Source organism: Clostridium sp. BNL1100, assembly GCF_000244875.1.
Classification (GTDB): Bacteria; Bacillota; Clostridia; order Acetivibrionales; family DSM-1351; genus Ruminiclostridium.
In genome coordinates, this window is record NC_016791.1 from 3,191,445 (window position 1) to 3,652,817 (window position 461,373).

The 461,373-nt window shown below is 37.0% G+C and carries 413 protein-coding genes, 3 pseudogenes and 2 other annotated features (2 of these 418 running past the window's edge); of the genes and pseudogenes, 81 read left to right on the top strand and 335 right to left on the bottom strand.

Going from position 1 to position 461,373, the window contains the following annotated elements; all coding sequences use genetic code 11:
* From CLO1100_RS13435 to CLO1100_RS13455, 5 genes are all read right to left on the bottom strand, one after another.
* Positions 1 to 124, bottom strand: partial view of a C45 family peptidase gene (locus CLO1100_RS13435; protein WP_014314300.1) — the 5' portion only. 1,175 nt of this gene lie to the left of the window's left edge; the window shows 124 of its 1,299 coding nt (coding positions 1-124); its start codon is at positions 122 to 124; the stop codon falls past the left edge of the window.
* Positions 125 to 137: 13 nt separating this feature from the next.
* Positions 138 to 2,090: a cyclic peptide export ABC transporter gene (locus CLO1100_RS13440; protein ID WP_014314301.1), complete on the bottom strand. Its 1,953-nt coding sequence runs from the start codon at positions 2,088 to 2,090 to the stop codon at positions 138 to 140.
* A 233-nt stretch (positions 2,091 to 2,323) separates the two neighbouring features.
* Positions 2,324 to 3,703 (bottom strand): copper amine oxidase N-terminal domain-containing protein, encoded by a 1,380-nt coding sequence (locus CLO1100_RS13445; RefSeq protein WP_014314302.1) that lies wholly within the window; start codon positions 3,701 to 3,703, stop codon positions 2,324 to 2,326.
* A 28-nt stretch (positions 3,704 to 3,731) separates the two neighbouring features.
* A complete protein-coding gene (locus tag CLO1100_RS13450; protein ID WP_014314303.1) occupies positions 3,732 to 6,533 on the bottom strand; it encodes a stalk domain-containing protein in 2,802 nt (933 codons plus the stop codon).
* Between the two features lie 99 nt (positions 6,534 to 6,632).
* Positions 6,633 to 7,745 (bottom strand): hypothetical protein, encoded by a 1,113-nt coding sequence (locus CLO1100_RS13455; protein WP_014314304.1) that lies wholly within the window; start codon positions 7,743 to 7,745, stop codon positions 6,633 to 6,635.
* Positions 7,746 to 8,084: 339 nt separating this feature from the next.
* Here CLO1100_RS13455 and CLO1100_RS13460 point away from each other — a divergent pair, with 339 nt between their 5' ends.
* The 3 genes from CLO1100_RS13460 (at position 8,085) to CLO1100_RS13470 (ending at position 10,697) form a co-directional block, all read left to right on the top strand.
* The gene (locus CLO1100_RS13460) at positions 8,085 to 9,701 is read left to right on the top strand and encodes a cellulase family glycosylhydrolase (protein WP_014314305.1); all 1,617 of its coding nucleotides are present in this window, start codon (positions 8,085 to 8,087) and stop codon (positions 9,699 to 9,701) included.
* Positions 9,702 to 9,836: 135 nt separating this feature from the next.
* Positions 9,837 to 10,247: a toll/interleukin-1 receptor domain-containing protein gene (locus tag CLO1100_RS13465; protein WP_014314306.1), complete on the top strand. Its 411-nt coding sequence runs from the start codon at positions 9,837 to 9,839 to the stop codon at positions 10,245 to 10,247.
* Between the two features lie 9 nt (positions 10,248 to 10,256).
* Positions 10,257 to 10,697 (top strand): DUF4231 domain-containing protein, encoded by a 441-nt coding sequence (locus CLO1100_RS13470; RefSeq protein WP_014314307.1) that lies wholly within the window; start codon positions 10,257 to 10,259, stop codon positions 10,695 to 10,697.
* Positions 10,698 to 10,705: 8 nt separating this feature from the next.
* Here CLO1100_RS13470 and CLO1100_RS13475 read toward each other — a convergent pair whose 3' ends face one another.
* Positions 10,706 to 10,984 (bottom strand): hypothetical protein, encoded by a 279-nt coding sequence (locus tag CLO1100_RS13475; protein ID WP_014314308.1) that lies wholly within the window; start codon positions 10,982 to 10,984, stop codon positions 10,706 to 10,708.
* 278 nt (positions 10,985 to 11,262) lie between these two features.
* Here CLO1100_RS13475 and CLO1100_RS13480 point away from each other — a divergent pair, with 278 nt between their 5' ends.
* The 3 genes from CLO1100_RS13480 to CLO1100_RS13490 are packed head-to-tail and all read left to right on the top strand — an operon-like array spanning position 11,263 to position 15,413.
* Positions 11,263 to 13,518, top strand: coding sequence for an ABC transporter (locus tag CLO1100_RS13480; RefSeq protein ID WP_242836567.1), 2,256 nt, complete (start codon positions 11,263 to 11,265; stop codon positions 13,516 to 13,518).
* A complete protein-coding gene (locus CLO1100_RS13485) occupies positions 13,515 to 14,444 on the top strand; it encodes a serine hydrolase (protein ID WP_014314310.1) in 930 nt (309 codons plus the stop codon). Before CLO1100_RS13480 ends, CLO1100_RS13485 begins: the two co-directional genes overlap by 4 nt.
* Before the next feature lie 39 nt (positions 14,445 to 14,483).
* On the top strand, positions 14,484 to 15,413 hold the full coding sequence (locus CLO1100_RS13490; RefSeq protein WP_014314311.1) for an alpha-hydroxy acid oxidase: 930 nt from the start codon (positions 14,484 to 14,486) through the stop codon (positions 15,411 to 15,413).
* Positions 15,414 to 15,495: 82 nt separating this feature from the next.
* Here the strand turns inward: CLO1100_RS13490 and CLO1100_RS13495 are convergent, their stop codons facing one another.
* The 9 genes from CLO1100_RS13495 to CLO1100_RS13535 form a co-directional block, all read right to left on the bottom strand.
* Positions 15,496 to 16,308, bottom strand: a complete 813-nt coding sequence (locus CLO1100_RS13495; protein WP_014314312.1) for an ABC-2 family transporter protein — start codon at positions 16,306 to 16,308, stop codon at positions 15,496 to 15,498.
* Between the two features lie 7 nt (positions 16,309 to 16,315).
* A complete protein-coding gene (locus tag CLO1100_RS13500) occupies positions 16,316 to 17,125 on the bottom strand; it encodes an ABC-2 family transporter protein (protein WP_014314313.1) in 810 nt (269 codons plus the stop codon).
* Between the two features lie 9 nt (positions 17,126 to 17,134).
* Complete coding sequence (locus tag CLO1100_RS13505; RefSeq protein ID WP_014314314.1) at positions 17,135 to 18,109, bottom strand: ATP-binding cassette domain-containing protein; 975 nt, start codon at positions 18,107 to 18,109, stop codon at positions 17,135 to 17,137.
* Between the two features lie 68 nt (positions 18,110 to 18,177).
* A complete protein-coding gene (locus CLO1100_RS13510; protein WP_014314315.1) occupies positions 18,178 to 19,458 on the bottom strand; it encodes a radical SAM protein in 1,281 nt (426 codons plus the stop codon).
* 30 nt (positions 19,459 to 19,488) lie between these two features.
* Entirely contained in the window at positions 19,489 to 21,204 is a 1,716-nt protein-coding gene (locus CLO1100_RS13515) for a radical SAM protein (RefSeq protein WP_014314316.1), read from the bottom strand.
* A gap of 1 nt (position 21,205) precedes the next feature.
* On the bottom strand, positions 21,206 to 22,189 hold the full coding sequence (locus CLO1100_RS13520; protein ID WP_014314317.1) for a radical SAM protein: 984 nt from the start codon (positions 22,187 to 22,189) through the stop codon (positions 21,206 to 21,208).
* A 68-nt stretch (positions 22,190 to 22,257) separates the two neighbouring features.
* Positions 22,258 to 24,648: a N,N'-diacetylchitobiose phosphorylase gene (locus tag CLO1100_RS13525; protein ID WP_014314318.1), complete on the bottom strand. Its 2,391-nt coding sequence runs from the start codon at positions 24,646 to 24,648 to the stop codon at positions 22,258 to 22,260.
* A 196-nt stretch (positions 24,649 to 24,844) separates the two neighbouring features.
* Positions 24,845 to 27,898, bottom strand: a complete 3,054-nt coding sequence (locus CLO1100_RS13530; RefSeq protein ID WP_014314319.1) for an ABC transporter permease — start codon at positions 27,896 to 27,898, stop codon at positions 24,845 to 24,847.
* Positions 27,892 to 28,593: an ABC transporter ATP-binding protein gene (locus CLO1100_RS13535; protein ID WP_014314320.1), complete on the bottom strand. Its 702-nt coding sequence runs from the start codon at positions 28,591 to 28,593 to the stop codon at positions 27,892 to 27,894. The genes CLO1100_RS13530 and CLO1100_RS13535 overlap by 7 nt, the downstream gene beginning before the upstream one ends.
* 171 nt (positions 28,594 to 28,764) lie before the next feature.
* Between CLO1100_RS13535 and CLO1100_RS13540 the strand changes: the two genes are divergently transcribed.
* The gene (locus CLO1100_RS13540; protein WP_014314321.1) at positions 28,765 to 29,343 is read left to right on the top strand and encodes a TetR-like C-terminal domain-containing protein; all 579 of its coding nucleotides are present in this window, start codon (positions 28,765 to 28,767) and stop codon (positions 29,341 to 29,343) included.
* 58 nt (positions 29,344 to 29,401) lie between these two features.
* Here the strand turns inward: CLO1100_RS13540 and CLO1100_RS13545 are convergent, their stop codons facing one another.
* The 4 genes from CLO1100_RS13545 to CLO1100_RS13560 all read right to left on the bottom strand — a co-directional run bounded on the left by CLO1100_RS13545 (position 29,402) and on the right by CLO1100_RS13560 (position 33,661).
* Positions 29,402 to 30,619 (bottom strand): hypothetical protein, encoded by a 1,218-nt coding sequence (locus CLO1100_RS13545; protein WP_014314322.1) that lies wholly within the window; start codon positions 30,617 to 30,619, stop codon positions 29,402 to 29,404.
* Positions 30,620 to 30,760: 141 nt separating this feature from the next.
* Positions 30,761 to 31,711: an aldolase catalytic domain-containing protein gene (locus tag CLO1100_RS13550; protein ID WP_014314323.1), complete on the bottom strand. Its 951-nt coding sequence runs from the start codon at positions 31,709 to 31,711 to the stop codon at positions 30,761 to 30,763.
* 151 nt (positions 31,712 to 31,862) lie between these two features.
* Positions 31,863 to 32,747 (bottom strand): ABC transporter permease, encoded by an 885-nt coding sequence (locus CLO1100_RS13555; protein ID WP_014314324.1) that lies wholly within the window; start codon positions 32,745 to 32,747, stop codon positions 31,863 to 31,865.
* Positions 32,741 to 33,661 carry an ATP-binding cassette domain-containing protein gene (locus tag CLO1100_RS13560; RefSeq protein ID WP_014314325.1) on the bottom strand — a complete coding sequence of 307 codons (921 nt, stop codon included), beginning with the start codon at positions 33,659 to 33,661 and terminating at the stop codon, positions 32,741 to 32,743. The genes CLO1100_RS13555 and CLO1100_RS13560 overlap by 7 nt, the downstream gene beginning before the upstream one ends.
* 554 nt (positions 33,662 to 34,215) lie before the next feature.
* On the opposite strand from CLO1100_RS13560, the gene CLO1100_RS13565 reads away from it, so the two are divergent.
* Positions 34,216 to 35,115: an SDR family oxidoreductase gene (locus CLO1100_RS13565; RefSeq protein WP_014314326.1), complete on the top strand. Its 900-nt coding sequence runs from the start codon at positions 34,216 to 34,218 to the stop codon at positions 35,113 to 35,115.
* A gap of 46 nt (positions 35,116 to 35,161) precedes the next feature.
* Here CLO1100_RS13565 and CLO1100_RS13570 read toward each other — a convergent pair whose 3' ends face one another.
* From CLO1100_RS13570 to CLO1100_RS13585, 4 genes are all read right to left on the bottom strand, one after another.
* Positions 35,162 to 35,503, bottom strand: coding sequence for a DUF3221 domain-containing protein (locus tag CLO1100_RS13570; protein WP_014314327.1), 342 nt, complete (start codon positions 35,501 to 35,503; stop codon positions 35,162 to 35,164).
* An 89-nt stretch (positions 35,504 to 35,592) separates the two neighbouring features.
* Positions 35,593 to 36,465, bottom strand: coding sequence for an AraC family transcriptional regulator (locus CLO1100_RS13575; protein WP_014314328.1), 873 nt, complete (start codon positions 36,463 to 36,465; stop codon positions 35,593 to 35,595).
* 45 nt (positions 36,466 to 36,510) lie between these two features.
* A complete protein-coding gene (locus tag CLO1100_RS13580; RefSeq protein ID WP_014314329.1) occupies positions 36,511 to 37,272 on the bottom strand; it encodes a class I SAM-dependent methyltransferase in 762 nt (253 codons plus the stop codon).
* Positions 37,259 to 37,933, bottom strand: coding sequence for a Vat family streptogramin A O-acetyltransferase (locus CLO1100_RS13585; RefSeq protein ID WP_014314330.1), 675 nt, complete (start codon positions 37,931 to 37,933; stop codon positions 37,259 to 37,261). Before CLO1100_RS13585 ends, CLO1100_RS13580 begins: the two co-directional genes overlap by 14 nt.
* Positions 37,934 to 38,078: 145 nt before the next feature.
* On the opposite strand from CLO1100_RS13585, the gene CLO1100_RS13590 reads away from it, so the two are divergent.
* Positions 38,079 to 39,080 (top strand): nucleotidyltransferase domain-containing protein, encoded by a 1,002-nt coding sequence (locus tag CLO1100_RS13590; RefSeq protein WP_014314331.1) that lies wholly within the window; start codon positions 38,079 to 38,081, stop codon positions 39,078 to 39,080.
* A gap of 88 nt (positions 39,081 to 39,168) precedes the next feature.
* On the opposite strand, the gene CLO1100_RS13595 is transcribed toward CLO1100_RS13590, so the two are convergent.
* The 5 genes from CLO1100_RS13595 to CLO1100_RS13615 form a co-directional block, all read right to left on the bottom strand.
* The gene (locus CLO1100_RS13595; RefSeq protein WP_014314332.1) at positions 39,169 to 40,014 is read right to left on the bottom strand and encodes a helix-turn-helix domain-containing protein; all 846 of its coding nucleotides are present in this window, start codon (positions 40,012 to 40,014) and stop codon (positions 39,169 to 39,171) included.
* 180 nt (positions 40,015 to 40,194) lie between these two features.
* On the bottom strand, positions 40,195 to 42,198 hold the full coding sequence (locus CLO1100_RS13600) for an alpha-glucosidase (RefSeq protein WP_014314333.1): 2,004 nt from the start codon (positions 42,196 to 42,198) through the stop codon (positions 40,195 to 40,197).
* 38 nt (positions 42,199 to 42,236) lie between these two features.
* Complete coding sequence (locus tag CLO1100_RS13605) at positions 42,237 to 43,106, bottom strand: carbohydrate ABC transporter permease (protein WP_014314334.1); 870 nt, start codon at positions 43,104 to 43,106, stop codon at positions 42,237 to 42,239.
* 12 nt (positions 43,107 to 43,118) lie between these two features.
* Complete coding sequence (locus CLO1100_RS13610) at positions 43,119 to 43,991, bottom strand: sugar ABC transporter permease (protein WP_014314335.1); 873 nt, start codon at positions 43,989 to 43,991, stop codon at positions 43,119 to 43,121.
* Between the two features lie 101 nt (positions 43,992 to 44,092).
* Positions 44,093 to 45,409, bottom strand: coding sequence for an extracellular solute-binding protein (locus tag CLO1100_RS13615; RefSeq protein WP_014314336.1), 1,317 nt, complete (start codon positions 45,407 to 45,409; stop codon positions 44,093 to 44,095).
* Positions 45,410 to 46,036: 627 nt separating this feature from the next.
* Between CLO1100_RS13615 and CLO1100_RS13620 the strand changes: the two genes are divergently transcribed.
* Both CLO1100_RS13620 and CLO1100_RS13625 read left to right on the top strand, forming a co-directional pair.
* Positions 46,037 to 46,702 carry a DUF4867 family protein gene (locus CLO1100_RS13620; protein ID WP_014314337.1) on the top strand — a complete coding sequence of 222 codons (666 nt, stop codon included), beginning with the start codon at positions 46,037 to 46,039 and terminating at the stop codon, positions 46,700 to 46,702.
* 39 nt (positions 46,703 to 46,741) lie between these two features.
* Positions 46,742 to 47,971: an ROK family transcriptional regulator gene (locus CLO1100_RS13625; protein WP_041700265.1), complete on the top strand. Its 1,230-nt coding sequence runs from the start codon at positions 46,742 to 46,744 to the stop codon at positions 47,969 to 47,971.
* Positions 47,972 to 48,208: 237 nt separating this feature from the next.
* On the opposite strand, the gene CLO1100_RS13630 is transcribed toward CLO1100_RS13625, so the two are convergent.
* The 11 genes and pseudogenes from CLO1100_RS13630 to CLO1100_RS13685 all read right to left on the bottom strand — a co-directional run bounded on the left by CLO1100_RS13630 (position 48,209) and on the right by CLO1100_RS13685 (position 60,003).
* Positions 48,209 to 49,126, bottom strand: coding sequence for a DMT family transporter (locus CLO1100_RS13630; RefSeq protein WP_014314339.1), 918 nt, complete (start codon positions 49,124 to 49,126; stop codon positions 48,209 to 48,211).
* Complete coding sequence (locus CLO1100_RS13635; RefSeq protein ID WP_014314340.1) at positions 49,126 to 50,190, bottom strand: transaldolase family protein; 1,065 nt, start codon at positions 50,188 to 50,190, stop codon at positions 49,126 to 49,128. The genes CLO1100_RS13630 and CLO1100_RS13635 overlap by 1 nt, the downstream gene beginning before the upstream one ends.
* A gap of 86 nt (positions 50,191 to 50,276) precedes the next feature.
* The gene (locus CLO1100_RS13640; protein WP_014314341.1) at positions 50,277 to 51,593 is read right to left on the bottom strand and encodes a fucose isomerase; all 1,317 of its coding nucleotides are present in this window, start codon (positions 51,591 to 51,593) and stop codon (positions 50,277 to 50,279) included.
* A gap of 35 nt (positions 51,594 to 51,628) precedes the next feature.
* A complete protein-coding gene (locus tag CLO1100_RS13645; protein WP_014314342.1) occupies positions 51,629 to 52,309 on the bottom strand; it encodes a transaldolase family protein in 681 nt (226 codons plus the stop codon).
* Positions 52,310 to 52,352: 43 nt separating this feature from the next.
* Positions 52,353 to 52,829: an RpiB/LacA/LacB family sugar-phosphate isomerase gene (locus CLO1100_RS13650; RefSeq protein WP_014314343.1), complete on the bottom strand. Its 477-nt coding sequence runs from the start codon at positions 52,827 to 52,829 to the stop codon at positions 52,353 to 52,355.
* Positions 52,830 to 52,839: 10 nt separating this feature from the next.
* Positions 52,840 to 53,784: a transketolase C-terminal domain-containing protein gene (locus CLO1100_RS13655; RefSeq protein WP_014314344.1), complete on the bottom strand. Its 945-nt coding sequence runs from the start codon at positions 53,782 to 53,784 to the stop codon at positions 52,840 to 52,842.
* A 2-nt stretch (positions 53,785 to 53,786) separates the two neighbouring features.
* Positions 53,787 to 54,617 carry a transketolase gene (locus CLO1100_RS13660; RefSeq protein WP_014314345.1) on the bottom strand — a complete coding sequence of 277 codons (831 nt, stop codon included), beginning with the start codon at positions 54,615 to 54,617 and terminating at the stop codon, positions 53,787 to 53,789.
* Between the two features lie 55 nt (positions 54,618 to 54,672).
* On the bottom strand, positions 54,673 to 55,794 hold the full coding sequence (locus CLO1100_RS13665) for an iron-containing alcohol dehydrogenase family protein (protein ID WP_014314346.1): 1,122 nt from the start codon (positions 55,792 to 55,794) through the stop codon (positions 54,673 to 54,675).
* 282 nt (positions 55,795 to 56,076) lie between these two features.
* Positions 56,077 to 57,723, bottom strand: a pseudogene (gene dhaK / locus CLO1100_RS20300) (dihydroxyacetone kinase subunit DhaK).
* Positions 57,724 to 57,740: 17 nt separating this feature from the next.
* The gene (locus CLO1100_RS13680; protein WP_014314347.1) at positions 57,741 to 58,823 is read right to left on the bottom strand and encodes a glycerol dehydrogenase; all 1,083 of its coding nucleotides are present in this window, start codon (positions 58,821 to 58,823) and stop codon (positions 57,741 to 57,743) included.
* Positions 58,824 to 59,001: 178 nt separating this feature from the next.
* Positions 59,002 to 60,003 carry a PocR ligand-binding domain-containing protein gene (locus tag CLO1100_RS13685; protein ID WP_014314348.1) on the bottom strand — a complete coding sequence of 334 codons (1,002 nt, stop codon included), beginning with the start codon at positions 60,001 to 60,003 and terminating at the stop codon, positions 59,002 to 59,004.
* Positions 60,004 to 60,564: 561 nt separating this feature from the next.
* Here CLO1100_RS13685 and CLO1100_RS21100 point away from each other — a divergent pair.
* The 4 genes from CLO1100_RS21100 to CLO1100_RS13700 all read left to right on the top strand — a co-directional run bounded on the left by CLO1100_RS21100 (position 60,565) and on the right by CLO1100_RS13700 (position 62,895).
* Positions 60,565 to 60,792, top strand: a complete 228-nt coding sequence (locus CLO1100_RS21100) for a hypothetical protein (protein ID WP_242836571.1) — start codon at positions 60,565 to 60,567, stop codon at positions 60,790 to 60,792.
* Positions 60,785 to 61,666 carry an RNA ligase RtcB family protein gene (locus CLO1100_RS13690; RefSeq protein WP_242836573.1) on the top strand — a complete coding sequence of 294 codons (882 nt, stop codon included), beginning with the start codon at positions 60,785 to 60,787 and terminating at the stop codon, positions 61,664 to 61,666. The genes CLO1100_RS21100 and CLO1100_RS13690 overlap by 8 nt, the downstream gene beginning before the upstream one ends.
* An 8-nt stretch (positions 61,667 to 61,674) precedes the next feature.
* On the top strand, positions 61,675 to 62,298 hold the full coding sequence (prfH, locus tag CLO1100_RS13695; protein WP_014314349.1) for a peptide chain release factor H: 624 nt from the start codon (positions 61,675 to 61,677) through the stop codon (positions 62,296 to 62,298).
* Between the two features lie 201 nt (positions 62,299 to 62,499).
* The gene (locus tag CLO1100_RS13700; protein ID WP_014314350.1) at positions 62,500 to 62,895 is read left to right on the top strand and encodes a hypothetical protein; all 396 of its coding nucleotides are present in this window, start codon (positions 62,500 to 62,502) and stop codon (positions 62,893 to 62,895) included.
* A 188-nt stretch (positions 62,896 to 63,083) separates the two neighbouring features.
* Here CLO1100_RS13700 and CLO1100_RS13705 read toward each other — a convergent pair whose 3' ends face one another.
* The 5 genes from CLO1100_RS13705 to CLO1100_RS13720 form a co-directional block, all read right to left on the bottom strand.
* On the bottom strand, positions 63,084 to 64,049 hold the full coding sequence (locus CLO1100_RS13705) for a helix-turn-helix transcriptional regulator (RefSeq protein WP_014314351.1): 966 nt from the start codon (positions 64,047 to 64,049) through the stop codon (positions 63,084 to 63,086).
* Between the two features lie 358 nt (positions 64,050 to 64,407).
* Positions 64,408 to 68,403 carry an S-layer homology domain-containing protein gene (locus CLO1100_RS13710; RefSeq protein ID WP_014314352.1) on the bottom strand — a complete coding sequence of 1,332 codons (3,996 nt, stop codon included), beginning with the start codon at positions 68,401 to 68,403 and terminating at the stop codon, positions 64,408 to 64,410.
* A 555-nt stretch (positions 68,404 to 68,958) separates the two neighbouring features.
* Positions 68,959 to 71,580, bottom strand: coding sequence for a dockerin type I domain-containing protein (locus tag CLO1100_RS13715; RefSeq protein ID WP_014314353.1), 2,622 nt, complete (start codon positions 71,578 to 71,580; stop codon positions 68,959 to 68,961).
* Positions 71,581 to 72,449: 869 nt separating this feature from the next.
* Positions 72,450 to 72,608 (bottom strand): ribose-5-phosphate isomerase A, encoded by a 159-nt coding sequence (locus tag CLO1100_RS21275; RefSeq protein ID WP_347455749.1) that lies wholly within the window; start codon positions 72,606 to 72,608, stop codon positions 72,450 to 72,452.
* Positions 72,587 to 74,026, bottom strand: coding sequence for a substrate-binding domain-containing protein (locus tag CLO1100_RS13720; RefSeq protein ID WP_014314355.1), 1,440 nt, complete (start codon positions 74,024 to 74,026; stop codon positions 72,587 to 72,589). The genes CLO1100_RS21275 and CLO1100_RS13720 overlap by 22 nt, the downstream gene beginning before the upstream one ends.
* Before the next feature lie 500 nt (positions 74,027 to 74,526).
* On the opposite strand from CLO1100_RS13720, the gene CLO1100_RS13725 reads away from it, so the two are divergent.
* On the top strand, positions 74,527 to 74,823 hold the full coding sequence (locus CLO1100_RS13725; RefSeq protein WP_014314356.1) for a hypothetical protein: 297 nt from the start codon (positions 74,527 to 74,529) through the stop codon (positions 74,821 to 74,823).
* A 320-nt stretch (positions 74,824 to 75,143) separates the two neighbouring features.
* Here the strand turns inward: CLO1100_RS13725 and glmS are convergent, their stop codons facing one another.
* From glmS to CLO1100_RS13805, 15 genes are all read right to left on the bottom strand, one after another.
* Positions 75,144 to 76,970 (bottom strand): glutamine--fructose-6-phosphate transaminase (isomerizing), encoded by a 1,827-nt coding sequence (gene glmS / locus CLO1100_RS13730; protein WP_014314357.1) that lies wholly within the window; start codon positions 76,968 to 76,970, stop codon positions 75,144 to 75,146.
* Between the two features lie 570 nt (positions 76,971 to 77,540).
* Positions 77,541 to 78,533, bottom strand: a complete 993-nt coding sequence (locus CLO1100_RS20030; protein WP_014314359.1) for a hypothetical protein — start codon at positions 78,531 to 78,533, stop codon at positions 77,541 to 77,543.
* Between the two features lie 122 nt (positions 78,534 to 78,655).
* Positions 78,656 to 80,005 carry a phosphoglucosamine mutase gene (gene glmM / locus CLO1100_RS13745; protein WP_014314360.1) on the bottom strand — a complete coding sequence of 450 codons (1,350 nt, stop codon included), beginning with the start codon at positions 80,003 to 80,005 and terminating at the stop codon, positions 78,656 to 78,658.
* Between the two features lie 79 nt (positions 80,006 to 80,084).
* Positions 80,085 to 81,671, bottom strand: a complete 1,587-nt coding sequence (locus CLO1100_RS13750) for an FAD-dependent protein (protein WP_014314361.1) — start codon at positions 81,669 to 81,671, stop codon at positions 80,085 to 80,087.
* A 4-nt stretch (positions 81,672 to 81,675) separates the two neighbouring features.
* Positions 81,676 to 82,917 carry a CdaR family protein gene (locus CLO1100_RS13755; protein ID WP_014314362.1) on the bottom strand — a complete coding sequence of 414 codons (1,242 nt, stop codon included), beginning with the start codon at positions 82,915 to 82,917 and terminating at the stop codon, positions 81,676 to 81,678.
* A complete protein-coding gene (cdaA, locus tag CLO1100_RS13760) occupies positions 82,914 to 83,789 on the bottom strand; it encodes a diadenylate cyclase CdaA (protein WP_014314363.1) in 876 nt (291 codons plus the stop codon). The genes CLO1100_RS13755 and cdaA overlap by 4 nt, the downstream gene beginning before the upstream one ends.
* A gap of 138 nt (positions 83,790 to 83,927) precedes the next feature.
* On the bottom strand, positions 83,928 to 84,032 hold the full coding sequence (locus tag CLO1100_RS13765; protein WP_014314364.1) for a hypothetical protein: 105 nt from the start codon (positions 84,030 to 84,032) through the stop codon (positions 83,928 to 83,930).
* Positions 84,033 to 84,048: 16 nt separating this feature from the next.
* Entirely contained in the window at positions 84,049 to 85,977 is a 1,929-nt protein-coding gene (locus CLO1100_RS13770; protein ID WP_014314365.1) for an NAD(+) synthase, read from the bottom strand.
* Between the two features lie 123 nt (positions 85,978 to 86,100).
* Positions 86,101 to 87,471 (bottom strand): aminotransferase class V-fold PLP-dependent enzyme, encoded by a 1,371-nt coding sequence (locus CLO1100_RS13775; protein ID WP_014314366.1) that lies wholly within the window; start codon positions 87,469 to 87,471, stop codon positions 86,101 to 86,103.
* Between the two features lie 104 nt (positions 87,472 to 87,575).
* Positions 87,576 to 90,227 (bottom strand): valine--tRNA ligase, encoded by a 2,652-nt coding sequence (locus CLO1100_RS13780; protein WP_014314367.1) that lies wholly within the window; start codon positions 90,225 to 90,227, stop codon positions 87,576 to 87,578.
* 32 nt (positions 90,228 to 90,259) lie between these two features.
* Entirely contained in the window at positions 90,260 to 90,499 is a 240-nt protein-coding gene (locus CLO1100_RS13785) for a hypothetical protein (protein ID WP_014314368.1), read from the bottom strand.
* A 42-nt stretch (positions 90,500 to 90,541) separates the two neighbouring features.
* Positions 90,542 to 90,785 (bottom strand) — a binding site (T-box leader).
* A gap of 60 nt (positions 90,786 to 90,845) precedes the next feature.
* Entirely contained in the window at positions 90,846 to 91,094 is a 249-nt protein-coding gene (locus tag CLO1100_RS13790; protein ID WP_014314369.1) for a hypothetical protein, read from the bottom strand.
* Between the two features lie 66 nt (positions 91,095 to 91,160).
* The gene (locus CLO1100_RS13795) at positions 91,161 to 92,210 is read right to left on the bottom strand and encodes an AI-2E family transporter (protein ID WP_014314370.1); all 1,050 of its coding nucleotides are present in this window, start codon (positions 92,208 to 92,210) and stop codon (positions 91,161 to 91,163) included.
* 90 nt (positions 92,211 to 92,300) lie between these two features.
* Positions 92,301 to 92,480 carry a YtxH domain-containing protein gene (locus tag CLO1100_RS13800; RefSeq protein ID WP_014314371.1) on the bottom strand — a complete coding sequence of 60 codons (180 nt, stop codon included), beginning with the start codon at positions 92,478 to 92,480 and terminating at the stop codon, positions 92,301 to 92,303.
* A gap of 17 nt (positions 92,481 to 92,497) precedes the next feature.
* Entirely contained in the window at positions 92,498 to 93,043 is a 546-nt protein-coding gene (locus tag CLO1100_RS13805; RefSeq protein WP_014314372.1) for a PRC-barrel domain-containing protein, read from the bottom strand.
* Positions 93,044 to 93,248: 205 nt separating this feature from the next.
* Between CLO1100_RS13805 and CLO1100_RS13810 the strand changes: the two genes are divergently transcribed.
* Positions 93,249 to 94,553 carry a DUF1015 domain-containing protein gene (locus CLO1100_RS13810; RefSeq protein WP_014314373.1) on the top strand — a complete coding sequence of 435 codons (1,305 nt, stop codon included), beginning with the start codon at positions 93,249 to 93,251 and terminating at the stop codon, positions 94,551 to 94,553.
* 75 nt (positions 94,554 to 94,628) lie between these two features.
* Here the strand turns inward: CLO1100_RS13810 and CLO1100_RS13815 are convergent, their stop codons facing one another.
* Entirely contained in the window at positions 94,629 to 96,491 is a 1,863-nt protein-coding gene (locus CLO1100_RS13815; protein WP_014314374.1) for an ABC transporter ATP-binding protein, read from the bottom strand.
* The gene (locus tag CLO1100_RS13820) at positions 96,488 to 98,755 is read right to left on the bottom strand and encodes an ABC transporter ATP-binding protein (protein ID WP_014314375.1); all 2,268 of its coding nucleotides are present in this window, start codon (positions 98,753 to 98,755) and stop codon (positions 96,488 to 96,490) included. Before CLO1100_RS13820 ends, CLO1100_RS13815 begins: the two co-directional genes overlap by 4 nt.
* A 300-nt stretch (positions 98,756 to 99,055) precedes the next feature.
* Between CLO1100_RS13820 and CLO1100_RS13825 the strand changes: the two genes are divergently transcribed.
* The gene (locus tag CLO1100_RS13825) at positions 99,056 to 99,502 is read left to right on the top strand and encodes a MarR family transcriptional regulator (protein ID WP_014314376.1); all 447 of its coding nucleotides are present in this window, start codon (positions 99,056 to 99,058) and stop codon (positions 99,500 to 99,502) included.
* A gap of 54 nt (positions 99,503 to 99,556) precedes the next feature.
* Here CLO1100_RS13825 and serA read toward each other — a convergent pair whose 3' ends face one another.
* The 16 genes and pseudogenes from serA to CLO1100_RS13900 all read right to left on the bottom strand — a co-directional run bounded on the left by serA (position 99,557) and on the right by CLO1100_RS13900 (position 113,800).
* Positions 99,557 to 101,164, bottom strand: coding sequence for a phosphoglycerate dehydrogenase (gene serA, locus CLO1100_RS13830; protein WP_014314377.1), 1,608 nt, complete (start codon positions 101,162 to 101,164; stop codon positions 99,557 to 99,559).
* Between the two features lie 50 nt (positions 101,165 to 101,214).
* Positions 101,215 to 101,376 carry a hypothetical protein gene (locus CLO1100_RS20505; protein ID WP_014314378.1) on the bottom strand — a complete coding sequence of 54 codons (162 nt, stop codon included), beginning with the start codon at positions 101,374 to 101,376 and terminating at the stop codon, positions 101,215 to 101,217.
* Between the two features lie 479 nt (positions 101,377 to 101,855).
* Positions 101,856 to 102,470: pseudogene (locus CLO1100_RS13835) on the bottom strand (glycoside hydrolase family 11 protein); the annotation flags it as partial.
* Between the two features lie 277 nt (positions 102,471 to 102,747).
* Positions 102,748 to 103,626, bottom strand: coding sequence for a tetratricopeptide repeat protein (locus tag CLO1100_RS13840; protein WP_014314380.1), 879 nt, complete (start codon positions 103,624 to 103,626; stop codon positions 102,748 to 102,750).
* Positions 103,627 to 103,716: 90 nt separating this feature from the next.
* Positions 103,717 to 103,911 carry a CooT family nickel-binding protein gene (locus tag CLO1100_RS13845; RefSeq protein ID WP_014314381.1) on the bottom strand — a complete coding sequence of 65 codons (195 nt, stop codon included), beginning with the start codon at positions 103,909 to 103,911 and terminating at the stop codon, positions 103,717 to 103,719.
* Positions 103,898 to 104,329 (bottom strand): DUF3842 family protein, encoded by a 432-nt coding sequence (locus CLO1100_RS13850; RefSeq protein WP_014314382.1) that lies wholly within the window; start codon positions 104,327 to 104,329, stop codon positions 103,898 to 103,900. Before CLO1100_RS13850 ends, CLO1100_RS13845 begins: the two co-directional genes overlap by 14 nt.
* Before the next feature lie 219 nt (positions 104,330 to 104,548).
* On the bottom strand, positions 104,549 to 105,310 hold the full coding sequence (locus tag CLO1100_RS13855; protein WP_014314383.1) for an ABC transporter ATP-binding protein: 762 nt from the start codon (positions 105,308 to 105,310) through the stop codon (positions 104,549 to 104,551).
* Between the two features lie 20 nt (positions 105,311 to 105,330).
* The gene (cbiQ, locus tag CLO1100_RS13860) at positions 105,331 to 106,128 is read right to left on the bottom strand and encodes a cobalt ECF transporter T component CbiQ (protein WP_014314384.1); all 798 of its coding nucleotides are present in this window, start codon (positions 106,126 to 106,128) and stop codon (positions 105,331 to 105,333) included.
* A gap of 23 nt (positions 106,129 to 106,151) precedes the next feature.
* A complete protein-coding gene (locus CLO1100_RS13865; RefSeq protein WP_014314385.1) occupies positions 106,152 to 107,150 on the bottom strand; it encodes an energy-coupling factor ABC transporter permease in 999 nt (332 codons plus the stop codon).
* 174 nt (positions 107,151 to 107,324) lie between these two features.
* Complete coding sequence (locus CLO1100_RS13870) at positions 107,325 to 108,881, bottom strand: putative ABC exporter domain-containing protein (protein WP_014314386.1); 1,557 nt, start codon at positions 108,879 to 108,881, stop codon at positions 107,325 to 107,327.
* Complete coding sequence (locus CLO1100_RS13875; protein ID WP_014314387.1) at positions 108,869 to 109,579, bottom strand: ABC transporter ATP-binding protein; 711 nt, start codon at positions 109,577 to 109,579, stop codon at positions 108,869 to 108,871. Before CLO1100_RS13875 ends, CLO1100_RS13870 begins: the two co-directional genes overlap by 13 nt.
* Before the next feature lie 27 nt (positions 109,580 to 109,606).
* Positions 109,607 to 110,656, bottom strand: a complete 1,050-nt coding sequence (locus CLO1100_RS13880; RefSeq protein ID WP_014314388.1) for a type I phosphomannose isomerase catalytic subunit — start codon at positions 110,654 to 110,656, stop codon at positions 109,607 to 109,609.
* 97 nt (positions 110,657 to 110,753) lie between these two features.
* Positions 110,754 to 112,034, bottom strand: coding sequence for an ABC transporter permease (locus CLO1100_RS13885; protein WP_014314389.1), 1,281 nt, complete (start codon positions 112,032 to 112,034; stop codon positions 110,754 to 110,756).
* On the bottom strand, positions 112,031 to 112,927 hold the full coding sequence (locus CLO1100_RS13890) for an ATP-binding cassette domain-containing protein (RefSeq protein WP_014314390.1): 897 nt from the start codon (positions 112,925 to 112,927) through the stop codon (positions 112,031 to 112,033). Before CLO1100_RS13890 ends, CLO1100_RS13885 begins: the two co-directional genes overlap by 4 nt.
* A 26-nt stretch (positions 112,928 to 112,953) precedes the next feature.
* Positions 112,954 to 113,475, bottom strand: coding sequence for a DUF2812 domain-containing protein (locus CLO1100_RS13895; protein WP_014314391.1), 522 nt, complete (start codon positions 113,473 to 113,475; stop codon positions 112,954 to 112,956).
* A complete protein-coding gene (locus CLO1100_RS13900; protein WP_014314392.1) occupies positions 113,459 to 113,800 on the bottom strand; it encodes a PadR family transcriptional regulator in 342 nt (113 codons plus the stop codon). Before CLO1100_RS13900 ends, CLO1100_RS13895 begins: the two co-directional genes overlap by 17 nt.
* A gap of 328 nt (positions 113,801 to 114,128) precedes the next feature.
* Between CLO1100_RS13900 and CLO1100_RS20510 the strand changes: the two genes are divergently transcribed.
* From CLO1100_RS20510 to CLO1100_RS13910, 3 genes are read left to right on the top strand one after another with little or no spacing between them, the layout of a single operon-like run.
* Positions 114,129 to 114,530, top strand: coding sequence for a transposase (locus tag CLO1100_RS20510; protein ID WP_050814146.1), 402 nt, complete (start codon positions 114,129 to 114,131; stop codon positions 114,528 to 114,530).
* 11 nt (positions 114,531 to 114,541) lie between these two features.
* Complete coding sequence (locus CLO1100_RS20515; RefSeq protein WP_242836734.1) at positions 114,542 to 114,784, top strand: helix-turn-helix domain-containing protein; 243 nt, start codon at positions 114,542 to 114,544, stop codon at positions 114,782 to 114,784.
* A gap of 20 nt (positions 114,785 to 114,804) precedes the next feature.
* Positions 114,805 to 115,695, top strand: coding sequence for an IS3 family transposase (locus tag CLO1100_RS13910; protein ID WP_148265076.1), 891 nt, complete (start codon positions 114,805 to 114,807; stop codon positions 115,693 to 115,695).
* 247 nt (positions 115,696 to 115,942) lie between these two features.
* On the opposite strand, the gene CLO1100_RS13915 is transcribed toward CLO1100_RS13910, so the two are convergent.
* Positions 115,943 to 117,889, bottom strand: a complete 1,947-nt coding sequence (locus CLO1100_RS13915; RefSeq protein ID WP_014314394.1) for a bifunctional UDP-sugar hydrolase/5'-nucleotidase — start codon at positions 117,887 to 117,889, stop codon at positions 115,943 to 115,945.
* A gap of 127 nt (positions 117,890 to 118,016) precedes the next feature.
* On the opposite strand from CLO1100_RS13915, the gene CLO1100_RS13920 reads away from it, so the two are divergent.
* Entirely contained in the window at positions 118,017 to 118,787 is a 771-nt protein-coding gene (locus CLO1100_RS13920) for an SDR family oxidoreductase (RefSeq protein ID WP_014314395.1), read from the top strand.
* A 7-nt stretch (positions 118,788 to 118,794) separates the two neighbouring features.
* Here CLO1100_RS13920 and CLO1100_RS13925 read toward each other — a convergent pair whose 3' ends face one another.
* Positions 118,795 to 119,679, bottom strand: a complete 885-nt coding sequence (locus tag CLO1100_RS13925; RefSeq protein ID WP_014314396.1) for an AraC family transcriptional regulator — start codon at positions 119,677 to 119,679, stop codon at positions 118,795 to 118,797.
* A 182-nt stretch (positions 119,680 to 119,861) separates the two neighbouring features.
* Here CLO1100_RS13925 and CLO1100_RS13930 point away from each other — a divergent pair, with 182 nt between their 5' ends.
* Entirely contained in the window at positions 119,862 to 120,782 is a 921-nt protein-coding gene (locus CLO1100_RS13930) for a DMT family transporter (RefSeq protein WP_014314397.1), read from the top strand.
* A gap of 48 nt (positions 120,783 to 120,830) precedes the next feature.
* Here CLO1100_RS13930 and CLO1100_RS13935 read toward each other — a convergent pair whose 3' ends face one another.
* From CLO1100_RS13935 to CLO1100_RS13960, 6 genes are all read right to left on the bottom strand, one after another.
* On the bottom strand, positions 120,831 to 121,331 hold the full coding sequence (locus tag CLO1100_RS13935; protein WP_014314398.1) for a hypothetical protein: 501 nt from the start codon (positions 121,329 to 121,331) through the stop codon (positions 120,831 to 120,833).
* 94 nt (positions 121,332 to 121,425) lie between these two features.
* The gene (locus tag CLO1100_RS13940) at positions 121,426 to 122,907 is read right to left on the bottom strand and encodes a HAMP domain-containing sensor histidine kinase (protein WP_014314399.1); all 1,482 of its coding nucleotides are present in this window, start codon (positions 122,905 to 122,907) and stop codon (positions 121,426 to 121,428) included.
* Positions 122,904 to 123,584, bottom strand: a complete 681-nt coding sequence (locus CLO1100_RS13945) for a response regulator transcription factor (RefSeq protein WP_014314400.1) — start codon at positions 123,582 to 123,584, stop codon at positions 122,904 to 122,906. Before CLO1100_RS13945 ends, CLO1100_RS13940 begins: the two co-directional genes overlap by 4 nt.
* Before the next feature lie 101 nt (positions 123,585 to 123,685).
* Positions 123,686 to 124,333, bottom strand: a complete 648-nt coding sequence (locus tag CLO1100_RS13950; protein ID WP_014314401.1) for a DedA family protein — start codon at positions 124,331 to 124,333, stop codon at positions 123,686 to 123,688.
* A gap of 168 nt (positions 124,334 to 124,501) precedes the next feature.
* Positions 124,502 to 125,398 carry a ferritin-like domain-containing protein gene (locus tag CLO1100_RS13955; protein WP_014314402.1) on the bottom strand — a complete coding sequence of 299 codons (897 nt, stop codon included), beginning with the start codon at positions 125,396 to 125,398 and terminating at the stop codon, positions 124,502 to 124,504.
* A gap of 199 nt (positions 125,399 to 125,597) precedes the next feature.
* Positions 125,598 to 126,335, bottom strand: a complete 738-nt coding sequence (locus CLO1100_RS13960; RefSeq protein WP_014314403.1) for a LytTR family DNA-binding domain-containing protein — start codon at positions 126,333 to 126,335, stop codon at positions 125,598 to 125,600.
* 328 nt (positions 126,336 to 126,663) lie between these two features.
* On the opposite strand from CLO1100_RS13960, the gene CLO1100_RS13965 reads away from it, so the two are divergent.
* The 3 genes from CLO1100_RS13965 to nifJ all read left to right on the top strand — a co-directional run bounded on the left by CLO1100_RS13965 (position 126,664) and on the right by nifJ (position 131,393).
* Complete coding sequence (locus CLO1100_RS13965; RefSeq protein ID WP_014314404.1) at positions 126,664 to 127,446, top strand: hypothetical protein; 783 nt, start codon at positions 126,664 to 126,666, stop codon at positions 127,444 to 127,446.
* A 205-nt stretch (positions 127,447 to 127,651) separates the two neighbouring features.
* Positions 127,652 to 127,843: a DUF3787 domain-containing protein gene (locus tag CLO1100_RS13970; protein WP_014314405.1), complete on the top strand. Its 192-nt coding sequence runs from the start codon at positions 127,652 to 127,654 to the stop codon at positions 127,841 to 127,843.
* Between the two features lie 19 nt (positions 127,844 to 127,862).
* Positions 127,863 to 131,393, top strand: coding sequence for a pyruvate:ferredoxin (flavodoxin) oxidoreductase (nifJ, locus tag CLO1100_RS13975; RefSeq protein WP_014314406.1), 3,531 nt, complete (start codon positions 127,863 to 127,865; stop codon positions 131,391 to 131,393).
* A 65-nt stretch (positions 131,394 to 131,458) separates the two neighbouring features.
* Here nifJ and CLO1100_RS13980 read toward each other — a convergent pair whose 3' ends face one another.
* The 16 genes from CLO1100_RS13980 to trmB form a co-directional block, all read right to left on the bottom strand.
* The gene (locus tag CLO1100_RS13980) at positions 131,459 to 132,379 is read right to left on the bottom strand and encodes an ABC transporter ATP-binding protein (protein WP_014314407.1); all 921 of its coding nucleotides are present in this window, start codon (positions 132,377 to 132,379) and stop codon (positions 131,459 to 131,461) included.
* A gap of 20 nt (positions 132,380 to 132,399) precedes the next feature.
* Positions 132,400 to 133,131: an ABC transporter permease gene (locus tag CLO1100_RS13985; protein WP_014314408.1), complete on the bottom strand. Its 732-nt coding sequence runs from the start codon at positions 133,129 to 133,131 to the stop codon at positions 132,400 to 132,402.
* A gap of 16 nt (positions 133,132 to 133,147) precedes the next feature.
* Positions 133,148 to 133,909: an ABC transporter permease gene (locus tag CLO1100_RS13990; RefSeq protein ID WP_014314409.1), complete on the bottom strand. Its 762-nt coding sequence runs from the start codon at positions 133,907 to 133,909 to the stop codon at positions 133,148 to 133,150.
* A 134-nt stretch (positions 133,910 to 134,043) separates the two neighbouring features.
* Positions 134,044 to 134,976, bottom strand: a complete 933-nt coding sequence (locus CLO1100_RS13995; protein ID WP_014314410.1) for a HAMP domain-containing sensor histidine kinase — start codon at positions 134,974 to 134,976, stop codon at positions 134,044 to 134,046.
* Between the two features lies 1 nt (position 134,977).
* Positions 134,978 to 135,679 (bottom strand): response regulator transcription factor, encoded by a 702-nt coding sequence (locus CLO1100_RS14000; protein ID WP_014314411.1) that lies wholly within the window; start codon positions 135,677 to 135,679, stop codon positions 134,978 to 134,980.
* 31 nt (positions 135,680 to 135,710) lie between these two features.
* Positions 135,711 to 136,622: a metal ABC transporter substrate-binding protein gene (locus CLO1100_RS14005; protein WP_014314412.1), complete on the bottom strand. Its 912-nt coding sequence runs from the start codon at positions 136,620 to 136,622 to the stop codon at positions 135,711 to 135,713.
* Between the two features lie 77 nt (positions 136,623 to 136,699).
* A complete protein-coding gene (locus tag CLO1100_RS14010) occupies positions 136,700 to 137,602 on the bottom strand; it encodes a PfkB family carbohydrate kinase (protein WP_014314413.1) in 903 nt (300 codons plus the stop codon).
* A 29-nt stretch (positions 137,603 to 137,631) separates the two neighbouring features.
* A complete protein-coding gene (locus tag CLO1100_RS14015) occupies positions 137,632 to 138,876 on the bottom strand; it encodes a HAMP domain-containing sensor histidine kinase (RefSeq protein WP_014314414.1) in 1,245 nt (414 codons plus the stop codon).
* A gap of 24 nt (positions 138,877 to 138,900) precedes the next feature.
* Positions 138,901 to 139,572 carry a response regulator transcription factor gene (locus tag CLO1100_RS14020; RefSeq protein WP_014314415.1) on the bottom strand — a complete coding sequence of 224 codons (672 nt, stop codon included), beginning with the start codon at positions 139,570 to 139,572 and terminating at the stop codon, positions 138,901 to 138,903.
* Positions 139,573 to 139,689: 117 nt separating this feature from the next.
* Positions 139,690 to 142,191 carry an ABC transporter permease gene (locus tag CLO1100_RS14025; protein ID WP_014314416.1) on the bottom strand — a complete coding sequence of 834 codons (2,502 nt, stop codon included), beginning with the start codon at positions 142,189 to 142,191 and terminating at the stop codon, positions 139,690 to 139,692.
* Complete coding sequence (locus CLO1100_RS14030; RefSeq protein ID WP_014314417.1) at positions 142,188 to 142,874, bottom strand: ABC transporter ATP-binding protein; 687 nt, start codon at positions 142,872 to 142,874, stop codon at positions 142,188 to 142,190. The genes CLO1100_RS14025 and CLO1100_RS14030 overlap by 4 nt, the downstream gene beginning before the upstream one ends.
* A gap of 217 nt (positions 142,875 to 143,091) precedes the next feature.
* Positions 143,092 to 144,222: a glycosyl hydrolase family 8 gene (locus CLO1100_RS14035; RefSeq protein ID WP_014314418.1), complete on the bottom strand. Its 1,131-nt coding sequence runs from the start codon at positions 144,220 to 144,222 to the stop codon at positions 143,092 to 143,094.
* Between the two features lie 66 nt (positions 144,223 to 144,288).
* Positions 144,289 to 145,344 (bottom strand): magnesium/cobalt transporter CorA, encoded by a 1,056-nt coding sequence (corA, locus tag CLO1100_RS14040; protein ID WP_014314419.1) that lies wholly within the window; start codon positions 145,342 to 145,344, stop codon positions 144,289 to 144,291.
* Between the two features lie 30 nt (positions 145,345 to 145,374).
* Positions 145,375 to 146,067: a helix-turn-helix transcriptional regulator gene (locus CLO1100_RS14045; RefSeq protein ID WP_014314420.1), complete on the bottom strand. Its 693-nt coding sequence runs from the start codon at positions 146,065 to 146,067 to the stop codon at positions 145,375 to 145,377.
* A 50-nt stretch (positions 146,068 to 146,117) separates the two neighbouring features.
* Complete coding sequence (locus CLO1100_RS14050; protein WP_014314421.1) at positions 146,118 to 146,843, bottom strand: class I SAM-dependent methyltransferase; 726 nt, start codon at positions 146,841 to 146,843, stop codon at positions 146,118 to 146,120.
* Between the two features lie 2 nt (positions 146,844 to 146,845).
* On the bottom strand, positions 146,846 to 147,556 hold the full coding sequence (gene trmB / locus CLO1100_RS14055; protein WP_014314422.1) for a tRNA (guanosine(46)-N7)-methyltransferase TrmB: 711 nt from the start codon (positions 147,554 to 147,556) through the stop codon (positions 146,846 to 146,848).
* Positions 147,557 to 147,854: 298 nt separating this feature from the next.
* Here trmB and CLO1100_RS14060 point away from each other — a divergent pair, with 298 nt between their 5' ends.
* The 3 genes from CLO1100_RS14060 (at position 147,855) to CLO1100_RS14070 (ending at position 150,527) form a co-directional block, all read left to right on the top strand.
* Complete coding sequence (locus tag CLO1100_RS14060) at positions 147,855 to 148,703, top strand: undecaprenyl-diphosphate phosphatase (protein ID WP_014314423.1); 849 nt, start codon at positions 147,855 to 147,857, stop codon at positions 148,701 to 148,703.
* Positions 148,704 to 148,959: 256 nt separating this feature from the next.
* Positions 148,960 to 149,616 carry a helix-turn-helix domain-containing protein gene (locus tag CLO1100_RS14065; protein ID WP_014314424.1) on the top strand — a complete coding sequence of 219 codons (657 nt, stop codon included), beginning with the start codon at positions 148,960 to 148,962 and terminating at the stop codon, positions 149,614 to 149,616.
* 20 nt (positions 149,617 to 149,636) lie between these two features.
* Positions 149,637 to 150,527: an IS3 family transposase gene (locus CLO1100_RS14070; RefSeq protein ID WP_148265077.1), complete on the top strand. Its 891-nt coding sequence runs from the start codon at positions 149,637 to 149,639 to the stop codon at positions 150,525 to 150,527.
* Positions 150,528 to 150,734: 207 nt separating this feature from the next.
* On the opposite strand, the gene CLO1100_RS14075 is transcribed toward CLO1100_RS14070, so the two are convergent.
* Together CLO1100_RS14075 and CLO1100_RS21280 are read right to left on the bottom strand one after the other, a co-directional pair.
* Positions 150,735 to 151,847, bottom strand: coding sequence for a stalk domain-containing protein (locus tag CLO1100_RS14075; protein WP_014314426.1), 1,113 nt, complete (start codon positions 151,845 to 151,847; stop codon positions 150,735 to 150,737).
* Positions 151,848 to 151,996: 149 nt separating this feature from the next.
* Complete coding sequence (locus CLO1100_RS21280) at positions 151,997 to 152,131, bottom strand: CPC_1213 family protein (RefSeq protein ID WP_014314427.1); 135 nt, start codon at positions 152,129 to 152,131, stop codon at positions 151,997 to 151,999.
* A gap of 151 nt (positions 152,132 to 152,282) precedes the next feature.
* Here CLO1100_RS21280 and CLO1100_RS14080 point away from each other — a divergent pair, with 151 nt between their 5' ends.
* Positions 152,283 to 154,730, top strand: coding sequence for a CoA-disulfide reductase (locus tag CLO1100_RS14080; RefSeq protein WP_014314428.1), 2,448 nt, complete (start codon positions 152,283 to 152,285; stop codon positions 154,728 to 154,730).
* 48 nt (positions 154,731 to 154,778) lie between these two features.
* Positions 154,779 to 155,069 carry a metalloregulator ArsR/SmtB family transcription factor gene (locus CLO1100_RS14085; RefSeq protein ID WP_014314429.1) on the top strand — a complete coding sequence of 97 codons (291 nt, stop codon included), beginning with the start codon at positions 154,779 to 154,781 and terminating at the stop codon, positions 155,067 to 155,069.
* A 104-nt stretch (positions 155,070 to 155,173) separates the two neighbouring features.
* Here CLO1100_RS14085 and CLO1100_RS14090 read toward each other — a convergent pair whose 3' ends face one another.
* From CLO1100_RS14090 to CLO1100_RS14260, 35 genes are all read right to left on the bottom strand, one after another.
* Positions 155,174 to 155,743 carry a 4'-phosphopantetheinyl transferase superfamily protein gene (locus CLO1100_RS14090; RefSeq protein WP_014314430.1) on the bottom strand — a complete coding sequence of 190 codons (570 nt, stop codon included), beginning with the start codon at positions 155,741 to 155,743 and terminating at the stop codon, positions 155,174 to 155,176.
* Entirely contained in the window at positions 155,733 to 156,995 is a 1,263-nt protein-coding gene (locus tag CLO1100_RS14095; protein ID WP_014314431.1) for a nucleotide disphospho-sugar-binding domain-containing protein, read from the bottom strand. Before CLO1100_RS14095 ends, CLO1100_RS14090 begins: the two co-directional genes overlap by 11 nt.
* A gap of 16 nt (positions 156,996 to 157,011) precedes the next feature.
* Complete coding sequence (locus tag CLO1100_RS14100; protein ID WP_014314432.1) at positions 157,012 to 157,443, bottom strand: acyl-CoA thioesterase; 432 nt, start codon at positions 157,441 to 157,443, stop codon at positions 157,012 to 157,014.
* 2 nt (positions 157,444 to 157,445) lie between these two features.
* Complete coding sequence (locus CLO1100_RS14105) at positions 157,446 to 158,333, bottom strand: glycosyltransferase (RefSeq protein ID WP_014314433.1); 888 nt, start codon at positions 158,331 to 158,333, stop codon at positions 157,446 to 157,448.
* Between the two features lie 9 nt (positions 158,334 to 158,342).
* Positions 158,343 to 159,032, bottom strand: coding sequence for a flavodoxin family protein (locus CLO1100_RS14110; RefSeq protein WP_014314434.1), 690 nt, complete (start codon positions 159,030 to 159,032; stop codon positions 158,343 to 158,345).
* Positions 159,033 to 159,043: 11 nt separating this feature from the next.
* Entirely contained in the window at positions 159,044 to 161,482 is a 2,439-nt protein-coding gene (locus CLO1100_RS14115) for a beta-ketoacyl-[acyl-carrier-protein] synthase family protein (RefSeq protein ID WP_014314435.1), read from the bottom strand.
* A gap of 38 nt (positions 161,483 to 161,520) precedes the next feature.
* Complete coding sequence (locus CLO1100_RS14120; RefSeq protein WP_014314436.1) at positions 161,521 to 162,639, bottom strand: glycine cleavage T C-terminal barrel domain-containing protein; 1,119 nt, start codon at positions 162,637 to 162,639, stop codon at positions 161,521 to 161,523.
* Positions 162,640 to 162,657: 18 nt separating this feature from the next.
* Complete coding sequence (locus tag CLO1100_RS14125) at positions 162,658 to 163,542, bottom strand: ABC transporter permease (RefSeq protein WP_014314437.1); 885 nt, start codon at positions 163,540 to 163,542, stop codon at positions 162,658 to 162,660.
* On the bottom strand, positions 163,536 to 164,456 hold the full coding sequence (locus CLO1100_RS14130; RefSeq protein WP_014314438.1) for an ATP-binding cassette domain-containing protein: 921 nt from the start codon (positions 164,454 to 164,456) through the stop codon (positions 163,536 to 163,538). Before CLO1100_RS14130 ends, CLO1100_RS14125 begins: the two co-directional genes overlap by 7 nt.
* A 44-nt stretch (positions 164,457 to 164,500) precedes the next feature.
* Entirely contained in the window at positions 164,501 to 164,989 is a 489-nt protein-coding gene (gene fabZ / locus CLO1100_RS14135) for a 3-hydroxyacyl-ACP dehydratase FabZ (RefSeq protein ID WP_014314439.1), read from the bottom strand.
* A gap of 4 nt (positions 164,990 to 164,993) precedes the next feature.
* Positions 164,994 to 165,281 carry a phosphopantetheine-binding protein gene (locus CLO1100_RS14140; RefSeq protein ID WP_014314440.1) on the bottom strand — a complete coding sequence of 96 codons (288 nt, stop codon included), beginning with the start codon at positions 165,279 to 165,281 and terminating at the stop codon, positions 164,994 to 164,996.
* 51 nt (positions 165,282 to 165,332) lie between these two features.
* Positions 165,333 to 166,088 carry a 3-oxoacyl-[acyl-carrier-protein] reductase gene (gene fabG / locus CLO1100_RS14145; RefSeq protein WP_014314441.1) on the bottom strand — a complete coding sequence of 252 codons (756 nt, stop codon included), beginning with the start codon at positions 166,086 to 166,088 and terminating at the stop codon, positions 165,333 to 165,335.
* Positions 166,089 to 166,102: 14 nt separating this feature from the next.
* The gene (locus CLO1100_RS14150; RefSeq protein ID WP_014314442.1) at positions 166,103 to 167,056 is read right to left on the bottom strand and encodes an ACP S-malonyltransferase; all 954 of its coding nucleotides are present in this window, start codon (positions 167,054 to 167,056) and stop codon (positions 166,103 to 166,105) included.
* Positions 167,057 to 167,066: 10 nt separating this feature from the next.
* Complete coding sequence (locus CLO1100_RS14155; protein ID WP_014314443.1) at positions 167,067 to 167,498, bottom strand: acyl-CoA thioesterase; 432 nt, start codon at positions 167,496 to 167,498, stop codon at positions 167,067 to 167,069.
* 348 nt (positions 167,499 to 167,846) lie between these two features.
* Positions 167,847 to 168,578 (bottom strand): flavodoxin family protein, encoded by a 732-nt coding sequence (locus tag CLO1100_RS14160; protein WP_014314444.1) that lies wholly within the window; start codon positions 168,576 to 168,578, stop codon positions 167,847 to 167,849.
* Positions 168,579 to 168,880: 302 nt separating this feature from the next.
* The gene (locus CLO1100_RS14165; RefSeq protein ID WP_014314445.1) at positions 168,881 to 169,969 is read right to left on the bottom strand and encodes a radical SAM protein; all 1,089 of its coding nucleotides are present in this window, start codon (positions 169,967 to 169,969) and stop codon (positions 168,881 to 168,883) included.
* Positions 169,970 to 170,116: 147 nt separating this feature from the next.
* Entirely contained in the window at positions 170,117 to 170,356 is a 240-nt protein-coding gene (locus CLO1100_RS14170) for a hypothetical protein (protein WP_014314446.1), read from the bottom strand.
* A 69-nt stretch (positions 170,357 to 170,425) separates the two neighbouring features.
* The gene (locus CLO1100_RS14175) at positions 170,426 to 170,929 is read right to left on the bottom strand and encodes a methylated-DNA--[protein]-cysteine S-methyltransferase (protein WP_014314447.1); all 504 of its coding nucleotides are present in this window, start codon (positions 170,927 to 170,929) and stop codon (positions 170,426 to 170,428) included.
* A gap of 94 nt (positions 170,930 to 171,023) precedes the next feature.
* Positions 171,024 to 173,198 (bottom strand): glycoside hydrolase family 3 C-terminal domain-containing protein, encoded by a 2,175-nt coding sequence (locus tag CLO1100_RS14180; RefSeq protein WP_014314448.1) that lies wholly within the window; start codon positions 173,196 to 173,198, stop codon positions 171,024 to 171,026.
* A 53-nt stretch (positions 173,199 to 173,251) separates the two neighbouring features.
* Positions 173,252 to 174,271: an aldo/keto reductase gene (locus CLO1100_RS14185; RefSeq protein ID WP_014314449.1), complete on the bottom strand. Its 1,020-nt coding sequence runs from the start codon at positions 174,269 to 174,271 to the stop codon at positions 173,252 to 173,254.
* 32 nt (positions 174,272 to 174,303) lie between these two features.
* The gene (locus CLO1100_RS14190; RefSeq protein WP_041700281.1) at positions 174,304 to 175,875 is read right to left on the bottom strand and encodes a response regulator; all 1,572 of its coding nucleotides are present in this window, start codon (positions 175,873 to 175,875) and stop codon (positions 174,304 to 174,306) included.
* On the bottom strand, positions 175,844 to 177,652 hold the full coding sequence (locus tag CLO1100_RS14195; RefSeq protein WP_041700283.1) for a sensor histidine kinase: 1,809 nt from the start codon (positions 177,650 to 177,652) through the stop codon (positions 175,844 to 175,846). Before CLO1100_RS14195 ends, CLO1100_RS14190 begins: the two co-directional genes overlap by 32 nt.
* Before the next feature lie 11 nt (positions 177,653 to 177,663).
* Positions 177,664 to 178,962, bottom strand: coding sequence for an extracellular solute-binding protein (locus CLO1100_RS14200; RefSeq protein WP_014314453.1), 1,299 nt, complete (start codon positions 178,960 to 178,962; stop codon positions 177,664 to 177,666).
* A 98-nt stretch (positions 178,963 to 179,060) separates the two neighbouring features.
* The gene (locus CLO1100_RS14205) at positions 179,061 to 179,891 is read right to left on the bottom strand and encodes a carbohydrate ABC transporter permease (RefSeq protein ID WP_014314454.1); all 831 of its coding nucleotides are present in this window, start codon (positions 179,889 to 179,891) and stop codon (positions 179,061 to 179,063) included.
* Between the two features lie 5 nt (positions 179,892 to 179,896).
* The gene (locus CLO1100_RS14210) at positions 179,897 to 180,799 is read right to left on the bottom strand and encodes a sugar ABC transporter permease (RefSeq protein ID WP_014314455.1); all 903 of its coding nucleotides are present in this window, start codon (positions 180,797 to 180,799) and stop codon (positions 179,897 to 179,899) included.
* Positions 180,800 to 180,959: 160 nt separating this feature from the next.
* Complete coding sequence (locus CLO1100_RS14215; RefSeq protein ID WP_014314456.1) at positions 180,960 to 182,318, bottom strand: extracellular solute-binding protein; 1,359 nt, start codon at positions 182,316 to 182,318, stop codon at positions 180,960 to 180,962.
* A gap of 170 nt (positions 182,319 to 182,488) precedes the next feature.
* Entirely contained in the window at positions 182,489 to 183,814 is a 1,326-nt protein-coding gene (locus tag CLO1100_RS14220) for an MBOAT family O-acyltransferase (RefSeq protein WP_242836580.1), read from the bottom strand.
* Positions 183,815 to 183,933: 119 nt separating this feature from the next.
* Positions 183,934 to 185,025 carry a hypothetical protein gene (locus CLO1100_RS14225; protein WP_014314458.1) on the bottom strand — a complete coding sequence of 364 codons (1,092 nt, stop codon included), beginning with the start codon at positions 185,023 to 185,025 and terminating at the stop codon, positions 183,934 to 183,936.
* Positions 185,026 to 185,167: 142 nt separating this feature from the next.
* Positions 185,168 to 186,316: a carboxynorspermidine decarboxylase gene (gene nspC, locus CLO1100_RS14230; RefSeq protein ID WP_014314459.1), complete on the bottom strand. Its 1,149-nt coding sequence runs from the start codon at positions 186,314 to 186,316 to the stop codon at positions 185,168 to 185,170.
* A 113-nt stretch (positions 186,317 to 186,429) separates the two neighbouring features.
* Complete coding sequence (locus tag CLO1100_RS14235) at positions 186,430 to 187,629, bottom strand: saccharopine dehydrogenase family protein (protein ID WP_014314460.1); 1,200 nt, start codon at positions 187,627 to 187,629, stop codon at positions 186,430 to 186,432.
* 242 nt (positions 187,630 to 187,871) lie between these two features.
* Positions 187,872 to 188,066 (bottom strand): aspartyl-phosphate phosphatase Spo0E family protein, encoded by a 195-nt coding sequence (locus tag CLO1100_RS14240; protein WP_014314461.1) that lies wholly within the window; start codon positions 188,064 to 188,066, stop codon positions 187,872 to 187,874.
* A gap of 57 nt (positions 188,067 to 188,123) precedes the next feature.
* Positions 188,124 to 188,906, bottom strand: coding sequence for a copper amine oxidase N-terminal domain-containing protein (locus CLO1100_RS14245; RefSeq protein WP_014314462.1), 783 nt, complete (start codon positions 188,904 to 188,906; stop codon positions 188,124 to 188,126).
* 93 nt (positions 188,907 to 188,999) lie between these two features.
* Positions 189,000 to 189,974: a Gfo/Idh/MocA family oxidoreductase gene (locus tag CLO1100_RS14250; protein WP_014314463.1), complete on the bottom strand. Its 975-nt coding sequence runs from the start codon at positions 189,972 to 189,974 to the stop codon at positions 189,000 to 189,002.
* Positions 189,975 to 190,068: 94 nt separating this feature from the next.
* Complete coding sequence (locus CLO1100_RS14255) at positions 190,069 to 190,740, bottom strand: DUF421 domain-containing protein (RefSeq protein WP_014314464.1); 672 nt, start codon at positions 190,738 to 190,740, stop codon at positions 190,069 to 190,071.
* 31 nt (positions 190,741 to 190,771) lie between these two features.
* Positions 190,772 to 191,143 carry a hypothetical protein gene (locus tag CLO1100_RS14260; protein WP_014314465.1) on the bottom strand — a complete coding sequence of 124 codons (372 nt, stop codon included), beginning with the start codon at positions 191,141 to 191,143 and terminating at the stop codon, positions 190,772 to 190,774.
* Positions 191,144 to 191,239: 96 nt separating this feature from the next.
* On the opposite strand from CLO1100_RS14260, the gene CLO1100_RS14265 reads away from it, so the two are divergent.
* Positions 191,240 to 191,968 (top strand): DUF421 domain-containing protein, encoded by a 729-nt coding sequence (locus CLO1100_RS14265; RefSeq protein ID WP_014314466.1) that lies wholly within the window; start codon positions 191,240 to 191,242, stop codon positions 191,966 to 191,968.
* Positions 191,969 to 191,982: 14 nt separating this feature from the next.
* Positions 191,983 to 192,348, top strand: coding sequence for a DUF4363 family protein (locus CLO1100_RS14270; RefSeq protein ID WP_014314467.1), 366 nt, complete (start codon positions 191,983 to 191,985; stop codon positions 192,346 to 192,348).
* 69 nt (positions 192,349 to 192,417) lie between these two features.
* Here the strand turns inward: CLO1100_RS14270 and speA are convergent, their stop codons facing one another.
* The 4 genes from speA to CLO1100_RS14290 form a co-directional block, all read right to left on the bottom strand.
* Positions 192,418 to 194,337: a biosynthetic arginine decarboxylase gene (gene speA, locus CLO1100_RS14275; protein WP_014314468.1), complete on the bottom strand. Its 1,920-nt coding sequence runs from the start codon at positions 194,335 to 194,337 to the stop codon at positions 192,418 to 192,420.
* Positions 194,338 to 194,522: 185 nt separating this feature from the next.
* Positions 194,523 to 195,737 (bottom strand): MFS transporter, encoded by a 1,215-nt coding sequence (locus CLO1100_RS14280; RefSeq protein WP_014314469.1) that lies wholly within the window; start codon positions 195,735 to 195,737, stop codon positions 194,523 to 194,525.
* Positions 195,738 to 195,776: 39 nt separating this feature from the next.
* A complete protein-coding gene (locus CLO1100_RS14285) occupies positions 195,777 to 197,003 on the bottom strand; it encodes an MFS transporter (RefSeq protein ID WP_014314470.1) in 1,227 nt (408 codons plus the stop codon).
* Positions 196,990 to 198,219: an MFS transporter gene (locus CLO1100_RS14290; protein ID WP_014314471.1), complete on the bottom strand. Its 1,230-nt coding sequence runs from the start codon at positions 198,217 to 198,219 to the stop codon at positions 196,990 to 196,992. Before CLO1100_RS14290 ends, CLO1100_RS14285 begins: the two co-directional genes overlap by 14 nt.
* Here CLO1100_RS14290 and CLO1100_RS21105 point away from each other — a divergent pair.
* Positions 198,213 to 198,596, top strand: a complete 384-nt coding sequence (locus CLO1100_RS21105; protein WP_050814148.1) for an aldo/keto reductase — start codon at positions 198,213 to 198,215, stop codon at positions 198,594 to 198,596. The genes CLO1100_RS14290 and CLO1100_RS21105 overlap by 7 nt on opposite strands.
* Positions 198,597 to 198,824: 228 nt before the next feature.
* On the opposite strand, the gene CLO1100_RS14300 is transcribed toward CLO1100_RS21105, so the two are convergent.
* The 10 genes from CLO1100_RS14300 to CLO1100_RS14345 all read right to left on the bottom strand — a co-directional run bounded on the left by CLO1100_RS14300 (position 198,825) and on the right by CLO1100_RS14345 (position 209,981).
* Entirely contained in the window at positions 198,825 to 200,054 is a 1,230-nt protein-coding gene (locus tag CLO1100_RS14300) for an MFS transporter (RefSeq protein ID WP_014314472.1), read from the bottom strand.
* Positions 200,055 to 200,140: 86 nt separating this feature from the next.
* Complete coding sequence (locus tag CLO1100_RS14305) at positions 200,141 to 201,193, bottom strand: FAD:protein FMN transferase (protein WP_014314473.1); 1,053 nt, start codon at positions 201,191 to 201,193, stop codon at positions 200,141 to 200,143.
* Positions 201,194 to 201,342: 149 nt separating this feature from the next.
* Positions 201,343 to 202,422, bottom strand: a complete 1,080-nt coding sequence (locus CLO1100_RS14310) for a hypothetical protein (protein ID WP_014314474.1) — start codon at positions 202,420 to 202,422, stop codon at positions 201,343 to 201,345.
* 35 nt (positions 202,423 to 202,457) lie between these two features.
* On the bottom strand, positions 202,458 to 202,958 hold the full coding sequence (locus CLO1100_RS14315; protein ID WP_014314475.1) for a Gx transporter family protein: 501 nt from the start codon (positions 202,956 to 202,958) through the stop codon (positions 202,458 to 202,460).
* Positions 202,959 to 202,996: 38 nt separating this feature from the next.
* Positions 202,997 to 203,392, bottom strand: a complete 396-nt coding sequence (locus CLO1100_RS14320; protein ID WP_014314476.1) for a NusG domain II-containing protein — start codon at positions 203,390 to 203,392, stop codon at positions 202,997 to 202,999.
* A gap of 18 nt (positions 203,393 to 203,410) precedes the next feature.
* Entirely contained in the window at positions 203,411 to 204,319 is a 909-nt protein-coding gene (locus tag CLO1100_RS14325) for a UbiA family prenyltransferase (RefSeq protein WP_347455794.1), read from the bottom strand.
* Positions 204,320 to 204,359: 40 nt separating this feature from the next.
* The gene (locus CLO1100_RS14330) at positions 204,360 to 206,369 is read right to left on the bottom strand and encodes an NAD(P)/FAD-dependent oxidoreductase (RefSeq protein WP_014314478.1); all 2,010 of its coding nucleotides are present in this window, start codon (positions 206,367 to 206,369) and stop codon (positions 204,360 to 204,362) included.
* Between the two features lie 276 nt (positions 206,370 to 206,645).
* On the bottom strand, positions 206,646 to 207,926 hold the full coding sequence (locus CLO1100_RS14335) for a LysM peptidoglycan-binding domain-containing protein (protein WP_014314479.1): 1,281 nt from the start codon (positions 207,924 to 207,926) through the stop codon (positions 206,646 to 206,648).
* Positions 207,927 to 207,986: 60 nt separating this feature from the next.
* On the bottom strand, positions 207,987 to 208,829 hold the full coding sequence (locus CLO1100_RS14340; RefSeq protein ID WP_014314480.1) for an MBL fold metallo-hydrolase: 843 nt from the start codon (positions 208,827 to 208,829) through the stop codon (positions 207,987 to 207,989).
* A 24-nt stretch (positions 208,830 to 208,853) separates the two neighbouring features.
* A complete protein-coding gene (locus CLO1100_RS14345; protein ID WP_014314481.1) occupies positions 208,854 to 209,981 on the bottom strand; it encodes a zinc-dependent alcohol dehydrogenase in 1,128 nt (375 codons plus the stop codon).
* 157 nt (positions 209,982 to 210,138) lie between these two features.
* Between CLO1100_RS14345 and CLO1100_RS14350 the strand changes: the two genes are divergently transcribed.
* The gene (locus CLO1100_RS14350; protein WP_014314482.1) at positions 210,139 to 210,831 is read left to right on the top strand and encodes a manganese catalase family protein; all 693 of its coding nucleotides are present in this window, start codon (positions 210,139 to 210,141) and stop codon (positions 210,829 to 210,831) included.
* A gap of 461 nt (positions 210,832 to 211,292) precedes the next feature.
* Here CLO1100_RS14350 and CLO1100_RS14355 read toward each other — a convergent pair whose 3' ends face one another.
* Entirely contained in the window at positions 211,293 to 211,838 is a 546-nt protein-coding gene (locus CLO1100_RS14355; protein WP_014314484.1) for an AAA family ATPase, read from the bottom strand.
* Between the two features lie 14 nt (positions 211,839 to 211,852).
* A complete protein-coding gene (locus tag CLO1100_RS14360) occupies positions 211,853 to 212,371 on the bottom strand; it encodes a GyrI-like domain-containing protein (RefSeq protein WP_014314485.1) in 519 nt (172 codons plus the stop codon).
* A gap of 449 nt (positions 212,372 to 212,820) precedes the next feature.
* Positions 212,821 to 212,875, top strand: a sequence feature (sodium ion sensor (DUF1646 type); this cis-regulatory element may regulate processes involved in with the transportation of sodium ions).
* Between the two features lie 242 nt (positions 212,876 to 213,117).
* Here CLO1100_RS14360 and CLO1100_RS14365 point away from each other — a divergent pair.
* The gene (locus tag CLO1100_RS14365; RefSeq protein ID WP_014314486.1) at positions 213,118 to 214,173 is read left to right on the top strand and encodes a DUF1646 family protein; all 1,056 of its coding nucleotides are present in this window, start codon (positions 213,118 to 213,120) and stop codon (positions 214,171 to 214,173) included.
* Between the two features lie 88 nt (positions 214,174 to 214,261).
* Here CLO1100_RS14365 and CLO1100_RS14370 read toward each other — a convergent pair whose 3' ends face one another.
* Positions 214,262 to 214,456, bottom strand: a complete 195-nt coding sequence (locus CLO1100_RS14370; protein ID WP_014314487.1) for a DUF1858 domain-containing protein — start codon at positions 214,454 to 214,456, stop codon at positions 214,262 to 214,264.
* A gap of 39 nt (positions 214,457 to 214,495) precedes the next feature.
* A complete protein-coding gene (locus CLO1100_RS14375) occupies positions 214,496 to 215,485 on the bottom strand; it encodes an NADH:flavin oxidoreductase (RefSeq protein ID WP_014314488.1) in 990 nt (329 codons plus the stop codon).
* A gap of 177 nt (positions 215,486 to 215,662) precedes the next feature.
* Here CLO1100_RS14375 and CLO1100_RS14380 point away from each other — a divergent pair, with 177 nt between their 5' ends.
* On the top strand, positions 215,663 to 215,962 hold the full coding sequence (locus tag CLO1100_RS14380; protein WP_014314489.1) for a metalloregulator ArsR/SmtB family transcription factor: 300 nt from the start codon (positions 215,663 to 215,665) through the stop codon (positions 215,960 to 215,962).
* Positions 215,963 to 216,072: 110 nt separating this feature from the next.
* On the opposite strand, the gene CLO1100_RS14385 is transcribed toward CLO1100_RS14380, so the two are convergent.
* Together CLO1100_RS14385 and CLO1100_RS14390 are read right to left on the bottom strand one after the other, a co-directional pair.
* Positions 216,073 to 217,179, bottom strand: a complete 1,107-nt coding sequence (locus tag CLO1100_RS14385; protein WP_014314490.1) for a phage tail protein — start codon at positions 217,177 to 217,179, stop codon at positions 216,073 to 216,075.
* Between the two features lie 26 nt (positions 217,180 to 217,205).
* The gene (locus CLO1100_RS14390) at positions 217,206 to 217,808 is read right to left on the bottom strand and encodes a tail fiber protein (RefSeq protein WP_014314491.1); all 603 of its coding nucleotides are present in this window, start codon (positions 217,806 to 217,808) and stop codon (positions 217,206 to 217,208) included.
* Positions 217,809 to 218,094: 286 nt separating this feature from the next.
* Here CLO1100_RS14390 and CLO1100_RS14395 point away from each other — a divergent pair, with 286 nt between their 5' ends.
* The 6 genes from CLO1100_RS14395 to CLO1100_RS14420 all read left to right on the top strand — a co-directional run bounded on the left by CLO1100_RS14395 (position 218,095) and on the right by CLO1100_RS14420 (position 223,583).
* The gene (locus CLO1100_RS14395) at positions 218,095 to 219,813 is read left to right on the top strand and encodes a methyl-accepting chemotaxis protein (protein ID WP_014314492.1); all 1,719 of its coding nucleotides are present in this window, start codon (positions 218,095 to 218,097) and stop codon (positions 219,811 to 219,813) included.
* Between the two features lie 154 nt (positions 219,814 to 219,967).
* Entirely contained in the window at positions 219,968 to 220,165 is a 198-nt protein-coding gene (gene thiS / locus CLO1100_RS14400; RefSeq protein ID WP_014314493.1) for a sulfur carrier protein ThiS, read from the top strand.
* A gap of 2 nt (positions 220,166 to 220,167) precedes the next feature.
* The gene (gene thiF / locus CLO1100_RS14405; protein ID WP_014314494.1) at positions 220,168 to 220,971 is read left to right on the top strand and encodes a sulfur carrier protein ThiS adenylyltransferase ThiF; all 804 of its coding nucleotides are present in this window, start codon (positions 220,168 to 220,170) and stop codon (positions 220,969 to 220,971) included.
* Positions 220,972 to 221,001: 30 nt separating this feature from the next.
* A complete protein-coding gene (locus CLO1100_RS14410; protein ID WP_014314495.1) occupies positions 221,002 to 221,769 on the top strand; it encodes a thiazole synthase in 768 nt (255 codons plus the stop codon).
* Positions 221,770 to 221,771: 2 nt separating this feature from the next.
* Positions 221,772 to 222,920 carry a 2-iminoacetate synthase ThiH gene (gene thiH, locus CLO1100_RS14415; RefSeq protein ID WP_014314496.1) on the top strand — a complete coding sequence of 383 codons (1,149 nt, stop codon included), beginning with the start codon at positions 221,772 to 221,774 and terminating at the stop codon, positions 222,918 to 222,920.
* 15 nt (positions 222,921 to 222,935) lie between these two features.
* On the top strand, positions 222,936 to 223,583 hold the full coding sequence (locus CLO1100_RS14420) for a thiamine phosphate synthase (protein WP_014314497.1): 648 nt from the start codon (positions 222,936 to 222,938) through the stop codon (positions 223,581 to 223,583).
* Here CLO1100_RS14420 and CLO1100_RS14425 read toward each other — a convergent pair.
* From CLO1100_RS14425 to CLO1100_RS14435, 3 genes are all read right to left on the bottom strand, one after another.
* Positions 223,512 to 224,483, bottom strand: coding sequence for a hypothetical protein (locus tag CLO1100_RS14425; protein WP_014314498.1), 972 nt, complete (start codon positions 224,481 to 224,483; stop codon positions 223,512 to 223,514). The two genes, CLO1100_RS14420 and CLO1100_RS14425, sit on opposite strands and share 72 nt — an antisense overlap.
* Positions 224,470 to 224,826: a PadR family transcriptional regulator gene (locus CLO1100_RS14430; RefSeq protein WP_014314499.1), complete on the bottom strand. Its 357-nt coding sequence runs from the start codon at positions 224,824 to 224,826 to the stop codon at positions 224,470 to 224,472. The genes CLO1100_RS14425 and CLO1100_RS14430 overlap by 14 nt, the downstream gene beginning before the upstream one ends.
* 302 nt (positions 224,827 to 225,128) lie before the next feature.
* A complete protein-coding gene (locus CLO1100_RS14435; protein WP_014314500.1) occupies positions 225,129 to 225,914 on the bottom strand; it encodes an EFR1 family ferrodoxin in 786 nt (261 codons plus the stop codon).
* Positions 225,915 to 226,077: 163 nt separating this feature from the next.
* Between CLO1100_RS14435 and CLO1100_RS14440 the strand changes: the two genes are divergently transcribed.
* Together CLO1100_RS14440 and CLO1100_RS14445 are read left to right on the top strand one after the other, a co-directional pair.
* The gene (locus CLO1100_RS14440; protein ID WP_014314501.1) at positions 226,078 to 227,397 is read left to right on the top strand and encodes a nucleotide sugar dehydrogenase; all 1,320 of its coding nucleotides are present in this window, start codon (positions 226,078 to 226,080) and stop codon (positions 227,395 to 227,397) included.
* Positions 227,398 to 227,937: 540 nt separating this feature from the next.
* Entirely contained in the window at positions 227,938 to 229,803 is a 1,866-nt protein-coding gene (locus CLO1100_RS14445; RefSeq protein ID WP_014314502.1) for a CotH kinase family protein, read from the top strand.
* Between the two features lie 244 nt (positions 229,804 to 230,047).
* Here CLO1100_RS14445 and CLO1100_RS14450 read toward each other — a convergent pair whose 3' ends face one another.
* The 11 genes from CLO1100_RS14450 to CLO1100_RS14500 all read right to left on the bottom strand — a co-directional run bounded on the left by CLO1100_RS14450 (position 230,048) and on the right by CLO1100_RS14500 (position 245,443).
* A complete protein-coding gene (locus CLO1100_RS14450; RefSeq protein ID WP_014314503.1) occupies positions 230,048 to 230,518 on the bottom strand; it encodes a transcriptional regulator in 471 nt (156 codons plus the stop codon).
* Between the two features lie 177 nt (positions 230,519 to 230,695).
* Positions 230,696 to 231,769 carry a hypothetical protein gene (locus CLO1100_RS14455; RefSeq protein ID WP_014314504.1) on the bottom strand — a complete coding sequence of 358 codons (1,074 nt, stop codon included), beginning with the start codon at positions 231,767 to 231,769 and terminating at the stop codon, positions 230,696 to 230,698.
* Positions 231,759 to 232,622 carry an MBL fold metallo-hydrolase gene (locus CLO1100_RS14460; RefSeq protein WP_014314505.1) on the bottom strand — a complete coding sequence of 288 codons (864 nt, stop codon included), beginning with the start codon at positions 232,620 to 232,622 and terminating at the stop codon, positions 231,759 to 231,761. The genes CLO1100_RS14455 and CLO1100_RS14460 overlap by 11 nt, the downstream gene beginning before the upstream one ends.
* 141 nt (positions 232,623 to 232,763) lie before the next feature.
* The gene (locus CLO1100_RS14465; RefSeq protein WP_014314506.1) at positions 232,764 to 234,188 is read right to left on the bottom strand and encodes a cellulase family glycosylhydrolase; all 1,425 of its coding nucleotides are present in this window, start codon (positions 234,186 to 234,188) and stop codon (positions 232,764 to 232,766) included.
* Between the two features lie 448 nt (positions 234,189 to 234,636).
* On the bottom strand, positions 234,637 to 236,601 hold the full coding sequence (gene metG / locus CLO1100_RS14470) for a methionine--tRNA ligase (protein ID WP_014314507.1): 1,965 nt from the start codon (positions 236,599 to 236,601) through the stop codon (positions 234,637 to 234,639).
* 427 nt (positions 236,602 to 237,028) lie between these two features.
* Positions 237,029 to 241,702 carry a kelch repeat-containing protein gene (locus CLO1100_RS14475; protein WP_014314508.1) on the bottom strand — a complete coding sequence of 1,558 codons (4,674 nt, stop codon included), beginning with the start codon at positions 241,700 to 241,702 and terminating at the stop codon, positions 237,029 to 237,031.
* A gap of 81 nt (positions 241,703 to 241,783) precedes the next feature.
* A complete protein-coding gene (locus CLO1100_RS14480; protein ID WP_014314509.1) occupies positions 241,784 to 241,972 on the bottom strand; it encodes a hypothetical protein in 189 nt (62 codons plus the stop codon).
* A gap of 13 nt (positions 241,973 to 241,985) precedes the next feature.
* Positions 241,986 to 243,011: a DUF2793 domain-containing protein gene (locus CLO1100_RS14485; protein WP_014314510.1), complete on the bottom strand. Its 1,026-nt coding sequence runs from the start codon at positions 243,009 to 243,011 to the stop codon at positions 241,986 to 241,988.
* A 244-nt stretch (positions 243,012 to 243,255) separates the two neighbouring features.
* Positions 243,256 to 243,816 (bottom strand): DNA-3-methyladenine glycosylase I, encoded by a 561-nt coding sequence (locus CLO1100_RS14490; protein WP_014314511.1) that lies wholly within the window; start codon positions 243,814 to 243,816, stop codon positions 243,256 to 243,258.
* Between the two features lie 34 nt (positions 243,817 to 243,850).
* A complete protein-coding gene (locus CLO1100_RS14495) occupies positions 243,851 to 244,486 on the bottom strand; it encodes an MBL fold metallo-hydrolase (protein ID WP_014314512.1) in 636 nt (211 codons plus the stop codon).
* 129 nt (positions 244,487 to 244,615) lie between these two features.
* The gene (locus tag CLO1100_RS14500; protein WP_014314513.1) at positions 244,616 to 245,443 is read right to left on the bottom strand and encodes a hypothetical protein; all 828 of its coding nucleotides are present in this window, start codon (positions 245,441 to 245,443) and stop codon (positions 244,616 to 244,618) included.
* A 333-nt stretch (positions 245,444 to 245,776) separates the two neighbouring features.
* Here CLO1100_RS14500 and CLO1100_RS14505 point away from each other — a divergent pair, with 333 nt between their 5' ends.
* From CLO1100_RS14505 to CLO1100_RS14515, 3 genes are read left to right on the top strand one after another with little or no spacing between them, the layout of a single operon-like run.
* Positions 245,777 to 246,856 (top strand): iron ABC transporter permease, encoded by a 1,080-nt coding sequence (locus tag CLO1100_RS14505; RefSeq protein ID WP_242836582.1) that lies wholly within the window; start codon positions 245,777 to 245,779, stop codon positions 246,854 to 246,856.
* A gap of 1 nt (position 246,857) precedes the next feature.
* Entirely contained in the window at positions 246,858 to 247,619 is a 762-nt protein-coding gene (locus CLO1100_RS14510; protein WP_014314515.1) for an ABC transporter ATP-binding protein, read from the top strand.
* Between the two features lie 11 nt (positions 247,620 to 247,630).
* Positions 247,631 to 248,683: an ABC transporter substrate-binding protein gene (locus CLO1100_RS14515; protein ID WP_014314516.1), complete on the top strand. Its 1,053-nt coding sequence runs from the start codon at positions 247,631 to 247,633 to the stop codon at positions 248,681 to 248,683.
* Positions 248,684 to 248,741: 58 nt separating this feature from the next.
* On the opposite strand, the gene rfbB is transcribed toward CLO1100_RS14515, so the two are convergent.
* Positions 248,742 to 249,752 (bottom strand): dTDP-glucose 4,6-dehydratase, encoded by a 1,011-nt coding sequence (gene rfbB, locus CLO1100_RS14520; RefSeq protein WP_014314517.1) that lies wholly within the window; start codon positions 249,750 to 249,752, stop codon positions 248,742 to 248,744.
* A 289-nt stretch (positions 249,753 to 250,041) separates the two neighbouring features.
* On the opposite strand from rfbB, the gene CLO1100_RS14525 reads away from it, so the two are divergent.
* Positions 250,042 to 250,512 (top strand): SurA N-terminal domain-containing protein, encoded by a 471-nt coding sequence (locus CLO1100_RS14525; RefSeq protein WP_083826378.1) that lies wholly within the window; start codon positions 250,042 to 250,044, stop codon positions 250,510 to 250,512.
* A gap of 67 nt (positions 250,513 to 250,579) precedes the next feature.
* Here the strand turns inward: CLO1100_RS14525 and trpA are convergent, their stop codons facing one another.
* From trpA to CLO1100_RS14580, 11 genes are all read right to left on the bottom strand, one after another.
* On the bottom strand, positions 250,580 to 251,302 hold the full coding sequence (trpA, locus tag CLO1100_RS14530) for a tryptophan synthase subunit alpha (protein WP_014314518.1): 723 nt from the start codon (positions 251,300 to 251,302) through the stop codon (positions 250,580 to 250,582).
* 164 nt (positions 251,303 to 251,466) lie between these two features.
* Positions 251,467 to 252,612: an iron-containing alcohol dehydrogenase gene (locus CLO1100_RS14535; RefSeq protein WP_014314519.1), complete on the bottom strand. Its 1,146-nt coding sequence runs from the start codon at positions 252,610 to 252,612 to the stop codon at positions 251,467 to 251,469.
* A 30-nt stretch (positions 252,613 to 252,642) separates the two neighbouring features.
* Positions 252,643 to 253,431 carry a BtpA/SgcQ family protein gene (locus CLO1100_RS14540; protein WP_014314520.1) on the bottom strand — a complete coding sequence of 263 codons (789 nt, stop codon included), beginning with the start codon at positions 253,429 to 253,431 and terminating at the stop codon, positions 252,643 to 252,645.
* On the bottom strand, positions 253,428 to 254,186 hold the full coding sequence (locus CLO1100_RS14545; protein WP_014314521.1) for a nucleoside phosphorylase: 759 nt from the start codon (positions 254,184 to 254,186) through the stop codon (positions 253,428 to 253,430). The genes CLO1100_RS14540 and CLO1100_RS14545 overlap by 4 nt, the downstream gene beginning before the upstream one ends.
* Positions 254,187 to 254,194: 8 nt before the next feature.
* Positions 254,195 to 255,148 carry a PfkB family carbohydrate kinase gene (locus CLO1100_RS14550; RefSeq protein ID WP_014314522.1) on the bottom strand — a complete coding sequence of 318 codons (954 nt, stop codon included), beginning with the start codon at positions 255,146 to 255,148 and terminating at the stop codon, positions 254,195 to 254,197.
* Complete coding sequence (locus CLO1100_RS14555; protein ID WP_014314523.1) at positions 255,148 to 255,717, bottom strand: isochorismatase family cysteine hydrolase; 570 nt, start codon at positions 255,715 to 255,717, stop codon at positions 255,148 to 255,150. Before CLO1100_RS14555 ends, CLO1100_RS14550 begins: the two co-directional genes overlap by 1 nt.
* Positions 255,710 to 256,627 (bottom strand): ABC transporter permease, encoded by a 918-nt coding sequence (locus CLO1100_RS14560; RefSeq protein WP_014314524.1) that lies wholly within the window; start codon positions 256,625 to 256,627, stop codon positions 255,710 to 255,712. Before CLO1100_RS14560 ends, CLO1100_RS14555 begins: the two co-directional genes overlap by 8 nt.
* A 12-nt stretch (positions 256,628 to 256,639) precedes the next feature.
* A complete protein-coding gene (locus CLO1100_RS14565; RefSeq protein WP_014314525.1) occupies positions 256,640 to 257,722 on the bottom strand; it encodes an ABC transporter permease in 1,083 nt (360 codons plus the stop codon).
* A 10-nt stretch (positions 257,723 to 257,732) separates the two neighbouring features.
* Positions 257,733 to 259,280, bottom strand: coding sequence for an ABC transporter ATP-binding protein (locus tag CLO1100_RS14570; protein ID WP_014314526.1), 1,548 nt, complete (start codon positions 259,278 to 259,280; stop codon positions 257,733 to 257,735).
* Between the two features lie 32 nt (positions 259,281 to 259,312).
* On the bottom strand, positions 259,313 to 260,542 hold the full coding sequence (locus tag CLO1100_RS14575; RefSeq protein WP_014314527.1) for a BMP family ABC transporter substrate-binding protein: 1,230 nt from the start codon (positions 260,540 to 260,542) through the stop codon (positions 259,313 to 259,315).
* Between the two features lie 194 nt (positions 260,543 to 260,736).
* On the bottom strand, positions 260,737 to 261,465 hold the full coding sequence (locus CLO1100_RS14580) for a GntR family transcriptional regulator (protein ID WP_014314528.1): 729 nt from the start codon (positions 261,463 to 261,465) through the stop codon (positions 260,737 to 260,739).
* Between the two features lie 542 nt (positions 261,466 to 262,007).
* On the opposite strand from CLO1100_RS14580, the gene CLO1100_RS14585 reads away from it, so the two are divergent.
* Positions 262,008 to 262,967, top strand: a complete 960-nt coding sequence (locus CLO1100_RS14585; RefSeq protein WP_014314529.1) for a LysM peptidoglycan-binding domain-containing protein — start codon at positions 262,008 to 262,010, stop codon at positions 262,965 to 262,967.
* A gap of 150 nt (positions 262,968 to 263,117) precedes the next feature.
* Here CLO1100_RS14585 and CLO1100_RS14590 read toward each other — a convergent pair whose 3' ends face one another.
* The 14 genes from CLO1100_RS14590 to CLO1100_RS14655 form a co-directional block, all read right to left on the bottom strand.
* Positions 263,118 to 264,044: an ABC transporter permease gene (locus CLO1100_RS14590; RefSeq protein WP_014314530.1), complete on the bottom strand. Its 927-nt coding sequence runs from the start codon at positions 264,042 to 264,044 to the stop codon at positions 263,118 to 263,120.
* Positions 264,034 to 265,161: an ABC transporter permease gene (locus CLO1100_RS14595; RefSeq protein ID WP_014314531.1), complete on the bottom strand. Its 1,128-nt coding sequence runs from the start codon at positions 265,159 to 265,161 to the stop codon at positions 264,034 to 264,036. Before CLO1100_RS14595 ends, CLO1100_RS14590 begins: the two co-directional genes overlap by 11 nt.
* Complete coding sequence (locus tag CLO1100_RS14600) at positions 265,145 to 266,689, bottom strand: ABC transporter ATP-binding protein (protein WP_014314532.1); 1,545 nt, start codon at positions 266,687 to 266,689, stop codon at positions 265,145 to 265,147. The genes CLO1100_RS14595 and CLO1100_RS14600 overlap by 17 nt, the downstream gene beginning before the upstream one ends.
* 72 nt (positions 266,690 to 266,761) lie before the next feature.
* Positions 266,762 to 267,850: a BMP family ABC transporter substrate-binding protein gene (locus tag CLO1100_RS14605; protein ID WP_014314533.1), complete on the bottom strand. Its 1,089-nt coding sequence runs from the start codon at positions 267,848 to 267,850 to the stop codon at positions 266,762 to 266,764.
* Positions 267,851 to 268,213: 363 nt separating this feature from the next.
* On the bottom strand, positions 268,214 to 268,867 hold the full coding sequence (locus CLO1100_RS14610; protein ID WP_014314534.1) for an HAD family phosphatase: 654 nt from the start codon (positions 268,865 to 268,867) through the stop codon (positions 268,214 to 268,216).
* A 45-nt stretch (positions 268,868 to 268,912) separates the two neighbouring features.
* Positions 268,913 to 269,602: an MgtC/SapB family protein gene (locus CLO1100_RS14615; protein ID WP_014314535.1), complete on the bottom strand. Its 690-nt coding sequence runs from the start codon at positions 269,600 to 269,602 to the stop codon at positions 268,913 to 268,915.
* Between the two features lie 37 nt (positions 269,603 to 269,639).
* The gene (locus tag CLO1100_RS14620; protein ID WP_014314536.1) at positions 269,640 to 270,410 is read right to left on the bottom strand and encodes a glycerophosphodiester phosphodiesterase family protein; all 771 of its coding nucleotides are present in this window, start codon (positions 270,408 to 270,410) and stop codon (positions 269,640 to 269,642) included.
* Between the two features lie 30 nt (positions 270,411 to 270,440).
* Positions 270,441 to 272,111 carry a ribulokinase gene (locus CLO1100_RS14625; protein ID WP_014314537.1) on the bottom strand — a complete coding sequence of 557 codons (1,671 nt, stop codon included), beginning with the start codon at positions 272,109 to 272,111 and terminating at the stop codon, positions 270,441 to 270,443.
* Positions 272,112 to 272,140: 29 nt separating this feature from the next.
* Positions 272,141 to 273,217 carry an erythritol/L-threitol dehydrogenase gene (locus CLO1100_RS14630; RefSeq protein ID WP_014314538.1) on the bottom strand — a complete coding sequence of 359 codons (1,077 nt, stop codon included), beginning with the start codon at positions 273,215 to 273,217 and terminating at the stop codon, positions 272,141 to 272,143.
* Between the two features lie 48 nt (positions 273,218 to 273,265).
* A complete protein-coding gene (locus CLO1100_RS14635; protein WP_014314539.1) occupies positions 273,266 to 274,153 on the bottom strand; it encodes a sugar phosphate isomerase/epimerase family protein in 888 nt (295 codons plus the stop codon).
* 25 nt (positions 274,154 to 274,178) lie between these two features.
* Positions 274,179 to 275,054, bottom strand: coding sequence for a sugar phosphate isomerase/epimerase family protein (locus CLO1100_RS14640; RefSeq protein WP_014314540.1), 876 nt, complete (start codon positions 275,052 to 275,054; stop codon positions 274,179 to 274,181).
* A gap of 82 nt (positions 275,055 to 275,136) precedes the next feature.
* Positions 275,137 to 276,564 (bottom strand): ABC transporter substrate-binding protein, encoded by a 1,428-nt coding sequence (locus CLO1100_RS14645; RefSeq protein WP_014314541.1) that lies wholly within the window; start codon positions 276,562 to 276,564, stop codon positions 275,137 to 275,139.
* Between the two features lie 69 nt (positions 276,565 to 276,633).
* The gene (locus CLO1100_RS14650) at positions 276,634 to 277,470 is read right to left on the bottom strand and encodes a carbohydrate ABC transporter permease (protein ID WP_014314542.1); all 837 of its coding nucleotides are present in this window, start codon (positions 277,468 to 277,470) and stop codon (positions 276,634 to 276,636) included.
* A complete protein-coding gene (locus CLO1100_RS14655; protein ID WP_014314543.1) occupies positions 277,467 to 278,411 on the bottom strand; it encodes a sugar ABC transporter permease in 945 nt (314 codons plus the stop codon). The genes CLO1100_RS14650 and CLO1100_RS14655 overlap by 4 nt, the downstream gene beginning before the upstream one ends.
* Before the next feature lie 581 nt (positions 278,412 to 278,992).
* Between CLO1100_RS14655 and CLO1100_RS14660 the strand changes: the two genes are divergently transcribed.
* From CLO1100_RS14660 to CLO1100_RS21110, 3 genes and pseudogenes are all read left to right on the top strand, one after another.
* Positions 278,993 to 280,021, top strand: a complete 1,029-nt coding sequence (locus tag CLO1100_RS14660; protein ID WP_014314544.1) for a LacI family DNA-binding transcriptional regulator — start codon at positions 278,993 to 278,995, stop codon at positions 280,019 to 280,021.
* 66 nt (positions 280,022 to 280,087) lie between these two features.
* Positions 280,088 to 281,455: an FAD-dependent oxidoreductase gene (locus tag CLO1100_RS14665; RefSeq protein ID WP_014314545.1), complete on the top strand. Its 1,368-nt coding sequence runs from the start codon at positions 280,088 to 280,090 to the stop codon at positions 281,453 to 281,455.
* A gap of 81 nt (positions 281,456 to 281,536) precedes the next feature.
* Positions 281,537 to 281,659, top strand: a pseudogene (locus CLO1100_RS21110) (cupin domain-containing protein); the annotation flags it as partial.
* 167 nt (positions 281,660 to 281,826) lie between these two features.
* On the opposite strand, the gene CLO1100_RS14670 reads toward CLO1100_RS21110, so the two are convergent.
* The 5 genes from CLO1100_RS14670 to CLO1100_RS14690 form a co-directional block, all read right to left on the bottom strand.
* Positions 281,827 to 282,666 carry an AraC family transcriptional regulator gene (locus CLO1100_RS14670; protein ID WP_014314546.1) on the bottom strand — a complete coding sequence of 280 codons (840 nt, stop codon included), beginning with the start codon at positions 282,664 to 282,666 and terminating at the stop codon, positions 281,827 to 281,829.
* A gap of 67 nt (positions 282,667 to 282,733) precedes the next feature.
* The gene (locus CLO1100_RS14675) at positions 282,734 to 283,132 is read right to left on the bottom strand and encodes an arsenate reductase ArsC (protein WP_014314547.1); all 399 of its coding nucleotides are present in this window, start codon (positions 283,130 to 283,132) and stop codon (positions 282,734 to 282,736) included.
* A 1-nt stretch (position 283,133) separates the two neighbouring features.
* The gene (locus tag CLO1100_RS14680; RefSeq protein WP_014314548.1) at positions 283,134 to 283,436 is read right to left on the bottom strand and encodes a thioredoxin family protein; all 303 of its coding nucleotides are present in this window, start codon (positions 283,434 to 283,436) and stop codon (positions 283,134 to 283,136) included.
* A 26-nt stretch (positions 283,437 to 283,462) separates the two neighbouring features.
* Entirely contained in the window at positions 283,463 to 284,476 is a 1,014-nt protein-coding gene (locus tag CLO1100_RS14685; RefSeq protein ID WP_014314549.1) for a permease, read from the bottom strand.
* A gap of 61 nt (positions 284,477 to 284,537) precedes the next feature.
* Complete coding sequence (locus CLO1100_RS14690; RefSeq protein ID WP_014314550.1) at positions 284,538 to 284,834, bottom strand: metalloregulator ArsR/SmtB family transcription factor; 297 nt, start codon at positions 284,832 to 284,834, stop codon at positions 284,538 to 284,540.
* A 296-nt stretch (positions 284,835 to 285,130) separates the two neighbouring features.
* On the opposite strand from CLO1100_RS14690, the gene CLO1100_RS14695 reads away from it, so the two are divergent.
* From CLO1100_RS14695 to CLO1100_RS14715, 6 genes are all read left to right on the top strand, one after another.
* The gene (locus CLO1100_RS14695; protein ID WP_014314551.1) at positions 285,131 to 285,313 is read left to right on the top strand and encodes a hypothetical protein; all 183 of its coding nucleotides are present in this window, start codon (positions 285,131 to 285,133) and stop codon (positions 285,311 to 285,313) included.
* 141 nt (positions 285,314 to 285,454) lie between these two features.
* A complete protein-coding gene (locus CLO1100_RS14700) occupies positions 285,455 to 286,438 on the top strand; it encodes a radical SAM protein (protein WP_014314552.1) in 984 nt (327 codons plus the stop codon).
* A complete protein-coding gene (locus tag CLO1100_RS20050; RefSeq protein WP_050814150.1) occupies positions 286,439 to 286,951 on the top strand; it encodes a hypothetical protein in 513 nt (170 codons plus the stop codon).
* The gene (locus CLO1100_RS14705; protein ID WP_050814151.1) at positions 286,932 to 289,496 is read left to right on the top strand and encodes a type 2 lanthipeptide synthetase LanM family protein; all 2,565 of its coding nucleotides are present in this window, start codon (positions 286,932 to 286,934) and stop codon (positions 289,494 to 289,496) included. Before CLO1100_RS20050 ends, CLO1100_RS14705 begins: the two co-directional genes overlap by 20 nt.
* A gap of 23 nt (positions 289,497 to 289,519) precedes the next feature.
* Positions 289,520 to 290,245, top strand: coding sequence for a flavodoxin family protein (locus CLO1100_RS14710; RefSeq protein WP_014314553.1), 726 nt, complete (start codon positions 289,520 to 289,522; stop codon positions 290,243 to 290,245).
* A gap of 66 nt (positions 290,246 to 290,311) precedes the next feature.
* Complete coding sequence (locus tag CLO1100_RS14715; RefSeq protein ID WP_014314554.1) at positions 290,312 to 290,497, top strand: hypothetical protein; 186 nt, start codon at positions 290,312 to 290,314, stop codon at positions 290,495 to 290,497.
* Between the two features lie 136 nt (positions 290,498 to 290,633).
* Here the strand turns inward: CLO1100_RS14715 and CLO1100_RS14720 are convergent, their stop codons facing one another.
* The 14 genes from CLO1100_RS14720 to CLO1100_RS14780 form a co-directional block, all read right to left on the bottom strand.
* Positions 290,634 to 292,238: an ABC transporter ATP-binding protein gene (locus CLO1100_RS14720; RefSeq protein ID WP_014314555.1), complete on the bottom strand. Its 1,605-nt coding sequence runs from the start codon at positions 292,236 to 292,238 to the stop codon at positions 290,634 to 290,636.
* A gap of 97 nt (positions 292,239 to 292,335) precedes the next feature.
* Positions 292,336 to 292,503, bottom strand: coding sequence for a hypothetical protein (locus CLO1100_RS20840; protein WP_014314556.1), 168 nt, complete (start codon positions 292,501 to 292,503; stop codon positions 292,336 to 292,338).
* Between the two features lie 59 nt (positions 292,504 to 292,562).
* Positions 292,563 to 293,930: a methyltransferase gene (locus CLO1100_RS14725; protein WP_014314557.1), complete on the bottom strand. Its 1,368-nt coding sequence runs from the start codon at positions 293,928 to 293,930 to the stop codon at positions 292,563 to 292,565.
* Complete coding sequence (locus tag CLO1100_RS14730; RefSeq protein ID WP_014314558.1) at positions 293,924 to 294,727, bottom strand: PqqD family protein; 804 nt, start codon at positions 294,725 to 294,727, stop codon at positions 293,924 to 293,926. Before CLO1100_RS14730 ends, CLO1100_RS14725 begins: the two co-directional genes overlap by 7 nt.
* Complete coding sequence (locus CLO1100_RS14735; protein WP_014314559.1) at positions 294,724 to 295,773, bottom strand: radical SAM protein; 1,050 nt, start codon at positions 295,771 to 295,773, stop codon at positions 294,724 to 294,726. Before CLO1100_RS14735 ends, CLO1100_RS14730 begins: the two co-directional genes overlap by 4 nt.
* Before the next feature lie 109 nt (positions 295,774 to 295,882).
* Complete coding sequence (locus CLO1100_RS14740) at positions 295,883 to 297,199, bottom strand: radical SAM protein (RefSeq protein WP_014314560.1); 1,317 nt, start codon at positions 297,197 to 297,199, stop codon at positions 295,883 to 295,885.
* Positions 297,196 to 297,411 carry a hypothetical protein gene (locus CLO1100_RS14745; RefSeq protein ID WP_014314561.1) on the bottom strand — a complete coding sequence of 72 codons (216 nt, stop codon included), beginning with the start codon at positions 297,409 to 297,411 and terminating at the stop codon, positions 297,196 to 297,198. Before CLO1100_RS14745 ends, CLO1100_RS14740 begins: the two co-directional genes overlap by 4 nt.
* Before the next feature lie 2 nt (positions 297,412 to 297,413).
* Positions 297,414 to 298,226, bottom strand: coding sequence for a hypothetical protein (locus CLO1100_RS14750; protein ID WP_014314562.1), 813 nt, complete (start codon positions 298,224 to 298,226; stop codon positions 297,414 to 297,416).
* A 39-nt stretch (positions 298,227 to 298,265) separates the two neighbouring features.
* Positions 298,266 to 299,861 (bottom strand): hypothetical protein, encoded by a 1,596-nt coding sequence (locus CLO1100_RS14755; protein ID WP_014314563.1) that lies wholly within the window; start codon positions 299,859 to 299,861, stop codon positions 298,266 to 298,268.
* On the bottom strand, positions 299,836 to 300,567 hold the full coding sequence (locus CLO1100_RS14760; RefSeq protein WP_014314564.1) for an ABC transporter ATP-binding protein: 732 nt from the start codon (positions 300,565 to 300,567) through the stop codon (positions 299,836 to 299,838). The genes CLO1100_RS14755 and CLO1100_RS14760 overlap by 26 nt, the downstream gene beginning before the upstream one ends.
* A gap of 46 nt (positions 300,568 to 300,613) precedes the next feature.
* On the bottom strand, positions 300,614 to 300,913 hold the full coding sequence (locus CLO1100_RS14765; RefSeq protein ID WP_014314565.1) for a DUF1648 domain-containing protein: 300 nt from the start codon (positions 300,911 to 300,913) through the stop codon (positions 300,614 to 300,616).
* Between the two features lie 351 nt (positions 300,914 to 301,264).
* A complete protein-coding gene (locus tag CLO1100_RS20055; RefSeq protein WP_014314566.1) occupies positions 301,265 to 302,566 on the bottom strand; it encodes a S8 family peptidase in 1,302 nt (433 codons plus the stop codon).
* A 317-nt stretch (positions 302,567 to 302,883) separates the two neighbouring features.
* On the bottom strand, positions 302,884 to 303,288 hold the full coding sequence (locus CLO1100_RS14775; protein WP_014314567.1) for a PH domain-containing protein: 405 nt from the start codon (positions 303,286 to 303,288) through the stop codon (positions 302,884 to 302,886).
* A 93-nt stretch (positions 303,289 to 303,381) separates the two neighbouring features.
* Positions 303,382 to 303,582, bottom strand: a complete 201-nt coding sequence (locus CLO1100_RS14780) for a hypothetical protein (RefSeq protein ID WP_014314568.1) — start codon at positions 303,580 to 303,582, stop codon at positions 303,382 to 303,384.
* A gap of 642 nt (positions 303,583 to 304,224) precedes the next feature.
* On the opposite strand from CLO1100_RS14780, the gene CLO1100_RS14785 reads away from it, so the two are divergent.
* Both CLO1100_RS14785 and CLO1100_RS14790 read left to right on the top strand, forming a co-directional pair.
* Entirely contained in the window at positions 304,225 to 304,617 is a 393-nt protein-coding gene (locus CLO1100_RS14785; protein ID WP_014314569.1) for a helix-turn-helix transcriptional regulator, read from the top strand.
* 244 nt (positions 304,618 to 304,861) lie between these two features.
* Positions 304,862 to 305,266: a helix-turn-helix transcriptional regulator gene (locus tag CLO1100_RS14790; protein ID WP_014314570.1), complete on the top strand. Its 405-nt coding sequence runs from the start codon at positions 304,862 to 304,864 to the stop codon at positions 305,264 to 305,266.
* A gap of 48 nt (positions 305,267 to 305,314) precedes the next feature.
* On the opposite strand, the gene CLO1100_RS20325 is transcribed toward CLO1100_RS14790, so the two are convergent.
* The 26 genes from CLO1100_RS20325 to CLO1100_RS14915 all read right to left on the bottom strand — a co-directional run bounded on the left by CLO1100_RS20325 (position 305,315) and on the right by CLO1100_RS14915 (position 330,560).
* Entirely contained in the window at positions 305,315 to 305,458 is a 144-nt protein-coding gene (locus tag CLO1100_RS20325; RefSeq protein WP_014314571.1) for a cyclic lactone autoinducer peptide, read from the bottom strand.
* Positions 305,459 to 305,486: 28 nt separating this feature from the next.
* A complete protein-coding gene (locus CLO1100_RS14795; RefSeq protein WP_242836584.1) occupies positions 305,487 to 306,419 on the bottom strand; it encodes a hypothetical protein in 933 nt (310 codons plus the stop codon).
* Positions 306,420 to 306,472: 53 nt separating this feature from the next.
* A complete protein-coding gene (locus tag CLO1100_RS14800; protein WP_014314573.1) occupies positions 306,473 to 307,099 on the bottom strand; it encodes an accessory gene regulator B family protein in 627 nt (208 codons plus the stop codon).
* Positions 307,100 to 307,148: 49 nt separating this feature from the next.
* On the bottom strand, positions 307,149 to 307,700 hold the full coding sequence (locus CLO1100_RS14805) for a GNAT family N-acetyltransferase (RefSeq protein WP_014314574.1): 552 nt from the start codon (positions 307,698 to 307,700) through the stop codon (positions 307,149 to 307,151).
* A 100-nt stretch (positions 307,701 to 307,800) separates the two neighbouring features.
* The gene (locus CLO1100_RS14810) at positions 307,801 to 308,694 is read right to left on the bottom strand and encodes a dockerin type I domain-containing protein (RefSeq protein WP_014314575.1); all 894 of its coding nucleotides are present in this window, start codon (positions 308,692 to 308,694) and stop codon (positions 307,801 to 307,803) included.
* Between the two features lie 198 nt (positions 308,695 to 308,892).
* A complete protein-coding gene (locus CLO1100_RS14815; RefSeq protein ID WP_014314576.1) occupies positions 308,893 to 309,471 on the bottom strand; it encodes a TetR/AcrR family transcriptional regulator in 579 nt (192 codons plus the stop codon).
* A 216-nt stretch (positions 309,472 to 309,687) separates the two neighbouring features.
* A complete protein-coding gene (locus CLO1100_RS14820; RefSeq protein ID WP_014314577.1) occupies positions 309,688 to 310,323 on the bottom strand; it encodes a GDSL-type esterase/lipase family protein in 636 nt (211 codons plus the stop codon).
* Positions 310,324 to 310,362: 39 nt separating this feature from the next.
* Entirely contained in the window at positions 310,363 to 311,277 is a 915-nt protein-coding gene (locus CLO1100_RS14825; protein WP_014314578.1) for a dihydrodipicolinate synthase family protein, read from the bottom strand.
* Between the two features lie 24 nt (positions 311,278 to 311,301).
* Entirely contained in the window at positions 311,302 to 312,132 is an 831-nt protein-coding gene (locus CLO1100_RS14830; protein ID WP_014314579.1) for an ABC transporter permease subunit, read from the bottom strand.
* 18 nt (positions 312,133 to 312,150) lie between these two features.
* Positions 312,151 to 313,071: a sugar ABC transporter permease gene (locus tag CLO1100_RS14835; RefSeq protein ID WP_014314580.1), complete on the bottom strand. Its 921-nt coding sequence runs from the start codon at positions 313,069 to 313,071 to the stop codon at positions 312,151 to 312,153.
* 97 nt (positions 313,072 to 313,168) lie between these two features.
* A complete protein-coding gene (locus CLO1100_RS14840; RefSeq protein WP_014314581.1) occupies positions 313,169 to 314,521 on the bottom strand; it encodes an ABC transporter substrate-binding protein in 1,353 nt (450 codons plus the stop codon).
* Between the two features lie 54 nt (positions 314,522 to 314,575).
* A complete protein-coding gene (locus tag CLO1100_RS14845) occupies positions 314,576 to 315,274 on the bottom strand; it encodes an N-acetylmannosamine-6-phosphate 2-epimerase (protein WP_014314582.1) in 699 nt (232 codons plus the stop codon).
* A 231-nt stretch (positions 315,275 to 315,505) separates the two neighbouring features.
* A complete protein-coding gene (locus tag CLO1100_RS14850; RefSeq protein WP_014314583.1) occupies positions 315,506 to 316,237 on the bottom strand; it encodes a GntR family transcriptional regulator in 732 nt (243 codons plus the stop codon).
* A 27-nt stretch (positions 316,238 to 316,264) separates the two neighbouring features.
* Complete coding sequence (locus CLO1100_RS14855) at positions 316,265 to 316,717, bottom strand: YhcH/YjgK/YiaL family protein (protein WP_014314584.1); 453 nt, start codon at positions 316,715 to 316,717, stop codon at positions 316,265 to 316,267.
* A 27-nt stretch (positions 316,718 to 316,744) separates the two neighbouring features.
* Positions 316,745 to 317,695, bottom strand: a complete 951-nt coding sequence (locus tag CLO1100_RS14860; RefSeq protein WP_014314585.1) for an ROK family protein — start codon at positions 317,693 to 317,695, stop codon at positions 316,745 to 316,747.
* Positions 317,696 to 317,746: 51 nt separating this feature from the next.
* Positions 317,747 to 318,472, bottom strand: a complete 726-nt coding sequence (gene nagB / locus CLO1100_RS14865; RefSeq protein WP_014314586.1) for a glucosamine-6-phosphate deaminase — start codon at positions 318,470 to 318,472, stop codon at positions 317,747 to 317,749.
* Between the two features lie 22 nt (positions 318,473 to 318,494).
* Positions 318,495 to 319,643: an N-acetylglucosamine-6-phosphate deacetylase gene (gene nagA, locus CLO1100_RS14870; RefSeq protein WP_014314587.1), complete on the bottom strand. Its 1,149-nt coding sequence runs from the start codon at positions 319,641 to 319,643 to the stop codon at positions 318,495 to 318,497.
* Between the two features lie 187 nt (positions 319,644 to 319,830).
* Positions 319,831 to 320,808, bottom strand: a complete 978-nt coding sequence (locus CLO1100_RS14875; RefSeq protein ID WP_014314588.1) for a carbohydrate kinase — start codon at positions 320,806 to 320,808, stop codon at positions 319,831 to 319,833.
* Between the two features lie 31 nt (positions 320,809 to 320,839).
* Positions 320,840 to 321,859, bottom strand: a complete 1,020-nt coding sequence (locus CLO1100_RS14880) for an alcohol dehydrogenase catalytic domain-containing protein (RefSeq protein ID WP_014314589.1) — start codon at positions 321,857 to 321,859, stop codon at positions 320,840 to 320,842.
* A gap of 1 nt (position 321,860) precedes the next feature.
* Positions 321,861 to 322,736 (bottom strand): sugar phosphate isomerase/epimerase family protein, encoded by an 876-nt coding sequence (locus tag CLO1100_RS14885; protein WP_014314590.1) that lies wholly within the window; start codon positions 322,734 to 322,736, stop codon positions 321,861 to 321,863.
* A gap of 30 nt (positions 322,737 to 322,766) precedes the next feature.
* Positions 322,767 to 323,642, bottom strand: a complete 876-nt coding sequence (locus CLO1100_RS14890) for a carbohydrate ABC transporter permease (protein WP_014314591.1) — start codon at positions 323,640 to 323,642, stop codon at positions 322,767 to 322,769.
* Between the two features lie 12 nt (positions 323,643 to 323,654).
* Positions 323,655 to 324,557, bottom strand: coding sequence for a sugar ABC transporter permease (locus CLO1100_RS14895; protein WP_014314592.1), 903 nt, complete (start codon positions 324,555 to 324,557; stop codon positions 323,655 to 323,657).
* An 86-nt stretch (positions 324,558 to 324,643) separates the two neighbouring features.
* Complete coding sequence (locus CLO1100_RS14900; RefSeq protein WP_014314593.1) at positions 324,644 to 326,014, bottom strand: extracellular solute-binding protein; 1,371 nt, start codon at positions 326,012 to 326,014, stop codon at positions 324,644 to 324,646.
* 197 nt (positions 326,015 to 326,211) lie between these two features.
* A complete protein-coding gene (locus tag CLO1100_RS14905; protein WP_014314594.1) occupies positions 326,212 to 327,840 on the bottom strand; it encodes a helix-turn-helix domain-containing protein in 1,629 nt (542 codons plus the stop codon).
* Positions 327,841 to 329,652, bottom strand: coding sequence for a histidine kinase (locus CLO1100_RS14910; protein WP_014314595.1), 1,812 nt, complete (start codon positions 329,650 to 329,652; stop codon positions 327,841 to 327,843).
* Positions 329,649 to 330,560 carry a helix-turn-helix domain-containing protein gene (locus tag CLO1100_RS14915; RefSeq protein WP_014314596.1) on the bottom strand — a complete coding sequence of 304 codons (912 nt, stop codon included), beginning with the start codon at positions 330,558 to 330,560 and terminating at the stop codon, positions 329,649 to 329,651. The genes CLO1100_RS14910 and CLO1100_RS14915 overlap by 4 nt, the downstream gene beginning before the upstream one ends.
* Before the next feature lie 332 nt (positions 330,561 to 330,892).
* Between CLO1100_RS14915 and CLO1100_RS14920 the strand changes: the two genes are divergently transcribed.
* The 4 genes from CLO1100_RS14920 to CLO1100_RS14935 all read left to right on the top strand — a co-directional run bounded on the left by CLO1100_RS14920 (position 330,893) and on the right by CLO1100_RS14935 (position 336,716).
* Positions 330,893 to 332,677 (top strand): FAD-dependent oxidoreductase, encoded by a 1,785-nt coding sequence (locus CLO1100_RS14920; RefSeq protein ID WP_014314597.1) that lies wholly within the window; start codon positions 330,893 to 330,895, stop codon positions 332,675 to 332,677.
* A gap of 16 nt (positions 332,678 to 332,693) precedes the next feature.
* Complete coding sequence (locus tag CLO1100_RS14925) at positions 332,694 to 334,544, top strand: FAD-dependent oxidoreductase (RefSeq protein WP_014314598.1); 1,851 nt, start codon at positions 332,694 to 332,696, stop codon at positions 334,542 to 334,544.
* A gap of 195 nt (positions 334,545 to 334,739) precedes the next feature.
* Positions 334,740 to 336,185: a PQQ-dependent sugar dehydrogenase gene (locus CLO1100_RS14930; RefSeq protein WP_014314599.1), complete on the top strand. Its 1,446-nt coding sequence runs from the start codon at positions 334,740 to 334,742 to the stop codon at positions 336,183 to 336,185.
* Positions 336,186 to 336,212: 27 nt separating this feature from the next.
* Complete coding sequence (locus tag CLO1100_RS14935; RefSeq protein ID WP_242836738.1) at positions 336,213 to 336,716, top strand: hypothetical protein; 504 nt, start codon at positions 336,213 to 336,215, stop codon at positions 336,714 to 336,716.
* On the opposite strand, the gene CLO1100_RS14940 is transcribed toward CLO1100_RS14935, so the two are convergent.
* Complete coding sequence (locus CLO1100_RS14940) at positions 336,705 to 337,991, bottom strand: NAD(P)/FAD-dependent oxidoreductase (RefSeq protein WP_014314601.1); 1,287 nt, start codon at positions 337,989 to 337,991, stop codon at positions 336,705 to 336,707. The genes CLO1100_RS14935 and CLO1100_RS14940 overlap by 12 nt on opposite strands.
* Positions 337,992 to 338,015: 24 nt before the next feature.
* Positions 338,016 to 339,296, bottom strand: coding sequence for an NAD(P)/FAD-dependent oxidoreductase (locus CLO1100_RS14945; protein WP_014314602.1), 1,281 nt, complete (start codon positions 339,294 to 339,296; stop codon positions 338,016 to 338,018).
* A gap of 291 nt (positions 339,297 to 339,587) precedes the next feature.
* Between CLO1100_RS14945 and CLO1100_RS14950 the strand changes: the two genes are divergently transcribed.
* The gene (locus CLO1100_RS14950) at positions 339,588 to 340,307 is read left to right on the top strand and encodes a Ferredoxin-dependent bilin reductase (protein WP_014314603.1); all 720 of its coding nucleotides are present in this window, start codon (positions 339,588 to 339,590) and stop codon (positions 340,305 to 340,307) included.
* Between the two features lie 163 nt (positions 340,308 to 340,470).
* Here CLO1100_RS14950 and CLO1100_RS14955 read toward each other — a convergent pair whose 3' ends face one another.
* From CLO1100_RS14955 to pdxA, 42 genes are all read right to left on the bottom strand, one after another.
* A complete protein-coding gene (locus tag CLO1100_RS14955) occupies positions 340,471 to 341,253 on the bottom strand; it encodes a sugar phosphate nucleotidyltransferase (protein ID WP_014314604.1) in 783 nt (260 codons plus the stop codon).
* A gap of 42 nt (positions 341,254 to 341,295) precedes the next feature.
* Entirely contained in the window at positions 341,296 to 341,982 is a 687-nt protein-coding gene (locus CLO1100_RS14960) for an ABC transporter permease (RefSeq protein WP_014314605.1), read from the bottom strand.
* Positions 341,979 to 342,827 carry an ABC transporter ATP-binding protein gene (locus tag CLO1100_RS14965; protein WP_014314606.1) on the bottom strand — a complete coding sequence of 283 codons (849 nt, stop codon included), beginning with the start codon at positions 342,825 to 342,827 and terminating at the stop codon, positions 341,979 to 341,981. The genes CLO1100_RS14960 and CLO1100_RS14965 overlap by 4 nt, the downstream gene beginning before the upstream one ends.
* Positions 342,824 to 343,504 carry a hypothetical protein gene (locus CLO1100_RS14970; protein WP_014314607.1) on the bottom strand — a complete coding sequence of 227 codons (681 nt, stop codon included), beginning with the start codon at positions 343,502 to 343,504 and terminating at the stop codon, positions 342,824 to 342,826. The genes CLO1100_RS14965 and CLO1100_RS14970 overlap by 4 nt, the downstream gene beginning before the upstream one ends.
* A gap of 25 nt (positions 343,505 to 343,529) precedes the next feature.
* Positions 343,530 to 344,753: a polysaccharide pyruvyl transferase family protein gene (locus CLO1100_RS14975; protein ID WP_014314608.1), complete on the bottom strand. Its 1,224-nt coding sequence runs from the start codon at positions 344,751 to 344,753 to the stop codon at positions 343,530 to 343,532.
* A gap of 85 nt (positions 344,754 to 344,838) precedes the next feature.
* Positions 344,839 to 346,530 carry a radical SAM protein gene (locus CLO1100_RS14980; protein WP_014314609.1) on the bottom strand — a complete coding sequence of 564 codons (1,692 nt, stop codon included), beginning with the start codon at positions 346,528 to 346,530 and terminating at the stop codon, positions 344,839 to 344,841.
* Between the two features lie 28 nt (positions 346,531 to 346,558).
* The gene (locus CLO1100_RS14985; RefSeq protein WP_014314610.1) at positions 346,559 to 347,443 is read right to left on the bottom strand and encodes a radical SAM protein; all 885 of its coding nucleotides are present in this window, start codon (positions 347,441 to 347,443) and stop codon (positions 346,559 to 346,561) included.
* The gene (locus CLO1100_RS14990; protein WP_014314611.1) at positions 347,440 to 348,363 is read right to left on the bottom strand and encodes a hypothetical protein; all 924 of its coding nucleotides are present in this window, start codon (positions 348,361 to 348,363) and stop codon (positions 347,440 to 347,442) included. The genes CLO1100_RS14985 and CLO1100_RS14990 overlap by 4 nt, the downstream gene beginning before the upstream one ends.
* A gap of 30 nt (positions 348,364 to 348,393) precedes the next feature.
* The gene (locus CLO1100_RS14995; RefSeq protein WP_014314612.1) at positions 348,394 to 349,656 is read right to left on the bottom strand and encodes a DUF6365 family protein; all 1,263 of its coding nucleotides are present in this window, start codon (positions 349,654 to 349,656) and stop codon (positions 348,394 to 348,396) included.
* Positions 349,653 to 350,324, bottom strand: coding sequence for a hypothetical protein (locus CLO1100_RS15000; protein WP_014314613.1), 672 nt, complete (start codon positions 350,322 to 350,324; stop codon positions 349,653 to 349,655). Before CLO1100_RS15000 ends, CLO1100_RS14995 begins: the two co-directional genes overlap by 4 nt.
* Before the next feature lie 18 nt (positions 350,325 to 350,342).
* The gene (locus CLO1100_RS15005; protein ID WP_014314614.1) at positions 350,343 to 350,672 is read right to left on the bottom strand and encodes an Os1348 family NHLP clan protein; all 330 of its coding nucleotides are present in this window, start codon (positions 350,670 to 350,672) and stop codon (positions 350,343 to 350,345) included.
* Between the two features lie 37 nt (positions 350,673 to 350,709).
* Positions 350,710 to 352,380, bottom strand: coding sequence for a B12-binding domain-containing radical SAM protein (locus tag CLO1100_RS15010; RefSeq protein ID WP_014314615.1), 1,671 nt, complete (start codon positions 352,378 to 352,380; stop codon positions 350,710 to 350,712).
* A gap of 5 nt (positions 352,381 to 352,385) precedes the next feature.
* The gene (locus tag CLO1100_RS15015; RefSeq protein ID WP_014314616.1) at positions 352,386 to 353,636 is read right to left on the bottom strand and encodes a DUF6365 family protein; all 1,251 of its coding nucleotides are present in this window, start codon (positions 353,634 to 353,636) and stop codon (positions 352,386 to 352,388) included.
* 3 nt (positions 353,637 to 353,639) lie between these two features.
* The gene (locus CLO1100_RS15020; protein WP_014314617.1) at positions 353,640 to 354,545 is read right to left on the bottom strand and encodes a radical SAM protein; all 906 of its coding nucleotides are present in this window, start codon (positions 354,543 to 354,545) and stop codon (positions 353,640 to 353,642) included.
* Positions 354,546 to 354,559: 14 nt separating this feature from the next.
* Positions 354,560 to 355,474, bottom strand: a complete 915-nt coding sequence (locus CLO1100_RS15025; protein WP_014314618.1) for a radical SAM protein — start codon at positions 355,472 to 355,474, stop codon at positions 354,560 to 354,562.
* Between the two features lie 2 nt (positions 355,475 to 355,476).
* Positions 355,477 to 356,463, bottom strand: coding sequence for a radical SAM protein (locus CLO1100_RS15030; RefSeq protein ID WP_014314619.1), 987 nt, complete (start codon positions 356,461 to 356,463; stop codon positions 355,477 to 355,479).
* 13 nt (positions 356,464 to 356,476) lie between these two features.
* Positions 356,477 to 357,400, bottom strand: coding sequence for a radical SAM protein (locus tag CLO1100_RS15035; protein ID WP_014314620.1), 924 nt, complete (start codon positions 357,398 to 357,400; stop codon positions 356,477 to 356,479).
* Entirely contained in the window at positions 357,390 to 358,391 is a 1,002-nt protein-coding gene (locus tag CLO1100_RS15040; RefSeq protein WP_014314621.1) for a radical SAM protein, read from the bottom strand. Before CLO1100_RS15040 ends, CLO1100_RS15035 begins: the two co-directional genes overlap by 11 nt.
* A 52-nt stretch (positions 358,392 to 358,443) precedes the next feature.
* The gene (locus CLO1100_RS15045) at positions 358,444 to 359,340 is read right to left on the bottom strand and encodes a radical SAM protein (protein ID WP_014314622.1); all 897 of its coding nucleotides are present in this window, start codon (positions 359,338 to 359,340) and stop codon (positions 358,444 to 358,446) included.
* Positions 359,341 to 359,396: 56 nt separating this feature from the next.
* Positions 359,397 to 360,077: a hypothetical protein gene (locus CLO1100_RS15050; protein ID WP_014314623.1), complete on the bottom strand. Its 681-nt coding sequence runs from the start codon at positions 360,075 to 360,077 to the stop codon at positions 359,397 to 359,399.
* Between the two features lie 323 nt (positions 360,078 to 360,400).
* Entirely contained in the window at positions 360,401 to 360,979 is a 579-nt protein-coding gene (locus tag CLO1100_RS15055) for a nitroreductase family protein (RefSeq protein WP_014314624.1), read from the bottom strand.
* A 56-nt stretch (positions 360,980 to 361,035) separates the two neighbouring features.
* The gene (locus CLO1100_RS15060) at positions 361,036 to 361,596 is read right to left on the bottom strand and encodes a hypothetical protein (RefSeq protein ID WP_014314625.1); all 561 of its coding nucleotides are present in this window, start codon (positions 361,594 to 361,596) and stop codon (positions 361,036 to 361,038) included.
* A 43-nt stretch (positions 361,597 to 361,639) separates the two neighbouring features.
* Positions 361,640 to 362,341 carry a hypothetical protein gene (locus tag CLO1100_RS15065; protein ID WP_014314626.1) on the bottom strand — a complete coding sequence of 234 codons (702 nt, stop codon included), beginning with the start codon at positions 362,339 to 362,341 and terminating at the stop codon, positions 361,640 to 361,642.
* Positions 362,342 to 362,352: 11 nt separating this feature from the next.
* A complete protein-coding gene (locus CLO1100_RS15070) occupies positions 362,353 to 363,288 on the bottom strand; it encodes a tRNA-dihydrouridine synthase family protein (RefSeq protein WP_014314627.1) in 936 nt (311 codons plus the stop codon).
* A 24-nt stretch (positions 363,289 to 363,312) separates the two neighbouring features.
* The gene (locus tag CLO1100_RS15075; protein WP_014314628.1) at positions 363,313 to 365,964 is read right to left on the bottom strand and encodes a TetM/TetW/TetO/TetS family tetracycline resistance ribosomal protection protein; all 2,652 of its coding nucleotides are present in this window, start codon (positions 365,962 to 365,964) and stop codon (positions 363,313 to 363,315) included.
* Positions 365,965 to 366,346: 382 nt separating this feature from the next.
* Positions 366,347 to 366,706, bottom strand: coding sequence for a hypothetical protein (locus CLO1100_RS15080; RefSeq protein ID WP_014314629.1), 360 nt, complete (start codon positions 366,704 to 366,706; stop codon positions 366,347 to 366,349).
* A 69-nt stretch (positions 366,707 to 366,775) separates the two neighbouring features.
* Positions 366,776 to 367,651 (bottom strand): chromosome condensation regulator, encoded by an 876-nt coding sequence (locus tag CLO1100_RS15085; protein WP_014314630.1) that lies wholly within the window; start codon positions 367,649 to 367,651, stop codon positions 366,776 to 366,778.
* A gap of 216 nt (positions 367,652 to 367,867) precedes the next feature.
* Positions 367,868 to 368,587 carry a hypothetical protein gene (locus tag CLO1100_RS15090; protein WP_014314631.1) on the bottom strand — a complete coding sequence of 240 codons (720 nt, stop codon included), beginning with the start codon at positions 368,585 to 368,587 and terminating at the stop codon, positions 367,868 to 367,870.
* Between the two features lie 60 nt (positions 368,588 to 368,647).
* Positions 368,648 to 372,643, bottom strand: a complete 3,996-nt coding sequence (locus CLO1100_RS20060; protein ID WP_014314632.1) for a DUF4157 domain-containing protein — start codon at positions 372,641 to 372,643, stop codon at positions 368,648 to 368,650.
* 136 nt (positions 372,644 to 372,779) lie between these two features.
* A complete protein-coding gene (locus CLO1100_RS15105) occupies positions 372,780 to 373,601 on the bottom strand; it encodes a MerR family transcriptional regulator (RefSeq protein ID WP_014314633.1) in 822 nt (273 codons plus the stop codon).
* Between the two features lie 147 nt (positions 373,602 to 373,748).
* Positions 373,749 to 374,972 (bottom strand): MFS transporter, encoded by a 1,224-nt coding sequence (locus tag CLO1100_RS15110; protein WP_014314634.1) that lies wholly within the window; start codon positions 374,970 to 374,972, stop codon positions 373,749 to 373,751.
* A 245-nt stretch (positions 374,973 to 375,217) separates the two neighbouring features.
* Positions 375,218 to 376,246, bottom strand: coding sequence for a LacI family DNA-binding transcriptional regulator (locus CLO1100_RS15115; RefSeq protein WP_014314635.1), 1,029 nt, complete (start codon positions 376,244 to 376,246; stop codon positions 375,218 to 375,220).
* 4 nt (positions 376,247 to 376,250) lie between these two features.
* Positions 376,251 to 377,387, bottom strand: a complete 1,137-nt coding sequence (locus tag CLO1100_RS15120; protein WP_014314636.1) for a CapA family protein — start codon at positions 377,385 to 377,387, stop codon at positions 376,251 to 376,253.
* A gap of 100 nt (positions 377,388 to 377,487) precedes the next feature.
* On the bottom strand, positions 377,488 to 379,509 hold the full coding sequence (locus CLO1100_RS15125; protein WP_014314637.1) for an ABC transporter ATP-binding protein: 2,022 nt from the start codon (positions 379,507 to 379,509) through the stop codon (positions 377,488 to 377,490).
* 10 nt (positions 379,510 to 379,519) lie between these two features.
* Positions 379,520 to 380,392 carry an ABC transporter permease gene (locus CLO1100_RS15130; RefSeq protein WP_014314638.1) on the bottom strand — a complete coding sequence of 291 codons (873 nt, stop codon included), beginning with the start codon at positions 380,390 to 380,392 and terminating at the stop codon, positions 379,520 to 379,522.
* 11 nt (positions 380,393 to 380,403) lie between these two features.
* Entirely contained in the window at positions 380,404 to 381,348 is a 945-nt protein-coding gene (locus CLO1100_RS15135) for an ABC transporter permease (protein WP_014314639.1), read from the bottom strand.
* A gap of 148 nt (positions 381,349 to 381,496) precedes the next feature.
* Positions 381,497 to 383,101 (bottom strand): ABC transporter substrate-binding protein, encoded by a 1,605-nt coding sequence (locus CLO1100_RS15140; RefSeq protein ID WP_148265079.1) that lies wholly within the window; start codon positions 383,099 to 383,101, stop codon positions 381,497 to 381,499.
* 73 nt (positions 383,102 to 383,174) lie between these two features.
* Positions 383,175 to 384,017 (bottom strand): alpha/beta hydrolase, encoded by an 843-nt coding sequence (locus CLO1100_RS15145; protein WP_014314641.1) that lies wholly within the window; start codon positions 384,015 to 384,017, stop codon positions 383,175 to 383,177.
* 353 nt (positions 384,018 to 384,370) lie between these two features.
* Positions 384,371 to 384,754 carry a VOC family protein gene (locus tag CLO1100_RS15150; RefSeq protein WP_014314642.1) on the bottom strand — a complete coding sequence of 128 codons (384 nt, stop codon included), beginning with the start codon at positions 384,752 to 384,754 and terminating at the stop codon, positions 384,371 to 384,373.
* A gap of 157 nt (positions 384,755 to 384,911) precedes the next feature.
* Positions 384,912 to 387,767, bottom strand: coding sequence for a carbohydrate-binding protein (locus CLO1100_RS15155; RefSeq protein WP_014314643.1), 2,856 nt, complete (start codon positions 387,765 to 387,767; stop codon positions 384,912 to 384,914).
* Between the two features lie 435 nt (positions 387,768 to 388,202).
* On the bottom strand, positions 388,203 to 388,973 hold the full coding sequence (locus tag CLO1100_RS15160) for a TIGR00266 family protein (protein WP_014314644.1): 771 nt from the start codon (positions 388,971 to 388,973) through the stop codon (positions 388,203 to 388,205).
* Between the two features lie 61 nt (positions 388,974 to 389,034).
* Entirely contained in the window at positions 389,035 to 390,051 is a 1,017-nt protein-coding gene (pdxA, locus tag CLO1100_RS15165; protein WP_014314645.1) for a 4-hydroxythreonine-4-phosphate dehydrogenase PdxA, read from the bottom strand.
* Positions 390,052 to 390,203: 152 nt separating this feature from the next.
* Here pdxA and CLO1100_RS15170 point away from each other — a divergent pair, with 152 nt between their 5' ends.
* The 3 genes from CLO1100_RS15170 to CLO1100_RS15180 are packed head-to-tail and all read left to right on the top strand — an operon-like array spanning position 390,204 to position 393,134.
* Positions 390,204 to 390,584 carry a GntR family transcriptional regulator gene (locus tag CLO1100_RS15170; RefSeq protein WP_014314646.1) on the top strand — a complete coding sequence of 127 codons (381 nt, stop codon included), beginning with the start codon at positions 390,204 to 390,206 and terminating at the stop codon, positions 390,582 to 390,584.
* Entirely contained in the window at positions 390,581 to 391,480 is a 900-nt protein-coding gene (locus CLO1100_RS15175) for an ABC transporter ATP-binding protein (RefSeq protein WP_014314647.1), read from the top strand. Before CLO1100_RS15170 ends, CLO1100_RS15175 begins: the two co-directional genes overlap by 4 nt.
* A complete protein-coding gene (locus CLO1100_RS15180) occupies positions 391,455 to 393,134 on the top strand; it encodes a DUF6449 domain-containing protein (RefSeq protein WP_014314648.1) in 1,680 nt (559 codons plus the stop codon). The genes CLO1100_RS15175 and CLO1100_RS15180 overlap by 26 nt, the downstream gene beginning before the upstream one ends.
* 61 nt (positions 393,135 to 393,195) lie before the next feature.
* On the opposite strand, the gene CLO1100_RS15185 is transcribed toward CLO1100_RS15180, so the two are convergent.
* From CLO1100_RS15185 to CLO1100_RS15195, 3 genes are read right to left on the bottom strand one after another with little or no spacing between them, the layout of a single operon-like run.
* Complete coding sequence (locus CLO1100_RS15185; RefSeq protein WP_014314649.1) at positions 393,196 to 393,915, bottom strand: hypothetical protein; 720 nt, start codon at positions 393,913 to 393,915, stop codon at positions 393,196 to 393,198.
* 15 nt (positions 393,916 to 393,930) lie between these two features.
* A complete protein-coding gene (locus tag CLO1100_RS15190) occupies positions 393,931 to 394,782 on the bottom strand; it encodes an ABC transporter ATP-binding protein (protein WP_014314650.1) in 852 nt (283 codons plus the stop codon).
* The gene (locus CLO1100_RS15195) at positions 394,779 to 395,147 is read right to left on the bottom strand and encodes a GntR family transcriptional regulator (RefSeq protein WP_014314651.1); all 369 of its coding nucleotides are present in this window, start codon (positions 395,145 to 395,147) and stop codon (positions 394,779 to 394,781) included. Before CLO1100_RS15195 ends, CLO1100_RS15190 begins: the two co-directional genes overlap by 4 nt.
* A gap of 196 nt (positions 395,148 to 395,343) precedes the next feature.
* Between CLO1100_RS15195 and CLO1100_RS15200 the strand changes: the two genes are divergently transcribed.
* Positions 395,344 to 396,348, top strand: coding sequence for a zinc dependent phospholipase C family protein (locus tag CLO1100_RS15200; RefSeq protein WP_014314652.1), 1,005 nt, complete (start codon positions 395,344 to 395,346; stop codon positions 396,346 to 396,348).
* On the opposite strand, the gene CLO1100_RS15205 is transcribed toward CLO1100_RS15200, so the two are convergent.
* The 8 genes from CLO1100_RS15205 to CLO1100_RS15240 all read right to left on the bottom strand — a co-directional run bounded on the left by CLO1100_RS15205 (position 396,323) and on the right by CLO1100_RS15240 (position 406,856).
* A complete protein-coding gene (locus tag CLO1100_RS15205) occupies positions 396,323 to 397,459 on the bottom strand; it encodes a glycerate kinase (protein WP_014314653.1) in 1,137 nt (378 codons plus the stop codon). The genes CLO1100_RS15200 and CLO1100_RS15205 overlap by 26 nt on opposite strands.
* A 96-nt stretch (positions 397,460 to 397,555) precedes the next feature.
* Positions 397,556 to 398,539 (bottom strand): 6-phosphofructokinase, encoded by a 984-nt coding sequence (gene pfkA / locus CLO1100_RS15210; RefSeq protein WP_014314654.1) that lies wholly within the window; start codon positions 398,537 to 398,539, stop codon positions 397,556 to 397,558.
* A 122-nt stretch (positions 398,540 to 398,661) separates the two neighbouring features.
* A complete protein-coding gene (locus CLO1100_RS15215; RefSeq protein WP_014314655.1) occupies positions 398,662 to 399,564 on the bottom strand; it encodes a phosphatidylserine decarboxylase in 903 nt (300 codons plus the stop codon).
* A 148-nt stretch (positions 399,565 to 399,712) separates the two neighbouring features.
* Positions 399,713 to 400,693, bottom strand: coding sequence for a glycoside hydrolase family 43 protein (locus tag CLO1100_RS15220; protein WP_014314656.1), 981 nt, complete (start codon positions 400,691 to 400,693; stop codon positions 399,713 to 399,715).
* A 173-nt stretch (positions 400,694 to 400,866) separates the two neighbouring features.
* Entirely contained in the window at positions 400,867 to 403,251 is a 2,385-nt protein-coding gene (locus CLO1100_RS15225; RefSeq protein ID WP_014314657.1) for an Ig-like domain-containing protein, read from the bottom strand.
* 147 nt (positions 403,252 to 403,398) lie between these two features.
* Positions 403,399 to 405,399 carry a carbohydrate-binding domain-containing protein gene (locus tag CLO1100_RS15230; RefSeq protein ID WP_014314658.1) on the bottom strand — a complete coding sequence of 667 codons (2,001 nt, stop codon included), beginning with the start codon at positions 405,397 to 405,399 and terminating at the stop codon, positions 403,399 to 403,401.
* Positions 405,400 to 405,426: 27 nt separating this feature from the next.
* Positions 405,427 to 406,119, bottom strand: a complete 693-nt coding sequence (locus tag CLO1100_RS15235; RefSeq protein ID WP_014314659.1) for a DUF4956 domain-containing protein — start codon at positions 406,117 to 406,119, stop codon at positions 405,427 to 405,429.
* Complete coding sequence (locus CLO1100_RS15240) at positions 406,068 to 406,856, bottom strand: polyphosphate polymerase domain-containing protein (protein ID WP_014314660.1); 789 nt, start codon at positions 406,854 to 406,856, stop codon at positions 406,068 to 406,070. Before CLO1100_RS15240 ends, CLO1100_RS15235 begins: the two co-directional genes overlap by 52 nt.
* A 177-nt stretch (positions 406,857 to 407,033) precedes the next feature.
* Here CLO1100_RS15240 and CLO1100_RS15245 point away from each other — a divergent pair, with 177 nt between their 5' ends.
* The 3 genes from CLO1100_RS15245 (at position 407,034) to CLO1100_RS15255 (ending at position 409,884) form a co-directional block, all read left to right on the top strand.
* On the top strand, positions 407,034 to 407,717 hold the full coding sequence (locus CLO1100_RS15245; protein ID WP_014314661.1) for a response regulator transcription factor: 684 nt from the start codon (positions 407,034 to 407,036) through the stop codon (positions 407,715 to 407,717).
* The gene (locus tag CLO1100_RS15250; protein WP_014314662.1) at positions 407,710 to 408,969 is read left to right on the top strand and encodes a HAMP domain-containing sensor histidine kinase; all 1,260 of its coding nucleotides are present in this window, start codon (positions 407,710 to 407,712) and stop codon (positions 408,967 to 408,969) included. Before CLO1100_RS15245 ends, CLO1100_RS15250 begins: the two co-directional genes overlap by 8 nt.
* A 66-nt stretch (positions 408,970 to 409,035) precedes the next feature.
* Positions 409,036 to 409,884, top strand: a complete 849-nt coding sequence (locus CLO1100_RS15255; RefSeq protein ID WP_014314663.1) for a putative RNA methyltransferase — start codon at positions 409,036 to 409,038, stop codon at positions 409,882 to 409,884.
* Positions 409,885 to 409,950: 66 nt separating this feature from the next.
* Here the strand turns inward: CLO1100_RS15255 and CLO1100_RS15260 are convergent, their stop codons facing one another.
* Complete coding sequence (locus CLO1100_RS15260; protein WP_014314664.1) at positions 409,951 to 412,062, bottom strand: substrate-binding domain-containing protein; 2,112 nt, start codon at positions 412,060 to 412,062, stop codon at positions 409,951 to 409,953.
* 68 nt (positions 412,063 to 412,130) lie between these two features.
* Positions 412,131 to 413,291, bottom strand: a complete 1,161-nt coding sequence (locus CLO1100_RS15265; RefSeq protein ID WP_014314665.1) for an acyltransferase — start codon at positions 413,289 to 413,291, stop codon at positions 412,131 to 412,133.
* A 210-nt stretch (positions 413,292 to 413,501) separates the two neighbouring features.
* Between CLO1100_RS15265 and CLO1100_RS15270 the strand changes: the two genes are divergently transcribed.
* Positions 413,502 to 414,173 carry a cytochrome c biogenesis protein CcdA gene (locus CLO1100_RS15270; protein ID WP_014314666.1) on the top strand — a complete coding sequence of 224 codons (672 nt, stop codon included), beginning with the start codon at positions 413,502 to 413,504 and terminating at the stop codon, positions 414,171 to 414,173.
* A gap of 73 nt (positions 414,174 to 414,246) precedes the next feature.
* Here CLO1100_RS15270 and CLO1100_RS15275 read toward each other — a convergent pair whose 3' ends face one another.
* The 12 genes from CLO1100_RS15275 to CLO1100_RS15330 all read right to left on the bottom strand — a co-directional run bounded on the left by CLO1100_RS15275 (position 414,247) and on the right by CLO1100_RS15330 (position 432,027).
* Complete coding sequence (locus tag CLO1100_RS15275) at positions 414,247 to 415,014, bottom strand: SDR family oxidoreductase (protein WP_014314667.1); 768 nt, start codon at positions 415,012 to 415,014, stop codon at positions 414,247 to 414,249.
* A 353-nt stretch (positions 415,015 to 415,367) separates the two neighbouring features.
* Positions 415,368 to 415,553, bottom strand: coding sequence for a zinc-ribbon domain-containing protein (locus tag CLO1100_RS15280; RefSeq protein ID WP_014314668.1), 186 nt, complete (start codon positions 415,551 to 415,553; stop codon positions 415,368 to 415,370).
* A 251-nt stretch (positions 415,554 to 415,804) separates the two neighbouring features.
* Complete coding sequence (gene infC, locus CLO1100_RS15285) at positions 415,805 to 416,335, bottom strand: translation initiation factor IF-3 (RefSeq protein WP_014314669.1); 531 nt, start codon at positions 416,333 to 416,335, stop codon at positions 415,805 to 415,807.
* 153 nt (positions 416,336 to 416,488) lie between these two features.
* Positions 416,489 to 418,219, bottom strand: a complete 1,731-nt coding sequence (locus CLO1100_RS15290) for an AMP-binding protein (RefSeq protein WP_014314670.1) — start codon at positions 418,217 to 418,219, stop codon at positions 416,489 to 416,491.
* A 113-nt stretch (positions 418,220 to 418,332) separates the two neighbouring features.
* Positions 418,333 to 419,370 carry a HAMP domain-containing sensor histidine kinase gene (locus tag CLO1100_RS15295; RefSeq protein WP_014314671.1) on the bottom strand — a complete coding sequence of 346 codons (1,038 nt, stop codon included), beginning with the start codon at positions 419,368 to 419,370 and terminating at the stop codon, positions 418,333 to 418,335.
* Positions 419,367 to 420,038 (bottom strand): response regulator transcription factor, encoded by a 672-nt coding sequence (locus tag CLO1100_RS15300; RefSeq protein ID WP_014314672.1) that lies wholly within the window; start codon positions 420,036 to 420,038, stop codon positions 419,367 to 419,369. The genes CLO1100_RS15295 and CLO1100_RS15300 overlap by 4 nt, the downstream gene beginning before the upstream one ends.
* 112 nt (positions 420,039 to 420,150) lie before the next feature.
* Positions 420,151 to 425,382 (bottom strand): hypothetical protein, encoded by a 5,232-nt coding sequence (locus CLO1100_RS15305; RefSeq protein WP_014314673.1) that lies wholly within the window; start codon positions 425,380 to 425,382, stop codon positions 420,151 to 420,153.
* A 17-nt stretch (positions 425,383 to 425,399) separates the two neighbouring features.
* Complete coding sequence (locus CLO1100_RS15310; protein WP_014314674.1) at positions 425,400 to 426,839, bottom strand: S-layer homology domain-containing protein; 1,440 nt, start codon at positions 426,837 to 426,839, stop codon at positions 425,400 to 425,402.
* A 451-nt stretch (positions 426,840 to 427,290) separates the two neighbouring features.
* A complete protein-coding gene (locus tag CLO1100_RS15315; RefSeq protein ID WP_014314675.1) occupies positions 427,291 to 428,469 on the bottom strand; it encodes a phosphoglycerate dehydrogenase in 1,179 nt (392 codons plus the stop codon).
* A gap of 24 nt (positions 428,470 to 428,493) precedes the next feature.
* On the bottom strand, positions 428,494 to 429,576 hold the full coding sequence (gene serC / locus CLO1100_RS15320) for a 3-phosphoserine/phosphohydroxythreonine transaminase (RefSeq protein WP_041700470.1): 1,083 nt from the start codon (positions 429,574 to 429,576) through the stop codon (positions 428,494 to 428,496).
* Between the two features lie 514 nt (positions 429,577 to 430,090).
* Entirely contained in the window at positions 430,091 to 431,128 is a 1,038-nt protein-coding gene (locus tag CLO1100_RS15325; protein ID WP_014314677.1) for an HAF repeat-containing protein, read from the bottom strand.
* Positions 431,129 to 431,481: 353 nt separating this feature from the next.
* On the bottom strand, positions 431,482 to 432,027 hold the full coding sequence (locus tag CLO1100_RS15330) for an NADH peroxidase (protein ID WP_014314678.1): 546 nt from the start codon (positions 432,025 to 432,027) through the stop codon (positions 431,482 to 431,484).
* Positions 432,028 to 432,214: 187 nt separating this feature from the next.
* Here CLO1100_RS15330 and CLO1100_RS15335 point away from each other — a divergent pair, with 187 nt between their 5' ends.
* The gene (locus CLO1100_RS15335; RefSeq protein ID WP_014314679.1) at positions 432,215 to 433,216 is read left to right on the top strand and encodes a copper amine oxidase N-terminal domain-containing protein; all 1,002 of its coding nucleotides are present in this window, start codon (positions 432,215 to 432,217) and stop codon (positions 433,214 to 433,216) included.
* 60 nt (positions 433,217 to 433,276) lie between these two features.
* On the opposite strand, the gene CLO1100_RS15340 is transcribed toward CLO1100_RS15335, so the two are convergent.
* The 21 genes from CLO1100_RS15340 to CLO1100_RS15440 all read right to left on the bottom strand — a co-directional run bounded on the left by CLO1100_RS15340 (position 433,277) and on the right by CLO1100_RS15440 (position 454,606).
* Positions 433,277 to 434,134 carry a cation diffusion facilitator family transporter gene (locus CLO1100_RS15340; RefSeq protein WP_014314680.1) on the bottom strand — a complete coding sequence of 286 codons (858 nt, stop codon included), beginning with the start codon at positions 434,132 to 434,134 and terminating at the stop codon, positions 433,277 to 433,279.
* A 22-nt stretch (positions 434,135 to 434,156) separates the two neighbouring features.
* Positions 434,157 to 435,410, bottom strand: coding sequence for a DUF445 domain-containing protein (locus CLO1100_RS15345; protein ID WP_014314681.1), 1,254 nt, complete (start codon positions 435,408 to 435,410; stop codon positions 434,157 to 434,159).
* Positions 435,411 to 435,425: 15 nt separating this feature from the next.
* Positions 435,426 to 436,040, bottom strand: coding sequence for a ribosome biogenesis GTP-binding protein YihA/YsxC (yihA, locus tag CLO1100_RS15350; RefSeq protein WP_014314682.1), 615 nt, complete (start codon positions 436,038 to 436,040; stop codon positions 435,426 to 435,428).
* Positions 436,041 to 436,100: 60 nt separating this feature from the next.
* Positions 436,101 to 437,462 carry an MATE family efflux transporter gene (locus tag CLO1100_RS15355; protein WP_014314683.1) on the bottom strand — a complete coding sequence of 454 codons (1,362 nt, stop codon included), beginning with the start codon at positions 437,460 to 437,462 and terminating at the stop codon, positions 436,101 to 436,103.
* Between the two features lie 113 nt (positions 437,463 to 437,575).
* Entirely contained in the window at positions 437,576 to 439,396 is a 1,821-nt protein-coding gene (locus CLO1100_RS15360; protein ID WP_014314684.1) for an AMP-binding protein, read from the bottom strand.
* Positions 439,397 to 439,637: 241 nt separating this feature from the next.
* Positions 439,638 to 440,048: a DUF1801 domain-containing protein gene (locus CLO1100_RS15365; protein WP_014314685.1), complete on the bottom strand. Its 411-nt coding sequence runs from the start codon at positions 440,046 to 440,048 to the stop codon at positions 439,638 to 439,640.
* 102 nt (positions 440,049 to 440,150) lie between these two features.
* Positions 440,151 to 440,669 carry a dihydrofolate reductase family protein gene (locus CLO1100_RS15370; protein WP_014314686.1) on the bottom strand — a complete coding sequence of 173 codons (519 nt, stop codon included), beginning with the start codon at positions 440,667 to 440,669 and terminating at the stop codon, positions 440,151 to 440,153.
* Positions 440,670 to 440,778: 109 nt separating this feature from the next.
* Complete coding sequence (locus CLO1100_RS15375) at positions 440,779 to 441,198, bottom strand: DUF3237 family protein (RefSeq protein ID WP_014314687.1); 420 nt, start codon at positions 441,196 to 441,198, stop codon at positions 440,779 to 440,781.
* A gap of 45 nt (positions 441,199 to 441,243) precedes the next feature.
* Positions 441,244 to 442,149 carry an alpha/beta hydrolase gene (locus tag CLO1100_RS15380; RefSeq protein ID WP_014314688.1) on the bottom strand — a complete coding sequence of 302 codons (906 nt, stop codon included), beginning with the start codon at positions 442,147 to 442,149 and terminating at the stop codon, positions 441,244 to 441,246.
* Between the two features lie 31 nt (positions 442,150 to 442,180).
* Entirely contained in the window at positions 442,181 to 444,178 is a 1,998-nt protein-coding gene (locus CLO1100_RS15385; protein WP_014314689.1) for an FAD-dependent oxidoreductase, read from the bottom strand.
* A 73-nt stretch (positions 444,179 to 444,251) separates the two neighbouring features.
* Positions 444,252 to 445,085, bottom strand: a complete 834-nt coding sequence (locus CLO1100_RS21285; protein ID WP_014314690.1) for a methyl-accepting chemotaxis protein — start codon at positions 445,083 to 445,085, stop codon at positions 444,252 to 444,254.
* 312 nt (positions 445,086 to 445,397) lie between these two features.
* The gene (locus CLO1100_RS15395) at positions 445,398 to 446,597 is read right to left on the bottom strand and encodes an iron-containing alcohol dehydrogenase (RefSeq protein ID WP_014314691.1); all 1,200 of its coding nucleotides are present in this window, start codon (positions 446,595 to 446,597) and stop codon (positions 445,398 to 445,400) included.
* A gap of 194 nt (positions 446,598 to 446,791) precedes the next feature.
* Complete coding sequence (gene rbr, locus CLO1100_RS15400; protein WP_014314692.1) at positions 446,792 to 447,376, bottom strand: rubrerythrin; 585 nt, start codon at positions 447,374 to 447,376, stop codon at positions 446,792 to 446,794.
* 191 nt (positions 447,377 to 447,567) lie between these two features.
* A complete protein-coding gene (locus tag CLO1100_RS15405) occupies positions 447,568 to 448,617 on the bottom strand; it encodes a spermidine/putrescine ABC transporter substrate-binding protein (protein WP_014314693.1) in 1,050 nt (349 codons plus the stop codon).
* A 1-nt stretch (position 448,618) separates the two neighbouring features.
* Entirely contained in the window at positions 448,619 to 449,440 is an 822-nt protein-coding gene (locus CLO1100_RS15410) for an ABC transporter permease (RefSeq protein WP_014314694.1), read from the bottom strand.
* Positions 449,434 to 450,261, bottom strand: a complete 828-nt coding sequence (locus CLO1100_RS15415) for an ABC transporter permease (protein WP_014314695.1) — start codon at positions 450,259 to 450,261, stop codon at positions 449,434 to 449,436. The genes CLO1100_RS15410 and CLO1100_RS15415 overlap by 7 nt, the downstream gene beginning before the upstream one ends.
* Positions 450,262 to 450,263: 2 nt before the next feature.
* Entirely contained in the window at positions 450,264 to 451,310 is a 1,047-nt protein-coding gene (gene potA / locus CLO1100_RS15420; protein ID WP_014314696.1) for a spermidine/putrescine ABC transporter ATP-binding protein, read from the bottom strand.
* A gap of 38 nt (positions 451,311 to 451,348) precedes the next feature.
* On the bottom strand, positions 451,349 to 451,888 hold the full coding sequence (locus CLO1100_RS15425; protein ID WP_014314697.1) for an XRE family transcriptional regulator: 540 nt from the start codon (positions 451,886 to 451,888) through the stop codon (positions 451,349 to 451,351).
* Positions 451,889 to 452,097: 209 nt separating this feature from the next.
* Positions 452,098 to 452,859 (bottom strand): amino acid ABC transporter ATP-binding protein, encoded by a 762-nt coding sequence (locus CLO1100_RS15430; RefSeq protein ID WP_014314698.1) that lies wholly within the window; start codon positions 452,857 to 452,859, stop codon positions 452,098 to 452,100.
* A 29-nt stretch (positions 452,860 to 452,888) separates the two neighbouring features.
* On the bottom strand, positions 452,889 to 453,521 hold the full coding sequence (locus tag CLO1100_RS15435) for an amino acid ABC transporter permease (protein WP_014314699.1): 633 nt from the start codon (positions 453,519 to 453,521) through the stop codon (positions 452,889 to 452,891).
* Positions 453,522 to 453,736: 215 nt separating this feature from the next.
* On the bottom strand, positions 453,737 to 454,606 hold the full coding sequence (locus CLO1100_RS15440; RefSeq protein ID WP_014314700.1) for an amino acid ABC transporter substrate-binding protein: 870 nt from the start codon (positions 454,604 to 454,606) through the stop codon (positions 453,737 to 453,739).
* Positions 454,607 to 454,841: 235 nt separating this feature from the next.
* On the opposite strand from CLO1100_RS15440, the gene CLO1100_RS15445 reads away from it, so the two are divergent.
* The 6 genes from CLO1100_RS15445 to CLO1100_RS15470 all read left to right on the top strand — a co-directional run bounded on the left by CLO1100_RS15445 (position 454,842) and on the right by CLO1100_RS15470 (position 460,240).
* Positions 454,842 to 455,879 carry a M23 family metallopeptidase gene (locus CLO1100_RS15445; RefSeq protein ID WP_014314701.1) on the top strand — a complete coding sequence of 346 codons (1,038 nt, stop codon included), beginning with the start codon at positions 454,842 to 454,844 and terminating at the stop codon, positions 455,877 to 455,879.
* A gap of 27 nt (positions 455,880 to 455,906) precedes the next feature.
* Complete coding sequence (locus tag CLO1100_RS15450; protein WP_014314702.1) at positions 455,907 to 456,803, top strand: polysaccharide deacetylase family protein; 897 nt, start codon at positions 455,907 to 455,909, stop codon at positions 456,801 to 456,803.
* Between the two features lie 80 nt (positions 456,804 to 456,883).
* A complete protein-coding gene (locus tag CLO1100_RS15455; protein WP_014314703.1) occupies positions 456,884 to 457,153 on the top strand; it encodes a hypothetical protein in 270 nt (89 codons plus the stop codon).
* A gap of 477 nt (positions 457,154 to 457,630) precedes the next feature.
* Positions 457,631 to 458,401, top strand: coding sequence for an ABC transporter ATP-binding protein (locus tag CLO1100_RS15460; protein WP_014314704.1), 771 nt, complete (start codon positions 457,631 to 457,633; stop codon positions 458,399 to 458,401).
* Positions 458,394 to 459,212 carry an ABC transporter permease gene (locus CLO1100_RS15465; RefSeq protein ID WP_014314705.1) on the top strand — a complete coding sequence of 273 codons (819 nt, stop codon included), beginning with the start codon at positions 458,394 to 458,396 and terminating at the stop codon, positions 459,210 to 459,212. Before CLO1100_RS15460 ends, CLO1100_RS15465 begins: the two co-directional genes overlap by 8 nt.
* A 38-nt stretch (positions 459,213 to 459,250) precedes the next feature.
* Complete coding sequence (locus CLO1100_RS15470) at positions 459,251 to 460,240, top strand: ABC transporter substrate-binding protein (protein ID WP_014314706.1); 990 nt, start codon at positions 459,251 to 459,253, stop codon at positions 460,238 to 460,240.
* Between the two features lie 182 nt (positions 460,241 to 460,422).
* Here CLO1100_RS15470 and CLO1100_RS15475 read toward each other — a convergent pair whose 3' ends face one another.
* Positions 460,423 to 461,232, bottom strand: a complete 810-nt coding sequence (locus tag CLO1100_RS15475) for a MetQ/NlpA family ABC transporter substrate-binding protein (protein ID WP_014314707.1) — start codon at positions 461,230 to 461,232, stop codon at positions 460,423 to 460,425.
* Between the two features lie 29 nt (positions 461,233 to 461,261).
* Positions 461,262 to 461,373, bottom strand: the end of a protein-coding gene (locus tag CLO1100_RS15480; protein ID WP_014314708.1) for a methionine ABC transporter permease. Its footprint extends 554 nt past the window's final position; 112 of the gene's 666 nt are visible here — the last part of the coding sequence; its start codon lies off the right edge, out of view — the gene reads right to left on this strand; its stop codon occupies positions 461,262 to 461,264.

The following is a 461,373-nucleotide window of genomic DNA, read 5'->3' on the forward strand; positions in this document are numbered from 1 at the left end:
TATCCGTTATAGTTACACCGTTTCCTTTATAATCCCGAGAACCTTTTACAACAGATAATTCCTGTGTGCATGCAGTCTGAAAAACCAGTAATATAAATAATAACCCTGCTAGTAATCTTTTCATTCCGACTCCCCCATTACACGTTTACCGATCTAATACTGCTGACTATCTTCCCCATGTCCATTTTGATTATCCTATCAGCCTCATCAAAATATTTATCATCATGAGTTATTGCTATTACGGCTTTTCCTCTTGCTTTAAGTTCCGGAAGGAGGGTTTTGTAGAAGAACTTTCTGAATTCAGGGTCCTGATCAGATGCCCATTCATCAAAAAGATATGCCGGTCGATCCTCCAGGTAGCTAACCAAAAGGGCAAGTCTTTTTCTTTGTCCTGAAGATAGCTTGAGTGTACTGAATTCCCCGTCCTTTATTTCAACCTTGCTGTCTATTCCAAGAATATTAAGATATCTTTCTATGTCATTAAGCTTGTCCTTGTATTCAATTCCGTACAGCTTTTCGAAAAGATGATAGTCACTGTAAACTGTTGAAAAATATGCTCCCAGTTCCCTTGAATTCACTCTTTGACCGTTAACCAGCACCTGTCCTTCGTCCGGCAGATACAGTCCGGTTATGAGCTTTGCAAGAGTGGACTTTCCGCTACCGTTGCCCCCCATAATAAAAACAATTTCTCCGAATTTAAAGGTATAATCAATAGGGCCCACTTCAAATGATTCCCCGTTTTCATTTTTATAGGCAAACTTGACACCACTGAATTCAATTGTGAGGTTTTCTTCGGTGTTTTCAATATCGGAATCCCTGTAATCCTCATCTGCTGAAATGCTGTTGGCAAAGCTGCTTATTCTCTTCCAGCTTACTACCACTCTCATACATGTGGGAACAATAGCAAAGAGTGCTTCATTTATTATTCCTCCCATATACAAGAGTACGAGTACAAAGTTTTGTAAGGTTGAAATTTGTATGTCAAACAGTATTGGAAACGTAAATACAATAGCACCGATTACCCCTGTATACAGAATTTCTCCCAGTATGGTAACATTTGTGAATTTAAAATCCCCTGCTATTCGAGAGTCACGGTAAGCCTCACAGCTGTCTGTTATGTCACGTCTGAACCCCATTCTTTTTCTTGTATTGATATAAAGCTCCTTAAAGCCTTCTACAAGGTCTTTTATGTTTTTAAAGAATGTGGTCTGATAGTTTCTGTTCTGTTCAAAGAATTTTTGAGCACCCGATACAGCCAGCTGGAATATGCCTATTGTAACAATAAGTACAATCAGAAAGAACAAAGTTCCTCTTTTATCGAGAATTGCCAGATATATGAAGCAGGTTATCAGTGTAATAACTCCTGTTATACCTGCCACCAGATGCCCTACGAAATTTCCTATTGTTTCAGTATCATTATTTAATGCTGCATAAATGTTGCCGTCTTCAAGAGATGAGAATTTTATATAAGGAGCTTTTAATATTTTGTCTATTATCTGGATACGCTTTTCGTATATGATATTATTGGTAACAGATATGAGTTTTTTCCGTACAATCATTGCTGCTATTGTAAAAAGTAGTATTCCACATATAAAAAATATGTATAGTCTGCTTTCTATAAGCGTCCATTTTTCTACGTCTCCGGCAAGGATTCCAAGTGCCCTGTTTATTATAAAAACAACTATTGAATTTCCAATACCGCTGATTATGCTTAGAGATATTACCATAAAATAAGGTTTGTCATTTGGTTTATAAAAAAATGAGGTTAATACAAAATATATGTACAATATAGAAATTACAAAGCTTAAACAAATTATAACTTTTCCAACGTTATCAGGCCCTACTTTCTCCAGACTGTTCCAGGATGACCCGAAAAAAAGAATTTGCGGTACATTGTAAAGGCAATAACCCACACATCCCATAAATACAAGAGACATTACAAAATTAAATAGTCCTTTAATTCCCCCGCCCTTAAAATACCTTTCTCTACATATAATTTCTTTTGTTGAAATAACAATATAGAATATCGTTATTAAGGACACAACGGCTGAAATACATAATATTGCCCAAAACATGCCGTCACTTATCATTAAACTCCTACACCCCCCTGATGTAATAACACTCTCATATAACCGTTAAAAGTGTTATTCATATCCTTTATTATTTATGTTCCTCCGGTATGATTGGAATGGGTGCGGTGTTAATTACAGGGAGTTTAATGAACTTGGCGGAACACTATATAAATACATATATGATTATATAAGAAGGGGGTTAGCTTTTTATGGAATTATTAATGAATGTTTTATGAAAGTTTTATGAAAGATTATTGAATTATGGTTTTTAATTCCATATCAACCTGTTTATTGCAAACAGGGTATTCATCAGGTGTGAAAATCTTCAGGCTTTCCTTGTATTCCTCAATTGCACGTGGGATTAATTCCGGGTCATTTGCTGATTCTGACAGCGACTTGTAAATATCACCCAAATATTTGTGTATTTGAGCATACTCCAGTGGAAAGCTCTCCACGGTCATTACAGTCAACGCATTTTCATAGGCGTTTTCAGCCATTAATCCATTGTTTTCCTTATCAGTGATTAATGAGAGGGATCTGCATACATTTCCCAGGTTATATTGCAGTAAAGCCCACATTTCTTCATTTTCTCCGCTGTCTGCTTGTTTAAGAAGTGTTAGATATTTATTCTGTGCTTTGATAAAACTTTCAACAGCCATTTGTTTTTTCCCAAGAGAATAATAAACCATACCCGTATTGTAGTCGGTTAAAGCACTCTCTATATAGGTATCGTCCAAATAGCCGGAATTTTGTATCTCAGCATAGATATCTGAAGCAGCTGTCAAATCAGCTTTTTTTCCCGATGCCTCCCATGAATTGAAATATGCATTCGCAAGATTGTTCAAGGTAATAAAATAATTTTTGCTCCGTTTATTTGATGAATAAATTCTAAGTGCATTAGTATAGGCCGATATGGCATTCCGGCTGTTATTTTGTGCATCCCGAAATCCGGCAAGAATATTATAAGCGTTCCCCATATTATTTGTAACATGGGAATAGATTTCGGGATTTTCCTTTTCTGATATGTTTTCTAAAATGTTTTTATATTTTTCAATGGCCTCTTCCGGCTTTTTTGCACATAAAAGTATGTCAGCATCATCTATCTGGTCATATACAGTTTCTATTCCGTAAGGCTCAAATATATTCACAATTATACCGTCTCCGGCAATAATAATATTTCCCTGACCGCTGATATTTATATTCCCGGTATCTCGGTTTGAAAGTACTATCAGGTTATCCTTCCTGTCCCACCTGACTTTTGTTCCGAATTCCTGAGCTATAAACCTACTGCTTACATATGATATACCTTTTATAACAACAGGAGGATTGTTTTGTAAAACAGAAGTTCCATTAAGTGTGGCAATATTACTGCCTATTTTTATTACAAGTGTACTTTCTCCTTTAAGTGCCTGCACCGTCTTGTTCTTTGAATCCCAGGTTATTTTCCATCCAAGCGCTTCTAGTACAGGCTTTATTGGTATAAAAGGCTCTTTTTTTATTATTATCGGCTTTGCTTCAAAATCAAAAGAGGGAGTTTGTACTGTGTTTGTATTTTCAGCATATGCTTTGACAGCGCTTGTCCCCGTAACAATAAGAAATGTAATTATTATTAACAACAACTTTCCCCTCACAGTAACACTCCCTTTTTTATATCCACTACTATTTGGCTAAATCTTTATTTATCTGCATTATGTAAACTTTTATTTGTTCCAAGACAGCATCATTTTTAATATGATTTATAGCTGCATTAAAATATTTTAGTGCCTTTTTTAGATTTTCTTGCTTGTCTTTTACATCCGATATGTCTAAAAAGCAAATACCAAGTTGTTTTTGGATTTTGGCATACATTGCAGGATTATCTTTTTCCTGTATCATGGTTTCAGCCTTCTGATAAGCTTCTATTGCTCTTGTCAGGTTTTCTTCCTTATCCTTGAACATTGATAAAACGTAATACATAAATCCCATTTCAGTATTAATTCCCGGATCACTAACAAGTCCATTTTCGTCGGTGCAGTAACTCTGCAATTCCTGATAAATTTCTTGTGAATTATTTAATATATCTTCTGAGCCCTTTAGTTGTGCTAACTTAACATATAATGCAGCCTGATTAGCTCTGACTTCTACGTATTCGCCGGAGTTTTCTTCCGGAGTATACACTTTTAATGCTTCCTGACATGCCTCAAGACCCTTGTTAATTATATCTTCTGAGGGGCTTGCCTCGGCAATTGCAGTACATACATATCCTATGCAATATTGGGAAAAGGCATAGTCCAACGGGTATTTATCCAATGTGTAGACCTTCAAAGATTCCTCGTAACTGTCCCGGGTTTTTGCCAGATTTTCTACCGTGTCCTTGATCTCAGACATTGCCCAATATGCTGACCCCATATTTATTACCGTATCTGCATACCGTATTGGGTACTTGTCAAATGTATATACCTTTAATGCTTCCATAGAGGCTTGTATGGATTTATTTATAATTTCTTCGTCGTCAAGTACATCTCCCAAATTCATATAAGTATATGCGAGATTGCATTGTATTAAAGCGTAACTCATAGGTTGCTTTTCCAATGTATTCACCTTCAGAGCCTCATCGTATGCGTCTATAGATTTATATAGATTATCCATCTGAAAGGCTAATGAGTACAAAGATCTATAAGCGTTTCCTAAGCTGTTCTTTATGTCTGCGTAATACATTGGATACTTCTCAAATGTAATTACATTTAATGCCTCGTTATACATTTCAACAGCTTTTAAGGTATTTCCCTCCTTGTCATCTACTTCGCCAAGGCTTTTGTAGCATGTTCCCAAATAATAAGTATTTAATGAGTAATCCAACGGATACTTGTTGGAAGTATATACTTTCAAAGCTTCCTTGTATGCACTTATAGCCTTCATGAGATTTGCCCTTTTTGAGCTAAGAATTGAGAGTTTGTAATAGACTGTTCCAAGCCTGTTCTGTGCATCTGCATAATTTAAAGGATATCTCCCTATTGTGAGAACCTTCAGGCTCTCATTGCAGGCCAACGCTGCCTTGGTAAGATTTTCCCCGGAATCTCTTACCTCTGAAAGCTTAACATAAGCAAAGCTAAGGCACATATTGGTTACGGCATAGTTAACAGCGTTCTTTTCCGGAGTAATAACCTTTAATGCTTCGTTATACGCTTTAATGGCTTTTAAACCGTTTTCTTCACGGTCTCTAATATCAGCCAACTTTCCATAGCACTGACCGATATTGTTTTGTACATATCCGTATTCGTTTGGATACGTATCGATGCTGCACGCTTTCAAAACCTCATTGAATTCCTCAAACGCCTTGGATATATTTTTTTCCGGCTCTGACAGCATCCCCAAGCTCGTATAAATTAATCCCAAAGTATTGTGTAATTTAATATTTGTCTGGATGTTTTTTTCAGGTGTAAAGAACTTTAAAGCCTCATTGCAGTATTCCATAGAAGTTTCAAGATTTTTTTGCCGGTCTTTAACACCAGCCAGCACTAAATAAGCAGAACCGAGATTGTTTTGTATTCGGGCATACTCCTGTGGGTATGCATCCCGACTGTATACTTTCAGGGCTTGGGCATAAAAATCCAGAGCTTTAGAAATGTTTTTTTCAGTATCTCTTACCTGTGCCAGAATAACATATGAATATGCCAATCCATTCCGGGCTGCCGCATATACAACCGTGTTTATTTCAGGAGTACTGACTTTAAGCGCGGCCTCGTATGCCATAACCGCTTTTTTTGCATTGTCTTCCTCGTTAATAATTACGGCAAGCCTATTATATGCATTACCAATGTTTACCTTGGTTCTCCCATATTCTTCAGGATTTTGCGAGCTTGAAATATTCTCAAGGACTGTTTCATACATGCCTATAGCCGCAGTATAGTTATTATTTTCCAGTAGCTTGTCGGCATCATTTATCTTATCGTTGATTTCGTTAACTCCGTATTTGTTTGTTATGTTTACCAGAATATTATTCCCTACAGCTATTACACATTCATTGGAATTCTCAACATTTATATTAATATTATTTTTGGAGCCGGATATGTATAAGGTATTTTCATCGCTTTTCCATTTAACAATTTTGTTTAGTCCTCTTTCGATTATCTGTACAGGTACATATAACCTTTGTTGATACAAATATGAGTCTGAACTGAAAGTAATTTTCTCGCCGTCTGCTATTATTTCCTTGCTGCCAACCTTGGACGAAAGCAGCTTACGATTCTTTATTGCCGTGGCTGTTTTCGTGTTTTTATCCCAGCTTACATCATATCCGAATAAGGTCATTGTTTCTCTGAAAGGTACAAACAGCTGATTATTCACAAGTTGAAGAGGCATGGCAAATTCTATGGGTTCATTGTCAATTCTGATTTTAATTTTATCCGAATTTGCCCCTACAGAAGTTATCTGCGCTATTATAATTAACGCAAACGCCAGTATTCCTAAAAATTTTTTCATGAACATCCCTCCGGTATTTTATTTTACTTTCTTTCTCATACTTTTTCACATGCATTACTGTACTGGAGGTATAAATTTTGCTGTTTAAATTGTAAATTTTTATTTTCCGCTTGTATCAGTGGCTTCAGCCGACGATGCCGCTGTCCCCTCTTTTGAGCGAGAAGTATCGGAAGCCTCATTAGTTTTGTTGTTACTAATTATTATGTTGTTGCCTACTCCAATGTTTAAATCGGAACTTCCGGATATGTTTATATTTATATCGTTATTTTGCTGATCGGTTTGAGTATTTATATTATTATTTGTTTCTGGTCTGTTTATAGTTTTATCCTTTGATTTATCCACATAAGCAGAACTTTTTTTCTGCTTGTTATTGTCGTTTTCCCGGCTTTCATTTGTTTTCTTTTCATCGGACTTCTTTGCCGGCACTGCTTTCTCTGCTCTTGCCGAAACATCCCCCTGACCTGCTTTTGCAGGGTCATTTACCTGGTATGCTGATTGAGTGGATTGAGTGGATTGAGTCGGATTTATGTCGGAAGCAACTTTTTTATTGTTGTTGCCTGCCTGAATAAATGTATAGCTTAAAATAGCAACAATAACAATTACGGTTAAAACGCTTCTTGCTTCTATAAACTTTTTTGCATTCCTCAGTTTACTTCTGGGTATCAGATTGATTTTACTGTTTTTAAGTACAGAATTTTTCTTAGTTTCTGTACTTTCCGGATTACTTTTATTTTTAAGTAGCTCCAAATCAAACCTTACAATTCCTTTATATCCTCCCACTAATCCCTTTTCCAAATCCAGATTGTATTCATCGCTACTGCTTAGCTTATCGGTGAATCCATTACTTGTGTTTACATCAGGTACATCATATGACCAGGAAGTACACACATTTAAAGATTCTTCGAGAAATTCACCAAAATCTTTTATTTCGATAATCATTTCTTTTATTTCTTCTGTAATGGAAGAGCAGTTAATTATCGTTAGTATTTCTTTTCTGATCATTTTACGCTGTACTTCACTTGATTCTTTTACTGCAAACTCCACAATTCTGGATATATCTTCTGATTTAATTTCTGCTTTGTTATTTTTCCATTTAGATATTATGGAAACTTCTTTAAGTAAATATCTATCTGCTAGTATATTGGCATTTTTTTTTGTTATTTTAAACAAAATACCCAGTATGTTTTTAAGATTAAAATAATTATCTTCCATACTAATACTCCTATAGGGTTTTCTTTGGAATTTTATTAAACTAAGTACATTTATTATTATTTTACCATAAATTATCTAGTATTGTAATCAAATTACATATACTTTAGCGGGATAAGACAAAAAAAGATATTTTGTTGTATATATGTTGATTATATGGTATTATTTGTATGACTTTTAGTTTAGTCCATGGAGGTGATAGGTGGATTTAAAGTAAAATTAAAGGTTCTTGGAAGTACTTTTCTCATTTATATATTCCAATTCACAACTTTCATTCCCTTAAATATTTAATCTCCAAAAGAGAAATGTATTAGTATTTTATTTTATTTGGGAGGAAAAAGTATGAAAAAAACAATTAGTGTATTTCTTGTATTAATAATGCTTTTGACATTATTAATACCGTCAGGTACAAAGGTTTCAGCAGCAGAACCCGGTGTATCAGACCCCGGTGATGATTGGCTGCATGTGGAAGGTACAAATATTGTAGACAAATATGGCAACAAGGTATGGATTACAGGTGCCAACTGGTTTGGTTTTAATTGCCGTGAAAGAATGCTTTTAGATTCATATCACAGTAATATTGTGGCAGATATCGAAATGGTTGCAGACAAAGGAATTAACGTTGTCAGAATGCCAATTGCTACAGACCTGCTATATGCATGGAGTAAAGGCGAATACCCTGCTTCTACGGATACAAGCTACAATAATGCTGATCTGGCAGGCTTGAACAGCTTCCAACTGTTTAATTTTATGCTTGAAAACTTCAAAAGGGTTGGTATCAAGGTTATTCTTGACGTACATAGTGCTGAGACTGACAATATGGGACATACCTACCCGTTATGGTATAACGGCACCATAACAGAGGATGTCTTCAAAGCAGCCTGGGTGTGGGTTGCTGACCACTATAAAAACGATGATACTATTATTGGTTTTGATTTGAAAAATGAGCCACACACAAATACAGGTACTATGAAAATGAAATCCCAAAGTGCTATCTGGGATGATTCCGCTCATGCAAACAATTGGAAAAGAGTAGCACAGGAAACAGCCCTTGCTATAATGAAGGTTCATCCTAATGCATTGATTTTTGTTGAAGGCGTTGAAATGTACCCTAAAGATGGTTTATGGAATGATGAATCCTTTGATACAAGTCCCTGGACAGGCACCAATGATTACTACGGCAACTGGTGGGGTGGCAACCTGAGGGGTGTAAAGGATCATCCTATTAATCTGGGCGCTTATCAGAAGCAGCTTGTATATTCACCACATGACTACGGCCCTATGGTTTTTGAGCAGGAGTGGTTTAAAGGTGATTTCCCAACTTGTGATGATGCTACAGCAAAGAAAATACTTTATGATAAGTGTTGGAAGGACAATTGGGCTTATATCATGGAAAACGGAACAGCCCCTCTGCTTATAGGTGAATGGGGAGGTCTCACGGAAGGAGAAGACAAACTTCTGGAGGCCAATAAAAAATATCTCAGAAGTATGAGAGATTATATTTTAGAAAACAAATACCAGCTCCATCACACTTTCTGGTGTATAAATATTGACTCAGCGGATACAGGCGGACTTTTAACTCGTGGCGAAGGAACTGCTTTCCCCGGCGGAAGAGACCTGAAATGGAATGACAATAAGTATGATAACTACTTATATCCTGTGCTATGGAAAAACAGCGAAGGAAAGTTTATCGGCCTGGATCATAAAATCGTTCTTGGAAAAAATGGCGTATTGCTTGGCAGTCCTGATCAACCAACTATTAAATATGGAGATGTTAATAAAGACGGACAAATTGATGCACTTGATGTTATTGCATTGAAATCATATATTTTAGGTATAAATCAGAATATTGACACTCAGGCAGCTGACCTCAACAAAGACAACTCAATAGATGCGTTGGATATGCAGATTTTGAAAAGGTATCTTTTGGGTCAGGTAGCTCAATTGCCTCTGGGTTAAAAAAATCCCGACTTATTGAAAAATTAATCAAAGTATAAGCAAAAGGGAAGTCGCCAAACGACTTCCCTTTTGACATGTTTTCAATAGTACAGGCATACAATGTACTATAATCTTGCAAATATTGAGGGGATGAAAATGGTAAAAGTATTTTTGTCATGCAGCAGTCACGACCAAACATATATTAAATATATAATAGATGACTTGCGAACACTGCCTGAAAAATATAAACTGTTTTACTTTTTACCTCCTTACAAAAAGGACATCCCCATTGACAATATCATTGAAAGATTATATGACATTGACTTGTTCATTTTGTTTATAACAAATAATTCACTTAACAGCCAATTTGTACAGCGTGAATTGAGTCAGGCTATTTATTTAAATAATTTAAATAGAATTAAAGAAATATGCCCAATTTCATTGGATAACAGTATAGATGTATTTAAGGACAGCCGAATACCCGAATATATTAAAAACCGTATTTATTTATCAGAATCACCTTTAGAAACAGTGCAAATAGTAAGGAATTTTATATTAAATTATTAGGTAACCGATATGAATGATAAAAACAGACTTTACGCTAAAAATTATTTATACAGAAACCTTAATTATTACGATAAAAAGGCAGCCTCCAACAAAAAGCTGTACAACCTATTTGTCATACTGGACATAGTTATTTCAGCCTTTATACCTTTTACTGCCTTATTTAATGACGTATTTTTTCAGACCAAATATATTGTTGCCCTGATGGGTTCATTTATTACTATTTTGTCTGCTTTTAAGACAAGTTTCGGTTTGCACAAGAAGTGGGTTGAATACCGTACAACTGCTGAAATTCTGGAATATCACAAACGTCTTTATTTAACCGAATCAGCTCCCTATAACAAATCAAACAAACATGAGCTGCTGATTTCTAATGTAAATTCTATAGTTGAAAAGGAGAATCGGACGTGGAGGTCTGCTGAACTTAGTATAAAAAAACCTTCCAGAAATTAATATATCAATCAAATATTTAATATTGTATAGGTCTTTAGAAAGATTTCCCTTTTACACGGATATCTTTCTCCGTCAACACCTGTTATAATATAGTCTCCCTTGCTGATGTAATGCTTCCCTTCCAACGTAATTATAAAAGGTATCTCTTCGCAAACATCAGGGTTTACATAATTTTCAGTATCCAGACCTGCGTTAATTGCTGTTTGAATGTCGTCAAAACCGTCTTCCAACCCTCGTCTGTATTCAATTGCTTCAATTGGTATAGGGTTTTTAATATATTTTGCCAAAATAGATTCACCTCATGCATATTATCGCTCATTACGATATTTTTTATTCAAATTCACCATAGTCCTCAATACATAATATGTAAAAAAGTATAAAATGCCATACTTGATTAAAATTGTTCAATATTCTTTACTTTAGGTTTATGGTAAAATTATCATATATTTTTATGGTGGGGTGAATCTCAATCAACAATTTTATTGAAATTAAAAACGCAAGAATACATAACCTTAAAGGAATAGATATAAAAATCCCTAAAAACAAACTCACTGTTATCACAGGAGTGTCAGGCAGCGGAAAATCCAGTCTGGCCTTTGATACCCTTTACGAAGAAGGCAAACGCCGCTACCTCATGTTTTCCGGTACACAGTTTATGATTGACAGTACACCGACCTTTGACAGCATAACAGGACTTTCCCCTACTGTTGCAGTGGAACAGAGAATAATAAGGCAGTCAAATCCACGCAGTACGGTAGGTACACGGACAAAAATCAGCAATATCCTTGCCATGTTATTTGCTGCTTACGGAACAAGGGACAGCAGATATAATGACGATCTTCCCCTATCTATGGAAATGTTCCAGAAAAATTCTCCTAAGGGGATGTGCGTTAAATGTCTGGGGTCAGGAACTGTAAAAAAAGTGGATGAAGAAAAACTATTCGGGGACTTATCTTTAAAGGTTGAAGATGTATGTCTAGGGCTAGGCAAACGTGGTAGCACCAAGAAAATGCTGGACAGCTTTTATAAACATCACAATATATCCCCGGAGCAAAAGCTATCCTCTCTTTCAGATGAGCAGTTATTCTGCTTAAAATACGGAGACAGCGGTAAGTCCTCTTTTATGGGATTTATACCATGGATATTTCATGTTACAAACGGTGCATTTTCAACCAATAGCCGTCTTTTGTATTTACTGACCGGAGCAGGCTACATGACAAAATCCTCCTGTCCGAAATGCGGCGGTACAGGACTTGGGGTACATGCCTCCAGCACTACAATAGGCGGTAAAACCATATCTGAACTTGACAATATGTACATTAAAGACCTATTTGGTTTTCTCAGTAGCGCCCCTGTTAAAAAGTCTCCGCTGCTTAATGAGATACTAAGTAAACTATCTTGCATGGTTGACGTGGGACTTCACCACCTCTCCCTTTCCCGTCCGGTGCCAACCCTGTCCGGCGGTGAGATACAAAGACTGTTTCTGGCATCATATATTATTGCTGAAATGGACAGTATAATATTTGTTTTTGACGAACCCACAATTGGTCTGCATGAAGTGGAAAAAGAAAAGCTGATTTCCATAATAAGAAACCTTGTGAACCGTGGTAATACAGTAATTGCCGTAGAGCATGACGAAAACTTCATGCGCTGTGCCGATTACATAATTGACCTTGGCCCATTTGCGGGAATTAACGGCGGAGAGCGGATTTTCCAAGGCAGCTTTGACAAATTTCTGGAATGTAACAATTCAAATACTGCACCATATTTAAGGAATGACGGCCTTCTAGATATAAATCAAACCTGCAGAACAGTTAATTCTGACAAAATACTCAAAATTGAAAATGCAAATATTCATAACCTTCAGAACGTGAATGTCACCATTCCATTAGGGTTAATGGTGGGTGTTGCAGGCGTATCCGGCAGTGGAAAATCCAGCCTTATTTCAGACACACTCGTTCCTAAATTAAAGAGTTTACTAAATGACAAATTTGTTGGGGACGAGGACGAGAACAATGAAGGAATTTCGGAGAATAATTCTGTCATAAGCGGTTGGGAACAAATTAAAAAATGTTTGGTTATAGACCAAAAGCCTATCGGTAGAAGTCGCACCTCTTGTCCTGCTACTTATACAGGAGTATTTGACCGTATACGTGCTTTATTTTCAAAGGAAAGCGGTTCGTCTGCCGGCCTTTTTACTGTTAATTCAGAAGGTGGCTGCAAAGTTTGCAAAGGTGACGGTGAATTACATTATCATGTGGGATTTGGAAATTTTATTGATACGGAATGTGAAGCATGCGGTGGGACAGGCTTTATACCCGAAGCTCTTGAAGTAACTCTGGACGGTAAAAATATAAGAGATATCCTGTCCCTTACAGTAGATGAGGCGGTAGTATTTTTTAAAGGCAGAGACAAACATATAGATAAAACACTTGCTACTCTCCAAAGGGTAGGTATGGGCTATATAACCCTGGGACAAAAGACTCCAACCATATCCGGAGGTGAAAGTCAGCGTATTAAGCTGGCAAAGGAACTTTCAAAGGGACAATCAGCCAAGGATTCTGTTTATGTACTGGATGAACCTACAACGGGCTTGTCTTTTTACGATAGTGTAAGGCTTATGAAACTGATGGAGGAACTTGTAGACAAAGGTAATACCGTCATTGTAACAGAACATGACCCCTATATATTGTCTAACTGTGATTACATTATTGAAATGGGACCGGGAGGCGGCAGTGACGGTGGAGAACTGATTGCGGCAGACTCTCCTGAGGCTTTAAAAAACAATCAAAACTCCATAATAGGAAGGTACTTGAAATGAATAATGAGTTGTCAGAATACATAGACACTTATATAAAACAAAAGCAATACAGACTTATAAACAGTATCCTTTTGTTTAGGGATGGCCAGCCGATTCTGGAAAGGTATTATAATAACTACACTAATAACAGCCGGAATAATATAAAATCTATATGGAAGAGCATTTTATCTATTTGCACAGGAATATGCCTTGATAAGGGTTACATAAAAAGTCTTGATGAACCTGTTGCAAATTATTTAAGTCAATTTGCTGCCAACAATCATCCCTATCATAAGCTGATTACCATACGACACCTACTGAACATGTCCTCAGGTATTTACTGGAACGGCGGAATTCATTATCACTGCCCTATGCTTGAACAGCTCTGGCGTTCTGATAATTGTCTGGAACACTTGGCTGATGTAGCAATGGCAAATTTACCGGGAACAAAATTCGTTTACAAGGAATGGGACGTCATTTTACTGTCTGCGGTCATTTCCAAGTCCGCAAATATGGATACTTACGAATTTTGTAAGTCTTATTTGTATGAGCCTCAGGGAATAATAAGCGGTGAATGGGCGAAATTGCCGGGGGGTATAAATTATAGTATAGACCGAAATTTAAATATTGAGGCTCAATCCGATTTATCAGCCGGAGATTTGGCTAAGCTTGGTTTCCTGCTTCTAAATAAAGGTAACGGTATTTTAAGTGAAAGTTATATAAATCAGGCTGTTTTACCATCTCCAAATACGCCGGAATACGGCTGTCTTTTTTGGCTATTCGAAGGCGGTTTTGCATGCAGGGGTTACGGAGGTCAGGAGATAAATGTAGTCCCCGGCAAAAATATTGTATATGTTATTCAGGCAACACCCACAAGCCGCAGCAAAAGCTACGGGGATGTATTCAGGGTGTGTATGGATTTCATGGACAAGGGCAGTATAATGTAGTAAACTTCAAATAAAAAATAATACAGGTGGAGGTTTAAGATGAAACAAAATGTACAACATAATTACAGAGCAGGAGATTCAGATGAAATCACACGCCATTACTTTGATTCGCTTTTGATTGAAATGCGGCACATTGATTCGGTAATACCATCTACTGCTCTTGAACTTTATGGAGAAAAATTTTTTACACCAATAATGACAGCTGCACTGTCCCATCTTAATAACAGCCGTCCAAACGGAATGGTAGAAATGGCAAAAGGAGCCAAGGCTTCCAACGCAGTTATGTGGACAGGCATGGGTGATGAAGCTGAGCTGGAAGCAATAACAGCCACCGGCGCCAAAACCATCAAAATTATTAAGCCTCATTCTGATAATAATACAATTTTCAAGAGAATTGAACATGCGGAGAAATGCGGTGTACTTGCCCTTGGCATGGATATCGATCATTCCTTTAACAGTAAAGGGGAATTTGACAATGTTTTGGGCCTTCCAATGTCAGGTAAAACCCTCGATGAAATCAAAGAATTTGTAAAGGCCACCAAACTGCCTTTTATAATTAAAGGTGTACTTAGCGAAAAGGATACATATAAATGCCTTGAAGCAGGTGTTAAGGGTATAGTAATCTCTCACCATCACGGAATTATTGATTATGCAGTTCCTCCCCTTATGGTGCTGCCCAAGATTGCAAAAATCGTAAACCGCAGTATACCAATTTTTGTGGATTGCGGTATTGCCAGCGGTATAGACGTATTTAAGGCATTGGCCCTGGGTGCTGACGCAGTGTCCGTTGGGCGTACGTTAATTCCCCACCTTAAGGAAGCCGGAGCCAACGGGGTGCAGAGCAAAATTGAAGAATTGACTGAAGAACTTGCAGGTGTAATGGCAAGGACATGTTCAAAGAACATTGCCTCCATTAATGCTTCTGTGATTTGGCAAAGTCCTGTCGGACCTAATGCATTAACTCCGTAATATTAACTATTTTAAGGACTGTATCCGATTTTTACCGGACTCAGTCCTTTTTAGTATAAGCAGTAAAACCGATGTTTTAAAATCAACTGCTTGCACTTGAGTAATTTCTGATTGCCACTTTCCATAAGAGACGTACCAATACAAAAGCCACAACAGGGGCAATTAGTCCCCATGCAAAATATAGCGGGCTCATCTTATCAAGAATAAAAAGAGCAGGAAAGTTTGTTACCACAAAGATAGGAATTACAAAGATTCCGATTCTTTGGAACCATTTACTAAAAACTACCATAGGTACATTATTTATATCCCAGAAAGAATTAAATGTCTCACCTATTGCACTGGTGTTAATAAACCAGAAGGTTAAAATCTGAGGAATAAGAAAAAGTGAATAGCCTATAGCGACACCGCAGGCAACAAACATTGCGTAGCCAAGAATTTGAAGTATCGTCAGGGAAAGCTTCATCCTGATAACTCCCAAAGCTACCAGAATAATACCGGCTGTAACATCAGTCACAAACAAACCCATATCTGAGCGGCGTAAAGTTGCAATAAATTGGACTGAAACAGGTTTAACCATGTAAAAATCCAGCATTCCCTCACGCACCAATGTACGCATACTCATAAAATTGACCATGAACAACCCTGCATGGAAGCCTGTCAAAATAATAAATGTCCCCGCAAAAACCAAAAGCTCATTTGGAGTAAAGCCGTTTATATTGGCACCTGAACGGAAAATTACAATAACATAAAGAAGCTTTACAAAGAGGTACCCGATTTCCATAGCTATACCGGAAAAGAAATTAACTCTGTATTCCATCTGTGCCATTAAATTGTTTTTTACAAAAATCCAATAGACAATAATATGCTTCTTTATAACTTTAAGAATTCTCTCCATTTTAGCTTTAGCCCCCTACCGCTATGTACTTCTTTGACCCTATGAACCAGAATAAATTTGCAAGCAGTGCAATGCACAATATCCACCCGACCTGTATACACAGGCCTCTTGCTATTCCCCAACCGATAATCTGGGAATTTAAAACATCAACAGGAAAGTTGATAGTATACTTAAACGGCATCAAATCCAGTATGGACACCACTTTTGAACCGAAAATACTAAGGGGAAAAATACCCCCGCTTAAAGTAATAATTATTATCCGCACTGCTTCAAAAATAAAGCCGATTTCATTTAGCCAAAAGCAAAGGGTGCTTACACAAAAGAAGATTAAAAAATTAAGGCACAGAGATAATATCAAAGAAATTGTAAATGCCACCATGGCCTGTACAGTAAGGACGACACCCAGCGAGAACTTCAATACTAAAATTGAAGTGATAAATAGAATTATCATTACAACAAGGTTTACAACCTTTTGCCCCATAAAGCAGCAAAGCTTATGGGTAAAATACCCTATCGGACGAACGATAAATTTGTTCAGTCCGCCATTTTTTATATCCTCATTTATTTCAGCTTCAAAATCAGTTCTGACAAACCTGGATACCAGCTGGGCTATAACAGTATACTGGATAATCTGAGCAAAAGAATATCCGAATACTACCGAACTTTCGGAATTTTTATAAACAGATATCCACAGAAAGGTTTGTATGAAAATAGGAACTATTGCAGCAAGTATGCTTAAGAAAAAATTAGCACGGTACTCCATTGCATTCTGCATTCCAATTTGAAATGAAAACAGATATTTGTTAGATGATCTCATTAATTAATTCTATCCTTTCTGAAGCAGCATTGCTATGCCTTCCTCAACAGGGACATCGACAATATTAAAATCCTCAACCGGGAGCTTATCCTGTATACTCTTTGTTAACTGTAATGCATTTTGACGGTAAACCTCAAAGGTGGCTGAATAGCCGTCAGTTTCAAGCACTTCTCCGAAGCTTTGCAGCACAGGCAATTCCACTTGCCGTGATAATTGTAGACGAACCAGCTTCTTTCCGCTGAATACATCATTTATCCGAGCCAATTCACCGTCATATACCACGGCTCCCTTGCTTATAACAACAGCCCGCCTGCAAAGATCCTCAATATCCTTCATATAGTGACTTGTGAGAAGTATTGTAGATTTATACTGTTCATTGTAGTATTTTAAAAAACTGCGAATTTTCTTTTGTGACATTATATCCAACCCTATAGTCGGCTCATCAAGGAACAGTACTCTGGGTTTATGTATCAGAGCTGCAATCAGCTCCATTTTCATCCGTTCACCAAGTGAAAGACGACGTACCTGAATATTCAGCAAATGCTTTACGTCAAGGAGTTCTGCAAGTTCTTCCAGAAACTGTGAATAAGCCAGGTTATCCATTTCATAAATACACTTATTCAGATAAAAAGATTCACTGGCAGGAAGATCCCACCACAGCTGGTTCTTTTGACCCATAACAATGGAAATATTCCTTTTGAATTCAACTTTTCGTTCCCATGGCACAAAACCGCATATTCTGGCTTCTCCGCTGGTAGGAAAAAGTATTCCAGACAGCATTTTTAAGGTAGTTGTTTTACCTGCACCGTTTGAACCTATAAATCCTACCATTTCACCTGCTTTAATTTCAAAGGAAACCTCTTTTACAGCATCTTTACATAGTTTTTCTCTATGAAAAAGATTTTTTACGGAGTTTCCCAGTCCTGTCTGCTTTTCGTAATATGAAAATTGCTTAGAAAGTAATCTTACTTCAATTTCGGACATTATCAGTTCTCCTGTATAAGTAATTTACTTTACCAACTATAACATGATTGGTAAAATAAGTAAATAATTTAAACTACTTCCTTAGTTTCGTCACACCAATTGATATTATTTTGTTTTAGAGCATCCATCAAAATATCTCTCCATCTCTGCATATCTTCTGGTCCGAAAGTGTTTGTCCTGATTGCATAACCCGTTAGTTTTTCCTTACCCACCTGTATGTAATTTGAGAAGTTTTTATCAATCCATGTTATACCATAATGATCAGGTCTTGAATACAGGTCTGTACCGGGGTACGGCAAACATGGATAAACCGTAGCCTCACCAAGTTTCAGGCCTTCAAGAGATTTTATGGTTTCGGAAATTGTCTCATCGCTTTCCCCGGGAAATCCTACTATGAAAAAACCTCTGGTTCTGATTCCGGCTTCAAATGCATTGTTCAGCCCCCATTTAATACGTTCAATTGATGTGGCCTTCCCCATTTTAGACAGCATTGATGCTGACAGTGATTCAATTCCTACACTGATATGTGTACAACCTGCGTCAAGCAGGGTTTTGCAAATGTCAAGGCTTAATGACTCCGCCCTGGCAAAAATCCTCCACTTGATATTTAGTGGTTTAATCAATTGACATATTTTCATTGCACGTTTAGGATCAGCCAAAAAATTATCATCATTAAACCTGAAAGCTCGCCAGCCCTTATCATAATTCATCCTTACTTCTTCTATAACGTTTTCGGGACTTCTGGCCCTCCAGTATCCACGCTTGCTGACATTGGAATTGCAAAACCGGCATGTGAAGTTACAACCCCTGGAACTATCGAGACATATTACAGGCAGATTGTCTATTCGCCTTGTATATTTGCTCATATTGCAAAAGTAATCATAGTCCGGAAAAGGAAGGTCATCTAGGTTCTTAATAACCTCCGCCTCAATAATTCTATCAGGAATTATTCCTTCTTTTACTTTTTTTATCAAGTCATAAAAAACATATTCGCCCTCACCGCAGATAACCACATCAAAATCCTTTGCAACCTGTTCCGGCAATGCACTTGCATGTGGTCCTCCCGCAACTACAATAGATTTAGGGTATTTTTTTCTTAATTCTCTTAGCAACTTTTGTGCTATGTCATAGGTAGCTGAATAGGTCCCTATACCATAAATCTCAGCTTCCTCAATATAATCGATTAAGTTATCTTCAAGCACACCTGATAAATCACATACCTTTATATCAAAGCCCTTTGACCTTACATATGTTGCAATTGAAACAAGTCCACCCGGCGGCTGACGTTCATCATCATCAACAAATGGTATCGGCAAATTTATTAATACTGTTCTAACCTCTTTTATCATTAGCCCACTTCTCCTCCTCATTTAAAAATATTACGGATTTGTATGAAATAGCACTTGTGCAGACTGCCTTGAGAAAAAATCTTCAATTATCTCTCTGATATTAAATCCTAACTGTAAATTATTTATCTCATGGCGACTAAAGTAACCTAGTCCTGCACCCTCATTCAGTTTAACCTCTGAAATATCCAAATCCATTTTCATATGATAAACGAATTGCAAATGCTCCTCTTCCTCGTCGTTATAATGGTAATTGCAGTAGAATGTGAAATCAGATATATCCAGATTAAGTTCTTCCATCAGCTCACGCCTGATAGCTTCCTCAGGAGTCTCACCACACTCTTTTCCGCCTCCAAATAGTACCCATGTTCCGGGGTACTTTATTTTTGGATTACAGTCCCTGTGGTGAAGAAGGAGCTTTCCCTGTGAGTCTTCAATTATTATGGCTGTTCCAATTTTATGTATTTTGCTATTTTCTGACGCACAGGCCTTTTCGTATATTATGTCAATAAAGCAAAGGGGACTATCAGCATTGGGACTGCCTCCCTGACTGTATGAATCCACCACGCAATTTCCAAAACACCTCTTTGAATAGTGATTACACTCCAAACACTTTGAACTTTTGTTTATGCTAAGATTTCTGTATACATTCCAGCGGGAAGAATCAAGCCATATATCAATGAAATTTCCTTCTGACAGATTACCTGCAGTAAACAATATTTTGGCGGGGGTATTCTCTGTCTCATTGGCAGGTGAGACCACACAGCCGTATACTTCTCCGAAGGGGGATATTGCAGCAACTTCTATCCCTGCTGCACAGCTTTTATTATTAAGTAATGAGGATGGAAATTTCTCAGATAAATCAGGGGCTTCAATAATGTCATAATAGGTTTGTATTCTAACCTTGCATTTCTTACGAAGCTCCGTTACTTTTGAAACAACAGAATACATATCAGCAGGTAAAAGCGGTGTGCCGTACCCAGAGCCGTCAGCCCTGCCAGAAACCCGCAGAGGGGCAAGATTGACACCATCAATCCCCATTTCATCTGCCAAAGCAACAATTTTCTCTAGCTGGTCTCTGTTTTCCCTGCATATGACACTGTTTATTTTCAAGGTTATATTCCCAACTTTTTTTAATTGTCTTATGGTGTTGGTTATTGCCTTGAAGGTTCCCTTCCCCCGGGACTTATCGTTATATTCTTCTGTACCGTCAAGACTTATTATAACTATCCTTATACCCGACTGACCTATTCTCTCTATTAGTTCATCACTCCACACACCGTTAGTACCCAGTGAAATAAAAAAGTTCTTATCCTTTATATATTTGACTATTTCAAAAAAATCCGGATGAAGTGTGGGTTCACCACCTGTAAGCCTGATTTCAAAGGTTCCCGCTTTATACAGTTCGTCTATAAGTCTGAAAATCTGCTCTTTCCCAAGTTCCTTAGAGAAATCATTCCGGCTGTTGTTGTAACAGTACACACATTTAAGATTACAGCGTCTGGTTATTTCAAAATAGACCTTTGAAGGAGCCGATAAGCAGTCTGAAGGCAAGGATTCCCGGTCTTTTTGTGGCCTGAATATTGTAAACAAGGGGGTATTGTTTTCATCAAAAAGATATTTGAATTCATCTGAATTATGCTCCAAGATGCTCCGATACTGCAATTCAGTTAAGTATGATGTTGAGCCGGTCAAGCTATCAAACAACATAGCCCCTTCTTTTTCTTCACGAATCTTATATGTTTTCATATTATTTATTCCTACTGTTTAAAATATAATTTATCTGATTCTCACTCTTTACTGAATCAGATAATAAGGGCTGACAATATGTACAATTTCCGCAAGGAAGGTTATTTGTAAAATCAACCAGTTCAGGCTTATTTTCAATCTGTGAGGAGCGTATTTTGGCCAATTTTTCACCATGCCATATTTCCTGAATTGACTGTTTCTTCAAATCTCCCAAAACCAGGGTCCTGTCCATTTCCGGACCTTTAAACAGCTCATTGAAACAGACTACAACCTCCCCGTTGGTATCAACATTGAACCTTCCCCAGTGGACATGGCATGCAACAACCTTGTTATTCTTGATTTTATCTTCTATGAGACTGTTATATGAATGATAAGACCTTACAAAAATATCGTCGGCATAACCGGTTTTTTCCCAATATGACAGGAAACTTTGGTCGTATTCCTTATCATCGCTTTCAACACGGCTTAATAAAAACCTTGTACTCAAGTGATTGTCATTGATATATTTATGCATGTACTCTATGTTTTCCTTAACCAGCTCAAAAGCATCCACGCCTTTTGTTTCTTTATAGTCCATTGAATCTATACTGTTAACTGAAACTTCCACAACACTGCACTTTGAAACCACTGTTTCAAGCAGCTTCTTATCTGTTGTAACAGCATTAGTAAATATCCAGGTTATGATTCCCTTTGAGTGGGTATACTCAACCGCTTCAATCAGATTTTCCCACATCAGCGGTTCTCCCACAGAATGAATACGAAGGGTACAGTGTGGATATGCTGCTACTTCATCCGCAATTTTCTTAAATACCTCCAAGCTCATAGAACCGCTTCCAAATTTCTCTTTTCTTTCACTTATTGCCGTAATGCCTATCGGGCAGTGTACACAGTTTGCTGAACATTCACCCTTGAATATACAAACATTGATTATATTGGGAAACTGATATTGCTCTTCGGATGAAAATCCTGCCGGTAAATTAATCATAATAACCTCCTAAATTTAAATATTTATTTTTTGAATTATTAGCCATACAATTTACAAACTTATTTATTTCAACCCATAATTACCTGGACAGCATTTACGGCCTCCATATAATCCAGCGGGATAAGGCAGCTGTTCAATATGGTTTTACCGTTTATGCTAATTTTTTTTACACCTTTTTCTACACCACCGGGATTTTGTACAATAATATTCAGTTTCTTTCCTCTGAAATGTCTTACCATACTGAATTCTTTCCATTCCGATGGAATGCATGGATCAATAATTAATCCGTTGTAGTCAGCTTTAACTCCCAAAATTCCTTCAACTACGGCAGTCATTATAGATGAAGCGGAACCTGTCAACCAGTGTCCATGAGATCTGCCGTGGTTCGGGCTTTCCAGTCCGTCAACAAACTGACTGTAAACATATGGCTCTGTATTGCGTAAATCAGCCGAGTCGTTTTGAGCTGCCGGATTAGTACTGTTATAGTAATCCCATGCACGGTTTCCGTGACCCATCATAGCTTCTGCCTGGATAATCCACGCTTCCGCCATTAAAAATATGCTGGCATTTTCCTTTATTCCGGGTGGATATAAGCTCATAAGGAATATTGGCGGTCCAACCGTCTTTGTTGCTGGATAGAAAAGCATTGCACCGTATTTGGTTTTGAGGATATTGTGTACTTTGTCTAATGCTTCTTCGGCCTGGTCATGTGTCGCAACACCGCTAATAACTGACCAGGTTTGTGGATTCAGCCACAAAGCAGCTTCCTTACTTTTAGATGAACCAATTACCTGGTTGTCCCCTGTAAAGGCTCTTATAAACTGGCCGTCCTCCCAACAATACTTCTGTAGACTGTCATATAGTTTTTCTCTGTTCTTTTCCGCCCAATCCGCATCCTCGCAGTTCCCCTTACTCAGTGCAATTTTTTTGAATTCACATATTGCCAGATAAAGCTGAAAGGAGGCAAAAACAGATTCTCCCTTCTCTCCAAGCCTCAGACAGTCGTTCCAGTCTGTATCAATGCCCAGTACCAGATTATGCTGACCCAATCTTTCAAGGCTAAACTCTAGTGCCTTTTTTAGATGCCCGTAAACAGTATCTTCGCCTTTGTCGGAGTAGGGAATAATCTTGTCGACAAAATCAAGCTCACCGCTTTCCTTTATGTATTGGGGAACAGCTTGAAACAGCCAAAGTGCATCATCACAGCGATATTCCTTATAGCCCGTCTTATCCTGATACTCTGAAGAACCCGGAACCGGTTCGGCCCCGGGCTTATGGTCAAACCTGACAAGAGGAAGAGCTCCTCCGTTTGATACCTGCCCCGACAACATTGTAACCAATCTTTCACCTGCAAGCTTACTGTCAAGATGCATAATGCTCTGAATATCTGCCATTGTATCCCTGTAACCAAAGCCATTTCTCAGGCTTGAGTAAATAAGGGAAGCTGTCCTGGACCAGAAGGTATTCACAAAGCATTCATAGCTGTGCCATACATTCATCATATTGTTAAAGGCGGAATCAGGCGTTTTTACCTGAAATACTTCCAGCTTACCATGCCAATAAGCCTTTAACTGTGCCAGTTCTTCTTCAACCACTCCTCCGACATTGTAATGCTTTACCTTCATTTCAGCCGTCTCTTCATTACCCTCCCCAAGAATAAAAACGATTTCCTTCTCGCTACCGGGTAATAAATCCAAATCTATTTGAAGAGAACCGCAGGAGTTCCCGGTATAATTTAACGAGTTACTGCAGTATCCATTGGTCAATGCCAAAGGATTACTGTACGACCCGTAGAATCCTACAAATTTTTCTCTTGAACCATCATATCCTGAAACCTTTACTCCGCCGCTGGTGGCAAAGAACCGAAAAACCCTTTCCTCAGCCAGTTCTTTTAGTGATTGTAGTATGTAGTTGTCCTTAAAATATGTACGGCTTAGAAACCGGGTGTACTGGATATTCTCCATATCCAGCATGGAATTATTATCACTTGTAAACTCTGCATAGCTGAAAACAGATATTTTCCGTCTTTTTGTATCATTGTTCCTTATTTTAAAATGCCAGACCTCGTGGTTTTGACCCAACGGAACATAGTAAAGCGTCTCGGAAGAAATTTTGGCATAGTCTGAAGAAATAATCGTATAAGCTGTACCGTGCCGACAAACTGATTTATAGTTACTCAAGTCCTTACCTGTCGGCTGCCAGGAAGCTGACCAGTAATCTCCCGAATCCTGATCCTTTATGTAAATAAACCTACCCGGCATATTCTGTGTAACTGCGTTGAACCGAAAACGTAAAATTCGCCCCTCGGAGCCGGATTTCACGAAGCTGTATCCGGCTGCATTATTAGTTATTAAAGCCCCATATTCCATCGATCCTAAATAATTTGACCATGGAGTAGGTGTATCAGGTCTTGTGATAACATATTCCTTATTAAAATCATCAAAATAACCGTATTTCATAAACATCCTTTTACATTTTATATTATTTTTACCATTAATACGTATTATTTTATATTTATGTAAGAAATGTGTCAATTATTATAATATTTTAATATATTACATTTTTTATAAAATTGAATTGAAAAGAAGGGCAGATAAAAAACCCCCTACCGCATTTACATTATGCGATAGGAGGTATCTTTTTGAGGTTTTATTCCTATTCCACCGACTTCAGTGATTCTATCATGTCGATTGTCTGCAACTTGAAATAAGTTACTACTTGCATTACCACAGAGAATATTACCGTGAGCAATGCCGCAAGTATAAAGCTAAGCCATTTTATTTTTTTGAATAACACCATTGAGTTTTCTCCGATTACGTCAATTACCAAACCGTGGATATAAATTCCCAATATCAGACCCACCCCAATACTTATTAATGTAAGTATAAAGGCTTCACGGTAAATATAACCGTTTGTTTCTTCGTCAGTAAAACCCAGTACTTTTAGTGTTGCAATTTCACGGGTTCGCTCGCTTATATTGATGGATGTCAGGTTATAAAGAACGATAATCGCTAAAAGCGAGGCGACTACCACAATCAACAGAATTATACTGTTAAGGCTTTCGTTACTGTCAAGAACCTTCTTTATCAAGTCCCCGTTAAACACCACATTTAAGACCATGCCGCTGTCAATAAGCTTTTCTGCAAAAGCCTTTGCATCTGTTTTATGATTTGACACAATGGCGTTATAGGATGCAGCTTTACCAAAAATTTTATTGTACATTTGATTGTTCATATAAATATAATCCGCTGTATAGTTTTCTGCCACGCCACTAACGGTCAACTTATAAGAATTATTTTCAGCATCTTTTACGGTAATGGTATCGCCTTTTCCGGCATTATATGCCTCAGACAGTTTTTTCGTAATAATGACTCCGCTATCATTGAGGGTTAAATGATTCCCATCAGAAGGAGTTTTCAAGTTAAAATATTTATAAAAAACATCCTCATTAGCAGGTACTATTAAAAAAGCATCGTATGTTTTATTCTTGGATTCACATTTTAAGGCAGTCTGTTTAAGTAAAAGTGGCTCTTGTATTTGCTCCCTTGTTAAAAGATTTTCCAAGTCACCTTGTATATTTTTAATTTCATCTTTTAAAATAAACATATTATCATAACGAAAAATTTCACCATACTGTTTTTCCGCCACACCATTCATGCTGTCCCTCAGACCAAATCCTACAAGAAGGAGGGCCGTACACCCCGCTACTCCAACAATTGTCATAAAGGCTCTCTTTTTATACCTGAACATATTTCTCAAAGTTACCTTCCAGGTAAAGGACAAGCGGCTCCACAGTGGTTTGATTCTTTCCAGAACAATCGTTTTACCGTTTTTTGGGGGAGCCGGGCGCATTAATGCTGATGGCTTCTGCTTAAGCTCTTTGTTACATGAAATGACCGTTACTATACTCATAAGGGCAAAGGTAATAAGTAAAATTACCGAAAATGTTCCCATGCTGTATTTAATAACAAGTGGCGGCAGATTAAACCGGAATGTTGAGTAAATCAACGGAGGAATAATCCCGCAGCCTGTAAAAAATCCTACAACAGCTCCCAATACTGAAGCAGACAGTACGTAGAACAGGTATGTTGATATTATACTGCCATCTTTGTACCCCAGTGAGGTTAATGTACCCAACTCGCTTCTTTCTTCCTCTATCATTCTGACCATTGAGTTTGATGCCATCAGCATTACAATTAGTATGAAAAAGAATGGAAATAGTGCTGCAACCGAAGTAACCACGTCGATACCTGATTTTAATTCACTGTAACCCCCGGCCGCCTCTCTGCCAAATATATGCCATTTGGGTTTTTCAATATCAGATACGTCTTTTTGTGCATCTGTTATCTTTGCCTGTGCATCTGTTATTTCTGTATTAAATTTCTCTAGGTTTTTATTGTACTCTGCATACCCGTCCTTCAATTTCTTATCATTCTCGGCTAATTCAATTTTACCCTGTTCTATTTTTCTTTTAGCCTTAGCGATTTCGCTGTTGTAGGTACTGATACCTTTATCCAACTTTGCTTCCTGAGTGGTTAAGGTAGTTATTGATTCCTTTAGCTTTAGCAAGCCTTTTTGCATTTCGGAATATTGATTTATAGTGGCATTGAGTCGGATATATTCCTGACTTTCAACGGGAAGCTGGCTTAGCTGTGCTTTCATTGTCCCAATGGCGGAATTCAGCTCATTGATTTTAGTGTCTACTTCTTCTTTTTTTATTTTATTTTGATTAAGTGCATTATTTATATCCTTCCAACCCGTCGATATTTTTTCTTTTGCCGAAGCAAACTCTGCATTTTGCTTTTCGGTATTTTTTTTCAGTTTTGCCTCGTTGGCAATAAGTTCAGCTTTTCCTTTTTCCAGTTTCCCGGCATTTTCATCAAGGGTAGCTTTTGCATCTGCCAGCTTCTTTTCACCCTTTTCCTTTTCATCATTTAATTTCGTTTCATTTTTCCTTATTTCACTGTCAGCTTTCGTATAAATTTCCTGATATCTTGCATTTTCTCTGTCTGACTTTATTTTCAGAAGTTCGTCTTTTAGTTTTGAGCTTTCAGTATCATACTCTTTAGAATATGCTGCTGTTTTCCCCGTGCCTGCTGCAATAAGATATATTTCCGTATATGCATCAATAATAAAATTATCCTTGTTTATAAAAATAAATGACGACAGTTTTCCGTCACCTATAGTGGTGTTTCCGTAATCTTCAGCAAGATACAGCACCGATTGTACTGTGCCAGTAACGGTATATTCCTTGTTTTTTAGCTTTTTGCCCGTATCGCTTGTAATTTTTATTTTGTCCCCTGTTTTATAGGTTTTACTGTCTGCAATACACTCGTCATCTTTTTGAGGCATTCTGCCGTCCACAAGCTTCAAGTTATTAACCCCGGCTTCTATTGCGTGAACACGGATAGCTTTATCCTGTTCCAAAACATCCAGGGAATAGCTTGGTATGACTGCATTTACATTTTTAAGTTTCTTAATTGCACTAACATCTTGATCAGTCAAACCTAATGTACTGACTACTTTAAAGTCCAAAAGATTGTTTTCTTTATAATATTTATCCGCTATGTCTGTAATATCAGGTGTGGTGGCTTGTATTCCGGCAAAAAAGCCAACACCTATCATGACTATAATAAAAAGGGATATATACCTTCCAAAGGATTTCTTTATTTTTTTAAGAGTGTTTTTATACAGCAAATTAATCACCACACAATCTCTGCGGCTTTTTTAGGATTTTTGTTTCTAACAACATCCACCACCGTGCCGTTTTTTATTTTTATTATCTTATCTGCAATATCTGCAATAACTGCATTGTGAGTAATTAAAACTGTGGTCATACCCATTTCCTTACAAGTTTTTTGAAGAAGCTCAATAATCCGCTGACCTGTTACACTATCCAATGCACCTGTTGGTTCATCACACAAAAGCAGCTTTGGATTTTTTGCTATTGCTCTTGCTATAGCTACTCTCTGCTGCTCTCCCCCGGATAGCTGAGTTGGAAAACTGGACATACGTTCAGACAACCCCACCTGTTCCAAGACATTTTTAGGGTCAAGTGAAGCAGGGCATATCTGACAGGCAAGTTCAACATTTTCAAGTGCAGTCAGATTCCCTACAAGATTATAAAACTGAAATACAAATCCTATATCTCTACGCCTGTAACTTACAAGCTTTTTTTTATTGTATTTGTGTATTTCATTACCATCGACTATAATTTTACCGCCGCTGGGACTGTCCATTCCCCCTAGAAGATTTAAGACTGTCGTTTTACCTGCTCCTGACGGCCCAAGTATGACAACCAGCTCACCTTTTTCTATTGAAAAGGTACAACCGTCAACCGCCGTAATCTTTACATCACCTACTGCATATTCTTTCTTAATATTTTCAAACTTTATAAGCGCCATTTGCTGCCTCCGATTTATTAAACACTGTGTTGACAATCTAACTTGAATATATTATATTAACAGTGTGAAACTAATACAACAATCAGAATTTTGATAAATGTAAGTTACCCGACAAATATTAAAAAAATGTTTAGAAAATAACAAATTTATTTTTTGGTACGGGAGGCACTTATGGAAATAAAAAATGCGGACAGGCGTGTAAAATATACCAAGATGGTGATTAAGGACAGCCTTGTTAAGTTTCTAAAAGAAAAGCCCATATCAAAAATCACAGTAAAAGAAATCTGTGAAGATGCAGATATTAACCGCGCTACTTTTTATGCACATTATACAGATCAGTATGATTTACTCCAACGAATTGAAAATGAAATTATTGACGATATTAATTTATACTTAAATGAATATAATTTCGAAGAAACTAATCTTATTGATATTAAATTAATTGAGAGGATTCTTGAATATATTGCGGAAAACGCAGAACTTTTTGACCTGTTGCTTAATCTAAATGGAGATATAAAATTTCAGCAAGAATTCATTAATATTATAGGGCAACAGCATTTCCTTCCTATCCTGGGAAGTAACGCAGTAAATAAAGAAGATGCAGAGTATCTATTTCACTTTTTAGCCTCCGGTGCTGTGGGTGTCATTCAAATGTGGCTTAAAAGCGGCATGAGAAAATCTGCCAGAGACATAGCAGAATTAATACTAAAAACCTCAAACAACGGCAGAACATCATTTATGCCGTCATAGATAAAGGGTCTACTACAAAACAAAATGTTTTGCGGCAGACCCTTTTATATATTACATATTAATAGTCATCGTCTTCTGTGCCTACTTCGTATACTGTGATTTCTTCAGTCTTTTTTATATCTCCACAAGTAATAGTGATTGTAGCAGTTCCGGCACCTACCGGACTGATAAGACAAATGCCCTCCTCATCAGGCTCACTCACGGTAACAACCTTTGTGTCTGATGAAGTAACAGTAATTGTTCCAGGTGCATGATAAGGGTCTTTTGATATATATAATCTAACCGGATCATCACCGACATACAATTCCGTTGCATCAAAGTCACATTCAAGGTCCTCCAATACAACTTCCTTTACAGTAATCTTACAAGTTCCAACCAGCTTGTTTTTATCGGGGGTAGCTGTATTTTCATATATTGTTACGGTTGTAGTTCCTACTTTTAAGCCTTTAAAATAAACGGATTTATTCTCACTATACAGGTCAACAATTCCTTCGTCTTCCGAAATAAACAGGTAATTAACATCTGACCTGTAATTATTCATAAGCTCAAAAGCCCAAATTGGGGAGCCTAAATCAACTGAGGCGTCTCCTGACATAGTTGCTTTTTTTACAGTAAACTTGATTGTACCAACAGTTCTGGTAATTTTATTATAGGTTTCTTTAACTGTTACGGAATATGTTCCGGGCGCTTTTGCTGTCAAACTGTGTTTAATGAAATACATTCCGTCAAATTGACTGAGACTTTCTTTCATAGCAAAATTTTTGTTATTGGAAACGTATGTATATGTTGCATCGTTGTTACGGTAAGAGAATTCTATGGGTTCATTTGGGGCACTTGTTCCCATAGGTACTACAGGCACGAAATCCTGAGATACGGTTGAATTTTTTACTGTAACAGTACAAGTACCAACCTTTGTTGTTTTGCCGCTTAATTTCTGATTACAAGTAATAGTAGCACTTCCTGCTTTTACTCCTGTCAAATATGCAGTAGTTCCACTAGCCTTTACTTTTACTATATTATTATTACTTGAGGTAAAGCTATAAGTTGCGTTTTTTACTGAATTTGATACCTTCAAAGTATACTTGTCATCCTTTGAATAGTAATCAAAACTACTAACAATACTTCCTGCTCCAATAGTCACTTTAGCTTGAATTGACGGCTTGGCAGCAGCTGCATTTGCTACATTTGTTGCTAAACCTGCGGGCAGAATCATGGTCATAACCAACAGCATACAAATAAAAATTCTTGCAATTCTGTTTCTTTTCAATTGGTACATAGGTTTAAACCTCCCAAAATTTTTTGTATTGCAATTTTATTGGAATATATTACCTCCCAATCTTCATTTTATTACAATTATATCATAATTCTGCTATTGTTTTTATATATTTAACCTATTTTCATCATTTTTTGGTGTTTTTTAATCACATCTTATGATGGTGTCATAAAAGTTAGTATAATCTTCTCTTTTACTGTCTAAAAAAGCGATTGCTTCACGGGGATGCTTATTTAGCATTCCTGTAAGCATATATGCTACATCAAACCCCCAATTGTTTTGCTTTTTTATTGCAGGTATATGCTTTTCAATACATTCGATAATCGGCCTTAAATTATATACGGGGTTCTTTAAAAAGCCCAAAATCAATTCTATAGGACAGTTTCCGGCTCCCCTGCCCAATCCTGCTATTGTCGCATCTATAAATTCAGCTCCATCGGTAATAGCTTCAATAGTATTGGAATATGCTAGCTGTTGGTTGTTATGACAATGTATACCTACTTTTTTTCCCTCTGATTTTGCATACTGCATATATTTTTTTACCAATTTATGTATGTCATTTGAGTAAAGCGAACCAAAGCTGTCAACTATGTAGATAACTTCTACTTCTGATTTTGATAACTGTTCCAGAGTATTATTCAATATACTTTCGGATAGCAGTGATACTGCCATAATATTGACAGTAGTTTCATACCCTTTATCATGAGCATCCTTAATCATATCAATAGCTGTCGGTATTTGATGAGCATAAGTTGCTACACGTATCATGTCAATTACACTATTCGTTTTCCTTAATATATCCGTGTGATAATCTGTTCGTTCGGCATCAGCCATCACAGAAATTTTCAATCCGGTATTGTTATCTCCTACGATTCGGCGTATATCGTTTTCATCACAAAACTTCCACCGGCCAAACTGATTACCGGTAAATATTTTTCTGTCTGCCTTGTAGCCTACTTCCATATAATCTATATGTGAATCAACACAGGTGTCATATACAGCTCTGACAAAACCATCCTCAAAATTAAAATTGTTAATCAGTCCGCCATCCCTTATGGTACAATCCAATATTTTTATGTTGTTGTCGTATGACATGATAATTTTCGCCCCTCTCTACTATCTTTAGTAAAATGATTTTTGAGTATATTGAATTTATCTATAACTTAAAATTATACATTAATATCTCACAAAAAACTATATATTGTATAATTATTTATTTGTATCCAGCCAAATTATGGTACAAATTTCATATTTCTTGTTTTTTCCGTCTGAAATTTATGAAAAACAGAACTAATGAAACCAGTAAAACTCCTAAGATAAATATAATTGAAATGTATGAACTGATTTCACTTCCATTCCAGTCCAGAACGATTCCAAAATCACGGGTATAACTCTCACGCACAGACATAGGAGCATTCTTAAAGCACAAATCAACCGATTCCTGCATAAGTAAACGTCTCAAAAGTGAAGCAACATGACCAAATGGCAGGCACTTTAATACACTTTGAATTGTTTCAGGCAATGCTCCCATTGGTACATAAAGGCCATTTATAAAACCGATTACTGTTCCTATTATCAGGCTTGCTGAGGAATATGCACTGTTTGTTGAAAAGAATGATACCAAAAATCCCATTAAGGCAGCATTCATCATAGCTGACAGGCAGATCAATCCAAGACATTTTAGAATCATTCCGATGCCGAATAAATACCCTGTTCCAAAATATATGTAAGCACCATAAACTACAAAGGATATAACACTTATGATAGTTCCAACTGTAAACGACGTTATTACACACGAAACCGGATATGTCATTGCTGAAAGCGGTGAGCTTTTAAAGTCCATAACGATTCTGTTCTCCCGGTCATTTACCATTGTTCCTAATGCACCCAGTGTACTTGTCACCGTAGTAATGGACAATAATCCTGCTAAAATCCAGCTATTTATAAGATAGGACAAATCATCCCTGTTTAATAGGCCGTTTGTTTGCTGGTTAACGGAATCCACCTGCATTTTTGCTAAAAACAAAATATATAATGCAATAACTATTAAAACTGACAGCATAGAAAAGAATACTGACGTTCTGTCTCTAAAGTATAGGCTCGAATTACGGTAAATTAGCTTTTTTAACATTTGGCTTCCTCCTGACCTTGTCCAATTACATTCAAGAACACATCATCCATATTACCATGTATCATTTCAAATGATGTAATGGAGCCTTTTAAATCAGCTAATATACTAATTGCGTTATCCGCAGAATCGATATTTATTGAAAGTATATTCTTTTTATTACTATAAACTATCTTTTTTTCATTTAGATAGTTTATAACATTTTCCTTAGGATCGTATATCTTGAGCAAATCACCAGTGTACTTCTCTTTCAATTGATTTGGAGTACCTTCAGCTATTATTTTGCCTTTGTTTATGATTGTAATTATATCTGCATTTGCTGCCTCTTCCATGTAGTGTGTTGTCAGAAAAACTGTCATTTCAAATTTCTTTTGCATTTCTCCGATTGTGTTCCAAATTGATGCCCTGGTTTTAGGGTCAAGGCCTGTTGTCGGTTCATCTAAAAACAGTATCTTGGGTCTATTTATTAGTGCACGAGCAATATCAGCCCTTCTTTTTTGGCCCCCGGAAAGCTTTCCATACCTGCGATCAAGAAAATCTTCACATTCCGTTATTTTTGTAGCCTCTTTGACTCTTTCCTTTAAATCAGAGCTGCTTAAGCCATAAAATGAGCCCCTGACAGATAAATTCTCTCTTACAGTAAGTAAATTATCTAAAACACTGTTTTGAAACACCACTCCGATATCTTTTCGAATTTTTTGGTCGTCCTTCCCCAGTTCCCATTCATTTATCACAACACTGCCGGAATTCTTGGTTATAAGTGTGGATAATATATCTATTGTTGTGGATTTACCTGCCCCGTTCGTACCCAGAAATGCAAACAAACTTCCTTTTTCAACTTCAAAGGATATGTTCTTTACAGCTTCAATGGAACCGTAGTTTTTTGTCAGATTATTTACTGTGATTATTTTCCCCATTAGCTAACACTACCCCTGTCCAGTCCACGGTCTTATGAAGTTTGTTATTAGTGAAGGTCCATAGACTTAAAATTAGAATTATTATGTAATATTTAGTAATATTTAATTATATAAACACTTTTTGTATATTGTAAAGATTTATTGTACTAGATTCAGAAATTAAATGTTTTTTGGGTGATGAATTCACTATTTGAATGAAAATTTGATTTTGCCCAGTGTTTTTTCATTTTTCCTTATTCCCAGTGTATATTTCTCCCCGTGTACCATCAAAATAAACCGGTTCGCTTATTCAGATACCATTTCCCGATTTATTTAGTTTTTCGCCTTTTAAGCTTTGACTCTACAGAGAATGCATCTGTTTTTGTGTAAAAGGCATGGGATGAGTTATAGAAATTAAATCTAACGTTATGTCAAATATTACATTTTTTATATTTATGCCATTTTACTATTAATTATTATTCTAGCGTGATAAGAATTTAGGCATAGGTATTGAACACCATCTTCCCTCACAGAATAGTATATAGAAGAGAGTTTACAAAAAGGATGTGTATTTTATGTACCCGGTATACCCGTACATAGGATTTGAAACAAAATGTGAAAAAGTTCCCGTAACCTTCCCTCCCCAACATCAAAATCGGCAGCCCGGAATTGAATATATAATGGACCCCAGGCCAATATATAACAATCCCGATTACCGTGGTTCAGAAAAGCTCTTAAACAAAGTAGCTATAATTACCGGTGGGGACAGCGGTATCGGAAGAGCTGCAGCCGTTGCCTTTGCAAAAGAAGGAGCTGATGTGGCAATAGTTTATCTGTATGAGCGTACTGATGCTTTAGAAACAAAAGCAGCCGTTGAGTCATTAGGCCGACGTTGCCTTAATATTGAAGGAGATATACGAAGAGAGGAATTTTGTAAAGAAGCTATTGAAAAAACAGTACGTTATTTTAATCGCCTTGACATACTTGTTAATAATGCAGGTGTTCAGTTTCCTCAAGAAAGCATATTAAATATATCAAAGGAGCAACTGGAAGATACTTTCAGAACCAATATTTTCTCCTTCTTTTACATGACGAAAGCAGCACTCCCTCATATGAAATGTGGGAGCTGTATCATTAACACCTCGTCTATTACTGCTTATGAGGGAGAAAAGACTTTAATCGACTATTCTTCTACTAAAGGTGCCATAGTTTCATTTACACGTTCCCTGTCAAAATCCCTTGTGGATAAGGGTATCAGAGTTAACGCCGTAGCTCCCGGGCCTGTGTGGACACCACTTATTCCCTCAAGTTTTTCCGCAGAAAGGGTTAAAACTTTTGGGGCCGACACTCCGATGAAGCGTGCCGCACAGCCTTTTGAGCTTGCTCCGGCTTATGTTTTCCTTGCTTCTGATGACTCTGCCTATGTTACAGGACAAACCATTCATGTGAATGGCGGAAAGATGGTTACTACTTAAAATAAAAAGTATAAGGCATGCTAATTTGAAGATAGTTTATCAGGAATTACTCAATGACCTTTATAGTTTTAGCCTTCCCCTGAACAGGATATGATTCCATTACAGGGCCTTCAAAAACCACTTCAACCTTCATGCCTTCCTTCAATTCTCTTGCAGATATTTTTGTACTTTTATCTATGCTAACTGTTGCTTTATCATGTATGGTGTCACTCTCAACCTTCCCTTCCACCAAAATACCTGTTACTTTTTTGTTATCATCCGTCAAAACCTTGGTAATTAGTCCCCGTATACCTATCTTTTCTTCATTTCTATTATTGGATGTTTTCGTGCAGCCCATCATATTTAGCATCAGTACGGTTGTAAGCACAATGATTAGTATTTTCTTCATATTGAGGACGCCTCCTTTGTTTATACTCTATTTGACGTAAGAGGCACTTACAAGTTCCAAGGTTGCGTAATCTCATTCAATAGAGATAATTACTTTTTTAAAACAGGTATCCATATTTCACTTTTAAAAGTAGGTGAAGTTACATCTTTATGCTGGTTCCACAGAATTTCCGGCCCTTCTGCCTGTTCATAGTTTGAGGCTGGGAACCATTCCGAATAAATTCGTCCCCAAACATTTTGTAAGGCATCCGGAAATGCTCCAACTGCTTCGAATACAGCCCATGTGGAAGCTTTAACCTCAAGCTTTGCCAAGTTATCCGGACATTCCTTTGTTGTAGCAGCACCGATATAATGATCAAGTTCACCCTTTTCTTCCATTCTACCTTCCGAAAAGTTTGCAGATGCACTAATAAGTCCCAAGGGCTCAACATTAGATAGCTCTTTAAGTTTAGTAATAATTTCTTCGTTCAGACTTTTCCACATAGAGGCAATCTCAGGATTCACTCCACTAAAAACGATTGGTACCCTTTTTTTAATGCCTATAACGTAAAATGCCTCTTTTTCTTCAATTCGATAGTTCATTTCATTTCCCCCTTTAATTGATAATTGGAAGGTCATTCTTGGATAGGCTTTTAAGGATTGACCATTATGTCTTGCTTCTGATGGTGTTATTCCATGCAAGCCTTGAAACGCTCTCGTAAAAGAATCAGGTGAGCCGTATCCATATTTAACCGCCAAATCGATAATCCTGATGTTGCTGTTGTTAAGTTCAAAGGCTGCAACTGTAAGGCGTCTGCGGCGGATATATTCCGATAGCGTAATGCCGGATAAGAAAGAAAACATTCTTTGAAAATGGTATTCCGAGCAAAAGGCCAATCTCGCAACTTCCTTAAGGTCAAAATCATTATCAAGATTTTCTTCAATATAGTTCAATGCGTCATTCATTCTCTTTAACGAATCCATTTGTGACCTCCTTTCATCAAATAGGATAGCAAAATTCGAATAAACCTATCCGACATTCCCCGTACAATTTATGTAGGGTTTTCTCGAAGATACAAGCAACATCATTGGTCTTCGAAGTTCATCCGTCATTTCTGGTATAGCGTTGAGTAAATCTTCTGCAGGTTCTGGTTCAACAATTCCTGTTATTTGAAATCCTGCTTTTATGAGATTGTTTAAGTATGTCGTTAATGTTTTATGGTACTTTACAACTTCCTCACCCAAAAATATTGCCTTACGAACACCTTCGTTAAAGTATTGGTCAACCGGCCAGTGTAGGCGGTTTCCACTGTTATCATAATACCAATCCTGTGGCCCTTGTGCAGTAAAAATCGGATGTTCCACTGAGAATACAAAGTCTCCGCCATTTAAAAGGCATTTACTTACTTTACATAAAATACTTTCAAAGGACTGAATATAATGAAAAGTCAAAGAACTGATTACTATATCAAAAGAATCAGCGGGAAAATCAAAATCCTCAATTGGCATGCATATATACTCAATATTTTCATACTTTGTTTTTTCCCTTGCTTCATTTATCATCTTTTGTGATATATCAATTCCCACAACTGACTTTGCACCATTCTCTACGGCATATCGACAATGCCATCCAAAACCACAGCCCAAATCTAAGACTCTCTTACCCTGAAAATCAGGCAGCAGCTTTTTTAGTTGGTGCCACTCTCCTGCACCTTCAAGTCCATTCTTTGAACGATCCATATTGCTGTATTTTTCAAAAAAAGCGTTATCATCGTATTTATTTTGTTTCATTTTGCTCCCCCATAACTATAGATTTAAGCTTATTAAGATCATCACTGCAAAGATTAGGAATATTTTCTGTTATCTTCTCGATACTCCAATTCCACCACTTTATTTGTTGCAAATACTCTATGACTTCATCGTTGAACCTCATTTTTATAATCTTAGCCGGATTCCCTCCCACAATACTATAAGGCGGTATATCCTTTGTAACTACTGATTTTGCCGCTATTATGGCACCATCTCCGATTTTTATTCCAGGCATAATAATCGATTCATACCCAATCCATACATCGTTTCCAATTACTGTATCACCTTTATAGGGCAAATCCTTTAATTCAGGAATTCCTGCTTCCCAACCATTTTGGAAGATACCGAAAGGATAGGTTGTAAAAGCCTTCATTTTATGATTTGCACCATTCATTACAAACTTTACATCCGATGCGATAGCACAGAACTTCCCAATGATGAGCTTGTCTCCCAAGAAATCATAGTGATACAATACATTTTTCTCGAATTTTTCAGGGTTGTTGTCGTTATCATCGTAGTAGGTGTATTCGCCTACTATAATATTCGGATTCTTTATTATATTCTTCAGAAAAGCAATTCTAGTGAATCCCTCCTTAGGATAGACAGTATCCGGGTTCGGTCCATATTTCTTTTCTTCCTGCATTAGAATTATCCCCTCCCATTAAAAAATCTCCCTATTTAATTTATGAGACATAATAATATTATTCTATGATAATATAGAAAGTAATCTTTCACAACTCGACCTATGATATACTTTAGAAATGGAAACTATATAAAAGGAGGGCTGTATGAATATTCAAACCTTAAAAGATAAGCTTAATTCCAAAGAATATGATTTTTTAAAAAAAGACCTTCATCTGGGAGATAATATATTAATTCTCACAACCGGAGGGTCTATTGCCTACGGAACCAATGTAGCTACCAGCGATATTGACATCAGGGGCGTTACTCTGGAAAACAAGCAGGATATTATGGGCTTATCCAGTTTTGAGCAATTTGAGGACAAACCAACAGATACGGTTATATACGGTCTCAAAAAATTCATCTCTCTTTGTGTAAATTGCAACCCAAATGTACTTGAGATTCTTGGAACAAAACAAGAACATCTCCTTGTTATTTCAAAAGAAGGGGAGTTGCTTAGAGACAATGTTGAATTATTTTTATCCAAAAGAGCTATTCAAAGTTTCGGCAGCTATGCCACAGCCCAGCTAAGAAGGCTGCAAAATGCTTTAGCAAGGGATAATTATCCTCACGCAGAAAAGGAACAGCATATCTTAAATAGCATTTTGGGGCAAATGGAACATATGCAAAGAACTTATAAAAGCTTTACTGACAGCGAAATAAGTTTATATATCGATAAATCTGACAGAGAAGATATGGATACGGAGATATTTATAGATGTAAATTTAAAGCATTATCCCCTACGGGACTTTAAAAATATTTATTCCGATATGAACAATATAGTTAAGGATTATTCCAAGCTGAATCACAGAAACAGCAAAAAGGATGAACTTCATCTGAACAAACATGCTATGCACCTGATACGCCTTCTTGTAACAGGTACAGAAATCCTCCAAGGAAAAGGTATTAATACGTACAGAGAAAAAGAAAGATCGTTTTTTCTTGATATACGCAGCGGAAAATATAGTTACAGTGAGATTTTTGAAATGGTTAATGATTATGAGCATGAATTTAAAATGGCAGCTGCAAATACTGGTCTTCCGGATAGACCTGATTATAAACGGATTGAAGATTTGATGATAGGTATTTATAGTAATGCTTTGCCATGATACCTATATGTTCTTGCTGTTATCTTTTAGATACCCAGTAAAAGAACATATAGATAATCGAAGGCAATTTACTTAATAAATCTATTCATTATTTTGGTATAATAGGAACCCATAGTTCATCTTTGGGGTTATGATCAGGTGCATAAAAACATTCAATGCATGGAAGATTAGCAAGTTCATAACCTGAAGTTGGAATCCATTCTGTATATAAGCGTTTCCATGCATCCACAGTATTCGGAAACACCACCCATGTACTCGGAGGAATTACAATAACTTCCATTCCTTCTTTAACCTCTCCATCATACCTTACTCCCATAAAGTAATCAAATTCTTCATCGTTTATGGTTGCTTGTTTTCCACAAATCCCTAATAGGCTTTCCAGTTTACATTTTGGATTTTCCCATGACATATCAATGAGTGTCTGAACAAATCCATCCTTTAAAGCTTCTTCCCAAAGAGCAGGAACCATTTCAAACCCTCTCCTTGTTTCAACAGTTTTCTTTCTACCAATGATTCTTAATTCAAATCCCAAATTCTCAATCCTATAATCCATCTCGGTTTCTCCTTTAATTGATATTTGAAAGGATATTCGAGGAAAGGCTTTTAATTGTATACCCTTTTCACGAGCATTTGACGGATTTATCCCATGTACCTTTTGAAAAGCCCGTGAAAACGAGTCCGCAGAGTCATAACCGTATTTAACTGCTACGTCAATGATGCGAATATCACTTTTTTGGATTTCGAATGCAGCAAGGGTTAACCTCCTTCGTCTAATATATTCTGACAGGGAAACATCTGTAATAGACGAAAACATCCTTGAAAAGTGATATTCTGAACAACAAGCTGCTTGAGATACCATGGTATAATCTATCTCGCTATCAAGATTATTTTCTATGTAATCCAATGCTCTGTTAATTCTCTTTAGCCAATCCATCTACTTGCTCCTTTCTATATCAATTTTATACAGGATAAAAAAACACTACCCGACATTTCTTGTACAAAGATGTCGGATATAGACAATAACTATTTTAACATAAAAAACCCCTTTAACTGAAAATATGTAGCTTCTAATACATATTTTCAGCTAAAAAGGGGGGACTAAACACATATCAAACTATTTTATTCCATACTGCTTTTGAATTGATTCAAACAAACTTGCATACTTGGAATCCTTTTTATAAAAAGCAGGTATAAAGCCCATTCCTGCCTCTACAGTTACTGTTCCACCCTGATACTCCTTACCCGTCCAAAGGTGAACCCACTGGTCGCTGGGAAGATAAACCTCCCACTCCTGTACATCAGGCAAATATACAGGTGCAATCAACATATCTTCACCAAACAAATATTCCGTTTGAATATCATAGGTTTTTTCATCATTTTCATAGTGTAAAAACAGTGGCCTTTGTACTGGGAGTCCAGAAGCTGCATTAATAGTTACAAGGCTCTTTGTATACGGTGCCAGCGCAGTATAGATTTCCGTCAGTCTTGCAAACTGCTCCAGAGTATCTGCATCATCATAATACTGGAAGTTTTCCTCCGGTCTGTTTCCTTCATGAGTTCTCATTACAGGAGTAAATACAGCCATTTCGGCCCATCTCAGGAATACTTCCTTTGTCCTGCAGTTATTAAACAGGGAGGTATATCCACCGATATCACTATGATGCAGACCACATCCGCTCATTGCAGCACTGAGTGCCCCGCAAATTACAGTAACCAGACCATCGTGCATTGAGAAATCCACACTTTGATCACCTGCCCACAGCAAAGTACAGTATTTTTGGGTACCAGCCCCGCCTGCTCTCATAAAGTATACAATCTCGCCCAGCTTTCCTGTTTCTACAAGGGCTTCATAATTGCATTTAGCCCAAAGAACCGGCCAGTGGTTGTGTTCTATCATCGCCGGAGCTCCACTGTATAACTGCAAATCAGTAGGGAGGTATTCTCCGAAATCAGCCATCCAGCCATCTATGCCAAATTCAATGAGATACTTTTTAATTAGCTCTTTAAACCATTCATAAGCTTCGGGATTGGTGAAATCTACGACGCCGCAATCAAACTCTCCAAAATCCACTAGATAATCATTTCCATCAAGGGACTTGGCAAAATACCCCTTTTCCTTACCTTCCTTATATAAATCTCCTTCTTTTACAAGGTACGGGTTGTTATAAGCAAGGAATCTGATATTTTTTGCTTTATATTCCTTAATTTTTTCAGGCAAACCCGGATACATTTCCTGATTCCACTTCCAGTTCCAGTTAAGACGCTTACCAAATGAAGTGACTCTCTTGCCTGCCCAATCCTGACACCAGACCCCTGAGACTTTGATTCCATTTCTCAGTGAACGGTCCACAAGTGCGAAAGAACGTTCTGTCCCACCCTGAAGTCCCAGGATTGCTCCATTGTATATCCAGTCAGGCAATTCTACCTGTCTACCAAGAAATCCGGTCAACTTTTCAAGTAACTGAATATAGGTAGGTGCGGCTTCAATCCTAATCTGCTTTGGTACTTCCCATATCTGTAATTCATGAAAAGCTTTATTTTTAAAGTTAAAATCCGCATAGGAAGTTGAATCAACATGGAGGTAATAGTGTTTAGTTGACACGAAAGTAGGCTGAGGAAAGTTAGTATTGTAATAGTCTCCCCCGGCTTTATTTTCTACATCAGACCTCCAGGTTACATAGGTAGTTTTATCTCTGCCCACACCCGGCTCAGATGTCCAGAGTGGAAAATTTCTTCCTCTCAGATTAAAATAGGACATCTGCTCTCCACAGCCGTAACACTTCTCATTTTCATCGGCATCTATTCTAAACCAAAACCTGTTGATATTATCATCTTTTTTTTCAAAGTCCATCAAAAATGTATCGTTTTCGATTTTAATATAAGCTGTTAATTTATTATCAAAATTTAATGAATATTCATTGTTATTTTTTTGTATAGAAACACTCTTTAAAGGGTACCTTTCAATTACATAATCCCTTATATCAAAGTTTCCTCTATACATGTCAACGGTTTCATTACCATACCCTATATAAATAGAAGGATTTTCTGCCGTATGATGAATAATACACTTATTCTGATATAATAGCTTAAACCCATCATTTAGTTTAACTAGTTCCATATTTCTCCTCCCGGCATATTGCAGTGAAAATCAAAGTATTAACCCTTTACAGCACCACTTGTCAAGCCAGATATAACCTGTTTTTGGAATAACATATATCCAATAATACTAGGAGCTATACTGATAATAATTGCAGCGTACATAGAAACATAATCTGTAGTAAACTGGTTTGTAAAATATCTGATACCTATCTGTATAGTTTTTGTCATTGGTGATGAAGTCAGAAGATTAGCATAAACAAACTCGTTCCAGCAGGTTATAAATTCAAAGGTTGCCGCTGTTACCAAACCTGTTTTTGTTAGTGGTAAAATCATTTTAAAGAATCTTCCGTAAAAACCGCTTCCGTCTATATAAGCTGCTTCTTCTATTTCTGCAGGGAAGCTGGCCATAAAACCACGGATAATAAAAGTTGAAATAGGTAACCCGATTGCAGCGTAAAGTATAATTAATGCACCTAAAGAATCTACAAGACCCATTTTACTGAATATAGAAAAATAAGGAACCATAAGTGCATTAAGAGGAACAAGTACACCTACCGAGAAAAATGTAAATATGACTTCTCTTCCTTTAAATTTAAAACGGGATAAACAATATGATAGCATTGCGGCAATCAGAACGTTTATTACTGTTGCAGTTATAGCTACTATAACAGAGTTTGAAATCATTCTGCCTAAATTTGCTTGTTGAAATGCATTTACGTAGTTCTGCCATTGTGGTACGGCAGGTAAGGAAAATGGATTATCGAAATATTCCGCATTTGTTTTCAGTGATGTAATAAACAGCCATAATAGTGGAAACAATGTATATACTGCAAAAAATATGATTAAAACCCATTTAAAAAATGATGCTAAGTAATCTTTAATGCTCTTTTTATCTCTTACAATTGACTGATCAGTTTTTGCTGACATATTTCTCCTCCTTTACTCCTTATTTAATTTAGCAAATATACCTCTTATCATTAAGATAACACAGGCTCCTGTTAATATAAGCATAACACTGGAAGCATTTGCTCCACCGTAGTTATTTGTTTTCATTTGATTGTACAGATAAAGTACAAGCACGGAAGTTCTGTTTGCAGGTCCTCCGTTTGTTAACAGATATACCTGTTCAAACGTTCTTAAGCCGAAAATCATAGCCAATGTAACACAAGTCTGAAATGAACCTTTGATTAATGGTATTGTAATATGAATATGTTGTCTTATTCCGTCAGCACCATCGATTTGAGCTGCTTCATAATAGCTTTCATCAATATTGGTTATATCCGCCAGCATTATAACCATATAGTAGCCGATATAAAACACCCAATAAATCAGCATTGCAGGAAAAGCTGTTTTTATAGTACCAAGCCAGTTTGTTGCATATTCACCCAGACCAACAGCTTTTAGCAAACCGTTAATCAAACCGAATTCGCTGTTGTACATTGCTGCCCATAGCATGGCGAGAGCAATTCCTGAAATAACCTGTGGCAAAAAGTATACTGTTCTGAAAAATTGCCAACCTCTTGGTTTCTTTGATAATATTAATGCCATAAGCATTGCAAGAGGAACCTGCACGCCTCCGGCAACCACGGCCCACAGAACATTATTTTTTACACTGCGCCAAAATACTTTATCACTAAAAATATCCTTATAGTTATATAAACCTTTAAATATAGGAGATGTAATACCGTTCCATTCAAAAAGACTGGTTATGGCTACATAGCCTACGGGTATAATAAAGAATAGGGTAAATAGTGCAAGTCCCGGCAATATAAAGATGCAGATGTTTTTTATGTCATGCTTTTTAACTTCCATCGCTCCTGCCTCCATCATCCAGACCAACTCAAAATATTATAGTCGTTATTTTTACTTTGGCAGGCTATACAGCCTGCCAAAGTATTTGAATCTATTTTTTATTATTTATTTGCAGCTTTTAATTCCGCAACAAACTGCTCAGGAGTGTATTCTCCAAGAATAAGACCTTCAAGTGCTGGTGGGAATGCAGTTACTACCTTTGTAGGCATTGCAGATTCAAAAGTTCCGATCATATATGGAGCAGCAGTACTTTGTTCAATCATTGTAGCCTGAAGCTTTTCTGTCTGATCAGTAATCTTTGACTTGATAGTAAATATTGAGCCTGATGAATTGGACAATTCAGTCACTCTATCAACATCACAAATATATTTTAAGAACTTAACTATTGCTTCCTCTTTTGCAGGATTGTCCTGCTTAGCAGCAGCTATGTAAGCCTGAACTGCGTTTACGTATGCTCCTGGCTTACCACCGTTGTAGCCTAAACCGGCGCTGATAGCCAAATTGTCATAAAGGCCCTGAACACCTTCCTTTTTAATTCTTGACAAAATCCATGATCCATTTGTATATATTGCTGATCTTTCATTAAAGAAATGTCCGTTTACAACTGTAGCGTCTGCTCCAAGTGCATCAGGCGAAGTGTAAGTAAACATCTTTTGCATAATCTTTGCAGCTTCTACAAAAGCAGGATCATCTAATCCTTTTTCATAAACATCAGGTCCCCCTACTGCTGCAAGTGCATATGAATACCAGAGCATTGAAGTCCATGCATTTTTATTTGTCATCTGTGCAGTTGGGAATATTTTTTTCGCTTTTAATGCATCACATACTTTCCACAACTCTTCATAAGTAGTAGGAACAGTTGTAATTCCTGCGCTGTTCAATAATTTCTTATTAAACATTATTGCAATAACCGCATTCTCATATGGGAGAGCAAAGTTTTTGCCCTTATACTGAGCTGTCTTTATTACGCCCTCTGCAAATTTATCAGACCATTCCTTATCAGCCAAGTAGGAAGTGAGATCCATTAGCTTACCAGATTCAGAATACAATTGTAAGTCTGCAGCTGATTTGAAGGTAAAAATATCAGGTGCATTACCGGTTGATATCGTAGTCCTTATCTTATCTTCATAAGCATCGTAATCAGTGTATTCTTCAATTTTTACTTCGATTTTTGATTCATTTTCCTTGTTGAATGAATCAACCATTTGACCAAACACTTTTGCTTTTCCATCAGTTCCAACCCAAATACTTGGGAATGTGATTACAACCTTTTCAGTATTTGCACTTTTCCCAGTTGTTGAATTCGAGGTTGAATTTGTCGACTGGCTAACATCTGATTTACCACAGGCTGCAAAAATTGCCATTGTCATTGAAAGAACTACCATTAATGCCACAATACGTTTGATAATCTTCCCCATAATTATTAACCTTCTTTCTCATTTTATTTTACCAATTAAAAATTTTACCCTATTGTATGGATTTTAACATTGGGTACAAGCTATATTTTTAGGCATTTATACCAATTCTTCAATAAATTAAAACCTTTAATTTATTGAAGAAAAAAATAAAACTTGTCGGTAACTATCATAGCCATTAAGTAACCCTTGGGTTCGGTAATCTACTAATAACTATACATATTCACCAAAAACAATAGTTTACAATGGCAATTATATATCATATATGATAAAAAGTAAACAGTTATTTTATATTTTTCGACTTTATAATACATTTTATATATTTTGCAATTTAGATAGTAAAATTATTTGTTTAAATATTTTAATTATGTCATAAAGCTTTTAATATAATGATATTAACCGGTGCAATCCGGCTACTCATTCAACCATAGTATTTTAAGTTCAATGATTGAAAGATTTTGATTACTATGATATTCTTAAATAAAGTTCTACATAATATTTTTTCTGGTTTTTTTATTAACACTTATAATTAATTCCTCTTTTACAAAATAAATTTAGAAATATATTTCCATATATTGTGTAGATAGCTTTATATTTTTTTATTATATATTATAATTATAAGGAGACTCTATGATAAACTATTTAAAGCAATTAAATCCTACTCTGCAAATAAAAAGTATATTAGATGAATCATTTTTAAGGTATGGAAAAGTACTTGACCAATATGACTTCTCTGAATGTATTGAAATTATGAAAACCAAAGTGATTCCGGATTCAGGTAATGTGTATGTTGCATGTGACGATGAATTAATGAGCACAGCTATTGAAAAAGAGCTTAGTAATATTTTTTATGGCAATATGCCTATTCAGATAGGATATTGTAATGGTAACAGTAGTAAGCTCAACGCTCTGGAATACCATAAAGGTTCTGAGATAGATGTCGCTGTAACTGACCTGGTACTTATTTTAGCAGATATACGGGATATTAAGGATAATCAGCTGCCAAGCACATCAACTGAGATTTTTTTTGTTCCCTGTGGGACTGCTGTTGAATTATACGGCACTACACTGCATTTTGCCCCCTGTAAAGTATCAGATAAGGGTTTTAAGAGTATAATAGTACTTCCTGCCGGTACCAACCAGCCCCTCCTTTCTATTCCATCCCCCCTATGTGAAGAGGATAAGCTTTTATGGATGCAGAATAAATGGCTGATTGCCCATGAGGAGAGTATTCCGGCATCTAAGGGAGCATGTGCAGGAATAACAGGTGAGAATATTGAAATAAATTATAAATAATTCTAAGGTAACATAATCTAAGGAAAAGAAGTGGTAACTATGGATCAATCTGTAAATGGAATTAACATGCTGGGAGTTAAGATAAAAAACAGGAGTTCAATCTTATATTTGATTTACCGTTCAGGCGGAATCTCCAGAAAGGAGATAGCCAATAAACTTAATTTGACTCCGGCTGCTATTACACTGATTACAACTGACCTGATCAATGAAGGAATTCTTGTTGAATCGGCGGTGGAACAAAATAACAATCGCAAGGGACGTAAGGAAATCCTTTTAGATATAAACAGAAAAAAATATGCAACTATTGGTATCTATATCAGCACAAATAAATTTCAGATCCTATGTATGGACTTAAACAATACGGTTATTTTTGAAGATACAGTGTTTACGGCAGATTGTCATAAGAAATCTTCAGCCATATTGGATAAGGTGTGTGCAATTTTGGAGCATAACCTTATTTATTATGATATAGTCAGAACGAGAACTATTCTGGGTGTCGGTGTAAGTGTTAAGGGTATTGTGAATTCCAGAGCCGGAGTAAGTATTAATTCTTATAACGTCTGGGAGGATAATGTTAATGTTGTTGAATATATTCAGAAAAGAATGAAAGTTCCCGCAATGTTAACAAACAACATTTGTTCCCTGGCACATGGAGAAAGTTTTTTTGCCAATATGGAGCATCCTAAGGATATGCTGTTTATAAAATATGGCCCCGGTGTAGGAGCAGCCAGAGTATTCTATCAGGATACGTTAAGCGTATATGATTTTAATGCCATCCAACTGGGTCATACTATTGCAGACCCCAACGGTGCAATCTGTGAGTGCGGCAATAGAGGATGTCTTGAAACAATCGCCGGATATGATGCTATTGAAAGAAATGCCGCAAATATATTATCAAGCAAGCTGACGCCATATCTATTCTCATACACAGACGGAAACTCAGAAAATATAAATATCAAGAATATTATAAAAGCATACAATGATGGAGATAAATTGATAGAGGATATCCTGGACAGGTCTATTTATTTTCTGTCTATTGCAATAAAAAATTCAATGTGCTTGTTTGATCCCAAATCAATAATTTTGTACGGTGAACTTTTCGAGAACGAGAAATTCCGAAAAAATCTGTATATACATTTGTCTAATTACTCAGGTTATGAAAAGGTAACCTTCAGTAATTTCAATCTGCAACTGGAAACTCAGGGGCCTGCTTCGACGATAATAAACTATTTCTTTGAAAACGGCGGCTTAATAGATACAAAGGATTAATTTATATTCTACAAAAAGGGGCGTTGCAAAATTAGTTTTTACCTTTTTTTATCTGTATGCGAGTATAAATTGTATCAATGGTTTTATACGGGAGTACCGGTATTAAAACAGAAAAACTACCTGTATTGCAGCCGCCCCTTACTATTTTTATGACAAAAAAGGACTGATTCACAGTGAATATAGTTTATTCATTGTACATCAGTCCTTTTTATTTAAAAAACGAGGTTAATCCATCTTTCAATTTAGCTTTTTTTGCATTTCAGCTTTTTTCTTTTGTTCAAGCAATATCCCAAACGCTCCTGCCAAAACTATGGCCATTCCAATATATTGACCCAACACCATAACATCTCCAAAAAGGAGAAAGGCTACTATTGTTGCAACAATCGGCATTAAAAGCAGGAATACCTTAACAATCCAAACAGGGAAACGTCTAAGGTTATAATAATATACAATATAGATAAGAGTCTGCCCCAACCCTGCGGCCATTACCGCCACCAATAACGGTCTGTTTTCAGCCAACAAGCTGAGTTGTCCCATGGTACCCATAAAAACTGACGTACCAATAAACATAATCATAGTAATAAAATTATTATAAAAAGCTACTACATTATCCGCCGCAGGATTCTTCTTGTCCAACTGAACGCTTTTAATTACAAAGGCGTTGATGGATACAAACAGTGCGCTCAATATAAAGAATATATCCGCTTTATTCCCGATTTTGAACTTACTGAAATCAATTCCCATAACCATAAGAACACCAAAGAGCATTATAAAGGTGTATGTCCAATCCAGCTTCGTGAATTTTTCCTTGTAAATTATAACCGACATCAAGTTAACAAAGATAATATCACACTTTAATAAAGCTGTTCCGGCACCTGCATGGGAAAGACTAAGACCAATGAATGCTGTCAGATCCAGCGAAAAGCCCAGAACACCAATCAGTATTAATCTAAATAGAATGCCTTTTGTCTTAAATAACAGCTTTAGCTCGTGTCTTTTAAACATTATTACAGTCAGAAGAATCATTGTTATAAAACGAATAACGATCCCCACTGTAAAAACTGACATTTCCGAGACGGCTTTTTGGCTTGCGACATAATAGCATCCCCATATGAACGCTAATAGCAATAAAGGAGCTGTTTGTTTTATTTTCATTAAATCATGTATCCCCTTACAAGTTTTAATAATTCGTCATAACCACCAATAAATCCGGATACTGTAGTTCTGAAGCCGCCATATTTTTCAAATTCACTATACTTCATTCCAAATTCGTCGAAGGACTTTTGAAATTCGCTAAGCTTTTTGAGTTGATTCATATATTCTTCTTTAACAGGTATTTCAATTCTGCTTGCTACTTCGATATCACATGAGTTCAATTTCTTGTGCCAGTTGAAAGGAATAGTCATTGACAAATCGCCACCTATCAATTGTGACCAATGGTGGTGGTTTCTGCATGCTGCTGACAGCAATCTGGTCTTATAGCCTCTTTCCTTAAATATTCTGTAGGCTTCCTTCATAACTGCAATCCCTGACCATTCTAAGATTTCAGGATCAACAATTATATCATTTTCATCGGCATATTTCTTCAACCAGTCATCAGTCCTGCCTATCATTATTGTACAAACCGGTGACATGGTTTCAGTAGACAGGCCTTCAGCTTCTCTTCTCTTCAAGCCTCTTTCAACAGCCTCAGCAACTGCAACAGCCTGTGCAACCGTGAAAGAAACAGTTGCATTAATACTGATTCCTCTGTAAGTTGCCTCTTCCATTGCTTTAATTCCTGCTTCCGAGGCAGGCATTTTTACCTGCATATTTTCGCCAAGGCTATTTATAACATCTGCCTGCTGCAACATTTTTTCAGTATCTCTGTAATACTTGGGATTAGTCTGAATTGACAATCTTCCCTTTTTACCCTTTGATTCATTAAAAATAGGAAGAAGCTTTTTTGATCTAAGAGCACCTATTTCATAAATCAGAGCCCATGCCACATCTTCTTCGGTCATATCTTTTCTTTCTGTGACCATTTCTTTTATACGTCTTTCCCAAATAGTCAGTTCTCCCTTAATAACAGAACCTACTATAGCAGGATTACTTGTAGCACCGACACAGCCTCTCTCCAATGCATAGTTCAGTTCGTTTTCCCCGCAGGAGTCCATCCATATATCTGTATTTGGAAATTTAACTACTGTTTCATGTAATTTGCCCTTAAATGTACTCATAATCTAACCCCCTGTATTTTTTAGCTGCTTTTGTTAAGGCAATTACCGTCAGTTGGTTATCTGAAAGTAATTGCCCTATATTTTCACTACTCTATAACTTCATAATTCATCATTTTTGCTGCCAACCTCAATACATCCCTGTACTCTCCGTACAGCATAGCCAAATGGTGTGCGACACCTGTTTCTGTTACTGTATTGAGCAAGTCATTAATGTTCTGTTCAAATTTTACCTTTGTGTAGGTTCCGCAGAGCTGTTTCTTCATTTCTATGGACTCACCTGCTGCAAGGAACATTCTTGTTTTTCCCCGGGCAGTGTCAAATCTTATAAGATTAACATGACCCTCTTTCATTACAAAACCGGCAGTTACACCTTTACCTCCGGCAAAATAAGTATCAAGTGTTCTTTCACTCTTTCCGTCCCAAAGATTAGCCGGTGCAACACCGCAATGCCACATAAGAGCAAAATCTTCCTGAAGGTCAACCTGTGAAAGGTCTGCAAGGAATGGTGTTTCAGCACCTAAAGCAGCACCTGCCAGCATGGATAAAGCACCCTCAACATCACCTTCGCAGGATAAAATTATCCCTTTTGATTGGAGAATGGACATGGCTGCGCAAGGTGAAATTCCATAATTTGCGGCAAATTCCGGCCAACATCTTACTGCTACTGCAGTAAGGCCATTTTTCTCAACAAATTTAGAAGCACTTACACAAAGCTGAGCAACTTTTTTAACTTGTATATCATTAACTTCCTTACATATAAATAACGCCCTGACTTCTTTCTCTTCTTCTTCAATTTCAATATCAGTTACAGGCTGTGAAAACATATCTGCAATTTCATAATGGTCTATCAAAATGCCTGTTTTTTGATAGATATCCATGTCATCAACGCCAACATTAAAAAATCCGTGGGCACGATAGCCTACAAGTCCTACCTTTGCATTTTGGAGAGCAACCTTTACCCTTAATGCATCTACCCATTTTTCATCAATACTGTCACCGATGGTGCAGGAGTAGTCATCCTTTCCGGTCTTATAAAGATTGGAAGCATTGAGATTCAAACCACAAACAGCATTCAGACGAATTTTACCACCATCATAAGGAAGCTCATTGTATGCCCAAAGTAAGAACGGTTTTTTAATGTATTTTGCAAAAATCAAGGCCAGATGACCCAAATGGAAGGTACCGCTTATTATAACCACACCATCTACATTAGCTGATAACAGTTTAACCGCAGCCTCTTCTGCATCTTTTATTTCAATTACGCAATCTTCAATGAACGTAAAGTCCACATCAGGCAGCTTTTTCAGGTCTTCAATTGTTTTTGTATACATTGCCTGTGCTGTTTTATATTCGTATGTGGTTCTGGTCAGACAGACAACGCCAAGTTTAACTTTTTGTTTCATATTATCCCCCATCTACGCATATAGCGTTCGTGATATTATTCTTTGGCTGTACCATCCCAAGCATTTCTGAATACACTTAATCCATATGTTGTAAAGGGATGCTCAAAGCTTGCCTTATATACATCCAATCCACAGGTCACAATGTCTGCACCCAGAGCGGCAAAATCACCGATTTGCTTACCGTTTCTTACTGCTGCAACAATTATTTCAGTATCAAAACCGTAGTTTCTATATATATCAATAATATCAGAAATATAATTTATTGAGTCATCACCGCTATTTTCCTTCCAGCCTACGAAAGGTGAAACAAACTTAGCTCCCAGCTTTCCTACAGGAATTGCCTGTGAAGGAGAAAATACCAGTGTAACATTTGTTCTTATTCCCATTTTTTCAAGCTTTTTAGCAGCAATTAGTCCCTGTTCGGTACATGGGAGCTTTATTACGTAGTTTGGTGAATAAGCCGCTACTTCCTTAGCTGCTTCAACTATATCCTCCCACTTATCATGATGTGGATTGATTTCGAAGGATACAGGAAATTTATCCATGCCTTCAATTCCTTCTTCCTTTATCCATGCCGCTACATCTTTAACAACCTGCATAAATGGCTTTCCGCTTAATTGGATATGTTTTGGGTTAGTTGTAACACCATCAATACAAAAATTTTCATATGCATACTTGATTTCATCCAGTTTTGCGCTGTCTAAAAAATATTTCATAGTAGTATCCCTCACATTTCTTTAATAGATTTGGTTAATTGGTTTATTTGTAGATCTCATCTTCAATATTTTTAACTTGGATTCTTGCATTCCTTAAATTCTTTGCTCGCCATTCTTCAAGATTCTGTGTAAATTCTGTGTTGAGGAAGGTGTCTACCATGGCACAGCCCACAAACTCAGCGGTAAGCCAGCCACCAAGGCATAAAATGTTGGCATCATTTATAGCTCTGGCTTTTTCAGCAGCATATGTGTTTTCACAAACTGCCGCATAAACTCCCTTGTACTTATTTGCAACTATTGATACTCCCATACCGGTACCGCAGATTAAAACTGCTCTTTCAAACTCCCCGTCCGATACTCTTTTAGCAACTGCCGAAGCTACTTCAAAATATGGTTTGGGTTCCTCTTCCTTGAGTGTGCCACCATCAGTAACTTCATAACCCAACTGTGTTAAATGTGCTTTTATAGCTTCCTTTAACGGAAAACCTGATTTATCTGAACCAATAATTATTTTTTTCATAAAATCCCCCTTATCTTTTCATATCTATGGCTTTTTCTGCTGCCTGAACTATTTCTTTTTCAGTAAGTCCGTATTTTTCTTTTAAGAAGTCTGTAAAACCTACTTCTCCAAATGTATCCTTTACTCCGACTCTCTGCACGGGGACAGGATAGTTTTCACCTAGGAATTCAGCAACTGCTCCTCCCAATCCGTTGAGTACGGAATGATTTTCAGCAGTTACAACTGCTCCAGTCTTTCTTGCGCTCTGCAATACAAGTTCTTCATCTAAAGGTTTAATTGTATGGATATTTATTATTTCTGCGTCAATTCCTTTTGCAGAGAGTTTTTCAGCTGCTTTCAAGGCCTCTGCCACCATTATTCCGCTTGCCAGAATGGTAACATCTCTTCCTTCTTTGAGAACAATACCCTTTCCAAGTTTAAATTCAGTATTGTCGTCAAATATCTGTACTGCATTTCTTCTTAATAACCTTATATAAACAGGGCCATAGTGTTCCAATATTTGTGGGAAAGCTTTCTTTAGCTGAGCGCTGTCTACCGGTTCGTATATAATCATCCCCGGTATATTTCTCATAATTGCTACGTCTTCCATACTCATATGAGTACCGCCATTTAGCTCAGCAGTCACTCCGGGGTCACTGCCCATAATCTTTACATTCAGTCCGGCATAGGCAACGGATAAAGTAACCTGATCACATACACGTCTTGTAGAAAAAGGAGTGAAGGTATGAGTAAATGGAATTTTGCCCATTGCAGACATTCCTGCTGCAACACCTATCATGTTTGCTTCCTGAACACCACAGTTTACAGTTCTTTCAGGAAAAGTTTCTCCAAAACGTGTAGTTCCTGCTGCCTTCATAAGGTCAGCTTCTACTATAACAAGCCTGTTGTCCTGCTTTGCATATTCTATCAGCAGGTCAACATAGGTCTCTCTTAACCATCTGTTTTCAAGTACCATAATTATGCATCCTCCCTTTTATCCAGTAATTCCACGGCCTTTTTCCATGTTTCTTCGGAAATAGGCATATTGTGAGAGGCAACACTATTTTCACAGAAAAATCCACCTTTACCCTTGATGGTATTCAATATAATCATATGCGGTTTTCCTTTAATCTTCTTAGCATTGTCAATGGCATGTAAAATTTGTTTCATATCATGTCCGTCTATGGATTGCACATGCCAGCCAAAAGCTTCCCATTTCCTGTCCAGAGGTTCAAGTCCGTTTACTTCCTCGATTAGACCGTCAATCTGCATTTTATTGTAATCGGTAAAGGCTATAATATTATCAAGGCCTCTGCCGCCTGCCAGCATGGCAGCCTCCCATATCTGGCCTTCCTGACTCTCTCCATCTCCAATAATCGTATATACATAAAGACTTTTCTTATCCATCATGGCTGAAACCGCCATACCGGTTGCAGCTGAAAATCCCTGACCAAGGGAACCTGTTGACATGTCGATACCATTTGTTCTCTTCATGTCGCAGTGGCTTGGAAGGTTTGTATCAGGCTTGTTTAGGGTATCCAATTCCTCCATTGGAATAAAGCCTTTCAACGCCAGCGCCGAATATAGTGCCGGACCACCATGGCCTTTTGACAAAACAAACCTGTCTCTGTTTTCCATTTTTGAGTCTTTTGAATCAATATTCATAACTTCAAAATAAAGTGCTGACAAAACTTCACAGAGTGATAATGCTCCACCGATATGTCCAACACCAAGTTTTCCAATGGTTTGTATGGTTAACTTTCGTATCTCACATGCTCTGTTTTCAAGCATTTTAATTTTGTTTTCCATTTGCTACCTCCAAATCCCCGACTTCCAATTTATTCTTTTAATTTATTTAAAGTTTTTATAGAATTGATTTAAGCAGCTGATAAACTGTTTCTTTATTCATAACAGCCGGAGTTAACTGTATAATCGCAGCTCCAAGGCCAATTTCTGTTATATGTTCCAGGTCAGTTTCCTTAACTCCGATTTGATGTAAACGTACGGGCATATTCATACTTTTCATAAGCTCTTCAATTTCTTCAGAGAATTTTTCAAGGCTTTCAAAGCCAAGGTAATCAGTCAAGGCTTTCATTTTTGTTTCAGCCTGCTGTCCGCTGATTTTTATAAATGCAGGAAGCGTTATGGAACAAGCTGTTCCATGGTTTGCCCCAAATTCTGTGGTCAGTGGAAAGCTTAATGCGTGTATACCAGTTGTTCTTGTCTGGCTAAAGGCAATTCCGGCAATCAAGCTGGCCTTGATCATTGCTGCCCTCGCTTCCTTATTTTCAGGTTCGCTGTATGCAGTTTTTATATTTTCCAGAATCAGCTTCATGGCACCAATTGCAAGCATATCGCAAATGGGCTGTGATGCCTTGTTCCAGTATGCTTCAATAGCATGACAGAAAGCATCCATTCCGGTAGATGCCGTAACCGGAGCCGGCAAGGTATATGTAAGCTCACAGTCGATCATTGAATAGTCAGGCCAGAATTCGTTATTAACCATTGGCATTTTTATGCCGGCCTTCTTATTTGTATATACACCAACATTTGTTACTTCACTGCCTGTTCCGGCAGTTGTGGGAATACATACCAGAGTTGCCTGTCTTTTTGATAATGTCCTGCTGCCGCCGCTGTAATAATCATAAATGCTTCCCTCGTTTGTAACCAGGCAGGAAACTATTTTTGAAATATCAAGAGCGCTTCCGCCACCTAAGCCGATAACGCAATCAGCATTTATAGCTCTTGCAACTTCTGCTGCCTTATCAACACTTTCACATGAAGGATTAGGTTCCACATCACTAAAGTAGGCAACATTTTTACCTGACATACTTTCTCCGATTTGTTTTGCGACACCGGACTGATAGAGGAAAGGATCTGAAATAATCAGAACATTCTTTCCGCTGATATACTTATCTACTTTTTTAGATATTCCGGCCTCAAAACATATTTTTGTAGGCATAAAAAATTCAAATTGGTTATCCATAACTTATTCCCCTCCTGAAAATAATAATTTTGCAATTTATATATTTGATTAATCTTTTTAATTCAATTTCTAAAAAATTTTAAAATAATATATGGTTTTCGACATCTTTCGTCTCTTTATGTATAAATTATATTGCATTTCAGTGTGGTATGTCAATATATTTTTAAAGGATTTAATTAATTAGATTTAATTGGGTAAAATAATAAGACCGTATAAAATCTAAGATTTTTATACGGTCTTGATACTTTCTAGATTGAATTTTATTCTTTTTAATTAAATTATTTAAGCCAGGTTTAAGTTCTTTGTCAACTCAGTAAAAATTACTCCGATAGCAACAGCTCCGGCATCAGGATAGTTTACACTTCTTTCGCCTACATAGCTGGCTCTGCCTTTTGTAGCCACCATTGTTTTCGTTTTCTCTCCACCTGCAACAGCAGCCTCAGCAGCAGCCTTCATTGCAGACAGCATTTCTTCCCCTTTTTCGGCACTGGCTTTTAAGGCTTCCGCAGCAGGAATCAACGCATCCAGCAGAGTTTTATCTCCTAACTTTGCTCCGCCTCTCTTTTGAATACCATCTACTGCACTTTGCATAAGAGCTGCCAATCCGGGCAGATCAAGTTCAGTCTTGTCACCGGCATACTTTGCAGCGCTTCTGAAGGCAGACCCCCATATTGGTCCTGACGCTCCACCGCAGTACTCGGTAATTATCATTCCGCAACCCTTAAGGAAAGCTCCTATATTATCCTGCGGAACTTCATTCCAATCCTGCTTCAACTGCTTAAATCCTTTTGCAACTGACATTCCGAAATCTCCGTCACCCGCAACAGAATCCAGTTCACAAAAATAAACCTCGTTTGCTATGATAATATCTGCCATATTCATAACAAGCTCTGTTATTTTTTTAGTAGTCAACATATTCTTGTACTTCCTCTCGTTTTAGATTTTTAGTGCCGGAGTATCGGCTGAAGCATCCAAATAACCCTTAAGCTCATCATCCAGTTTAAGCAGAGATATGGAAGCACCCGCCATATCTATTGCGGTCATATAGTTGCCCACGAAGGTTTTGTATATCTTTATGTTTTTATTTTCAAGAGCACTTGCAACTGAATTGTTGAGTAAATATAACTCCTGCAATGGTGTTCCTCCCAGCCCATTAACCAGAAGAGCAACTTCATCGCCAGATACTATTGGGAGATCCTTTGTTATCAAATCTACCATTCTATCTGCCAATTCTCCCGCAGTAGCAATCTTTTCACGGGCAATTCCGGGTTCACCATGGATTCCGACACCGAACTCAATCTCATCATCGTTCAGACTAAAGGTAGGTGTTCCCTTTGCCGGAACAGTACAGGAAGTCAACGCAAAACCGATTGAACGGACGTTATTTATAACCTTTTGTGCTACTTCCTTAACCTGCTTTAGTTCCATACCCTGCTCAGCAGCGGCACCGGCAAGCTTATGAACAAAAATTGTGCCGGCAACTCCTCTCCTACCAACAGTGTACAAGCTGTCCTTGACTGCAACATCATCGTTTACATAAACTTTTTCAACAACTATATCGTCGTCTTCTGCCATCTCAGCCGCTGCGTCAAAATTCATGCAATCTCCTGAGTAGTTCTTTATTATCAGAAGTGTACCCTTATCGGACTGTGTTTCCACAATAGCATTGTAAACCTGGATAGTTGATGGTGATGCAAATACATCTCCACAAACTGCTACATCCAGCATTCCTTTTCCTACAAAACCTGCATGAGCAGGTTCATGTCCGCTTCCACCGCCACTGATAAGAGTAACTTTGCCTTTATTCAGCTGTTTTCTTTTAATAATTTTATATTTTTTGCTGAAAGAAAGTTGTTCCGGATACGCCTTTACAATCCCCTCACACATCTCAATGACAATATCTTCAACCTTATTGATTATTTTTTTCATATGCATTTACTCCTATTCTATTGGCCTAGTTTGTCGGCAGTGATTATTGCAGCGTATACATCCTTTGCCGTAACCGGGAAAGGCATGTTGTGTATTGTTTCACCTTCAGCAGTGGCAGCTTTTGCTACAGCCATAATTTTTTCCTCTGTAACCTGAACAATTCCAAGGTCCTTAAGACAGGTTGGAAGACCTACAGATTTACAATAGCCAATCACATTGTCTATTTCTTCTTGAGGGGCATTCTCCAGTACCAGATGAACAACTGTTCCAAAAGACACTTTTTCACCGTGCATATAATGATGAGTTTCCTCAAGTACTGTAAGTCCGTTATGAACCGCATGAGCTGCTGCAAGTCCGCTGCTTTCAAAGCCCAGACCACTCAGAAGTATATTTGCTTCAACTATATTTTCAAGTGCAGGTGTAACAACTTTCATTTCACAAGCTGCCTTTGCCTTCAAGGATTCCTCCATCAGTGTTTCAAAGCAAAGTGTTGCTAAAGCATATGCTGCCTTGGTACTTTTACCTCCGGGCATGTTATTTGCGCCGGATCTTATACAGGATCTTGCCTCAAAATATGTGGAAAGTGCGTCGCCCATACCCGCTATAAGGAATCTTACAGGAGCCCTTGAGATAATTCCTGTATCAACAAGAACAAGGTCAGGATTCTTCTGCAAATGGAAATATTCTTCGAATTCACTTTTTTCATTATATATTATTGCAAGCTTACTTGTTGGAGCATCTGTTGATGCAATGGTAGGAACAATAATTACTGGTTTCTTGGAAAGGAATGAAGCTGCTTTAGCGGTATCAAGTGCCTTTCCTCCTCCTAAACCGATAAATACCCCACAATCTTTATCCTCAGCGAGTTTTTGCAATCTTGCTATTTCTTTTTTTGTACACTCTTCTCCAAACTCCCCATACACTATATCAAAGGAATCGGTTTCCAATGCTTTATCGATATAATTCTGTACTCTTGATTGGTCTACCTTTGAGGCTACCAGTAATGCCCTGTTGGAAAATTCCTTAGCGTATGTTCCTAAATTATACAGTTCATCCTCACCCTGTATATATTTAGATGGTGATATCATTACTTTTTTCATAAAAATAAACCACTCCTTTAAATTTAATATAGAAATGAAATTAATTACTAATTACATTTTCATTATAAATTAAGGAATGGTCAGGAACTTGAACATAAAAGCACAGTTTTAGGAAAAATCAATAGTAAAATTGCGCAATGATAGTAAAATTCAGCACTACTTTTTTATGCATTTTTTATTATAGGGCATCATTTCTGAATTTAGAGGGAGTAACTCCTTCGAATTTTTTAAATACTTTAATAAAATATCCGCTGTCTTCGAAGCCCAAATCCAACGCTATATTAGTTATGGGAATATCAGTGGTCTCAAGGAGTTCTCTAGCTTTTTTTATTCTTATTCTGTTAATGTAATTTGAGAAATTATCACCTATTATCCTTCTGAACAGCTTACTGAAATAACTTGTACTGATATTGCACAAGCTGGCCATATTATTTAGGCTAATATTTCGGGTATAGTATTTTTCAATATAATCAAGAGCCGGTTTAAGAATAATATTTTCCCGGCTATTCAGCAATCCACCCTGTGTAGGTTTATTTTTTTCAGTTGTATTTATATTCAACTTTTCAGTATTTACCGATGTTTTTTTATTCTGATAGTTGTTATAGCCTGTTTCCTTTGAAATTGCCCCATCGCTAAGATTTATTTTCAGTACTGCCTCTCCTACGATATAATTACAGATGTTATATATCATGGAAGCGTTAGCACGTATCTTTTGAAGCTTCATTACCGGCAGACTTTGGTACAATTCTTCAAGTTCATATTTATTAATGTATTCAAGAATATCTGTTTTTTGACTGGTAATTCTCTCGAGAGATTCCATTTCCAAGGTATCTTCAACACGGACCTGTCCCCCCATAACCGCACCAAGGTACTGACCGTCAACAGCTATAGGTATGGCAAAATCCACTATCCCCATATGACATAAATAAATATAGGGCTGATTTAACCGTGTCGCCTCCAGTCCCCCTCTGGAATCACACTTTTCACATATGTGGGACAGTTTAGGGTGAGAACGTACAAATTTACATAAATTTGTACATTTGCTGTGATGGGTTATTGGTTTACCTTTGTAATCCACCGTAATAATAGCCATATCTGTGGCGTCAGCAATTGAATCCTGAATATTCCTATAATTATCGGCATTTATTATATAATCCAGATCCAACAAGTTCTTTTTCACAGAAAGACCTCCATTAGTACAGATTTTTTACCGTATGCTTCCTTTTATTTACATAATATTTATAAGTCTATAGATTAACTCTACTATAAATATTTGTACTTTTGCAAGTGTATTTTATGGTGAGGATGGATTAAGACAATTTGATATAGGGATTTAAATGATATCCCATTTCAATTTCATTACAATTATTGACAAGTGGCTTCATCCTGCCTTAATATGTTAATGTAAAGCAACTACATTTATAAAATCAGGTTAAAGGAGTGTTGAAAAATGACAGTAAAAAATATCAATGAGGTACGTTGTTTATAATTGAATATGGGACCTGAAAGCAACTTATATATATTTTTTTTGAACAGGCTTTTGTGGTCTAATCTATAGTGTATTTTCACATACACTTTTTTGTAGCCGTCACCTGATTAGTAAATAATATGCTTTACAAATTACACGAGGGGTATCGTGTTTTTTTATTGCAAAAATAACCGTGGTTACATGAATCACGGTATTTTTATGCCCTTTTAGGGATTAAAACAATATTGAATGTAAGGAGTTATTAAATTATATATGAGTAATGTAACCATCATTTCATCTGATAAGAATTGGCTTGAACACACTGCCATAAGCCAACTTTACAGCATCGCTTCTCTACCGGGGGTAGTAGATGCGGTGGGGCTGCCTGATTTGCATCCCGGTAAAACCCCTGTTGGTGCAGCTATAGTCACCCGAAGGAATTGTATACCCTCATCTGGTTGGAAACGATATCGGCTGTGGAATGGCTTTGTTTATGACTGAGCTAGAAAAAAGAAAGTTAAAACTTGACCGGCTTGTAAAAATAGCTGAAAGTCTTGAAAGCCTGAAAGAAATCCAGCTACCGGACGAATTTGAGGATATTAATATCTCTCCTTTAGGTACAAGTCTGGGAACTATCGGGGGAGGAAATCATTTTGCGGAGCTTCAGGAGATTGAAAACATATCGAACAAAGATGTCTTCGAACAAATGGGATATGATAAGAACAAGATCGTGCTTCTTGTTCACAGTGGCTCACGAGGCTATGGGCAAGCTATTCTCGAGGAAAGCCTAAAGCTGTATCAAGCTCAGAATGGACTTCCTGTCACTTCGCAGGGGGCAAAAGAGTATATGAAAAAGCATAACGATGCAATTCATTGGGCAGCAGTTAATAGAGAGTTAATTGCGTATCGACTTCTTAAGCTTCTTGGGATAAGCACACAGGTAATCAAGTTATCGGATACCTGTCATAATGGTATAAGTATAAAAGAACATGACGGAAACCCACTACATATTCACAGAAAAGGAGCTTCCGCCTGCGATTCAGGTGCTGTTGTTATACCCGGTTCAAGAGGTTCCCTAACCTACCTTGTTATGCCGACAGCTCATACTACAAATTCCGGATACTCCCTAGCACACGGTGCAGGACGGAAATGGGAAAGAAGCGTGTGCAAAGCTAAACTGGAAAGCAAATACACAAGGGAAACCATCAGGTGCACAAAGTATAAGGGAAGAGTCATTTGCAATAACAATAACCTTCTTTTTGAGGAAGCTCCTGAAGCATATAAGAACATTGATTCAGTAATCCAAAGCCTTCTGGAATTTGGATTGATAGAAGTAATCGCAACGTTTAAACCAATTTTGACATATAAAGCATAGGAGGATTTATGTGGATACAAATAAGTTCGGGAAAAGGCCCTGACGAATGTGAACTTGCAGTAAGCCTTTTCCTAAAATCATTTGAAAATGAATGTAACAAAAAACAGATTAAAACCAACAGTATTGATGTAATACCCGGCCAGATAGCCGGCAACTTTAAATCCGTACTTCTTTCACTTGATAATTCTGATAATCAAATTATGGATAATATCAAAAGCGGTACGGTTTTATGGATTTGCAAAAGTCCATACCGCCCCAATCACAAGAGAAAGAACTGGTTTATCAATGTGGAAGTGTTTCAAACACCAGATAAACTATGCTTTTGTGAGAGGGATGTACGTTTTGAATCAATGAGGAGTTCAGGTCCCGGAGGCCAAAATGTAAATAAGGTTGAAACTGCTGTTAGGGCAATTCACCTTCCGACAGGCTTAACAGTAACAGCAAGTGAAGAAAGGTCCCAGTATATGAACAAAAAACTAGCACTTTGCAGACTGTCAAACCTTATCCAAGAAAGAAATAATTTAAATTTCTCTGTCCAAAAGAAAAACATGTGGGAACAACATAATACATTGGAAAGAGGTAATCCAATACGGATTTATGAAGGAAAGGAGTTTAGAATAAAAACAAATTAATAAAGCTTAATCTTGAATGACTATTTATTTACTTAAATAAAGATGTGTACCAATTGTTATCCTGGCAATTGTCGGTACACATCTTTAATATTTTGTGAATAATTTGTCAAATTACAGTAATAGTTGTTGTTTATATTTTGTTTCTAATGTAAAATATTAATAAAATTTTGTCAAATTATAATACATACGGAGGTATTCATCATGGCAATAAATGGGACAGGAGTTTTTACAATGGAAATAGATAAAGAACGTAAAGTATTCACTGCTTTTGCTGAAGGTTTTTTTTCAATGGAGCAAGGATTAGCGTTTTGTGAAGAATTTACAAAGGCTGCACTGGAATGCAGTAAGTATGGAGATTTTATTTTGATTGTTGACGCACAAGGTGTTAAGCCATCCACCCCCCAAGTAGCAGAAGCACTTGGAAATGCACTAGCTCTATATGCTTCCGATGATTTTAAATTCAAAAAACGATTTATGCTTAACTGTGCTTCATCAATTACACAATCACAGGCAGTTAGATTATCAAAGAATATTCCTGAATTTAACACTAAAGTAACTTTTGTTGCTACAAAGGAAGATGCTTTAAGAGAGATTTGAGGTACTTAATTCTACTTCTTCTGATATCGCATTTTCCTACTTCAGATTGCAAGAGACAGACTGCTAAATTAGCTGTCTCTCGTCTGAATTAATAAAACTAATGTACACACATTTCATCAAATCCGAATTTGTTATTTCCTGTTTGGTTTTCTCATTAGAAACAATATTGGACAGGAAGTCGATTTTATTTACTTCCGCACTGGTCTGATATACTTAAAAAACCGTTCCGGATTATGATAAAAGTAAATTATTCTACCGGGGGAAGTATCAAAACAGTAACCAGTGCCTGCAAAATCAAAAGTTGCCATTGCCTTTTCAATCTTTTCCTCCACACTGCAATTTTCCTGTTCATAATCGAATGGCCCATGTTCAAAAACAATATACTCGGCTTCGGGGACATCAATCATAAGCATTTGTGGTGGTACTTCGCCTTTATAATCAAAAGGAAGTCGTACACCATAACACTCTGTACGTGGTATACCCCAATCGCAGAGTCTGCCCTCCGGGTCATTAATGTACGCCATAATCTGACCGCTGCCGCTGTTAGATTCGCTCCCACCATCGTCATCCAGTTTACCCTTGATACTATCGAGTAAGCCGCAAATTGTGTCGCAGTTCTGTCCCGGAATAAGACTTTGCTTTTTCCAAAAATCCCAATATCCATTACTCTCATAGTTTTTAATGTGCAAAAATTTGTGTGCGGGAATGGTTACAAAATAAATTTTCACATCATCTGTAGATTTCATCATCCCAATCTCTCCTAATCCTAAAAAGTAGCGATCGAAGGGGTTTATTTTTGTACGAAGAACGACAGGCTTAGGCTTTTTTCGGTATTCATTTGGAGTTACACAATATGTTCCCTTAAAAGCTCTGGTAAAAGCTTCATGTGATGAAAAACCATAATCAAAAGCAATATCCAAAAGGCTTTTTTCACTATCCCGAACCTCTTTTAGTGCAAAGGCTAATTTTCTATGCCGTAGATAATCCCTAAATTGAATACCCGATATTTCTTTGAATTTTCTCGTTGTATAAAATTCGGAATAACCCAGCCTGCGAGACAGAAAGCGCAGTGTCAAGGCTTCATCATTATAATTTTTAATACATTTGTCAATTTCATCAACGATTATTTGAATTTGCTTCTGCCACTCGTACATTCGTCCGTTCACCTCGTTTCAACCACCCTACATTTTTATTATAAAGAAATAGAGAGATTACTGCTTGATTTTACTTGCTGTTATTTCATTTTTCTCTTTTATATTCTACAGAGTTGATCCATCCTCACGTAAATGGGTTGCGACGGAATGAAGTAGGGTATGGACGGTTGCATTCTTAACTATACCAGATGCAGTCCTGAGCCATAGATTGTTATGAGGATAGATTTGTGCTTACCTTCTACATAGGGTTGTTTGAGGTGTTTTATAAAACCGCAGGAGAGTCTAATTTCAACCCTCCTACGGTCATTTTAGTTATTGCTTCATTGTTGACAATGATTTATTCTTATTATTCTTGGTTCTACTCAACTAAACTACTTATATGTTCAGCATTAGTGGCAGAAAACGTGAATACTTTACTACTATCTGCCAGGTCGGCTTCTGAAATTTGGGCATCGGTGAAGAAAAATCTCCATGTCCAAGTTTTAGTATCATAGTAGTTGATAACACCGTAGTGATAGTCCAGACTAGAATCACCTACGCTAAATGTAACTTGTTCCGTTGGCGGGGTATATATCTGATTACTAATTTTAAAAGTAACAGTATTAACCAAATCCTTAAACTTTGTAAACCAACCGTATGGGTTGCAGTATACATTTGTAGAATTTGGGATGCTTATAGAGGCACCGGTTAGCGCAGTTACATTTCCGATGGTGAAGTACTCTTCTGATAAATCATCGGCATCATTCTGGTACAAATCCAGCATTCCGCCGCTCCCCAGCTTAACGTCACCCACAAATACTTTTCTCTTATTACGTGAATCCACATCAATGGCAACGGTATAATTATCTACACCACTGATATTCCCAACCTTTGTCACTCCCTCTGAACCCTGTATGCTGAGTTCAACTCCATCAGCTAAGGTGATGTTTCCTACCTTACCGCCCGATATGTTAATAGCATAAAAATCTTTTGAAGCTTTATTTACAATGATATCACCAATTGTACATTCACTGTTGATGGTAAGTTTTGCAGAATCAGAATCTACATAAACAGGAATACCACTCAGTGCAAAGTGACCGACCAAATCAATTCCAATGGTTACGTCACCAATTACTTCTATAGACTCTAAGACTCCATTATCTTTGAATTTAAACCTTAAAGAATTTGTGTAATCAACAGTTTCACCATTCTTAATAGTCAACATGCTGTTTATTCTGCCGGCCACACCTTGGGCTACCTTATAGTGGGCCTTTGTACCTGTTCCATCGTCTATCTCAACCCGGTCAGTATCCGCTGAGGTTACTTTATAATATTTATCTGTTAGAGCAAAGACTGTTGGCGTTTCCTGTTCTGTTGGAATCCTTTCCCACTTATCGTTTTCACTAAAGCTAATGCTTGAATCAGCAGGAGTAATAGTCTTTTCAATTTTATATCCTTTTGTGGGTTCTGGATACAAATTAGTTACCATCTCACTATAGAAAGTAATTTTACTAGTAGGAAAACTTATATCTTTAATCTTATTTCCGGATACTGTATAGTTATCATATTGCGATATCTTATATTTAGCAATATATTCATCTGAATTGTTTACAATTGTCAAATCCCTTGAAAATATTACTGAAGCCTCAGAAGCCTTTCCGCTAACTGTACCGTTTATACTTGCCCATCCCAAATCTGCGGTTAATTTATTGGTTCCGGTTGGTGAAGTAAAATTAGCATCACCTGTTATTGCATTATAGTCCGCATCAGTTAAATATATTTTTACATAACTAGGTTTATCTCCGTATAATTTATATGTTCCGGGCAAACCTGTTTCAGCCTTGATGTAATTTGATAATTGATGTTTTTCGGAACCTATCATAACACTTATTTTTGTTGTATCGATAGTCAAGCTACTTGCCGATGCACCATTAGAGCCAGAAAATGCAAATTGTATATTCTTGACTGCTGAATCCTTATTAAAGTTAGATACATAACCTACTTGCATGCCCGGCTCTGTCGGGGTTACTGCCTGAGCAACTGCCACATCGGTGTATTCACTGAAATCGGAATTCTGATACTGAGTATTACTGTCTGTGACAATAGCTTTCACTCGAGCAACATATGAGTTTTCGGCAACAATTCCATTGTCCAACGATATTGTCCCTGAAAGATTGTTTTTCGGAACTGTTAACGTAAGGATTGTATCCGTCGGTGTTGAGGATGAAGCAATTTCCAGGGAATATTCCTTTATATTGCTGTCCTCTGCACCATTCGCTGCAGTAATTGTGTAAGCCAGCCCGCCTGTTGCTGAAGTATTTGAGGATAGTGTTACACTTGGAGTACCTAATTTTGTTAAAGCAGTATTTGAATATGGATTTATGCCGGTAATTGTGAGGATATCAGAGGTATTACCTGAAGCATCTTCCATTACTATATACACTGTGTATTTTTGATCTGCTGTCAGCACTGATAAATTAATTTGATAATATGTAGGATTCCCTGAAGCTGTACCCCATATATTTGCTGCTTTAATCGCAGCTATGTCAGGAGCAGTCGTAGTTGCATCTTGTACTAAATAGTAGTATTTAACTGTTCCTGCTTCATGAGTAGCATTAAATTTTAATGTTGCAGTAGCTCCAGTTGATGACCCGAGATTTTCAACTGTTCCATTCGACAGTGTCGGTGGTGTTGTATCAGCCGGATTAACAATTACGGTAGTCGTTGCCGTTTTAGTCGGATCTGCAGCTGAGACAGCTGAGATTGTAATTGTTCCTTCTGTCAATGGAGTTACTATACCATTATTTACGGTTGCTACATTGGTATCGCTGGATGACCAGGTTACATTTTTGTTTGTTGCATTTGATGGACTAATTGTTGCTGTTATTGTTCCCGTTGCTCCACCTGCTGTCAAGGTCATTGTCGTTGGTGAAACACTAATAGCACTGACTGTCGTTACTGGTGGTGGTGTTGAATTATCACCGCCACTGTTTCCGCCATTGCCGGGATTAGGCGTTGGTGTTCCACTTGTTATACCGCTTCCGGTATTATTATTTACAACTGACGTTCCACCTGTGACAGGTACTCCTCCCGCGGTTGCCCCGGTTACGCCGGCTGCTGCTGTTATATGCGTGTTCGGTGTTGTAACACTGGAATTATTTGCACCCTCCTTGAGAAGGACTTGCTCTACAGTTCCTTCACCACTAACAGCAGTTTCTGCTTCTGAAAATATTGTGTTAACAACCGCACCTTTTTCAGCCTTTATTGAGGTATTTTCTGCTGAATTATTTACAGAAACAGATTTTATCTTTGATTCCTTATCTACCAAAATGGTAGTGTTGGCGCTTGTAACCTTCGTATCTGAAATATTTGCTGCAATTACTTTAACAATTACATCTGGAGTTCCTATTTCCAATGTTCCAACAGAACCTGTGACTATGATTTCTTCACCCTGTGCAATTTCAATTTCTTTTACAGTGTTGCCATCTGAGATTGCTATTCTCAGTTTATCATTAACCTTTTCAATTTTGATATTTGAGATATTTGAAGTTCCGGTAATATGTATGGAATTTTCGCCACCGCCTCTAACAACAGTATTCCCCTTAACGGTTACACTGTTAAGAGTGACATCTCCTTCGCCGACGCCTTCTGCAATAATCAGATTCTCTGTAATATTAACTCCCTTAAGTATAACGTCAGGTACCTTTATAACTACTGTTCCAGTCACATTGTCGTCATAAGTACCAGCTTTTGTATAATAACCTTTTACAATGTTGTTTATGATTGCTACAATTTCTGCTCTGGTAATATTTGCTTTCGGATTAAACTTCCCCTTATTCCCATTTACGTAGCCTTTGGCTTCCATCCCAAATACAGAAGTCCTTGCCCAGGATGATACTTCTTTTTCATCAGAAAATTGCGTATTGGAAGTAGTGCCTTCATTTACTGCAAATGCTTTTGCCATCATTACTACGGCTTCTTCCCTTGTAATTTTATCTGTCGGGCGAAGCAGTGTAGCTCCATTACCATTAATAATTCCTGCGGCATTTGCCTTTAAAACTGCATTGGTATAGAACTGCCCTGCTATTAAATCTGAAAAAGTGTTCTTTGAAACCGACTGGTAGCCCATAATGTTGTCAAGGATACATGCCATTTCCCCCCTGGTTATAGAATCATTGGGTCTGAAAAGTCCGTCATATCCGTTAATTACACCCTGTGCTGACCATTTGTAAATGGCATCTGATGCCCAGTGGCCATTTAGGTCTTTAAACGTTTGTTGAACTGTTTCCATCGTTGTATCTGCTGCTGCAAATGATGTTCCAAACGAACTCATTAGCATGACGACAGCAACGATGATAGAAATTGCTTTCTTCATAGCACTTCACTCCTTAAGGTAAATTGTTAAATACTTTATATTTTGACATTTATTTTATTAAATGTCAACCAAAATATGACATTATTTTTTAAAATATTGCATTTTTGATAATATTAGTTGTATAAGATAGAAGTGAGTGAACACAACTTATCTGGAATAACTATTGTAAAGATAGGACTTTTTATAATGTCTTGCTTTGGATTTAATATTTAAAAATTTGCAACATTTATGAACTAAGTTATCAGATATAATCCAACCTGTATCTTTTCTTATAAAACCGTTTACGTTCATTAATTTACAGAGATATGTAACACTGTGTTTTTTTTTAAGAGTATCTATAATTTCGAATTCGCATCGCTTGAAATAATGAATTCCTTTATTCGTAATTTTTCGTCATAAGTTCAATTTCTTCTTAGTACCTTTAGGAATCCCCATAATTCACACTCCTATAATTAATTATAAAATAAAAGTAGGCAAGGTGGTAATCCTTGTCTACTTTTATATTACAACTTCACTAAGCTGGTGGCTCTTAACTAAAAAACTAAATCGATATCATTAAAATGAGGTGATTATTCCTAATAAATAACTTTTAAATACTGCCAAGTCAATAGCATTTACTGAACCATCACGATTAACATCAGCAGCAATCAATTGATTATCAGTAAGTGTCGTTGAACCGAGAAGATACCTTTTTAATGCTGCAAAATCGAGAGCATCAACTCGACCGTCTTCATTAATGTCTCCAATAGTAGGAGTTGGTGTATCGGAGTTAGGCTCGCCATATACAATACCTCTTCCATTGGTTGCAACAAATACACGGCCATAAACTCTTAAATCTCCTGTAATTGAGTAGTTTATAGAACCATACTGGTGCTGGTCGTCATTTACTCTGACCCAGCTTTTAGCCATATCATCAGAACGATAGACTGCATAAAGACCGTCTTTTTCGCCGCACATATAGATTGCCAGGTAGTCTTCACCAGCCTTGGCTTTACCGAATCCAACTACATCAGATCTGGTAATGTCGTTAACTTTATTAATTGTTTTACCTCCGTCAGTTGTGTAGGAAAGACCTGTCGTTGAACCAGGAATCCAAACATGCCCTTCTTTATTAGGAACTGCTTTGATTTTGGAAGCAGAAGACTCAAGACCTGTTTTTACAGCTGTGAATGTTTGACCTCCATCGTTACTTGAATAGAAAGTATTATTTGCATATGCATAGAATACTTTCGGGTTAACTCTGTCCGAACAAACATTTGCACCTGCCGGAAGTGTGCTGACTGCTTTCCAGCCGCCATTTACATAGCATACAACTCCCTGACTTGTGCCTGTTGACCAGACAAATGTTGAACCGTCGGCAGACACTGCAACAGTACCACCCTGTACAATGTCATCTGCAGTATTTGCAGGGAATGTATAACTTATATTTGGCTGAACTTCAGCCCATGTAGCTCCTCCATCTTTAGAAATGGCAACGCTTTTTTTGATCATTTCATATTGTTCTTTATCAGTATTACCCACTCTTACTATGGTTTTCGGATTGAGCTCTGCATAATCCAAACCTGTAGTGCTCGTAAATCTAGGAGTTGTCATCATCATGTCCGGACCTACTTTTAAGTCTTTATGTACGAACCCACAGATATCTCCAACCCCGCTTATCAGTTCTACGCCGCTAATTGGCGGACATATCAGACTTAAAACAGCAGTTTCTTCAACTCCCGTTCCCATAACTTCGATATTTACTAACTTACCGCTATCCCAATCTGTCAGATTTTTTGAACCATAAATAGTAGCACCTGTACCATACATCATTTCATTGGAATCAAAAGGATTGATTGCAAGAGCGCTCATCATCCAGCCAAGCTTTGGTGCAGGATTATTCATTATTTCATCGCCTGTTACCAATCCTCCGCTTGCTGCGTTTATCTTATTTCCAAATGTAAGCCAGGGAGCTTTCGAAATATCCATTGTATATTTAAGGTTTCTTGACGGATATGAATCACCGTTTTCCCAAATAGCATCCCAAGTTTTACCAGCATCCTTTGACCGGAAAATAAAGTTATCAGGCCACCATGATTGAAGTGACGATATTATAAGTGTATCAGGATTTTGTGCATCAACACTTAAACCTGAAAATCCGTAGTAGTTTTCATACTTTGGTGAACCATCCCAGTTTTTCCCGGAAGGAGGTGTTATATCTGTCCAAACACTTGTATTTGTATCGTATTTATAAACTGCACCATCATCACACTGATAAGGGCCTCCCCTATCACAATATGTAACATATAAAATTCCTTTGCTGCTTACAACTGCATGCTGAGGGATACCGATTTTCAAGGCTTTACTATTATGCTGTGTAAAAGTACTTTCTGTCGGTTGACCTTCAACTGGGTTCCATGTTACTCCTGCATCATGACTAACATACAGCGGATTCTTTTTATCAGCAACACCGACATAAATGTCCTTTGTCGGTGTACCTTTAGTACCCTTATATGAATCAAAAGTTACAAAACACAATCCCAGATTATCCGATGAATACTCAAAATTGGGATCTTCAACATAGTTTCCTACATTTGTGAAGCTGCTGACCTTTGCCCATGTTTTACCGTAGTCTGTACTTTTCCAGAGACCTTTACCGCTTCTTGCCGCAAAATATAATATGTTATTGCTGTTGGGATCAACCATCAAACGTTCACCAACTGAACGCCCCGGCATGTTTCCTCCGAATTTGAAAGGCAGCTCCGTTCTTTCCCACGTTTTACCGTAGTCTTCAGAACGAAGAATATATCCGTTCATTGATGTCCAGCTGTTTGTATATGTACCGGCTGCTATATAAACTCTATTTGTATCAACCGGGTCGGTAGCTATACTTTCACACCCTAAAAGGTTCCATTCATCCGGCGATACCCAGTCGGTAATTGGCTCCCATTCTAATGTTTGCTTGTTCCTTATATATGCTCCACCCATGTCAGTACGAGCATAAACAAGGCCTTTCTCAGTTGGGTTGTAAACAATTCCGCAAACATATCCTCCTCCACCGCCGATTTTAACATTATTCCAATTATACGAAGCACTTACGGGTCCATTTGCAGATACAGGTTGTACTAATAGAGAAGTACACGTAAAAACAATAAGTAAATATAAAATCATAATTCTTTTGATATTTCTAATCTTCATAATATTTACCTCCTAAATTTTTTATTCTTTTGAATCATAAAACTAATAAATGCAAAAAAACTTAGCCCCCTTTCTTTTGAATGTAATATATTTAGCTACTGTGTTCTGTACAAATGACTTATGCAACACTTGTAAGTTGTTTACTAGCAACATATTAGGCTTAGCTCCAAGGGTTATCTGTAGTTTCGTGTAAATATGTACCTAAATATGTATTATTTATTATATTAAAATAAATATTTACAGTAAAAGGCTGTATCAGACCTTTAGAACTCCATAATATAACAGTTAATTCCAGCTATGGTGTTAGGAACAATGAAATTTGCGATAATTTTAAATCAGGATAGCAGATGTGAGTAATTGAATAAAGCTATAGGAAGGCAAGGTTTCTGATATGGTACACATTCTTGTAGGTCTTGAAAAATGCCTCAATTGTCTGATTCTTGTTATAAAAGTAGAATAATTCTACAGTAAAGGCTATACTTTTTTATAGGTGAAAAGCCACCTTACTTTTGTTTGGTTAGTGCTTAACAAATTCGTAAGTGATAAGGTTTTCACCTTTTTGTTATATTATGATACCCAATATATTACATTTCCAAGGTTCGCATCTGTACAAAACTTAGGTAGCTATTACTTCCTCTGTTTGTGTTCTGCTTATCTCAATCGTCTTTGGTTTTTGTATTGGAGCTTTAATTATATATAGTTTTGCTTCTGACATATATCTGCCTTAAAATACTTTAATTACTATAAATATACAATATAGATAATAAACTTACAATATTAAAAATTATAGGTAGACATTCGTAGAATTTATAGGTAGACATTCATAGAATACTATGAAGTCTACCTATTTTAGTCAAGTTATATGGGTACTAAAGTATTTGGGAAGTGACAACAATTTTTTCAAAGAATAATGCTCCTCCTCCTCCTTTAATACCGTTAAAGCACAAATCTACCTCATCTGCACCATGTATACTACAGTGTTGACAAATTACATGCAGCCTAAATATCAATGGCGAATATATCCACAAGTTTCGATGAATTGCTGTCCTTGCTCAGTCAGAATCCACTGAATTAACTTATTTGTATTGGGATTCTTTGAGCCTGCTGTTACAGCATAAACATCAACGGTAAACGGATATTTCTTTTCACGAATGTTTTGGTTCGAAGGTGCTATTCCGTTAATATTTAACATTTTAATATTACTATTGGGCTTCATTCCGGTTGCAAAATACCTAAAAGAATATCCGATTGCTGAAGTATAGTTTCTATAAGCAGCTGTCTGACTAATAATTTCACCCATTCCCGATGAATATTCTTCCCAAAGAGGAGTAGGCAATGTCTTGCCGTTCATCACTTTTGCAAGCATTATGGTTTGGCTACCAGAGTTTTCCGGTCGTTGAAAAGGAAGTATTTTTTCGTTTTTACCACCTAACTTGCTCCAATTAGTTAACTTTTTTTGATAGATGTCTTGAATCTCCTCAAGGGTCAAATTATCAATCGGATTATCCTTATTTACGAAGAAAACAAATGCTTCCTTCGCTATCGGGGTTAATTCAAATTTTACACCTTTAGATTCTGCCATTTTAAGTTGTTGCTTTGATGGCTGAGCGCCGAAAAAAATATCAATATTGCCATTTACAAGATGAGTGTATGCTTCAGCAGTTTTCGTGCAAGAAACATAATCATTAACACTATTTTCGTCTAATCCCTTATATATTTCTTGAACAATCGAGCCGTAAACAGGATAAGCTGCCGTTGCTCCATCGAGCTTTGGATAATTATCGGAAATAGAAATAGTGGGGTTATCATTTAAATTTTTCAGCAAATTATTTGACGAGAAAGGCTGGTATTCAGAAAGATTAACCTCATCATTAACCTGTTGAACATTTTTATCATCCGAAAAGACTTTCGTTGTTCTGTCATAATATTGAAATATGGCTGTTCCTGATAGAAAAGCAAATATAAGAGCATATACCAATATACTTTTATCGAATTTAATTTTCCTTTTTTTAACTATACATGATAAATAAATTGTAATTATCGAAACAATAGTTATAACCGAATTAATAGCAGGAAAGAGATTATAGTCCCCGCCAAAGGCAAACATAAAGTTTATAACAAAGTAAGGAATGGTAGCTATTTGGAATATACCTGAAAACAAGCTGCTGTCAAAATGATATTTAGAAACTCCGTACATAATCACCCAAATTATCATGTAATAAGCATAAGCTTCAAAAATGGGCAATAGAAGTTTTGATGCGCTTTCAGGTGTTTCGCAGGACTTTATCCATAAAAACCACATCAAACAAAGCAAAAGAATCATAATAAACACACGCATATAGATTATATTAGTCATACCTCCGGCTATTATACCTACAGTTGCAACAATCGGAGAAGCAATAAAAGCTAGAATAAAAGTAACTATGTAGTATCTCTTTATATTCATATACACACACCCTAGTAAAAATTTCAATAACAGATTTTAAATATAAATAACATTAATTACCAGTTAGTTATCAGATTTTACCGATATGCTACATAGTATCAATAGTTTTACATGTAGTCAAATATTGATTGTCTTATTTAAATTTTACCGAATTTTTGCTGATTAATGATTAAATGTTATCTCCAGTGTGGGCTTTGGCCGGGAATCTGAATTGACTGTACTATAAGTAAATATATTATAAACTTGTTGCAAAATTCTCCCATAATAGATATAATCTTTTTAGGGAAAATTAAATAGTTGCCGTGATTTCTAAGTGTTAGCGCACTTAGAAACTCATGCAGGTGATGTTACCACCCACACGTATGGACTTTCGTCCACCACAGCAACCAGTTTTTATTATACTTGGTTTTGCTTCTTTTTGCAATAAAACAAGTGCGTGTAGGGTCACACCTATCCGCACTTTTTAATTTTCCCTCCATTTTTTCTTTGGAGGGAAATATATGATTTTTAACAATGACGATGCTTTTATGGGCAGGGAGACTTTCATTAAATCTTGTATGGACAGCAGAATTGATAATTTGAGCGACGATTTCATCAATTCTGCTGCCTATATGGAATTCTCCGATAAGTATCAGGACATCTTGAAGAAGCTGGCGAATTTATTGCCTTCTGAGACTTTTGAACTGGTTTTGGAGCTTGACTGCTTAAACGGAAAACTATCCGCCGACAATCAGACTTTCTTTTACAAGCAAGGTTTTTTCGACTGCCGAATGCTTTTTAATTTCTTGAGGCGATGAAGTAGCTCTTAGCAATAAATCCTTCAGGCTACTTATGCCTGTGGGATTTTCTAATGTTAAGGCATAACAAGTTATATTTCTTCACAGTTTTTATGGAGATTTATTTATAGTAAATATGTGGACGAGCTAAAAATTTCATTTTTATTTCTCCATCTTAAATCAAATATAAAAGTAATGCATCTTGATTTTCATACCAAGACACATTACTTTTAAAGAATTATTTTTGTAGTTCTAAACTCTATGAGAACTTTCATTCTCAATCTTTTTGAGATATATTCTCAAACTTTATGAGAACCTACCTACACACCTATCCCATCCCACTACTCCACCGTTACACTCTTAGCAAGATTCCTTGGCTTATCAACATCGCAACCCTTTTCTATTGCCATGTAGTAAGCAAATAGTTGTAACGGGGTAACTGCTGAAATTGGAGCAGTTAGTGAGTCCACGTCTGGTATGGTTATTACAGTGTCTGCTGTCTTTCGCAGTTCCTCTGCATGCTTTTCCTGTGTAATAGCGAGAACCACGGCACCTCTGGCCTTAACCTCACGGATATTACTTACCATTTTGTCAAACAGGGTATCCTGAGTCATTGGGCAAACAACAAGAGTTCCTTTTTCAATAAGTGCAATTGTTCCGTGCTTCAATTCGCCACCTGCGTATGCCTCCGAGTGAATGTATGAGATTTCCTTTAGCTTTAACGAGCCTTCCAATGAGAGAGCGTAGTCAAGGCCTCTTCCGATAAAGAATATACTCTTGGCATTGTAATGCTGATGAGCAAATTTCTGTATATCGTCCTTATTCTCCAGTATCTTTTCAATATCGTTTGGAATCTCTTTTAGCTGATTTAGAACAGCGTCGGCTTCCTCTTTTGTGATTGTACCCTTTTTAAGCCCAAGCTCAAGAGCCACCATATAGAGAGCCGCCAACTGGGTATTGTATGCTTTTGTTGATGCAACTGCAATTTCAGGCCCTGCCCATGTGTATAGAACGTCATCTGAATCACGTGCAATAGAGCTACCTACAACATTAACTATAGATAGAATTCTTGCTCCCCTTTTCTTTGACTCACGTAGTGCAAACAGGGTATCCAGAGTTTCTCCCGACTGGCTTATTATTATTGTCATATTCTTATCAGAAATAAGAGGGTCACGGTAACGGAATTCAGATGCAACATCTACTTCTACCGGGATTCTGCAAAGCTTTTCAATAGTGTATTTTCCTATAACACCTGCATGATATGCCGTTCCACAGGCAACGATATAGATTTTTTCCAGCTTGTTAATATCTTCCTCGGTAATTGTAACATTATCAAGAACCAGTCCACCGTCCTTTAAACGAGGATTTATAGTATCCCTTATAACCTTTGGTTCTTCATACATTTCCTTCATCATAAAATGCTCGTAGCCACCCTTTTCAGCAGCTTCTACATCCCAGTTTACCTTGAAAATCTCTTTATCAACAGGAGCGCCAAGGCTATTGAATACCTGTACGCTATCTCTTGTGAGAATGGCAACTTCCTTGTCCTCAAGAATATAAATATTTCTTGTATATTCAAGAATTGCAGGAATATCCGAAGCAATGAAGTTTTCACCTTCCCCAAGACCTATAATCAAAGGACTGTCTTTTCTCGCACATACAAACATATTCTCATCGTCCTTGCAAAGTACTCCCAGCGCATAGGACCCTTCGATTTCATCAATTGCCTTCATTACTGCATCTACAAGGTCTCCATCGTAGTAATATTCCACAAGGTGTGCAATAACTTCGGTATCAGTCTCTGATCTAAAAACATATCCCTGACCCTTTAAAAACTCTTTTATTTGCATATAGTTCTCAATAATTCCGTTATGGACAACAACTATTTCACCAGACTGACTTATGTGTGGGTGTGAATTAACATCGTTAGGCTCGCCGTGAGTAGCCCATCTGGTATGACCGATTCCCATACAACCGTTTAACTTCTCTGATTCAAGCTTTTCTTCCAGACATGCAAGTCTGCCCTTGCACTTGATAACCTTTAAAATTCCGCCCTCATTAACAGAGACACCTGCTGAATCATATCCTCTGTATTCAAGCTTTGACAATCCATTTATAAGAACAGGTACTGCTTTTCTATTTCCAATATATCCAACTATTCCGCACATATTAATTCTCCTTCTATATTTGTTAGTTTACATAATTATTCCTTGTTTCAACGGTTTTAGCTAACTATAAACTTTATTAAACGTACTTTTACCCAAAAAAAGATACACTTTCCCCTTAGTACAGGCGAAAAAACAACGCAAAAATAACGCATCAGTGTAAAAAAGGGCAAAACTAAAACACCCTCCCAATTTCTAAAAAACAATATTAAATTTTTATATATAATGAATTTTATAAGATATAATACAGGATCAGTTACATGAGACCATTTTGTTTTTGCAGTCGCCTGCAAGCTTTGTTTTGTCTCTCTCGACCGTAACAGCCGGAAGGTATCCGCCGAATCTTTCGATACGACACACGTTGGTTTGTGCATCGCTTCCTTCTCCTCGTCAACAGACTTATATAAAATCTGTCCTGGCGCCTTTTTAATTCAATCTAATCCTGCCTTTTTTCTCACCCCCTTAGTATCCAGTTATTTCTTAAAATCATTCACATCTATACTACAATATATTATATATACTATAAAATTGTCAACACAATTCACAGTTTTTTAACTTTTGTGGGTAATTATACTAGGACTTATCCGGATTATAACCCAGAAGCGGAGTCAGGTCATGACCTCCCATATCCTTTATATACACTGTAATAGGTGTTTTATTGCCGTCAACGGGAACACCGTTTTTGTCCTCCGGGTAAACCTTTTTACCGCCAAACAACTGTGCGACGCCTTTTGGACCAAGCAAATGAGCCCCTGCCAGTAGACCTGATGCGGTTATATATACTCCGCACTTTGTTTCGCCAATATGCTTTTTATATGGCTTGATATATCCCCATACCTTTGCAAGAAAAGCCAGAAATGCTGTCTCCTGAGCCTCTTCATTGTTTAAAAAGTCTTTCTTACTGAACACATTATACTTATTGGCCAAGTCACTCCACATTCCTTCAAAATTATTATCCCCGTCTACTCTGTAGGCACCTTTCTCAACTTTTTCATAATAGAAGCCTGCATCTGCCAGCGCTAATTCACCCATTTGGTATTTTCCAAGGTATCCCAGTCCATTTACAACTTTATAGTCTCCGCTGGATTCATGGTCTGCAAGTTTTTTTAGAAAGTCTTCAAAGCTTTTAATTCCTGCCAATAAACCTTTGCTCTTCTCCAAAGCCTTCTCAGCAGTGATTATTGCTCCGGATAAAGCAGCATTAATATTAGCCATGGTTATTTTATTTTGTGCAGTAGTTACATTTTTTGCAGTAACATTATTTAATAACAGTACCCCGTTTGCAAGCTTTATGGAAGCCTCCAAACCTTTTATTGCATTTTGTACGGCTGTTGAACTTTTTTTATCAATTGCATTATTAACAAGTGCACAGAATTTTTTTAACTGGGTAATTTCCTTTTGAGACGTTAAAACAGCGGTTTTGACTGTCTCGTCTTCCTTAGTGGTTTTGCCGGCTGCTTTTGCTGAAGTTACAGTCTTTTGAGCCAATATTTTATTTTGAAAATTTCTGTTTCCTCTTCCGGATACTGCTTCTATATTTTTATCTGTTTTATCATTTTTTTGCATAATAGTCCCTCCAAAAATACTTATCTAATTTATAAGTAAATTTAAAAGGACATTTAACACCCAAAAAACAAAAAAATAGAAGGGCGGAAAAATCTTTCCCACTCCTCCTATTATGTATACCTTTAAGACAGTCTTCCTTCAATAACTCTTACGAGTTCCTTTGCACGTCTGGTAATAATATCCTTTTTCTTGCCTTCAATCATTACTCTTACCAAAGGCTCGGTTCCTGAAGGTCTAATAAGGACTCTTCCTTCTCCCTTGAACTCGTCCTCAAGCTCCTTGCACATCTTCTTGATTACTTCGTCGTCCAGGTATTTATACTTCTTTTCATTGGTTACCTTTGCATTTATCAATACCTGAGGCAATATCTGCATTACTCCCGCAAGCTCTGAAAGCTTTTTACCCGAATCTTTTAAAACCTTCAGCAGCTGAACGGCAGTTAAAAGTCCGTCTCCTGTAGTATTGTGGTCCAGGAATATAATATGGCCGGACTGCTCACCGCCAAGCATATATCCTTTATTGAGCATTTCTTCCAGAACGTATCTGTCTCCAACCTTTGTTTTCTCAATAGTAAGGCCGTTATTTTTAGCCATAATATCAAGACCCATGTTGCTCATAACTGTAGCCACAACTGTATTTTGAGCCAGCATACCTTTATCCTTCAGGTACAAGCCTATAATAGCCATTATCTGGTCGCCGTCTACAATATTACCGTTTTCATCAACAGCAAGAACTCTGTCAGCATCGCCGTCAAAAGCAAGACCTATGTCAGCCTTTATCTCCTTTACATACGCCTGAAGCTGCTGCATATGTGTAGAACCGCACCCGCTGTTTATATTTGTTCCGTCAGGTTCATTATTTATAACACTCACTTCTGCCTTTAAATCAAACAGTGCCATAGGAGCCGCTTGAAATGATGCCCCATTTGCGCAATCAATTGCTACCTTTATTCCTTCAAGGTCACCTGTAATAGTTCCCTTTACGAAGTTTACGTAATCTTCGAGAGCATTTTCCTGATAGCATTTGAATCCAATATTCTGTCCTACCGGCTTAGGCAAATCTTCACCGTCATTTTGTATTATTTCTTCAATTTTATCTTCAATAGCATCAGGCAGCTTATACCCGTTTGAATTGAAAAACTTTATTCCGTTATATTCAAAAGGGTTATGTGAAGCTGAAATAACAACACCCGCATCGGCATCATACTGTCTTGTAAGGTACGCTATTGCAGGAGTTGGAATTACTCCAAGGCTGACAACCTGCGCTCCTACAGAACAAATTCCCGAAATCAGAGCAGCTTCCAGCATATCCCCTGATATTCTTGTATCCATACCAACAAGTATTTTAGGTGTATGCTTGGTTTCTCCGGTAAGTACGTAAGCGCCTGCCTGGCCAAGTTGATATGCAAGTTTTGGAGTCAATTCAAGATTTGCAACACCTCTGACCCCGTCAGTTCCAAATAATCTTCCCATTTTATCCTCCAAGTTCCATTTATTTCGAATTTAACTTTCATTATATAATATATCATCTTTTAATATGTTATTAATAGTTCTATTTCGGAATTGCATAAGTTTTAATAATTTGTTCTGCTATCCGTATTCCGTCCACAGCCGCACTTACTATTCCACCAGCGTATCCTGCTCCCTCGCCTGCCGGGTAAAGTCCCTGCAAATCAACACATTCAAGCTTATCGTTTCTTGGAATTCTCACCGGAGATGAGGTTCTTGTCTCAACACCTGTAAGCAATGCATCCTTCATGCCAAACCCTTTTAACCTTCTGTCAAAATAGCTTATTGACTGTTTCATACTATCCGTAACATAATTCGGCAGACAATTATTAATATCTGCACATCGGGTTTCTCCGGTATAGCTGGGCTTTACACTGCCAAGTCCTCCTGTCCTTCCCTCCAGAAAATCCTCAAGCCTTTGCACGGGAGCACTATTATTTCTTCCTCCTGTTTCAAAAGCAAGCCTTTCCCATTTTCTCTGGAACTCAATTCCTGCAAGAGGGTGCTGTGTTCCAAAATCCCCGGGCCCTACAGAAACCACCAATGCACTGTTAGCATTATCCTTGTCCCGTTTGAATTCACTCATACCATTGGTAACTATAGTGTCCGTCTCAGAAGCTGAGGCGACAACTACTCCGCCGGGACACATACAAAAGGAATATGCCGTACGCTCCAAAAATTTGCAGAAAAGCTGGTAATCTGCCGGCCCTAGTGCCGGGTGCCCTGCTGCATCGCCATATTGTGCCGTGTTTATAACCTCTTGAGGATGTTCTATTCTCACCCCAATTGAAAATGGCTTCTGTACAAAGGTAATACCCCTTCTATACAGCATTTCAAAGGTATCCCTTGCACTGTGTCCAATAGCCAGTACTACAGCATTTGTGTCTATAAATGAGTTGGTGTTGGTGTAAACCCCACAGATTTCTCCATTTAGGTTCTTAACATCTACCATCTTCGTATTAAAAAGAACAGTTCCCCCAAGACGTTCAATTTCCATTCTCATTTGCACTACAATATTCTTTAGAATATCTGTACCAATGTGGGGTTTTGCTTTGTATAATATTTCGTCAGGTGCACCAAACTTGTGAAATTCACTAAGAACCTTTTCGCACCTTGCATCATTTATTCTGGTTGTAAGCTTCCCATCGGAGAAAGTACCTGCTCCCCCTTCACCGAACTGTACATTGGTTTCGGTATCAAGGTTTCCACTATTCCAGTAAGTAGCCACCTTTTCGGTACGCTCACTGACATTCCCGCCTCGTTCAATTACAATGGGCCTGTAACCGTTCTGGGCTAGGATAAGTGCACAGAAAAGACCGGCAGGGCCGGTTCCTACTACAAGAAGTCTACCCTGTATTGGTTTATTTCCCGGAAATAATTCTTCCTCCGGTAATTCATCAAGGATTCGAATGTCCTTATCGGCAGGTATTTTGACATTATCAACAAGCTCACAAGAAACCGAGTAGACAAAACGTATGCCAGGTTTTTTCCTGGCATCTGTTGATTGTTTTACTATTTTTATATTTTTAACTAAATTGGTGTTTATTCTAAGCTTTTGTAGCACCTGATGTTCAAGTTCCTTTTGTTCTCCATCAAGCGTTGTTACCAGATTTGATATTAAAATTTTCATGTTTTCACCTTGTATCCTGCTGCAAATTCTGATTTTCTTCTGCAGGTACTTTTGTTATTTTTACAAGTACTTTAGTCTCACCTGACTGCGTAATGTTTGGCGGCAGTGTAACCTGTAACGGAATACGGTGCTCTCCGTCCTTCAGCCCGCTTACATCTATCTTTGCCAAAAGGCTATTCACCGTTACATTTGCCATATCTTCCTTTTTCCCTTTTAAAGTTACCGATACAGGCTCTATTATCTCATAAGCAAGTGTATTGTCATTTATAGTGCCTTCCAGAGTCATGTCCCTTGGTTCAAATTTATAAGTCTTTACATCCAACGGAATAATCTTTACCTCAACACTAACTTCACGAGTAGAACTCACAAGCTTGAGACCATTTGGTATCTGCAATAAAACCTGCGTATTTAAAGTTTTATCTGCTTTTTCAATATTTATGGGAACAGTCTTAACCTCGTTAACTTTATCCATGATATCCGGGTCACCTGTAACTAGTATGCTGTCAGGCTTAACGGAATATTCACCCTCAAGGTAATTTTCTGCAGGAACACCTTGTGTGATTGGTATAACCGGTACTCTCTTACCTATCTCTATCTTTATGTCAACGTTAAGTTTCTTGCCCAGACCCGGCATCTCCACGCCTTTTTTGTCGTATACCTTACATTCCTTCCTGATTTCCAGGTTTCTGTCAAGGCCGGTTACGTCAACAAAAGCCTTTACGGAGCCAACTGAAGCTATAACAGTGTCAATATCCTGTATTGATACTGTATCCGGTTGTGCAGTCTTAGAAATTATCTCGTAACCCGCCGGGAGTTTACCGAGGGTTTCCACCTGAACTATAAAAGGATTCTCCTCAATACGTGCCAGATCAAGTGTAATCGTTTTTTGCTTGAGCTCTATATTTTTGGGGTTAATTCTTTCCCTGCCCAAATAAACAGGTGGTTCCAATGCAATAACCTTGTCATTTACACTTTTAACTTTTGACAAGTCAAGGGTTACTTCAAAATCAGTGTCCTTTATATTATCAAGAACATCTCCCTTGTCCCTGACATCCACAACAACGTATTTGTTGAAGTTTTTACTGTTCAAAACAAGTCCTTGTGATTTAAGACTCTCCTCATTTATAACATTTAATGGAACAGTATAATGTTCTGTCTGTACAGGGTTAATTGCAAACCACAGAAATATAGCGAATAATATTGAAAATATTTTTAATGTTAGATCCTTCTTCAGGAATTCTTTCACTTTGATTTCCCCTTCCAAAGTGCCAGCTTCTTGTTTACAGACTTCTTTTCCAGTAAATTTTTATTTAACGCCTTTCGTAAAATATCAGGCGTAAGATTTCTAGTTAAACCGCCATTTAAGGCATAAGATATTTTTCCTGTTTCTTCTGACACAACTACCGATATGCAGTCGGATACTTCCGTAATTCCCAGTGCAGCCCTGTGTCTGGTGCCAAGCTCCTTGCTCAGGTTTGGGTTATCGGTAAGAGGAAGAAAACATGCTGCTGATTTCAATTTATTGTTTCTTAAAATTAAAGCTCCGTCATGCAACGGTGTGTTCGGTGTAAATATATTTATTATCAACTCGGCGCTAACACTAGAATCAAGTCGTGTTCCCGTATTTATGATTTCACCGAGCTTTGTTTCACGTTCAACTACAATAAGTGCTCCGGTCTTTGTTCTTGACAGCTCGGTACACGCTTTTACTATTTCTTCTATTGTAAAAGTCGTATGTATGGTGGTATCCTTTTCATCAAAACTGAAAAAGCCTTTAAAGTTACTTCTTCCAATCTGTTCAAGTCCACGCCTTAACTCAGGCTGAAATACAACTACCAGTGCAAATCCCGCAAGTTCTATTGTTCTGTTCAGTATATAGGCTAGAGTGCGTAATTTAAGCCAGTCACTGAGCATTGCTACAATGAGAATTACAATAATACCCTTTACCAGCTGCCACGCTCTTGTCTCCTTTACAAGCTGTATTAGCTTATAAGTAAGATAAGAAACAATACTTACGTCAACTAATGAGCGCAGTATTTCCAATGGCTGGGTAAATGGTACATATACCGATAAAAAATCCAATATGCTTTTAAAATTAACAGCAACAGCATCCAGCAAACAATTCACACCCTTGTAAGATACAATACTTTTACAGAAAAATATAAAATCACATAATAATTTTATTATATTTACCGCATTCGTAAAATGGGTAAAATTGACTAATTTTTACGGATTTATAAAGCTATTTTTATAATACTACTGACCTGAGGTAATAATTGAATATCCTGCCACACCCAATGTGGTAAGCAGCATTATAATTGCAAGTATCAAAGCAACCGTTTTAACCCATTTTTTTTGCATAATAACCTCCTAAAACTCATACATTAGTTAACTTATTTAACCATATTCCGACATCGGCATCACTGGGCATTCGCCAGTCACCCCTTGGGGAGAGACTAATTGAACCCACCTTTGGACCATCCGGCAAACATGAACGCTTGAACTGCTGACTAAAGAATCTCCTTAAGAAGGTTTCAAGCCATTTTTTTATAGTAGCTTTATCGTATTTGTCCTCAAAAGCCTGCTCGGCAAGTTTGTAAATCTTATCAGGCTCAGCTCCGTATCTTACCAAATGGTAAAGGTAAAAATCATGAAGCTCATACGGGCCCACGATATCCTCAGTCTTTTGTTGTATACAGCCTTCCTTGTCTGTAGGAAGAAGCTCAGGACTTATAGGAGTGTCCAGAACACTTAACAGTACATTTCTGATGTCATTGTTGAACAAATAGTCTGCACACCATTGCACCAGGTATTTTACCAATGTCTTTGGGACTCCGGAGTTTACCGCATACATTGACATATGGTCTCCATTATAAGTTGCCCATCCCAATGCAAGCTCGGATAAATCACCCGTTCCGATAACAAGTCCACCAATTTTGTTTGCCATATCCATCAATATCTGGGTTCGTTCTCTGGCCTGAACATTCTCATAAGTGACGTCGTAATTTAGAGGATCATGTCCGATATCCTCAAAATGCTTTAAACACGCTTCCTTTATGTCTATACGGTGAGTTGTAACGTTCATGAGCCTCATCAGTTCAAGTGAGTTACCAAGAGTATTTGATGAGGTTCCGAATCCGGGCATTGTAACCGCATGAATGTTCTTCCTGTCAAGCCCCAGCCTGTCGTAGGTTTTAACAATAACCAACAGTGCCAGAGTGGAATCAAGGCCACCGGAAATCCCTATAACGCATTTGTTAAGCCCCGTGTGCCTGAGTCTTTTTCCCAGACCCGAGGTCTGAATGTTGAATATCTCTTCACACCTCTTGTTTCTTGCATTTGGGTCTGATGGAACAAAAGGATGAGGATCTATCCACCTTAGCAGTTTACCTGTTTTATGTTCTGCTACACAAAATGGTACTTTTCTGAAAGCCGTATCATTAGAATTGTTCTTGAAAGCAGAATTTTTAAATCTTTCATTAACAAGTCGCTGTATGTCTATGTCCGAAATAACCATTTTTTCATCAAAAGAAAACCTCTCTGTCTGCGCAAGTACCGAGCCGTATTCACTAATAAGTGAATGTCCTCCGAAAACCAGGTCCGTAGTTGATTCATTGGGCCCTGACGATACGTATACATAAGCAGCAGAACATTTTGCCGACTGCATCTTAATAAGGTCTTCCCTGTATTCATGTTTTCCAACGATATCATTGCTTGCAGACAGATTAAACAACAGCGTTGCTCCATTAAGAGCCTGATTACTGCTGGGTGGTATTGGAACCCACAGGTCTTCGCATATTTCTATTCCAAAACACAAACCATCCATGTTTGCAGCTTCAAATAATATGTCAATTCCAAAAGGTACGGTCTTTCCGAGTATATTTATTGTTTCCGCAGGTTTGTCCATCCCTGACGAAAACCATCTAGCTTCATAAAACTCGCTGTAATTGGGTATGTAGCACTTTGGGACGACCCCCAAAATACTTCCACTTTTTATAATTACAGCACAGTTGTACAGCCTGCTGTCTAAAGTTAACGGCATACCTAATATTATAACACATTCCAGAGAAGCCGTTTCAGAAATTATTACCTCCAGAGAGATTAATGCCCTTTTTTGCAGTGTCGTTTGCAAGAACAAATCTCCGCAAGTATAGGATGTAACAGCCAGTTCAGGGAATACAACAAATTGTGCCCCCTGATTGTCGGCTGTCCTAGCCGCCTTTATTATTTCCCCGGCATTAAAATCACAATTTGCGACTTTCAATTCCGGCACGAAAGCTGCAACTCTAACAAATCCGTAATTCATTTTTATCACCTAAATGTATTTTTATTATTTTTTCCATTTTTACCACAGGCAATACTTGTTTCCCGCTGCGGGTAATACTATGGTTTTATTTAGTGTATCATATTTGTGTATTTTTTTGTATATTTAAACTTCGTTTTTGATATGGTATCTGCTTCTGGAATTGCCATACTTATCAACATAATATTTTTTATTCAAAGAAATCTGATTGAGAAAGGCAATAAATCTGTCAATTTCGTTAAACCCGTTATAGATACCAAAACTGGCCCTTACAATTCCCGGGAATATACTTTTGGGGTCTCTCATCATATCCTCCATATCCTGTGCCGAATACCCCAGTAATCGTTCACAATAAGGATGGGCGCAGAAAAAGCCGTTCCTTACCGCTATACCTGCTTCATATGATAAAATAGCCGACATAAGTGAGTGGTGTACACCCTCCATATTAAATGGAATAACTCCAATGGATTCCTGACTTTCAGGATGACTATAAAAGGTAATTCCCGGAATACTTTTCATCTTTTCATATGCATAATATAACAGTAACCTTTCATGTTTGAATATATTGTCCATTCCTAATGAAGTCAATGTTTTGATTGATGAAATCAGTGCGGCTATTCCTAATAGATTTGGTGTACTTGCTTCATCCTTATGCGGAGGCTCCTCCCACCAAATTTTATTATGTGTAACCAGGGTGATTGCACTTCCCCCCTGACAATAAGGCAAGCCAACATCAAATGTAGATTTCGGCCCTATCAACGAGCCGCTGCCGTACGGGGCATACATTTTATGTGCTGAAAATGAGAGATAGTCGATATGAGAATCGGTACCAAAAGGTTTCATATCCACCGGCAAATGTGGCACCAACTGGGCTCCATCCACGTGTATTTCTGCCTCGTACCTGTGTGCCAGTGCAGCGATTGTATAAACATCATTTATATATCCAGTAACGTTTGACGCTCCGGTCACTGTAACAATTCGTACCTTATTTTTATATTTTCTCAGCTTATCCTCCAGATCATTCATGGACAGTCTTCCAAATTCATCTGTTTCGATATAGTCAACAGTGAATTTATCCCGCCAGGGCAGATCGTTTGCAGCATGTTCCATCCAAGTGGACAACACTACGTCCTTTCCGTTTTTCTGCTGATTGAGTATGTACGCAAGTATATTTATTGCTTCTGTAGTATTTTTTGTATACACTACCGTGTCATTATCGTGGTCAGCCTTCACAAAATCCTTTACAGTCTGGCGTCCCTCTTCATATAAATTCGTTGACATAACAGACTTATACCCTTTGCCCCTATGGACGGATGAATACCATGGTATAAAGCTATCAATTCCCTTAACTACAGACAGAAACGGAGGCGTAGTAGCTGCATTGTCAAAATTAATTGCCGTTGTAAATGAACCATTGTCCAGAGGTATTCTTGTATCCACTCCTGCTACTAGGCTACGGTATGGGTGCATATTGTTATATCGAATGTTTTGGGGCATAAAAATACTCCATTCACTTGATTATGCTAGTAACAGTATATTGGTGTATTATAAAACTGTTACCAAAGTGAATAGGAGTATTTTGATTAGTTTGTATTGGATTATTACTTTTTCAGGCTTTCCAGTCTTTCAACTACCTTGTCAAACATATCCTGGTATTTAGCCTGCTTTGCCTTTTCTTCTTCTATTACCTTCTGCGGTGCTTTTGCAACGAAGCCTTCGTTGCTGAGCTTTCCTATTACTCTTTTTAGTTCTCCCTCAAGGTTTTTCTTTTCCTTTTCCAGTCTTTCAATTTCCTTATCAATGTCTATAAGCTCATCAAGAGGAATGAATATTTCTGCACCGTGAACAACTGCTCCTACAGCATCAGAAGGAATTCCTTCCTTGTTCAGTTGAACTGTTATGTCAGATGCACCTGCAAGTCTCTGGAAGAAAGAAGTTCCTTCTGCCAGAGTAGTTTTTTCTGCTTCGCCGGCTGCAACAAATATAATCTTTGCTTTTCTTGAAGGCGGAACATTCATTTCAGCACGGGTATTTCTTATACTTCTGATGGCATCCATAATGATGGTCATTTTTGCTTCATCTGCTGCAAAGTTCAGTTCTTCGCTGTACTCCGGCCATTGGGAAATCATTATGCTTCTGCCGTCATTTATCAGGTGAGTGTAGATTTCCTCAGTTACGAAAGGCATATACGGATGCAGCAGCTTCATAGCGTTTCCAAGAACAAAGTTAAGAACATACTGTGCTTCCAGCCTTCCTTCGCTTTCCCTGTCATAAAGTTTAGGCTTAACCATCTCGATATACCAATCGCAGAATTCTTCCCATATAAAGTCGTATACTTTCTGCAAACCAAGACCAAGCTCAAACTTTTCTATATTTTCAGTAACCTCTTTAGTTACAGTATTTATTCTGCTCATAATCCATTTATCTGCAATAGAAAACTTCTTCTTGTCTACCTTGCTGAAATCAAGGTCTTCGTCGAAATTCATCAGAACGAATCTTGAAGCATTCCATACCTTGTTTGCAAAGTTTCTTGAAGATTCAACCTTTTCAGGTGAGAATCTCAAGTCATTTCCCGGTGAGTTTCCAATTATAAGGGCAAATCTCAGTGCATCGGTACCGTACTGGGCTATTACCTCCAGAGGGTCTATTCCGTTGCCAAGGGACTTACTCATCTTTCTGCCCTGCGAATCCCTAACAATACCGTGTATGAATACATACTTGAAAGGCTCCTGCTTCATATGCTCCATACCTGAGAATATCATTCTTGCAACCCAGAAGAATATAATATCATAGCCTGTTACCAGTACATCTGTAGGATAAAAATATTCCAAATCCTCTGTTTTTTCAGGCCAGCCTAGTGTTGAGAAAGGCCACAATGCCGAACTGAACCATGTATCCAGTGTATCCGGGTCCTGTTCAATTCTTTTGCTTCCGCATTTTGAACAGGTATCAGGGGCAGTTCCCTGAACCATCATATGCCCACATTCCTGACAATAGTATGCAGGTATTCTGTGTCCCCACCAAAGCTGTCTTGAAATACACCAATCCTGAATATTTTCCATCCAGTTAAAGTATATTTTGGAAAATCTCTCAGGTACAAATTTGATTGTTCCATCCCTTACAACATCTATAGCCGGTTCAGCCAATGGCTTCATACGAACATACCATTGTTTTGAGATAAGAGGTTCGACAACCGTCCTACATCTCTGACAAGTACCAACATTGTGTGTATGGGGTTCAATCTTAACCAGAAGTCCCAGCTTCTCCAGATCTTCTACCATCTTCTTTCTGGCTTCGTATCTGTCCATACCCTTGTATTGACCGGCGTTGTCATTCATTATGGCATTGTCGTCCATTATCCTTATCTGAGGCAGATTGTGACGAAGCCCAACTTCATAGTCATTTGGGTCATGGGCAGGTGTTATTTTAACACAACCGGTACCAAATTCCTTGTCAACGTAAGAGTCGGCTATAACAGGAATCTCCTTATTTACCAAAGGCAGAATCAAGGTTTTTCCTACCAAGTGTGTATATCTCTCGTCTTCGGGATTTACTGCAACAGCGGTATCACCCAAAAGTGTTTCCGGACGGGTAGTTGCAATTATTACAAATTCTTCAGAGTCCTTTACGGGATACTTGATATGCCAGAAGTTACCTGCTTGTTCCTCATACTCAACTTCTATATCAGATATTGAAGTATTACACTTTGGACACCAGTTGGTAATTCTTTCTCCCTTGTATATCAGGCCTTTGTCATAGAGCTTCAGGAAAACTTCCTGAACTGCCTTGGAAAGTCCCTCGTCCATTGTAAAACGTTCACGTTCCCAGTCACAGGAACTTCCAAGTTTTTTAAGCTGCTCAACTATCCTGCCACCGTAAACCTTTTTCCATTCCCAAGCCTTTTCAAGAAATTTCTCACGTCCCAGCATATCCTTTGATATACCCTCTTTTGCCATTGCATCAACAATCTTTGCTTCTGTTGCAATACTTGCATGGTCAGTTCCCGGAAGCCACAATGCACTGTAGCCCTGCATTCTCTTTGTTCTTATGAGAATGTCCTGTAAGGTATTATCCAGAGCATGGCCCATATGAAGCTGTCCTGTTATGTTTGGTGGAGGAATCACAATTGTAAAAGGTTTTTTATTCTTGTCAGGTACTGCGTGGAAGTAACCTTCATCCATCCATTTTTTATATAGCCGGTCCTCAACCTGTCCCGGATCGTATTGCTTAGCTATGTTTTGCTGTTCATCCATAAAAACAACCTCCTGTTTATTCTAAATAAAAACTATCTGAAAATTATTAATAAAGCAATTCCCGGTGTTGCCACAAGAAATCCTAACATTTTTATATTAAAAACAGCCTTGTTAAACTTGTATTCCTCTACTTCCAGTTCAGTCATTTCTGCTTCATGCTCACAAGTCTGTTTTTTTGCCAAATCAAATTTTTTCACTATAGGTTTTGCCATATAAACACTTATAAATCCAATAGCCATTAAGACCAGAGACAATATTTCAATAGGTTTCATTTCTATTCTCCTTTCTGATTATATTAAAAAAACTCCGTCCAATATTTGGACGAAGTCTTATTTCGCGGTACCACCAAAATTCACGAATAAATGTTACAGGTCAAATTCCTATAAATTTATTGATGATCTCTGACGAGTTAACGTTCGCAACTCCGCTGCAGCCTACTGTTATTTCGGTGCAGAGCTCCCAAGCTACCTTCTACAGTCCCGATCCGAAGCTTTTCACCAATCGCTTCTCTCTTTGGGTATCAACCGACTGTATACTCCTCTTGTTCACAGCCTTTATTCCATATCATTTCTTAAAAAAAGATTATTAAATTTATGATATATAATATGAGCATTACTGTCAAGTGTGATTTTCTTTGTCTTCGTCATTGGTTGTCACTTCGGTTGTATCATCAGTTGATGAACTGTTATTTCTTTTGTTATCACTGAAAAGCAGCACAAAAGCCACTATCATGAGAACCATACCCACATTATTTACTGTTTTGGGATTCAAATTGAAGGAAAAAATCCTGTCAAGTATACCATATAAAATCAGCATTCCGGCAATTACTACAATTATAGTTAATTTGGTCTTTCTATTAAGCTTCATATCTTCTCCGTTTCCACACTCTTTTATTTATATAATAAATAATCTTTTGTTTTAAAGCAATAGAGTCTACACTATCAAATCTATTACCTTTTTAAGAATAACTTTCAACATTGCCGCCACAGGCACTCCTATCAACATTCCTATAATACCAAAAAATTCTCCTCCCACCAGTACCGCAATGATTGTTGTCACAGGATGCAGTCCCAGTTTTCCTTCAATAATTTTGGGAGAAATAAATGCATTATCAATTTGCTGAACAACTATAAAAACAAGTGCCGCTAAAGCAGCTTTATAGGGCGATTGCAGTAATGCCACCGCAACTGCCGGAATAGCCCCCAGAAACGGGCCGAAATATGGAATCATATTTGCCACGCCCCCCAGCAGTCCAAGCACAAATGGATATTTTATCCTGACAAGGTAAAGTCCAATAGTTTCCATTGTACCAACAATAAGTGCCGTCGTAAGCTGTCCCTGAATGAAATGGGTGGCTATTGCATTTAATTCCCTTCCTGTATTTATAAAATCATTTCTCATTTTTTTTGGGACAAGCATGAGCGTGGAATTTTTCAAAGTTTCTGCATCCTTTAAAAAGTAGTATGCTATTAACATGGACAGTACTATGTTAAGCATGATTACAATTGAGGAAGCAAGTACAGACAGTGTTTTCTTCATTATTCTGGCAGCATAAACCTGTAGAAACCCGGAGCCATAATTAATCTCATTAAAAATCAGGTTTTTTACTTCCGGGGGCCATTTACTTGCCTTTATTCGGGATATGCAGTTATTAAAATACTCTCGATAACTGCTTGTTATATTGGGGAGGGTTTTAAAAAGCTCCTTTCCGTTACTCAGAACCTCAGGCATAATGTAAATACCAAAAAAAATCAGAGTCAGAGCAATAAATACATAAATCAAAATTATTGATACACTTCTTTTTACTCCTTTACGTTCAAACCTTATAACCATGGGATATATAATGTATGCTATCAAGGCAGCCATAAAAAATGGAAAAAGAATCTTAATTATTTTATCAATATAGAAATAGACAAATACTGCTGTACCAATTACTAATAGTATTAATATTATGTAAAATATAATTTTTCTTGTGTTAGCCATAGTACACTCCATTTATGGTATTTGGGTCTGCTGCAAACAGATTTATACAGCAGACCCCTGCCTAATCTACTTGGTTTTAAAACATCCTGATCATCTGAACATTTGAATCATTTCACCCAGCATATTGTTTGAACGATGTAAAATTTTTCTTCCGGACTTCATCATCCTTCTTCTCATTCTGGGATCAACTACCTCAGGATTTGTTAAAACACTGATAGATGCACCAATTAATCCTCCGATTACCAAACCTTTTGTAAAATTTCTCAACATAGTCCACTCCTCCTGTTTTACATTAAAGTATTTTGCCCAAGCCGGCTTCGTAAGCCTCCGCCTGTACTTACCATCTCTTCAACTGCTCCGTTTTCAATTAAAATATTACTATTGCTTATTTCAACCTTGCCGATAAAAGGTAGAATACTTCTTCCTCTGAGGATGTCCTGAACCAAGCCGTCAGAAACCTGCACTCCTTCAACTTTGCCTGTTCTGTAGTCAAAAAGGATATCTTGAACAACTCCTATATCCTCTCCTTGCCGGGTATATATTTTCAATCCCCGAAGCTCAATTTTCTCGCTTTTTTCAAAGGATTTCTTAAACTTTCTGTAATTGAGCAGACAGTCCGGATTACTAACTATCAATGCATCATTACCCAGACTCAGAACGTCATGCAGCATTACCACGTTACCTTTTACAGGATTACCTCCCTTTTCCATTACAAAAGCTATTACGCCTTTATTTTCTCTGGAAAATACAACATCCTTCAGATTTCCTATTTTCAATCCATTGCTTGCACTTATTACCGGCAGTCCTAAAACATGGCTGTACATACTCAACATTCTGCTCACCTGCACTTTAATTAGTCTCTTATTTAACAATTTGTACACACATTATTATTTGTTATATTTTTTAAATCATTCAGAGAAATTAAATAATAATAAAGCCAAAATTTATTATGGAAGTTGATGCGTTAAATTGACTAAAAAGTGCAATTAATGTAGAATTTACATGAATACTTTAATTCGCTAAATTGTGAGGTATATAATGAATAATTACAAAAAAACACTATCAGAATTAGGTTTAATAATTCCAAAAATTATGCTCCCTGATTCAAAATATCAACTTGAAAAATGGGCTGTTGTTGCATGTGATCAATACACATCCGAACGCGGTTACTGGGAAAAAGTTGCGGACCTTACTAAGGGTAATCCCTCCACCTATAATATAATCTTTCCTGAGGTATATTTGGAGGATGGTGACAGTGACACCAGAATAAATACAATTAACAATAACATGGATAACTATATACAATCCGGTACGTTAAATGAACTGGAGGACTGTTTTATTCTTGTAGACAGGAAAACTACCCATACCCAGTCGAGAAAGGGGCTTATGGTCGCACTTGATCTTGAATGTTATAACTATACAAAGGGTTCTTGCACTTTCATAAGAGCTACCGAGGGTACAGTCATAGAGAGACTTCCTCCCCGTATAAAAATTCGTCAGAATGCTCCTATAGAGCTTCCTCATATTATGGTTCTTATAGACGACCCGGACAGAAAGGTTATTGAACCTTTGGCTCAAAAAGCTGATAAACTGGAAAAGTTGTATGACTTCGAGCTTATGATGGACGGAGGACACATAAAAGGCTATCGAGTGTCTGATGAAGAAGATCTTTCCTCAGTTGCAGAGGCACTGTCTCAACTTGCTGACTTGGAAAATTTCCGTAAAAAATATGATCTGGAAAATCAGGAAGATGTACTGCTATTTGCAGTGGGCGACGGTAATCATTCTCTTGCCTCGGCAAAAGGCCACTGGGAAAACGTTAAATCAAGTCTTTCCTACGAAGAACAGCAAAACCATCCCGCAAGATATGCATTAGTTGAGCTTGTAAACGTCCACGACGAAGGTCTGGTATTTGAACCTATTCACAGGGTATTGTTTAATGTAGATGCAAAAAATCTTTTAAATGAGTTTTCTGCTTACTACAAAAACAATTCAGGTAGTAGGGACTCAAAACCACATGTATTCAAGTACATAACCTCAAACGGTTCAGGAGAAATCCTGATCGATAATCCTGTAAGCAATCTGGAAGTAGGTACACTTCAGGCTTTCCTTGATTATTACATGAAAGAACACCCTCAAGTTAAAATTGATTATATTCACGGTGAGGATGTTGTAACAAAACTCGGGTCACAACCGGGAAACATGGGCATTTATTTGCCCTCAATGAATAAAACTGATCTTTTTAAAACTGTTATTTTAGATGGAGCGCTGCCAAGGAAAACCTTCTCCATGGGAGAAGCAGAAGAAAAACGTTTCTATCTGGAATGTAGAAAGATAAAATAACTCTTTCTCTATAATTAAAAAACCTTCCTTTGCTTTTGGGCTAAAAGGAAGGTTTTAATTTTTTATTTATCTATTTTATGATGCTTCAGCAGTTTCAAACTGGCTGTTGTACAAGGAAGCATAGAATCCGTTTGCTGCAAGGAGTTCCTCATGGTTACCCTGCTCTACGATATCTCCGTCCTTCATAACCAGAATCAAATCCGCATCTCTGATTGTAGACAATCTGTGAGCAATGATAAAGCTTGTTCTGTCCTTCATGAGGTTTTCCATAGCCTTTTGTATCAGTACTTCAGTACGAGTATCAACGGAGCTGGTTGCTTCATCCAGAATAAGAATCTTAGGGTCTGACAAAATAGCTCTGGCTATTGTAAGGAGCTGTTTCTGACCTTGTGATACATTGCTGGCCTCTTCATTTAAAATCATGTTGTAGCCTTCCGGAAGGGTCTTAATAAAGTGGTGTGCATGTGCTGCTTTGGCAGCTTCCTTAACCTCTTCATCAGTTGCATTCAATCTTCCGTAACGAATATTTTCCATAATACTTCCATTAAACAACCAAGTGTCCTGAAGAACCATTCCAAACAATTCACGCAAATCATTTCGTTTGAAATCATTAATATTAATACCATCAATGAATATGTCACCGCCGTTTAAATCATAAAAACGCATTAGCAGCTTAACCATTGTAGTCTTACCTGCTCCGGTAGGACCAACTATAGCAACTCTCTGGCCCGGTTTTACCTTGGCCGAGAAGTCATTAATTATGATTTTTTCAGGATTGTACCCAAAATGAACATTTTTAAATTCAACTCCGCCTTTAACATTTGCAGTATCTGCTGGTTTTGAAACATCCTCGACTTCTTCCTCTTCTTCAAGGAATGCAAAAACTCTTTCCGCAGCAGCTGCTGTTGACTGAAGCACGTTTGCAATCTGTGCTGCCTGACCTATGGGCTGCTGGAAAGTACGTACATATTGTATAAATGAAACTATATCTCCTACTTCGATTTTGTTCTTGATTGTCAGCCAACCACCAAGGATTGTTACTAAAACGTATCCGATATTTCCTATGAAACCCATTATCGGGAACATCATACCGGAAAGGAACTGTGATTTCCAGGCTGACTTAAACAGTGTATTATTCAGACTGTCAAACTGTTCAATTGCTTTTTTCTCACCGTTAAAGGCTTTCATTATGTTGTGTCCACTGAATACTTCTTCAACGTGGCCGTTAACATGACCCAGATATTCCTGCTGGGATTTAAAATACTTCTGTGACCTTTTAACTATCAGCGATATAAATATAACTGACAGCGGTATGATAAGCACTGAGGCCAAAGTCATAAGCCAGCTTATTGACAGCATCATTATCAATACACCGATAAGTATTGTAAAAGAAGAAAATATCTGTGATAAGCTTTGGTTCAAGGTCTGGCTGACGGTATCAATATCATTTGTAACCCTTGATAAAACCTCTCCATGGGTAACCTTATCGAAGAACTTCAACGGCATACGATTTATTTTCTGAGAAAGCTCTTTTCTCAGCTTGTATGAAACCTTTTGTGCAACTCCCGCCATTACATAACCCTGTATGAATGAGAATATGGCACTTATTACATACAATCCTATTAGAAATAATAACTTTTCCCCAATATAATCAAAGTCAATCCCCTTACCTGTACCACTGACTTTATCCACCAAACCAAGATAAATCTTTGTAACAGCATTTCCCATTATCTTTGGTCCAACAATGGAAAATGCGGCACTGCCAATAGCAAATATAAGTACTATTATGATAGACAGTCTGTATGGCTTCATGTAGGCAAGCAATTTTTTCATTGTGCCTTTAAAGTCCTTGGCCTTTTCTGTTTTCATTCCCATTGGACCACCACCCATAGGGCCTTGTCTTCTGGGTCTTTCATGCTTTATTTTATTTTCACTCATGCCAATTCCTCCTTTGATAACTGAGATAAGGCAATCTGTTTATAAACATCACAGGTTTCCATTAGCTCCCTATGAGTTCCTATTCCCACAACCTGGCCTTCATCCAGAACAAGTATCTGGTCTGCAGACATTACGGTGCTTATTCTCTGTGCTACTACAAGTACTGTTGCACCCTCTGTCTTTTCTTTAAGTGCCTTTCTTAATGCTGCATCTGTTTTAAAGTCCAATGCAGAAAAGCTATCATCAAATATAAATATTTCTGGTTTTTTAACAAGAGCACGGGCTATCGAAAGCCTTTGTTTCTGTCCACCGGACACGTTGGTACCGCCTTGTGAAATATCAGTCTTAAAGCCCTCTTCCTTCTCACTTATAAAGTCCATAGCCTGTGCTATCTCCGCGGCAGTTCTTATATCTTCCTCACCTGCTGACTCATTACCGTATTTAAGGTTGCTTTCAATTGTACCTGAGAACAGAATACCTTTTTGCGGAACATACCCTATTTTTTGCCTTAAATCATGTTGAGAAATATCTCTTATATCAACTCCATTAATAAGAATCTGTCCTCCAGTAACATCATAAAATCTAGGTATCAGATTAATAAGAGTTGATTTTCCGCTTCCCGTACTCCCTATAAATGCAGTAGTCTGGCCGGGTTTTGCCGTAAAGTTTACATTGGATATAACATCATCCTCTGCACCGGGGTATTTAAATGAAACATTTTTAAATTCCACAGTACCCTTCATTCCGTTCACAAAATCTTTGGATACATCAGGGTCTTTAATTGAACCTTTTGTATCAATAACTTCACCTATACGTGCTATTGAAACTGATGCGCGTGGTAAAATTATGGAAACCATTGAAATCATAAGGAATGCCATAATAATCTGCATAGCATATTGTATAAATGCCATCATATTACCGACCTGCATATTTCCCAAGTCTACCTGATGTGCACCTACCCATACTATCAATATCATAACACCATTCATTAGAAGCATCATTACAGGGAACATAGCTGACATGGTTCTTCCAACAAATAGATTTGTTCTTGTAAAATTGGTATTTGCCTGTTCGAATTTTTCTTCTTCTGTTTTCTGAGTACCAAAAGCTCGGATTACAAGCATACCTGTTAAGGATTCACGTGTTACAAGGTTAAGCTTGTCAACAAGTTTCTGCATACTTCTGAATTTCGGCATTGCTACAGCGAATAATACCCCTACTAAAGCCATTATAGCTAAAACGCCCACTCCAATAACCCATGTCATTGATGTATCTGTTTGTAATACCTTTAATACACCGCCTATACCAAGGATTGGAGCATAGAATACCATCCTCAGGAACATTACCAGGAAAATCTGTACCTGCTGTATGTCGTTGGTACTTCTTGTAATAAGAGAAGAAGTGGAGAATTTATCAAATTCGGCATTTGAGAATCCAACTACATTTTCGAATACGTTCTTTCTCATGCTTCTGCCCACGCCGGCTGAAACTCTTGCAGCCATCAGACCAACCGTAACAGTAGCACACATACTTATAAGAGATATAAGAAGCATCTTCAAACCGGCTATCAGTATATAATTGGACTGAAGATTTCCGGTATCCCTTCCGAGATCTTTGTACTCTGTCTGCACATATTTAACTGCACCCTGTGTGATTATACTGTCGGGCATACTCTCAAATTTATCATTAACTGATTTCATCATGCCTTGCAGCTGCTCTTTGGGGAGCTTAGTAATAACCGTAAATGGATCGGTTCCTTTAGGCACATTGGCGAATAATTTCTCCATCTCACTGTTACCGGCTGTATTGCTTTTGTTTTCCGATGAATTATCCGACATTTTAATTGAACCTTCGATAGCTCCTACAAACAGCATCGGCTTTCCGACTGCAGTATTTATCTTGTCAATAACCTCACTGTCGCTTGTATTCAGCTTGTATACATCGTTATTTTTAATTTCAGGATACCTTTTTAAGTACTTATCCATATCAGCCTGAGATGCTTTACCTTTTTCAATTAAAGTATAATTGTCCAAAACAGTTTTTTTATCATTATCATTCATAAAAAAAGTTATTTTGTCCATCTCAGTTTTTCTGATTATATCAGGTACAGCATTTTTAATACCTCCCTGTTGAATACCTACATTAACAATATCAGACATATAGTCCGGCAGAGATAAATCACAATATGCCTGGACAAGTAAAAATAAAACTATGCCAATAATTGATATTATATGAGGTTTCAAATGTCTCATTAATTTCCCCATGTATTGCTCCTTTCTGCAGTAGGGTAAAGTCTTGCCGTATGACAAATTTATATTCAAGACCATATCCAATTTACTTTTATAATTTGGTGTATTAACAGTTCATTTTTTAATTATATTTATATAACTATTATATGTCAATAATAATTTGATTGTATTATTAATTTAAATAGTTTATAATTACAATATTAAGTAATAAGTCAGTAATACTACTGTATAACAAATAAATATACGCAGATATTTATTTTATGTCTTGTTTATTGGAAAATATAGTAGTTTATCTTTTTAAAAGGAGTTAATGGAATGTTACCCGAAGAAGAAATTAATAGTATATCTGATGATTTGTTTTTGCTTGTACTTCATTTAAGCGGCAGAATATTTAACCCGTCAACTATGTTCAAAGGACTGCCTATTCCGCCGTCCCATACGAAAGTACTGTTCAGGCTGGCAAAACTCGGCCCCTGTCCGGTATCGCAGCTGGCGAATGACTTGATAATTTCAAGGCCTAATATGACACCGATTATTGACAAGCTTATTGCCGAAGGTTATGCGGACAGATATGACGATCCCAATGATAGAAGGGTAATAATGGTTAAATTGACTGAAAAAGCATGTACTTTATTGCGCGACATTGAACATAAAGCCAAAAGTTTATTTGTAGAAAAGTTGTCGAGTCTGGATGATAATGATTTGATAAATCTAAAAAATCTTGTACCTGAATTAAATAATATTGTTTTGAAAATTAAATAGAGCTTTACTAAAAAAGGCTAAGGAATAATTCCCCAGCCTTTTTTATGTTTATTATCAGAATTTAAGCAATGTTACCTTCAATACACCGTTAATCTTTTTAATAAGTTCAAGGACATTTGCCGGAACTTCGCAATCAACGCTTACAAATGCAACCGCTTTTTCCCCCTTGTGGTTTCTGCTCCACTGCATTGCAGCAATGTTGATATCGCTTGCACCAAGTATTGTTCCTATCTGACCAATAATACCCGGAACGTCTACATTCTGAATTGCCAAAACATAAGGAGTCGGTTCAAAGTCAAGTTTGTAACCGAAGAAATCAACAACACGTATTTCTTCTTTTGCAAAAACAGTACCGGAAACTGATAGGGCTTGGCTCTTTGTAAAGAATTTTATAGTAATCAGATTAGTGTATTTTTCAAGCTGTGAGCTTTTACTTTCTATAAGTGATATTCCCATGTTCTTTGCAATGAACTCAGCATTTACATAGTTTACCTTTTCTTTAATTACTATTTCAAGGAAGCCTTTTAAAACTGAGAGTGACAGTATCTTTGTTTCCTGCTCTGCAAGTTCTCCGCTGTAAACTATTTCGATCTTGTTAACTGTTTCCTTTTCAGCCTGGTAATATATTTTACCTAGTATTTCAGCTAAATCAAGATAAGGCCTCATCTCATTCAAATCCTTGTTTTTCATAGGAGGCATATTAACTGCTGCAACCATTTCACCTTTTAACGCATCTGAAACAAGCTTTGAAACGGCAGTACCTACATTGTAGTTTGCTTCAGCCGTTGAGGCTCCAAGGTGAGGAGTGATTATTACATTGTCAAGTTCAAAAAGCTTGTTTTGAAAATCCTGATCTTCAGGCTTTTTGTCATAGTTTGGTTCAGGGTTAAGAACGTCCAGTGCAGCAGCTGCCACATGCCCTTCTCTGATTGCGTTATATAAAGCGTCTTCATTAACCAAACCGCCTCTTGCGGCATTTACTATTCTTACACCTTTTTTACAAAGCTTTAATTGCTCCTCACCTATAATTCCATATGTTTCTGTTGTCTTAGGAGTATGCAGAGTTATCAGATCGCTCTGTTTCAACAGGTCTTCAAGAGTTTCACATCTTTCTACACCAAGCTTTTTGAACTTTTCATCAGTTATATACGGGTCGTATGCAACTACCTTCATATTGCATCCCTTGAGTTTTGTAGCTACTATGGAGCCTATTCTGCCCAAACCGATTACACCGGCTGTCTTTTCATCAAGCTCGTTTCCATTGAAGCTGCTTCTTCTGAAATCCTTTTGAGCTTTACCTGCCCAGTGTGCCTGAGGTATGTTTCTGAATATGGCAAATGCTTGCCCGATTGCCAGCTCAGCAGCAGCCATAATGTTACTTTCAGGGGTATTGACAACAATGATACCTCTCTTGGTACAAGCAGGCACTTCAATATTGTCGATACCGTTTCCTGCACGTCCTGCAACCTTCAATTTGCCGGCCTTTTGCAAAAGCTCTTCATTTACTTTAGTAACACTTCTTACTATTATTGCATCGTAATTCTCTATAATCTTAAGTAATTCTTCGTGGGATATTCCGTACTTTGTATCTACTTCATGTCCATTCTCCAGAAGATAGTTAATGCCGTCTTCTGCGATTCGTTCTGTGACAATTATTTTCATATAACTAATACCTCCCGTTATTAATTCTCAACATTTTATAGAAGTGCCTTCTAAACTACTCCCACTGATGCTCCCATTCCTACTTTGTAGCCTGCCTCACTCAAGGAATACTCCAAAGCGGCAAATGTTTTTATTACCTTTGAAATATCTATTCCTTTCGGTGCTTTAACAGCAGTTATTATGTAGGAAGATACTTTCTTCTTCCATGGCAAAGCCCTCCAGTATATTTATATTAATTTTTATTATTGAACATGTTTATTCTCGGCATCCCCGGTACCTGAATTGTTAAAAATAAAAAAGGCCAAATAAAAAAATTATTTGACCTCTGAGTTTTAGTATTCTAAAACGTCTCTCCCACAACAATCATCCACTTATATTTAATTATTGTATTTATTATAGTTAAATTAATAAACTATGCCAAGAAAATAACAAAGTTATGTACTAAATTTATTTAAACAAAAATCCCGGCTGAAAGATATCCGCCGGGATTTTTGCCAAATAATAAATCAGATGTTACAACAAAACCTATCACATTTCTTCACTTAATTAATTTTTATTTGATCTCCAAATAATCAACGTATGCTTTAACGTACCGTTATCTGAAGTACAAACCAACTGAATTTTCCGTTTCTGTTCCTAAACTTGGGCTTATTGGGTTCTCTGTAGGGCTTGTAGTAAGTGTATTGTTAGTTATATAAGCATTTCCGTTGCTTTGATAACCTATGATAGTAAATGCAATTTCAACCAACTTACCCATTGTCATTCCTAAGCTTTCCCACTTTTTAAAATGTTCGCTGACAGAAATTGTTCCGCTGGTACGTTTAGTTTGACGAACACTCCAATACTGTTTAAAAGTTTGGGTTCCTTCGATGGAAGGTTGGTTGACACGAGTTGTCTGATATATGTCATATGTACCTCCATCAACAGTAAAAGTACCTTTAAAAGTTCCTGTAGGACGATATGTACCCCAATTATCCACAATGTAAAATTCCACCAAAGGAGATACCGTCCATCCGTAAACACACAAATATGAATTCCCACCGGGATTGAAAATTGCAGAGTAGTTGATTGTTATGTTTCCAAGCTGTTGGTATGTCTGAGTAGCGTCAAATTTCCTACCTTTAGAGAATAGTGCATTACCAATGTTGTTCCACTGGCAGCTGAAAGCTCCGCCACTCCCGAGAGTCATGCTTGTGTTACCGTAGTCCTTCCACAACTCATAGTTGTACCCGTCCTGAATACCGGTCTGGTTTGAGGTGATAGTTGTTGCCGCATTTACGTTCATTGCAGTAAATGTAAAGCACATTACAACTGCTAAAAACAGCCCCATTACCTTTTGTTTCACATCACATTCCTCCTTGCAAATTATTTTCAACACCCAAATATTAAATTACCATATATAATCTTATTTGTAAATATTTTTGTTGTAAATTATTGAACTTTATTGTAAATAATTGCATTTCCGTTGTAATATCTTGAACTTTACTGTAAATAATTGCATTCCATAATGCATAAATAAAATACCTAACGAATATTAGGTTTTTTCCTGATGTTCGTTAGGTATTTTAAGTTGTCACATATTTTTAAACATATGCGAATCTTTTTTTATATAATTCCATTTCTCTTAAAGGATCTATTTCGTTATCGGTTTTCATGTATTCTTCCAACTCACTGCTTAAATCTGTTGCGGTAATTAAATCGTTTAAGGCAAGACTCAGATTACCTGTATGAACGTAAAAACAAGCTCTGTTATAGTACAAAAAAGAAGCATCAGAGTTATATCTTATCCCATTTGAAATAACCTCTATAGCTTTACCTATGTCGTTTTCCTCCATATATATAAGAGAAAGATTCAGATAGCTATAAGGATATCTGGGGTTCTTTTCTATAGACGTGTTATAATACGCTATAGCCTTCTGGGTATATCCAAGCCTATTCATAATTACCCCGGCATTAAAAAGCGCCTTAAAATGGTTGGGTTCCAGTTCCAAGCCTTTTCTTATAGCAATCAGGGCTTTGTCATATTTCCCCATTTCTTCATACACGGCAGCAAGGTTGTTATATGCCCAGAAGTGATACGGTTCAAGCTCTGCTGCCTTTTCGTAGTACTCAGCTGCTTCATCTTTTCGCCCGCTCTCATCACATGAATTGGCGAGAAAAAAATATGCTTTTGAGTAGTCAGGATTTATCTCAATAGCCGTTTTGTACATTTCTATGGCTTTGTCGAATTCCTTCCTGTCATCATAGATTATTGCCAGACCGTAATATGCTCTGGCTTCATGTGGATTTATTTCCAAAACTTTTTTGTATGTTTTAACCGCATCCCGCTGTTTTCCAAGGGAATCAAGAGTAACGGCAATATTCAGCAATAAATCTATAAAGTCAACTTCCAAACTTTTTTTTAAATAAATATTAAGAGCTTTGTTATAAAAATAAAGGGAGAGTTTTGGAGCCCTATCCATCACCAAACCTCCGCAAAAACAAAAAGTTTTATAACAAACTAAATACAATATTATCACTATCCCATATACTAAAATTGTTTTTATAAAATATTAATCTATACTTTCCAAAATAATTCTATGTTCAACAAGTTCCATTTCTTTTATTCTTGCTCTTACTGTTTTTCTTTCGTTATAAATATTTTCTAATATTATTTCATCTTTATCAGGAATAACCTTGTCTACCGAATCAAGAACAAGAGTCTCCTTACCGTTCTTATCTACAAGATATACATTAGCCTCGCACACTTTTATCACTCCTTATTACGTTTCCAACCATAGCTATTGCATCATCCAAATGATGTGGAAGCGGCTCATCACAAGTTCCGGTTACCAGAATGTTGCATCTGTTCAAAGGAATCAATATCTTTACCGCTTGGCTTTGTGCAATAGCCGCTGCCATTACAGGTGTGAGCTCGCCCAACATGGAATTAGCGCATACAATCCCTATTGTCCCAATTATTATGTCCACCTTCGATGCATTAAATAAAATTGCATTTTCACCGGAGGCTCCCTCGTTTGCACCGGCCTTGAGCATTAATGATGCGGCAAGTGCATTAGTTCCTAAGGCAAGCAGCTCAATTTCATTCCCAAATGAAGCCCTGAGCTTTTCAATCATAAGTTTGCCTATTCCTCCGCCCTGACCGTCTATAACTGCAACCCGCATATAACCTCCCAACCATTACTAACCTGCAAAATTTATACCAAACAATTCCACAAAAGGCATCTTCAAAATGTTCACCCGGCCATTAAGTACTGTCCTCTCATGATACTATCTAAACGAACATTCTATTACCATTATAAGTAATAAATATATTCTGTAAAGTATTGAACGTATTTTTTCTTATTTTTTTAAAGAATCTCTTTTCATAAACACACAAGGAGCTCACATAAATTTAGATTTCTTACATACAGGACAGTTTTGCATTGCAAGAGGTATCTCAAGCCCGCACCGATCCATAAGACTGCTATCTCCCAATATATCCACTGTGGGCCCGTCAGCCGCTATTTTGCCATTTTTCAGAACTATTGTCCTATCACACATATCCATTATCATGTCCAAGTCGTGACTTGTTATAATTTTTGTATGACTGAAACCTTTAAGAATGTTCATGACCTTACGTCTTGCCTTCGGGTCCAATGAAGCGGTAGGCTCATCCATTATAAGTATATCCGGCTCCATGGAAATAACCGCAGCTATAGCTGCCAGCTTCTTTTCACCGCCGGAAAGCTTGTATGGAGGACGGTCCTTCAGATGAGGTATTCCAACTTCTTCCAAGGCACGGTTTACTCTTCTCTCCACTTCTTTTTCATCAAGACGATAGTTCCTTGGCCCAAAAGCTACATCATCATATACCGATGTCATAAACAGCTGGTCGTCAGGTTCCTGAAATACAAGACCTATACTACGCCTTACATCTGAAAGGGTTTTCTTTGTAACAGGGATATCCCCAACTCTTACACTGCCTTTTTGGGGAAACAGTATTCCTGATAATATTGAAAGCAGCGTTGATTTACCGGCTCCGTTGGCTCCAACAACCCCTACCGATTCCCCGTGTCCAATCAGAATAGTGACGTTATCAAGTGCCTGATGCCCGTCAGGATAATTAAAGCTGACTTCTTCAAGTTCTATTTTGTGATGACTCATAAGACCTCCCATAAAAATTCTCAATGAAAAAACCCCGCTATAAACATCGGTATATTTATCAATCTTGACATTATAAAAAACAAAACACATGCCGGCAGATAAATTCCCTCTGCATACCCGATACCCTTGACTCCTGAAATATTTAACCTTCCATTATACCCTTTTAAAACCATGGATTGATATATTATCTGAGCACGGTTAAAGCTTCTTATAAGCAGCTGTCCTATCATTGAGCCCCAAACCTTGATTTTTACACCTTTTTGGCCGGGTGCTCTTAATGAATAACCTTTTAAAAGTCTTTCAGCCTCATCCATAAGGACAAAAATATATCTGTATGTCAGCAAAAACAACAGTACAAATATGGATGGTATTTTCACCAGGCTCATTGCTCCTGCTATATCATCGATTCCTGTAGTTGCAATTAGCAGAAATCCCGCCGAGACCATCAGTGTACTTTTTATTATAAGCGAAATTAGTGTCAACCATCCGCTTGACATGGTTACAGTTCCAATGTACATGGTATTTTTATCCAATATGGGGTTAAGTATTCCGGCCACAATAATAAAGGGTTCCAAAGCCAGAACCCTTTTTATAATCTTGCCCATAGGTATTTCGCAAATAATCATGACGGCAGCAGGATACATTATAAACGGTATAAGTGCAGATACCTCGTATCGGTCAAAGGATGCAAGTATCCCTATATAAGCCAAAGTAACAATGAGTTTAACCAGAGGGTGAATATTATTAATAATATTATCTCTTTTAGATAGTTCATCCAAATGCTTTATTTCATATAATGCCCCTGCTATGTCTGTCATAAAAATACTCCAAAATTAACTGTTTATTTAGCTTTCTTCCGCTTTATCAGCTTTATCAAATAACCTGCCACCAGTACCAAGCCCACTGTAATTCCTGAACCCACTAATCCGGAAACAACCGTTCCCATGGATTCATCGGCATTTTCCTGTTTCTTAAAACTGTAGTCCGGCAATACCGCAATATCCTGTTGTGCTTTTTCAAGTGATTTGTGTACTTGGGTTTCCCCTTTTATTTCTTTGTCCCCTGCTACCTTGCCTATTGACCACTCCAGACCGTCGGGATTTGCAGATGCAAACAGTGATATACCCCCTGCCAGAAGTACTGCAGCAACAAGAAAACCAATAATTACAGACTTATAACCCTGCTTTTTACTTTTTTCAGAAGGTTCGGTATTAATTATGTCTGGCCTCACCTTCCAGACAAATGACACTACCGCAGCCGTTACCACGCCTTCCACGGCGCCTATTGCTAAGTGAATTCCCTGCATGGCAAGTGCAAACTGAGTAAAGGGCAGCTCTGTTTTTCCTGACAGCAGTGTTTGAATTACCACACTGAAAGCCCCCATCTGTAATGCAGCCACACTCGACAGAATACTTCCTGTCATTAATCTTGTTCTGGTGAGTCCTTTTTTAGTTATAGTACGGTATATCAGTGGGTATGCAATAAAGCATGCAAAAAACCCCATATTTATTACATTGCAGCCATAGGCAAGCAGTCCTCCGTCAGCAAAAAACAGTGCTTGTATAAGAAGAATTGCCGCTATTGACAAAAATCCCGCATAGGGCCCCAGCAGAATTGAAAGCATTATTGCACCTGCAAGGTGGCCACTTGAACCTGTTCCGGGTATGGTAAAATTAATCATTTGTGCAGCAAAAACAAAAGCGGACATTACTCCCATTAAAGGAATTTTTTTCTCATCCATGTCCCTTACTTTTTTTATTGATACTGCCGCTGTTCCCACAGCTGCCGTCATTATTGTACCTCCGACCGCCGGTGACAGCATAAAATCTCCCATATGCATTGTTGATCTTCCCCTTTTACATAATAATAGACCCATAAGGGTATGTAGATACTAGCCCTTCTTGGGTCTAATTAAATTTAAAATGAATAATAAGTGTTAATCAGGGAGACCTTCATGATCTCGTTTCATAGCTATTCTACAATAAAGAAATTTATGTGTCAAACATAATACATGTTATTCCATAAGTTCACTCTGTTCAAAAATACCCTTGCTAAGGTATGCCAGCAATATGGAAATGACAACGTTTACAACCAGCATACATAAAGATGTTTCTATAACATTCGGTACACCATTTGAAAGAACCGCTATAACAATTAAAATTATTATGGCAGGTATACATGCAGCAATTACAAACAGCATTCTGAGCATTGTAACTACCACCGCATTGGAACTTGAACCAATTAACCTGTATGTAAAGATCTCTGCAAAAACAAAAAGTATGGCAAAACTAAAAAATACAAGTATATAATTAATCCAATTCGCAGGGCTGAGTTTGTATCCTATAGCTGCAACGGTTAGAGCTATTCCGCCGCTTATCATTGTTTTAATTAATCCAGGCAATACGGAATAGATTAGTTTTTTGAATGAGCTTTCGGGAATCAGAAAAACGTAGGGTTTTTTAAAATCCCTGTGCCATGAATCATTAAGAGACATTGATAAAGCCCCGAAACTCACCATTGCCATTACAAAGCTGAATTCAAATCCAAAAATCAAACCAAAGGCTACGTAGAACAGTTGTAGTAATATTTCCCTGTTATTGGATATTAAACCCAGTTTTCTGCTTTCCAACATCTGCTTGGAATATATTGCAGCTGCTCCAATTCCGAATTTAACAGAAACAGACTTGTTTTTTAACTTTGAAAAGGCATGTGAGTCCGCCTTACCCGATGTCTTAATATCATCCATTATTTTTTGGAGACTGACCGAGTCTTCTAAAGTTTTTTCATAGAAATCAACTTTTACATTATACAGCATAATACTAAGCAAAGCATTTACAGCCAGAAGCAAACATACAGGCGGAATAAATCCTGTCAGTATATTTCCTGCCAGCAGTGAACTTACAGCCCATTTTGTCCAGCCAAAAAGCGGTACCCAATTATACCACGAGCTTTCAAAGTAATTTTTTACTGTAATCTTTAATTCAAAATCATTATTAAATAACATAACTGCAAAAGCAACTGCAAGTACCCCTAAAAAAGCCCAGAAAACCTTCTTTGAGTTCTTCTTAAAGCCTGTATTCTCCGCATCAACTATATAAATATAATAGTACGAAAGAAAAATGACTCCAAGGAAAAGACTAATAACAATAAGAGTTATCAAATACTTAGTAAAACTCAATGCTGAACCTATTAACAAAGGAAGATAAAAACACATAAAGAAACCTATCATCAGCGAAGCAGGTGCTACAGAAACCAAAAGATACACCAGTACCTGTCTTTTTTCAAAGGGCCCTGTAAAAAGGAAGTTTGCGTCCGCCATTGTCAATATTCCCGTATCTCTTGAAAGAAACGAATTGTATAGTAATACTCCCAAGAAAAGTACGATTGCTGCAATAATTGTTTCAGTAGAGATACTCTGCAATGGGGCCTTTTTTATTTTAAAAGACGAAATAAAAACAAATATAAATCCAACCACACCCAATACGGTCAGAATGGCAGACGGGATACTTTTAAATGTACGTTTTACCTTATTTATATAGGTTCTTTTAATTAAATACATTATTGCCTGCATTCTTCTTCCTCCCCGGTGAGTTCAAAGAATATTGTTTTTAGATCCCTTCCGTTAAGTTCCTGTTTTGTAATGTCTGAAACTATTTTACCCTTATTCATGATGTATGCTCTATCCCAAACATCATTTATTGTATCAATTATATGAGTGCTAACCAGCACACTCTTCCCCTGTTCTTTAAGTTCTTGGAATATTTTTAGAACCTCATTTATTGCTTTGGGGTCAAGTCCAACTAATGGCTCATCAAAAAGTACCGCTTTAGGTTCTATAAGCATAGCCAGTGCAATACTAAGCTTCTGGGTCATACCTTTTGAAAGCTCCCTTACGTATTTGTCCTTTTTATCAATAATTTCGAGTCTTTCAAATATGGCTTTTATCTTGTCCTCCCATCCCGCTTCCAGTTTGTAAGCCTTGGCAATGAATTCTGCGTGTTCCATCGAAGTGAGCAGATCATACAAAGCAGGCGTTTCGGGTATATACCCGAACACCTGCTTTGCATCTACTGTTTTATTTGGGAAACCCCATATTGTTATTTCACCTTCAAATTTTAAAAGTCCGGCAATGCTCTTAATTGTTGTGGATTTCCCTGCGCCGTTAGGGCCTAAAAGTATAGTTATTTCACCCGGTTTTGCAGTCAATGAAATTCCATCTACCGCTTTGAACTTACTATAGCTTTTGGTAAGATTGTTTATTGCAATCATTTTTTTCCTCCATGTTTTATTATTAAACTAACTGTTTAGTACCTTGTATATTTGGCTGTTTGTACAGCCTGAATTTCTCATTGGGTCAACAATGTCGCTTATTAGGTCAGGTATATAGGTTTTTAAAGTCTTTAATTTCCCGGAAACAGTGTATTCCCCGGAAGCTGCAGGCAGAAATACTGTTTCACCGGCATTGACTTTTACATTTGCTTCCCCTGTTTTGATTTCCCCATTGCCTTCCAAAAATATGTAAATACAGAATTTGCTACCGTCACATTTTTCTGTAACTTCACCATTTAATTCATATCTTTCACATGCAAAATATCTGTTTGCCACAAATACTGTTTTTGAACTGGTGTCATTAACTTCAACCTTTACACCATCACATTTAGCCATTCTGCGCCCGGCTCCAAAGTTAATAACGTCAAGTGCTTTATTCAAATGTAGCTGACGCCTGACTCCGTTTTTGTCAACCCTGTTGTAGTCAAATAGCCGGTAAGTAATATCAGAAGTCTGCTGGATTTCCGCTATTACTATACCTTCACCTATAGAGTGAACTGTTCCTGCAGGTATATTTATGACATCTCCAGGCATAACCTCAACTTGTAACAGGCAGTCTTCAATACGGTTTTCTTTGACAGCTCTTAAGAATTTCTCTCTGGTTACATTTTCTTTAAGACCAGCGACCAGCTTTGCACTTGGCTTTGTAGCTATTACATACCACATCTCATTTTTTCCGAAGCTATTTTCAAAAACTGCAGCATAGTTATCATCGGGGTGTACCTGAACGGAGAGTTTATCATTTGCATCTATAAGTTTTACCAGTAGAGGTATTTCACTGCACCCTGAAGGAAATTTTGTTCCTACAACACCTACCGGGTCAGACTTTATTAGTTCAGTCAGTGTCCGTCCTGCAAATTCTCCATTTGCTACGACACTAAGTCCGCTTTTATGGCAGGACACCTCCCAGCTTTCGGCAACTACACCTTCCGGTAGCTCCCTACCTAGCTTCTCAAAGTATCGACCTCCCCAGATATAATCCTTATAGACAGGTCTAAATTTAATAGGATAATACATAAGCTCCTCCGTAGCCAAAAAAGCCAAATGGTAACATTTGGCTTTTTATTATAAGTATTATATTTTATTCTAAATCATATCATATAATGATTCAATATTATTTAACATTAACCGCCTTATTTTCTTTTGAAAACTGTAGCAGCTTTCCTATTTTTAATCTGTCGCCATAATGAAGCACCGCATAGGAGTAAAGCTTTACTGAAATCATCCCGACAAATACTATAGTTATAAGTAATATTCCCAGCGATAGTCCGATTTGCCAAAGTGGTACATCTGCCGTCACCAGCCTTGATGGTATTGAAAACGGGGAAGTAAGTGGTATTATTGAAGCTACTTTCGCAGCCGTGCTGTTTGGAACCGCAAATGTTCCGTATGAGAAGTAGAATGCTATCAGTGCTATAAAGGACATAGGCATCATAGCGGAGTTTACATCTTCTGCCTTGCTTACAGTAGCACCAACAACAGCATACATAAGCGCATACAAGGTATATCCAAGTATGAAGTAAATTATCACCATTGCAAGTGTAAAAGGTGTAAAGCCTGAGAAATCCAATTTCATACCGCTTATAGTGAAATCTGATGGAAAAACAGTACTGTATGTCAATACACCAACCCCAATAATCAATGCAAGCTGTATAAGTCCCAGTGCTCCCATACCGGCAGTTTTTCCGATTATTATTCTTGAAGGTTTCACGGAAGTTACCAGCAACTCCATAACTCTTGATGTCTTTTCTGATGCAACGGACATTGATACTCCATAGCCATAGAAATATATTGCAAAGAACAATATTATTACTATAAATATGCTGGAGATAAATCCTCCTATTTTACTGTTGCCCAATTCATTAACATTAACATTTAAATCTGCTAAAGTCTTTGTAACAACATCTTCAGGAACATTTTCCCCTTTCAGCATGGTTGTCACGTAAATATTCTTGAATACCTTGCTTATCATATCAGGGTCTGGGCCGCTTCCATACTGCTTTGTAAAGTATTCGACACTTGGAATGTTATCTTTCAGGCTAATAACTATCATATAGCTTTCACCCTTATCCTTTATCTGAGCTTTCAGGCTTTCCTCCTTGTCAGAAGTCACCTTTTCAAGCTTAAAGCCTGACATTTGCTGCTGTAATTCATTTATTCCCTGTTCAAATATTCCGGTTTTGTCAACAAAATATACCGTTTTGATGTTTTTAGAGTCTGTCTGGGTCTGCTCTTTAGGATTATCATTGTCTGCTGTTTTACTGTTGGAAATTGCCGCCGGTATTATCATAGCCGCTACAACTATTACAAGAATTAATACAGTTGATATAATGAATGATTTTTTTCGTGCATTCTCTTTGAAAGTGTACTTGAATACTTCTAAAAATTCTTTCATTTTGCTTCACCAGCCTTTTCTATAAATATTTCATGCAGTGATGGCTCTCTTATTTCAAATTTATCAAGTATAAGCCTTTTGTTAAGTATTTTTTCAAGCAGTTTGTACGCCTGCTCTTCATTTGAGATTTTAAATTCATAGCCTGCCGCAGTGCGGTTTACCTTTGTAATACCCTCTTGTGCAGCAAGTTCAATAATATCTCCTTCGGAATTTATTAATAGATTATTTCTCCCGTAGTTATGCTTGATTTTTTTAAGATCTCCGTTAAGTACTGTGTTACCGTTTTTAAGAATCACTATATCCCTGCAAAATTCCTCAACTGTGGACATTTGATGACTTGACATTATTATGTATTTTTCTTTCTTTATCAGTTCATGTATTACGCCCTTGAACAACTCCGTATTCACAGGGTCCAGTCCACTGAACGGCTCATCCATGAATATCAGGTCGGGATCGTGCAGTATAGATGCAATAAACTGTATTTTCTGCTGATTCCCTTTGGATAGCTTCTCTGCTGCCATATTTGCATATTGGCTTGCTTCCATTCTTTCCAGCCAGTAGCTTATGTCCTTTTTTGCCTTGGCGGCACTGATTCGTCTCAGACTTGCAAAATACATTAACTGCTCCGTTACTTTTACTTTAGGGTACAGCCCTCTTTCTTCAGGCAGATAGCCGAAATTTGTAATCTGGCTTTCTACAGGTTTGTTATCCCACATTATGCTTCCCGAATCTTTTTTTACAATATTCAATATCATTCTTATTGTTGTGGTTTTACCTGCCCCATTTGTACCTAGCAACCCAAACACACCCGGTTCACTTACTTCAAATGAAATATCGTTAACAACAAGCTTTTCTCCAAACTTTTTTGATACATTTTGTACTTGTAAACTCAAATTATCCACCTCTTTATTTTAATTTTTTATTGTTTCTTTTTGAATTTAGTTATTTGCATCACCACATTTGTAATTATAAATGAAAAAAATGCCAGAATTAGTGAACCAAATATACAAAGAACGGGCAGCATGGCTTTGCTGCTATCCTTATATGTGTCCCATATCAAATTTCCGAATGACACACACTCCATTACTGTAGCAACCAGTACTATTGCAAGCAATACCTTGTTTCTGGCAATAAGACTTTCAAAATCAGTGTACAGTTCAGGTCTCTCATCCTCATACTGTTTCCTCAATATGTACCAACCCATTCCTATCTGATACAGCTCCCATCCGTCATCCCTAACCAGCGTAACATAATCAGGGGTAAGCTTGGGTTGGTAGTCAATACAATATCTGGCTTTTATCGGTTGGCACCTTTCGAAGTAAAAGAATAAGCCTTTGACTCTTGTTTCAACAAGTCTGAGACCATTTGACTCCATTTCTTCCAGCCAGTTTTCAATCCTTTCGTACTCCCAGGCCCACCACCATTTAAATATCTTGATCATGATTAAATCCCCCCAGAACCTTGTGCCCGTTCACATACATCTCGTCTATACGACTCATTTCCTGTTCAAGCAACCATTTACCCATCTCAGTTATCCTGTATAGTTTACGCCTGTCCTCTTCTCCTGATGGCTCAATAAGACTGTCCTTTTCAAACTTGGTAAGAGTTCCGTAAATAGTCCCTGCGCCAAGATTTATCCTGCCCCCGGTTATGTCCTTTACATGGAGTATAATTCCATATCCGTGTCTGGGCTCATTGAGTGAAAGCAGAATATAAAAACCGGTTTCGCTCATGGGTAAATATGCTTTTATTAGTTTTTCATTCATACCCTCATTCTCCTTCGTATATATCACGTTGTGATATATCATGAATGTAATATATCACAACGTGATATAACGTGTCAAGATATACTTGGTATAAATTTTATATTTGCTTAAAATTTTTAGCGTACACTAAAAGGACTATTGCAAAATGTTTTTTAACCTGTACTCAGGAGTATAAATTGTATCAATGGAAGCTTGGTTAAAGATATTTGCATTTGTTTATGGTTGAATACGGATATTTTACCGGAAAACCTATCACGATGATATGCTCCCCTTGTGGTAGACAGATAAAATAATTAAAACTGTTTATCAAAAGGAGGAGCATGTTTTTGTGAAAAGAATACGTAAATTTACATCAGATGAGAAATTAAGATGCGTTTTCAGGTGCATTGAGGGAAAAGAGCCAGTTCGTCACGTTGCAAATTTGATAGGAGTCAATCATATTACATTGAAGGAATGGATTAGAAATTACAAAGTATTAGGAATCGCCGCTCTAAGCACCACTCATAAGAGGCCTATTTATTCCGATGAGCTAAAAGAAACAGCTGTTAAAGACTATCTTAATGGTATTGGTTCTCAGGAATCTCTCTGCTTAAAATACAGTATACTTGCTAAAAGTACATTACGTAATTGGATTTTGAAGTATAATAGTCATATGGAAGATTCAATAGCAGGAGGAACATCTTTAATGACTGATGCCCATGAAGTCACTTATTACGAAAAATTGAAATAGTTAGGTATTGTATTGAACACCAGAAAAATTATTCTGAAACAGCCCAAACGTTTAATGTATCTTATCATCAGGTTTATTCTTGGACACACAAATATGAATCTGGAGGTATAGATGCCTTGCAGGACAATCGTGGAAAGAAAAAGAATAAGGGTGAATGGTCTGAGCTAGAAAAACTGAGAGCTGAGAACCGCAGACAAAAAATGGAGATAGATTTTCTAAAAAAACTCGACGAGATAGAAAGGAGGCGGTTCTAAGTCAGGTAAGATATGAAACTATTTATCTGGCAATACAAGAGCTTCACGATATCATAGCATATCCAATCACAGAATTATGTAATATTGCAGGAATTCAACGCTCTTCATATTACAAATGGCTTAATAGAAAAGAAAGTAACAATGAACAATTCAATAAAAAACTACTTCATATTATAAAAGATGTATATGAAGAGAGAAATGGTATTCTTGGATATCGTCAGATGACAGTCAAGTTAAATCGTGAGCACGATTTCCATGTAAACAATAAGAGAATATACAGACTTATGAGAATACTTAACTTAAAATCTGTGTGCCGTAAAAAGAAAAAGATCTATATCAAATCAACTCCCGAAATTGCTGCAGAAAATGTACTTAATAGAGAATTTTACACGGATGGATTTGGCAAGAAGTGGCTTACTGATATAACAGAAATGAAGTATGGTCTAAATAGCAAAGCTTATCTTAGTGCTATACTGGATTTAGGAGATAAAAGTATTGTATCTTTTGTACTTGGTCATTCAAACAACAATGAACTGGTATTTAATACATTTGACTTTGCACACAATAAATATTCTAAAGCAAAACCAATTTTCCACAGTGATAGAGGATTCCAATATACATCAAGGATATTTAAGAAAAAACTTGATGAGGCAGGCATGACACAGAGCATGTCAAGAATTTCCCGTTGTATTGATAATGGGCCAATGGAAGCATTTTGGGGAATGCTTAAATCCGAAATGTATTATCTAAAAAAATTTAACACATACGATGAACTCGAAGCAGCAGTTAGTGAATACATAGATTATTACAATAACTACCGCTACCAGAAGAGTCTTGACGGTATGACTCCAATAGAGTACAGGCAACATCTTATGGAAAACTTACATAAAGAGGACGCCGACCATAATTAAATGATTGACGTCCTTAAGAATTTATTTTTTCCCTGTCTACTTGACAGGGAGCATATCACGATGTAGGTTTTAGCGAAACTATGAATCATGGACGATGAATGTGAGCGACGGTAAAATATCCTAAGATGAGCCGCTAGAAACTCTTGCAAATATCTTGGAAGCAATCATTGATATAATTTTATACGGGAGTTACCTTTGTTAAAACAGAAAAACTTTTTGTTTTGCAATAGCCCCTTTATAATGCCTGCTACACGGCAGCCTTATTTCTTTGCTTTTTCCTCACAAACCTGACTATAATTACAGTGACAGCAATTATAACAACAACTACAGTTAATACAACCAAGTATAACCTTACTGCTATACTGTTGGGGTTACCAAAAATAGCCGAGAGACTGTTTGTATTATCAATAATTTTTCGTCCTTGTAAAGTATTATAATAGTATGGAATTTGCGGTATACCCTCAGCTTTGGGAAAGGATTGCAGATATCTGGCAGTGGCAAGCCATTCCTTTAATTCGGTGGTATGTCCCCCTGACTTAGAATAAATAATATGAGAATCAAAATTCTTAATGGGTTTACCATTTCTGGTTTTAGGTATCACCGATAAAAGGCTGAAAGACTTGGCCCCCACAGTTGAGAGCATTTGTGCGTTATACAGTCCGCTTACTACCCTATAAAGTTTTTTATCATTGATTTTTTCTTTTGTTCCGTCAGGCTTCTGCAGATGAGCTTCAGTAACCTTATTGAACATCATTCTGTTGGGGTTAAAGGTGTAGCCGATACCTGACATATACATTTGTGCATAGCTCATCATAGGTGATATTGAGGCATCCAGTTCGCACAAATTTTTCAGTTCTTTTCCAGTAAGGTATACTGATATAAGAGGATACCCGGATATGCCATCAGGCCCGATTCCAAGACAACTTGAAATAAATGCATCCTGAACGGTTATATCACCCTCTACAAAAGAACCCCTCATTGTTCCCACAGGTACAATAGCTACAGATACAGGCTCGTAGTCTTTACCCTCCGCCTGCTTAACCGAATATATATATCCGTCAGAAATGAGGTTTCCCAAAGTATCCTCCTGTAGTTTTTTTCCTATTTGTTGTGTAGCAATAAAACTAAAAGGAGACCGGCACAAAACCTCATCGAACTGAAAGTCAAAATAATTGAGATATTTTTTCTGAACCATATCCTTAAATTCACTTACGGTTTGTGAAATTCCTGAATCCTCATTAATTGATTGGTCAATATGCTTTAAACGGTAATCCTTAAGAGACCATCTTCTGCCAGGAATTTGAACAAGTTCAATAACCCCCAGATTGTTTCCGTATTCGCCGCAGGAACCGATTACCGTATTTCCATGTATAATAGGCTTTTTTAAAAGGGTATGGGTGTGCCCGCTTACTATAACATCAATGTCAGGAACCTTCTTTGCAAGTATTTCATCCTCTGATTTGGAAGCTTTTTCCCATGTACCGGAGTGGGATAAGCATACTATTAGGTCGACACCTTCCTGTTTTAGCTTTTTAACTACCCTCTTTGAACTTTCTACAATATTATTAAAAGATACATCTGTAGTTGTTATACAATCGTCAGCATCCTCTCCCATAAGGCCAAATATGCCAATCCTTATTCCGCCCCTGTTAAGAATTGTGTAATCTTTCACTCCATATGCCTTCATAGCCTGTTGCAGCTCATAAGAGGTTTTAGTCATTTTATCGCCGCCGGGAAACACTATATTTGAGCTGACCATCTCAGGTAACTTGTCACCGCTGTTTTTTGCAGTATACAAATGTCTTGTAAGGCCGGAATCCTTAAATTCAAATTCATGATTGCCCAATGTTGTTACATCGTATCCTATCTGGCCCATAATCCTAAGCTCCGGTGCATCTGTTGAAAACAATGATTGAAATAAATCTCCCATTGAATAGTCCCCGGCATCTACCAAAACTGTATTTTTACATTCAACTTTTTCCTTATCAATTGCCGTTTTCAATCTTGAATATCCGCCCGTCCAAACAGTGCTGCCGTTATTTTCCCCCTTATTTGGCAACAGATGATCATGCATGTCATGAGTAAATAGAATTTTTATTTCCCTAGGCTCCTGATATGCACATGTTTTTGAAAATACAAAAATAAATATCATTATGGTTGTGGCCACAAATAAAGCCGGACTTTTATACTTCATTTTTTTATCTCCCCTGTTCAATAAGCTATACTGCTACTTATTCATACACTCCGCAATTTATGCATTTTATCCGTGTTTTTGATATACTCTAGATATTATACTAAAAATAGAGGAGGTTTTGTAATATATGTCACAATTTACAAATAAAACCATTATTATAACGGGTGCAGGTCAGGGGATAGGAAGAGCGATATCAAGAAAATTCGCCCAAGAAGGGGCTCAAGTTGTAATCGCAGATATTGACGAAGAAGCAGGATTGGAAAACGAAAAATATATAAAGAATGAAGGTTTTGAAGCCATTTTTATAAGAACCGACGTTTCAGACCCGGCCTCTGTAGAAGCAATGGTTAATTATACGAATAAAAAATACGGCAGAATCGACGTATTGGTAAACAATGCGGTTCTCACCGGCTTTGGCAATATATTTGAAACAACTGTAGAAGAATGGGACAAGGCTATTACCGTAAACCTTTCAGGTGCGTATTATTGTGCAAAATTCTGTGCCGGGTTTATGAAAAACCAAAACAGCGGATGCATAATTAATATGGCCTCAACAAGAGCCTTTATGTCTGAACCTGATACAGAGCCATACTCCGCCTCCAAGGGAGGGATTATTGCACTGACCCACTCTCTGGCAATCTCACTTGGAAAATACGGCATAAGAGTCAATTCCATCAGTCCGGGCTGGATAGATGTTTCGTCCTGGAAAAAAAGCTCTGTTGCATGTCAGGATATTTTATCAATAGAAGATCATGCCCAACATCCCGCCGGAAGAGTGGGTGTTCCCGATGACATAGCTGAAGTATGCATTTTTCTGGCATCCGACAAATCCGGCTTTATAACAGGTGAAAACATAACTGTGGACGGCGGAATGACTAAAAAAATGATTTATGTATAGTCTACTGTCATCCCTCAACCTGAAAACTATTGATAGGGTGTTCAAGGGTAGACTTGCTATATTTCCTGGGAGACATACCATACATTTTTGAAAAAGTACGTACAAAGCTTGAGTAGTCGTTGAATCCGCATTCTCCTGCTGCATCGGACGGAGATTTTCCCGCCTTTATAAGGGCCGCACTTTTTTGAAGTCTCTTGTTGTTTACGTAACTGTGTATTGAGAACCCTGTGTTCGCCTTGAATTTATGCATTAGATAATACTTGTTAATGTAGAACCTTTCGGATAATGTTGCTATGCTCAGGTCTCCCGACAGGTTCGCATTAATAAAGTGTATGACTTTCTGAATCTGTTCGTCAAACTCTACTTCAATGTCCTCTACTTGTTTATCCGGTTTTAGGTACAATCGGTTTATGTATACCATGAATTGTACAAAAAGTGCATTTGCAAGGATGCCTGAACCGAAGGTAACGTTTTTAAGCTCCTTTTCAAGATTCCCCAGTATAGGCTTAATATTATTAAGGGAATTAGCACCCAGCCTTACCAAGTGTTTTTTTTCTCTGGCAAGGTTAAAGCATGTCAAAAGGTCATTATCGTAATTCCCATGCTCCTCTAAAAATCTATTATTTATCCAAATAACTATTCTTTCATAGTCACGGTCAGGTGCTATTATAGGCTTATGTACCTGATTTCCCGGAACGAAAAGAACATCCCAAGGTTTGAGTTTATAGTTTTTACCTTCTATATTGTATATAACGTCACCAAGTAAGAATATTATTATTTTATTGAAATCATGATAATGGTGTTCAAACTGAATATTGTTTCTGTCCTTCAAGTGAAAAAATTTAAAGTCATCCTCCAGATAGCCTCTTTTAATCCCCGGCTCCTTTTCCATCTTAACCATCCCTTCATAGCGTTTGAAAATACTTAGTAATACTATTCTATTATATGTTTGAAATAAAATAAATGGACAAAAAGCACTTTTTGCAAATTTTTAAACAGTTTATGCAATAAACTTGGCTAAAAGTTAGAATATAATATAATATGTAAACTAATTAATTTGGGTGGGTACATATTATGAACATTATTACAAAAAGCAACGCACAAATATTTCTTATTTTAAATGCTATACTTTGGGGTTCATCGTATATATGGTCCAAAATGCTTTTGGGATTTCTTCCGCAGTTTTCAATACTCTTTATATGTGCCGTATTAGGGCTTGGTTCAACAGTAGTACTATTCAGAAAAAAACTGAAGGGATTCAGTAAAAAAATTATTGTCACCTGCGTACTTATAAGCCTTGTTTCAGTTATAAGCAACACCTTCTGCATGCTGGCACTGAAAATAACCTCGGGCTCAAACACGGCATTTATTGTACAATTGTCCATTGTAATAACACCTGTAATAATGGCTGTTCTGGAGAGAAAAGCACCATCCAGGAAAACAATCCTTCTGGCAATGACAGCTATGGTAGGCATTTACTTTATTACTTTTGCAGGAAAGGGTTTTAGCATAAATATGGGAGATATTTTTGCATTATGCAATGCAATTTTTTTCTCCCTGTTTATTGCACTTCAAAACAAGTTTTCAAATGTATTTACCGCAGTACAGTTTACATTTATACAGCATAGTACCAACATAGTTAGCTTTTTGGCTCTGGCTCTGATATTTGAAACAGGTAAAATATCATTTTCAAATGTAGTAAAGCCCGTATTCCTATTGCTTATTTGTCTTAATGCTGCTGTTACTATATTTACCTCTCTGTTTCAAAGCTCTGCAATCAAATTTGTACGGCCTGAAAACGCAGCCATTACATATGCTCTAGAGCCTGTAGTTACTGCAACTCTGGGTATATTGCTTCTTGGAGAACGATTCACAGGCATTCTCCCCGTTATTGGCTGTGTGATTATATTGTTTACCATAATCGTTTCAGCATTTAAGAAAGGTAAGGCTTTTTCAAGACAGTCTTTGAAACTGCGTATTACAACAAAGGCATAAATAAAAGGACGCATCTTTGTAAATATGCGTCCTTTCAGTTATAACAAACTAATCATGTTTTTCATTTTCCATCTTGTCCATCTTGAATTTCGGAAAATCTTTGCCATCCCACTGATCGAGTTCTTTTTTAAGCTCTGTTAGAAACTTTTGGCCTTCCTCATTTGTTAATTTTCCCTCAGAAACCTTTTTATCAATGTGTTTCTGGAATCTGCTATAGATTTTTGCTTTCTTCTCAGGAAGAGGCAAGCTGTTGAACTCCTTGATTTTCTGTATACGCTGGTCGATTTCCTTTATCTTTTCGTCAGCTTCATCCTTGGAAATACGACCTTCTTTCAAATCTTTTTCTACGCTTTGCTTTTTATCTTCGAGATATTTAAGGGGATCCTTACGGCACTTCTGGCATTTGTCTTTGTCCTTAATCTCTTCTTTATGTTGATCAACTGCACCATCTTGTGATTTTGAACCTATGTCGGACTCAACTGCAAAGACATTAGAAGATAGTATTGAAATAACAAATGCGATAGTAACAAGAACTTTAATTTTTTTCACTACTATCACCTCCTTTCTACACTATCTTTCTCAACTAATGTGTAAATATTGTGTAGATTTTGTAAATTACTTCAAACAATTTTTTCCAACGCCTTTATGCTAAATCAGCTTCAAACCAAAAAAGAACACCTTCCGACTTGTTTAAAACACCGTAAGCATTGTTATGGGCTTTCTGTATTGCTTTCACAATGGATAAGCCAAGACCTGTTCCACCATATGCTCTTGTTCTTGCCTTATCTACTTTAAAAAAGCTCATCCAAATGCTATCTATAACATCATGTGGTATGTTTTCTCCTGTATTGAATACCTCTACCCTTGCCTTCGTATCTGTTATTTCAAGGTCAACATTTATTATTCTTTTATCATCCAGATGATTAAGTGCATTGCTGAGATAATTCATAAAAACCTGTTCAATATAATAATAATCGGCATTTACAATTACATTCTCTTTGACCTTTGAATTGAAGGTAACTTTCGCATCCTTTTCGGCAAAAAGAATAGCTTTCTTTTTTAAGACATCCGTTATAAGTTCTTTTATGGAAAATTCCTCCCGGTCAAGGGATATCTGCTTGAATTCAAGTTCCGAAAGTTCAAGAAGTTTTCTTACCATGCTGTCCATTTTATTTGCTTCATCTATTATCACGTCACAGTAAAAGTTCTTGTTTTCCTCGTCATCATTTACGTTAAGCTTAAGTCCTTCCGCATAGCCTTGTACAATAGCAATAGGTGTTTTCAGCTCATGTGAAACATTGCTGATAAATTCCTTTCTCATTTCATCAATCTGACGTTCCTTCTGTATATCCTGCATTAACTTAATATTAGCCTGTTGTAAATCGCTTATGGAAGATTCCAACTGTTTTGACAGTGAATTTATGCTTTCTCCCAATGTCCCGATTTCATCGTTCCTTTTTACATAATATCTTTCACTAAAATCAAGGACAGCCATTTTTTTTGCAATGACGTTCAGCTTTTCAATAGGTTTTGTAACTCTTGAAGTAAGAATGTAAATAATTACTCCTCCAAGCACCAATGTCAGCAGGCCTGTAAGAATGGAAAAGCTTATGGCAATTTGTGAACTTTCCTGAATTGCGGCAAAGGGTGTTCCCATGTATATATATACATTATCATCTATTTTTGCATAGAGTGATACAAAGTTTGACTCCATTCTTTTGTCGTATCTTATTTCTATTTTAGGAGTATCCTTTTTCAGTCTGCTTATATTATCTGTTATAAACTTTCTGTCAATGGAAGGGGTTGTCCCCATAATACGCCTGTTTTCCCTCAACATTTGCAGGTTTCTCTGTCTGGATTGATAAATTACATTGAAATCCTTATCAAACAATAAAATGGCTGTTCCCCGCAGGCTTTCTATTTTTTCAATGTCCATCATTATATTGTCGGAATCGTTATTATACGCATCCTTTATAATGTTATAGCTCTGTCTCATTGTATTTCTTTGATTGTGATAGTAGTATTTCAGAAGAAGCGTACTGTTTAAAACCCAGGTCAGGACAACCGAAAGTACTATTAAGCCGAAAAATGCTCCAAAGAGCTTCGTTTTTAATGAGATTTTCATTTGGTCACCTCAAACTTGTATCCCAGACCCCTTATAGTTTGTATGAAGTCACCCTTGTCTCCAAGTTTCAGTCTCAATTTTTTTATATGCGTATCAACAGTTCTGACATCACCGAAATAACCATAATCCCAAACGGAATTAAGAATTTTCTCTCTGGACAGAGCTATTCCCTCATTATCACAAAGATAGAGCAAGAGTTCGAATTCTTTTGGTGTAAGTTCTATCTCTCGCCCTCCGGCATGAACTGTATGAGCAGCGGGGTCAATCTCCAAACCATCAAAGGATTTTTTACCATTTATATTAATATTTGATCTCTTAAGCAGAGCCTGTACTCTTGCTAATAGTATCATCAGGCTGAAAGGTTTGGTTATGTATTCGTCTGCTCCGATACCAAAGCTCAGTAGCTCGTCTGCTTCTGTACTTTTTGCCGTCAGCATTATTACGGGAACCTTTGAATATTGGCGAATACTTCTTAATGTCTCCCATCCGTCCATGACAGGCATCATTACATCAAGAATTACCAGATTGATTGCTTCTTTTTGTTCAATAAATATCTTTAATGCCTGCATTCCGTTGTCTGCTTCTATTACGGAATATCCCTGCTTTTTAAGAAAATCGGCAACCAGCCTTCTCATTCTTTCCTCATCATCAGCAATAAGAATTTTAACTAAACTCACAAAAAGTATGCCCCTTTCATATGAACTATTAAATAAAATTATAGTTTATATTTGTGAACAGCACGTGAATTTCCCCGGCATATTTCGTCAGAGTTTTAAGCTTAGTCGGTTGGACCCGCTTTTTTGTTTTTTAAGTATGCCACAAAACCCGGCAATACAGATATTGCAATTATAGCCAGTATTACAAGTGTAAAGTTCTCCTGGACAACAGCAACATTTCCGAAAAAGTACCCTGCTGTCAGAAATAGTGAAACCCATAAAACACCACCAATAATATTGTAGCTTATGAATTTCATATAGCTCATTGAACCCATACCTGCTACAAAGGGTGCAAATGTTCTGATTATCGGTATAAATCTTGCAAGTATTATGGTTTTACCGCCGTGTTTTTCGTAAAAATTATGAGTTTTTATCAGGTGTTCTTTCTTGAGGAACCTGACGTTATCCTTTTTGAATACCATAGGGCCAAATATTTTACCTAAATGATAATTACAGGTATCTCCAAGAATAGCTGCGGAGATCAATACTATTGTTATAATCTTTAAATCAAGCTCACCGCTCGCTGAAAGGGCCCCTAACACAAATATCATGGAATCCCCGGGCAAAAAAGGAGTTACAACAAGACCTGTCTCACAAAAGATTATGGCAAATAAAATTACATAGGTCCAAATACCGAAGTTATTCGCCAGCATAGTCAGATTTTCATCTAAGTGCATTACAAAATTAAAAAAATTTAAAATAATATCCATCTCTACCTCTTTAAATTAGTTTTATGTTTACCGCTTTATACAATATACTTAAATTTAACCCAAAAGTCTGTTTATATATACTAAATCTTTTTAATTTTCCTTTATTTTTGGGGAAAAGAGAACCGGACAGCTGATTAAAAGCTGTCCGGTTCAATTATCTAACTGATATTAATATTTGCAATCATTATTGTGAATTAAAAGGTTGTACAGAGGAGCATGCCGTAATTCATCCGTAATTATTTCTACCAGCATATTTATATGTTTTCTGTTTTTCATTGCCGCTAAAATCCTCCGGTAGTTTTTTATGGCATTAGTTTCACCCATAAGTGCCCCCCTAAGCCCGTCACAATATGTTCTAGGTTTTTCAAAGGTAACATTTTCATCCGGTTTTAAAGTCTTTCCCGTATGTTCGAAATAAAGCTGTCTGAACATTTTGGCATGTTTTATTTCATTATTCCTTATTTCCTCAATGATTTCCCTGTCCAGTAGCGCTGGAGCATTGTCTAAAAGATACTGATAGAATAATCTGTCTTGTGTCTCACCTTTTATCGCTTGCTCAATCAATTCAAGTGCCTCTGACATATCTACATCCATTTTTTCATGTTGCATCATTCCCGGACTCATTCCGGCTTGCATCATTTTCTGTTGCATCATGTCAGGACTCATCCCCGGCTGCATCATGCCCTGTTGCATCATGTCGGGACACATTCCCGGCTGCATCATGCCCTGTTGCATCATGTCGGGACACATTCCCGGCTGCATCATACCCTGTTGCATCATATCAGGACTCATTCCCGGCTGCATCATGCCCTGTTGCATCATGTCAGGACTCATCCCGGGCTGCTTCATATTCTTGCCCATACCCTGCTGCATCATGCCAGTACCCATTTCAGACTGCATGTCTTCCTCGTGGTTTATATGTGGTGTATATCCCGGCTGTAAATCCGGACTAATGTTGGGCTGCATAATCCAAGGGTTTGTCATCCCTGAACCAGCTTTTTTATTTGAAGGGCCCGGAGCCATCATATTACTGCTTACATATGGCCAATTTCCGTTATTATGCACAATTATACCTCCTCTATGATTAACATAAATCCCTTATTACATGTTATGTAAGTTATATTGGAATGTTTCCTGATAGTAGCAACAGCTGCAAAATCAGATACAATAAATTTTATGTTAATATATTTCGGTAACAATCGCACCAAAATAGTACTTCATATGTGAGATATCCCCGTTATATGATAATATTCTTTATGGTAAATTAGATAATAGCATCAGAACTTTGAATTTCCTTGTGGCTTTCTATTACATAATGCATGTAGGCACATTTTATCTCTTTCCTGCCTGACTGTCTTATCGGAACAGTAGAGCTGTTTTTCAAAACAAACTCACTTTCTTTGGTTGCAATTATATGCTGCATATTTACAATAAAACCTCGATGGGACCTTAAAAATCTTTTATCCGTAATAAAATCACAAATTTTTGCCATAGGCATATGTATTTTATATTCTTCAAATTCGGTAGTTATAACAACACCATTTCGGACAGCTTCAATATATAGGATATCCCTAAGATTAATTTTTACAGACTCTTTTCCAAAGGGCAGTTCTATGTACTGTGCATCAAAGGCTAAAACCTTCTTGCAACGGTTCAAGGCCTGTTCCACACGTTTATATGTAATAGGCTTAATCAGATAGTGTGTTGCAGCAACCTCAAATCCTTCACCTTTGTGATCCAAGCTGGAGGTTGTGAAAATAATTTTGCAGTCCTCATCAGTTTCCCTTATTTTCTCTGCAACTTCAACTCCGTCTATACCTTTCATATATATGTCCAGAAATACAATTTTATATTTTTCCTCTGAAAAAGACGACAACATTTCTTCACCACTGTCAAACTCAACTACTTCTATATTTATAAAATTATTTTTTGCATACTGCAGTATGTACTCGCACAGCAATGTACGATCAAATCTTAAATCGTCGCAAATAGCTATTTTCATCGTAACCTTCCTAAGATGACTTAAAAATAATAATTGGTATATCCTTCCTGTTAAAATTATAACATGAAAGATTTGTTTTTTTCAATCGTATTGCACTTTTTGCCGTCGAATTGCACATACCGCTTCACTTTTGTCCAAAATACTGATATGATTAGCCTTGATAAGAAAACGGGTATGGAGGGGATATTTTAGAGATATACTAATCAAAGTTATCATTATGCATATAGTTACCTTATTTAAAAGCTTTCTTTAAGTAAATTTAAATGTTTTTACTAAAAGATTAATAATGGTGTTTACAGCAAAATTTCAAACAAAGAGGCGAGGCAAATTGGATAGAATTAAGAAACTACGGTTAAGACCTATTGTAAATTTTAAGGTTGTCACCATTTTGCCAGATAACAAAATCACCATATGTGAAACAGGTAATCAGGCAAAAGTAGGCAATAAAGAGTTTCCTACACTGGAAAAGGCACTTAATTCCATAGATAGCCCGGAAGAAACTACTATCACTCTGCTCGCAGATGTGAACCTTGGTGAATCTACGCTGACACTGGGTACTAATACTAATATAGTCCTTGATTTGGCAGGTCATAAAATCACCAGTAGAAATTTTGACGGTACAATATATCTGGAAGGTGCATTAACTTTAAAAGACTCCAGCGAAAAGGAAACTGGCGTAATTGAAAATTTATATCCAAAAGGTATGGGAATCTATTTTAATAGATCCGGTGTTCTTAAACTTGAAGGTGGAACAATAAAAGGCTATAGTGCATTATACAATTGGAGTAATACTCCCGCGCCTTTTGTAATAATGAACGGCGGAACATTGAAAGGCAGTTGGTACGGAATATCATATCTTGACGCATCAAATATAATAATAAACAATGGCACAGTGCAAGGCGGAGTTATGGCTTTTAATAATTGGGGTAAATCTAAGCATTCATTTTACATTGGAGAATCCAGTTACATAAAAAAGGGTGCATTGCTACACAATGGTATAGCTAAGAAATATGATGCTACTGAAAATATTGTCATAGTTAAAAACCAATATGAAATTGTTAATTCGTTTTTTACACATAGTACTATTTCCTCTTCTTTTTCATTGGCTTAACTTATGGCTTGATTAGTTACAAAATACCTGGTAAAAATATCGTCCGGTTAGGAAGTTGAAACTCCTAAACCGGACCTTTTTATATTGTTCAAATTACCACTTCTCGAATAAAAAAATTAATAAAGCAAATAATTTTTATATCTTATATTTTTGTATAGGGTTAATATTTCTCTTTTCATAATAATAATTATACTTGGAGGTAGATATGAATAAAAAAGATGCACAATTAGACGGACGTGATAACAGGCGGAGGACAGCCTACAGGCCCACAGACAACGAGGGAACGGCAGCCTGGACAAATGAGGCCACAAAGCAAAAGCACACTAATGTTGTAATTCCTAAAATTGAAGGTGTTTCAGAAGCAAAAAGCTGGGTAGATAATGGAAGTAAACTTTAATTACGGGGGTGTTTTTTAAATGTCAAAAATCAAAATGACGGTTGACGGTAATACTGCAGCTGCATATATTTCCTATGCCTTTACCGATGTCGCTGCAATCTATCCCATAACACCATCATCAAACATGGCAGAGTCAGTTGACGAATGGTCTGCCAAAGGCAAAAAAAATATTTTCGGACAAAAAGTCCGGGTAGTTGAAATGCAGTCAGAAGCAGGCGCTGCAGGTGCCCTTCATGGTTCACTTCAGGCAGGCGCACTTACTACTACATTTACTGCTTCCCAAGGCTTGTTATTGATGATTCCGAATATGTACAAGGTTGCTGGGGAACTGCTGCCTGCTGTTTTCCATGTCAGTGCAAGAGCTATTGCAACCCATGCACTCTCCATATTCGGAGATCATCAGGATGTAATGGCAACAAGACAAACCGGGGTAGTCATGCTGGCTTCAGGTTCAGTTCAGGAAATAATGGATTTGGCACCTGTAGCCCATTTGGCTGCAATTAAAGGAAGACTTCCTTTCCTTCATTTCTTTGACGGATTCAGAACATCTCATGAAATACAGAAAGTCGAAGCACTTGAATATGAGGATCTGGCAAGTCTAGTTGATTATGAGGCAGTAAAGGAATTCAGAGACAGAGCCTTGTCTCCTAACCATCCTGTTACAAGAGGTACAGCTCAAAATCCGGATGTTTATTTTCAGGGTCGTGAAGCGTCTAATCCTTTTTATAACGATATTGTTGGTATTGTTGAGGATTATATGAATAAGGTTGGGGCTCTTACAGGCCGTAAACATGGCCTTTTTGATTACTATGGAGCACCTGATGCCGAAAATATAATTGTTGCAATGGGTTCAATTACAGATGTTGTTGAAGAAACAATTGATTACATGAATAGTCAGGGTAAAAAGTACGGACTCGTAAAGGTTCACCTTTATAGACCATTTTCTGTAAAACACCTGCTTAATGCAATCCCTAAAACAGTTAAAAAAATAGCTGTTCTGGACAGGACAAAAGAACCGGGTTCTGTAGGAGAGCCTTTATATCTCGATGTTAAAACTGCATTTTACGATGTTCCCAATGCCCCTGTTATCGTAGGAGGAAGATTTGGTCTTGCTTCAAAGGATACTACCCCTGCGGATATCAAGGCAGTATATGACAATCTGGAACAGCAGAATCCTAAAAACCAGTTCACTATCGGTATAGATGATGACGTTACTCATACATCACTGCCAGCAAATGAAAAAATCAATGCAGAACCAAAGTCATCAATAAGATGTAAATTCTGGGGACTTGGTTCTGATGGAACTGTAGGAGCAAACAAACAGGCAATAAAGATTATAGGTGATCATACCGAGAAATATGCTCAAGGTTACTTTGCTTATGACTCAAAGAAATCAGGCGGAGTTACCATGTCCCATCTCAGGTTTGGAGATGAGCCGATCAAGTCTGCTTACCTCATAAATGAGGCCGATTACATTGCTTGTCATAATCAATCCTACGTAAACCAGTACGATTTGTTGAAAGGTATTAAAAAAGGCGGTATTTTTGTTTTAAACTGCCTGTGGGATGAAAAGGAACTGGAAGATCATCTTCCCGCTGAAATAAAACGGCAGATTTCAAGAAACAATATACAGTTCTATACAGTTAATGCAACAAAGATTGCTGAAGCCATAGGTCTTGGAAACAGGATAAACATGATAATGCAGGCTGCTTTCTTTAAGCTTGCCAATATTATTCCTCTGGACGATGCCATAAAATATCTCAAGCAAGCTGTTGTTAAGAGTTACGGCAATAAGGGCGAAAATATCGTTAAGGTTAATCATGAAGCAATAGACAAGGGTATTGACGCTATAGTCAAGATAAATGTCCCTGACAGTTGGAAGGATGCACAGGATACTTCCAACACTGACATTAAAGAGCCGGCATTTATAAGTGAAATCATGAGGCCTATGAATGCAATGAAGGGTGAAGATCTTCCTGTAAGTGCATTTAAGGGAATTGAGGACGGAACTCTACCAAACGGAACCTCGGCATATGAAAAACGAGGCATTGCAGTTAACGTTCCCGAATGGATACCAGAAACCTGTATTCAGTGTAATATCTGCTCTCTGGTATGTCCTCATGCGGTTATCAGGCCTACTTTGGCTACCGAAGAAGAGTTAAAGGATGCACCTGAATCCTTTGTTACCAAAAACGCTGTGGGTAAAGGAACGGAAGGATACCAGTTCAGAATACAGATAAGTCCTATGGACTGTACAGGCTGCGGCAACTGTGCTGACGTGTGTCCGGCTAAGCCAAAAGCTCTTGTTATGAAAAAGCTTAGTACCCAGACTGAACGGGAAATACCTAACTATGACTATGCAACCAGAAAAATCGGTTATAAAGGCGGTAACTTTGGAAATAAGACTATTAAGGACAGTCAGTTCAGAAAACCTTTAATGGAATTCTCCGGAGCATGTGCCGGCTGTGGTGAAACACCATATATTAAGCTTATAACACAGCTTTACGGTGACAGGATGATGATTGCAAATGCAACAGGTTGTTCATCAATATGGGCTGCCTCATATCCTACAAGCTCATATACGGTAAACCATGAAGGCAAGGGCCCTGCCTGGGCAAATTCCTTATTTGAGGATAATGCCGAATTCGGTTACGGTATGTACCTTGGTGTAAAACAAATAAGGGAACGTCTCAGAGATGTTGCCAATCAGCTTTTGGAGCTTGACATTGAGGAAAGTCTAAGACCTTTATTATCAAAATGGCTGGAAAGTGTTGAGGACGGTGCAGCCTCAAAAGGAGCCAGTGAAGACTTAATTAATGCTATACAGAGCTATTCAAATAAAGACCAGAAACAAATGCAGTTGGTTAATGAGCTTCTTGACAAGAAGGATTATCTTGTTAAACGTTCAATATGGGTAGTAGGCGGAGACGGTTGGGCTTATGATATAGGCTATGGCGGACTCGACCATGTTCTCTCTACCGGAGATGACATTAACATGCTTGTATTTGATACTGAAATTTATTCAAACACAGGTGGTCAGGCTTCCAAGGCAACTCCTACATCCGCTATTGCCAAGTTTGCTTCTTCCGGTAAGAAACAGGCTAAAAAGGATCTTGCCGCACAAATGATGACCTACGGTAATGTATATGTTGCACAGGTTGGAATAGGTGCAGATAGGAACCAGATGCTCAAGGCCATTGCTGAAGCCGAAGCATACAACGGGCCTTCCATTATTATTGCATATTCTCCATGTATAAGCCATGGAATCAAGGACGGCATGGGAAGAAGCATAGCAAATTCAGCGGCCGCTGTATCAGCCGGATACTGGCATTTGTTCAGGTATAACCCTGATTTGAAGAAGGAAGGAAAGAATCCGTTTATACTGGATTCAAAAGAACCTAAGGAAAGCTTCAAGGAATTCCTGATGTCACAGGTTAGATATTCATCTCTTGCTAAGATGTTTCCTGAAGAGGCTGAAGACTTGTTCTCCCGTGCAGAAGAACATGCACAAGAAAAGTACCAGCGTTTAAAGCGTATGGCGGAGCAATAGGAATATCAGCTAAAAATAAGCCCCCTCGGCCAAGCCGGGGGGCTTATTTGCGTGTATAGCACAATTTATGAAACCTTGAACGACCCACCTGTTAGCTTCAGAAAATAATCTTCCAGAGTGTCATTCTTGACGCTTATTTCACTCACCTCTACACCATTTTCGGATAACATACGGTTGAAGGTGGAAGATTCGTTCAGCTTTTCATAAATCCTTATAACCCCTTGTTCAATAACCTTATAATCCGTAATTCTCATTTTTTCAAGAAGGAATGACGCCTTCTTGTCATCGCCTGTCTTAATTTGAATATAGCTTCTGCTCTTCTTTTTAAGAGACTCAAAATCAATTTCCTCCAATAATGTTCCCTCATGTATTATTCCTATTTTTGAAGCTATCTGCTGTATCTCACTAAGTATGTGTGAAGATACCAGAACTGTAATCTTTCTCTTCATGGAAAGGTCTTGAATTAATTTGCGGATTTCCTTTATTCCCACTGGATCAAGACCATTTGTAGGCTCATCAAGTATCAATAATTCCGGCTTATGCAGCAGTGCCCTTGAAATTCCAAGTCTCTGTTTCATTCCAAGGGAAAAGCCCTTGACCCTTTTGTTTCGTACATCTGTCATACCCGTTATTTCAAGGGCTTCTTCAAGATAACTTTTATTTGTGACACCCATAAGCCGTCTATGTATCTCCAGATTTTCAACTGCTGTCAGGTTTGGATAAAAGCCGGCAGTCTCAATTACCGAGCCTATTCTACCGTAATGTGCATGCTGTCCTACTGAAATCCTCTCTCCGAACAGAAAAACCTCTCCCTCTGTTGGCTTTATGAGTCCCATTATCATTCTGATGGTTGTTGTCTTGCCAGCTCCGTTCTGACCGAGAAAACCATATATATCGCCCTTGGCAACATTCATATTTACACCGTTTACAGCTTTTTTATTTTTATATAATTTCGAAAGATTATTAGTTTTTAATATATAATCCACATTTACACCCTCCCATTATTCTATTTATACACATCATGCCTTGAATAATAAACAGCACTAATTAAAACCGAAGTTACAAAAACTGCGGCAGACACTGCAAGAATACCTCTTACATCACCTCTGCATATACTTTCTGTCACAAAATAATTATCAACAAGCCTGTTAGGTGTGCAGGTCGGTATAAAAAGACTGTTTTTTATATTTATAAAACACATATATGAAATAAAGTAACCCATCCCGGTAAAAATACTTGTTCCGACTGATTTGACCAACAGACATATAAATGATGTCAGCGGAACAAGAACAAAATTAAGACCAGCCAGGATAAAGATCAGCCTTATAAGTTTTAATATCAGTTTCCATTCAGGAACACCAATAAACACAATACCAAATAAGAAAGCAGATACCAGAAATGAAATATACAAGCATATACTAAAAATTAACATTACTGCTTGTTTTGACGTAAAAAGCTTTATCTTTGAAACAGGATATGTAAACAATATGCCTATAGTACTTTGCTGATACTCACCAGATATAACGTACCCTGTTATTACTGCAATAATGAACAGTGCCACAAGGTTTATACCGTTCAGACCTGCCGCCGCAAAGCTGTCCCATGTTACAACAGATTTTTGTGATGTTACAAGGAGCATTGCAGTGCCTGCCGTAAGAAACCCTCCTATTGCAATCATCCAGAAGATCGGTGTTCTCTTGTATTTTATCAGCTCTGTATAAATCAGATTCAGAAACATTTGACCCTCCACCACACTATAAAAGTGCATCCGACTTTTGGTATACTATTAGCCCTAAAGCCAGTGAAACTGCTGCCAAAGCAATAATAAACACTGCAGCGGCTGTAATATTTACAGCTGCGTCCTTGAAATAGTTGACCAATATGTAGTTATTCGAACCGAAAATCCGGGCCGCCACTGCCGCAGGCGTCATAAAAGGAGATATGTAAATATTATTCTTTAAATGAAAGGGAAAAACCAACATCATATATCCAAATATAATAACGGATGTAAGCACAAACCGTTTAGTTAATACTGAAATCAAAACAACTATATTTGATAGTAATCCATAGGACAGTATATACCAGACTGTCACTTTTATTGATTTTAGTAACAATGCTCCGGGAACAGCGGTTTTTATTGCTATAACCCCGAACAGTAGCTCTGATGCAAAAGTTACCGCAAAAAGCAATATTACCACGGCAAATATGGTCAGCAGCTTAGCCAGAAAAATCTGAATTTTAGGAACCCTTGAAGTATAGATATACGAAGCAGTACCGTATTGGTATTCCATATTGAAAATGAAACTTGAAGCTAAAACAACTGTTATCAGCACTCCAAAAATCATGATTTCCTGCCTTGAAGCCAGAAACCACTGCCAGCTGTCGACTTTGTCAGTGCTTTCGAAGATAAATTGAAGAAATTTGACTATAGAAGGAAGAATCCCGGCAATTAAAGTATAAATCAGCACCTTTGACCTCCTCAGCTTTAAAAATTCCGTTGAAAGCGTTTCGTACATTGTATCACCTCGCAGTTTTTTCTTTTATAATACAATATCCACCTTACGCTGTATTAAAGAAATTCTTACAAATTTCTTAACAAAAAGGATATTGCAAATAAGATTAAACATTATATTTGCAACATCCTCAAGGGCTATATGCGATATTTTATCAGGCTGAAGGAAAAAACAGTTTTTTCACCGGGGATACTGGATACTTCGATCTCCCCGTTTTGCTTTTCAACCAGTTGTTTTGTAATTGCAAGCCCCAATCCGGTACCGCGCATACTGCTGTTTCTTGAAATTTCCGAGGTATACAACCGGTTAAAAACAAGTGGTAAATCCTGCTCAGGTATTCCATTTCCCCTGTCCCACACATCCAGCCATACCTTGTCGGACTCTTCTCTCACAAAAATACCTGTTACCCTTCCGTCTTTTCCATACTTTAAAGCGTTCGATATAAGATTGTTTAGAATTCTTTGCAAGCTCATTCTGTCCCCCCAAACATAAACCGGCTGCTTAGGAAGCTGAATGTCCGGTGTTATGCCGTTCATGACAAAATCCTGATAAAAGGCTGCGATAGCTTCTTCTGCTAAATCTGTCAAATCAGTTTTCACAAGCCTTATAGGCGTATCTTCCGATTCAAGCTGCGACAGCTCAAAAAAGTCTTGAATCATTTTATACAGATTCTGTGCTTTTGTGTGGATAATACCCAGATATTCCTTTTGTTCAGTATTACTGATACCATCACCCTTTTGAAGTACCTCCACAAAGCCAAGGAGTGACGTAAGGGGTGTACGGATGTCATGGGATATATTTGCGATGAGCTGTTTGTGGGCAATTTCGAGAGTTTGTTTTTCGTCAAGTGTACTTTGAAATTTATCGAGAAGTATATTCAGCTCGCTGCTTATGTCTTTGAGTGATTTATATTTCAAGCCGATATGTATTCTTCTGTTCGATCTGAAATTACTGATGTCCGACAACACCCCGGCAATGTAGCTTATACCCTTTTGATTAACAGTAATTCTCAACGCAAGTATAATGTTTAAAAGTACTGATACAGTTACAATTCCAATTAATATACTCATATTACTCCTCTACAAGCTTGTAGCCTATTCCCCAGATAGTCTGTATATATTTTGGATTTGAAGGGTTTTTTTCAATTTTTTCACGCAACCTTCTTATATGAACCATGACAGTGTTCTCATCGTTTATATAGTTTCCACCCCATATTGATTTAAAAAGCTGGTTTTTGGTAAATACCTTTCTGGGATTCTGTAAGAAGAGTTTCAGTATTTCAAACTCCTTGGCTGTCAATGTAACGGAGTTGCCCCCTACTTTCACTTCATACGTACCTATATTCATTTCAATGTCCATATGGCTGACTATTTGTGTTTGCCTGTCGGTTTCACATGAAAATTTCAAATATCTTCTCAGCTGTGCTTTTACCCTTGCTGTTAATTCACCAATGCCAAAGGGCTTGGCCAAATAATCATCAGCACCAAGCCCCAAACCAATTATTTTATCTGTTTCCTGACATTTCGCAGATAATATGAGCACGGGAGTATTTCCTTTCTCCCTTATTTTTTGTAAAACTTCGTAGCCCCCTACCTTAGGAAGCATTATATCCAGAATAACCAGCTGGAATTTATCAGCCGTAAACTTTTCTGTAGCGGCTGCACCATCATATGTGCTTATTACGCAATATCCTTCCTTAATCAGATTGTCAGCTATAAGCATGTTGATTTCCCTGTCATCCTCAACAATGAGTATTTTTATTTGCTCCACCATGAAAGCCCCCAGATTTTTTATTGCACAGCCTCTACTGATTCTCCTTAAAAGCCTTAACCAAAACTTTCAGATTCTCTTCCATAGTCTTTATATAGCTGTCTGCAGGTGCATTTTTCTCTCCTGTTACAACAGGATCAAGGAGATAAACCTTTGCACCGGTTTGTTTTGCAATTGATTCTGCCGCTTTTGCAGAATACTGAGGTTCTGCAAAGAGTATTTTTACGTTTGAATTTTTTATCTTGTCAATTAATCCTGCGAGCTCTCCGGCACTCGGTTCCGTTCCGGGTTCACGTTCCACTACAGACACTATATTCAGTCCGAATTCCTTTGCAAAATACGGAAAGGCCTCGTGGAAGGTGATAACATTTTTATTTTTGAATCCATCCAGTTCCTTGTGCATTTTTTCTCTCTGAGCCTCAAGCTGCTTTACATATTCAGAAGCATTTTTCCTGTAGGCTTCAGCATTTTTTGTATCTGCCTTTGCAAGTCCTTCAGAAATATTTTTGACTTCTTGTATCGCACCTGAAATACCTACCCAGACATGTGCATTATCTTCTCCGTTAGCATCTTTTAGTAGCTCCATGTTTTTTGAGGCTTCAACTATTTTAAGGGACGGCCTCTGCTTGATTACTTTGTCCATAAAAGCTTCCATCCCTGCCCCGTTAATTACAAATATGTCTGCTTTCTCAAGGGTTTTTAAATCCGCAGGAACCATCTGGTAATCGTGAAGACAGCCTTGCTGGGGTTCCGTCATGTTTTCAACCTTTATACCGGGTATATCCTTTACAATGTTTTGAGTAAAAATATACATGGGATAAAATGAAGTTACTATTGTAGTTTCTGCTTTTTCTGTAGTATTTGCCGTCCCGTTGGAACAGCCGGCTAATATAAATGAGAACGCCAACGTTATTAACAACGTTCTTAAGAGTTTACCTTGTTTCAATTAAATTACCTCCGCTAATGTTAAATGGGAATTGTTCGCATTTATATTATATACCATTGTTATGGTTTATAAAACTATTATTTATTAATCAACTTATTTATTGTTTCCAAATCAGGGGGATACAATGCAAGAGGAAATCGGCTGCACACAGTTGCTGCCGTTGCTGCGGCAAATTGTACTGTTTGTTGGTCATTCATATTTTTTAGTACTCCATATATTGCCCCGGCCTTAAAAGAGTCTCCGGCACCCAGAGTACTCTGCACATTTACCTTATAGGGTTTCATTTTTTTTACGGGTTGATTTTTTCGTCCGAACATGATTTCCTGGGAACCAAAAGTAAATATTACCAGACCTTCTGTGTTTGCTGTATACTCTCTGAATAGTTCTTCAACGTCCCTCTGAGGATAATTGTTCCTGATAAACTCATTGGATATAATATTAACTTCTGAATATTTATGAATTACCGTATCATACTTGCAGTCGATAGTAACATACTTCTTTCCTAATTCGTGGCAGCAGTATGCAACCGCTTCGGATTGTTCCATAAAGAAGGGGTCGAGTCCCACAACCTCGCAGTTTTCAATATCTTTACTGTCAGGCTTATTCCATCTTTTTGTTTCATTACTGAAATATGAACCAAATCTTCCAAAGCATGTTCTAGTATTTGTACCTATTAACACCATGTCCTGAACTCCGTCAAAAGTCTCATCGAAGTAAACCCCTGACATATCAATTCCGAACATCCCCACAAGGTATTCTTCCAGAACTTCCTCGGTTCTTCGTCCCTGAAAGTTTCCGTCAAGCTTTACGGTACAGCCAAGTGCAGACAGTACTACTGCACAGCTTCCGGTTTCCCCTCCCGGCAGTACATAGCTTTCCTTTATTTCGGAATAAGTATCAGCTTCCGGGTACTCTCCCTCCAACAAATTCATGGTTGTAACCAAAGTCATGCCGTAAAGGTAAATATCATATTTTCCCATTACATAACCCTCCTGAATATTTATTAAATTTAAAGGGGTTTCTTCATGAGTCTCACTGTAAACCTGGTACCTTTTCCCGGGGTACTGCTTACATATATTGACCCGTTCTGACCTTCCACAATAGTCTTGGTAATGTATAGTCCTATTCCGATATTTGTTGGATTGCAGCTGTAAGACCCTTTATAGAATCTGTCAAAGATTCTTGGAAGCTCATCCTTGGGAATCCCCTGACCCTCGTCCTCAATGATTATCTGTACAAAAACATTATTTTCATCCCAGGATATCCTAATATCTCCTCTTGTGTTACTATGTTCTATACAATTTTTAATAATGTTTGAAAATGCTTCTGTAGTCCAGTTTATATCATGCTTTACTATAATGTTTGAAGAACCGTGGAGCCTTATATCCACATTTTTTTCAGAAGCAATTGCTTTAAGGGGAGAAAGACTCCTTTGAACTGTTTCAGAAATATCTGCTTCCTCCATTGTAAACTCAACTACTCCCGCCTCAAGTTTTGCCATTTTGAGTATGTTTTTTATGAGCCATTCCATCCTATCCAGCTGATTCTTACTCTCCAAAACAAAACCATCCCGTTCCTCTTCAGAAAGGGTACTGTCATTTTTCATTATGTCGTTAAACATTATAAGAGAAGCAAGGGGTGTTTTAAGTTGATGGGATATGTCTGCCATGATTCGTTTCAAAAATATCTTTTCATTTTCCAAAGCATGAACATTTTCACTTAATCGTTCACTCATACAATTTATCTGATATATAAGATATCCGATATCTCCTTCTTGGGTATCCCCTTTTATTGAATCGTAATTTCCTTCTACAATGGCTTCCGCACTGATACTGATTTTTCTTATTTTAGAGAAAACTCTATTAAAACAAAGGACACATAACACAATCAGAACCGCCCAAAAGAATACAAGAGTTATTCCTATTCTGGTATTTGCCTTTCTAAAGCTATTTTCAAGCATATAATTCTTTTCTATGCCAAGACTTTCGTTATAGGAATATTTCTTTAAAATTGATTTTCCATACTCATAGTCTTCCTTGAAACCCTTTGTGTAGTTCTTAATAATATCACTTTCCAACTGCGGATATTGTTTTATAATAGTACCTATCACCGCAGTATTTTGCTGAATTTGTATTTTATTAACAGAATCTGCAAAGTTTTTTACTGTGTAATAAGAAACAGCACCGAAAGCTATAAGTAGAACTGTAATTATCCCTATGATAAGCTGGATTTCTTTATTTTTCAGAAGCTTCAATATACAACCTCCATGTGTACGCTATCATTCTTTCCACATATACCCAAACCCTCTCACTGTCTCTATGTGCTTTTCATCTCCGGCTTCAATCTTTTCACGGAGTCTTTTCATATATACATTAAGAGTATTATAATCAACAAAATTACTGTCAATATCCCAGAGCTTTTCAATAATAGTGTTTCTGCTTATTACATTCCCTTTATTTTCAAGCAGTACAAGCAATAGCTTATATTCAACAGCTGTGAGAAAGACCTCTTCTGTGTTTACATAAACCTTGCATTTCAAGGGTTCAACCATTACATTTCCACTGGTGATTTTCCCCGTATCAACGCCCTCAACCTGCTTCTGCCTTCTCATAATGGCATTTATTCTTGATATTAATTCGCTGGTTCTTACAGGCTTTGAAATATAGTCATCACCGCCTATATCAAGTCCGAATACTACATTAGGCTCATCATCAAGAGCTGTCATAAAAATAATAGGTACATTGCTGGTCTGCCGTATCTGCTTGCAAAAATCATATCCATTTCCGTCCGGAAGAGTAACATCCAGCAGAATTAATTGTATATCTTCATTAAACATCCGGTAAGCATCTTTAATATTCTTTGCTATTGATACCGCAAAATCCTGCTTTTTCAATGCATATTCAATTCCCATAGCAAGTGGTGCATCGTCTTCCACAAGTAATATATTCATGGATGGTTGCCTCCTTTATACATTAGGATATTAGTATAATTATACACTACAAATAAAAAATATATAGCCTGCCGGGAATCCGGCAGACTATATCAAACCTAAAAGACCGACTTAAACTTACTCCTCAACACGAAGTGATTCCACAATGTTCATATCGTTTAATTTGCTCAATGGGAAGAGTGCGGCTAATAGAGTTATTGCAATCATTCCCAGACCTCCATATAAGTATGGCCACCAAGCCGCATGATATCCAATATCGCCGACAGGATTGTTATTGATTATACCAAAATAGGTAAGAAGGAAGGCGATAGGCAGTCCTATTATACAAGCAATTATTCCGAATAAAGCTCCTTCCAGTAGAACCAGCTTCTGAAATTGGCCCTTTGTCATACCGATAGCCTTAAAAGTAGCATACTCTCTCTTTTTCACAAGAAGATTGATTGTTACCGTATTAATTATATTTACAGTCGATATAAGTATTATAAGGCTGATAAATCCGTATACGAGAATCATCATCTGGTTCATCTGATCGTCAAACTGTTTTTTCTGTTTGTATACGTCAATGTACTGAGCCTGGTTTTCGTCAGCAAGCATGTTGAGCTTTTCATAATTTTGTTCAGCATGTTCCGGCGAGTCAAAATTTAATGCCAGTATTGATAATTCATTTGTTCCTGTCAGCCTCTTAAAACTGTCATGGGACATTATTATGCCAAAGCTGTTGTATGGGATATTTTGCAATACTGTCTCATACTCAACCACACCGGCTACCTTAAAAGTAATGGTTTTGCCATTATCAATAAGACGCTTCAGCTGTTCGGTATCAGGATTTTTCAAATAGCTGCTGTTTAAAACAGGCATCTTTATTTCGTCCCCTACCTTATATCTTGTAAAGCTGTCAAAGATTGTGGCTTTATCCATACGGCCTCTTGCCTTGTTTACAATGATTACTTCATTATTATTTTTAAAGCTGTTATAGTCAATATTTGTTTTGTTTTCTTTATTAAGCAGCTTAAGGCAATTCTCATCATAGCCTATCAGATTAACACTGTTGATAAAATAGTTCTGTCCGTATTGTTCAGGCTTATTGTTACTGTTTAAAGAAGCAACAAATTTTTCTGAAAGCATTTTCTTATCAAGGGTATACGTAATGTACTTGTTAGTCATTTCGTATGTTTCTTTTATTCCGTCCAGCTCCTTAACCTGTTTCGGCAGGGCTCCAAGATTGACATCGCTGGTGTTAACAAAAGTACCTTCAACCTTTACAGCTTGACTTGCAATCTTGTTGCTCTGGAGAAATATATCAATAAAATTGGAGAAAAATACGAACATAACAATGGATATCATAAGTGATATACAAGTAATATAAAATCTCTTTCGATTTCTTTTAATGTTCTTGTATGCAACCTGGCCTTCAAAGCTGAAAAGCAGTTTTGCCCAACGTCCTCCTCTTCTTTTAACCTTGTCTCCCTTTACAACTACAGTACCCCTTATTGCATCTATAGGTGATACCTTTGATGCTGTTCTTGCCGGGAAAAAAGCAGAAATAAACACTGTGAAAATTCCTAGAATAGCAGCAACAATAATTACCTGCGGATAGAAGCCGATTTGAAATGCTCCAAGAAAGCCATGTATAAAGAGTCTAAAGGTGATAAATATTCCCGCATAGCCTGAAATAATACCAATAGGTATAGAAATTGCACTCATTATTGCGGCTTCTCTGAAAACCAGCTTTCTTATCTGGGCTTTGGTCGCTCCAATGCTTCGGAGTATTCCGAAATGCTTAATCCTTTCCATTACTGATATATTAAATGCATTATAGATAACCACCACCGTACATATAACAACAAATCCTGCAATTATGGCAAATATCTCATCCATTCCATCGTTTCTTGTTTTGTCAGGTCCTTCACCCATAAGGTATAAAAGGCGTGTGTTTATATCCAATTTTACATTATTTGCTTTTGCTATTTTTTGTGCATTATCTACTATATTCTTTCCGCTTTTCATATTTGCATAAAAGATATAATCTTTTGAATCGGAAGAAGTCTTGATATCCAGATAGCTTAATGCAGTGTTAGTAATATAGTTGCTGTCATATACCCCAACAATCGTATAATCTTTCTCAATTGACGATTTGTCCTTTCCTGTCAAAGCACCCTTTAGTTCATTGCTTATTTTTTTGTTTTTTAAAACAGCACTTACTTTTTTGTCTATCAATATTTCGGAGCTGTTCTTTGGGAGTCTTCCTTCTATCAGTTTAACATTGAATATATCTTTAAAAGCTGCGGCATCATAGCTTTTTATGTCAAGGGTTCTCAAGGATTCTGTCAATTTATCGGTTTCAAACTTATATGTGCCTTCCAGTCTTATTGCTCCAACCTTATTAAACTCGGCATTGGAATACAATGTATTAACATTTTCTTTTCCTAAATCGTAGAAGTAAACTTCATAATCACCATTTGCCTTTGCATTTTCAATTTCACTGTCCATTGCACTGTAGTAAATACTTCCTATAGCCGTAAACATTGCTATGGCTATAATAATCCCGATAAGAGTAAGTACAGTTCTGCCTTTATGCTTTTTTAAATACCGTGCGGTAAGTGCTGAATAGTTTTTCATTGTCTCACCACCTCATCGGAAGAGATTTTACCGTCAACTATACTTATGACTCTGTCTGCCATGCTTGCTATATTCATATCATGTGAAATGAGTATAAGTGTCTGGTTATATTTTTTTGCAGAGTATTTTAACAATTCAAGAACCTCTCTGGAGTTTTTTGTATCAAGGTTTCCTGTAGGCTCATCAGCGAGAATGATTGATGGTTTGTTTGCAAGTGCCCTGCCTATTGAAACACGCTGCTGCTGCCCTCCTGAAAGTTCTGATGGCAGGTGTTTTCTTCTGTCTTTTAAATCAAGTATTTTAAGCAGTTCATCAATGTATTGCTTATCTTCCTTTCTGTTGTCCAGAAGAAGCGGCATGAGAATATTTTCTTCTGCTGTCAATACGGGGATAAGGTTATACGCCTGAAATACAAAACCCACTTTTCTTCTTCTAAGTATGGATAAATCCTTTTCCCTAAGTCCGTAAATATCCTTGTCGTCAATATATACTTTACCCGATGTGGGTTTATCAACTCCTCCGATTAGATGCAGCAATGTACTTTTACCGGAGCCGCTTGGTCCTATAATTGCAACAAACTCGCCTTTTTCAACTGAAAAACTTATATTGTCAACGGCGGTTACCTCATTTTGTCCTTTACCATATCTCTTTGTCAAATTTTCAATTCTTAAAACTTCTTTCATTTTATTACCTCCATATATTCTTTAGTTCATTTAAACTAATAGTGAATTATTTTAAAAGCAATCCGCGGCGATGCTTATCTTTCATACACAAAATTATACGGAGTTAAAATTACAATTGCATAAATTTTAAAATTACAAATCTGTAAGGTTAAAATAAAAAAGTGCAGAAGACTATTTTTAAAATAATCATCTGCACATTTTTACGTATTTTAAAAAACTAAATGTATATTTTGTATTTACCTGCCAACATTAACAAGCTGAAAAAGTAAAGACAGTTGTCGTAATACCTGCGTTCTCCTTTTCTTAAGGGGAGTTCCCAGAAATCCTTGACCCACTGCTGTCGATATTTCCCTTTTGCTGCCAACGAACCGGCAGCATTGGTTGCAATTATTGCAACCGGGTGCATAGCAGGCTCTTCAAAGGGTTCTCCTTTAATAGTATAGGCCTTGTATTCGCCTAGTTCGGTATTTTCGCTGAAAAAAGCCTGCAATTTATCTACTATCTCTCCCAGAGACTCATCCTTGTTGAACCAAGCCGCATCCAATCCTATATTCATAGCTACCCGGTATGCATCTGAATAGAATTCATAATCTCTGAACAGCAACTTGGGAGTACCGTCAAAATTTGCATATTCAGGGGCCATACCGGTATCTTTGTTACATGACAAATGCAGATACTTTCTGCTTTCCTCTGCTGCTTTTTCCCAAAAGGGCCTGTCCTGTTCATCTGCCTTTAGTGCAAAAAGCTCATAAAAGTGGGGCAAATGGTATGATGGGTCTGAATAAGCTGCTTCCGGAACAAATTTGATATAGTGGTTTGAATTATCCCACATGGCTTTTCCGCCTTTAACAATTCCCGGTTGATGCAGACAGTGTCTTAAAATTTCTCTTGCCTGAGTACTGTAGTTAAAAGGCGGAATCCCGTCACCCCACCTGCTGCCGGCAAAGAAAAGAGCCATTGCAAAATACTCTTCACCGTCCGGTGCAGGGCCGTCATAATTTTTAGTGCCGTCAGTTGCCACAGACCATGCAAAATAGCCCTGATACTTACCCTTGGTGTGTTGCATATATGTTTTTGAAAAAAGCCACAGTCTGTCAAATATGTCCTTTCGGTCCATTTGAACGGCCATCATCATACCGTAACTCATTCCCTCGGTTCGTGCGTCATTATTACCCGTATCCAATATATATCCCATGTCATTACCCATTTCAAAATAAATCCTCTCCTCCGGGTCAAAAAACATGGTATTGAAAGTTTCATCTATCTTTTTTTTGATTAATTCACTGGAAATACCTGTTTCAGAAAATAAATCAGGATATAGTTGTGTATAGTATGCTCCGTTTGTCATTATGTAACCTCCTGTTTTTTCTCATTTTATAACAAAATTAAGCACCGTTCAATGGATATAGTTATACTACCACCACTTTTTCTTTTTGAAATAATAAAGCATGGAGGCAGCAATTGCAATCATTACTCCCCATAAAACAGGATACATGTATAGCCAGCCCAATTCGGGCATATTTCTGATATTCATGCCATATATGCCTACAATAAAGGATAAGGGCATAAAGACTGTGGATATAATCGTGAGAACCTTCATAATTTCGTTCATACGGTTGCTGGTACTTGAAAGATATATATCCAGCATACTTGAGAGTATATCTCTGATGGTTTCGGTTGTATCCATAGCCTGAACAACGTGATCATATAAATCTCTTATAAATATGTTAGTAGATTCATTTATCAGCTCGCTCTCACCTCGTTCAAGGGAAGACAAAACATCCCTCAAAGGCCAAACTGCCTTGTGAAGAAATAAAACCTGTCTTTTTAGCTTATGTATGGTTTTAAGGGTATTTGAAGTAGTCCGTACTATCAGCTCATCCTCTGCAATCTCAATCTCTTCACTGAAATCCTCCAGCACGGTAAAATAATTGTCTACAATTATGTCCAGCAGACAATACATAAGGTAATCTGTGCCAAGCTTTCTTATTCTACCTGCACTAAGACTTAATCGCTTAATTACCGGTTCAAAAATGTCCGTATCCTTTTCACAAAAGGATATAACAAAACTCTTACCGAGAACAAGGCTAATTTGCTCTATGTCGAACTCGCCGAGCTTTCTGTCATAGGAAATCATCTTTGCACAAATGTACATATAGTCCTGACTAAACTCGATTTTGGGACGTTGGTCGGTATTGAGGATGTCCTCCATAACAAGTGGATGCAAACCAAATTTTTCGCCTATTTCAGCCAGAACCTCAGTCTCATGCAAGCCTTCAATATTCAACCAAATTGCTTTTCCTTCAGATTGTTTTATCTCAGATAAGTTTTTGGAAGAAATATTATTTTGCCTGAAGGTATCTTCTCCGTACTCAATCCTGGTTATAACCGTGGTATCCCTTTTTTTGTCACCAATATGAACAAGACTTCCCGGAGGAAGTCCTATTGTTTTTAAACGGGATTTTACAATTTTTTACATAGCATAAACCCTCTGCTTTTCTTAAAGAATCACTTCCAGCTTTACCAGTCTGGCAATTACCTTAATTTCCTTAGTACCCACAGTTTCAGTTATAAGAGTTCCCCTGTTGTATACCAGAAGAAGCTTGTCCCCCTGAAGTTTCTTAACCTGTCTAACAGCTCTTTCGCCATTGTATTCAATAAGAAATATGCCATCTTTATCTATCTGGTTTTCAAGAACACCAAATGCCCTGTCACCTTTAAATACTCTGAATCCGGCCATATCAGTGTCTTCTATATTCAAATAGAATACCTTTTCTTTTGCAAAACCCCCAACCTTGTTTTTTTCGATGGGAAGCAGTTTTTTGTCAATAATCCTGTCCATTTTGTAGCCATAAACCGGTACTGTTTTTAAAATATTTCCGAAAGCATCATCCCACACCTGCTGTACAGGTTCATTTGAAGCAACAGGTGCCACTTTTTTAACGGGACGGACACTATCATTATTTCCAATACCCGGTGCAAACTTATCATCAGAAGCAAAAAGTCCGATAGGCCCAAGTTCAAAGTCAAGTGCTTTAGAAATTCTGCCAATCATGTCGTCACTAACTATTTTTTTACCTGATTCTATATCCAGTACAAAACTTTCTGAAACTCCCAATGCCTTTGCAAGCTGCTTTGGAGTCTTTCCTTTCTTTAACCTCACCTTATTTATTTCTTGGCCTATTCTGCTCATAAATAACAATCCCTTCCCCGTTAAATTACATTACCGTATACTAAAGACAGCTATCTTGCCCAAAGTACCAGCATAAATGAGTTGTACTTGTCAAACTCATTTCCGTTAAAATCTGCAAAAAGCCTTACTCTTTTAAATCCTGCATCTGAAACCGCTCCTACCAGATCATCCTCTCTAAGGGGATAAAGAGGTATTTCATTTTCATATACTTCTCCGTCAACACTCAGTTTAGTATTAAAATATATCCTGTTACAGCTCCTGTCGTATCTGTAGTTTCTCTCAAAAGTAAGTCCTACATCTTTGTTCTCAATAGTCGGCAGGCTTTTGATATCTCTAAGTATTATTCTGTCAAAGTTTATTATCTGAAGTACAAGGTTGCCTTCTTTACCCGTCAGCTGTTTTGCAGTTTTTATAAATTCTCTTATCTGTTCCAAACTTTCAAGATGCACGATGGAATTTCCAATGCAAAAAACCAAATCAAAGCTATCAGAAATCTTATTCTGCAGCTCAAGCATATTTCCCTGCATAAACCTTACAGATTGATTATTTTCTTTTGCCTTAATTTCAAGCCGGCGTATCATTTCTTTGTCTAAATCCACAGCCGTTACATTGTAGCCCTGTCTGTCCAGTTCTAGAGAATATCCTCCTGTTCCACAGGCTATATCCAGTACGGATTTTGGCTGTTCTCCTGCAATCTCCCTAAGGAAATCAATCTGCTCTTTTCCTGTTGGAAAAATGTAATCATAATATTTAGATATCTTTTGATAAAATGACATAGTTAATTTTCCTCTTTTGTATTTATACCAATGCAAGCAACTTCAGGTATTTCCATTCCATATTCTGCAATCAGGAACTTTATTGGTATTCCATCTTCAGAAAACATTATCTCATGTTCTGTTGGAACATTCTCCTCAAAGCCGCTTTCATATAAATTCCAAGTTTTATATTTTATTATAAACCCATTTTCTTCAAAATATTTTACTGAATCTTCAAAAAGACCATCATCATCAGTCTTAAACCATATTTCCCCACCTGACGCCATAAATTTCTTGTACTTTACAAGCTGTTTACCATGTGTCAGTCTTTTTTTCTTGTACGGAGTCTTAGGCCACGGATTGCAGAAGTTTATATAAATCTTGTCAATTGAGTCTGCGGTGTCCAGCATATTGTCAATTAATTCAATATTCTGGGACATAAGACGGATATTCTTTATTTCTTCAATACCTTTTTCATTATATTCCTTCTCAATCTTTCGTTTTGCAAGTCCAAGAACTTCACTTTTTATATCTACAGCTATATAGTTAATATTTTGATTGTCAGCGGCAAGCCTAGATATAAAGCCTCCCTTGCCACATCCCAGTTCCAGATGTATCGGATTGCTATTACCAAAAAACTCCCGCCATCTGCCCTTATAACTGGGTGGATCCTTCACATAAAAATCACATGCCGCCAGTTCAGGTCTTGCCCATGGTTTTCTTCTAAGCCTCACAGTATACACTCCCGTTTTATAAAATAAATATACAAAATTATTTTACAGTCCACACACCCCCCTGTCCATAATAATTTATACCCATTATGCCATATATAAGCTAAATTTTGTTATTTCCTATCCAATTCTCTTGAAACGGTAACATTTCAGACAATGGCATGTCTAAAATCGTAAAATTAAATGTTATTACCCGGTGCCAAAGTTTGCTTGACTAACTTTGAGTATTTAAGTAACCTATATACAAAAGGCTGTAGGCAGGAAATACATTATTAAATTTAATCTGAAAAGGTGGTAGGAAATGGATACTTTGTTATTTGTGCTTAAATCAATAGTTCTGGGAATTGTTGAAGGCGTTACGGAATTTCTCCCAATTTCTTCAACAGGGCATTTGATTATTTTTGAAAATATAATGGGATTTAAAAGTGCCAGCCCGAACTATGTTGAAATGTATACATATGTAATTCAGTTAGGTGCCATATTGGCAGTAGTTCTGCTATATTGGAAAAAGATAAAGGAAACTATTATAAATTTCTTTCCTCAAAAGGTTGGGTATGAAAAGTCAGGTTTCAAATTCTGGTTTATGATTTTTATAGCCTGCATCCCCGGAGCAGCTGTTAAGCTTCTGCTGGATAAGCCCGTTGAAACATATCTTATGACTCCTGTCACAGTAGCTATTGTTCTTATACTTGGCGGTTTGTGGATGATATATGCAGAAAAGAAATTCAGAAACAACAATCTGGGTAAGCAAAAGTTGAGCGTAACTCCAAAGCAAGCCTTGATAATTGGTGCTTTTCAGTGTCTGGCGATAATTCCTGGTATGTCCCGTTCCGCTTCAACAATTATAGGTGGATGGGTCGCTGGTCTTTCTACTGTTGTAGGAGCAGAGTTTTCATTCTTCCTTGCCATTCCGGTCATGTTTGGCTATAGCCTTTTGGAAATTATCAAAATCGGAGGCCTGACCTCACTTCCGGCTGCTGAACTAATCTCCCTTGTAGTCGGGTTTGTTGTAGCGTTTTTAGTATCTGTAGCTGTAATCAGTCAGTTTATTTCATATTTGAAAAGAAAGCCTCTCAAATCCTTTGCAATATACAGAATGATTTTTGCAGTTATAGTTTTAATAGCAGGATTTATGGGATTCTTTAAATAATGGCAGATTAAAGGGTTGTCGCAAAACATATAGTTTTTCTACTTTAACACTGATACCCCCGTATAAAATTGTATCAATGATTGCTTCCAAGATATTTGCAAGTGTTTATAGCGGCTCATCTTTGGATATTTTACCGTCGCTCACATTCATCGTCCATGATTCATGGTTTCGCTAAAACCTACATCGTGATATGCTCCCCTTGTGGTAGACAGATAAAATAATTAAAACTGTTTATCAAAAGGAGGAGCATGTTTTTGTGAAAAGAATACGTAAATTTACATCAGATGAGAAATTAAGATGCGTTTTCAGGTGCATTGAGGGAAAAGAGCCGGTTCGTCACGTTGCAAATTTGATAGGAGTCAATCATATTACATTGAAGGAATGGATTAGAAATTACAAAGTATTAGGAATCGCCGCTCTAAGCACCACTCATAAGAGGCCTATTTATTCCGATGAGCTAAAAGAAACAGCTGTTAAAGACTATCTTAATGGTATTGGTTCTCAGGAATCTCTCTGCTTAAAATACAGTATACTTGCTAAAAGTACATTACGTAATTGGATTTTGAAGTATAATAGTCATATGGAAGATTCAATAGCAGGAGGAACATCTTTAATGACTGATGCCCATGAAGTCACTTATTACGAAAAATTTGAAATAGTTAGGTATTGTATTGAACACCAGAAAAATTATTCTGAAACAGCCCAAAAGTTTAATGTATCTTATCATCAGGTTTATTCTTGGACACACAAATATGAATCTGGAGGTATAGATGCCTTGCAGGACAATCGTGGAAAGAAAAAGAATAAGGGTGAATGGTCTGAGCTAGAAAAACTGAGAGCTGAGAACCGCAGACAAAAAATGGAGATAGATTTTCTAAAAAAACTCGACGAGATAGAAAGGAGGCGGTTCTAAGTCAGGTAAGATATGAAACTATTTATCTGGCAATACAAGAGCTTCACGATATCATAGCATATCCAATCACAGAATTATGTAATATTGCAGGAATTCAACGCTCTTCATATTACAAATGGCTTAATAGAAAAGAAAGTAACAATGAACAATTCAATAAAAAACTACTTCATATTATAAAAGATGTATATGAAGAGAGAAATGGTATTCTTGGATATCGTCAGATGACAGTCAAGTTAAATCGTGAGCACGATTTCCATGTAAACAATAAGAGAATATACAGACTTATGAGAATACTTAACTTAAAATCTGTGTGCCGTAAAAAGAAAAAGATCTATATCAAATCAACTCCCGAAATTGCTGCAGAAAATGTACTTAATAGAGAATTTTACACGGATGGATTTGGCAAGAAGTGGCTTACTGATATAACAGAAATGAAGTATGGTCTAAATAGCAAAGCTTATCTTAGTGCTATACTGGATTTAGGAGATAAAAGTATTGTATCTTTTGTACTTGGTCATTCAAACAACAATGAACTGGTATTTAATACATTTGACTTTGCACACAATAAATATTCTAAAGCAAAACCAATTTTCCACAGTGATAGAGGATTCCAATATACATCAAGGATATTTAAGAAAAAACTTGATGAGGCAGGCATGATACAGAGCATGTCAAGAATTTCCCGTTGTATTGATAATGGGCCAATGGAAGCATTTTGGGGAATGCTTAAATCCGAAATGTATTATCTAAAAAAATTTAACACATACGATGAACTCGAAGCAGCAGTTAGTGAATACATAGATTATTACAATAACTACCGCTACCAGAAGAGTCTTGACGGTATGACTCCAATAGAGTACAGGCAACATCTTATGGAAAACTTACATAAAGAGGACGCCGACCATAATTAAATGATTGACGTCCTTAAGAATTTATTTTTCCCCTGTCTACTTGACAGGGAGCATATCATCGTGATAGGTTTTCCGGTAAAATATCCGGCTTCGCCGGTAAACATCTGCAAATATCTTTAACCAAGCTTCCATTGATACAATTTATACTCCTAAGTACAGGTTGATAAAAACTAATTTTGCGACAACCCTTTTCATTTAGAAATTCATTTATGAGTTCAAATCACTTGGCATTACTACCTCAAAGTTTCCATTTATATCTGAAAAATTCATTTGGTAGGTTACTGAAAAATTGTATTTTGTACCTTCTATATCAGTAGTACCTGATTCTTTTAATAAAATTTTACTGATAAAGTTTGTACTTGTATTTATAGTCACCTCAACATATTTTGAAGAAATTTGATTTTTGAGCAACCCCTGACTGGATAGAAAATCGGATAATGTGCTGCCCACAACAACGTTTCCTTTAAGAATTACTTCGTTCTTATCTTTTCCGTTAACGGAAGTTAACGCAGATAAAACAGCATTATCATACTTTAGCAAAGAATTGAACGTAAAACCATCTGCAAATTCTTCTTTGTTCATATCCTCATGAGTCCATTCTCCCTGGTCAACCTGAGAATATTGCTTATTGTCTGTAATGGCGATAAGAATATTATTCTCTGCAACTTCACCATTTGTATTCATTTTGTAGTTAATAGTACTGAATGCTTTTTTTGATTTTAAATCCATTAACGTTGATACAGGTGCAGTAAGTTTTAAATCAAGGCCGGTTCCCTTTAATGAAAGTTCTGCATTCTCTTTAACCTTTATCTTTGAAACCGAATTCATTGCTTTCAGAACATTGTCTAAAAGTACCTTGTTTTTTGAAAATGAAGATTTATCTCTTAGGAAATATGTATTGGTCTGGCTATCCTTATTTATATTTCTGCCAAAACAGTCTGCAACAAAATCAACCTGAAAATATGCTTTTGTTTTATACATAAATGGTTTTACAGAAACAGTTTTTTTAGTACCGTTTAGTGTGGCAGTTGAACTGTTAATCTGCATAACAAGCTTTGTTTTTCCCTTGGTTAAAGTAAGCTTTGTTTTAGTTTTGTCCCAAACCTGACTGGTTTTAGCTATTCCCAAACCGGTAAAAATTTCAGTTGACAACATAAGCTTTTTATCCTTGATTACAGCCACATTGTCAAGCTTTAGCGGAACTCCGTCAATAATAATCTTTGCTGCCTTATCCTCTTGTACGGAGCTAGTCGCTGCCATAACAATTCCAGTGTTAAGTAGCAACATAATACATAGTAGTACGGCAATAATTTTTTTCATTTAGAAAAATCCTCCTTTGAATTGGTTAATATATACTATTTATCGCCATTTTTATATATCGGCAGATATCCTCCTTTGCCTAAGTATAAACAAATGCAGGTAACAAATACTGCTACCTGCATTTTAAAAATCATATACTTTTTTTCAATTTATTCTGATGCCGGAGTTTCCTTACCGAATTTTGCTCGGGCACTTTCCGCTTGGGGATCATGTTTTATATTTTTTGAATGGAAAGCACCATCTTCCTTCTGCTTATTACTTTTTTTAATTTTCTTATTGCTCATGATATTGCACTCCTTATACCTATTTTTTAAATCAATATACTTATTTTAACTGTAATTTACTTTTATATTCTTATAATTATTGACAGAACGGGAACATATATCGTATTATTTTAATATAATGATATATGAATGTTATAGGAGGTCTTAATATATGAGTAAAAAAGTGATAATAGTAGGTGGAGTTGCAGGAGGTGCAAGTGCTGCCGCAAGACTTAGAAGACTCAACGAAAATACGGAAATTATACTGTTTGAGAAGGGGCAACATATATCTTTTGCTAACTGCGGCCTTCCCTATTATGTTGGTGAAGTCATAACCCAAAAAGAGAATCTTATTATAGTCACACCCGAAAAAATGAAGGAACGTTTTGGAATAGATGTAAGAGTTAATAGCGAAGTTCTGAGAATAGACCCTGTAAAGAAAATAGTTGAAATTAAAGACCTTTTCGGAAACAGCACATATACAGAGTCATATGACAAACTTGTGTTATCTCCCGGTGCAGAGCCTATCAGACCGCAGCTTCCCGGAATTAATTCCTCAAGGATTTTTACTTTAAGAAATATCCCTGATACGTATAGTATCAAGGACTATGTGGATAAAACGAATCCTCGCAGAGCTGTAGTTGTAGGGGCAGGCTTTATAGGACTTGAAATGGCAGAAAATCTCCATATGAGAGGAATTAACGTTTCAGTTGTAGAGCTGGCAGACCATGTCATCGGGCCTATGGATTTTGACATGGCAGCTATTGTTCATAACCATCTGAGAATGAAAAACGTTGAACTTATATTAAAGGATGCAGTATCAGCCTTTGATGACAACGGAACTCATATAAATGTAAAACTAGCAAGCGGTAAGTTGCTTAAAGCCGATATGGTCATAATGGGTATTGGTGTCCGCCCTGATGTGCGTTTGGCAGCCGATGCAGGACTTACTATCGGAAGTTCGGGTGGAATAAGTGTCAATGAGTATCTTCAGACTTCCGACCCCGACATATATGCTGTGGGAGACGCTGTACAGGTAAAAGATTTTATAAGCCACAATCCTGCTCTTATACCTCTGGCAGGGCCTGCAAACAAACAGGGTAGAATTGCAGCCGATAATATCTGCGGAGGTAATGAGAAATATGAAGGTACTCAGGGAACCTCTATTGTAAAAGTCTTTGATTTGACAGTTGCCATTACCGGTAATAGTGAGCGCCTACTGCAACGTAACAATATTGAGTATGAAAAATCCTTTACACATTCCGCCTCACATGCAAGCTATTACCCGGGAGGTATCCCCATGTCAATCAAGGTTCTTTTTGAAAAAAGCAACGGAAAACTTCTGGGAGCACAGATTGTAGGATATGACGGAGTAGACAAAAGAATCGATATTCTCTCAACAGCCATAAGGGCAGGAATGACTGTATACGATCTTGAAAAGCTTGAATTAGCCTATGCCCCGCCGTTTTCATCTGCAAAGGACCCTGTGAATATTGCAGGCTTTACGGCTTCAAACATACTAAAAAATAATTGCAGTATTTTTCACTGGAATGAAGTTGACAGCATAAATAAAGACAGTGGAATATTGTTGGACGTTAGAGAACAAGCAGAGTTTCAGCTTGGAACCATAAACGGTGCAATTAACATTCCTTTGGATGAGCTTAGAGGCAGGCTTAATGAGCTGCCAAAGGACAAAACTATATTTATATTCTGTCAGGTAGGGTTAAGAGGCTACCTCGCAGCAAGAATACTGACCCAAAAGGGCTTTGATGCCAAAAATCTCAGCGGAGGTCTGAAGACGTACAAAATGGCTGTTGAGAAGCAGACAAATGAAGGTATATTTGAAAACCAATTGCCGGAGTTGCACACTTTGGAAGAAAGCCCTTCTTCCGTAATTGAACTTGATGCGTGTGGTCTGCAGTGTCCCGGCCCAATAATGAAAGTATTCGACACAATGAAGGCTCTTAATGATAACGATATTATGGAGGTTAAAGCCACAGACCCGGCCTTTCAGGAAGATATTAAAACCTGGTGTAAATCCACAGGCAATGAGCTTCTTGGGGTTAAATTCGAAAACAAAACCTTTATTGCCAAAATAAAAAAAGGAATAAAAGAGGATAATTCAATAGGAGTGCAGTATAAAAACAAGAATAATAAATCTATGATTGTTTTCAGCAACGATCTTGATAAGGCTATAGCGTCTTTTATTATAGCAAACGGAGCAGCTTCAATGGGAAGAAAGGTTACCATGTTTTTTACCTTTTGGGGACTGAATATTCTTAGAAAGCAAAATAATTCCGACAGCATTAAAAAAGACTTTATTTCCAGAATGTTTGGTGTTATGATGCCTAAGGGATCAGGTAAATTGTCACTGTCCAAAATGAACATGGCAGGCGTGGGACCAAAAATGATACGTTATCTTATGAATAAAAAGAACATATATTCATTGGAAGAACTTGTTGCTCAAGCACAGTATAACGGAATTGAATTTGTAGCCTGCAATATGTCAATGGATATAATGGGTATTAAAAAAGAAGAACTTATTGACGGAGTTACTATTGGAGGCGTGGCCTCATTCTTGGGTTCTGCCGAAGAATCGGATATGAGTTTGTTTATTTAGGGAATAATTTATATCAGAGCTACGTTCTAAAAAAGGGGGATTACAATTTTGATAGATTTAAAAATTTATGAAAAGAAAGCCGATAAAATAAAAGCACTGGCTCATCCTCAAAGGCTGTGTATTGTAAAAGGGTTAATAGAAGGGGGCTGTAATGTAACCAAAATACAGGAATGTCTTAGCCTTCCCCAGTCTACAGTATCACAGCACCTTGCAAAACTAAAGTCAGCAGGTATAATTGACGGAGAGCGAAAGGGGCTTGAAATTTGCTATCGTGTAATTGATGAGGACGTTATTGATATTGTAAAAATCCTTCTTAAAGATGAAATAACAAACAGCTAGTGCTGAACCAAAAACTTTTATTCAGTATGGAATTAAGCAACTCTATAGGACTGCATCCGATTTTGCACCGGACTTAAGTCCTTTATTTTTCCATTTCAATTGATTTAAACTCGTAACTGTATCCATTCTACATCAGATTTAATATCTATATAGCATGTTAAAATCATATCTTTATCAACTTGAATACTGACAAATTTCATATGTTTACCACAGACTGTTTCGTTTAAACTTGCTATTTCAAATTCCTTGGAAACACAACGTGTTTGGTGAACCTTAAAATAACTTTCTTTTCTGGTCCAAGCAATAATTGCGCTTCTTTGCGGATTCAATGAATTCAGTACCTCCAATTGAGAATCCGAGCCAAGATAAAAGCTAATCCGTTTTTTTAAGTCCTCTCTTGTCCAATCCGTTCTTACTTTTTCAATGTCACACCCTATGGGCTGGGGACTAATACCAATGACAACATAACCGTAAGAATGGCTTTTGGATATGTGCTCTGTTCTTCCTGTAGGCATGTCCTGCAAATCATTCTCCATGGAATCCCTTGAATAGTCCTTAAAAGCATACTCATAAAGAATCCGCATATACTTTTTTTCATTCTGCTTTAATTGCTTCAAATTACTTTTATTTAAGGATTTAAACGACATGTAATATATTTTTGTTTTACTCTTCATTAAAATACTCCACTATTTTTGAAGCAGCTATGACACTTGCATTTCTGTTTTCATCTTCATAATATGGTGCAACTAGTTCCTTCAATTTCTTAGCATTATCAATATAAGAATTATCTGAAATAATTTTATCTATGCTTTTATTAAAATTTTCTACGTTTAAGTCACTGACTCTTAAATGAATACAACTGCCGAATTTCTCTATATTTTCAAGGTTATATTGCTGTTCACTAAACATAGGGATTCCAATAAATGGTTTTCCAGCTAATATAGTTGTGTAAACTGTTCCCTGTCCGCCATGTATTATTGATAAGTTTACCCACTCCGCCATTTCTTTGTGGGGAAAGGCTCTTGCAAAATAAAAATTATCAGGAAAGACCACTGTCTCTTCTTCCGAAAGTATTGATGTTGTTGAGACAAAAATGTCTGCATCTATATCCTTCAACAGCTCTAAGAGTTTTAAAAATATCTTCTTCTCTCCTGATGAACCCATTGAAACGAAAATCTTTTTACGCCCAATGTCATTATAAGTAGTTACACACTCCGGTAAGTGTATTTTTTCATAATTAAACAAAGGGCCACAAAAGCTATAGTTTTCAGGCAATTTACTAAAGTCCTGAAATAACTCGGCAATATCTGACATCAGATTAAAGTCCCCGTTGAAAATATCCAAATCGGATTTAAAAGTCTTCAACCCATATTCTTGTGCAACCTTATTCCACACTTTCGATGTCCCGTTATTTTTTAGTGCAAGTGTACTGTAATACCTTGACTGAGTTTTTTTATCTTTAATATTCTTAACATAATCTAACGGTGTCCGTTCAGGCATGCTTGCAAGTCCCAGTTTAAAATATATAGGTGATACTACTGCTGATAATACCCATACTATAGGTATTTTTGTATATTTGCAGGAAAGGGACATTGTTGTACGGTATCCGGTAATCACTATATCAGGGTTAATTCTTTGCAGTAATTCTATTTCCTCAGATACCATAGTTCTTAGCTCAACTTCGGTACAGTAGTCATTTCCATAATCATCCATATGCATTAACTTATGTATTCTATCTTCCGAGTACCACATATTATCTGCTTTCATTTTGAGGTGTATCATATTTTCCTGCAATAAATGTTCATAACACCCTTTTCCAATACTGTATACCTCATACCCCTTCTTTGAGAACACTCTTCCAATAGCAGCCATTCTATGAGTCTCTGCCCAATTGTATGCTGCTGATGCAACTAAAACTCTATTCACAATAATCAATCCAATTCTATTTTAGGCTTACTAATGCGTTGTCTTCGGAAACCCTCAACACGCATTTTTTTGATTTACTGACCGCTGCATTTTCAGTCCAGCATTTCGCAATCAATTCGCCTGTATTTTTATTATATAATTTCTGTTCAAAATTATATTTTGCAAATATAAAGGGGGGTTTTGTAATACGGGTTTTAACAACTAATTCATCTTTGAATCTACATGATTTTATGTATTTACATTTCGTATGCAGCGTAATATAAACCGTTTCCTCATCTGCTGCCATACTTGTTAATTTGTACCCGTTTGCTTCGGCATAATCAAATCTGCCCATCTCAAACCAAACAAAATAGCTGGAATTATGAGCTATTTCATAAGGGTCACATTCAACCAGCCTAACCTTTATTTCTGTCTCAACCAGTTCATTTTTATTAAATTCCTTAGACATTTTTAATCCTCCAATCCGGCAATATTGTGTTGGTAACCTCTTACATAGCTTTCATATAAAAAAAGGGACAGTGCTTGAGGAGACATTCCATAACTGACAAGCTTAAGCATGGATTTAGGTTCCAAACATCCAGCACACAAATCCAAGCCGTCCAATACAGGGTCCTTGTATATTGAACGGATTATATCAAGATTCTTTTTATATCCTTCTGCTCTGCTTTTGTCAAAATTCTCAGGATGCCATACATGATAACACCTGCTTTTGGTGTCGCACACAATAGGAACTCCTTTTTTCATGGTACGGTAAGCAAATTCCGAATCTTCCAAGCCCCATCCCGTAAGATTTTCACAAAATCTCCCCGACTCAAAAAACTGTTCCTTATTTATGCACATCGTATGGCTGTATACCCAGAGCCAAAGAGTTTTAATTTTTTCGTAATCACCACCGAAGAACGAGCATACTTCCTCTCGTTCATCTCTGTCGCACCGGTATCTCCTGACCTCAGTAATTGAGTTTATACATGAATCTTCCTGCAACTTTTTTCGCAAAGCAAATGAAAGCTTTTTCTCTTCCCTATGTTCAAGCCATGTATTTAAAAGAAAATCCGAAGATACAATAATATCGCAATCCAGAAATACCAATACACTACCTTCTGCTTTTTCTGCACCTTCGTTTCTCATCATGGCAAAGGGAAACCTTTCATAGGAACTTACATCGAAGGGTATATATTTGATTCTCATTTCACCTTGATTTAATAGTGTATCATTTGCCTCTCCAACAATAATAACTTCAAAATCACCAAAAGGCATCTTTTGTTTTTGCAAGCCCTCAAGGCAAAGCTTAATTTGGCTCCCGCGTTGACTATACGGTATGATTATAGAAATTTTCATCTTTTTCCCCTAGAACCCTATATTTCGTGTATCAATCTGTTCTCCCATAGCCTGTATGCTTTTCTCAAGGCTTTGTCTGACAGCTTCGGAAAATTCACCGCATAAAGCAAATTCTTTTCCTGCCAGAGTTACTGTGTTCAAGAAATTCTCAGTAAGTTCCTTATCCTTATTACTCACAGCAAGCGGCTGTGTAGAAAATATCCTCTGGTATCTTTTCCTGCTGATTAACTGCATTTGTGCATCTATGCAGTCCCATACACCGTCAAAGGCAACCTTACAGGTTGATATAACAGCTATATCTTTTGTAGACATATCTTTATATTTATCATCCTGCTCCGATGGTATATAAATCGGCTTTATCAAAGGAAATGTACGTTCAAGAAACTTCTGCAGATAACTTGATATGGCAAAAAAATGCATTGGTGTTGCCATAATTATTTTATCAGCGGAAAGGTACTTATCCATAAGAGGTGCCATATCATCTATATTTCTCTTGGTGATAACACATTCTCCCTCACATACATGGGACCAGCAGGCATAACAGCTTCTGCAATGCTGAATATTACATTTTGCAAGATGAACTATATCAATTTGTGGTTCAGGGTCTGTTTCTTCTATCCCGTTAAGAAAACTTCTGACAACGTTCATAGTCATACTGCGTTCTTTTCTCGGACTACCATTAAGAACAAAATACTTCATAATATTATCCCCTAAAGAACCTTTCCTATAATAACAGTTGTATAAGATCCGCCGAATGATGCTGCACTCACTGCAGCACAATCAATTGTCCCTGTATTTTGGGTACGGTTCAGTAAGCTATCGTATTCTTCTGAAAGTCCGTCAACATTCCCTTGGTTTGGAACAGTATTTTTCTCTAATGCATATATGCAGCTCAGCAGTCCATATGATCCCAGTGAACCCGATGTTGCACCAATTAAACGAGGAATTGAACGAATAATAGTATTATTATCAAGTGATTTTGCCATAAGCTCCGCTTCCTTCCTATCAACCATCGGAATACCGTAAGCTGTAGAAGCATAATAATCAATATGAATATCATCTGCCATTTTACGAGCCAGCTCCACGCCTTCAATCCACTGGGTTCCTTCAGCATCAAAGCTGCATAGGTCTGCGTTATCTGATGTCATAGAGTATCCGTAAACCTGAGCCAGTATTTTAGCTCCTCTTTGGAGAGCATAATCTTTTCTTTCCAATACAAAAGCAGTAGAACCGGGTGAAAGAATCATTCCACTTGCATCCTTATCAAAGGGCAATTTTCCGTTCTTTGTAAGCAAGCCTAATCTTTCATTTCCTATCTGCAGTGCTTCATTCCATTCGTCGGAAGATAGTACTATGACAGCATCGGCTTGATTATTTTTCAGTAATTCTGATGCATATATGAATGCATTAAGTCCGGATACACTTCCGGCCGAAATTGTTGATGTAGGCCCTTTAAGCATATTGGCTATAGAGAAATTTCCTGCGGCCGCATTTAAAACTGTATTTGGAAAGTTGTTTGGGTCAATACTGTTTATTCCGCCTGTAATCATTTTTCTGCTGACATTTTCAATTGTTTCAAGAGGCCCTGTACCAGTACCATATAAGACACCAATTCGTGTACAATTCTGTGGTGTTACTTTCAGACCACTGTTATTTAATGCTTGTTTTCCGCTAGTCATGGCCATTTTAGTAACTGTATCCATCCTGCGTAATGTACTTCCCTTAATATACTTTTTATAATCAACCTCTGGCATTTTTCCTACATATTTTGTATTAAAATCATTATTTTGGACATCAATTTCTTCTATCCAGTTTGAGCCGTCTTCAAAAGTTTTAAATAATTCTTCTGCTGTTCCGCCGCCACTGCCAATACAGCCGATACCGGTTATAACAATATCACATTCTTCATTTTGTACAGGTGTTCTTTTAATGTATTTTGAAAGTAAAACAGAACAGTTATTACCTCCAAAGGCATAAGAATTTGAAATTACATTATTTACTTCACAAGGTATGGCCTTGTTGGGAACAAAATTAATCTCGTCAATATCTTTAGCTTCTTGGGTATTGAAGTTGACGGTAGGAGGAATTTGATCATTTTCAATTGACATAACAGAAATTGCAATTTCAACAGCTCCTGCCGCACCCATACAATGCCCTAAGGCTGCTTTATTGCTCATCAAAGGAATATCCGTATTTTCCCTAACAAAAGCTCTCCATGCCTTTTTTTCTGCACTGTCGTTTGCCAATGTACCGGTTCCGTGTCCGTTTATGTATGTAATATCACCAGTTTCACAAATTCCGTTTTCCTTCGCCGCAGTCATTGATCTAAAAGCACCATTTCCACTTAAATCAGGTGCTGTAGGGTGATATGCATCGGCAGTAATACCATAGCCCCGAACCTCCGCAATAACTGAAGCTTTTCTCTTTTGAGCATATTCGTCTGACTCGAGTATAAAAAATGCTGCCCCCTCACCCAGATTGATTCCGGTACTACCGCTGAATGGCCTGCAAGGCTTTGAATCAATTGCTTTCAAGGATGTAAAACCTGCAAAGGAAAACCTTGAAATAGGGTCAACACCACCGGCCAAAACTAAATCATACATTCCTCTTTTCAGGAGATCATAGCCTAGGCCAATGGCATTCGCACCGGAGGAACAGGCCGTAGATATAATTATTTTTGAACCATTAAACCCGTACTCTTTCGCAAGAATATCTGCAACTGCATGTAATGGATATTGCTTTAACAGATTACTGTCAGTTTTCTCAATTCCCTGTTCTATCCATTGCTTGTGAAAAACATCAGCACTTCTCATTCCACCGAGGGATGTACCTACAACAATTCCTACCCTCAATGGATTTATGGTGTTAAAGTCTATATTTGACTGCTTAATACACTCGTCTGCCGCTATTAATGCTAAATTTGAGGCCCTGTCAGGATATATATTATACTTTTCATAGAAGGGATGTTCAGGAAGCTCCCGGGTTATTACACCTGATGGGGATGCAAATACGCCATCCTTATATTCAAATTCACAATTTGATATACCTTGTTTACCTGCAAAAACATTTAATCTGTTCTCTTCCTTATCAAGGCCCATTGCAGAAACAATTCCATAACCTGTGATAACAATCTGATTTTTTGGTTTCATATGGCTAATTATACCTTTCTATGTATTTGAAAAAATGATTATTCCATTTTTTGATCCCAGCTCAAAGGACGTATAAATGGACCTGATATTGTCTGTATCTTTTGCAGTACTCCATCTGAGGTTTTTACTTCATATGTCAGGCCGGCATTTGCATAAGGATCGTTTAGCAAAGCTATTCCTAAAGGCTTGCAAAGCTTTATTGAGAAAAGAGAGTAAATAATATGTCCTATGCAAGCTTCGTTCAGATATAATTTGTCGCCTGTTTCATAAGGAATTTGACTTTCAGTTGCTACAAAGCCTACGGCACCTTTTGATTTTCCCGACTTAAAGATTTCCATCATTTTTTCATATCCGATATAGTCTTCTTTGTCAAATTGTATTTGCCACTGCTGTGCAAGTTCAAATATATTTCCGTGTTCGGAGGTTTCTCTTAAAAAGTTAGGCTGGTGAACTTCAAGCATTGAAAGTTCAAGACATTCCAGTCCGCCTTCATTTACAGGGAAGTCCCATTGACCGTCCTCACTCAAAAGTTTATCGTATATATTTAATCCGCCTTCAATTGATGAAATTGCAATATATCCGTACTCACTTGAACGACCTGCACGTATAAGAAGGACTTCCTGTCCGTTCCATGAAAATGACATGGATGCTCTAAGTGCAAGATTTTCAATTTCAACACCAAAAATCTTTTTAACAACTTTCCATGATTTGGGGCCTTCAGTTGATACGATTGCCATTGTATCAAACAAATCTTTTATCTCAATTTCATATTCTGACTCCTTAGCCTGTATAACAAGCCATTCTTTTACATCAGCTGCCTTCTCCCATGGGGAAATCACGATAAAATCATTTTCTCTGCGTACTATAAATACATTTCCTACAATTTCAGCCTCTTCATTGAGAAAATAACATTCGCTGACATTTCCTACATTAAGGTATTGTATGTCCTTTGTAGCGAGATTTTCAAGGAACAACTCAGCTTTATCCCCTTCTACTGAAAACAAGCCGTATGTACTGCAATCATAAAACATAGCACCTTCTCTAAGTGCCGTATACTCTTTTTGAAGGTTGCCTAAGGTTTTTACGACTTTCCGATCCTTAACTTCAATAAACTCTGCTCTTTCACTGTACTTATTTTCCAATTTGCTTGTTAACATATAAACCTCCTATAAAAATTATATTTCTTGTTTTTTGCGTCTGAAATTAATAAAAAACAGTATTAATGAAATCAGTAAAACTCCTAAGATAAATATGATTGAAATGTATGGCCTGATTTCACTTCCATTCCAGTCCAGAACCACCCCAAATTCACGGGTGTAACTATCACGCACCGACATGGGAGCATTTTTAAAGCATAAATCAACCGACTCCTGCATAAGTACACGTCTGAAAAGTGAAGCGATATGCCCGAACGGCAGGAACTTTAATACACTTTGAATGGTTTCGGGCAATGATCCCATAGGTACATAAAGCCCATTTAAAAACCCTATTGTTGTTCCGATTATCAGACTGGCTGATGAATATGCACTGTTTGTTGAAAAGAACGACACCATAAAGCCCATTAATGCAGCGCTCATCATAGCAGACAGGCAAATCAGTCCAAGACATTTTAAAATCATTCCGATACTGAAGAAATATCCGGTACCAAAATAAATGTAACCACCATAAACTGCAAAGGATATAACACTTATGATAGTTCCAACTGTAAATGATGTTATTACACATGAAACAGGATATGTCATTGCTGAAAGAGGGGAACTTTTAAAGTCCATAACAATTCTGTTCTCCCGGTCATTTACCATTGTTCCTAATGCACCTAATGTACTTGTCAGTGTAGTAATGGACAACAGTCCTGCTAAAATCCAGCTATTTATAAGATAGGATAGATCGTCTCCGTTAAGTACGCCATTTGTTTGCTGATTTACGGCATCTACCTGCAGCTTTGCCAAAAACAAAATATACAATGCTATCACTATTAGAACTGCCAGCATAGAAAAAAATACTGACGTCCTGTCTCTAAAGTAAAGTTTGGAATTGCGATAAATTAGTTTTCTTAACATTCAGCTTCCTCCCGACTTTGTCCTATTGCCTTTAAGAATACATCATCCATATTACCGTGTATCATTTCAAAAGAGGTAATAGAACCCTTTAAATCAGCTAATATGTTTATTGCACTTTCAGCAGCCTTGATATTAACCGAAACTACATTCTTGTCCATGCTGTGAGGTATCTTTTTTTCGTTTAAATACCGAACCACTTCATCCTCGGCATCATAAATCTTGAGTAAATCATCGGTGTACTTTTCCTTCAAGTTGTTTGGAGTACCTTCTGCGACAATTTTCCCTTGATTTATAATTGTAATTGTATCTGCATTTGCGGCTTCTTCCATGTAATGTGTTGTCAGAAAAACAGTCATTCCTAAATGCCTTTGCATTTCTCCGATTGTATTCCAAATGGACGTCCTGGTTTTAGGGTCAAGGCCTGTTGTCGGTTCATCTAAAAATAATATCTTTGGCTGATTTATCAATGCCCGTGCAATATCCGCCCTTCTTTTTTGTCCTCCGGAAAGCTTTCCATACCTACGATCCATGAATTCATCACATTCCGTTATTTTAGAAGCCTCGGATATCCTCTCCTTTAATGCAGAGCCGCTCAATCCGTAAAATGAGCCTCTTATAGACAGATTCTCTCTTACAGTAAGTAAATTATCCAAAACACTGTTTTGGAACACGACCCCGATATCTTTGCGGATTTTTTGGTCGTCTTTTCCCAGTTCCCACTCATTAATCACAACACTGCCGGAATTCTTTGTTATCAGTGTGGATAATATATCTATTGTTGTGGATTTACCCGCCCCGTTTGTACCTAAAAAAGCAAACAAACTTCCTTTTTCAACTTCAAAAGATATATTCTTTACAGCTTCAACGGATCCGTAATTTTTTATCAAATTACTTACTTTAATTATTTTTCCCATGAATTAGCACCACCTTTTGTCTACTTTTAACGTTATGGAGTTTATTAATTTTTTTCTGATACTGAAATCTTTCCTTCTGCAACGATTTCATTATCCACCATAACTTTAGCCTCAATCAGAGAGAGCGAAGCAAATGTTGTTTTTTTCCAAACTTGAATATGTAAAGTATCACCAGGATGAACTGTTTTTTTGAATTTCATTGATTTAATTTCGACAAGATATCCTACATGCTCTGCTATTTTCTTTGCAATATCAACCTCATTCAGGTTATTTGCCGAAGCGTCCTGTTTCATTGACTCCATAAATTCAGCACAGTACATTACAGCAGTTACCTGTGCTATAGATTCTACAATAAGAACGCCCGGTAATATAGGTTCTGTAGGGAAATGACCTTGAAAGAACGGTTCATCAATAGTCACATTTTTTATACCTAATGCATATTTGCCCGGTTCACACTCAATCACCTTGTCTACAAGTAAAAATGGGGCTTTATGGGGAAGTATCGACATAATTTCTTTGGTCGTAAATTTCATTTATTCAACCCTCGTTTTCCAGTTTTTGAACCTCTATATAGTCTGCCATTGTATTAACAGAACTAAAAATTGTAGTGTTGTCATCTGTTACAGATATTTCAAACCTGTCATATATACCAACAGCCAGCTCAAGAGCATCAATTGAGTCCAGTTCCAGACCACGTCCGAAAATTGGTTGATCATTGGTTATAAATTCAGGGTCCATTTCAATATCAAGCTGTTCAACCATCATACTCTTAATTTCCCTACAAAGTTTTTCTCTTTCTTCTGCTTTGTTATAAATATCATTCATAGTTCATTCTCCTTACCTTAATTTTAATTTTTAATAAAAACAAGTTTTGTATTAATCGATTAAGCCACCATCCACTGTTAGAACTTTGCCGGTTATGTATTTTGAACGTGATGAAGCCAGAAATGCAACTGCATCTGCAATATCCTGAGGCTCTCCGAAACGCTTGAGAGATATAAAATCCATGTATTTGTCTTTAAGAGATTTACCTCCTGCGTCATTTGTCATATCTGTTTCAATAAATCCGGGTGCTACAACATTACATCTTATTCCGTATCTGGCATATTCCTTTGCAACTACCTTTGAGAAGGCAATTATGCCTGCCTTGGATGCAGAATAGTTAGCTTGACCCTCTTGTCCAACGATTCCGCTTGTTGATGCAATATTAACTATTACTCCTTTTTTTGCAGAGCACATCATTTTCAATGCCTCCTGCGAAATCCTGAAGCAGCCTAAAAGGTTTGTATCTATAACCTTTTGAAAACTGGCCTCACTCATCATCATAAGATAACCATCCTTAATTATTCCGGCATTATTCACAAGAATGTCAATATGTCTAAACTGGCTTTTTATTTGCTTGAACATTTGCTTTATTTCTTCAGGGTTTTGCATATCTGCCTTAATAATAAGAGCCTGACGCCCCATTTCTTCTATTTCTTCCTTCAAAGATACAGCCATTTCTTCATTGGAGCGATAATTTATTACAACATCAACTCCCTGCCTTGCCAATTCCAAGGCAATTGCCCTGCCAATACCTCTTGAAGCACCGGTTACTAATGCTGTACATCCTTCATCAAATAACTTCCACATGTGTACACCTCATTTCATTCCTGGTTTATTTTTTTACTAAGTGTCATTAAACTTTTTTTATCTTCCGAGCACCAGACCTTTACTTCTTTTGTCAGATTTCTGAACAGTCCCGATAAAGAATGTCCAGGCCCAACTTCAATTATGACAGGGTTCTCAACTTCCAATAATGTATTCATTGTCTGGAGCCACCGAACAGGCTTATGGCATTGTTCAATCAGCTCATTTTTTAAATCCTCACCATTGTTTTTTTCAATATAATAATCACCGGTACAATTTAGAATCACTGGTATTGAGGGCTCTTTAACTGAAATATCGTTAACATAATTTCTGAATTCCGGCAGCATTTCATCCATAATAGGAGTATGAAAGGCCTGTCCAACCGGCAGAATTGTTGCTTTGTATTCAACATTTTGCTTAATTTCTTCATAAAATTTTTCTATAGCAGGTTTTGCTCCGCCAACAACTATCTGTTTATTTGAGTTATAAAGAGCTATCTGCAGACAGTCATTTGAAGCTTTTGAAATATCAGAACACATTTGTTCTACATACTCTATAGACATACATGGAGAGGAAACAGCACATAAACGTCCATCCGTTTTCAATTCACTCATTAAGCGGCTTCGTTCTCTGATTAAGCAGCTTGTCTCATACAAATCAAGAACACCTGCGGCAACCAAAGCGCAGTATTGTCCCAAACTGTGTCCTGCTGTTACATCCGGCTTAATTCCAAGACCGCTTAAAACCTTCACATATGCCATATTCATAGCGAACATGACAATCTGTGTATAATTTGTGAGGCTCAGTTTTTCCTGTGTTGCACTTTCTAAAAAAGCTATGACATCAAATTTGCACGCTTCAGAAACAGTGTCAAATACCGGCTTAATTTCATTAAGCGAATAACCCTTAATATCTTGAAGCATCTGGGGATTTTGTGCCCCTTGTCCCGGGAAAATGAATATTTTTTTCATATGCTTCATCCTAACTTTCTAAATAATCATTAATCAGTTTCTTAAAATTGTCGTCTAGACTCATATGTAGTCCGTTCTTTGCTGATAACACTCCTACAGTTGTAGTTGCAACGGCATATTCTTTACCATCAAATTCACCTGTCGCAATATGTTTAAAAACAAGTTTTGCAGCTTTAGGCTTTTCAAGTTTTGTACGCAATATCAAATGAGTACCCATAGGAATAGGCAGCAAGAACTTGCACTCGGCTTCAAGAACAGGAAATATAATTGAATCCCCTTGCTCTCTAGCAATTTTTTCTACATAAGATGACAATTGCACCTGTTCGGCAATTGCAAATCTGGAATTTTCAAACCATACAAAATACTTGGAATTATAAACTGTTTTAGACGGGTCACATTCATTAAATTCAACGATGTGTTTTTCATGATACCATTTACTCATTTATCCCTCTCCCAACTTTGAATATTTTTAAAATATTACATTACTTTAGTTACCTTACAATAGGTAAATAAATTCAATCAAACTGCACCAAAAGTTGCGGTATTAATATTTTTTACTTTTTTACATATTTTTGGAAGTGTTACTATAATATTACTAAATGTTCCATTATGATTCAATATAATTTTTGTAAATTATTCAAAAATTTTGAATTTTATCAAAATATGCTAAAATATGAGTTTAATAATTAAGAATTTATGAGAATGTTTATGTATAGACATATTAAAACATTAAGAAAAGAGAACTTGTCTTTAAGAACATAATTTTTGACTTTATCTGTATATATTCTTACTAAATATCTTTTATATTCCAACTATTATCTGCAAATTTTACAAAAGTTTTGGGTGAACATAATAGGGTATTAAGCTTTTGCTCTGTTTCATCTGAAAAACATCTATTAAAGGCATATTCTTCACCGGCTTGTTTAACAGACAATAAGTATTCATTGATTCTTTTACTCAGTTGTTTCTGGGAGAATAATTCTCCTTCAGGGCAAATAATCTTGGTATAATTAATTCCATACAAAATATCAAATTGTTTTATTAATGCTTCGTAGTTGTTAATAGTCGAGTAAAAACCACAAGTTGAAATTAAGACAATCTCAGCGTGGTTTCCTTTATAGCGAAACGGATGATTACTCCCACCGTCATCACGATTGGTTATGTACGGTAATAATAAAGGCAAATTTCTATCCAGCAGTGCCTTAACCTTTGAAGGCATTCCATAGTAATAAAGCGGAAAACTCCAAACAATAATGTTTGCATTTATAATTTGGGACAAAATTTGTGTCATGTCATCATTTATAATACAACTTCCAGGAGTTGAAGTCCAACAACAAAAGCAACCTTTACAATGATTAATATTACTGGTGCTTACTATAACCGTTTCGATTTTAGCAAATTCCTGATATTTTACCTTAATACCATCTAGAAATGCATTTGTTATTTTAAGCGTATTACTATTTATACCTTTAGGACTCCCATTAATAACAAGGATATTTACTTTATTATTTTTTATATTCATACAGGTTATTCCATTCAATAATATTTTTTCTAGTTTTTACATTTCCTTAAATAAATATTCAATCTTTGGGGGTCTCCTTTTTAATACATAGAATTATCTGTATATAATATATTTCTTCAATTCTATATTAATGCAATTTTCTAAATTAAAACTATATTCAATTTTTCTATATACAAAAAGAAGCATGACTATTATCCTGTTGATGCTCATGCTCTTTTGTATTATTTTTACATACAACTATGATATTATTCGTGTTTCAAAATAAGAGAATAAAATTGATGAATGTGAAGATACTGTATTTATTATAAACCCGTAAGTGCGTCAACCTCCGCTTTTTTCTCAAATAACATGCAGCCTCCCCTGTGGTCTCCCAGCAGCAGTCCTTCACTGTCAAGCCTTACGAACAATGGTGACTTCAAGGCTTCCTTAAGACCTACTTCCCTGAGACTTGTATCTGATTGAGGCGAAAATGGGCATGGCTCTGCCCCACCATCAGAATTTATATGGAAAAATCCTCTTCCTGCTGCCAAGCAGCCTCCAGTTGCTTTTTCATCTCCCGGAAACGACAAAAACAATATGTCCTTGTAATTTGACCGCAGCTCTGTAAGTCTTTCTGCCAGCAATTCACGTTCCTTTTCCGTTGGAGCGAGATAATCGGTTCCTTCTTCTGCCGGAACATATTCTACGTAAAAAATGATTTTACATCCCATATTTGATAGAATATCAATAAAATTTTTTCCGGAAACTTCCTCAATATTTTGTGTTGTTATCGTTACAGATGCACCGTAAACTATTCCATTGTCATTCAGTCTGCTCATCACTTCTAACAATGCTTTGTATGTACCCTGTCCCCGCCTTTGATCAGTTTCCTCCTGATAACCCTCAATGCTTAATACTGGTAGAAGGTTTCTGTTTTTGCTGAACAAGTCTATGTAAAAGTCATCTATCAGCAATCCATTGGAGAATATAGGGAAAATTATATTTTTACTGTCTGCAGCTTTTACAACCACATCTCTTCTCATTAAAGGCTCTCCTCCGGCCAAAAGTATAAATGAAATCCCCAAATTCTCTGCCTCCCGGAATATTTCATTCCATCGCTGGCAGGTCATCTGACTATCCCTTACTTCATCAGAACAAGTATGTAATTCTCTTGCATAGCAGCCGCTGCATCTTAAATTGCAGCTTTTAGTTATGCTAGCTATCAGAAACGGAGGAATATGAAGTCCTGCTTTTTCACTTTTTAAACGTCTTACTGTTGCTATTTTTGTTGATAACAAATATTTCATTAGAAAAGCTGTTTCCTTGGGATTTTTTAAAGTAGACCTGATGGTATGACTCACAATATTCTCTACGGTTCTGCTCATATATTCGGAAAGACTGCTGCTATCCATAACTACCTCCTTGACCTTTCATATATAACATTAGAATTTTATAACAAAATTACTATTATTATATATTTACGTATAAACCACTATTTTGTCTACAGAGAAATTAAATAAAGGGTAAATCCACACTTTTAATGGATTTACCCTCTTTCATTAATAAACTTTTTTTGTATCATCATCTTTACGAGACTTTAATTCATGTTCCGTAAGTTCATCCACATAGGACTTCAAGAGAAATTCTTCTGCTATGCAGCTTTGCTTGTAATACCAATCTTTTACGGTTTTCTCAATCTCTTCATCCGTACCGTCAATTTTATAGGGATATACAGCAAGAAGCTGTCTGGTCTCCTTATCCCTTATCCCGACTTTTTCAGCACCTTCGAATCTTCCCATAATAAATATCCCTTCTTTAATATTTAATATTAATTATTAAATAGGTTTACCTAGTTTATCTGAATAAATTCAAAATTTTGATTTTTCAATTTCCAGAAGCTTCTGCTTTATTTCTAAGCCACCTCTATATCCGGTCAGTCTTCCGTTTGTCCCTACTACACGATGACAGGGTATAAATATGGGAATTGGGTTTTTATTGTTGGCCATCCCTACTGCCCGGCATGCCTTTGGGTTTCCTGCGGCTTCTGCAATCTGTTTGTAGCTTCTTGTATCTCCATATGGTATTGTATTCAGACAATTCCAAACGGTTTTCATAAAATCTGTTCCTTTTGGAGCCAGCGGCAAATCAAACGCCATCCTTTTGCCTTTCAGATACTCATCAAGCTGCTTAACCGCATCTATCAAAAGTTCTGTTTCCTTAAAATAAAACCCTGACTGTTGCAAAAGCTTATCTCTATCTGAAACAGTATCCATATTAAAATCTGTTTCAAAAAATACGTTGATTATTCTGGTAGCTTCCTCTGCAATGCCTATTGTCCCTATTTGTGTTTCAAAAAAGTATATATTTTTCATTTTTTTCCCTTTTCCCTGCGATAATATTTTTACGGGTTAATTATTAAAGGCATTACCGTTTGTTATCGGTAATGCCTTTATATACTGCTTATATTTATTTTAAATCAAAATCAGCTTTAAGTAAATCCTTGCAGGCAGAAGATGCACCAATCATTGCTACATATTCGATATCCTCAACCACCCATTGTTTTGATTGGGTGCAATAGTATGCCAGGTCGTCCTTATTTATCTCAATTACGGCAGTTTTTTTCTCTCCCGGCTCAAGGTGAATTTTGGTAAAGCCTTTAAGATCCTTTACATGGCGTTCAACCTTTGAACCCCTGTAGCCAATATATAATTGTACGACTTCATCTCCGGCTATTTTTCCGGTATTGGATACATCAACTGAAACAGAAATTGTCTCACCCTTCTTTGATACTTTTGGGTTGCTGTAGCTGTAAGTTGTATAACTGAGTCCAAATCCAAAAGGATATGAAACAGGGTACTTTTTCTTATCCGCTAGGAAGTAGCCGTGGTAATAGTCATATACAATGGAAGTTGCATTCATATCATAGTAAGGCAATTGCTGCGGGGTTGCAGGTACTGTAACGGGTAGCTTGGCAGAAGGATTTACTTCTCCGAAAAGTATATTTGCCAGAGCAGTTCCGCCTTCCATACCGGGATACCATTGGATAAGAATGGCCTTAGCCAAGTTCTTCCAAGGTTCAACTATAATAGTACTTCCACCCTGCAAAACAACAATTACATTCTTGTTTACCTTTGATACAGTCTCAATAAGATCTTCATCTTCCGGATGCAGTCCGAGATATTTCCTGTCGCCTCCCACATCACCGCCATTTGTAATAAATTCTCCCTCATCAAGAGAAGTTAATCCGGCCACAATAACAACTGCATCTGCATCCTTTGATAGCTCCTGAGCCTGATGCGGTGTTCTTCCATCTACATACTTAACTTCTATTGCGCCTCCTACCTCATTTATAATACCCTGAAGAGGTGTTATTACATAAGGAGGGAATACAGCACTACTTCCCTTTAAATCACCTGTATTAGGTTCAACCGCCAACCTTCCAACGACTGTAATTTTCTTGATTTTATCTTTTTCAAGTGGAAGTATACCTTCATTTTTAAGTAGTACTGTGGACTTTTCTGAAACCTCTCGAGCCAGCTGGGCATGTTCCTTACTGCCCATTTTCTCCGGTGAATATTGTGCCTTATCTCCAACAAACGAAAATCTGATTTTTTGTCTCAATATTCTCTTTACTGCTGCATCTATCTTACTTTCATCTACTTTTCCGTCTCTTACAGCCTCAACAAGCCGTTTCCCAAAGAACTGAGTTGCATACATCTCCATGCATTGCCCGCCGTTTGCTGCATCTACAGTATCTCTGACACCCCATATGAAGTCAGACATTATAAATCCTTTGAAACCCCATTCCCCATTTAGAATCTGATTGAGTAAATAATCATGGTGACCGCACCACTCGCCTCTTACACGGTTATATGAGCTCATAATTGCTGCAGCACCTGCATCTACACATGCCTTGAAATGAGGAAGGTATATTTCACGCAGGGTTCTTTCATCCATTTCAACACTGACTTTAAAACGTGCATTTTCCATACTGTTGGCAACATAGTGCTTTATACACGCCATCATATGCTTTTGAACGCCCTTTGTTAAAGCCGCACCCATTTTACCTAAAAGAACAGTATCCTCACCATATGTTTCCTGAGCACGTCCCCATGCAGGATGGCGAAGGAGATTTATACATACTCCTGCAAAGAAATTTGCACCACCGGAGCGGCCTTCTATACCTATTACATTCCCCACACGTTCCTCAAGTTCCGTGTCCCATGTTGAACCACGAGCAATTGATACTGGAAAAGCCGTAGCATTATAGCTCATAACAATACCTGTAGGTCCGTCTGTAAATTTAACGGCCGGTATGTTCAATTCCAAGTCTTCACCTGCGTAGTATGGAATAAAGTTATATCTTGGCGGGTTTAAAGGTGCATATCGTGCGTCATTGTCACATGACATCTGGTAAACTTTCTGCTCCAGGGTCATTTCAGATAAAACATCTTGTGCCAACTTGTCGATTTCATCCTCTGACATCTCAGGAAGGTTCTCAAAGCGGCCCCATTCAGTATCCAGATGTTTTATGGGGTTTTCTTCCAGTTCATTTTTTATAATACTTTCAAATTCCTTTTTTTCTTCCCTTGAAAGTCGGAAGAATTCATCACAGTGAAAAATTCGAGTGTTTACAGCCATAATGCAATCTCCTTTTTTATTATAATGTTTACTGCGAAGGTTAAGTTTATTCTTTATTTATGTTGAGCATAAAAATCGTTGTAATCCTGCAACTGTACTTTAAGAAGATTTGGAGTATCTATGCTATATGGGCAGTGATTTTTACATTGTCCACATTCAATACACTTATTTATTAGTTCCATCTTTTCTTTAAATTCATCACTCAAAAAAGGCTCATATGGTGCTCTTCGTAAAAGCAGGGACATACGTGCCTGAGTTGGAATCTCAATTCCTGCAGGACAAGGCATACAGTAGCCACAGCCCCTACAGAAATTCCCTGCCAGTTCTGTACGATCTCTTTTTATGACCTCCCATAATTCATTATTCAGTGTAGGAGGGTTTTTTTCTAATTCAAGGAACTCGTCAAGCTCAGCTTCCCTTTGTATCCCCCAAATGGGAACAACATTATCAAACTGCCTTAAAAAAGCAAAAGTGGACGCCGCATTTGTAATCAAACCACCTGACATAGCTTTCATGGCTATTAGGCCAACATCCTTTTTCCTGCATACCTCAACAAGTTCAAGGTCAATATCCGAAGAAAGGGAACTGAGGGGAAACTGCATTGTGTCATACAGACCGGATTCAACTGCTTCTAGAGCAGTTTTTATTCTGTGGTTTGTAATTCCTATAAAACGCACCATGCCCTTCTTTTTAGCTTCCATCATGCCTGCATATGAGCTTTCAGGATCCTCCGGGTCAGGAAGGACACCGGGATTATGAAGCTGAAGTATATCAACATAATCTGTTTTCATATTTTTCAGGCTGGTTTCGAGGTGCTCAAGCAGTGTCTTTCTGTCTGTTGCAACACTTTTTGTAGCAATTATTATATCTTTTCTTATATCAGAAAAGGCATATCCCAGCTTCTCCTCACTATCTGTATACATACGGGCAGTATCATAAAAATTTATACCGCCGTTGTAAGCCCTTAAAAGAATTTTTCTTGCTTCATCAAATGAAATTCTCTGTATGGGAAGAGCTCCAAAGCTGCTCCTTGTAACCATCAGGTCTGTTCGTCCCAATCTTGTTTTCTGCATATAAACCTCCATCATGTGTTATGTGTTAGTTGCTATATCTCAGGGTTGTTCTGCCTGTCCCTGAATTCTGTGGGGGAGAGGCCTGTATTCTTTTTAAACGCCAGAGAAAAATAATTCGTATCATGATATCCTACCTGTTCAGCTACCTCATAGGTTTTAAGTCTGGAAACAGTCAGGAGATGTTTTGCTTTTTCGATACGTTTACGAGTAATATATTCGTTGCAGCCCTCTCCCATTTCCTTCTTGAAAAGTCTGGAGAAATAATTTCTTGCAACATGGAACTGTTCTGCCAAAGTAAAAACTGTCAGATCCTCTGTAAGTCTTTGATTGATAAATACAGTTGCCGCCTCTATTATCTCATGCATTTGCTTCTTATTAGTATACATTAGTTTTACAATAAACATTTCGGTAAATACACAGCAATTTTCTAAATCGTTGGTTTGAAGAGTTGTAATCAGTGTTTCCAGCCTGCCGTCCGCCGGATTTCCTGTAGTTTTAAGGTATTCCCAGTAAAAAGCCGATGCCAGATCGTAAAACTTTTGCTCGGCTATAGACTTTGAAACTCCTGATATTTTGACTTCGTTTATGTATTTTTTAAGATATTCCTTTGCTACTTCGGTATCATGAAAGCTGGAAAGTATCTTTTCTTTTAGAGTTAAAAGTTTATCCTTTTTACTTACGTAGTCATTCCCAAGCTTAGAGTTATTGATTGTGTCAGAATTTAATTTCTTAATACCGCATTTTTCCCTTGCATTTCCATAGGAATATTTTATCCGTGACATATTCGGAACAACGGAGCCTATGCCAACCCTCATTTCTACATCAAATTCCACATTAATAATTTCCTGCAATTTTGAAATTTGTTCTTCTGCATTTTCAGATTTTTTATCTACATAAAATATAACAACTATATCGCCATCAGAATTCTGAAAGGTCCAGCCTGAATTTTTTGCATCCACCATATCAATAAAAAAACTCTTTACTGACATCATAAGCAAATTCCTATGCTGATTCCATATACTATTCTCAGATATTTCAGGAGTAAGTACCGCAACCTGATATTCACAGTTATCTGCAAACTTTATACCTTCCGGTACTTCAATGGCATAAGCGTTATCAGCTACTTTTTCAGTAAGCTTAATCAGTGACTTTTCAAACTCTCTCTGGTTTTCAATCATCCTTTTACGGCTCATAATGCTATTTTCAACTGCAGATTGTATTTCAGACTGAATATGGTCTATTTGTAGTTTTATACATTTAATAAGACTGCTTTCATCTACCGGCTTTAGTATAAAGTCCTTAACGCCTAGTGAACAGCTTTTTTGTGCATATTTAAAGTCATCGTAGCCTGTCAGGACAATTACTTTCAAATCAGGTACCTTTTCAAGTATAATTTTGGTCATTTCCAGGCCGTCCATTTCAGGCATACAAATATCCGTAAGCATTATATCCGGTTTGGTATCCTGAACTATTTTCAGGGCTTCCTTTGCACACGATGCTGTCAGAACATCGCTTACTCCTAAATTTGACCATGGTATCATATTGTAAAGACCATTGCGAATTATACTTTCGTCATCTACAATCAACACTTTGTACAAATTCATCACCCACCGTTCTTTGTATTTCACTGCGGAGTCTGACGTTAACGGTTACTCCGCCATACTCATTGCTTTCATAATACAGTCCATAAGGGCTGCCAAGAAATAGTTTTATCCTCTGGTGTACGTTTCTGACACCATAGCCCACACTTGAATCATTATCCTCCAAGGTCTGGTTCAATTTGCTTATTTGCTCTAATGTCATTCCGGTACCATTATCAATGGTTTTAACAATAATGTCGTCTCCGTCTCTTTCAGCTGTTATTTTAATGAACCCCTTTGCTTCCCGTCCTCTTAATCCATGATATATTGCATTTTCAACCAAGGGCTGCAAAGTCATTTTCGGAATTTTAACGTCATAAAATTCCTCAGGAATGTCAATATAGCTTTCCATTTTTTCCTTATATCGTATTTCCTGTATGGTCATATAATTATCGACATGCTCTGCTTCATTTTTCAAAGGAATAATAGCCTCTCCCTTACTAAGGCTAATTCTATAGAAGCCCGCTAATGCCTTGACCATAGTAGAGATTTCATGGTGTCCACATAGCAGTGCCTGCCAATGGATGGACTCCAACGTATTGTAAAGAAAATGGGGATTAATCTGGGACTGTAGAGCCTTAAACTCTATTTCTTTCAGTTGCCTCTGTTCCTCATATATCTTTTTCATTAATTCATCTATATGCTCAACCATTATATTAAAGCCCTGTGAAACCTGCTGAAAATCAGGTCCGTAAGTAGGCAAACTTATTCTCGTTTCCATGTCTCCCGTTGACACTCTGGACATTCTATATATAAGCTCATCAAAGGGTTTGAACAAATGCTTGCTGAATCCGTAAGAGATAAAAATACCAACTATAAATGTTATTATGACTATTATAAAAATTGCCAGCAGCATAACATTATTATCTCGAAGGAGATAACTGATAGGCAATGTACCTACGACATACCAATCCCAATCCTTTACATACTTATAAACAACTAGTTTCCCATTTATCTCCTTAGAACCATCCTGCTTGTGAACTATGTTTTTTAGTCCGGCATCGGCATATATCCTGTTTTTATTCATATGCGATATTATCATGCCATTTCCGTCCATGATAAAGGTTTCCAGAGGAAGATTCGTATTTGTATGCGAATAGAATCTGGCAACAACATCCTCTGAAACGGATATACCCAGAATCCCTATAGGCTGTCTTATTCTATAAATATCAAATATAGGTCGATAAATGGATAGGGTATATTCCTTGTTTATGACAGGATCTTTCCTAAAACTTGTTCTCATAGGACTGCCTGTTATATCACGTTTAGATAAATATCCTATACCCGTTGAAAAGTCCGACTTATTTCCGGCTTTTGTGGGCCCCAGATATAATTCCTTGCCATTGAGAAGTTTATAAACATATACATATAATATATTTCTTTTTGATCCAAGTATGTTGGACATTAATTTGTATACATCGTCAACCTTATCAGTAAACTCGAGATTATCTTCATCGGGGTTTGAAAGGTATTCCTGAAGACTTTTGTCATTTATAATATTATCCGGGGTACTCTCAATATTTTTAAGATAGTCCTCCAGATTCAGTGTGTTCTGTTCCAGTTGTTGCATTGTCATGTTCTTTGCCTGCTCTTTTATTGATCGGCTTGTAATCGTGTATGAGCAAGCCACTACAATCAAAACTGTGATACAAATCGTTATTACAAGAAAATACGTAATTTTCGATCGGAATGTCAAATTTCTTATTGTTTTTTTTACTGACTGTAATAACCAATTTTTCATATCCTCACCTGTTACTGATTATAGTATTGTTTTGTAATCTTTTCCAATTGCTCGGCTGCTCTTTTTGGGTCTTCCCCTCCGAATATACGTCGTGAAAGAATTAAATGAGCTTCCGACAGCTTTGGAGGAAGGTACTGGTCATACCAGAATTGAACATTTGGAGATTGATTTATATAACCCAATATTTCATTAATCAAAGGATCTTCTATGTCCAGATCCTTGACAGGCGGTATTTTTCCTGCATCTATACGCTTTTTTACTGCGGTATCATCAATTAAGTACTTTATAAGCTCAAAGGCTTTATCAGGATACTCGCACGAACTGGCAACGGAGTAATAATTATCCCCAAGTGTTCCGATAGTATTACAGGGATCACCTTTTCCCCCTGGAATTGAAGGAAATGGAAATACTCCTACCTTTTCCACAAAATCAGGCTTTTCGTATCTGACATTACTTATAAACCAACTACCGGCCAATGTCATACACGCTGAATTATTATACAAAAGATTTCTGGAATCTCCGGCATCTTCGTCCATCCAGTTGAAGCCTTTTGGGAAAGCCCCCATATTTACAAGCTCCTGCACCATTTTCCCAGCTTGCACAAATACATCGTTATCAAATGAACCATTATTTTTTCTGTTTGCTGCATTGTCAAAAACAGAAGGCCCCCCAAGGCGATCTACAAAATACATGTAGAACATCGACCCTGTCCAGGCGGTTCTGTTTGCGAGTGCAAATGGGATGTATTGCTTTTGCCTTAATTTAACTATTATATCCTTGAGCTCATCAAAAGTCTTTGGTTCGGATAACTTCAAGGCATTAAAGATGTCTTTGTTATAGAATATAAGAGCTATTGACATATTTTCAACAGGAACACCCCATATTCCGTTCTCATCGGTAACCATCTTTAACGCCTTGTCATTAAACTTTAGACTGTAATTGTCGGTCTTCATATATTTTTCAAGATTTACTACTCCACCAATACTTATGTACTGCTTTAAAATTCCTCCGGACCAGGTGGGAAAAACGTCCGGCATTTGATTAGTTGCTACACAAACAGATAGCCTGTTCTTGTACAAATCGTTGGGTATAAGTTCATGTACTACTTCAAAACTACTGTTATCCTTTTCAAATCTGTACACAGAATCGGCAATTACCTGATTTACAGATGAATCACCCTGTATGGTATACAAAGTCAATTGCTTTTTCGAAGGGTTTGGCTTAACCAGCACGTTATCTCCGTCATAAAAGCACCCAGAAATAATTAGTACGATTATCAGTATAATAAGGGCTTTAAATATTTTTTTCATATTATACCTCATTAGTTAATTTATAGCCTTATTATATATCATCTGGAGGCTTCTGTCTGTAGCAAACTACTATGATTTTACCTTGTGTATTATTAATTCTATCCTTTAACTGCACCAGCCATCATTCCTTTTATGAGTTTATCCTGACCAATGGCAAAAGCAAGAATCATTGGCACTGCGCATAAGGTCAAAACAGCCATAATCATAGGTATGTTAGCATTATACTGTCCCTGGAATTCCCATATTGAAAGGGGAAGTGTACGGCTTTTTTGTGATTGTGTAAGTACAAGTGCAAAACTGAACTCATTCCACATGTTTACACTGTTATATATGGCAAGGGTTGCAAGTCCCGGCTTTGAAAGTGGTGCTATAATGTTGAAGAATGTGCGATACTTACCGCATCCGTCAATTTCAGCGGATTCTTCCAGTTCTTTTGGAATTTGTGCCATAAATCCTGTAAGGATAAACACCGATATAGGCAGATTGAAAGCGGTATACGGGCCTATGAGTGCAAATATTGTATCATACAGGTTCAATTTTTGTGTGAGCTGGAATACCGGGATCAAAGTTACATGTATCGGTACAGCCATTGCAGCAACTATTATTCCGAAAAGAGGCTTGTTTAGTTTAAATTTGAATCTTGAAAAAGGATATGAAGCAAACAGCGATGTAAATAATATCAATATTAATGATACTCCAACTACAAACAAGCTATTGAATAGGTATTTATAAAAGTCACTCTCAATAACCTTTTGGAAGTTCTGCAAATACAGGCCTTTCGGCATTGCGAAAACTCCTGCTGTAAATATTTCAAACTGTTCTTTAAAGGCTGACGCCACCATAAAGTAGAAAGGAGCACCCGCAATTGCAAGCCATATCAATGCCAGTAAGGCAACGATTATTTTTCCGACTTTAAATTTCTTTTTCATGTGCATCAGGCCTCCTCTTTTCCGTTTATGACTCTAAGTGTTACCAAGGAAATAACGGTAATTATTATAAACATTCCGGACGCTACCGTAGCACCGTATCCCATTTTACCTATGGTAAATGCATTCTTATACATGTACGTCGCCATGAGCTCTGTGGCACCGTCAGGACCGCCTTGTGTCATAACATAAATCAAATCGAAATATTTGAGAGAACCTACAAGTGACAGGACAGCTGCACTTTTAATAGTTCCCTTCATAGATGGTAAAGCAACCCTCCAAAAATATTGGCCGTAGGATGCACCATCAATAATTGATGCTTCATATATTTCAACCGGCAACGAACTTAAAGCCGCCAGAAAGTAAACCATGTAAAAAGGTATAAACTGCCAACATATAACTGCTATTACACCAAAAATAGCTCTATGCGGGTCTCCCAGCACATCAACCATTCCCTGTCCGCCTAACATAGTGTCAACTGCACTGATTAGACCGAACTGTGGGTCATATGTATACTTGAATAAGAATCCAACTGCTACTGATGACATTAGCATTGGAAGAAAATATATCATTTTAAGGAAATTGAGTTTCTTTCCTCCCGTGTCGAGAAGAAAAGCAATAGCCATTGCTATAGGGAGCTGGATTGCAATGGACAAAACCACAATAATCATATTATTCAAAAAAGCTTTGAAAAAGATTTTATCTCCCAATAGTGTCTTCCAGTTTTCCAGGCCCAAGAAAGCTTTTCCGGAAGTAATGCCGTTCCATTCATGCAGACTCAGCCAAAATGAATCTATTATAGGATATATAATAAAAATAAGAATAAAAAAGAATACGGGCAGAAGAAATACTGTTGTGGCTGTGAACGTACTCCTTTTTCTGTATTCTGATAATGAGCGGGTAGCTTGCATTATATCTTCCCCTTCCTGAATTGCATTGATTTTAGAGAAATAAGGATTATATATCTTTTTTTCTTACGTTAAGTTTATTCTGTATAAATTGATTGGGTACCTGTAATATAAAGTACCCAATCATCTTATACTCTGAATTTACTTTACGTCACTCTAATACTTATTTTTTAGCTGCTAACTCCTTAGCCTTTGCTTCCATTTCCTTATCAACCTGGTCAGGAGTCTTTGATAATCCAAATAAAGCCTGTGTTGTACTCTTGTGAAGATCGCTCAATTCAGGTGAGAGGTATTGGTCATACCACAACTGAACAGAAGGAGCCTTTTGAACTGCATCCAAAACGTTCTGGAGAAGAGGATCGCTAACCTTTACACCCTTCACTGGAGGAACTCTGCCTGCTTCGATACGTTTTGTAATTGCTGTATCATCTATCATGTACTGGATAGCCTTGAATGCGCCTTCAGGATCTTTACAGCTCTTTGCAATATGATAGAAGTTATCTCCAACAGTACCAACAACTGCATCCGGTTCACCCTTACCGCCTTCAGCAGCTGGGAATGCGAATGAGCCTACTTTTTTCATAAAGTCTTTGTTTTCGCCTGCAGCTGTTGAAAGGAACCATGAACCCATAAGAGTCATAGCTGCTTTTTCAGTGTACAGAAGTGTACGGGATTGTCCTGAATCTTCATCAAGACCGTTGAATCCCTTGTTAAAGTAATCCTTTTTTACCCAATTTTGTAAAACAGTTCCTGCCTGTTTAAATGATTCATCTTCAAATGATCCGGTACGTGCGGCTGCATTTTTGAATGCATCTGCTCCACCAATACGGTTAGCAAGGTACATATAGTACATTGAACCTGTCCATTGGGTCTTGTTTGCCAGTGAGAATGGGATTATGCCGTTCTTCTTCAAAGTATCACATACAGTTTCAAGTTCTTTTATAGTTTTTGGAACCTGAAGGTTGTATTTAGCAAATAAGTCTTTGTTGTAGAAGAACATTGCAACTGATGTGTTTTCTACAGGAACACCCCATATCTTATCTTTGTATGTAGCCTGATTAATACCTGCATCCATGAAACGATCCTTATAATTGTCTTTATCCATGAAAGGTGTTAAATCTACAATCTTGTCTGCATCAACATATTCATTCATTGGGCCGCCGGTCCAGCTGAAGAATATATCAGGTGCAGTATTTGAACTTAATGCAATTTTCAGTTTTGTTTTGTATGCATCATTCTGCATAGCCTGAACATCTACTGAATACTTTGGATTGTCTTTAGTGAACCTGTCAATATCCGCCTTAATGTTGGATGTCATAGGCTCGGTTGTCTGAATATGCCACAAAGTCAGTTTTACAGGATCGCCTGATGCTGCAGTACTTGTTGTAGCGGCTGATGAAGAACTTGCTGCCGACGAAGAGGATGATGATTCGGATTGGTTCCCTGAACCACAAGCCGCAATTGATACTGTCATAGCTAGTGCTAAAGCGGCAGAAAGGGTTTTTCCAATTACTTTTTTCATATTTTTGCCTCCTTTATTAATATGTTCTAATTCTAACACGATAAAGGAGGTATTTTAATTTAGAAAACTTACTTCTTCATATAAAATTGTGACATTTATATAATTTTGTTACTATAACTTAGCAGTATTGCATAATACAATAATTAGTGCCCATACAAGGGTGATATTCATCAAAACTGAAAATAAATAAAGGAACTGGTATTAAAAACTCCAAATATAATAATGAAGATTAATGCCGAATAGTAAATAATCCACCTATATACAACATGTTGCGTATTTAGCTCATTGATTATTTTTTTATTTCTTTGAAATAACTGCACTGCCAATAATAAAACAATTACTCCAAAGCATAATGATAGTTGGTATCTGGAAACGCCTGCTCTTCCTATATCAATTTTCAGGCTGAAATCCATAAAAATTCGCTTAATAATTGTGACGGCCTCTGTAAACGAACTCGCTCTAAAGAATATCCATGAAAAGCATATCAAATTAAATGTACAAAATACTTTAACCATTTTGTTTACATTAGGGAACTTATCAATGCCTGTCCATTTAGTAATTTTGCCTCTTATGTTTTTACTAATTATTGCAAAGACTAAGTAGAAGCCGTTCAATCCGCCCCAAATAACATACGTCCAATTGGCTCCATGCCAAAGTCCGCTAAGGAGAAAAACTATCATAGTATTATGAAACCATTTCCATTTAGCACATCTGTTTCCACCTAAAGGAATATATACATAATCAGTAAACCAACTTGAAAGTGATATATGCCATCTCCTCCAAAATTCAGATATTGTCTTTGAGAAATAGGGTCTTTTAAAATTCTGCATCAATTCAATTCCCATTACTCTTGAAGCTCCACGTGCAATATCTGTATATCCTGAGAAGTCACAGAATATTTGAAAAGCAAAGAAATAGGTTGCAATTACTAAGGAAAAACCGTTTACTGAAGTTGGATTTCCATAAACACTATTTACTACCAGCGCCAGATTATCTGCTATTACTATTTTCTTGAAGAACCCCCATGCCGTAAGCTTTAAACCATCTGAAACTCTCTGGGCATCAAAACTATGCTCTTTATGAAATTGCCACAGCATATTTTGAGGTCTTTCAATTGGCCCGGCAACTAGCTGTGGGTAGTACATAACATATAAAGCATAAATTCCAAAATGCTTCTCCGGCTCTTGTTTTCCCCTATATACCTCAATTATGTAGCTCATGCTCTGGAATGTGTGGAATGAAAGGCCTATGGGTAATATAATTGAAAGACTACTTATTGGATAATTCCAGTTTAATAAGTCAGACAAATGCTTTATATTTTCATTGAAGAAGTTAAAATATTTAAAGACAAATAACATTCCTATGTTTGTAATTAAGCTTACAATAAGAAATATTCTCTTACTTTTACCTTGCATCCGAGAAATAATTATCCCCGCAAAGTAATCAACAACAATAGTAATTCCAAGTATTAATATGTATCTAGGAACAAATGCCATATAAAAGATACAGCTACTAATTAAAAGCAAAAACCAACGAATTTTGTGTGGTAATAAAAAGTACAACAATGTTACTACAGGAAAGAATATTAAAAACTCGATTGAATTAAACAGCATTTCTATATCTCCTTGTCAATTTTATTCCATAAATCTTGTGCAATAAAAGAATATCCATCCGGCAGTAAATGTACATAATCGGAAAAAAGTTTATAGTCAACTTTATTATTGTAATTTAAAAATTTTACATTCTTATCGTTAAAAAGCTTTTCTATAGCATCGATATTATCCTTATAGCCCTGTTTTGACGTCTCATTTTCAAGTAATTTGTTATTCGCTGCATTTAATACAAATATTATTTTTTTATCCTTTTGCAACTCAATAATCTTGTTTATAAAATAAATTTGAACACTGTTTTCGGTCAGATTAAACTTCTTATCAGAAAAATACCATTTATTTTCGGGCTTTGTCATAGCATTTTTTAAATCTGCTTTTGAACTCCATACACTTAAAGCCGGTTTTGATTCTCTTAGCAAGTTATTTGTTATTGATTTTATCTTATTTGTTACAAACCCACTATTTCCAATAATCCCGATATTTCTATTGGCAAAATGATATATCTCTGCTTTAATGTTTTTCCAAAGCGAATCTTCTTTTATTGCACCTGATTCAACCATTTTTTTATAGCTATTATTGTCCAACTCCTTTAAATAATGGTTAAACCAGTATGTTGGGGTCTTTGCATTTATCTCCCAATAAGAAAAATTTAAAATAACGTTATTTATTGAAATACCATATCTTTTCAACAAAAGCAAAACTGTATAAAAATCTCCGAACATAGTTGACGGCAATGCTAAATTAAAAAACCTGATATCTTTTCCTTCTTTTTTTGAAATAACATTTAAGTAACTGCTAATTGTTTTGTCTGGTGGACATGGCGTTCCATACCCTACCGAATCTCCAATAAATATATAGTAATTATTAATTTTTTCTCTTGAAATAGTTTGTTTAATGGATTTAACAGCCAACTCTATAGAATAAACATTATCCTTGAACACATCATAATTAATTCTTTGATTATAAACATATCTTGCGGGGAAAGCATATACAAAAATAATCTCTGTGGATATAAGAAAAATTATTAAAAATATAATTGTTTTTCGTAGAATTTTCATATTTAATCCTTTGTTTGAATTATTTACTACATCTTCCACATAATACTATATCCCTATTTTATTTTCAATATAGAGTTAGATACATATACAACAATTTATAAAAAAATGCGGAAAGTGTATTCCAGGTTTATATTTAACCCGAAATACACTTTCCGCATCACCAGAAATACCGTCTATCAATTTACGACAATCTTCCTTCAAAATCCTCATACGCAAACTGCTTTATTATCCTTATTCCTTCCTTTTCGCTGTAGAGTGCAATAGCGGGAAGGTTTACACCGTTGAAGGTATTGTTCTTAACCATTGTATAATGTGCCATATCACAGAAAACAAGTCTGTCGCCGGGCTTCAGGCTTTGTTTAAAGGAGTAGTCTCCGATAATGTCTCCAGCCAGACAGGTATGTCCTCCAAGCCTGTAGGTTACCGGATTTTCATCCGGCTTTCCGGCACCGATTATGTTGGGCCTGTAGGGCATTTCCAGTACATCAGGCATATGGCAGGCTGCCGAAGTATCCAATATTGCAATATTCATTCCGTTTTCTACTGTGTCAAGTACCTTTGCTACAAGATAGCCGGTATTTAATGCGACTGCCTCTCCGGGTTCCAGATATACGTCAATTCCGTATTTATCCTGAAAGTAATTAATTGAACGTACAAGTGCTTCTATGTCATAATCAGGTCTGGTTATATGATGGCCTCCGCCGAAATTCAACCATTTCATATCCTTGATATAACTTCCGAATTTTTCATCAACCACTTTAATTGTTCTCTCAAGTGTATCTGAATTCTGCTCGCACATTGTATGGAAATGGAGCCCTTCAATACCTTCCAGTTCCTCAGGCTTGAAGCTGGGAAGGGTTACTCCCAATCTTGAGAATTTATAGCAAGGGTCATATATGGGATGCTCCAATTCAGAATACTCAGGGTTTATACGAATTCCACAGCCTATTTTTTTAGTTGATGCTTTAACCTTGTCCTTATATTTGTTCCATTGGTGAAAAGAATTAAATACTATATGGTCACAGTATTTCATTATTTCATCAAACTCTTCTTCTATATACGCAGGGGCATAAATATGAACCTCTTTACCCATTTTCTCGTAACCCAGTCTTGCCTCAAACAAAGAGCTTGAAGTAACTCCAGCCAGGTATTTACCAATAAGAGGATATACAGAATGCATGGAAAAGCCCTTTTGTGCCAGAAGTATTTTGCAGCCTGTACGCTTTTGAACTGAATCCAGAATTTCAAGATTTTTTACTAGAAGACGCTCATCAACTATGTAGCATGGCGTCGGCAAGCTTTTTATATCAATATCTAAATTATTAATCAATTTTTATTAGCCTCCATGAGCCGAATTTTTTAATTGAAAGTTAAATCAGCCGCCACCAGCCTAACTATTTCTGTAGTTTTGGCATTTGGCAGCGGCTGCTTAATGTACCCTTACTAGTCGATAAGCTCTGGTGCAAAGCTTTCTTTCCAAGGAAGTCCGCATCTGTTCAGTTCTTCCATAAACGGATCAGGATCAAATTCTTCTATATTGAAAACACCCGGTCCTTTCCAAATTCCCTTGAGTATCATCATTGCACCTATCATTGCAGGAACTCCTGTTGTATAGGAAATTGCCTGTGAACCTACTTCCGCATAACATTCTTCATGTACACATACGTTATACACATAATACGTTCTTGGCTTTCCATCCTTTATACCTTGTATAATACAGCCAATATTTGTTTTTCCCTTAGTCCTTGGCCCAAGTGAAGCAGGATCAGGAAGTACAGCCTTTAGGAACTGTAGAGGAATAATCTTCTGGCCTTCGAAATCAACCGGTTCAATAGATGTCATACCTACGTTTTCAAGCACCCTCAAGTGTGTAAGGTATTTCTCCGAAAAAGTCATCCAGAAACGAATTCTTTTTACACCTTTTATATTCAGTGCCAAAGATTCAATTTCTTCGTGGTGCAGTAAATAAACATCCTTTGGTCCTATTTCAGGAAGATTGTAAACCCTTTTTAATTCAAGGGGTTCTGTTTCAACCCAGTCTCCATTTTCCCAGTAGCTTCCTTTTGCAGTTATTTCACGTATATTTATCTCAGGATTAAAGTTAGTAGCAAATGGGTATCCATGATCTCCTGCATTTGCATCAACTATATCTATATAATGTATCTCATCAAAATAATGTTTCTGGGCATATGCGCAGAAAACACTTGTCACACCCGGGTCAAATCCGCTTCCCAAAAGTGCTGTTATTCCTGCCTTTTCAAATTTATCTCTGTATGCCCACTGCCATTTATATTCAAACTTTGGTATCTCAGGCGGCTCATAATTTGCAGTATCAAGGTAATGTACACCTGTCGCAAGGCATGCATCCATAATAGTCAAATCCTGATACGGAAGTGCTACATTTATAACAATGTCCGGCCTGAATTTATTGATAAGGTCGATTAGCATATCAGTATTATCAGCATCCACCTGTGCTGTTAGAATTTTAGTTTTGCTTCCTGTCAATTTATTTTTTATAGCCTCACACTTTTCCAGTGTTCTGCTGGCTATACATATTTCTTCAAATACATCGGGGTTCTGACAGCATTTATGGATAACAACACTTGCTACACCGCCCGCACCAATTATCAAAGCCTTTCCCATATCATCAATACCTCCTGATTTACATATCTTAATTACTTCACGGTGATTATACAGAAAATAATATCAAAAATCAATATAATTTATCTATATATGAATATATTATGTGATTATCATTAATTTTCTATCCGTTTACGACTATACTTAACAGTTTCTTACATACTTATAATTAATAAAACGGAACCTGTAGATAGAAAAGGTCCTATTCATACAAGTTCCGTTTTTTAAACATATTTATTCTTATTTCAAGCAACTTCATTACTCTCTGTATTATGTTCGGGCTTTGCTCGTTTCATATATTCTACTATTAATTCATCGAGTTTTTGGCTCAAATCTAAAACTTCCAGACTCATGCCTCCATTTTCCAGGCAATCTTCCAGCTCTAGGTTAAGTCTTTCTCTTAATGTCTCCATTTCGTTATATAATTGTTGTATATCCAATTAATGTTTCTCCCCCTTGACATAACAGAGAATACTCCGTATTTGATACGGCTGTTTTTACTGTGCTGCCTGTCCTGGTGCTGTTGTTGGCTCTGTCGGTGTTGTTGTTGGTTGTGCTGGTGTTGTTGTTGGCTCTGTTGGCGTTGTTGTTGGTTGTGCCGGCGTTGTTGTCGGCTCTGCCGGTGTTGTTGTCGGTTCTGCCGGTACAGTCGGAGTCGGGTTTTCAATCTCAACTACCTGTGAATCACTATCCCATTTTACCAATAATCCCATCTTCTCAACAATAAATTTTATTGGCACAACGGTTCTTCCGTTTATTGAACATGCAGGTACATCAATCGTTGACTCAACGCCATTTACATATATTTTATTATTATCTAATTGAAGAACTATTTCAGTACTATCTTTTGTAATGACAACCTTTCTTTCCGCAGAAATCCATTTAACCTCAGCTCCGAAAGCTTCTGACAATGCCTTTACCGGAATTAGTGTTCTACCGGATTTTATAACCGGAGGTGTATCAAATTTTACTTTGGCACCCTTAACAATTATGTTTTCTACCGGCAATACTGCGACATTTTTATTATTCTTTTTGATTTTATCCCCTGCAAGTTTCAGTTTTGCAAGCTCATCCTCTGAATAAGTAGCTCTGATAGCTGCCTTTTCTGCTTCTCTTTCCTGCTTTTTAATGCTGTTGGCATTTTTACCTGGTTTTTCGCTTTTAGCTGTCACATGCGTTGTGGGTGTATTACTGCTGTTTGCCAGCACACCCGGCATTACCAAAGATGTCATAAGAATTGTAAATGCCAATGACCCAATCAATACTTTTTGAAATTTCATACAAATTCCCCCCTGATAAATATAATTTGCAGACAATTTTTTGCTGCAATATATTCATTCGTCAAAGTTTGTTTTTTTGGGGGGGGAGCATTTTTAATAATTTCCTATAATTCCCCACTGATTCATCAGCTTATCAAATACATCGGCACAATTTGCCGTATCTTCAAGGGGAATTATATCACTTTCAAGCTTGCCTTTTTCAAATAATTTATTAAAATGCCTTATTTGATAAACAAAACCATCCTGGCAGTCATCTTCAAAAGATTCAACCAGATTATTATAATTGTCGTAAAGCTCACATTTCTTTGAACTGAAAAACTCATACACTATAATTCTTCCATTTGTTCCGTAAATTCCGGCATCTCTGTTCACGTGAGCCCGGGTTCCACAGCTTAACATTGCCAGTGTACCTGATTTAAAGCTCATATTTATTACCGCAAAATCATCTACACCGGTCCCTGCTATAGTTGCAAATCCACTGACCGTTTCAGGCTTTTCTCCCAGAATTCCCGTTGTAAATTCTATAACATATACACCGGTATCATATAAGCTGCCACCTGCGAGTTGAGGATTAAACAATCTGTGTTTAGGGTCATAAGGTGCGTTAAAGCAGAATTTTGCATCTATCAGCCTAACATCACCTATTCTGCCTGAGTCTACCCATTCTTTTGCTTTTTGAAAGGAAGGAAGGCAGCGAGTCCACATAGCTTCCATTAAAAGCACTTTTTTACTCCTGGAAAGAGCAATCAGTTCTTCTGCGTCTTTTTTATTTATGGCAAGAGGTTTTTCACATAAAACGGCCTTACCGTTTTCAAGACACATCTTAACTATATCATAATGAAAATTGTGTGTGAGTGCGACGTATACGACATCTACTTCTTTATCATGTATCAATTCAATATAGCTGTCATAAATTTTTGATGCTTCAAATTTTTTGGAAAAAGCTTCTGCTCTTTCCCTGTTGCTGGAAGCTACAGCTGTTAGTTCTGCATCCGGAATGGTATTTAAAGCTCTGGCAAATACCTGAGCTATACCACCTAACCCTATAATACCATATTTGATATTCATTTGGAACCTCCACATATAAAATACAGTGGTATAATGTAACATTATACCACTGTATTCAATTTTAAAACAATAGTTATTAAAATACTTTTTTAAATCATTTTTTGTAAACTACTACGTTCCATGAAGAGCCCAGCTCTGCAAGAAAAACTTCATGTACATAATCTTTTATTCCCTGTTTTTTTAATTCGTCTACCAGCCAGATTTCACTCTTACCAACATACTCAAGATTCTCCTGCACAATTTTTCCGTTCATTATCAGCGGCATACTGATTGGCTTACCGCAAACGTTGATATTCATATCCTTTTTGGTAACAGGCTTATTCTGTGACTTGGCAAAAACAGAAAGTGTACCGTTAGACTCTAAAACCGCTGCTTCAATATCTGAAACCCGGTCAAACCCTTGCTGCCTTATCATTCCGAAAAGCACATTCAAACTGATGTTCAGCCTTTTTATTTCATTAAAGTCTATTTGACCATTATTTATAATAACTGAGGCACTATGCTCCATTACTTTTGTGAACCTGTCTGTAACAGCTATTCTTGACGTTATTAGAATTAATAAAATTAATAAACCTGTTCCGTAAACGGATTTAACCATTACCTTGTCTACCAGTGGTTCTGCTGCAACATTTCCTATAACCATGAGCCCTGCAATCTCATAAGCCGTCATCTGAGCAATTGCCTTTTTTGTAAGTATCCTTGTTGATAAATAAGTAAAAAAGTAGACTAAAACTACCCTTATAGAATAAATTAAAACTGTTTGCATATTTTTCTCCCGCACTTATTTAAATGCTGAACTACGGCTCTGCAAATGGTTTTACCGCATATCCAAGCGCCGCTTTCAATAATCCGCTGTATTCCATGGCACTATCCTGTTTATTCTTTACAGCAATAGCCAATTGTTCGACTGTATGATTAAATGTAATATTTATTTCGCTTGAATTATTAATAGCAATAAAGTACTTTCTGGCCTTGTAAATAGCTGTGAACTTCTCTGTTTCTTTTTCCGCCCTTGGCCAATCTTTATTTGTAACTGCCTGTTCAACAGCTTCCAATTGGCTTCGCATGGTTCCTGTCTTAAAACACACAGTAAAAGCAATCCACATTAATAGAAACAGCACCAGCCACACAAATGCAAGTTTTCTTCTTATATCAGCCCCGATTAACACGAATTATCCACCTCCATTACATTATTCTGCTTTAATTGCATAAAAAATATTTACAACAGAATAATAACTTATTATCGGTTATCGGGAGGAATTGAATTGAATGAAGGACTGGTAGTATGTGTCAGATCAATTATAAGCTTTTTTTCGCTGCTGATATTTACCAGGATATTAGGCAAGGAGCAGATAAGCCAACTGACATTTTTTGATTATATTCTGGGAATAACCATCGGCTCCATTGCGGCAACATTGTCAACAGACCTTTCCAGCCGTTCATGGCCCCACTGGATAGGGTTGCTCGTGTGGGCGGCTTTGGGTCTTTTGTTGGAATATATAACTTTGAGATGGAGATATGTAGCCAAGTACTTGGAAAATGAGCCTACTATAGTGATTATGAACGGTAAAATTATGGAGAAGACATTAAAAAAGATGAAGTTCAGAGTTTCAGATATTACTGAGTTGCTGAGAAACAAGGATATCTTTGATATGAATGAGGTTGATTTTGCCATCATTGAGCCAAATGGTCAGTTATCAGTTCTGAAAAAACCTGAATTCCAGAATCTTACCCCAAAGGACATGCATATTCAGAAAAAACCATCCGGTATAAGCAGTGAACTTATTTATGACGGAATATTAATAGAGGAAAATCTAAGGCAGCTGGATAAGGATAAGAACTGGCTTTTAAATGAACTTAAAAAGCATAAAATTACAGATATTTCGGATGTTTTCATTGCAACATTGGACCCATCAGGTTCCCTGTATATTGATTTATACAACGACCACATGACTAAAATCACTGATATCGGTGATTACAAAGGACCATATTAATGGAGTGAATCAAAATGAGAAAATTTCTGGTTATAACCATTCCTATTGTTACACTGGTTTTGTTTATTCTTGTTATGGAAAGTGATATTTTTTTGAAAAGACCCCTTGGGAAGAATGACAGTATACCTGAATCAATAAATGCTGTTATCAATGATATCCAAAAGGACGATTGGGATAAAGCAGTCAAAGATACAAACAATTTAACTGAAGTATGGAAGAAAATTGTCAGAAGGGTTCAGTTCAGCTCAGAACGTGATGAGATTAACGCATTTAGTATTAATCTGGCGCGTCTCCGTGGTTCAATACTGGCAAAAGACAGTGCGGGAGCTTTTTCAGAACTATATGAAGCATATGAACATTGGGAAGATTTGGGCAAATAAGACCATATATAAAGGCAGAGAACTGTGAATTTAGAAGTTCTCTGCCTTTTTGATTATTAAATTAAATTGTTATCTTTCGTAATAGGTGTACCCTCTCAATCCATTATCATATGCCCTCATTATTTCAGGCCTTTCGCTGGCGCTTATTAAGCCTTCATGTATTGCCTGTTCAGCTTTTTCACGGAAGCTGACCAGCATGTCTTTTGGATCAAATTCAACATATGAAAGCACATCAGAAACACTGTCGCCATGGATTTCCTTGACAAGGTCATAGGTTCCGTCACCATTTATTCTTACACTGACAACATTTGTGTCTCCAAATAAATTGTGAAGGTCTCCCAAAGTCTCCTGGTATGCACCCACCAAAAATACTCCAAGATAGTAGTCCTGGTCGCTTTTGAACTCATGAAGCGGAAGTGTAGTCCTTACATCGTGTAAATCGATAAAATGGTCTATTTTTCCGTCGCAATCACAGGTAATATCAGCTATAACCGCATTTCTTTTAGGCAACTCAAGCAGTCTGTGCAATGGCATTATAGGGAAAAGCTGATCTATAGCCCAGCTGTCAGGTATTGACTGAAATACCGAGAAATTACAGTAGTAAATATCGGCAATTGCACTTTCAATATCCTCTAAGTCGGGGGGAGCATTTTTCAGCTTTTGTTTTTCCTTTGCTATCTGGTTTATGGTATTCCAGAATATCTTTTCGGAAAATGCACGTTCTCGGAGGCTGATACGTCCATGTTTAAACATGTCGCGTATTTCATCCCTGTAGTAAAGGGCGTCGTTATAGCACTCCTGTATATTTTTAAGGGTTATATTCTTGTTTACATCAAACAGGTTTCTTATCTGCTCTGATGTATTTTCGTCAAGCTTGTCAGGTATATCATGTTCTTCAAATTTTTCAGTATCCAATACATTGAAAATGAGTACTGAATAATATGCAACTGTTGTACGCCCTGACTCTGTAACAATTACAGGGTGAGGTACGTCGCTTGAATCAAGGGTAGTCATAACAGCCTCTACAATATCCATGCAGTATTCTTCAACAGTGTAGTTTCGACTGTTGGTGTAATTTGTATTTGAACCGTCATAGTCTACTGCCAATCCGCCGCCCAAATCAAGGTATCCCATGGGTGCACCTTCTTTTACAAGCTCGGCATAAACACGGGCTGCCTCCAGAACTGCCGAACGGATATCTCTGATATTCGGTATTTGTGAACCCAGGTGATAGTGTAATAGTTTAAGGGAGTCAAGCATTCCCTCCGCTTTCAAAGTATCAACCATGGAAATCACCTGAGACATATTCAACCCGAATATGCTTCTGTCCCCACCGGATTCAGTCCAGTGTCCCCCCGCTTTTGCCGAGAGCTTTATACGTATACCAATATTAGGTTTGATTCCCAATGCCCTTGAACGTTCAAGAACAATATCCAGTTCGCCGGGTATTTCTATTACAAAAAAGCATTTAAAGCCCATTTTTACTGCATATAGTCCCAAATCTACAAATTCTTCATCTTTGTATCCGTTACAGATAAGACAGGCTTCTTTATCCTTCATTACTGAAAGTGCGGCAACCAGTTCAGCCTTACTGCCAACTTCAAGTCCGTGGTGGTATCTCTGACCGAATCTTGTTACTTCCTCTACTACCTGCTGCTGCTGATTTACCTTTATAGGGTAAACACCACGGTATGCACCCTTATAGTTAAGCTTGTGCATTGCTTCATTAAATGAATTATTTAAAAATGAAATCTGTGAGTCCAGCAAATTTTCAAAACGCAAGAGTACAGGCATGTCCAGTCCGCGTTCCCGAACCCCTGATATAATATCCATCAGGCTTACAGCCGCAGAGCCGTTATCCTTATAAGGATTTACCAACACCTCTCCATTGTCAGATACAGAAAAATAGCCGGCTCCCCAATTCTTAATTCCATATAGTTCTTCGGACTTTTCTTTAGTCCATCTACCTAAAAGTTCTGCTTTATTCATGGCCCTCTTCCTTTCCATATAACAATTTATTCTCTACCTAACAACGGATTATTCTTGAAAATTTCAAGGTGATTCACAAAGGTAAGAGTCAAAAAATTTTTTTCTAGAAGCAGACAATACCACACTTAAAGGACTGTTGTCAATATAGTACGGCGCACTTGTAAATATTCCTAGTAAATCTTAAATTATACATCTATATTTTTTAGAAAAAATTTTTTAAGGGATTTCATAAAGTAAAAAGGCGTTACTGTTACAATAACCAGCATGAGACTGGAAGTAATTATAGCTCTGATAGGAAAGTATCCTGCCAATATACCTCCCAGAGCCATTGCAAAAGGCGTCATGGACTGAGTTATCATACTCATAAATGCCATTACCTTACCTCTCATCTCTTGGGGAGCAGCCGATTGTACCGTTGTCATAATAATTACGTTTGCAATTGCATTTAGAAAGCCTCCAATAAGTAAAAACAGTATCATGGCAGTAAAACTTGTCAAATACGCTGAAATAATCAGACAAAGGTTTGAAATACCGTTTGCCAAGATAAGATAATCAAGTTTTCTTTTAAGTGGAACGGATACCGTTGAAGAAATGAAAAATCCTGCCATGGCTCCGCCCATAAAGCAAGCCATTGCCATACCGTATTTACCCGGGCCCAAACTTGGGTTTTGTTCAAAAAAAGGCATAAACAAAACTATTGCAATGTAGGATAAAAAGTTCACCATTGCAGCTATTATTAATAACAGTCTCAGTCCCTTCATTTCCCACATAAATTTAAAACCGTCACGCATATCTTGGAAAAAGTAATTTTTATCTTTCTTTTTATTTCTGGGTATTTTCACAAAAAACAGCGATGAACCTGAGAAAAGATATGATAGTCCATTGATAAAAAATAAAAATGGTGCTCCCAAAAGCTGAAACAAAAAACCACCCGCAACATTTCCAAGCATATTGGAACCCGTGGATACAATTGCGAGCATTGAATTTGCACCCGCAAGCTTGTTCTTAGGAACCAAATCCGGTACTGTTGAATTGACCCCCGGACGGAATACGGCTCCACAGATACTCAGTAATATACCTGTTGCAAACACCATCCAGATGGCAATCACCCCTTTGAACGCTGCAACAGAGAGTGTAATAATAGATACTCCTCGTAAAATATCCATCAGAATCAATAAAAGCTTTCTATTGTTTCTGTCTATCAGAACTCCTGCAAATGGCGAAAACAATACTCCGGGAAAGGTCGACGCTGCCATAAGCGTCCCCATAAGTGCAGTGGAACCTGTTTTTGAAAGAACCCAGAAGCCCAACGCCACACTGTAAGCAGCGTCTCCCAATGTTGAAACCAACTGACTTTGCCATAATATGAAGAAATTCTTTGTCCATAGTTTTTTTTCCATATTAATCTCCTAACCCCCCAAAAGCCTATCTACAAATAATTAATTACTATCGGCTAATTTTTTTATATTCGGCTTTTCATCATACTTTTTACTTCTTATCATATACCCTGTAACCGCAATAAATTGTGTTAACAGACCGAATATGCATACCCCTGTCCATGAAAAATGTGCAAGGCTGAAGGAACCCAGAAATGAACCTGTTGCCCCTCCCACAAAATATGATACCATAAATACCATATTTATCCTGTTTCTTGCTTCATCACTTAATCCATGAACTCTTGCCTGGTTTGAAATCTGGCATGACTGAACACCTAAATCCAGCAGTATTATACCTGTTATCAGTCCCCAAAGCTTAAATCCAAGGAACAGAAAGCACAGATATGCTGCTGTTACAATAAACATCCCTATTCCCACTGTAAATCTGGGACTTCTTTTGTCTGCGATCCTGCCCACTACAGGAGCCGCAAGAGCACCTGTTATTCCTATAAGACCAAATAATCCTGCCGCATCTGCTCCCATTTTGTATGTAGGGCTTTGAAGCAGAAATACAAGGGTTGTCCAGAATGCACTAAAAGCACCGAACATCATAGCTCCATTAAGGGAAGCCTCCCTCAAAACCGGTAGTTCTTTAGCAAGCTTCACCATTGACTTGAACAAATCTTTATAGCTTAGGCTTGATATCCCGGGACATTCCGGTATGAATTTTCTTAAAAATACAGCCAATACCAGCATCAATACCGCAGCAATCAGATATACAACCCTCCAGCCTAAATATTCACCTATCAACCCGCTAAAGGTACGTGATAAAAGTATACCGATAAGTAAGCCACTCATTACAGTTCCTATAATCCGGCCCCTCTCCTTCGGGTCAGCAAGCTGTGCAGCCAAAGGTACTATAAGCTGAGGTACTACAGAAGTAAAACCTATAGCAAAACCTGAAAATGCAATCATTACGATGCTATTAGAAAAAAACATTAACAAAAGGGAGCCACACGCACAACAAAGCATTGTAATTATTAATTTTCTTTTTTCCTTTATATCTGCAAGAGGCAGTAACAATAACATTCCCAGAGCATAACCAACCTGAGTGAGCATTGCCACAAACCCAACACTTACCTGTGTAACATTAAATTCTGCTGCAATTTCCGCAAGCAAAGGCTGAATATAATAAAGGTTTGCAACAGTAATTCCGGTTGCTGCAGCCATTATCAGTACCAAAAATTTGTTTAATTTAAAGCTGTTATAAATAACGTTATCGTTTTCCAAAGAGCCTTGCTCCTTTCAATAATATAAGTATAGGAATCATTAGTACGACTATCGCTGCACCGCAAGAGACAAAACCAATCCTGGCATCAAAGACTTGTGTCATCGCACCTGCAAACAAATTACCGATTGGTGTTGAGCCTGCGAAAACCAGCGTGTAAATGCTCATTACTCTTCCCCTGTACTCATTTTCAGTATTAAGCTGTAATGCAGAGTTGGAACTTGAGCTGAACATAACGAAGAAAAAGCCTGTTACGGCAAGTGCCAGACCTGTAAGTATGAATTTATCCGTAAATGCAATTAAAATCAGAAGCAAACCAACCACAACCGGAACGGCACGAAGTATAAACCTTTTGGGGCCTGATCTGCTGAAAGAGGCTACGTAAACAGCACCAAACAGTGAACCAACCCCCATAAAGGACATAAGATATCCGAATCCCGCTTCTTCCATATGAAGAATCTTGGACGTAAATACCGGTACCAGAACGCTGAAGTTGGGTGCAAATGTACCCACTATAGCCATAATTATTATTGTGGAGAAAAGAATTTCATTTTTTAATATGTATCTAAGTCCTTCTCCTATATTTTGAAACATTGTTTTCCCCTTTTCAACTGCCTCATTCGCTATCTTTAGGGGCTTTATGAAAAACAGGCTTATTAATACAGCTCCAAAGCTAACTGCATTTGCAAAAAAACAAAAAGCTACACCTGAGTATTCCATTAAAATACCTGCTATTGCAGGCCCTATAATTCTTGAGATGTTAAAAACAGTGGAATTCAGAGCAATTGCATTCATAAGGTCTTCTTTCCCCACCAATTCAATTACAAAGGATTGTCTTGCAGGCATATCCAACGTATTTGCCATTCCAAGGGCCGTAGCCATTATTATCAGGTGCCAGTACCTTATTTCCCCTGTAAAGGCTAAAATGGCGAGAAATAGTGTTATTAACATAGATGCTGACTGAGTAATTATAAGAATTTTCTTCTTGGGAAATCTATCGATTATAACCCCGGCAAACAAGGAAAACAACAGAACAGGCAAAAATTGAAGTGCACCTACCAACCCAAGCAAAAAGGGAGAATCAGTTAGTTTATATGCAAGTAGAGGCTGGGCTATATTCTGCATCCATGTTCCTATTTGTGAAATACACATTCCGAACCAATAATACCTGAAATTTTTATGCCTCAATGATATAAACGGGTTGTTTAAATTTGCCAATTGACCGCCTTCTTTCCAGTCTAACTGATAAATATTATACAATCAAACAACCAAACTCTTCAACTATTTATATCCTCCGTTTTTTTACAGAACTGTCTTATTACTCATTTGTTGCCTTATATGGAGTCAATCTGAAGCCTGATTATATTGAGAGAGCTTGCGATGCGTCCCTCAAAAGACTTAATACCGATCACATCGATGTATACCAGCTTCATGAAGGGAATATATTAATATCCGATGTGGAACCCGTATGTATGACTCTTGACAAGCTTGTTAAAAAGGTAAGATTCGTACATATGGTTGGAGTACAGATTTTATTGATGGTGCTAAATTATTTGCAGAAAGACCCAATTGTTCTGTTATTCAGTACTGCTTAAATATTTTTGAGGATGCTCCGCAATTAGTTAAATTCTATGCCTGTTCCGGATTTAAAACCATAAAGCAGGTTCAAGAAAACGCAAAAGCAATCCAATTTTGGTCCTTTATCTCAGCTCAAATGGATGAGATAGATGGAATTCTCTATCACAAAACTAGGTAGTATATCTGTTTATGTTGGGGCTTGTAAGTAATATTTGGGCTTACAAGCCCTATACTCAATTGTTGATTTATACCTGTGTACTGGGTTTTCCCGCTTCTAAAAGAACCTTGTTCAAATATAGTGCAATTCCGATAAACACAATAAATAATCCTGTAATCCTCAGCAGCCACTCTATTCTTATATAATCCGCCAGAGGGCCAAACACAAGCATACCTGCAGGCATCATAGAGCTGGTTATCATGGACATAACTCCAAATACCCTGCCCATGTACTCCTCTTCAACCTTTTCCTGCAGCAGAACAGTAGAAGGAATATTAAAAGCAGGCATTGATAAACCTATTGCTCCCATAAAAAACAGATATATCCAAAATACCGGTACTATGCCCAAAACTATGGTACAAATGCCGGTTATTAATGTGGATAATGCCATGGTGTAGGCTTTGTTTTTAAATCCTCCCCATGACGCCATTATAATTCCGCCCAGACTCATACCAACGGAAAATACTATTTCAATTGCAGTAAGTCTCCACACATCGTTTCCAAAAGTCCTTGTAACCTGAAGAGGTGTCAGGAATGATGCCGGGGCTGCTAATATTAAAAATAATGCTACAAATATAAAAAATGTTTTAAGGTATCTATGGTTTTTTGTATAGATAAGCCCCTCATGGAAATCCTTGAAATAGCCACCAGAGCGTTTATCCACAGCTTTTGCATGTACAGGGACATGTAAAAATAAAAGCAGAACCAAAACCCCTATTATTGCAGTAACAACGTCAATGAAAAATATAACTTTTATGGAGGTTACACTCATTAATGCACCGCTTAGCATTGGTGATGCAAGCATAACCAATGCTTGTATACTGCCGTTTATTCCATTTACTTTGGTGAGGTTTTCTTGGGGTACTATCTGAGGTATAAAAGCACCTACCGTAGGTGTCTGAACTGCCGTTCCCAGTGCCCTTATTGCAAGGACCACAAAGAGCAACCACATACTGTCGTATCCGGCCATAAACAAAATGGCCATTATAAGCGTAGCCAGTGCTATTAAACTATCAGATACCATTATAAGTACTTTGCGGTTATATCTGTCTGCCCATACGCCTGCGAAGGGTGAAAGGAAAAATGTCGGTACGAAGCCACAGATAATGGATATGGTCATCATTATACCAGACTGTGTAGTCATGGTTATATACCATATAATGGCATACTGAACCAATGATGAGCCCAATAATGATATGGTCTGACTAGTCAAAAATAATACTATATTTCTGTTCCAATTATTGCTTAAATTACTCACGGGGGTCTAGCCTCCTTGTATATTAAGTTGTTATACATTATTTAACACTAAAATATTATAACAAAAAATATGACTAATACGATACCTTATTTATTTAGATATCTATCGAAATTCTTACTATACTTTATTTTACCGTCTTTCGTAACCCACAGTGCCTCAGTATCAGGCAAAGAGTCTATCAATTTGTTTCCCTGTTCAAAAGGCATATTGAAAATGGCAGTAGATAATACATCAGCCATGCCTGAATCATGGGTGACTATAGTAACTGCTGAAAAGTATTCAGATGGAAATAGTGTATTGGGGTCTATTATATGGTGATACCTTTTACCGTTAACGGTATAGTATCTTTCATAATCTCCGCTTGAAACTACTGATTTATCTGCTACATATATGAGCTTTAAGGTTGAGTTTTCGCTTTCTGTGTCAGGATTCTGTATTCCAAGATTCCACAGCTGACCGTCAACACCCTTGTTTCCTATGGAACGTATATTTCCGCCCACGCTTATAAGTCCTGATTTAAAGCCATTTTTCTCAGCAATCCGGCTGACCTGCTCTGTTGCATATCCTTTGCCAACAGCTCCTACATCCAGACTCATTTCAGGATCTTCCAGATAAACGGTAGAGTTTTTTTCATCTATTTTAACTTTATTTATATCCGTATGTTGTAATGCTTTCTTTAATATATCCATAGGAGGTATTTCGGCATTTTCTTCATTATCCAAACCTGCCGTACGGTAATCATGCCATATTTTTAAAACAGCACCGAAGGCAATGTTCATTTTACTGTCGGTTTTTTTATACCAATCCTTTGAAAAAAGCAGTAGGTCTATTATTTTTTTATCTACCTTAACAGGCTTTTTTCCTGCATTATCATTAATAGTCTTTATATTGTTCTTTCCGGGATAAACATGATATATATCATATAATTCATGATATTCTTTAAGGTTATCATATATGAGCTGAGAATACTTTGTGAATTCTTCTTTGGATTCAGTATAGGCAACAATTTTTGTTACAGTATCAAACAACACAAGAAATTCTGCCTCATATCTGGTTTTCTTTTTTTCTCCGCATGCCGTAAGATTTATGGAAAATGCCAGTATAAGTATTATCGCTGTCAGTTTTTTTAACGTTTTCATTTTATATTAGCCTCCGTAAGCCATTCGGCACTTTTTTCATATCAAAAATTAAGCTTAAACGCACGCTTTTTTAGCAAAGCGTGCAATTTAAGCATTGAATTTGTATTGATATTTATATTATTTGTGGATGAATTGTTTTAATTCAATAATTATTTAGCATTTGCAGCTGCCTTAGCTATAACAGCCTGGTAGTCACCAATGTGGATAGTTACGGAGCTAGTCAATTCTGCCTGTGAAGGTACTCCTTCTGCATTAACTGCGATACCTTTGATTTCATCAATTGTCTTTCCTACAGCATATTTTGCAAGAGCTTCAGTCTGTTCAAACCATTCTTTTTTAATCTTTGAAGCCTTAGCAAGACCGTAATCTGCTCCAAGTTCGATTTTAGTCTTTAAAGGAGCTTTTAAGTCTGAAGTGATTTTTCCAGCCTTTGAGAAGTTTACATCTGACTGTGAAGCATCAATGATACAGCTTGTTACTTTACCATCTGCACCAAATGTTGTAGCTGTGTAGTTTGAGTAAGCCTGTGCTACTCCGTCTTTTTCACCTGCATCAGTTGACTTGCTGATGTTTGTAGTAACACCAAGACCAAGCTTGTCTCCGGCTTTTGCACCAAGATCTTTCGCATTATTAACTGCCTTTTCAATTGCAGCAGTAAAGTCTGCAATATGTATTGACACTGTAGCTGAAAGTTCTTTATCGGATGGAACACCTTCTGCATTTACAGCTATTCCCTTTACTTCAGCAACTGTTTTACCTACAACATACTTTGCGAAAGCATCGGCTTGTTCATTCCACTCTTTACCTATTTTAGAAGCTTTGCCTAAACCATATTCAGTTTTCAATTCCTGCTTTGATTTGAATTCAGTTTTTAAGTCAGTAGTAAGTTTACCTGCTGCTGAAAAATTAATCTTTGTTTGTGCCGCATCAATAGCACACTTAACAATTTTACCGTCTTTATCTACTGTAACTGCAACAACAGTTGAATCAACCTGTCCAAGACCATCTTCTTTTCCAGCATCTTTGGATTTTGCTATTGATGAAATAACAGCAAGTCCGGTTTTAACTGCGTCTCCATTTGCTTCACTGCTTACAGCTGCAGTAGAACTGCTTGCAGAAGTAGATGTAGCGGAATTTGTTGAATTACTTGTTTCGGATGATGAACCACAGCCGGCTAGAAGTGATACAGCCAGAACCGAGCTCATTACTAGCGAAATAATTTTTTTCATAAGTAGTCCTCCTATATAATTGTGTATGTTTTTATTTAAACCAGCTTTTTAAGGGCCGGTAAAATAAACCTGAGTAAGGTAGATGTTGCTATCCCTGCGATTACTCCTGCAACTAAAAGCACAGGCAGATAAACCCAAAGATACATGTTTGTATAAAGAATTGATATAATAATAAACTGGCCCACATTATGGGATACTGACCCAAAGATACTTAGAATCAGATATGAAACTCTATCCTTAAAAACAAATACCAGCAGTGCCATTACAGCTATGGATAAAACTCCTCCGCCAAGGCTTAGTAAGCCTGCTATCGGTCCTCTTGTAGACAATACGAACAGTGCCTTTAAAACAGCAATTGTAAATGCTTGCCTCTTGTATAGAAAGAATAGCGCAAACATTACTGCAATGTTTGAAAGTCCAAGCTTTATACCGGGAATTCCTGCGGATATAGGCGGAAAAGAATTCTCAACTACAGAAAGCACCAAGGCAACAGCAAAAAGTAATGCAGTAAGAACCAGTTGTTTAGTTTTTGTCATACTGTTCCTTGAATTATTCATGAGCAATATTGACCTTTCTATTTTCCTATTATCATGTCTATATCATCATCACTGCGGTTATTATTTTGAGGTACTATTTTAAGAAAAACTTCATTGGGAAGGCATGCAGCAGTCTGTCCCACCTTGTCAAGCCACCCTGTATTTATGCAGATCTTATCCGGACAGTCTGAATCTTCAAAACGTATCCTGCCGTTGGCAGTAAGATGAAATACTACATGGTCGCTTTGGGGTATGCTGAAGGTTTTATCCTTACCCTTAGACAAATCAACGGTTTCAATCAGTTGTGATTTATAGTATATTTCTGCTTTAGCGGGTTTTTTTGAAAAGGAGCTGTTATACACAGCCCACAAGACTCCTCCGGATATTAGAATTATTAATATTATTAAGATGTCGGACTTTTTAGCAAATTTCATATTAACTCCTTAATTACCCTAGAATAACAATCCTCCTATAAAAATCAGCAATGATATAGAACCCATTATAAGTACATAATTTTTTATGGAAACAATAAAAGTTGTTGCTTTATCCTGCTTCTTGAAAAACAGGTTTATGTTTTTCTGTACCGGATATAACGAAATTAATAAAAACAGACTTACCCAAGGTAATTTGCCCAGCGCAACCATGAGTATGATATCCAGATACACCAGATAATACAACCCGGCAAACAGATAAACTGCTTTTCCTTTACCCAAATAGTAGGGCAGTGTAAACCTCTTTACCGTAATATCCCTTTCAAGGTCACATATATTATTTGCCAGCATTATATTTGCTGTAGTACATACAGGTGGTATCGAAAGCAGAACTACTGTAATTAAAGGCATAATGTTCAATTGCAGATTTATTGCTGTAAAACTAACGCTAAAATTCAAAAGGGTTCCATTTGGAAGGTTTATATACAGAAGAATAAACGGTATAAGTAAACCATAAAATAATCCCGAAAAAATCTCTCCCAAAGGCTGCCTTGATATTGGTATAGGCCCGAAGGTGTACAGAATACCGCACATGAAACATACAGCACCAATAAGCAGTACTACCACATCACTGAGATATGCAAGATATAAACCAAGTGCCGTACTTATACCCAGCATTACATATATAATAGCAAGAGCAGTTTTCCTTTTAAATCCAAGTGATTGATGATTGGTCTTTGAATCTATATAGTTATTTATTGCAGTAGTAGTCATATCAAATATGAACATTGATGCAAAAAATATCAACGTAAGCTGCCAGTTAACAGGATTTCCTATATAGAACAAATAAGCCATTGTAATAAGAAATGCAAATGTACTGGTTATCTTAGTCTTTATCTCAACATAATTCAATAATCTGCCAATCACCATATCACCTCTTTTCATCTCATTTTAATTTTCATATTTAACATTAATCATTGTAAATATACCATTTTCTGACTACAGGGAGCTTTTTCCACTGTCTTTTCAAGAACGGCATTACATAATAATCAAGTCCGAAGGTTCTTCCGGCACCAATTAATACGGCAATTCCGGCAAATATCATCCAGAAAGTACCCAAATACAAACCAGTTGTACACACAAACATAAACTGCAATATAAGTGATACTGCTGAAGCCGGTGTGGTGAACAAACCTCCTATCAATGCAAGACCTATTAAGATTTCGGCTATTACGATTGAAATCTGCATAAACATCTGTATAGAATCATTTGCAAGTATAACTTTATAAACAAAAGTATTCATAAGCGGTATATCAAGTCTGAATGCAAAATCACTTAATGCAGACTCTGCAAGCTGCTTGCCGCTAACAAATATAACACGGAAAAGGTGTAAGAAATCAAAGTTAATTATTGTTGTTCCTATCTTGTTGATTCCTTCTGCAACTGCTTCCCCGCCTCCTGCAGTTGTAGCCGAAGAAACTGCTTCTACAGCGGCCTTTCCTGCTTCACCGGTTGCACCGCTTGTCCCTTCTGTCACACCCTTGAGAATACTGTCATACCAACCGTTAGCTCCTCCGAAGAATCCTTCCAGATGCGGCTTGTTAAACCAGCCCTCAACTATCTTCATAATACCTTCAAAGAGCCAAACTGCACCAAGCCATACTCTCAGAGCCACAAGCAAAAAGCTTGGTGTTCTGTTAGAGAAATGTCCCCCAACGAAGCTTCTGCAATTTCTTATTGTAAAGAATTCATGTTTTATATAGCTGAATATCTTGTTCCAGCCAAGTACCTGTATAAAATAAATAATATTTATAAAGTGTTTTGCAAACATCGCAAGAAAAGATGGCAGATTGAACATAAAGTTTGGCAATCCAACTCTTGCTACACCGTATCTTCCTCCTACACATACCATCATTCCGTGGAAGGAAGGCTTGTAAGCTGTCATTTCGCCTTTACCTGTAATAGCACTGTAAATATTCTTTGCTACAACTGCCGCACTTTGTTCACAGTTCTCTACCATCTGCGGAACAGGTCTTTCCTCTCCTTCAGCTGTAAAGAGCATATTGTCTCCAACTACGTATACATGGTCGTTATCAAGTGAACGCAAGTATGAATCAAGCTTTATACGACCTCTTGCAGCAGATTGAAGAGTTTTTGCAGCCTCGTTGGTAATATCGGAGCTTTCGATACCCGCCGCCCATATAACTGTTCCGGCAGTATGTCTTGTAACCTTGTCCCCATTTTTGGTTTCAATAAAGTCCGCTCCGACTCCTACAACACCATTATTAAGCATCATGGTAACGCCCATTTTCTTCAAGCGGTTTTCTACCTTGTTTGAAAGCTTTTCAGGCAAGTTAGGAACTGTACGTGTCAATACGTCAACGTTGTATATACTTACGTCTTTTCTGTCTATTTCATATTTTTCACATAGGACAGGAACATATTCCGCAAGTTCCCCTACCATTTCAACTCCTGTAAAGCCTGCTCCGACAACATGGAAAGTCAGAAGTCTCTTTTTCTTTTCAGGATTTGTTTCTGTAGCAGCCTTTCTAAAGCAGTTATGAATATGTTCTCTTAAATTAACAGCATCATCGAATGACCAGAGCTTATGGGAAAATTCCTCAGCACCGGGTACACCAAAATATGTCGGTTTTGAACCTGCTGCCAGTACAAGGTATTCATATTCATATGTGCTGCAGTTTCCGGTAACCTTATTATTTTCAAAATCAATGGATTCTACGGTATCCAGTACAACATTAACCTTTCTGCCTGCAAACACCTTACTCAAGCTGATTTTAATACTATCTTCATCAACACGATTTGCAGCTACCTCATGCAGTTCGGTGAGCATTGTATGAAACGGATTTTTATCAATAATAGTGATATTTACATCATCATTCTTTTTAAATTTTTTAGCCAGTTTCTTAGCAGTGAGTATTCCCGCATATCCTGCACCAATAATTAGTATTTTGCTTTTCAATTGGCTCCCCCTCTTTATTTACCAAATTTTCCTACTTTATTCTACATTTTTCTACACATTTCTACACTATTCTATCAAAGGAATAATAAATAATCAATCAAATTGTTAAATTGTAAACACACCAAATATTTACATAGGATGCACCCGTACAGCCCGTTGGTATATAGCACAATTAACTATAAAAAAAAGCAGCCATAGCCACAATTCGCATCATTTTCGCTTACTGTGGCTACGGTCGCTGTTTTTATTCAATACCATGGAGTGGTAGCAATAAGATTAGAGGAGCTTTCTTATATTGAAAATAGAGCTTAAAACTAACCAATTCTGTGGGAAGTAGCGATTTATTGTCCAGTAGCTTACTCCACCCAGCCTAAATTCATGAGCCAAAGTCAGTCTGGCAAAAATGCTTCTGGCATCCTCAAACCAGACTACATGCTGCCTTCCGTCATCAGCATAATAATAGAAGAAAGGTGCCTGTGATGTCTCATCATACTGAATTTCTGCCCCTTCTCTTCTGGCAAGGTCAACTGCCCCTGTATTAGTGACGGTTCTTGCAGCAGTTCCGGGAGTATATGGCAGCGTCCAGTCGTACCCATAATTCGACATTCCCATAAATATCTTTCTTCTGGGAATTACTGTTACGGCATAATCAAGAACACGTCTTACCCCGGTTATAGGGGATACCGCCATCGGTGCACTGTATGTGAATCCCCATTCATAAGTCATAAGTATAACATGGTCAACCAATGCTCCATGAACAGGATAATCATGAGCCTCATACAATGTTCCCTGCTGAGTAGCTGATATCTTAGGAGCAAGTGCCGTAGTGATTGTATAACCAAGAGGTCTTAGAGTCCTTACAATTCTTCTTAGGAAGTTATTATAGCTCTCTCTGTCATATGGATATATATACTCAAAATCAATATCCAGACCAAAATAATTCTTCTCTCTTAAAATTCTTATAACATTATTAATAAGATTTGTCTGGGCTGTCTCGTTTGTAAGTATTGAATGTGCAATATCGCTATCAAAGCCTCCGCCCTCTTTTATGTTTGTAACAACCATAAGCGGAGCTACCCGCGCGGCTCTTGCAGCCTGAATAAGAGGCTCATCGGGTATAGAGTTTAGATTCCCGTCGGGACTTACCTGATAACTAAAAATACTCAGGTACGTCAGATTTGGCAGCGTCTTTCTTAAGACTTCCATATCAATATTAGGGAAGGCATAGCCATTAACTTCAATAGGCCCATAATCATAGGTTACCGGAGGTATGGTAATAACCATCCCCGGCTGTATTCTGGAGGGGTCCGTTATCTGAGGGTTGGCTGCCAGTAGTTCATTGACACTTATTTTATAAGATCTTGCTATGGAATAAACTGATTCTCCGGGTGCCACAACATGCCTTCGGGTTCCCTCAAGTATAACCAAAGTTTGTCCTACTACTAGCTGGCCCGGGTTGGTCAGTTCATTATCAGATATTATTTTTTGCGGTGAAACCCTGTATTGCTGTGCAATCGAATATATACTTTCACCTGGCTTTACAACATGAATTCTCAAAGCAAATCACTCACTTTTATATATTTATAATTCCAATATATGTGAGTTTAATTTGATTGGTTACTGTAATTTCTCCGGTTGGGTACCGTTATCTACAAACCTGCCCTGATGAGGAACTGATATTTCATTAAAATTCTGAACAAGGTATTCCATATGCCGTCTTAACTCCTCTCCATCCATTGGCATTCCGTGGCTTGGTATTGCCAGATGTGGCTTCAGTTCCGCAATAAGCTCTACGGACTTTCGTGCAGCATCCCAATCTGTAGTAAGGTATGCAGGAGGTCCTTTTATTTTTTCTTTCTGGGTAAGCACCGACATAAATGATTCCTGTTTTGTTGTGGTAAAAGCATCTCCTGCAATAAGGGTACTATCCTTTTCCCGGAATAAAGAAATATGCCCTCTGGTATGTCCGGGAGTATGAATCCATTTCCAGCCCTTCATGCCGGGTACACTTCCATCCTGAGGAAGTCCTGCTGCACGGTAGCCAAGATTAATACTGGTGTGCGGAAAAGCAGGAGACATTTTAGCTACAAGTCCTTCATCCACCGATGAATCAGCCGTGGGGTAGTCCTTTTTTCCTGTGATGTAGGGCAATTCAAGAGAATGGGCGTATACCGGGACATCCCAGTCCTCAGAAAGTTTTATAACTGAGCCAACATGGTCAAAATGCCCGTGGGTCAGTATTATTGCCTTGGGGCGGCTTTCAACCCCAAATCGTTTTTTTGTACTTTCCATTATAAAGTCATGTGAGTTTTCAAGCCCGGTATCAACTAATACCCACTCCTTCGAATCTCCTACAATACAAGCACTGACAATTGTAAAATGAAGCAACAGAATATCAGGTAAAACCTCCTCTGAGGAAGAAGTTAATTTCGACAAGCCATTGAGCATCTCATTTATCATAATTCAATCCTCCAAATCACATAGTTAGGGCTTTAATATGACCTTAATACAGTTATCCAGTTTTTTGTCAAATATTTCATAGGCATGTTCTCCCTCATCCAATTTGAGTTTATGGGTGATAATATCTGTAGCGTCAAACTTACCCTGCTTTATCAAATCCAGAATCCTCGGAACATAAGTCTGTGCAGGACACTGACCCATTTTGAGTGTAATATTTCTGGCAAAGAAATCTCCAAGTGGGAACATATTGTATCTCGCACCATAAACACCTACCATGGACACTGTTCCTCCTTTTCTTACAGCTTGGGTAGCTATTTCAATAGCAGACTTTGAACCTCCCTGAAGTTTCAAAGCAGTCTCAATCATCTCAAATTTGGTCATCTTTCCATCCATTCCAACACAGTCAATTACCACATCTGCTCCGCCATGAGTTATTTCCTTAATATATTCGCCTGTATTGTCGTGTTCCTCAAAATTGATAACTTCTGCTCCATACTGTTTTGCATGTTCAAGACGGTAATTAACGTAATCCACGGCAATTATTCTTTTCGCTCCATGGAAAGCCGCCCACTTTATGCTAAGAAGTCCTACAGGCCCACAGCCAAGCACTACAACCGTGTCGTCCTTCTTCACTCCACCGTTTTCTACTCCCCAATAAGAGGTGGGCAAAATATCTGTTAAAAAAAGCACCTGCTCATCAGCCAATTCTTCGGGAACAATAGTAGGCCCTACATTTCCATAGGGAACTCTCAGGTATTCAGCCTGTCCTCCGTCATATCCGCCGTAAGTCTTACTGTATCCTAAAATTCCGCCAACCTCTCCATTTGCGTTAGAATTATCGCATTGACTCCACAAGTCATGTTCACAGTACCAACAGTGTCCACATGAAACCGGAAAAGGGATTATAACCCTGTCTCCCTTTTTTACCTTTTGAACGCCTTTTCCGGCATCTTCCACAATTCCCATAGTTTCATGTCCTAATATATATCCCAACGGCATATTGGGTATCATACCATGTATAAGGTGAAGGTCAGAGCCGCATATAGCAGTAGAAGTAACTTTTACAATTATATCGTCATCGTTTTTTATTTCGGGATCACCAACATTCCTTACTTTAACGTTTTTTATTCCTTCATATAAAATAGCTTTCATATTATCCTCCATAAGCTGCATATTTTTGTTGTTGAAAACTATATTTAAAAATATCTTTGCCTATGAGAATAATTAATATTCGATGCAATAATTGTAGAATATTTTATTAAATACTACAAATTCTAATACCAAATAGTTTAAAAAAGGAGATAACATTATGTTTAAACATGATAAAGCACTTTTACAGGATGTTCAGGTAGACGGTCCAAATCCTAATTATGCAGCAATGCTTCAGGAACAGCTGGGCGGCCCTCAGGGTGAACTTAAAGCTGCGTTGCAGTATCTTTCACAGAGTTTCAGGATAAAAGATCCCGAGATAAAAGACTTGTTTTTGGATATCGCCTCGGAAGAATTGAGCCATATGGAAATGGTTGCACAAACAGTAAATTTACTGAACGGTCATGTTCTTGATGCAAAAAATGCCACTGTAGGCAACATAGAAGCCCACGTTTTAACCGGACTTACACCTATGCTAAGCAATGCTTCAGGCCAGTTATGGACAGCTGCTTATGTTAATGAAACAGGAGACCTTCCGGCTGACATTCTTTCAAACATTGCAGCAGAGCAACGTGCCAAGGTAGTTTATGAATATCTTTACAGACAGATAACAGATAAAGGTGTAAGACGTACCATAGATTTTCTTCTGAACCGTGAGGAAGCCCATAACACTATGTTCAGAGAGGCCTTTAACAAAATTCAGGATACCGGTTCATTAAAGGACTGGGGAATCACTAAGGATTCAAAACTTTACTTTAACCTATCAACTCCGGGAGATCAGTTCTTTAATGCCGATAACCCACAGCCTGCAAGTTTTCAAAATCCTAATCCACAACAGCCGCAGCAGCATTAATCACAAGAGGTGCATGGATTGTATTTATCCCTGCACCTCTTTTACTTTATTTTTTAATAAATTTGCTTTGTCCAAATATTATAGCAAGTGCTATAAGAATTATTATTATTGAGTTTACATTATCTGAGATAAAATGTGCCCTTTTTAATACAAGTGTCATTATTAATAAGAATGATAAAATGATCCTAACAATCAGAAGCTTTTTTTTACTTTTCATAGTTGTTTTCCTTTTAATACATTTTCTATTAATACATTTTCTATGTAGGATTTTTACTATTTATAGCTTTTAGAATAAAAAGGGTACATATTACTATTATTGAACAAAGGAACAATATAGTACACACTAAAGCCATAATACCACTATTAAAACCCGATGATGTCAATTCTCCTCCACCTGACTGACTAAAAATATCACCTATAAAAAACCGATTATAAAGGTTAATATTCCGTATATGATAATCTTAAAGGTTTTCATAAGTACCTCCTTTTTTGGTCAATAAAACAAGATCAAGGACAATGTTTAATATAATTTCCAAATTTAACAAACTATCAAGATAGTATTCGTCCTCTAATAATTCAATTTTACATTTAGAATAGTATGATAAAACTTCTTCAAAGGTTTTAAAATATTGATTCGGAGACGGATTAATAAATCTATCCTTAAGTCTATTCCTCCAAACATCCAAATCAGAACAATCACAATAAAAAGTAAATACTCTGCAATTCTTAAAATCAATTTTTGATAAGAACAAATTCCAACTATCAGTATTAGATAAGCCGATATCAACAATTATATCTGTACAATTATTTATGTTAGTCTGGATCATTTTTGCTAACAAGTCGTAAGTAATGCTATTATTTAGTGAATTATCATCTATGTAATATGATATGACATCAAATATATTATCTTTTCTTAATATAGAAACCTTTATTTTATCGCTCAAGGCATCTGTTATAGTTGTTTTCCCTGTTGCGGCCTTACCCCTGAAAAAGTAAATGTTAGACATTTATTTACCTCATTTTAAATAATTTTTTTACACGGCAAAAAATATCCGAAAGTGAAGATATTATTACCATCTTCTTTGATATTTGCATAATTATCGAATGAATAGTATTCCATTGAAATCCCAACGATTGAGTAATCAGGCATATACCCGTTTTCTCTCATTATTTTCTCGGTTTTAGTATGTGCCCCCTTTTCCAGATTAGAAGTGTTTCCTTTTATCCAGCCAATCCCTATTAGACAGTCAGGGATGTCACGATGTGAAAATCCGTTTGGAACCGTAGTATCCGGCTTTGTAAATATCCCTGCAATATAAGTAAACTCTTTAGTCTTCGGATTGTAATCACCCATCCAACCAATTGTGTCCCCTCTGGGAGATACTCTCTCAGGCATGCTCTGAAGAAATTCATTTGTGCCATTATTTAACATATTATTCCACAATTCCGGAACAGGATTTTTCTTGCCAACAATAATCTCCTTACCGATTAGTCTTACTGCCTTGAAGTTTTGCACTTCAAAAGAAATTTTCAACCCCATAACATCCTCCAGTGTCTTAATTTCAATAATTTTAATATAATAAAACTTGCCAGTCTATTATGGATGCAACAACAACTATCTGCTCCCTAACCAAAAAATAATAGTATATCAGAATATATAAAGTTGAAAATAAAAGAAATGATAATATGGCCAGTCTTATATTATTCCTCCTATAAATTTAGTCCTGTATATTATACCACATCGCTCTAAAATCAAATGCTTTAGCCATGTATTGCTTTTCCATCTCTTAAAAGGATATTTTATTTATTTTGTTTCTATTTATAAATTAAAGCAGTTCTTTCGCTTCATATTTATTTGACTGCGAATAATTTCTTTTTATGGTCATCCTCTTTTTATATGGTGTATTATTTTATTCCTTAGCCACTTATAAATATTGTACAATTTTTTTCACCGTGTTATAATAACCGTAAGTTAATAAAGTTCTTTTCGGTTGAACGGATAATTTCCGTTTTCAAGAGTTTTAGGCTTCTGGGGTGGGAAGCTCGTATGTTTACGAGTTTTCCACCTTTTTTGCGTTCTTATTTAGAAAAATCTGGTTCTCGTAACATAAATTACTTCCCAATATTTGAAAGTTCCCCGGCTGCATTTTGAGTAAAGGGGGTGACTCTAATGAATAATATAAAAAGGCATCTTATTATGGTAATTTGCTATGTTGTAGCCGCAATTGGAATTGTAATAGTTTTAGCTAACTTTATGAAATAAAAAGAACTTTTGGAGGATATTAAATGATTATCGGACTTTTGATTGTACTAGCATTAATATTGATACTACCCTTTGTATTTAAGCCCATAGAGCATAATCTGGAGTACTTTCTGCTTGTTATGGGAGTTGCAGCAACATTAATTTCAGGTACACTCTCTACAGGCTTACTTCTGCATATATTCGAAAACTATCTTCTTTATTTTATAACCGGTGCAGTGCTGGTGGCCGGATTTATTTTCAGGATTTCAGTGGGCAAAATCAAGAAATTTGTAGGATATGCCACAGAGCGTTTACCTATAAGCATCTTTGTTTTTCTGCTAATAATAGTCCTAGGTCTGGTTTCCAGTCTGATTACAGCTATAATCGCCGCTTTGATACTTGTTGAGATAGTGCACGCCCTACCGTTCAAGCACAGTCAGAAGGTAAAGCTAACTGTAATATCCTGTTTTGCAATTGGTTTGGGTTCAGCCCTTACTCCTATCGGAGAGCCTCTTTCAACTATTGTTGTATCCTCTTTGAAAGCCGATTTTACGTATCTTTTCAGAAACATAGGTATATATGTTATTCCCGGAGTCCTTGTTATGGCAATACTAGGAGCTGTGGTTGCAAGAATGATGCATAAGGCAAACCAAAATGAAATTGTGGGTGAAAATAGCTGGAAGGACGAAAATGAAGGGGTTTTGGAACTGGAAAGCATAAAAGCAGTATTTATTCGTGCCATAAAAATATTTTTATTTATAATAGCTTTAGAACTGCTGGGTTCCGGGTTTAAGCCCCTTATAAACACATATGTCATTCATTTGCCCAGCATGGTTTTATACTGGATAAATATATCTTCTGCCGTACTGGACAATGCAACACTTGCAGCTGCCGAGGTAAGCCCTGCTATGAGTACTAAACAGATTCAGGCGATTCTTATGGGGCTGCTGCTAAGCGGTGGAATGCTTATTCCCGGCAATATTCCGAATATTATATCCGCAGGGAAACTGGGTATCAAGAGTCGTGAATGGGCAAAAATCGGACTTCCTCTGGGTTTGGTACTGCTTATTATTTATTTTTTAGTAGTATTCTTTATATAGGAAGATAAAAAAAATAAGCGTAATAACCGAAATTCATTTTAACACTTCGGTAATTATGCTTATTTTAGTCCTGCTATTCCTATTAGAATTATTCCTTTATTGCCTCATTAAGTTCTTTTATTAATTCATCTACATTTATACCGTGAGCCATGGCACCCTGTTCTATGTTCTCAAACCTTGCTGCCATACATCCGAAACAGTGCATTCCGTGGTTCATCAATATTTCTGCAGTTTTAGGATATTTTTCAACTATATCAGTTATTGACCAGTCCTTTGTTATCATTTTATCACCTCCTTACGGGATTAATTTATTAATCTCAATTTATATACCCATTGCGCGGGCAGCCCAATCAGAATCATTCAAAATTGCTCTGCCTACTCCTATCAAATCAGCCTTTCCATCAGCTAAAAGCTGTTCTGCCGACTCCGGCTCGGTAATTCCTCCGGTAAGTATAACAGGAATGGAAACCTGCTCCTTGATTGCCTTTGTCAAAGGCCAGAAGTAACCCTGCTCATTTATATCCGGCTTAATGTAGCCGCAAAAGCCCCCTGAAATATCCAGAGCTGCCACGCCTGCTTTTTGAAACTCACTGGCTGCTATAATGCTATCCTCTAATGTGGTACCACCCTCCATATAATCGGATGCCCCAAGTCTCAGAAAAACGGTAAAGTCCTCTCCTACTGCTTTTTTTACAGCATCAATTACCTGAAGGTGTATTTTTATTCTATTTAAAACATTTCCGCCATATTCATCGGAACGCTTATTACTAATCGGAGATAAAAACTGGCTCAGAAGGTAACCATGGGCTGAATGTATCTCAACACCGTCAAAGCCCGCTTCCTTAACCCTTTTGGCAGCATTTGCAAACGAACTTATTACACTCTTTATTTCTTCCGTGGTAAGCTCTCCGGGAACGACATTCGGATTTCTCGGATGTGGTACGGCAGAAGGGCCTACAGGACTGTTTCCTGTTATTTCGGCAGACGTAGCACTTCCTGCATGATTAATCTGCATTATGGCTTTAGAGCCGTTTTTGTGGATTACATCCGATAATTTCTTTAGATTCTCTATTACACTGTCATCAGCTATGGACAACTGATTAGCGCTGGCTTTGCCTTCCTTGCTTATATAACTGTGTTCAATAATTATAAGACCTATATGGCCTCCCTTTGACTTTTCATCGTAGTAGTCAATAATAGCCCGGCTTACTTTCCCGTCATCCTCTGACTTTGCAGTAGCCATGGGCGGCATAACCAATCTGTTGCTTAGTTTCAGATTTCCTACACTTAACGGCTTATGCAGCAATTCCACAATATCTACCTCCATACATAATTATCAAACTTTAAAAGATACTTATTATTATATTCTAAAATTTAAAGTTTACTTATGTTAAATAGTTCAAATATAATTGAACTATTTAAATATATCACAGCCTGTGGTATAATTCAATAGTATATTAAATTAAAATAATACAGGAGGTACAGAAACTTGCGGGAATTATTTCATCCTACAGCAGAACAAATGTGTTTATCTACTGTTTTAAATGCCCTTGGTGACCCTACCCGACTTCAGATTATTAAAAACCTTGCCCATCAGGAGGAAACCACCTGTGCATGCTGTAATATAGACTTGACCAAGTCTGCCCTTTCCCATCACTTTAAGGTTTTAAGGGAATCCGGCATTATAAATGTACGGATTGAGGGTAAACAAAGGTTTATGTCCATTAGGTATGATGAATTAGACGCAAGATTTCCGGGGTTATTGGAATCTGTAATAAGGAGTATTTGATTTTCGTTAAAAAAGCATGAACCGGCAATTTTATGCCAATCCATGCTTTTTTTATGTATATTAAATTAAATATCACACAGGAACTATTCTGAACTTGAATTTATCAAATTTTAAACATTGCTTGACTTTATAATATAATCCAGATAAATATTTACAGGTCGTGTCTCAGAATCACCACCGGCGATAATATGAGTATGGTTTCCATTATTATCCGTTACTTGACCTGAAGGATAATTGGCAACTTCATGGCCTGCGCAATAATTTTCTATATATTTATCCTGTGGCAGTTTGGGAGCGCTGTGAGTATGGGCACCGTCTGTTGATAAAGAAAAATTAGAGGTTCTTGGAAGAGAGGTTGAATAATCCTCTGTTTGCCCGACTCTGGTTGATCCATGTACTCCTGACGTATCTGATGTATTTGAGTTTACACCTCGTACAAATAATCCTCTAAGATCCGGTACATTGAAATTGGTCTGATCTCCTCCGTATATATTGCAAATATTTTCATAAAGTTCAGGATATTTACTAACTTCATATGAACTGCCTACACATGGTAGCCAGCCGTTGGCAATCAGGTTATTGCTCTGATTTATTGCATCTCCTGCAAAGGAGACAATAGACCCTGCTGCTAATAACATAGCCTCATCATAGTCAGCTGAAGTGAATTTTATAATCCAATACATATACAGGTTTGCAGGTCTGGTTTCGCTGTCCCCGCCGGATATAATAGTATGAGAATGTTGTCCACCTTCTCCTGATGTAGCTGTACGTCCCGGGAAATTGGCACCTTCATTATCGGTTATGGCACATGCGGCATTCCAGTAGTCTGTCGGCAGATGGTCAACAGAGTGGTTATGAGTACCCTGATCGTTTGTTATAAAGTTATTCTTTGGCTTGGCTGTTGCATAATCCTGAACCGAGCCCGTATTGTCTCCGGCCGCTGCTCCTGACCTTACCGCCTTACGTTGCTGTACATCAGGGTCATACCCTCTTCCATGATCGGTTGCACGGACAAATCTTCCTCGAAGATCAGGTATATAAAAATTAGGAATACCATCTCCTCCATATTTTGTTCCTATTACATTAAACAGTTCTGAATATTGTGTTTTATCTAACACTCTTCCGTCACAAGGAAGCCAGCCGGAAGATTTCAACTGGTCTTCTTTAAGTGGTCCGGCAAAAGGTATAACAATACCTACGGGAAATTTTAAAGGCATATCTCTTCCTCCTATATAAATAAAAATTATTTACTGTCTTTGCTGAATTTAATTAAGAAATGCAGATTCATATTTCTTGGACGGGTTTCAGGATCTCCTCCACCGACAATGTTATGAGAATGGGAACCGGATTCACCTGTTCTGGTATTGTCACCAGCCTCTTTTCCGCCATCCCTGCCTATACTGCCGGCATATGCATTGTGAGAGCCGTCAGGCAAGTGCGGTAAATTGTGTGTATGACTACCAGTTACATTAGTAGTAAAACTAGCCTTTGGAAGTCCTGTTGCAAAATCCTGATAGGAACCTACGTCATTTCCGGTATTTCCACCAGTTTTAGCAAATGTCCTCTGAGCTGCATCAGGGTCTAGTAGCTTACCTGATTCACTAACCGCATCCCCATTAACTCCTCTTATAAATTTGCTTTGCATATCAGGCAGATAAAAATAATTATTATCCCCTCCATGTGCATTCCCGATAGCCTGAAAAAGATCAGGATAATCGGCAATTTTCAATTTACTTCCATCACAGATAAGCCACCCCATTCTATACAATCTGTTAACCATCTCAGATTTAATCTCTCCTGCAAATGATATAACACTTCCTACAGGCATTCTCTCCGTAGCTGCCATAAGCAAACATTCCTCCTTCTTTTGGAATCAAATTTAATTTCATTTTTATTCTATACACAATAATAAGTCATAATTAATGACATGTCAATATATAGTATCAAATTCATTTTTAGGTAATGGTCTGCAATTGTTCAACCAATAGGTTTTAAATGATAATATTTTTGTTCAATATTAATGACATGTTTTCTCAGAAACTTTATGTTAACATTTTGTCGTTAAATAGCATAAATTAAATTAATGGCTCAAATTGCGTACGTACATATCCAAACTTAAGGAGGTAGGTAATTTGCCACTCACATTAAAATTTAAACTATTTTTATCATTCGGCATTATATCAGCTATTTTGATAGGATTAGGAATATATGCATATGCAGGTGTCGGGCAAATTTATAAGAATGGTACTGAATTTGATAACATGTGGCTTTCAGGTGTAGAGGCAGCACACAAAATAGAAACTTTGGGATATGAATATAGAACCAATGAATACAGGTTTATGATTTATAAAAATACTTACGCTGATAAAGGGGCCTTTGAGAAGTTTGAAAAGGATATGAAAAGTATTGAAATAGAAACTGAAAAAATTATAAAAGAACGCAGAGATTCCGCTGTTTTACCTGAACAGGTTAATAAATGGGAACAGGTTAAAATACTATGGGAAAACTATATAAAAGCCAGCCGGAAAGTTGTTGATAACACAAAACAGGATAATTTCACAGAAAGTATCAATCTTTTATTTGTAGACAAATCAAGTCAGGCCTATGATAATTTACTTAATGCAACCGATACTCTGGTAAATTATAACCAAGAGAAAGTTGCTAAGGCCAGTGAAAACCGTCAGGATGACTGCAAAAATCTCAAAGATGTGCTACTAATATACATTACGGTGTCGTTGGGTGTCATTATTTTAATGACATTATATACCTGTACGGTTCTATCCGGGCCCATTACCGGGTTAGAAGAAGTATCTCGTGCAGTGGCGGACGGCGACCTTACAATTAGAGCAGAAATTGAATCAAATTACAAACTTGGCCAATTAGCAGAAGCATTTAACTCTATGATTAAAAGGCTTAGAATTTTAATGCTGCAAATAAGCGAAAGTTCTCAGCACTTATCACCCTTATCAAAGGAGTTAACATCAAGTTCCCTGAAAAGTTCAAAGGTAATGGAAAAAATTGAGCTTACAAGCCAGAACGTAGCATTAAGTACCGATAAACAACTTTCAAGCATCAAGGAAGTTTTTGAGTCCATTTCCCAAGTATCTGCCGGCCTGAACCAGATTTCAGTCAGCAGTCAGAATGTTACAGAGCTTGCACGGGCATCTGCTGATGCATCAAATAGGGGGATGGTTACAGTCAATGCCGTAGCCAAACAAATGAAAGAGATTGACACTACTATTTCAAATACTGAGGACGTTATAAGGAATCTTAATAAAAAGTCAACTGAAATCTGTAAAATTATTGATATAATTTATGATATATCTGACAAGACTAACCTCCTATCTCTTAATGCTGCAATTGAAGCTGCCCACACAGGCGAATGCAGCAAAGGCTTTTGTGTTGTTGCCGACGAGATTAAAAAGCTGTCGAAACAGTGTAAAGTATCCGCAAGCCAAATAAGAAGCCTGGTATTAAGTATACGTGAAGAAACCAAAAATGCAGTTACAGCAATTTCAAAAGGTGCCGCTAAAGTTACTGAAGGCCTTGAAAAATCGCAGAAAGTAAGTCAGGTATTCGAGGAAATACAACAATCGGTACAAAATGTAGATATACAAATTCTAGAGGTATTCTCTGCAACAAAACAAATTACAGCTGAAAGCAATAATATTGTGAAAACTATTGATATTGTAGAGAGAACAGCTGAACAAATCAATAGTACTTGTCAGGAAAATGCAGTTGCAACCCATGAGCAATCAAAGGCACTGAAAAAAATATCTTCCAATGCACAATCATTATTAAAGTCTATGGAAGAATTAAATGCTATGATTTCACAGTTTAAAACCCGATAAGGTAACATCCTGCGTGTTTTTTTACTTGACTAGTACAATTAATGTGGATTACAATATATATAACTGAATAAAGAAGCACAAAATGGGGTACACCACCGCGGGTGTAATTTCATTTTGTGCTTTTTTTTTCGGAATTTTGGTGAAAGGAAATAATATGATGAAGGTAAACGGAACGTATATGGATTTAACAGTTAAACAAAGCCTGCAGGATTTTTTGGTTTCCCAAAACCATGATATTTCAAGAATTGCAGTAGAACTAAACGGCGAGATTGTTCCTAAAGCAATCTATTCCCAAGTAATGCTGGATAATGGAGATACTCTTGAAATTGTAAGGTTTGTAGGAGGAGGCTGAAAATGATTATTACAATAAACGGAAAAAGAATGGATATCAAATTCAGAACAGCTTTTGAGGTGCGACGTGAATTTGGCAAGGAAACTGACATAGTAATTTTAAACGGCTTCCAGATAGACACGGATTGCCAGCTTTCCGAGAACGACACCCTTGCTGTTATTCCCAAGGGTTGCATGCCTGACAGGGATGAACTTGAAAGCATGATGATGGCACGACATACTCCAAATGTTCATAAAAAGTTGAAAGAAGGCCGTGTTGCCATTGCCGGGCTTGGCGGACTGGGTTCAAACATAGCTGTCATGCTTGCAAGAATTGGTGTTGGCCACCTGCTTCTGGTAGATTTCGACGTGGTGGAGCCAAGCAATCTTAACAGACAAAGTTATTACATTAGTCATTTGGGTATGGAAAAGACTGCTGCTCTTAAAATGCAGCTCAAGGAAATTAACCCTTTCATAACCGTTGAAACACAGACCGTACGTGTAACAGAAGATAATGTATGTGAGCTATTCAGGGACTACGGTATTATTTGTGAAGCCTTTGACAAACCGGAAGCTAAGTCCATGCTGGTCAATACTGTTCTGGAAAGGCTTCCGGGCAGTAAGATTGTTGCTGCCTCCGGCATGGCAGGATATGAAAGCTCAAATATTATTAAAACCGTAAGGCGAATGAAGGGTTTTTACCTGTGCGGTGACTTTGAAAACGGAGCAGGTATCGGCCATGGTCTGATGGCGCCACGTGTACAGATTTGCGCCGGACATCAGGCCAACATGATTCTGAGGCTGCTCCTTGGGATTGAAGATGTATAAATAAACTACATATGGAGGTAAATGAATTTTATGAATGATAAGTTAGTTATAGGCGGACATGAATTTGAATCAAGATTTATACTTGGCTCAGGAAAATTTTCTTTAGATATGACCAAGGCGGTCATTGAAAATGGAAATGTTGAAATGGCAACTCTTGCTCTTCGCCGTGCTAATGTTGGCGGTGAAGAAAATATTCTGGACTATATGCCGGAGGGTATAACTCTGCTTCCAAACACCTCAGGAGCCAGAAATGCCAATGAAGCTGTAAGAATAGCACGGCTTGCCAGAGAAATCGGCTGCGGAGATTTTGTAAAGGTCGAAGTGGTAAATGACTCGAAATATCTCATGCCGGACAATTACGAAACAATTAAGGCAACTGAGATTCTGGCAAATGAGGGCTTCATCGTAATGCCGTACATGTATCCCGACCTTAATGCAGCCAGAGCCATGGCGGAAGCCGGTGCAGCAGCAATTATGCCTCTTGCCGCCCCAATAGGTAGCAACAAGGGCCTTAGTACCAAGGACTTTATTCAAATCCTCGTGGACGAGATTAATTTACCGATTATTGTTGATGCGGGAATAGGCCGTCCGTCACAGGCATGTGAAGCAATGGAAATGGGTGTGGCTGCAATTATGTGCAATACTGCAGTTGCAACAGCTGGTGATGTGGCCTTAATGGCAAAAGCCTTTCGACTTGCAATTGAAGCAGGGCGTGCGGCTTACCTTTCAGGCCTAGGAAGGATATTAACCTACAAAGCGGAAGCATCCAGTCCCTTGACGGGCTTTTTGGAGGATTAGTTATGGAAAAAACAAATCACATGGAATATCAAAATGGCATGGAGGCAATTGATTCCAATATAATGAATCAGGTTCTGAGTCTTACAAGTGAATACGACTATAGCAGGTATACCGACGGGGATGTTGAAAAAGTCCTGATGAAATCACGGCTATCCATAGATGATTATGGAGCTGTACTTTCTCCTGCCGCCGCACCTTTTCTCGAATATATTGCACGTAAGGCAGCAATGGAAACAAGAAAGCATTTTGGTAACTCAGTCAACATGTTTACACCTTTGTATATAGCAAACTACTGTGAGAATCATTGTGTTTACTGTGGCTTTAATTGTCATAATAAAATTCGTCGTGGAAAGCTTAACCCTGAGGAAATGGAGGAAGAACTGAAAGAAATCGCATCAACCGGGCTACGGGAGATATTAATATTAACCGGAGAAGCCCGTAATGCTTCAGGAGTTCAATATATCGGGGATGCCGTAAAGCTTGCATCCCGGTATTTTTCTACTGTGGGACTTGAAATATATCCTCTTAACTCAGATGAATATACATACTTACGTGAGTGCGGAGCGGACTTTGTCTGTGTCTATCAGGAAACATACAATACCGACAAGTACCAACAGGTTCACCCAAGCGGACCAAAGAGGATTTTCCCGTACAGGTTCAATGCTCAGGAGCGTGCGTTACTTGGAGGTATGAGGGGCGTTGCGTTTGGTGCTTTACTAGGTCTGGATGATTTCCGCAAAGATGCCTTTGCAGCAGGCCTTCATGCTTATTTCATTCAACAAAAATACCCTCATGCAGAGATTTCATTCTCTGTTCCCCGGCTAAGACCATTTATAAATAATGAAGAGAATAATCCAAATGACGTACATGAAAAACAGCTTTTGCAAGTTATGCTTGCCTATAGGCTTTTCATGCCTTTTGCAGGGATTACTATTTCTACAAGGGAAAGAGCAGGTTTTCGTGACAATGTGGTGGGACTTGCAGCCAACAAGATTTCGGCAGGGGTAAATGTAGGCGTAGGAGGCCACAAAAATGACGAAAAAGGCGATGAACAATTTGAAATCAACGATAGCAGAAGTGTTGAGCAGGTTCATGAAATGATTTTGTCAAGAGGCTTACAGCCTGTTTATTCAGATTACATCAGAGTTTAAAAGGAGAAAAACTAAATGCTGATTTATGTAACAAACCGTAATTTGTGCAGGGACGATTTTCTGAATAGAATAGCGTGTTTGGCCTCCGGTAAACCCCATGCCATAATATTGAGAGAAAAGGATTTAAGTCCTGAAGATTATCAAACTCTTGCAGAAAAAGTCAAAGTTATATGTGACTCCGCAGGAGTTCAGCTTATTGTAAATAAATATATCACAGCTGCAAAAAATCTGGGAGTATCCTCAGTACATGTTTCCATGGAGGATTTTCTAAAATACAGGGATGCATTGCAATCCTTTTCCAAAGTTTGGGTTTCGGTACATTCAGCAAAGGAGGCACAAGAGGCATGCAACTCAGGTGCTTCCACCCTCATAGCCGGACATATTTATGAAACAGACTGCAAAAAAGGGGTATCCCCAAGGGGTTTGGATTTTTTAAGGGAGGTTTGCAGTTCTGTTTCCATTCCCGTTTTTGGAATAGGAGGTATTACACAAGACCGAATAAAAGGGGTAACCGGGGCAGGTGCAAAGGGTGTTTGCATGATGAGTGAAGCAATGACCTGCCTATCCCCCACCTCTCTTTCGTCACGGATACTAGCTTTTACACTTGAAGACTCCTGCTATACTGTCACAGATTGCTATTACAATAAAAACGGCGGCAAATAGCCAAAGGCCTCTCTGCCATATTAATGTTACTTGTGACAGCGTCAGGTTTGTAAGGCTTTCCAATAATTTTAGGAATTCATTATTGACCATATACCTATCCCGTACTATAAACAACATGAGAATGGCTGTGGCAATGTTTAAACCCGCATTTGCGGCGGCCAGAGGTATGCTCCAATATGGATAAATTGTCTTCCATACCAGAATACCAAGGCTTATAACCCCTAATAAAACTATACCGATTATATATGTATTCAATCTGTCGACATTGAGTATTGGCACAAAATGGCTTCCGTTCAATGAAACGCCAATAACCCCAGGTCGGAAGATTAATACCACTGTAACTATAACTGTAAAAAGCATCTCTGCAGTTGTAGATACCCTTGATATTTTCTTTTTGCCATAGTCAGGTATATCGGGCAAATCTTTCAAAGTCCATTTTTTCTTTGTAAACGGGCTATGCCCCTCATGTACCCCGCTTCTTTCCATAATTACAAATACCAGGGTAACCCAGAAGGCTCCCTGCAAAGCCCCTTGGAAAAATGCAGATATGATATTTGCAATAACGTTTGCCGGCTTTTGTGCATCGGCAGGATCAAACAACCAGGCAAATATGGCTATAAATCCCATAGTCAGTGCAGCAATACATGTTACAATCTTTAGCAGGTTTATGTACTGGTTATAGATACTTGGGCCTATCAGGTATCTTCTTTCAGGATTATATTCAACTGCAAGTTTTACAGGGTTACCCAATTCCTCAAGGACTTCCTTTATCTGGTCATCTGATGCATCCTCCGGCAACATATCCTGAATATTAGACCTAAGCTCCTTGCTTACATCCTCACGGATATTTTCCGGCAAGTGCTGTGTAACTGCATATATATAACGGTCAATCATCTCCATAATCCCTTTCCTCCTCCAATAAATTCTCCAAATTCCCGGACAGTGTTCTCCATTCCTCTTTGAGACACTGAAAAACTTTTTTCCCTTCTTCACTAATTACGTAGAATTTTCTTGGTCTGGCTTCGCTTGTATCCCAATTGCTTACCAAAAGCTGCTGCTTCTCTAGCCTGCGCAATAGCGGGTAAAGGGTTCCTGCATCAATAGGATTGTTTTTTTGCTCCAGCTTTTGTACAAGTGAATAACCATACTCAGGGTTAAATAGTTGGCTGAGCACCGATAGTATCAGGGTTCCTCTCTTTAGTTCCACAACCAGTGAACTTAGTATGTCATCTGTAGTTTCCATTTTACCACCTCGATTAACATTATACTGTATGTCGTACAATATTGTCAATTCATTATTATTGTTTATTTGTAATTAATATTAATTTATACATAAAAAAACTCCTATAGGTTAATTAGTTAACCCATGGGAGCTGTAAAACTGATTCTGAATATCTATAAGTCAATCTACTGTGGAATACCTTTTAGAATACGCTTCAAGAAGGAATTTGTATATATGGGCTTTCATCCTTTTCAATCAGGAAGTAAACTATACATTATTTCCCATATGTTATCACTTTACAGGTTCTTTCGTCAATGCCGCCTTCATTCTAACATTTCACTGATGCTTATATTGGGATTGGTATACCTTCCCTTTTTCTCGGTGCCTTTCCCAAATTGTATTGCCTTTGTCGGGCAAAAATGTATGCATGCCAGACACTGGTTACATTCCTTCCCCCACTTCGGCCTTTTATCTACTTTAATACTCTTGCAGGTACACACCTTTTCACAGATACCGCATCCATTGCAATTATCAGTTGCATAAAAGCTATCGGTTTTAATGGCATGCTTGTTAAACATGGGACTTATTAAGCCTGTAAACAGCCCGGGTAATGGGCCCTTTACCACATTGTACATTACTGGCTTTTTTTCCGATACAATTTCGGATATTTTTTTAGTAGTATTTTCTGCTTCAGCAAGCTTTTTCTCTTCCTTCTCTTTTGAATCTATATTGCCCATAACTATATAGTTGTTTGGCATTATGACAGAAAATCCGGCTGAAAGGTTTATATTTGCTGTCTTGAGGGTCTCCTCCATAACCTTTGTGGTGTTCCCAACATTACCGCCGCAGGTAGCAACACAAAAGGTGTAGTTGTTGTTATAGTTCTTTAATTTAAGCTTACTTATAAAATCAAGAACCATTCTGGGAGGTGCCCATGCATATACAGGAAAGACAAATCCAATTATTTCACCATCCTCAAGATCATATTCAAAGAATTCTGCTCCACTGTTAACAACAGAAGCTATGGATACTAATTTTAAGTCGTTTTGTTGTGCAATGCTTTTTGCAATATAAAGTGAATTTCCCGTGCCTGAAAACCAAAATATCATATCATCACCCTTTCAAACCAATTAACTATGTTTATTATATCTATATTTCAGCCAATGTGTAACATGCCTCAAATTTCCAACATATTATATTGTTAACTGATATTCTAAATGTACCACATTATGACACGAAAGCATATACTTCTAAAATTAAGGATGATCTATCATGAGTTTGTATGAAAATATATTAAGCCGTAAAGAAAAAATAGCGGTAATAGGCCTTGGGTATGTGGGATTACCTCTTGCTATCGCATTTTCCAAAAGAGCCTCTGTCATAGGTTACGACATAAGTAATGAAAAAATAGAGCTGTATAATAAAGGTATAGATCCAACCAAGGAAGTAGGAGACTATGCAATAAAAAATTCTACTGTGGAATTTACGTCGGATGAAACACGGCTTAAAGAAGCAGGATTTTTTATTATCTCGGTACCCACACCTGTTAAATCAGACCATACTCCTAATCTGAATCCCGTGGAACTGGCAAGCTGCATTGTGGGCAGAAATCTTGCCAAAGGGTCAATTGTTGTATATGAGTCGACTGTGTATCCGGGCGTTACCGAGGAAATCTGCATACCCATACTGGAAAAGGAGTCAGGTATGAAATGCGGAGAAGATTTTAAGGTAGGCTATTCTCCTGAAAGAATAAATCCGGGTGACAAGCAGCACAGGCTTGAAAATATAATAAAAGTTGTATCTGGTATAGATGCTGATGCACTTGATACAATCGCTAAGGTATATGCAATGGTTATAAAGGCAGGGGTATATCCTGCCGATTCAATTAAAGTCGCAGAGGCAGCAAAGGTTATAGAAAACTCACAGCGTGATATTAATATTGCATTTATGAACGAAATTGCAATGGTTTTTAATAAAATGAATATTAATACCAAGTCGGTACTTGAAGCAGCCGGAACAAAGTGGAATTTTCTCAAGTTTTCCCCCGGATTGGTTGGAGGGCACTGTATAGGTGTTGATCCGTATTATTTTACCTATAAGGCTGAGCAATTGGGGTATCATTCTCAAATTATCCTATCGGGCAGAAGAATTAATGATGTTATGGGGAAATACATTGTTGAGAATCTTATAAAAAACATGATTACGGCCGATTTATCGGTTAAAAACTCCAAAATTGCAATACTTGGATTCACTTTTAAAGAAAATTGTCCTGATACCCGCAATACAAGGGTTATAGATATAGTGGAAAGCCTCGGTGAATATGGTATTGTGCCCGTTATTTCTGACCCCGAAGCTGATGCTTTGGAAGCGAAGCAGGAGTACGGTGTTGATTTGACACCTATTGACGACATCAGAGGTATGGATGCAGTAGTTTTAGCCGTTAGCCATAATTCGTTTCTAAAGCTATCAAAGGCCGATTTTGATAAGATGTTTAAGACTGATACAAAAGAAAGCAAAGTCATCATTGACGTTAAAGGTGCATTAAACAAAGATGAATTTGTTAATCCTGAGTACATTTATTGGAGTCTGTAAATAAATAAACAGCTAAGCCATTCTATAAGAAATGGCTTTTGTTTTGCGCCAATCATGTTAAATAACAGACAATTTATGTTATATTGTCATATTAATGTAATATCTGTTTGAAAGTGGATGAGATGTAGAGTATAATTGTAATCGTATTAAAATATTTTTTTAAAAGTATTTTTATAAGCAGTACTGAACCTTGAAAAATCAATATTTCAAAAGAAATATATACGTTACACGGCCTGGTTGACGTCAAAAAATTGTATTTTAAGCAAATCTTAAAAATATTCATTTGCAAGCATTTTAATTGTGTTTTACGATAATTCATTGATAATCAAATCATTCTTAATACCCCCGAAAATTCTATTTCCCTCATAAAGTTTCAATAATCCTGCTGAAATCTTTTTTAGACTTACCAAGGCTTTTTTGTTTCACCTACTTATGTTATATGCAACTACTTAAAGTGGACTCTACAGAGTTATTCTAGCGGTTTCTTAAAATAACCGCTGATTTTAATGTTTATCCAAATTATTTATAGGAGGTATTTTTATGAAAAAAAGTCGTTTGCTAATTTTGTCAGCATTTTTTGCACTCTTTATTGTACTATTGCCTATGACAAATATTAGCGCAGCTACAATGTATGGAGACCTGAATTCGGATGGTTCAATAGATTCTATAGACTATTCCATTATGAAAGGTTACCTTTTTGGCAGTATAACTATAAGTAATCCTACAGCAGCCGATGTAAATGGAGACGGTAACATAGATGCAATCGATTTATCATTAATGAAACAATATATTCTGCACATTATTACTAAGTTTCCGGCAGATAATACTACAACGCCAGTAGATAATTCTCCTGCAGCTCAATTGACCGGAGATATCCTTTTCTCTGTACCAAGCAGTACTTTCAGCAACCAGGTCTCAGTGTCATTGAGCTCAAAAGTTGCTAACTCTCAAATCCGTTATACTACCGACGGAAGTGTTCCTACAGCAAGTTCTCCTTTATACAGCAGTCCTTTGTCGTTTACCAAGACAACACAGTTGAGAGCTCAATCCTTTGTAAATGGAGCTGTAAGCGGTAATATGGGTACTGCAATCTATGTTGCAAGTGCTATAAATTCAAAGCATGATCTCCCTGTATTGATTCTGGATGCCTACGGCGGTGGAAAACCGGCTCGTGACTACAAAGACGTTGCCGTTATGCTCATGGAGCCGCAGAACAACGAAGCTTCATTATTACAAACCCCTACAGTTGCCACTCGCGCAGGTTTTCATGTACGTGGTCAGTCCTCTGCTAATTTCGAAAAGACTCCTTATCGTCTTGAATTGTGGGATAACAAAAACGATGATGCAAAGTATCCCCTGTTAGGTATGCCGGGGGACGGCGACTGGGCATTGCTCTCACCTTTCCCCGATAAATCTCTTATAAGAAATGCTCTTGCTTATGAATTAGGAGCCAGTATGGGATTGAAAGCACCAAGATACAGATTTGTTGAAGTATACCTGAATCTTGATAATCAACCGTTATCCTCCGCAGATTACCAGGGTGTATATCTGCTGACAGAAACACTGGAAATTGACAAGGATCGTGTCAATATTAAAAAACTCAAGGACGACGACCTTACAGAACCGAATATTACCGGCGGTTACTTGATGCAGTTCAACATGATGGCAACTGACGGACCATTGGTAAAAGGATCAGGCTGGAACGATCTTGAGATAACAGATCCTGATGATTTGTTGCCTGAACAGTTGACTTGGATAAGCAACTATATTCAAAAGGTACATAATTCTATTCGCAGTACTAATCCTTCTGACCCAACCACCGGATATCCTGCTTATATCGACGTTGATTCCTTCATAAATTACATTATTGGAAATGAAATTGCCCGTGAAGGCGACTCATACATGCGCAGTACCTACATATATAAGGATCGTGGTGCAAAACTGGCAGCAGGCCCACTTTGGGATTATGATCTGGGCTATAATTGCGTAACCGGTATGATGGGTATGCCGACAAACTATGTAGAAGGCTGGCAGTTCCAGCCAATGTATGGAATGAGTTCTACTTGTGACTGGTACTACAAGCTTATGCAGGACCCTACTTTCCAAAGCAAGATCAGTGCACGCTGGCAGGAATTACGTAGCGGACCTCTTTCTGATACACAGATAAAAGCATTGGTTCAAAAGCTGACAACACCTTTAACAAACGGCGCTAAACGTAATTTCCAGAAGTGGAACAACTTGGGCACCGCAAATGTGGGTGGTTTCAGTACACAAACAACACAGACCTGGGAAGAGCAAATAACAATTTTACAGAACTTTCTGCTCCAAAGGGCTGCCTGGTTGGATAAATCCGGATGGAAACCAACTACAAGCACTAATCCCGGATGGCCCGGTTGGGGTGGTTAATCTAGGAAACCATGAAGCCATATAATATCCTCCTCTTGGGCGGGATAATACATGCATTCTAAAGCCAAAAGCGGAGGATTCCTTTCAAAGAAAACTGTAGTAACTACTTTGAGTAGCAATTTGGCATATATATTAAAAGCATCAATCAGCGATTATTTCTGATTGATGCCTTTTTTATCCCCGTTATTTTCTTTGAATTACCTGCAATTAACAATTTCAAATATTACACATATATAAATTTTAATTAAAGAAGATTTGGATTTATTCCTATGTAGACGTCGATAATCATATCATCAATGGTCAGCCCGGGCATTGGTTCATTAATAAGAACATTGTACCCTACTGTTATCTGCTGCAAATCATTTTCCTGGATAAATAAAAGCATTTCGTTGTATGTCCTCTGCAAATCAGCCGGATTGCCTTTGTGCCTTGCATACACTGCATTTGTTACCCTAAATAAAGGTTTAAATACGTAGTCACCCGATAGTTCCAACTCCTTATCCATTGGCACAAGTATTTCCATATCCAATAAAGGTTCTTCATTTTTTGTTTCGATTGAAAAAGTTACCGTAACTATGGGCCCGGCTTGAGTTGCACCATTACTTTGAAGAAACTCTCCTATTTTCTCCATTTCGTCGTCTAATTGTCTCTGAGTCATCTTTTTTCTAAGAGACAGAACATTTTCCATTATAAACTCTTTACCTGATTCTACCATGTGTTTACATATTCCCCTATCTATGTATAATATTTGCAAACATCTGCAATCTATATTATATATCATTATCAAATAGGTTACTATAGCTTTTTAGTAGATCATATCTACATATCCGTTAAGCCAATCCACCAAAGTCTGAGTGTAAGGTGAAAATTTTTTCTGATGGGTAAAGATATCCTACAGTTCGAATAGATTCAAACCATGTCTTAAATAGTAATTTACGGCATCGTTGCTATTCTTATGGTCATTTAGATAATTTCTAAAGGATTTAAACATCTGATTTATCCCCATCTGATAGTTATGGTATTTCACCGCTGTTTTCCGGTCACTTTCTGTATATTGGCCGGCATCAATTTCAAATCCCACCATTTTCATATATCCGCAAAGACTTCTGGAAAATAGAGGAAAATATTTATTATTTATCGTATTAAGCAGCGATGACAATGCAACCTCCCCTACACCGTCATAACTCAGTAAACTTCTATAAACGTTTACCAAATTCGCCTCTTCATTATCTTCACCATTACTGCGGTATGACTTAATCTGCCCCAAAAGCTCTCTGAATTCATTATATTCTCTTAAAAGAGTTTCCATTGCTTCTCCATCCTCTTCCCTGAGTAAATTCCATCTGAATCTTCTGTTAATATTAAAGTTTGGAATAACAGCCTTAATTGCTGTATCAAATCCAAGGATATTTTCTCCGCCTATCTCCTCCATGTTTAAAAAAGTGTCCAGATTCTCTTTATTGCTGTTTTTTTTCGCAACCCATTCTCTGTACGAATTACCATCACCAACAATTTCTCCGGTAATGTACACCTTCAACAAACTTTTTTTCAAGTTTTCAAGTTTTCCCAGAAGCCTCTTACTTTTCTCATAACTGTCTGCAACTTGCTTTGTAACATTATGGTTTATTGATAAATTTACATACCAAGGGTTGGACAGATCAAGGGACAAATTGTCATAGAATTCGGAATTTTTCTTGGGATCAATTATTATAGAATATTCATCGGCTATAGTTTTAAGTTCTATATCGTAGTAATAATTCTCAAATAAAACCCTATTTACTTCTTTTCCGATATTCAAGAAAAAGCTTATTATCTGAGAATCAAGGAGCCTTTCAACAGTAAACATTTCTGAGGTTAAAGCATCTCCTCCTTGATTTATATAATATTCGAAGTAATATGTACTATTAACTGCGGCATCCAAATATCCAAGTATTCTAACACTATCATTAGTAATTTCAGGGCACATAAGTTACACTCCCTCCATCAATCTTAAACTTTAACTTTATATCTTGTATTGTACGGCTTTTACCCGTAAAATTTATCTCTTCGCCAAAGGCCTTTAGCTTTGTATTTATCTCAATTATTTTATTTACACTTGGAGGCTCATTGTTATCCGGGTCATATGTCCACGAATCCTTGCAGGAACATACCGCCTTTTTAAAATCATCGCCTAAAATTGCATCGACAAATGTGGTGCTAGAGGCAGTTTCGCTTGCATGGTGTCCTATTTTCCAAAAAATTGTCTTTTTTAAATCAGTTCCATTTTCAAGAATCAGTTGTTCATTTTTACTTGTAGCATCTCCCATGAACAGAAAATGAAAGCTGTCAATCAATATATCTATTACTATTGAGTTAGCATTTAGATCAATATTGTTGTATTCATGGACACCGCATGTAATTGGATAGAGTATGTTTACATAATTATCAAATATACCATGTATCCTTTCAACAACATCCTCGTCAAGCTGTTCACAATGAATCATCCTACGCTTATGTACAGAAATGTCCTTTAATTTATTAATTTTTTTAAGATTGCTGGGGCTTATTTTTGTTTCAGCAGGAGCCCAATAATAGATTCCCTTTATTTTAAGTTCCTCATTATCAAAAAGCTGATTTATTCCGCCTATATGGTCTCCATGAGAATGAGTCAGAAATACATAATCAATATTCTTATTATCATTCAGCAGTTTAGTAGCCACTTTTGAAAAAGCTCCGCTGTGACCTGTGTCAATTAATATTTGCAAATCATTTGGGAGCTTAACATATATGCAGTCTCCGAAACCAACACCATAGCATATAATTTCGACCTCTTTACACATTTTCCGACCCTGCTTTCATTTTTATAATATATTTAAATAAAATTTACCATATTCTATTAAAATTTTCAATTAATGAAAAAAGTATCATTCAGAAGGTTATAATCACCGTACTGAATGATACTTTTTTTTAGAAACTATTGTTTAGTTGCTTGGAAGCTTACTTACCATACCAAGCAGGAATTTTTTCAAAATTGCAAGGTCAAAAGCATTTACTTCATTGTCTAGATTAACATCCAAATTTTTAACATAGGCATGGTCGGCAGCCATAATATATTTCTTTAAGCCTGCAAAATCAAGTGCATCAACACTTCCATCGTTGTTATAGTCTCCATATACAATTACTGGATCAGGCTCAGTTTGTGGTTCGAAAGCATATTTTAGCATTCCATCCATAATTTCAGGGAACTTAAACTGGCAGTTTCTTCTATCAAAGAAACCAAATAATTCTCCAGTACCCGAGAAATTATTGTTATCCCACAATACGCATAATATACCACGTGCTTTAGCTTGTGCAACATAATAGGACATATATTCTACTCTTGTCTTCAGATTGTTCTTATCTACTGCTCCACATTCACCGATTATTGCAGGAATACCCCTGCTTGTATACTTATTGTAAATATTATCCATAAACCAAGTAACTTCACTTTGATCTTTTGAATCATTTATATTCCAAGCATTTGTACCTCCATCAGCCATTGCCAACCCTGCAAAATTCCAAGGTACGTATGCATGTACCGATACGATTATTTTATTATTATTACCTGAATCATTTGGCATTCTGAAGTAATCGTTTGTTGCTCCGTCAGGAGATGCAACATATCCCGGACACATTAGATATCTGCTTGCATTTTTTCCACCTGCTGCACGTACTGTATTAACGAAATCCTGATTAAGTTGATTAATACAATTAATAGAATCAATAATATCTGAATTTGTCAGATCAGGCCACCACTCATTAGCATGTCCTACAAGACGAGGCTCATTCATTCCTTCAAAAATAAGATGTTGATCGTAGTTTGCAAACCTAGCAGCAATCTGTGCCCAGACACTAGTTATATATTTCTTAGAGCTTGTTAAATATTGACTGCTTGGGAAATAACCTTTTACTTTGTCAACGTCATGATGTATGTTTAAAATGACATACATTTTATTATCTATACAATAATTTACTACTTCTTGAACACGATTCATCCACGCATCACTGATTTTGTAATCTGAACCACTTACGTGTGGATGCCAGGATACAGGAATACGAACAGTATTGAATCCTTTTTGCTTTATTGTATCAATCATCTGCTTAGTTGTTTTGATACCGCTCCATGATGTTTCATAATCCAATTCATTAGTAATATTTGTACCGTTATAAGCATCAAATGTATTACCCAGATTCCATCCAAGTCTTAAACCTTTTACAAAATTCATTGCATCATTATTCGGAATGTTCTTTTGTGGAATCTGAAGATTCGGAATAAGTGAAGCATCATACGCATTAGCATTTTGCATTGGCAATAATGCTGTAAAAATCATTAGAAAACACAGTAAAAAAGCTATTGTTTTTTTCATTAAATTTGACCCCCTTGATTAATAATAGTAGTAGTAAGTAATGCAAGTCCACATTGGAATAACAATGTGTTTTTCAAGCTTGAGTTAAGAGGTTTAATTTAAGTTGCTGTATTTGAATAAGGTATGTGTAACATACAAATTGACGTTAAGAGCAAAGTTACGCATATTATGAATTAAAACCTAAAGACGGGAAATATGAAAGTGCATATATAAATTCCATAAGGTGCTGTATTTTCTTACCTCATACAAACTACTTTGTCCCCCCTTTCAAAATACCGTTATTCTAAAGATTACCTCAAAAATTACTTTAATCGTATAGTAAAGAATTGTAGAAAATTACAGTAAATTACTGTTCATATTATACTTTAATATAACTCACTATTCAATTAGTTTTTATTTTAGAAAAGTGGGAAAATTATCTTTTCCCACTTTCCCCTGAATCAAAATGTTATCTTATTTCCGCACCCGATGGCATTGGCTTTTCAGGTACCATAAGTGCAAGTTCTCCATTTTCATCCTCTGCACACAGTAACATACCCTCGGACAAAACTCCCGCCAGCTTTACAGGCTTGAGATTTACCAGTACCATTACCTTTTTACCAACCATCTGTTCCGGCGTATAATGTTTCTTTATACCTGAAACTATCTGTCTTATCTGTCCACCTATTTTTACCTGTGAGCATAATAACTTCTTGGATTTTGGAACCTCTGCACATTCCACTATTTCGCCAACCTGGAATTGCATTTTTGTAAAATCATCATAGGCGATTTCTTCCTTTGGTTCAATCTCTATGACATTTTCATTTTTTTCTTCCGCAACAGGTGCAGGAGTTGTTTCAGGTTCGTCTTTTTGCCCTGCTTTTTCCAGTATATCCTTTATATCCAATCTTAAAAACAGAATTTCAGGTGTATCAGTAACCTTTGTTCCTGATTTGTATTGTCCGTAAACCTTCATATCCTCTATTGGCCTGATACCTGTATTTAACTGGGCAACTATCTTTTGTGCAGTCTCAGGCATGAATGCTTCCAATAAGCTTGCTCCGGTCACAATGCTTTCTACCAGATTGTACAATACTGTTTCCAGCCTTGGCTTTTTGTCTTCGTCCTTTGCAAGTATCCAAGGCATTGTTTCATCAATATATTTATTACAGCGTTTAAATAATGAAAATATCTCTGAAAGTGCATCTGCAACTCTCAATTTATCCATTTTTTCAACTACTGTTTCAGGTGTTTTTAGGGTTAATTCAATGAGTTCATTGTCGATTTCTTCCCTCACATTTGAATTATTTACAACACCTGAAAAATACTTGTTGCTCATAGCAATTACACGGTTAACCAGATTGCCAAGTACATTGGCTAAGTCTGAATTTATACGTTCAGTAACCAATTCCCAGGAAATTACACCATCATTATCAAAGGGCATATCATGAAGAACGTAGTATCTGACTGCATCTACTCCGAAAATGTCAACCAGTTCATCGGCATATATTACATTTCCCTTTGATTTACTCATCTTGCCACTGCCCATCAGCAGCCACGGATGACCAAATACCTGCTTGGGAAGCGGAATATCCATAGCCATAAGCATAATAGGCCAATAGATTGTATGGAACCTTAAAATATCCTTGCCTATCAGATGTAAATCCGCAGGCCAATATTTATTAAATAATTCATCATTATTTCCGTCAACATCAAAGCCCAAGCCTGTAATATAGTTGCTCAGTGCATCAAGCCACACATATACAACATGCTTGTCATCAAAGTCTACAGGAATTCCCCATTTGAATGAGGTTCTTGAAACACACAAGTCCTGTAGTCCCGGCAGTAAAAAGTTGTTCATCATTTCATTTTTTCTGGACTCAGGCTGAATAAATTCAGGATGTTCATTAATATGCTTAATCAAACGATCCGCATATTTACTAAGCTTCAGGAAATAAGCCTCCTCTTTTGCAGGATGACATTCCCTTCCGCAATCCGGGCATTTGCCGTCCACTAGCTGTGAAGCAGTAAAAAATGCTTCACATGGAGTACAGTACATTCCTTCATAGTGTCCCTTATAAATATCTCCCTGCTCATAAAGCTTCTTGAAAATTTTCTGAACCTGCTTTTCGTGATATTCATCGGTTGTACGTATGAATTTATCATATGTTGTATTCATTAAATCACAGATACGCTTTATCTCTACAGCAAAGTTATCAACGTATTCCTTGGGGCTGATATCGGCTTCCTTGGCTTTCAGCTCTATTTTCTGACCATGCTCATCAGTCCCGGTCTGAAAACGTACATCGTACCCCTGCATTCTTTTAAATCTTGCAAAACTATCAGCCAATACTATTTCAAAAGTATTACCTATGTGAGGTTTACTGGATGTGTATGCAATAGCCGTAGTCAAATAATAAGGTTTTTTTGACATTTTTACTCCTCCTGATTTACTATCTATCTTTTTTTAAAATAAAAAACGCCTTTAAATAATAATTATTTAAAGACGAGAAAACTCGTGTTACCACTTTAATTTACTTTTTGCCTCACGGCAAAAGCCTTAACAACTGCAATAATACAGCATGCACTATAACGGGTGTTCCCGTCGATACCTAAAGCCGAAATACCAGCCCTCAGCAAAGAAGCTCCAAGTCCATCTTCAGCAATTTCACGACTCCCCTGTTCTCAGCACTCCCAAGGTTCTCTGTAATCGTTACGTCGCCTACTCTTCTCTTCATAGCCTGTAAAACACTATTAATATTAGTCTAAAGCCAACACGATTAGTTGTCAAGGGGATTAGCACCATAATAAACAAGCTCGCCAAAAGGCGAGCTTGTTTAAATATACTCATTTTAAATTCCTTATGGTATAAACTGCTCCACGGTGTTTACAGGCTTTCCGTTATTTGTTCCACCTATTGCATAAATTGAACTATTGATAGGTACGATGGATAAATAACTTCTCTTCATAGACATTTCAGTCTTTAGCTTCCATTCGCCTGTTACCGGATCAAAAACTTCAACAACTCCCAGGTCTCCCTCGTTATTGTAACCGCCTATTGCATATATAATGTTATTAAGCTGGCAAACTCCCAGAGCACGTCTTGGAACCTGCAAAGAAGTTTTTGTTTCCCATTTGTCTGCTACGGGATTATAACTTTCAACACAGTTTAAAAATCTATTTGTAGAGTTGAATCCTCCTACTACGTATATTTCCCCGTTTACAACAGCAACTCCTGCGGTATCTCTCGCTGTAGGCATAAGAGCCTTGGTAACGGTTGACCATTTGTTACTAACAGGATCATACTCCTCAACAATTCTAAAATATCTTGTACTATTGCTTCCACCTATTACATAGATTTTACCATTTACAGCTGCAGCCACGGCTCCCTGTCTCATTGTAGGCATATCTGCTTTCTTTGTCCATTTATCTGTAACGGTATCATACATTTCAACAAGCCCTAAGTTTTGTGAACCTACTTTACCACCTATTACATATATGTTTCCGTCTATTGAAGCAACTGCCATACCCTGTCTTGGCCCACCGGGCATACTTGTTTTGGTTGTCCAGGTTTTTGTTTGAGGATTAAATTCCTCAATGGTATCTGAAAGGACACCGTCACTCTCAATTCCACCAATTGCATAAATTTTCCCGTTTACATTAATTACAGCCGCCTTGCTCTTAGAAGATTGCATGACTGGTTCTGAATACCACTGATTAGAAAAATGTTTTAAAATTTCATCTATTCTGGTCTGGAATTGATTTCTTTCATTGTCCAAACGTGCAGGTAGATTATTAACGTCAAGCTGAACTTCATCCAATGCCTTCTTTATAGGTTCCAATGAGCTTATATTAGGCAGCATATTTTCCAACACAGTTAATTTAACGTCAATTCCTGCAACAATAATTACATCCTGTGCCTTATTTATTCTTACCTGCAAAGATTCTTTTACCGGGCCAGCACTTACTTTAGGCATCAGATTTTTAGCAGAATCAAGGAGATTTTGAGTCTGTTGAATTATTTCAGAAGATCTTAAGTTAGGTAGCTTTGCTTCTACTTCTTTTAAAATACGGTCTATTTCAGCAGCATAGTCTATTGTTGAAGCAATAATCATATCTGTCCAGTCACTGAAGCCTTTTGAATTAACTGCCCTCACTTTATATTGGTGGGTACTTCCTGGAATAAGACCCCCATGAAGATAATTAGTTACATCCTTAGTATTAATAATATCCCCATCAACTTCCAGTTCGTAAAAAGTTGAATTTAGTGATGGTGACCATGAAACATATATCTCCGTACCTCCAGTTACTTCCGCTTTCAAATTCTCCGGTTTTTGAGGTATATCATCAGGCACCGAAAATTCAGTAACAGTTACCTTTATCGTATCCGGCTCCGAATCTCTGAACCCATTATTAACTACAAGAGAAACTTCGGTAGTTCCAACAGGTAATTTTATTGTTGGCTGGATACCCTCTGCAGTTTGAGTTCCGTTATTCCAACTCCATTTATATATAAGCTTGTTTCCGTCAGGGTCACTTGATTTTGAACCATCAAGGGTTACATCTGCATCAATAGCTCCCAGTAAAGCCTTAACGTTTATATCCTCACCGGCATTAGCTGTCAGAACACCCTTTTTACCTTCAATTCTCAATTCCTTGAGTACAGGACTAGTCGAGTTTGCAGTACTTAGTTTTGCCTCTATCATTAAAAAACGTCCGCTTACATTTGAAATAGGCATTCCGTTTGATATAGCTGTAGATGTTTTTCCTGTAAGTTCTTCAATAGTATTTGCGGCCTTTACACTTACTGCTATAGCAGTATTTTCAGGAGTATCCTGGTCCCATGAAACACTTGACCATGTGTTTTGTTCGTTTCCACCATCATGTGTAACAACCCAGGTACCGTCATGAGCAGTGACATTTTGAAGGTTATAGCCTGTCATATCACTATATGTATATGGTCCTGCACCTACAGCATATTTGCCTATTATTTTGCCAGTGGTATCAATTTTAAAAGTATTGTTTGAGCTCTGGCAGGTTACCCATATGTATCCTTCACTGTCAACACCTACTCCTATGGGAACCGAACCCCCGTTGTCACCTATATTTACGGATGAAAGGTATTTCCCTGTGGAGTCAAATTTATCAACCCAGTTGTTTCCTGAACATGCCATCCATATGTTGCCGTCTCTGTCTACAGCAACTCCCCTGCCTATATTTCCATTTCCATAATGGTATGTATATGCCCCCGTACTAGGGTTAAGCCTTATTAATGCACTTCTATCGTTGCTATCTTTAGTTGGACAGGCAGCCCAAACGATTCCATTTTTATCAACAACTATTCCATAAGGACCTTTTCCCACATCGTAACTTTTTAAGAAAGTATTTGTATTAGTATCCAAACTGTCAATTCTTAATGGAGTTCCGTTTCCTGATGACCATAAAACTCCATCCTTGTCTATGGTAGCACCGTATGGATTAGACACTGTACTTACTGATATCCCGGTAAAACTTCCGTCTTCGGGATTCAGCACAACATATCTCTTTTCGTAATATAATCCAACCCATATTCTCCCCTTTTTGTCTATTGCTAAAGCTCTTGGCCAGCAATCAGAATTATTTCCTACTGGGGCATACGCAAGAATCGCTTCGTCCTGTCCCCATGGAAGAATTTCATTAGCATCTATTTTGCCATTTCCATCAAGATCAGTAGACGTATCGATCTTACCGTTTTTATTTTTATCTATACCACCTGTCATTGCTATCTTGGTAACCGAGCCGGTACTTCTGTTACCTACCCAACAGTTACCATCCTTATCAACTGCGGTACGAGATGGGTTTGTACCGCTTGAACTACCTGTGCGATAGCGGGCAACTTCCCTGCCTGTCCTTGTATCAAGTTTTGATACTGTTCCCTCGGTAGCATTGGCAATCCAGATATATGGGAAAACTTCAGCGTACTTGTTCAACTGCAGTTGGTCAGGCACTTCAGTATGATTAACACCTTTTAAAGCTCCCAAATCAAAATCTGCGTTTGTTGTATAAGTGGAACTCACCGTATCAAGTACTTGGAAAGAATCACTTCTGGTAAAGAGTTCCTTCCCATCATAATACAACACTGCCTTTACTTTATATTCTGATGGTTGTGCAACAACAGGCAAAAAACTTCCAAGTGGAATGGTATTTTCACCTGTTTTTAAAATAGAAGTAGCTTCTTGTGTATATATTTCATAGCCGTTTGTATCAAATACGCTAACAGTTGCCTTGACAGGTTTATTTATATTGGCTGCACTGCAATTTATATAAAAATCCAACTGCGGTTTAACAGGCTTGTTTATAATACATGCACCGGGAGTTATTTCTATTTCGCACTCTCTTATTTCTAATACTGGTTTAATGTTAAATTGTTTTGATTTAATTTCCTTTATTTCTCCCTGACTATCTTTGAGTACAACTTCAGCCTGATAAGTCCCTTCTGTGCTCATTGAGCTGTTCCAGGAAAATCCTCTTATTGCATTTGGTGAAAGATTAATTCTTAATCCGTCCGGGGTAATTACTGTGGCATAAACCTGGACGTTGCGTCCTGTATATTCAGGTACTATTTCAACCTGATCTTTTGGAGAAAAAGTTTCAGTGGCAACACCGTTTGAATAAAGTTTTATGTCATTAATGGCAGCTGTCAATTGAGACTTTTCTTTATATAGCACATCAATGGCAAGAGCCGTATCGTACGGATTGTTATTCCAACTGCCGTTTGAAGCCTGCTTACTCATAAAGTAATCGGGCATGGTACTTACAAGTTCCGGCTTATCCTTACAAAGACCCAAAAATGCCAAGCAACTGGCTTCTATACTCCCCCAGCTTTTGTCCGCATATCTGTGGGAAACGAGCCAATCGCAAGCCTTTTGCAGTTCTACTGACATATTAATTCTTGTCCTGCTTTGATATTCTGTCAAAAAAGACCTTACTAATCCTGTCATTTCTACACTGCCTGTGTTTTCACCTTTGATCATACCCCAGCTTCCGTCGGGATTCTGATTTGACAGCAAATTATAGGCTGCCTTTGTTACTTCTTTAGTGTAGACGTCCTGTTTCATCAAAACAGATGCAACCAGACATGTAGTCAGATTATCTGTAGCACCTCCGTTTACAGTTCCCCAACCTCCAAACTCAGCCTGTGAACTAACCAATTCGGCTATTTTATCGGCATTTTCAAAGCCGGAAACGGCTAAGTATCTGGCCAGATCTGTGTTGTTCTTCGGTGAGTTGCTAGTTAGCCAATTGATTCCTAATTGACTGTTTTGATTATTTAAGTCATATTTTTTTAAGATTTCAACAACCTTAGACGTAATTCTGGCTTTTGTTTCTGCAGTTTCGCCCCATGAACCGTCACTATTCTGGCTGGACATAAGCCAGTTCACGCCAGAATTAATAGTATTGTCCATATTCTCCTGAGCCAGTACATTTGTAATTCCTGAAAATAAACTTACAATTATAAAAACTATGGCTATTAAAGCACTTATAACTCTTTTCATATTGTATTCCTCTCTTTGTAATCAACATAAAAGTAAGCAAACGTAAAAATTTTGTTTACATTCACTTACTTTTACTTAAACTTATTTATTCTTGTCAGATTTCTTACGTTTTTGTTTACCCTTTGATAGCAATAAATTTCCGCAACTTGATCCTATAAACAATTCATGTGTATCAGTGGTAAATCCAAGTTCGCCCTCTTGAAGAATAAATTCTTTCAGCTCGGATTCACTTCCCCTTCGTATACATATAAGGGTTTTATTATTTTCCATTTAAAGCACCACCTTAGAAAGATCCACCGTCAATTTTTCCGATTGTCAGTGTATATCCGTTTTCATCGTCGAATATTATTGAATCATTATCAATATTTACACTAACTCCATTGATGTCTACGTTTATTCCATGGTAAGGCTTTACAGACACGGAATCTTCATTTACTTCCACACCGTTTCCGGCACCGACATCAATGGTTATAGTATCCAGCGAACCGCCTCCAACAAGACCTTTCCCGGCTTCGACTGTCTGGTTTGCACCTCCGGTTACAACCCATTGGTTTGACAAATTATATGTATAATTCTTGTTTTGATCTTCTACATACACGGCCCAACCTGTTGAAGGTACATAGAAATCCCAAGAGAAGCCGTTCCAATCAGCAATCTGGCCTTCTTTTCCACTAAATAACCCTTCTGCTTCAGCAGAAATAATATATCTGTCGTGAATTTGTGGATTCGCAGGTACAGTCCTGACATTTAATGATTTGACACTATCCTGCCAGTCTAGGCCCTTTATTGCATTAAAAATTTCAGTTTTAATTTTTTGAGCAGACCAAAGGTCAGTAGTAGCAAACCCTGAATCATTTATTTTTCTGTGTATTTCAGGATTGTCTATGTGCTCCTTTATTTCTGCTGCAGTTTTTACATTCTTACCATCAGAAACCTTGTTCACATGACCTTCCGTAAGATCCTCAGCCCTGACTTTTTTATAGTTTATACCGTCTTTAATATCATCCAGCGTACCTTTTAGTTCCCCAACAGAATAGTTATTAATCTTATACCATGTCGAACCGTCATCATAATAAAGAGTGCCTCTGTCGTCTCCCGAAATCACAAAATAGAATCTTCCACTGGTTGATGGTTCTGGACGGTTAGCAAGTGTACCTTTCATTGCAGCGCCCACTAAAAAATTCAGAGTACCATCACCTACATAGACCTCTTTGGTATCCGTACAGAAACCAAGTTCACCAAGCTCCAATGCACCATAATTGATCAGTTCGCTTTTGGTACCTTTTCTAATAATAATTTTTTGAGTCATTGAAATACCTCCTAGTTTTTTGATTTTACTCACATTATTAAAAGTAATATGAATGCCTTATATTACAACCTATTTTTTACATATTTAGGTTCAATTAGTACCCAAGTTACATCCAGCAACTAAAAAAAGAGTATCGCTCCTACGAAAACGTAGTTTTACGACACTCTTTTTAGAATATACCGCTTACACGGCTACCTTCTGCTCGTCAATTAATTGCTTATACTTTAGTTTTTATGGGATTATTTTATCTGTTTATTGTATGATACGGACATGATCTTATATGATCATCCACCATACCGATTGCCTGCATAAATGAATATATTATAACAGGACCAACAAATTTGAAGTGTCTCTTCTTCAAATCCTTGCTTATTTCTTCTGACATGGGAGTTTTTGCAGGAATTTGTTCATCGGATTCCGAAATATTTATCTGAGGGCGATAATCAACGTAACGCCACAGGTAATCTGAAAAACTTACAAACTCTGTTTGTATTTTAAGTACTGCTAAGGCATTGCTTCTGACAGACCTTAATTTCAAGGGGCTTTTAATAACATTATATTCATTTTTGATATTTTCCAGTTCTTCATCGCTCAGCGTTGAACAATACCGGATATCGAAATTCCTAAAAGCTTTTTTATATTCTTCTCTTTTCGATAGTACGATACTCCAGGATAATCCGCTTTGAGCCCCTTCCAAAGTAAGCATTTCAAATATATATGAATCATCATAACTTGGTCTGCACCATTCGTTATCGTGATATTGTTTCATAATAGGATTATTGCCGGGCCATAAACAAGCACTCATAGAAAACCCTTTCTTTTCATAGTTTAATTTTTATCTATAAATAATCCAGTGCCACAACTTTCGGATATTCGGATAAATTATCTGCATTTATTGTAATCTCATTACCAGGGTACCTTTTACCGTCCATTTTTTCCAGAAAACTTTCCGGCTCTGCCAATTCAAAAGTCAGATGATCTGTCTTATAGTGCATTGGAATTGAAATCTTGGGATTAATTGATTTAATAACTTCTATTGCCGTATCTCCGTCAATTGTGTATACGCCACCTATCGGAAGTAAAAGCACATCTACCTTTCCGATTTCCTTAAGCTGTTCTTCAGATAAAACATGTCCCAAATCTCCCAAATGACAAATAGTCATACCATCAATGGAATAAATGAATACTATATTTTTACCCCTTTTTGTACCACCCAATTCATCATGAAAAGTTGATATTCCTTTTATACCTATATCTCCGTGGGTAAAATCACCTGCATCTTTTATATGCTTAAAACCGCCCTTCACCGCCCCAACATTGTCATGGTCATAATGATTATGACTTACTGTTACAATCTCTGCCTCTGTATGCGGAAGAGGATAACCCACCTTTTCATCAAAAGGGTCTGTCAATATCCTTGTACCATTATCCGAAGTTATAAGAAAACACGAATGTCCAAACCATTTAATCTTCATATTTATCCTCCTATTTAAACTAAGTTTTATACATATTTTACTATAAATTCACCAGAGTTTAAATAAAATTGGAAAAGACCTCCTTCATATGATTACATACGATAAGAGGTCTTTATTTAACATTTATTATTAATAAGTAAATACAGAAGCTTGATAGTTATAATAAGATGCACTATCTCCCGCTACAGCAAACAGGTATTCATGATTGGCTACACCTGTGAAGTTGTAATATTCAGATTTATCTTTTATTGCCAGATTTCCTTGTCTTATAACCTCACCAGTGGTCATATCCCATATGTATGTATAATAGGTTACAGTATTTGATATCTGTGGTATGAATACTAACCTAAGATTACCGGTTGTAGTACACTTAAACGTAAAATAATCAACATCGTCTCCAGAACTTAATTTTCCTCGGAAAGGTATACCCATTTGAACTATGTTTGCTTCTTCAGGTGTGTTGTTAGGTTCAGACTCCAAATTCTGAATTGCTACTCTAGTAGGAGTTGCATTTAATGCAGCTTGGTAATATGTATCAGATTCCTTGTCTCCGGTTACAAGGAACTGATATTCGTGATTGGTCTCACCTGTAAATTCGATATTTTCTGTTAGGCCTATGTTTGTTAAATATCCTGCTCTTATAGTTTTCCCACTAGTTATATCCCACAAATATAAATAATAATTTACAGTATTTGATGTCTGTGGAATGAATACTAACTTTATTTTACTAGGTTCAGTACATGTATAACTATAAAAATCAGTATCACTTCCAGAACTTAACTTACCAAGGAAAGGACTACCTGCTTTAATTATGTTTGCATTTTCTGCGGAATCATTGGGTTCAATCTCAAAGTTGCCGATTGCAGTGCTTGCAAATGCCGGTTGTATAATTAAAGTAAGTGTCAAGCACAAAATAGTACATATAGTTATTAACTTTATTTGTTTTTTGCTAATCATATATTCTCCTCTTATACTTTTTTAATTATGTATCACTTTGTACAAAATGTTAAACATATATCAAATGTTAGATTACCAGTAAACCCCAGTCAATTAACATTTATCGGAAAAAATTAAAATATCCCCCAATATACATGAATATGCAACTATTATCTCTGTTTTAGTAACTTATAAAAATTAATAAATATTTCCCAGGATATTAATAGATTATTACTCTCCAAATGATAATTGTTATCATTTAGCTTGACTTTTTTAAATAGCATATGCTATATTTTATAAAGTTAGCACATGCTAACCATATTTGAGCCAAATCAAAATAGTAAATTGAAGGAGGTGTTTTTAATAAAGAACAAACAATTATTTGAGATAAAGGGAATCTATTTCACCGCAGTAGTTACCTTGCTTGCTGCCATCATTTTCTCCCTGTGTTTCTCGGCATCGGTAGGCCAAGCAGATGTTCCTCTGAAACAAACTTTCAATATTCTGGTTAACAAAATTACAGGCGGTGCTTTCGGTTCTCTTGAAAATATACCAAAAGCCTTTGTTAACATTGTCTGGCAGGTCAGAATTCCAAGAATTCTTTTTGCTGTTTTCATTGGAACAGCTCTTGCGGTAAGCGGTGCCGTTATGCAAGCTCTGGTACAGAACCCTCTTGCCGACCCGTACATATTAGGTATTTCGTCCGGTTCCTCTTTAGGAGCCACATTTGCTATTTTAATTGGCTTCGGTGGAGGGACAATTTTTTCACAGTTTGGTTTGACATTTGGTGCCTTTTTAGGTGCAGTGCTTGCCTCTATGGCAGTTTTATTGCTATCAAGTGTGGGGGGTCGGATGACATCAATGAAGCTGGTGTTGTCAGGTTCGGTTATTAGTGCCTTATTCAGTTCATTCTCAAGCATTATTGTTTATTTTTCCAATAATGCGGAAGGTATGAAAAACGTTACCTTTTGGGCTATGGGAAGTCTCGCTTCATCAGGCTGGAGTAAGATACCTGTTCTAGCCCTTGTTGTAAGCATCGTAACCGTATTTTTTCTATTTCAGCATAGGATACTCAATACCATGCTTTTAGGTGATGAGGCTGCAACGACACTAGGTATCCCTCTTTCAAAGTACAGAAGATTTTATATGCTGCTTACTTCTCTGTTAACAGGAGTTGTTGTTGCTTACTCCGGAATGATAGGCTTTATTGGTCTTATTATACCTCATATTGTCAGAGGCTTTATCGGTTCTGACCACAAACGTATGCTACCTATGACTGCATTAATAGGCTCTCTGTTTTTAATCTGGGCAGATGTGTTCTCCAGAATAATTGTAGAAAATGTTGAGCTGCCAATCGGTATTATTACCTCCATCATAGGAGCACCAATGTTTATCTATATTATTGTAAAAAAAGGATATAATTTTGGAGGATAGTATGGAACTTAACGTTAAAAATCTTAATGTATCAATTAATAAGAAAGAAATTGTAAAAGATGTTTCACTGAGGGTAAAAAACAAGCAATTTGTGGGGATTATCGGTGCAAACGGCTGCGGTAAATCCACCATGCTTAAAAGTATCTACAAAAGTCTGAAACCCCAAGGAGGTTCAGTGTTTTTAGATAATGTTGATTTGCTGAACACCCCCCCAAAAAAAGTATCTCAGAAAATGAGTGTTGTAGGCCAGTTCAATGAAATTAGCTTTGACCTGACTGTTTTTCAAATGGTTATGCTTGGACGAACCCCTCACAAAAAGCTTTTGGACTCCGATACCAAAGAGGATCTGGACATTGTCCATCAGGCAATACAAAAAACCAATCTGACAGAATATGTGAACAGAAGCTATTTAACACTATCGGGCGGAGAGAAACAGCGTGTTATTCTTGCCCGGGCAATTGCACAGCAGCCTTCTTTTTTAGTATTAGATGAACCTACCAATCATCTTGATATACGTTATCAACTGGAAGTACTCCACTGTGTTAGAAATTTGAATATTGGTGTACTTGCTGCATTGCATGACTTGCAGATGTCAGCGGAATATTGTGATTATATTTATGCCATGAAAAAAGGCAAGATAATTGCACATGGAAAACCCAAAGAGCTTTTTACAGAAGAACTTGTAGCGGATTTATATTATGTTAAGTGCAAGATTTATGAGAACCCGGTTTCAAAAAATTTAAGCTTTGTATATCAAATTTAAGGAGAATCTTTATGAAGAAAATAACAACACTTTTTACAGCAATAATAATGACATTAACCTTTTTTCTGACAGGCTGTGGAACTGAACCTGCTGCACAAAATTCGGCTTCAACCGCTGATTCTAAAGAAACAACCACTTCTTACCCCCTGATTGTTAAAAACTATACTAAGGCAGAAGGAGGTACTGAATGGCTGGAAAAAGATATCACATTTGAGAAGGCACCCGAAAGAATAGTAGCTACAACACGTACCGCCGCTGAGTTTTTAATTCATCTTGGTCTGACGGATAAAATTGTTGGTGTGGGCGGTGTTTTCGGTATACCTGATAAATCTGTATCGGAAGAATTCAATAAGCTTACCAATCTTGGCAAGTCATATATCAGCAAAGAGGTTGCAATGAGTGTAAACCCTGACTTTATTTTCGGAAGGGGCGGACTTTTTGACAATGCAGACTGGGGTGTGGGAACCGTTGACGCTTTGAATGAAATGGGTATAAATACATATGTAATGGAATCTTCCATAACCGGAGGTACATTCGAGTCCATATACAAGGACATTGAAATGATAGGTAAAATTTTCGGTGTTCAGGAAAAGGCACAGGAATTTGCTGATAAATTAAAGGCACGACAGAAAACGGTACAGGATGCCCTGAAGGCTATAAAGCAGGATAAAACTTTTGCATACATACACTCAAGCGAACCTGAAAGTTTATCCATTTATGCTGCCTACAACGAAACCTTCTTTAATGACATGTTCCGAATGCTTAAACTCCAAAATGTATTTGAAAAAGAGCAAGGCGAAATCAGTGTTGAAGCCTTAATTGAGCAGAATCCCGATATTCTTATGACATTGCACTGGGACACTGAAGGAGAAGCTGCAACTCAAAAGGATGAGAATGCCACCATTAATAATATTATAACAAACCCAAAGCTTGAAAGTTTAGATGCTGTTAAAAATAAGCAGGTGTTTGTAGCCAACTACAACCATTTATTTGGCTATAGCTATCAGAGTCTGGACGGTCTTGAAAAGCTTGCAAAAGAGCTTTACCCTGAGCTGTTCCAATAGTAGTTCTTCAAAAATGGGGCTGCTGCAAAACAGAAAGTTTTTCTGTTTTGCAATAGTCTCATTTTTGTTTATTAAGGACTTTATCCAACCATTTTTTATTATCCAAATACCACTGTATGGTTTTTTTGAGTCCTTTATCGAAATCAACCGATGGATTCCACCCCAACTTTTCCCGGATTTTTTTAGTACCGATGCTGTAACACAGGTCTGATGCCTTTCTGTCCTGTACATGCTGAATCATATCTTCACGAACTTCGCCTTTTATATAAGTTAAAATCTTATCTACCACAAACCGGTTATGATCTTTTTTCTCTGTAGCTATATTGTAAACTTCACCGGGTTCACCCTTATGTAAAACCAGGTCTATTGCCCTGCAATTGTCTTCAACATATAACCAGTCCCTCTGCTGCATCCCATCACCATATACCGGAAGTTTGCGATTCTCCATTGTATTATGTATCATCACCGGAATCAGCTTCTCCGGGTATTGATACGGGCCGTAATTGTTTGAGCTTCGAGTAATATTGACAGGAAGCCTGTATGCATCCCAATAGCATTTTACATAGAATTCAGCAGCTGCCTTGCTGCAAGAATATGGATTATGAGGGTTCAAAGGAGCTTCTTCAGAACAACATACAGTACAGGAACCATATACCTCATCTGTGGATATTTGCAAAAACCTGACACCATTAATATATTCATTCTCCCTAATTTCCCAGGCTTTTTTGGCAACATCCATTAAGTTTACGGTTCCCGTTATATTGGTTTCGATAAATTCCATTGTGTTGGTCATGGAGCGGTCTACATGGCTTTCTGCTGCAAAATTGACTATATAGTCAATTTTATGTCTATTAAATATCTCTTCTATTTTCTCTTTATCACATATATCACAGCAATAAAACTTATAGTTTGTGTCATTAATTAAGGCTCCTGTTAAATTATCCGGGTTACCAGCGTAAGTGAGCTTGTCTACATTAATTATATAAATATCTTTGTGGTTTTTTAACATATACCTGATAAAATTAGAACCTATAAATCCTGCTCCGCCAGTTATTAAATAAGTTTTCATACTAAATTCTCCTTTTACAATTATAATTTAGCATAAAGGTCTTTATATAGAAAGCAGATATTCATTAATCAACAGAAAAGCAACTATAAGTATAAAGTTGTCTTACTGTTTTTAAACTTATATTTTTATAAAACATCCTTTAACCTTAATTAAATACAGACGGATAAAAGAAAATCCATATAAAAATATAGTACGAAAAATTGGGTGGAAGCTATATGGAAAAAGTGAGAGTGCTGCGAAACTTTTTGGGATGGCACAGTCATAGGCATTAACTAATGCTGGGAATGATATAGTTGCAACTATTAATGGAGAGAAAATTACTAAAAAAGGCTTTGACACATACAAAGTAATGATAAATAGTGAAAATAAGTTGTCAGATAAGGAAATATTGGACAAAATAGTTGAGAGCCACGTAGTTTATATGCAGGCTGTTAAGGAGGGATTTCACGTATCTGATCAACAGGTTGAAGCTGCTATAAAATCAGCTCAGGAAGCAATAAAGATGGACAGTAAACAATATGAAGCATTTAAGGAATACCTTAGCGGGTTAAAAATTAGTGAGAATGAATACTGGGAAAGTGTTAAACCTGCTTATAAAAAGGCTTTGATACGCGGAGCTTATAACAATGCATTAAAGCAAAAGTTTAATAAGGCTAAGATAGAAAATAACAATGAGCATAATTCTAAATTCTCTGAATTTTATAAACAAAAAATAAAAGACTTAAAAAGTAAGACTAAAGCAGAGTCATTTTTAAAATAATATAACAAAAAACCATGTATAAGGTGAGTAGCCCTATATACATGGTTTTTTCTTAATTTACATTTTGTTATTCATTGCAGGTCTTTTTAAACAAAGCAATTGTTTCTTTCATTTTTGGAATATCCGTATGAAGCTTAAGTACTGTACTTCCCACAAAAACACCGTCAGCTCCTGCTTCTTTGGCCATTTTTATGTCTTCGGGTGCATATATGCCCACACCGCAGTATATCTCCCTTTTTATTCCTAGACTCTTCAAATGATCTATACAATCCTTGAGGGTTGGGAATTTAGGATTAACGTTGTTGGTAGTTGGCTTTGCCTGCATGTACACAAATCCGTTGGACTCAACTGCCGCCTTAATTTCATTTTCATCCATGTGAAATTGAACGTAGCAGGAAATTTTTATACCGTTAGCAATAAGCTTGCTTTTAACTTCCTGATTGTCTTTTCCTACATAGATAAGATCCATCATATTGTTATCAACACAGAACTTAATAAAACGGTCTACCCCAATCTCAAGAATTGTATTTTCATAGGACAATAATATAAACTTAGTATTGGGATGGCTGTTTTTAATCTCTACAATTCCATCCATGTACTTTTCGTAATCATTGCAGGCTGCAAGAGCCTCTTTCATTCTATTTGCGATATATTCCCCTTCAAGGTAAGGGTCAGAGGAAGGAAAATCCACCTCAATAATGTCACAGCCTGCGTCAATATAGTCCTTAGCCATCTCTATGCTTGACTCTATTGTTGGGTATCCGTTGGATAAATAACATATTAGTTTCACATTAAGCCTCCATAAGCCTTACGGCATAATCATTTTTTACTCTACTTTCCCGGCGGTACTACTTATTCAGGTTAGAGTATATTAATTAGTTTACATAAAATGCTTTGATATGCTGCAAATTCACCAGAATAATTTCATACCAACCAGGAAATTCGAGTTGTTTTTTAAGCTCTATATACTTTAATAAATAGTTCCTTGAGTTGTTCTATTGAAGGAATAACAGGATTAGTTTTTGTACATCCGTCCTTTAGTGCCATTTCAGCCATTGCATCCAACTCATCTGTATATTTCTTTTCATCAGGTATTAGTTCTGCAAAATGACTTGGAATTCCAATGGATTTATTCAGCTCACGAACCACATTTACTAAGTTTTCTGCCCCCAGCTCTTTTGCCAAATCATCATAGGAATTCTTTGCATCGGAATTATGTGAATTAAATTCCATTACATAAGGCAGTATCACTGCATCAGCAAGTCCGTGTGAAATTCCGAAAAAGCTTCCCAACGTATGTGCCATAGAATGAACTATTCCCAGTGAAACGTTGGTAAATGCCATTCCTGCAGCCATAGATGCATTAATCATAATTTCCCTGCATCCTATATCACTTCCTTGACTGCACGCCTTTGGGAGATTTAATATAATATCCTTTGCTGCATTCTTCGCAAATATATTGCTAATATAATTTGCTCTGTTTGAAACAAGTGCTTCCAGTGCATGAGTTAATGCATCCATACCTGTTTCAGCCGTAATTTTTGCAGGCATCGTAACAGTAACCTCCGGGTCGCAAATTGCGATATCCGGCATCATTTCCATATTTCCTACTCCATATTTTATATGGGTTTCGTCATCTGTAATTACCACAGAACGGCTTACTTCACTTGCTGTACCACTGGTCGAAGGAATGCATACAAGAATAGCCTTGTTCCTTAGCTTTGGTACTGTGTTTGGAGGTACAATGTCATTTAGGGTTGTCAGCTCAGGGTGTTCATAATATACCCACATTGCTTTTGCTGCATCCATTGCAGACCCACCGCCCAGTCCCACAACTATATCAGGCTGGTACTGTTTCATCACCTCTGCACCATTGTAAACCGTACTGAATAGTGGATCAGGTTCCACACCTTCAAATACCCGACTTTCTATTCCGGCTTCTTTTAAGTAATCTATTGTTTTTTGCAGAATTCCACTTTTTTTCATGCTTGAGCCACCGGTTACAATTACCGCCCTCTTCCCCGTCAGGGCTTTGAGGTGTGCAAGTGAACCTGCACCGAACATCAATTGGCTTCCGGCAAGTTTCATTGGTCTCATCATATACATTCAGTCCTTTATTTTTAATTTACATTATACATTCAATGCATTAATTAACTCTGTGCAAAGTTCCAACGAAATAGGGTTTTTTATATTTCCGCCCTCTTTCAGGCTGGAACCGACTATGGCACCGTCTGCAATGCTAAGTTGCTCTTTTATATTGCCTGTTTTAACGCCGCTTCCTGCAATTACGGGTATATTGGTTACTTTCTTTACCCTCTTTATGATATCTATTGGAGTCTCAACCCCAATGTGAGTACCTGTTACAATAATTGCATCCGCTCCGCATGCTTCCGCAGCTCTTGCAGAATCCTCAATGCTTACATGTGTAAGTACCATGTGTGTGTGCTTAACCTGAATATCTGCAAGAATTTTCACATTTTCAGCGCTAAGATTCTTTCTGAATTTCATGGCTTCTCTGGCACAAGGCTGTATAACTCCTCCGAAAAATTCTACTGTATCCACAAACACAGGAATTCTGACGAAATCAGCTCCTATTGCCTTTGCTATAGATAATGCGGTTTTGTAATCATTCATTGCCGCATCAATACCGATAGGAATATTGACATTTTGAGCAACGACAGCACTTATAGCTGCAAGAGCACATGACTGTTCAATGTCAAGATTTACTCCGAACACATTGTCACCCATATTTTCAATTATAATGGCATCCATTCCTGCCTTTTCAAGTGCTATTGCATCCTTTACAGCCTGGTCGGTTATTTTTTTCATTTCACCGCAAAAGTCAGGTGTTCCGGGCAGTGCGAGACAATGTACCATTCCTATTACTAGAGCTTTTTCTTTAAATTCTAATCCCTTCATTTAGAAGCCACCTCCTTATCATATATAACAAGTCCATCCATTGCGATTTTGCACAAATCAATTTCTGATTGTTTTCTTGCATCTCCTTTCAGAAAATCCTTCAGGTTTTCAAGAACAGTTGTCATTGTAACAATGCATGCCTTTATTCCCATCAGATTTGCGAGGACCAGCATACAGCTTGATTCCATATCCACAGCGGAAATATTGTATTTCTTGAGAGCAGTAAAGGTTTCACTCATATCCCTTTGCATTTTTTCTGAAAGACGTGAATCTCTCATCTGACTGTAGAAACCGTCCATTGTGCAGGATAATCCGTTTACATATTCTCTGTTGTTATTCAAAGTACTTTTATTCATACAATTAATTAAATCAATATCTGCTACCGCAGGATAAGATACCGGCACATAAGTTTTGCTGGTAGCTTCCTCTCTCATTGAACCTGTAGGTATAATCAACTTGCCAAGCAAATCATCCTTTAAGCCCATTGTAGTTCCCATGCGTACCGCTACTTCCATACCGCACTGGTACATTTCCTCCATTGCAATTGCAGCCGATGGCGCACCTATTCCCGTTGATGTTACCGTAATCCGAACACCTTTGTAATAGCCTGTATAGGTGTTAAATTCTCTTGCAAATGCTATATGCCTCACATCTTCCAACTGGCTTGCAACTGTCTCAACTCTCCAGGGATCTCCTGAAAAGAGAACGTATTTTGCTATATCTTCTTCCCGTGTTTTTGAGTATAAAGTCTCCATTCTATATATCACACTTCCTCTTTTATAAATTTATCGAATCTCTCAAGGAATTCCTGTTCAGAAGGAGCATTAGTGGTACACCCAACCTTTTCAATGATAAAGGATGAAAGTACACTGCCAAGGCTGCAACAGTCCTTTATGCTTCTGCCTTTGAGATAACCGTACAGGAAGCCCGCCATAAACGCATCTCCAGAACCGGTGGTATCCACTACCCTTCCAAACTCTGCTGCTGTTATCCTATGGGATAAGATTCCGTTTTCTGTCTTTTGGTAATAAATGCTCCCCTTCTTGCCCAAGGTTGTTACTATAATCTGTGCTGCTGTCTTATCAAACAACTCCCTGATATCATTGAGTTCGAAAACCCTTTGTATCTCTCCCTGTTCACCTTCATTGCAGAATATTATGCTGCTGGAGGAGAGAACCTCTTTAAAGAATTTTTCAGGGAAAGCGTCAAAATCACATTTCATTCCAAAAACCAGAGGAACTTTTTCAGCCATACACTGTTTGTAAAATTCAAGATTATCTTCATATGATCCAACAGTCATAACACCAATCTGTGACTGTCTGAAAAACTCCGGATTCATTCCTTTTGCATACTTTTTGTCCATAGCTCCGGGATAAAAAATCGTAACATGGTTATTTTCCGAATCTGCAATAAGGTAGCAATTTGAAGTTGTTTCGTTAGGAACTATCTCGACCGCATCCATGCATACGCCAACATTTTGGAGATGATCATAGAATCCTGTCTCCCTGTAGTCATCTTCGCCTACTCTGATAACAGGAAGAGCCTTCATATTAAGCTTTGCCAAAAGATAAGCAATATTAGTGGAACAGCCTCCGTACTGAATCCTTGCATTATCACTGTTTTCTACCAGTGAAGTATATCCGTATCTTAAAGGAGTTGTTGTTTTTATAATTCTGTCCAAACTGACATATCCGTTTATTACAACATCATATTTCATCAGACCATCTCCCCTTTATCCAGGAGATTAAAAAGCTCCTGTGAAGTCACTACTTTGCCTAAATATTTTTTTATGTCTGTCAAGTGAACCTGATTAACCGTCTCGTCATTGGTTGCTACACAATCTGATACCACTATAGGAGTATAATCCAGGTAATAAGCATCTGTTACTGTTGCTCGGATACAGCAATTTGTTTTAGTACCAACAATTATGACATTTTGTATCTTATTTTCTCTTAGTACCATGTCAAGGTCAGTACCAAAAAAACCGCTGTAGCGTCTTTTTTTAATTACATAATCCTTCACAGGATCAACCGTTAGCATTGGATCTATTTCATCTCCCCCGGTGCCTTCGATACAGTTAGGACGCATGTTAATCAGATTTTTATCGAATTTATCCTTCCTGTTGCTGTGCCTCAGAAAGATAACAAGCATATTATGTTTCCTGCATTCATCAAGAACCTTTTTTATTCTTGGTAATATTTCAAGGTTTTGAGGGTAGAACACCAACCCTTGGGGGTCAGTAAAATCCTTTACCATGTCTACTATAATGAGTGCTGTATTATTCAAGCTTAAACCCCCTTATATTAGTACGTCGTTTCTCAATAGCCGATACCGCAAACAGTACTATAACAATCATCAGGTATGGTACTATTTCAAACAGGCCTGATACCGGGCCTGCAAATAAAGCAAGGTTTATGGCCAATGACTTTGCAAGTCCGAAAAGAATTGCGTACATAGCAGACTTAATCGGCTTGGCTTGTCCGCAATATATTGCTGCTATGGCGATAAAACCTCTTCCTGCTGTCATATTGTTGGTAAACAGGGCCATTCTTTCAACCGCCAGGTTGGCACCTGCCAAACCGCAGAGAGCAGCTCCTATAAGTACGGCAATATACTTTATTGCAGCACTGTTGATACCAACAGATTTTGCAGCTTCTTCATTCTCACCAACTACCCTTACGTAAACACCGAATTTCGTGTTATACATAATTACGGTGACAACAGCAATGAGTATAATACTTAAATAGGTAATAGCTGTGTGTCCGCTTAAAAGTGAATTTAGTACGGGTATATCCTTTATAACGGGTATACTTATTTTTAAGCCTGCCGTGTTAACAATAGAACTGACATTGATATTAGCCATTTCCATGTACTTAAGAACAAATGAACTTAAGGCTGCAACAAAAATATTTATACCGAAACCTGTAATAATAAAGTTACTTTTCATTGTGATTCCAAAGAACGAAAAAATTAGCCCCAAAACAAGTGTACATAAAACACTTATTAAAACTCCTAACCACAAGTTCCCCGTAATCAGAACAAACAGTGTACTACTGAAAGCACCCATAAGCATCATACCTTCAAGTCCAATATTAAGGACGTTTGCCTTGTGTGCAAATAATCCACCCAGTACGGCAAGAATCAACGGAGCACTATGATAGATCATGTCATACAAAATGTTATTCAATAAGCTCATAATCATCTACCTCTATTTATTAAAGTCTGTACTTGAAGACTTCTTCCATAATAATTTAACTTTCTCAAACAAATGAAACTGTTCATTAAAGAACTTTACAGATAGTAGCAGTATCAAAATACCCTGAATAACACCTACAATATCCTTTGGAACATTGGTAAATACGCCGATATAGTCGCTTCCGGTTTTCAAAGCTGCATAGAATACAGCTGCCACCAGAATACCTACAGGATTATGGCTGCCAAGAAGTGCAATCAACATACCGTCCCAGCCTAATCCCGGACTTCCGGAAAAATCAAGAGTAAATCGGTACTTCTCGCTCATGAGGAATCCGGCACCTGCCAATCCGCTAATGGCACCACTTATAAGCATAATGATAATAATCTTCTTGCTAACATTCATACCAGTGGCTTCCGAAAACTCAGGGTTTTTACCGATAGCTTTTACTTCATATCCAAGTTTTGATTTATTGAAAACTATATACATAATTCCAAAAACTATAAGTGCTATAAAAAAGAATACGGTAAGATTAGAGCCGAATATTTTTTTAAACATAGCACTTTCCGCTATTGGATAGGTTGAAACATATCCTGATGCCGGGTCTTTGAAAACGCCCTGAGAAAGAAACTTTACTATTTCAACAACCACATAGTTGAGCATGAGTGTTACAACCATCTCATTTACATTAAAGTATGCCTTGAGCAGAGCAGGAATAAGTGCAAAAAGCATTCCCACAACAACACCTGTTAGTACACATAACGTAATATGAAGTACAGGTGGTAGTCCCTTTACGGTAAAGCCTACTACTCCGGCAAAAAACGCACCCAACACCGCCTGACCTTCAACACCCATATTAAAGATATTTGCCTTGAAGGTTATTGCAATTGCAAGACCGGTTAATATTAAAGGAGCTGCAAAGTGCAAGGTCTTCAAAAGTCCGTCCAGGCTAAAGAGAGATTTTTTAATCATTACGGAATAGGTCAAAAATGGATTTTCACCAATTGCCGCAATTATAATCCCTCCTAATATAAGGGCACTGATTACCGGAAATAAAACATTAAATATATTTTTTAAAAGTGTATTATTTTTCTTCATAATTTCCCTCTTATTCTAAGGATAGTCCCGCCATTAGCAGTCCAATTTCAGTGCTGTCGGCCTTTTTACCTTCAACTTCCCCTACAATACGCCCTTTGTACATAACTATTATCCTGTCGCTCAGGTTCATTATCTCGCTGAGTTCGCTGGAGACAAGCAAAATGGCCTTGTTTTCACTTCTCAGTTCAAGAATCTTATTATGGATAAATTCTATTGAGCCTATATCAACACCGCGGGTAGGCTGGCTTACTATGAGTACCTTTGGATCCGAGTCAAACTCTCTTGCTACAATTATCTTCTGGGCATTTCCCCCGGACAGCTGTGATACATTTCCGTTCTTTTCAGCTACTCTAATATCATATTTTTCTATAAGCTTGTTGCTGGTATTTTCAATTTCGTTTTTAAGAAGGATTCCATTTCTGCATACCTTTTTATTACCGTGGTACCCGGCTATAATATTCTCAAAAATTGTCATATCCTTGCACAGTCCCTGAGCATATCTATCTTCGGGAACTATTCCGATACCCGCTGAACGCAGGCTACTTGGCCATTTATTTGTTATATCTTTTTCATATAATCGAACCGAACCTTCCATTGATTCCATCAATCCTGAAAGAACTCGTACCAGCTCACTCTGTCCGTTTCCTTCTACCCCTGCAACTCCTAAAATTTCACCTTCTTTTATTTCAAAACTAATATCCTCAATAACTTTCTTTCCAAAGTTATCCCGGGTAGATAAATGGCTTACGGAGTAGGCCACCTTATTTCCACTTACATCCTTTTCTTCCTTACTTACATTCAGTATTACTTCACGTCCAACCATCATTTTGGCTATTTCAGCCGAGCTTGTGTCTTTTGTTGCTTTACTTCCCACAACCTTGCCTCGTTTTATAACTATAACCTTGTCGCTGACTTCCATTACTTCACGGAGTTTATGGGTAATTAGTATGATTGTCTTTCCCTGCTTTTTAAGTTCCTTGAAGCTTAGTAGAAGCTCATCCACTTCCTGAGGAGTAAGAACCGCAGTAGGTTCGTCAAATATAAGAATATCTACATTACGGTAAAGCATTTTTAAAATCTCCACACGCTGTTTTGCTCCTATGGAAATGTTCTCAACAATATCGTCTGCTTTAAGCTCAAACTTGTAATCCTCAATTATCTTCTGAACTTCTTTTTTCTCAAAGTTTTTGTTTATAATGGGAGTCTTTATCTTAATTTTTTGAGACAAATTTATCTTTTTGTTTTTTTCTACTCCAAGTAATATATTTTCAAAAACAGTCAGGCTGGGCACCAGCTTAAAATGCTGATGCACCATACCCAGGCCACAATTAATGGCATCTAATGAAGAACCAAATGAAACCTTTTTTCCATTAACTAAAAGTTCCCCGCTTGAAGGACGCTGAAGTCCGAAAAACATATTCATGAGAGTTGTTTTTCCAGCCCCGTTTTCTCCAACTATTGCGGTTATTTCGCCTTTGCCAATGGAAAGGTTTATATTATCGTTAGCAACAAAATCGCCATATTTTTTTGTTAAATTAACAGCTTCTATTGCATACATATTGCCGCCCTCATTCTGGTTTATTTTTATTTTTAGTCGTTTGGCATTTTTAAATTTGCAAGCTTAGTTTTATCAAATTTTTCTCCTGCCTGAGCATTTGTAACCTTGATTTCTCCACTTGCTATCTTTTCAGAGATAGTCTTGAGCTGACCCTTGATTTCATCCCACTTTGCTTTTCCGTCAGCAGTAATCTTTGACTCGATAACACTTAAATCAGTGATTCCTGTAGCACCGGAAGCAAGATTGTAGCTCATAACTTTTCCGTTAACCTTATCCATAGCATTATCCTTAAAGTTCTTTGCTATTTCATATACAGGTACTTCTGTGTTCTTTAAAACACTTGTAAGTATATTTCCGGGTTGGTTTGCGTCCTTGTTTGCGTCAACTTCTATTGAAAGCTTTTTAACTTCTTTAGCTTTTGCGTCTACTCCATCACCTACAGCACCTGCAACTGCATATACTATGTTTGCACCATCGGAATAGTATGTGTTAGCTTTTGTTGCACCTGCTGCTGAATCACTGAAACCTGCATTATAATCACTGTAGAAGGTATAATTTACGCCAAGTTCTTTAGCTACGTAGTTGATACCTTCTGCAAAACCATATCCGAATACTGTGATACCGTTTGATTTTGATCCTCCGAGGAAGCCGACTTTTCTTCCTGCATCACCTGAAGTAAATGAATAATCTGCGCTATTAAACAGCTTTGAAGCATTTTCGTTTACTAATGTAGCTAATGCACCTGCCATAAAGGATGCTTCGTGAACATCAAAGAGAACTGAAACAACGTTTTTATGTTTTACGCTTCCGTCATCATTTACGTTTGGATTGTCGTTGAATATTACAAATGTAGTGTCCGGATATTGTTCGGCAATTGGCTTGCTTCCTCCAACTCCCTTTATTAAAGCGTCAAAGTTGTATTCAAGGCTGAAAATCAGCTTGTAGCCAGCACCTGCTAATTGTGTCAAGCTGCCTGGTATATCAGTAGTTTCAACAACCTTATAATTTATTCCCAAATCATTTTTTGCTTTTTCAAGACCTGCAATTGCCGACTGGTTATATCCCTTGTCGTTAGGGCCTGCAGCAGAAGTAATCAGCGCTATTCCAGGGCCTAAATCGACAGTACCGGAACTTGAATTTGAAGCATTTGTACTACTGGCAGAGGAATCACCAGTTTTGGAATCAGAACAGCCTGTAAAAACCATTGATACCAGCATAATCAGTGCGAGCAGAAAAGACAGTTTTTTTGTAATTTTTTTCATGTTGACCTCTCCTCCGATAATATAGTGTTATAGATTTGATATATTAGAATTTCAGAAGCCTAAGTCGCGATCTTAGGTCCTCTTTTTTATAAAAGCCATGGCGTAATTGATTTTTGAGTGCAGAAAACTAAGCCACAGCATATTATCCTACTTGGCATTTTTACTTCTTTTTCACTAATTCGAAAATTTAAGAATTATTCATGTATCTGGTTAATATAAAATTTGAACTTGTCCGACCTGTAGAAGCTTTTAAAAGATTCTATAGGTATCTCTCTCCCATTTACCATTCCATACGTTATAGCCTTAAACAAAAGTACAGGATCTCCCTCTTTTACCTGAAGCTCTCTGGCTACCTCATCAACCGCCAATACTGCCTCAATGGTTCTTGTTGCTTTTGTAATTTTAGTACCGTATTTTGTTTCAAGTACTTTGTAAATGGAATCAACTCCGAAATCATAGGTGTCTATTAAGGGAAATAACTTGCATGGTAAATACGCAGTTGTCAAGTTAACAGGTTCATTGTTTGCATAATATACACGCTTAATTTTATATACCTTGTCCCCCTGACTAAGCTGTAATTTCTTGAGCATAACTTTGTCAGCCTCAATAACCTCCGACTTGAGAAGTCTCTTAGAAGGGGTCATCCCCAATTTTAAGATATCTTGAGTACAACTGGTTATTGAAATCAAATCCTGATCCAGAGTATCTTTTTTAACAAAAGTTCCCTTACCCTGAATACGATACAGATATCCCTCGTTCACAAGATCATCTATTGCCTTTTTAACAGTTATCCTGCTCAGTCCAAAGATACCCATCAGTTCTCTTTCACTTGGTATAAGGCCATCGGGGCCGATTTCCTCATTATTAATCATTTCTACTATTTTTTGTTTCACCAAATAGTATTTAGGTACCATTCCGCTCACGATTATCCCCCTTGAATGTCCTTGTTATTATAATATTATATTGTTATGTTGATATGTCCACTTACATAATATATTATATATAGCCAAAAGTCAACATGATTCGACATTAATTTTATGTACATTTTCACTATTGACCGTACTAATAATACTACCGAATATATTATCTGTTTTTTATACTGTTTCTATCACTTTTCAATGCAATTGCAGTATGTAGAAAATTTGTATTGGATTACCTTTTCGGTTGGCTAAAACTTTTAAATCGAGCTTCTTACACAGGATTTAGAATATTAACATATCTATTTTTTTACAATATCGCTTATATTTCATCAATAATCTTCTTATTAATCCAATATATTACTTGAAAAACCAGTTGATATGTTGGTATAATTATCCTATTGCTTGGTGAAAATCGGTAATTTATTAATCTACAATACTTCTATTATAATTCAAATGAAAAAATTCAAACTAACTGAGAGGAGGATAATTTATTAAAGGGGAGATTATTGAACACCAATGCAAAATTTAAATCAGAGGTTAAATTTATGAGGATTACAAAAAGCATTTCTTTAGCATTGTTGTCATTTGCCTTATTACTATGCACAACAATCCCGTCAGCAGCTTCAGGAGTTCCTACAGACAAATATACCTATACATTGTCCGGTCAAGTCGGAACACAGTCAGAAACAATTGAATTTGAAAACACCGACGGAGCACAAACGTATAATGTTATTCTAGTTCAAGCCAACGCTGAAATTAAGTTTACACCTAAAGAAAAAATGTCTGCAGCAGTAAGAGCATATGATCCTGATGGTTACTATTCAGGAAATTTAATGTGGACAATAGATGGCTCTGAGGAAGCTGTAACTGAAATCGAGGCAAATAAAACAGCTACTGCTACTCTTGTTAAAAATTTTTGGGGGCTAAAAAACCCTTACTACGTATTCAGTTTTGGTGACGGTAATGATACTACTAAAATTGTTTATAAGATTTCTGACAGCGCAGCTACTCCTACACCATCACCAGAACCTGCACCAAAACCAACACCAACACCGAAGCCTACTCCTTCTCCATCTACACCAACAACACCGAAGCCTGCTCCTTCTACATCTACAGTAACACCAAAGCCTGCTCCTACTACTGTAAATGCTACATACAAGGTGCAACAGGGAGATTCATTGGCAACCATCGCATTAAACAATTATGGAAGCTATAAATATCATACAAAAATATACAATGCAAACAAAGCACTTATAAAGAAAAACAACAACCGTTTAGTTGTTGGTATGACGCTCGTTTTACCAAAAGATGGATTATTGCCTGCACTCAAAGTCGGAAGCGGAGATAAAGTTTATACCGTAAAAGCAGGAGATACACTCAGTAAGATTTCAGCTAAGTTTTACGGTGACTCAAGCAAATATAAGAAGATATACGAGGCAAACAAAGCTAGAATTAAAAATCCAAACATGATTTATGAAGGACAGAAAATCGTAATAACTAAATAAGTTATGTCTTTTAAATCATAACAGAAAAAAGATCCTATAATTAAGACCGTTAAAAAGGGCGCAAAGCCCGGAATTTAACTGGCTCTCAGTTTATAGGGTCTTTTTTTGTTAAATCATGACACACGTAAAACAGGCAATGTTGTCAGCTTATCACCTGGTTCCTTTTTCATAAGGCATTCCGTCCGCTTTCGGCATTACCGAGCGTCCCACAAACAAAACAAGTACAATAATGGTTGTAATATAGGGTAGCATGGATAAGATCTGGGACGGTATCCGGACCTTGTCTCCGCCCAGTAGTACCACAAGTGCCTGTGATAGTCCGAAGACCAGACATGCACCATATGCTCCTTGCGGTGTCCATTTTCCGAATATTACCGCTGCAAGTGCAATAAAGCCCTGACCGGATATGGCTATAGCGGAGTAAAGTGACACCACGGCAAGTGTCATAGCCGCACCTCCGAATCCGGAAAATACACCTGAAAGGATAACGCATAAGTATCTTATTGTTGAAACGCTTATGCCCAGCGAATCTGCAGCAGCGGGATGCTCACCTACAGACTGTATCCTGAGTCCCCACTTTGTCCTGTACAATACGAACCAGATCGTCAGCATAAGTATAAATGCTATTATTACAGTTGTATCCATGTTGAGTAGTGAAAGTACCGGATGTTCCTTTGAATTTATTTTACCAAATATTTTTGGTATCTTTTCAGTTACGGGCTTAGTCATGGTTGCTCCTTGGAAGAAAAGCCTTGAAAGAAACAGTGAAAGACCCAGTCCGAGAAAGTTCATGGCAATACCTGATACCGTCTGATTTGCTTTAAACGATACGGCCGCAACAGCATGCAACAGGGCAAGCATGCCCCCTGCTAAACCGGCTGATAAAAATCCGAGCCAGGGATTAGATGTATAATAACCGACAGTAGCACCTGTAAATGCACCTATGGTCATCATTCCCTCTATGCCAAGATTAATAACACCTGCACGTTCGGAGATAACTCCGCCCATGGCGCCGAAGACCAGCGGTGTTGAATACATCAGGGTTATACTTATTGCCAGCAATATGCTATTTAACACTATCAACACCTCTCTTCCTGAGTCTGTCCGATATCAGCGGAAATATCGTCGCCAATGCCACAAAGAATACAATTGTACCTATCATTATATTGATTATTTCTGACGGAGCCCCAATATCTGATTGTATTGAGCCACCTCCGTAAAGTAAACCGCTGAAAAACAATCCTGCAAAAATACATCCTACAGGCGAGCTTCCTGCGATGAGTGCTACAGAGAGACCATTCATGCCATTTCCTTCAAATGCGGAAAGTGTAGAAATTCTGTGAGGGTCACAGCCTGTAATCTGCATAGCACCTGCAAGACCTGATATAGCTCCGGCTATAACCATGGACAGAATTATTTTCGAAGTTACATTCATGCCGGAGAATTCTGCTGCATCTCTGTTGAAGCCTACTGCACGGAGTTCAAAGCCTTTTGTGGTCCTGTAAAGAAAAAATGTAACCAGTATTACGACTATTATCGCTACCAAGATGCCGTAATTCAGATTGGTTCTTAGTAATATCTCCTGTAGGATTGGGTGTTCCTTCAGCCATGCAATGCCCTGTTTGGAGGTTTTCCACTGTTGTAGCACCATCGTATACGTCTGAGCATGTACTTCGTACGTGGCCTCAGCATTGGGTTTTTTCAGTCCGGGTAGCGTAATTATGAAATTATTCATGTAAAGTGCAATCCAGTTAAGCATAATGCCTGTTATTACTTCATGAATACCGAAGCGACCCTTAAGAAGTCCTACCAATCCTCCATATATAGCTCCTATCATAATAGCTGCTATAATAACGACCAATATCTGGAGGGGACCCGGAAGATTCAGCCTATACCCCAGTACTGCTGCAGTCATAGCACCCATAATGTACTGTCCCTCAGTTCCAATGTTGAACAGACCTGTTTTGAATGCAAAAGAGACACTTACGGCAGTGAGGATTATAGGTGTAGCTTTAATTATGGTATTTGAAATATATTTCGGTTTTGAAAATATGCCTCTGAACAGGGAAGCGAACGCATCTATCGGATTGTATCCTGCAATTGCAAGAACTATAGCACCCACAACGAATCCCAATATAATAGAAAGAAAAATTCCGGTCAAGGGCTTTTTAATAATCCTACTTATATGCTCCATTTTTTTTACCCCCTCCTGCCATAATTAGTCCGATGGTATTCTCGTCCGCCTCTCCCTGACTGAAAGTGGCTACGATTCTTCCGTCGTAAAGGACAGCGATTGTATCCGAAACATCCATGATTTCATCAAGCTCAAAAGATATCAGTAAAACAGCCTTACCCTCATCGCGCTGACTTACCAGTGATTTGTGCACATACTCGATTGCTCCTACATCCAGGCCTCTGGTAGGCTGTACCGCAACAAGGAGCTCAGGATCGTTGGTTACTTCCCTGGCAATAATGACCTTTTGCTGGTTTCCTCCTGAAAGAGCTCTCACTTTGGTGTCTTCACAGTTCGAAGGTCGTACGTCGAAACGTTCTATACAACCTTTTGCAAATGAATATATGGATTTGTAATCCAGTATTCCGGAACGGGAAAAAGGCCTATTGCCATAGTTCTCCAGTACAAAGTTTTCTGCTACTGAAAAATCCAGCACTAAGCCTCTTTTGTGACGGTCTTCGTGAATGGTGCAAAGCTTATTATCCAATACATTCCTTGGAGTTGTGTTTTGTATTTCTTTACCGTGTATCTTTATCTTTCCGTTTTTAACTTTTGAGAGACAAGTAATAGCTTCCACCAATTCCTTCTGGCCATTACCGTCAATACCTGCAACTCCTACGATTTCACCCTTTCTTACTGAAAGAGAAAGGTTCTTCACCTTTTCGATGCCTCTATTGTCAGCAACCGTTAGATTATCGATTTCAAATATAACCTCTTCCGGTTTTGCAGGCTTCTTCTGTATATGAAGATTCACATCGTGTCCGACCATCATGGATGCAAGCTGCATTTCATCAACATCGCATACATTCACTGTGTCTATGTACACTCCTCGTCTGATTATCGTGCATACATCCGAGGATTCCTTTATCTCCTTCAATTTATGTGTAATAATTATTATTGTTTTGCCATCGGCTATAAGGTTATGCATGATAGTAATAAGATCTTGAATTTCCTGGGGAGTTAATACAGCAGTCGGTTCATCAAGTATCAGTATTTCGGCTCCCCTGTAAAGTGCTTTCAGAATTTCAACTCTCTGCTGCATTCCAACTGTAATATCCTCAATTTTTGAGTCCGGGTCCACATACAACCCGTATTTTTTGCTGAGCTCTTGAATATCTTGCCGTACTTTTTTATTGTCAATGACTCCGGCTTTGTTTGTGACTTCTTTGCCAAGAATTATATTCTGTGACACAGTGAAGTTCTCAACCAGCATGAAGTGCTGGTGTACCATTCCTATGCCGTTTGCAATAGCCATATTTGGATTTTTTATGTTCACTTTATTGCCCTTAAGGTAAATATCTCCGCTACTGGCCTGGTAAAATCCGTAAAGAATATTCATCAGGGTTGATTTACCTGCTCCGTTTTCCCCCAGCATTGCGTGAATAGTGCCTTTTTTAATATCAAGGCTGACCTTGTCCAGAGCACAAAAATTGCCGAAGTATTTTGTAATGTTACGCATTTGCACTGCAAACTGTTCACTAATGTCCATAGTTACCCCCATCTTTTAGTTGGTAAATGCAACAGGTTGGGGGAAGTGCATCCCCCCTGATTTAAATGAATTTTATTTGAGTGTACTTATGTAGTTGTCGAATGTAGCCTTATTGTATGGAACGTTGATTGATTCATCCATTATTTTTCCTTCAACTGCCTTGGCATCTGTCAATACTTTCTGATCCACATTAGGATTTTTTTCGGGAATGCCAACACAGCCTTCCTTCATACCAAACACCTGTGTGGTTCCACCAAGTTCCTTGCCATCCTTTACCTGTGTTGATACGAGATCCATCGCCTTACCCACAAGCTTCATAGCGGATATAAGAATATTTTTCGGAGCCAAGTCGCTCTGGTCCCTGTCAACACCTATAGCAAACTTGTTGGCTTCCTTGGCTGCTTCAATAACCCCAATGCCTGCACCACCAGCCGCATGAAATACAATATCGCAGCCCTTGGTATACATGGAAGAAGCTATTGCCTTAACAACCGCTTGATCTGTAAAGCTGTTGGCATACTGGACATTAACTGTAATATCCTTGCCGAGTTCCTTGGAAGCGTAAGCAACACCTGCTCTGTAACCAAATTCGAACTGGTCGATAACATCACCCTTAATACCTCCTACAAAACCAACCTTGTTTGTCTTTGTGGTTTTAGCAGCAATGTAGCCTACCACAAAGGATGGCTCCTGAGCCCTGAACACAACACCTATGACATTGGAAGGTGTCTCTTCCCCATAGGAGTTGTCAATGATTGCATAGGTCTTGTCAGGATATTGGGAAGCCGCAGTCTTTATTCCATCTGCCATGGCATAACCTATACCCCAGATGAGACTATTATTCTGGTCGGCCAGCTTGTCAAGATTCGTTCCATAATCGCTTTCCTGCTTTGATTCCAGATAGGAAATAGATGCATTTGTTTCTTTACTGAACTGCTGAAGACCTTCCCAGGCAGACTGGTTGAAGGATTGGTCGTTGATCCCGCCGACATCAGTTACCATACCTACTACAAAGGATGAAGCAGTCGCACTGCTTTTAGGGGTTGAATCACCTGTGGAAGTGCCGGCAGTGGAATTGCTTTTGTCTGTTGTACTGCCTCCGCAGGCAGCAAGTGATACTATCAATGCCAAGGTTAAAATACTTGATAATACTTTCTTCATTTTTTCCCTCCTAAAAGAATTGTTGTATTTATATACAGCGAAAGTAATACTCATGAGCTCATTCCGCTACATACCACTGATAAGTCCCCATGTTCTGCTGATCCTCCGGTCCGAAACCGTTAGACAGAAGTTCTTCTAAATAAGAGTTTTATACCACTTTTATACCATATATTGTATCATATGTAAACACATGTAATATATGGGCTCGATTTTATATTAAATTCACGCTAATATATGTTCAACAATTGAATTATTTAAGAATTTTATATACGAAGATGGCAAGACAGGACAAATAAAAAAAATTAAGATGGTATGAACCATCTTAATTTTTTTATAGGGTATTCTTGTTAAATTATAATAAACTTAAATATAATCCTTTACCTGCCCAAGCTCTTGAATAATGGCATCAGCCAGGAAAAGACCCTGAACTCCCGATGTGGGATTGCTGTAACCAATACATGCTATTCCCGCCGAAAACGCTGCCTGAACCCCGGAAGTTGAATCTTCTATAGCGATTGCATTGTCCTTTTGTATTCCACTAATAGAAAGTACTTTTTGATAAATATCGGGGCTTGGTTTCTGAAACTTTACTTCGTCTCCTGTAACAGAGTAATCAAAATATCTGCTTAATTTGAAATAGTCCAGTACACGACTGACGTAGTACCTGTTAGAGGATGAAGCAATTGCTGTATTGTAATTATTTTTCCTAAGCTCAGTCAACAACTTCTTAAGTCCATTTGTAGGCTGTATTTTTTCTTTTTTAACATAACCCAGAATCAGGTTAAATTGACGCATCTCCAGTTCTTCCGGATTCGCATTCAGATTGTTTTCTTTTATGATTCTAGTCCACAAGTCCTTATTGGACTTACCGACGTATTCTTTCAGATTAAATGTCTCATTAAGTCCATAGCTTTGTAAAATTTCCAATTTTGCACGGTAATGCAGAGGTTCACTGTCAAATATAACTCCATCTACATCAAATATAACCAAATTGACTATACGTTCCTCAGTATTCACTTTATCACCTCAGACCTTTATTTTTCCTTTTTACATTTACATAAACTAGATTTCATGAATACTGTTCAGTGCCGCTGCATGGCTAAGGGATTGTAAAACCTCTGTATGCGGACGGTTATCCTTTGATTGTACTGAGAGGAGGACAGACATAGCCTTTTTCTCCTCTCCTTTGTTCTTAACAATTTGAACATCCATGACATCAATAGAGTTTTTCTTTGCCAGGCTAAGAAATGAACCCAATCCCAGTGAGTTTTCAAATTCCAGATACAGATGCAGTAAATTTGATTTCTTACGCATCATATTATCCATCTTATGCAAAATAGTCATGACGAAAAATATAGTAGTACCACCCAAAATTGCACCTTCGTAAAAACCGATACCTATTGACAACCCAATGCAGGCTGAAGCCCACAAACCGGCAGCTGTAGTCAAACCTCTGACTTGGTTCCTTCCGGTGATGATTATTGTTCCGGCACCCAGGAATCCGATACCGCTGACAACCTGGGCCCCTAATCTGCCGATATCTCCGGTATGATATGTTTGGTAAATATATTGATTTGTCATCATGACGATTGTTGAACCCAGGCATACAAGTATGTATGTACGAAAACCCGCAGGGTGGCGTTTACGTCCCCTTTCAAATCCAAGAATTCCACTAATTACTACTGAAAGAAAAATACGTACGCAAATGGAAAGAACATTTACATCTTTTAATATGGCTAATTGGCTAATCAATCCGTAAATCACCTTCTTATCTATTGCCCTTTAGCATTTAGCTGTGCAGTCCTTTCGCTTTCAATATTTTAAGTGCGGGAATCGGGTTGTTACAGGTCATGAGTCTTGCACCGCAGCGTATGGATTCATAAACCATCTCATCAGTGTCAGGGCAGTAGGACCATGGTAATATTCCAAGGTTTTCAAACTCCTGAACACGTTCGGGAGTTATTATTTTCATATCAATACCTACTGCAAATAATTTTGAATAAGTACCGTTCTCCCCTTCAACAAAGTTCTCCATTTTTTCCTTTGGAAAGCCCTGAACCTTTACCCTATAGGAGTCATACATATAGGCTGCAATGAAAGCGTCAAAGCAGGTAAAAACACAGCGATGCATTAAGCCGTATCCCTTTAATATTTCCATAGCAAGATCTACAGTTTCATATGTCTTTTCCTTAATTTCTGCATTTAAAAGTATATTTTCATACGGTTGAACCAGCTCACAAAATTCACGCAGCGTGGGTACTTTTAAGCCTTCAAATACTTTGCCGAATTTCCCCCCTGCGTCCAATTCCTTAATTTGCTTGAGCGTCATGTCATGAATATAACCCTTGCCGTTTGTAGTACGGTCCACAGTTCTGTCATGCATTATGACAACAACTTTGTCTTTAGTCAGATTCATATCAAATTCAATCATATCAACATTCATTTCCAAAGCTTTTTGTACGCTAAGCAGAGTATTTTCAGGATAAAACGCATCAACTCCTCTGTGCCCGGCAACCAATATACTCTCCTTGTCCAACAACCTGTCTATGATTTTCCGCATATTCCAAAAGACTTCCTTTCAAAATTGCATTTAATAAGATGTAGCTTTTTTTATATTTTTTAAACGTTTTATTACACTGTTGTTATCTTTTCCGAAATAATCATGAAGTTCTGAATACTCCTGATACAGCAATTCATATGTTTTGCTATTCTCCGGGTCAGGCAGATATGTATTTTTTATTCCGCCACCCATAGCATTTCCGGCTTGTTCAATGGTATCGTATCCTCCATTGACACTACCCGCAGCTACAGCTCCAAACATTGCAGCACCCATTGCGGTTGTCTGCTTTGATGCCGTGACATGAACAGGCATTTGTATAATATCTGCAAAGGTTTGCATAACAAAGGGACTTTTTTCTGCAATTCCGCCCGTTGCATACAACTTTTCTATTGTAACTCCGTGTTTTTTAAAGGTGTCTATAATCATACGTTTTCCATATCCCACAGCTTCCACCAAAGCTTTATACATTTCAGGAGCAGTTGTAGTGGTCGTCATTCCAAACATTACACCTGTCAAATCCACGTCAACCAGGACAGAACGGTTTCCGTTCCACCAGTCTAACGCAAGCAATCCGCTGCTTCCCGGCTTAATCTTTGAGGCAAGCTCATCCAGATATGCAGTAACATGCATTCCTTTTTCCTTTGCCTTTGCTGAAATTTCTTCCGATACACAATTTTTTGTAAACCATGCAAAATGGTCGCCCATACATGATTGTCCGGCTTCGTAGCCAAAATATCCCGGCAGAATTCCATCTTCACATATTCCGCACATTCCCGGCACCTTTATATTCTGTCTGCTTGCCATCATATCGCAGCCTGATGTTCCGATAACCATCAGCATGATATCAGGGCCTGTAATACCGGCACCGGGAACAGCGGCATGTGCATCTCCGCAGCCTACGGCCACAGGAGTTCCCACTGGAAGCCCTGTCCATTCGGAACTGCTTTCGGTAATACAACCTGCTTTACTTCCCACAGGATATATAGTTCTTGACATTTTTGTATCAATAACATGTTCAAGCCTTGGGTCAAGTGCTTTAAAGAAATCATTGGAGGGATATCCTGTTTTCTTTTGCCAGATTGCTTTATAACCTGCCGTACAGCTGTTCCTTTTTTCTTCACCTGTAAGCATCAACGTTATCCAGTCTGATAGCTCCATGAACCTGTCGGCAGCCTCATATATTTCAGGTGCTTCATTGAGAATCTGCCATATCTTAGGAAACATCCATTCAGAAGATATTTTCCCCCCGTAAAATCCAAGGAATTCTTCGCCTCGTTCTGCTGCAATCTCATTGAGTTTATTCGCTTCATCCTGTGCCGCATGGTGCTTCCACAGCTTTACATATGCGTGGGGATTATCCTTGAATTTGTCCAGCATACACAAGGGAGTACCGTCCTTCAACGTCGGAAGCATTGTACATTCCGTAAAGTCGGTACCTACGCCGATAACTTGTGAAGGGTCGATGCCTGACTCCTTGAATACATTTAACAATGTGGTGCTTGCACATTCAATATAATCAGGAGGATATTGCAGCGCCCAATCTGCTTCCAGCTTAGTAGTTCCGTTTGGAAGTTTTCTTTCCATAACTCCATGTGGGTAATCCATGGATGAAGCTGCTTTAATAGTTCCGTCTGATACATCAACCAAAATTGACCTGGCACTCAGTGTTCCAAAATCAATACCAACCACATACTTTGACATCTGTTTATTATTCCTCGCTTTCATTTTGTTTAGAAAGTGATACAAACCTTGAAATCGCCATACTTTCCAGTTGCATATTCAAATGCCTTTTCCCATTCCTCGATTGGGAAGCAGTTTGTAATAAGACCGTCTGTTTTCAATTTTCCATTATTGATGTTTTCAATTACAAACGGGTAACAATATGGACTGAGGTGTGAACCTAGCAGATCAAGTTCCTTACTGTCGCCGATTATTGACCAGTCAACAGTTGTCTCCTGACCAAATACACTGAATTCTACAAAACGGCCGAGTTTACGTACCATTGAAAGTCCCTGCTTAACGCTGGACGGATGTCCTGTAGCTTCTATATATATATCACAGCCATAGCCTTCAGTAAGCTTTAAAACCTCAGCTACTACATCCTGATTTTGAGGATTAAAGACCAAATCAGCACCGAATTCTTTAGCTTTGTCCAATCTGGATTGAACCATGTCCAATACAATCAGCAATTTAGGATTTTTCATTCTTGCATAGGTAATCATTCCAAGTCCCAGAGTTCCTGCTCCCGAGATAACCACAACATCGTCGCAGCCAATTTGAGCACGGTCAACACAGTGCTTTGAGCATGCGTAAGGTTCAATCAACATAGCTTTGTCAAGGGGCATGTCTTGGGGAACTTTATGGACAACTGAAGTCTTTGGATAGCGGACATATTCTGCCATACCTCCATTATTTTCAGTCTGGAAGCCAAAAATATTATGGGGCTGACACATCCAATAATGTCCGTCCTTGCAGAATCTGCATTCTCCGCATGGAACAATCTGGTCTGCCGTAACTCTATCGCCGATTTCAAAGCCTTTTACATTTTCTCCCATTGCCACAATTTTACCAAGAAATTCATGACCCGGAATAAACGGAGGCTTTACCCATGAAGGTTGGCTTTCATCACCCCAAAATTTAGGAGCACCGTGCTGGCACTTTAAGTCTCCTGCGCAAACGCCGCAGCCTTCTGTTTTAATAATTATATCGTCAGGGCCGCATTCCGGTGTAGGGTATGCAGTTTCAAATCGGTAATCACCAAGCCCGTAGGCTACAAGAGCTTTCATAGTCTTTGGATAGTTAGACATAAATATCTTCCTTTCTTAATATATAATATTTATTTTAAATGTGAATTCTCATAATCTATGGTAAAGAGATACGCAGTACTGACCAACATCGTATGCGTATTTGGCTGCAATATCTTTCATACTTTCAGGCATATTTTTTGTAAAACCGTAAACTTCATATGTGAAATCGCCTGTATAATTTGTATTTTTTAATGCTTTAAGGGTCTTTTCCCAACCTACCGTGCCCATAAAAGGCAGGAAGTGCAAGTCGCTGATGCCTGTATTATCGTTTACATGAAGTGCAACTATACGGCTGCCAAGTGTTTTTATTGAATTGGACTCATCATAATACAGACGGTTTCCATGTCCAAAATCCCAGCAAACACCTATACGAGAATCCTTGTAGGAATCCACCAGCATACAAAGCTCTTCGGCTCTTGCAGAAAATTTTCTTCTCTGCGGGTACTCGATCATATTTTCATAAGCTATGCTTACTCTATTTTTCAATGCGAGCTCAATAATTGAATCATAGAACTCATGATTGTACCGGACACTTGCTTCATCGTCGAATTCTTTTTCAATACATTGTGTAAAAGGATGAACTACCAACCACTTTACCCCAAGCATACTGCTGATTAACACACTTCTTCGTGCGAATTTGTAATAATCTTCTTTCTCCAAATCACTTTTCCATTCCGGCATGTATCCCGGATTGTAAGGTAAATGGGCTTGTGAAAAATCAATCCCTAGTTTTTGACTTTCGTTAATAATTTCATCGACGTAGCTTTGCCAGTCATCTTCGCTTAATTCAGTTCTTGTGAAAAAGAACTCGGTAAAGCTGAAGTCAAGCGTTGTAAAACCTGCCTCCCTGCATCGGCGTATTGATTCCAAATACGGTGTATGCAGTCCGCCGTCCCTGCGCTTTGAAAAAAGATTAGTAGAAGTTGCCAGACGCATGATTTTACTCCCCTTCTATTTGTTATCAGCGCAATGAAAGTAGATAGTTTCCTACATCAACACTGAAACGTGCACTTGGAATTTTTAAGCCTTCCGGCATATAATTGTTTATTCTTATCTCATATACCAAATCGCCTTCATACCCGATTTTAGTAAGTGTTTTCATAACTTTTTCCCATGGAATTGTTCCAAGGAAAGGAAGAAGATGCAGGTCATCCTGTCCGAAGTTATCATTAATGTGAAGTGCTTTTACACGACTACCAAGCTTTTCTAAGGCAGGAATCTGATTTGTATAAACACGGTGTCCATGCCCTGTATCCCAGCAAACACCCACCGGTGCATCCTTATAGGAGTCAACCAGTGCTATCAGTTCTTCGGCTGTTGCTCCGAAGCGACGTCTGTTATCCCTGTCACACATGTTTTCAAAGGCAATCCCTACGTTTTCTTTTGCGGCTTGTTCTACAACCTTGTCAAAATTCTCATGGTTTGCCGCAAGGTCTGCCTGTAAATTGTATTCGGCCTTATCAATCTCTGTTACAGGGTGCATTACAGCCCATTTTACTCCCAGAATACTGCTGACATGTATTGCACGACGGGTAAGTTCATCAAAACGCTCTTTTTCTTCCGTGCTTTTGAAATATGCACCTTTAAAAGGGCGATACGGCGGGTGTGACTGTGAAAATGTAATACCAAGCTTTTCTGCCTCATTACGGATATTTTCAGCATTTTTTATCCAGTCATCGCCGTTTAGTTCTGTCTGACGGTTCAGCATGGCACACATGTTTAAGTCAAGAACATTAAATCCGGCCTCCTTGCAGCGGTGCATAGATTCAATATATCCTGTGAACTCCTTTGTTTCCCTGCATTCTCTAAATAGTGAAGTCATTGTAGCAACACGCATGTTTTTATCTCTCCCTTCTTATACAATCGGTTTAAATAAATATTTTTCTCTGCCCTAAGGCAGAGAAAAATATTTATGTGGATTATTGTCCGTTTGCATCCAAATAGTCTTTTAATGTCATATTTACTTTTTTATCAATATTTGAAATAGTAGTTGCCCTATCCTGAGAACCTTCACTCAGCTTTATAATTTCATTCTGTACGGTAGTATCAATATCTGTAAATGCAGGAACCCATGGTTCTAAGTAGTTAGGATAATCCTTGGAGTTATCGGCGATTGTCAGAATAATATTATACAGAGGATTTTTCTCTAAGAAGGTCTTTACTTCAGGTAAATCATAAGCTTTTGAATTCATGGCATAGTAGCCTGTGTTCATAAACCAGTCGCCTGACACTTTTGGGGTTGCAAGGTATTTCATGAAGTCCCATGCACCAAGACGTTTGTTGTCATTTCCTGCATCAAAAACATACAATGCAGAACCGCCGATACCTGTACCCTTTGTACTATTTGCATCAACACGAGGAAGTTCAGCCACACCAACATCGAATGTTCCTGTATTCTGAATCTTTGCAACAATTGAAGCCATTGAAGAAGTACTTGCAGTCATCATTGCATACAAGCCGGATTGGAAGCCTTCATTCGGACTAACTACACCGTAATCAACTCCGCCTGTAGCCAAAACCTTTTCCCATTCTGTCAGGAAGTGGTCAAGAGTTCCGTCTTTTGTCATTGCAAGAGCAGTAGGAGTACCCTTACGGCCGTCGGCGTTATCAAACATATACTTTTCGCTGCCTTGCATTGGAATCCATGACCCCAGGAGGAAGAAACGAGTCTTTGTACCAAGACCGAAAGTTTTGATTTTATCCCCACTCTTAACAGTCAGGGCTTTAACGTATGTTGCCAGTTCTTCCAAAGTTGTAGGTGCTTTATTTGGATCAAGTCCTGCAGCCTTAAACATATCTTTGTTATAGTACAGCATAACTGATGAGTTTGAGAATGGTAAACCAAGAACCTTGCCGTTATACATTGCATAGTGCAGTGCATTTGCATTAAGGTCATTTAAATTAATTCCGTTGGCATCCATATCAACAAAATTCTGAATAGGATAGATGTACTTGCTTTCCTTTACATCAAATATACCCTTGGAGCTCATCTGCATAATATCAGGAAGTTCGTTTGCAGCGTCAGCCTGTAATATAGCAGATAACTTTGTTGAAGCTTCATCGTATTCTCCCTGATAGATAAGGTCTACGGTGATTCCCTTTTTAGTACCTTCCGATGAGTTGTACTCATCAACCATTTTCTTAAGCTGATCAGCAATGTTACCTTTCATTGAGTGCCAGAAAGTAACCTTGACCGGACCTGACGGCAGTATACTTCCTGTTGCTGCCTTAGTTGCAGTAGTTTCTGCCTTTGTGCTGTCCGTAGGTTCCGAAGACCCACAACCCACAAATATGGAAGCAGACATAACTACACTTACAAACAATGCTAAAATTCTTTTAAGTTTCATTTTCCTTTCCTCCTTTAAATCATTATTAATATTTTCTTATTTAGCTATATATAAGAAATGTGTTACAAATTAACCCTTTACCGAACCGCTGGCGATACCGCGAACAATGTTTCGCTGACCGAATGCGAAAATAATTATAGTAGGAAGCAATATAATTGCTATTGCTGCAAAAATCGGAGCCTTAACGCCGGAATCATCTGCTGCCAGCATTGTTATACCAACCTGTACCGTTCTCATTTCAGGCCTGTTGGTAACAAGCAGAGGCCACAGGTATGTGTTCCACACCGCAACAAAGGAATTTAATGAAAGAGCGGTAATGGTAGCTTTTGAAACCGGAATACATATCTGGAAAAAGAATTGCAGGTCTCCGCAACCGTCAAGAAATGCCGCTTCACGAAGGGAGCTGGAAATTGTCTTGAAACTTTGCCGGAACATAAACACCTGAATAGCTGATACAAAATAGACTGCCATGATACCTACATATGAGTTAAGCATACCTAGTTTGCTTATAGTAATGTAGTTCGGGATTAAAACTGCTTCCGTTGGTATCATCATTGTACCTATTATTATGAAAAACAGAACATTTTTGCCTTTGAAGTTGAAAAATGCAAAGGAATATGCCGCAAACATTGAAAGCAACAACCTTACCAGTGTAACCACCACTGCTATTAAGAGTGAATTTAGCATAAACCTCGGTACCAGTGAGTCAAACAGAACGTGCTTAAAATTATCAAGGTAAGTAAAATCTTTTGGAAATATTGTCGGCGGATAGCTGTCAAATGTAGCATCGTCTTTAAACCCGCACATAAAAGCATAAAAAAGAGGGAATGCAATCAGGATACCTAATGCCAAAGAGAGAACCGATTCAACAATGCTTTTAGCCTTTATAATTTTATTGGGAATCAATCGTATACCACACCTTTCTTTTCATACATGAAGTTGAACATCAGGAATATAAATGCAAGCAGGAAAGTTACAATACTGGCTGTAGAACCAAGTGCGTAATTGCCGCTTCTGAAACCGGTAGTATATACATAGTAAATCATTGTGGATGTAGAATTGACCGGGCCGCCCTTTGTAAGAATCATGGTTGGTGCATTCATCATTATACCTGCAACCATTTGTGTACAAAAAACAAAGAAGATAGTTGGTGATGTAATAGGTATAACAATCTTGAAAACCTTTCTCCAGTAGCCACAACCTTCAAGATTGGCTGATTCAATCAATTCATCAGGCACATTACGTACCGCAGCCAACAAGAGCATAAAGTTAAATCCGATATGAATCCATACCATTATCACAGATAAAGAAGGCAGTGCCCAGACCTTGTCATTAAGCCAGTCTATGTTGGTTTTGTTTTGCATTACGCCGATAATTTCTAGAAAGTAATTAACCAAACCTATTTTACGGTGCAATAATTGCTGGAAAATATAACAGGAGGCAGATACTGATACCGCCATAGGCAATGCAAACAAGGTTTGATAAATATTTGAAAATAGCTTTCTTTTGTTGGCAATCAATGCAAGAGTAAATGGTAAAATAACTGCTAGTGGTACATAAATTAAGGTAAATTCAAGCGTTACCCCAATAGCATTCATAAACTCCTCACGACTGAAAATACTCAAATAGTTTTTTAAGCCGACAAATCTTACAATCTCACCTTGTTTATTTACAGCAGATAAACTATATAACAGCGTTCGAATAAATGGATAATAAGAGAACGCTACCGCAAAAATAAGAATTGGTAATACAAATAAATAAGGTTTCTGAAACTCGACTATTTTTCTACCCAGCGTTTTTTTGCCCGCTATTTGTCCCCTTTCTTTAAGGGATTTTGAAGTGGACATAAATAAACACCTCCCATGTTGTAAAAATTCTTCTATATAACATCAGCTGTGTTCAGATTCTTCTAAAACAACAGACAATGATATCGAATTAATGAAAATTTGGAACATTCCAAATTTAATTTAAAAATACATTTTCTCTCTTTCCTTCTAATTACTATGCATAATGTATAATTTTTTTAAAAATCAGCTGACTTTATTGAACAATTTGTATATATACTATGTATAACTTTATTATCTGGAACGTTCTAAATTCTGATTATTGCTTTTTGGAACGTTCCATTCATCTGATGTCTATATATTAGTTCATATCATAATCGAAGTCAATACATTTTGCATAAATTTTTTGAAAGATTTTTTTATTTTTTGTCGAATTATAACAATAATAATTATGGTATAAATTATAATTGAATCAACAATGTTGACATTATTTACTGCAGGTTATATAATTTGAATTGGAACGGTTTAATGGAATTTATCTAAGCACTGTTAAATCAGCTAAGTAAATTTTAACATTGATAAAATATATAATAAAGCCCTCGGAGTTTCCGAGAACAGACTTACATATATAAGGAGGGATTTGAATGAAGGTTACAATTCTTGACGTTGCACGGGAAGCCAATGTTTCCAAAAGCACAGTTTCGCTTGTCCTCAATAATTCAAAAGCCGTTAAGCTTGAAACACAATACAAGGTGCGTGAGGCAATAAAGAAGCTAAATTATACACCAAATCTAGCCGCACGTGAACTGACCACCAGTCGCACACACACTTTGGGGATAGTTTTTTTAACCTCCAATCATTTTAAAAAGGCTTATGCTTTTGATTCTGTCGCTGAAACTCTTTTATATGACACCAGCAACGGAATATATACCGGCCTTAAAAATACGGATTATGCACTGCTTACAGAACGGTTTTCATCTGTCAGTAATCCCGATGCACTTCCGTCATTGATTATGAACCGAAGAATTGACGGGGTGTTTCTCATAGGAGGTCTGTTTACGTCTGACCTTATTGAACATTTAAGGCAAATTAATCTTCCAACTGTAATTATCGGTCTGCAATACAACGGAACGGATTCCATCTTCTCCGAGATGGAACAGGTTGGTTATCTTGCCGGTAAGGAGCTTCTGGAAAAACACCATAAGAGAATCCTGTTTTTAAACGGTCCTGCTAACAGCAGTAATTCTCAAAAAAAACTTTCTGGAATACAAAGAGCCTTTTCCGAATACGGTGAAGATCCGAAGGGTCTATATGTAGTTAATTCAGGTTACACCGGTTTGGACGGTTATAAGTCATTAAAAGAAATTTGGGAATCCGGTTTACGGCCGGATGCTATTTTCGGTGCAAGCGACGGTATTACTTCCGGCGCTATGAGGTTTTTGTTTGAACAAAAGGTTAATATTCCGGAGGACTTGTCTGTTATCGGGTATGAAAGTTCTATCCTGTCTGAATATTCACCCGTCAATCTGACTGTTATTGATGCTCATAAGGAGAAAATGGGTGAAGAAGCTTGTCGTGCACTCTTGAAAAGGATTGAAAAGCCCCGTTCAAATACCGTTTGGTTAGGAATTCCACCAACTCTGTCCCATGGTTCCTCTGTAATTCAACGTTAAATTTTACTTACAACATACGCTATAAAAATAATTATAATTCCATTCAGAACAAGAGAGGAGATTTTTATGAATATTCAACAGTTAAAATGTGATGTTGCGGTTATCGGAGGTGGACCCGCCGGAATTGCTGCAGCACTGGCAGCCGCCAGAAACGGCGCCAAAGTTTTTCTCGCAGATCGCAACGAATATCTCGGAGGTAACATGTCTTCAGGGCTTCCTTTACTGGGTTTTCTTGATAAAAACGGGAACCAGGTAACAGGCGGTATTGCACAGGAGATTGTAGATAAATTAACATTGCGTGGAGCGTGCCTGGGCCATAACCCTTGCCCACTGCATAATTCAGTTACAATCATTGACTCTGAAATGATGAAGGTTCTCGCCTTTGAGATATGCAGAGAAGCGGGAATTCAGGTTTTACTACACTGTGAGGTCATTGATGTTAATGTTGAAAACGGCCGAATAGACCGGGTGTATCTCATGGGTAAAGGCACACGCTATGATATTGAAGCTTCCGTTTTTATAGATGCTACAGGCGACGGCGATGTTGCATATCTTTCAGGTGCTACATTTGAAAAGGGTCAACAGGAAACAGGGATTTTACAACCCCCTTCCCTCCTTTTTACACTTAGTAATTTTAATGAAGAAAAGTTCTGGAGTTTCTTAGAAGAGCATCCTGAGGATTTGATTCCCGCCGAAAGCATGAATGTTTCCAACGGATATGATGTACAATTTTTTAGAAGCCACCCGGGCTATGTATTCCTTGGACTGCGAAATACATTAACACGAATGAGTGAACAAAATTTAAATCCATTCAAAAGAGATACTCTCATATACATTAAAACCCCGCATCCGGGTCAGATTTGCATTAACGCCACACGGATTTTAAACTTTGACGGAACTGATCTCAAGGATTTAACACGGGGCGGCGAAGAAGGTATGCAGCAAATCGTAAATATAACTGAGTTTCTTAGAAAATATATACCGGGCTTTGAGGACACCTATGTTTCTTACATTAACAGTTCAATAGGTATTCGTGAAACCCGCCGTTTTTCCGGCATTAAGAGACTTACTATAGACAATGTGACAAATGGTGTTATTCCTGAGGACAGCATTGCCCTTGGTTCCTACAAAGTAGACATTCATAACGGTCTGAATAGTTCTACTGATCTCATTGACCTTGAAGGGCCTTATGGAATACCCCTGGGTTGCCTAATCAGCAGTGATGTGAACAATCTGGTACTAAGCGGCAGATGTATTTCCATGGATGCACCTTCATTAGCCAGTGCCCGTGTTATGACAACTTGTATGGCAATTGGACAAGCTACCGGAGTATGCGCTTCTCTTTCTACTAAAAAGAATATTCTCCCTTCTTCAGTTAACAGCGCAGAAGTCAGAGAAATATTGCTAAAAGAAAAAGCAATTCTTAGTATTTAAGAATAATTACCGTGAATGATTTTGAGATTTGACGGTGTACACCTGTGTCATTCCTATTTATGAAAGCATGCCTTGTTTACATCAGGAAACAGGCCCCTTAAATTATATCCGATTAATTTACCACCACAGCATACTTTTGGAACTGTCCATAAAACCAAAGCAGATGCACAAGCTGCTGAAAAAAAGCACAGCCGCTTATACTAAATATTAATAAATAAAATAGGCTTCCCATTGAATAATTATTTAATCATAGGAAGCTATTTTTATTTTTCATAAAATCTTCAATGTACATTCCATTATTTTCAGTTACAATTGTGCCCAAGGCGAAAAACCACACCGGTCAGGTGTGGTTCCTAATATTTTTTATTTAATTATTTTTCTTTAACCGGAATCCATATTTCGCTGATATAGCCTTCACTCTTTGTGTCCCCTTCTGTATAAAGCTCTATGTCATATCCGGGTATCAATTCATATTTTGATTGTGGAAGCCATTCACTATAAATCCTTTTCCACATATCTTGAATAGCGTCCGGCATTGCTCCTACGCACTTGAATATTGCCCATGTGTAGGAAGGTATTTCAATAGTTATAAAACCTTCGGGTATCTGCTTTACACACTTTTCCTCACACCCTATACCATATTCATATTCCTTGCAGCCGGGTTCACCGGGCAGACATATTCCAAACATACCACAAACCTTTTGGTGCAACCCTTCTGCACAATATTCTGCCCAAAACATTGGGATTCCGTTAGTTCTATTTTCCTCTGTGAACTTTCTTGTTTTAGTAACTACCCTGAATGAATCCTTTTTTTCAATTTTGTAATCCATAACACTACCACCTTCCAAAACAATTTTTAGTGTGAGACGATTAAATGATTTGAGCTCCGTTCCGTGTTTTTTTGCTTGGGACGGTAATACTCCGTGGAACCGTTGGAACGCTTTTGTAAAGCTTTCTGGAGTATCATATCCGTACTTAAAAGCAATATCAATAACTTTTGAATTGCTGTTTAATAAATCTTGCGCCGCCAGTGACAGCCTTCTGTTTCTCACATATTCACTTACTGTCATACCTGTCAGTAATGAAAATGTTCTCTGAAAATGAAAGCTTGAGTAAAAAGCACTTTGTGCAATATCATCACAAACAATATTTTCATTTAAATGTTCTTCTATATAGTCTATAGCGTAATTCAGAGTGCGAACCCATTCCATTCAATCACCTCCTTTGCATTATCATTTTACAAAAAGTGGCAGTACAAATTCCTGTCATTTACTGCTTCTACTTGTCTAGTGACTTTTTGAGAGCCATAACTTTTTCTTCTATAATTTTAATCACTTTAATAAATTCTTTATCGTTTTTTCCGGTTGGGTCTTCCAGACCCCAATCTTCTCTGTGTTTGCACGGCAAAGACGGACACTGCACGTTGCACCCCATTGTTATCACAATGTCAACGGTTGGTATATCTTGAAGAAGCTTTGATTTTTGTGTTTTCTCCATATCAATTCCATAAATCTGTTTCATCAACCGGACAGCATCCTTGTTAATTTGAGGCTTTGTTTCAGTGCCTGCGGAATAACTCTCAAATACATCCGAAGCAAGATGTCTGCCTAATGCTTCTGCAATCTGACTACGGCAGGAATTATGAACACATATAAATGCTACTTTAGCTTTACCCATTTTACTGCTTCCTTACTTTCTCTAATATACTAATTACTTCTTCAGTTTTCAAGACTTTACCGTATGAAACAACTTTGCCGTCTACAACCAAGGCAGGTGTTGTCATTACACCATATGCAGCAATCTGTGCAAAATCCTTAACGTGCTCAATAGAAGTGTCCATTCCCAGCTTTGACAATGCTTCTTTTGTAGCAGCTTCCAGCTGATTGCATTTTGCACATCCCGAACCAAGCACCTTTACATATGCATCACCTTTAATGCCTGTTTCACTTAAATCTTCCTTCTTCTTTTTAAAAAATGGCATAATAAAATCCTCCTGATAAGTTTATTTTATAATAATAAATATTGAAATGCATTAAACAGATATCCAACAATAATAATACCTATCGTACAAATTGCAACAAATAATGCCAAAAGCCTTGGTTTTAAAGCCTTACGAAGCATAATGACAGATGGTAAACTGAGTGTTGTTACCGCCATCATGAATGACAGAACAGTTCCTAAATTTGCTCCTTTATACAGTAACGCTTCTGCAACGGGTATAGTACCAAAAATGTCTGCATACATAGGAACCCCAATTAACGTAGCAAGTACTACACCAAACGGATTATTACTACCCAGAATGGTTTCAATCCAGCTTTCAGGAATCCAGTTATGAATTACTGCACCGATTCCTACGCCTATTAATATATATGGAAATACTTTTTTAAAGGTTGCTGCTACTTGGTCTTTTGCATATGTAATACGTTCTTTTTTTGTTAAATTCGGTGACTCAATATCCATGCCTGAGGCATTTAGTATAATATCCTCTACATACTTATCCATATTCATTTTCCCAATAATTGTACCGCCTGCAACTGCAATTATAAGACCAACTATAACATAAACAACAGCTACCTTTGCACCAAAAATGCTCATTAAGATTACTAATGAACCAAGGTCTACCATAGGAGAAGAGATTAGAAATGAGAAAGTTAATCCTAGCGGCAATCCTGCACTGGTAAACCCAATAAAAAGCGGAATGGACGAACAGGAGCAAAAAGGCGTAACAGTTCCTAAAAGTGCCGCTATAGTATTTGCCCCGATTCCACGAAAACGTGTCAATATTTTCTTACTCCGTTCCGGCGGAAAATAGCTTTGAATATAGGTAATTATAAAAATAAGAAGACATAGTAATATTGTAATTTTTATTACATCGTATATAAAAAACTGAATACTACCTCCAAGCCTTCCTGACATATCAAGGCCAAAGAATGAAAGTAAATTTTGTGTAAGTATGTTAAGCCATTTCATTCCAAGCACCTGATTCTGCAAAAACAGGCCTATTCCTTTGAAAACCTCCATACATATCTCCTTTTCATTAATATATCTATTTTTATCGATATATCAATTTTTAATAAAGCCATCACCCGATGGCCGTATATATTTCTGTAATTTTACCAAGCAGTTCTCTAGCATAGGCACTGCCATCTTCGCTTATAGAATAGTGAGTCCATTTTCCTTCTTTTCTTGCATTTACAACACCCGAATCACATAATATTTTCATATGATGAGACAAAGTGGACTGACCAATTTTTAAATCCTCCAGCAGTTTGCAAGCGCATTTTTCACCTGTCTGGAGCAATTCCAGAATCATAAGGCGATTTTCATCACAAAAGGCCTTAAATACTCTTGCATTTTCTTCGTGTTCACTGATTGACACTTTATCACCTCATATCTAAAATATTCGATATGAAAATATTATATGAATCAAATCGAAATTTGTCAATGTATAAACCGCTCACCTTTTCCCTTTGTATATCTAAATTAATACTATAATATCTTTATATTAATGTAAATAATACCCAGTACTTATTTTACAATTTATACCATGTTAACTTGTTTTTTACATATTTTTGTAGTAAAATGTTATATAGTTATTCTTGGCAGATATGTTAATAAAACCAAATTTTAAATGTATTTATCGTCTATTTTTAAAAGCGTAGGAGGTTAAACTGTATGAAAGATATTCAATTATCAAAAAATGAAGTTAAAGAATTATTAAGAAATGGCTACGGCCTTTCTCAGAAAAAAGAAGTTGGTACAACGTCAGGCACTATAGTGGCAATGGTGGATTCGTCGGTAGTTATTGAACCACAATACCCTCCCATTAGTCCTGTAGTATGTGTAGTAGTAGTTTAGAATAAATTTTTAAAAGATGCTTTAAATATCTGCCATTTTTTTATAATCCCAATAGAATAAACCTAGGAGTTTATTCTGTTATCTTATAAATTTTCTATTTTTTTGTAACAAAAAATATTTAATGAAAGTAGGATGTTTTCCATGCTACAAAAATCTTTAAGTTTGATTATTACCAAAAAATGTACAGCTGATTGTGACATCTGTTGTTTTTCCTGCTCACCTCACGTTGAGGATAAAATGCCGTTGGAAGATGCACTCAATTATATTGATCAAGCTTCCCAAATCCAACAATTTACTGCTGTGGGAATTTCAGGCGGTGAGCCTTTTCTATATTATAATGATCTTATAGAAATTTTGAAAAGATGCAAATCTTTAAATTTAGGCTTTTCATGTTCTACCAATAGTTTTTGGGCAGCTACAATCGATAATACCAGATTATTTCTTAAGCAGCTAACTGATATTGGCTCTCTTACGTTAAATTTAAGTATTGATGAATTTCATTCTAAATATATACCCTTTCAAAATATAAAAAATGTTCTTAAAGTCGCAAAGGAGTTTTCTAATCTGTCTATTTTATTGGGTTGTGTTTGTACAAAAACAAGTAAAAAGTTACACGATATACTTGAATATTTAGGAGATGATATTATGGGTTATTATATAGCCTCATCTCCATGTTTACCTGTTGGTAATGCAGAAACCCGCATTAAACCGGAAGATTTATTCATATTTGAAAATTCAATAGACAAAAAGTGTTCCGGCTTATCCCACTTGGTTGTTATGCCGGACGGAAGTACTTACCCTTGCTGTTACCAGGGCGGCTTCACTCCTGCATTATATTTAGGTTCCGCAAAGGAGTTGCCTTTAACTGAAATAATAAAGAATTTTAACGGAAATATGTATTGTAGAACACTTGAAAACCATGGAGTTAAGTGGTTCGTTGATAAAATACATGAAAATAATCTGCCAATTAAACTTAAAAACGGAGGATATGTAGGCATTTGCGATGTTTGCCATACCTTATTTCATGACCCTGAATATTTAAAATATTATGAGCCGTTTTTAGATATAGAAATGTATAACATCATACAAAGAGAGTTGGAAAAAGACGCTGTCATGGGAGGTTAAATGGACACATACAACCAGTATCAATACATATATGCACTAACAACTAAGGAAAGAGTTGAAGCATTTTTAAATGCAAACATGGATGTTTCTGAGGACCCGATAATAATCGAAGAAAAGTGGTTCAATGTAAAAAGTCTGGTAGGAAAGGACTCATTGGATAAAAAACTTGATTATATGGGTATAACTTATGACCAGTTTGCTTTCTCCATTAAAGATTTCAATAGTTTTGAATCCGACATTCTATACGATTATCTTAAGGAAAGCAAATGGTATAAAAAATATCAGGAAATTATGCTGGACTTCGGCAATTCATATAAATCCGAAAACGTCGTCAACGAACAATTGATACTTCCATTTATAAGATACATAGAAAAAACTATATCTGGTAAAACTTTTAAAAACTTGCAGATTGATGCGGGTGTATTAATTACTTTTAGTCCAGAGTATTGCAATTCAATTAAACAAGATTACATGGAAATGCTTAATCATAGAAATGGGAGAATACAAAAATAAAAACTCATTAAATGGTGAGGATGGAAACTCCAGATATCTTGACTTTCTTAATAAAAATTACAAGACCCCTGACCAAATAGAAGAATTTTATTGTAAGTATCCTGTACTGGCAAGATTAATAGTACAGAAAATGCTTGATCTGACTCTGGAAACAGAGCGAATGTTAGATAATATAGATTTAAATTTTCAAAGTATCAGCAATACTCTAAAACTGAAAAGTGCTCATATTACAGAAATCCACGGTTCACAGGGTGATACCCATAAAAGGGGTAAATCTGTTGCAAAGCTGGTTCTTGATAATGGACAGGTTTTTATTTATAAACCACGCAACTCTGATATTGAAAGAGCCTTCAACAAATTTGTCCAGTATATTAATGAAAACAGCAATTTAATGGATTTATACATTAACAAAGTGTATTATGCAAAGGATTTTACTGTTGAAAGTTATATAGAGACCGAACCCTGCTATACGCTTGACGAGGTAAAGGAATTCTACTACAGGTTTGGTGAAATGCTTGCATTAACAAGCCTTCTTCAGGGTACTGATTTTCATAGTGAAAACGTAATAGCTTTTAATAAATATCCTGTTATTGTTGACTTTGAAACATTATTTACCCAATTGAGTTTTTCAGATGAAGAAGAAACAGAATTTGTACTTAAAAACAAAGATAATGACCGCTTAAACCTAGCCGCTACTGCTCTGCTCCCAACAAATGCCTTCACCAATAATGTAGATAAAAAGGGTGTTGATGTTAGCGGTTTGGCAGGAGGAGATTCTGTACCCCTACCTGTAAAAATGCTTGCTATTATGGACTTGTATACGGATAACATGCGCTATGAGTATATAAATATAAGTAAAAAGCAGGATAAAAACAAGCCGGTATTAAATGGAGAAATTCAGTCCTTTCAATCTTTCAAACATGATATATATACAGGATTTGAGGACATTTTGAAATATATTTACATTAATAGAACAAAAATATACCAAATAATTCAGCAGTTGTTTACAAATATTGAAGTACGTCAGGTTCTAAAGCCAACTGCAGTTTATAATGACCTGCTATCCTATATGGACCACCCTAATTATTCAAGAAATATGATATACCTTGAGCGTTTACTTGATAATAATTATGCATACCCCCATAGGAATAAAAAAATCGCATTTTACGAAATAGCGGACATGCATTACATGGAAATCCCTATTTTTTATACTAATACTTCTGAAAATTGCTTAATTACAAGTACCGGAGATAAACTCAGCAATTATTACAAGAAAAGTGCCTTGAGCAGTGTTCTTGATAATGTAAACCATTTATCAATCGAGCTTATAGACTTGGAAAAAAACAAACTGAAAATATTACTGGGAGATTATCTTGAATTAATAAATACAAGGATGAGCCAAATGTCAGGCTCTTTAACAGTTGAAAATCAATTCTGTACCAAAGACGATATATTAAATGTATGCCTTTCCATAGGAAAGAAAATACTTTCAAATGCCTATTTTAGTGAGAGCAAAAAAAATATATCCTGGCGGCATGTGGATGTCACGCAAAAACATCCTTCCGTAGGCTTTATGACTAATAGTCTTTATTCCGGAAGAGCAGGAGTATTATATTTTTTACACTATTTATCTTTGATTTCCCCTGAAAATGAAATCAAAGACTTTACCTGCCAATTATTTGATTGTATTGACTTTATTGGTGAGGACATCGAGCCATCTGTTTATATGGGCCAATCCTCTGCTATTTGGGTAAAAGCAAAACTAAATAAGCTAAAAAAGAGTGATTTAGCTTTAGTTGATATGCTTACAAAACTCAAAACACCATCTACAGCCAAGCTTAATGATTGGTTGGGAGGGACTGCCGGATTTATAAAACTTTTTTATGATATATATCAAAAAGGTATTGAACAAAATTCTTCATTGTCACTTACCCAGCAGTATGTATCCGATTTGTGCCACCAAATCAGTAATAATCAGGTCAATACAGAAAACTCTATAGGTTTTGGCCATGGGAAAATCGGAGTAGTGTATGCTCTTCTTATTGCGGAACAATTTCTGAAAAAAGATTTAAAAAAAGAAATTTATTACTTGCTTGATAAGATTGATAGTGAACTTATTCAATTTACTTCAGATGAATTATCAAATAAACACTCCTGGTGTCATGGGTTTGGAGGACTCGGCATCGGTGCATTAGCCTGCAAAAAGTATATGAAGGATGAAAGGTTTGAAACTTACATAGATAAATCATTCCGTGTAATTACTGAATCTGACCCTGCCAATATGTGTCTTTGCCATGGATTAGGGGGAGATATTGATTTTCTTATCTCAATGTCTGAGCAATACCCGGACAACAAGTATATATCAGAGGTACTACATAGAAAAGTTAGTAAAATTGTTAATTTTTATAAGAAAAATCAACATGTACTGCTTAATGAATTACCCGGTTTCAGGGACTTTGGCATGTACACAGGACTATCAGGAGTAGGATTTATTTTACTAAGATCAATCAGCCCCGATTTAGTACCAAGTGCATTGCTGCTATAATAATTTACTCTAAGGAGAAATTTATGAATAATCAAAATATCAAGGTCTTTGTATTTATCGGTAGTATGAAAGGTAAAAATTCAACAGAATATCAAGCAATACTTAAATTTTTAAATAAAGCGGCATGGAGTAATGCAGAAATCGATATCGTAACAGCAGATAATGCAGACATAAAGCCATGCTTGGGATGTTGCAGCTGTTTTGACTCGGGGACATGCCCACTGAAGCTTAACGATGATATTCTACAAATAAAGCAGAAATTACTTGATGCAGATTTAATTATAGTCTCTTCCCCGGTTTATTTACATCATGTTTCCGGCTCCACAAAAACCTTTTTAGACAGGATATCTCATTGGGCACATACATTTGATTTAATCGGAAAGCGAGCCATCGTATGTTCATCTACTGCAACCTCCGGTAATGAATATGTAATCAGCTATTTGAAGAAGGCTATGTGGGCTTTCGGATGTTTAGTGGTAGGAGAAATAAATGTAAGCCTCTTAATATCAGAGGAAGAATTGTCTTGCCAATTTGATAAAATATATTCCTCTTTATATGAATCGTATAAAAATCCTGAAACCTGCAAAGTTTCAATATTTCAACAACAGTTATTCGCAACATTAAAAAAATCTTATCTCCAAAATACTGATACATATGAATCAAACTATTGGAAGGAACATAATCTCTTTGATTATCCGAAATTTGAAGATTTCCTTAAAGCAAATTTAATTAAAGATTCAGTTATTTAAATTTGGTCAGTACACAGTACAATTCGATCAAATTTAAAATAAAAACTTCAGAAAGGAGGACTACATATGTCACACTCAACTATAGGTTTCGCATTTGAAGATTTAGGTGAGAAGGAAATGGCAGCATCACAGAATGCTTCTTCCAGTGCAAATTCAATTGTAACTATTTACTCACTTACAGGTACATGCTTACCTTCTATTGTTACTATATGTGTAACGGTACCAGTTACTATTACTGCCGGTGCAAAATAACTTTTAGGCAATTCAAAAAGGGGAAATATATGTTCCCCTTTTTGAAAAAATACACAGTCTTTTATTAACCTGAACACGGTGTGGTTAAACACTAAAATTGAAAAAACCTGATTTTTAACATCGTCAGGAGACTTAATTATAAATTTACAACTGAATCGCTAATGTCAGCTACCAGCAAATCATGTGTTATAATTAGCAACAATTTATCTTTTTCTTGAAGATATCTTATAATATTCAGAAATATGCCTGCTCGATTTCCATCTAAATTTGATGTTGGTTCATCAAATATTATAAATTCTGCATCTCTAGCAATACATTTTAAGACAGAAATAATTTGTTTCTCTCCCCCGGATAATTGATTTACGTTCTTATTCCAATTATTCTCATATAAATTAATTATATCCGCTTCATCATTCAAATTCATTTCTTTTATTTTTTCTATAATATTACACAAATTTATCTCTTCATTAAATTCCTTATACATTTCACAAATAGTTCTATTTGGATAGTTAAGTGACTGAGAAATATAAAGTATACGTTCATTTCTTAAATTTTTCATATTAATCATATTTATATTTTGGAAATTGTAAAATACATCGTCAGTATTCAAGATACCAATTAGAAGCTTGGAAATGGTAGATTTTCCGCTCCCATTTTTACCCACAACACTGCACACCTGACCTCTTTTTAAGTCTATTTTTATTTTATCAATTAAGTTTTTATTACCTTCATATTTGTAAGTTAAATCACCAGTTATACTGTCTATTTTATCTATAATTAAATTTCCGTCATGTTCAACTTCTATATCAAATATTTCATTTAACCTATTAACAGAAGTTTTAACATTTTGATAAGACTTACCCAATTCAAAATAATATTTAACTACTTGAAGGGTCATAGAAAAATATGTGCAAATAATTGTTAACTCTCCAACGGACATCTTCCCATTTAAGGTTTCCCAACCACCACATAAAAAAGTTGTCACCTGAAATACAATGGAAATAATACCATCTAAAGATGTAAATTTACCGCTTACTTTTGTGTAGTTTATATATTTTTTTAAATAATCACCAAAATTCGAAAATATATATCTATTATTATATTCATAATTAGCACTTATTTTTATGTCTTCCATAAATGTAAACTGATCATTTAATATATTAAAATAGGAATTCTGTGCTTCTTTTGCTTCATAACTCTTAGTATACAATGGTTTTCTAACAGTTAGATAAGCAATAAAGTAAATTGGTAAAAAAACAATCATTAATAAGGTTATACCTTTACTAATATTCAAAATAATAAATAGTAATACTATAACCTGAATAAAATTAATTACGACTGTTGCATAATTAGAAATAATAAAAGTTACAATATCGTTTATATCCTGCTCAGTTCTATGGTTTAAATAAGAAGGATTAAACTTTTTATATATTAAGATAGGAATTTTTCTAATGTGTTCAACAACTTCAATTTTAATTGAATAAGATGATTTTAATCTTACATTAACATCTAAAATCTGTTTGACATAGAATAAAAGTACGTTTACAAGTCCTATTACCAATATGAATAAACACATTTGAAGTATAACATTGTACCCAACTCTGGCAGATAATACATCAATGAACTTGCCATTCAAGTATGGCAATAAAACACTAATTATAGTTGCAACTATATTAATTAGTGTAAGTAAAATAAACTTTTTCTTATTTCCATTTAGAATTTCAAAAAATATACGCTTCACTTTGCATCCTTTTTACCCTGTTAATTTTGAAGAGTTGTGCAGATGACTATGATAGTATCTCCACAACTCCCCTTCTTGCTTACTTCCTTACTTAATACTAAACATTTGCATTAACGTTAGCATTTGCATTTGCGTTTGCATTTGCATTTACATTGGCATTGGCATTAACAAGCACATTAACATTTACAAGAACCAGTGCTTGTGGCTCAACCTTGCCATCATCAACTACGATTTCAGGACTAATATAATCGTTTATTAATTCCATATGTATATCCTCCTCTCATTAGTATTTTATATATTGTACTAATTAACAATATATCGATATTATTTTCTTACTATGACACCTTGGCTATTTAAGCTATTGACAATTTTTAAAGTGTTTTTAATTTTATTAATATAAGATCCTGCATCCATTGAATCCGGAATCGCCGTTCTTATACTTTTATTGCTACATTTTTGAAGTAAATCTTTTACTTCTTCATCAAAAACAGCTTTTGTTTTACCATCTTTGAGCGCAGCATAATATTGTTTTGTATGTTCAGCAATTTCTATATTATCTGAAATTCCAAATTGGGAATCTAAAGACCACTTAGTATAATTTCTTAAATAGTTTATTTCCAATTCCTTACCATTATTTACGTATTCGACTACTACCGGATATATATATGTTGCTTTTGTTCTCTTAAACATGTCCATCCAAGCATTATAGTACATTTCATAGTTCTGTGGATCATCATATATTGAAATAGCAATTTTAGCTGAAGCATCAGCTTGGAACTCAATTTGTTGTCTGTTTATCAAGGAAACATTAATTGTCCCTTTCTTTAAAACTTGGGTCATACAGTCAACGACGTAGGGACCTTTTTCATCTCCTATACATTCAAGTACCATATAAGCCTTTCCGGAAGGCTTTAAAAATTTCTCGAATCCTCCTACAATAGTCCTTACAATATCAAGTCCATCTTCTCCACCGTCTCCGCATAAAGGAAAAGTTATGTCCTTAGGAACGGGAACAAACGGTGGATTACTAATAATACAATCAAATTTTTCTGAAATTACCTGGTACAGATCACCTTTTCTTACTTCATACTTATCTTGACTTATGCCATTAATTTTTCCGTTTAAAAGTGCAGCATTATATGCCGTTTCATTCAGTTCAACTTCTACAATTTTATTTGCATAGTTAGCAGTGTTAAGTCCCTGAACCCCTGAGCCGGCGCACAAGTCAAGAACGGCGTCATATTTCCCTTTCTTTATGTATTTCATCAATTTAGTTGAATCCGATCCAATATAAATATCCGAAATTCGTTGTTTTGCATTCTTATAGCAGCTTGGCAAACTAACTATCAGAAATAATTCACCTATAGGCAATATTGCAAACCCCTCAGGTTCTATAACTTTTTCCTTTTCACATGCAAAACCTGTATCCAATAGGAACTCATAATTATCCCGTCCTAAAATTCTTAACATATCATCTTTTTCTTTTGCATATCCCAAAAGAAAAAATTCCACAATACATCTGTCATCGCTTGTTACATCGCTCAACATTACATTAATCTGATTCTCGTCTACCCATGGTTCAACAGTATTAAAAATACCTGCCATTGATTTGTAAATAAACCCGTAGTTACTTTCATTCATCCATTTACCAAATTGAACTGCTTTATCACTATTAACATCCGCTCTTAACATACTCTCTCCCCTTCAAGTGACTTTCCATATATTAAAAAGTCTCCACCCGTAATTGTTTCTAATAAAATAGCACTTTCTTTCTTAAAGCCAATATCGCATAATAATTGTTTATCCAAAATGCTGTCATTAGCAAATTTTACTTTTATCCTTTTAACGGTCTTCTGCTGCAACAACATCTCAAATTCATTCATTACACTTTTAAGATACGCCTTGTCATTAAGTATAATTGTTGTTACGTACACGACAAAATTATTCGGGCATACATAAATTCCAATTACCCCTACATTTTCTTTTGTTATCCTATCAACAACATTTAAAAAAACTTCTACCTGATGGAAATGATTTGTGCGCATATTTATTGCCTTATAATAATTCTCAAATGCTTCTCCCTCAAGTTGGTCCGATACAAATAAAAACGTTCTATCAGAACTCGTATTCTTATGGTCCATTATAAATTGTGAAGCATATTTAAAGTCCTTTTCCTCAAACATAGAGATATCGCACATTTTTTCTTCCATATACTCGTTGACCTCCTTTACCATCTCTAAGTTAATAAAATATGATATTGTTTGTTGCACATCCCTCCTTAACCGTTCTTCTTCTACTCTTGGATATTTTTTTTTCAGTATTTGCACTATTTCCTCTTCAGTCCTATTATCGATAAGATTCCATATTTCATATACTGACTTGTTCATAAAATGAGGTTTTGAATAGGACATAGGATAGAATAGCCTGTCACCGTTTTCTTCTTCCCTAAGAAGTCCTATATAGCTTTTTTCAACTTTTGTATAAATCATTTCATGTTACCTCCGTATAACTGGTAGTCTTCATGATTCCATGGCCTCTTCTCCTGAGTTTCTATTTCATAGAGTGAAATTATTTTTTCTGCTGCACTTTTTACCTCAGGAGTTCTCCAGATATCTTTTAACCCCGCATCCCATAGCTCGTTGAGTGAAGAGTTCACTGCATTACCGTAAATATATGGCAAATATGGGCTAACAACTATATCTCCGTTACACCTGATTTCATATGTAATTGTTTTTGCGTGTACGTTTTGTGAAAACAAATAAATATGCTCCAGAGGATCACCATTATTAAATTCAAAGTCTGAATACTCTTTGTTCTTCTTATGTATTATCCAATCAAATTCCCATTGCTCCTGGCTGTTCATTTTTAATTCTTCCTTATTGGCATAGCCTCTCCCAATAGGAATAAAAGGCATTGAATTTAATTTCTTTATTCCCATACTATACAAAATGTCAATTACCTCTCCGACACCTTTATAATTCATCTTAGTGGGAATAAATGTTACATCAGGAACTATACCGAACAATAGAATCTTTTGAATAGCCTCTAATGCTTTTTGATAAGCTCCTGGTTTTCCTCTAAATTTGTCGTGGATTTCTGGAGAATATGAGTCCAAGCTAATCTGAATACCATTAATACCGCTATTTTTAAGTTCTTTAAGCCTATCATCCGTTAGCAGCAACCCATTTGTAACCATATTTACAACTATACCGTTTTCAGAAAGCAGCTTTGCCAAATTAACAATCAATGGATACCTTAATAATGGCTCTCCTCCGCAAAAGCATACAACAGGTATGCCTGCCTCTACGATGTGCCTGCCTATAACCATCATTTCTTCATCGGTCAAATCCCTGTACTGCGCCTCAATACCGCTACTATTGTAACAGTGCATACAATTCAGATTACATCTGTTTGTCATATCCCACATGACATTCAATGGTCCTTTTAAGTTACCATATTCTTTTTGTATGGATCTTTTATCATAATTACATATATGTTGTTGTCCTACCATAGAGATGTTTCCTATTGCTTTCAATCAAATCCCCCCTTAAATAATCTAAATTTATTCATTACTTACAATACTTTATTTTGATAAGGTGTTGCCATTTTCAGTATTTTCGTATCTACAGATAACTGCTCTCTATTCATAATCTCCAGTTAATTCCTAAATTTTTATACAAAAAATCACATATACCTATGCTGGATACATCATCAACACTAATTTTAGGGTGTGTGCAATAGAACAGTTCAGAGTCAGTTGAAAAAAGTTCATTATTAAAAATATCCGTATTTCCTGTATATTTAAAGAATAAATTAGACGGTAATGGCATCCACCATGCAACATTTACTTCGATGCCGTATTGATCGTTTAAAAAAGCCGCAAACTTAATTGTTTCCATGCACTCTTTTTTCGTTTCCCACGGAAACCCAATAATAAATGATGTAAATACGTTTTTACAAATCCCGTATTTATCTAGCAACGATACTGTTTTTAAAATATCGGAAACCCTTATTTCTTTGTTAATCATAGAAAGACCTTCATCATAACCGCTTTCGATACCGATTTGGATATGTAAATTATCATAGCCGCTAATAACTTCCAGTAAGCTCTCATCCCACAGGTTTTTTGCCCTAGCCTCAATCAGTATATTATAGCTTTGAAACCCAAGTTCCATCATGCCTTTCAATACTTTTCCTGCCCAAGACTGATCCGTAGTAAAACAATCATCGGTGAAAATAAAGTCTTTGCTTTTACACCGTTCATCTAAATATTTCTTAAAAATATCAAGTCTATTAAGGACATCTCTTTCGTCATAGCATCTCCAGCAACGCTTATGAAGAACTGAACAAAATGAGCAATTTCCTTCACAGCCCCGAGAGGCCTCAAATGTTAATCTGTCAAAGAATTTATTTTCTAAAAGATCATACCTTGGCATAGGAATCTTTTCTTTTTTAAAGTCAACAAGAGTTGCGGCTTTATTTGAAATAACCTGACCGTGTTTTTGGTATTTCAAATTCGGTACTTGTTCAATTTCAATCTCTCCTTTTAAATATTGAATAAGTTTTGGAAATGATTTCTCAGCTTCTCCAACTAAAGCAAAATCTATCTGAGGGTTTTTAATAAGGATTTCTTTATAGAAATAAGATACATGTATTCCGCCAACTACAATTTTTATATCCTTTGCATTTTGTTTAATTTCTTTAGAAACTTTGGATATTTCAGCCCAAGAAAACGAATTTACTGTAAAAGCTATTAAATCCACATTCTGTGCTTCTGAAATTAATACTGATAAAAATTCATCCTTTGAATTTTGTAACCTATATTTCATTGGTTCAATAACTTTAACTTCTTCTACAAACGGACTAATTATTCCAGCTATGGTATACATAGTCAATGGCTGCACTTTAACTTTAACATCTGAATTATACCTAAAATCAGTATTGACTAACAGAACTTTCAATTGACCACCTCCAATACTCTATTAGAAATTAGAATATTCAGTATATCTATTTTTAGAGTGTTGTCTTTAAGCTCTTTACCCTGCTCCAAATCCTTCAGAACTGTATACAGCGGCTCATTTATTTTTATAATAGTATCCAATTTTTTATTAATTAAATAGAATTCATCTTTTTGGTTCAATACTTCAAATATATCTGTAAAATGCAATTTCATTTTTACATCTCCTTAGTTAGAGTTTTAAACCAATATCTAGGCACCTCTAAAATTTTACTTAAATCGCCTTTCCCATGTTCAGTACATAATTTATTCCATGCCTCCGTTAATGAAATAAGCTTATCTGAAACGCCATAATTATATGCAGGTAAAAAACTATACATACTGATGTCTCCATTTTCAGTAATATACATATTTCCGTACATGTAATAAGGTAACTCAACAATGTCCCGTATAATCTTCTCTTCATCATATACTGACAAATTAATCTCTGGAAACGACATGTAAATATTAGATATTTCTACTATTGCTTTATGAAGAATATCTACATTTATTAGTTGGTTCTTTATACTTTTATCGGGTTTAATTACAAACTCTCCCTGTTGAGTTTCAGAATATACCTTATTTATAAAATTTACACTGTCTGAAATATTATGGCTGGATATATAAAAGATAACTTTAAACTTATCATAGTTTTTTATCATCTTGATAAGCCTATGGCTTGTCCCATCTTTATCAAGTCTTCCACTAAACTTTGCAAATAAAACAAACTTTTTCTCTGAATTTATATCAAGATAATCCTCAACATTATAATTTGAGAATTCATATTCTATTTGTATTTCAAATGAGTTATCCTGCTCTATGGATTTAATTATCATCCAATCATCAGGTGATCTAGGATTAATGAATCGAACTTTAATTGGTTGTGCCTCTATAATTTTTCTAGCAACACTTTCCTTATCTACTTGTCCAGATGTATCATTGCCATTCATGCACCAATGAATTATTATTGGTCGATTTAAATTTCTATCCACTTTTACACCTCATCAAACCTTTTTGGATATTTATTAATTTTATATTCTTTTAAAAAACTTATCTGAATTTTTAAAGAAACAAATTGAAAAAATAATATCTACTAAAAACATAACTAATGTTAATACAAAAAATGAATCTAACAGATTACTGCTAAAATATTTGAATAATATAAAAATACTACAACTTACAAAGCCTATTCCTGCAAAAACACTCAATATTGCAGAAAAACTCTGTTTCACAATATATGTAACATTTTTCCATTGAAAGTCCGGAAAGAAAATGTTCACCGTAGATCCTAATAGTGCTAAAAAATATGTGAATAAAATGGGTAACAAAAAACCAAGTAAAACCTCTTTAGTACTAATTTTTAATACAATTACCAAAACAGTATTAGCAATTAAAATTGTTGGAACGGTTAAGGACAAATGAAACAAAATCTTCGCACCAAAGAAATCAAATCCTCTTATTGGGTATGATTTAACTATTTGATGGTTTTTCCCTTCTATAGATATAGATGAATAACATACATTAGTTAACGCAATAAGTATAGTTATAACAGAGACATTTAATACTCCAACAGAATTGCCTAGTTTATAATACTGTCCTATTTGTTGGAATATATTTAAAATGTTATTTCTAGACACTATTGCTGCAATAACATATACAGCAACTGCTACAATACCTAGCATCGTGTTTATTACGTAAACAGGGATTGAAAAATATCTTCTTCTTTCTCGTTTGACTAAAGCATGTAAATAATTTTGCTTTTTCAAATTATTTATATTCCATGCAATAGATGAGTTAATATTTTTCCTTAACAGATAGTATTGCTTTTTATATGATATATTTATTACATAAAAAGATAATAATCCTAATAGGGAAATAAATAAATTAAACATGAGAATATTTTTACTGGACGTGTTTACTATTATATTGTATGAAACTTTAAATAGTTCACTTTGTATCTGTTTAACTATCTGGCCTGCAAATTCTGATTTAATACTCACCAATATTATCATACAAATGCATAAAAACAAAAATACTATTCTTAATATTGGACTATACTTATTTTTGGCTATACGTGCTCTCTTTCCTGCCTTTTGTAATAAAAGACCAAATAAAACACCTATATTAATCGGAAGAACCGGTAAAATTAATATACTTAGAAACTCTAGAAAATATAAAGCCATTGAACCTTCTTTTACCATGCAATAGTAAATACTAGGAGGAAGGAGAAGTATTAAACTTATAACCTCAATATATAAATAAATAACAATCAATTTAGAAATTACAATTTTATACGTTTTTATTGGCATTGAAAAATATGTTTCTAAATTATCTTCTAAATATAATATGCCTGTCCCCTTCAAGGCAGATGATAAAAAAGTCATTACAGAGACAAATAACATTAATGGAATTAATACATATCCTAGAACGTAATCAGCTTTATTAAATTCTCCAAGTATTGAACGTATAGTGTAAGTCCAATATCCTAAAAGTACTGTTACAGCTATTCCTATTATAAAATATTGAAAAAGAAGTCTTTTCCTGTTGGTACTATTACCGTATTTCAATTCATTATATTTTGTGAACTGTAAAAAATAATTTTTAATCAGTATTATAATTATTTTCATATTCACACACCTCAACAAAGACTTCTTCAAGATTCTTATTTCCTATAACATCTTTTGTGTTTCCGCTACAGACAACTTTTCCGTGTTTAATAATACATAGCTTATTACAGACCTTTTCAACAACATCGAGGATATGACTGGAAAATAATACGGATGCACCATTTTCACATAAACTTTTCATTTCCTGCTTTAGTATGATAAAAGCCTGTGGATCCAATCCTACAAACGGTTCGTCTAAAACCAGCAATTTGGGTTCATGAACGAAGGCAGAAATTAAAGCCAGCTTTTGCTTCATTCCATGAGAATAAGAAGAAATCAAATTACCTAATTGATCTTGCATGCAAAATTTTAATGCATAGTAATTTATTTTTTCTACTCTTTTTTTCTGAGAAACCTCATACATATCACACACAAAATTTATATATTGAATTCCAGTCATATACTCTTCTAAGCAAGGTGAATCTGGCACAAATGCCATTGCTTTTTTACAACGTAGAGGTTCTTCTAATATTGATACTCCATCTAGTAAAATTTCACCTGAATCAAATGGAATCATGCCGAAGCAAGATTTTAATGTTGTTGTTTTTCCTGCTCCGTTTTTTCCAATAAAGCCATAAACGTCCCCATCTTCAACTACCATATTCAAACAATCAACTGCAAGTTTGCCATCCGAGTATTTTTTTGATAAATTCTTTATTTCCAACATAAGCGATTCCTATACCTCTATATCAAGTACTATTAGCTGGAGTATTTTACTTTAAAGCCAAAACTAAAACAATAATTGTTGTTACTACTGATGCTGCTGGTAATATGTAATACATAAAGTCTCGTTTTTCTCCTTTTTTTTGTAAAGCAAAACTTACAAAAACGTTTAGAACTGCAAAAGCAAGTGGTATTCCAAATACTACTGCCTCTTTAGGCCAAGAAGAATTTACGTTTCCCTTACTATCAAAGTGTATCGGTACATCTGCCGGTAATTGTTTATAAAATACAAGAAAAATCACCATTGTTAAAATACATATCACTGTACCAATAATTGTCTTTTTTTTCATTGAGAACCTCCATCTTAAATATTAATTTATTTAATGCTAAAAATTAACCTTGTTAAAGTGATTTACAATATCTATATTAGTAAATATTAACAAGTATTCTTATTTGGCAAATATTAATAATTCAGTAAAATTATTAACATTTATGGTATGTAATTCCATATGGTTTATTCTAATCCTCTATGATAGTTTTGTCAATATTGTTTTATATTTTTAAATGTAAATAAATGTAATTAAATATACAAGATGCTCTAGACATTTTTCAAAATATAACAAAAAATATCAGTTAATATTAATTTCTATCAATATTAACTGATATTTTTGTTATGAATTCATCTAGGATATACTCAAAATTTAGTTGATAATATCCTCTAATACGTTATATGCGTTTACCCTTCCTTTAGTTCTAACAGGATAAGTATCATCTCTAACTACACATTTTTTAATGATTTTGGATAGTTTATTTTCCTTAATATCCCTATCAAGGCTTTGTGCTAAAGCAGCAATGCCGGTAACAAATGGTGCAGCCAAAGATGTACCACCTGATATCAGATAGCCTCCATCGGGAATTATACTGAGTATGTTAACGCCCGGTGCCAACACATCAACATCTGTTCCAAAATTTGAAAATGAAGCTAATTTTCCCTGATTGTCAATTGCCCCAACAGATATAACATTTGGTATGTTAAAGCAAGCCGGATAAAATGGTGTAACTTCAACATCTAATCCATAATTACCAGCAGCACAAATAAACAATATTTTACTTTTTTGCATAGCAACCTTTAGAGCCTTATTGTAATTTCTTTCTGTCCAACTGCAATTAATGATTTTCACTCCCATAGATTTTGCATATTTTATTGCATTAATTGCATCAGAAGTATACCCTCCATCTATTGTGCTCATAAATTTCAATGGAAGAATTTTAATATTTGGTGCTACTCCACACATTCCCTGAGTATCACTCGTTGCCGCAATTATCCCCGAAACAAGAGTCCCATGTATGTCTTCATAAAATTCATCATACACCATTTTATCCTTATTATAAAAATCCCATCCATTTATATCATCTATGTAACCGTTATTATCATCATCTACTCCATTGTCAGGTACTTCATCCATGTTTATATATATATTATCTTTAATATCCGGATGGTTTATGTCTATTCCCGAATCAAGAACCCCCACTACCACACTAGAGTCTCCTTTAGTAAATTGCCATGCGCGGGTTGCATCTATGTCTACACCCGGGGTCCCAGTTATCCCTATGGTTTGACCTGTGTTACTCAACCCCCATTGATATGAGAAATATAGATCACTAGGAACAGTACCCTGATTCTCATTATAAATAGCTAATTTATAATCAGGTTGAACAAATTCTATAGCTGGATTTTTTTGAATCTCTGTTATAGAATCATCTCCATTATCTAATTCCCACAATTCCAATCCTTCATCCAGGTCTTTAAAGCTAACATTCGATTTATTATACTTTGTACGAATTTCCTGCTTTTCAATATTTGAAATATCATCTTTATACTTTACTATAAATCGCTCTTTATCAACTGATTTATAACAGTTGTCCTCAGCATATACCGGAAAAATGCTACTTATTAAGAATATGCACAACAACAAACTAATGAAAAAATTAGTTTTTTTCATTTAATCCCCTCCCCACTTAACCTTGTTAGTGTAAAATAAGTTATACATTGTTATTTCAATATATAACATTTTTGTAATATTATATTATCACACCATATTACAAAAATAAAATAAATATTTACAATTCTTTTAAATATTTACATTTTTCCTTTAAGAATAAGATGCAAAATTCATAATGGAAATTGCTGGAATTTAATCCTTCAATCAAAAGATGTTGAAGAAAACAGAAGTTACACATTTCATTAACGGTTTTAGTTAATATAGAAGGGGTCAAAAATTGAAGCTAAAGAATTGTTGCTACAAAAGGTTTTTGATATTTATTCTGCCTTAATTTTTTTAATTTGGTTATAAAGCTTCTTAGTATTTTCTACGTCAGACTGATTAAATACAAGTATTTTATCACCATAGTGTATTATTATAAAAGCATTTACTTTAGAATATGAATATAGCTTGTAACTGCCAAATTTTTCATTTTGATACGTGCCGGAAGCCATTTTAAAAGTTCCCATTCCAAATTGCCTTGATCCAATATCTAAACTATGAACGTACACAATAGAAGTAATTTCATTTAAAGGAATAGTCGTTCCACCAACAAAAGTACCTTTTACACTAACAGAATTATCTGTTAGTGTAACATTGACACTTCCAACGAATAATAAAATTATGCCTGCAAGTATTAACGTTACGATTGTAATAATAACTTTCATTTGGCTAAACTTCATAAAAAAAACCTCCAACAAAATTACATAAAATATATCATTATTGATATATTTTATCAACCTTTAAAATACAATTAAACTTCTAAGTTGAATACTCTATTTGTTTTGTTCTTGAAGGCAGCTATCCTGAGCATCAAAGGTCAAAATATTCTGAGCTACAGATGTCAGAAAATTGCCAAATACATTGCGCTGGCAGTTGTCCAATTCCTCTGCAACCGCTAATGAAATTATGGTGGCAAGTAACGTAAGCTCACTTGGACTCAGTGAAAAAAATTTGTTGCAACAACAATTATTCATATTTTTTAAACCTCTAATTTAAATAAATCCTATAAATATTCTATGTTTATTGTTAGTCTATTGTTAAACTATTTAATAAAAAAAGACACCCATTAGTCGAGTGTCAAAAAGCAGGAGGTTTGTTAAATGGAAGAGTGCAGAGTATAGAGAGTATATTAGTGCCACCTATTTAAAACAAAACCTCTCTAATGAAAATCACATGTATAACCATCCTTCTTGTGGGTTTTTATCGCAGGCGGCATATTTAACTATCTTATTAGCATTAAAATCCTTAATTAAGGGCATATCTTTTCTTTCTTTATCTTAAATTTACTCCTCCTGTTTTCACCTATGCTGTCCCTCCATTTATCTAACATAAAATACCTTTTTAACTTCGTCGGTATAATACGAATGGTACATTTAGTACCAAACAAATTATATATGAATAACCTTGGTTAGTCAATATATTTACCATTATTTTGTAATTAATCAGCAAAGAATTTGTACAGTTCGTACCAATTTATTATAGTCTTGCATATTAAATAGGTCAATTAGAATATCCATGTTTTTTTATTTAGTAGATAAATTCACACTGTTGTAGTGCAATAATTAATATTGCTTTCTTAAACCACCATATATATAATTATTCATTGAGGTGATTGAATGTCTGTTCTTTCAGAGAGGGTTAAAAAATTACGAAGCGCTAAACGACAATCCCAAAACGAAGTAGGTAAAGCATTAGGTAAAAGTAGGGAAACCGTTTCAAAATATGAACTGGGTGAAAGAGAACCTGATCCTGAAGCTATTGTACTTTTTGCAAAACACTTTAATGTTTCATCAGACTATTTATTGGGAATTAATGAACAAGCAGAAAACATGGCAGATGACGAAATAAAGCCGTACAGCCCGGAATTATACGCCTTTGAAAAGTATCTTAAAAATGAAAAATTCATCCCATATTTACAACTTGCAGTAAGGATGAAGGATTCCAATATAGAAATAAAACAATTTGAAAAGTTAATACATAAGATTATTAATCAGACAAAAATCAACTGATATAAAAGAAGCGTACCAACCTTAATAAAGTAATCAAGTGCTTTTTAAGATAGTTTGTCGTTTATGCCTATTCAAAGTTGGTACACTTCGTACCATAATTATATTACCGGCATTCAGAATAGTCAACCTTATTTTGTAATTATTTAAAATATATTACAGTTCACAAGGAATATATTTGTCGATAAATAAAAAATATTGCATACAATGGTATGAATATTTATAATAATATCTTGAGGTGATTAAGATGCATGTTCTGCCTGAGAGAATTAAAAGTTTACGCAATGTTAAAGGACAATCCCAAAAAGAGTTAGGAAAGGCTTTAGGTAAAAGCAGAGAAGCTATCTCAAAATATGAGCTTGGAGAAAGGGAGCCAGACCCAGATGCGCTTGTATTATTTTCAAAGCATTTTAATGTATCCTCTGACTATATGCTGGGAATCACAGATCATATAGAAAGCAAAGCTCTTGGCAAAAGAAAGCCTTACAGCCCGGAATTATATGCCTTTGAAAATTATTTAAAGAATCAGGATTTTATACCTTATCTTCAGCTGGCAGTAAGAATGAAGGATTCAAATATAGATATTAATTCCTTCGAAAATCCTATAAATAAGCTTATCAAGCAGGTAAAACAACAAAAACACCCTAAATAATTATTAAGGTGTTTTTGTTGTGCTAAACGCATGGTTCTGATAAATTCATTAATGACTTCTGCGTGCAGTCAAATGCTTTGGTGCTTTCGGCTGATAAAAGAATCCACCACAAGCTGAGCAAACACCTGATAATGCAAGAAATGTGATTAATAGTGACAAAGGTGCAAGCAAAAATTTGATTTTTGACTTCATAATCTTACCCTCCCCTCTGCTTTAATACTTAATCGTTAATGTAGTCTATAAGTTTGACTGCCTCGTCAACTTTGTTACTTGCCAATAAAGAACGTATTTCATCCAAAGCAAATCTTACGTCGTCCTCAAATTCACAATATTTATTATATGAATTTACAATCAAGCCGCTTATCACAGTATAAATCAATTTAAACATGAGAATATTGAGAACCAGTACTATCACAAACAATGATACAGAGAACGTAATTTGATAGACTAGCGTTAACTTATCAAAAATATCAAAGAATACATAACATGAAGAGTATTCTCCTAACGTTAACAGTAAAAATGAGATAATAAATAACCTGTTTAAACGGCGATTAATCCGTGTAACTAACAAAACGTCGTGTTTCCACAAGAATAGTATTGCAATTACCTGAACAATTCGCTGTGGCATAGCCAGTAGAGCATACCAGTGATACGCATTCTGAAAGTTCGTCATTCCTTTAAATCCGTATGTAATTATAAAAGGTACATATAAAACCTCTATCGCTGACATTATCAAGAAAAAAACTGCTGTTCCAAACAAAGCATATACTGGTTTCATTCCATAAACTAACACTAATATTAATGAATATGCAATAATATGTAACGAAACACTTGTTACAATATTAGGGGATATTGGTCGGATAATCCATGATGAGGTCAGCATTAATATTATAGCAGTAGCAAATTTCAAAATATTTTGACTATTTATTTTTAAGTTTTCTTTTCTTCCGGTAATAAGTAAGGCTATTATTAAATTTAAAAATGCTTCGGGCAATGAAACTAAAAGTAAAATATTCAAATTCATTACCATATAAGACACACCTCCTACAAATTTATTCAATATTTCTATTTTATGACAGATTATTTTGAAAGTAAATACAATCAGAAAAAGACCGAACAATCCCATAAAAGCTGTATTTTTCGACAACTTCATAGGTCACGGTCTATGTTTTTAAAGTTTACTTTTTCTGAATAGATATATGAAATTCAGCGGTGAGGGGCCAACCCATACTTTATTATGTCAAAAAATTTATGTCCTGTAGGCGTTATTGCAAATATTTCCTGCAAAACACCAAAGCATAATACTAGAGTATACATTTTCATCCCGAGTACGGTTAATACTGTAACTACTATTAGCCATACACAGATATATACAATGGATAATTTCTTAAATCTGTTTTTCTCTTCGGGATCTGTAATTAATCTATTGGGAGTATCCTTTGGTGCGTATTTCTTTAATATATAAAGACCTATGGTAAATGTTAAGGTAATCAGGATTACCAACCACGTAATACTCCAATAGAGATATGTATGCTTTGCAATCAGTGCTGCGGCAACAAAAAATCCTATTGACACCAGCAAGCATTTACCATATGTATCCATATGATAGCCTCCAGCCACCTTTCGCAATAATGCAAAAGATATTGATACTATTAATGTAGGAATCAATACCCCCAAAATCGTTGAAACAGCTACTAATAAGGTCGTCTTTACAATACTGCCGATGGCTACTTGAAAGCCGAAATAATATTCTGCTTTCTTCTGGTGACTCTCTTCAAGAACACTTGCCAAACCCTTTGCACAAGAATATGACCATTTATTTATAAATCTCAATAAATTCGCCCCCTGTAAAAAGGATTATATACCAATTTTTGTGTTATTACTATCTTTTTGAACAAAGCTCCTGCCACTGCACTTTTGTAATATTTGTAACATGAAGTGTTTTTATATCATTAGTTAGCGGCCATTTTTTATCCTTCTCAGTATGGTGATATTGAAAACCACATTTTTCTTGAACACGTTTTGATTTTTCGTTCCCGTCAAAATATCCACACCAAATAGTTTTTAGATTAACGTCTTCAAAACCATATCTCATTAATTCAACTACCGCTTCAGGAATCAGCCCTTGCCCCCAATAAGGGACACCTATCCAATAACCGATTTCTCCTTCATCTTTTTCTATGACAAGGTTACTATTTTCGCCGATCATGAGACCTACACTTCCAATAACGCCCTTATTATCTTTTAATACAACTGCATAGGTTCCGTCTGCCGATAGAACATCCTTGATAATCTGACGGCTGTTTTCAACACTTGTATGAACCGGCCAGCCCGCAATAGGCCCTACTCTTGGGTCTTTTGCATATTTGTATAATTCTTCAGCATCCTGTTCTTCCCATGGGCGCAAAATCAATCTTTTAGTTTCTAAAATCATCTTTCACACCTCCTATTTTTATAAAAAAGACGTGAAAGCATAACTTCCACGTCTATGTAAATTCCTCAATTGTAGCTTTTGTTGTTAAGCAACCCTAACTTTAAACAGCAGGGAGTGTACTTACCATTCCTAGCAAGTACTTTTTCATTATAGCAAAATCTAATGCATTTATTGTATTATCAGCGTTAAGATCCATATAACTATTGTATGTACTTCCGGCATTCATCAAATACTGTTTTAGCAGTGAAAAATCTATAGCATCTATACTTCCGTCATTGTTACAATCTCCAACTTTTTGTGTTGGCGTAGTGCTTCCGAAGAAACCTACTTTTTTCATTTCTGCCCATATAGCATCTGCTGCTGCATTGCTACCCGCCAATGTAGGATGAATTCCGTCAGACAAAATGTATGAGGAATATTTTCCTTCAAAAGTAGGCCTTAAATCAAGGAAATATCCTTTTGGTGATGTTGAACTGGTTACAATACTCTGAATCTGAGGTCTGAGAGTGTTAAGGTTTGGATTTAACGTAGCAGCCAATCCTCCTTGAGCATCTGGGTAAAATAGATAAAACACTTTTACAATTCCGCTTCTTCCCATCTGTTCAAATAAGCTTCTTGCTGCAGTAACTGCATTACTGACGCTTCCACCTATGCAGTCATTTCCACCGCCATCCATTATTACGTATTTTACAGTACCTGCATTTACACCATTCTGGAACTGTGTGGGGATATTTGGCGATATTCCTCCACTTAACATAGTTCCGCTTACCGAGAGATCTCTGAACTTGTCGGTTGAAGCCAGGATTCCATCGTTTTTTGCATTTTGTTGCAGTCTGCTTGTAATATCATGAGACAATGCTAAAAATGAGTCTCCGATTACAAGGACTTCACTTCCTGTTATTTTACCGGTATCAGCGGCAAATGAAGTTGTTGGTAAGCAAAAAGTAATTAATGCCGCCAACAACAGGAACGTGATAAAATTGGATTTTTTCATATTAATCTCCTCCTTAATATGTCTATCGTTTTGTACGATAGCTACTTTGAATCCCCCTAAGATATTCAGAACATGTTTTACCGAAGCTTCACTGAATACATTCGGTGAATTCGTTAGATAAATAATATCATAACAGTTATGGAAAATAAAGTATAAATTGGGGTTTGGAGTTATAAGTATTAGTAATTGGATATTTATCTAGAGCTCTTTTACCATCATTCCCATAATTTTTTTCATTTCGGCTTTCAAATCAGTTTTTCCATCGTACAAACACCAATCAAATATGATACCTCTTGCAACAACAAAAAGCATCTTTGTCAAAGTTTCCGGGGCTGTATCATTATTTATTTCGTTACTTTTCTGCCCGGCTATAATAATATTAGTTAAAACGTTCTGCATACCCCTTCCATCAACAATAAACATTTTGTTTTCTGACGTATAAAACTTTTTTATCACATCAATCCCATCTTTCAAAGTATATTCTGCATAAATGTCAAAAAATTCTACTATTCGCTTTTTACAAGCTGTTTCGGTTAAATTTCCTTCTACTTGTTCCAGGAAATACTTATCAGCTTTATTGAATATCTCTCTTAAAAGATCCATTTTAGATTCAAAATAATGATAGTATGTACCTACCGATACACCGGCTTTTTTTGAAATCTGTTCTACTGTAACAACATCAAAGCCATATTTCCGAATTAGATTTTCTCCGCACCTATATATTTTATTTTTTGACGCAATTGCCTGCTTTGTTCTTGTTGTCATTTTATTATTCAATTTATATCATATCCTTTCCTTATTTAGATTTATAAATATTGCATTTTATTAATTTTAAACAATTGAATTTATATCTATATGGTTTTGCAAAACTGATAATAGTTATGTACACAAAAAAATGCTATTACAAAAATGCAAGAATGTTCTATATTTGAACATTCTTACATTTTATAATAGCACCAAAGGATGTAATAATATATATTTTTTGGGGGATTATTATAGAATTTGTTTAATTTTTTCGGCCACTGCTTTGCCAAAAACTTTATGACTTTTAGCATCAAGGTGCATATAGTCTATATAATTTACTTTCGCATAGTCGTTGCAATCCATAAATTCACAATTATTCATCTGAGCACATTTCATCATTAGTGCAGGTAATTCTTGTGATTTTTCTACACAAAGGGAGCCCATTCCTCCGGCTACATGGGAAAAATAACACATTCTATCTATAATGATTGGAGCAATTATCAAAATCTTAGGTTCTTTACGCCATACCTTTGAAATAACGGCTTTTTTTATCAGACGATCTACACCATCAGCGATATTTTGAGGTGTAGCAGAAAATCTTTGTTTCGTATCATTTGTACCCAGCATTATTATAAGCAGATCTATAGGGGACTGGGACATAAGTGTGGGAAACAAATGTTTAATACCGCTCAAGCCTTCATTTAACGGATCTTCGAACACAGTTGTACGCCCATTCAAGCCTTCCTCAACAACGCTATAATCATTTCCCAATTCATTACCTAAAACACCCGTCCAGCGGACATCATCGTCAAAACGGCCGTCTGTTTCTGCATTGTATCCCCATGTGTTTGAATCACCGAAGCAGACTATTTTTTTCTTATTCATACTAATCCGTCCTTTTATCTCCAGTTTTTCTATTCTTTATTAAAGTGTAGACTTTAATATGGCACTCATTATTTTTTCGTATACATCTTTAATCTTAGGCATATCCTGTTCATCTACAGGTTCCAAGGGAAGTCTTGTAGTTCCGATGTCTATACCTCTCAACTTTACAATTTCTTTTGCAGCACCGTAAAGTGATGGGAAGGAAAGTAAATCAACTATTATATCATTAATTACAAATTGCAACTCCTTGGCTTTTTTAAGATTGCCAATTGAAAAATACTTTTCAGCCTTTAAGAACAGCTCCGGCATTACACCGTAAGTACCGCCAATTCCTGAATCAGCTCCCATTATTCTGCCTGAAATATATTGTTCATCTGGACCATTGAACACTAATAGATTATCTCCACCGATAGCTTTAAACCTCTGAATGTCAAACGTACTCATACTGCTGTTTTTAATTCCCACAACCTTAGGGTAGGTCAACATTTTTCTCAATAAATTATTTGATAGGCTGTAGCCGGTTGTTTGAGGAATATTGTATATAATAAACGGAAGGTCTGCACTATCCATAATATTTTTCCAATGCAATTCTATGCTTCTTTCCGGCAACCCATAATACACACTAGGTACTGCTGAAAGTGCATATGCACCAACCTTTTCGGCATGCTTTGAAAGTTCAATGCTGTCTTTTGTTGCTGCTGCGCCTACATGAACGATGATTTTAAGTTCCTGTCCTACCTCTTCCATAACTGCCTCAAGCATTTGCTTTCTTTCATCTACCGTAAGAAGAAAGCCTTCACCCGAACTTCCCCCGACATATAAGCCTTTTACGCCTTTATCGGCATAAAACCTTGCCAACTTTTTTGTTGCCTCTTTACTAATGTTATTTTCCTTGTCAAAACAAGCATAGAATGCTATAAATATTCCCTTTAAGTCTTCTTTATTATAAATCATTGTATTGTACCTTCCTTTATGTTTTTAGCCTTTTACGGCTCCCATTGTTATACCTTGAGTAAAATACTTCTGGAAAATTATAAATACTATTATCATCGGAAGTGATGCCAGTGCCGCTCCAGCCATTATAACACCATAATTTGTGGTAAATTCCTGTTGAAGTAATGCTACTCCTAAAGGCAATGTCATCATCTTTTCGCTTCTTATAATTATCAATTGCATGAAGTAATCATTCCAAGCATTTATAAATGTGAATATTGCAAGAGCACCTACTCCCGGTTTTACCATAGGAATTACAATACTCCAGAAGCTTCTTAATTCCGTACATCCGTCAATTTTAGCTGCTTCCAGTAATTCTCCCGGAATACCTTGTGAGAACTGTTTCATAAGGAATACACCGAAAGGCCAACCTGCCGCAGGAAGTATCAGAGCTTGATAAGTGTTTATCCAATCCAGCTTTGATAAAATTGTAAACAAAGGTATCATAACAACCTGTTTAGGAAGTGCCATAGCTACTATTAGAGACCAGAATATCAGGTTTCTGCCCGGAAAAACCTTCTTTGCCAAAACAAAACCGGCCATTGTTGCAACTGTACAAACTATAAGCATAGTACCTAATGAAATAATAAAACTATTCATTGTCCAATGGAACAAAGGCGATTCCGATAACTGCTTAAAGTTTTGTAGGGTAGGATTTTTTGGCCACCATTCAGGCGGTATCTGAACTGTTACGTTCTGTGGTTTAAAAGCACCTGTTGCAATCCAGTAAAACGGGAACATAAATATTACAGATAATAAGACTACTAATGCCATAAATATATTTTGCCGTAAAGTGTATTTTTTAAAAAATTTCATCAGTTCTCCCCCCTTATCTTAATAATCAACTTCATCGCCAAAGAATTTGAATTGAATTATTGAAATAATCATTATAACTATTGCAAGTACAACTCCCATTGCTGATGATAGTCCGTATTTATTCAAAGTAAACGCTCTTTCATAAACCATATACATTACCGTCGATGTTGCATAAGATGGACCACCTGCAGTTAAAAGTTGAATTATTGAGAAACATTGGAAAGAGTTGATGGTGGTTATTATTATAATATATAATGTTGTCGGCATTAATAAAGGCCATGTAATATGCCTAAATACCTGCCAAGGTTTTGCTCCGTCAATTTCTGCAGCTTCAAGATATGATTCAGGCACATTACCCAGAGCTGCAACATAAAGAATTATAGGCTGTCCTACTGATAAAGTAACAAGAACTGCAATCATGCAACCCAGTGCATATTTTGGGTCACCCAGCCAACCGATAGGCTGAAATCCAAATAAGGAAGTAAGGTAATTCAATATACCAAAGTTTGGATGATAAATCCATCCCCACACAACTGTTATACTTACAACAGAACATACTGTTGGAAGATAAAAAACACCTCTGAATAATGACCTCACAACCGGAGACTTTTTGTAAATATTAGCCGATACAAATAATGAGATAAGAATTACAATCGGTACATTACCTATAACTAAAATTAAAGTATTTAACAAAGATTTAATAAATATTTTATCGTTTATTAAGGAAATATAATTATCTAGACCAACGAACTTGAAATTCCTAAGTGAATAATCAAAGAAACTTATATAAATACCTTTAAGCATTGGATAAACAACAAAACCTATAAAGAAAATCAACATAGGAACCAGAAACAAATAGGCTGTAGTCCATTCTCTTAGGTTAGCTTTATTTATTTTTCTTTTAACCGATAGGTTGTTGCCTTTGCGTATATTTTCCATGCGAACCCCCCCGTTTATGAAAACTGCTTTTATGTCTGTTCACGATTTTATTTTATCCATATGGAGCAGATAAATGCTCCATATGGATGGAATATTATTATTTCTTAACTAAAGTTTCATTTGCTTTTTTAACAAATTCGTCCAAACCATCTTTTGGTGTTTGTGTTCCTAATAATATATTCTGTAAAACTGGGAAGTAATAAGTTCTCATTTCAGCAAAACCCTGAACCTGGTTGTAATATGTTCCTAAATATTTAATCATGCTTTCACAGTACTTTGACTCAGCATCATCATATAAACCTGCATTTGAGGCTCTTACTGAAAAACTTCCTGTCTGCTTTAAGGTTTCTTTTGCTGTTTCCTGGTCATTAGCTATGAAATCAACAAGCTTCTTAGCTGCTGCAATTTTTTTGTCATCGTTATTGTTAAATACTCCAAATCCGCCTATAAATGCTTCAAACTGAGGCTTAACTGATGTATCGGGAGTTGGATAAGGAATAAATACTTCTTCAAAATTTGATGTTTTCTTAGCAGCACTTGATGCAAGTAATGTTTTGTTATATAAAGGAACACATGCAATCTTTTCGCCAAGGTACATATCAACTACATCATTTGATGCAAGTGCCTCTCCACCTTTTAAAATCAATCCTGATTTTACACTGTCAACAATCCACTGCAATGCTTCAACGTTTTTAGGATCATTTATAGTGTATTTTGATAAATCAGGAGCTATAGTAGAAACACCGCCCATGTTGGATATCCAAGCTCTGGTTCCCTGATCTCCCGCACTTGACTTGGCAAAAATAGCAGTCGGTGCTGTCAATGTTGGTATTTTTTCTTTTATTGCCTTCAATAATGCTTCAAATTCGCTAACTGTCCACAATCTATCTTCTTTATTAAGAGGAAGCATGTTTGTCAAACCGGCTTTATCGAGCATAGTTTTATTGAATGCCATCATATTTGGAGCTGTATTTATAGGGTACATGTAATATTTATTGTCTAGTTTAGAAGCATTTAATATTTTTTCAGATACATCGCTTTTAAAAGAATCACTAAACAGATCATCTAATTCTGCCATTACACCATTTCTGGCATAATCAATAATTCTACCGGGATAGTCAAAAATCAAATCAGGAGCTGAGTTCGAAGCTATTGCTGTATTAACCTTCTGTGGTCCACTGGCAAAATCGATCATTTCTACATTAACTTTAATATTGGGATACTTCTTGTTGAAACTTGCTACCAACTGTTTTTCATAATCCCCTGCAGTACCGGACTGGAAGTTAGGATAATCCCACCAAGTAATTTCAACTGATTCTGCTTTTGCAGTTGACGAAGGTGCTGACGAAGTTGATGTAGTAGGCTCTGTTGTAGAATTACCGCAACCTGCAAACATACTTGCAAGCATTGAGATAGCCACTAATGATACTAATACCTTTTTTGTTTTCATTGTTATCCTCCTCAAATTCATTAGTATATATTATTTTGTTCAAATAATACCGTTTTAAATTGTTAAAGCCTTTATTGAATCTACAAACTTCTTTGTAATCAGCTGCGGCCTTGTTATTGCTCCGCCTGTTACTACAGCCCATGCTCCGACTTTGATACATTTTGCGGCCAGTTCCGGAGTCTCAACATTTCCCTCTGCAATTATAGGTACCTTTAATACTTTTACTAAATCCTCTATTAGTGTAATATCAGGTTTTTCCCTATCCTTGGTATAGTCTGTATAACTGCTTAATGTAGTAGATACGAGATCAAAGCCCAATCTTTCAGCTTCTATTGCTTCTTCATAATCTGATATGTCGGCCATAAGAAGACCATCATATATCTTTCTGATTTCATTTATAAATTCTTCCAGTGTTTTTCCATCCGGTCTTGGTCTTTTAGTTGCATCCACTGCTATAATTTCAGCATTTACAGTTAACAAACTTTTTACCTCTTCAATTGTAGGAGTAATAAAAACATCACTTTGCCCGTACACTTTCTTATATATAGCTATTAAAGGCAGGTCAACGTTTTTCTTAATCTCTGAACAATCCTGTGGAGAATTAGCTCTGATCCCTACAGCACCACCCACCTGTGCTGCTTTAGCCATACGCATCATTATTGTTGAGCTATGAAGAGGTTCATCTTCCAGTGCTTGGCAGGATACTATCATTCCCCCTCTAATTCGATTAAGTGCCTGATTCCGATTTCTCATTTTGCTACCCCCTAATATAATGTTAAAAACACTATACCCTAGCTTCATTAGCTAATTTGTTGATTCCTTGCTTCTGAAATCATTATAGCACCATAAATACATTTTGTCTATACAATCTTACATTTTGTATATACAATTTTTTAAATGTATAGACTGCCTTGTATAAAATAAAAAACTCCTTTTGAAATTTGTAATTTCAAAAGGAGTTTTTATTTGTTTACATATATTTATTTAAACGCTCTTATTATATATCGTCAGATTAAAAGTATATCTATCAGGATTGTAAATAGTTTTTGCATATTCAATAGGGATGTCATCCTCATTAAATATTGTCCTTAAAGAAAGAAGTCCAAAACCTCTGCTTTTATTCAATAGCAGCTCGGCTTCTTTTTTACTTATAGTAACTGCCTTAATATTCTGCTTCATATAATTAAAATCAGCATGATACTCTTGTTTCATCAGTGTATAAAGTGAACATTTTTGCAAATTATATTTCATCATATCAGGAAAATGTTTTTCAGGCAGATAACTATATTCAATTGCCATAGGTTCATCATTTGCAAGACGCAGCCTATTTATGAAATATACCTGTTCATTTTCTGATAACTGAAGCATTTGAGCTGTCTGACCATCAGGTGTAATCTTCTCAAAGTACAAAATTTTGCTGCTTGGAACAAGACCTCGTTTCTCCATGTCTTCACTAAAGCCCTCTATTTCAAGCTTCTTTTCTATCATTTCTTTTGAAACAAAGGCTCCCTTACCATGGGTTCTATATAAAACTCCCTGATGAACAAGATTTGTAATTGCTTGCCTAACAGTCATTCTGCTAACACCAAAAAGCTCTGTTAGTTCTCGTTCAGTTGGCAGAGATTCTCCCGGAAGATAAACTTTTTCTTTTATCTTTTTTTTTATATACTCTTCTAATTGAGCATAAATAGGTACCGATGAGTTCTTATCTATCATTAAAATACCCCCATACTAAGAATAAAATTACTTAACTCTTACCTTTATAACTACCTTTCTAACTTTTTCCTTTTCTCCATTTGAAATCCCGGGCATATGGGCATCTTCCGGAAACAATATAAAGAATTCCTTTGGATTGTATAATATTAACCTTGGTTCTCCTGAAAGTGTTAAGAAATCATTTTCCTCATTGTAAGGTGATAAAACTTTTAGTTTTTCTATTTGGGAATACCCCATGTTTTCAACACCTTCAATCAGGCACTGTATATCTATATATTTTCTATGTGCTTCATATATAGAGTCTGCCAAATTCTTAGTTTCATATTCCTGAACTAAAGCATATACATTATTTCCATCTATATCATATCTACCGGGTGCTAAAGAAGCTAAGTCTGCTCTCTTTAAAAAGTTAAATACTTTCTCAAAATCACTATGAAGGGCTTCATATTTTTTACAGTTACTAATACTATCAAATATCATTTTTAGTCCTCTCCCCTATAATTATGTTTAAAAAAGTTCTCTTACTATTCCGCAAATAGCAGCATTATCTCCCAATTCTGCCCTTCTGATTATCAAATCTTCTCTAAAAACAGGCATCAGTCTGGATAACAATTCTTTTTTAATAGGTTCTATAAATATATCCCCTAAAGTGGTTATCCCACCTCCAAAAATTACAGCTTCAGGATTAAAAATGTGAACAAGTGATACTGTTCCACAAATTATAGCCTCATTATACTCTTTAACTATTTTAGTAGCAAGAGGGTCGCCTGAAGACTTTGCTGCATAAATAATCTCACCGCTTATATTTTCTGTATGTCCATTTACCATATCTGTGACAATAGACTTATTTCCATTTAATAATTCTTCCTTGAAATGTTTAATCAGGGCCGTAACGGAACCATATCTTTCAAAGCAGCCCTTATTACCGCAGTTACATTGTTCTCCATTCATATCAATGCTCATATGTCCAAATTCTGCTGCTACACCTCTGTATCCGTGTTCAATGCCACCATTTTTATAAATGGCTCCGCCAATTCCTGTCCCAAGGGTTATACATAAGAAATCTTCAACATCCCTTGCTGCGCCTAACCATTTTTCCCCTAATGCACATGCATTCACATCATTTTCGACTTCAACAGGAAGGTTGGTAAATGCTACGAGGTTTTTTTTCAGTTCAAATTCAGACAATTCCGGTATTGTACTTGCGGCATATAAAACTTTTCCACTGACACTGTCAACCTGACCTGTGCAAGCACATCCTATTCCCACTATATTATCCTTCCCAATAGAATCAATATATCTTTGGATTAGGTTTTGTATCGAAATAAATGTTTTTTTAAAGCCTTCCTTTGCATTAGTAGGAATTTTACAAAAATCCGAAACGCTTCCTGTACTGTCAATAAGAGCAGCTTTTATATTTGTACCCCCAATATCTATTCCTATAGCCAGTTTACTCATTTTTTACCTCCGGGATTCATTATTGTATTTATATTATTTCCACTACATTTACTATAGTTTTGCAGCTGCATCCTTATCTACAATTACCCTAACATCCTTATGAAGCTGTAGTATAGACGCCGGAACCTCTGGAGTAATTTTCCCACTTATTGCTGCAGCAATAATATCAGCCTTCGATTGTCCGCAAGCCAGAAGTAATATTTTCTTAGCACTCATAATTGTTCCTATTCCCATACTTATAGCTTTGGTCGGCACTTCATTTTTATTTTTAAAAAATCTGGAATTTGATTCTATTGTCATCTTGTCAAGTGTTACCAAATGTGTTTTTGCTTCGAAATTAACGTTTGGTTCATTAAATCCAATATGTCCGTTTACACCTATCCCAAGTACTTGTATGTCAATTCCACCGACTTCAGTGATTTTATTTTCGTATGCTAAACATTCCTTGTCGATATTTTCAGTGTTTCCATTTGGTATGTTTATATTTTCAGGTGGGACATTTATATGATTAAATAAGTTATTCATCATAAAATAGTAATAACTTTGAGTATTCGACGTTGCAAGTCCATAGTATTCATCTAAATTAAATGTTTTTACTTCTGCAAAGTCCAATTCTTTTTTGTTATAAAGATTTACTAATTCTTTATACATTCCTAATGGAGTATCACCTGTTGCCAGTCCTAAGACGCTGTTGGATTTTAAAGTAATTTGGCTTGCCAGTATATTTGCAGCCTTCCTGCTCATTTCATTGTAGTTGTCAACTTTAATTATTTTCATTTGTAATTCCCCCCAGTGGCTGTTAATATGTGTATACTGTTTTTCCCTCTACAATAGTTTTAAAAACATTGAATTCCTCATCCAGAATCACAATATCTGAATACTTTCCAACCTCAAGGCTACCTCTATCTTTCTCAATACCCAGCTCTTTTGCCGGATTTAAGGAAGCCAATTTGACAGCCTGACATATTCCATTTCCGGTATAATCCATAAAGTTTTTAATTGCCTGATTCAACTTTAGTGTACTTCCTGCCAGTGTACCGTCTTCAAGTCTTGCTATATTATTTTTAATTATAACCTTTTGTCCCCCCAACTCAGAAATACCGTCATGAAGACAGCCGGCCCTCATAGAATCTGTTATTAATATAACCTTGTCCATTCCCTTAATGGTTGCTAATATTTTAAATATGGCAGGATGTACATGTATTTTATCCGCAATCAGTTCGCAATATATGTCTGAATTTAAAATAGCCCCAACAACGCCGGGATTTCTATGATTTAAAGGAGTCATTGCATTAAAGGTATGAGTTGCATGACTTACACCATTTTCTATTGCCTGAACGGCTTGTTCATATTCCGCATTTGAATGTCCGATGGATAAAATAATTTTAGTTTTTTCCTTTACTTCTTTTATAAATTTATAATTTTCATCCATTTCAGGAGCTAAAGTTATCACTTTTATAATATCCACATATTTTTCTATAAAACTAAAATCGGGTTTTGTTATGAATTCATCAGCTTGTGCTCCCTTGTATTTTTTATTTATAAAGGGCCCCTCTAAATGCACGCCTAGAATTTTTGCACCTTGTGCTTCTTTTCCCATAAAATGTTTTATATTATCAAGTGCGGTATATATCTTATCTCTATTCATTGTCATAGTTGTTGCAAGAACTCCGGTAACTCCATTTTTAGCTACAATACTGCTTATTGCGGCTAAACTCTCTTTTGTCCCATCCATTATGTCATATCCACCTGATCCGTGAAGGTGCATATCAATAAAACCGGGTGAAACATAATTTCCTTTTGCATCAATTACTTCTTGGCAGGTCTGAAGCAACTCACCAGCTGTTTTGCTCTCTATGAATCCCAGAATCTTATCACTATATAGTAGAATTCTGTTATCCAAAACTTCTTTTTCTGTGATAATTTTCCCGTTTATTATAGCTTTCAAGTTTTACCCTCCCTTCATTAACTTCATTAACTTCATTATATACTACAACAATTAAATTGTCTATACAATATGTAATTAGTATATACAATATTAGCAATGGTATATACTATGGGTAAATATGTACATTATTATGTAAAGCTAAAAACCCGTTGGAAATTATCCAACGGGTTTTTATAACTGAAGTTATTTAATTGACCTTTCGAATTTTATTTATACAAGCCTCTACCTCAGGTAAGGAAGGCATCGCAGGAATTGCCCCTCTTTTTGAAGCACAAAGGGCTCCCACTGCATTAGAGAAGTCAATAATATCCGATATCATTGTTTTATTAATTTCCACTAGCGGTGACGTTACTTTGCTTATTTGATATAGGAGTCCACCAAGAAAAGCATCACCAGCACCAGTAGTATCCACAACCCTTGTGTCATATGTGTTCAAATGACCGCAGCCATCAGAACATCTGAAAAAACAACCTTTGGGACCAAGTGTAACAAGTATAAGCTTTATACCTTTATTAAAAAGTATTTTACTTCCGTACTCCAGATTACTTTCCCCTGTCAGAAATTCCAGTTCCGTTTCTGATATTTTCAAAATATCTGCGTATTCTAAACCTAACATCATGCCGGCCCTTGCTTGTATGTCATCTTTCCACAGGAGCGGCCTCCAATTGGGATCATAGGATATGATTTTTCCTTCACTTTTTGCATATTCTACTGCCTTTATGGTAGCACTTCTTGCCGGTTCATCAGTCATTGATAAAGAGCCGAAGTGAAAAATTTTACACTCTTTTATAATATCTAACTCCAGATCGTCTGGTGTAAGCATTAAGTCCGCTCCCGGGTTTCTGTAAAAGCTGAAACTCCTGTCTCCGTGTTCATCAAGATGTACAAAAGCGAGTGTTGTATTAACTTTTTCAGAGAATTTTAACCCCTTGGCTTCTATATGGTTATCCTCCAGCACACTCTTTAGAAAGTTTCCAAACTGATCATTTCCTACCTTTCCAATAAAAGCACACTTTCCTCCCAGTTTAGAAACAGCTGTAAGTACATTGGCCGGTGCTCCCCCCGGGTTTCTTTCAAAAAGTAAATTGTTTGCAGAGGAATTCCCTGTTGGCGTAAAATCTATTAATAATTCGCCTAATGCTACTACATCAAATATATTAATCATTCCTTTACAATTTATATTTATTTAGACTTTTTTAATCCATTTCTATGAGCACCTTCATAGCTTTATCCTTTTGCTCGTCAATGATTTTATATGCTTTCTCGTATTCACGGAAGGGCACTCTATGGGTAATTAATAAGTCAAACTCAATCAAGCCCTCTCCTACAAGACGGATAGCTTCAATATAGTCCTCCACCCTGTACATGGCCGTGCCAATCAGACGTAATTCATGATCCTGCACAAAACCCATATTTATGGTAGCGAGATCTCCAAATACACCAACTACTACAATGTCACTGCCTTTTCTTGCGTATTCAATGGCCTGCTTCATGGTAGCGTTTATTCCGATACATTCAAAAATTACATCTGCCCCATCAACACCAAAAAAGTTAATTATAGCTTCCTTTAAATCCTTTTCCTTGGGGTTTACTGTTGCAATACCACATTTTTCAGCCGTTTCCAGACGATATTCGCTAAGCTCGGACATCATTACCTTAGCAGCTCCCATTGCTTTAGCGGTCTGTGCCACCAGATTGCCAATAGGACCACCACCCAGCACCAACACTGACTTACCCTGAATATTTCCGTAACGACGTACGGCGTGTACCGCCACAGCCAAAGGCTCAATCATAGCCCCATGGTCATAACTCATTCCCTCCGGCAGCTTTATAGCTTTCTCCGCGTCTACCACAAAATATTCGCTGGCCATGCCGGTAGTCTGGAAGCCCATGACCTTTAGGACTTCGCAATCGTTGTACATGCCATGAGTACAGGGATAACATTCACCGCACACTACCTGAGGCTGAATAGTTACCCTGTCCCCCGCCTTCACGTTGGTGACCGAGCTGCCAACCTCTTCAACTATGGCTGATACCTCATGACCCTGAACAACCGGATAACTTGTGTATGGGTGTTTACCATGGTTTACGTGAACATCGGAACCACATACTCCGATAATTTTCATTTTTACTTTTATCTGATTATCTCCGACTTCCGGTAGCGGTACTTCTTGATATACTATTTTCCCAGGTTCGGTCATAATTGCCTGTAACATTTTAAAAACCCCCTTCAAAAACATGTTTTGTAAACTCCAATGCTTCTTTTGCGTTCTTATCTAGCTGTTCTGGAGATGCTCCCTCCGAGAGGTCACGCCATACCTTAATATCAGAACCAACCTGTCCACCCATTAGAACAAAGGGCTCCATAACAATAGCACCGTCGTAGCCGATATCCCGTAGGGCACAGCCGATTTCCTGCCATGGTATACGTCCCTTGCCGGGAACCCGGCGGTTACACTCACCTGTGTGGAAGTGTCCGAGATATTTACCGGCCGTGCGTATTGCATCACCTAGGCTGTCTTCTTCAATATTCATATGAAAAGTATCAAGCATTAGCTTGACATTGGGACTGTCGACGGCTTTAATAAATTCTACACCTTCTGCTACGGTATTCAACAAGTATCCTTCAAAGCGATTTAGTACCTCCATACCAAGAGTTACGCCATAATCAGCCGCCATTGCTGCCATTTTCTTCACACCATGGATGCTGCGTACAAGGTCTGCCTCTTTGTCAATGGTGTTGGAATAATCAACAGGCCAGTAGGAATATAGTCCACCCCCTACCAGATTGATATCCAGCCTTTTCAAAATCTTAAATGTTTTATTCCAGAAGTTGAGCGCATTAGACACAACTGCAGGATTATCAGATGCGATATTCTCGCTTGCCTTCGGACCATAACCTCCGGTAAGGGTTATACCATAGTTTTCTTTAGCACGACGAAGTTCGTCTATCTGTCGATCGCTCATATCAAGTAGAGATGCACAGGAAATTTCAAGAATGTCGAAGCCAAGTCCTGCAACTCTTTTTACATAAGGAAGATATTCTCCACCCCACTGTCTTTCCCAGTAAGCATAATAGATACCGTATTTCATAAAAATCTCCTTCAAATTGTCATACTGACTTTATCCTTTGACTGCTCCGGCAACCAGACCCTTTACGAAGAATCTCTGGCCTGCCAAAAATACAGCAAATACCGGAATCAGTGCTGATGCAGACGCAGCCATAACAAGATTGTATTCGGTTACGCTCTCTTCAACGAAATTAGTAAGTGCTACAGGTATTGTGTATTGACGCCAGTCTGAAAGAAAAACAAGTGCATCTAAGTAATTGTTCCAGTTCCATAGGAAAACAAGCATTGCCAGTGATGCCATACCAGGCTTTGCAACGGGAACCATAATACGTGCCCAAATTTGAAATTCATTGGCACCATCAATAAATGACGCTTCCTTCAATTCATTTGGTATCTGCATAAAATACTGGCGCATTAAAAATGTACCGGTAATTGTAACAAGTCCCGGAAGAATAAGCGGCAGATGTCCGCCTACCATACCCAGTGAATTGAAAAGAGTAAATCTAGGAATTAAAGTAACCTGTGTTGGTATCATCATAGCCGCCAGATATAGTAAGAAAATCACATTACTTCCACGGAATTTAATCTTCGCAAATGCATACCCCGCAAGAGTGCTTGTAAGCACCGAACCGAACAGATTTATAAAAGCAATTTTAAGTGAATTTAAATATGCTACGGCAAAATGATAATCAACCTTTGCCTTACCGCCAATGTTCCACACCGACATATAATTGTCCGGATAGAAATAATCCGGGATCCATTTAATCGGAAGCTTCAAAACATCGGCAGAAGTCTTCATTGATGCCGAAAGCATCCATAAAAACGGGGTAATCATGACCAGAGAAATTCCGATGATTAATGCAGTACAACCGAAGCGAATTAATAGTTTTTTCATAAAGTAGAATTTTTTCAAATCTTTGTTCTTCATTTTCTCATCTCCCTATTCATAACTAACCCATTTCTTCTGTCCACGCCACTGTATCAACGTAACGATAAGCAGTAATAAAAATAGTATCCATGCTATCGCAGAGGCATAACCCATGCGGAAGAAAGTAAATCCGGTTGTATAGATATAATATACCAGCACGCTGGTGGAAGTTCCCGGACCGCCTCTTGTCATTATCTGAATAGGTGCAAATACCTGGAACGAATTTATTAAAGTAGTTATTACAAGGAAAAATGTTGTTGGTGAAAGTGATGGTATAGTAATCTTAAAGAATTTGGTTATCTCACTTGCACCGTCCACATCAGCTGCCTCGTACACATCCTGTGGCAGTCCCTGTATAGCTGATGAGTATATCAGAATGTTATACCCTATACTGCTCCAAATTGACATGATGGTAACGGCAATCAACGCCCAATTGTAGTCACCCAGCCATGCCGGAGGAGTTTCCCATCCAAGTGCCTTTACCATTAGTGTAAAAGGCCCCCAGGGTGAATACATCATAACCCAAACAATTGCAACAGCAACTATGTTAGAAATATACGGCATAAACATTGCCAGCTTCATTGGAACTTTTGCAAAACAGTATGACTCAAGAATTACAGCAAGTACCAATGCAAGAAAAATTGATATGGGAACAACCATTAATGAATATAAAACTGTGTTAAATAATGAAGATGTAAACCATCCGTCCTTCCATATTTCAATATAGTTAGCACCGAAATTAAAGTTCCAATTTCCAAGTCCCTTTGTAAAATCCCAGTCAGTAAAGCTTATAAAAAGGGAAAACAAAAGAGGAAAAAGTGTAAATATTACCATACCGAGTATATTTGGCAAAATAAAAGTGTACCCGGTTATGTCTGTTTTTAGCTGCCTGCTTAATTTCAGCTTCAAATACATTACCTCCTTCTGCTAAAGCACTTAGAGTATATGAGGACGCTTAAAGCGTCCTCATATAACTCTTATAACAATTTAGCTGTTGTCTGTTATTTCAAGAATTTATCTGCACTTATCTTAGCCTCGCTTAATGCAGAAGCAGCATCCTTTTTCCCTGTATAAATTGACTCCAGAGCATCATTAAATACTTTCTGAATTTCCGGAAGTTTTTTGGTTTCAGTAGAAACTGCAAGATTATCTTTCTTTTCAAGGAATTTTACAACTGTATTTTTATCCAGAATTTTCTCGCCATTCTTCATATATTCATCAACAATTTTATTTGAGTCGATACCCTGATACATCGGCACACGTCCATATGGGGTCATTGACAGCATACCACCCTTGGTATACCACGTTACAAATTCCATAGCCTTATCAATATTTTCTGAATTCGGATTGATACAGATAAAATCACCGGCAGCACCTTCGCCTATAGAATACTTCGCCGCGGAATTGTCAGATACAGGAACCGGGAGATATGCTGTAACAAAATCGTGAGGGTACTTTTCTAAGTCCTTTATTGATCGGATTGTCCATACACCTAACGACATAGCACTCTTTCCTGCAAGGAAAACGCTTTCTACAGACAGCTTCTGGGTTACATTGTCTGTATGGGTTACTGCAGACTTATCTACCCACATCATATCAGAAATCATCTGATTGAGCTTTATAAACTCAGGATTATCCAGATTTGTCTCCTTGCCGCCTGCTTTATAGAGAAAATCAGGTCCTAAAACGGTTTGCGCAATATAAGAAGGTCTGAAAATTTCCATTATAGTGTTCCAGTACATACCATAAACCTTATTCTGACCCTCACCCTTTGTGAGTTTTTTAGCTGTTTCCCTGAATTCATCATAAGTCCATGATTCAGGAAGAGGAATACCTGCTTCATCAAACATATTCTTGTTAGCTAAAATATAATAATTTTCCATTTTTGTTGGAAGACCATATACTTTTCCATCATAAATATATGGGTTTACACTGTTTCCCAACTCCTTAACAGGATCAAAACCTGCCTTGGAAAGCCTATCTGATATTTCAAGTGCCATACCGCCGGTTCCTCTTTTTACAAGGTTACTTGAGGTATAGGTCATGAAGACATCAATATCTCCTCCGGCCAGTAATGTTGTATCAAGTTTCATATTACCCGTGTCATCATTAACAAACCTGATATATTCCGCTTGAATACCCTTGTCCTTATACTCCTTGTTAAAGGCATCCACTGTTAACTGCGGTCCATATTCTGCAGGAACTCCACCCCAGAATTTAAGTACTACGGGTTTATCAGATTGAGCTGTCGTTTTCCCTGCCGAGTCCACGCCGGATGTCTGACTGCTCTCTCCTGAATTACCGCCACAGCCGGCAAGCATTGTAATGAGCATCGATGCCGCAATGAAAATAGTCCACTTTTTCTTTAACATTTTCTTTCCTCCCGTTATAAATAGATTCGTACGTTTTAAGCACATTAATATCGTAAACCGTTCTTCTTGATATGTTAATTAACTGAACTACTTTTCATATTTACTTTTCTGCTGATTATCTATATACACATATGCATTTAATTACATTTAGGTATTCTATTGAACTTTTAATGTTTATTATTTTTAGATTAGTATAACTATTCTGTTATTTTGCTATTTCTATACTCATTTGGTGAGATTTTGGTAATTTTCTTAAAAAGTATGCTGAAATAATTCGGGCTATTTATTCCAACCTCATAAGATATTTCATTAATATTCTTATCAGTTTCTGTCAGCAACTTCATTGCTTTTTCAATTCTAAGTCTGTTTACATAATCTACAAAAGATATACCCATTTCACTTTTGAATAAATGAGAGAAGTGACTTTCGCTAATATGTATCACACGGGCAGCAGTTGCAACACTTAATTCACTGTTAAGATTCTCTTTAACATAAGCTACAATTTTGGCAATTTCCTTTTTTAATTTTTTATTACCGATTTTATTGCTCTCCTTAACATATAAGCCAAGCACTGACAAAAAACTTTCTTCAATTTTAAAAAGCAAATCGTACTCAAAAATCGCTTGATACAGAGTCATTCCATTGTCGTCCGTCAGCTTGTCCACCATAATTCCTTTTGTAAGGCCATCTGCCTTTATAACCCGGTACAGTTCATAAAGTGCTTCTCTCACATGGTAGGGTTCTATACCTTCCTTCTCATAAAAATAACCAATGGTCTTTCTCAAAAGTGTATCCGCTTCTGAAAAATTGAAATCCTCTAATGCCGCTCTCCAGTCTGATAATCTGAATTCCGAAGGCAGGTGAAATCCTTGCTGCTTTGGCTTTTCATCAGTACATAGCAGCAGCTTGTTTTCTTTCATAAAAAAACGTTCATTCATTACTCTTCTGCAGTCAGCTACAGCATTTGATAAGTTCTCCAGACCCATAGTTTCCTTGCTCATGACTCCATATATCTGCATGCCAAAATAGAGCTCAACACTTTTTACTATGCGTTGAAACCCTGCTTCAACCTTGCCGATGAACTCCCTGTCGAGACGTCTCCTGGGTAAATTTATTGTAACAATACACTGATTTTTTTCATATCGGAATGTCTGGGAAATAATAATTTCATCCATTACTTCCCCTACTATATTTTCCAGAGATGCCGAGAACAAATCCGGCTCCAGAGTCTCCCCTGACGAATGAACAATATTGTAATCCGCTACGCTTAAATACAAGACCGCATAGGTTTTATTAAAATCACATTTTACGTTTATAAGACATAACTCTTTCATCAGATCAGCTTTATTTAAATAACTGCGCTCAATCATCATGTTAATGAGCCGTTCTCTTATTACACCGGCATTATTGCGCAGCAGCATTTCCGCATCCTTACCTGACATTTTTCTTTCATTTATCTCTTTGGATACATTGTTCAAAATAGCAAGAAGTTCATCTGCGTTTATGGTCAATTTAAATATAAAATCCCTTGCGCCAAGTTTCATAGCCATTTTAACCTTCTCAAAATCAGTGTAATTGCTTAAAACAATGATTTTTATATCCAAAGCGTTTTTATTGCAATACTCAATAAGTTCAAGTCCATTTATGGGTTCCATCATAAGGTCTGTAAGAATAATCTGGGGTGAATACTGAGATATTTTTTCGATGGCGTCCTGACCATTGATAGCATCGCACACCACGGAATAGCCCCATTTTTCCCAATCAAGCATGGATTTAACACCAATACGGACAATATACTCATCGTCTACTATCATGACCCGCTTCATTTATATTTCTCTCCTTTCACATTCAGGATAAATCACCGGGAGATGATAGTCCACCCGTGCACCGCCTTCATTGTTATTGGATATGTCTATCCCATACCCGCTTCCATAAGATACCTTTATTCTTTCGTTGATAATGCCAAGCCCGATACCGGAACCCTCTATTTCACTGACTTTACCTTCTCTTTTGCTGTTAAATGTATAAATAGCGTCTTCAGAGAAGCCCTTCCCATTGTCTGAAATAGAAATTTCAAGGGTGCCATTTTTAATAAGTGCTGAAATAGTAATAACTCCCCCGGTGGAATTAGGAGAAAATGCATGCTTAAAGATATTTTCAACGGAAGGTTGAAGAATAAATTTAATAATCTGGCATTGTTCCAAATAGTGGGGCATATCTACTACTAACGAGTAGCTATTACCAAAACGCATGTTTTGTATATAACAATAACTTTTTATGACCTCAAGCTCTTTTACGAGGTCAACTGTTTCGTCATCCTGCGTCAAGCTGTATTTGAGAATCTCAGCCAGTGAATCTATGCTCTCTCTTATATTATCAGCTTTTCTTATGATAGCCATCCATCTAATGCTGTTCAAGGTATTGAAGAGAAAATGAGGGCTCATTTTAGACCTTAAGGATTCATATTTATATTTTTCTTTCGTCACCTGCTCCTGACGCAGTTTTGCGAAAAGGTCATTAATATGCACCGACATATTATAGTATACTGAATATATTTCACCTATCTCGTCTTTTCTTTCTTTTTTCAATGCAATCGGTGCTTCTCCAACCCTGTAGTTTTTCATTTGGTTGGAAAGAACCCTTATCGGTCTTGCTATTCGGTTTGCAATCATAAATGCAATCAATAATATAACAGCAATAAAAAGGATACACATAGTAGTAATTTTAACAGTTAACTTGTGAATTTGGCTCTCCAGCTTTTGATAATCGGTAAGATAAAAAATCTTAAGCTGCTTATGTGAGTACTTGCTAAAAAGCTTGACAGTATAAAAGCTCAGCAGATGCTTCCCTCCATTTACGGTTAGCACAGTACTTCCATTTTGTTCATGTCTATGTTCCATAGCAATTTTATTAAATTCATCTTCGGAAAGACTATCATTGTTGTGAAACAAAACCTGACCTTCTTGCGTAGATGCGAAAATAGAATCCTTCTCCGAGTATTTATAACTATCAAGGATATCAGATATCTTCTGCTGGTCAATGCTTATAAGAACTGTCCCAAGCATATTATCGAAATGATTGTTATCCATAATTGAACGGGCAAGAGAAATCTGATTTGTTTCCCCTAAATTACTTTTTTCATAACCTTTAGATGACATACTCCAAATAATGTACCCTTTAGCTATTATACTTTCCTGTACCCAGTCCTGTTCTAAAAGGTATGAGTAGTTGTTGTTATTCAAACTCCAATTGGCATAAGCCTTATGCTCTTTGTCAAAAAAAGTGATTTTCATATAATCTATGCTATCATCGTAAAGGTTTAACATTGAAATCTGATTCAACATATTATTAAAGGCCACGGTACGATCATAATAAGTGTATGAGTCATTACTGAAAACCTCGGCGATTTTAGAATCATTATAAAAGACATTTGAAATACTTATCATTTTATTGAAAATCTGGTTCATTTCATTCTCACTTTTGGACAGATTCTGTATAATTTTAGCACTTATTTCTTTACGTAAGATGGATTCCATTTCAACCTTTACATACTGGAGCATAAGTGTAAATGGAATTAATATTAAAAATACAATTATAATAAAAATCCGGGATGATAGCCGACCCATTATAATCTTCAAATCTGCACCTTCTCTGTCTTAATATTTTTTTTATACATAGATGGAGATAGTCCGGTATGCCTCTTAAAAACAGATGAGAAGTAATTGGGATCGGAAAAACCGCATCTACCTGATATCTCTAAAAAGCTGCACGATGTCTCTGCGATAAGCTGCTTAGCCTTGTCTATACGAACTTGATTTATAAATTGATTGATATTCTGATTCATACTCTTTTTAAAAATATGGCTGATATAGGATTCGCTACACTGGCAGAATGCCGCAATTTCTGCGATACGAATATCATTTGTATAGTTCAGACGTATAAATTCAATGGTATTAGATAGAATATAAGCCCTGTTTGTGTCAGTGCTGTAAACGGTATGCGGGCTTACTGTTCCTGCGTTTATAAGGGCTTTGTAATACATTCGAAAAAAATCTACCAATATACCGCATCTCATCAAAATCTTATTGACATCCAATGTACCGTCTTTCACGGACTTAGCATAAAGGCGCAGTGCCTTTTCTTTGTCTATCCCGTACTTTTTCTCCGCTTTTGCAATACGGTGAACTGCTCGTTTATCATCAAGCTCAAAGCCATAGATACCTATGGCTGCAATGACCTTACCGTTATATTTAACCGGAATTACCATCTCACTGCATCCACAGTAACAAGTGCCAACAAAATAACCCTCAGAGGTTTCACATTTTTTGTGTAGTAGTTTACTTGTATCCTGACAGCGCTTCCACATTTCTCTGTTTAATTTTATAAACATACAAAAGGACGACTTGTGAATATAATATGGATTTAGTAACTGGGCCACATCAGGGTCCTTTTCAATAAAACCGACAAAATCCTTAATGGCAATCTGGCAGCTAAGCTCTATTGTAAGATTTTTAATATACTCTAAAACATTAAAATATCTGTTCATAAATTATCACATCCATCAGTAAACATAATGTTGTTTTAGTAAAATCTTATCATATAACGTCTACCCTCACAAAGGAATAAATATGCGGATTTCGGATTTTAATACAAAATCGCAGGATTGTAATAGATAAAGCAGAATTTTAAAGATTTATCATTTGCAGAATAACAAAGATTAAATGCAATTTATTTAAGGTTTACACATAAGAAACGCCTTACAATTATAACAAGGCGATAGATGACAGGTACATGTCTCCCGCCTTGTTGAAACCCATAGAGGAAATGAATTTTTCTCCATTTAAGTAATAAAACCAATTATTTTGGAGGTAGTAAATTATGAAAGCACAACGATGTTATGATAAAAAGTATGACGTTGTCGTCATAGGCGGAGGTATGTCCGGTATTAATGCGGCCATAGCAGCTGCAAGGCAAGGAGCAAAAACAGCTATAATACATGCACGCCCGGTTTTGGGTGGAAATGCCAGTTCAGAAATACGTATGCATATTGCCGGTGCCAATTGTCACCTTAGTAAAAAAGATTTAACTGAAACAGGTATTATAGAAGAACTCCTTTTGGAAAATAAGCAACGTAATCCTTATCAATCATTTTCTATATGGGATTCCGTATTATGGGAAAAGGTTCGGTTTCAGAATAATCTTGACTGTTTTTTAAACACCTCAATGGACAGTGTGGAAACCTGTGATAATAAAATTAAAAGCGTTATATGTCATCAAACCACTACTGAAACCACCTATAGCTTCTCAGCAGACATTTTTATCGATGCTACTGGTAATGGAACACTAGGTTTTTTTGCAGGTGCCGAATACCAAATAGGCAGTGATAACATTAATCAGACTAATGCTTCAAAGAACTCAAAAGAACACAAAATAGGCAGCACTCTCATGTTCCTTGCGGAAGATATGGGTGAACCGGTAAAATTTAATAAACCTTCCTGGGCTTATTCCTTTGATAAGGAGGAGTTGAAATTCCGAAGTCATAACAATAACGGAGCTAAAGAACATAACACGGATTCATGTTACTGGTGGATTGAGCTTGAAGGAACCAGTCGGGACATAGTTGGCGACCATGAACGCATCACTGAGGATATCTACAAATACATTTACGGCATCTGGGAGTATATTAAAAACTCAGGAGACTATGAGGCGGAAAACTATGCACTTACCTGGGTGGGAACAGTTCCGTGCGGAAGTGAAAGCCGTCGCCTTGTAGGTGATTATATACTAAATGAGAATGATATATATACCACCAGAATTTTTAACGATGCTGTTGCATACGGCGGTTGGCCTATAGATGAGCATCACCAGACGGGAATTTTCCGTCAAGGCCTTCCGAAGCCGAATATCAACTTTTCAGGTGCGTATACCATCCCCTACCGCTGCTATTATTCCAAAAACATTGAAAACCTCATGATGGTGGGTCGGAACATAAGCACAACTAAAATGGCATCAAGTTCCTCCCGTGTTATGGGCACCTGTTCCGTTGGGGGACAGGCGGTTGGTACAGCTGCTGCGCTGGCAGCAAAATATAACTGCGCTCCTAGAGAGGTAGCCCAATATATGGATGAACTACAGCAGACATTGTTGAAGGATGACTGCTATATTCCGGGATATATAAATACTGATTCGGCAGACCTTTTGCTGGATGCCTCAGTGTCCGCTAAAAGTTTCATTAATGGCTGCGAGCCAATAAATGTAATAAATGGTGTTTCAAGAACTGTAGGTGACAAAAAAAATTGCTGGGAATCAAATAAAATTTCTGAAAACGGTGAAACAATTTCCGTGATACTACCCTCAACCATGGCCATGAGGCAGCTCCGACTAACCTTTGATTCTAATTTAAATCAGGAAATCATTCCTTCGATGACTAAAAGTATCAGGGAATCTCAGGTAAAAGGTATGCCCATAGAGCTTGTAAAAGATTATGAAATAAGAGTATACAACGGAGATGAACTTACTTATTTTAAAGAAGTCACAAACAATTACCAACGTCTCAATATTCATGAGTTACCTGAGGGTACTTACGGCAACCGTATCAATGTAACTGTTCTTGAAACACATGGTTACTCAAATGCGAGAATCTTCGAAATCCGAGCGTACTAAAAGGAGCGTGTCAATTATGAATAGATATTATGAAAAATGTTATGATGTAGTTGTAATCGGAGGCGGACTTGCAGGCGTATGCGCTGCTATAGCCTCAGCACGCAACGGAGCAACAACCGTATTATTACAAAACCGTTCGGTTTTAGGAGGAAACTCCAGCGGAGAAATCCGTATGCATGTTGTCGGGGCAAGCTGCCATATGGCTAAGCCGAACAATGCGGAAACCGGAATACTTGAAGAGCTTTTACTGGAAAATAAAAATTTGAACGCAGCCCAATCTTTTAGTATATGGGATACAGTTCTTTTGGAAAAAACCAGACAAACTGAAAATCTTGACCTTCTCCTGAACACCAACCTGAATAGTATAGAATATGAAAACGACCAAATTATTTCAGTACTCTGCCATCAAACCACCACCGAAACAGACTTTAAGCTGTCCGGAAAAGTTTTCATTGATGCAACAGGCCACGGTACCCTTGGTATGTTAGCAGGTGCAGAATCAAGGATTGGCAGTGAATCACGATATGAATTTAATGAGCCCAACGCACCTGAGGAAGCCAACGAATTCACTATGGGTAACACCCTGATGTTCCAAGCTGTAGACCGTGGCGAGCCGGTTAAATTTGAAAAACCTTTTTGGGCTTACAGCTTTTCGGAAGAAGATTTAAAGCATCGACGCCATTACAACAGCACAATCGCACTTGGAGAAGGCGGTGCCCCTGCTGAATTCGTTGCAGGTGAAATGAAGAACCTGCCTGAATTTTATGCCATGGACGCCGGCTACTGGTGGATTGAATTGGGTGGACAAAATGATGATATTATCGCTGAGGGAGAAATAATTCGTGACGAATTGGTAAAATGTGTGTATGGTGTATGGGATCATATTAAAAACTGCGGTGACCATGGAGCTGAAAACTACGACCTTACCTGGGTTGGTATGGTGCCGGGATATCGTGAAAGCCGCCGTTTGGTAGGGGATTACCTACTGAATGAAAACGATGTACGTTCCAACAAAGTCTTTGAAGATGCTGTTGCCTACGGTGGTTGGCCTATGGACGAGCATGTACCGGGTGGAATCTTTGATTTTGATAAATATCCATCCAGAATTTTTAATTTCGATGGCGTTTATACTATTCCTTACCGTTGCTTCTATTCCAAAAATGTAAAAAATCTTATGATGGCAGGAAGAGACATAAGCACTTCTAAAATGGCATTTGGAAGCACACGTGTAATGGGCACCTGTGCAGTAGGCGGTCAGGCGTCGGGTACGGCAGCTGCAATGGCAGTTAAGTACAACTGTACCCCACGAGATATTTCAAAACATATGGATGAATTACAACAAACTCTGCTAAAAGACGACTGCTATATCCCCGGCTATAAAAACACTGATTCTAGCGACATTGCACGCAATGCGACTGTATCGGCTACCAGCTTTATCCCGGGCTGCGAACCTGAAAAAGTTATAAACGGGGTTGCCCGTACTATCGGCAGTGAGAGTAACTGCTGGGAATCGGCATCCCTTGGTGAGGGCGGGGAAACATTATCGCTGGCCCTAGATAATCCAAAGGAGATTCATGAGCTGCGCATTACCTTTGATCCTAATCTGACTAGGGAAATTATGCCATCTATTACCAATCAGGTGAGAAGTCGTCAAGTCAAAGAACTGCCGGAGGAATTAGTACGGGATTATACCGTGACGTTCTATAATGGGGGTAAAGAAACATTCTCCAAGACTGTAGAAGGTAATTACCAGCGTCTCAATATTCTTCGTTTGCCAACAGAAGTAACAGCTGACAAGGTTAGTATTTCTGTATTTTCTACCCACGGTTATTCATCAGCAAGAATTTTTGAAGTACGTCTTTATTAAAAATAATTAAATATAAAAAGCTCCCACTAAATCCAATATAATTTTACATCAGAAAAGGACGGATTGATTATCTCAATCTGTCCTTTTTTGCATTTTCTATTTTAACACCGGTACTCCCCGCCCCGAATAGTACTAATAGAACCATTCTAATCATATTCATATAAAAGGATATAATATGAAGGAGCGTAAAGTCACTTGAAAAAAGTTAAAGTCGGTTTACGGCCTATTGTAAGTAAGATAAATTTACCCACTGTTTTGAAAACTGCTATGCTTCCCGGTGACTCAATGGAAAGATTATTTATTGCGACTCAGGTAGGAGAGATCTTTTACATAAATAACGGAGTCGCAAGAACTTTTTTAGATATTCGCCCAAGAGTCATAAAGCTAGGTTTTTCTGGTGGTAAATATGATGAACGTGGATTGATAGGGCTGGCATTTCATCCACAATTTTATTATAACGGTCTCTTTTATCTTCATTATTCAGTAGCCGGAACACAAGGCCCGGGCGCCCTCCCTAGTTCAGAGGTTTCTAGACAGGGTCTCCCTGAATTTTTTAAGCCTAACCCCTGTGACCCAAGAACCTTAAACCAAAAGTGGATAAATAGAGACGTTAATTATGACCATATTGATACAGTCGAAGAATGGATTTTCCAATCCAATGGACAATCCCAAAAACGCCGGACTTTACTTAATATAAGAAGACCATTTTTTAATCATAACGGTATCAATAGCTTAAACTTTTCACCTGAAACCGGTAAACTTGTATTAACAGTGGGAGATGGCGGCTCAGGCTATGATCCGTTTAATTTAAGCCAGAATAATATGGAAATTGCTGGTAAAATAATTGAAATTGATGTAGCAAGGAATACATTTATCAATAATCCGCCTGTAGTTACACGTTTTAATGAACTTCCCCCGCCTATTCAGGAAATGCTTACAGTTATTGCTAAAGGAACCCGAAATATAACAGGCATTTCATTTCAAAGGCTTCGTGACCGATATATCAAATATGTAGGAATTGTAGGGCAGGATCTGGTAGAGTCAATATTTTCATTCACTCATTATAAACCAATACCGGTTCCCCAGCTCATTCAAACTTCTTTAATGAAATCTGAACCTGGCCCGGAGGGATTTATTAACTTTGGTTGGAGAGGATGGGAAGGTGCTTTTCCAACTACAATAATAACAGGCTGCTCTGGAAATCCGGCTTTGGATGAGGAATCAATTGCATATTTCAATGATGCAGTAGAGGTTTCAACCCAGCGCATTTCGCCTCTGATTAGTTATTTCCATAAAGATCCCCGATCGGATAAGTTTGGAGCAACTGCACTTACGGGAGTCCAGCCATATATGGGCAATGAAATCCCTAATTTAACAGGAGGTATTGTGTTTACCGATTTTGCCCGGAATGAAGGGTCCCAACCACCGGCTAGAGGGGTTTTAGCCTATACCAGGGCAAGATCGGATTGTAAACTAAATGATTTTAGTGTTATTGAAACCGAGTATAATTTTGGATCTCAATCAGCTTTTTATACCAGTTTAGGAACAAATATCAATCAAACCAGAATATATCTGGGAGTTAATGGCTCTATGAATGTAACTGATTTCAACCAAGGTACTGTTTTTGAAATTGTTCCATGATGATAGGAGGCACTTAAATTGAGAAAAATGAATATAGGCAGGTTTATTTGCACTGGAGGAATATTGACAGCAATAACTGTACTATTCCAATCAGCACCTGTATTTTTACCCGCAATCGGGTTGGCCTTAAGTCCATTAAGTACTCTGCCTATTGCGATAGCTGCTGTTTGTAATATTTCTCTTTGTTTCACTGTCTATTTTTCTTCAGCATTAATCCTTGTTATAGTTAGTGCACAGGAGACAATAATCCTGCTTTTTACCACCGGGCTGCTGGGTATCGTTATGGGAATATTACTTTTTAGAAAGGGAATGGCAATTTCTGTAATATTTTCAAGCATAGCATTATCTCTTGGGATGATATTTTTAACTTATATAGTAGGTATTTCGGCCTTTGCAGATTTAGCCGGTAAGTTATCAACACCTTTAACTTTATTAATTTTTTTCTCCTTTTCACTTGTTTATGCAAGCATCTGGAATATTTGTTTTAGAAAATTCATGAATTATCTTATAAAAATAAGATTAGTCAGTTGACCCTTTTTGAAGGTCGATTTTCTTTATTTTCTCAAACAAAAGCGGTCTTTCAGTCTCGATCTTCTCCTTATACTCTAATATAGAATTCCAGACTTTCTTTGGTACTTCAAACTGACTAAAGTCGCCATTAAGCACTTTACCTTCAAGTAATGAAAACAAGTAGTCAAGCTCATCATTAGTATATTTGGGCATCATGGTCAAACTGCCGTAAAGACTGATAAAATCGTTGAACTCACCACGGTTAAAATCAAAAGCGTCTTTCCACCAAACGGTATACTCCTCAAAACCATTTTTACCTTGAAGCTCATCCTTTATTGCCCTGGCAGCATAGTATCCACACATTAGGGCGCCCTGAACAATAACCTCAATATGAGCTGCACTGTCGCCTATTGTAATTACGTTACCTAAGTAAGGTTTTTTAAGGGGTGCGTAAGACCTAAGTGAGCATCCTTGTTTGTCAACAATCCGTGAGTTTGCAAAGTTCTCTCTCAATGGACTATTTTTTGTAATGCCTTCATAAAATGTTTCCGGCAATAACTGTTTGTTTCCGACAATAGTCAATTCTATAGTGTCATTCTCTTCCAGACTTGGGGCAACAATTATTTCTCCGTAAGGATGATAAGCACTTCCATAATACTGGTTCCAACTCCCCGGCTCAAAGCCATAAGTTTTTTCAATTGTGTATATTAAAACAAAAGGTGTGCCAAATAAGCCTCTGCCTTTATTGAGCCCAAATATGTCAGTTAGTTTTGCGTTGGCACCTTCAGCTATTACCAGCCTTTTGGCCTCAATTGAAGAAGTGTTTCCTTTAGATTTAAGCTCCAACCTGACAGAATTCCCCGTATCTGTGCCGCCATATGCCAAGGTTTCCGACCTTAACTCTACTCCTAATCTCTCACAATCCTCCCACAAGTCTTGAAGTAACTGCCCTTTATCAAACTTGATTGCAAATGGCCTTCCATCGGGATGAGCAAAATGTATTCTATGGCCGTTAGGAGAGTAATGATAATTGTTTACAACTTCTACCAAATGACCGGTATAAGGAAGATCGAATTTATTTCTTGTAAAAACCACCTTACCATCTTGTATTTGCAGGAATTCATTTTCATATCCATCATCCATAACAAACTGAGCGCAGCAAGCTCTCCGTATTTTACTGATTTCACGCTTTTTTTCAATGATTACTACTTTAAGGCCCATTTCGGCTGCTGTTTTTGCAGTCATAAGTCCTGCAGGACCTGCTCCTACTACTACCAAATCAATTAAGTTTTTCATATATTATGTACTTGCCCTTTCGCTTTAAAATGTACCTGTTAGTGTCAATTGGTTCATATTCAGTATCTTACTAAATATTTCAGGTCTTTCAGTTTGGATTTTATCCTGATTTTGCAAAATCGAATCCCAGATAAGCTTTGGGGTTTTATATTGGCTATATGTACCCTCAAGTGTTTTCCCTTCCACTAAAGAGAACAAGTAGTCCAGTTCATCATCTGTATATGTGGGAACTAGTGCATAACCCTGAGAAACTTTAAGATATTCATCACGGTTAAATTCAAAAGACTCATTCCACCAATCAGTATAATTTTCAAAGCCCTTCTTACCATCAAGCTCGCTATTTATAGCCTTTGCAGCATGATACCCGCACATTAGGGCACCCTGAACTTCAACTTCAACAAAAGCAGCACTGTCGCCTATAGACAGGATATTATCCGTATTCGGCTTCTTCAGAGACATAAATGCTTTAACTGCACACCCATGAGTATCTATTACAGTTGCTTTGGCAAACTGGTTTTTAAGAGGACTGTTTGTAATAACGTTTTCAAAAATAGATACAGGCCTCATATTTGCACTGCCGGAAAGTGTTAATTCAACAGTATCATCCCCATATAAGCTTGGTCCTACAATTACTGCTGCATTGGAATGATATGCTTTTCCATAATATAAGTTCCAACTTTCAGGTATATATCCCGATACCCCTTTTAGAATATATTTTACAACGTGAGCTGTTGCAAATAGTTGTCGGTTTTTATTGAGACCGAATATTCCGGTTAGTTTTGCATTGACGCCTTCGGCAATAATTGCTTTCTTTGCTTCTTGTGTATAATTTTTGCCATTGGATTTTAGGCCTATTTTCACATAGTCCCCCATATCCGAACCTTCGTACGCCAAAGTTGACATTCTAATATCTACTCCAAGATTTTCACATTCTTTACATAAATCCTGAAGAAGCCTGTTCTTATCAAACTTAACAGCAAATGGCTTCCTGTCCGTATGGGCAAAATGAATTTTATGTCCATGGGGAGAGTAATAGTATTTGTCCGTAACATTTTTCAATTGCCCGGTGTATTTAACCTGGAAGTTATTCCTTTCAAAGATTATTTTTCCGTCATTTACATGTACAAATTCATTTTCATATCCATCATCCAGAATTATCTGTGCAGAACATGCACGTTTCAGGTGATCAAAATTTTTACTTTTCTCAACTATTACAACCTTAAGCCCTATTTCGGCCGCAGTTTTTGCGGCCATAAGTCCTGCCGGACCGGCACCCACAATAATTAAATCTACTATTTTACTCATAAGTTTAAACTTCCCTTCATAACAAAATGTTGGTATTATATGGTAAACCGATGTGTAAGGGGTATTATATCACCTTAAATTTTAATTAACAAATATAGGAAAAGCTTGATAATTACAGAAATAATTCAAAATTCTAAGAAATCCCATCAGCAATTGCTCATTATGGTTTTAACTTGCCAAATATGTTGAATAATTGAACTTATCAAAGCTAAATTATTCTGATATTATAAGAAGGTATGAAATAGTTAGGTAAGCAACCTATCTAAAATGAATGAATAAAGGAATGATTGTATGAAAGATAATTCTGCTTTTAGTTCAAATAAAAAAATGATTGAAAAAGAAATCAAAGATGGCCTGAATATTCTTAATAACAGTTATAAACTTATTGAAATAAACTGTGGACAGTTTTCCAATCTCCAGATACAAAATATAGCATATAATATCAAACAATATGAAATTGTTTGTGTTGGTAATCTGTTATTGATGGAATCAAAAGATTCACATGAGTTACAGATGCTTTCTTTTGTTATTACACCCTACTATAAGAATTTACCTCTTTTCTCAAGTGACTATTTATTTATCGGGGAAAAACGAAATTTTCTAGTTGAGTATTATGATTTGGTACGGGAAAAGAATTCGCTGTATAATGCATATCTTAAGAAGCTCCAAGCTATAAAAGATAAATATAGAGATTTACCTGATATGAAACTTAAAGAATGCTGGTATGACTCATTAAAAACTGTATGCATAGCCAAAAAAACTTCAATTGCACAGGATGATATTATGCTCTCAATTTTCAATGAAAATTTACATACATTTATCGAAACAGAACAGGAAACTGATATTCTTTCAGAAAGTGAAAAGAAGGTTAAATTGCATATTACCAGAGATTACGTAAACGAGCTGGTTGATAGCGGAGGAGTATCTACAAATGTATTTAAGAATTCCATGGGTGCTGAAGCTACAAAGAAATTCTTCAATGATGTTTTCTTTGGGACAGAAAAGTTTTAGTCGGCACTATAAGGGGAAGTATCATCATTAGCTGACGATAGTTCTTTTAACATAACCAGCGGCAATCATTGCTTTTCATAATCTAAACTATTCTTATTCTCCCTTCACAAAAAACCCCCAAACCATAGGTGTGGGGGAACATAAAAAACTCTCTTTAAATCAGCTAAAATGCATTTCCCGATTGACTCCAGATATTTTTTGCATCTTCCAGACATGATATGTCGTGGCAAAAGCCGTCTTCAAAGGTGTACCCATATACATTTAGTTTACTCTCTATTGCTTTATAAAAAATATCGTACATTAGAAGCTCCTTATGAACGTTTGTACTATTACGTATATTTTCAACATATTCAACCAATAAATTTAGAAAGCTGTCTTCCCATATTAATATATTCCAGGTATTGTTAACTGACGGTTTTTTAGGCTTGTCCTCTATTCTTATTACTCTGCCATCATCACGCATAACTACAGGCCCCAACCTCTCAGCATGACTGGTTGGGAAAACACCAAGTGTCAAATCAGCACCTTTTTTGGTATGAAATTCATAGAGTTGTTTAAAGCTATCTTGTGGATATATTATGGTATCCGGAAATTTCATAAATACGGTATGCCCCCTTAAAAATGGCGCTGATTCATTTATAGCATAAGGAATACCGTACTCATTGTTGCCAAGATTCTGATATACGAATGCAAAATTAGCTTTTGTATTTCCTACATAATAATCATTAATACTCTGAATTATTGCTTCTTTTTCTTTGCTAACTGTACATATAATATCATTTGCTCCTCCAAAAACCAGCGTCTGAATGGCATTTTCAATTAAAAGAACAACATCATTACCTCGTTCGCTTGGTACAAATACAGGTAAAAGCTCTTTTAATAGTCTAAAGGGCTTCATTCTCATACCACGCCCACCTGCTGGTATATAACCAATCAAAGGCTTCATAGCTATACCCCCTTGAAAGTATTTATTTTATTTTCTTATGTATTAGTATTTTCTACCAATTAATGTTAACCAAAATCCCAATCCTATAGTCCATGCCAATGATAAAATTGATTCCTTCAACAAAAAACACCCGTTTTGGATTAGATTATTAATAACCTCTGTAATACCGATACTTGGAATAAAAATAAAAATGTTGTAAGTCCATCCGGGAAGAGTCTTATATACAGACACAATTAAGAAAAGACTGACCATAACAGCAGCCGACACCGCTGAACCGTTTTTTGATGAACTTATTTTGAAGCCTATAATTGCACCTATTTCTACGAATATAATACCTCCGACAATCATAGGAAGCAACAATTTTAGTATTACTAAATTTAAGCCTTCATTTACAATATAAACAAATATTTGTGAAAATATGGAGAATAATAAAATAGTTAAGCCTTTTGCCATCAAAATCTGTCTAAAGTTTAAGGGTGAACACAGCAAAGCATCTATTGTTTTGCCTTCCCTTTCTTCAATAAGATTAGGCCCTGTAAGCATAATACCAACCATTACTTGGGCAAACAAAATCCAAATAGAAAGAAGCAGGAAACCTGCATTTGACTTACTCATCGCAGCAGTAACAACCTTTGACATAAATATTGGCATAAGTATTACTACTATTATGGCAGGATTTTTTAATAAATCCTTAATTTCATGCTTCATTAATACGCTTATCTGTCTCAACTTAATTCCCTCCCTGTTATAGTTGCAAATACTTCTGCCAGTGAGTTTTCACCTTTTTTCATACTGACAATTTTATCATCGCTCATCAACTGTGCAATCTTTTTTTCTGTTTCATCAGTACCCATTGGCAAACTTTCTTTTACTAATTTATCTTCCTTCATATACTCAATGTAAACTTCTTTTTTACAATATTTGCTTTTTAAATTCTCCGGCTTATCAATAGCAGCCAATTTTCCATTATACATTATACCTACCCGAGTGCTTAATTCATCAGCATCATGCATATCATGTGTAGTCAATATAACTGTTGTCCCCTGGTTGTTAAGCTCTTTAATATAATTACGTATCAAAGCCGCTGTATTTGGGTCAAGACCACTTGTTGGCTCATCAAGAATTACTATCTTTGGTTTATGCAACATGGCTCTTGCTATTAAAACTCTTTGCTTCCACCCTTTTGATAGTGTACCAACTTTTACATCTTGCTGACTGCTTAACTGTAAATCCTCCATAACCTTGTTAACCTGCGAATCACTTACTCCATACAAATCGCCAAAAAGCTTAAGATTTTTTTTTATGGAAGACCTGACATACAGGTTTGGAAGCTCGAATACCACCCCTATATCCCTATGAACTTTCTTTTTCTCTGTAAGAACATTATGGCCATTTACCCATATTTCACCTTGAGTAGGTTTCAGTAAACCAATAATCATTCTTATAGTAGTTGTCTTACCTGCGCCATTCGGGCCCAGAAAACCAAACAATTCCCCTTGTTCAATTGTAAGAGACAAGTCATCTACAACTTTTTTGTCATTATAATATTTATAAACATTTTTAAGCTCTATCACAAATAATCACTCCTTAATTTAGTAGCATTTTGATGCCCCTGGTTATCACCGGTAAAATACTTTTTCGCCAATCCCCGTATCTTATTTTCTATTTCATAATCATTTGCAGTACGGATTTTTCCCATAAACTCTTTAATCCTGACAAACAAGTATTTCTTCAGTATAGGAAATTTTATAGTTCCAACCGGAATAGCTTTTTCCCCTCTAGCTAAAAAATCAATACATTTTTGCCGATCTTGTTCTATAATAAAAGCATACTCTGCACGACATATGTACGGAAATATAAAATATGCTTCCTTTTGCACAGTGCCATCCTGCATTTGCAACAGCGCATCCAAAGTTTCCAGCAATTCATCATCATATCGTACAATTTCAATAATTGAAAGAAGGACATTGGCTTTAAGCGCATGAACCAACCAGTAATCAGGAATAATTTTCAATACTCTCTCATACGCCTCAAAGAATACATCTACGTTTTGGGTAGACAAGGAGTTTTCTTTTTTTGAACTCTTAATCATATGCAATAACCCATATGCGAAAGCCGCTTCAGCATTATTAGGATTATCTATATAATATTTCTCCATCTGAGCCTCAATTCTTTCAGATCGTGAAGGAAAATTGCTCATTAGGATTATTGTATTAAGTAATTCTTCATCATTTTTATCTAAATATTTCAATACAATCGCCCCTTTAGTTTAATAATTACTTATCTAGAGATAGAGACTTTATCATCATATGAAGATGTTCCATAGCCTTTGCCTTTTGTTTTTTAGTAACAGTACTCCATCTATCTTTAGTTTCAGGAGAAAGCAAATATGTAATCCGTTGTGTAAGTCGTTTTGATATATTATTGCTTTGAGGTATTTTAGCAAAACTCCTTAATTGTGGTTCACCACATATTTCAATAATAGGCGAAAAATAGAACTCTTCAAGTTCTGACTCCCACATTAAGTCTCGCAGCTTACTTCCTAGTGTTTCGTTTCCAAGGTAGCAATCCAATGCAAGAGTTGGAATACTTTGTGCAATTGCGGAAATAATGCTGTGATACCTCATAGATAAGTATGCATCCATCCGACCAACCAGTAGCCATATCTGAGTTGGAGTCAATTTTTCAGTAACAAGGAATGTATCTGGACAAAGGTCGGCAAGTATCTTACATGCAGCACCATCATCATACATTTCTCCTACAGGGAATATAATTATTTTAGTGTCTTCCGAAACACTGTTCTGGAGTTGGTTCAACGCTTTTGCAAGCTCTTCTAAGAATTGCTTCAGTGGTGGACGCGTTATTTCCGAACCAATGGATATTCCTATAAGATGCTTGTATTTGTCGAGATTATACTTTACTTCAATCTCATTTATAAGTTCCGGACAACTCATCTCCATTGCAGTAACTAAAGAAGGTACACGATTTATCTTCTGGGTTGCACATCCTGCCAGCTCAAGCAATCGCTGAGTGGTTATTGAACGGACACTGGTATAATTAATAATTTCTGTAGCTTCTTTAATTTTAAGATACCATTCGGACAATTTTTTATCATTTAATGGCGACCATATACTTCCAACTGCATTCCAGGCTGTTTTAGGAAGCCTTTCATGTTTTATTTGGGAACCATATAGAAGAATTGGGTCATACTCCGGAAGAGGTACGAGAAGCCCACCTCCACCCATTATCAGTGCATCATAATCGTAAATACTATCCCAAAATTCTTCTTTTAACAAATATGCGGGCTGTGTAATACACTCTAATGGTCCTCTTCGCTGCTGTCCAAGTAAAGAACGAGCCATTGTTGATAAATTTATGGAGAAACAAGAAATATCAACATCACCCAGTTCTTTTTCAAGTAAAGATTTTGTTGCCATGGCCTCTAAATTATCACCAGTATTATTAATGCCAAATAACCCTATCAATCCGATTTTTTTCATTATCATTACCTCTATGATATGTCCAGGCAGTATATTTTTATGTATATTCTACCTTTTATGTAATTAAATATCAACACGCATTTTTTTAAAGCCTTTGTATACCCTGTAGATCACTCATTTTTATAACTCCTTGCTGAACATACTTCATTGCTTCCTGCATTAGTTTTCCATCCATAAGTTTTTTGGTCTTCTTAATCTTCTCTACAGTATCATTAAATATTTGTTGGGAATCCCTCTGGCCAATTTCCCTAAACTTATATACCTTAATCATGTTGTTATAGTGTATGGGGTTTTTTTCTTTCTTAAAAAGCTCCAAATCCCTTGTAAGTATGTCCTCCCATGTAATATCGGAAAAAACCTCTATATTGTATCTTTCAGGATATCGGAACATTTCACTTCCCGGCATTGGTATATAGTGGTTAATAGTCATAAAGCTAATTTTCTCCAGATTTTTCTTAAGGTAATTGTAGCTTTCTAGAAAATCCTCCTGTCCTTCTGTAGGCATACCAAGTATGATTTCCAGTTCAGGCCAGATACCGATTTCATTACACCAACTCATAACCTGCTCAGCCTGTTTCAAATCAATCTTTTTATTTATCCTTTTTATCAGGCCTTCACTTCCGCTTTCCATTCCAAATACCAGTTTACGACAACCAGCCTTATACATTAATTTAATTATTTCGTAGTCAGTATTATCAAAGCGAGCACAATCAGACCAGTAGATATTAAGATTATTTTCAATAATCCCATTGCAAAGATCTCTTATATATTTCTTACTTAGATTAACCGCATTATTAATGAAATAAAAATATGGTGTATTATATTTTTGTTTCATTATCCTTAGCTCCGAAATCACCTGCTCAACCTTAGCAATAACAGGAGTTGGAGATTCAGGATCACTTTCAACGCAAAAAGCACAGTTATAGGGACAGTTATAATTAAATATGTAGGGAATAATAAGAGTTTTTTCATAGTCTTTCAATGTCGGCTCACTTTTATTTCTTAAAGGCTTAGTGAATGCAAATGGATATCGGAATATTGAAATCATGTTTTCATCATATCCGTCCATTTTAATACAATTATAATAGTCCTTTAATTTGAGTCCCTCAAAATCAGGCATAACAATACGACGTTTTTCCGGTGGATTCGCAACAAGGTTCCCAGAGGAATTTAGATAGCACAAGCCGTTTATCTTATGTATTTCTTCATCCCCTTCGTTATTTCGCAAAGCCTGTATAAGCTTATATAGAGATTCCTCTCCAGGCCCTGTGATAATATACGGAAACCTTTTTAACCATACTTCAAAGAGTTCATCATATATAGGACGGTAATTTATCATTGAAGACAAATTAAATCCCCCAAATACCAACAGCTTTTGCCAATGCCTTTCTATGTATTCACCAAAAATTAAGCCTGAAAAAGTCTGTACCCAGGAAAGATGAGGCCCAACAGATAAAGCAACCATGTCATATTCCGCTATGTTAATATCTTTTAACATAGTCTGTACAAATTCATCAAAAAACTGGTTTTCTCCCCCGTTTATATAATTAAAAACAGCTTCCTTATCAAAAAATTTCTCAAATTCACTACGTTCAATCCCTGATCCGCATTTTTCTTCCATTAGGGGAAGTAAATCAAATTGGTCAACATTTATTCCCCGCTGACGGAGATAGCCGGTAATAATACCAAGTGATAAAGGTGGAATTCTTGTCCCTACGGCACCAAAAAGAGCATCCTCACTAGGCATTTGTATTAGGCAGAACGAATCAATTTTCATTTTGATTTCTCCTTTCAACTATCTCACATCATGTATTGGAATAAATTAAATCCTTCAGGTTATGATATTGCTTGCATTTCACACAGAAGCGACCTGTTCTAAACTCTTCATATGAACGTTTATTCCACATTTTCTGGAAATCATCATGAAATAAATTTCCAACCTGTGGGCGACCGCAATAATAATCACAACAGGTATATACATTTCCATTCTTTGATACTACTGCAATAGGTGCATCGTTAAAGGTACACTTCGCCTCAAAGGGCCCTTCATAGGCGATACCCGCTTCTTTTAATCCCTCTTCAAGGCTACACAACTTAGTATCAATGTCATTAATATTAGCTTTTACCCATTTTGATTGTCCTAGAGGAAAACCTATTTTAAAACGTTTAACCTTATATTTTATTGCCATTTCCTTCAAAGTATCCAGTTCTTCCATGTTTTCCTTAACTAACGTACAATTAAAAGCAATATTAGTGTTGTACTTTAATGAGTTCTCCAGATTATTGAGCAAAACATCAAACCTATAGCTATTGCAAACTCTTTTCATTTCCTTTTCAGATGCACCATCTACAGAAAAAGAAACAGCATCTATATTGCCATGCGCCATAAGTTTCTCATAATCAATAGGTACAGAACCATTTGTTACAAGTACAATCTTTTTGTCACTGAATATCTCCAGTATCTGATAAAAATTTTTATGAACCAATGATTCACCTAAGCCGCAAAGGGCTATATAATCAAACTTGGAGATATTATCCTTGATTGCAATTATTCTTTCTATTGGTAAATCCGAAGGATCTTTTATCAATTTTCTGGCAACACAGTAGCTACATGCAAGATTGCACTTTGTGGTTATTTCGAATAAAACCATTTGCGGTATTCTCTTGTAAAAATCAGTTTTTGTATTCATTCCGTCTCCTCAATATGCAGAGTTTCACATAGCACTTTTCGCCTTATATGTACAGGTGTTTTTACGCTTCCTTCCTGCAAGGCTATGTAGCTCTCCAGCATTGTACCTCTCTCAATATCATGGCTGTCTAAGCTAACCCAGAGCTGACCATGATAATAGGATGTTCCGTTTCTTTGAATATTTGATGCATTTTTTTCCTGCATTTTAACCTGTGAGTAATCACAGTAATAGTCAAAAACAGCACAAAACTTGTTATTAGCTTTTCCGTACCCCGTAAATTTTAAGTAAAAATTGCCATTTCTAAAAAATGAATTATCCGAATACAGACCAAGTCCTATTTTAGCATCTTGCGTATGCTCCAATTCCGGTGGTGTAATTTTTACCCACTGGTCAAGGTTCCAGCCTTTATTGGTATACGAATGTACATATATATATGATAAATAATTATCAAAGGCCAATATGTCAAAAGTCTGCATAACCGCAAGATATATTGAGGGTAGCTTTGGAAGGCCACTAAAGGTTTTTTCAATGGAATCAAAACACTTTTTGTAATCTTCAGAATTTACAATGTTTCTATTCTTAGCTTTTATCTCCTCTAGCCGTTCATTTGATAAAATCATATGTGAATAGAATTCCCTGTTTTGCATATATGTCCAGTTTGTTGATACATCCGGCTTTTTAGGCAACTTGTTTGTAAATGACATTGTATCCCACTTGTTTGTAACAAAGGCAATAGCGTCTTGGTAAACATGATTGATAACTCTTGTAAATCTTGAGTCAAGTTGCTGACGTTTGTAAACTTTCCCCATTGAATTCAGATAAAAGTTATCCATTCGTATTTTGAATGTCCTGCTGTCCTGAGGCTTAAAATGTTTTTCAACTATCAGCGGTTTATTTAATATATTATATAAACTTTCCAACCCGGTTCACCCCTTAATAAATGGTTTTTATTACAAGTTTTCTAATGAATCAATAACATCAGCTGATGACGGTAACTGTAAAATCTTATTAATATACATATTCTGTTTATGCTGAAGACTTATTCGAGAATCTTTGTCACTAATATATGTTCTTAAAGCATTCAATGTCTTACCTTTCTGAAATATCGATGTAGATATGAAAGTATCAACATATTCATTATTCTCAAGTACACTGGTTAAAAAATTAAACCATCCAAAAGGAAACAACCTATACGGATAAGCAACCTTTACGTCATTTGCCATTTCCTGATACCAACCTGGCATTTTCAAAAGCTGTTCCGAAATTCTGGAGAAATTAACCAACTTATCATTTTGCAAAACAATAGAGGGCACTGAAGCATACACTGCCTTAGCCAGTGTAGACGATATTATGTTAGTTGTTAGGAACAAGTCTGAGGCTCCAAGATACTTATCAAAGTCTTGGGGATTTATATGATTAAAATGAAAATATTTTATGTGTTTTTTATTATCTGATTCTTGCTCCCAGCTCTTTGGACCCACATGGATTATTGTTACCTTTTCATCAAGTTCAGCTAAATAATGCATTATCATTTTGGGACACCAACAAAGTAAATTTGATAAAGCCGGCAACCTATTTACATTCAGGTTTTCCCAATCTGAATTTGCCATGAAGATTACTTTCTCCTGACCTGAAGGTCTAAAAGCAGACTCAAATTCAATCCTTTCAGGTTTTGTCATACCTTCAGGTCTATCATAGAAATATGTAAACTTCACTTTTTTATCTGCTGGTTGTAGTTTATTTATAGGACAATACCTGATTACAAAATCACACTGCCTTATATAATCAGGTAGAGTAGCCCTATATCCGCCATAATAGTCTTGAACATAGTTTGTAGAATCAAATTCATAGCTGTCAAAGCTTCCAAAGGGGACACCATATTCTCTGAAAGTCTCCATACTAACACCCGACCATGTCGATGAATACCAAAGAGTATATACATCTGAGGCTATAACATAATCAGGTCTGAATTCAGACATTAGCCTGTCCGTAATAGCCTTATTGACCAACTTGTCCTCCGACATGGAGTTTGCTCCTGTCTGCTTCAAAACTACATGTTTAATTCTGTTTTGCTCCAGATAATTCTGGCCCTTGGCTGAAGTTAGAAAGCAAATTTCAAACTTGTTTGGTGGAAGCCTCTTACAAAATTCAAATGCAATTGTGAACTCTCCTGCCGAAAGGTGTCCTAATGTAACAAACAGTATTTTTTTCATAGCCATTCCTTCTCAATTGATTGATTAAAAGCTATATCATCGGGGAAAAATTCTCTGCCCAATTCCATAATCATTAGTGCTAGAGTCCTCTCGTTTGAGCGAACCAGCCTTTTGAGAAAATCCTTGAAGGGCATTGAGAAATAATCATTCAAATATTTGAACCCAATCGGCTTTCTAATAACGTTTTTTCTTGCTTCTTCAATTAGCTTTAAAGCACCATCAGGGTTATTACAGGAAAAATTGTAATCAGCATAAATTATGTATGGAACTATAAAGTAAGGCTGCTGTTTTTCTGACATCTGCTGATCCGATATCAGTTTTTCCAAGATTCTTACCAGTTCATCCTCATCCCTCATAACCTCCGGTAGGGCAAGTAACAGAATGGCTTTAAACATCCAAACTAGCCAATAATCAGGTGCAATTCGCAGTGCATCATTATATGCTTCAAATATTAGCTCTATTCTTTCACTTCCAATAGTAGAGTTTTTCACTCTGGAAGTTATAAGGAAGTTATAAAAACCAAAGCTGAAAGCTGCCTCGGGGTCATCAGTATTTTTCTTGTAATTCTTTTCTAATTCGTTCAGAATTTTTTCAGAATTGACTGGAAAATTAAAAATCAAGTTGATTGTCTTTATCAGCTCTTCATCCTTTTTGGTTATATATCGCATCCTAAATACCACCTATTCTTATTTTTTATCTTCATCTTCATCTAATAAGTCATCACCCTCAAAAGTGTCAAATTCATCAAGACTTGCACCCTCATCAGGTGTATATACAGCAGCATCAGCAGAAAAATATTCTTCAATGTTATCTGGAGAAAGATTGTCCAGATCTTCAGGGCTCAATGATTTAATAAGTATTTTCTGAACTTCTGTAAGTTCATATCCTTCCAGGGCTGTATCAGGATCTTCAATTAATTCTTGTTTGAAGTCTTCGTCTGATAAAATTCGTATTATAACCATCTTTATTCCAGAGTTATCTTCCTGCATTTCCATACCATTCTTTTCATCCATCATTATTAAACCTCTCCTATCTGTTTTTTAATTTAATTATTTATGATTTTTGCTCAAGAATACGGTAGACGTATTCCACTTCTGCAAATTCTTTATTTTGCAAATTATTTAAAGCCTTTATATAAAATTTTGTTTTATCTGCAACCTCTTTATAGTTGCGACCACCAATTTCGTTATATTTATAAACCTTGAAATTTCCTGTTTGTTTACCCTTCATTTCCTTAAAATATTTCCAGCTTCTTTCAAGGATTTTACTATAGCTTATTACATTCCTTATTAATTCTATATTATAGCGTTCAGGATAGCGGCCAATTTTACTGTTGGGTACTACAAAGAATTCGTTAATTGTCATATAGTTGATATATGGCCTATTTTTAGTTACGTATTGTACCGTTTCCTGAAAATCTTCATCCTTTTCTTGAGGCAAGCCTGTTATAACTTCTAAATCAGCTATAATCCCCAGCTCCTTACACCATTTCAAAACTCTTTCTCCATGGGAAAGATCAATTTTCTTTTCCACCAAATCAATAAGCTTCTGGCTTGCTGTCTCAAAACCAAAGACCAGTTTCTGGCATCCTGCATCCCTCATCAGCTTTAATCGTTCAAAGGTAAGATTGTTAAATCTGGCACAGTCAGACCATTTAATATCTATTTTTTTATCAATTATGTAATTACAAAATTCATCAATAAACTTTCCGGAGGCATTGGCAGCATTATTAAAGAAATAAAAATAATTGGTTTTGTACTTATTAATAAGCGCCTCAATATCATCCACTACCTTATGAGCCTCTCCGATAATTACCCTCTTTCTGTCTTCATCACTTTCAGAACAGAAAGCACACGCAAAGGGGCAGTGAAAATTAAAAATATAAGGTAAAATGAGTTTATTCATATATTCTGGTCTAGGTCGCTTTTTTCTTACGGTACTTACGTACTGGGTTAGAAAGAATGGCCACTTGAAAACCTGTATTAGATTTTCCTCTTCCAATTTATCATTCCATTTTCCGTTATAACTCGGATTCTTTATTTTTGAATAATAATATTCCATAGGCAGATTGCACCAGTCCGGACACACTACAACCGGCTCATGCTCAGGATTCATATAAACCTGCCCGTCCTTTAGGTATACCATACCATCAAGTTCATATACGGATTTCTGCATTTTACCATTCAAAACTTGTATTAGTTCTGCTATTACAACTTCTCCGGGTCCCTTAATTATATAAGGGAATACTTCAAGTATAATTTTAAGCAATTCACTAAAAGTATCCTTAAAAATACCTAGATAAGTAATATTGTTTCCTCCAAGAATAACCGGAATTTTATATTTCTGCTTGATATACTTTGCTAAAAGAAAAGCACTATGAAGTTGGAAAAATGAAAAGTCTGCTCCGCAGGAGATTCCTATTACATCATAATCTTTAATTGGAATCCCTTGAAGTAATTCCTCTGCAAAGAGATTTACTTTATCGTTTTCTTCTCCCGTTAAGCAATTTAGAACAATATCCTTGTCATATAGAAAAGCAAATTGCTCATCATTTCTGTAGATTTTAGCTAAATCGGAATTCAAATCATAAAGTTCAACGTCATAACCTTCATTTTTTAAATATCCGGACAGAATTCCAAGGCTCAAAGGTGGAATATTTGTATATCCATGAGGAGATATTCCCTTCTCACATGGTGCCAATAAAAAACCAATTCTTTGAATCATATTGTTTATTCCCTCCTTTCATTTATTAGTGACTCTATAATACTTCTTACATCGGGCAAGCTTTCAAGTGTCTTCTTGTAACGATCTGCACTTTTCAGCAGTTCTTCTCTTTTTTCCTCACATTCAAGTACTTCTTGTATTCGCCTGATTGAATCTATTACATTAAATTGCTCAAGGCGTATAAACGTCTTCATATAAGAATTCCCCTTTACCAATGGAGCCAGGAACTTATACCATCCTACCGGAAACATTCTGTATGGATAACATCTTTCAAGATTTTTGAGAAGCTCGTCTACAAATGGTGCCGGTTCAAATTTAATCTTCTCTTTATCAAGCGGTTTCTCTGCCGAGAAGAAAATAGAATTTTCAAAATTTGCTGACGGTATACCCGACAACACAGCCCTTGCCAATGAAGTTGCAGTGATGTTTCTTGAAATAAAAAGGTCTGTTGCCAGCAAATACTCATCAAAAACTTCCGGTGGAAGCTGATTTAAGAAAATTAATCCGTCCTCTGAATTCTTTGAGTAACCTCCTTTAGACCCCACACATACTACAGAATACGTTTTTGTAAGCTCTTGCATTATATGGTAAAACGCTTGATTATTTGCATTTACAAAGGATATAACATCAGTATATTGCTTATATGATTCTTGCCATGCTGCGGAAGTAAACAGTATCAACTTTTTACCTACGGGCAAGCCAAGCTTTGCCTTCCACTTATCCGTACTATAAACATCATACGGCAGAGTATCTGTTGTAAGTTGATAATGATAAGTTTCTTCACGATATCCACTGTTAGGGTTAACTATAGGACATGGACAAAGTCTGAAGCCGTACTTGCGTATGTCTATATCACCGAATTTTGCTGCCTTAAATCCGTAGGTATCCATTTGTTTACCGGTAATCACCCAGTCAAAGTCATCAAATGTTCCAATCCTACCTGAGAAGACTTCCAAATCTCCGGGAGTCAAACCATAATGAACTTCGCAAAAATTATAGTTCAGAAAGTCTGCAAGAATTACCAGTCCGGGATGATACCTATGCTCCAAATCCCGCATTAACAACCTGTTAATCTTTCCGTTTCGTGGTATTAGCGTAGTATACGTAAACTTATATTTATTCATTATTTTTTCATGGGAAGGAGGAATTAAAAAGTAAGGTATATATCCTGATTCTCTCACTCTTGCAGCAAATTCGCAAGCGATTGTGACCTCACCGTATGCCCAAAAACTAGTGACTATAAATAATATGTACATTGCTTAACCCTCAATATTTTGAACTGCATTAAATTCATCCCATCCATAAAACTCAAGATATTCTTTATATACACCACCACAGCTTTTATTAAAAATGCACATTTTACATTCTTGTCCCTGTTTCTTTGTCTCCTTTTCCATAAAAGTAGCATAGTCTTCAAGAACAAAATTATGAAATAGTAGCTTAAATTTATTCTCATCCCACGGAATTTGGTACTTTTCATACCCAGGAATTATACAAGGTGGAAAGCCTTCCAAAGTAACAACTCTATCCCTTTTAACGCAGGCATCAACCATTTTATAAACTGACTGTACCATTTCTGTATAGCGTGGTGTTACCTTGTGGAAGTTTTGGTATGCTTTCCCTACAGGATGAATAGCTGATATATTAACATGATCTACGCCGGCATTTATTACGAGTTCTGCAATATCGGTAAGGCTGTCTATATTATCTTTGTAGACCACTGTATTCGTACGGACCTTTGCTCCTAGTGATTTAACGTTTACTATTCCTGCCATTGCCTCCTCAAAACTTCCCGGAATCTGTGTAACAAAATCATGTTGAGCAGCATCCTTACCATGGACTGAAACTACAAAAAGCTTAACACCTTTGTCATATAGCTTTCTTGCATACTCTATGTCAGCAAGTTTACGTGCGTTTGTTTGAAGGCTTACCTGTGGATAACCCAATTCCTGTATTTTTTTCAGAATTTCCAAGAAATCATCCAGTACGGTAGCTTCTCCTCCATGAATATTTACAGATTCATATCCCTTGTTGGCATTTTCCTCTAAAAATTTATAGAGAACCTTTTTATTCACACCTTCACGCTTTTCCTTATGGGAATTTACAACACAAAAAATGCAGGAATTATTACACTGATCGGTTAAATGTACACTTATTGATCTCATGCTATTTTCTCCTTTCAATTCAGTACCTCAAATAGATTCCTTGTCAGACTGCATTTCATACAAAATTCTCTGTCTGACAGCAGTGGCTCTGCCCTTCCATTCCATAAGACTTCCAAGTCTTCTTCAAATATATTTCCAAGCTTTTTTCCTTTGTTCATTCCATTGCAGCACGAATAAAAGTCTCCGTTAAGCTGTATGTTGGGAATTATGCATCCACCGGAATTGCAGGACAGCCGATAGAATTGATTAAAAATAATATTATTTTTTTTTGCCACTTTAATCGCTTCTTTTATGTTTTTATTAATACTTTCTTTATTGGCTTTTACAAACTCTTCATTTCCAATCGGCAGCTCATAATTTACAGCCAATAGTTTATGTTTTGCTGCGAACTCAACCAACAGTGGTATTTCATCTATATTCATTTCTGTTATTGTAGTGTTAATTATACCTGCTATATTGGGATACTTTTTGAGTTCTGACAAATTTTCGGCTAACACATTGAAGTTATAACCTGGGCAAATAGCTTTGATTTTTTCTTCTTTTGTAGCATCTATGGAAAAAACCAATAGCTCAACGTTCCGTTCACGGTTCAACTTCTTAAAGTCAATAGGTACTGCTCCATTTGTTATAATAGATATTTTTAAATCCTTTTGCCGCCAGATCATATTGTATATATCCAAATAGCAGAAGGATTCACCAATTCCGCAAATGATAAGCTTTTTAACACCTTTAAGTTGTGTGCGAAGCATTTCTAAATTTTCCAATGGAAAATCCTTCGGGTGATTTTTATCCCTTGTACAGTATATACAGTCCAGCTGACAACGAGTGGTTACTTCAACAGATATTGCCTGCGGTACTTTGGATACCAGCTTACTTACAGGTCCTATGTACTTTTCAATAAAATCGGCGGCATATTCTATAGCATTCATATTCAGTCAAGCCTTTCTTTTATATGAGATAAAAAATAATCCAGCTTTTCTCTATCATCCAATATCTCTTTACAAATCTCACAAGCACTTGTATATTGCTTATCTATCAGTTCATTTGAAAAATCACTCTGTAAAAATATCTCTACCAGTCCCCTTGGACCATATTTTTTAAAGAATCTGTATATGTCTCTGGATTTAAAACTTCTATGCAATTCTAAAAGTCTTTTTTCTTTCATATTCCCAAGGTAAAGACATTTTGTATTTTTTGAACGACTTGATTGACAGCAGGCACTTACGCTTCCATTGTTATCAACAAAGTAATTACCTATACCGCAATAAGCAGGTACTTTAGATGGTGTTTTAAAAAGCTGGGACCGCTTTATTTTTTGTGAATCTTCACCATCAAAAGGCATTGCCTTTACCGATTGAATCAGGATTTTATCTCTATATTCTTTATATATTTGATTTATCTCCTTAACCTCAGAGCTTTCTACATATGTAACATTTATAACTACAAATTTGCCTGTTGCTAATCCTGCTTCAATTGCATTTTTAACTATACTTGCATCAATATATTCCAAATGATACTTATCTGAACTGATTATTAGTAAATCCAACCCCGGCATCTCTTCAAGAACAGCGATACCCTCTTCAACTGTCTTTGCCCATAACCCATTTGTAACCACTCCTGCAAACATGTCTAATTCATTAAGCTTTTTTATATACTTATTAAGACTTTGTCGCACCACGAATGGCTCTCCCCCGACAAAATGTACTCCCTGAATCCCACATTCATGTATCTGATCAATCCATTCCAGTACATCTTCTTCACTAGCATCTGCGCTCATTTTTCTAATATTGTTTGCTACACAGTGCCTGCATTGGGCATTACATTTCATAGTTGGACTTATATATACACCTCCGTTAAGAATCTGCATACATTCTATTGGATTTGCACTTTTAAAGAGAGCTTGAATTTTGTTTGACACAAAAACTCCTCCTCTATGTGTTTAAAATTTGACTAATTATATATTTTTGTAATTTATCGCTTTCAAGGACACTTATACAGAAATCACATTCACAGGTATACTCTTTCTGACTGAATTCCTGATAGTACGGGCTGTTCATTAAAAACTTGCCAAGACCTCTTGGTCCTTGTTCCTTCATTAAACAATATAAAGGGTTTCTTATAAAATTCTTTAGTAAAAGTGATAGGCTTTCCTTTTTCATGTTTCCTACATAGAAAAGAGGTTCTTTCGATAAAATAGAATTGCAACAGGCGTGAACATCCCCATCCATATCAACTAAAAAATTATCTATCCCACATACAACAGGAAGTTTAGCTATTTTATCTTCAAGGCACCATCTCTCTACCGGTAGACTCTTAGCAGCTCCAATGGGCATAAGCATGTGTGTATTTATAAAAACTGAATTTTTATATTCACTATATATATCCCAAATCTTTTTTTTATCTTCCTTAGAGGAACAGGTTGCATTCATGGCAATATTTATATTCAGCTGAATACAAGCGTCAAAAACGTTTTTAATTGTCTGGCTGTCTATATATTCCAGATGAAATATATCACTGCTTACCAGTATAGAATCAAGTCCTTTTATTGATTTTAATAATTCAACTGCCCTCTCCAAGTTTGTTGCCCAAAACCCGTTTGTAATAATACAGCTTTTCATACCTAGCTCATGTGTCTTCTTGCAGTATAGTATCAAATCATCAACATAAAGGAACGGCTCTCCCCCGACAAAAGTTGCTTCTGAAAAATCGGCTTCCGAGGCATCCTCAAGCCACTTCAAAACATACGGAGGTTCAGCCTTCTTACCGTCATTCAAAGTTTCTGCATTACTGCAATGGCGGCATTTTACATTACATTGATTACATATATTAAAAATAAGGTTCTTATTACGTTTCATACGTATTTTCCTTTTTAGTCAAGCTTTTAAGTATATATTCATAACATGAACTTCGGTTAAGTATATCGACACAAAGCTCACATTCACTGGTATATTTACTGTTTTTAAATAAATCTTCATACTTACTTCCAACTATTAATTTCAGTAATCCTTGCGGGCCTTTTTCTTCCAGCAATTTGTATATTGCGTTATTACTCTTGTTCTCTATAATTTCTAAAAAACTGTCTTTATTCAGATTTCCAAGATAAAGGAATTTTGTAGCCAAGCCTAGTGTAGCCATACAGCATGCATTCACTCCACCCTGACAGTCTACAAAATGATCCCGGACTCCACAAAAGTCACTTACAGCCTCAGGATTTTGAAATAAACTGAACTTTTCCAATTCTCTGTCAAGTGTATTGGCCGCTCCTGCTCGTACTACCGGACTAATATTTACAAAAACCTTTTTATATTCTGAAAACAATTCTTTAATTTTCTCTCCATCTTGCATGTTTGCACATACAGAATTTACAGCAACAAACCTTTTCAGCTTCAAGGATGCTCTTATCAAATTATGGATATTCTTAATATCTATATACTCAAGATGATACAAGTCTGTACTTATGAGAATTTTTTTAAGTGCAGGCAGGGAATTAAGTATGTCGGTTGCTTCCTCTTCACTTTTTGCAAAAAAGCCATTGGTTGTAACCCCCGGATTCAATCCCAATTTATCTGCCTTTTGAGTGTAGCGTCGTAAGTCATCTACCAGAAGAAATGGTTCACCACCCACAAAATTAATGGCTTTGTAATTAGACTCTGCCACCTTTTCAATCCAATTTATTACTTCTTCTGACCTAGCTTCACCCAGCACCGTTTTTCCGCCAATGTTAATGCAATGCCGGCATTTTACATTACATCTGTTGGTTATATTAATAAAAACTGTGCTATTTTTAATTTTTAATTTACGCATTATTGAATCCTGAATGCCTGTCATTTTACTCCTTCTAAGCATTAACTGCCTGCTTATGTTAAATCCTTTATTTTATGTTGCATTCTCAGACTTGTCAGTTAGTCTTCAATTCAAATCTACAGTTTGATAAGAATTTGCAAGCTTTGCAAGCTTGTCCTTTTTGAAAAGCTTTGTAATTATCTGATAACCATATATCGCTAAAACTCATATCATTAATGTTTCCAACCTTTTTATCAATGTAAAGAGTTTCGGCACAGGAAAATACATCACCATTAATAGCCATATAAGGAGTAACCCATTTTAAATAAACACAGCAAGTTGTATATGGGTCTGCAAAATAAAGTCCGTATTCAGCTGCCTTTTTGGCGGCACATTTTAATATATTTGTTAACTCTTGTTGGTTGTCCTCTATGAATTGCTCTTTACCCCTTGGGAAAGAAAAATGAATTGTTCCAAACCCTCTTTGATGAGCGAACTCAACAAGTTCCAAAATTTCTTTGAGATTGTGTTCATTAAGTGTACAGTTTAGAACTCGATTAATTTTTACCTTATTTTCACTATAGTATTTGTCATACTCATCAAGATTTCTAAGGAGACTTTCAAATTTATATCTTCCACTTATCTGGTTCAGTACCTCCTGATTAAGTGCATCTATGGAAAATATAAACATTTCTACATTTCCGTTTACATTAAGACGCTTATAATCAATTGGTATTGTTCCATTAGTTACTATGCTGAATTTTTGTGCTTTATTGCCCTCAACCAGATTATAAATTTCCGGATATAAAAAGCTCTCACCTATACCGCATACAATAATTCTCTCAAACTGCTCCAGTTGCATTGATATTTTCTCCAGCAATTCGATAGATAAATCAATGTCGCCTATTTTCTTTGCTTTTTTTGTACAATATATACAATCAAGGTTACATCGTGTAGTTACCTCCAAAGACAACACTTTTGGCTGGTTTTTCAATGCTTGACTTAATTTCATATACTACCTCCGATTAAAGCCAAAATTATCATTCACTCTATGGTCAATGTGGTTGATTATATCCTTATTTTTAAGTCTTCTGAGTGATTTAGTTTTCTAGATTCTTTTTCAAAATAAATCATACAAACTTCTTTCAATATAAAAGCAAGCCCAATCTGTTCAGAATAATATAAACGATAATATAACTCCTTTGCAGGTACAAAAAAATGACAATTTAATGGTGTAAATGGGATTTCCTTTTGTGGAGCCACTTTTAGTGCGTATTCAAGATATTGGGATACGTTTTTGAAGTTGTTTTTGTCGTACCAATATTGTGCGTAAAAAATATAAGGCAAAACAAAATACGGTTCTTTTCTTTCTGATTTACTTTGAATTTCAATTATCATATCTAGATTACTGGTAATCTCAGTTTCGTTTACCATTCCTAGCGGCAGTTTACTGTATAGAAGGATTTTCAATATATGTACAAACCAATCATCCGGTTCTATTACTAAAGCTTTGTTATATAATTCTAAGACTTCAAATATATCTGAATTTGCTAAATCCTCACCCTGTACTAAAGAGGTAATTTCAAAATATTTGAAAAAACCATAAGTGATTAATAATTCATAGTCTTCAGGGTTCTCAGAATACTTTTTGACAAGTTGTTCAAAAAAGTTCATCTTCCGACCTGGGAATTTCATTATCATATTTACTACCTGTAAAATATTTATATGAAACTCATCTATATATTTCAATATAATCAGTCTCCTTGGTGAACAATATCTTATTTTAGTATTTAATGAGATTAGTATTGTCAAAATATGTAAATTAATTTTCCCCATATTTTTATATTATATACAATTTATGTAATAATTTGATATCAAATACTATTATATTACTTATTTTAACATATTGTCAACTATATGGTAACACTGTAATTAATTTTTTAAAATTTAATACTTATTACCTTTTCTTGTGAGTTTAGTCCAAAAAAAATAGCTAAAACTTCAGGTAGTTTAATAACCAAAATTTTAGCTTCTATAGATACTATTATCGACTTGTTTAATTTCATGGGTTATCAGATAATGTGTATTACAACTTTACGAGGTGCAGCCGGTTCGGATTTCTCTGCCGCATAACCCATTACAACAGAACCATATATAATATGATTTTCGGGAATTTCCAAGTCTGTCATTAGTTCACGAATCAACGGCATATTAGTAAGTCCCGGCAATTGGTTTAGCCAGCAAGAGCCTATGCCAAGCGAGTGTGCTGCCAGCATCATATTGCCAATGGCTAATGCTGAATCCGGCATTGCGTTTCCGTTGTCTTTCAAATTTGAGACAATAATATAGGTAGGTGCATTATACAGGAAGTTAGAATTCTCGTTTTCTGCCTTTTTAATCAGGCTCACGATATAAGGGTGGGTCTCAGATACAACAGGTATTGTTAATAGGGTTTGACGGATAGCCTCATTGACCTTTTTCATTGTATCCGAATTTTGTATGGCAGTAAATTTCCAGCTCTGCATCCCCATACCGCTTGGGGCGTAGCTTCCTGCCAAGAGAATTCTGTTTAAATCCTCCGCAGATATCTGCTCCTTTTTATAGTTTCTTATGCTTCTTCTTGTTAACATATTTTCAATTATACTATTCATTGTAAATCTCCTTTCAAAAATGTATACTTGTACACACAGTCCGCTTACTTCTTTATTTATAATCCTTTGAAATAATTATCTACTAATTTCTGATATTTTATTGAAAAGTCTTTGACTCTTGAACTTTCTTTCTTATATATAGACGAGGATTGGTCCATAAATTTATGTTTTTCATCAGTACTCATTTCAGAAATGCTTTTACTTATTTCTGCCAATGTACTATTCATATCCTTTAGAAGTATTACAGCTTTTTTCTTATTTACAGTTTCCTTTTCATTAACCAAGTTTGAAAATAAAGGATCATAGCTATTTACTAAAAAATCAGACATATTCCAATTTAACTCGCTTACCGTTAATGATAATTTAAAATGATAGCAAATCTTATTTACAAGTCTCTGATATTTTGCCCCATCTATGCAGTTGAGTTCTATATAATTGTCAACTTGTCGTGAAAGTTCATATACTTCATACCACTCTGTTGTCATTTGTCTTATTTGTTCATTTTTCAATTTATTATTTTCATTATGTATAACAACATTTTCTATTATAGATAAGACTAAAACTATTGCCAATAATATACATATAACAGTTAATTTTTTGTTGCTCAATTTTAACACTATATCTCTCCTTATAGCCCAAAATCCCAGTCACATTATGTTTCTACAAACCATTCCTCTCCAACTTTTCACTATGTATATCAAATACATTTTCCATTTTACCAACTAAATGTAACTCTAATAAGTCGTGAATATTTCCTTCACAATACCACGGACTTTCACTTTCAGCGAAAATTATACCAATGCATGCCTTACAGCTGACAAATTTCGATTTTTCTGAAATAACTTTGAAGGTTTCCAACATTTTTAATAGTACATAATTAATATCATTATTAATATCAAGACCTTGATTAATTTTTAAACGAGTATCTTCGTCAATATCATCAGGATATAATATGTCTATAACTGACTCTTTTAAATCACGAAATATTCCTTCCTCAAAGCCGTAGGAAAATAATCTTAAATTGCAGCAACCATTATCTTTCCATGAAACACATATCCCTGTTCTCTTTAATCTCTCCATAATACTTTTTTCACTGCACTGTTTAGATAATGACTGATATGCAGTTAAAAATGATTCACGCAGAACCGGTCTGTAGACATCTAAATTAGTATTCAATAATATGATACTTTGCATCTGTAGTAGCAGTTCTCCTACTCCAACTCCTGCTATAAATCCTTTTTTGGGAATATAATGCATTTTTACATTGTCATCATTAATGCTAAAATTTTGATAACTTGTTATACGAGTATCAGTAATTAGTATACTTGTACTCTTTGTTTTATAAGCTAATACTGTACTCATCATTATCTCCTTTAAATAATATCCTGTTCCTCAAACAGTCTTGAAACAGCTTCATCGTAATCAGATAATCTTTGTGACTTCTTAATTTTCTTTGAGTATTTTTCATTGTCGGTAAAGACATTTATCATATAAAACCACAGCTCTTTCATTTTAAACAGAACATTGCGTTCCCCGGAAAGTATGTCTTTATAATCATTATATACTTTGTCGTGGAACTCCTTCAATATATTCTTTTCCAGCTTAGTACTATTTTCAACACTATCTACCAGCGCAGGATTCATTACTAATCCTCTGCCTAACATTACAGTAGCTACACCGGGGAAATTAACACAAAACTCTGTATAATCCTTTACTGTAAAAATATCACCATTATAGCAGACTGGATTTTTACTCAGCGCCAAGGCATCCCTGAAAATCTGCATATTGGGCTTATTTTTATAAAAATCCTTTTGAATCCTGGGATGTATGATAAGTTCTTCAATAGGGTATTTGTTAAATATATTTATTAAATCATAAAATTCTTCAGGCTGGTCTTTGCCTATTCTGGTTTTGATTGATATTTTGGTTATAGCTTGAGAGAAAATTTCTTCTAAAAAAGCATCCAGGTCTTCTTTTTTTGCAAGAAATCCGGAGCCTCTGTTTTTGGAAACTACAGTCCCGGATGGACATCCCAAATTAAGATTTATCTCAGTATAACCCATACTCTTAATTTTTTTTGAAGTATAAATAAAGTCTTTTGCATTATTTGTAAGCACTTGCGGAATCAAAACCAGCCCTTGATTATTTTCAGGTAAAATGTCTTTCAGGTCTCTGGTTTTAAAACCATCTATTTGATTTGCAATAATAAAAGGAGAAAAGTATTTGTCTATGCTATTAAAAAAAGCTTTATGTGCATTTCTATATATATAGCCGGTCAACCCCTCCATTGGTGCAAAATAAAATTTCATATATTAAACTGCTCCTTGATTCAGTTATTTGCTATCCTTTTCTTCTTTAATCAATATCTCCATTTGCTGTTTCGCTTCCTCCGGCAATGCATCCATCAGATAGCTGCGGTCTCTTCCCTGTATTTCCTGAAACTTCTCTTTTATTCTTCTATTGGCCTCTTCAACATCAATTTTCAGCTCTCTGGCAGATAACAAGGTACACCCTGCACCCCTTACAATTATCTGCTGCAAACCATCGGATGTTGCAACTGTTATATTATATTTTTTCTGATTGTCATGGGCGAATTTTTCAATATACTGATCCGCCGTTTGTGCCTCTTTAGTATATACCACATGGATGTTATGATAACTTACTATTTCCTCACGATGGCCTTGAACACGGTAAGCATCAAATACCACTATAATCCGACATTGGCGAATTCCCTGATAATTGCTGAGCAAATCAAGAAGTTTCATTCTCGCCGCATCTATATCCTTATCCGAGAGCTCTTTTAGTTCAGGCCATGCAAATAAAATATTGTAGCCGTCCACAAGGAGATATTCTTCTTTGATTTCCTTATGTGCACTCATATAGGAAGCCTTTTCATAATAACTTTCCTCGGCTGTTTTGCGTCTTTTCCATGCAGACTTTTTACCCTGATTCACATAATAGGTTCTATTGATAATCCGGTCAATCTCCTCTAAACTGATAGACAATTCTTGAGATATACCATGTTTTTTTTCAGTTTCTTTTAATGAATTATCTTTATTTTGAAGGTAGCTTTCCACATGCATGTAATTTTTTACTTCATCCCAAGGCACAGAAAATCCCGTTCCATTTGCACAAAATACTGAGCCTGTAGGGTTTGCCATATCTCTTTCGGAGTCATATCCAATACTATCTATGACTTCCTGTGTATTATGGCAGGGTTCATAACCTTTCACACTGCAAAATAGTCTGCCGACACCTTTGGTGTATGCATTTACCTCTTTCTGATAATTCCTCATGCTGATAACAGGGGCACTCCCAACTAAAATGGCAGTTTCGCCATTTGTCTGCGATATTTGGCTTGTGCCATGCATTTTCTCAATATCAGTCATAGCTCTGCCTACCATTTTTTCCGGCAGTTCTAACTGAAACGTATAATACGGCTCAAGGAGTATGGATTCTGCTTCCATTAAGCCCTGCCTTACTGCACGGTAGGTTGCTGCTCTGAAGTCTCCGCCTTCTGTATGTTTATTATGTGCCCTGCCTGAAACAAGAGTAATTTTAACATCGGTAAGAGCTGACCCTGTAAGCACACCTTTATGCACTTTCTCTCCCAGATGGGTTAGAATCAATCTTTGCCAACTTCTGCCCAGAATATCCTCACTACATTCCAATCCAAATTGCAGACCGCTTCCCGGCTCTCCCGGTTCCAATAAAAGATGAACTTCCGCATAATGTCTTAGTGGTTCGAAATGACCTACTCCCTCAACCGTATTCGCAATTGTTTCCTTATACACAATCCTTCCTGCATCGAAGGACACCGACACTCCAAAACGGCTTTGTATCACACTCTGGAGTATCTCTATCTGCACTTCTCCCATAATCTGTGCATGTATCTCCTGTAACTGCTCGTCCCATACAATATTAAGCTCCGGTTCCTCTTCTTCAATCTGCCGAAGCTTTGGAAGTATCATTCTTGGGTCACAACCTTCCGGAAGTATAATCCGGTAAAATAAAACGGGTTCCAACAGAGGTAAACCTGTGGCTGACTCTATTCCCAAGCCCTCTCCCGGTCTGGTCTGATTGAGTCCTGTTACTGCACATACCGAACCCGCCTCTAATTCACTTACTGTCTCATATTTCTTTCCCGAATAAATACGAATTTGATTTACTTTCTCTTCCCATTTTCCGTTTGTCAAGAGGTCTTTTACCTTTAACTTCCCCCCTGTAAGCTTCAAATGGGTAAGACGGTTCCCTTGTTCGTCCCTTGTTATTTTAAATATTTTAGCCCCAAATTCTTCTGGATAGGAAGGTATCATTGCATACTTTGCTATTCCTTGCATTAATTCCTCAATACCTTCCAATTTCAAAGCTGAACCAAAAAAACACGGAAATAATTTGCGCTCTTTTATAGCTTTACAAATCTGCTTAGTCTCTAAATGCCCTTTTTCCAAATAGGTTTCAAGAATTGTTTCATCGCACATGGACAGCTGCTCGTAAAACTCTGTTGTCTCAACCTTCCCAAATTCAATACACCCATCGCCTAACTGCTTTTTCATATCCTTTATTAATTTTTCTTTATCCGTCCCGTTCTGATCCATCTTATTAACAAATATAAAGGCAGGTATATTGTACATATCTAATAACTGCCACAGTGTTTTTGTATGCCCCTGAACTCCATCTGCACCGCTTATAACCAAAATGGCATAGTCCAACACTTGTAGTGTTCTCTCCATTTCAGCTGAAAAATCTACATGCCCCGGTGTATCCAGTAATGTAATATTTACCCCGTCTGTTTCAAATACAGCCTGTTTGGAAAAAATAGTAATCCCTCTTGACCTTTCCAACTCATAGGTATCCAAATACGCATCCTTGTTGTCTACTCTTCCCAATTTCCCAATTTTACCGCTAAGATAAAGGATACTCTCTGATAATGTCGTCTTGCCTGCATCAACATGTGCCAATATTCCAATGATTAGTTTTTTCATGATTGATTTTCAAATCCTTTAGTCTTTCTGTCTATATATATAATTCACGGCCTCTTGAGCCTGTATATTCAAGCTTTTATTATATGATACCAGTATGTTTGGATTTTGACAATTTTGCAAGGCATATAGTTTGTGTATTTCAATAATTTCCAATTTAAGCATGGTTATTCCCTAGTTACTTTGGGATAAAAAAAAGATGGTCTGAAAGTGCATTTTCCCATCCCTCTTTGTTAAGACCGCTAAACATCGCAGATTTATCCATAATTACTCCTCTCTTGGCGAGGACAATCGAATCTCCATATTCTCTAATAAAACAATCTTATGGCAATGATGTTTTAGTATTACTATGTTACAAATTTCAAGGAAATTATATTGGAATTTTCTATTCCTCTAATACCTTTAATATCAATGATTTTGAAATATACATAGCTGTTATCATCTTATTGAAGCGAGTATGATGGGATGTTCCCTCGGCAAACTTAAACTGTGCTTTTTCACATTTGCTGATAACTGAAGATATGGGTGTTAATGCAGCTTTTAATTCTTCTTTTGTATACTTGTCCAGAACATTTTCATTAGTTAACAAAAGTTTGGAAATGTACATTGCTTTTATCCTGTTAGTAAGCAGTGTGTGCTGAGAAGTACCCTCCACAAATTTAAGCTGTGCTTTTTCACATCTGTTAATAATTGAAGTAACAGTACACAGAGCTTCTTCTAATTCCTCTCCTGTATATTTTTCCATAACATCCTCCAGAATTTTTAATAGTCAGATTTTTAAATAGATTTCTGCCGAATTAGACTTCTCACAATACTAACGCTTATCAGACTGTTGGATACATAACCAACCGCCCACATCGCATTGGCCATATTTATTATCACCCAGGGCTATCACTGTTCCGTCAGATTTAAGTCCAAGAGTGTGAGCACAACCCGCCGCAACCGAAACAATATTGCGCAAACCACATACATTGCATTGTCCATACTCATTCCAACCTACAGCCTTCAGGGTACCATCAGCACTAAGACCGATGGTATGATTACTCCCTGCTGCTATCGCTACTATGTCGTGCCAACCGCTTACATTGCATTGACCATGCTTATTCAAACCCACAGTGGTCACAGTGCCATCCGATTTAAACCCGACTGTATGAAGGTAACCTGCCGCAACCGCAACTATGTCGCACCAACTACTTACATTGCATTGGCCATACTGATTATTACCAACAGCCACCACCGTACCATCTGATTTAAGCCCGATGGTATGCCAGTCACCCGCTGCTATTGCCACTATATCACGCCAGCAACTTACATTGCATTGTTCTTCATTATTTCGTCCCACAGCTACCACGGTACCATCCGATTTAAGCCCCATGGTACGGCGCCAACCTGCCGCTATCGACACAATATCGCTCCAGCCGCTTACATCGCATTGGTTATATTTATTCCACCCCACAGCCACCACTGTACCATTGGATTTAAGGCCGATTGTATGAGAATTACCCGTATTCGTCGCCATATGAACATTAGCAGCTGCCACTGCGACAATATCACGCCAACTACTAACATCACATTGACCATATTTATTATCACCCACGGCTGTCACTGTTCCGTCAGATTTAAGTCCAACAGTATGACGACAGCCCGCCGCTACGGTATCTCTGTAAAATTTCAGTGAAATACGTTCCATTTTTTCCTCCTAAAAACAAGCCGTTTATTACGACACAGCTTATTTTGAGACTTGGCGAAAGTATATATCCAATTCAATGAATAGTCAATCATGATTAATTAATTTCTGAAGTTTTTTCAAAGTTATATTGAGCATCGCAGTATTCATGGACGGGACAAAAACAAAAGGTCTCAACAGAGAGTATATCTCTATTCAGACCTCGTCATGAAAATAGCTTTACTTTAATCTACTTTTCAAATAATCCATCCTTCCAATGTGGTAGGAAAAATCTCTATCTGGAAACAGCTCAGGCAAAAGTTCAACAGCAAGTTCTACATCCTTTAACACAGTACTTTTGTTAATCCTGACAAACTCGGGGAATTTATCTGGAATATCTACGTAAAAGTATTGCCAGCCACGGACTGCACAGCTTGCAATCATTGCCCCAAAATATTCTTCAAGACTTAGATTCATCGGAAAATAAGCACTATTATCATAAAAATATATCCTTGGAGGAAAATCTCCTGCTTCTCTTAAAAAACATCCGAATCTCCCATCATCTCCCCAAGACTGTTTTTCAAACCAATTTAATTTTTTTAAGAATTCTAATTCTCCTTCATTTGGTTTATGTTGATTTATAGAATTGGACAAATCCCAAAAATCGGAGTCTTGAATAAATAAATCTAATATTCCATTAAATAGAAACCCACCATAAATAAATTGGTTTTTTTCATTAGTGAACGACCATGCAAATGACATGCTTGAAATACGAAAAAAATCATAATATTCTTTTTTCAAAGAAAAATTTATTGACTTAAACATCGATATAGTTTCAATTAAGTCTTCGTCAGATATATCCGTATATTCCTCGTTAAAACACCTTTCTTCTAAATCCACGTTTTTGTTCACTTTTAAATAGTCAATAAAGTCTCTAGTGGTTTTGACAAAACAAGTCATAAATAACACTCCCTCACAATTGTAGTTAAATATAAAACATTATAAAATGTCTTTTCTTATTTATCTTTTTATTTCGCTTATTATTAGTTTTTTATTATCAATTGCTGAAACCAACTTTATATAATCCTCTTTAAAACTTCTAATTTTTACTTGGGTAAATGTTGTATTTGGATCTAATTGATTGTTATAATATTTTTGCATTTTCACCCTTAAATCAAGAATATTTTTAAACTGCCCCGTTTTACCTTTTACAATAAGTATCTCTTTGGCAAACACTTCTGGTATGCCAAACTTATCTCTTAATAAGTCTCTTCCTATTGTATTAAGGTTATATGTAACATTCTCAACATTTTCAGGTGGCCTTTCCTGATCTATTGAATATGTCTTTTTATTTATAATTTTATTATCTACTTTTTCCCCAACAACGACTGTAATTGTTTTAGGAAAATACATTATCGGTTCTTTACCCGAGTGGAATGTTACATCTGTCCTGTAATATAGAACCTTATTCTTTATCAGATTTTTCGCCAATTTCTCTGGGCCTTCTCTCATGTCACTATTAGACTTCTGGGTCATAGGTACTAGATTACTTTTTATACCTGGACCGTGTAAATTATGATTTAGCAAATGTCCCTTAACCCATGAATTTTTCTGTACTTTATTTAAGTCCCGAGCATAATCCCACCCTTTACAATTTTCTTTTGGTGGAAACCCTGGTTCCCCTTTTTCTGTTAATGGATTGGCTTCGACCCACATATGCGTTCCTGGAGCTCCCCCATATTGTATCTTTGTTACATCGTCTTTATCCAAGCACTTCTCAGCCGCTTTTGAAGCCTCATCAACATCCTTTTGCTTAAATGTTCTATTTTTCGGTTGCTTCAGCTTGTATACCTTGTTTTTGGCGGCTTTGTCCAATTTGCTCCAAACAGTTTTGTCTTTTTCAAGGTCCTTCTGACCTGTAGTCATTACTACATTGTCTTTACTTCCCGGTTTGCCTCTTTCAACCCATAGTTCATTGGTTTTAGTACCCTGCTTGAATTTTGCCTTAGGACTGAGTATTTTGTTACCCTTCTTAGGCCCGTCTTTTGTCTCTGTCGGATTGTACGTGTACTTATAATCCCAGTCCTTACCGCCATCTGATATATTAATTGAACTAATTGCAGCATATTTTTTCTTGACTGCGTTTGCATCATACCTGATTTCCTCAAGGGTAGCTCCATTATTCTTTTCATATTTGCGTGTTAAGGTTTCAAGTTCTCTAAGTCCATTAATAACCTGTTGGTCACGGCTCTTTTTTGCACTACTGGTCTTATCAGTAGGCTTTTTCTTGTTGAACTTGGCCTTGCCCTTGCTTCCGCGCTTAACTGTTTCATTTTGATGCTGCTTGACTGTCTTGCCATCAGCCGTTCTTGCATTGGGGTCTACAGCCTTCTTCTTGTTTGGTTTTGTATATTTTGGTGCTTTGACATCTAAGGTTGAAGACTTCTTTCCCTTTTTATCATCAGTCTTGCTCTTACCTTTGACTTTAGGTGGCTGTGTGGCTTTGCTATTTTTCTCATTCCACTTGCCCGGTTTCTTTTCCTCGCTCTTTTTACCACCTGTTTTATCATTCATCAGGTCAGTTAAAAATTTCTCTGCGGAAAAATCAACTTTTCCAAACTCTATCTCAGGAACCTGATTTGAGCCCAGAACATGATTAACCTTTGCCAGTATACCAAAACTTCCTCCAAGAGGATAACTCTTGTTGAAGAGAGGCCATTTCCATTCATGATCTCCGAGAGGTGAAAACAAAGGACTGTCTACCTCTACAAAAAGGTCCCCTTCTAATCCAAAGAAAGGCTGTGCCGCTATTTCAAGTTCCCCTGATATAAAGAAATCGCCTTTTTTATCCTGTCCTGATTTTGCATTTTCCTTGTAACCTATTATTGGTGTAGCCTCGGCATAAGCAGCCAGTCCGGCAATTGCAGTTAAGCTTACCCCCGCCTTAATATCATGTCCGAGTATTTCAAGTCCTGCTCCGCCTTTTGCAATCATTTTTATTCCAGCGGATGCTGATATGTTTAAGGATGCTTGTATGCTAAAATCATTAGATTTAGAAGGATCAGTTGAATATGTACCGTTTACAGCTATATTATAGAGCTTTGCCGGGCCAAGTTTTGCAAAAGCTTCAAGGCCCAGGTTTGCAAATATAAATATATTTCCTACAATAGGAATTCCATAGCTTGCCCTTGCCTCTACCTTGAAAAGAGGCTTTATAAAATCTTTCTGCTGGAAAAGAATTAATTCTGCCTGTGGGACTATCTGCCCTACTATTGTTACATTTCCTTTTTCGTCAACCTCACAATGAGCATTTCCGCTTAACCAATTGGTGAATTGGAACATCAGATCGCCTTCGCCTGATAATACATATTGAGGCTTCTGACTGTTCCCTCCTTTTGAAGGCTTTGTTTGTTTATTTCCATCCTTCTGAAGGTTATTTTTATCCCCAACCCTTAATATTACCTGACCGGATAGCTTTTCCCCGGCATATCCGACCTTGCCTTCACCTGTAACACTTTCTCCGTCCAGCTTAACCTGCACTCCTCCGGTAAGATGCGGTGTAAGATTAACCGCAAGCCCAACGGTACCGATAACTTTTCCTTGAGTTGTGCGTTCCAGACCGAGGGTTCCGGTTGCAAGGCCCTTGATATTTATGTCTGCGTTTCCGGAAAATCCAATCTTGCCGGAATCAGGTTCAAAATTTAGAGATATTCGGCAATTAAAAGCTCTGCCAACCTTTGCAGTTGCATTGTTTATACCAAACTTCAGTATTCCTCTGTCTATACTATTAACTATTTGTAAAGAATTGTCAAGATTTATTCCCCGCAATCCAAGCATGGTTGGATCAGATATGAATTGTGACTTAAGATACCCCATTTTAGGCACATTAGCGCCATCCCATATACTTAAAAACCCGTCCAGCTTTCCATTATTCAAGCTTACTACCAGACAAGGCTTATATGCTTTGATAATGTCACTCTGAAGTGAAAATGGATTCTTTAATAATGATAGTGCTTGAGGAAGCATTCTATAGCTGTCCCCTGTTCTTGATATTTTTACAGTACCTTTTGCAAAGTTTCCGTACTTTACTTTTATCCTTGCTCCGGATGGGTTTTCCTTTAAATATTCTGCGGTCTTTGTCTGGGCCTTAAAATTTGCCATGCCCTTAAGCTGAATTTCTTCAAGTTCTGATTCTTTAATTTTTGGCTTTTTCCCGGTACTATCATCCTTCTTCTGTATTACAAAATTACCGGTCCCTTTATTTTCACTATCTCTATTTTTTATCTGACTGGTATCTGCTGCTGACATACCTTTAGCGGCTTCCGCAGCCCTTGCTCCCATGACATCGGCTTCTCTTTCCAAACCCCCATTGTCATTTACAAGTTCTCCAGTCTTCATCTGTATTGTAGGTTCAACTCTTCCCTGTTTTTGCTGTACAGCATGCCAGCCCTCATGGGGAAGATGCTTTTCCTGCCCGGGTGCAATATGTATATCATTCCCTTGAGTATAAGCCAATGCACTTAGCTGCTTTGGCTTATCCGAGTTTGGATGTACTATAACATCTGACAGGTCAACCCCGGATATCTTTTCAAGTCCTGTTCGCAAATTATGCGGTATGTCAGAAGCAGTATTGCTGTCATTCTTTTTCATTTGTAATGGGGTTTTAGCCTCAGTTTTACCATCCTCACCTTTTTTAACTTCCGGTTTTGGTTTTTCCAAACCAGTTGGCTTCATGGCAACATTAGCCTGTTCCAACTTTCTCTGTTTTTTACGGAGTTTTGACTCCTCTCTTATATCCACTGCCTGTCGATACCCAATTACAGATTGCAGGAACATAAATTCTTCTCTTGTTATGGCATCCGGATCAAAGAGCATTATCTGCAGTAATTTCTTGTAATCCGTTGTCCTTACATTTTTCTTACTTGTAGCAGGCTTATCTTTTTGTTTATTATTTACAGGATTATTTATCAACCCTGAAACCGGCTCCGGTTTTTTTACCAACATCTTGGTCTGCATTAAATCACTCCCATAAAGTCTACTTAAATATATGTAAATTTATGGGAGGTTTTAACATCCAATTTTTAATAAATATTTGCATATAAAAAACCGTCTGCTGTAATTTAAGCAAACGGTTAAATATATAAAGCTAATACTATTTCTTTTTCACAGGATAACAAACCTCGGTTACCAATTCATCGGGATTATTTGTTTGTGCAGGACTGACATGGTAAATACAGAACATTGCACCATTAAATTCATAACCATTATCGTTTACCCACCCGGCGACAGCCTGATTTACTGCGGTAATTTGATCATAGCTGCCTTTATAAGTGGCAGAGGCAAATTCCACTGCAGGAACCGTCTTGAATACCACATTTTCAGTATTCTTATACTGTCCTTTTACCGGCATCTGTATTTCTACATCTACATCGTTTTCCTTAAATCCTTCATCATGAAAAACTGCAAGACTTTCACCGCAGCAAGCCTGCTGAAAATTAATAATTGGTGCTGTTTCCGTCATCAGCAAACTCCATAGTATCCCCTCTTGATTATAAGACGGTATTATTTTTCTTACACTTGCAACATATCTTTCAGGCAATGTTTTTAATATAACATTATAATTCATAGCGTTATCATCCTTTCTTAACCTCATTATGGCTGTTTCAAGGAGAAGTAAACGCTGGCTGATTTCTTGGGCTTGTGCCTGCACTTCAGCTTGTTTTATTGTCAAAAACTCCGACAATGCTTTCGGATTATTATAGTTTTTCAATATCTCTGAAATTGCCGCAAGACTGAAACCCATGTCCTTGAGTGCCGTGATTCTAGATGCAATCAGTAGCTGTTCCTCACTATAATATCGATAGCTTGTATAATAATCTGTACTTTTAGGCACCAATAATCCTAATTCATCGTAGTGCCGAAGCATTCGTATACTAATCCTTGATAACCTTGAAAAATCACCTATTCTTAACATTATTACACCTCACATATATGTGTTATCTTGAGCTCATTTCTAGTATAAAGTGTACCATAATGTGAGAGTCAATAATAATTTAATGAGAATAATTGGGATTCCCAAACCGTCAGATACGGCTTGGGCTGAATTAAATACTAACTAAGACTATATCTCTTGTTGAAGAGAAAGGTTTTTCTTATGTTGAAATAACAGGTATAGAATCAGTGAGACCAAAAATACTCCCGCACACGCTACAAACATAACTTTATAATTCCATGTTGATGCTATAACTCCGGCCAGCATAGGACCGATACCCTGTCCAAGGTCTGCTCCAATGTAGTATGTACTTGTGGCAACCCCGCTTTTTTCTTCCGGAAGCATTTTTATACATTCGGCCTGTATCGTAGGTTGTCCCGAACCCTGAGCAAAAGCCTTCAATGCTGATGCTACTAAAATAATCGCCAGTGTCTGTGCGTATCCGATAAACATGGAGGCTACTAATGCAAGAATGAATGAAGGGATAATCACGGTTGAAAGCCCGTATTTGTCATAAATCTTGCCTGCAAATGTTCTTACAATAATCAGGCTGATGGCGTTAACGGTAAAGTACAAGCTTATATTTTTAATTCCTCTTTCGTCGCCAAGGAGGACAAGGTATGAACCTATAACACCATTGAGCATAGAAAAAACCGCACCGAAAAACGCATAAGGCAATACATTCATGGCAATAAAATCCGAAAAGCAAATTCTTCTCTTTTGTTTTTGGTAGTTTTCCTTTTTAGTCTTTGTATTTGGCAATGCGAACATCAATGCAGACACACAAATCATAATAATTCCTGCAATTAGAAACGAAACAGACAAACCATATTTTTCTCCTATGTACAGCCCAAGAGTGGGTCCTACTGCTGTGGCAATAATTTGCCCCAGACCAAAATATCCAATACCTTCCCCTATTCTCTTCCTCGGAATGAACTTTGATACCAGTGCTAGGTTAACTATGCCGTTAACGGAAAAAGCCAGTGCATGGGTAACACGAAAGAAAATCAAGACAGTTACATTAGTTGAAATAGTGTATCCTAAAAGGGATAGGCCTATTAATGCTGTTGAGACGATAAAGACTACCTTTTTATTCAACCGGTCGGAAATAATACCGGAAACGGGTCTTGCAAACAATGCAACAAAGGAAAACATTCCTACTATGACACCAGCAATAGCAAGTGATGACCCAAGTTTTACTGCAAATTTTGTAAGTAGTGGCATGACCATGTAAAAGCTGATGCCAACAAAAGTTCCCAAACTTATTAATGTTATATATGGCACCGTCCACAACTTTTCGCTTTTAACGGTGCCTGATTCTTCTTGTTCAATTAAAATATTATCATTATTCATATTATTCTGTTTCTACCTCCTTATGCTGTAAATTAAAAATTTCAGAATTCAAAAAAAGCCGAAAGTATCTCGCCCTTCGGCAGGAAAATAATTTCTTCGCCACCAAGGCAAGAGCATAATGACAGAAAACCGCATCCCAATGTTGTTTTATAAATGCAGTTTCCCTGTTTAATAAAATTGTAATGTTCGGAATCAATGTAATCTGAATAAGAACAGCTTTTATGAAATGGTATGAAGCCCGCTATTTAAAGCGGGCAGCTCTTACGAAAAACAAAAGGTGTATCAATAATTTTGCGGACCGGTGCTGTACCGGGCATGTCCAATGCATTTGCCATGAGGGTAATACATGTCCTTGCAATCTCTTCTGTCGGATAATTCACAGTTGTGATAGATGGATGATGAATCTCCAATGAATCATTGTTACCGTAAACAATTATCTCCATATCCTCCGGTATGCGAATTCCGTGTTCGCCAAAAACAGAGAGTGCGCCCAGTGCTAATGAGTCGTTTTGGATATATATCGCTGAAGGAAGGTTATTCTCCTCAATCATCTTTTTAGCTGCAATCTTTCCTTCTTCGACTTTATTGGATGAAGGCGAATCCAATCCGCTGGTAATCAATTTTGCTTCCATTCTCAAACTGCTAGAGGTTTCCATAAAGCCTGAAATTCTCTGATTTATGGTAATACTTGAATGCTTGTACACAGGTTGCATGACTCCCACAGATTTATGACCATGCCTGTTAAAAATAGCGGCAATATCCGTTCCTATCTTTAAATTGTCTACCGATACCTGATGATATTGGGGAATGTCACCGTACAGGAGAACTGTCGGAACCTGAATGCTCGTATTGGTTAAAAATTCAATATCCTCTTTGGATACAGGCGGTACAATAATGCCATTGTAATAGTTCGCCGATAAAACAGGTTCCATTTTTTCCAGCTCACCATTTTTATATGGCAGTATTGTGAACCGCATTTCCCTTACCTCTCCGCTGAAGGTCATATCCTGAAGCATATCAATAAAAGTATTCAGAAACTGTGAATGCTGCGCAGGCGACCAACATAGTGCAATCTCAGGCATATGTTGGATGTTACGTAAACTTAATTTTCGAGCTGTCATATTTGGGATATATCCCATCTGGTTGGCAGCTTCCAGTATCATTTTTTGTTTCGCCTTGGAAATCCTCATTTTTTCAGCCCTGCCATTCAGTACAAAAGACACCGTACTGGCTGAGACGCCCACAGCATTCGCTATATCATAAATACTTACCATAATATCACCTGTTTCCTATAACTATTTCATCCTCATCCCATTCATAGGTGGCATTTAAATTTGCTCCGGATGTTATTTTGACCATATATTCCAAAACCTCTTCCCCGCCGGACTCACGGGTTACCACCACGGGCACTCCTGCTTTATTCACGATCATTGGAATAAAGCGGGTCTGTTTAATTATACCATCCTCGATTACACATTTAGCAATGATTGTATAAATTGATTCCGGGTGGAACGGGTAAGTGGGATATTCCGGGTCCGGCACAAAGCCAAACATTTCTATACGCTTACGCGCCCACTGTTCGGGATCAAAAACCTCGTTTCGGACTCCTTTTTCAGCTCTGAAATTTGGGCTTAATGAAGGAACCCATGCAATAAAATTATTTAGTCCATGATAAATCGTTTTTCCTTTATATACTTCAATACCGTGCAATATATGTGAGTGAGAACTAAAAATCACATCCGCCCCGGCGTCAATGGCTGCATAAGATACCACCTGCTCATAGTCGGCCAGTTTTACCGGCTTATGTACGATTCCCTTATGAAGATACACAGCCAGAACATCGCATTGTTTGCGCAATTCACGTATATCTTCCAACATGCTGTTAAAAGATTCCGGTTCCGGGTATGTGTAGATTTTGGTCGGGTTTCCTCCCGGATTAGCTACATCTCCCAATTCATAATGCGTTACAATATCTACATTGGCACATCCGGGCTTTGTTTCAGTTGCCGACATAACCTTAGGTCCGGTACAGTTGTAACTGAGAACGCCAAGGCGGACGCCTTCCTTCTCGACAACAGCAGGTCTTTTCGCATGCTTGATGTTCAACCCGGCTCCGGTGTAGGACACATTATTTCCCTCTAACCAACCTAGAGTATCCTTTACACCAATATCTTTTGCGTCATAAATATGGTTCCCCGCCAAGGAAAGAACATCGAACCTTCCCGACAGGGGAGTCAGATTCTTTAATTGGCGTTCTAAATCTGCAAGCTCGGGTGCTCTGTCGCTGTATGGAACTTCAAGCTGGCCAAGTACAATATCTGCTTTCTTTAGCTCGGTATCCACACTTGAAAAAAATTGTTCCGGCTCTTTCCCGAGAATAATATCTCCTGTCGCAATTATAGTTAATTTTTTCATGTAATATATCTCCATTGCGTGCAGATGATTATACATAATTATATATCAAGTAAATTTCTATTGCACGCTAAACAACAAATGTCGTTATTTCATATTTTTTTCATTGCTCCGATTTATGGCATGCAACGTAGTGCTGGTTTCCATAGTTCTTAACTGAAGGAACCTGCTTCCGGCAAATGTCCATTGTATAAGGACATCGGTCGCTAAAGCAGCATCCGGCAGGCCTATTCATCAAGCTTTTGACTTCTCCGGGCAAAATAATCTTTTCACGGGTTAATTCAATTTCCGGGTCTGGTATAGGAACAGCTGCCAGTAATGCCTGTGTATAGGGATGCATCGGATTGGCATACAACTCTTCGCAGGGCGCTGACTCTACGATTTTTCCCAGATACATTACTGCAATCGTATCACTTATATGTTTTACTACCGATAAATCATGGGCAATGAACAAATAGGTCAATCCCAATTCCTGCTGTAAATCCTCCAGCAAGTTTATAATTTGCGCCTGTATGGATACATCAAGAGCCGATATAGGTTCATCACATACTATCATATCTGGGTTGCTGGCTAACGCACGAGCAATTCCCAGACGCTGCCGCTGACCTCCTGAAAACTCATGAGCCACTCTGTTTTTTAGAGATGGCGATAATCCTACAAGGGTAAAGAGTTCATCAACCCTGCGATCATATTCCTGCCCGGAAGAAACAAGTCTATGGATTTTTAACGGCTCTCCCACAAGGCTTCCTGCACTTTTCCTGGGGTCCAGCGAACTATACGGATCCTGGAATATCATTTGTATTTTGTGCCTTTGTTTGCGCAGTTTAGATGACTTGAGATCATTCAAATCAAGATTGTTAAATTTAATCTCGCCTTCACTGTCGTTTATTAAGCGCACAATGCTTCTTGCAACAGTTGTCTTCCCACATCCGGATTCACCAACCAGGCCGAAAGTTTCGCCACGTCTTACTTTAAAAGAAACCTTGTCTACTGCAGTAAGTTTCGTAGATTTTGCACTCAGTATGCCATGCTTGATCGGGAAATGAACAGACAGGTCATTGATTTCGAGTATGTTATCCTTAAGAGGCTCTCTTCTATCCACTCTAATGCTATCCTGACCGTTTTTATCTATTTGATCAAGTTCTTCACGGCTCAGTCGGCAAGCTGCAAAATGTCCATCTTCAACAGATTCGGTCAAAGCCGGTATACCCTGACTAAAACACATGTCGCATTTATATTTGCATCTGGGTAGAAAAGGACAATGCTTTCCATCATCCAGTGGCATTTTTGCCGGAGCATCAATTGGCTGAAGTTTTCTTTCCTTGCTATCATCTAACCGTGGAATCGCATTCAACAGCCCTCTTGTATAGGGATGTGATGGATGGGCAAAAATGTCCCTGGACAAGCCGGACTCTACAATCCTCCCGGCATACATTACATAGATACGTTGGGCATAGCGTGCTACGATACCCAAATTATGTGTAACGATGAGCAGAGAAGTACCGTTTTTCTCTGATACAGTTTTCAACAGTTCAAGGATTTGGGCCTGAGTGGTAACGTCCAAAGCAGTAGTTGGCTCATCAGCTATAATAAGCTTTGGATTGCCGGCAATGGCAATGGCTACCATAATCCTCTGGCGCATACCGCCGGAAAACTGGTGGGGGTAATCGCCCATTCTTTTTTCCGCATCAGGTATTCCTACCTGACTTAAAAGACTAATAGCACGTTTTCTGGCTTCCTTGTCTTTAACGCCAGTATGGATTAATATAGGTTCCATAAGCTGGCTGCCAATGGTTTTTACGGGGTTTAAGGAAGTCATTGGCTCCTGGAATACCATTCCAATTTTCCCACCACGTATTTTTCGCATTTCAGGACCATTGGCCGAATATTTAAACACTTCTTCATCTTCGAGCAATACACATCCATTATCAATGCTCCCGGGCGGTGTTGAAATCAACTGTAATACAGCCAACTGACTCACACTTTTTCCTGACCCGCTCTCACCTACAAAGCTGATTGTTTCGCCCTGATCTATATAATAGGATACGTCATTTACAGCTTTTGTAACAGAATCATCAATTCTAAACGAAACGCTCAAATTATTGACTTGTAGTAAATGTTTCATTTGCATCTCCTCATATAGAACCGCGTAAGCGCGGATCAAGTATATCTCTGAGACCATCTCCCAGAATATTGAATCCAAGCACAAGCAGCATAATGCAGACACCAGGCGCAAGTGCAAAAACAGGATTTGTAATTAGTCTGCTATATCCTTCGTTTACCATAGCTCCCCAGGACGCCATAGGCGCTTTTACTCCGAGGCCCAGAAAGCTTAAGCTGGCTTCTGCAAGGATTGTTCCACCGATATTCATTGTAAAAAGAACGATTATCGGAGATAAACAGTTAGGTAAAATATGAGAAAACATAATTCTGATACTGCCGGCTCCCAACACCCTTTCCGCATTTATATAATCGGAATTACGTATGGCAAGCACCTGTGCACACATCAACCTTGTATATGTAGGTATAGTCGATAATCCCAAAATCACCATAAGGCTTGCCATACCTGAACCAAAAATTATTCCAAGACCCAGTGACAGCATAATAGCCGGAATTGATAAAAGTGCATCCATAACACGGGATATAACTGAATTTACTACCCCACCTACGTAACCTGCCACCAATCCAAGAATGATTCCGCAGCCTGCAGCAATCATAACTGCAATAAAACCGATTGACAGGGATGTTCTTGTTCCGTAAATAAGACGACTCAATATGTCTCTTCCCAGCTCGTCATTTCCCAGAATATGCTCTGCAGACGGCTTGGCAAATGACAATGCCAGGTTTTGCTTGTATGGATTATGTGGGCTGATATATGGTGCAAGCAGTGCAGTCATAACAAATAATACAACCAGAACTGTACCGAAAATTACAATCCTGCGCCCGAACAACCGCTTTAAAAATTTTGTGATGCCGGACATGAAGTGACTTGTCCCTCTCTTGTTCATATTACGACCTCCTACTGTATGCGAATGCGTGGATCAATGTAGCCATAGGAAATATCGACAATAAGATTTGCTATACTCACTACGACGGCTACAATAAGAATACATGCCTGTGTTGTTGCAACATCCTTGCTAAGTACACTGGATACCAGCAACTGGCCGGTTCCTGCAATGCTAAATATAATTTCAACGGAAGTAGATCCTGAAACAACATTTCTAAAAGACATACCTGTTAATGTAACAATAGGTATCAAGGCATTTTTTAATGCATGTCCTGAAATCACTTTGGATTCTTTAACTCCCTTTGCCCTGGCTGTCCTGATATAATCCTGACGGATAACCTCCAGCATGCTTGACCTCATTTGGCGTGTCGTACCTGCAATAGCACCAACACTCAATGCAAATAAAGGTAAAATTGTCTGTTTAACACTAGTTACAAAATTATCTGTCGGAAATGTAAAACCATATGAGGGAAGCCATTTAAGCTGCATTGCGAAAAGTGACATACCCAGTACAGCAAGCCAGAATAAAGGCATAACCGCACCCAGATTGGCCAGTAAGGTAATAATGGTATCGGTTAGTTTTCCTCTTTTTGTTGCTGAAAGAATTCCTAGAATTATGCCCAACGTAGTACTTATTATTATTGACAATATCCCAAAATACATGGTAATTGGCAATCTTTCTTTTATAAGGTCAATAACAGGCATCCTGTACTTATATGATTTTCCGAAATCGCCCTCTAAGATGTTTCCGCACCAATTCACATATCGTACAAAAATCGGTTTATCAAGACCCATCTCTTTGTAAGCGATATCATACTGTTCCTGAGTGATATCACCGCCGAGCATTGCGTACACAGGATCTCCCGGCATAAGGTAAGTCAGCAGGAATGTAAATATCGAAACGATAAATATAACAATAACTGATTGTATCAGTCTTTTAATAATAAATTGAGCCATCCTTCAATGTGCCCCCAATCTGCAGGTTCTTAACTAATATCACTTATTATTGAAAATAGATTAACAAGGTTTCCAAGTGTGAAGTCGACCGATACAGTTTCTAGCCTGCACCGGTCAGCCTTCATATCAATTTCAGAAAAAAATCAGATTATTTTTCCAATTTGACAAGCTCAGGTGTCCAGTGAGAGATATGATAATATCCTAAATGACTGTCCTTAACCTTATCAGTTGCATAAACCTGACTGCTAATTGAAGCAAATGGGATAAGCAGGCAGTAATCATCGATTACTTTCTTTGACAACTCTTTGCTTATTGCCACTTTTTCATCAAATGTTTTTGCTGCTACTGCAGAATCAATTAATTTCTTTATATCTTCAGGATGGATAACTCCACCAACACATCGAACGCCTTCATCTGTCAAAGTTCTGGCATATACCGGTGCAATATCTGCTTCTCCTCTACCGGCCCAACGTAAAATGCCGTCCCATGTTCCTTTGATTCCAGTCATCTCATTCTCTTTTGCTGATTCAATAGGTACAATTTCCATCTTAATACCAACTTCTGCAAGATATGCCTGAGTGACTTCCATTAATTTAACATCACCGGAATTTACATAACCTTTGCAAGTAAAGCCATTTGGGTAGCCAGCTTCTGCAAGTAATTGCTTTGCTTTTACCACATCATAAGGATATCCGACAGTAGCCTCGTTATAAGACCATGATCCCGGAGGCGTCCATTGATTTGAGTATGCCCATCCAAGCTTTTTATTCATTCCAACAATGGCTTCCTTATCAATGGCATGGGCGATTGCCTGTCTCACCTTTAATTTATGGAAAGGTAGTGACGGGTCATTGCTGGTAGGCATAAGACCATTCATAATAGTTCCGCTTGTAAGAGGACGACTGATAGGAGCACGGCCGTCAACTTCCATTGCATCACTTACAGTGCCGTCAACAGTTGCAATTACATCAATTTCTCCTGCTCTCATTGCAGAAACAATGGTTGTAGTATCGGGCATGAATACAACTTCAATGCCATCAAGATAGGGTTGTCCCTTAACACGGTAGTCTTTATTTTTTTCAAAAACAATCCTGGCATCACGTTCCCATTTAACAAACTTAAATGGTCCTGTACCAACTGGGTTTGCAATTGCTGCATCTTTTCCATTGGCTTTAAAGTAAGTTGGTGAAATAATTCTTCCTGCTGTAAACAAGGCAGCATCTGCAATGGAATTATTCCATTTTGAAAGATGAAGCACCAATGTCAGTGGATCTTTAACCTCGATGCTTGCAACATCATTGATTTCGCTACGTCCTGATGCCTTAAATTCTTCAAAGTTCCATTTTACCGCTTCCGCATCGCATACCGTACCGTCGTGGAACTTAACATCCTTACGCAAGTTAATGGTCAATGTCAATGCATCGGCATCCATTTTAAAACCATCTGCCAAATATGGAACAAGAACACCTGAATCATCATATCTCCCCAAAGTTTCCAAAGCCGCATCCATTACTTGGTTTTCATAGTATGTCGTACTTCCTGCCGGATACCCTATACAATTGAATTTATCACCATATGCTATCCGTAAAACTCCACCCTGCTTATCACTTGCCGTTTCGTTACCTGATGCTTTAGCAGACTCATTAGCTGTATTCGTTGTGTCAGCCGGACTTCCGGAGCCTGAACACGCTACACTCACCAATAAAAGTGATGTAATTACTAACAAGCTAATTACTTTCATAAACTTTTTCATACTCGATTTTCCTCCTCTGGAATTATTTGAGTAATTGGTAAACATAACATCCTTCTTAATTTAATATGTAAATCTAGAATAACTCTGAAGCAAATAAGGTTATTTCACGCCTCACATCATCACGGCAATCATAATGGACATCGTGACCGGCATTATTGAAAATTATGCATTTTGAATTTTTGATTACTTTTACCGGCCATAAAATATCTGTTACCGGCACCATTTTATCCATATAAGCGTTAATCATCAAAACAGGTATCTGAATTTTGGATAGCTCCTGATAAACTTCCTCATCTGTTTTCAGGTATGAAAGCGGTTTTCTGGGGTTAACACGGACTTCTTCAACTGTCCTTTCAAGTTCCCATTCATATCCCTTTTCGGCTTTCCTTTCAAATTCTGCCTTCAATTCCGGATTATCAGAAAATTTCTCCGCAAAGGCAAGAAAATACTCTCTTGTTGACTCAGCGCGCTTTAGGGTTGCTTCGGGATCATCTGCTGACATAATAGTTTTAAGTCTTCCCGGAGAAGTCTCCCCGCCTTTTCTGGAATGAGGTCCCCCCACCAAAGCTGCAAAACCAACCAGAACTTCCGGATGCCTCAGCGAAAGATGCCAGCCTATACCTGCACCATGGGACTGTCCGGTATAAAGGAACTTTTGTATTCCCTTGCTTTTCGCAAATTCATACACGTCATCTGCCCAGGTATTATACCACTCACCGCCCAAATCCTCGGAAACATGCGTTGACTTTCCATAACCTCTGATTTGAATGGTAAAAACATGGAAGCCTTCATCAGCCAGATCCATTGGCCATCCTATTTCATCAGAATCAAAACCCATTTGGGAAGACAAAATATATTTATCTCCCGAACCATATTCGTTGTAGTAGAGAGTTGCACCATTGACCGTTTGATACATTTTTTCACACTCCTGAATGTCCTTTGTTTTTAATTAGTAGCATTTTTTACTTTTAACAATAGAACTACCGCCAGTTTTATTCCATATTGACATTCGTCCGGCGCCATATTGTACAAATGAAATAGAATAAATTTGCTATAGCGGTTTAGCAATTAGCAAAACTATTTGTATGTTTTGCTTAATCGGTTTAGCTAGATTGTAACATAAATAGTTTGTTATGTAAATATATATTGCAGGAAATTTTGTTATAGCTTAATGTGAAATTGGCTGATATATTTTTGAAAACAAATAATCAGATAGAAATTTATATGTGGGTATATCTCCTTCTAACGCACACCAGCAAGTTGGTACGTTTATAAAGTTATTTCAATTTGATTTCCTTCAAATCCAATAATACAACTTTCGTAATAACCATCGCCTGTCATTCTTGGTTCACTAGCAACCTCAAATCCATCATTTTTTAATCTGTTAGTCAAGCTATCAACCGTTTCCTTACTCCCAACACTAATGGCAATATGAATATAACCGGTCCGGCTCAAGTATTTGTCGTTATCAGACATATTGGGTTTATTCATTATTTCCAGCTGTGCCCCATCGTCAAAGGACAAGAAGTATGACCTAAAATCCGTTTTCTTGTTATGGTATCCTTGGTTTGATTTAGCATTGAAATATTTAATGAAAAAATCCTTTGCATTTTCTAAATCATTTACATATAATGCAACATGTTCAATTTTCATATGAATTCTCCAAAATTTAAAATTTATGAGCTAAGTATCTCAACTATATCAAAATATTATCCTATTATTTGTAAATAGTAAAGAAGGGGTTGTGGCAAAACAGAAAAAGCTTTCTGTTCTACAACACCCCCTTGGATATTAACGTTTTGGTAATTTATTACATACCGTTTAACAAGTTTTTCTTCAGCAGTGCCAAATCAATTGCATCAATTACACTATCGTTATTCAGGTCACCTGTTTTAAGGTCGTCTTCTACAGGGAAATCATTGATTAAACCGAGTAGGTACTTTTTCATCATGGCATAGTCAGTTGAATCAACGCTGCCATCCCCATTGACATCTCCTGTAAGTACAGGGGGTATACCTCCGCCTGTAAACTGAAACCAGTTAAGGTTGAACATGTATCCGCTGCCTCCGGTGAATTTAAGGTACAAATTGTGTATACCGCTGGCTCCGCTGACATTGCATGTTACGTCTGCCCAGGTCTGCCATCCTCCTGTGGACGTCACCGGACAAGTTCCTACTAAAGGCCCTGTAATACTGTCCAGCCTGATTTCAATATTTCCTCCGCTGGCACCACTGGCTACTCTGGCCTTAAAACCCGTAACTCCGTTTTTGAAATCAAAATTCTTGTAAACCGTATAATCTCCATTTTCAATATATCCTACGTCCTGTCCACCTTCGCTGCAGTTTTCAGTTTGAATTCCTGATTGTGAGGAGAAACTCTCAGCTTCAATTTGTGAAGCCGAACCGTTCACTCTCAGCAATGCATCCGATTCACCTACCTTCACACCTGACGAGTTTACTACAAATAATTTGTACGTCCCAGCCGTTTCAGGTGTTACAATTGATGTAGCAGTTCCTGCCGCCTTGGTCATAGTTGGCCCTACAACAAAATTTGTTGTCCCGGCGGGAGCAAACCATACTGTATTTGCTGCATTTCCGCTACTTCTTATGTTTAAATCAGCTCCACATTTTGTTGCACAGCTTGCAGGGAATACATAATCCTGAACCGGGAACAGATTACTTGGCAGAATGCTTCTGTATGCTTCCTGAACTCCAGCGTTCAAAGCTATATTGTACTGTGCCAAAGGCCACACATTATCCGGAACTGCAATTGGCATATCAATTGTACTGCTTGGTGGGTTTTTACCCATTTTATTAACCGTTGCATAGGTTCTTTGTATTGTTAAGTCGTGTTTTTGTCCGTAATCTTCACAATTGATTGTGTACGTTACCCCCGGACTAATATCAAGTACATTATCATTTTCAGTTATATATGCGCTTCCTTCGTCGTTATGTAAACCATAAGTTGGTCCTGTTGAATTATCAGGAATTCCCTTGACATAATTCTCATTAATAGTAGTATAAGGCATTTGCCCTATTGTATATATTGCTCCGCTGTCATGCAGCCTGTTTAATGCGTTATATACACGGTTATTATTTATTACGTTGTCCTTACAGGTATTTGAGTCAAGGAAATTACACCAGCCCCACCCAAGTGTTATACCGTTATAGCCTGTGGTGTGAACTGTGTTATACGTTACCTTGAGCTTGTTTACAAAGAATGCAGTAACACCGGCACATCCCCCGAATCCGGGAGCAGTGCTGCAATCCCACAGCATATTATTGTTGATTACAACATTGGTACAAATACCTTCTACACCCGGTGCGTACTTCTGGTGTTCTCCGCCGTCTCCCAAGTACACATGCTGTGGATGACCTACCGTAATACCGCTTGATGTGATGTCATAAATATAGTTACCAATCAGATTTGAATTTACAACATCGTTTACCATGGTAATTCCGTCGGCAGCACTGTGCTTTATTATATTGCCTGTAAAATTAATTGAATCACTGCTGCTTACGTTTATCATACCCGGATATGTATCCAGAAGAGTGTATTTTGTGTCATGCCAATTACCATTATAATAAGCTATAAATCCGTCTGCACTCTGGCAAGTTGTTCTGCCGTAAGAGTCTCCGACTTTAATAAGGTTCCAGTCCGTATTTGCAAAGGTAATGCCCTGGAAAGTTATATTCTTGACTCTGTTTGTATTTGACTTCCCTGAGATGTCTATGAGCTTCTCTAAAACAGGAGCCTCAACATCGGCAGTTGCCATGTCCTCACCTGAGCGCGGATAATAATACAGAGTTTTTGTAGTCTTGTTAAAATAAAATTGTCCCGGTGAATTTAAAAACTCAAATGCATTGTAAATTGTATGGGTACTGGTAGTGGTGAAAGCTGCACCCCAACCGGGCAATTGCGCTATTGCTCCATATGGCTGCTGCAAAAGCAGTATTCTGGAAGTACCGGACGTAATAACATCCCTTGTACAAACAATATTTTCGTTCCAAGTGGAACCGTTTACTATTTCAAGGTCATCCTTATTGCTTGTAATTTCCGGTACATCGGACGCATTATACTTAACTCCGTCACTATTGCTGCCGCTTGTCCAAGCCCAGCTGGCCTGTCCCTTTGTAACAGTATAAGTTCCATATCCGCCCTGACCTTTTACTGTTTTTTTGGTCATCTGGGCTCTCTTATCATTTACAAAAAGGTATCTTAATTTAGTATTTCTGTTTAAGGTAGCCTTATATATATTGCCATTATATTGAGTCCACCCTGTAACCTTTGTTGCACCGTTTAAAACAGGTATTTCACCCTGATATGCCTGATAAAATATCCTGAATCCGTTTGTCCCTGAATCTTCCGGCCCAAAAGTAATTGTATTGGTTAAACGATAGTCTCCTCCTCTTAAATAAACATAAATGTCACCGGTCATATTTTGGTTTATAGTACGTACAACATCCCTGGCCTTTGTGATTGTCTGAAAGGGTGCATCAATGGTTCCGGGATTACTGTCACTTCCCGTAGGGGATACGAAATAGACCGTCTGGGTTGCCGCAGAAACAACCATTGGGGAAACTGTAAAAGTTAAGATACTGCATAAGACAATTACAATAGAAAGAGTTAATGATATAAACCTTTTTGTCGCCTTATTTTTTAGCATACTTTTCCTCCTTATTTTAATTTACATTAAGATAGTTTTGAAATAATGTACAACAGAAATTATAAAAAAACCTATGATAATCCATACCCTGACCTGACACTTGTACGGGGAGTTCTTCCAAATTACATATATGTACCGATTATCTATAGGCCAAATGTAAAGAATAGGAGTAAAATGAAAAGAGAATGATTAGTAAATCTGTTTTTCATTATAGAATGTAAACCGTTTCCAAATCAATATAAATCCTTTTGACATTGGTATATTAATTTTAATAATTATTTATGATAGGACGAAAAAATATATAAATTGTATTATTTCAAAAATATTTTGTTCACTTTTTTTAAATTTTGTTAATTTTTTTATACAAGCTAAAAAAGGCATCTCAAGGATTCTGAAGGAACATCCTTGAAATGCCTTTTATTTTATGTTTAAAGCTTAAAACTTATTATCTCCTCCAAAAAGACCTCCAAGAATTCCCCCTCCAATGCCTGCAATACCTGACTGTTGGTCATGATGGCGTGCTCCTGCGGATGAAAGTCTGTCTGATAATCTGGCAAGAGGTAGACTTTGCAGGAATACAATGCCGGGGCCTGTCAGCTTTGCAAGGAATAATCCCTCTCCGCCGAAAAGTGCATTTTTAAAGCCTCCAACAGATTGGATATCATAGTCTACACTTGGTGAAAAAGCCACCAGACATCCTGTGTCAACTCTCAGAGTTTCGCCGGGAAGAAGGTTTTTCTGAATAATCGTTCCCCCTGAATGGACGAATGCCATTCCGTCGCCAATCAACCTTTGAAGAATAAAACCTTCTCCACCAAAGAAGCCTGCTCCAAGCTTTCTGGTAAAAGCTATCTCAATGTCCACTCCGCTTGCAGCACACAAGAAGGAGTCTTTTTGACACAGAAAATTGCCCCCCAGCTTTGTTAAATCCAATGGGATTATCTTACCGGGATAAGGTGCTGAAAATGCAACGTGCTGCTTTGATGCACCCGCATTATAAAAAGTAGTGATAAAAAAGCTTTCTCCCGTAAGCATTCTCTTGAATCCCTTAAAAGCTCCGCCATCTGTGGATGTCTGCATCATAATTCCATCTTCCATATACATCATTGCACCGGCTTCAGCCCTAACACCTTCTGATGGGTCCAATTCTATCTCCACTATCTGCATATCGTCCCCATAAATTTTATAATCAATAACGTCTGCCATATTAACCTCCTAAAATTTTTATTACTTATTTAGATACAATATAATACGTTTTAAATATATATTAGTCTGCTCTTTTTACCCACTGTGAGTATGGAACTGAATATTTAGCCGCCAGTAGTATTGCCTCCGTCATGCTTATCTCACTGGCGATTCCCTTCCCGGCAATATCATAAGCTGTTCCATGGTCAACGGATGTTCGCAGGAACGGAAGTCCTAAGGTAATTGCTATTGTTCTTTCAAAGTCCAATGTTTTTGTAGCTATGTGTCCCTGATCGTGATATAGGGACAATACCGAATTATATCTGCCTGTTAGTGCAAGATGGAACACAGAGTCCGGGCCTACAGGGCCTTCCACGTTAAACCCGCGCCTTTTCGCCTCCTGAATTGCAGGAGTAATGTTTTCCGATTCTTCTAATCCGAAGAGACCATTGTCGCCGCTGTGGGGATTTAATCCGGCTACAGCCATTGTCCCCTCTTTTATTCCAAGGCTTTGCAAGGCTTGTGTGCATCTTTCGACGTAATCCAGTAATCTGTCCTTGGTCACCATATCACAAGCCTTCCTCAGAGATACATGGCGGGTAAGAAAAAATACTCTCATTCCCCTGACTTCAAACATAGTAAGGGGGTCTTTGGTGTCTGTCAGTCCGGCAAGTATTTCCGTATGCCCGATAAATTCTATTCCGGCCGCTTTTAGTGAAGGCTTGTTTATAGGGGTTGTTGCTATTGCAGAAAGTTTTCCTTCCATAGCAAGCTCCACACTCTTTTTTATATACTCGAAGGAAGCCCGGCCATTTTCTGCCTGAACCTTTCCGTACTCCAGACAATCAGGATTTATTATTTTTAAATCCACTACGTTTATAGTTCTTTTGTCTAAATCTATCCTATCAATACCTTCTGCTTTATTAACATTGGTTTGTATGCCGCATATCCGGGCTGCCTTTTCAATAACTCCGGCATCACCTATTACCAAAGGATTACATACTTTGTAAATCTCATCATTAGCCAGTGCTTTTACTATTATCTCGGAACCTATTCCTGCGGGATCTCCCATGGGAATCCCGATTATGGGTTTAAGCATTTTATCCCCTCCTGTTAATACTATTATAATATATCTGTTTATACCCGAGGAATATGTGTATTTTAAAATTGTTGACATTTTATTCAACTGGTAATAATATAATACTGTACTAAGTGTACTATTATTGTTAATACAGTTACAAGGAGGTGCTTATGATACAATTAGATTTTAAAGACCCCAGACCCATTTATGAACAAATTAAAGATAAAATCAAGGAGCTGGTTATAACCGGGGCAGTTGAAACTGACGACAAAATACCGTCGGTAAGAGAGCTTGCTCAAACTCTTACCATAAACCCCAATACAATTCAGAAAGCATATAAAGACCTTGAATCCGAGGGAATAATTTATTCGGTTAAAGGCAAGGGTAATTTTATAGCCCCATTGGATAAAAGCTCTGTAGACCCAAGACGTAAAGAGCTTTTGCTCAATATTCAGAAAACGGTGGAAGAATTGATTTTTCTTCATACACCGCAGCAGGCAGTAATCGATGTAATTCAGAACACATATAGTAAAAAGGAGGCATCCCAATGATTCATGTTAAATCTTTGAGCAAATCCTACGGGGACTTTAAGGCACTTGATTCCCTTGATATTCATATAAAAGAGGGTTCAGTCTATGGGCTTTTGGGACCTAACGGTTCAGGCAAAACTACACTGATAAAACATTTGACCGGTATTTATAAAAACGAGTCAGGCTCTATTGCCATAGATGGTAAATCCGTTTTTGATAATCCCGAAACAAAATCCAAAATAGTTTATATATCCGATGACCTATTTTTCTTTTCACAGTACAGTATAAAGGAAATGGCTTCTTTCTATGCCAGCATGTATCCAGGTTGGAGGTGGGAGAGATTTAATACTCTAAAGCAGGTATTTCCAATTGACATAAATCGTAGAGTCGTAAAGCTTTCAAAAGGTATGCAGAAACAGGTAGCCTTCTGGCTTGGAATTTCAGCAAAGCCAAAGGTGATGATACTGGATGAACCCGTTGACGGACTTGACCCGGTTATGAGAAAAAAGGTATGGAATCTGATACTTCAGGATGTTGCAGAATACGGAACAACGGTTCTGGTATCCTCTCACAACCTACGTGAGCTGGAAGACATATGTGATCATGTTGGTATTCTATATCAGGGTAAAATGATGGTTGAGCGTGAGCTTGATAATATGAAATCAGATATTCACAAGCTTCAGCTTGCATACTCAGGTAATACACCTGATAATTTATTCAAGGATGGAGAGGTATTACATCGTACCCAGAACGGAAGCGTGCTGCAATTAATTGTCAGGGGTAACAAGGATGCATTAATATCCCATGTCAAGTCAACAAACCCTGTTGTAATGGATATTCTGCCGCTTTCCCTTGAGGAAATTTTCATTTATGAATTAGGGGGTAAAGGTTATGAAATCGAAAACATCCTTATTTAAGAAAGGCTTAATTTTAAGTGATCTGAAGCGTTATTGGTGGGTCAGTGTAATTTTTTCAATAGGACTTATCCTGACTATGCCTCTGGCACATTACATGCAAAAATTTAATATGAATTCTGACAATTCCAATATTAGATTTATTAAAGAGGCTATAGAACGTGAACTTAACTTCCATAGCGGAGTAAGTCTGTTGTTTCCAGCTGTTATTCCTGTTATTATTGCAGTTTTAGCCTACAGGTATATTCAAAAGGGTCGTCAAGCTTCTTTGTACCACAGTCTTCCCGTTACTAGGGCAGAACTGTATTTTAACAGTTTTGTTTCAGCACTGATATTATATGTTGTGCCCTTATTGATAAATGTTTTCGTTATGGGCTTGCTGAACTCCTTTAGCTTTTTATCTGATTTTTATACAATGGGACTTATTTTCAAATGGTTTGGGCTATCCCTTTTATATGGAATTTTATTTATGTCCATGACAATTTTTGTTGGCATGTTTACGGGAAGTTCCGTTGCCCAGATAGTATTTGTTTATATTTTGAATCTACTTCCTTTATTTTTCTTTGAGACTATAAGAGCAAATCTATCTTCGTTGCTATATGGTTTTGCAACTTATTCAAATACCGGTTTTTACCGCAAATTGCCTATGACGATGCTCTTTAGCAACAGCATAGAACTTACACCTCGGATGGTGGTTGGTTATATAGTTTTATCAGTGCTACTGCTGGCGGGAGGTCTTATTGCGTTTAAACTCAGAAGACCTGAAACCGCCGGTGACATCATAACCTTCAAGCCCATACGTCCCGTGTTTATATACGGTGTGACAGTTTGTGCAACACTAGTCGGCGGAGCTTATTTTCTTGGTATTAGCAGAGCCTCCGTCCCCTTTGCAATATTCGGATATTTCCTATGTGCATTAATCGGCTATGTAGTAGTTCAAATGGTAACAAACAAAACCTTTAAAGTACTTAATACCTACAAGGGTTATGTGGGGTATGCACTGGTATTAATAATTATGCTGTTAGGTGTCAAGTTTGATATTTTCGGATATGTAAACAAAGTTCCTGCTGCTGATGAGATTGCAAACGTTTACATGGGGTACAACATATACTGGTGGGAAGACCGAGACAATGAAAAATATCTAAGCCCTTCAAATGACAATACTACCATTTATAAAGAAACTGCAAACATAAAAAACATCACTGAGCTTCATAAGATGATTCTGGAAAGCAGGAGCAAGGAAGGTTTTCCTACCTACATTGCCTACACCCTTAAAAACGGTAAAAAAATCGTCAGGTATTATAATCTGGATAATAACCTGTATGCTTCTACGCTAGGCCCTATATATGAAAGCAAGGAATACAAAAACGGCAGATTTCCGGTACTGCATCAGGAAGCAGATGATATTAAGTATATACAAGTACATGATTATACAAACAAACAACCTATAGTTATTTCTGATAAGGAAAAGCTCAGAAGCTTTATTACTGAAATCCGGAAGGATATTAACGGTTTTAACTATGAGCAGCTTACTTCCTCTAATGAGGATAGACTCTGGATAGACATTATGGACAACAATGACAGGATTGTTTCATATGGAGTAAATTCAAACTACATTAACACATTAAACTGGTTTAGCTATAACAACAATCAGTAAAAAAAGTTCGGGCAGTAAAGGCGATTTTGCCATTACTGCCCGATCCTTTTTGCCCCTCTTGTTAATTATCTTTTATGGGAGCCTTTCTTATCAACAAATATGACAATACTGAAAGTAAAATCGTAGAAACAAGGAATACAGCAACTGCGCTTATAGGTCCGTAGCTTCCGGTTACTCCGAACATGGTAGTTATTCCATTGTATACCCAATTAACAGTAGAAGTTGAACAAAAGTTATAAATTATATACGGGAGTACCAGTATAAAAAAGGCCGGAACTCCAATTGATACACATATCTTTTGTATTTTGTTCATTCTGTAATATCCCAGTGTTATAAAATATCCAAGAGTTATTGCACACATGTACAGTGTTATGCTCCATAATAAAGAAATCACTATATTTCCGTTACTTTGCGTTTTGTCCTGATAAAGCATACCATACAAAGTATTATAATTTGTTATTCGGTTAAATATAGCTACCAAAGCCCTATCAATAACCGCCATACCCACCGTTACAGGAATTGCAGCCAAGAAAAAGCTCTTGAACTGGGTTCTCCTTGGTACGCCATTGGACATTAAAAATAAATAATTTTTTCGAAAAGAGTTTAATCCTACTACAAACAAAAATATTGCCGATATCATTTCAATTCCGTTAAATGAGCTGTTACCCTCTGATGTGACAGAAGAAAAAAAGATTGTTAGTAGTGCTATAATTAAATAGAAAATCAAGACAGAGTTCTTTATATCTGAAAATATATATTTAGAAGTTGTTTTTAATCTCATTAATAATCCCCTCCATTATCTATTAGTCATGTGAATAAATAGTTTCTGTAAATCAGGTTTTGTAACTTCCAGTCCGTCGGGAAAACCTGCCTTATCCAAATGCCCAAGTACATATGCACATTTGATTCCCCCTATTGTATCCGCTCCAAGTACATTTTTTCCGGCAGTAAAACCGTCAACCGCCGATATACTTCCAGTTATGGCATAACCCTGTGACAGAACGCTCTCAACGGATTCATTTAAAATCAATTTGCCTGATTTTATTATTATAACGTCTTCAATTATGTCTGCCGCTTCTTCAATCAAGTGTGTTGAAATGACAATAGTTTTGGGCTTTTCACTGTAATTTTTAAGCAATTCCTTATAAAACAGGTCACGATGATTTGCATCAAGTCCCAGAACAGGCTCATCTAAAAGAATAAAAGGCACATTGCAGGATAATGCTAAAATCATTTTGAATATAGATGTATAACCTGTAGACAAAGTCTTTATCTTTTGACTCAATTTAAGGGAAAACTTCTCACACAATTCAGAAGCATATTCATAGTCAAAATCGGTGTAGAATTCTTTAGTCCAATTAAACGCCTTTTTTACCGTCATATTCTCAGGATAGTAATTCTTTTCAGCCATAAAATATATCTTTGATAATGCATTATCATTCTCTATAACATTTTCACCGTCTACTAGAATCTTTCCTTCCGTAGGGAAAATCCTGTTTGTAATCAGGTTAAGCAAGGTTGTCTTTCCTGCTCCGTTACGCCCCAGCAGTCCATAAATCTTATTTTCTTCCAGTTTCAGGCTGATATTTTCCAGGGCTATCACATCTGCGAATTTTTTTGTTATATTTTTGATTTCCATTTGACTCATATTTCAAACCCTCTTTCCAACATTTTTAATATATCCTCTTTTGAAATTGAAAGCTTCTTTGCTTCTGTAACAAGAGATTTTATATAGATTTCAAAAAAATCTACCTTCCGTTGTTCAAGTATTTTTTCTTTTGCTCCATTTGCAACAAACATGCCAAGCCCCCTCTTTTTATAAACAATTCCGTTATCAACTAAAATATTTATTCCCTTTAACGCAGTGGCCGGGTTTATTTTGTAGTTTACCGAGATCTCTGTTGTCGATGGAATTTGTGTCTCCTCTTGGTATGCCCCTGCTATAATGGCATCCTCCAATTCCTCAGAAAGTTGAAGATATATAGGTTTGTCATTATTAAAATCTAGCTTCATGCCTTCACCACCTAATTAGTCCGTTAGTTAATTACTTATATAACTAACTATATAACTAATGGACCTAAAAGTCAATACGTATATATAAATTTTTTACATACTTTCTAAAGCTTAAATCGTATAATTTACATATCTGAAATGAATATTGTACATAATTTACATATGAATCCCGATTTTAGGGGTATACGGAGGTAACATGCCTAATCTGGTTACTCACTATCTTTGCGGCTTGGAAGCTGTTAAAATGATTGAAAATAAAGAGTGCAAAAAACTCATTGAACTAAATAAAAACGTCTTTAATCTAGGGGTTCAGGGCCCCGATATACTTTTTTACTATGGTATCTGGCCTTGGTCTCCTAAAACGCAATATGGCACTATAGGGGAGAAATTTCATATATCTAAAGTGAATCTGGTATTCAGTGAAATGATTGATTACATTTTGAAGCAGGAGGGGAATGTAAAAGACATTCTTACTGTTTATTTTATGGGCTTTTTAAGCCATAACTGTCTGGACAGTATTACTCATCCTTATATTTTCTACAAATCAGGCTTCAAAACTGACGAGGATCCACGCACAAACCTGTATCAATACTATCACAGGCGTTTTGAGACTGCTATTGACGTATTGATGTGTAGTCGGCTCTTGAACAAAAAAGTCCATGAGATAAGAATTGACGGGCTCATAGGTATAACCGTCAGGGAGCGCAACGTAATCGGAGATATGTACGAAAGTGTTATAGCCTCAGTTTTTAATTATAATATCCCCGGTAAACTTATAGCAAAAGCCATAAAAGATATGAATACCGTAGAAAAAATCCTTAGGGATCCCCACGGTACAAAGAAGAAATTTGTAGCCGCCATAGACCAAGTTATCTATGGGTTTCCTCTATTCTCCAGCCTTATCTTTCCCTTACATATAAAGGATGGCTTTGATTACTTGAATCTTGCCAAAAATGAATGGGCCATGCCATATGATAAGGCCCACAAAAGTACTCTTTCATTTATAGAAATGTTTAAAGAAGCCTGCGACAGAACACAACGCTTTTGTCAGGTGCTGTATTCAACTATCACAGGGGATAATTCCAACGTTTCCTATGCCTTGAAACTTTTTGGGAACAATTCCTATACTTCAGGAATCAATTGTGACTTGACTGTCAAATTCAAGTACCACGATATTATTTTTGAACAACATGGTGTTTAAGCAGTCTCATAACCATATCAATGGTATCTGCCAGATCTTTTTTGCTCCTTGCTTTTGCTTTTTCAAAGGGCAAAGCTACCCTGTTAATACTTACAATAGCCGACACTCCCATTTCATATGCTGCTTCAGCTCCATCCCCCACATCACCAACTATGGCAATAACGGGAACATTCTTTCTTTTAGCACGGGCAGCTACACCAATAACAACTTTTCCTCTAAGACTTTGTTCGTCAATCCTTCCTTCCCCGGTGAAAATAAAGTCGGCATCTTTTATTATGTTATCAAAACCTACTAAATCAAGAACTGTTTCGATTCCGGGTTTGAGACTTCCTTTAAGGAAAGCCAGTATCCCTGCTCCCATTGCACCTGCTGCACCACTTCCCGGAATTTCTGAAACATCAACCCCCAGTTGACTTTTTATTGTATCGGCTAAATCCATAAGATTTTTGTCAAGCAGTAAAACCATTTCCTCGTCGGCCCCTTTTTGAGGTGCATAAACATGCGCCGCACCGGTTTTACCGTACATGGGATTGTCAATATCGCACATAGCAGTTATTTTACAATCCTTCAGAAGCCGTTCAGCCAAAGTGGTGTCAATATGAGCTATTTCTCCTAATGTAGCCCCTGTAGGAATAAACTCTTCTCCTGCCTTGTTTTTAAACCTTACTCCTAAAGCACATGCCATTCCGGTACCTCCATCGTTTGTACAACTTCCACCAAGGCCTATTATTATTTCACGGCAGCCGTTTTCTACAGCATGGCATATCATTGTACCTAGACCAAAGGTTGTAGTCTGAGAAGGATTAAGCCTCCCTTCTGCCAATGGAAGGCCTGCAAACATGGCTGTCTCCAGTATGGCTGTGTTGCCTTTTCTGGCGTAGTAGCCTTTAAGCTTTTCGTTGTAAGGGCCTGTTGCCTCAAGAGTAACTTTATCCGCTCCAAGGAGCTGTATGAAACAATCAGAAGTGCCTTCTCCTCCGTCAGCTACAGGTATTTCAAGGACTTCGCCGTCGGGATAAAACTGTTTTATTTTTGTTTTTATTATGCCACAAACCTCAACAGAACTCATACTGCCTTTAAAGGAGTCAGGAGCAATAACAAACTTCTTCATTTGGCATTCCTCTTTTCACGCTTATATGTACAAAAAGAACACATATTCCATATGAAATCTGTGTTCCTTTATTATTAAATAAGTTATGGTTTTTTATTATATTGAAAGGATATTGCTTAGTTCAAACAGCTCCTTGTCGATATCCTTCTTCATGGCTAATGCTTCATCTATATCTATATCAACAACTTTTGAATCCTTTACAGATATAATTCTGTTAAAGACACCATCTTTAAGCAATGTTACAGCTTTTGCTCCCATAACACTTGCCATAACTCTGTCCTGAATAGTCGGACTTCCACCTCTTTGGATATATCCCAAAACTGTTCCTCTGGTTTCTATTCCGGTAAGGTCTTCTATCTTCTTGGCAAGCTCCAGTGCTCCCCCTATTTTCTCAGCAACACCTTCAGCCAATATGATTATATAGTTTTTCTTTCCGCTATTTCTTCCCTGAATAATTTTTCTTATTATATCTTTATCAAAATCAAATTCTCTTTCAGGAAGGAGAACTACTTCCGCACCTCCTGCGATTCCTACATTCAAAGCTATATGTCCTGCACGACGTCCCATTACTTCAAGTACGCTGCATCGTTCATGTGAATATGCCGTATCTCTGATTTTGTCAAGCGCATCCTGAACAGTATTCATTGCTGTATCGTAACCTATTGTATATTCTGAACTTGCTATGTCATTATCAATTGTTCCCGGCAATCCCATAACCTTCATACCGAATTTGCTGAAATCTCTAGCTCCTCTGTATGAACCGTCACCGCCGATAACAACAAGTGCATCCATACCAAAAGCTTTTGAAATAGACATAGCCTTCTGCATGCCTTCGTCAGTTGTAAATGCCTTACATCTGGCAGTTTGAAGTATCGTTCCCCCACGGTGAATAATATCGGATACATCTCTGGCACTCATATCAAATATATCTCCGGTAATTAAACCATTGTAACCTTTCCTGATGCCCAGCATCTTGAACCCGTGATATATACCTGTTCTTACAACAGCACGTATGGCAGCATTCATTCCAGGTGCATCTCCGCCGCTGGTAAGTACTCCTATTGTTTTAATGTCGCTCATTTCAAACCCTCCCCGTAAACAGTAAAATCTGAATGTCGTATATATACATCAAATTTTTATACAAACTGAACCCAATTGAGTTCATTATAAACCAATACACCTTCAGAAACAATATAAATCAGTTACTTTGTTTTTTTATATATACAATTTCCAATAGTTTCTCCCGCCAGAACTCTGGTTTCAAAGCCTTCTCCGGTCTGTTGTATTATATCATCATCTATTTTAACCATATTCTTTTTAAAAATCACAAGAACAGTAGAACCTCCGAACTTAAAAAATCCTTTTTCATCACCTCTTGAAACACGTTCTCCGGGAGTATAAGTCTGAATTATTGAGCCTACTGAGGTTGCTCCCACTTCTATGTATAGAACATCCCCAAAATTGTCTGTTTTGAATATGCTGTATTCCCTTTTGTTTCTGCAGAAGAGTTCAGGTATTTTCTTTAATGCAACAGGATTTACAGAGTAGTATTCACCTTTTATTTTTTGTGTTTCCATACACTTACCGCTGTCAAAAAAATGGAACCTGTGATAGTCTACAGGGCAAAGTCTTAATATCAGGTAAGTACCCCCATTGTAATCCTGAGCCAGTTTTTCGTCCTGAAGGAGTTCACTTAAACTGTACGTCATTCCTTTTATCTGAAGAAGTTTTTCCTTATCTATATTTTCCCATGCCTGAAGTCGCCCATCCCCCGGAGCCAGCAGTTTTTCTTGGGCCTTATCAAATTTCCTCGCAGAGGGTTTCAGTTTTCTGGCAAAGAAATCATTGAAGCTGTTGAAATCCTCCAGCTTGTTTTCACATTCATTAATATCTATTGAAAATTTATCTGCAAAACCCTTTATAGTTTTGCGGCTTATTTTCCTGTCGCAGAAAAATCCCGTTAAGGCAGAATATAACTTACGTTTTACAAGGAGTTCCAGTCCAAGCTTTCCTCTTCCTGTTGTGTACAGGGCATCAAGAAGGTTGCCCCCTGCTACCTGCTCAATATCATATTGTTTGGTTTTTCTATTATAAATCTGAATCATTGTATTCTCTTTTCTTTAAATAATTTTTACTCTTAATCAGAATTTTATATTATTGAGAAAATTAATGCAATTTAAAAAACTCCTCCTTAGCATGTTATTAGTTAATGCCAAGAAGGAGTTTTTTTAGTCATTTTATTTATATTACAGTTTACTTGTATGGGTCTATTGTTTGAATAGTTCCGTCCTCGTTATATTTCAATTCAGTAAATTTAACGCATCTCTTATTATCACGACCGCCTGATAATGAGCTGTCATGGTAGAACAGATACCACTTATCCTGATACTGAACTATTGAGTGGTGAGTAGTCCATCCTACAACAGGTGTAAGTATTTTGCCTTTGAATACAAAAGGTCCTTTTGGATTTTTACCTACTGCGTATACAATGGTGTGGGTTGTACCTGTTGAGTAGGAAAGATAGTAATTGCCGTTGTACTTGTGCATCCATGGGCCTTCAAAATATCTTCTGTCTTCATCACCCGCAAGAATTGGATTACCATCTTCATCAACAATGGATATCTCTATAGGCGCTTCTTTGAATGTGAGCATATCATCGCTCAATTCAGCTACTCTTGGACCTATAGCCGGTGCTGATGCATCCGGGCCTTCAGCGTTAGGGTTAAAGCTGCCAGTTTGCCACTTTTCAAGTTGACCGCCCCAAAGACCACCGAAATAAATGTATGCTTTATTGTTATCATCCACCAGAACAGCAGGGTCTATGCTGAAGCTGCCGGGAATAGGCTCTTTTTGAGCTGTAAATGGACCTGAAGGGGATGAACTTGTAGCTACTCCGATTCTGAATATACCATCCTTATCTCTTGCAGGAAAGTACAAATAGTAGGTATTATTTTTGTAAGCAGCATCCGGTGCCCACATTTGCTTTGATACCCATGGAACATCTTTCATGTGAAGGGCTTCACCATTGTCAATGCAAGGTGAGTTTAAATCATCCAAAGACAATATGTGATAGTCTTCCATCATATACTGGTCTCCGTTATCGTTTGAAACTATATCCTCGTCAAGGTCATGAGAAGGATATATATAAATTTTACCTTCAAATACATGTGCAGACGGGTCTGCTGTATAAATGTGTTCTACTAGAGGTTCTTTTTGTTTTACAATTTTCTCCATGCGACTTTCTCCTTAATTAACATAATAGTTATAATAGAGTTAACAGTTACCATTATATCAAGATTTTATTAACAATCAATCATAATTTGATAAGCTTTGTTTTTATTGCCCCTTTAAATTTATATGTCAATTTCAGGATTTTATCTCATATAAGATTTTGCAATAATCTTCTACTACTCACATATTGGATATTTAGTTGTATCCCAGGTCCTTCCCTCACTCTTAAGGAATGCATCGTTTACATTAAAGTATTTATATGAAAGAGCAGCATTCTGTTTGGTATATATAGTATCCCATGTACAATCAAGATGATAATATTTACCCTCTATTTTTACTATATTCCAAGCGTGCGCTCCGCCTGCCCACCCATGGGCTACCTTGATGCACTCAATCCCTGCCCTGTTGAGAAGGATGTTCATTGTATCTGCGATGGCATCGCATGCACCCTTCTTATCTATTAGAACGCCGTATGCACCTGTATATACTCCCAGAGTATAATTTGTATTTTTACAAATATAGTCGTGAAGAGCCTTCTCCTTTTCCAAAGGAGTCATATCAGGTGTTACAACTGAAGCAATGATTTGATCCGCCGTGGTCAAAAACGATGTTATTTCCGCCTTTGTCTGGCTAAATCCCCAAAAATCAATTTTAATGTTGTCATTGAACCTTGTGTAGCTTGAATAGTCTCTTATTGAATTACCACTCAAATCAAGTTTCGTAAGTTTTCCCAAGTAGGACAAAGTTGAAAAATCTTCTATGGCATTATCGCTTAAATCCACATCTTGCAGATTCGTAAGGCTACTCAGAGAGGTTATATCCTTGATATTATTGTACCCCAGTCTCAAGGTTGAAAGATTCTTTAATACTGAAAGAGAGCTTATGTCTTCAATTTTACATGAATACATCGATAGGCTGGAAATATTTGTATTAAAGTCCTTTATACAGCTTATATCCATTAATGGATTACGATCAACACCCAGATTGTTTAAATTTGTAAGATTCTTCAAAGGACTTAAATCTGTTATCTGGTTGCTCTCTAAGCCTAACATGTAAAGCTTTGACAGTTTTTCCAAAGGAATCAGACTTTTAATATTGTTGTAGTTCAAAAATAAGTATTGGAGGTTTGTCAGCTCACTAAGCTGTGATATGTCTCCCACCTGGTTGTCGGTCAAATATAGCATAAACAGATTCTTTGCATATTGAATGCCTTCAAGGGAGACTATGTCCAGATACTTTGCATTAAGATATGTGATTTTCAGCATATCACTTTTGAGAATGTCTCCGGTGGGTTTTGAAATAGCACTCCTAACTGCTTTCTCCAAATTGGGATCAGCAATATAAACTATATCTTCTGTCTGAACAATAAGTGTTAATTTAACCGTACCTTCATAGCCTTCAACCTTACCTTCAAAATTCTGTGTACCTTCTATGGTCGTATCAACACTAGTAGTGTTCCATTCAACGGGTAAATCCACCACAGTTCCGTCATATCTTTTTGCCTTGACCGTAGCCGGCAGGTCATAAGGTTCTCCCTTCTTTACGGAAGCTCTGATATCCTCAATGGTATATTGCGGAACTACTGTAACAGTTACATAAGCTTTCTGCAGGAATCCCTTTACAATACCTTCTACCTTATACTCTCCTGCTTTGGTTACATCCAGCATCTCTGTGTTCCATGTTACATTGTCAAAACCCAGTTTATATGTACCATTGGATAATTGTGCAGCCACAGTAACAGGCATCTTGACTGAGCCGTATTGAGGGACGGTAACCGGCATTCCGACAAAAGAAACTATCGGAGGATTTACATTCACAGTCAATGTCATCTCCCTTGAAAATCCCTCAATCCTGCCTACAAATTTAAAGTTTCCCAGAACACTTAGGTCAATAACTGACGGTGTCCATATTACAGGAACCCGCGCGGTACCTCCTCCTACAATGTTCACTTCTACTGTTTCAGGTAATGAATAGTCAATCCCCTGATATGCATCTTCACCCCATGCATAATATTTAAGTGAAGCAATCTCTCCCGCTACATTTAATGTCAAAGCCACCTGCAGTGACAGTCCTTCTATCGATCCGACATATTTATATGTACCCGGATTTGTGGTGTCTGCTGTTTGAGAGTCCCAGGCAACTTCAACCTCGTAACCTGTACTGTCTGCCGGAAAGTAAGGAAGTGTCTGCGGCAACACATACGCTTGTCGCAGAACCGTATAAACTACAGGGTTGACTATCAGATTCCAATTAATTTTCTCGGAATAACCTGCAATGCTACCAACAAGCTGGTATATTCCCTCATTATGAGTGTTTATTTTTGCTGACTGCCATATTACCGCAACATCAGCCCTGCTTCCATCAGCCAACGTTGCAGGTATTGTTTGAGGAAGTGAATAAGAATCACCCTCATTAATGAAAATGGTACCGTTTGGATTTTCTACGCTTAGTACCTCGTTCCCATTTGCATTCGCAATGAAAGGATTGTACAATGAGGACATTGTTATAAGCAATGCCAGAACCATAGTAAGTAAAACTCGTAACTTGCTGTAACTATTCATTAGTTACCTCCTATTTGAATTTTGGTATTACATGTAACATTTTACAATATAATCAATCTAATTGTAAATTATATACAATATACGTTTCCAAAATACTGGAAGTTACTATTACAATCAATCATAAAAATACATTTTAACAGTCTTTTATTAATTACTTGAAGAATCTTTTTGCTTACCCGGGCCTCCGAAACCGCCTTCAGGTCTGAAGCCCCTTCCACCTCCCGGGCCAAAGCTTTTTTGAGTTGTTACTCCGTTTTCATCCAACCATGTAACTGAGCCGGTTGCTTTAAAGTCTATAAGCTTTGTCCCTGCCTTGTATACTCCCCCCGTTAATGAGCCTCCTGCATATAATGAATAAGAGGAATCTTTCTTCAATAAAGGTGAAGATATAACCACCGACTGGTATTCTTTTTCGGGAGCATATGTTGTAATTGTATTTCCCTTGCTGTCTTGGAGGTGAACTATGGTTCCTGCTTCCTGTAGGTTCGGAAAATACATATTAATTGAGTTCTGCGATGACTCTTCTGAAGGCGCCTGTGCCATTCCTGAACTGCCTGCTGCAATAAGTAGACCACCGCTAATTTTAAATGTACCGTTGTAGTCAATAGCACCATTATTATTGGATGCCGGCCCGCTTACTACTACTTTACCATTTGTCATGACCATTGAGCCGTTGGAATCCAGTCCGTCCCCTGATGAATTAACAGATATATTTCCTCCGTTTATATATAACATACTGTTTGCAGATACAGCATCCGGTCCCTGCCCCAGCTGGCCTGGCCCTCCGGGCACTCCGGCTTCTTCTGGCTGTCCGACTCCTCCGGGTTCTCCAGGTCCACCTGTTCCTGCCGAACCGTCGTTTCCTCCATTAATATTTATACCGTCATCGTCTGATTTAATATTTATTTCTCCGTCTGAAATGGTTACGACCATACTCTCTATTCCTTCATAGCTTTTTGTGATATTGATTTTACCGTTATTAATATCTATATTGGAATCTGCATGTATTCCGTCGTCGCCGGATGCTATCGTAATGTCTCCGCCGGACACAGTGGCAGAGTTGCTGCTGTGTATTGCGTCATCAGAAGTATCTATTTTGAACGTTCCCCCCGCTATATCTATGTTGGACTCTGCCTTGAGACCTTTGGCACTTGGAGTTTCTGTTTCAGTGCTTTCTGTCTCTGTGTTGTTATCCCATCTTCCCGGTGCTTTCCTGTCATCAACTGATTTTTTAGTGCCGTTCGCACTGCCGCCACCACTTAATATGTTTACGTTTCCGTTTGTGATGAGCATGGATGTTTCTGCCTGAATTCCATCTGTTTGAGTTGTCAGATTGAGAGTTCCTCCCTGAATAGCAATAAAACCTTTTTTCTCATCCGTATCGTTTGTAGACTTTATTCCGTCTCCCCCGGCTTTAACAGTAATGCTTCCGTCTTTTACCAGAACCATGTCTTTACCTACTATTGCGTCATCCTTTGAGTTAATGTTAATACTGCCCCCAACTATTTTTAAGTCGTCTTTACTTGAAATACCATCGTTATAGTTTGCATTTACCGTTAATTTTCCTGTTCCGTTAATTGTCAGGTTGGCTTTACTGAATATTGCCGAATCGGGTTCTTTATTTGCGGTATCATCTAAAGTATAATTTTTACCGTCATTTAACGTATTATCAGTCCCTTCTTCCATAGATAGCACTGCCTTGTCTGCGTTTTTTATATAAACAGGCGCACTATTGCTGCTGTTTATTTCCGCACCGTTCAGAACCAATCTTACAGTCCCCTTATCCTTAGAATCAACAATAATCTGGCCATCATTCATTTTCCCGCTTATAACATACGTTCCCGCAGTAGCAATTGTCACCTTGTTTTCTTTTAATTCTGCTCCTGAACCTGTTAGAGTTGCTGTTGCTCCATTTAGCTTAACGTAAGTTGGGTTCTGATTTTCCCATTGGGTATAATTATCATCGGTGTCATAAGTAATCATGTCATTTGTAACCTTTATTACTTTACTGCTTTTTACACTACCGGAACTGTCGGCAGCAGACTGTGTTTCATTTGCAGACTGTATTGCAGAATTACCGCAGGAAGCCAATAAAAACAGGCTTAATGATATGCTCAGTAGTTTACAGCGTCTGAATTTTCTTTTCATTTAGACCATCTCCTTTGTTTTGTCAACTTAATATAACGATTGTTGAGTATCTGCACACATAGATAATGTAATATTCATATTTCCATTTCTGCACCTCAATGCGTCCAGAAATTCCTTCTGGCTTTTTCCATTTTCCATAGTCACTGTATATACCAGTTCATAGAGACTTCCCATATCTGTTGTTTTCACCTTTTTAAGTTCAAAATCTGTAGTATAATCCTTAAATATATCATCAAATGCTCCCTCATAATCTAAGTCTTCGGGTATGGTTATTTTAAGCATCTTTTGTGATGTTTTTCTTAATCCATATTTAAATACACTCAGTAACAACATCAACAAGCATAAAATAACCGTAAAGGTTACTGCATACCCGTAGTATCCTGCACCACATGCAAGTCCGGCAGCCATTGTGAAAAGTACATAAGCTATATCCTTTGGGTCACCGGGAGCACTTCTGAACTTTATGATTGAAAATGCACCTGCAAGACTGAAGGCTCTTGCAATGTTGCTGCCTATAAGAAGTATGATAATTGCAATTACCGTAGGAGTCATAATCAGTGTTAGTGAAAAGTTTTGCGAATATCCGAATTTACTGCTGGTTTTCATATAGGTTATACTGATAGTCCCGCCCAATATAAAAGATACTAATATTGTTAAAAAGCAATTTGTTATTGATATTGTAGTACTGGCTGATGTGGTATTGAAAAATGATTCAAACATTTAATGACCTCTCCCTTCATTTCCTCTTTACTATTTAAATATTTTTGATATTCTTTACCATATTTCGAAAAACTTGTTTTATAAATGTTGTTTTCGGACAGTAATTTGGACAACCATAATGGTACACTCTTTTCCGCCTTAACTTCCATTAACCATTTCCCATTTTCAAGTAACTGTGTCCCATAATCACCGCTTTCTAATTTGAGATCTTCTCTCCTTGTTCTGATATTAGTATCAAAGGTTATTCTTAAATCTCTGGAATCCTTGCTGAATAACGCTTTTCTGTCATATGCAAGATAGAGCTTAGGCTCAAGCTCATAAAATTTCAACATGTAATCGATTTCATTCAGCACCTGTCTATTCATATATTCCTTGTAATCCGGCTTAATTCCCGTTTCCACAAAAGAGTAAGCTTCGTTTAGCTTTAAGGTTGTCCTTCTTTTATTTACTATTCCGCAGAATTTTTTCTTAATTTCCAGATAAACCTTTGAATCCTCTTTTGGAACTCCATATGCCCTTAACCTAAGCTTCTCCTTATATTTAGGCTTTGATAGGGACTTTCTGATTAATATATTATCCTTTGTGTCATAGTAAATATTGCAGATAGTATATAATTCATGTTTCTTGTTATATTCGTCCAGTTCCATATAACGCAGAAGCTCGTTTTGGATTATTTTATAAACTGATTCATCAATAAGAAACTTGCTTTCATACCTGTTAAAAACCTCAACAGCCATTCCATATCCCCTTCCTTTTTTCTACTTTCCTTCCATGGCTCTTATTTTATTGGTGGAAACTTAAACAAACCTTAAATATTTGAAAGTTTTTGCTCTTTTTTGATTTAAGATTGATTTAAGGTTGCCCATGCTATAATACTAATGTAAGAATTTTTCCGGGTTGGGAGCTGAATTAATATGAGAATTTTAATCGTAGAAGACGAAATCCACCTTGCAGAAGCTTTATCGCAAATTTTAAGAAAAAACAATTACACTGTTGACATTGCCTATGATGGCAGCACCGGCTTGGATAACGCTTTAAGCGGCATATATGATCTAATTTTACTGGATATAATGCTGCCAAACATGGATGGTATTAGTGTATTGAAACATATAAGGTCGGAAAATATATTAACACCTGTAATACTTCTGACCGCCAAAGGCGAAATAGCCGACAAGGTTAAAGGTCTGGACAGCGGCGCAGATGATTACCTTCCAAAGCCCTTTGCAACCGAGGAATTACTGGCAAGGATTAGAGCTACCTCCAGAAGAAAGGGTGAAATCGTATCTGACACCACTATGAAATATGGCGATATTGAGCTGAATACTGCCACTCTTAAATTAACCTGCGGAAGTAGGGAAATTAAGCTGATACTAAAGGAAAGCCAGCTGTTGGAGCTTTTGATTATGAGAAAAACCTCTGTCACTTCCAAGGAAATAGTTATAGAAAAGCTTTGGGGCTTCGACTCTGACGCAGAACATAATAATGTTGAGGTTTATATATCATTTTTAAGAAAAAAACTTGCTTTTTTGAATTCTTCCGTAGTTATAAATACTGTCAGAGGTGTAGGCTATACTTTGGAGGCGAGGAATAATGTTTAAAAAACTTAGAAATAGATTTTTAATTTCAAATCTTGTAATTATATCGGTTATGCTGATTATTTCCTTTGCTACTATATATTTGATAACCTACAACAATGTAAGTTCCGACATTAATATGGAGATTCACAGAATGGAAGATTCACTAAAGCATAATACTATAGGCCCCCGACCACCTGACTTTGGAAATGGTAAACCAGAGCGGGGTGATTTTGGCCCAATGCGTGAACGCACAATTTCCTTTATGATTGAAACAGACCTCCAGTGGAACATAACTGACAAAACATCTTCGTTTAACATAGATGATGAGCTATATGAAAGTGCTAAGGAAAAAGCGATTTCACAAAATCATAAAACCGGGAACTTTAATATTGAAAATGAACACTGGACGTTTTCAATAACTCCTATAATGAACGGATATCGTCTGGTTTTTTTGGATACGACCTCCCAATATGGAATTCTGAAAACTTTGATTTATACCTTTTTGTTTGTAGCGCTGTTTATGTTTATAATAATATATTTTATTAGCAGATTTTTTGCAAACAGATCCATAAAACCTGTTCAAGAAGCCTTTGAAAGACAGAAGCAGTTCGTTGCAGATGCCTCTCACGAACTAAAAACGCCTCTTGCTGTTATTAATACAAATGTAGATGTTCTTTTGTCTAACACACAGGATACTATCGACAGCCAATCCAAGTGGCTGAATTATATAAAATCTGAATCCGAAAGAATGGCAAAACTGACAAATGATCTTTTATATCTTACACAAATGGATGATTCCGATAATAAAATGATTTATTCCAATTTCAACATGAGTGACGCAGTTGAAAATATTATCCTTACAATGGAAGCGGTTATATTTGAGCATAATCTATCACTCAGATATGAATTGGAGCCTACACTTTTTATCCATGGCAATGATGAGCAAATCCGACAGGTAGTAATGATTCTCCTGGACAATGCAATAAAATATACAAATAAGAATGGTACCATATCAATAGCACTTCACAAACAGAATACCGACATTATTCTGTCAATTACCAACACCGGAGAAGGAATTGCACCGGAACATCTGAAAAAGATATTTGACAGGTTCTATCGTACGGATAAATCCCGTTCAAGGCAGCTTGGGGGCTATGGTCTTGGCTTATCAATAGCCAAAGCAATTGTTGACCAACATTGCGGCAAAATCTATGCAGAAAGCACAGTAAATGAAAGAACAACCTTTTTTGTGAGACTTCCGATGAGTTTATAGAACGGCCCGGTATAATTGACCGTAAATTATTTTTAAGATAGTATACTTGTACGGAGGTGTTCATTTTTGATAAATAAAACTTTATTTCAGTGTCCTAATTGTAAAAAACCTTTAAATAAAGGGCAAAAACAATACTTTTGTCCAAACGGACACAGTTTTGATATAGCAAAACAAGGTTATGTAAATCTTCTTCTTTCAAGTCATATTGGGACAGGCAAACCCGGAGACAGTAAGGAAATGATTAAAAGTCGCAGAGAATTTCTTGACAAAGGTTATTATCAGGAGTTTTCTGATACCCTTAATAATATGGTCGTTGAAACACTGAAAGCTGAACATTCTGAAAATATCAGTATTTTTGATGCAGGTTGCGGTGAAGGCTACTATATCAGCAGATTGAGGCAAAAATTCTCTTATTTTAATAATACAAAGAATTTGGACATGTACGGTATAGACGTGTCTAAATCTGCTATACAATATGCTGCTGGACGTGACAAGGATATACATTTTGCGGTTGCAAGCAGTTACCATGTACCCATACTAAACAATTCCGTTGATTGCATTTTATGTATCTTCGCCCCCAGAGATGAACAGGAGTTCAAGCGTATTTTAAAACCTTCCGGGAAGCTGTTAGTAGCTGCACCCGGCCCCAGACACCTGTATAGTCTAAGGAAATTTATCTATGATAGTCCGGACACAATAGGTCAGAAGGGTACCGTGGAAGAAGGCTTTAGTCTTCTGGAACATAAAATCGTGTCTTACTCAATCACTATCAACGACAAAGAGGACATTTACAACCTGTTCAATATGACTCCTTACAGCCGGCACGCTGATTCTGAGACTGAAAATAAACTCAAAACCACCGAAGAATTCAGTACGGAAGTAGAAATTAATATAAGAGTGTACCATAAAGCTTAAATACGAAATATACCCAATAGAAGGCTTCTTATAATGAAAAATTCAGAAGCCTTCTATGCGTTTATATTATTTTATTAATGCTGAAAAATTTCTTTTGTTTATTTCATAGGTTCCTGCATCCTCAAATTTAGGTACTTGTCTTCCTAATGTAAGGTCATTCAACCTTCTTATTGCAAGCTCTCCCCATATTTTTTGCCTCTGTACTACTATGGAATGAGCTTTGCCGGATTTCAGCAGTCTTACGGATTCTTCACTATTATCAAAGCCTACTATCTTTGCGCTTACATTGACTTTTTGTGTCAGTTTTTCAAGAACCTCTGCTCCTTGGAAATCAACATAGACAATACAGTCTATATTCTCATTTTGAGCCAGTATTTCTTCCAAGCCTTCTATTCTTTCATGAAGCTGCCCTCTGTCTACTATTCTTACAATCTTAATGTCAGGGTATTTTTCAATAGCTTTTCTAATGCCTTTTATTCTCTCGGCCATATTTTCAAAAGTGGAGGAAGCTGTAGAGATTACTATGTTTCCTTTTCCGTTGAGGCATTTTATTAAACTTTCCCCCAGGTTTAATCCGGCAGAGAAGTTATCTGTGCCGATAAGTTCACTGATTCCGCAGTCAGCCAGATAATTGTCTATATTTACGATCTTTATACCTTTTTCAATAGCTTTTTTAACCGCTTCCCTAACCTCCGGAGAATCTATGGGTATAAGTGCTATACCTGAAACACCTTTTTCTATACACTCTTCAATTAAACCCGCTTGAATATTGGGCCCCCATTGTTTTGGATTCATCTGTATTATATCTACTCCAAGTTTCTTACCTATTTCATCAGCACCTTTTAAGGTATCTGCGAAAAATGGTATATCCAAAATAGAAATAATGGCAAAGGTTTTCCTTGTTTTTTCTTTTTTATCAAATATGTATTTGGTTAATTTGTTGTCCAAACCTTCCACTACATTTTTCAAATCTGCTGAAAGGCCCATGAGTACGTCTGCAGAATTGTTCCGGCTATACATGAGTGATGTTATTTCCTCTGATGATGCAGCTGTCTCTGCGGCAACAACTGATATATTCTCTATTGAATCTGCCAGAATAGTTTTAAAACTATCCAGCTTGTCCATACCTTTTACAACATTATTAAGCTGTAGAAACAATTCATCAGATGCTTCTGATATACTGCTGAAAGCCTCATTGGTTTGATTAACAGCACCTATCTGATACATGATTGTTTGTGTTATGGTGTTTATTTTCTCCGTTGTATTTCCAACCTTTTCCTGAACACCTGCTATTGTCTTAGCTATATTATTAGCTGCCTCAATACTCTTTTCTGCAAGTTTCTTAATTTCACCGGCCACTACGGAAAAACCTTTTCCTGCCTCTCCTGCTCTTGCCGCTTCTATACTGGCGTTCAATGATAATAGATTGGTCTGGTTTGCTATGGCAGTTATGATTTCAGTTATTCTGGTAATGTCCTGAGCCATAAAGCTTAATTCCTCTATACTTTTATTTATATCAGCAACATTGGTTTCTGAAAGTTTACTCTTATCCAGCAGTTCTGAGATACTTTTTTTACCTGAATTAGTCATACTCTGTACAAGCTCTGCCTTAGCTGACATCTGTTCAGTTGATATTGAAACCACTTCAACCTGGTTAACCATTTCTACAGACATTTTATAACAAGCCTCAGAATCCTGTGCCTGATGTATTGCACCTTCGGTAACAGCACTCGTTGCCTTAGATATGTCCTTGGAGTTTTCCCCCCATTCATGGAATGTTTCCATTACGGTATTTATCATATGATTTACATCGTTGGAAGATGAATGAACCTCAGACAGCACCCCGTTAAATTCTTTGATAACACCTGCAATAATATTGGTTACTTCGTTCAGTTCTTTTGTGCCCTTTGCTTTCATATCAACAGTTAAGTCTCCCTGTTGAATGTGTTTTAGCTTTTGTACTATTTTTTTGATGTCTTTAATGAATACTCCGTAAAATGCATTTTGAAGAACAACAGCCAATACTGAAAGTCCAATTATTGCAGCTAAGGCAATCTTTAATCCCATTGTTGAAAAAGAAGAATTGTTTAAAAGCAGGAGTAGTATTGCTGATAGTGGCAAAATTACAAGAATTAACTGAACTATGGTAATTATGGCTCTTAGTGAAGGTTTTTTCATAATGAAAGCACTCCTTTGGCTTATATACTAACACATATTGGTAGTATAGCCTAAATTTCGTATGAATTCTAGCATTTTTTCGACAAATTTACCGAATTATTTACAGCAAATTTACTAGCTTCATCCACTACAGCTTTCTTTGGAGTTATTAACCTAATTAAAGGCCTATGGACTAAATTCAGCAGGAATGCCGCTACAACAGATGATATAACTACCAGCGTTACATACAAGAGGTCATTGGTGATATTTATTATTATATCTGATTTATATAGCAACAGAAAAAGATAGTGTATCAGATACAGTTCCAAGGATATCTTTGAAAGAAATCTGAGTATTATATTACTAAATGTAATCTTCATGCAAAGTATAAAAACAACCGCTACAAAAAGTATTACCGCCGGAAGCTGAGTGAAAAAGCATATCAAGCTTTCAGGGTATCCGGAAGCAGTTTCAGTTTGTGCGTAATATGAGAATTTTCCAATGGTATAATTTGAAATCTTATACATAACCACAAACGCTGCAATAGCTACAGGCAATATTACAGCATAATATTTTTTTACTATTGCTATTAGTCCCTTCTCAAATCTAGCTATGAGCATCCCAATATAAAACAGAAAACAAGTATTGTACCACCATTCTCCCTGCAGCCACCATGGCCCATGTCTCAGAATAATGCTTAGTATTATATAGCAGACAAAAAATATTGTCATAGACACAAATGCTGTTTTTTCATTTTTTATATATTTAAATATAAAATAAAAAGCTATGTAAAAAATCACCACTGCCACTATGTACCACGCATGGGGATTAATAAGCTGTATACCTGTAAGAGTAAGGATTATTTGCATTAAAGAGGGCTTTGGGTTTAATGGTAAAATTATAGACATATAAATTAAGGTTGTAATATAAAACGGGACTAAAACAGACGGAAGTCTTCTACCTATAAAGCCTTGCATATAATTACCTTTGGTCTTGAAGCTTTTTATTAATCCATAACCTGAACAGAAAAAGAATATTCCTACGAATAAAACTCCATATTCATTAAAAGGAGACAATTGCTTAGAATCGGATAAAACTTGAGAAATGTGGTGAATAATAATCAGAACTGCACAGAATCCCTGTAGCATCTTTGTACTATCCAGGGACAAAAAACCGTCATCCCAGCCCCTTATCCGGATTTTTGCTCCAAAAAGGAGAATCACAGCAAGTACCGCATAAATACTTATCATAGCTCCCACCTGACTTTCTATTTATATAAGTAAATTTTATTTCCATATTCTCCTGTTAACAATAGATTAATTTGCTGTTTTGGTAAATTGCTTATTGGAATAAATTGTTGTATTTTCATTGGTAAGTTTTATACGTTTTTGTTGAAACTAATTAGTAACTGTACTCTTGGACAGAGGTGATTTTTTATTACAAATAACTTTACTTTGATTTTGGTATTATCAGCAGGATTACTGACTTTTTTTTCTCCTTGTGTGATTCCTTTTATTCCTGCTTATGTTTGCTATCTTACGGGTTCGATCATACCGGAAATAAACCCCGCAAATGCAAAACTCAATGTAATTATCAGGTCAGTTGCATTTGTTCTTGGGTTTACTTTTGTTTTTATTATTATAGGTGCATCTGTGAGCATTCTTGGAGATTTGTTTTTGAAGAATATAGATCTCATTCGTAAAATCGGAGGCGGTTTGATTATTTTATTAGGTCTTCACACAGCAGGCCTTTTTAGACTAAAAATACTGTACTATGACAAGCAACTTATTCCTATTGGAAGCCATCACAAAAGGCTTGGGGCATTTTACTGGGGAATGGCCTTTGCAACAGTGTGGACTCCCTGTGTAGGCCCTATATTAGCATCTATTTTTAAGTACACCGGTAATATGCTTACTATGGGAAGGGCTATATTACTATTGTTGCTTTATGCCTTTGGTCTTGCCATACCATTCCTTTTAACTGCGCTGGCTATTGGTAGCCTGTCTCACTATCTGGGGAATTACCATAAGTACTTTCCTGCTTTTTCAGCCTTCAGCGGTATTCTATTAATTGTATGGGGCATCTTTGTTATTATGGACAAATTGTCAGCTTTAAGCCGTTATTTTATTTAAAAATAAAAAAATACAATCCCCCAAATAAGTTTGTCACCTATTCGTGGGAATTGTATTTTATCTACAATTTGTATTAGATTGTTGTCCAACCACCATCAACTGATAAGAGCTGTCCTGTAGTATAGCTGGATGCATCGGAAGCAAAATAAACGATAGCACCGTCTAATTCTCCGTCTCTTCCTGTTCTTCCCATCGGACAACTTGCTTTGATAAGATTGTGGAAATCTTCATTTGCAAGAACATCATCTGTCATTTCGCTTGGAAAATATGCAGGGCCGATTGCGTTAACTGTAATGCCGTGTTTAGCCCACTCGCTTGCCAATGATTTTGTTAACATTTCTACTGCGCCTTTTGTAGTACAGTATGCAGTTATAGGAAGTCCCGGCATTGCAACGGTGCTATGTATTGAACCGATGTTAATTATTTTACCGTATTTCTTTTCAAGCATAATCTTTCCGACTTCACGTGCAAAATAGTAAACTCCATTTATGTTAACACTCATCATTGTCTGCCATAATTCATCTGATTGTTCTTCAGCAGGCCCTGTTAAACCAATACCGGCATTGTTTACCAATATATCAATAGTTCCAAAGTATTCTTTAATCTCATTAACTGCATTTTTAATATCAGCACTGTCTGATACGTCACATCTTACTGCAAAGCAACGTACTCCAAGTTCTTCAATTTGCTTCTTTACCACTTGTAATTTTTCAACTCTTCTTGCAACAATAGCAATATCAGCTCCTTGTTTTGCAAGAGCCATTGCAAACTGAACTCCCAAACCTGAAGATGCTCCTGTAACAACTGCTATTTTTCCTGATAAATCAAATAATCCTGCCATAACTTAGCTCTCCTTATACTAATAAATTTTCGTATGCTTAATATAATTTATAATAAAATTGTACTTTATTTGTTTATTTTTTGTCAATCTTATGTTGTTTTGCATTACGGTAATTAGCTATAATTTTGGTGTGGATTAAATGACTATTACCCTCTGGAAAAATCCCACAAGGCTTATCTGTGAAAGGAATTGAAGCTTTTTGTTTCTGTTTCGGGTTACAAAATATACATTCGTATAAGAAGATAAGGCATTAATTAGAGGGTAAAAACAAATACCGTATCTATAGTCATGTTTACGTAGAATTTAGAATATATGAACAAAACTAAAAAGGAGAGCCTTAGCTCTCCTCTAATTTACCATCTGTTACCGTAGCTTCTTCCGCCGCCTCTGTTGTTGTTTTGCTGCTTTCTTGCTCTTCTGCAGTCAGGACATCTTTGAGGCTCATTGTCGAACCCTTTCTCTTTGTAGAAAGCCTGTTCGTTTTCAGTGAAAGTGAATTGTGAATTACAATCCTTACAAGTTATTATTTTATCAGCCATATCTAAATACCTCCTTAATTTATTTGGATCATATAATTTATAACTTCCCGCTCCAATAAATTAAAGAGAGTTGTAATCAAAAAATCAATCCATAAATATTTAGCTTACTTTGTCAGCTTAACATATTGCGTTAAGTAAAGCAACAGATATTTCAATATTTCCTAAAAATACACTATGAATTTACCATAATGTTACACTAAAGTTCTGTGACGGCCCTATTTCTTACCACAAACTCTCTGTAATATAGCCTATTACTTTTTATTGGGATTCAATATTACTATCATGTTTTTACCCTCAAGCTTAGGCTGTCTTTCAGGTACACCAACATCATTAACCGCTTGGGCAAATTTTTCAAGAACTTCTTTCCCATCTGATGTATATTTCATTTCCCTACCTCGAAATTTTACGCTGACTTTGACTTTATCGCCATCTTTTAAAAATTTATAGGCACTTTTTACTTTGACATCAAAATCATGCTCATCAATCTTGGCAGACAACCTTACTTCCTTAATTGAAACAACTTTCTGATTCTTCTTGGCTTCCTTTTCCTTTTTACCCTGCTCAAACAAGTATTTTCCATAGTCCATAATTTTACAAACCGGTGGTTCCGAATTCGATGCAATCTTTACAAGATCAAGATTTTTTGTAACAGCCATTTTTTGTGCATCCTTTGAGGACATAACTCCCAGCATTGCACCATCCGAATCAATTAACCTGACCTCAGGATCCCTTATCTCTTCATTAATTGGTACTTGGTTTTTCCTAATAAAAAACACCTCCACAAATTTTTTAGTTCTTACAATAGTATTGACTAAATGTTATTTAAGTTGCAACGAATCTATAATTCAAAATTCGATTAACTTATTTCCTGTTTTTGTAATCATTTCATTATAACATTAATTTGTGTACTTATGTGGTTTTTGTTTTTTATTTTATTATTCTATTTGAGCAAGACCTTCTTTCTGTTCTTCCACATACCTCTTGATTTTATGTGTAGTTGTTCTAAGAAATTCATTTTCTCTTAGGGAGAACTCCTTTACATGTTTGTAAAGCGGCATTTTGCCATTTACTGTTTTAACGATGTTCTTAAAAATTTTCGTTAACTCATCTTTAGATATGTTTATAGCATTGAACTTGTCGGAGATTGCTTCTACATTGGGCAAAATCTGAGCACAAACAACAGTATCCCCGGAGTTTTCATCATACTTGCCCCAAACATAAGATTCTCGTACGAATGGGTCTGAATTTATATAGTTTTCAACTTCTTCAGGAAAAATCTTTTTACCGTTTTTGGTTACAATAACGTTTTTAAGCCTACCTGTTATATATAAGAAGCCTTTACGGTCCATATATCCGAGATCTCCTGTATAAAACCACCCATTAGACAAACACTTTTGAGTAGCTTTTTCGTTGCGGAAATAACCTAGCATTACATTTTTCCCTTTGACTAAAATTTCCCCAATTCCATTATTATCAGGTTTTAAAATTTTAATTTCAACGCCGGGAATAGCTTTTCCACATGATTTATCTTTAAAGCTTTTATCCCTGTTACCGGCTACCAGAGGTGAACATTCCGTTAATCCATAACCTTGCAGAACCTTAATCCCAATTCGTCTGAAAAACCTTGAAACTTCCGGTTTTATCGGGGCTGCCCCAACAATAATTAACCTCATTTCTCCACCAAAGCTATCATGTATTTCTTTAAATAATTTTCTGCTCAGGTTTATTTTAAAAATTGATAAAATGGTTGTTAAAAATAAAGCAAAATTAAATTTTATTTTCACTGTTCTGCTTTTGTGAAGTTTATCTTGTATTTTTTTATAAATATTTTCTATCAATAAAGGTACTGTTATCATTACAGTTGGTTTAACATTTTTTAAGTTTTTTGTGATATTTCTAAGTCCATCATTGAAGGATATAGCAGCTCCGTTATATATAAAGGCTAAAAACCCTAATGAACATTCATATGTGTGATGCAATGGCAATATAGATAAAGATTTATCGTCACTGTTAACTTGAACAGTAGAGCACACTCCCATTATATCCGCACAAATATTTTGATGTGAAAGCATAACCCCTTTTGCTATATCTGTGGTACCTGAAGTAAAAATCAAAATCCTTGCAGCCTCCGGATCAATTTTTACGGAAGCAAAGCTTTTGTCACCAGCTTCGACAAGTTGTTTTCCTGATTTTATTAAATCATGAAATGAAAGTATTCCATCCTCATTAGTTTGAGAGTCCATATCTATATAAATCTTAACAGTATTAATAGTTGATTTTAACATTTTTATTTGAGCTCTGTATTTTCCGGAAAAGATTATAGCGGTAGCTTCAGATCTTGCAAGAAGATTAGTAATTTCATTTGTAGGTAGTTCCTTATCTAAAGGTACAACAGTTCCCACACCGTTGATTGTTGATAAATATGAAACACACCATTCATATCGGTTCTCTCCCAAAATTGCAATAGAAGAGTTGCTTAAACCAAGTTTCAATAAGGCAGTTCCAAAATACTCTACATCGTTACCAAACTGGTTATAGCTTATTTTACTATAATTATCACCTTTATTCTTAATTAAAAACGCAGTTTTATCGCTATATAAAGTGCAGCTTTGTTCCAATAAATCCTTTAAATCAGTAATATTACGAACCTTATAAAATTTTTCCATCCGGATTTCCCCTTTGAGTAATTTGGTAACTATAATACAGGTGCATTATTCTAGATTAAATTTTATCAATATAAATTCAACTAATTATCAACTTTATATATTTTTTAAAAAAATTAAAGCTTTTGAAATGAAATCATTACAGCTGTTCCGATTCCTTTTTTACTTTCTATTGAAACAGTACCTCCACATAATTCCACAATTCGCTTTACCAGAGCAAGACCAAGTCCATTTCCATTGACATGGTGTGAACGTTCTCCTTGATAAAATTTATCAAAAGCATGTCTTCTTACTTCGTTATCCATACCAATACCGTTATCTTTTATGGTAATGAATACTTTATTGTCATTTGTAAGACAGTCTATAGTTAATACTCCATTGTAATTTGAAAATTTAATTGCATTTTCGATAATATTACTCCAAACCTGAGCAAGAAGAGACGGATTTCCGTAAAACATAACCCTTTCTAAATTTAAATCAATTGTAAGGTTCTTTTCCTCCCATTTACTCTCATAGCTTAAAAGAACACGTCTTATCTGTTCATCCAGCAGAAAATGCTCCTTTTGTAAAACAATTTCCTGATTATCAAGCCGTGATAATGAAAGAATATTTTGGGTAAGTTTTGCCAACCTTGCTGTGTTATCTAATATATAATTAATATATTTTTGTTCTTCCTCCCTTGGTAAGGTTTCATCTTGTAATAAAGTTGCATAACCCTCAATTGCAGCAAGGGGGGTTTTAAATTCATGTGAAACATTATTTACAAAATCGTTCCTTAAAGTTTCGGTATTTGACAGTTCTTTAACCATTATATTGAAATTTTCAGCTATTTGTTTCACTTCTTTGGCTATACTTTTTTCTTCCAATCTTACGGAAAAATCCCCCATAGCCACTTTCTTAGCTGCATCATTGATTTTTAGTATGGGACGAAGCATTTTACTGGAAACATATGAAGAAATGATAGTTCCAACAGCGATGCACAAAAGTGCGATAAATGAAGAAGACGTTAGTGCTCCTGTAATTGGATCAAAACTGAACTTCAATAGTATATATATAATTATAAATGTAAGTACCATTGATGCGGTCATAATAATAGCCATAATAAGTGCAAATATACGGGATATGGTGAACTTTTCCTTGTCTTTGAATATCATGGCTTTACCGCCTTATACCCCAAACCGCGAATGGTTTTGATTTCAAATTGAGTATTGTCTTTAAAGCGCTCTCTTAATCTGCTAATATGGACATCCAATGTATGCGGATCGCTTTCAGTATCCATTCCCCAGATTTCGTCCATGAGCTGCTGCTTTGTAAAAGCCTTGTTAGGGTTAGAGAGCAACTTATAAAGGATATAAAATTCTTTTTGAGGTATAAGCATATATTCCCCATTAATATATACTGTTAAGTCGTCATAAGTTAATTCCATATCTCCAAAAATCAGTTTTCTTTCATTTACAATCTGTGCTCTTCTAAGCAGAGCATTAACACGCAGAATCATTTCGTTAACATTTACAGGCTTTATCATGTAATCATCAGTGCCTACTCGAAACCCATTCTTCATATCTTCAAATGTATCTTTAGCTGTAATCATAAGTACCGGCATGTTATATCCATTATCTCGTAAACTTTTCACCAATTCATATCCATCCATATTTGGCATCATAATATCTGATATAACGAGGTCAATATATTGTTTTTCAATAATGTCCCAAGCTTCAAGGCCATCATTTGCTACATAATAAGAATAACCGTGTTTGGCTAAAACAGTGCAAAACAACTTACTCAGTGACTGATCATCTTCAACTACTAATATATTAAACATTTATTTTTACCTTTCTATTAGCTCATATTAATATACTATATTAATTTCAAATTAGCTTCAACTTACTCCTAATTGTAAAAATAAAAAACAGCCCATTTTCAGGCTGTTATATTTATTGACTCTGTTCATAACTCAAATCATCCGTAGCTTTACCCCTGACATACAAAACCTGTCTTGATGTATTGCGGCTGTCCCAAATGTCAATCCATTTTTCACTTCCATAAGTGGAAGCACCCTTCTTTGTTATCAGGTCAAAGCTCACAAAGGTTTTATCATCCGTTTCCAGTGGGATAATCCATTCAAATGTATAGGTGTTCCCTGAGGTTCTTTTTAATGTAAGGGTATCAGTGTGTGTCTTCCCTTTGATAATATAATGAATTTTAAACGCCGCATAATCCGGTTCACCCTGGATATCAATCCTTCCTTTTACCTTGTAACCCGCTTTGATATATGTTCTGCTATGTCCTACCTTTGAGAAATAGTTTATTGGCATTTTTATCGCAGGGATATCTGTATTATTTCTCCTCGGATACCTGTCAACTTTTCCGTCCCGATTGTCATCCAAACCCTTGCTTGTATCAAAATAATAGGTTCTCCAGCCGGGGTCCAGCATCATTGTAATTGCAAAGCTGTATGCCCTGATTCCTACGAATTTATAGTCTACACTATCTGTTTCACTCATTCCTGAAGGAAGCCATGCTTTAAATTCAGCACTCCCTAGCCTTCCGTCCGGATATGCTCCATCAGCAATATCCAGTCTTAATTCCCAGATCTTTACTGACCCCGAATTTGAGACTAGCTTTATCTTTCCGGAATCCGAAGTGTATGTATGTCCTTCAAAGTTTAATTGGGTTTTTGATACATATTGTGAAGTTGTAAATTTAAACAGAGCTGTATCCCCGGTATTTATCTGTGCTGCGGTTTCCTTGCCATTAATATATCCCTTCAGATTAATAGGGGTTTTTATGGTGACAGGGAAGGATATTGTCTTGTTCTGTTCTGCATTTGCCGTTATTTTAAAGATATAATTACCGTCTATAAGAGTATCGGGTACGTTATAAGGTACATTGCTCCAGCTGATGTCATTTCCGCTTTTGCTACCTGTCGCCGTACCGTAGCCGACAGTTTTAGTACCTGATACCTGAGTTCCGTTTGTACTAAACAAAGCCATTGTCAAATACGGATTTGACGGATATCTTGTCCATAAATTAAAAACTTCTAAATCTTCACTGGCAGGTAAGGTGACCGGTGACGACGGGTTTCTGAAGGCTGTTTTCATTGCTCGGAGTTCAGCTTCAAACTGCATTGGTGGCGTATCCGTTAAAGTAAATATAACCTCCGGGACATCTGTATAGGTCGTTCCATTTATATCCATTGTAAAAACATCTGACCAAGTGTTTTCTATGTCTTTTACATAATACCTTATTCTATAGGTACTGGGGCTCAGATTGTCGGGAACTGTATAGTTCCATTCCCCTCCTTCCTTTTTCCACATGATTTTCCGGTCTGATATGCCTTTATCAGTCTTGGCTCTGGTAATATTATGATCCAGATCATAGCTTAGATCCTTCCAGCTTGTCTTATATGTGTTTGTACCTGAATCAAAATCCCAATCCAGTGTTGCCTTGGCAATTGGCTTTCTGTGTACATATATGTCAACCTCTGTGGCTCCGCTGTAGTAGGAGTAATTATCCCCATATGCTCCGGATGGCTTGTCTTTTACCCTTCTGTATATCCGGTACTTTCCTACATTGGAAAATGAATTTCTTATTTCGGCTGTCCATCCCGTATCTAAGTTGAAAACAGCTTGATTTCCGGGTTCCTGACCGGTGGAGTTGTCAAAATAGTCCTTGTCCTGTACATATTGCATCTCTCTTAAAATTATTTCATCATTTTCAAGGTCATCTTCTCCTACATTCAGAGTAAACTGCTGATTACGAAGTATATAGATCTGCTCAATAGTGGGTGTTTCCTCTAAAATGTACTCTAAAGTTTCATTTAAAATCTCCTGAACTGTCTTGTCTGCTGAATCTATAAATTTCGCATATCCCGGATATTGCATCTGTATTTCGGGTGTTCCTGCCAGAATTATCTTTGCATCGGCTTTTGATGCAGCTGCATTAATATCTGAAAGCTCTGAAATATTACCATCACTTACATAGAGAATATATTTACTGCTGTTTGCCCGCCACGTATCGGTATAAGGTTGTCGAACATATTTGTAAATAGTACCGCTGTAGTAGCCGGTATAATTTGAAATCCATTGCATATTGGGAACCCAGTAGGAAACTGTTCTTGATGCAGTTCCCGAATATCCTGACCATGACCTTGTCCAGTTAAAATATCCCTCTCCGTGAGTAGGGCTCCTCGGATGTCCACAAGGGGTACTCGTGTATGTATAGTTTTGAAGGTACATGGTGCCGGAATAACCTTCCCCGTCACTGTAGTAAATACTTGATGAAGGGGTTGAACCCCCATACCCATGTCCAGAAGCATAACCACCACCTGAACTAATAGATTTGGTTTCTGTTCGGGATTCATAGTTCCCAAAGTCATGATAACCTCCGTTATCCGTAACGCTGGTTCTTTTCAACTTGCCTGAATATCCCGCACCGGTATATTGGATTTCTTCCGAAGGATAGCTTGTTCCGGTATTGCTTGATGTATTTGCAGGGGTAGAATATTCATAAGTTTTCAGGTCCCATATATTGACGTTTGGAATCATATTTCTACCCAGTAAGGTATTTTCCATTGTAACCCTGTTACTTGCAATATAATCGAATTTGTTCTGTGCAAGCCTCTTATCACGCATGATATATAAATCCACATTAGGTCTTTCAATGGGGGCATCAAGGTATATATCTGAAAGGGGTTGGTAGTTGTCTACCCAAAAATCACAGTCCATACTTGCTGACTTTTTCTCAGAATCGCTAACAAATTGAGTTAGGGTATCCTGCCCATTCACACCAATAAACTCATCTTGTGCATATATGAAGAATTTATAGTAACCAAGTTCTGTAGGAGTGTAAGCAGGGAAGTCCGTCAATTCACACATACCGTTATCTCCGAAGCCGTTCCATGACTGAATCATAGTATCAACCTCACTGTTATTGTCGCTGTCATACCACAATTCTATTTTTGCAACCTTTATCTTGTCACCGTCAGTACTGCTAATATCATAGTGCCATGCACTTATTTCATCATTTCTTGTTACTACACTGTCTGATAGATTAAGTTCTATATTTGGGGTAATGTCCTCTAGCACACGGAATTCTACAGTATATGGGTCAGACCATTTACCCAGAGTGTTTTTGCACTCCAGAGTCAAGGAATATGAACCCGGCTCTTTGTACTGCAATTGCTTTTTTAAGTCGGTATCGGTACCTTTATTTAGCTGTGATGTGTTACTGCCGTAAGACCATCTGTATTCTACTATTGGATATTTATCAACAACAAGCTGTATATTACCATCAGTTGAAGTATTCTCAACGTTTATAATTCTGTTCTGTTTCCAAGACTTTGATGAAAGTTTGAACTGTGCAACAGGCTTTGTAGGATATACGTATACATAATCTGTTGAAACATATTCAACAACTGCTGCATCTTGTATCTCCTGCTTTTTATTTTCAGGAAGGCCATCTAGTACAATTTTACTTTTATCAAGGTTGTATTTACAGATGACTTCTGCAAAGTACCCGTTTTTGTTGGTTGTGGCCGGAAAGCTGTATGACCCGGAAAAGAATTCGTTATGGTCAACCTGTTCCCCATTAATATATAGTTGGGTACTTTTAACTGCTGACATATCTGTGTTATCAGAAACATCGCTGAATTGAACTCCGTCAAATGCAGTTTCTCCGATGTGATTATTTATTTTTAGAGTGGGAATGTCTATAAATAGAGGTTCGATATCAGGCTCGGGAGGAGTTGGAATTGTGCCTGTTAAAAATTGATTGCTTCCGCTTTTGGAATTGTTATGTCCATCCAGATAGTTTACTTTTGCTGTTGCTTCTACCCTTACTATGTAATTGTCCCCTTGCTTGGGAAGCTTCTTTATTTCTTCTATGGTAGTTTCAATACTAAAAGTTGCAGTAACTGTATTATCTGCTGTACTTTTAGGCACAACATTTTTTGATTTCATTTCAGTATCGGTTAGTTCTATTCCAGATACCTTATCGATATTTAAATCCCAGCTTTCTATATCCTGTCTTGTATAATACACCGTTCTGGACACTGAATCCTTATAGTATGGAATCCAATCTTCCGGTGCCGGCTCCTCTTCCTTCAGGATAACATAATCCTGTAGTTCACCTTTAACCTGAAATTCAAGTTTAACCTTCTGTTTGTCCAACTCGTTGTCCTTAGGGATATCGGGCATAGGTGATACTGCAGTTACAAAGCACTGTAATGGCAGGTCGCTTTTGCCACTATCAGATAATTTATTTGTTTGTCCTAGATTTGGTACGGAAAAGGTTTGATACCAAATAGAGCCGTCAGGTCTTACGTGCCACATCTTTCCGCTGCCGGCCTTCTGAATTGTTGGAGCTGACTGGATATAGAGATATTCATAAACATTTGGATCATAGTGGCCATTACCGTCAGGGATTCCTGAAAACTTATCTACGGAATTAAAGGTTTTGAATATCCAATCCTTTAGTCTTTGAACTGTTTGCTGTTTATAACGATTTGCAGAATTGTATGCTGCTTCGTTATATGTACTAATTCTTCCTGATAGAACCTTTTTGGCTTCATTTGTAGAACTCCAAGGTTCCTTTATCCAATTCCTTTCCCTGAAGGTTGTTACAGTTGCTACGTTAATCATCCACATATTACTGAATACTTCCCCATTTATATCAAAGCCCAGGTACTTCCATTCCCCCCGATCAGTCTCGCATTTTTCTTTATGGGTTTTAGGGTTCTGCTCCTTACCTTTGCAAGATACCTCTTCAGGTTTTAAGAAGTAACCACCGCCATATTTAATTTCCGGGTCTTTAATATCCAAATCATTATGTATCTGGTATCCACATTTAAAATAGTTCCCTGCCATACTCCTGTAGCTGCCATATACTACAAGATTCTTCTGTGTAAAAAGCCTGTAATTCAAATAGTAAGTGTTAGTACCCTTTTTTATTGTTAACGGGACTACACTTCCATTGATTTGTGTCGGTAGCAGGTTGTTTTTTTCATAGTTATCATATGTAGCCTGGTTGAAAAACTCCATGCCACCATTTTCATATTTTAATAGAGTAAAGCTGTCTGCAGCATGTACAATTATATCCGGAAAGCCAGTTATTAATAATACAAGGCAAAGAATTAATGAAATTACTTTTGTATATTTAGTATTCAATTTTATGTTCACCTTCTTTAGTTTAATCTAAGCATTGTATTTTTTGTTATATAGTCTTTAGCCCAGACTTGAAAACCAAAGGATATCCCCCCTTCACTTCGACCTCCAATTACGTAAATTTGGCGCCCATTAAGAAAGTATACTCCATGTTTCCAACTTACATCATTCAATGAATAGTATAGATATTTATCATGGATTTTCTTCGCCTGCTCGTAGTCCTTCCCAAACCAAAGTTTAAGCAATTCATATGTATATTTTTTTAAGTCCCTGTTGTACTTATCAACCTCATAGCTTGATATTTCATATAACCATCCGTTTCCGTTGTCATAGAAGCTTTCTCTTTGCCCTTTTTTTATTTGACTTCTTTGAGTGGCTATGCCTACTCCATTTAAAGGTAAAATTAAACCATAAATATCATTTATATATTGATTAAAATGATTTTGACTATTAAAGTAATTAATTCCGAAGCTTTTATATTTTTCACTGTAAGTAAAGTCTATCTTCCCACCTGTTATAAGATTACGGTTCTTGTACATTGTTTGTGCTGTTTCCCAAATCTCCATCATTGGGAACAACCCTTTATACAAGGTATATTCCTTGTTTTCATAGAAGCCTGCCGCCTCATTATCATATTCACCATTGTTGGCGTTGCTGTTTTTCCATTTAAAGCTTTCACTTGTCGACGGGATACTTTCAACCCTTACCTTCTTATCCAACAACTTTATTATTATGACGGACGCTTCGGCCCTTGTAAGAGTACCCTTGGGATTAAATTTGTTGTTACTGCCTGTCAAAAGCCCAATACGATAGCAGTCTATTACATCCTGAAGATATCTGCTTGTGATAGTAGGATAATCTGTCATTTTAAGCTTCTGGTAGCCTGTGTATACATTATCAAAAAAGCCTTTGTCACCCTTGGACGGATAAGGGTCACTGCCCTTTACGAAGTAATCATGGGGAACATTTTCGTACTTTCCAATAGTCCTTCTTGCCAAACTTGCTGCTAATTCACGTGTAATAGGCTTTGTATAGTCTGATATTTCGCCTTTTGTCAAGATACCTTCTTTAAGGGCTAAATCTACAAACGGCTTGTAATAAGGCACTCCTTGCGATACCTCTGGGCTATATCCTATGGTTCTCATGAGCATTAGAATATACTGTCCTCCCAGAAGCTTGTCGTTGGGGCCAAACCTTCCATCTGGGTACCCCGCTATTATTTCAAGTGCCGATATTTTTGATATATAATTGCTCCCCCAGTGATTTTTAACATCCGGGTATTTAGCCAGTTCAGTATCCAGACTTGTTTGTGTCAGGCCGTAGTATTTGTCAACAAGGGGCTGCATCCGTATTGCAGTTGTTGTACTGCCTGATGTATTTGCATTTTCAGCTGTTACCGGCAAAAGTGCTGATAATAAAATTGCAGAAACTGTTATCACACATAAAAGTTTTTTTATCATGCTTACTATTCTCCTTTTTAAATTAACATAAAATTCTGTTTGAAATGTTTTATTTTTGAATTGTTTTATTTTCTTGGCAAGTACATAAGTTGAATAGGTATAATCTTTTACGTATACTGCATAGCTCAGAGGGTGATGAAAACTGATACAACTTTTAGATGCTAATCGCCATAGCATTGTTGAACAAATATGAAAAATAAAAATATTGCTGAATATGCTCTAAGATGTGATTTTTTCATTAATGACTGTTGGACTTTAGTCGCAAATTTTCACTTATTTACTAAAACTTCCGTTTTTTATTATATCATTGATGAGATGTGTGTCAATATTTTTTTGAATATTAATTAATATTTACTTGTCAGAAACAAATTAATAAAACCGGGATATAAGTACAATATCAGCTTTAGCATTATACTTATATCCCGGTCTATTGGTTTTTAATGAACCTTAATTATTTTACAATTCTTACTTTTAATACACCTTTAATTGATTCAATCTTCTTTGCTACCTCGTCATTAGTTTCATTTTCAATATCAAGTACTGTATATGCATATTCACCTCTTGATTTACTTACCATGTCTAAAATATTTAGATTCATGGAAGAAACTGCTCCGGCGAACTGAGCTAGCATATTCGGAATATTTCTGTGGCAGATAGCGATACGTCCGTCTGTCATGCAGATACCTGCATCACAGTTTGGATAGTTTACAGAATTTTTAATATTACCATTCTCAATAAAATCAATCAACTGTTTAACAGCCATTACCGCACAGTTATCTTCTGATTCTTCAGTGGATGCTCCGAGGTGGGGAATTCCTATAACTCCATCCATCTTAGCAGTCTTACCATTAGGGAAATCGGTCACATACTTAGCAACCTTGCCATTTTTAAGTGCTACTTCAATATCGTTATCACTTACTAACAGGTCTCTTGCAAAATTAAGGATGATAACACCATCCTTCATCTTGGAAATCGTATCTTCGTTAATCATTTCCTTGGTATTAACATTAGGATCCGAATTCTCTATCAAAGGAGTGTGAAGAGTGATATAGTCACACTCTTTATAAATTTCGTCTCTGGTTTTAACGTGTACAATATCACGGGACAAATTCCACGCACTGTCTACGGAAATGAACGGGTCATATCCATAAACTTTCATTCCCAGGCGGTTAGCTGCATTTGCTACTAGAACACCGATTGCTCCAAGGCCGATAACGCCTAACTTCTTGCCCTTTATTTCCTTCCCCGCAAACTTGCCTTTGCCTTTTTCTACAGCCTTAGCAATAGCAGGCTCTTCTTTTATAGTCTGCACCCAGTTAACTCCACCGATGATATCACGGGAAGCTAACATAAGTCCTGCAATTACTAATTCCTTTACACCGTTTGCATTTGCTCCCGGTGTATTAAATACGACAATCCCATGCTCGGCACATTTTTCTAGCGGTATATTGTTGACACCAGCTCCTGCCCTTGCAATCGCCTTTAGATTACTGCCAAATTCCATGTCATGCATCGCTGCACTTCTAACTAAAATCGCATCTGCTTCATTGACATTCTCAACCTTTTTATGTTCCTCGGTAAAAATGTCTAAACCAATATTTGCTATCGGATTAAGACAACTATATTTCATGACTATACCCCTTTCGACGTCTTATTACAGGTTCTCAGCTTCAAACTTTTTCATAAACTCAACTAATGCCTCAACACCTTCGATAGGCATAGCATTATAGATGGAAGCTCTCATACCACCTACGGTCCTGTGACCCTTTAGGTTCTCAAAGCCCGCAGCCTTTGATTCTTTAATGAATTTTGCGTCAAGCTCTTCATTTCCAGTAACAAAAGGAACATTCATTAAGGAACGGTCTTCTTTCACAACAGTTCCATGGAACATCTTGCTCTGGTCTAAGAAATCATAAAGTATCGCTGCTTTTTTCTCATTATGAGCCTTCATAGCCTCTAAGCCGCCTTGATTCTTAATCCACTTAAATACCTTACCACAGATATAAATACCATAAGCAGGAGGGGTATTATACATAGAACCCTCTTTAGCATGAATTTTATATTTCATCATGGTTGGAGTGCCGGGAAGCGTATCTTCGGTGATGAGATCTTCACGGATGATAACAATTACAACACCTGCAGGTCCAATGTTCTTCTGAACGCCACCATAGATTATGCCATACTTTGTTACATCAACAGGTTCTGACAAGAAACATGAAGAAACGTCGGAAACTAATATTTTACCCTTAGTATTCGGTAATTTTTTAAACTTTGTTCCGTATATGGTGTTGTTTTCGCAAATGTATACGTAATCAGCATTCTCAGAAATCGGAAGGTCGGAGCAATCCGGGATATAAGAAAATGTCTTATCCTCAGAAGAAGCAATTGCATTCGCTGTTCCATAGATTTTAGCTTCCTGATATGCTTTCTTTGCCCATTGTCCGGTTATTATATGGTCAGCTACTTTATTCTTCATCAAATTCATCGGAATCATGGCAAACTGTAGTGACGCACCGCCCTGCAAGAAAAGTACTTTATAATTATCAGGAATGTTCATTAATTCCCGCAAATCCTTCTCAGCTTCCTTTATGATTACTTCGTACGCTTTGGATCTGTGGCTCATCTCCATAACAGACATACCGCTGCCTCTGTAATCCAGCATCTCATCTGCTGCTTCCTTTAGTACCTCTACCGGCAACATTGCCGGTCCTGCAGAAAAATTATAAATCCTTCCCAATGTTTTGTCCTCCTTATATATTACTCCCTCTGGCTCCAATAACCTCTGTATCCCTCTTGATTTACAGCAATCGCTACAAGAATAGAACAATTTCATATTCACCGCCCCATTGCGTTCCAGATAGATGCCATCTAAATTTCACAGCAACACTCCTTAACGAAACTCATAGTTTATTGGAAGTTTAGGGAGATATTATGGCACTAGCTTTATGTATGCCATCTAGTTTAATGTTTTTTGCAACTATATAAATAATAGCAAACAATGCACTTTATTACAATAAAATAATAGCTAAATGAAGTCGAAAGTTAATTATTCTACAAAAAATCCAATAATCCCCTTATTGTATTTGACTGAGAAATATAGTTACACACAATAGTCTATTTACAATAAAAAAAAGAAGCCATGTAAATCTTATAATATTGTATCCTAAACAAACGGAATAAGCCGCTGCAAAACAATTTTGTTTTGCAGCGGCTGTTTTTTGCTGAGCGGTACAATTACGTTTTTATAATCGTCAATATTCAAATAAACCTTCCGGTAATAGTTTAATTAAAAAAGAATTTTCTGTTGTATTTCCTGTTCGTATTTTCATAATATCGTAAGTGATTTGGCCTTGATCATTTATTTGTCCTAAAATATCATATTCTCCTGACGCACCTCCCAAATCTCTCATATTCCCGTTTTCCCATAAAACTACACGATCACCATTATAGTTTGAAGTTCCAATAATCTGACCTAAATTATTAATGTCCGATACTCTTGTATAACTGCTCCCCGGTATGTCTAGCGCTGTCATTTGGTCATTTTCCCACAAGAATGCGATGTACTTACCATCCGGCATTTTAACATTTCCAATAACCTGACCCTTGTCATTTATCGCTATCGCCGAAGATGACAATCCGCCAAGTGTCCCCAAATCATTCATCTTACCATTTTCCCATAAAAATGCATGGCTTTGTCCATCAGGCATATACGAATACCCTACAACCTGTCCTTTGTTATTTATATCTGATGCATGGGAATAATTCCCTCCAAGTGTGCCCAAATCCCGTATCTGCCCATTTTCCCATAAAAATGCGTGATACTCAGTTTTTCCTTCTCCCATTGATACCTTGGCTGCACCAGCTATCTGACCGTTATCGTTCATAGCATAAGGAGATGCACTCAAAGCTCCTAGATTCCCCAAATCTGTCATTTGGCCATTTTCTAATAAAAACACCCGTGAATTTCTGTCAGTACCCACAATCTGACCATTATTATTTATATCTAAAAACATACTAAATTCACCTGCGACATCAGACATATCTCTCAATTGCCCATTCTCCCATAAAAAGGGATGAAACATTATATCTGTCGAATCTATTGTCGCCACACCAACAATCTGACCTAAATCGTTCATACCTAAGAAGATTGTGGAACCATCACCTATCGTCCCAAGATTTGTTACTTGTGTGTTTTCCCAAACCGGGCCTTGTAAGACTTCAGCATAAGCACCATTGATAGTAAACATCAAGCTTATTGCCAAAACAATTAAAAAGGTTTTCTTTTTCAAAATATACCCCTCCCCTAATAAATTGAGCTTCTTTGACATAACCTACTTGTCAATTTTGATTTTGAAATTTAAGTTTATATGGAGATATAAATAATTGCGTAGAATTATCAAGAATAACGACATAAGTCCTGTCCTTATAAATATTTTACATTATAATTTTTATTTTGTAAATATATGTAATTATTGGTATTTTATGTTCATATACTGTCTGTCCTTCTTTCCTGCGAAATCCTTTTACTTTCTTAAGAAATCTTTTTCTAAAAATAAATACATTCTAAAACAAACAAAAGTACAAAAAAATACAACCCCCATAACTGAGAATTGTATTTTTTCATATCATATTGTATTATTTTTTATTTAAAATATCTGTTCAGCAAGCCCTTAAACCCTGCGCCGTGCCTTGCCTCATCTTTACACATTTCATGAACTGTATCGTGAATCGCATCAAGGTTGAGCTGTTTTGCACGTGTTGCAAGATCCTTCTTGCCCTTGCATGCTCCTGCTTCGGCTTCTGCTCTCAATTCTAGGTTTTTCTTAGTGTCAGCATGAACTACTTCACCAAGCAATTCTGCAAACTTTGCAGCGTGTTCAGCCTCTTCCCATGCAGCAAGCTTGTAAAAAGCACCGATTTCGGGGTAACCTTCACGCTCAGCCTGTCTTGCCATTGCAAGGTACATACCAACCTCAGTACATTCTCCCATAAAGTTTGCTCTCAGGCCTTCAAGTATCTCGGCATCAACACCCTGTGCTACACCAATTCTATGTTCATCAGCCCACTGTTCTGATGTTTCTGACTGCTCAATAAATTTTGCCTTTGGTGCTTTACATTGTGGACAAGCATCCGGCGCCTCATTACCAACATGTACATATCCGCAAACTGAACAAACAAATTTCTTCATAATCAAAAATCCTCCCAATACAATTTTATATTTTATTTTTATTTTATTTGAAATCTTAACGACAATTATATATGTACCCGGTGAGGATTACCTAAAACAAAAATTTATCAATCTTTTTTATGGGAACTTTTATCATATTTTGTTGTCTAATAAATATATAATATAAATTCGAAGGGAGCTTAGTACTATGAAAAACAAAAGAATAGTAGCAGGATTATTAGCAGTCACAATTTTATCACTTTCATCTGTTCCATCTTTAGCAAACTATACAGAAAATCTTAAAGCAATCAATATTTCTGAGCAAATTGACACTACGGAGAACCAATCTTCTTTTGGCTCTTTCACAGGTACGGTTAAGAAAATAACCGATTTTGAAGGCGTTAAGGGTTCAAAGTTTGTTCTGGTAGAAAATCAAGACGGACAGCAAGCAAACCTGATAATATCAAATAGTACATACGTTGTTAATAATGAAAAAATTGATACCGGTTCTGTTATAACCGGATTTTATGATGTGAATGCACCAATGCTGATGATTTACCCTCCGCAATATAACACAGAAGTTGTTAGTGTTGCCAGTAGTAAAGTTCAGTGCATAAAAATTGACAGGTTCGATAAAGATTTAGTCAGTTCCGACAATATGTTAAAATTGAATATTTCTAAGGAAACAGAAATAATATCACAGGATGGAAAAGCTTTTGAAGGTGAACTTGCAAACAGAAATCTTGTAGTACTTTACGGTATATCAACCAAAAGCATCCCTGCGCAGACCAATCCGGATAAAATAGTTGTATTGTTTGAAAAAGCTGTTGAACCTACAGATGAGGAAAAAGTTATTCAAAGCGGTAATGTTGCTTCTATGAACGTAGTTGTTAACAACAAGACAATTGTAGCCCCTTCAGCATACACTAATAAGAAGGGTACTTTTATGGTTCCTGTACGTGCAATTGCTGAGAATTTGGGATTTGATGTAAGCTGGGAAGGCAAGACAAAAACTGTAATGCTAGGTAAAGGCATTTCTTTGACAATAGGCAAAGATAACTACATTTATATGAAAACTGCCCCCATTCAACTGGGAACAGCCCCTGAAATCGTAGATGGAAAGACCTTTGTTCCGTTAAGCTTTTTCAAAGATGTTCTTGGCATGAAAACTGTTAATGTTTCTGACTCCGACATTGTAATAAGCGATTAAAAAAGAACTGGATATTTACATAAACAGCCAGGGGAATAGGGTACCTCCCCTTGGCTGTTTTCAACACGGGTTAATATGAACTACCGCATCCTTTATTCCTTTAATATCCTTCACTTTTGCCTTAATTGTACCGGCAATCTTGTGACTCTCGTTTACAGACATTTCTCCATCTACAGACACTTTTATAATTAATATAAAGCCCTCTCCAACCGGCTTTGCATTGATTGAATCAATATGGTCAACTCCACTGATGCTTTGAATCAGATTAAGTGCATTTTCCTTAAAGGCGGGGTCCATGTTGGTATCCATGAGAACCTTAAATGACGAAATAAATATTTTGATTCCGGTATAGAAAATCCAAAGAGAAATAAGTATACCCACAGCACCGTCTACCCATGCAAAGCCCAAGTATCCCATAATAATACCGAGGATAGTACCGGAGGTAACAAAAACATCGTTTCTGTGGTCTTCCGAATTTGCAATAACAAGAAGATTATCCATTTTCTTTCCCACACGACTGGTATAAATAAATAATGAGAGCTTAACTGCAATGGTAATTATCGCTGCAGCTATCAGAAACCATGATACTGTGAATGTAGCCCTATTTACTATTGAAGACAGTGAACTTTTAAAAATTGTAAATGAAACAAACATAAGAGAAATGCTTATAATCATGGAAAAAATGTATTCCGCCTTGCCATGTCCATAGGGATGGTCACTATCTTCAGGCTTGCTGGCAATACTGTTTCCCACTAGGGTCATAACCGAAGCAAAAACGTCTCCGGCACTGTTAAAACCGTCAGCAATCATAGCCTGGCTCCGGCTTAGGAAGCCTGCCGCAAGTTTTAAGGAAAGAAGAAAAATATTTGCTGCAATACCAAGTATCGCAACAAGCCGGGTAATTTTGAACCTATCCATAATATAACCTCTCTAAAAAATATTAAAACAGCTGGGACAGTAGATGGATAACCAAGCCTGCCAAGCCACCTATAACGGTTCCGTTAATCCTGATATACTGTAGGTCAGCCCCAACCTGAACTTCCAACTTATCCACCATGTCTTTTGTTTCCCAGCCTTCCATAGTATCGTATATAAGAGAACCCACTCTGTCACCGTATTGGGAAACTATACTTTCAATACCACCGATTACGGTATTATCAATTGTTTCACGCAGTGTATCATTATTATTGATTCCATTGATAACCATATCAATCAGTAAGCTTACTTTTTCCGTAAGTTTAGCTTCATTTTCAAAATATGAATTTTTGTAATCAACTATTACTTCTGTCAGCATATTTACAACTTTATTATAAACATCGGAATCCAATATCTGGCCCTTGAGTGTCTCCCCTTTTTCAATAAGCTCCTGAGAATTTTTCATATCATCAATCAATTTAGGAATAACAGACATCAAAAGTTTATTTATTTCGGCCTCGTCGTTTGTATCTATCTCTTCAGTCTGCCTGTTTAAGAATTCAAGTATCTTTCGGTAGACTAAATCCCCAATAAAAGGTAGCGCAAGAGTTTTATTTATTCCCCCAAGTACAAGGATTGTCTTGTCCTTATTGTCATTGATAAATTTATATGTAGCGTTAAGAAGTCCCTTTACAAGAGGTTTGTGATAACCTGACTCTACAAGGGGCGTCAAGCTCTTTCCCAACAAAGGGTACAGGCTTACATCCTCAACTTTGGTATGGAGCTGCGCTTTTAAAAAACTCCCGACTTTTTCATCATTTACAAAGGAATCAGCCAAAGCAGGAAGTCTCACAACTATGGCTTCTACAATCATGTCTCTGTTTTTATCAACATAGCCTGAAACTGTTTTTGAAATACTTACCTTGTCCAGCTTGGCCTTAATAATTTCAGGTGTAAAAAAATTAGAGACTACAAAGTTTGACAAAGCCTTGGCTATTCTTGATTTGTTGTTTGCAATAATGGCTGTATGAGGAATAATCTTAAGTCCTAAAGGGTGCTTGAAAAGTGCCACCACGGCAAACCAGTCCGCAAGGGCACCTACCATTGAGGCTTCTGCAAAAGCCGCAATGGAGGAATACAGAAGTCCTCGTCCCTGTAAACTTTTAAAAATAATGAAAACGATGGTCATAAACACTAATAGCGACGTTGCAATAATTTTCATCATTCTCAATTTTTTTCTAAGCTTTTCATTTTCATCTGTATAAGTGTACTTTTCCATATAAAAATCCCCGTCCTAAACCTTCTGTTCTTCACCCGTTACATTCAATGCATTGTCAAACTCCGCCCAGACCTTTTCAAGACCTAAACGGTTTGACGTTGAAAATGGTATAACCTTTTCGGCTCCATCCAGTTGTAAAACCTTACGTATATCATTTATGCGAGGATTTATCTGTCCTCTGGATATCTTATCAGCCTTGTTGGCTATGATAAGTGTATTGAGTCCAAAACCCTTTAACCATTGATACATAATAATATCGTCCTTACTTGGAGAATGTCTGATATCTACAAGTAATACAACCATTTTAAGGAAATTTTCTTTCCTTGAATACAGATATGTTTCGATAATATTCGACCATGATGCCTTCATCTCTTTTGATACACTGGCAAAGCCATAACCCGGCAAGTCCACTAAATAAAAATTCTCATTAACACTAAAGAAATTTATCTGCCTGGTCTTACCCGGAGTTGAACCCACTCTTGCAAGACTTTTTCTGTTAACCAAAGTATTAATTATTGATGATTTACCTACATTTGACCTTCCTGCAAAAGCGATCTCCGGAAAGCCCGTAACCGGGTATTGGTTTGGCTTTACAGCCGTAATTTCGTGTGAAGCATTCTTAATAATCATAAAACCTCCGAAATTTCACAATTTTATTATTATAATGCCCAATATTTTATCTGAACAAAATTAAATTTCTCTGACAACATTTTTTATCCACTTATTGGACCTTAATCTGGTAACACCGCAAATCATTTTCACAATTTCTTCAGCCATTACCATGAGGACAACCCACTGAACATCAAGTCTTAGAACCAATGCCCCTATAAAAGAAAGGGGAACACCTATAAGCCACATAGTCAAGCCTTCTGCAACAAAAGCAAATCCTGCATCTCCACCCCCACGTAAAACTCCCACAATGACAACTATATTTGTAAATCTTATAGGTAAAATAATGGAGTTCATTGCCATAAGAATTATAGACGTTTCAATAACATCACTGCTTACCTTGAACAGACTTACAATAAAAGGGGAGAACAGATATAAAAGTCCGCCCAGAATGAAGCCGCCGATTATGCACAGCCGGACAAAGCTCCAAGCATATTGCCTTCCCTTCTTTTCCTCTCCTGCACCAATAACATGTCCCGTCATAACCGCCGCAGCGCTGGCCAAACCAAAAGCAGCAACCATAAACAGGTTTACTACGTTGTTTGTAATCTGTACCGCATCAAATGCCTCAGTACTTATTCTGCCATACGCAATTGAATATACCGCAGTACCCAGACCCCAGCACATTTCATTAAGAATAACCGGTATCATGGTCTTGGTTACCCTGCCCAGCAAATCTTTCGTAACCTGCATAAGTTCACTGATTCTGAATCTAAGGAGTGGAAAGTACTTTGATACAACGATTAAAAATATAATTAATTCAACTATTCTTGCTATTAATGTACCTGTTGCAGCACCTCTCACGCCCATTGCCGGCATACCAAATCTTCCGTATATCAGTACATAATTCAGAAGCGTATTGAGCCCCAGTGCCGAAGCACTTATTATCATAGGCATAGCAGACTTCCCAATACTTCTGAGAGCCACACTGAACCCAAAACTTATTGATGCAAATACAAAACTCACACTAAGTATTCTTAAAAAACCGGCTCCCTGGCTAATAACCACAGGATCGGTATTGAAAATAGAAATAATCTGTTTGGGCAGCAGTATACCTATTGCCGCCATAATAAGAGCTGCCCCTGCTGCTATTGCAATATCGAGATTTACCACTCTGCCTATATTACTGTGGTCATTTTTACCCCAGAACTGGGCTACATAAATACTGCATCCGCTATGTATTGCATTATAAAGCAAAAATACTATCAAACCATACTGGTTGGCAACACCAACGGCTGCCAACGCCTGATTACCCAACGATCCAACCATTACAGAATCGACGACGCCAAGAGATGAAGAAATTAAGCTCTGAATAGTTATCGGTAGTGCCAGTGTAAGAAGCTTCAAATAAAATTCCTTGTTTTTAACTAGTAACCTTTGCATTTATCCCCCTGTTTGAGTACCCATAATTATCCTCACGTGATTATACTACACCCGTAAAAAAAAAGCAAAAACCTTATATGCTACGGCTTTTGCTCTTTAATAGGCTTGTATTTTTAAAACAGCTTTCCATTGGCCTTTCTCATATTTAAACCTGCTTCATCAAGCACCTCCATTACTTTTTTGTGCTCAACGGGCCTTTTAATTTTAAGAGTAGTTGTTTTAATCAATTCATCGTAGCTCATAATAAAATATCTTATAATTTTGTACTGTGGTATATCCTTGTTCAACCTTTTTATCTCCTGCTGCATAATGTCTGCTAATTCGCTTTCAGATGGAAGCCTTCCGTATTTTTCTTTTATAACAGCCTCATTAAGAACCAGCTTTGCACATACCTGTATATCTCCATCTGGGGCTTCATTTCCCCATACAAAGGATTCTTTTATACCTTCAATATTGTTCAGAAGTGTTTCATACTCTTCCGGGAAAGCTTTTTTACCGTTGGTGAGGACAATCATTGATTTGGCTCTGCCTGTAATTGTTATAAATCCTTCATTGTCAATATGCCCCAAGTCTCCTGTGTGAAACCAACCTTCTTCATCAATAGCTTCTTTCGTTCCGGCTTCGTCATCGTAATAACCCATCATTACATTCCGGCCCCTTGTGATAATTTCACCCATGCCGTTTTCATCAGGATTATGAATAGCTGCCTCTATACCATATAAAGGCTGTCCTACGGTTCCCGCCTTATTATAAAAGTCATTGTTGGCTGCAACAACGGGTGAGGTTTCAGTCAGGCCATAGCCTTGTATAACCTTTAAACCCAACATGTCAAAGCCCTCTATTATTTCCTTATCTATAGGTGCAGCACCTGACACGGCCAGCCTTAATCCCGGTCCCATTTGTTCCAGAATTCTTTTGAAAAACTTTCTTCTTAAATCTATTTTAATGCTGTTGAGTCCTTTTGAAACCTTGGCAAGCATTGCAACCTGCTTGGCCTTCCCTGACTTTTTTATGCCATCTTTCATTTTTTTATACATTGCTTCCAGTATGGCAGGAACTACTACAAGAATAGTTACATTAAATTCCTTCAAATTTTTTGCAATATGCTTTATACCCTCACTGTATGCAATACACACACCATTTTTTATCATAAAAAGCATTCCTATTGATAACTCAAAAGTGTGATGCAAGGGTAGTACTGAGAGATGCACGTCATTGGGAAGAACTTTTATTGCAGAAGAAACGGCACTTACGTCTGAACAAATATTACGCTGGTTTAGCATTACTCCTTTTGACATACTGGTCGTACCTGATGTAAAAAGCAGAACAGACAGCTTTTCTGAATCTACGGATGCATCTGTAAAGCTTCTGTCGTCATTTTTTAAAAGGCTTTCACCCTGTGCAACAAGCTTATCTATTGTAGTAAAGGAAGAAGGATAATCTTCACCGATATCATCCATACATATAAAGTATTTGATGCTTTTCATACGTTCTGCCAGACTACGCATCTGAGCGTCAAAATGACTACTGTAGAATATTGCGTCTACTTCTCCCCTAATAATGAGCTTCTCGATTTCAACTTCAGGAAGGTGTTTATCAAGAGGAACCGCTATTCCTGTTCCGCATACAATAGAAAAAAAGCTCACTGCCCACTCATAACGGTTTTCACCTATCACTGCTATCCTTTTGTCCTTTAAGCCAAGCTTGTGCAGAGCAGTGCCTATGGCAGCTACTTCCGCACCAAAGCTTTTATATGATTTAGTGATGGTATCTGCCCCTGATTTATATATAAATGCAGTTTTATCCCCAAATGTATCTATGCTTGTTTTAAGTAGTTTCTTAATATTCTCTACGGGACTGATATCATAATACCCCAGACCCTTGACAATTCTTTTTTCCTTTTCGTTAGTTATGGAGATTCCCTTTTTGGCCATATGCCCTCCTGAAATAAGATACAATAATATAATTATTACCTGGTTATAATTATATTATTGTATTCCTTTTCAATCAATATTACAACAAATATATTTACTTATACCTTTCCAATTTACGTATATAATATTCCATATAATCGGATACCAGTTTATCTGCTGCTATCCCTTCAGATATTAAAAGCCCCACGTTTTGAGGGGCTTTCAATCCGGTTGTATCTATTATTTAAAATCAGATAATACCTTAGTAATGTTTTCCGTTATCGTAACTCCATTTCGCTATTTCGGCGATAAGCTCAAGTGGTAATGGCTTGTTGTACGGAAACTGTATGGCTCCTTTACTTGTTTTATATTCCGTGAGCCTTTCGCTAAAATGTGCAACAGCCTTATCCCCGGGGTACAACCCGATGTGCTTTTTAAATGCCGCAAAGTGGATTATATTTTGTTTATGCCAGTAAGTTGGCATACTCCATGAAATACGTTCTTCCGCATTCGGGAGTGTTTCACGGAGCGTGTCTCGAACTTGATTTAACAACAGCTGTACCTCTTCCGATTGTCCAGCAATATAGGCATCAATCGTTTTCGGCGGTTCGCCGCAGAAATGGTCTTGATTTGTGTTCTTAAACTCCCGTTTACAATTGGGGCATTGCCACATAGTACATTCGCCCTCCCTCTTTCTAAAAATTCACCCTCTATATTTTTACCCACAAATAACCTTTAATACCGGACTCACTATTATTGTCACAAAATCCAGAACTTACTTTTGTGATTGAGCATAAATTAATTCTGCAAATTGTCCGTATTTTTTTACTTCTTTCAAGTAAAATCTCTTTAATGCTTCCTTCTGCGAAAACAATGGTATTCCACTCCCTAATAAAACAGGAGCAATCTGTATTATTATATTATCTATCATATCATTATCCAATAAGGGAGCTAATATTGTGTTCCCTCCAACAATCCAAATGTTTTTATCCTTTTCTATTTGTTTAACAAATTCTACAATATCACAATTAATAGGAATAAAGCCCTTAATTGACAAGCTTTCAGTATGTGTAACAACATAGTTTTTAGTAGTCGGATAAAAACTATCTATATTCTCTATGTTTTCAATTTCATTATATGTCCTTTTGCCCATGATAGTAATATCCATACTATTATAGAAACTTTCGTAATCAGTTTCTTCTATTGTGCCTGTTTGATAAAGCCAGTCCAAGTTATGGTTTTTATCAGCAAGATAGCCGTCTAAAGTTATACAGCCATAAAAAAACACACTCATTTTTAAACTCCTTTCAACTTACGTTAGTTCCGGTGTCTCTGAAAAACTAAATACAACAAATATATAAAAGAACTATGCCCTAGCATAGTTCTTTTTATAATGTGAAACTTTATATAGCCCTGTATATTACTATTTTTACCCCATCTTCAGCCGGAAATCCTTCACCGACTAAAATATCATGGTTCATAAAATCTAAAGCCTTACTATCTGTAATTATCTTTGGATAAGTTCTGAACAGAACACCTTGCAGATTTTTGTTCATATCGCCATTATTCTCTATGAACATCTTGCAGGTTTCACCTGTATAATCCTTTCCCTCAAGCATATATCTTGCCGACAAGGTATGTCTGTCGCCTGACTTTCCAATAATTTGAGTATCAATTCCGCCCGGAAGTACTTGTCCTTCAAAATACTTGCTTTTAACGTCACCTGTAAAAGAAATCATTACAACTGAATCACCATTATTATTTTTTAAATCGATTGCACTTTGTATCTTAACATTTACTGTTAATATTTCTTCAAAATTCATATTACTTCTCCTTAATTGTTGACAATAATATCGTTTGCTATGCAATCATCTCTTGTCCTGCCGTTTAAGGTTTGCAGATAAAAACTGTTCCGTTATGTTAAGCACCTGAGGACTCCATATGCCCGGGCCGTGGTCGGCACCTACAACCTTATAAAATATAGCACTCTGCCCATGTTCCTTTAGTGCCTTATACATTTCAATACTTTGATTAATGTGAACTATCTTATCACTGTCTCCATGTATAATGAGAAAAGGTGGAAGTTTTTTCGTTAAATCCTGATAAACAGGACTTGCCTTCTTGGACAGTTCAATATTGTCCTTTACTCTTCCTCCCACAAGCAAACCTTCAGGAGAATCTGCAGAATCATGGTCAAGAATATCATTGTATTTGCCTAACGTAAGTAAATCTGAAACTCCATAATAATCTACCACAGCACATACTTCATCTGATTGCTCGCCATAAAGTCCGTTATTATACTCTCCCATGGTAAGTCCGGTCATTAATGAAAGGTGTCCGCCTGATGAGTCTCCCCATACTGCAACCCTCTCAGGGTCAACTCCATAGGTGTCTTGATTCTCACGCATAAACCTGATAGCACACTTTACATCTTCCAACGCTGCCGGAAATTGAGCTTTATCGGTATCCCTGATCTCAACACTTACTATTACATATCCCTTTGCTGCAATATGTGATAGATTTGGTATAGCACAATATAAATCCTGATTTCTCCATGCAGAGCCCTGTACATAAACTACAAGTGGAAATTTTTGACTGTCCTGACAAGGTTTTATTACTTGCAGTTTCATTTCCAGGTCACCATACTTGGCATAAATAATATCATTTAGATATGTACATGAGAAGTACTTTCCGCCTTCAGAAAATTCACCGAATAAAATCTGTGTTCCTTCCGGCATTTCATTTGCTGCAAAATAGGCTGCTTGCTTATCCACACTAAACACCCTTTCATTTTAGATTTTAACCCTATATGTTTCTGGCAACTTCATAAGCATCCCAAATAGCGTACATTATGTTAGATACCTTACGTGCATCTCCTATCAAATGTATATCGTTAATATCATATTTAAGCTGTTCATAAACCGACTTTTCAGAATTGTAGCCTACAGCTAAAACTATACTGTCGGCGCATATCTCCCTAATATCTCCGGCAACATCTACCAAAGCACCTTTTTCGGTTGTTTTTATTATCTTAGAGGAAGTAAGTACTTCAATCCCTTTGTACGGTATTAATCTTTCCAGCATTTCTGAATTCGCATGACAAAGAGGGCCGTTTAATGCAAGGAGTTTGTTTTGTATTTCTACTATGGTGACTTTTTTCCCTTTTTGTGCAAGCCAGAGTGCAAGCTCACAGCCAACCAAACCACCCCCGACAACAATCACTTCATTACCTGATTTTTCTTTTTCCAGCAGAACATCTTCCGCAGTAAAAACCTTATTATATTCACCGAGATTGAATATCTTAGGTTTTGAACCCGTGGCAATTATAACTGTATCTGCTTCACTGTTTTTTACAACCTCAGCAGTTAACTCTGTATTGCAATTCACCTTTACTCCAAGTTCATTAAGAGTTTCCTCATACCAAGCCACCAATAAAAGATCATCTTCTTTAAAGTCCGGTGTACCTCCGGGTAACAAATTACCTCCAAGACGGCTGCGTTTTTCGTACACAACAGGCTTGTGTCCACGGAGCGCCAGAACTCTTGCAGCCTCACAACCTGCCACTCCCCCGCCTGCAATAAGCACTGTTTTACTTTTTAAAGCCGGAGTCAAGCTATGTATTGTCTCTCTGCACGCCTCAGGGTTTACAGCACAGTTTAGAGCAGAATACTCCTGAATACGCCCCATGCACCCCTCTTGACAGGATAGACAAGGCCTTATGGATTTTAGTTTTCCTGCTCTAAGCTTGTTCACTAAGTCCGGATCGGCAAGCAAGGGACGTCCAAGACTGATAATATCACATGCACCATCATCAATAGCTTTTATCGCCAAATCAGGATTATCCATACGCCCTGCACACAGAACAGGAACATCTACAGACTCTTTTACAATTTTAGCATAGGGTATGTATAGCCCTTTTTCCTGATACATTGGAGGATGACTCCACCACCAGGAATCATAAGAACCAACATCTACGTCAAGAGCATCATACCCATAGGAAACCAATAATTTCGCTGCTTCAATACCCTCCGGTAAATCTCTTCCTTTTTCTTCAAACTCTTCCCCCGGCAAAGCACCTTCACGCCAATCCTTAATAAAGCTCTTAGGACTGTACCTCAGTGTAACAGGAAAGTCATTTCCGCATCTTTTCTTAATTTCTTCAACAATTTCTCTGGCAAATCTAAGCCTATTCTCAAGACATCCTCCATATTCGTCAGTACGGTGATTGAAAAAAGAAATTGCAAACTGATCAATGAGATAGCCTTCGTGTACAGCATGAATCTGAACCCCGTCAAACCCTGCACGTTTTGCGTTATAGGCCCCGTCTCCGAATTTCTTAATTATGGATTTTATCTCCTCAACGGTCAATTCACGGCAAGTCTTGTCCAACCACCTGTGTTTAATTGGTGAAGGTGCGACAGGAGGATATTCCCCCAGGTTTGTTGGAATTGTTACTCTACCGAAGCCTCCGCTAAGTTGTAAAAATATCTTTGAATCATAAGCGTGAATACGTTCTGTCATCTCTCTTGCGGTACGGATAAAATGCACCGGATTGTGGGTAGAACACGGGACGCTAGGCATTCCATGTTCTTCAATCTCATTATCTACAAATGTAACTCCGGTAATAATCAATCCGGTTCCACCTCTGGCACGAGCAGTGTAATAGTCAATTCCACGTTGATTGAAACCACCCTCTGCATCTGCCAGACCTAAAGGTCCCATAGGAGCCATGGCAAATCGGTTTTTCATTTCTACAGAACCAATTTTGATGGTTTCGAATAACCTCTCATACTTTTTTAGCATAGAATTCCCCCAAATTTACTTGTCATTTAATTGTATTATGTAAAATCTATCTTACACGTAAAATACTTTAAAGTTATATATCCTTAGCCATATCTTCTAATACTTTTGCAGATACAGTCAATTCTTCTACCGAAGCCGCTATCTCCTCAAAAGATGCTGCTTGGGATTGATAAATATCATTTGCATTATTTATCTTTGTACTTATTTCCTTTATAGAATTTTTAATCTGTTTTAGTACTGAATCAATTTGCTTGATGGAGTCATTTGTTGAATTGGCTAATTTACGAATTTCCTGTGCAACTATATTAAACCCTTTTCCGTGTTCACCGGCCCTTGCTGCTTCAATGGCTGCATTTAGCCCTAATAAATTCGTTTGTGAAGCAATACCCCTTATAAAACTAAGTATTTCATCCGTAGTGCCTGTATTCTCATCTGCTTCATTAGCTTCTTTTTGAATTTCATTGCTCATTGTCACAACGTCCTGCAACCCGGTGGATACCTCATTAATTGTACCGGAAATCTGTTGTAATGCTGTAAATTGGTGCTTATAGGCCTCATTTAAATCAAAGCTTTTTTGCAAGCTTTTGCCCAATAAAATACAACCGACTACGGTATCGTTTTCTTTTATTGGTAATGCATACGACTTGAACGGTACACCATAAACTTCCTTAGGAACAATACTAATTGTCAATTTGCCTGTTTGGATTGCTTTAAACGCAGCACCTCCCTCTGGTATAGGATCTCCGGGTTCTGCCTTTAGCTTAAGACTGGGACAGCTTTGATTAATTATGTATTTTTCCCTATCCGTTATTGCTATTGATGCTGCATTGTCAAAAAATACGGCCAGATAAGGTATAACCTTAGTAAATGCGGCCAAGATCTCATTATCGATGACAGTTGTTGGCATAGTATCATATCCTTTACAATAGATTTATAACAACAATTGTATACTTGATTTATGCTTAAAGTAAATCCCCCTTTTTAAAGTAAAATTACTATTAAATAAAGAATAAGTATATATTTCAATGACACACACCTTATGGACAAATTAGTTCTCATTTTTAGCAAATAACACCTTCTATGGTGTACTAACCGAATCTCAGCATGACATAGTACTTACAGCCGGGAGCCTGCTACCATACCAAGCGCCCACATATAAAAAACAGCAGCTGTATAAAGATACAACTACTGTTTTTATAATAAGTTATTTTATAGTTTATTAGAGCGAATTAACATAAATGTTTTTTACTGATTCCTTAGTTGCCTTAACAGGTGCAATAGCCAGCAATCCGTCAAGACTAGGAGTCTCAAATGCAAGATTTACAAGCTTATCAACAACGCTGTCGTCAAACCCTTCATCTCTCAGGTGTGACTTTATGCCTACGCTCTCAATCCAACTTCTAAGACCTGCAAATGCCTTGTCGGCTTCGTCTGCCGAACCCTTCAATTCAGGAAGAATCGGTTCAAAAATCTCTGCCAGAATTTCTCCTGAAGCCGGATAAATTTCCTTTACAACTGCCGGAAGCAGCATTGCAAGTCCAAGTCCGTGTGCAAGGTCAGGTCTTACTGCACTTAAAGGATGCTCAAGTGCATGTGTATAATGCAGCAAGCCATTGTCAAAGGAAGTTCCTGCTATCAATGAAGCATATAAAAGATAGTATCTTGCAGTAAGATTTTCAGGTTCCTTTATAGCAATTGGCAAATATTTTGCAACCAGTCTTATTGTTTCCTTTGCCAGAAGAATAGCCAAAGGATTTGTTACTATTGTTGTTGAAGCCTCAACAACGTGGTTTATAGCATCAACTGATACATATATTGTCTGTTCAGCCGGTAATTTAGTCATCAATGCAGGATCGTCAATAGCAAACAAAGGATAAATGCAATCATATGCTATTGCAGGTTTGTATTCTTTAGCCGGAATACTTACAACTGCGAATCTGTCAACTTCAGTTCCTGTTCCGTGAGTAAGGTTTATAGCAATAACCGGAACTGCCTTGTCAGGAACAAAGCTGAGTTCATAAAGCTCTGTAGCATTCTTTTCAGGATAAGACAGAAGTATTGCAACGCTCTTAGCTGCATCAATAGGACTTCCTCCACCTATTGCAATAACAGCCTCAGCACCAAATGCTTTTGCTTCTTTAGTTGCTTCGTCAACATGTTCAACTGTAGGGTTCGGAGTGACTTTGCTGTACAATAAGTACTTAATTCCATTGTCTTCAAGAGCTTTCTTTGTTACGTCCCATGCACCTGTCTTAACGTGTGAACTTTTTCCAGTCATAACTATAACTTTAGTTATACCTCTTCCAGACAAGTTTGCTGCAACATCCGCCATCTTGTTGATAGCTCCCACACCAAAATACGCTGTTGTTTTAGCCCTTATTTCCACTACCTGGTTAATATCAATCTTGTTTTCCCACATATCTTTACCCTCCATTTATTTTAATTTATTTATCTTAATTAATTTATACCCTATATTATTAATATATAACTAGATTGTTAAAAAAACAACAATCATTATCTACATTTTAACACAATTTTTCCTTGTCTGCTCTCTTTATCTCAATTTAATAGAGGATTACATAACTTCGTTAATATTTTAACCGTTTTCCTTTATCATTGCTGTGCTACTTCAAACCAGCCCTGAGGATGCTTACACACAGGACAGATTCCCGGTGCTTCTGTACCCTCATGAATATGTCCGCAGTTGGTACAAATCCACCTAACAGGTGTAGTCTTCTTATATAATGTCTGATTTTCAAGTTCAGTTGCAATCTGTTTGAATTTTTGCTCATGTTCCCCTTCGATTTTTGCTATCATTCTGAAAGCAGCTTCTACCTGAGAAAATCCTTCCTCTTTCGCAACATCAGCAAAAGCAGGATATACTTTTGAATTTTCTTCATGTTCACCTTCAGCAGCAGCTTTTAGGTTTGCAAGTGTATCTCCCAGTTCAAAGGGATATCCCCCGTCTACATTAACGTTGCTCTCTCCGGGCCCCATCCCGTTAACCAATAAATCGTAGAATACCTTTGCGTGAGCTTCCTCATTTTTTATTATTTGTCTAAACTCCTGTTCGATAACAGCATGCCCCTCTTTCCTGGCATAATTCGCATAAAATGTATATCTGTTTTTAGCCTGTGATTCTCCAGCAAAGGCTCTTGCAAGGTTTTCAGAAGTTCTTGTACCTGATAACTTTCCCATAGATGTCCTCCTATAATAGAATTTAATGTATATTGTTTCCTCTGAAAAGCAATTTATGCAGATTATCCAGAAATGTATTTAAATTCCGAATATTATAGATAAGGCAATTATTTGTATGAAACAAAAAAACCCTATGGAAAGACTATTTTCAATGGTCTTTCCCAAAGGGTTTTTTATTTTAAAATGCTAAATTATCTGGAAGTAATCTCAGTCCATATCTCATCATAATCCTTGATAGAAGCATCCAAATCAATGAAAACCTCGCAGTCTTTCATCTGTTCATCGGTTGGATAAGCTGCAATGTCCTTTAATAGCACAGGGTCAAGCTTTTTCTTTGCTTCTGTCTGCGGAGTTGAGTATCCGATATAATTGGTATTTTCAAGTGCAATCTCAGTATCGCACATAAAGTTTATAAATTCCTCTGCTTCCTTCTGGTGCTTTGCAGTACTTGGAATAACCATAGAGTCAAACCACAAATTGCTTCCTTCCTTTGGTATTGCGTATTCAAGGTCTTTGTTCTGACTCTTCATGTATACTGCATCCCCTGACCAAACTACAGCCAAGGCTCCCTCGCCCATTATCATCTTATCCTTGACTTCGTCTCCAACGTAGGCTTGTACAATATCCTTCTGTTTTATTAATTCGTTCTTGGCTTTTTCGAGTTCTTCCTTGTTTTTGGTATTAAGGGAATAACCCAGTTTTTTCAAGGTAACTCCGATAGAATCCCTTTGGCTGTCCAGCATGAATATCTGTTTGTCATATTTTTTGTCCCACAGTATATTCCAGCTTTCCACAGGTTCCTTAACCATTGTTTTATTGTAAATAATACCTACAGTACCCCACATATAAGGAACAGAATACTCATTATCAGGGTCAAAGGAAAGATTCTTGAACTTTTCTTCAATATATTTGTAGTTAGGTATATTATTTAAATTTATTTTCTTAACCATACCTTCGTTTATCATTTTCTTTATCATATAGTCTGATGGAATGGCCACGTCATAGTCGCTTCCACCGGCTTTAAGCTTTACATACATTTCTTCATTTGTAGGAAATGTATCGTACACAACATTAATGTTGAATTTATCTTCAAATTTCTGAATTACATCCTCCCCGATGTAATCTCCCCAGTTATACACCTTTAGGGTTGTTTTATCGCTTGAAGCTCCTCCGCAGCCTGTTAAAGCTACACTGCCAGCTACCACAGCTGCTGCTAAAATACCTGATATTATTCTTTTCATTTTAAACCTCCATGCCATCAGTTTTAATTGACTTTCTTTTCTTTGCCTCTCTGTCTGAGCGTATATTTATTATAAAAAGAAGAAGCAGTACGCCTCCAAACATAAGAGTGGATAATGCGTTAATTGTTGGTTTTACGCCTGTTCTTGCCATTGAATATATGGTAATGGACAGGTTTGAAACTCCAGAACCGGTAGTAAAGTAGCTTATGACAAAATCATCTATTGAAAGAGTTATTGCCATAAGAAATCCCGATACAATACCTGGCATTATTTCCGGTATTATTACTTTTCTAAGTGCGTATGATGAGCTTGCACCTAAATCCAAAGCTGCCTCATACAAATTTGTATTCATTTGCTTTAGCTTTGGCAAAACAGATAAAATAACATAGGGTATATTAAATGTCACATGTGCAAGGAGCATTGTAAAAAAGCCCATTTGCATTTTGACAAATGTACCAATGAATACAAACATCAGCATAAGGGAAACCCCGGTAACTATGTCCGGATTCAGAACGGGCAGATAAGTCAGATTCATTACAGCGGTCTTTTTTGCCTTCTTCATACTATGTATTCCTATTGCCGCCAATGTACCTATTACAACAGCAATTACAGATGAAAGTAAGGCTATGATAATTGTATTGTAAAGGGCATCCTTTATCTGGGAATTTCTGAATAACTCCTCATACCACTTGAATGTAAAGCCGGTCCAGTTACCCCGGGACTTGGACTTATTAAACGAGAAGGCAATCAGAACAACTATGGGTAGATACATAAAAAGCAGTATCAGACCGAGATATGACTTCATTATAACCTTTTTTACCATAGTGCTGCCCCTCCTCCCTTGTCCTCGTCAAATCTGGACATAATTGCTATGCTTATCAATATGAATATCATCATTATAATTGATATAGCCGCACCAAAGTTCCAATCGTACACCGTCAGGAACTGTCTCTCAATGAGATTTCCTATAAGGGTATACTGTGCACCTCCCAGCAGCTTTGATATTACAAAGGTTGTTACTGCCGGCATAAATACCATGGTCAGCCCTGACATAACTCCAGGCAGGCTCAGAGGCAAAATTACTTTTCTGAATACTGTAACCCAGTTTCCGCCCAAATCCTGTGCAGCCTCTACCAGCTTGTTGTCTATTTTCATTAGTACTGAATATATGGGAAGTATCATGAATGGAAGAAAGTTGTAAACCATTCCCAGAACAACGGCCCCATTTGTGTACAGTATATTAATTGTGGGAAGATGGAAAAATGATAGTATTGAGTTTATTATCCCATGCTTTTCCAGTAATGTCAGCCATGCATATGTACGGAGCAGGAAGTTCATCCACATGGGTATTATAAAAAGCATTGACATGGTAGTCTTTTTACTGTACTCCTTACTGGCAAGTATAAGTGCAACCGGATAACCTACAATAAGACACACAAAGGTACTTAAAAGAGCCAGCCAGAGTGACTTGAACAAAACACTGAAAAATATGGGATTACAGAACCTGTAAAAATTTTGCAGTGAAAATCTGAAGCCCTGTTCATCCTTTACTGTAAATCCATAAAAAAGGATCAGTAATGAAGGTATAATTATAAAAATAGCCATCCATACAAGGTATGGATAAGACAACCACTTCTTTTTCATTATCAGCCCATCCTTTTCATAATATGAATATCATTGGGATTCATTACCATACCTACTCTTGACCCGGTCTCTGCCATCTGAGTACTGTGGATTGTCCAGACATAGTCCTTTCCTTCCACCTGCATTTCATAATGAACTCCTTTAAAGGTAACTGACTTTACCATGCCCGATATCATTCCTTTATCTTCAGTGACAAGCTTGATATCTTCCGGTCGTACTACGGCATCTATTTCTTCATTCTCTGAAAAGCCTTTGTCAAGGCATTCAAAGACCCTGTTTGCAAACTCAACTGTAAAATCCTTTATCATCTTGCCTTTTATAATATTACTCTCACCTATAAAATCAGCTACAAATGCATTCTTAGGCTCGTTGTAAATCATCTGAGGCGTGCCTATCTGCTGTATGCTGCCTGCATTCATAACTACTATTGTGTCTGACATTGTAAGGGCTTCTTCCTGGTCATGAGTAACGTAGACAAAGGTTATACCTGTTTGTTTATGTATGTTTTTAAGCTCTATCTGCATCTCTTTGCGAAGTTTTAAATCCAATGCCCCAAGAGGCTCGTCAAGCAACAAAACCTCAGGCTGGTTTACAAGGGCCCTTGCGATTGCAACTCTCTGCTGCTGTCCCCCTGACAATGAATCCACCGACCTTTTCTGAAAGCCTTTAAGATTTACAAGCTCCAGCATCTCGTCAACTTTTTTATTTATTGTGGCTTTGTCCAATTTTTTGATTTTAAGTCCAAATGCTATATTCTCATATACATTCATGTGAGGAAAAAGTGCGTACTTCTGAAAGACAGTGTTGACCTTTCTTTGGTATGGAGGAAGATCATTTATCCTTTTGCCTTCGAAAAAAACATCTCCACTGTCAGGCTTTTCAAATCCGCCTATTATTCTAAGAGTGGTTGTCTTTCCGCAACCACTTGGCCCCAGAAAGGTTATGAACTCATTTTTTAGTATGTACAAATTGATATTGTTTAGTACCTGACTATCATCAAAACTTTTTTTAACATCCTGTAGTAATATAATTGGTTGATTTTCGCTCATTCTTTTCCTCCAACAATTGTTACTGATAAACTTTCATTTTAAAAACTAGGCGGTGATGATACCCATAAAATAATAGACTGACTCTTGGCTGAATTAACTATTTTATGGGTTGTGACAGGTTTAAAGTAGAAACATTCGCCTTTTTTTACCTTGTACTTTTGAGTACCCAGATAAACAGTTACACCTCCGCTGACAACATACCCGAATTCCTCACCATCGTGGGGGTTGTCAAGTTCTGAACTGCCTCCCGGGTCCAGCTTTATAAGAATAGGCTCCATGGCGTTCTTCTGGGCATTTGAAACAAGCCAGTGTATCACGTAACCCGAATCCTTGTCTTCTTTGGTAAAAACGTCATCTTTTTTAAAAACAACCTTTTCGTTGACAGATTCATTGAAAAAGTCCTTTATATTGGTTCCCAGTGATTCCAGAATATCCATCAGGGTTGCAATTGAAGGAGAAGTTAAGTCCCTCTCCAGCTGCGATATAAAGCCTTTTGACAATTCGCACCTTCCGGCAAGTTCTTCCTGTGTAAGACCATTTTTAACTCTTAGCTGTTTTATTTTTTCACCGATTTTCATTGACGTTCCTCATTTAGCATAAGTAAACTTTTTGTTTACTTCAATTAAACAACAAATAAATGTATATCATATTATATTATCAGTGTCAATAAAATTTAACGTTTTTTTGCATAAATATACAACATGTACTTAAAATGATGGCTTTTATCCGCTAAAAAAGCAGCTGCACGTTTTGCAATGTGCAACTGCTTTACACAAATTTACATCTTTTACCCGATGAAACCTCTTATAAATGCTCTTGTTCTTTCCTTCTTGGGGTTTGTGAATATATCCTCCGGCTTACCTTCTTCTACAATGACGCCGCCGTCCATAAAAATAACCCTATCTGCAACTTCCCGTGCGAAATTCATTTCATGGGTTACAACCACCATTGTCATGTGTTCTTCAGCAAGCTGTCTGATAACTTTAAGCACCTCGTTTGTAAGCTGTGGGTCAAGTGCAGACGTTGGCTCATCAAAAAACAGAACATCGGGTTTGAGTGCAAGTGCCCTTGCTATAGCCACTCTCTGGCACTGACCTCCTGACAGATTGCATGGATATGCATTTGCTTTGTCTTCAAGCCCCATCTTTACAAGCAGCTCCATGGCTGTTTTTTTTGCCTCTGCCTTACTCACTCCTGCAACGCTTACAGGAGCGGCCATAATGTTGTCCAAAACACTATAATGAGGAAAAAGATTGAAGCTCTGAAATACCATGCCTATTTTCAAGCGTATCTCCCTCAGCCTCTTCTTTTCTGCGTAGACAGCCCTGCCTTGTGCATTGGTAGATACCATTATATCATCCTCTACGGTAATTGAACCCATATCTACCTTTTCCAAAAGGTTTATACATCTGAGCAGTGTACTCTTTCCAGACCCCGATGGGCCTATCACTGCAACAACCTCGCCTTTATTAACCTCAAAGGAGATTCCTGAAAGTACGACATTGCCATCGAAGCTTTTATATATATCTGTTGCTTTAATCATTTCCATACATTCCCTCCGGATAAATCCCTTTTTACCTATCTATAGTAATTAAGCTTTTTCTCTGCAAATGAAAACGCCTGAGCCACAATAAGATTCATTACATAATAGAAGACTCCGGCAACAAACAAGGGCTGTACCGAGGATACCGTACTGGAAGCTTTTTGGGCAACTCTGAACATTTCTTCCACAGCGATTGCTGAAACAAGTGCAGTATCCTTAACAAGAGTTATTACTTCGTTGCTGATAGGCGGCAATACCCTTTTTACAACCTGAGGCAAAACTATCTTAAAAAACACCTGTAGTTTTGTAAAACCCAGAACTTCTCCTGCTTCATACTGCCCTTTAGGAATAGACTCGATTCCTCCTCTGAATATTTCAGCAAAGTAAGCCGCATAATTAAGTATAAATGCAATAACGGCAGCAGTAAATCTGCCGACTTTAGCGTCAAAAACATAGGACGGTGCAAAATAAACCACCAGCAGTTGCAATATTAATGGTGTTCCTCTCATTATTGAGATATAAATACTTGTAATTCCGCTAATAATTATGTGCTTTGACCTTCTACCAAAAGACACCAGAAGTCCTAAAGGTATTGCAAAAATAAGCGTTAGTGCAAATATTTGCAAAGAAACTACCATTCCCTCCAATAACAACAATACCAGCTTCACTGATAAATCCCCTCTCCGTAAAATCATTAACCAAGCCGGGCCTAACACCCATGCTTATCTATTTTATATTACAATAGAGCAATTTTCTACATTTATATTGCATTATTTACTGCATTATTAATTTTATCACCTAAAAACAGGGCCGATATATATTATATCAGCCCTTTTTTTGAAGTTTGCGCATATGATCAAATTTTACTTGAAAGCATTTAAAATTACTTTTCTATAATAGATATATCCTTACCAAACCATTTGTTTGATATTTCAGTTATCTTGCCGTCTTTAGCCATTGCCTTGAGGGTATCATTTACCTGTGTCATCAGTTGAAGGTCACCTTTTCTGAAACCAACTCCATACTCCTCGACAGCCAATGATTCATCCAACATCCTGTATTTTTCGCTATTCATCTGAATCTGATATCTTGCTACTATCTCATCCATTACAACACCATCGATGTTACCGGTTTTCAGGTCCATAAGACATAGAGTGTTATCCTTGAGTTCTACTACTTCTTTCAGTGAATTCTTAAAATCATTATTTTTTTCTACTGCATCAGCAGCACTTGACGTTGCCTGAAGTGAAACTGACTTTCCTTTCAGGTCTGCCAAAGTATTGTACTTTGAATCAGCCATTACAACAACCACCTGATTGTTTTTCATGTAAGGGTCTGAAAAAAGTATATTTTGCTTTCTTTCATCGTTAATAGAAAATCCGTTCCATATACAGTCTATGTTTCCGGTGTTCAACTCCAGGTCCTTTGAATCCCAGTTAATAGGCTGAAGCGTAAGCTTTACACCTAAACGTGCTGCAACTTCCTTTGCAAGATCTATGTCATATCCTACTATATTATTGTCTTCATCTCTGAATCCCATAGGAGGAAAACTCTCGTCCAAGCCCAGTACAAGCTCACCCTTTTCCTTAACCTTGTCCCATGACTGATCTACAGCCGTAGTGCTTGAAGCAGCTGTGCTTTCACCAGCTGTACTTGAACTTTTTGAAGATTCTCCCGGAGCTCCGCAACCTGCAACTAAAAATGTCAATGCCATAGCGCAGGCCAAAGCCTTGATTATCCTACCTTTTTTCACAAAAACCAATCCCTTCAAATAAAATAATGTTTTACTTTTTTCTTTTTCTCTCTATTTCGATTTTCTTCTACATATCATTTTACTTCATAACTTTATTAAAGTAAAGCAATAAGTTAATAAATTTTTCTGGAATTTATTAACTGAAAATAAATTGCTAGGATATGTTGGGGTTGTACTGCATAGATTTAAATAATAGATACTTGTCTTTCATTAAACGGTTAAGAGGTGACTTTATTTGGCTAGAACCAAGTTCTTTAAAATAATAATGTGTTTCGGTTTAATAGTTTGTATCCTTGCCGGGTCGACTGCAATATTACTGAGGGATAACACAGGTCAGGTGTTATCGGTGAGTAACGAGGGCTATATAAAATGGGTGGAATACAATGTTCCTTATGAAGCGATGGAGAAGGCACTAAGCATGGATGTAAAGTCCCATGAAAAACCTGTACAGCTTCACTGGGTCGAAATGCTGGCATATATTGCTACCAAATATGGTGGGAACTTTAAAAAATATAAAGCGAAAGATTTGGATGAACTTGCAGACAAACTGAATAAGGGGCAAACAATGGAACAACTCACTGCAAATATGAAGCATTACAACTATTTTTATCAGGCTTATGATGCTATCCTTGGTAACTTTGTAGGTGAATATGACATTCAGGTAAAAGACCCTAATAACAGTGAAAAAACAATTTGGCAGAAGAAGTACGGTTTAAAGGTCTTTTCCCCTATTGCCAGAGGTTACAGCTTTAGTCATTACGACGATTTTGGCAGTAGCCGTTCTTTTGGCTTTTCCAGAAAGCACTTGGGCAACGACCTCATGGGTTCTATAGGAACTCCTATTATGGCGGTGGAATCCGGTATTGTAGAGGTAATGGGCTGGAATATGTACGGGGGCTGGAGAATTGGCATCCGCAGCTTTGACCAGAAAAGATACTATTACTATGCGCATTTGAGAAAAGACAGGCCATTTCATGCAGACCTCTATGAAGGAAAGATTGTGAAGGCCGGAGATGTTATAGGATATCTTGGAATGACCGGCTATAGCACACGTGAAAATGTTAACAACATTACCACACCTCATCTACATTTTGGTATGCAGCTTATTTTTGATGAATCTCAAAAAGAAAGCAATAATGAAATCTGGATTGATGTATACAATATTGTAAACCTTCTTCAAAAGAATCGTTCAGCCGTTACAAAGGACGAAGAAACCCGTGATTTCTACCGTACTTATGATATTATCGAGCCGAATATGAACTACCACTTCTAAAATTTTATATAAATTGGAGGTCTTTAAATGTATGAATTGTTTAATAAAAAATTAATTAAATATATTCTACTTGTTTTTGCAGTAATTTTAATTCTGATACTGCCTTTGGCCCTTATCCTGTCTGCTACAACCAACGTTTTTGATGATGCACTTGAAAGCTTGGGAAAAGAAAATGGAATCAGAGTACCCATAGTAATGTACCACGGGACAATTCCAAAATCCAAGGACTTGGGCAAATTTGTGATTACTCCTACAGAACTGGAAAGCGATATTAAATATCTTAAAGACAGTGGGTATACTTCAATTACAATGAATGACCTTATAAACTATGTATATAATGACGGAGAACTTCCATCTAAGCCTGTTATGCTGACCTTTGATGACGGATATTATAATAATTATATATATGCAACGCCAATTCTTAAAAACTATGAAATGAAAGCCGTTATATCCGTTGTAGGAGAGTTTACCGAAGCATCCACCAAAATACCGGAAAACAATGTGCAGTATTCCTATGTAACATGGGAACAAATTAAAAATATGAATGATTCAGGAATTTATGAGGTACAAAACCATACATATAATCTCCACAGCTACGGCAAAAAGAGAATGGGGGCTAAAAAAAACAGGGGTGAATCTATTGAAGCCTACAAAACCCTTTTATATTCAGACGTTGGGCTTCTTCAGCAAAAACTGAAGGAATCTGCAGGTATTGAGCCAAATACATTTACATATCCATTTGGCTATATCAGCAATGATTCAATTCCTATTTTAAAAGAAATGGGTTTTAAGGCAACTTTGTCTTGTGCTGAAGGTATTAATATCATTAACAGGAATAAAAAAGATATTCTTTACGGCTTAAAGAGAAAAAACCGCCCCCACGGAGTTTCTACAGAAAGTTTCTTTAAAAAATTCTGCCCCTAGATACCCATTTTTTCTTCCAGTGGTGTATAATTATCAAGGCAGAAGCCACATTTTTTAAAGAATCAGGAGATTAATCACATATGAGTATTTTTGAAGCACTAATGCTTTTGAGTTTCGGTGCAGCATGGCCAGCTCAGATATACAGGTCTTATAAATCCAGGAAGACAGCAGGAAAGAGTGTTGCCTTCCTTTACATTCTGATATTTGGCTACCTGTGCGGAATAACTAACAAGATTTTGTATCAAAGAGATATTGTTATGATACTTTACATAATCAACCTTGTTATGGTGTCTACAGATATCTGTCTATACTATAGGAATAAAAAAATTGAGAAACTAGAAAATCTGTAGAAATTTTATATTTTTTAGGCATATCTTACTCCTAATTATGTAACCTTTTGTAGTTTTAATTAATATTATATATTACAAAGGATTATGTAAACCTTTGAATATTTAAAGGAGTAAATTTTATACCAAACGGTGACGACTATTTCCATTCTAGTGAGTCAGACAGGAGCAGAAGGTTTGACCGGCTCGTGGGGGTTTCCGTAACCTTCAATTTTGAGATTTTGCGTTCCTCTGAAGATAGTTCAGCCGTAAAGTCGGCCTTACCTACACGTTCTCAACTATTGCAACATTAAGTGCATTAGCAGTTGGGAGCTAATGCCATCCACTTCTCCTTAACGTATAGACCTTCTTGGTCTATGCGTTTTTTGGCTTTGCCACCTTTGTTATTTTATATAAATCTTTAACCATTTAGGGATTATGTCTATATACTGTATTAAGAGTTTGTATATAAATAAATACAAATGGCGGGAGGTGTCTATTATGTCATATATAGTTGAAATTAAAAACATTGGAATGAATTATCAATCACCAAATGGCGAAATTCCTGCCATAGCTGACATCAGTATGAATATATCCAAGGGCGAATTTATTTGTATTGTAGGGCCCAGCGGATGCGGCAAGTCAACGCTATTATCTATTATCGCAGGACTTGTTAAACCTTCTTATGGCAATATTGTCATAAATGGTGGCCGTAACTATGAATGTTTGCAGCAGGTGGGTTATATGCTTCAAAAGGATTTTCTCTTTGAGTGGAGTACAATACTTGAGAATGTCATGCTGGGGCTTGAAATAAAAAAAGCCCTTACTCCTGAAAATAAGGAATATGTTAATAATCTTCTTGATACATATGGACTCAGTGAATTCAAAGATAAATATCCTTCCCAGCTGTCAGGGGGAATGCGGCAGCGTGCCGCCCTGATTAGAACCCTGGCTTTAAGGCCTGAAATACTTCTTTTGGATGAAGCATTTTCTGCCTTGGATTACCAGACCAGACTGGCAGTAACAGAGGATATATATTATATTATCAAGAAAGAAAACAAAACTGCAATTATGGTTACTCATGACATAGCTGAAAGTATAAGTATGGCTGACAGAATTTTTGTTCTTACAGGCAGACCATCATCTATAAAAAGTGAGCACAACATATCATTAACCTGCAATGAAGTAAGAACCCCTTTTAACAGTCGTGAAGCTCCCGAATTCAGACATTACTTTAATTTGATATGGAAGGAGCTGGATGTACATGTTTAAGCATAAACAAGAAACGAATTTGTCTCCGGAAAGGCTTGAGTATCTTAAATCAAAAAAGCGGCGGAAAGTATTTGTCCTTGTAACGCAAATAGTGATACTTGTGGTATTTTTTGCACAGTGGGAGATACTTGCAAGGCTAAATATTGTAGACTCCTTTATTACAAGCCAGCCGTCCCGTATTGTTAATACCGTAATCAATCTTTACAGGGAAGGACAGTTATTCCTCCACATTGGCATTACATGCTGGGAAACCGTTGTAGGCTTTGTAGCCGGTACAGTGTTGGGTACGTTGATTGCCGTGGTGCTTTGGTGGTCGGAGTTTTTATCAAAGGTCCTTGAACCGTACCTTGTAATTCTAAACAGTCTTCCCAAAATAGCTCTTGGGCCGATTTTCATTGTTTGGTTCGGAGCAGGGACTACTTCAATTATCATTATTGCCCTTGCCATATCCATTGTGGTGTCTATTCTGGAAGTGCTCAACGGATTCATGGCAACCGACGAAGAGCAGATAAAGCTGGTTAAAACCTTTGGTGCCAGCAGGCTTCAGGTTTTCACAAAAGTGGTTTTCCCTGCGAACCTCCCTGTAATAATCAACTCGTTGAAAGTAAATGTTGGTCTTTCATGGGTAGGAGTAATTGTTGGTGAATTTCTGGTTTCAAAATCAGGACTTGGCTATCTCATAGTGTATGGCGGGCAGGTTTTCAAGCTCGATTTGGTTATGGCAAGCGTTATTATACTATGCATCGCCGCAGGTATCATGTACCAGGCAGTTGTACTGCTTCAAAAAATTCTAATTAAGAAACGTATCTGATACTAATCTAAGTTTTATAAATGAAAGGGGAGTTGTTTATGAAGAAATTATTTATTTTATTAGTTATATTAATAAGTACTATTTTTGTACTGTCCTCCTGCGGCAGTAATGATAATTTAACTAAAGTAAAGTTAAGTGAAGTGACACATTCAGTTTTTTATGCTCCACAGTATGTTGCATTAAATAAAGGCTTTTTCAAGGATGCAGGACTGGATATCGAGCTTCAGAACGGTCAGGGTGCCGACAAGGTTATGACTGCTGTTTTGTCGGGACAATGTGACATAGGCTTGGCAGGCCCGGAAGCAAGTATATACGTATATAACGAAGGTAAAGCAGACTATGCACAAGTTTTTGCACAGGTAACCAAAAGGGACGGTTCCTTTCTTGTAGGAAGAAAACCCGAACCCGGTTTCAAGTGGAGTAATCTCAAAGACAAGAATATCATAGGTGGAAGAAAAGGCGGAGTTCCCGAAATGACTCTTGAGTACGTTCTGAATAAAAACGGTCTTGCTCCCGGAGCTGATGTAAATGTTGATACAAGTATACAGTTTGCACTTATGGCCGGCGCATTTACCGGTGGTAAGGGCGATTATGTAACATTATTCGAACCTGTTGCTTCCTCTCTTGAAAAGGAAGGAAAAGGATATATATTGGCTTCCGTAGGGCAAGAAAGCGGTGAGATACCTTTTACTGCTTATTTTGCAAAAAAGAGTTTTATTGAAAAAAATAAAGCTGTAATTCATAAGTTTACAGATGCACTTTACAAGGGCCAAGTATGGGTAGATACCCATTCTCCAAAAGAAATTGCCGAAGTATTAAAACCGTCCTTTCCCGATAGTGATACTGAGCTTCTGACGGTTGTTGCCGAAAGGTACAAGAAAATTGATGCCTGGTGCAAGGAACCCGCTATGAAAAAGGAGTCCTTTGAGCTGCTCCAGACTGTAATGAATAAGGCAGGTGAACTCAAGCAGAAAGCTCCCTATGACAAGGTGGTAGTCAACACCTACGCCGATAAGGCAATTAAGTAGGTTTTATATAACAGTGGCTGTCGCAAAAATTTTTCTGTTAAACACCTGTATTCCCGTATAAAATTGTATCACTGATTGCTTCCAAGCTTCCATTGATACAATTTATACTCGCGTACATGTTAAAAAGATAAAAATTAATTTTGCGACAGCCCTTGGCTATACCTCTACTTAATTTTTACAATTTAGAATAGGGGAACAACTGCTCCCTTGTACTTTTCTTCTATAAACTTCTTGACCTTTTCGCTTTTAAGTGCGTCCACCAACGCTTTTATATCCTCTCTGTTCTCATCACCCTTACGAATGGCAAGAATATTGATATATGTCTTTGCAGCTACTGAATTGGCTTCCTCTTTGGCAAGAGCATCCTTTTCAACATTGAAGCCTGCCTGCAATGCATAGTTTCCGTTTATAACTGCCAGCTCCACATCAGGTAAAGTTCTTGCCAGCTGAGCAGCTTCCAGTTCCTTGATGTTAATATTCTTCGGGTTTTCCGTAATATCCTTTACTGTTGCCTTCAGGCCCGAATCAGGATTTACTTTTATCAGCCCGGCAGTTTCCAGAAGTAAAAGTGCTCTTGCCTCGTTTGTAGTGTCGTTTGGAATGGCAATAGTTGCCCCCTCAGTGATAGCATCAAGTGACTTTATCTTTCCGGGGTATATTCCCAACGGTTCGTAATGGATTCCCGCTGCGGATACTAATTGTGTCTTATGTTCATCATTGAAATTGTCCATGTAGGGCTTATGCTGGAAGTAGTTTGCATCAAGTGTTTTGTCCTGTAAGGCAAGATTTGGCTGAACATAGTCAGTAAATTCTTTTATTTCAAGCTCATATCCTTTGTCCTTAAGTACGCTTTGAACCTCTTTGAGTATCTCTGCATGAGGTGAAGGCGATGCTCCAACAACAAGCTTTTTGGATTGGGATCCACAGCCTGATAATATACCGGAGACTGCAAATACCGTTGTAAGTAATAATGCAAGTAATTTTTTCTTCATTTTGTGACCTCCTTTTTATATTAAATGTATTAACTTTGTTTTCTTTTATCACGCTTTCTGGCTATTCCTGTTCCTACTTCCTGTGCTACCTGAACAACGATAACAAGTAGTGCAACAGTGATAAACATTATGTCATTTTGA

Bases quoted from the DNA above. Each gene is read 5' to 3' on its own strand.
- CLO1100_RS13440 (WP_014314301.1), bottom strand. From the start codon at position 2,090: ATGATAAGTGACGGCATGTTTTGGGCAATATTATGTATTTCAGCCGTT.
- CLO1100_RS13450 (WP_014314303.1), bottom strand. From the start codon at position 6,533: ATGAAAAAATTTTTAGGAATACTGGCGTTTGCGTTAATTATAATAGCG.
- CLO1100_RS13455 (WP_014314304.1), bottom strand. From the start codon at position 7,745: ATGGAAGATAATTATTTTAATCTTAAAAACATACTGGGTATTTTGTTT.
- CLO1100_RS13460 (WP_014314305.1), top strand. From the start codon at position 8,085: ATGAAAAAAACAATTAGTGTATTTCTTGTATTAATAATGCTTTTGACA.
- CLO1100_RS13465 (WP_014314306.1), top strand. From the start codon at position 9,837: ATGGTAAAAGTATTTTTGTCATGCAGCAGTCACGACCAAACATATATT.
- CLO1100_RS13470 (WP_014314307.1), top strand. From the start codon at position 10,257: ATGAATGATAAAAACAGACTTTACGCTAAAAATTATTTATACAGAAAC.
- CLO1100_RS13485 (WP_014314310.1), top strand. From the start codon at position 13,515: ATGAATAATGAGTTGTCAGAATACATAGACACTTATATAAAACAAAAG.
- CLO1100_RS13490 (WP_014314311.1), top strand. From the start codon at position 14,484: ATGAAACAAAATGTACAACATAATTACAGAGCAGGAGATTCAGATGAA.
- CLO1100_RS13495 (WP_014314312.1), bottom strand. From the start codon at position 16,308: ATGGAGAGAATTCTTAAAGTTATAAAGAAGCATATTATTGTCTATTGG.
- CLO1100_RS13500 (WP_014314313.1), bottom strand. From the start codon at position 17,125: ATGAGATCATCTAACAAATATCTGTTTTCATTTCAAATTGGAATGCAG.
- CLO1100_RS13505 (WP_014314314.1), bottom strand. From the start codon at position 18,109: ATGTCCGAAATTGAAGTAAGATTACTTTCTAAGCAATTTTCATATTAC.
- CLO1100_RS13510 (WP_014314315.1), bottom strand. From the start codon at position 19,458: ATGATAAAAGAGGTTAGAACAGTATTAATAAATTTGCCGATACCATTT.
- CLO1100_RS13515 (WP_014314316.1), bottom strand. From the start codon at position 21,204: ATGAAAACATATAAGATTCGTGAAGAAAAAGAAGGGGCTATGTTGTTT.
- CLO1100_RS13520 (WP_014314317.1), bottom strand. From the start codon at position 22,189: ATGATTAATTTACCGGCAGGATTTTCATCCGAAGAGCAATATCAGTTT.
- CLO1100_RS13525 (WP_014314318.1), bottom strand. From the start codon at position 24,648: ATGAAATACGGTTATTTTGATGATTTTAATAAGGAATATGTTATCACA.
- CLO1100_RS13535 (WP_014314320.1), bottom strand. From the start codon at position 28,593: ATGGCGCTTATAAAGTTTGAAAATATTAAGAAAGAATATGCAGTAGGT.
- CLO1100_RS13540 (WP_014314321.1), top strand. From the start codon at position 28,765: ATGGAAATAAAAAATGCGGACAGGCGTGTAAAATATACCAAGATGGTG.
- CLO1100_RS13545 (WP_014314322.1), bottom strand. From the start codon at position 30,619: ATGTACCAATTGAAAAGAAACAGAATTGCAAGAATTTTTATTTGTATG.
- CLO1100_RS13550 (WP_014314323.1), bottom strand. From the start codon at position 31,711: ATGTCATACGACAACAACATAAAAATATTGGATTGTACCATAAGGGAT.
- CLO1100_RS13555 (WP_014314324.1), bottom strand. From the start codon at position 32,747: ATGTTAAAAAAGCTAATTTACCGTAATTCGAGCCTATACTTTAGAGAC.
- CLO1100_RS13560 (WP_014314325.1), bottom strand. From the start codon at position 33,661: ATGGGGAAAATAATCACAGTAAATAATCTGACAAAAAACTACGGTTCC.
- CLO1100_RS13565 (WP_014314326.1), top strand. From the start codon at position 34,216: ATGTACCCGGTATACCCGTACATAGGATTTGAAACAAAATGTGAAAAA.
- CLO1100_RS13570 (WP_014314327.1), bottom strand. From the start codon at position 35,503: ATGAAGAAAATACTAATCATTGTGCTTACAACCGTACTGATGCTAAAT.
- CLO1100_RS13575 (WP_014314328.1), bottom strand. From the start codon at position 36,465: ATGGATTCGTTAAAGAGAATGAATGACGCATTGAACTATATTGAAGAA.
- CLO1100_RS13580 (WP_014314329.1), bottom strand. From the start codon at position 37,272: ATGAAACAAAATAAATACGATGATAACGCTTTTTTTGAAAAATACAGC.
- CLO1100_RS13585 (WP_014314330.1), bottom strand. From the start codon at position 37,933: ATGCAGGAAGAAAAGAAATATGGACCGAACCCGGATACTGTCTATCCT.
- CLO1100_RS13590 (WP_014314331.1), top strand. From the start codon at position 38,079: ATGAATATTCAAACCTTAAAAGATAAGCTTAATTCCAAAGAATATGAT.
- CLO1100_RS13595 (WP_014314332.1), bottom strand. From the start codon at position 40,014: ATGGATTGGCTAAAGAGAATTAACAGAGCATTGGATTACATAGAAAAT.
- CLO1100_RS13600 (WP_014314333.1), bottom strand. From the start codon at position 42,198: ATGGAACTAGTTAAACTAAATGATGGGTTTAAGCTATTATATCAGAAT.
- CLO1100_RS13605 (WP_014314334.1), bottom strand. From the start codon at position 43,106: ATGTCAGCAAAAACTGATCAGTCAATTGTAAGAGATAAAAAGAGCATT.
- CLO1100_RS13610 (WP_014314335.1), bottom strand. From the start codon at position 43,991: ATGGAAGTTAAAAAGCATGACATAAAAAACATCTGCATCTTTATATTG.
- CLO1100_RS13615 (WP_014314336.1), bottom strand. From the start codon at position 45,409: ATGGGGAAGATTATCAAACGTATTGTGGCATTAATGGTAGTTCTTTCA.
- CLO1100_RS13620 (WP_014314337.1), top strand. From the start codon at position 46,037: ATGATAAACTATTTAAAGCAATTAAATCCTACTCTGCAAATAAAAAGT.
- CLO1100_RS13625 (WP_041700265.1), top strand. From the start codon at position 46,742: ATGGATCAATCTGTAAATGGAATTAACATGCTGGGAGTTAAGATAAAA.
- CLO1100_RS13630 (WP_014314339.1), bottom strand. From the start codon at position 49,126: ATGAAAATAAAACAAACAGCTCCTTTATTGCTATTAGCGTTCATATGG.
- CLO1100_RS13635 (WP_014314340.1), bottom strand. From the start codon at position 50,190: ATGAGTACATTTAAGGGCAAATTACATGAAACAGTAGTTAAATTTCCA.
- CLO1100_RS13640 (WP_014314341.1), bottom strand. From the start codon at position 51,593: ATGAAACAAAAAGTTAAACTTGGCGTTGTCTGTCTGACCAGAACCACA.
- CLO1100_RS13645 (WP_014314342.1), bottom strand. From the start codon at position 52,309: ATGAAATATTTTTTAGACAGCGCAAAACTGGATGAAATCAAGTATGCA.
- CLO1100_RS13650 (WP_014314343.1), bottom strand. From the start codon at position 52,829: ATGAAAAAAATAATTATTGGTTCAGATAAATCAGGTTTTCCGTTAAAG.
- CLO1100_RS13655 (WP_014314344.1), bottom strand. From the start codon at position 53,784: ATGGTACTTGAAAACAGATGGTTAAGAGAGACCTATGTTGACCTGCTG.
- CLO1100_RS13660 (WP_014314345.1), bottom strand. From the start codon at position 54,617: ATGGAAAACAAAATTAAAATGCTTGAAAACAGAGCATGTGAGATACGA.
- CLO1100_RS13665 (WP_014314346.1), bottom strand. From the start codon at position 55,794: ATGGATAACCAATTTGAATTTTTTATGCCTACAAAAATATGTTTTGAG.
- CLO1100_RS13680 (WP_014314347.1), bottom strand. From the start codon at position 58,823: ATGAAAAAAGTAATGATATCACCATCTAAATATATACAGGGTGAGGAT.
- CLO1100_RS21100 (WP_242836571.1), top strand. From the start codon at position 60,565: ATGAGTAATGTAACCATCATTTCATCTGATAAGAATTGGCTTGAACAC.
- CLO1100_RS13690 (WP_242836573.1), top strand. From the start codon at position 60,785: ATGACTGAGCTAGAAAAAAGAAAGTTAAAACTTGACCGGCTTGTAAAA.
- prfH (WP_014314349.1), top strand. From the start codon at position 61,675: ATGTGGATACAAATAAGTTCGGGAAAAGGCCCTGACGAATGTGAACTT.
- CLO1100_RS13700 (WP_014314350.1), top strand. From the start codon at position 62,500: ATGGCAATAAATGGGACAGGAGTTTTTACAATGGAAATAGATAAAGAA.
- CLO1100_RS13705 (WP_014314351.1), bottom strand. From the start codon at position 64,049: ATGTACGAGTGGCAGAAGCAAATTCAAATAATCGTTGATGAAATTGAC.
- CLO1100_RS13710 (WP_014314352.1), bottom strand. From the start codon at position 68,403: ATGAAGAAAGCAATTTCTATCATCGTTGCTGTCGTCATGCTAATGAGT.
- CLO1100_RS13715 (WP_014314353.1), bottom strand. From the start codon at position 71,580: ATGAAGATTAGAAATATCAAAAGAATTATGATTTTATATTTACTTATT.
- CLO1100_RS13720 (WP_014314355.1), bottom strand. From the start codon at position 74,026: ATGAATATAAAGAGATACTACATAGTTACTTTTATTCTAGCTTTTATT.
- CLO1100_RS13725 (WP_014314356.1), top strand. From the start codon at position 74,527: ATGATTTTTAACAATGACGATGCTTTTATGGGCAGGGAGACTTTCATT.
- glmS (WP_014314357.1), bottom strand. From the start codon at position 76,970: ATGTGCGGAATAGTTGGATATATTGGAAATAGAAAAGCAGTACCTGTT.
- CLO1100_RS20030 (WP_014314359.1), bottom strand. From the start codon at position 78,533: ATGCAAAAAAATGATAAAACAGATAAAAATATAGAAGCAGTATCCGGA.
- glmM (WP_014314360.1), bottom strand. From the start codon at position 80,005: ATGGGAAGATTATTTGGAACTGACGGGGTCAGAGGTGTTGCAAATCTT.
- CLO1100_RS13750 (WP_014314361.1), bottom strand. From the start codon at position 81,671: ATGAAAATTTTAATATCAAATCTGGTAACAACGCTTGATGGAGAACAA.
- CLO1100_RS13765 (WP_014314364.1), bottom strand. From the start codon at position 84,032: ATGCAAAAAAAATGGGTTAAAACGGTTGCTTTGATACTTGCAATTATA.
- CLO1100_RS13770 (WP_014314365.1), bottom strand. From the start codon at position 85,977: ATGAATTACGGATTTGTTAGAGTTGCAGCTTTCGTGCCGGAATTGAAA.
- CLO1100_RS13775 (WP_014314366.1), bottom strand. From the start codon at position 87,471: ATGCCCCAAAACATTCGATATAACAATATGCACCCATACCGTAGCCTA.
- CLO1100_RS13780 (WP_014314367.1), bottom strand. From the start codon at position 90,227: ATGGATGAACAGCAAAACATAGCTAAGCAATACGATCCGGGACAGGTT.
- CLO1100_RS13785 (WP_014314368.1), bottom strand. From the start codon at position 90,499: ATGAAACCTATTGAAATATTGTCTCTGGTCTTAATGGCTATTGGATTT.
- CLO1100_RS13790 (WP_014314369.1), bottom strand. From the start codon at position 91,094: ATGAAGCTTAATAGAAAGACCAAATTAACTATAATTGTAGTAATTGCC.
- CLO1100_RS13795 (WP_014314370.1), bottom strand. From the start codon at position 92,210: ATGGCTAACACAAGAAAAATTATATTTTACATAATATTAATACTATTA.
- CLO1100_RS13800 (WP_014314371.1), bottom strand. From the start codon at position 92,480: ATGTTGAGAAATTTTACAAAAGGTTTGGTAATCGGAGGATTAATTGGT.
- CLO1100_RS13805 (WP_014314372.1), bottom strand. From the start codon at position 93,043: ATGTTGAGTATGTACAGCCATGTTTTAGGACTGCCGGTAATAAGTGCA.
- CLO1100_RS13810 (WP_014314373.1), top strand. From the start codon at position 93,249: ATGAATAATTACAAAAAAACACTATCAGAATTAGGTTTAATAATTCCA.
- CLO1100_RS13815 (WP_014314374.1), bottom strand. From the start codon at position 96,491: ATGAGTGAAAATAAAATAAAGCATGAAAGACCCAGAAGACAAGGCCCT.
- CLO1100_RS13820 (WP_014314375.1), bottom strand. From the start codon at position 98,755: ATGGGGAAATTAATGAGACATTTGAAACCTCATATAATATCAATTATT.
- CLO1100_RS13825 (WP_014314376.1), top strand. From the start codon at position 99,056: ATGTTACCCGAAGAAGAAATTAATAGTATATCTGATGATTTGTTTTTG.
- serA (WP_014314377.1), bottom strand. From the start codon at position 101,164: ATGAAAATAATTGTCACAGAACGAATCGCAGAAGACGGCATTAACTAT.
- CLO1100_RS13840 (WP_014314380.1), bottom strand. From the start codon at position 103,626: ATGGATAGGGCTCCAAAACTCTCCCTTTATTTTTATAACAAAGCTCTT.
- CLO1100_RS13850 (WP_014314382.1), bottom strand. From the start codon at position 104,329: ATGCGGGTTGCAGTTATAGACGGTCAGGGCGGAGGAATAGGCAAACTT.
- CLO1100_RS13855 (WP_014314383.1), bottom strand. From the start codon at position 105,310: ATGAGTCATCACAAAATAGAACTTGAAGAAGTCAGCTTTAATTATCCT.
- cbiQ (WP_014314384.1), bottom strand. From the start codon at position 106,128: ATGACAGACATAGCAGGGGCATTATATGAAATAAAGCATTTGGATGAA.
- CLO1100_RS13865 (WP_014314385.1), bottom strand. From the start codon at position 107,150: ATGCATATGGGAGATTTTATGCTGTCACCGGCGGTCGGAGGTACAATA.
- CLO1100_RS13870 (WP_014314386.1), bottom strand. From the start codon at position 108,881: ATGCAGGCAATAATGTATTTAATTAAAAGAACCTATATAAATAAGGTA.
- CLO1100_RS13875 (WP_014314387.1), bottom strand. From the start codon at position 109,579: ATGATTGCAATAAACAATCTTACCAAAAGCTATAGTAAGTTCAAAGCG.
- CLO1100_RS13880 (WP_014314388.1), bottom strand. From the start codon at position 110,656: ATGTATTATCCTATTAAATTTAGACCTGTCTATAAGGATTATATCTGG.
- CLO1100_RS13885 (WP_014314389.1), bottom strand. From the start codon at position 112,034: ATGAAAGAATTTTTAGAAGTATTCAAGTACACTTTCAAAGAGAATGCA.
- CLO1100_RS13895 (WP_014314391.1), bottom strand. From the start codon at position 113,475: ATGATCAAGATATTTAAATGGTGGTGGGCCTGGGAGTACGAAAGGATT.
- CLO1100_RS13900 (WP_014314392.1), bottom strand. From the start codon at position 113,800: ATGAATGAAAAACTAATAAAAGCATATTTACCCATGAGCGAAACCGGT.
- CLO1100_RS13915 (WP_014314394.1), bottom strand. From the start codon at position 117,889: ATGAAGTATAAAAGTCCGGCTTTATTTGTGGCCACAACCATAATGATA.
- CLO1100_RS13920 (WP_014314395.1), top strand. From the start codon at position 118,017: ATGTCACAATTTACAAATAAAACCATTATTATAACGGGTGCAGGTCAG.
- CLO1100_RS13925 (WP_014314396.1), bottom strand. From the start codon at position 119,679: ATGGAAAAGGAGCCGGGGATTAAAAGAGGCTATCTGGAGGATGACTTT.
- CLO1100_RS13930 (WP_014314397.1), top strand. From the start codon at position 119,862: ATGAACATTATTACAAAAAGCAACGCACAAATATTTCTTATTTTAAAT.
- CLO1100_RS13940 (WP_014314399.1), bottom strand. From the start codon at position 122,907: ATGAAAATCTCATTAAAAACGAAGCTCTTTGGAGCATTTTTCGGCTTA.
- CLO1100_RS13950 (WP_014314401.1), bottom strand. From the start codon at position 124,333: ATGGATATTATTTTAAATTTTTTTAATTTTGTAATGCACTTAGATGAA.
- CLO1100_RS13960 (WP_014314403.1), bottom strand. From the start codon at position 126,335: ATGAAAATAGCTATTTGCGACGATTTAAGATTTGATCGTACATTGCTG.
- CLO1100_RS13970 (WP_014314405.1), top strand. From the start codon at position 127,652: ATGAATAAAAAAGATGCACAATTAGACGGACGTGATAACAGGCGGAGG.
- nifJ (WP_014314406.1), top strand. From the start codon at position 127,863: ATGTCAAAAATCAAAATGACGGTTGACGGTAATACTGCAGCTGCATAT.
- CLO1100_RS13985 (WP_014314408.1), bottom strand. From the start codon at position 133,131: ATGTTTCTGAATCTGATTTATACAGAGCTGATAAAATACAAGAGAACA.
- CLO1100_RS13990 (WP_014314409.1), bottom strand. From the start codon at position 133,909: ATGTACGAAACGCTTTCAACGGAATTTTTAAAGCTGAGGAGGTCAAAG.
- CLO1100_RS13995 (WP_014314410.1), bottom strand. From the start codon at position 134,976: ATGAGTATATTAATTGGAATTGTAACTGTATCAGTACTTTTAAACATT.
- CLO1100_RS14000 (WP_014314411.1), bottom strand. From the start codon at position 135,679: ATGGTGGAGCAAATAAAAATACTCATTGTTGAGGATGACAGGGAAATC.
- CLO1100_RS14010 (WP_014314413.1), bottom strand. From the start codon at position 137,602: ATGGGAAAATATGATATTTACCTTTACGGCATGACTTTGGTTACAACC.
- CLO1100_RS14020 (WP_014314415.1), bottom strand. From the start codon at position 139,572: ATGAATATATTACTTGTGGAAGACGATGCACCACTTGCTATGGGAATT.
- CLO1100_RS14025 (WP_014314416.1), bottom strand. From the start codon at position 142,191: ATGAAAAACTATTCAGCACTTACCGCACGGTATTTAAAAAAGCATAAA.
- CLO1100_RS14030 (WP_014314417.1), bottom strand. From the start codon at position 142,874: ATGAAAGAAGTTTTAAGAATTGAAAATTTGACAAAGAGATATGGTAAA.
- CLO1100_RS14035 (WP_014314418.1), bottom strand. From the start codon at position 144,222: ATGACAAACGGAGCATACTATACACAACTATATCCTGATTTATTTTCT.
- CLO1100_RS14045 (WP_014314420.1), bottom strand. From the start codon at position 146,067: ATGAGCAGAATAGGCCAAGAAATAAATAAGGTGAGGTTAAAGAAAGGA.
- CLO1100_RS14050 (WP_014314421.1), bottom strand. From the start codon at position 146,843: ATGTCATTTTATCAAAAGATATCTAAATATTATGATTACATTTTTCCA.
- CLO1100_RS14060 (WP_014314423.1), top strand. From the start codon at position 147,855: ATGGATACTTTGTTATTTGTGCTTAAATCAATAGTTCTGGGAATTGTT.
- CLO1100_RS14075 (WP_014314426.1), bottom strand. From the start codon at position 151,847: ATGAAAAAAATTATTGCCGTACTACTATGTATTATGTTGCTACTTAAC.
- CLO1100_RS21280 (WP_014314427.1), bottom strand. From the start codon at position 152,131: ATGAGCAATAAGAAAATTAAAAAAAGTAATAAGCAGAAGGAAGATGGT.
- CLO1100_RS14080 (WP_014314428.1), top strand. From the start codon at position 152,283: ATGAGTAAAAAAGTGATAATAGTAGGTGGAGTTGCAGGAGGTGCAAGT.
- CLO1100_RS14090 (WP_014314430.1), bottom strand. From the start codon at position 155,743: ATGAAGAGTAAAACAAAAATATATTACATGTCGTTTAAATCCTTAAAT.
- CLO1100_RS14100 (WP_014314432.1), bottom strand. From the start codon at position 157,443: ATGTCTAAGGAATTTAATAAAAATGAACTGGTTGAGACAGAAATAAAG.
- CLO1100_RS14105 (WP_014314433.1), bottom strand. From the start codon at position 158,333: ATGAAAATTTCTATAATCATACCGTATAGTCAACGCGGGAGCCAAATT.
- CLO1100_RS14110 (WP_014314434.1), bottom strand. From the start codon at position 159,032: ATGAAGTATTTTGTTCTTAATGGTAGTCCGAGAAAAGAACGCAGTATG.
- CLO1100_RS14115 (WP_014314435.1), bottom strand. From the start codon at position 161,482: ATGAAACCAAAAAATCAGATTGTTATCACAGGTTATGGAATTGTTTCT.
- CLO1100_RS14120 (WP_014314436.1), bottom strand. From the start codon at position 162,639: ATGTTAACAAGCAAATTGGAAAATAAGTACAGTGAAAGAGCAGAGTTT.
- CLO1100_RS14125 (WP_014314437.1), bottom strand. From the start codon at position 163,542: ATGTTAAGAAAACTAATTTATCGCAATTCCAAACTTTACTTTAGAGAC.
- CLO1100_RS14130 (WP_014314438.1), bottom strand. From the start codon at position 164,456: ATGGGAAAAATAATTAAAGTAAGTAATTTGATAAAAAATTACGGATCC.
- fabZ (WP_014314439.1), bottom strand. From the start codon at position 164,989: ATGAAATTTACGACCAAAGAAATTATGTCGATACTTCCCCATAAAGCC.
- CLO1100_RS14140 (WP_014314440.1), bottom strand. From the start codon at position 165,281: ATGAATGATATTTATAACAAAGCAGAAGAAAGAGAAAAACTTTGTAGG.
- fabG (WP_014314441.1), bottom strand. From the start codon at position 166,088: ATGTGGAAGTTATTTGATGAAGGATGTACAGCATTAGTAACCGGTGCT.
- CLO1100_RS14150 (WP_014314442.1), bottom strand. From the start codon at position 167,056: ATGAAAAAAATATTCATTTTCCCGGGACAAGGGGCACAAAATCCCCAG.
- CLO1100_RS14155 (WP_014314443.1), bottom strand. From the start codon at position 167,498: ATGAGTAAATGGTATCATGAAAAACACATCGTTGAATTTAATGAATGT.
- CLO1100_RS14160 (WP_014314444.1), bottom strand. From the start codon at position 168,578: ATGAATATAAAAAATAATAAAGTAAATATCCTTGTTATTAATGGGAGT.
- CLO1100_RS14165 (WP_014314445.1), bottom strand. From the start codon at position 169,969: ATGGATAGCAGCAGTCTTTCCGAATATATGAGCAGAACCGTAGAGAAT.
- CLO1100_RS14170 (WP_014314446.1), bottom strand. From the start codon at position 170,356: ATGGGAAGATTCGAAGGTGCTGAAAAAGTCGGGATAAGGGATAAGGAG.
- CLO1100_RS14175 (WP_014314447.1), bottom strand. From the start codon at position 170,929: ATGAAAAATATATACTTTTTTGAAACACAAATAGGGACAATAGGCATT.
- CLO1100_RS14180 (WP_014314448.1), bottom strand. From the start codon at position 173,198: ATGGCTGTAAACACTCGAATTTTTCACTGTGATGAATTCTTCCGACTT.
- CLO1100_RS14185 (WP_014314449.1), bottom strand. From the start codon at position 174,271: ATGCAGAAAACAAGATTGGGACGAACAGACCTGATGGTTACAAGGAGC.
- CLO1100_RS14190 (WP_041700281.1), bottom strand. From the start codon at position 175,875: ATGAATTTGTACAAAGTGTTGATTGTAGATGACGAAAGTATAATTCGC.
- CLO1100_RS14195 (WP_041700283.1), bottom strand. From the start codon at position 177,652: ATGAAAAATTGGTTATTACAGTCAGTAAAAAAAACAATAAGAAATTTG.
- CLO1100_RS14200 (WP_014314453.1), bottom strand. From the start codon at position 178,962: ATGAAAAAAATATTTAAAGCCCTTATTATACTGATAATCGTACTAATT.
- CLO1100_RS14205 (WP_014314454.1), bottom strand. From the start codon at position 179,891: ATGAAAAAGAAATTTAAAGTCGGAAAAATAATCGTTGCCTTACTGGCA.
- CLO1100_RS14210 (WP_014314455.1), bottom strand. From the start codon at position 180,799: ATGCAAGCTACCCGCTCATTATCAGAATACAGAAAAAGGAGTACGTTC.
- CLO1100_RS14215 (WP_014314456.1), bottom strand. From the start codon at position 182,318: ATGAAAAAAGTAATTGGAAAAACCCTTTCTGCCGCTTTAGCACTAGCT.
- CLO1100_RS14220 (WP_242836580.1), bottom strand. From the start codon at position 183,814: ATGGCATTTGTTCCTAGATACATATTAATACTTGGAATTACTATTGTT.
- CLO1100_RS14235 (WP_014314460.1), bottom strand. From the start codon at position 187,629: ATGGGAAAGGCTTTGATAATTGGTGCGGGCGGTGTAGCAAGTGTTGTT.
- CLO1100_RS14245 (WP_014314462.1), bottom strand. From the start codon at position 188,906: ATGAAATTTCAAAAAGTATTGATTGGGTCATTGGCATTTACAATTCTT.
- CLO1100_RS14250 (WP_014314463.1), bottom strand. From the start codon at position 189,974: ATGAATATCAAATATGGTATTATAGGGTTAGGTGGTATAGCTCAGGTA.
- CLO1100_RS14255 (WP_014314464.1), bottom strand. From the start codon at position 190,740: ATGCAAACAGTTTTAATTTATTCTATAAGGGTAGTTTTAGTCTACTTT.
- CLO1100_RS14270 (WP_014314467.1), top strand. From the start codon at position 191,983: ATGAGAAAATTTCTGGTTATAACCATTCCTATTGTTACACTGGTTTTG.
- speA (WP_014314468.1), bottom strand. From the start codon at position 194,337: ATGAATAAAGCAGAACTTTTAGGTAGATGGACTAAAGAAAAGTCCGAA.
- CLO1100_RS14280 (WP_014314469.1), bottom strand. From the start codon at position 195,737: ATGGAAAAAAAACTATGGACAAAGAATTTCTTCATATTATGGCAAAGT.
- CLO1100_RS14305 (WP_014314473.1), bottom strand. From the start codon at position 201,193: ATGAAAACGTTAAAAAAACTGACAGCGATAATACTTATACTGGCATTT.
- CLO1100_RS14310 (WP_014314474.1), bottom strand. From the start codon at position 202,422: ATGAAAAAAATTATTTCGCTAGTAATGAGCTCGGTTCTGGCTGTATCA.
- CLO1100_RS14315 (WP_014314475.1), bottom strand. From the start codon at position 202,958: ATGACAAAAACTAAACAACTGGTTCTTACTGCATTACTTTTTGCTGTT.
- CLO1100_RS14320 (WP_014314476.1), bottom strand. From the start codon at position 203,392: ATGAAATTTGCTAAAAAGTCCGACATCTTAATAATATTAATAATTCTA.
- CLO1100_RS14325 (WP_347455794.1), bottom strand. From the start codon at position 204,319: ATGGTGATTGGCAGATTATTGAATTATGTTGAGATAAAGACTAAGATA.
- CLO1100_RS14340 (WP_014314480.1), bottom strand. From the start codon at position 208,829: ATGATAAATGAGATGCTCAATGGCTTGTCGAAATTAACTTCTTCCTCA.
- CLO1100_RS14345 (WP_014314481.1), bottom strand. From the start codon at position 209,981: ATGAAAGCTATTTTATATGAAGGAATAAAAAACGTTAAAGTAAGGAAT.
- CLO1100_RS14350 (WP_014314482.1), top strand. From the start codon at position 210,139: ATGTTTAAACATGATAAAGCACTTTTACAGGATGTTCAGGTAGACGGT.
- CLO1100_RS14355 (WP_014314484.1), bottom strand. From the start codon at position 211,838: ATGTCTAACATTTACTTTTTCAGGGGTAAGGCCGCAACAGGGAAAACA.
- CLO1100_RS14360 (WP_014314485.1), bottom strand. From the start codon at position 212,371: ATGGGGTTGAAAATTTCTTTTGAAGTGCAAAACTTCAAGGCAGTAAGA.
- CLO1100_RS14365 (WP_014314486.1), top strand. From the start codon at position 213,118: ATGATTATCGGACTTTTGATTGTACTAGCATTAATATTGATACTACCC.
- CLO1100_RS14370 (WP_014314487.1), bottom strand. From the start codon at position 214,456: ATGATAACAAAGGACTGGTCAATAACTGATATAGTTGAAAAATATCCT.
- CLO1100_RS14385 (WP_014314490.1), bottom strand. From the start codon at position 217,179: ATGCCTTTAAAATTTCCCGTAGGTATTGTTATACCTTTTGCCGGACCA.
- CLO1100_RS14390 (WP_014314491.1), bottom strand. From the start codon at position 217,808: ATGGCAGCTACGGAGAGAATGCCTGTAGGAAGTGTTATATCATTTGCA.
- thiS (WP_014314493.1), top strand. From the start codon at position 219,968: ATGATGAAGGTAAACGGAACGTATATGGATTTAACAGTTAAACAAAGC.
- thiF (WP_014314494.1), top strand. From the start codon at position 220,168: ATGATTATTACAATAAACGGAAAAAGAATGGATATCAAATTCAGAACA.
- CLO1100_RS14410 (WP_014314495.1), top strand. From the start codon at position 221,002: ATGAATGATAAGTTAGTTATAGGCGGACATGAATTTGAATCAAGATTT.
- thiH (WP_014314496.1), top strand. From the start codon at position 221,772: ATGGAAAAAACAAATCACATGGAATATCAAAATGGCATGGAGGCAATT.
- CLO1100_RS14420 (WP_014314497.1), top strand. From the start codon at position 222,936: ATGCTGATTTATGTAACAAACCGTAATTTGTGCAGGGACGATTTTCTG.
- CLO1100_RS14425 (WP_014314498.1), bottom strand. From the start codon at position 224,483: ATGGAGATGATTGACCGTTATATATATGCAGTTACACAGCACTTGCCG.
- CLO1100_RS14430 (WP_014314499.1), bottom strand. From the start codon at position 224,826: ATGGAAACTACAGATGACATACTAAGTTCACTGGTTGTGGAACTAAAG.
- CLO1100_RS14435 (WP_014314500.1), bottom strand. From the start codon at position 225,914: ATGATATTTTGGTTTTCAGGCACGGGAAATTCACTTTATATTGCAAAA.
- CLO1100_RS14440 (WP_014314501.1), top strand. From the start codon at position 226,078: ATGAGTTTGTATGAAAATATATTAAGCCGTAAAGAAAAAATAGCGGTA.
- CLO1100_RS14445 (WP_014314502.1), top strand. From the start codon at position 227,938: ATGAAAAAAAGTCGTTTGCTAATTTTGTCAGCATTTTTTGCACTCTTT.
- CLO1100_RS14450 (WP_014314503.1), bottom strand. From the start codon at position 230,518: ATGGTAGAATCAGGTAAAGAGTTTATAATGGAAAATGTTCTGTCTCTT.
- CLO1100_RS14455 (WP_014314504.1), bottom strand. From the start codon at position 231,769: ATGTGCCCTGAAATTACTAATGATAGTGTTAGAATACTTGGATATTTG.
- CLO1100_RS14460 (WP_014314505.1), bottom strand. From the start codon at position 232,622: ATGTGTAAAGAGGTCGAAATTATATGCTATGGTGTTGGTTTCGGAGAC.
- CLO1100_RS14465 (WP_014314506.1), bottom strand. From the start codon at position 234,188: ATGAAAAAAACAATAGCTTTTTTACTGTGTTTTCTAATGATTTTTACA.
- metG (WP_014314507.1), bottom strand. From the start codon at position 236,601: ATGTCAAAAAAACCTTATTATTTGACTACGGCTATTGCATACACATCC.
- CLO1100_RS14475 (WP_014314508.1), bottom strand. From the start codon at position 241,702: ATGAAAAGAGTTATAAGTGCTTTAATAGCCATAGTTTTTATAATTGTA.
- CLO1100_RS14480 (WP_014314509.1), bottom strand. From the start codon at position 241,972: ATGGAAAATAATAAAACCCTTATATGTATACGAAGGGGAAGTGAATCC.
- CLO1100_RS14485 (WP_014314510.1), bottom strand. From the start codon at position 243,011: ATGACTCAAAAAATTATTATTAGAAAAGGTACCAAAAGCGAACTGATC.
- CLO1100_RS14490 (WP_014314511.1), bottom strand. From the start codon at position 243,816: ATGAGTGCTTGTTTATGGCCCGGCAATAATCCTATTATGAAACAATAT.
- CLO1100_RS14495 (WP_014314512.1), bottom strand. From the start codon at position 244,486: ATGAAGATTAAATGGTTTGGACATTCGTGTTTTCTTATAACTTCGGAT.
- CLO1100_RS14500 (WP_014314513.1), bottom strand. From the start codon at position 245,443: ATGATTAGCAAAAAACAAATAAAGTTAATAACTATATGTACTATTTTG.
- CLO1100_RS14510 (WP_014314515.1), top strand. From the start codon at position 246,858: ATGGAACTTAACGTTAAAAATCTTAATGTATCAATTAATAAGAAAGAA.
- CLO1100_RS14515 (WP_014314516.1), top strand. From the start codon at position 247,631: ATGAAGAAAATAACAACACTTTTTACAGCAATAATAATGACATTAACC.
- rfbB (WP_014314517.1), bottom strand. From the start codon at position 249,752: ATGAAAACTTATTTAATAACTGGCGGAGCAGGATTTATAGGTTCTAAT.
- CLO1100_RS14535 (WP_014314519.1), bottom strand. From the start codon at position 252,612: ATGATGAGACCAATGAAACTTGCCGGAAGCCAATTGATGTTCGGTGCA.
- CLO1100_RS14540 (WP_014314520.1), bottom strand. From the start codon at position 253,431: ATGAAGGGATTAGAATTTAAAGAAAAAGCTCTAGTAATAGGAATGGTA.
- CLO1100_RS14545 (WP_014314521.1), bottom strand. From the start codon at position 254,186: ATGGAGACTTTATACTCAAAAACACGGGAAGAAGATATAGCAAAATAC.
- CLO1100_RS14550 (WP_014314522.1), bottom strand. From the start codon at position 255,148: ATGAAATATGATGTTGTAATAAACGGATATGTCAGTTTGGACAGAATT.
- CLO1100_RS14560 (WP_014314524.1), bottom strand. From the start codon at position 256,627: ATGAGCTTATTGAATAACATTTTGTATGACATGATCTATCATAGTGCT.
- CLO1100_RS14565 (WP_014314525.1), bottom strand. From the start codon at position 257,722: ATGAAGAAAAATAATACACTTTTAAAAAATATATTTAATGTTTTATTT.
- CLO1100_RS14570 (WP_014314526.1), bottom strand. From the start codon at position 259,280: ATGTATGCAATAGAAGCTGTTAATTTAACAAAAAAATATGGCGATTTT.
- CLO1100_RS14575 (WP_014314527.1), bottom strand. From the start codon at position 260,542: ATGAAAAAAATTACAAAAAAACTGTCTTTTCTGCTCGCACTGATTATG.
- CLO1100_RS14585 (WP_014314529.1), top strand. From the start codon at position 262,008: ATGAGGATTACAAAAAGCATTTCTTTAGCATTGTTGTCATTTGCCTTA.
- CLO1100_RS14595 (WP_014314531.1), bottom strand. From the start codon at position 265,161: ATGGAGCATATAAGTAGGATTATTAAAAAGCCCTTGACCGGAATTTTT.
- CLO1100_RS14600 (WP_014314532.1), bottom strand. From the start codon at position 266,689: ATGGACATTAGTGAACAGTTTGCAGTGCAAATGCGTAACATTACAAAA.
- CLO1100_RS14605 (WP_014314533.1), bottom strand. From the start codon at position 267,850: ATGAAGAAAGTATTATCAAGTATTTTAACCTTGGCATTGATAGTATCA.
- CLO1100_RS14620 (WP_014314536.1), bottom strand. From the start codon at position 270,410: ATGCGGAAAATCATAGACAGGTTGTTGGACAAGGAGAGTATATTGGTT.
- CLO1100_RS14625 (WP_014314537.1), bottom strand. From the start codon at position 272,111: ATGTCAAAGTATGTGGTTGGTATTGATTTTGGAACACTGAGTGCCAGG.
- CLO1100_RS14630 (WP_014314538.1), bottom strand. From the start codon at position 273,217: ATGTCTAACTATCCAAAGACTATGAAAGCTCTTGTAGCCTACGGGCTT.
- CLO1100_RS14635 (WP_014314539.1), bottom strand. From the start codon at position 274,153: ATGCGTCTGGCAACTTCTACTAATCTTTTTTCAAAGCGCAGGGACGGC.
- CLO1100_RS14640 (WP_014314540.1), bottom strand. From the start codon at position 275,054: ATGCGTGTTGCTACAATGACTTCACTATTTAGAGAATGCAGGGAAACA.
- CLO1100_RS14645 (WP_014314541.1), bottom strand. From the start codon at position 276,564: ATGAAACTTAAAAGAATTTTAGCATTGTTTGTAAGTGTAGTTATGTCT.
- CLO1100_RS14655 (WP_014314543.1), bottom strand. From the start codon at position 278,411: ATGTCCACTTCAAAATCCCTTAAAGAAAGGGGACAAATAGCGGGCAAA.
- CLO1100_RS14660 (WP_014314544.1), top strand. From the start codon at position 278,993: ATGAAGGTTACAATTCTTGACGTTGCACGGGAAGCCAATGTTTCCAAA.
- CLO1100_RS14665 (WP_014314545.1), top strand. From the start codon at position 280,088: ATGAATATTCAACAGTTAAAATGTGATGTTGCGGTTATCGGAGGTGGA.
- CLO1100_RS14670 (WP_014314546.1), bottom strand. From the start codon at position 282,666: ATGGAATGGGTTCGCACTCTGAATTACGCTATAGACTATATAGAAGAA.
- CLO1100_RS14675 (WP_014314547.1), bottom strand. From the start codon at position 283,132: ATGGGTAAAGCTAAAGTAGCATTTATATGTGTTCATAATTCCTGCCGT.
- CLO1100_RS14680 (WP_014314548.1), bottom strand. From the start codon at position 283,436: ATGCCATTTTTTAAAAAGAAGAAGGAAGATTTAAGTGAAACAGGCATT.
- CLO1100_RS14685 (WP_014314549.1), bottom strand. From the start codon at position 284,476: ATGGAGGTTTTCAAAGGAATAGGCCTGTTTTTGCAGAATCAGGTGCTT.
- CLO1100_RS14695 (WP_014314551.1), top strand. From the start codon at position 285,131: ATGAAAGATATTCAATTATCAAAAAATGAAGTTAAAGAATTATTAAGA.
- CLO1100_RS14700 (WP_014314552.1), top strand. From the start codon at position 285,455: ATGCTACAAAAATCTTTAAGTTTGATTATTACCAAAAAATGTACAGCT.
- CLO1100_RS20050 (WP_050814150.1), top strand. From the start codon at position 286,439: ATGGACACATACAACCAGTATCAATACATATATGCACTAACAACTAAG.
- CLO1100_RS14705 (WP_050814151.1), top strand. From the start codon at position 286,932: ATGGGAGAATACAAAAATAAAAACTCATTAAATGGTGAGGATGGAAAC.
- CLO1100_RS14710 (WP_014314553.1), top strand. From the start codon at position 289,520: ATGAATAATCAAAATATCAAGGTCTTTGTATTTATCGGTAGTATGAAA.
- CLO1100_RS14715 (WP_014314554.1), top strand. From the start codon at position 290,312: ATGTCACACTCAACTATAGGTTTCGCATTTGAAGATTTAGGTGAGAAG.
- CLO1100_RS20840 (WP_014314556.1), bottom strand. From the start codon at position 292,503: ATGGAATTAATAAACGATTATATTAGTCCTGAAATCGTAGTTGATGAT.
- CLO1100_RS14725 (WP_014314557.1), bottom strand. From the start codon at position 293,930: ATGTTAAGAGCGGATGTTAATAGTGATAAAGCAGTTCAATTTGGTAAA.
- CLO1100_RS14730 (WP_014314558.1), bottom strand. From the start codon at position 294,727: ATGATTTATACAAAAGTTGAAAAAAGCTATATAGGACTTCTTAGGGAA.
- CLO1100_RS14745 (WP_014314561.1), bottom strand. From the start codon at position 297,411: ATGAAATTGCATTTTACAGATATATTTGAAGTATTGAACCAAAAAGAT.
- CLO1100_RS14755 (WP_014314563.1), bottom strand. From the start codon at position 299,861: ATGAAAATAATTATAATACTGATTAAAAATTATTTTTTACAGTTCACA.
- CLO1100_RS14760 (WP_014314564.1), bottom strand. From the start codon at position 300,567: ATGTTGGAAATAAAGAATTTATCAAAAAAATACTCGGATGGCAAACTT.
- CLO1100_RS14765 (WP_014314565.1), bottom strand. From the start codon at position 300,913: ATGAAAAAAAAGACAATTATTGGTACAGTGATATGTATTTTAACAATG.
- CLO1100_RS20055 (WP_014314566.1), bottom strand. From the start codon at position 302,566: ATGAAAAAAACTAATTTTTTCATTAGTTTGTTGTTGTGCATATTCTTA.
- CLO1100_RS14775 (WP_014314567.1), bottom strand. From the start codon at position 303,288: ATGAAGTTTAGCCAAATGAAAGTTATTATTACAATCGTAACGTTAATA.
- CLO1100_RS14780 (WP_014314568.1), bottom strand. From the start codon at position 303,582: ATGAATAATTGTTGTTGCAACAAATTTTTTTCACTGAGTCCAAGTGAG.
- CLO1100_RS14785 (WP_014314569.1), top strand. From the start codon at position 304,225: ATGTCTGTTCTTTCAGAGAGGGTTAAAAAATTACGAAGCGCTAAACGA.
- CLO1100_RS14790 (WP_014314570.1), top strand. From the start codon at position 304,862: ATGCATGTTCTGCCTGAGAGAATTAAAAGTTTACGCAATGTTAAAGGA.
- CLO1100_RS20325 (WP_014314571.1), bottom strand. From the start codon at position 305,458: ATGAAGTCAAAAATCAAATTTTTGCTTGCACCTTTGTCACTATTAATC.
- CLO1100_RS14795 (WP_242836584.1), bottom strand. From the start codon at position 306,419: ATGAAGTTGTCGAAAAATACAGCTTTTATGGGATTGTTCGGTCTTTTT.
- CLO1100_RS14805 (WP_014314574.1), bottom strand. From the start codon at position 307,700: ATGATTTTAGAAACTAAAAGATTGATTTTGCGCCCATGGGAAGAACAG.
- CLO1100_RS14810 (WP_014314575.1), bottom strand. From the start codon at position 308,694: ATGAAAAAATCCAATTTTATCACGTTCCTGTTGTTGGCGGCATTAATT.
- CLO1100_RS14820 (WP_014314577.1), bottom strand. From the start codon at position 310,323: ATGAATAAGAAAAAAATAGTCTGCTTCGGTGATTCAAACACATGGGGA.
- CLO1100_RS14825 (WP_014314578.1), bottom strand. From the start codon at position 311,277: ATGATTTATAATAAAGAAGACTTAAAGGGAATATTTATAGCATTCTAT.
- CLO1100_RS14830 (WP_014314579.1), bottom strand. From the start codon at position 312,132: ATGAAATTTTTTAAAAAATACACTTTACGGCAAAATATATTTATGGCA.
- CLO1100_RS14835 (WP_014314580.1), bottom strand. From the start codon at position 313,071: ATGGAAAATATACGCAAAGGCAACAACCTATCGGTTAAAAGAAAAATA.
- CLO1100_RS14840 (WP_014314581.1), bottom strand. From the start codon at position 314,521: ATGAAAACAAAAAAGGTATTAGTATCATTAGTGGCTATCTCAATGCTT.
- CLO1100_RS14845 (WP_014314582.1), bottom strand. From the start codon at position 315,274: ATGAGAAATCGGAATCAGGCACTTAATCGAATTAGAGGGGGAATGATA.
- CLO1100_RS14850 (WP_014314583.1), bottom strand. From the start codon at position 316,237: ATGATAGATAAGAACTCATCGGTACCTATTTATGCTCAATTAGAAGAG.
- CLO1100_RS14855 (WP_014314584.1), bottom strand. From the start codon at position 316,717: ATGATATTTGATAGTATTAGTAACTGTAAAAAATATGAAGCCCTTCAT.
- CLO1100_RS14860 (WP_014314585.1), bottom strand. From the start codon at position 317,695: ATGAGTAAACTGGCTATAGGAATAGATATTGGGGGTACAAATATAAAA.
- nagB (WP_014314586.1), bottom strand. From the start codon at position 318,472: ATGAAAATAATTAAAGTTGACAACTACAATGAAATGAGCAGGAAGGCT.
- CLO1100_RS14875 (WP_014314588.1), bottom strand. From the start codon at position 320,808: ATGATTAATATATTTGATGTAGTAGCATTAGGCGAATTATTAATAGAT.
- CLO1100_RS14880 (WP_014314589.1), bottom strand. From the start codon at position 321,859: ATGTTACAGGCAATTATGACCGAACCTGGGAAAATAGTATATCAAGAA.
- CLO1100_RS14885 (WP_014314590.1), bottom strand. From the start codon at position 322,736: ATGAAATACGGTATCTATTATGCTTACTGGGAAAGACAGTGGGGTGGA.
- CLO1100_RS14890 (WP_014314591.1), bottom strand. From the start codon at position 323,642: ATGAAGAACAAAGATTTGAAAAAATTCTACTTTATGAAAAAACTATTA.
- CLO1100_RS14895 (WP_014314592.1), bottom strand. From the start codon at position 324,557: ATGTATTTGAAGCTGAAATTAAGCAGGCAGCTAAAAACAGACATAACC.
- CLO1100_RS14900 (WP_014314593.1), bottom strand. From the start codon at position 326,014: ATGTTAAAGAAAAAGTGGACTATTTTCATTGCGGCATCGATGCTCATT.
- CLO1100_RS14905 (WP_014314594.1), bottom strand. From the start codon at position 327,840: ATGAAGCGGGTCATGATAGTAGACGATGAGTATATTGTCCGTATTGGT.
- CLO1100_RS14915 (WP_014314596.1), bottom strand. From the start codon at position 330,560: ATGAACAGATATTTTAATGTTTTAGAGTATATTAAAAATCTTACAATA.
- CLO1100_RS14920 (WP_014314597.1), top strand. From the start codon at position 330,893: ATGAAAGCACAACGATGTTATGATAAAAAGTATGACGTTGTCGTCATA.
- CLO1100_RS14925 (WP_014314598.1), top strand. From the start codon at position 332,694: ATGAATAGATATTATGAAAAATGTTATGATGTAGTTGTAATCGGAGGC.
- CLO1100_RS14935 (WP_242836738.1), top strand. From the start codon at position 336,213: ATGAATATAGGCAGGTTTATTTGCACTGGAGGAATATTGACAGCAATA.
- CLO1100_RS14940 (WP_014314601.1), bottom strand. From the start codon at position 337,991: ATGAAAAACTTAATTGATTTGGTAGTAGTAGGAGCAGGTCCTGCAGGA.
- CLO1100_RS14945 (WP_014314602.1), bottom strand. From the start codon at position 339,296: ATGAGTAAAATAGTAGATTTAATTATTGTGGGTGCCGGTCCGGCAGGA.
- CLO1100_RS14950 (WP_014314603.1), top strand. From the start codon at position 339,588: ATGAAAGATAATTCTGCTTTTAGTTCAAATAAAAAAATGATTGAAAAA.
- CLO1100_RS14955 (WP_014314604.1), bottom strand. From the start codon at position 341,253: ATGAAGCCTTTGATTGGTTATATACCAGCAGGTGGGCGTGGTATGAGA.
- CLO1100_RS14975 (WP_014314608.1), bottom strand. From the start codon at position 344,753: ATGAAAAAAATCGGATTGATAGGGTTATTTGGCATTAATAATACTGGT.
- CLO1100_RS14980 (WP_014314609.1), bottom strand. From the start codon at position 346,530: ATGAAAATTGATTCGTTCTGCCTAATACAAATGCCTAGTGAGGATGCT.
- CLO1100_RS14985 (WP_014314610.1), bottom strand. From the start codon at position 347,443: ATGAATACAAAAACTGATTTTTACAAGAGAATACCGCAAATGGTTTTA.
- CLO1100_RS14995 (WP_014314612.1), bottom strand. From the start codon at position 349,656: ATGAAAAAAATACTGTTTGTTACATTAGGACACCTTTCGGCAGGAGAG.
- CLO1100_RS15000 (WP_014314613.1), bottom strand. From the start codon at position 350,324: ATGCGATATATAACCAAAAAGGATGAAGAGCTGATAAAGACAATCAAC.
- CLO1100_RS15005 (WP_014314614.1), bottom strand. From the start codon at position 350,672: ATGATGGATGAAAAGAATGGTATGGAAATGCAGGAAGATAACTCTGGA.
- CLO1100_RS15010 (WP_014314615.1), bottom strand. From the start codon at position 352,380: ATGATTCAAAGAATTGGTTTTTTATTGGCACCATGTGAGAAGGGAATA.
- CLO1100_RS15015 (WP_014314616.1), bottom strand. From the start codon at position 353,636: ATGTACATATTATTTATAGTCACTAGTTTTTGGGCATACGGTGAGGTC.
- CLO1100_RS15020 (WP_014314617.1), bottom strand. From the start codon at position 354,545: ATGAGATCAATAAGTGTACATTTAACCGATCAGTGTAATAATTCCTGC.
- CLO1100_RS15025 (WP_014314618.1), bottom strand. From the start codon at position 355,474: ATGAATGCTATAGAATATGCCGCCGATTTTATTGAAAAGTACATAGGA.
- CLO1100_RS15035 (WP_014314620.1), bottom strand. From the start codon at position 357,400: ATGAAACGTAATAAGAACCTTATTTTTAATATATGTAATCAATGTAAT.
- CLO1100_RS15040 (WP_014314621.1), bottom strand. From the start codon at position 358,391: ATGCTTAGAAGGAGTAAAATGACAGGCATTCAGGATTCAATAATGCGT.
- CLO1100_RS15045 (WP_014314622.1), bottom strand. From the start codon at position 359,340: ATGAAATTAAGTCAAGCATTGAAAAACCAGCCAAAAGTGTTGTCTTTG.
- CLO1100_RS15055 (WP_014314624.1), bottom strand. From the start codon at position 360,979: ATGAATAGTATAATTGAAAATATGTTAACAAGAAGAAGCATAAGAAAC.
- CLO1100_RS15065 (WP_014314626.1), bottom strand. From the start codon at position 362,341: ATGAGTACAGTATTAGCTTATAAAACAAAGAGTACAAGTATACTAATT.
- CLO1100_RS15070 (WP_014314627.1), bottom strand. From the start codon at position 363,288: ATGAAATTTTATTTTGCACCAATGGAGGGGTTGACCGGCTATATATAT.
- CLO1100_RS15075 (WP_014314628.1), bottom strand. From the start codon at position 365,964: ATGAAAAAACTAATCATTGGAATATTGGCACATGTTGATGCAGGCAAG.
- CLO1100_RS15080 (WP_014314629.1), bottom strand. From the start codon at position 366,706: ATGGAAAAATATACAGGAGAGGAATTAGAAGAAGCTCTGTGTACTGTT.
- CLO1100_RS15085 (WP_014314630.1), bottom strand. From the start codon at position 367,651: ATGGAACGTATTTCACTGAAATTTTACAGAGATACCGTAGCGGCGGGC.
- CLO1100_RS15090 (WP_014314631.1), bottom strand. From the start codon at position 368,587: ATGACTTGTTTTGTCAAAACCACTAGAGACTTTATTGACTATTTAAAA.
- CLO1100_RS20060 (WP_014314632.1), bottom strand. From the start codon at position 372,643: ATGCAGACCAAGATGTTGGTAAAAAAACCGGAGCCGGTTTCAGGGTTG.
- CLO1100_RS15105 (WP_014314633.1), bottom strand. From the start codon at position 373,601: ATGTTAAGAATAGGTGATTTTTCAAGGTTATCAAGGATTAGTATACGA.
- CLO1100_RS15110 (WP_014314634.1), bottom strand. From the start codon at position 374,972: ATGAATAATGATAATATTTTAATTGAACAAGAAGAATCAGGCACCGTT.
- CLO1100_RS15115 (WP_014314635.1), bottom strand. From the start codon at position 376,246: ATGGTAAGTATTTATGATATAGCGAATGCTGTGGGCGTCTCAGCCAGT.
- CLO1100_RS15120 (WP_014314636.1), bottom strand. From the start codon at position 377,387: ATGAAAAAATTAACTATAATTGCGACAGGAGATATTATTCTCGGGAAA.
- CLO1100_RS15125 (WP_014314637.1), bottom strand. From the start codon at position 379,509: ATGAAACATTTACTACAAGTCAATAATTTGAGCGTTTCGTTTAGAATT.
- CLO1100_RS15130 (WP_014314638.1), bottom strand. From the start codon at position 380,392: ATGAACAAGAGAGGGACAAGTCACTTCATGTCCGGCATCACAAAATTT.
- CLO1100_RS15135 (WP_014314639.1), bottom strand. From the start codon at position 381,348: ATGGCTCAATTTATTATTAAAAGACTGATACAATCAGTTATTGTTATA.
- CLO1100_RS15140 (WP_148265079.1), bottom strand. From the start codon at position 383,101: ATGAAAAAGTTTATGAAAGTAATTAGCTTGTTAGTAATTACATCACTT.
- CLO1100_RS15145 (WP_014314641.1), bottom strand. From the start codon at position 384,017: ATGTATCAAACGGTCAATGGTGCAACTCTCTACTACAACGAATATGGT.
- CLO1100_RS15150 (WP_014314642.1), bottom strand. From the start codon at position 384,754: ATGAAAATTGAACATGTTGCATTATATGTAAATGATTTAGAAAATGCA.
- CLO1100_RS15155 (WP_014314643.1), bottom strand. From the start codon at position 387,767: ATGCTAAAAAATAAGGCGACAAAAAGGTTTATATCATTAACTCTTTCT.
- CLO1100_RS15160 (WP_014314644.1), bottom strand. From the start codon at position 388,973: ATGGCAGACGTTATTGATTATAAAATTTATGGGGACGATATGCAGATA.
- pdxA (WP_014314645.1), bottom strand. From the start codon at position 390,051: ATGCTTAAACCCATAATCGGGATTCCCATGGGAGATCCCGCAGGAATA.
- CLO1100_RS15170 (WP_014314646.1), top strand. From the start codon at position 390,204: ATGATACAATTAGATTTTAAAGACCCCAGACCCATTTATGAACAAATT.
- CLO1100_RS15175 (WP_014314647.1), top strand. From the start codon at position 390,581: ATGATTCATGTTAAATCTTTGAGCAAATCCTACGGGGACTTTAAGGCA.
- CLO1100_RS15180 (WP_014314648.1), top strand. From the start codon at position 391,455: ATGAAATCGAAAACATCCTTATTTAAGAAAGGCTTAATTTTAAGTGAT.
- CLO1100_RS15185 (WP_014314649.1), bottom strand. From the start codon at position 393,915: ATGAGATTAAAAACAACTTCTAAATATATATTTTCAGATATAAAGAAC.
- CLO1100_RS15190 (WP_014314650.1), bottom strand. From the start codon at position 394,782: ATGAGTCAAATGGAAATCAAAAATATAACAAAAAAATTCGCAGATGTG.
- CLO1100_RS15195 (WP_014314651.1), bottom strand. From the start codon at position 395,147: ATGAAGCTAGATTTTAATAATGACAAACCTATATATCTTCAACTTTCT.
- CLO1100_RS15200 (WP_014314652.1), top strand. From the start codon at position 395,344: ATGCCTAATCTGGTTACTCACTATCTTTGCGGCTTGGAAGCTGTTAAA.
- CLO1100_RS15205 (WP_014314653.1), bottom strand. From the start codon at position 397,459: ATGAAGAAGTTTGTTATTGCTCCTGACTCCTTTAAAGGCAGTATGAGT.
- pfkA (WP_014314654.1), bottom strand. From the start codon at position 398,539: ATGAGCGACATTAAAACAATAGGAGTACTTACCAGCGGCGGAGATGCA.
- CLO1100_RS15215 (WP_014314655.1), bottom strand. From the start codon at position 399,564: ATGATTCAGATTTATAATAGAAAAACCAAACAATATGATATTGAGCAG.
- CLO1100_RS15220 (WP_014314656.1), bottom strand. From the start codon at position 400,693: ATGGAGAAAATTGTAAAACAAAAAGAACCTCTAGTAGAACACATTTAT.
- CLO1100_RS15225 (WP_014314657.1), bottom strand. From the start codon at position 403,251: ATGAATAGTTACAGCAAGTTACGAGTTTTACTTACTATGGTTCTGGCA.
- CLO1100_RS15230 (WP_014314658.1), bottom strand. From the start codon at position 405,399: ATGAAAAGAAAATTCAGACGCTGTAAACTACTGAGCATATCATTAAGC.
- CLO1100_RS15235 (WP_014314659.1), bottom strand. From the start codon at position 406,119: ATGTTTGAATCATTTTTCAATACCACATCAGCCAGTACTACAATATCA.
- CLO1100_RS15240 (WP_014314660.1), bottom strand. From the start codon at position 406,856: ATGGCTGTTGAGGTTTTTAACAGGTATGAAAGCAAGTTTCTTATTGAT.
- CLO1100_RS15245 (WP_014314661.1), top strand. From the start codon at position 407,034: ATGAGAATTTTAATCGTAGAAGACGAAATCCACCTTGCAGAAGCTTTA.
- CLO1100_RS15250 (WP_014314662.1), top strand. From the start codon at position 407,710: ATGTTTAAAAAACTTAGAAATAGATTTTTAATTTCAAATCTTGTAATT.
- CLO1100_RS15260 (WP_014314664.1), bottom strand. From the start codon at position 412,062: ATGAAAAAACCTTCACTAAGAGCCATAATTACCATAGTTCAGTTAATT.
- CLO1100_RS15265 (WP_014314665.1), bottom strand. From the start codon at position 413,291: ATGATAAGTATTTATGCGGTACTTGCTGTGATTCTCCTTTTTGGAGCA.
- CLO1100_RS15275 (WP_014314667.1), bottom strand. From the start codon at position 415,014: ATGGCAGGATTATTTGATTTATCAGGAAAAATAGCAGTTGTTACAGGA.
- CLO1100_RS15280 (WP_014314668.1), bottom strand. From the start codon at position 415,553: ATGGCTGATAAAATAATAACTTGTAAGGATTGTAATTCACAATTCACT.
- CLO1100_RS15290 (WP_014314670.1), bottom strand. From the start codon at position 418,219: ATGGAAAAATTTTATAAGGTTCGTAATATTACTGATTTAAAGGATTTA.
- CLO1100_RS15295 (WP_014314671.1), bottom strand. From the start codon at position 419,370: ATGATATTCAAAGACAAGGAAAAGTTCACCATATCCCGTATATTTGCA.
- CLO1100_RS15300 (WP_014314672.1), bottom strand. From the start codon at position 420,038: ATGTTTAATATATTAGTAGTTGAAGATGATCAGTCACTGAGTAAGTTG.
- CLO1100_RS15310 (WP_014314674.1), bottom strand. From the start codon at position 426,839: ATGATAAAAAAACTTTTATGTGTGATAACAGTTTCTGCAATTTTATTA.
- CLO1100_RS15315 (WP_014314675.1), bottom strand. From the start codon at position 428,469: ATGAAATATAGTTGTCTTAATCCGATAGCAAATATTGGTTTAGACATT.
- CLO1100_RS15330 (WP_014314678.1), bottom strand. From the start codon at position 432,027: ATGAAGAAATTTGTTTGTTCAGTTTGCGGATATGTACATGTTGGTAAT.
- CLO1100_RS15335 (WP_014314679.1), top strand. From the start codon at position 432,215: ATGAAAAACAAAAGAATAGTAGCAGGATTATTAGCAGTCACAATTTTA.
- CLO1100_RS15340 (WP_014314680.1), bottom strand. From the start codon at position 434,134: ATGGATAGGTTCAAAATTACCCGGCTTGTTGCGATACTTGGTATTGCA.
- CLO1100_RS15345 (WP_014314681.1), bottom strand. From the start codon at position 435,410: ATGGAAAAGTACACTTATACAGATGAAAATGAAAAGCTTAGAAAAAAA.
- yihA (WP_014314682.1), bottom strand. From the start codon at position 436,040: ATGATTATTAAGAATGCTTCACACGAAATTACGGCTGTAAAGCCAAAC.
- CLO1100_RS15355 (WP_014314683.1), bottom strand. From the start codon at position 437,462: ATGCAAAGGTTACTAGTTAAAAACAAGGAATTTTATTTGAAGCTTCTT.
- CLO1100_RS15360 (WP_014314684.1), bottom strand. From the start codon at position 439,396: ATGGCCAAAAAGGGAATCTCCATAACTAACGAAAAGGAAAAAAGAATT.
- CLO1100_RS15365 (WP_014314685.1), bottom strand. From the start codon at position 440,048: ATGTGGCAATGCCCCAATTGTAAACGGGAGTTTAAGAACACAAATCAA.
- CLO1100_RS15370 (WP_014314686.1), bottom strand. From the start codon at position 440,669: ATGAGTGTGTTTTTTTATGGCTGTATAACTTTAGACGGCTATCTTGCT.
- CLO1100_RS15375 (WP_014314687.1), bottom strand. From the start codon at position 441,198: ATGAATTTTGAAGAAATATTAACAGTAAATGTTAAGATACAAAGTGCA.
- CLO1100_RS15385 (WP_014314689.1), bottom strand. From the start codon at position 444,178: ATGCTAAAAAAGTATGAGAGGTTATTCGAAACCATCAAAATTGGTTCT.
- CLO1100_RS21285 (WP_014314690.1), bottom strand. From the start codon at position 445,085: ATGCCAACAACTGTCATCGATAATGAGATCTTGGCCGCATTTACTAAG.
- CLO1100_RS15395 (WP_014314691.1), bottom strand. From the start codon at position 446,597: ATGTGGGAAAACAAGATTGATATTAACCAGGTAGTGGAAATAAGGGCT.
- rbr (WP_014314692.1), bottom strand. From the start codon at position 447,376: ATGGGAAAGTTATCAGGTACAAGAACTTCTGAAAACCTTGCAAGAGCC.
- CLO1100_RS15405 (WP_014314693.1), bottom strand. From the start codon at position 448,617: ATGAAAAGAATAATATCAGGTATTTTAGCAGCAGCTGTGGTAGCTGGC.
- CLO1100_RS15410 (WP_014314694.1), bottom strand. From the start codon at position 449,440: ATGGTAAAAAAGGTTATAATGAAGTCATATCTCGGTCTGATACTGCTT.
- CLO1100_RS15415 (WP_014314695.1), bottom strand. From the start codon at position 450,261: ATGAAAAAGAAGTGGTTGTCTTATCCATACCTTGTATGGATGGCTATT.
- potA (WP_014314696.1), bottom strand. From the start codon at position 451,310: ATGAGCGAAAATCAACCAATTATATTACTACAGGATGTTAAAAAAAGT.
- CLO1100_RS15425 (WP_014314697.1), bottom strand. From the start codon at position 451,888: ATGAAAATCGGTGAAAAAATAAAACAGCTAAGAGTTAAAAATGGTCTT.
- CLO1100_RS15430 (WP_014314698.1), bottom strand. From the start codon at position 452,859: ATGGAAATGATTAAAGCAACAGATATATATAAAAGCTTCGATGGCAAT.
- CLO1100_RS15450 (WP_014314702.1), top strand. From the start codon at position 455,907: ATGTATGAATTGTTTAATAAAAAATTAATTAAATATATTCTACTTGTT.
- CLO1100_RS15455 (WP_014314703.1), top strand. From the start codon at position 456,884: ATGAGTATTTTTGAAGCACTAATGCTTTTGAGTTTCGGTGCAGCATGG.
- CLO1100_RS15460 (WP_014314704.1), top strand. From the start codon at position 457,631: ATGTCATATATAGTTGAAATTAAAAACATTGGAATGAATTATCAATCA.
- CLO1100_RS15465 (WP_014314705.1), top strand. From the start codon at position 458,394: ATGTTTAAGCATAAACAAGAAACGAATTTGTCTCCGGAAAGGCTTGAG.
- CLO1100_RS15470 (WP_014314706.1), top strand. From the start codon at position 459,251: ATGAAGAAATTATTTATTTTATTAGTTATATTAATAAGTACTATTTTT.
- CLO1100_RS15475 (WP_014314707.1), bottom strand. From the start codon at position 461,232: ATGAAGAAAAAATTACTTGCATTATTACTTACAACGGTATTTGCAGTC.